386 protein-coding genes, 8 tRNA genes, 2 other RNA genes and 3 pseudogenes (2 of these 399 running past the window's edge) are annotated in these 461,373 nt (G+C 51.6%); 160 read left to right on the top strand and 239 right to left on the bottom strand.

Features of this window, described 5'->3' with window-relative positions; translation table 11 throughout:
* The 11 genes from cysM to LCF41_RS04325 form a co-directional block, all read right to left on the bottom strand.
* Nucleotides 1-424, bottom strand: partial view of a cysteine synthase CysM gene (cysM, locus tag LCF41_RS04375; protein ID WP_225087047.1) — the 5' end (the start) only. Its footprint begins 458 nt before the window's first position; the window shows 424 of its 882 coding nt (coding positions 1-424); the start codon lies at nt 422-424; its stop codon lies beyond the left edge, outside the window.
* A 174-nt stretch (nt 425-598) separates the two neighbouring features.
* Complete coding sequence (gene cysW / locus LCF41_RS04370; protein ID WP_225087046.1) at nt 599-1,492, bottom strand: sulfate/thiosulfate ABC transporter permease CysW; 894 nt, start codon at nt 1,490-1,492, stop codon at nt 599-601.
* Entirely contained in the window at nt 1,492-2,346 is an 855-nt protein-coding gene (gene cysT, locus LCF41_RS04365; protein WP_225087045.1) for a sulfate/thiosulfate ABC transporter permease CysT, read from the bottom strand. Before cysT ends, cysW begins: the two co-directional genes overlap by 1 nt.
* Nucleotides 2,346-3,359, bottom strand: a complete 1,014-nt coding sequence (locus LCF41_RS04360) for a sulfate ABC transporter substrate-binding protein (protein ID WP_431191561.1) — start codon at nt 3,357-3,359, stop codon at nt 2,346-2,348. The genes cysT and LCF41_RS04360 overlap by 1 nt, the downstream gene beginning before the upstream one ends.
* Nucleotides 3,360-3,699: 340 nt before the next feature.
* Nucleotides 3,700-4,599 carry a Dyp-type peroxidase gene (locus tag LCF41_RS04355; protein WP_225087043.1) on the bottom strand — a complete coding sequence of 300 codons (900 nt, stop codon included), beginning with the start codon at nt 4,597-4,599 and terminating at the stop codon, nt 3,700-3,702.
* Between the two features lie 159 nt (nt 4,600-4,758).
* A complete protein-coding gene (locus LCF41_RS04350) occupies nt 4,759-5,358 on the bottom strand; it encodes an RpoE-regulated lipoprotein (RefSeq protein ID WP_225087042.1) in 600 nt (199 codons plus the stop codon).
* A 422-nt stretch (nt 5,359-5,780) separates the two neighbouring features.
* Nucleotides 5,781-7,454: an ABC transporter ATP-binding protein/permease gene (locus LCF41_RS04345; RefSeq protein WP_225087041.1), complete on the bottom strand. Its 1,674-nt coding sequence runs from the start codon at nt 7,452-7,454 to the stop codon at nt 5,781-5,783.
* Nucleotides 7,451-10,225 (bottom strand): M16 family metallopeptidase, encoded by a 2,775-nt coding sequence (locus LCF41_RS04340; protein ID WP_225087040.1) that lies wholly within the window; start codon nt 10,223-10,225, stop codon nt 7,451-7,453. Before LCF41_RS04340 ends, LCF41_RS04345 begins: the two co-directional genes overlap by 4 nt.
* A 106-nt stretch (nt 10,226-10,331) precedes the next feature.
* On the bottom strand, nt 10,332-12,917 hold the full coding sequence (locus LCF41_RS04335; RefSeq protein WP_225087039.1) for a TonB-dependent receptor plug domain-containing protein: 2,586 nt from the start codon (nt 12,915-12,917) through the stop codon (nt 10,332-10,334).
* Nucleotides 12,918-12,994: 77 nt separating this feature from the next.
* The gene (locus LCF41_RS04330) at nt 12,995-13,954 is read right to left on the bottom strand and encodes a TonB family protein (RefSeq protein WP_225087038.1); all 960 of its coding nucleotides are present in this window, start codon (nt 13,952-13,954) and stop codon (nt 12,995-12,997) included.
* A gap of 331 nt (nt 13,955-14,285) precedes the next feature.
* On the bottom strand, nt 14,286-14,711 hold the full coding sequence (locus LCF41_RS04325) for a GNAT family acetyltransferase (RefSeq protein WP_225087037.1): 426 nt from the start codon (nt 14,709-14,711) through the stop codon (nt 14,286-14,288).
* 181 nt (nt 14,712-14,892) lie between these two features.
* Between LCF41_RS04325 and hemF the strand changes: the two genes are divergently transcribed.
* A complete protein-coding gene (gene hemF / locus LCF41_RS04320) occupies nt 14,893-15,825 on the top strand; it encodes an oxygen-dependent coproporphyrinogen oxidase (RefSeq protein WP_225087036.1) in 933 nt (310 codons plus the stop codon).
* A gap of 3 nt (nt 15,826-15,828) precedes the next feature.
* The gene (locus LCF41_RS04315; RefSeq protein ID WP_180743372.1) at nt 15,829-16,281 is read left to right on the top strand and encodes a YaiI/YqxD family protein; all 453 of its coding nucleotides are present in this window, start codon (nt 15,829-15,831) and stop codon (nt 16,279-16,281) included.
* A gap of 62 nt (nt 16,282-16,343) precedes the next feature.
* On the opposite strand, the gene mtr is transcribed toward LCF41_RS04315, so the two are convergent.
* The 8 genes from mtr to LCF41_RS04275 all read right to left on the bottom strand — a co-directional run bounded on the left by mtr (nt 16,344) and on the right by LCF41_RS04275 (nt 27,560).
* Nucleotides 16,344-17,618 carry a tryptophan permease gene (mtr, locus tag LCF41_RS04310; protein ID WP_225087035.1) on the bottom strand — a complete coding sequence of 425 codons (1,275 nt, stop codon included), beginning with the start codon at nt 17,616-17,618 and terminating at the stop codon, nt 16,344-16,346.
* Nucleotides 17,619-18,197: 579 nt separating this feature from the next.
* On the bottom strand, nt 18,198-20,477 hold the full coding sequence (gene maeB, locus LCF41_RS04305; protein WP_225087034.1) for an NADP-dependent oxaloacetate-decarboxylating malate dehydrogenase: 2,280 nt from the start codon (nt 20,475-20,477) through the stop codon (nt 18,198-18,200).
* Between the two features lie 258 nt (nt 20,478-20,735).
* Nucleotides 20,736-21,698, bottom strand: a complete 963-nt coding sequence (locus tag LCF41_RS04300) for a sugar-binding transcriptional regulator (RefSeq protein WP_010284307.1) — start codon at nt 21,696-21,698, stop codon at nt 20,736-20,738.
* 199 nt (nt 21,699-21,897) lie between these two features.
* Nucleotides 21,898-22,755 (bottom strand): phosphogluconate dehydrogenase C-terminal domain-containing protein, encoded by an 858-nt coding sequence (locus LCF41_RS04295; protein WP_010284305.1) that lies wholly within the window; start codon nt 22,753-22,755, stop codon nt 21,898-21,900.
* Nucleotides 22,756-22,783: 28 nt separating this feature from the next.
* Nucleotides 22,784-23,611 (bottom strand): sugar phosphate isomerase/epimerase family protein, encoded by an 828-nt coding sequence (locus LCF41_RS04290; protein ID WP_225087033.1) that lies wholly within the window; start codon nt 23,609-23,611, stop codon nt 22,784-22,786.
* A 16-nt stretch (nt 23,612-23,627) separates the two neighbouring features.
* On the bottom strand, nt 23,628-24,407 hold the full coding sequence (gene lerI, locus LCF41_RS04285; protein ID WP_225087032.1) for an L-erythrulose-1-phosphate isomerase: 780 nt from the start codon (nt 24,405-24,407) through the stop codon (nt 23,628-23,630).
* The gene (lerK, locus tag LCF41_RS04280) at nt 24,404-26,176 is read right to left on the bottom strand and encodes an L-erythrulose kinase (protein WP_225087031.1); all 1,773 of its coding nucleotides are present in this window, start codon (nt 26,174-26,176) and stop codon (nt 24,404-24,406) included. The genes lerI and lerK overlap by 4 nt, the downstream gene beginning before the upstream one ends.
* A 1-nt stretch (nt 26,177) precedes the next feature.
* The gene (locus tag LCF41_RS04275) at nt 26,178-27,560 is read right to left on the bottom strand and encodes an MFS transporter (protein WP_010307139.1); all 1,383 of its coding nucleotides are present in this window, start codon (nt 27,558-27,560) and stop codon (nt 26,178-26,180) included.
* Between the two features lie 542 nt (nt 27,561-28,102).
* Here LCF41_RS04275 and rpiB point away from each other — a divergent pair.
* From rpiB to LCF41_RS04225, 10 genes are all read left to right on the top strand, one after another.
* Entirely contained in the window at nt 28,103-28,561 is a 459-nt protein-coding gene (gene rpiB, locus LCF41_RS04270; protein WP_010307132.1) for a ribose 5-phosphate isomerase B, read from the top strand.
* A 212-nt stretch (nt 28,562-28,773) separates the two neighbouring features.
* Nucleotides 28,774-29,724, top strand: a complete 951-nt coding sequence (gene tal / locus LCF41_RS04265) for a transaldolase (RefSeq protein ID WP_225087030.1) — start codon at nt 28,774-28,776, stop codon at nt 29,722-29,724.
* 15 nt (nt 29,725-29,739) lie between these two features.
* Nucleotides 29,740-31,734 carry a transketolase gene (tkt, locus tag LCF41_RS04260; RefSeq protein WP_225087029.1) on the top strand — a complete coding sequence of 665 codons (1,995 nt, stop codon included), beginning with the start codon at nt 29,740-29,742 and terminating at the stop codon, nt 31,732-31,734.
* Nucleotides 31,735-32,063: 329 nt separating this feature from the next.
* The gene (locus LCF41_RS04255; protein ID WP_225088096.1) at nt 32,064-33,980 is read left to right on the top strand and encodes a beta-glucoside-specific PTS transporter subunit IIABC; all 1,917 of its coding nucleotides are present in this window, start codon (nt 32,064-32,066) and stop codon (nt 33,978-33,980) included.
* Nucleotides 33,981-34,044: 64 nt separating this feature from the next.
* A complete protein-coding gene (locus tag LCF41_RS04250) occupies nt 34,045-35,472 on the top strand; it encodes a glycoside hydrolase family 1 protein (RefSeq protein ID WP_225087028.1) in 1,428 nt (475 codons plus the stop codon).
* A 151-nt stretch (nt 35,473-35,623) separates the two neighbouring features.
* A complete protein-coding gene (gene licT / locus LCF41_RS04245) occupies nt 35,624-36,472 on the top strand; it encodes a BglG family transcription antiterminator LicT (RefSeq protein ID WP_225088095.1) in 849 nt (282 codons plus the stop codon).
* Nucleotides 36,473-36,884: 412 nt separating this feature from the next.
* Nucleotides 36,885-37,781, top strand: a complete 897-nt coding sequence (locus LCF41_RS04240; protein WP_225087027.1) for an ABC transporter substrate-binding protein — start codon at nt 36,885-36,887, stop codon at nt 37,779-37,781.
* A complete protein-coding gene (locus LCF41_RS04235; protein ID WP_225087026.1) occupies nt 37,778-38,722 on the top strand; it encodes an amino acid ABC transporter permease in 945 nt (314 codons plus the stop codon). The genes LCF41_RS04240 and LCF41_RS04235 overlap by 4 nt, the downstream gene beginning before the upstream one ends.
* A 53-nt stretch (nt 38,723-38,775) precedes the next feature.
* Nucleotides 38,776-39,537: an amino acid ABC transporter ATP-binding protein gene (locus tag LCF41_RS04230; RefSeq protein ID WP_225087025.1), complete on the top strand. Its 762-nt coding sequence runs from the start codon at nt 38,776-38,778 to the stop codon at nt 39,535-39,537.
* A gap of 224 nt (nt 39,538-39,761) precedes the next feature.
* Nucleotides 39,762-40,793, top strand: coding sequence for a LacI family DNA-binding transcriptional regulator (locus tag LCF41_RS04225; protein WP_225087024.1), 1,032 nt, complete (start codon nt 39,762-39,764; stop codon nt 40,791-40,793).
* A gap of 74 nt (nt 40,794-40,867) precedes the next feature.
* Here the strand turns inward: LCF41_RS04225 and LCF41_RS04220 are convergent, their stop codons facing one another.
* From LCF41_RS04220 to LCF41_RS04155, 14 genes are all read right to left on the bottom strand, one after another.
* A complete protein-coding gene (locus LCF41_RS04220; protein ID WP_225087023.1) occupies nt 40,868-42,391 on the bottom strand; it encodes a glycosyl hydrolase 53 family protein in 1,524 nt (507 codons plus the stop codon).
* Between the two features lie 221 nt (nt 42,392-42,612).
* Nucleotides 42,613-43,698, bottom strand: coding sequence for an ABC transporter ATP-binding protein (locus tag LCF41_RS04215; protein WP_225087022.1), 1,086 nt, complete (start codon nt 43,696-43,698; stop codon nt 42,613-42,615).
* Between the two features lie 36 nt (nt 43,699-43,734).
* Complete coding sequence (locus LCF41_RS04210) at nt 43,735-44,547, bottom strand: carbohydrate ABC transporter permease (protein WP_225087021.1); 813 nt, start codon at nt 44,545-44,547, stop codon at nt 43,735-43,737.
* 1 nt (nt 44,548) lies between these two features.
* Nucleotides 44,549-45,430 (bottom strand): carbohydrate ABC transporter permease, encoded by an 882-nt coding sequence (locus LCF41_RS04205; RefSeq protein ID WP_012773434.1) that lies wholly within the window; start codon nt 45,428-45,430, stop codon nt 44,549-44,551.
* A gap of 63 nt (nt 45,431-45,493) precedes the next feature.
* Nucleotides 45,494-46,759 carry an ABC transporter substrate-binding protein gene (locus LCF41_RS04200; protein WP_225087020.1) on the bottom strand — a complete coding sequence of 422 codons (1,266 nt, stop codon included), beginning with the start codon at nt 46,757-46,759 and terminating at the stop codon, nt 45,494-45,496.
* A 392-nt stretch (nt 46,760-47,151) separates the two neighbouring features.
* Nucleotides 47,152-47,733 carry a GDP-mannose pyrophosphatase NudK gene (gene nudK / locus LCF41_RS04195; RefSeq protein WP_225087019.1) on the bottom strand — a complete coding sequence of 194 codons (582 nt, stop codon included), beginning with the start codon at nt 47,731-47,733 and terminating at the stop codon, nt 47,152-47,154.
* Between the two features lie 220 nt (nt 47,734-47,953).
* On the bottom strand, nt 47,954-48,838 hold the full coding sequence (locus LCF41_RS04190) for a hypothetical protein (protein WP_119873417.1): 885 nt from the start codon (nt 48,836-48,838) through the stop codon (nt 47,954-47,956).
* Between the two features lie 38 nt (nt 48,839-48,876).
* The gene (locus LCF41_RS04185; protein WP_225087018.1) at nt 48,877-49,680 is read right to left on the bottom strand and encodes a sulfite exporter TauE/SafE family protein; all 804 of its coding nucleotides are present in this window, start codon (nt 49,678-49,680) and stop codon (nt 48,877-48,879) included.
* Nucleotides 49,681-50,268 carry a nucleoside/nucleotide kinase family protein gene (locus tag LCF41_RS04180; protein WP_225087017.1) on the bottom strand — a complete coding sequence of 196 codons (588 nt, stop codon included), beginning with the start codon at nt 50,266-50,268 and terminating at the stop codon, nt 49,681-49,683. It abuts the gene before it with no gap.
* Nucleotides 50,262-50,741, bottom strand: a complete 480-nt coding sequence (locus LCF41_RS04175) for a CYTH domain-containing protein (protein ID WP_225087016.1) — start codon at nt 50,739-50,741, stop codon at nt 50,262-50,264. The genes LCF41_RS04180 and LCF41_RS04175 overlap by 7 nt, the downstream gene beginning before the upstream one ends.
* A complete protein-coding gene (locus LCF41_RS04170; protein WP_225087015.1) occupies nt 50,741-51,487 on the bottom strand; it encodes an HD domain-containing protein in 747 nt (248 codons plus the stop codon). The genes LCF41_RS04175 and LCF41_RS04170 overlap by 1 nt, the downstream gene beginning before the upstream one ends.
* A gap of 114 nt (nt 51,488-51,601) precedes the next feature.
* The gene (locus LCF41_RS04165; RefSeq protein ID WP_225087014.1) at nt 51,602-52,399 is read right to left on the bottom strand and encodes a phosphocholine cytidylyltransferase family protein; all 798 of its coding nucleotides are present in this window, start codon (nt 52,397-52,399) and stop codon (nt 51,602-51,604) included.
* Entirely contained in the window at nt 52,387-53,001 is a 615-nt protein-coding gene (locus tag LCF41_RS04160; RefSeq protein ID WP_225087013.1) for a gamma-glutamyl-gamma-aminobutyrate hydrolase family protein, read from the bottom strand. Before LCF41_RS04160 ends, LCF41_RS04165 begins: the two co-directional genes overlap by 13 nt.
* Nucleotides 52,998-55,304 (bottom strand): PEP-utilizing enzyme, encoded by a 2,307-nt coding sequence (locus LCF41_RS04155; protein ID WP_225087012.1) that lies wholly within the window; start codon nt 55,302-55,304, stop codon nt 52,998-53,000. Before LCF41_RS04155 ends, LCF41_RS04160 begins: the two co-directional genes overlap by 4 nt.
* Nucleotides 55,305-56,097: 793 nt before the next feature.
* Here LCF41_RS04155 and LCF41_RS04150 point away from each other — a divergent pair.
* Genes LCF41_RS04150 through LCF41_RS04125 form a run of 6 tightly spaced genes read left to right on the top strand, consistent with a single transcriptional unit; the run spans nt 56,098 to nt 59,257 of the window.
* On the top strand, nt 56,098-57,276 hold the full coding sequence (locus tag LCF41_RS04150) for an MFS transporter (RefSeq protein WP_225087011.1): 1,179 nt from the start codon (nt 56,098-56,100) through the stop codon (nt 57,274-57,276).
* A 13-nt stretch (nt 57,277-57,289) separates the two neighbouring features.
* On the top strand, nt 57,290-57,520 hold the full coding sequence (locus LCF41_RS04145) for a 2-hydroxymuconate tautomerase family protein (RefSeq protein ID WP_225087010.1): 231 nt from the start codon (nt 57,290-57,292) through the stop codon (nt 57,518-57,520).
* 2 nt (nt 57,521-57,522) lie between these two features.
* Nucleotides 57,523-57,975 carry a hypothetical protein gene (locus LCF41_RS04140; RefSeq protein ID WP_225087009.1) on the top strand — a complete coding sequence of 151 codons (453 nt, stop codon included), beginning with the start codon at nt 57,523-57,525 and terminating at the stop codon, nt 57,973-57,975.
* Nucleotides 57,976-57,987: 12 nt separating this feature from the next.
* On the top strand, nt 57,988-58,653 hold the full coding sequence (locus tag LCF41_RS04135) for a hypothetical protein (RefSeq protein ID WP_225087008.1): 666 nt from the start codon (nt 57,988-57,990) through the stop codon (nt 58,651-58,653).
* Nucleotides 58,654-58,674: 21 nt separating this feature from the next.
* A complete protein-coding gene (locus LCF41_RS04130; RefSeq protein ID WP_225087007.1) occupies nt 58,675-58,974 on the top strand; it encodes an immunity 53 family protein in 300 nt (99 codons plus the stop codon).
* The gene (locus LCF41_RS04125) at nt 58,967-59,257 is read left to right on the top strand and encodes a hypothetical protein (RefSeq protein WP_225087006.1); all 291 of its coding nucleotides are present in this window, start codon (nt 58,967-58,969) and stop codon (nt 59,255-59,257) included. The genes LCF41_RS04130 and LCF41_RS04125 overlap by 8 nt, the downstream gene beginning before the upstream one ends.
* A 36-nt stretch (nt 59,258-59,293) precedes the next feature.
* Here LCF41_RS04125 and LCF41_RS04120 read toward each other — a convergent pair whose 3' ends face one another.
* Together LCF41_RS04120 and grpE are read right to left on the bottom strand one after the other, a co-directional pair.
* Nucleotides 59,294-60,532 carry an Nramp family divalent metal transporter gene (locus LCF41_RS04120; RefSeq protein WP_225087005.1) on the bottom strand — a complete coding sequence of 413 codons (1,239 nt, stop codon included), beginning with the start codon at nt 60,530-60,532 and terminating at the stop codon, nt 59,294-59,296.
* Between the two features lie 258 nt (nt 60,533-60,790).
* On the bottom strand, nt 60,791-61,378 hold the full coding sequence (gene grpE, locus LCF41_RS04115) for a nucleotide exchange factor GrpE (RefSeq protein WP_225087004.1): 588 nt from the start codon (nt 61,376-61,378) through the stop codon (nt 60,791-60,793).
* Between the two features lie 148 nt (nt 61,379-61,526).
* On the opposite strand from grpE, the gene nadK reads away from it, so the two are divergent.
* The 5 genes from nadK (at nt 61,527) to LCF41_RS04090 (ending at nt 70,030) form a co-directional block, all read left to right on the top strand.
* Nucleotides 61,527-62,405 (top strand): NAD(+) kinase, encoded by an 879-nt coding sequence (gene nadK, locus LCF41_RS04110; RefSeq protein ID WP_180743481.1) that lies wholly within the window; start codon nt 61,527-61,529, stop codon nt 62,403-62,405.
* A gap of 81 nt (nt 62,406-62,486) precedes the next feature.
* Nucleotides 62,487-64,148 (top strand): DNA repair protein RecN, encoded by a 1,662-nt coding sequence (recN, locus tag LCF41_RS04105; RefSeq protein WP_225087003.1) that lies wholly within the window; start codon nt 62,487-62,489, stop codon nt 64,146-64,148.
* Nucleotides 64,149-64,301: 153 nt separating this feature from the next.
* Complete coding sequence (bamE, locus tag LCF41_RS04100; RefSeq protein WP_011092444.1) at nt 64,302-64,637, top strand: outer membrane protein assembly factor BamE; 336 nt, start codon at nt 64,302-64,304, stop codon at nt 64,635-64,637.
* Between the two features lie 212 nt (nt 64,638-64,849).
* A complete protein-coding gene (locus tag LCF41_RS04095) occupies nt 64,850-67,558 on the top strand; it encodes a P-loop NTPase family protein (protein ID WP_225087002.1) in 2,709 nt (902 codons plus the stop codon).
* 9 nt (nt 67,559-67,567) lie between these two features.
* On the top strand, nt 67,568-70,030 hold the full coding sequence (locus tag LCF41_RS04090; protein WP_225087001.1) for an amidohydrolase family protein: 2,463 nt from the start codon (nt 67,568-67,570) through the stop codon (nt 70,028-70,030).
* Between the two features lie 106 nt (nt 70,031-70,136).
* Here the strand turns inward: LCF41_RS04090 and LCF41_RS04085 are convergent, their stop codons facing one another.
* Together LCF41_RS04085 and LCF41_RS04080 are read right to left on the bottom strand one after the other, a co-directional pair.
* Nucleotides 70,137-70,415, bottom strand: coding sequence for an RnfH family protein (locus tag LCF41_RS04085; RefSeq protein ID WP_431191560.1), 279 nt, complete (start codon nt 70,413-70,415; stop codon nt 70,137-70,139).
* Nucleotides 70,405-70,851, bottom strand: coding sequence for a type II toxin-antitoxin system RatA family toxin (locus tag LCF41_RS04080; protein WP_039485083.1), 447 nt, complete (start codon nt 70,849-70,851; stop codon nt 70,405-70,407). The genes LCF41_RS04085 and LCF41_RS04080 overlap by 11 nt, the downstream gene beginning before the upstream one ends.
* A gap of 155 nt (nt 70,852-71,006) precedes the next feature.
* Here LCF41_RS04080 and smpB point away from each other — a divergent pair, with 155 nt between their 5' ends.
* Both smpB and ssrA read left to right on the top strand, forming a co-directional pair.
* Complete coding sequence (gene smpB / locus LCF41_RS04075; RefSeq protein WP_012773422.1) at nt 71,007-71,489, top strand: SsrA-binding protein SmpB; 483 nt, start codon at nt 71,007-71,009, stop codon at nt 71,487-71,489.
* A gap of 50 nt (nt 71,490-71,539) precedes the next feature.
* Nucleotides 71,540-71,902, top strand: a transfer-messenger RNA (tmRNA) gene (gene ssrA / locus LCF41_RS04070).
* Nucleotides 71,903-72,278: 376 nt separating this feature from the next.
* On the opposite strand, the gene LCF41_RS04065 is transcribed toward ssrA, so the two are convergent.
* Together LCF41_RS04065 and LCF41_RS04060 are read right to left on the bottom strand one after the other, a co-directional pair.
* Nucleotides 72,279-72,851: a TetR/AcrR family transcriptional regulator gene (locus tag LCF41_RS04065; RefSeq protein WP_225086999.1), complete on the bottom strand. Its 573-nt coding sequence runs from the start codon at nt 72,849-72,851 to the stop codon at nt 72,279-72,281.
* Between the two features lie 66 nt (nt 72,852-72,917).
* Nucleotides 72,918-73,964 (bottom strand): aldo/keto reductase, encoded by a 1,047-nt coding sequence (locus LCF41_RS04060; protein ID WP_225086998.1) that lies wholly within the window; start codon nt 73,962-73,964, stop codon nt 72,918-72,920.
* Between the two features lie 111 nt (nt 73,965-74,075).
* Here LCF41_RS04060 and LCF41_RS04055 point away from each other — a divergent pair, with 111 nt between their 5' ends.
* The 5 genes from LCF41_RS04055 (at nt 74,076) to LCF41_RS04035 (ending at nt 79,060) form a co-directional block, all read left to right on the top strand.
* Nucleotides 74,076-74,867 carry an SDR family NAD(P)-dependent oxidoreductase gene (locus LCF41_RS04055; protein WP_225086997.1) on the top strand — a complete coding sequence of 264 codons (792 nt, stop codon included), beginning with the start codon at nt 74,076-74,078 and terminating at the stop codon, nt 74,865-74,867.
* A 71-nt stretch (nt 74,868-74,938) separates the two neighbouring features.
* Entirely contained in the window at nt 74,939-76,045 is a 1,107-nt protein-coding gene (locus tag LCF41_RS04050; RefSeq protein WP_225086996.1) for an NADH:flavin oxidoreductase, read from the top strand.
* A gap of 389 nt (nt 76,046-76,434) precedes the next feature.
* Nucleotides 76,435-77,013 (top strand): hypothetical protein, encoded by a 579-nt coding sequence (locus LCF41_RS04045; RefSeq protein ID WP_225086995.1) that lies wholly within the window; start codon nt 76,435-76,437, stop codon nt 77,011-77,013.
* Nucleotides 77,014-77,382: 369 nt separating this feature from the next.
* Nucleotides 77,383-78,165, top strand: coding sequence for a transporter substrate-binding domain-containing protein (locus tag LCF41_RS04040; protein ID WP_225088094.1), 783 nt, complete (start codon nt 77,383-77,385; stop codon nt 78,163-78,165).
* Nucleotides 78,166-78,433: 268 nt separating this feature from the next.
* Nucleotides 78,434-79,060 (top strand): LysE family translocator, encoded by a 627-nt coding sequence (locus LCF41_RS04035; RefSeq protein ID WP_225086994.1) that lies wholly within the window; start codon nt 78,434-78,436, stop codon nt 79,058-79,060.
* Nucleotides 79,061-79,103: 43 nt separating this feature from the next.
* Here the strand turns inward: LCF41_RS04035 and LCF41_RS04030 are convergent, their stop codons facing one another.
* Nucleotides 79,104-79,586, bottom strand: coding sequence for a GNAT family N-acetyltransferase (locus LCF41_RS04030; protein ID WP_225086993.1), 483 nt, complete (start codon nt 79,584-79,586; stop codon nt 79,104-79,106).
* Between the two features lie 105 nt (nt 79,587-79,691).
* On the opposite strand from LCF41_RS04030, the gene LCF41_RS04025 reads away from it, so the two are divergent.
* The 3 genes from LCF41_RS04025 to LCF41_RS04015 all read left to right on the top strand — a co-directional run bounded on the left by LCF41_RS04025 (nt 79,692) and on the right by LCF41_RS04015 (nt 84,038).
* Entirely contained in the window at nt 79,692-80,624 is a 933-nt protein-coding gene (locus LCF41_RS04025) for a LysR substrate-binding domain-containing protein (protein WP_225086992.1), read from the top strand.
* Nucleotides 80,625-80,980: 356 nt separating this feature from the next.
* Nucleotides 80,981-82,417, top strand: a complete 1,437-nt coding sequence (locus LCF41_RS04020; RefSeq protein WP_225086991.1) for a glycoside-pentoside-hexuronide (GPH):cation symporter — start codon at nt 80,981-80,983, stop codon at nt 82,415-82,417.
* A gap of 52 nt (nt 82,418-82,469) precedes the next feature.
* Complete coding sequence (locus LCF41_RS04015; protein WP_225086990.1) at nt 82,470-84,038, top strand: glycoside hydrolase family 43 protein; 1,569 nt, start codon at nt 82,470-82,472, stop codon at nt 84,036-84,038.
* A 125-nt stretch (nt 84,039-84,163) separates the two neighbouring features.
* Here the strand turns inward: LCF41_RS04015 and LCF41_RS04010 are convergent, their stop codons facing one another.
* Entirely contained in the window at nt 84,164-84,589 is a 426-nt protein-coding gene (locus LCF41_RS04010) for a hypothetical protein (RefSeq protein ID WP_225086989.1), read from the bottom strand.
* A gap of 373 nt (nt 84,590-84,962) precedes the next feature.
* Between LCF41_RS04010 and nifJ the strand changes: the two genes are divergently transcribed.
* The 4 genes from nifJ to LCF41_RS03990 all read left to right on the top strand — a co-directional run bounded on the left by nifJ (nt 84,963) and on the right by LCF41_RS03990 (nt 91,399).
* Nucleotides 84,963-88,496, top strand: coding sequence for a pyruvate:ferredoxin (flavodoxin) oxidoreductase (gene nifJ, locus LCF41_RS04005; RefSeq protein WP_225086988.1), 3,534 nt, complete (start codon nt 84,963-84,965; stop codon nt 88,494-88,496).
* A 288-nt stretch (nt 88,497-88,784) separates the two neighbouring features.
* Complete coding sequence (cybB, locus tag LCF41_RS04000) at nt 88,785-89,321, top strand: cytochrome b561 (RefSeq protein WP_225086987.1); 537 nt, start codon at nt 88,785-88,787, stop codon at nt 89,319-89,321.
* Nucleotides 89,322-89,346: 25 nt separating this feature from the next.
* A complete protein-coding gene (locus LCF41_RS03995; RefSeq protein ID WP_225086986.1) occupies nt 89,347-90,144 on the top strand; it encodes a deaminated glutathione amidase in 798 nt (265 codons plus the stop codon).
* A 184-nt stretch (nt 90,145-90,328) separates the two neighbouring features.
* Nucleotides 90,329-91,399: a L,D-transpeptidase family protein gene (locus LCF41_RS03990; protein ID WP_225086985.1), complete on the top strand. Its 1,071-nt coding sequence runs from the start codon at nt 90,329-90,331 to the stop codon at nt 91,397-91,399.
* A gap of 94 nt (nt 91,400-91,493) precedes the next feature.
* On the opposite strand, the gene LCF41_RS03985 is transcribed toward LCF41_RS03990, so the two are convergent.
* A complete protein-coding gene (locus LCF41_RS03985) occupies nt 91,494-92,771 on the bottom strand; it encodes an O-acetylhomoserine aminocarboxypropyltransferase/cysteine synthase family protein (protein ID WP_225086984.1) in 1,278 nt (425 codons plus the stop codon).
* A 321-nt stretch (nt 92,772-93,092) separates the two neighbouring features.
* On the opposite strand from LCF41_RS03985, the gene LCF41_RS03980 reads away from it, so the two are divergent.
* Nucleotides 93,093-94,580, top strand: coding sequence for a mannitol dehydrogenase family protein (locus LCF41_RS03980; RefSeq protein ID WP_225086983.1), 1,488 nt, complete (start codon nt 93,093-93,095; stop codon nt 94,578-94,580).
* Here LCF41_RS03980 and LCF41_RS03975 read toward each other — a convergent pair.
* Entirely contained in the window at nt 94,573-94,947 is a 375-nt protein-coding gene (locus LCF41_RS03975; protein ID WP_225086982.1) for a hypothetical protein, read from the bottom strand. The genes LCF41_RS03980 and LCF41_RS03975 overlap by 8 nt on opposite strands.
* Before the next feature lie 383 nt (nt 94,948-95,330).
* On the opposite strand from LCF41_RS03975, the gene LCF41_RS03970 reads away from it, so the two are divergent.
* The gene (locus LCF41_RS03970; protein WP_225086981.1) at nt 95,331-96,857 is read left to right on the top strand and encodes an MFS transporter; all 1,527 of its coding nucleotides are present in this window, start codon (nt 95,331-95,333) and stop codon (nt 96,855-96,857) included.
* 357 nt (nt 96,858-97,214) lie between these two features.
* Here the strand turns inward: LCF41_RS03970 and LCF41_RS03965 are convergent, their stop codons facing one another.
* From LCF41_RS03965 to LCF41_RS03945, 5 genes are all read right to left on the bottom strand, one after another.
* A complete protein-coding gene (locus LCF41_RS03965; protein WP_225086980.1) occupies nt 97,215-98,225 on the bottom strand; it encodes an AI-2E family transporter in 1,011 nt (336 codons plus the stop codon).
* A gap of 182 nt (nt 98,226-98,407) precedes the next feature.
* Nucleotides 98,408-99,355 carry a FecR domain-containing protein gene (locus LCF41_RS03960; protein ID WP_225086979.1) on the bottom strand — a complete coding sequence of 316 codons (948 nt, stop codon included), beginning with the start codon at nt 99,353-99,355 and terminating at the stop codon, nt 98,408-98,410.
* The gene (locus LCF41_RS03955) at nt 99,352-99,876 is read right to left on the bottom strand and encodes a sigma-70 family RNA polymerase sigma factor (RefSeq protein ID WP_225086978.1); all 525 of its coding nucleotides are present in this window, start codon (nt 99,874-99,876) and stop codon (nt 99,352-99,354) included. The genes LCF41_RS03960 and LCF41_RS03955 overlap by 4 nt, the downstream gene beginning before the upstream one ends.
* 428 nt (nt 99,877-100,304) lie before the next feature.
* Complete coding sequence (locus tag LCF41_RS03950) at nt 100,305-102,692, bottom strand: TonB-dependent siderophore receptor (protein WP_225086977.1); 2,388 nt, start codon at nt 102,690-102,692, stop codon at nt 100,305-100,307.
* Between the two features lie 738 nt (nt 102,693-103,430).
* Entirely contained in the window at nt 103,431-103,823 is a 393-nt protein-coding gene (locus LCF41_RS03945) for a transcriptional regulator (RefSeq protein ID WP_225086976.1), read from the bottom strand.
* A gap of 901 nt (nt 103,824-104,724) precedes the next feature.
* Here LCF41_RS03945 and acs point away from each other — a divergent pair.
* The 4 genes from acs to LCF41_RS03925 all read left to right on the top strand — a co-directional run bounded on the left by acs (nt 104,725) and on the right by LCF41_RS03925 (nt 109,854).
* Entirely contained in the window at nt 104,725-106,686 is a 1,962-nt protein-coding gene (gene acs, locus LCF41_RS03940) for an acetate--CoA ligase (RefSeq protein WP_225086975.1), read from the top strand.
* Between the two features lie 125 nt (nt 106,687-106,811).
* Nucleotides 106,812-107,123, top strand: a complete 312-nt coding sequence (locus tag LCF41_RS03935; protein ID WP_225086974.1) for a DUF485 domain-containing protein — start codon at nt 106,812-106,814, stop codon at nt 107,121-107,123.
* On the top strand, nt 107,120-108,778 hold the full coding sequence (actP, locus tag LCF41_RS03930) for a cation/acetate symporter ActP (protein ID WP_225086973.1): 1,659 nt from the start codon (nt 107,120-107,122) through the stop codon (nt 108,776-108,778). The genes LCF41_RS03935 and actP overlap by 4 nt, the downstream gene beginning before the upstream one ends.
* Before the next feature lie 167 nt (nt 108,779-108,945).
* Nucleotides 108,946-109,854: an Rpn family recombination-promoting nuclease/putative transposase gene (locus LCF41_RS03925; RefSeq protein WP_225086972.1), complete on the top strand. Its 909-nt coding sequence runs from the start codon at nt 108,946-108,948 to the stop codon at nt 109,852-109,854.
* Between the two features lie 143 nt (nt 109,855-109,997).
* Here the strand turns inward: LCF41_RS03925 and LCF41_RS03920 are convergent, their stop codons facing one another.
* The 23 genes from LCF41_RS03920 to LCF41_RS03810 all read right to left on the bottom strand — a co-directional run bounded on the left by LCF41_RS03920 (nt 109,998) and on the right by LCF41_RS03810 (nt 146,816).
* A complete protein-coding gene (locus tag LCF41_RS03920) occupies nt 109,998-111,728 on the bottom strand; it encodes a polysaccharide lyase family protein (RefSeq protein WP_225086971.1) in 1,731 nt (576 codons plus the stop codon).
* Between the two features lie 322 nt (nt 111,729-112,050).
* Nucleotides 112,051-114,168 carry an HlyD family efflux transporter periplasmic adaptor subunit gene (locus tag LCF41_RS03915; protein ID WP_225086970.1) on the bottom strand — a complete coding sequence of 706 codons (2,118 nt, stop codon included), beginning with the start codon at nt 114,166-114,168 and terminating at the stop codon, nt 112,051-112,053.
* Nucleotides 114,168-115,523, bottom strand: a complete 1,356-nt coding sequence (locus LCF41_RS03910) for an efflux RND transporter periplasmic adaptor subunit (protein WP_225086969.1) — start codon at nt 115,521-115,523, stop codon at nt 114,168-114,170. The genes LCF41_RS03915 and LCF41_RS03910 overlap by 1 nt, the downstream gene beginning before the upstream one ends.
* Nucleotides 115,520-116,275, bottom strand: a complete 756-nt coding sequence (locus tag LCF41_RS03905; RefSeq protein WP_225086968.1) for an efflux RND transporter periplasmic adaptor subunit — start codon at nt 116,273-116,275, stop codon at nt 115,520-115,522. Before LCF41_RS03905 ends, LCF41_RS03910 begins: the two co-directional genes overlap by 4 nt.
* Complete coding sequence (locus tag LCF41_RS03900; protein WP_225086967.1) at nt 116,275-118,059, bottom strand: TolC family protein; 1,785 nt, start codon at nt 118,057-118,059, stop codon at nt 116,275-116,277. The genes LCF41_RS03905 and LCF41_RS03900 overlap by 1 nt, the downstream gene beginning before the upstream one ends.
* 111 nt (nt 118,060-118,170) lie before the next feature.
* Entirely contained in the window at nt 118,171-127,860 is a 9,690-nt protein-coding gene (locus LCF41_RS03895; RefSeq protein ID WP_225086966.1) for a beta-propeller fold lactonase family protein, read from the bottom strand.
* Nucleotides 127,861-127,914: 54 nt separating this feature from the next.
* Complete coding sequence (locus LCF41_RS03890; protein WP_225086965.1) at nt 127,915-129,546, bottom strand: Tad domain-containing protein; 1,632 nt, start codon at nt 129,544-129,546, stop codon at nt 127,915-127,917.
* 196 nt (nt 129,547-129,742) lie between these two features.
* Nucleotides 129,743-130,375, bottom strand: coding sequence for a TadE/TadG family type IV pilus assembly protein (locus LCF41_RS03885; RefSeq protein ID WP_225086964.1), 633 nt, complete (start codon nt 130,373-130,375; stop codon nt 129,743-129,745).
* Nucleotides 130,368-130,928, bottom strand: coding sequence for a hypothetical protein (locus tag LCF41_RS03880; protein ID WP_225086963.1), 561 nt, complete (start codon nt 130,926-130,928; stop codon nt 130,368-130,370). The genes LCF41_RS03885 and LCF41_RS03880 overlap by 8 nt, the downstream gene beginning before the upstream one ends.
* Nucleotides 130,928-131,779: a tetratricopeptide repeat protein gene (locus LCF41_RS03875; RefSeq protein WP_225088093.1), complete on the bottom strand. Its 852-nt coding sequence runs from the start codon at nt 131,777-131,779 to the stop codon at nt 130,928-130,930. Before LCF41_RS03875 ends, LCF41_RS03880 begins: the two co-directional genes overlap by 1 nt.
* Before the next feature lie 105 nt (nt 131,780-131,884).
* The gene (locus LCF41_RS03870; RefSeq protein WP_225086962.1) at nt 131,885-132,844 is read right to left on the bottom strand and encodes a type II secretion system F family protein; all 960 of its coding nucleotides are present in this window, start codon (nt 132,842-132,844) and stop codon (nt 131,885-131,887) included.
* 13 nt (nt 132,845-132,857) lie between these two features.
* The gene (locus LCF41_RS03865; protein ID WP_225086961.1) at nt 132,858-133,838 is read right to left on the bottom strand and encodes a type II secretion system F family protein; all 981 of its coding nucleotides are present in this window, start codon (nt 133,836-133,838) and stop codon (nt 132,858-132,860) included.
* An 18-nt stretch (nt 133,839-133,856) separates the two neighbouring features.
* On the bottom strand, nt 133,857-135,260 hold the full coding sequence (locus LCF41_RS03860; RefSeq protein WP_225086960.1) for a TadA family conjugal transfer-associated ATPase: 1,404 nt from the start codon (nt 135,258-135,260) through the stop codon (nt 133,857-133,859).
* A gap of 78 nt (nt 135,261-135,338) precedes the next feature.
* The gene (locus LCF41_RS03855) at nt 135,339-136,538 is read right to left on the bottom strand and encodes a CpaE/TadZ family protein (protein WP_225086959.1); all 1,200 of its coding nucleotides are present in this window, start codon (nt 136,536-136,538) and stop codon (nt 135,339-135,341) included.
* A gap of 14 nt (nt 136,539-136,552) precedes the next feature.
* A complete protein-coding gene (locus LCF41_RS03850; RefSeq protein ID WP_225086958.1) occupies nt 136,553-137,239 on the bottom strand; it encodes a CpaD family pilus assembly protein in 687 nt (228 codons plus the stop codon).
* A 20-nt stretch (nt 137,240-137,259) separates the two neighbouring features.
* The gene (locus LCF41_RS03845) at nt 137,260-138,699 is read right to left on the bottom strand and encodes a type II and III secretion system protein family protein (RefSeq protein WP_225086957.1); all 1,440 of its coding nucleotides are present in this window, start codon (nt 138,697-138,699) and stop codon (nt 137,260-137,262) included.
* 80 nt (nt 138,700-138,779) lie between these two features.
* A complete protein-coding gene (gene cpaB, locus LCF41_RS03840; RefSeq protein ID WP_225086956.1) occupies nt 138,780-139,724 on the bottom strand; it encodes a Flp pilus assembly protein CpaB in 945 nt (314 codons plus the stop codon).
* Nucleotides 139,725-139,770: 46 nt separating this feature from the next.
* Complete coding sequence (locus LCF41_RS03835; RefSeq protein ID WP_225086955.1) at nt 139,771-140,322, bottom strand: A24 family peptidase; 552 nt, start codon at nt 140,320-140,322, stop codon at nt 139,771-139,773.
* Between the two features lie 7 nt (nt 140,323-140,329).
* Nucleotides 140,330-140,551 carry a Flp family type IVb pilin gene (locus LCF41_RS03830; protein ID WP_010295686.1) on the bottom strand — a complete coding sequence of 74 codons (222 nt, stop codon included), beginning with the start codon at nt 140,549-140,551 and terminating at the stop codon, nt 140,330-140,332.
* A 311-nt stretch (nt 140,552-140,862) separates the two neighbouring features.
* A complete protein-coding gene (locus LCF41_RS03825) occupies nt 140,863-142,377 on the bottom strand; it encodes a sensor histidine kinase (protein WP_225086954.1) in 1,515 nt (504 codons plus the stop codon).
* Complete coding sequence (locus LCF41_RS03820; protein ID WP_225086953.1) at nt 142,355-143,065, bottom strand: response regulator transcription factor; 711 nt, start codon at nt 143,063-143,065, stop codon at nt 142,355-142,357. Before LCF41_RS03820 ends, LCF41_RS03825 begins: the two co-directional genes overlap by 23 nt.
* Before the next feature lie 469 nt (nt 143,066-143,534).
* A complete protein-coding gene (locus LCF41_RS03815) occupies nt 143,535-145,181 on the bottom strand; it encodes a Na+/H+ antiporter (protein ID WP_225086952.1) in 1,647 nt (548 codons plus the stop codon).
* 279 nt (nt 145,182-145,460) lie between these two features.
* Nucleotides 145,461-146,816 (bottom strand): NCS2 family permease, encoded by a 1,356-nt coding sequence (locus LCF41_RS03810; RefSeq protein WP_225086951.1) that lies wholly within the window; start codon nt 146,814-146,816, stop codon nt 145,461-145,463.
* Nucleotides 146,817-147,061: 245 nt separating this feature from the next.
* Here LCF41_RS03810 and LCF41_RS03805 point away from each other — a divergent pair, with 245 nt between their 5' ends.
* Nucleotides 147,062-147,478 carry a hypothetical protein gene (locus LCF41_RS03805; protein ID WP_225086950.1) on the top strand — a complete coding sequence of 139 codons (417 nt, stop codon included), beginning with the start codon at nt 147,062-147,064 and terminating at the stop codon, nt 147,476-147,478.
* 253 nt (nt 147,479-147,731) lie between these two features.
* Here the strand turns inward: LCF41_RS03805 and lpxP are convergent, their stop codons facing one another.
* Entirely contained in the window at nt 147,732-148,655 is a 924-nt protein-coding gene (lpxP, locus tag LCF41_RS03800; RefSeq protein ID WP_225086949.1) for a kdo(2)-lipid IV(A) palmitoleoyltransferase, read from the bottom strand.
* Nucleotides 148,656-149,031: 376 nt separating this feature from the next.
* Here lpxP and LCF41_RS03795 point away from each other — a divergent pair, with 376 nt between their 5' ends.
* The gene (locus tag LCF41_RS03795) at nt 149,032-150,099 is read left to right on the top strand and encodes a DUF1176 domain-containing protein (protein WP_225086948.1); all 1,068 of its coding nucleotides are present in this window, start codon (nt 149,032-149,034) and stop codon (nt 150,097-150,099) included.
* Between the two features lie 91 nt (nt 150,100-150,190).
* Here LCF41_RS03795 and LCF41_RS03790 read toward each other — a convergent pair whose 3' ends face one another.
* Nucleotides 150,191-150,583 carry a YybH family protein gene (locus LCF41_RS03790; RefSeq protein ID WP_225086947.1) on the bottom strand — a complete coding sequence of 131 codons (393 nt, stop codon included), beginning with the start codon at nt 150,581-150,583 and terminating at the stop codon, nt 150,191-150,193.
* A 589-nt stretch (nt 150,584-151,172) separates the two neighbouring features.
* Here LCF41_RS03790 and LCF41_RS03785 point away from each other — a divergent pair.
* Nucleotides 151,173-151,511, top strand: a complete 339-nt coding sequence (locus LCF41_RS03785; protein WP_225086946.1) for a hypothetical protein — start codon at nt 151,173-151,175, stop codon at nt 151,509-151,511.
* Nucleotides 151,512-151,555: 44 nt separating this feature from the next.
* Nucleotides 151,556-152,140 (top strand): hypothetical protein, encoded by a 585-nt coding sequence (locus LCF41_RS03780; protein WP_225086945.1) that lies wholly within the window; start codon nt 151,556-151,558, stop codon nt 152,138-152,140.
* Nucleotides 152,141-152,586: 446 nt separating this feature from the next.
* Here the strand turns inward: LCF41_RS03780 and LCF41_RS03775 are convergent, their stop codons facing one another.
* From LCF41_RS03775 to LCF41_RS03735, 9 genes and pseudogenes are all read right to left on the bottom strand, one after another.
* Complete coding sequence (locus tag LCF41_RS03775) at nt 152,587-152,928, bottom strand: Ogr/Delta-like zinc finger protein (RefSeq protein WP_225086944.1); 342 nt, start codon at nt 152,926-152,928, stop codon at nt 152,587-152,589.
* Nucleotides 152,929-153,236: 308 nt separating this feature from the next.
* Entirely contained in the window at nt 153,237-155,921 is a 2,685-nt protein-coding gene (locus LCF41_RS03770; RefSeq protein ID WP_225086943.1) for a DUF927 domain-containing protein, read from the bottom strand.
* Nucleotides 155,918-156,328 (bottom strand): DUF5375 family protein, encoded by a 411-nt coding sequence (locus tag LCF41_RS03765; RefSeq protein WP_225086942.1) that lies wholly within the window; start codon nt 156,326-156,328, stop codon nt 155,918-155,920. Before LCF41_RS03765 ends, LCF41_RS03770 begins: the two co-directional genes overlap by 4 nt.
* A complete protein-coding gene (locus tag LCF41_RS03760) occupies nt 156,315-156,551 on the bottom strand; it encodes a hypothetical protein (RefSeq protein ID WP_119881682.1) in 237 nt (78 codons plus the stop codon). Before LCF41_RS03760 ends, LCF41_RS03765 begins: the two co-directional genes overlap by 14 nt.
* Nucleotides 156,544-156,726, bottom strand: a pseudogene (locus LCF41_RS03755) (hypothetical protein). The gene LCF41_RS03760 and the pseudogene LCF41_RS03755 overlap by 8 nt, the downstream one beginning before the upstream one ends.
* Entirely contained in the window at nt 156,719-156,916 is a 198-nt protein-coding gene (locus LCF41_RS03750; protein WP_039471240.1) for a host cell division inhibitor Icd-like protein, read from the bottom strand. Before LCF41_RS03750 ends, LCF41_RS03755 begins: the two are co-directional and overlap by 8 nt.
* Before the next feature lie 113 nt (nt 156,917-157,029).
* A pseudogene (locus tag LCF41_RS03745) lies at nt 157,030-157,272 on the bottom strand (ash family protein); the annotation flags it as partial.
* A gap of 90 nt (nt 157,273-157,362) precedes the next feature.
* Nucleotides 157,363-157,872, bottom strand: coding sequence for a GPO family capsid scaffolding protein (locus tag LCF41_RS03740; protein WP_225086941.1), 510 nt, complete (start codon nt 157,870-157,872; stop codon nt 157,363-157,365).
* Between the two features lie 8 nt (nt 157,873-157,880).
* Entirely contained in the window at nt 157,881-158,744 is an 864-nt protein-coding gene (locus LCF41_RS03735) for a P2 family phage major capsid protein (protein ID WP_250160551.1), read from the bottom strand.
* A gap of 107 nt (nt 158,745-158,851) precedes the next feature.
* Here LCF41_RS03735 and LCF41_RS03730 point away from each other — a divergent pair.
* A protein-coding gene (locus tag LCF41_RS03730; protein ID WP_225086940.1) for an IS1 family transposase occupies nt 158,852-159,546 on the top strand; the annotation gives its coding sequence in 2 pieces (ribosomal slippage) (nt 158,852-159,098 and nt 159,098-159,546; 696 coding nt in all).
* A 142-nt stretch (nt 159,547-159,688) separates the two neighbouring features.
* Here the strand turns inward: LCF41_RS03730 and LCF41_RS03725 are convergent.
* Nucleotides 159,689-160,219: a hypothetical protein gene (locus LCF41_RS03725; protein ID WP_225086939.1), complete on the bottom strand. Its 531-nt coding sequence runs from the start codon at nt 160,217-160,219 to the stop codon at nt 159,689-159,691.
* On the opposite strand from LCF41_RS03725, the gene LCF41_RS03720 reads away from it, so the two are divergent.
* Nucleotides 160,202-160,354: a hypothetical protein gene (locus tag LCF41_RS03720; protein ID WP_225086938.1), complete on the top strand. Its 153-nt coding sequence runs from the start codon at nt 160,202-160,204 to the stop codon at nt 160,352-160,354. The genes LCF41_RS03725 and LCF41_RS03720 overlap by 18 nt on opposite strands.
* Here the strand turns inward: LCF41_RS03720 and LCF41_RS03715 are convergent.
* The 3 genes from LCF41_RS03715 to LCF41_RS03705 all read right to left on the bottom strand — a co-directional run bounded on the left by LCF41_RS03715 (nt 160,351) and on the right by LCF41_RS03705 (nt 162,687).
* Nucleotides 160,351-161,045 (bottom strand): IS1 family transposase gene (locus tag LCF41_RS03715; protein WP_225084876.1). Its coding sequence is split into 2 segments (ribosomal slippage): nt 160,351-160,799 and nt 160,799-161,045, totalling 696 coding nucleotides; the frame shifts between segments, so codons are not numbered across the junction. The two genes, LCF41_RS03720 and LCF41_RS03715, sit on opposite strands and share 4 nt — an antisense overlap.
* 71 nt (nt 161,046-161,116) lie before the next feature.
* A complete protein-coding gene (locus LCF41_RS03710; RefSeq protein WP_225086937.1) occupies nt 161,117-161,506 on the bottom strand; it encodes a hypothetical protein in 390 nt (129 codons plus the stop codon).
* A complete protein-coding gene (locus LCF41_RS03705) occupies nt 161,503-162,687 on the bottom strand; it encodes a tyrosine-type recombinase/integrase (protein ID WP_225086936.1) in 1,185 nt (394 codons plus the stop codon). Before LCF41_RS03705 ends, LCF41_RS03710 begins: the two co-directional genes overlap by 4 nt.
* Nucleotides 162,688-162,979: 292 nt before the next feature.
* Between LCF41_RS03705 and LCF41_RS03700 the strand changes: the two genes are divergently transcribed.
* From LCF41_RS03700 to LCF41_RS03690, 3 genes are all read left to right on the top strand, one after another.
* The gene (locus LCF41_RS03700; RefSeq protein WP_206555135.1) at nt 162,980-164,182 is read left to right on the top strand and encodes a tyrosine-type recombinase/integrase; all 1,203 of its coding nucleotides are present in this window, start codon (nt 162,980-162,982) and stop codon (nt 164,180-164,182) included.
* Between the two features lie 229 nt (nt 164,183-164,411).
* Nucleotides 164,412-164,783 carry a hypothetical protein gene (locus tag LCF41_RS03695; RefSeq protein ID WP_157983764.1) on the top strand — a complete coding sequence of 124 codons (372 nt, stop codon included), beginning with the start codon at nt 164,412-164,414 and terminating at the stop codon, nt 164,781-164,783.
* A gap of 100 nt (nt 164,784-164,883) precedes the next feature.
* Nucleotides 164,884-165,282, top strand: coding sequence for a hypothetical protein (locus LCF41_RS03690; protein WP_206555134.1), 399 nt, complete (start codon nt 164,884-164,886; stop codon nt 165,280-165,282).
* Nucleotides 165,283-165,291: 9 nt separating this feature from the next.
* Here LCF41_RS03690 and LCF41_RS03685 read toward each other — a convergent pair whose 3' ends face one another.
* The 11 genes from LCF41_RS03685 to xerD all read right to left on the bottom strand — a co-directional run bounded on the left by LCF41_RS03685 (nt 165,292) and on the right by xerD (nt 177,250).
* A complete protein-coding gene (locus LCF41_RS03685; RefSeq protein WP_225086935.1) occupies nt 165,292-165,798 on the bottom strand; it encodes an HNH endonuclease in 507 nt (168 codons plus the stop codon).
* A gap of 434 nt (nt 165,799-166,232) precedes the next feature.
* Nucleotides 166,233-167,060: a helix-turn-helix domain-containing protein gene (locus LCF41_RS03680; protein WP_206555133.1), complete on the bottom strand. Its 828-nt coding sequence runs from the start codon at nt 167,058-167,060 to the stop codon at nt 166,233-166,235.
* Nucleotides 167,061-167,261: 201 nt separating this feature from the next.
* Nucleotides 167,262-167,825 carry a recombinase family protein gene (locus tag LCF41_RS03675; RefSeq protein WP_103971785.1) on the bottom strand — a complete coding sequence of 188 codons (564 nt, stop codon included), beginning with the start codon at nt 167,823-167,825 and terminating at the stop codon, nt 167,262-167,264.
* A 1,247-nt stretch (nt 167,826-169,072) separates the two neighbouring features.
* Nucleotides 169,073-169,146 (bottom strand) — tRNA-Gly (locus LCF41_RS03670).
* 80 nt (nt 169,147-169,226) lie between these two features.
* Nucleotides 169,227-169,910, bottom strand: coding sequence for a LysE family translocator (locus LCF41_RS03665; protein WP_225086934.1), 684 nt, complete (start codon nt 169,908-169,910; stop codon nt 169,227-169,229).
* Nucleotides 169,911-169,972: 62 nt separating this feature from the next.
* Entirely contained in the window at nt 169,973-170,728 is a 756-nt protein-coding gene (locus LCF41_RS03660) for a helix-turn-helix transcriptional regulator (RefSeq protein ID WP_225086933.1), read from the bottom strand.
* A 263-nt stretch (nt 170,729-170,991) separates the two neighbouring features.
* Nucleotides 170,992-172,509, bottom strand: a complete 1,518-nt coding sequence (gene lysS / locus LCF41_RS03655) for a lysine--tRNA ligase (protein WP_225086932.1) — start codon at nt 172,507-172,509, stop codon at nt 170,992-170,994.
* 8 nt (nt 172,510-172,517) lie between these two features.
* Nucleotides 172,518-173,616 (bottom strand): peptide chain release factor 2 gene (gene prfB, locus LCF41_RS03650; protein WP_180743458.1). Its coding sequence is split into 2 segments (ribosomal slippage): nt 172,518-173,540 and nt 173,542-173,616, totalling 1,098 coding nucleotides; the frame shifts between segments, so codons are not numbered across the junction.
* Nucleotides 173,617-173,722: 106 nt separating this feature from the next.
* Nucleotides 173,723-175,486: a single-stranded-DNA-specific exonuclease RecJ gene (recJ, locus tag LCF41_RS03645; protein ID WP_225086931.1), complete on the bottom strand. Its 1,764-nt coding sequence runs from the start codon at nt 175,484-175,486 to the stop codon at nt 173,723-173,725.
* Nucleotides 175,487-175,492: 6 nt separating this feature from the next.
* Nucleotides 175,493-176,209 carry a bifunctional protein-disulfide isomerase/oxidoreductase DsbC gene (gene dsbC, locus LCF41_RS03640; protein WP_225086930.1) on the bottom strand — a complete coding sequence of 239 codons (717 nt, stop codon included), beginning with the start codon at nt 176,207-176,209 and terminating at the stop codon, nt 175,493-175,495.
* 141 nt (nt 176,210-176,350) lie between these two features.
* Nucleotides 176,351-177,250: a site-specific tyrosine recombinase XerD gene (xerD, locus tag LCF41_RS03635; RefSeq protein WP_225086929.1), complete on the bottom strand. Its 900-nt coding sequence runs from the start codon at nt 177,248-177,250 to the stop codon at nt 176,351-176,353.
* Nucleotides 177,251-177,579: 329 nt separating this feature from the next.
* Here xerD and LCF41_RS03630 point away from each other — a divergent pair, with 329 nt between their 5' ends.
* From LCF41_RS03630 to LCF41_RS03620, 3 genes are all read left to right on the top strand, one after another.
* Nucleotides 177,580-178,905 (top strand): MFS transporter, encoded by a 1,326-nt coding sequence (locus LCF41_RS03630; RefSeq protein WP_225086928.1) that lies wholly within the window; start codon nt 177,580-177,582, stop codon nt 178,903-178,905.
* Between the two features lie 162 nt (nt 178,906-179,067).
* Nucleotides 179,068-179,586: a flavodoxin FldB gene (gene fldB / locus LCF41_RS03625; protein WP_225086927.1), complete on the top strand. Its 519-nt coding sequence runs from the start codon at nt 179,068-179,070 to the stop codon at nt 179,584-179,586.
* Between the two features lie 28 nt (nt 179,587-179,614).
* A complete protein-coding gene (locus LCF41_RS03620; protein WP_225086926.1) occupies nt 179,615-179,857 on the top strand; it encodes a hypothetical protein in 243 nt (80 codons plus the stop codon).
* A gap of 69 nt (nt 179,858-179,926) precedes the next feature.
* On the opposite strand, the gene rlmF is transcribed toward LCF41_RS03620, so the two are convergent.
* From rlmF to sdhE, 3 genes are all read right to left on the bottom strand, one after another.
* Nucleotides 179,927-180,862 carry a 23S rRNA (adenine(1618)-N(6))-methyltransferase RlmF gene (rlmF, locus tag LCF41_RS03615; protein WP_225086925.1) on the bottom strand — a complete coding sequence of 312 codons (936 nt, stop codon included), beginning with the start codon at nt 180,860-180,862 and terminating at the stop codon, nt 179,927-179,929.
* A 67-nt stretch (nt 180,863-180,929) separates the two neighbouring features.
* On the bottom strand, nt 180,930-181,304 hold the full coding sequence (locus LCF41_RS03610; RefSeq protein ID WP_250160548.1) for a protein YgfX: 375 nt from the start codon (nt 181,302-181,304) through the stop codon (nt 180,930-180,932).
* Nucleotides 181,305-181,323: 19 nt separating this feature from the next.
* Nucleotides 181,324-181,590: an FAD assembly factor SdhE gene (gene sdhE / locus LCF41_RS03605; protein ID WP_012773340.1), complete on the bottom strand. Its 267-nt coding sequence runs from the start codon at nt 181,588-181,590 to the stop codon at nt 181,324-181,326.
* A gap of 235 nt (nt 181,591-181,825) precedes the next feature.
* On the opposite strand from sdhE, the gene ygfZ reads away from it, so the two are divergent.
* Nucleotides 181,826-182,827 carry a tRNA-modifying protein YgfZ gene (ygfZ, locus tag LCF41_RS03600; RefSeq protein ID WP_225086923.1) on the top strand — a complete coding sequence of 334 codons (1,002 nt, stop codon included), beginning with the start codon at nt 181,826-181,828 and terminating at the stop codon, nt 182,825-182,827.
* Nucleotides 182,828-182,881: 54 nt separating this feature from the next.
* On the opposite strand, the gene trhA is transcribed toward ygfZ, so the two are convergent.
* A complete protein-coding gene (trhA, locus tag LCF41_RS03595) occupies nt 182,882-183,529 on the bottom strand; it encodes a PAQR family membrane homeostasis protein TrhA (protein WP_225086922.1) in 648 nt (215 codons plus the stop codon).
* Between the two features lie 423 nt (nt 183,530-183,952).
* Here trhA and LCF41_RS03590 point away from each other — a divergent pair, with 423 nt between their 5' ends.
* From LCF41_RS03590 to LCF41_RS03580, 3 genes are all read left to right on the top strand, one after another.
* Nucleotides 183,953-184,561 carry an HD domain-containing protein gene (locus LCF41_RS03590; protein WP_225086921.1) on the top strand — a complete coding sequence of 203 codons (609 nt, stop codon included), beginning with the start codon at nt 183,953-183,955 and terminating at the stop codon, nt 184,559-184,561.
* Nucleotides 184,562-184,615: 54 nt separating this feature from the next.
* Nucleotides 184,616-185,620: a LacI family DNA-binding transcriptional regulator gene (locus tag LCF41_RS03585; RefSeq protein WP_225086920.1), complete on the top strand. Its 1,005-nt coding sequence runs from the start codon at nt 184,616-184,618 to the stop codon at nt 185,618-185,620.
* A 230-nt stretch (nt 185,621-185,850) separates the two neighbouring features.
* Nucleotides 185,851-187,995, top strand: coding sequence for an alpha-galactosidase (locus LCF41_RS03580; protein ID WP_225086919.1), 2,145 nt, complete (start codon nt 185,851-185,853; stop codon nt 187,993-187,995).
* A 44-nt stretch (nt 187,996-188,039) separates the two neighbouring features.
* On the opposite strand, the gene LCF41_RS03575 is transcribed toward LCF41_RS03580, so the two are convergent.
* From LCF41_RS03575 to LCF41_RS03480, 20 genes are all read right to left on the bottom strand, one after another.
* Nucleotides 188,040-189,347, bottom strand: coding sequence for an ABC transporter substrate-binding protein (locus tag LCF41_RS03575; RefSeq protein ID WP_225086918.1), 1,308 nt, complete (start codon nt 189,345-189,347; stop codon nt 188,040-188,042).
* Nucleotides 189,340-190,428 carry an ABC transporter ATP-binding protein gene (locus LCF41_RS03570; RefSeq protein WP_225086917.1) on the bottom strand — a complete coding sequence of 363 codons (1,089 nt, stop codon included), beginning with the start codon at nt 190,426-190,428 and terminating at the stop codon, nt 189,340-189,342. The genes LCF41_RS03575 and LCF41_RS03570 overlap by 8 nt, the downstream gene beginning before the upstream one ends.
* Entirely contained in the window at nt 190,428-191,252 is an 825-nt protein-coding gene (locus LCF41_RS03565; RefSeq protein WP_225086916.1) for a phosphodiesterase, read from the bottom strand. Before LCF41_RS03565 ends, LCF41_RS03570 begins: the two co-directional genes overlap by 1 nt.
* A gap of 247 nt (nt 191,253-191,499) precedes the next feature.
* Nucleotides 191,500-192,399: a carbohydrate ABC transporter permease gene (locus LCF41_RS03560; protein ID WP_225086915.1), complete on the bottom strand. Its 900-nt coding sequence runs from the start codon at nt 192,397-192,399 to the stop codon at nt 191,500-191,502.
* Nucleotides 192,389-193,261: a carbohydrate ABC transporter permease gene (locus tag LCF41_RS03555; protein ID WP_225086914.1), complete on the bottom strand. Its 873-nt coding sequence runs from the start codon at nt 193,259-193,261 to the stop codon at nt 192,389-192,391. The genes LCF41_RS03560 and LCF41_RS03555 overlap by 11 nt, the downstream gene beginning before the upstream one ends.
* Nucleotides 193,262-193,439: 178 nt before the next feature.
* Nucleotides 193,440-193,910 (bottom strand): GNAT family N-acetyltransferase, encoded by a 471-nt coding sequence (locus LCF41_RS03550; RefSeq protein ID WP_225086913.1) that lies wholly within the window; start codon nt 193,908-193,910, stop codon nt 193,440-193,442.
* A 144-nt stretch (nt 193,911-194,054) separates the two neighbouring features.
* A complete protein-coding gene (gene gcvP, locus LCF41_RS03545; RefSeq protein ID WP_225086912.1) occupies nt 194,055-196,928 on the bottom strand; it encodes an aminomethyl-transferring glycine dehydrogenase in 2,874 nt (957 codons plus the stop codon).
* A 113-nt stretch (nt 196,929-197,041) separates the two neighbouring features.
* Nucleotides 197,042-197,437: a glycine cleavage system protein GcvH gene (gene gcvH / locus LCF41_RS03540; protein WP_225086911.1), complete on the bottom strand. Its 396-nt coding sequence runs from the start codon at nt 197,435-197,437 to the stop codon at nt 197,042-197,044.
* A 59-nt stretch (nt 197,438-197,496) separates the two neighbouring features.
* Nucleotides 197,497-198,612, bottom strand: a complete 1,116-nt coding sequence (gene gcvT / locus LCF41_RS03535; protein WP_225086910.1) for a glycine cleavage system aminomethyltransferase GcvT — start codon at nt 198,610-198,612, stop codon at nt 197,497-197,499.
* Nucleotides 198,613-199,094: 482 nt separating this feature from the next.
* Nucleotides 199,095-200,669, bottom strand: coding sequence for an SUMF1/EgtB/PvdO family nonheme iron enzyme (locus LCF41_RS03530; protein WP_225086909.1), 1,575 nt, complete (start codon nt 200,667-200,669; stop codon nt 199,095-199,097).
* 49 nt (nt 200,670-200,718) lie between these two features.
* Complete coding sequence (locus LCF41_RS03525) at nt 200,719-201,933, bottom strand: ABC transporter permease (RefSeq protein WP_225086908.1); 1,215 nt, start codon at nt 201,931-201,933, stop codon at nt 200,719-200,721.
* Nucleotides 201,923-202,654: an ABC transporter ATP-binding protein gene (locus tag LCF41_RS03520; RefSeq protein WP_225086907.1), complete on the bottom strand. Its 732-nt coding sequence runs from the start codon at nt 202,652-202,654 to the stop codon at nt 201,923-201,925. The genes LCF41_RS03525 and LCF41_RS03520 overlap by 11 nt, the downstream gene beginning before the upstream one ends.
* Nucleotides 202,654-204,615, bottom strand: coding sequence for a vWA domain-containing protein (locus LCF41_RS03515; RefSeq protein ID WP_225086906.1), 1,962 nt, complete (start codon nt 204,613-204,615; stop codon nt 202,654-202,656). Before LCF41_RS03515 ends, LCF41_RS03520 begins: the two co-directional genes overlap by 1 nt.
* Entirely contained in the window at nt 204,612-205,667 is a 1,056-nt protein-coding gene (locus LCF41_RS03510) for a hypothetical protein (RefSeq protein ID WP_225086905.1), read from the bottom strand. Before LCF41_RS03510 ends, LCF41_RS03515 begins: the two co-directional genes overlap by 4 nt.
* Nucleotides 205,661-208,369 (bottom strand): putative virulence factor, encoded by a 2,709-nt coding sequence (locus tag LCF41_RS03505; protein ID WP_225086904.1) that lies wholly within the window; start codon nt 208,367-208,369, stop codon nt 205,661-205,663. Before LCF41_RS03505 ends, LCF41_RS03510 begins: the two co-directional genes overlap by 7 nt.
* Entirely contained in the window at nt 208,369-211,437 is a 3,069-nt protein-coding gene (locus LCF41_RS03500; RefSeq protein ID WP_225086903.1) for a virulence factor SrfB, read from the bottom strand. Before LCF41_RS03500 ends, LCF41_RS03505 begins: the two co-directional genes overlap by 1 nt.
* Nucleotides 211,438-211,454: 17 nt before the next feature.
* The gene (locus LCF41_RS03495; protein WP_225086902.1) at nt 211,455-212,885 is read right to left on the bottom strand and encodes an SrfA family protein; all 1,431 of its coding nucleotides are present in this window, start codon (nt 212,883-212,885) and stop codon (nt 211,455-211,457) included.
* 51 nt (nt 212,886-212,936) lie between these two features.
* The gene (locus tag LCF41_RS03490; RefSeq protein ID WP_225086901.1) at nt 212,937-214,109 is read right to left on the bottom strand and encodes a tellurite resistance domain protein; all 1,173 of its coding nucleotides are present in this window, start codon (nt 214,107-214,109) and stop codon (nt 212,937-212,939) included.
* A gap of 84 nt (nt 214,110-214,193) precedes the next feature.
* Nucleotides 214,194-214,673 (bottom strand): hypothetical protein, encoded by a 480-nt coding sequence (locus LCF41_RS03485; RefSeq protein ID WP_225086900.1) that lies wholly within the window; start codon nt 214,671-214,673, stop codon nt 214,194-214,196.
* Nucleotides 214,674-214,886: 213 nt separating this feature from the next.
* A complete protein-coding gene (locus LCF41_RS03480) occupies nt 214,887-215,624 on the bottom strand; it encodes a YMGG-like glycine zipper-containing protein (RefSeq protein ID WP_225086899.1) in 738 nt (245 codons plus the stop codon).
* 739 nt (nt 215,625-216,363) lie between these two features.
* Between LCF41_RS03480 and LCF41_RS03475 the strand changes: the two genes are divergently transcribed.
* Nucleotides 216,364-217,557, top strand: a complete 1,194-nt coding sequence (locus LCF41_RS03475; RefSeq protein ID WP_225086898.1) for an IS4 family transposase — start codon at nt 216,364-216,366, stop codon at nt 217,555-217,557.
* 53 nt (nt 217,558-217,610) lie between these two features.
* On the opposite strand, the gene alsS is transcribed toward LCF41_RS03475, so the two are convergent.
* Together alsS and budA are read right to left on the bottom strand one after the other, a co-directional pair.
* The gene (gene alsS / locus LCF41_RS03470) at nt 217,611-219,290 is read right to left on the bottom strand and encodes an acetolactate synthase AlsS (protein WP_225086897.1); all 1,680 of its coding nucleotides are present in this window, start codon (nt 219,288-219,290) and stop codon (nt 217,611-217,613) included.
* A gap of 21 nt (nt 219,291-219,311) precedes the next feature.
* Nucleotides 219,312-220,094 carry an acetolactate decarboxylase gene (gene budA, locus LCF41_RS03465; RefSeq protein ID WP_225086896.1) on the bottom strand — a complete coding sequence of 261 codons (783 nt, stop codon included), beginning with the start codon at nt 220,092-220,094 and terminating at the stop codon, nt 219,312-219,314.
* Nucleotides 220,095-220,218: 124 nt separating this feature from the next.
* Between budA and LCF41_RS03460 the strand changes: the two genes are divergently transcribed.
* Nucleotides 220,219-221,121 (top strand): LysR family transcriptional regulator, encoded by a 903-nt coding sequence (locus LCF41_RS03460; protein WP_225086895.1) that lies wholly within the window; start codon nt 220,219-220,221, stop codon nt 221,119-221,121.
* A 106-nt stretch (nt 221,122-221,227) separates the two neighbouring features.
* Nucleotides 221,228-221,518 (top strand): DUF1435 domain-containing protein, encoded by a 291-nt coding sequence (locus LCF41_RS03455; protein WP_225086894.1) that lies wholly within the window; start codon nt 221,228-221,230, stop codon nt 221,516-221,518.
* Nucleotides 221,519-221,638: 120 nt separating this feature from the next.
* Here LCF41_RS03455 and LCF41_RS03450 read toward each other — a convergent pair.
* The 4 genes from LCF41_RS03450 to LCF41_RS03435 form a co-directional block, all read right to left on the bottom strand.
* A tRNA-Leu gene (locus LCF41_RS03450) sits at nt 221,639-221,725 on the bottom strand.
* A 95-nt stretch (nt 221,726-221,820) separates the two neighbouring features.
* Nucleotides 221,821-221,907: transfer RNA gene (locus tag LCF41_RS03445), tRNA-Leu, on the bottom strand.
* 73 nt (nt 221,908-221,980) lie between these two features.
* Nucleotides 221,981-222,067, bottom strand: a tRNA-Leu gene (locus LCF41_RS03440).
* 103 nt (nt 222,068-222,170) lie between these two features.
* Nucleotides 222,171-223,076 (bottom strand): LysR family transcriptional regulator, encoded by a 906-nt coding sequence (locus LCF41_RS03435; protein ID WP_225086893.1) that lies wholly within the window; start codon nt 223,074-223,076, stop codon nt 222,171-222,173.
* A gap of 113 nt (nt 223,077-223,189) precedes the next feature.
* Here LCF41_RS03435 and LCF41_RS03430 point away from each other — a divergent pair, with 113 nt between their 5' ends.
* Complete coding sequence (locus tag LCF41_RS03430) at nt 223,190-224,182, top strand: aldo/keto reductase (RefSeq protein ID WP_225086892.1); 993 nt, start codon at nt 223,190-223,192, stop codon at nt 224,180-224,182.
* A 2-nt stretch (nt 224,183-224,184) separates the two neighbouring features.
* On the opposite strand, the gene rsmC is transcribed toward LCF41_RS03430, so the two are convergent.
* Complete coding sequence (gene rsmC / locus LCF41_RS03425; RefSeq protein WP_225086891.1) at nt 224,185-225,231, bottom strand: 16S rRNA (guanine(1207)-N(2))-methyltransferase RsmC; 1,047 nt, start codon at nt 225,229-225,231, stop codon at nt 224,185-224,187.
* Nucleotides 225,232-225,390: 159 nt separating this feature from the next.
* Between rsmC and LCF41_RS03420 the strand changes: the two genes are divergently transcribed.
* The 7 genes from LCF41_RS03420 to LCF41_RS03390 all read left to right on the top strand — a co-directional run bounded on the left by LCF41_RS03420 (nt 225,391) and on the right by LCF41_RS03390 (nt 233,062).
* Entirely contained in the window at nt 225,391-225,804 is a 414-nt protein-coding gene (locus tag LCF41_RS03420) for a DNA polymerase III subunit psi (RefSeq protein WP_225086890.1), read from the top strand.
* Nucleotides 225,773-226,216: a ribosomal protein S18-alanine N-acetyltransferase gene (gene rimI, locus LCF41_RS03415; protein WP_225086889.1), complete on the top strand. Its 444-nt coding sequence runs from the start codon at nt 225,773-225,775 to the stop codon at nt 226,214-226,216. The genes LCF41_RS03420 and rimI overlap by 32 nt, the downstream gene beginning before the upstream one ends.
* 202 nt (nt 226,217-226,418) lie before the next feature.
* The gene (locus tag LCF41_RS03410) at nt 226,419-226,898 is read left to right on the top strand and encodes a discoidin domain-containing protein (RefSeq protein WP_225086888.1); all 480 of its coding nucleotides are present in this window, start codon (nt 226,419-226,421) and stop codon (nt 226,896-226,898) included.
* A gap of 234 nt (nt 226,899-227,132) precedes the next feature.
* Nucleotides 227,133-227,675 carry a sigma-70 family RNA polymerase sigma factor gene (locus LCF41_RS03405; protein ID WP_225086887.1) on the top strand — a complete coding sequence of 181 codons (543 nt, stop codon included), beginning with the start codon at nt 227,133-227,135 and terminating at the stop codon, nt 227,673-227,675.
* The gene (locus LCF41_RS03400) at nt 227,672-228,649 is read left to right on the top strand and encodes a FecR domain-containing protein (protein ID WP_225086886.1); all 978 of its coding nucleotides are present in this window, start codon (nt 227,672-227,674) and stop codon (nt 228,647-228,649) included. Before LCF41_RS03405 ends, LCF41_RS03400 begins: the two co-directional genes overlap by 4 nt.
* Nucleotides 228,650-228,769: 120 nt before the next feature.
* On the top strand, nt 228,770-231,265 hold the full coding sequence (locus LCF41_RS03395) for a TonB-dependent siderophore receptor (RefSeq protein WP_225086885.1): 2,496 nt from the start codon (nt 228,770-228,772) through the stop codon (nt 231,263-231,265).
* A gap of 48 nt (nt 231,266-231,313) precedes the next feature.
* Nucleotides 231,314-233,062, top strand: a complete 1,749-nt coding sequence (locus tag LCF41_RS03390) for an ABC transporter ATP-binding protein/permease (protein ID WP_225086884.1) — start codon at nt 231,314-231,316, stop codon at nt 233,060-233,062.
* 84 nt (nt 233,063-233,146) lie between these two features.
* On the opposite strand, the gene deoD is transcribed toward LCF41_RS03390, so the two are convergent.
* From deoD to deoC, 4 genes are all read right to left on the bottom strand, one after another.
* A complete protein-coding gene (deoD, locus tag LCF41_RS03385; RefSeq protein ID WP_180742927.1) occupies nt 233,147-233,866 on the bottom strand; it encodes a purine-nucleoside phosphorylase in 720 nt (239 codons plus the stop codon).
* Nucleotides 233,867-233,911: 45 nt separating this feature from the next.
* On the bottom strand, nt 233,912-235,135 hold the full coding sequence (gene deoB / locus LCF41_RS03380) for a phosphopentomutase (RefSeq protein ID WP_225086883.1): 1,224 nt from the start codon (nt 235,133-235,135) through the stop codon (nt 233,912-233,914).
* Between the two features lie 88 nt (nt 235,136-235,223).
* Complete coding sequence (gene deoA / locus LCF41_RS03375) at nt 235,224-236,552, bottom strand: thymidine phosphorylase (protein WP_225086882.1); 1,329 nt, start codon at nt 236,550-236,552, stop codon at nt 235,224-235,226.
* 129 nt (nt 236,553-236,681) lie between these two features.
* A complete protein-coding gene (gene deoC / locus LCF41_RS03370) occupies nt 236,682-237,461 on the bottom strand; it encodes a deoxyribose-phosphate aldolase (RefSeq protein ID WP_225086881.1) in 780 nt (259 codons plus the stop codon).
* Nucleotides 237,462-238,150: 689 nt separating this feature from the next.
* On the opposite strand from deoC, the gene LCF41_RS03365 reads away from it, so the two are divergent.
* A complete protein-coding gene (locus tag LCF41_RS03365; RefSeq protein WP_225086880.1) occupies nt 238,151-238,450 on the top strand; it encodes a GIY-YIG nuclease family protein in 300 nt (99 codons plus the stop codon).
* Nucleotides 238,451-238,461: 11 nt separating this feature from the next.
* Here LCF41_RS03365 and LCF41_RS03360 read toward each other — a convergent pair whose 3' ends face one another.
* Entirely contained in the window at nt 238,462-239,004 is a 543-nt protein-coding gene (locus LCF41_RS03360) for a GNAT family N-acetyltransferase (protein ID WP_225086879.1), read from the bottom strand.
* A complete protein-coding gene (ubiT, locus tag LCF41_RS03355) occupies nt 238,998-239,522 on the bottom strand; it encodes a ubiquinone anaerobic biosynthesis accessory factor UbiT (RefSeq protein WP_225086878.1) in 525 nt (174 codons plus the stop codon). The genes LCF41_RS03360 and ubiT overlap by 7 nt, the downstream gene beginning before the upstream one ends.
* A gap of 374 nt (nt 239,523-239,896) precedes the next feature.
* On the opposite strand from ubiT, the gene ubiU reads away from it, so the two are divergent.
* From ubiU to LCF41_RS03340, 3 genes are all read left to right on the top strand, one after another.
* Nucleotides 239,897-240,892 carry a ubiquinone anaerobic biosynthesis protein UbiU gene (ubiU, locus tag LCF41_RS03350; protein ID WP_225086877.1) on the top strand — a complete coding sequence of 332 codons (996 nt, stop codon included), beginning with the start codon at nt 239,897-239,899 and terminating at the stop codon, nt 240,890-240,892.
* Between the two features lie 11 nt (nt 240,893-240,903).
* Nucleotides 240,904-241,782 carry a U32 family peptidase gene (locus LCF41_RS03345; RefSeq protein WP_225086876.1) on the top strand — a complete coding sequence of 293 codons (879 nt, stop codon included), beginning with the start codon at nt 240,904-240,906 and terminating at the stop codon, nt 241,780-241,782.
* A gap of 162 nt (nt 241,783-241,944) precedes the next feature.
* Nucleotides 241,945-242,952 carry a luciferase-like monooxygenase gene (locus LCF41_RS03340; RefSeq protein ID WP_225086875.1) on the top strand — a complete coding sequence of 336 codons (1,008 nt, stop codon included), beginning with the start codon at nt 241,945-241,947 and terminating at the stop codon, nt 242,950-242,952.
* A 111-nt stretch (nt 242,953-243,063) separates the two neighbouring features.
* Here the strand turns inward: LCF41_RS03340 and LCF41_RS03335 are convergent, their stop codons facing one another.
* From LCF41_RS03335 to LCF41_RS03280, 12 genes are all read right to left on the bottom strand, one after another.
* Entirely contained in the window at nt 243,064-244,953 is a 1,890-nt protein-coding gene (locus LCF41_RS03335; protein WP_225086874.1) for a DEAD/DEAH family ATP-dependent RNA helicase, read from the bottom strand.
* The gene (yrbN, locus tag LCF41_RS22400) at nt 244,946-245,017 is read right to left on the bottom strand and encodes a protein YrbN (protein WP_225088091.1); all 72 of its coding nucleotides are present in this window, start codon (nt 245,015-245,017) and stop codon (nt 244,946-244,948) included. Before yrbN ends, LCF41_RS03335 begins: the two co-directional genes overlap by 8 nt.
* Before the next feature lie 110 nt (nt 245,018-245,127).
* On the bottom strand, nt 245,128-246,012 hold the full coding sequence (gene nlpI / locus LCF41_RS03325) for a lipoprotein NlpI (RefSeq protein ID WP_012773292.1): 885 nt from the start codon (nt 246,010-246,012) through the stop codon (nt 245,128-245,130).
* Between the two features lie 140 nt (nt 246,013-246,152).
* Nucleotides 246,153-248,273, bottom strand: a complete 2,121-nt coding sequence (gene pnp, locus LCF41_RS03320; RefSeq protein ID WP_225086873.1) for a polyribonucleotide nucleotidyltransferase — start codon at nt 248,271-248,273, stop codon at nt 246,153-246,155.
* 249 nt (nt 248,274-248,522) lie between these two features.
* Complete coding sequence (gene rpsO, locus LCF41_RS03315; RefSeq protein ID WP_010279698.1) at nt 248,523-248,792, bottom strand: 30S ribosomal protein S15; 270 nt, start codon at nt 248,790-248,792, stop codon at nt 248,523-248,525.
* Nucleotides 248,793-248,914: 122 nt separating this feature from the next.
* A complete protein-coding gene (gene truB / locus LCF41_RS03310; RefSeq protein ID WP_225086872.1) occupies nt 248,915-249,859 on the bottom strand; it encodes a tRNA pseudouridine(55) synthase TruB in 945 nt (314 codons plus the stop codon).
* Nucleotides 249,859-250,257 (bottom strand): 30S ribosome-binding factor RbfA, encoded by a 399-nt coding sequence (gene rbfA, locus LCF41_RS03305; protein ID WP_180742916.1) that lies wholly within the window; start codon nt 250,255-250,257, stop codon nt 249,859-249,861. Before rbfA ends, truB begins: the two co-directional genes overlap by 1 nt.
* 74 nt (nt 250,258-250,331) lie before the next feature.
* Nucleotides 250,332-253,034, bottom strand: coding sequence for a translation initiation factor IF-2 (infB, locus tag LCF41_RS03300; RefSeq protein WP_225086871.1), 2,703 nt, complete (start codon nt 253,032-253,034; stop codon nt 250,332-250,334).
* A gap of 25 nt (nt 253,035-253,059) precedes the next feature.
* Nucleotides 253,060-254,589 carry a transcription termination factor NusA gene (gene nusA / locus LCF41_RS03295; protein WP_225086870.1) on the bottom strand — a complete coding sequence of 510 codons (1,530 nt, stop codon included), beginning with the start codon at nt 254,587-254,589 and terminating at the stop codon, nt 253,060-253,062.
* Nucleotides 254,590-254,610: 21 nt separating this feature from the next.
* Nucleotides 254,611-255,063: a ribosome maturation factor RimP gene (rimP, locus tag LCF41_RS03290; protein WP_225088090.1), complete on the bottom strand. Its 453-nt coding sequence runs from the start codon at nt 255,061-255,063 to the stop codon at nt 254,611-254,613.
* A gap of 218 nt (nt 255,064-255,281) precedes the next feature.
* A tRNA-Met gene (locus LCF41_RS03285) sits at nt 255,282-255,358 on the bottom strand.
* 332 nt (nt 255,359-255,690) lie between these two features.
* The gene (locus LCF41_RS03280) at nt 255,691-256,305 is read right to left on the bottom strand and encodes a response regulator transcription factor (RefSeq protein ID WP_225086869.1); all 615 of its coding nucleotides are present in this window, start codon (nt 256,303-256,305) and stop codon (nt 255,691-255,693) included.
* A 433-nt stretch (nt 256,306-256,738) separates the two neighbouring features.
* On the opposite strand from LCF41_RS03280, the gene LCF41_RS03275 reads away from it, so the two are divergent.
* The 3 genes from LCF41_RS03275 to LCF41_RS03265 are packed head-to-tail and all read left to right on the top strand — an operon-like array spanning nt 256,739 to nt 258,277.
* Nucleotides 256,739-257,335, top strand: a complete 597-nt coding sequence (locus LCF41_RS03275) for a DUF2589 domain-containing protein (RefSeq protein ID WP_225086868.1) — start codon at nt 256,739-256,741, stop codon at nt 257,333-257,335.
* Nucleotides 257,328-257,789 (top strand): lysozyme, encoded by a 462-nt coding sequence (locus LCF41_RS03270; protein ID WP_225086867.1) that lies wholly within the window; start codon nt 257,328-257,330, stop codon nt 257,787-257,789. Before LCF41_RS03275 ends, LCF41_RS03270 begins: the two co-directional genes overlap by 8 nt.
* Before the next feature lie 56 nt (nt 257,790-257,845).
* Nucleotides 257,846-258,277 (top strand): hypothetical protein, encoded by a 432-nt coding sequence (locus tag LCF41_RS03265; protein WP_225086866.1) that lies wholly within the window; start codon nt 257,846-257,848, stop codon nt 258,275-258,277.
* Between the two features lie 257 nt (nt 258,278-258,534).
* Here the strand turns inward: LCF41_RS03265 and LCF41_RS03260 are convergent, their stop codons facing one another.
* On the bottom strand, nt 258,535-261,633 hold the full coding sequence (locus LCF41_RS03260; protein WP_225086865.1) for a non-ribosomal peptide synthetase: 3,099 nt from the start codon (nt 261,631-261,633) through the stop codon (nt 258,535-258,537).
* Between the two features lie 325 nt (nt 261,634-261,958).
* Between LCF41_RS03260 and LCF41_RS03255 the strand changes: the two genes are divergently transcribed.
* The 9 genes from LCF41_RS03255 (at nt 261,959) to LCF41_RS03215 (ending at nt 277,770) form a co-directional block, all read left to right on the top strand.
* The gene (locus LCF41_RS03255; RefSeq protein WP_225086864.1) at nt 261,959-262,588 is read left to right on the top strand and encodes a DUF2589 domain-containing protein; all 630 of its coding nucleotides are present in this window, start codon (nt 261,959-261,961) and stop codon (nt 262,586-262,588) included.
* 101 nt (nt 262,589-262,689) lie between these two features.
* Entirely contained in the window at nt 262,690-264,201 is a 1,512-nt protein-coding gene (locus LCF41_RS03250) for an amino acid adenylation domain-containing protein (RefSeq protein ID WP_225086863.1), read from the top strand.
* A gap of 10 nt (nt 264,202-264,211) precedes the next feature.
* Nucleotides 264,212-264,484 (top strand): phosphopantetheine-binding protein, encoded by a 273-nt coding sequence (locus LCF41_RS03245; RefSeq protein ID WP_225086862.1) that lies wholly within the window; start codon nt 264,212-264,214, stop codon nt 264,482-264,484.
* 201 nt (nt 264,485-264,685) lie between these two features.
* Complete coding sequence (locus LCF41_RS03240; protein ID WP_225086736.1) at nt 264,686-265,654, top strand: IS110 family RNA-guided transposase; 969 nt, start codon at nt 264,686-264,688, stop codon at nt 265,652-265,654.
* A 293-nt stretch (nt 265,655-265,947) separates the two neighbouring features.
* Nucleotides 265,948-266,217, top strand: a complete 270-nt coding sequence (locus tag LCF41_RS03235; protein ID WP_225086861.1) for a hypothetical protein — start codon at nt 265,948-265,950, stop codon at nt 266,215-266,217.
* 139 nt (nt 266,218-266,356) lie between these two features.
* Nucleotides 266,357-271,858 (top strand): type I polyketide synthase, encoded by a 5,502-nt coding sequence (locus tag LCF41_RS03230; protein ID WP_225086860.1) that lies wholly within the window; start codon nt 266,357-266,359, stop codon nt 271,856-271,858.
* A gap of 79 nt (nt 271,859-271,937) precedes the next feature.
* Nucleotides 271,938-276,014 carry a non-ribosomal peptide synthetase gene (locus LCF41_RS03225; protein WP_225086859.1) on the top strand — a complete coding sequence of 1,359 codons (4,077 nt, stop codon included), beginning with the start codon at nt 271,938-271,940 and terminating at the stop codon, nt 276,012-276,014.
* A gap of 65 nt (nt 276,015-276,079) precedes the next feature.
* Nucleotides 276,080-276,706: a hypothetical protein gene (locus LCF41_RS03220; protein WP_225086858.1), complete on the top strand. Its 627-nt coding sequence runs from the start codon at nt 276,080-276,082 to the stop codon at nt 276,704-276,706.
* Between the two features lie 26 nt (nt 276,707-276,732).
* Nucleotides 276,733-277,770, top strand: coding sequence for an NADP-dependent oxidoreductase (locus LCF41_RS03215; protein WP_225086857.1), 1,038 nt, complete (start codon nt 276,733-276,735; stop codon nt 277,768-277,770).
* A gap of 62 nt (nt 277,771-277,832) precedes the next feature.
* Here the strand turns inward: LCF41_RS03215 and LCF41_RS03210 are convergent.
* From LCF41_RS03210 to rlmE, 6 genes are all read right to left on the bottom strand, one after another.
* A tRNA-Leu gene (locus LCF41_RS03210) sits at nt 277,833-277,919 on the bottom strand.
* 24 nt (nt 277,920-277,943) lie between these two features.
* Complete coding sequence (secG, locus tag LCF41_RS03205) at nt 277,944-278,276, bottom strand: preprotein translocase subunit SecG (protein WP_225086856.1); 333 nt, start codon at nt 278,274-278,276, stop codon at nt 277,944-277,946.
* Nucleotides 278,277-278,653: 377 nt separating this feature from the next.
* A complete protein-coding gene (gene glmM, locus LCF41_RS03200; protein WP_225086855.1) occupies nt 278,654-279,991 on the bottom strand; it encodes a phosphoglucosamine mutase in 1,338 nt (445 codons plus the stop codon).
* 7 nt (nt 279,992-279,998) lie between these two features.
* A complete protein-coding gene (folP, locus tag LCF41_RS03195) occupies nt 279,999-280,832 on the bottom strand; it encodes a dihydropteroate synthase (protein WP_225086854.1) in 834 nt (277 codons plus the stop codon).
* A gap of 117 nt (nt 280,833-280,949) precedes the next feature.
* The gene (gene ftsH / locus LCF41_RS03190; protein WP_225086853.1) at nt 280,950-282,911 is read right to left on the bottom strand and encodes an ATP-dependent zinc metalloprotease FtsH; all 1,962 of its coding nucleotides are present in this window, start codon (nt 282,909-282,911) and stop codon (nt 280,950-280,952) included.
* A gap of 56 nt (nt 282,912-282,967) precedes the next feature.
* A complete protein-coding gene (gene rlmE / locus LCF41_RS03185) occupies nt 282,968-283,597 on the bottom strand; it encodes a 23S rRNA (uridine(2552)-2'-O)-methyltransferase RlmE (RefSeq protein ID WP_012773268.1) in 630 nt (209 codons plus the stop codon).
* Nucleotides 283,598-283,740: 143 nt separating this feature from the next.
* Between rlmE and yhbY the strand changes: the two genes are divergently transcribed.
* Nucleotides 283,741-284,034, top strand: a complete 294-nt coding sequence (yhbY, locus tag LCF41_RS03180; RefSeq protein WP_010283039.1) for a ribosome assembly RNA-binding protein YhbY — start codon at nt 283,741-283,743, stop codon at nt 284,032-284,034.
* Nucleotides 284,035-284,162: 128 nt separating this feature from the next.
* On the opposite strand, the gene greA is transcribed toward yhbY, so the two are convergent.
* Nucleotides 284,163-284,639 carry a transcription elongation factor GreA gene (gene greA / locus LCF41_RS03175; protein ID WP_012773267.1) on the bottom strand — a complete coding sequence of 159 codons (477 nt, stop codon included), beginning with the start codon at nt 284,637-284,639 and terminating at the stop codon, nt 284,163-284,165.
* Nucleotides 284,640-284,907: 268 nt separating this feature from the next.
* Between greA and dacB the strand changes: the two genes are divergently transcribed.
* A complete protein-coding gene (dacB, locus tag LCF41_RS03170) occupies nt 284,908-286,341 on the top strand; it encodes a serine-type D-Ala-D-Ala carboxypeptidase (protein WP_225086852.1) in 1,434 nt (477 codons plus the stop codon).
* A gap of 70 nt (nt 286,342-286,411) precedes the next feature.
* On the opposite strand, the gene cgtA is transcribed toward dacB, so the two are convergent.
* The 4 genes from cgtA to rplU all read right to left on the bottom strand — a co-directional run bounded on the left by cgtA (nt 286,412) and on the right by rplU (nt 289,485).
* On the bottom strand, nt 286,412-287,584 hold the full coding sequence (cgtA, locus tag LCF41_RS03165) for an Obg family GTPase CgtA (protein ID WP_012773265.1): 1,173 nt from the start codon (nt 287,582-287,584) through the stop codon (nt 286,412-286,414).
* Nucleotides 287,585-287,844: 260 nt separating this feature from the next.
* Nucleotides 287,845-288,807 carry a DMT family transporter gene (locus LCF41_RS03160; protein ID WP_225086851.1) on the bottom strand — a complete coding sequence of 321 codons (963 nt, stop codon included), beginning with the start codon at nt 288,805-288,807 and terminating at the stop codon, nt 287,845-287,847.
* A gap of 89 nt (nt 288,808-288,896) precedes the next feature.
* A complete protein-coding gene (gene rpmA, locus LCF41_RS03155; RefSeq protein ID WP_012773263.1) occupies nt 288,897-289,154 on the bottom strand; it encodes a 50S ribosomal protein L27 in 258 nt (85 codons plus the stop codon).
* 19 nt (nt 289,155-289,173) lie between these two features.
* Entirely contained in the window at nt 289,174-289,485 is a 312-nt protein-coding gene (gene rplU / locus LCF41_RS03150) for a 50S ribosomal protein L21 (RefSeq protein WP_010283026.1), read from the bottom strand.
* A gap of 256 nt (nt 289,486-289,741) precedes the next feature.
* On the opposite strand from rplU, the gene ispB reads away from it, so the two are divergent.
* Entirely contained in the window at nt 289,742-290,713 is a 972-nt protein-coding gene (ispB, locus tag LCF41_RS03145) for an octaprenyl diphosphate synthase (RefSeq protein WP_225086850.1), read from the top strand.
* Between the two features lie 86 nt (nt 290,714-290,799).
* Here the strand turns inward: ispB and LCF41_RS03140 are convergent, their stop codons facing one another.
* Nucleotides 290,800-291,174, bottom strand: coding sequence for a DNA-binding protein (locus tag LCF41_RS03140; protein ID WP_225086849.1), 375 nt, complete (start codon nt 291,172-291,174; stop codon nt 290,800-290,802).
* Nucleotides 291,175-291,420: 246 nt separating this feature from the next.
* Nucleotides 291,421-291,807, bottom strand: a complete 387-nt coding sequence (locus tag LCF41_RS03135) for a DNA-binding protein (RefSeq protein ID WP_225086848.1) — start codon at nt 291,805-291,807, stop codon at nt 291,421-291,423.
* A gap of 187 nt (nt 291,808-291,994) precedes the next feature.
* Between LCF41_RS03135 and LCF41_RS03130 the strand changes: the two genes are divergently transcribed.
* The gene (locus LCF41_RS03130) at nt 291,995-292,258 is read left to right on the top strand and encodes a helix-turn-helix domain-containing protein (protein WP_012773260.1); all 264 of its coding nucleotides are present in this window, start codon (nt 291,995-291,997) and stop codon (nt 292,256-292,258) included.
* Between the two features lie 61 nt (nt 292,259-292,319).
* Here LCF41_RS03130 and mdh read toward each other — a convergent pair whose 3' ends face one another.
* Nucleotides 292,320-293,255 (bottom strand): malate dehydrogenase, encoded by a 936-nt coding sequence (mdh, locus tag LCF41_RS03125; RefSeq protein WP_225086847.1) that lies wholly within the window; start codon nt 293,253-293,255, stop codon nt 292,320-292,322.
* A 469-nt stretch (nt 293,256-293,724) separates the two neighbouring features.
* Between mdh and argR the strand changes: the two genes are divergently transcribed.
* Nucleotides 293,725-294,195 carry a transcriptional regulator ArgR gene (gene argR, locus LCF41_RS03120; RefSeq protein ID WP_012773258.1) on the top strand — a complete coding sequence of 157 codons (471 nt, stop codon included), beginning with the start codon at nt 293,725-293,727 and terminating at the stop codon, nt 294,193-294,195.
* 108 nt (nt 294,196-294,303) lie between these two features.
* Here the strand turns inward: argR and tsaD are convergent, their stop codons facing one another.
* On the bottom strand, nt 294,304-295,317 hold the full coding sequence (gene tsaD / locus LCF41_RS03115) for a tRNA (adenosine(37)-N6)-threonylcarbamoyltransferase complex transferase subunit TsaD (RefSeq protein ID WP_225086846.1): 1,014 nt from the start codon (nt 295,315-295,317) through the stop codon (nt 294,304-294,306).
* Nucleotides 295,318-295,544: 227 nt separating this feature from the next.
* Between tsaD and rpsU the strand changes: the two genes are divergently transcribed.
* The 3 genes from rpsU to rpoD all read left to right on the top strand — a co-directional run bounded on the left by rpsU (nt 295,545) and on the right by rpoD (nt 299,661).
* Complete coding sequence (gene rpsU / locus LCF41_RS03110; RefSeq protein WP_001144069.1) at nt 295,545-295,760, top strand: 30S ribosomal protein S21; 216 nt, start codon at nt 295,545-295,547, stop codon at nt 295,758-295,760.
* 153 nt (nt 295,761-295,913) lie between these two features.
* A complete protein-coding gene (gene dnaG, locus LCF41_RS03105; protein WP_225086845.1) occupies nt 295,914-297,668 on the top strand; it encodes a DNA primase in 1,755 nt (584 codons plus the stop codon).
* A 154-nt stretch (nt 297,669-297,822) separates the two neighbouring features.
* Nucleotides 297,823-299,661 (top strand): RNA polymerase sigma factor RpoD, encoded by a 1,839-nt coding sequence (gene rpoD, locus LCF41_RS03100; RefSeq protein ID WP_180742888.1) that lies wholly within the window; start codon nt 297,823-297,825, stop codon nt 299,659-299,661.
* An 87-nt stretch (nt 299,662-299,748) separates the two neighbouring features.
* Here the strand turns inward: rpoD and mug are convergent, their stop codons facing one another.
* A complete protein-coding gene (gene mug / locus LCF41_RS03095) occupies nt 299,749-300,252 on the bottom strand; it encodes a G/U mismatch-specific DNA glycosylase (protein ID WP_225086844.1) in 504 nt (167 codons plus the stop codon).
* Nucleotides 300,253-300,393: 141 nt separating this feature from the next.
* Between mug and LCF41_RS03090 the strand changes: the two genes are divergently transcribed.
* A tRNA-Ile gene (locus LCF41_RS03090) sits at nt 300,394-300,469 on the top strand.
* Between the two features lie 262 nt (nt 300,470-300,731).
* Nucleotides 300,732-301,772, top strand: a complete 1,041-nt coding sequence (locus LCF41_RS03085) for a hypothetical protein (protein WP_225086843.1) — start codon at nt 300,732-300,734, stop codon at nt 301,770-301,772.
* Between the two features lie 367 nt (nt 301,773-302,139).
* On the opposite strand, the gene LCF41_RS03080 is transcribed toward LCF41_RS03085, so the two are convergent.
* Nucleotides 302,140-306,366: a sulfite reductase subunit alpha gene (locus tag LCF41_RS03080; RefSeq protein WP_225086842.1), complete on the bottom strand. Its 4,227-nt coding sequence runs from the start codon at nt 306,364-306,366 to the stop codon at nt 302,140-302,142.
* 205 nt (nt 306,367-306,571) lie between these two features.
* Between LCF41_RS03080 and LCF41_RS03075 the strand changes: the two genes are divergently transcribed.
* Nucleotides 306,572-306,718, top strand: a complete 147-nt coding sequence (locus LCF41_RS03075) for a hypothetical protein (protein ID WP_225086841.1) — start codon at nt 306,572-306,574, stop codon at nt 306,716-306,718.
* 58 nt (nt 306,719-306,776) lie between these two features.
* Here LCF41_RS03075 and LCF41_RS03070 read toward each other — a convergent pair whose 3' ends face one another.
* A complete protein-coding gene (locus LCF41_RS03070) occupies nt 306,777-307,280 on the bottom strand; it encodes a DUF1543 domain-containing protein (protein ID WP_225086840.1) in 504 nt (167 codons plus the stop codon).
* A gap of 374 nt (nt 307,281-307,654) precedes the next feature.
* Here LCF41_RS03070 and LCF41_RS03065 point away from each other — a divergent pair, with 374 nt between their 5' ends.
* Nucleotides 307,655-309,043: a glycoside hydrolase family 1 protein gene (locus tag LCF41_RS03065; RefSeq protein ID WP_225086839.1), complete on the top strand. Its 1,389-nt coding sequence runs from the start codon at nt 307,655-307,657 to the stop codon at nt 309,041-309,043.
* A gap of 69 nt (nt 309,044-309,112) precedes the next feature.
* On the opposite strand, the gene LCF41_RS03060 is transcribed toward LCF41_RS03065, so the two are convergent.
* The 5 genes from LCF41_RS03060 to LCF41_RS03040 form a co-directional block, all read right to left on the bottom strand.
* On the bottom strand, nt 309,113-311,023 hold the full coding sequence (locus LCF41_RS03060; RefSeq protein WP_225086838.1) for a beta-glucoside-specific PTS transporter subunit IIABC: 1,911 nt from the start codon (nt 311,021-311,023) through the stop codon (nt 309,113-309,115).
* A gap of 318 nt (nt 311,024-311,341) precedes the next feature.
* Nucleotides 311,342-311,704, bottom strand: a complete 363-nt coding sequence (copM, locus tag LCF41_RS03055) for a CopM family metallochaperone (RefSeq protein ID WP_225086837.1) — start codon at nt 311,702-311,704, stop codon at nt 311,342-311,344.
* Between the two features lie 71 nt (nt 311,705-311,775).
* Nucleotides 311,776-313,245, bottom strand: coding sequence for a GGDEF domain-containing protein (locus LCF41_RS03050; protein ID WP_225086836.1), 1,470 nt, complete (start codon nt 313,243-313,245; stop codon nt 311,776-311,778).
* A 212-nt stretch (nt 313,246-313,457) separates the two neighbouring features.
* Nucleotides 313,458-313,946, bottom strand: a complete 489-nt coding sequence (gene spy, locus LCF41_RS03045; protein ID WP_225086835.1) for an ATP-independent periplasmic protein-refolding chaperone Spy — start codon at nt 313,944-313,946, stop codon at nt 313,458-313,460.
* A 253-nt stretch (nt 313,947-314,199) separates the two neighbouring features.
* Nucleotides 314,200-314,496: a hypothetical protein gene (locus tag LCF41_RS03040; RefSeq protein WP_225086834.1), complete on the bottom strand. Its 297-nt coding sequence runs from the start codon at nt 314,494-314,496 to the stop codon at nt 314,200-314,202.
* Between the two features lie 215 nt (nt 314,497-314,711).
* Here LCF41_RS03040 and LCF41_RS03035 point away from each other — a divergent pair, with 215 nt between their 5' ends.
* Complete coding sequence (locus LCF41_RS03035; RefSeq protein WP_225086833.1) at nt 314,712-316,784, top strand: NADPH-dependent 2,4-dienoyl-CoA reductase; 2,073 nt, start codon at nt 314,712-314,714, stop codon at nt 316,782-316,784.
* 93 nt (nt 316,785-316,877) lie between these two features.
* On the opposite strand, the gene rlmG is transcribed toward LCF41_RS03035, so the two are convergent.
* A complete protein-coding gene (rlmG, locus tag LCF41_RS03030) occupies nt 316,878-318,017 on the bottom strand; it encodes a 23S rRNA (guanine(1835)-N(2))-methyltransferase RlmG (protein WP_225086832.1) in 1,140 nt (379 codons plus the stop codon).
* A 161-nt stretch (nt 318,018-318,178) separates the two neighbouring features.
* Here rlmG and LCF41_RS03025 point away from each other — a divergent pair, with 161 nt between their 5' ends.
* The 3 genes from LCF41_RS03025 to sstT all read left to right on the top strand — a co-directional run bounded on the left by LCF41_RS03025 (nt 318,179) and on the right by sstT (nt 322,037).
* Entirely contained in the window at nt 318,179-319,177 is a 999-nt protein-coding gene (locus LCF41_RS03025) for a Gfo/Idh/MocA family protein (RefSeq protein ID WP_225086831.1), read from the top strand.
* Nucleotides 319,178-319,449: 272 nt separating this feature from the next.
* Complete coding sequence (locus tag LCF41_RS03020) at nt 319,450-320,403, top strand: TerC family protein (protein WP_225086830.1); 954 nt, start codon at nt 319,450-319,452, stop codon at nt 320,401-320,403.
* Between the two features lie 386 nt (nt 320,404-320,789).
* A complete protein-coding gene (sstT, locus tag LCF41_RS03015) occupies nt 320,790-322,037 on the top strand; it encodes a serine/threonine transporter SstT (protein ID WP_225086829.1) in 1,248 nt (415 codons plus the stop codon).
* Nucleotides 322,038-322,121: 84 nt separating this feature from the next.
* Here sstT and LCF41_RS03010 read toward each other — a convergent pair whose 3' ends face one another.
* From LCF41_RS03010 to uxaC, 4 genes are all read right to left on the bottom strand, one after another.
* Nucleotides 322,122-322,652, bottom strand: a complete 531-nt coding sequence (locus tag LCF41_RS03010) for a YgjV family protein (protein ID WP_225086828.1) — start codon at nt 322,650-322,652, stop codon at nt 322,122-322,124.
* A gap of 89 nt (nt 322,653-322,741) precedes the next feature.
* Nucleotides 322,742-324,232, bottom strand: a complete 1,491-nt coding sequence (locus LCF41_RS03005) for a UxaA family hydrolase (protein WP_225086827.1) — start codon at nt 324,230-324,232, stop codon at nt 322,742-322,744.
* 19 nt (nt 324,233-324,251) lie between these two features.
* On the bottom strand, nt 324,252-325,718 hold the full coding sequence (locus tag LCF41_RS03000) for a tagaturonate reductase (RefSeq protein WP_225086826.1): 1,467 nt from the start codon (nt 325,716-325,718) through the stop codon (nt 324,252-324,254).
* 330 nt (nt 325,719-326,048) lie between these two features.
* Nucleotides 326,049-327,458: a glucuronate isomerase gene (uxaC, locus tag LCF41_RS02995; protein WP_225086825.1), complete on the bottom strand. Its 1,410-nt coding sequence runs from the start codon at nt 327,456-327,458 to the stop codon at nt 326,049-326,051.
* Nucleotides 327,459-327,873: 415 nt separating this feature from the next.
* Between uxaC and LCF41_RS02990 the strand changes: the two genes are divergently transcribed.
* The 10 genes from LCF41_RS02990 (at nt 327,874) to LCF41_RS02945 (ending at nt 335,059) form a co-directional block, all read left to right on the top strand.
* Nucleotides 327,874-329,175, top strand: coding sequence for an MFS transporter (locus LCF41_RS02990; protein ID WP_225086824.1), 1,302 nt, complete (start codon nt 327,874-327,876; stop codon nt 329,173-329,175).
* Nucleotides 329,176-329,384: 209 nt separating this feature from the next.
* The gene (exuR, locus tag LCF41_RS02985) at nt 329,385-330,161 is read left to right on the top strand and encodes a transcriptional regulator ExuR (RefSeq protein WP_012773234.1); all 777 of its coding nucleotides are present in this window, start codon (nt 329,385-329,387) and stop codon (nt 330,159-330,161) included.
* A gap of 453 nt (nt 330,162-330,614) precedes the next feature.
* Nucleotides 330,615-331,298 (top strand): DedA family protein, encoded by a 684-nt coding sequence (locus LCF41_RS02980; RefSeq protein ID WP_225086823.1) that lies wholly within the window; start codon nt 330,615-330,617, stop codon nt 331,296-331,298.
* 2 nt (nt 331,299-331,300) lie between these two features.
* Entirely contained in the window at nt 331,301-331,696 is a 396-nt protein-coding gene (gene mzrA, locus LCF41_RS02975; protein ID WP_225086822.1) for an EnvZ/OmpR regulon moderator MzrA, read from the top strand.
* Between the two features lie 5 nt (nt 331,697-331,701).
* On the top strand, nt 331,702-332,091 hold the full coding sequence (locus LCF41_RS02970; protein ID WP_225086821.1) for a DUF1090 domain-containing protein: 390 nt from the start codon (nt 331,702-331,704) through the stop codon (nt 332,089-332,091).
* A gap of 175 nt (nt 332,092-332,266) precedes the next feature.
* Nucleotides 332,267-332,572: an ElaB/YgaM/YqjD family protein gene (locus LCF41_RS02965; protein WP_012773230.1), complete on the top strand. Its 306-nt coding sequence runs from the start codon at nt 332,267-332,269 to the stop codon at nt 332,570-332,572.
* 31 nt (nt 332,573-332,603) lie between these two features.
* Entirely contained in the window at nt 332,604-332,999 is a 396-nt protein-coding gene (locus LCF41_RS02960; protein ID WP_225086820.1) for a phage holin family protein, read from the top strand.
* Nucleotides 332,996-333,286, top strand: a complete 291-nt coding sequence (locus tag LCF41_RS02955) for a YqjK-like family protein (protein ID WP_225086819.1) — start codon at nt 332,996-332,998, stop codon at nt 333,284-333,286. The genes LCF41_RS02960 and LCF41_RS02955 overlap by 4 nt, the downstream gene beginning before the upstream one ends.
* Before the next feature lie 273 nt (nt 333,287-333,559).
* Nucleotides 333,560-333,955: a DoxX family protein gene (locus tag LCF41_RS02950; protein WP_010298854.1), complete on the top strand. Its 396-nt coding sequence runs from the start codon at nt 333,560-333,562 to the stop codon at nt 333,953-333,955.
* A 108-nt stretch (nt 333,956-334,063) separates the two neighbouring features.
* A complete protein-coding gene (locus LCF41_RS02945) occupies nt 334,064-335,059 on the top strand; it encodes a glutathione S-transferase family protein (RefSeq protein WP_225086818.1) in 996 nt (331 codons plus the stop codon).
* Between the two features lie 58 nt (nt 335,060-335,117).
* Here the strand turns inward: LCF41_RS02945 and LCF41_RS02940 are convergent, their stop codons facing one another.
* On the bottom strand, nt 335,118-336,014 hold the full coding sequence (locus tag LCF41_RS02940; RefSeq protein ID WP_225086817.1) for a LysR family transcriptional regulator: 897 nt from the start codon (nt 336,012-336,014) through the stop codon (nt 335,118-335,120).
* Between the two features lie 112 nt (nt 336,015-336,126).
* Here LCF41_RS02940 and LCF41_RS02935 point away from each other — a divergent pair, with 112 nt between their 5' ends.
* Together LCF41_RS02935 and zur are read left to right on the top strand one after the other, a co-directional pair.
* Nucleotides 336,127-336,825 (top strand): pirin family protein, encoded by a 699-nt coding sequence (locus LCF41_RS02935; RefSeq protein WP_225086816.1) that lies wholly within the window; start codon nt 336,127-336,129, stop codon nt 336,823-336,825.
* A 147-nt stretch (nt 336,826-336,972) separates the two neighbouring features.
* Nucleotides 336,973-337,482, top strand: coding sequence for a zinc uptake transcriptional repressor Zur (zur, locus tag LCF41_RS02930; RefSeq protein ID WP_010298842.1), 510 nt, complete (start codon nt 336,973-336,975; stop codon nt 337,480-337,482).
* A 64-nt stretch (nt 337,483-337,546) separates the two neighbouring features.
* Here zur and LCF41_RS02925 read toward each other — a convergent pair whose 3' ends face one another.
* From LCF41_RS02925 to LCF41_RS02915, 3 genes are all read right to left on the bottom strand, one after another.
* A complete protein-coding gene (locus LCF41_RS02925) occupies nt 337,547-337,756 on the bottom strand; it encodes a CsbD family protein (protein ID WP_010298839.1) in 210 nt (69 codons plus the stop codon).
* Nucleotides 337,757-338,270: 514 nt separating this feature from the next.
* A complete protein-coding gene (gene lexA, locus LCF41_RS02920) occupies nt 338,271-338,879 on the bottom strand; it encodes a transcriptional repressor LexA (protein WP_225086815.1) in 609 nt (202 codons plus the stop codon).
* Between the two features lie 110 nt (nt 338,880-338,989).
* Complete coding sequence (locus LCF41_RS02915) at nt 338,990-339,355, bottom strand: diacylglycerol kinase (RefSeq protein ID WP_225086814.1); 366 nt, start codon at nt 339,353-339,355, stop codon at nt 338,990-338,992.
* 127 nt (nt 339,356-339,482) lie between these two features.
* Here LCF41_RS02915 and plsB point away from each other — a divergent pair, with 127 nt between their 5' ends.
* On the top strand, nt 339,483-341,951 hold the full coding sequence (gene plsB, locus LCF41_RS02910) for a glycerol-3-phosphate 1-O-acyltransferase PlsB (RefSeq protein ID WP_225086813.1): 2,469 nt from the start codon (nt 339,483-339,485) through the stop codon (nt 341,949-341,951).
* 130 nt (nt 341,952-342,081) lie between these two features.
* Here the strand turns inward: plsB and ubiA are convergent, their stop codons facing one another.
* The 5 genes from ubiA to LCF41_RS02885 form a co-directional block, all read right to left on the bottom strand.
* On the bottom strand, nt 342,082-342,945 hold the full coding sequence (ubiA, locus tag LCF41_RS02905; protein ID WP_225086812.1) for a 4-hydroxybenzoate octaprenyltransferase: 864 nt from the start codon (nt 342,943-342,945) through the stop codon (nt 342,082-342,084).
* Nucleotides 342,946-342,957: 12 nt separating this feature from the next.
* On the bottom strand, nt 342,958-343,491 hold the full coding sequence (gene ubiC / locus LCF41_RS02900) for a chorismate lyase (RefSeq protein ID WP_225086811.1): 534 nt from the start codon (nt 343,489-343,491) through the stop codon (nt 342,958-342,960).
* Between the two features lie 389 nt (nt 343,492-343,880).
* On the bottom strand, nt 343,881-345,527 hold the full coding sequence (gene groL / locus LCF41_RS02895; RefSeq protein ID WP_096616408.1) for a chaperonin GroEL: 1,647 nt from the start codon (nt 345,525-345,527) through the stop codon (nt 343,881-343,883).
* Nucleotides 345,528-345,572: 45 nt separating this feature from the next.
* The gene (locus tag LCF41_RS02890) at nt 345,573-345,866 is read right to left on the bottom strand and encodes a co-chaperone GroES (RefSeq protein ID WP_005971295.1); all 294 of its coding nucleotides are present in this window, start codon (nt 345,864-345,866) and stop codon (nt 345,573-345,575) included.
* 231 nt (nt 345,867-346,097) lie between these two features.
* Nucleotides 346,098-346,562 carry an FxsA family protein gene (locus LCF41_RS02885; RefSeq protein ID WP_225086810.1) on the bottom strand — a complete coding sequence of 155 codons (465 nt, stop codon included), beginning with the start codon at nt 346,560-346,562 and terminating at the stop codon, nt 346,098-346,100.
* A 461-nt stretch (nt 346,563-347,023) separates the two neighbouring features.
* Here LCF41_RS02885 and aspA point away from each other — a divergent pair, with 461 nt between their 5' ends.
* The 7 genes from aspA to LCF41_RS02850 all read left to right on the top strand — a co-directional run bounded on the left by aspA (nt 347,024) and on the right by LCF41_RS02850 (nt 354,457).
* Nucleotides 347,024-348,463 (top strand): aspartate ammonia-lyase, encoded by a 1,440-nt coding sequence (aspA, locus tag LCF41_RS02880; RefSeq protein ID WP_225086809.1) that lies wholly within the window; start codon nt 347,024-347,026, stop codon nt 348,461-348,463.
* 121 nt (nt 348,464-348,584) lie between these two features.
* Nucleotides 348,585-349,886: an anaerobic C4-dicarboxylate transporter gene (locus LCF41_RS02875; protein WP_225086808.1), complete on the top strand. Its 1,302-nt coding sequence runs from the start codon at nt 348,585-348,587 to the stop codon at nt 349,884-349,886.
* Nucleotides 349,887-350,035: 149 nt separating this feature from the next.
* The gene (gene cutA / locus LCF41_RS02870; protein ID WP_225086807.1) at nt 350,036-350,368 is read left to right on the top strand and encodes a divalent cation tolerance protein CutA; all 333 of its coding nucleotides are present in this window, start codon (nt 350,036-350,038) and stop codon (nt 350,366-350,368) included.
* A complete protein-coding gene (locus LCF41_RS02865; RefSeq protein ID WP_225086806.1) occupies nt 350,344-352,095 on the top strand; it encodes a protein-disulfide reductase DsbD in 1,752 nt (583 codons plus the stop codon). Before cutA ends, LCF41_RS02865 begins: the two co-directional genes overlap by 25 nt.
* Before the next feature lie 163 nt (nt 352,096-352,258).
* Nucleotides 352,259-352,834 (top strand): transcriptional regulator, encoded by a 576-nt coding sequence (locus LCF41_RS02860; protein ID WP_225086805.1) that lies wholly within the window; start codon nt 352,259-352,261, stop codon nt 352,832-352,834.
* Nucleotides 352,835-352,960: 126 nt separating this feature from the next.
* A tRNA-Phe gene (locus tag LCF41_RS02855) sits at nt 352,961-353,036 on the top strand.
* A 161-nt stretch (nt 353,037-353,197) separates the two neighbouring features.
* Nucleotides 353,198-354,457: a tyrosine-type recombinase/integrase gene (locus LCF41_RS02850; RefSeq protein WP_225086804.1), complete on the top strand. Its 1,260-nt coding sequence runs from the start codon at nt 353,198-353,200 to the stop codon at nt 354,455-354,457.
* Nucleotides 354,458-354,597: 140 nt separating this feature from the next.
* Here LCF41_RS02850 and LCF41_RS02845 read toward each other — a convergent pair whose 3' ends face one another.
* Complete coding sequence (locus LCF41_RS02845) at nt 354,598-354,768, bottom strand: hypothetical protein (protein WP_162847981.1); 171 nt, start codon at nt 354,766-354,768, stop codon at nt 354,598-354,600.
* Nucleotides 354,769-354,908: 140 nt separating this feature from the next.
* Between LCF41_RS02845 and LCF41_RS02840 the strand changes: the two genes are divergently transcribed.
* From LCF41_RS02840 to ccdB, 4 genes are all read left to right on the top strand, one after another.
* Nucleotides 354,909-355,250, top strand: coding sequence for a hypothetical protein (locus LCF41_RS02840; protein ID WP_225086803.1), 342 nt, complete (start codon nt 354,909-354,911; stop codon nt 355,248-355,250).
* A gap of 886 nt (nt 355,251-356,136) precedes the next feature.
* Nucleotides 356,137-356,880 (top strand): MobC family replication-relaxation protein, encoded by a 744-nt coding sequence (gene mobC / locus LCF41_RS02835; RefSeq protein WP_225086802.1) that lies wholly within the window; start codon nt 356,137-356,139, stop codon nt 356,878-356,880.
* 58 nt (nt 356,881-356,938) lie between these two features.
* Nucleotides 356,939-357,157, top strand: coding sequence for a type II toxin-antitoxin system antitoxin CcdA (ccdA, locus tag LCF41_RS02830; RefSeq protein WP_225086801.1), 219 nt, complete (start codon nt 356,939-356,941; stop codon nt 357,155-357,157).
* Between the two features lie 2 nt (nt 357,158-357,159).
* On the top strand, nt 357,160-357,465 hold the full coding sequence (ccdB, locus tag LCF41_RS02825) for a type II toxin-antitoxin system toxin CcdB (protein WP_225086800.1): 306 nt from the start codon (nt 357,160-357,162) through the stop codon (nt 357,463-357,465).
* 125 nt (nt 357,466-357,590) lie between these two features.
* Here the strand turns inward: ccdB and LCF41_RS02820 are convergent, their stop codons facing one another.
* From LCF41_RS02820 to LCF41_RS02810, 3 genes are read right to left on the bottom strand one after another with little or no spacing between them, the layout of a single operon-like run.
* Nucleotides 357,591-358,850 carry a GIY-YIG nuclease family protein gene (locus LCF41_RS02820; protein WP_225086799.1) on the bottom strand — a complete coding sequence of 420 codons (1,260 nt, stop codon included), beginning with the start codon at nt 358,848-358,850 and terminating at the stop codon, nt 357,591-357,593.
* A 1-nt stretch (nt 358,851) separates the two neighbouring features.
* Nucleotides 358,852-360,861: a DEAD/DEAH box helicase gene (locus LCF41_RS02815; RefSeq protein ID WP_225086798.1), complete on the bottom strand. Its 2,010-nt coding sequence runs from the start codon at nt 360,859-360,861 to the stop codon at nt 358,852-358,854.
* Complete coding sequence (locus LCF41_RS02810; protein ID WP_225086797.1) at nt 360,854-363,469, bottom strand: class I SAM-dependent DNA methyltransferase; 2,616 nt, start codon at nt 363,467-363,469, stop codon at nt 360,854-360,856. The genes LCF41_RS02815 and LCF41_RS02810 overlap by 8 nt, the downstream gene beginning before the upstream one ends.
* A gap of 77 nt (nt 363,470-363,546) precedes the next feature.
* Between LCF41_RS02810 and LCF41_RS02805 the strand changes: the two genes are divergently transcribed.
* On the top strand, nt 363,547-363,684 hold the full coding sequence (locus LCF41_RS02805; RefSeq protein ID WP_225086796.1) for a hypothetical protein: 138 nt from the start codon (nt 363,547-363,549) through the stop codon (nt 363,682-363,684).
* A gap of 40 nt (nt 363,685-363,724) precedes the next feature.
* Nucleotides 363,725-364,294, top strand: coding sequence for a recombinase family protein (locus LCF41_RS02800; RefSeq protein WP_015854719.1), 570 nt, complete (start codon nt 363,725-363,727; stop codon nt 364,292-364,294).
* Between the two features lie 699 nt (nt 364,295-364,993).
* Here LCF41_RS02800 and LCF41_RS02795 read toward each other — a convergent pair.
* From LCF41_RS02795 to LCF41_RS22395, 7 genes are all read right to left on the bottom strand, one after another.
* On the bottom strand, nt 364,994-365,956 hold the full coding sequence (locus tag LCF41_RS02795; protein WP_250160547.1) for a restriction endonuclease subunit S: 963 nt from the start codon (nt 365,954-365,956) through the stop codon (nt 364,994-364,996).
* A complete protein-coding gene (locus tag LCF41_RS02790) occupies nt 365,943-367,838 on the bottom strand; it encodes an HsdM family class I SAM-dependent methyltransferase (protein ID WP_225086795.1) in 1,896 nt (631 codons plus the stop codon). Before LCF41_RS02790 ends, LCF41_RS02795 begins: the two co-directional genes overlap by 14 nt.
* A gap of 252 nt (nt 367,839-368,090) precedes the next feature.
* Nucleotides 368,091-369,215: a site-specific integrase gene (locus LCF41_RS02785; protein WP_225086794.1), complete on the bottom strand. Its 1,125-nt coding sequence runs from the start codon at nt 369,213-369,215 to the stop codon at nt 368,091-368,093.
* A 117-nt stretch (nt 369,216-369,332) separates the two neighbouring features.
* Nucleotides 369,333-369,557, bottom strand: a complete 225-nt coding sequence (locus tag LCF41_RS02780) for a type II toxin-antitoxin system TacA family antitoxin (RefSeq protein WP_225088088.1) — start codon at nt 369,555-369,557, stop codon at nt 369,333-369,335.
* 321 nt (nt 369,558-369,878) lie between these two features.
* Nucleotides 369,879-370,088, bottom strand: a complete 210-nt coding sequence (locus tag LCF41_RS02775) for a helix-turn-helix domain-containing protein (RefSeq protein ID WP_225086793.1) — start codon at nt 370,086-370,088, stop codon at nt 369,879-369,881.
* Nucleotides 370,085-370,546 (bottom strand): hypothetical protein, encoded by a 462-nt coding sequence (locus LCF41_RS02770; protein ID WP_225086792.1) that lies wholly within the window; start codon nt 370,544-370,546, stop codon nt 370,085-370,087. Before LCF41_RS02770 ends, LCF41_RS02775 begins: the two co-directional genes overlap by 4 nt.
* On the bottom strand, nt 370,497-370,733 hold the full coding sequence (locus LCF41_RS22395; protein WP_431191559.1) for an ash family protein: 237 nt from the start codon (nt 370,731-370,733) through the stop codon (nt 370,497-370,499). The genes LCF41_RS02770 and LCF41_RS22395 overlap by 50 nt, the downstream gene beginning before the upstream one ends.
* Nucleotides 370,734-371,007: 274 nt before the next feature.
* On the opposite strand from LCF41_RS22395, the gene LCF41_RS02760 reads away from it, so the two are divergent.
* Together LCF41_RS02760 and LCF41_RS02755 are read left to right on the top strand one after the other, a co-directional pair.
* Nucleotides 371,008-371,790, top strand: a complete 783-nt coding sequence (locus LCF41_RS02760) for a type IV toxin-antitoxin system AbiEi family antitoxin domain-containing protein (protein ID WP_225086791.1) — start codon at nt 371,008-371,010, stop codon at nt 371,788-371,790.
* The gene (locus tag LCF41_RS02755; protein WP_225088086.1) at nt 371,777-372,706 is read left to right on the top strand and encodes a nucleotidyl transferase AbiEii/AbiGii toxin family protein; all 930 of its coding nucleotides are present in this window, start codon (nt 371,777-371,779) and stop codon (nt 372,704-372,706) included. The genes LCF41_RS02760 and LCF41_RS02755 overlap by 14 nt, the downstream gene beginning before the upstream one ends.
* Nucleotides 372,707-373,013: 307 nt before the next feature.
* Here the strand turns inward: LCF41_RS02755 and LCF41_RS02750 are convergent, their stop codons facing one another.
* Nucleotides 373,014-373,916 carry a LysR family transcriptional regulator gene (locus tag LCF41_RS02750; RefSeq protein WP_225086790.1) on the bottom strand — a complete coding sequence of 301 codons (903 nt, stop codon included), beginning with the start codon at nt 373,914-373,916 and terminating at the stop codon, nt 373,014-373,016.
* Nucleotides 373,917-374,044: 128 nt separating this feature from the next.
* Here LCF41_RS02750 and LCF41_RS02745 point away from each other — a divergent pair, with 128 nt between their 5' ends.
* Nucleotides 374,045-374,308 (top strand): DUF2798 domain-containing protein, encoded by a 264-nt coding sequence (locus LCF41_RS02745; RefSeq protein ID WP_225086789.1) that lies wholly within the window; start codon nt 374,045-374,047, stop codon nt 374,306-374,308.
* Nucleotides 374,309-374,480: 172 nt separating this feature from the next.
* Here the strand turns inward: LCF41_RS02745 and phnP are convergent, their stop codons facing one another.
* The 12 genes from phnP to aepX form a co-directional block, all read right to left on the bottom strand.
* Nucleotides 374,481-375,266, bottom strand: a complete 786-nt coding sequence (gene phnP, locus LCF41_RS02740; RefSeq protein WP_225086788.1) for a phosphonate metabolism protein PhnP — start codon at nt 375,264-375,266, stop codon at nt 374,481-374,483.
* A 38-nt stretch (nt 375,267-375,304) separates the two neighbouring features.
* Nucleotides 375,305-375,874, bottom strand: a complete 570-nt coding sequence (phnN, locus tag LCF41_RS02735) for a ribose 1,5-bisphosphokinase (RefSeq protein WP_225086787.1) — start codon at nt 375,872-375,874, stop codon at nt 375,305-375,307.
* A 2-nt stretch (nt 375,875-375,876) separates the two neighbouring features.
* Nucleotides 375,877-377,013, bottom strand: a complete 1,137-nt coding sequence (gene phnM, locus LCF41_RS02730; protein ID WP_225086786.1) for an alpha-D-ribose 1-methylphosphonate 5-triphosphate diphosphatase — start codon at nt 377,011-377,013, stop codon at nt 375,877-375,879.
* A complete protein-coding gene (phnL, locus tag LCF41_RS02725) occupies nt 377,003-377,764 on the bottom strand; it encodes a phosphonate C-P lyase system protein PhnL (protein WP_225086785.1) in 762 nt (253 codons plus the stop codon). Before phnL ends, phnM begins: the two co-directional genes overlap by 11 nt.
* 21 nt (nt 377,765-377,785) lie before the next feature.
* Nucleotides 377,786-378,574, bottom strand: coding sequence for a phosphonate C-P lyase system protein PhnK (gene phnK / locus LCF41_RS02720; RefSeq protein ID WP_225086784.1), 789 nt, complete (start codon nt 378,572-378,574; stop codon nt 377,786-377,788).
* Nucleotides 378,571-379,497 (bottom strand): alpha-D-ribose 1-methylphosphonate 5-phosphate C-P-lyase PhnJ, encoded by a 927-nt coding sequence (locus tag LCF41_RS02715; protein WP_225088085.1) that lies wholly within the window; start codon nt 379,495-379,497, stop codon nt 378,571-378,573. Before LCF41_RS02715 ends, phnK begins: the two co-directional genes overlap by 4 nt.
* The gene (locus LCF41_RS02710) at nt 379,497-380,600 is read right to left on the bottom strand and encodes a carbon-phosphorus lyase complex subunit (RefSeq protein WP_225086783.1); all 1,104 of its coding nucleotides are present in this window, start codon (nt 380,598-380,600) and stop codon (nt 379,497-379,499) included. Before LCF41_RS02710 ends, LCF41_RS02715 begins: the two co-directional genes overlap by 1 nt.
* Nucleotides 380,600-381,181 (bottom strand): phosphonate C-P lyase system protein PhnH, encoded by a 582-nt coding sequence (phnH, locus tag LCF41_RS02705; RefSeq protein ID WP_225086782.1) that lies wholly within the window; start codon nt 381,179-381,181, stop codon nt 380,600-380,602. Before phnH ends, LCF41_RS02710 begins: the two co-directional genes overlap by 1 nt.
* Before the next feature lie 6 nt (nt 381,182-381,187).
* Nucleotides 381,188-381,631, bottom strand: coding sequence for a phosphonate C-P lyase system protein PhnG (gene phnG / locus LCF41_RS02700; RefSeq protein ID WP_225086781.1), 444 nt, complete (start codon nt 381,629-381,631; stop codon nt 381,188-381,190).
* Nucleotides 381,632-382,525: an NAD(P)-dependent oxidoreductase gene (locus tag LCF41_RS02695; RefSeq protein WP_225086780.1), complete on the bottom strand. Its 894-nt coding sequence runs from the start codon at nt 382,523-382,525 to the stop codon at nt 381,632-381,634.
* Nucleotides 382,526-382,578: 53 nt separating this feature from the next.
* A complete protein-coding gene (aepY, locus tag LCF41_RS02690; RefSeq protein WP_225086779.1) occupies nt 382,579-383,733 on the bottom strand; it encodes a phosphonopyruvate decarboxylase in 1,155 nt (384 codons plus the stop codon).
* A gap of 231 nt (nt 383,734-383,964) precedes the next feature.
* On the bottom strand, nt 383,965-384,897 hold the full coding sequence (aepX, locus tag LCF41_RS02685) for a phosphoenolpyruvate mutase (protein ID WP_225086778.1): 933 nt from the start codon (nt 384,895-384,897) through the stop codon (nt 383,965-383,967).
* A 702-nt stretch (nt 384,898-385,599) separates the two neighbouring features.
* On the opposite strand from aepX, the gene LCF41_RS02680 reads away from it, so the two are divergent.
* The 11 genes from LCF41_RS02680 (at nt 385,600) to LCF41_RS02630 (ending at nt 404,963) form a co-directional block, all read left to right on the top strand.
* Nucleotides 385,600-386,408 (top strand): IS5 family transposase gene (locus LCF41_RS02680; RefSeq protein ID WP_225085541.1). Its coding sequence is split into 2 segments (ribosomal slippage): nt 385,600-385,950 and nt 385,953-386,408, totalling 807 coding nucleotides; the frame shifts between segments, so codons are not numbered across the junction.
* 207 nt (nt 386,409-386,615) lie between these two features.
* Entirely contained in the window at nt 386,616-386,879 is a 264-nt protein-coding gene (locus LCF41_RS02675; RefSeq protein ID WP_225086777.1) for an XRE family transcriptional regulator, read from the top strand.
* A gap of 50 nt (nt 386,880-386,929) precedes the next feature.
* Complete coding sequence (locus tag LCF41_RS02670; RefSeq protein ID WP_225086776.1) at nt 386,930-388,225, top strand: dTDP-4-dehydrorhamnose 3,5-epimerase family protein; 1,296 nt, start codon at nt 386,930-386,932, stop codon at nt 388,223-388,225.
* Between the two features lie 63 nt (nt 388,226-388,288).
* Nucleotides 388,289-389,446 (top strand): MFS transporter, encoded by a 1,158-nt coding sequence (locus tag LCF41_RS02665; RefSeq protein WP_250160546.1) that lies wholly within the window; start codon nt 388,289-388,291, stop codon nt 389,444-389,446.
* Between the two features lie 510 nt (nt 389,447-389,956).
* The gene (locus tag LCF41_RS02660) at nt 389,957-390,076 is read left to right on the top strand and encodes a DUF4034 domain-containing protein (RefSeq protein WP_225086774.1); all 120 of its coding nucleotides are present in this window, start codon (nt 389,957-389,959) and stop codon (nt 390,074-390,076) included.
* A gap of 300 nt (nt 390,077-390,376) precedes the next feature.
* Nucleotides 390,377-391,183, top strand: coding sequence for an efflux RND transporter periplasmic adaptor subunit (locus LCF41_RS02655; protein ID WP_225086773.1), 807 nt, complete (start codon nt 390,377-390,379; stop codon nt 391,181-391,183).
* Complete coding sequence (locus LCF41_RS02650) at nt 391,180-392,499, top strand: efflux RND transporter periplasmic adaptor subunit (RefSeq protein ID WP_225086772.1); 1,320 nt, start codon at nt 391,180-391,182, stop codon at nt 392,497-392,499. Before LCF41_RS02655 ends, LCF41_RS02650 begins: the two co-directional genes overlap by 4 nt.
* A complete protein-coding gene (locus LCF41_RS02645) occupies nt 392,496-394,619 on the top strand; it encodes a site-2 protease family protein (RefSeq protein ID WP_225086771.1) in 2,124 nt (707 codons plus the stop codon). The genes LCF41_RS02650 and LCF41_RS02645 overlap by 4 nt, the downstream gene beginning before the upstream one ends.
* A gap of 474 nt (nt 394,620-395,093) precedes the next feature.
* A complete protein-coding gene (locus LCF41_RS02640) occupies nt 395,094-395,981 on the top strand; it encodes a phage tail protein (protein ID WP_225086770.1) in 888 nt (295 codons plus the stop codon).
* A gap of 106 nt (nt 395,982-396,087) precedes the next feature.
* Nucleotides 396,088-403,404 (top strand): putative Ig domain-containing protein, encoded by a 7,317-nt coding sequence (locus LCF41_RS02635; RefSeq protein ID WP_225086769.1) that lies wholly within the window; start codon nt 396,088-396,090, stop codon nt 403,402-403,404.
* A 50-nt stretch (nt 403,405-403,454) separates the two neighbouring features.
* On the top strand, nt 403,455-404,963 hold the full coding sequence (locus tag LCF41_RS02630; protein WP_225086768.1) for a TolC family protein: 1,509 nt from the start codon (nt 403,455-403,457) through the stop codon (nt 404,961-404,963).
* A gap of 75 nt (nt 404,964-405,038) precedes the next feature.
* Here the strand turns inward: LCF41_RS02630 and LCF41_RS02625 are convergent, their stop codons facing one another.
* The 7 genes from LCF41_RS02625 to LCF41_RS02595 are packed head-to-tail and all read right to left on the bottom strand — an operon-like array spanning nt 405,039 to nt 421,165.
* Nucleotides 405,039-407,153, bottom strand: a complete 2,115-nt coding sequence (locus LCF41_RS02625; RefSeq protein WP_225086767.1) for an amino acid adenylation domain-containing protein — start codon at nt 407,151-407,153, stop codon at nt 405,039-405,041.
* Entirely contained in the window at nt 407,150-413,503 is a 6,354-nt protein-coding gene (locus LCF41_RS02620) for a non-ribosomal peptide synthetase (RefSeq protein ID WP_225086766.1), read from the bottom strand. Before LCF41_RS02620 ends, LCF41_RS02625 begins: the two co-directional genes overlap by 4 nt.
* Nucleotides 413,504-413,525: 22 nt before the next feature.
* Complete coding sequence (gene dhbA / locus LCF41_RS02615) at nt 413,526-414,296, bottom strand: 2,3-dihydro-2,3-dihydroxybenzoate dehydrogenase (RefSeq protein WP_225086765.1); 771 nt, start codon at nt 414,294-414,296, stop codon at nt 413,526-413,528.
* A 5-nt stretch (nt 414,297-414,301) separates the two neighbouring features.
* Entirely contained in the window at nt 414,302-417,445 is a 3,144-nt protein-coding gene (locus tag LCF41_RS02610) for a non-ribosomal peptide synthetase (RefSeq protein WP_225086764.1), read from the bottom strand.
* Nucleotides 417,442-418,317 carry an isochorismatase gene (locus LCF41_RS02605; RefSeq protein ID WP_225086763.1) on the bottom strand — a complete coding sequence of 292 codons (876 nt, stop codon included), beginning with the start codon at nt 418,315-418,317 and terminating at the stop codon, nt 417,442-417,444. The genes LCF41_RS02610 and LCF41_RS02605 overlap by 4 nt, the downstream gene beginning before the upstream one ends.
* 26 nt (nt 418,318-418,343) lie before the next feature.
* Complete coding sequence (locus LCF41_RS02600; RefSeq protein WP_225086762.1) at nt 418,344-419,972, bottom strand: (2,3-dihydroxybenzoyl)adenylate synthase; 1,629 nt, start codon at nt 419,970-419,972, stop codon at nt 418,344-418,346.
* Nucleotides 419,969-421,165 (bottom strand): isochorismate synthase, encoded by a 1,197-nt coding sequence (locus tag LCF41_RS02595; protein WP_225086761.1) that lies wholly within the window; start codon nt 421,163-421,165, stop codon nt 419,969-419,971. Before LCF41_RS02595 ends, LCF41_RS02600 begins: the two co-directional genes overlap by 4 nt.
* A 331-nt stretch (nt 421,166-421,496) precedes the next feature.
* On the opposite strand from LCF41_RS02595, the gene LCF41_RS02590 reads away from it, so the two are divergent.
* Both LCF41_RS02590 and LCF41_RS02585 read left to right on the top strand, forming a co-directional pair.
* Complete coding sequence (locus tag LCF41_RS02590; protein ID WP_225086760.1) at nt 421,497-422,759, top strand: MFS transporter; 1,263 nt, start codon at nt 421,497-421,499, stop codon at nt 422,757-422,759.
* Nucleotides 422,760-422,847: 88 nt separating this feature from the next.
* The gene (locus LCF41_RS02585) at nt 422,848-424,794 is read left to right on the top strand and encodes a TonB-dependent receptor domain-containing protein (protein WP_225086759.1); all 1,947 of its coding nucleotides are present in this window, start codon (nt 422,848-422,850) and stop codon (nt 424,792-424,794) included.
* A 51-nt stretch (nt 424,795-424,845) separates the two neighbouring features.
* Here the strand turns inward: LCF41_RS02585 and LCF41_RS02580 are convergent, their stop codons facing one another.
* From LCF41_RS02580 to prfC, 7 genes are all read right to left on the bottom strand, one after another.
* Nucleotides 424,846-425,562: a 4'-phosphopantetheinyl transferase family protein gene (locus tag LCF41_RS02580; protein WP_225086758.1), complete on the bottom strand. Its 717-nt coding sequence runs from the start codon at nt 425,560-425,562 to the stop codon at nt 424,846-424,848.
* 181 nt (nt 425,563-425,743) lie between these two features.
* Nucleotides 425,744-427,021: a NupC/NupG family nucleoside CNT transporter gene (locus LCF41_RS02575; RefSeq protein WP_225086757.1), complete on the bottom strand. Its 1,278-nt coding sequence runs from the start codon at nt 427,019-427,021 to the stop codon at nt 425,744-425,746.
* A gap of 315 nt (nt 427,022-427,336) precedes the next feature.
* Complete coding sequence (locus tag LCF41_RS02570; RefSeq protein ID WP_225086756.1) at nt 427,337-428,134, bottom strand: TatD family hydrolase; 798 nt, start codon at nt 428,132-428,134, stop codon at nt 427,337-427,339.
* A 114-nt stretch (nt 428,135-428,248) separates the two neighbouring features.
* On the bottom strand, nt 428,249-428,437 hold the full coding sequence (locus tag LCF41_RS02565) for a CsbD family protein (protein WP_225088084.1): 189 nt from the start codon (nt 428,435-428,437) through the stop codon (nt 428,249-428,251).
* Nucleotides 428,438-428,623: 186 nt separating this feature from the next.
* Entirely contained in the window at nt 428,624-428,785 is a 162-nt protein-coding gene (locus LCF41_RS02560; protein ID WP_012773166.1) for a DUF1328 domain-containing protein, read from the bottom strand.
* A 184-nt stretch (nt 428,786-428,969) separates the two neighbouring features.
* Complete coding sequence (gene osmY, locus LCF41_RS02555) at nt 428,970-429,578, bottom strand: molecular chaperone OsmY (protein ID WP_225086755.1); 609 nt, start codon at nt 429,576-429,578, stop codon at nt 428,970-428,972.
* A 568-nt stretch (nt 429,579-430,146) separates the two neighbouring features.
* Nucleotides 430,147-431,736: a peptide chain release factor 3 gene (gene prfC, locus LCF41_RS02550; RefSeq protein ID WP_225086754.1), complete on the bottom strand. Its 1,590-nt coding sequence runs from the start codon at nt 431,734-431,736 to the stop codon at nt 430,147-430,149.
* Nucleotides 431,737-432,027: 291 nt separating this feature from the next.
* Here prfC and LCF41_RS02545 point away from each other — a divergent pair, with 291 nt between their 5' ends.
* On the top strand, nt 432,028-432,951 hold the full coding sequence (locus tag LCF41_RS02545) for a hypothetical protein (RefSeq protein ID WP_225086753.1): 924 nt from the start codon (nt 432,028-432,030) through the stop codon (nt 432,949-432,951).
* A gap of 66 nt (nt 432,952-433,017) precedes the next feature.
* Here the strand turns inward: LCF41_RS02545 and LCF41_RS02540 are convergent, their stop codons facing one another.
* Nucleotides 433,018-433,701: a YtjB family periplasmic protein gene (locus tag LCF41_RS02540; protein WP_225086752.1), complete on the bottom strand. Its 684-nt coding sequence runs from the start codon at nt 433,699-433,701 to the stop codon at nt 433,018-433,020.
* 156 nt (nt 433,702-433,857) lie between these two features.
* Here LCF41_RS02540 and serB point away from each other — a divergent pair, with 156 nt between their 5' ends.
* The 3 genes from serB to nadR all read left to right on the top strand — a co-directional run bounded on the left by serB (nt 433,858) and on the right by nadR (nt 437,619).
* On the top strand, nt 433,858-434,835 hold the full coding sequence (gene serB, locus LCF41_RS02535; protein WP_225086751.1) for a phosphoserine phosphatase: 978 nt from the start codon (nt 433,858-433,860) through the stop codon (nt 434,833-434,835).
* 17 nt (nt 434,836-434,852) lie between these two features.
* Nucleotides 434,853-436,235 (top strand): DNA repair protein RadA, encoded by a 1,383-nt coding sequence (gene radA / locus LCF41_RS02530; protein ID WP_225086750.1) that lies wholly within the window; start codon nt 434,853-434,855, stop codon nt 436,233-436,235.
* Nucleotides 436,236-436,365: 130 nt separating this feature from the next.
* Nucleotides 436,366-437,619: a multifunctional transcriptional regulator/nicotinamide-nucleotide adenylyltransferase/ribosylnicotinamide kinase NadR gene (nadR, locus tag LCF41_RS02525; protein WP_225086749.1), complete on the top strand. Its 1,254-nt coding sequence runs from the start codon at nt 436,366-436,368 to the stop codon at nt 437,617-437,619.
* On the opposite strand, the gene LCF41_RS02520 is transcribed toward nadR, so the two are convergent.
* From LCF41_RS02520 to zapA, 3 genes are all read right to left on the bottom strand, one after another.
* Nucleotides 437,616-438,257: a 5-formyltetrahydrofolate cyclo-ligase gene (locus LCF41_RS02520; RefSeq protein ID WP_225086748.1), complete on the bottom strand. Its 642-nt coding sequence runs from the start codon at nt 438,255-438,257 to the stop codon at nt 437,616-437,618. The two genes, nadR and LCF41_RS02520, sit on opposite strands and share 4 nt — an antisense overlap.
* Nucleotides 438,258-438,296: 39 nt before the next feature.
* Nucleotides 438,297-438,480, bottom strand: a non-coding RNA gene (gene ssrS / locus LCF41_RS02515) — 6S RNA.
* A gap of 74 nt (nt 438,481-438,554) precedes the next feature.
* Nucleotides 438,555-438,884 (bottom strand): cell division protein ZapA, encoded by a 330-nt coding sequence (gene zapA, locus LCF41_RS02510; RefSeq protein ID WP_012773157.1) that lies wholly within the window; start codon nt 438,882-438,884, stop codon nt 438,555-438,557.
* A gap of 192 nt (nt 438,885-439,076) precedes the next feature.
* Here zapA and LCF41_RS02505 point away from each other — a divergent pair, with 192 nt between their 5' ends.
* From LCF41_RS02505 to ubiI, 4 genes are all read left to right on the top strand, one after another.
* Nucleotides 439,077-439,664 carry a YecA/YgfB family protein gene (locus tag LCF41_RS02505; protein ID WP_225086747.1) on the top strand — a complete coding sequence of 196 codons (588 nt, stop codon included), beginning with the start codon at nt 439,077-439,079 and terminating at the stop codon, nt 439,662-439,664.
* Nucleotides 439,665-439,750: 86 nt separating this feature from the next.
* Nucleotides 439,751-441,076, top strand: coding sequence for a Xaa-Pro aminopeptidase (pepP, locus tag LCF41_RS02500; RefSeq protein ID WP_225088083.1), 1,326 nt, complete (start codon nt 439,751-439,753; stop codon nt 441,074-441,076).
* Nucleotides 441,077-441,121: 45 nt separating this feature from the next.
* Complete coding sequence (ubiH, locus tag LCF41_RS02495; RefSeq protein WP_225086746.1) at nt 441,122-442,300, top strand: 2-octaprenyl-6-methoxyphenyl hydroxylase; 1,179 nt, start codon at nt 441,122-441,124, stop codon at nt 442,298-442,300.
* Nucleotides 442,301-442,328: 28 nt separating this feature from the next.
* On the top strand, nt 442,329-443,540 hold the full coding sequence (gene ubiI, locus LCF41_RS02490; RefSeq protein WP_225086745.1) for an FAD-dependent 2-octaprenylphenol hydroxylase: 1,212 nt from the start codon (nt 442,329-442,331) through the stop codon (nt 443,538-443,540).
* Nucleotides 443,541-443,611: 71 nt separating this feature from the next.
* Here ubiI and LCF41_RS02485 read toward each other — a convergent pair.
* The 7 genes and pseudogenes from LCF41_RS02485 to LCF41_RS02455 all read right to left on the bottom strand — a co-directional run.
* Nucleotides 443,612-443,821: pseudogene (locus tag LCF41_RS02485) on the bottom strand (IS5/IS1182 family transposase); the annotation flags it as partial.
* Between the two features lie 57 nt (nt 443,822-443,878).
* Nucleotides 443,879-445,282 (bottom strand): APC family permease, encoded by a 1,404-nt coding sequence (locus LCF41_RS02480; RefSeq protein WP_225086744.1) that lies wholly within the window; start codon nt 445,280-445,282, stop codon nt 443,879-443,881.
* Between the two features lie 85 nt (nt 445,283-445,367).
* Nucleotides 445,368-446,525, bottom strand: coding sequence for an iron-containing alcohol dehydrogenase (locus LCF41_RS02475; RefSeq protein ID WP_225086743.1), 1,158 nt, complete (start codon nt 446,523-446,525; stop codon nt 445,368-445,370).
* Nucleotides 446,526-446,532: 7 nt separating this feature from the next.
* Complete coding sequence (locus tag LCF41_RS02470; RefSeq protein ID WP_225086742.1) at nt 446,533-447,903, bottom strand: aspartate aminotransferase family protein; 1,371 nt, start codon at nt 447,901-447,903, stop codon at nt 446,533-446,535.
* 231 nt (nt 447,904-448,134) lie between these two features.
* Nucleotides 448,135-448,959 (bottom strand): helix-turn-helix domain-containing protein, encoded by an 825-nt coding sequence (locus tag LCF41_RS02465; RefSeq protein WP_225086741.1) that lies wholly within the window; start codon nt 448,957-448,959, stop codon nt 448,135-448,137.
* Between the two features lie 74 nt (nt 448,960-449,033).
* On the bottom strand, nt 449,034-450,071 hold the full coding sequence (locus LCF41_RS02460; RefSeq protein ID WP_225086740.1) for an NADP-dependent oxidoreductase: 1,038 nt from the start codon (nt 450,069-450,071) through the stop codon (nt 449,034-449,036).
* Between the two features lie 94 nt (nt 450,072-450,165).
* Complete coding sequence (locus tag LCF41_RS02455; protein ID WP_225086739.1) at nt 450,166-450,672, bottom strand: TIGR00645 family protein; 507 nt, start codon at nt 450,670-450,672, stop codon at nt 450,166-450,168.
* Between the two features lie 381 nt (nt 450,673-451,053).
* Between LCF41_RS02455 and LCF41_RS02450 the strand changes: the two genes are divergently transcribed.
* The 4 genes from LCF41_RS02450 to LCF41_RS02435 all read left to right on the top strand — a co-directional run bounded on the left by LCF41_RS02450 (nt 451,054) and on the right by LCF41_RS02435 (nt 455,844).
* Nucleotides 451,054-452,838 (top strand): coiled-coil domain-containing protein, encoded by a 1,785-nt coding sequence (locus tag LCF41_RS02450; protein WP_225086738.1) that lies wholly within the window; start codon nt 451,054-451,056, stop codon nt 452,836-452,838.
* Between the two features lie 15 nt (nt 452,839-452,853).
* Nucleotides 452,854-453,831 (top strand): coiled-coil domain-containing protein, encoded by a 978-nt coding sequence (locus tag LCF41_RS02445; protein ID WP_225086737.1) that lies wholly within the window; start codon nt 452,854-452,856, stop codon nt 453,829-453,831.
* 264 nt (nt 453,832-454,095) lie between these two features.
* Nucleotides 454,096-455,064: an IS110 family RNA-guided transposase gene (locus tag LCF41_RS02440; RefSeq protein WP_225086736.1), complete on the top strand. Its 969-nt coding sequence runs from the start codon at nt 454,096-454,098 to the stop codon at nt 455,062-455,064.
* A gap of 378 nt (nt 455,065-455,442) precedes the next feature.
* Entirely contained in the window at nt 455,443-455,844 is a 402-nt protein-coding gene (locus tag LCF41_RS02435; RefSeq protein WP_225086735.1) for a hypothetical protein, read from the top strand.
* A 3-nt stretch (nt 455,845-455,847) separates the two neighbouring features.
* On the opposite strand, the gene LCF41_RS02430 is transcribed toward LCF41_RS02435, so the two are convergent.
* Nucleotides 455,848-456,656, bottom strand: a protein-coding gene (locus tag LCF41_RS02430; RefSeq protein ID WP_225085541.1) for an IS5 family transposase whose coding sequence is annotated in 2 segments (ribosomal slippage) — nt 455,848-456,303 and nt 456,306-456,656 — 807 coding nt in all. Because the reading frame shifts where the segments join, the coding sequence is not laid out codon by codon here.
* 153 nt (nt 456,657-456,809) lie between these two features.
* Between LCF41_RS02430 and LCF41_RS02425 the strand changes: the two genes are divergently transcribed.
* Nucleotides 456,810-457,139, top strand: coding sequence for a hypothetical protein (locus tag LCF41_RS02425; RefSeq protein ID WP_225086734.1), 330 nt, complete (start codon nt 456,810-456,812; stop codon nt 457,137-457,139).
* 30 nt (nt 457,140-457,169) lie between these two features.
* Here LCF41_RS02425 and LCF41_RS02420 read toward each other — a convergent pair whose 3' ends face one another.
* From LCF41_RS02420 to LCF41_RS02405, 5 genes are all read right to left on the bottom strand, one after another.
* Nucleotides 457,170-457,598 carry an SMI1/KNR4 family protein gene (locus LCF41_RS02420; RefSeq protein WP_225086733.1) on the bottom strand — a complete coding sequence of 143 codons (429 nt, stop codon included), beginning with the start codon at nt 457,596-457,598 and terminating at the stop codon, nt 457,170-457,172.
* Nucleotides 457,599-457,640: 42 nt separating this feature from the next.
* A complete protein-coding gene (locus LCF41_RS22225) occupies nt 457,641-457,775 on the bottom strand; it encodes a hypothetical protein (protein ID WP_284144943.1) in 135 nt (44 codons plus the stop codon).
* Between the two features lie 20 nt (nt 457,776-457,795).
* Nucleotides 457,796-459,003, bottom strand: a protein-coding gene (locus LCF41_RS02415) for an IS3 family transposase (protein WP_225088082.1) whose coding sequence is annotated in 2 segments (ribosomal slippage) — nt 457,796-458,682 and nt 458,682-459,003 — 1,209 coding nt in all. Because the reading frame shifts where the segments join, the coding sequence is not laid out codon by codon here.
* 75 nt (nt 459,004-459,078) lie between these two features.
* Nucleotides 459,079-459,411 (bottom strand): hypothetical protein, encoded by a 333-nt coding sequence (locus LCF41_RS02410; protein WP_225086732.1) that lies wholly within the window; start codon nt 459,409-459,411, stop codon nt 459,079-459,081.
* A 73-nt stretch (nt 459,412-459,484) separates the two neighbouring features.
* On the bottom strand, nt 459,485-459,937 hold the full coding sequence (locus LCF41_RS02405; RefSeq protein WP_225086731.1) for a hypothetical protein: 453 nt from the start codon (nt 459,935-459,937) through the stop codon (nt 459,485-459,487).
* 166 nt (nt 459,938-460,103) lie between these two features.
* Between LCF41_RS02405 and LCF41_RS02400 the strand changes: the two genes are divergently transcribed.
* From LCF41_RS02400 to LCF41_RS02390, 3 genes are all read left to right on the top strand, one after another.
* On the top strand, nt 460,104-460,490 hold the full coding sequence (locus tag LCF41_RS02400; RefSeq protein ID WP_225086730.1) for an Imm10 family immunity protein: 387 nt from the start codon (nt 460,104-460,106) through the stop codon (nt 460,488-460,490).
* Nucleotides 460,491-460,532: 42 nt separating this feature from the next.
* On the top strand, nt 460,533-461,069 hold the full coding sequence (locus LCF41_RS02395; protein ID WP_225086729.1) for a DUF4265 domain-containing protein: 537 nt from the start codon (nt 460,533-460,535) through the stop codon (nt 461,067-461,069).
* 80 nt (nt 461,070-461,149) lie between these two features.
* A protein-coding gene (locus LCF41_RS02390) for an immunity protein Imm33 domain-containing protein (RefSeq protein ID WP_225086728.1) crosses the window boundary here: on the top strand, nt 461,150-461,373 show its 5' portion. Its footprint extends 124 nt past the window's final position; only the first 224 of its 348 coding nucleotides appear in the window; its start codon is at nt 461,150-461,152; the stop codon falls past the right edge of the window.

Genomic DNA, 461,373 nt, shown 5'->3' with positions numbered 1-461,373 from the left:
TGAACTGATCGAGCGTTTTCCCCTCTCCCGCCAGCACCATCTGTTTTGCGCGATCCCGCGCCCCTTCCATCCCTAACTTGCGATTAACCAGAACCAGTTCTGCGCCATACGCACGCATCGCAGTCTGACGTTCATAGCTCATGTTGTCCGGCATCAGCAGACGTAACCGATAACCCTTTACCGCCGCAATCATCGCCAGCGCAATGCCGGTATTCCCGCTGGTCGCCTCGATTAGCCGATCGCCGGGAGTAATCTCGCCGCGATTCTCTGCCTGCTGGATCATAGAGAGTGCCGCCCGATCTTTTACCGATCCGGCGGGGTTATTCCCTTCCAGCTTCAGCCAAATTTCACTGTTCAGCCCCTGCGTCAGGCGCTGCAATTTCACCAGCGGGGTATTGCCAATACACTGCTCAAGCGTTGTCACAAGTTGAGTCCTAAAAAGTCTCACCCACTTACGGAGTGAACGATAAAATTAACGTTGCTGACAAACCCATGATGGTTAATTCGAGATACACGGGGCTACCACAGGGCGAGGTATCCCTACGGGAACCTCATCCCTGTGTTTCCCCTAAAATCTGACTTTGCCAACAATCTCAATTTACTGCTTTTCAGGCGGATTCTGTTCCCGCCCTTGCGCCATTTGCCGTTTCACCCGCCACTGCAAGGCGCTTTTGATGAACAACGTCAGTATCGCCATCACGGTTAACAGCGCCGCGGCGGTAAACGCGCCCACGCTGTTATAGTCCTGATGCAGCAATTCAACCTGAAGCGGCAGCGTATAGGTTTCACCACGAATCGCCCCTGACACCACGGATACCGCACCAAACTCGCCAATCGCACGGGCATTCGTCAGTACCACGCCATACAGCAACGCCCAGCGAATATTCGGTAACGTCACCCGATAGAACACCTGCCAGCCCGAGGCACCAAGCAGCACAGCCGCCTCTTCTTCCTGACTGCCCTGACTCATCATCACCGGAACCAGCTCCCTGACCATAAACGGGCAGGTCACGAATATGGTCACCAGCGCAATGCCCGGCCAGGCGAACATCAGCTGTAGCCCCTGTTCGTCCAGCCAGCCGCCAACCGGCCCGTTGGTGCTGTAAAAAAGCAGATACAGCAGACCCGCCACCACCGGCGAGACAGCAAAAGGAATATCGATCAGCGTGAGCAGCAGTTGCCGCCCCGGAAACTGAAAGCGCGTGACCAGCCACGCCAGCAACGTGCCAAAAACCAGATTTACCGGTACGACAATCGCCACCACCAGCAGCGTGAGGCCAATCGCGTGCAGCATGTCGGGATCGCTCAGGTTACGCCAGACGCCCCCTAGCCCGTGCGCCAGCGCCGCGGCAAAAATTGACACCAAAGGGATGACCAGCATGATGAGCGATAATATCACGCCCAGCGCAATCAGCGCTGCCCTCCCCCAGTTGCCTTCCTGCCGAACAGGATGAGCGTGACGCCGCGGCGTCACGGTAGGAATCTCAGCCATTACACGCTCCGGGTCCGTTGACCAAAACGACTTTGCAGTACGTTGACGGCAAACAGGATCAATAAGGATACCGCCAACACAACGGAAGCAATCGCGCTCGCGGCAGGGAAATCAAACTCCTGCAAGCGGATAAAAATCATCAGCGAAACGACTTCCGTCTGCCAGGCGATATTCCCTGCAATGAAGATGACCGCGCCAAATTCGCCCAGACTGCGGGCAAACGACATCGCGGTGCCCGTTAAGAGCGCCGGGGTCAATTCCGGTAAAATGACATAGCGAAAACACTGCCAGCGATTCGCCCCCAGCGTCTGCGCCGCCTCTTCATATTCCGGCTCCAGCTCTTCCAGTACCGGTTGAACGGTACGCACCACAAAGGGAATACTGGTGAACGCCATCGCCACCGTAATCCCCAGCCAGGTGTACGAGACCTTGATGCCGAATTCAGCCAGCCATGCTCCATACCAGCCGGTGGTTGAAAACAGCGCGGCCAGCGTCAACCCCGCGACGGCAGTGGGGAGCGCAAAGGGCAAATCCATCAGCCCATCCAGTAAAGCACGGCCGGGAAAGCGATAGCGCGTCAGAATCCACGCCATCAACAGGCCGAATCCCGCATTGAATACTGTCGCCAACCCCGCCGCCAAGAGCGTCACTTTGTAAGCAGCCACCACCTGCGGATTGGAAATCACCGCCCAGTATTGCGTCAGGCTCATTTCCGAAAGCTGCATCACCAACGCGCTTAAAGGCAGTAACAGAATCAGACAAACGAACAGCAGGCTGCTGCCCAGACTCAATGCGAATCCCGGCAGCACCCGTTTACCTGAACCAGAAAAAAGGTTACCCGCCCCCAAAGCCATTACTGACGACCAGCCGCCAGCAGTTTATCCAGCTCACCACCGGTGTCGAAGTGGGTTTTCATCACCTGCGGCCACGTGCCAAACTGATCTTCCACCCGGAATAAGGTGGTTTCCGGAAAGCGGGATTTCAGGGTTTGCGTCAGTTCGGGGTTATTCACACGATAGTAAAAATCCGTGATGATCTTCTGCGCTTCCGGGCTATACAGATAATTCAGATAGGCTTTTGCTGCCTGCTCGGTGCCGTTCTTCTCCACATTCTTATCGATCCACGCGACGGGGAATTCCGCCAGCACGTTGACTTTCGGAACGATCACCTCGTAGTTCTCGGCACCGTACTGATTACGGATGTTATTCACCTCGGATTCAAAGCTGATCAGCACATCACCTAACTGACGCTCTACAAACGTGGTGGTTGCGCCACGGCCACCGGTATCAAATACCGCAACGTTTGCCAGAAAACGTGTTATCCACTCGCGCGTTTTGGCCTCGTCGCCACCGTTGGCTTTGCTAGTCGCGCCCCAGGCTGCAAGATAGGTATAACGGGCATTGCCGGAGGTTTTCGGATTCGGGAAAATCAGCTTCACGTCATCACGCACCAAATCGTTCCAGTCGTGAATCCCTTTAGGATTGCCTTTGCGAACCAGAAACGCCATGGTCGAGTAGAATGGAGAACTATTATTCGGTAAACGCGCCTGCCAGTCGGCGGGAATCAACTGCCCGCGATCGTGCAGGATCTGGACGTCCGTCACCTGATTGTAGGTCACGACATCGGCCTTTAGGCCCTGCAAAATAGCCAGCGCCTGTTTAGACGAGCCAGCATGCGATTGTTTGATCGTCAACGGATCGTTAGGGTGCTGCGACAACCACTGTTTTTCAAAACCGGGATTGAGCGCCACAAATAGCTCACGTGACACATCATAAGAGCTGTTCAGCAACTCGGTAGCAGAGACAGCGCTCTGACCACCCAGCAGCAATGACAGCGCCAGAGAACCTTTCACCAGCCAGCCTTTCATCTGTACGTGATTCATTTTATGTCCTGCCAGAGTTAGCGCCTATTCGCTAGGCCTTGTTATGGGGGATCTATCGTTTATATAGCTTGTGTTTTTTGCATAGCACACGCCTGTCAGCGAGAATCAGTGTAGGGGGAAGTGGTGGTCAACATATAACCTTTATATATAACATTTCGGGATTTTTAAGCGCTAAAGGACATAACCTCAAGACAAAAGAGATAGGAAGAAAAAGCGGAATGAAGAAGGAAGGTATGGCCCGATAGCCTGATGCAGGGAAGCTGAAATGTTGAAAACTGAAAGCGAATGCCTGCACAAGTGCAGGCATCAGGAAACGCGTTGGATCTTATAGCGATAAAAGTTGATCCAGAGAAGGCGCGAAGAAGTAGCTGCCGCTGACGGCACGCGTAAAGCGCAGCATCTCATCACGTTTACCGTCACGATCGCCGAACATGCTCAGCAATTGCTGCTCGATGTTATGCAGACGTGCGCAGTAGGCAACAAAATAGAGCCCGTTTTTCCCACTCGCGGTGCCATAAGGCAGGCTTTGACGCAGGATTTTCAGCCCTTTGCCGCCTTCCTTTAAATCCACACGGCTGAGATGCGACGTCACAGGGCGTTCATCAGAAGACAGCTCTTCGTTGTCCCGCTTGGTGCGCCCGATCATCTGTTCTTGCTGTTCCACGCTAAAACGCTGTAGCTGCTTCAGATTGTGTTCCCAGCGTTGGGTAAAGACGTAGCTGCCGCCCGCATCTGGCTGGCCTTCTGGGATAATCGCCACGGCATGGCGGGCATCGCCCTGCGGGTTTTCCGTACCGTCAACGAAACCACTGAGATCGCGATCTTCCACCCAGCGGAAACCGTGCGTCTCTTCTTCGATACGAATCGCGCCACCAAACGCGGCCAGCGCCGCCTGTGCCAGCGTGAAGTTCACATCATGGCGCAGTGATTGAATGTGGATCAACAAATCGCGCTGCGTAGCAGGTGCAAGCCCGTTACCCAGCGGCGTAAAGGGTTTCAGTTCCGCCGCGCCGCAAGTGCAGTCCAGATCGCGCCAGACATCGTTGCCAAATGCCAGCACCGCGCCTAATCCCGCATCGGGATACTGCTGCTGTAGCTCTTGTAACGTCTGACAGAATTTTTTGCATCCCTGCCGGATAACATCAAACTCTCCCTGAATCATCGCTTCCATAAAGATGGCAAAACGGCGGTGTTCCAACAAAATACCGCTTTGAATTGGTGTCATTTCTGCTTCCTCAAGCGTCAGTTTTTTCTTTTGTTGTTATGGTTTACTACGATTATGGCTTACGACTATAGCGATGGCGCATGCGACCACCGAAAAACTATCAGGCGGCGCCGCTATCATACCGGAAGCCGCCTGACGTTTACCTTGCGTAAACGCAAGTTAGTTTCGCGCCTGCGCGTGCCACACAATCTTACTCACTTTCCAGTTTTTCAGGATATCGTCAGGCGGCATCAAGCCTTCCGGGCCGCTCCATTCGCCGGAATAGACGTAGCTGATATGCGTACTCTGCGGGGCGGCACATTCTACGCTTTGCGCATCATCACCTTGCCCTAACTGACAGGATTCAAATGCTTTGCTGTAGGTATTGCTAAAAGCGTCACCGATTTTCACACCGCCTGCGCTGCCTACCGCCGGATCCATGACCTCAACTTTGCGCACGCTGCCCTTCGGCTGACCGCTGATGATCATCTTCACCTCTTTCCCATCCAGCGCCTGATAAAACGCGACCAGTTGACCGTTGGAGGTCCCCATTCCACTACGCAGTTGATAACCACCATCCAGTGCGCTCTGTAGCGCCCCTTCGGACAGTGGCGTACCGGCATTGATGCCACCAACACCCGCATCAGTCACCTCCAGCGAACTGCCAAACCAGTTAAACGGCGACAGGCTGGACCAGGAGAAATGGGAAAGCGTGCTGCATCCACTCAGAAACAGCGGTAACCCCAGCACCAGCGATAAACCCAGCGGGCGAAAATTCATAGCATGTACTCCTCAAGATTGAACGGCTTCCGTCATCAGCCACCCTAATAAGATGGGGATTGGAGTCTGCAAGCGACGAAAAGTGCCGTAAAAGACGGGATAATCTTGTGAGGGATTATAGAGGGCATACGAAAAGAAACCTACCAGAACGACAGACAAAGGCCGCAGAGTGCGGGGGTAACGGATAGATCGTAAAGTCGCTGTAAACACATCCATGTGCGCTCGGCTTGCGCAGATATGAATCTCATCCCTGAGATTCACCCTTGCAGGGGGGTCGCAAGCGACGTTCAAAAGCGTTCCTGACGCTTTTGTCCATGGCGCAAACGCTTTACTCTTCTATTCCGTTACTCCCGTTTTCATTCGTCGAATAGGTTTATCAACAGTCTGAGGCCTCCCAATACTCGGCAGGCCTGCGAGCAACATCAACTGCGCTGTGAGGCAAAATCCGTTAAGTCATAACGGTGTGGGAACAGATCGTCCAGCTCCGTCTGGTGCGTAATCGCCACCACGGTACACGCAGGCAACGCCATCTTGACCAGCGCCAGAAGCTGCCTGGCGGCGTCATGATCCAGATTGCTGGTCGCTTCATCCAGATAGAGCGTATCGGGTTTGGCGATCAGCGCACGGGCAAAAGCGACGCGCTGCCGCTCCCCACCGGAGAACACCCGATCCCAGTTCAGTTGCTCATCCAGACGATCGCGCCACGCGCCGAGCCCGACGCTGTCCAGCGTCTGACGCAGCATCTCGCTGTCAGCCAGCGGCGGGTGCGGGTAGCAGAGGATCTCTGCCAGCGTCCCCTGTCCCAGATAGCTTTGCTGCGGTAACAGTAGGCTACGTCCTTCAAGCGACTGCCAGCGGCCATCGTAATACGGCCACAGGCCGCTTAGCGTACGCAGCAAGGTTGATTTCCCCAGCCCGCTGCGGCCAGAAAACTTACTCCAGCTACCTGCTTCGCAGCTCAGGTCTACGTTTTGCAATAGCGGAGCCCCCTGCGGCGTGGTGAAAGAAAGCCGATCAATACGTAAATCCTGTCCTACCGGCGCATCAACCTGTTCAGACTGGTGACGTTTGATTTCGTCCTTGAACTGGCTGAGACGCGCCATACTGGCAGAAAGAATCACAAACTCTTTGTACTTATGGATAAACCAGCTCAGTGCACCATGTACCTGCGCAAACGCTCCGCGGATCTGCATCAACCCACCCAGCGTTACCGTTTTACTCAGGAAGGCAGGCAGAGCGGCAAAGACCGGCACAATCTGGCTTACACGCATATAGCCCGTGGTGAAGAAGCCCAGATTACGCTCGGCATTCATAAAACGCCCCCAGTTCGACACAATGGCAGAGAAATGTCGCTGAAGATGGCTTTTCTCTTGCGCTTCGCCGCCGTACAGCGCGATTTGCTCGGCGTTATCATGCTTACGCAGCAGCGCTGCACGGAAATCGGCCTCTGCCTTTTGCTTCTCATAATTAATATTATGCAGACGTTTCCCGACCACATGCGTAATCAGGCTGCCGAGCAGCGTATACAGAATAGCTATCCAGACCAGATAACCTTCGATTACCCACTCTTTGCCAAACAGCGTAAAGCGCTGAACGCCCGATAATCCCCACAGAATGACGACGAAAGAGAACAAACGCGCGGTCACGATCAAAAATTCGATGACTAGACTAACGGCTTTGTCGACAAACAGGTTGATATCTTCGGCAATACGCTGGTCTGGGTTATCAATCTTGCCCGCAACTGACATGCGATAAAATGCCCGCTTCGCCAGCCAGCTATCTACCAGCTCGGCGGTTAACGCGGTACGCCAGCGGATAATCAGCAGTTTGGTAAACCACTCCTGATACACGATCGACCCAATATAGAGCAGGATGTAAATACCGTATTCTTTCATCAGAGAAAGCAACAAACTGCTGTCGAATGCACCTAGCGCATCGTAAAACGTCTTACTCCACTCGTTTAATAACACATTGAGATAAACGATCATCCCGCCCATCGCGATGGCGATGAACAAGAGCAACCAAGCCTGCCAGCTTCGTTTGCCGCCCCAGAAAGGGCGGCAGAGATCGACAAATTGAGCCATTACCTTCTTCACTCTTTCACCTCTTGCGGCAAGGTGATGTAAAGCACGCGGTTATCCGGGTTGTATAGCTTCGCCGACATTGCTCGGACGCCTTCCAGCGTAATGCTATCAGCCAATTTGGAGACGCTGCTCAGGTAGCGCGGATCGTCATAGTGGCGATAGCTCAGAAGCAGGCGGCGCTCTAGGGTCATGAGATCGCTCTGACGCCCTTTTTCCGCACGAATAAACTGTGCTTTCTGATCGTCCACATCTTCCTGAGTAATTTTCGTCGGCAATTCAGCAAACACGTGCTCGGCCAGTTTCCACAGTTCCTGCGCACGTTCAGGCGCACTGGTGAAACTCACCTCTGTCTCGATACGCTGTTTCTTATCTTCCAGCTCGCTATCGACACGCATACGATAAATACCCAGCGCGTCATCACGCAGGCGGGTTTTGAGATATTTATTCGCGATATTGCGGGCAATACTCACTTGAACCGCGGCCTGCGGCGTCCACGTATATGGCGTGAAGCTCCAGGTCAGGATGTCGGCACGCGGCTCAATATTGATAGCCGATGTCGCCTCACGTTTACCCGGCAGCGCCAGATGTGATTTCACGTCACTGGCTGGCTGGCGTGGGATCGTTGCTAAATAGCGTTCAACCTGCGGCAAAATCTGTGCAGCAGGCATATCGGCGATCAGATAGTAGGTGACCGGCGCAAAAGCGGCTTTATGCCACTGTGACAGTAACGCTGGTGCCGTGACTTGCTTCAGCTCGGCAATTTCAGGCTGCTGCCAGCTTGGCCCACCAAAACGCAGCGTAGTGATTTCGCTGGCACGTTTCCCTGAAACAGACTGATCGTCATTGGCCTTCTGACGCGCCAGACTCATCATGCTCTCTTTCATCACCTCAGGATCGATACCCGGCGCCACATTCAGCTCGCGGTATAACCCCAGCAGACTGGCTAGTTGCTCAGTGGGGGCGCTCCCGTTTACCGTCAGTTGATCCGCTTCCTGATCGATGCTCAGCGAAAGGGATTTATCTTTTTTCCAGTTCGTCAGCGCTTCACCACTCCATGTCGCAGGGCCGCTCTGATTGACCAGTTGACTCGCCAACTGTGCCTGCCACGGATTCAGCGACGTCGCCATGAATCCAGCCTGACTCGTCGCGGTGAGATACACTTTCTTACCCGCTTCCGGCGCGCGCAGCCACACGACGCGATCGCCATTACTCAACTGCCACTGCTCGACCTTCTGTGCGGCAAAAGTCTTCACCGCCGTACGCTTTCCGCTTTGCGTCACGGCAGGAAGCTCAGGGATGACTTTTTCTTTTTCCACCTGTAACGGTGCCAGCGTCGCTGCCGCCCACTGCGCCTGTAACTTACGCATCGCCTCCGGCTTCGGCAACGTGAAAGGCGTCGCGCCCGGCACGCTAAACTGCACCAACGTATCAGGTGACGCTAACCAACGTTGCCAATGACGATTAACGTCTTCCGCAGTGATGGTGTCCAGCGCGTCCAGCGCCTCTTTACCGCGCAGCTGGCTGCCGACATACGGGCGATCCTGCTGCCAGACGATGGTCAATTGCTGAACCCAGTCCGCAAATTCACGCGACTCAGGGGTATCACTCATACGCTGCGCGACTTCACGAATGTCGGATTTGATCTCCGTGATGTCCTGCTCGTTTAACGGATAGCGTTTGAACCGCTCAATTTCTTTCAGTACGGCAGAAATCGCGGCGTCATGGCCACCCGGCATCACATTGGCGAAAAAGCCCAGCGCGGCCGTCGTTTTACCGATATCTGATTTACGCACCACCAGACTACTGGCGTCTTGCGGCAACTCCGCCTGCTGGCGACGAACCTGGCGCGTAACCGCAGACATCGTGATTTGGGTGAGCAAACGATGACGAAAATCGGATTGGCCGAAGGTGTCTTTGTCATTGAAACGGTAGACAAACGACACCTGACTGCTACCACTTTGGCTATCCTGCAAACGCGCCACGTTGAGCTGCGGTTTCAGTAACGGCTCATAGTAATCACGAGCTGGCACAGCAACATTCGGCAACGGTGCAAAATAGCGTTGAATGTCGCGCTCCGCCTCCGCAGGCGTCATATCACCGATAATCATCAACCGCATATTCGACGGGTGATACCAGCGCTGATAGAAATCCTGTAGTACGCTAGCCGGCGTGTCGTTAATCGACTGTTCAGTGCCAATCGTCGGGCGGGAAGGATAGCGAGAATCATGGCGAATCGCCTGTACGCGCTGCTGGTTCATGCGTTCCGCTACGCCCAGTTTGCCGCGCCACTCTTCCAAGATAATTTTGCGCTCATCATCGAGATCGCTTTGCAGCAGCTTGGCATGACCTGTCATCTGGCTCAGCGCCTGCAAGGTCGTCCCCAGATCGCGATTCCCTTTCGGCGGGCTCATCATGTACATGGTGCGTTCGTAGTTGGTCACCGCGTTATAGCTCTGTCCGCGTCCCCATCCCTGTTTGTGCAGTTCCGTACTCACACCTTGAGGAAACGCCTCGCTGGCGCGAAACACCATGTGCTCCACCATGTGCGCCACACCGGACTCGTTGTCCTTCTCGTCAATCGAACCGACATCCACAATCAGGCGAACATCTACCCGCGCTTTCTGCCCTTCCAGCGGCACAAGGGTATAACGCAATCCATTCGCCAGCGTTCCTTCTTTAAAAACCGGCAACGGACTTTTCACTTCTTCGGCCTGGCTCACCACGCTTCCTGCTAACAGGCCGACAGCTGTTAGCGATAACCAGCAACATTTCTTCCAGTTCATAACAACCTTTTCGTTTTTATTTTTTGCCTGTAAGGCAATTTCTGAATGCATCAATGCAAAATGCCCCGCCATTCGTCGCAGGCTGACGAATGGCGGGGCATAGGATTTACCAGGTGTAAGCGACACCAAGCCAGAACTGACGGCCAGTCTGATAAGTAATGGTACCGGTAGATTGGGATCCACGTGCTATTGCGACCTTTTGGTCAAGCACATTCAACACATCAAGAGAAATATCAATGGCTTGATCTTTAAACATAGGCTGCGTGTAATTAAACCGCCAATCGTAGCTAAAAACGTCTTTAAATTTAACTTTTTCATATAGGCTTGCATCACCATCATAGGTTCCGCAAGCAGCATTATCCGCTGGACAACTTATCGAGCTGGTAATATATCCGGTGTATCCCGATGTATAGCCAATAGCTTGACTCCAGTTTACACGCACATCAGGGAAATAGGTATTTACACTAACTTTAGCTCTCCATGGATTGTTGAAATCCAACGCATCCATGTCGGCTTTATCCATCAATTTTCCATTAAAAATAACCTTACTCTCATCGGTATTAGACTCATCATAATATGTTTGAGAGCTAGATTTATTATTCCCATATTTCGCATTCAAAGACCAACTCACTTCAGCAAAAGAAAAACGGTATGGGCTGATAGGCTCTACTGTTAGAGAAAAATCATTACCTTCCGTTTTTGCAGTATTGCTTAAACGATAAAAACGATCACCATTGTCATCACGATAAGATTCTCGACCGAATTGATCTTTCCCTTGTCGATTCACCCATTTAAATGTCCATATTGTGTTCATCACACGTTGTGACAATCCCAATGATAACTCGTCACTATAAGGGGTTTTTAAGTCAGAAACATTATAGTCAATAGAGGCTGTCCGAAGTCCCGAACTTGTCCAAGCACTATTTGCATTGGTACGTGAAACAATTTCATATGAACTGATACCTGAGCGTAACTTGTACGCCAGAAGATTCTGACCATAATAACGGTTCGCACCACCAAAAAAACGCGTAGAACGATCGCCAAATAGATCATACGAAGCAGAGAAGCGTGGCGCAATCGTCACATTCTCTAGGAAATCATCATATTGCAGACGAACCCCAGGAGTTAACTCCAAATTACCATAACTCAAACTATCCTGAAGATATGCTGAATAATTAATATAACTTCCTTCAACCTTACGAGCAGGATATAAATTATAACTTTTATAGTATTGTTCTCCATCAATACAAAATGCATCGCCGGTAGTACACACCACACTCGCATCAAGTGTTGGTGTCCCTCTGCTTGAAGATACATTACGGAATCTGCGGTATTGTGCATGGTAGGAATCAACCTGCCAGCCGAAATCAACCTGATGGTTAATGCCATATAAGGAACGCGGATTTAACTCATAGTCCTGCTTAAGCGTTATCGTCTTCTTTTCTGTAGCAAAAGAACCATATCCACCGATATATGCATTCTGCCCACTTGCCCCTCCAGTACTACTCCAGTCAATCGCGTTGGAGACAAAATTCTGGCTATTCAAGAAACGACGCCACGACATATAATAATCAGAACTATGGTCAATTTTATTTTGCTCATATTGATAACCAGCCAGACTAGTCATTTTACCCCAACTGGCATTATGTTCCCATTCTATATTATTTCTATACCCACCACCCGTATTCTTAAACGCACCATTCTTTACATCCTTACTATAATAAGTAGACTCATGTGGAGAATACATTCCTGTCAGCCGAATCATATCTCCATTATCTGCTAAGTAAGTTCCCTTTAAGAGATACGTTTCAGCAACACGTTTTTGATCGTGCCATTCATTAAGATAAACATGATAATTAGGTATCGTTGACTGCTGGCGATTATAAGAAAAAATAAACCCAGCTTTATCACTTAGCGGTTGGTTAAAGGAAAATGAATAAAACTGCTTCTTAAACTTAGGTTGATAATAAAGCTGAGTAGCTGATTCAAAGTTAGCAACATTACTTTCATCAACATGAAAACTAGTCCATTTATCACTCGTTGTGCGGTAAGATACTTTACCTGAAACTCGAGTTAAATCAGGATCTTTCAACTTGGCATCAACAACACCACCGGTAAAATCGCCATATTTAGCAGAAATGTTGCTATCAAATACTTCCAGTTTCTCTATAAGCTCAGAATTTATCCAAAAAGACTGTGTCCCGCCACTAGGTAAATCAGTCGCATTATAACCATCTGGATTCGTCCCTAATGTGCCACCATTGGCACCAGGGTTAATGGTGTTATTGTTGGATAATCCATCAATCATGAAGTTATTGTTATAGAACTTTTCCCCATGAAATGAAACATTCTCAGGTGCAATTTCCCCCGCCGTTAGACTGCTATCGGTTTCATTCGCAAAATTGACATTGGGGTTATCTTTCAACAGTTCAGTCACGCTACCATTTCTGGTCGGTTTCTTTTTAATTTGTTCAGCATTAATGATCTGCGTCCCCATCGACTGGCTGGTCGGGGTTGAGCGGACTAAAATCGTATCTTCGCCATTTCCTGAAGCGGAATCGCCTTGCTGTTCCTCTTCGGTTTCTGCATTATTTTTCTGCTGATTTTCATCGGCAGAGGTATCATTTTGCTGTGCAAGCGCAGGCGCTGATAATAATGACAAAATCATCATTAAATAGACGTTTTTATTCATTTATTCAAAATCCCCAGTGAACCTTATCATTTGGAAAATAAAATTATTTTTGTAATTACTGCATGTAACATGTATTGCTAGTCATCAACCTGAATATGACCATTCAGTTTAAAAACGATGGAAACCACCTGATTCTCAACTGGTGCCTCCGTCCGATAACGCCAACGCGCCATATCTTTCACTACATCATCGCCAAATACGCCGTCTGGCGTTTCGGACAGAATCTGTACGTTAGTGACCGTACCGCTACCGGTAATATCGAATTTGACGCGCACTTTTCCTTCCACACCCAGCGCTTTTGCCCGAGCGGGATAATTCACGCGACGATGCAGCGCTTTGAAATTTTGACTATTGCTTTTCCCTGCGCCACGAACCGCCTGACCGCTATCGCTTTCTCCCGCTTTGGCCGTTGTTGCGCTCCCCGACATACCAACTGAAGATGGCATTGGAGAAGGGGCATCACCGGTTTGCGCTGTCGCTACGGGGGACTCACTTTTCTTCTCGGTCTGTTGTGTCTGCTGCGATCTAGCCTGCTGCTGTTCTTTCGGCTTCTCTTCCGGTTTCTTTTCAGGCTGTTTTTTCTCACGCACGGGCGGCTTTTTTTCCGCTGTCGGCGTGACAGGTTTACGCTCAATGACGGGTTGTTTAATTACGGGATTGGGGTGTTCTGGTAATGGCGTTAGGATTGGCATCACCACGGGCGTCGGTTGCGCAGCGGGAGGATCGGCTACGGGTGGCGACGTGTCGGCAGCCTGTGACATCGCAGCCGCCATCATCGTCACCTGCATGCTGCCGCCCGCGCTTCCTGCCATATCGTCAATGTTTTCTTTTGGGGAATAGTGCAATAGAAAGAAAACCGCCAGTAACGCATGCGCCACACAGGACAACACAAAGAAGGCCAGAGAACGCCAGTTAGGCACATCGGAGGTCAATGCTGCTGGTGAAGAATAATGAGCAAGGGCACGGGGAGCGAGTAATGCGCTGCAGCCAGTGCGATTCGCACCGAGTAAAGCCCCTTGAAGATTTTCACGACTCACTATCCAACTCCATCCCTTTAACTCCCTGGTGTCAGTAGTGCAATCACAATCTTCCAGGCGATAAAATGTAAGCAAAATCAGAACATGAAAAAACATGTCAAGATCAAACGGAGAACATTAATAAATAATAATACAAATGAGAATCGTTTTACAAATGAAAACTGTTACCCATAAAGCCTAACAAATTGCCTGCAAGACCATTACAAATCGAAATAATACGTTGAGTTAAAAAAGAAAAAGTGCGCTAACGGAGGCGCACATTTTTACAGAGAGAGGGACCAGAAGGGAAAAGCGGTACAGAAAGAGCGATTTAGCATCCGTGAAATAACGATCAATACTCCCTGTCTTCAATCAGGCGTTTTCCCAGCGTGACGCTATCAACCATCTCGTAGTCGAGTTTTTCATACATGCCGATGACAGCATCGTTGTCCTCACGCACCATCAGGTGGATCTTCGGACAGCCGCGGGCGATGAGTTTTTTCTCCAGTCGGCTAATCAATGCATTCGCAATGCCGCGACCACGAAAATCAGGGTGTACGCCAAGGTAGTACGCCGCTCCACGGTGGCCGTCGTAACCGCCCATTACCGACCCCACGATTTCGCCGTTCACCTCTGCGACCAGAAACAGATCGGGGTCGTGATTGAGCTTACGCTCAATGTCCATTTCAGGATCGTTCCACGGGCGCAGCAAATCACAGCGTTCCCAAAGGGTGATCACGGCTTCAAAGTCATCCTGCCTGAATATGCGGATTTCCATCACAGTCGCCATTTTGCAATAAGGTAAATCGTGATTATCGCGTGATTTTTATCAGACGCAATCTCAAATTACGCGCCGCCATCAGGAATCACACAACGGGTGACCGGGGATCGATTTGATTGATGGTATACTGCCCGCCTGCTCACTGTGCCACCCTCGCTATGGAAACGAGATGCCTACTATGTCTGACGTCAACGCAGTAAAACATTTTTTGCTTAGCTTACAGAAGGATATCTGTCAGCAGCTTGCAGCGATCGATGGTGAAGCTGACTTCGCCAAGGATGAATGGCAGCGTGCCGAAGGCGGCGGCGGATGCAGCCGCGTGCTGTCCGGCGGGCGTATCTTTGAACGGGCCGGCGTAAACTTTTCCCATATCACCGGTAAATCATTACCGCCTTCCGCCAGTACCCATCGCCCCGATCTGGCTGGCCGGAGTTTTCAGGCAATGGGGGTGTCGCTGGTGATTCATCCGCTAAGCCCGTACATTCCCACCAGCCACGCCAATGTGCGCCTGTTCATCGCAGAGAAACCGGGAGAAGAACCGGTGTGGTGGTTTGGCGGCGGGTTCGATCTCACGCCCTATTATGGTTTTAAAGAGGACGCGGTGCACTGGCACCAGACCGCTCACGACCTGTGCCAGCCCTTCGGCGACGAGGTATATCCGCGCTATAAAAAGTGGTGCGACGATTACTTCTTCCTGAAGCACCGTAACGAAGCACGCGGTATCGGCGGGCTCTTTTTCGACGATCTCAACGCGCCAGATTTTGCGACTAGTTTTGCCTTCATCCGCGCTGTCGGTAACGGCTTCCTCGATGGCTATCTGCCCATCGTTGAACGGCGTAAAGCACTGCCGTGGGGAGAACGCGAGCGCGAATTCCAGCTCTATCGCCGCGGCCGCTATGTGGAATTCAACCTGATTTGGGATCGCGGTACGCTGTTTGGCCTGCAAAGCGGTGGACGCACCGAGTCAATTTTGATGTCCATGCCACCGCTAGCACGCTGGGAATACCAACATCAAACTGAACCGGGTAGCCCGGAAGCCCTGCTGTATCAAGATTTTTTACCGGCCAGAGACTGGCTGGCAGAAAGTCATACGCACAACAAGGAAGCATAAGTCATGCAGATTTGGGTCGATGCCGACGCCTGCCCGAACGTCATCAAAGAAGTGCTATTTCGCGCAGCGGATCGCACGCAAACACAGGTCACGCTGGTTGCCAACCAGACCATAAAAGTACCGCCGTCGCGTTTTATCCGCACACTGCGCGTCTCATCAGGTTTTGATGTCGCCGATAATGAAATTGTACGCCGCACTGAAGCGGGCGATTTGGTGATCACCGCCGATATTCCGCTGGCAGCAGAAGTGATAGAAAAAGGCGGCGCCGCGTTGAACCCGCGCGGCGAACGCTATACGCCGGATACCATTCGGGAACGGCTGAACATGCGGGATTTTATGGACACCATGCGCGCCAGCGGAATACAAACCGGTGGCCCCAGCGCATTAAGCCAGCGGGATCGTCAGCAGTTCGCTAATGAACTGGATAAGTGGTTACAGCAGGCGAAAAAACCGTAACGGTCTGAAGCACTCGCCATCCCGCCGCTTCTGCTTTAGCAGACAAGGCAGAATGGCGATACTTAGCGATAAACTGGCAGTAAATCGAGACTGGAAAGAATGTGTATCAGCGCAGTGCCGATACCAAATAGCAGCACCAGCGCGATCATCGCATTACCGCCCCGCACGCGGAAAAGCGGGCTACCGAAGCGGACGCGTGACGCGCGAGCCAACAGTGCTGGCGTAATCACCGCCCACACCGTCGCCGCCAGCCCGGCAAAACCAATCGCATAAATAAAGCCGTTCGGATACAGCAACCCACCAATGATAGGCGGCAGAAACGTCACCAATGCCGTTTTCGCTCTTCCCATTCGGCTATCGTCAAATTTCAGCAAATCCGCCAGATAGTCAAACAACCCCAGCGTTACGCCGAGAAACGAACAGGCAACGGCAAAGTTGGAAAAGACGGTGAGCAACACATCCAGATAAGGGCTGTTCAACACCCCACCCAACGCCTGCACCAGTACATCAATATTACCGCCCCGCTCGGCAATCCCAATAAAGTCAGGACGGGCAATATTTCCCATCGTGCCAATCAGCCAGATGGCATACATCACCAACGCCAGCACGCTGCCAATAAACAAACAGCGTTTGATAATCTGCGGTTCACGACCGTAATGCTTCACCAGACTGGGAACGTTGCCATGAAAGCCGAAAGACGCGAGACAGAATGGCAGCGTCATCAACACATACGGCAGGTAGCTGGGTGACGCTTCCACCACATTGAATAAAACAACGGGCTTAACGTTCCACAGCAGACTGCCGAACGTCATGAAAAAAGTCAGGACTTTGGCGGCTAGAAAAAATGCGGTCATGCGGCTTACTGCCGCAGTACTCCACCACACGGTCAACGCCACAAACAGCGCAAACAGGAAGCCGCCGGTTCGTGCGGAGAAGTCGATCGACATCTCCGCCAGCGTGTGATGGATGATTGAACCACTCGCTGAAATGTAGGCGTAAGTCAGAATATAGAGGACAAAAGCAATCGATATGCCGTTCACAATATTCCAGCGTTTGCCCAGCAGATCTTTAGTCAGCGTATCGAAGCTGGAACCGGTCGGGTAATTCAGGTTGGCTTCCAGTATCATCAACCCCGAGTGGTACATGCAAAACCAGGTAAACACCAACACGGCAAATGACCAGAAAAACCAGGCCCCCGACATCACCACCGGCAGGGAAAACATCCCGGCACCGATAATCGTTCCTGCAATAATCATCGACCCGCCAAACAGCGAAGGAAGGCGCTTTTCTGTACCGCTTTTTGCTACTGTATTTTCGTTCACTGCGCGTGTTGCCATAACCGATAGTCGCTCGTTGGATTTTTTATCGAGTCAGGGGAAGCCCCCTACAGACGAGGCGGGATCATGGCATAAAACGAAAATTATTCCATTGATTTACCTTATGCCATGCTATGGAAAAACCATGTTCTGCTAAAAATGACGTGCTATGTTGTCAGCGAATAATAGGTTGTAAGCGATTAAAAGGAAAAGTCATTTAAGGATGATGACGTTATGCTGAAGGCTGTGAAATCTGTTCTATTCGATATTCTTTCGATGATACTGACGTTTATTCTCTGGATTATCTCTCTTCTCATGGTTATCTATTTACTCCCAGAAAATATGGCGTTCCCCGCCTTTGCGCTTTGCTTTATTGGTTCTATGTTTTTAAGCGACTATTTGGTCGATAAGCTGAGAGAATAAAAAAAACCAGCCGACTTCTGGCTAATGCTGTTCACTTAAGCATGGATTTAGGGGGAAACACGGTGATGAGGTTCCCGTAGGGATACCTCGCACCGTGGTAGCCCCCGGTATCTCGATTCTTAAACGATCGGCATTAGCCGACTTCTGGCTGGGTTTGTCTGTATGACTGGAAATAACTTACAGCGGCTGAGTTTGTGCTTCTACCACTGCCAGTGCGACCATGTTCACGATCCGGCGTACGGAGGCAATCGGCGTCAGGATGTGTACCGGTTTTGAAATACCCATCAGTACCGGTCCTACCGTCACGCCTTCTGAAGAGGAAACGCGCAGCAGGTTATAGCTGATACGCGCAGACTCCATATTCGGCATGATCAGGATGTTAGCCGAGCCTTTTAGCGGGCTGTCTGGCATTTGCTCACGGCGGATTGCTTCCACCAGCGCGGCGTCACCGTGCATCTCGCCGTCGATCTCCAGTTCCGGTGCCAGCTTGTTGACCAGCGCCAGCGTTGCCCGCATCTTCTGCGCGGTCGGCGAATCCGAGGTGCCGAAGCTGGAGTGCGACAGCAACGCGACTTTCGGTTCGATACCAAAACGGCGTACGCTTTCCGCCGCCATCAGGGTGATTTCCGCCAGCTGTTCCGGCGTCGGATCGGCATTAACGTAGGTGTCGGCAATAAAGGTATTGCCGCTCGGCAGCATCAGCGCGTTCATCGCGCCCGCCGCCTGCACACCTTCACGGTAGCCGAACACTTTCTCGACCACGTCGAAATGCTCTTCATAGGTGCCAATCGTGCCGCAAATCAGCGCATCGGCTTCGCCACGGTGAACCATGATGGCTCCGATCAGCGTTGGGTTGCCGATCACTGCACGCTGTGCTTTTTCCTGCGACACACCACGACGCTTCATCAGTTCGAAATACTCGCTCCAGTATGCTTTGAAGCGTGGATCCGATTCGTTGTTGACCACTTCGAAATCTTTACCGATGGTCAGTTGCAGCCCCAATTTTTGCAGACGCATCTCGATGACGCTCGGGCGGCCAATCAGAATCGGGAACGCCAGCCCCAGCGTGACCAGCTCCTGCGTAGCGTGCAGCACGCGCGCATCTTCACCTTCCGCGAATACCACACGCTTCGGCTGCTGACGCGCCTGTGCGAAGATCGGCTTCATGAACAGGTTGGTTTTGTAGACGAACTGGGTCAGTTTTTCGACGTAGGCATCGAAATCTTCGATCGGGCGCGTCGCCACGCCGGAATCCATCGCCGCCTTCGCTACCGCGGGGGCGATTTTGATGATCAAACGCGGATCGAACGGTTTTGGAATCAGATAATCCGGCCCGAATGACAGATCCTGATCGCCGTAGGCCGATGCCACCACTTCGCTCTGCTCCGCCAGCGCCAGATCGGCAATCGCGTGCACGCAGGCCAGCTTCATCTCTTCGTTAATCGTGGTCGCGCCCACATCCAGCGCGCCGCGGAAGATGAACGGGAAGCACAGTACGTTGTTCACCTGATTCGGATAGTCGGAACGACCGGTACAGATAATCGCATCTGGACGAACTTCTTTCGCCAGCGGCGGCAGAATTTCCGGTTCAGGGTTTGCCAATGCCATGATCAGCGGACGCGGCGCCATGGTTTTCACCATATCCTGCGTCAGTACGCCAGGGCCGGAGCAGCCGAGGAAGATATCCGCATTAGGGATAACATCGGCCAGTTTGCGCGCGCCGTTATCTTCCACCGCATACGCCGCTTTGGTTTCTTCCATGTTTTCATCACGACCGTGATAAATCACGCCGCGCGAATCACATACGACAATGTTGTGTTTCTGGAGACCCAGCGCCACCAGCAGGTTCAGACAGGCGATAGACGCCGCGCCTGCACCGGACACCACCAGACGCACATCAGAAATATTTTTTTCTACTACGCGCAGGCCATTCAGAACAGCGGCAGTACAGATGATCGCCGTGCCGTGCTGATCGTCGTGGAAGACGGGAATCTTCATGCGCTCACGCAGCTTCTTCTCGATGTAGAAGCACTCCGGTGCCTTGATGTCTTCCAGATTGATACCGCCGAACGTCGGCTCCAGTGCGGCGATCACATCGATCAGCTTGTCTGGGTCCAGCTCGTCGACTTCGATATCGAAAACATCAATGCCGGAGAATTTTTTGAACAGAACGCCTTTACCTTCCATCACGGGCTTACCAGCCAGTGCGCCGATATTGCCGAGGCCGAGAACAGCCGTTCCGTTAGAGATCACGGCGACCAAATTGCCGCGCGCGGTGTATTTGTAGGCGGCCAGCGGATCTTCCGCGATTTCCAGACAGGGTGCCGCAACACCAGGAGAATACGCCAGCGCCAGATCGCGCTGCGTCGCCAGCGGTTTAGTCGGGGAAACCTGAATTTTCCCGGGAATCGGATACTGGTGGAAATCAAGGGCGCTTTGCTTTAGCTGTTCATCCATTTTATGTACCTTTTCGGTTTTGTTGTGTTGTGTCTGTAGGGTAAAGAGTACCCAGTATAGTGTTTGCCAATGCCTAAACTACCGAGGATGGCAAAAACTGCGGGGGAATGCTGGTTAATATAGTTATTTTATTTGACGGTTTTTTGTTCGATTTGCAGCCAGAGTCGGATACACCAAACGGGATAATTGAGAGAAATTCAGAGAAAACGGGAAGATCGTCGCGTGATGCAAACACACCACGCAACAGAGAAAGAGAGGTTACTGCGTCATATTCAGAATAGTACGAATGTTGCCTGCACTGGTGGCGATAATATCGATGGCTCCGGTGCGCAGCGCGCCAAGAATCGCTAAGGCTTTGGTATTTTCAGAAGCAATCGCAATCACGCAGGGGATTTTGTGTAGCTCTTCAATACTCACGCCAATCACCCGTTCGTTCATCACCGTATCCACATGCTGACCCTGCGCGTTAAAGAAGTCATATCCGGCGATATCCCCAATCACGCCCTGATTGAGGCTGGCATCAATAATTTCATGCGGGGTGAACCAGCCGAGTTTAACCATGTAGCTGTTCTCATTCATATCCCCAATGCCCACCAGCGCGATATCGGCCTTGCGCGCCCGATCCAGCGTTTCCTTAATGGTGCCGTTTTGCATGAAGGCTTCTTTGAGCGCCCGGTTTTCGACATAAGCAGGTGAATACAGCGTTTCGCTGCTGCCACCGAATTTCTTTGCCAGACGGCGGCTGATATGGTCGGCGTTAATCGCATCACCGGGACGGTGTGTTCCGCCGATACCGCAGATAAAGCGGCAGTTACGTTCCGTCACATTGCTCACATGGTCGGCGACCGCCGCCACATTACGTCCCTGCCCAACGGCGACCACGGTATCGTCTTTCAACGACAGCGCCAGATAGTTGGAAACCAGTGCCGCAACCTGTCGACGCTGCTCTTCTTCATCCTGATGGTCGAGTGCAATCAGCGCACGCTTGATCGAAAAGCGCTCCAGCATCTGCTGTTCAAGACGCGTGCTGAAGACCGGATGATAGCGCACGGTAATTTCAACAATGCCTTCTTCTTTCGCACGTTTCAGCAAACGCCCGACTTTGATGCGCGAAATACCGAATTTCTTGGCGATCTCTTCCTGAGTAATTTCGTCCTGATAATAAGCAACGGCGATTTCAGTCAGAAGTTCGCTTTCCTGAGATCCTGATTGTTTTTCCATCTGGTCACATTTTCCTTACACAAGGGGATCGGTTTATACAGACGCTGTGTCTACAGATGAAAACCGTCGCAATGAATAATTGTTACACGCTGGGAGAAGAGGCTCAAGCCCAGCGAGATTATCCCTGATGGTGGCGCAAACGGACAGAGGCAGAAGCGCCGGAACCAGACAAAAAGGCTGACTCCGGCAACGTGACACATTACCGCTGAATGGCATCAATCTTCAGCATTTTGGCAATCACCAGATCGAGCTCTTTCTCGTCGAAAATTTTCTTCCAATCTGGCTTGATGATGTTCTCTTTACCGTATTCAATCGCGATCATACACGCATCCGAGAACGGATTCGTACTGCGGAAAGCCACCGCCAGCGCGATCTGAATGTGTCCATAAAGCATAGCTTTCGCCGCGGCCTCCGGTACGCCAATTGTGTTGATGGTTTCATCCAGCGCTTCTTTCATCAACGTGCCAACCATACAGGCTACGGTTTCAACCAGCGTCGGTTCCAGATAGGCCAGCTGTTTTACCGTCACCCAGTGCACGTCAATCACCGGGCCATACATCACTTTAACCACGCGCGCTAAGGTGGCCTTCTGCTCGTCACTGCCCGCCTCATAAGAGGCGGCAACGTGCTGTGGCGCGGCCACGCCGCCAAATGCATCGGCATGTTCTTCCGGCGTGAAGCGATCCAGAAATACGGAAGGATGGCACGGATGGGCAACGGCGTAATCGATATCATCACGCTTGGCGATAAGATTGGCATAGGCCGCTGCCGGGTCCAGCGTCAGCAGCACCGCGTTGCTTTTCATCTGCGGGACAACAAGTTCAGAGACCACTTTCAAAGCAATATCAGGAACGGCCAGAATCACCACATCGCTTTCAGGAATCACCTGCTCAGCAACGGACAATTCTCTGCCTGCGGCAACCACTTGCTCCTGCGCACGCGGTGAGTTCTCGCAGTAAAACACCTGATAGTCACTTTTCTGGAAATTGGCAGAGATACGCATGCCCATTTTACCGCCAGCGCCCAGTACAGTAATGGTTTTTAATTCAGCAGCCATGATTTGTTACTCCTCGGATTTGGGATATTCAAAGAATGTGTGATGAACGGTTCGCATAGGGATTGCGCGTGTAGAGATAATTCAGGCTATGGCGCGTCCAGGCGTCTTCCAGACGGCACGTTTCTTCCGCATTGGCCTGCCACGGCAGCCAATGCTCGACGATCTGATTAATATTTCGTTCGTTCGGACGAACGATCTGGTGAAGCGCGTCGTAATCCAGCAGGCCAGTTCCCAGCAGACAGCCGGAATAGGTAAAGCCCACCCAACCTTCCTGACGGGCAAACGCAAAATCTTTGATGTGCAGGTTAACTACCCGCGAGGCCGTTAGTTCAATCACCTCACGCGGGTACTCCAGCGCGGCAACACAGTTGCCAGGATCGAGACAAATTCCCAGAGCCGGACTCTCGATAGCGTCAACAACCGCCAGCACGTCGCGCGTTCTTACCTGCTCATAAGTTTCCAATCCCAGTTGGATATTGTGCTGCTCAAACTCAGGCAGCACGCGACGCAGCAAGGCAAGCGCCTCGTCTTGTGTCGGCTTATGTGTTGCTGTGTTGAACATGGTGCGGATAAAACGGACATCCAGCGCGCGAGCCAACGTGAGATAGCGTGTCAGGTGATCCGTGGCGAGCCCTCGTGTTCCCAGTTCCAGTTGAATACCGAGATCGACCGCGCGCTGCCGTAATTTTTCCAACTCGGCAGACGAGAGTGCTTCCACCGCCGCGTAATCACAAATCTGGAAAACGCCCGCACCAGAATCTGCGGTTTGCTCCAGCATGGCTTCCAAACCCAGAGGATTCAGCACACGGGAAGAGGCTCGCCAGAAGAACGCATAGGTACTTAATCCAATTGCCATATTTATTTCCTCTCACTTACGCCAGCGAACAGAGCGTGAAGGCTTCATCCATAATGGCGTTAAACGCAGACGGGTCATGGGCAAAACGCCCCAAAAACAGGCCATCAGCGGCGTCACCAAGCTGACTCAGCAATCCCGGCCCGGCACTGCCGCCATAAATAACTCGCCCCTCGCGCACGCCTGCCTGAGTTGGAAAATGCTGTTTTAGTGCCTGACAGACCTCGCTGATGTACGCTGTCGGGGCGGGCTCCGTACTACCAATCGCCCACTGCGGCTCATACGCCAGTACCAGATCGCCCGTCAGCTCTTGCTTCTGGGCCAGATTCAGTGCCGCGTCTAATTGAGCCTGACAGGTGTCGATGGCTTGTTGCGTCGAGCCACGTTTCTCCTCGCCTACGCACAGTACCGGCGTTAGCCCATTACGCCAGGCCGCCTCCGTTTTCAGCGCGAAATGCTCATCCGTTTCGCCAAAATAGCGACGACGCTCGGCATGCCCGATTTCGACATAGCGACACCCCATTTCATGCAGCATGGTGCCGCTCACTTCTCCGGTGAAGGCTCCGTTATCCGCCCAGTGCAGATCTTGTGCACCGACATGAACGGGTGACTGGGCAAAGCGCTGCACTACAGGCGCTAACGTCGGGAAGGCGGGCAGCACAAACAGCCGGGCCGATGGCAGTGATGCCAGCGGATGCTGTTCGGCTATCTCATGGATTTTCTGGCACCAGTCGAGTGTCTGCTGATAGCCGAAATACATTTTCAGGCTGACGCCCAGCGTTAATTTGCGCGAACTCATCGCTCACTCTCCGCTTGCGTCGCCGTCTGATGCGAAGGAGTCGGCGTCGTATCGCTGTTCAACACGGCCGACACCGCCTCAAGGATCATGGCTAGCGATATTGCCCCCGCATCGGGCGTACCCAGACTTTTTTCTGCCAGCGGGCGCGCGCGACCAATTTTGGGTAACAGCTGTGCCGTGTCTTCAGCGGCCTGTTGGGCACACTGTGCAGCCTGCTGCCAGGCTTCTGGCAAGCGCATTCCCGCTTCGACTCGTTGCGTCAGTGCCAAACTAAAGGGGATGAGTGCATCCACCAGCGTTTTATCCCCCGGTTTCGCTTTACCGAAATGCATCACGCTCTCTTTGGCCTGACGTATACCGTCAGCCACGCGACGACCGTCAGGACGTTGTTCATCACCCAACACCGTTCCCAGCGCATTCAAGGCGACACCCCAGATTGCGCCAGACGTTCCTCCTGCGCGATCGGCCCAGGCATCTGCCGCACGTTGCAATAACGTGCCAGCGCCTGCCTGCCGTTCCAGCATCTCCGCGGCCTTTTCCGCTGCGGCAATCACCCCACGCTCCATGCCAATACCGTGATCGCCATCTCCGGCAATGGCATCGATACGGCCCAACTCGGTGACGTTAGCCAGTACAATGTCACGCGCAGCGTTCAACGCCGCCGCAACACAGTGTGCCGCTGCTTTCGATGCCGCCGTCGCGGCTGGGATCACATCGAGTTCTGCCGTGAATGTCCGCTCAGCCAGCGGTTCGGCGGGAGACATACTGCCTTTACGGAATGCGGGTGCATCAGCAGGCGCACGCCAGAAACGCTCCAGTTCCTCATCGAGCCAGAACAACGTGAGCGATAGACCCGCCATATCAAAGCTAGTTACCAGCTCACCCACTTCCGGCTCGACCACCGTCAGACCCTGCTCGACCAGCAGTTGCGAAACCCGGCGATAAACCACAAACAGCTCTTCGTATTTCACGCCGCCGAGGCCGTTGAGCACTACGCTGATCCGCTGCCCGGAGAGCGTCTCAATACCTTGCGGCACCTCTTCCAGCAGTGAACTGACCAAAAGCTCAGCCAGCTCATCGGCGGTTGAAATAGGCACATCGCGGATGCCCGGTTCACCGTGAATCCCCATGCCCACCGCCATCATTCCTTCGGGAACGGTGAACAACGGGTGTTCCGCGCCCGGCAACGTACAGCCTGAGAAGGCTACGCCGAGTGAACGGGTGCGCTGGTTGGCGCGTTCGGCAACCTCAAGTACGGCAGCCAAATCATAGCCCGCTTCCGCCGCCGCAGAGGCAGCCTTAAAGACCATCAGATCGCCCGCTACCCCGCGACGCTTTTGCCATTCGTTCAGTGGCGCGCTGGAAATGTCATCGGTAACCGCCAGCAGCTCACACGGGATACCTTCCGCATTCAGACGCGCCTTAGCCTGTCCGAAATGAAGCACATCGCCCGCATAGTTACCGAACGTCAGCAGTACGCCACCACCATTGTGTGCCGCTCGGGCAACGCTACAGATCTGCTGGGCTGATGGCGAAGCAAACAGGTTGCCCATCGCCGCGCCGTGCGCCAGCCCCTGCCCGACCAGGCCAGCAAACGCCGGGTAGTGGCCGGAGCCACCCCCGACCACAATGGCGACCCCACCTTCACGACTGCGAGTGCTTCTGACCACACCGCCTGGTACCTGACGCACTTTGTCAGCATGCGCCGCCACAAAGCCTTCGGTCAGTTCCCGGGCAAAGGCGGAAGGTTGGTTGAACAAATACGTCATATCAATGCTCCTGTGTTGCTGATGCGGATTTCGATAACCGGTCCGAACGGCTGAGCAGGACAATCAACACGGCGGAAAGCAGCATTAGCCCGCCGACAATCATCATGGGCAGCACGTAGGTTCCCGTCACACCCCGCACCGCACCGGTGATGTATCCCGCTGAAAATCCGGCAACGTTGCCAATGGTATTGATGAGCGCGATGGCCGCTGCCGCTGACGCCCCCGTCAGGAACTGGGTCGGTAATGTCCAGAAGTTAGGCAGCGCGGCGAAGATGGAGCAGGCCGTTACGGTGATCACCGCAATGGTCGCCGTCGGGGATTCCATAAACAGCGCCAGCGGAATGCTGATCGCCCCCGTCAGCGCAGGGATGGCTATGTGCCATGAACGGCAGCCGCGACGCGTCGCATCACGTGACCAGAAATACATCACGATGGCCGCAGGCAAGTAAGGGATCGCGGTAATCAGCCCTTTATCCATGACATTGAAGGTCGTGCCGAACTGCTGTTGGAAACCCGCGATAATCGTGGGCAGGAAGAACGCCAGTGCATAGAGGCCGTAAATAAAACCGAAGTAAATCAGGCACAGTACCCAGACGCGTTTGTTGAACATCACGGTCATCACGCTAGGGTGTTTGCTGTGATTTTTGGTCGCATGTTCGCTTTCCAGTTCACTGACCAGCCAGCGTTTCTCATCGGCATTCAGCCATTTGGCATCGGCCGGACGATCCACCAGATAGAACCAGGTAATGATACCGACGATGATGGCGGGAACGGATACGCCGAGGAACATCACCCGCCAGCCAGACAATCCGAACAGGCCATGCTGCTCAATCAGCCAGGCAGCCAGCGGCGCGCCTAACACCACGGTCAGAGGCTGTGCCAGATAGAACAGTGACAGGATTCTGCTACGGTAGCGGGCAGGCACCCACATGCTGAGGAACAAGATCGCGCCGGGGAAGAACCCCGCCTCTGCTATCCCCAACAGGAAACGTAGGATATACAACCCTTCAATACTGCTTACCCAGGTAAACAGCAATGACACGATGCCCCACGACACCATAATGCGTGACAGCCATTTGCGCGCGCCGAAGCGGTGCAATGCCAGATTGCTCGGCACTTCCAGCAGAATATAGCCAATAAAGAAAATCCCGGAGGCGAGCCCGAACTGCGCGACGGTTAGCGCAAGATCGGTATTCATACCATTCGGTCCCGCGAACGAAATGGCCGTACGATCGAGGAAGTTAATAAAGAACATCAGGCCGACGAAAGGCACGAGACGCCAGGAGATCTTGCGAATGGCCGATTGTTCTACAGCAGATGGTGTTGTGGTGGACGGTTTTGAGGCAGATTGCCCCGCCGTTGCCGCAGCCGATACTTTACTCATACAGCCCCCTTACTACCGATAGTCAATCCCTTCCATGACATCGCCTCTACGCCAGGCTGTTCCTGCATTTCATCCTCTTTCGTCATTCGATACCCGGTGTGACCTTTGTTGTTTGTTGTCTTTTTTATCGTTTGCATACAGGTCTGACACATTGTTATGCCCTCTAAAGATTTAGATCATTAACACACGATGTGAACATATGAACGATATATTTGCCCCAATCTTTTGCCTATCTCTCTGTTTAAAAATTGTGAGCATGATCTAAATATGTATCAAAAAGGTAAAACACCGCCTTAAAAGGCGTAAAAGTGACCAAGATCACTCTTTTAATCGCCTTTTCCTCTCTGACAAAACAAAAAACAAATAATCACACATTGAACATTTGAAAAAAGCGGTATATGTTTAGCCATGAAAAGGCCGGAAATGTACGGAATCATGCAGAGAGATTCTCGTTAGTGTCTGTTTATTCATGTTTTTATAAACAATCTAACGAAAGCGACATATCAGGCTCACTTTGACCCTCAGCCAGGCAGGAGATAGATATGCTCTCGATTGCAATTGGTGCAGACAGCGCCGCGATTGATCTGAAAAACACGATTACTGATTATTTACAGCAGAAGGGGCTGACGGTGACCGACTACAGCTACGATCCCACCGGGGAAAATCCGATCTACCCCGATGTTGCCTACACGCTGGCGCACGCGATTAAAGACGGTAAGCACCAGCGTGGGATCCTGCTGTGCGGCACCGGGATCGGCATGAGTATCGTGGCTAACAAGGTCAATGGCATTCGTGCCGCTCAGTGCCATGACACCTATTCCGCTCAGCGGGCCAGAAAAAGCAACGATGCGCAGGTGATCGCACTAGGCGCTCGGGTTATCGGCCCTGAACTGGCAAAAGAGATTGTCGGCGCCTGGCTGGATGCCGAGTTTGAAGGTGGCGGATCGGCACCGAAAGTCGAGAAAATCAGCTACTACGAACATCAAGAAAATCATCGGTAATCCTGTCTGACGGCCCGCAGTTATCCCCAGACTGGCTGGCCGTCAGTCTTACTGTTCGTTTAGCCGACTTTCCGTGCAGCAAAACAGTGTTCAGTCGAGACAGCCCAACCGCAGCAATCGGAAAAAGCGCATATTATTCCACGACCTCATGGTGCAGTGTGTTGGCTCTGTTTTGCGCTGCTATTTCTCTATTTACATCAAGGAGCTCCTTCATGAACCAACTCGAAGCCCTTAAACAATTTACCGTGGTGGTCGCCGATAGCGGCGATATCGACTCCATTCGTCAATTTTCACCGCAAGATGCCACCACGAATCCGTCCTTGATTTTGAAAGCCGCCACCCTGCCTCAATACCAACCGCTGTTTGATGACGCGATTGCCTATGCGAATCAGCAAGGCGGTAGCTCGGAAACGCGGCTCATCAACGCCAGCGACCGACTGGCGGTGAACATCGGCGCAGAAGTGCTGAAAAGCATTCCGGGGCGCATCTCCACCGAAGTGGATGCCCGCCTCTCATTCGATCGCGGGATGTGCGTCGCCAAAGCACGCAAACTGATTGGGATGTACCAAGAAAAAGACATTCCACGCTCGCGCATTCTGATTAAACTCGCCGCCACCTGGGAAGGAATTCGCGCCGCTGAAGAGCTGGAAAAAGAAGGGATCAACTGCAACCTGACGCTGCTGTTCTCATTTGCGCAGGCGCGTGCCTGTGCCGAAGCGGGTGTCTTTCTGATCTCCCCGTTTGTCGGCCGAATTTATGACTGGTATCAGGAAAGGCAACCCGCCAGCGACTATCAGGCAGACAACGATCCTGGCGTGATCTCCGTGCGTAATATCTATGACTACTACAAACGCCACCGCTACCAAACCGTCATCATGGGCGCCAGCTTCCGCAAAGTGGAACAGATTCTGGCGCTGGCGGGATGCGATCGCCTGACGATTTCCCCCGCGCTGCTGGAACAATTGAAAAACAGCAATGCCCCGGTCGAACGCCAGCTGACGCCGTCGACCGAAGCGTTCAATCCACCTTCGCCGCTGTCTGAAGCCGAGTTCCGCTGGGAACACTATCAGGATGCGATGGCCGTCGATAAACTGGCGGAAGGCATTCGCCTGTTCGCTGCCGATCAACAAAAGCTGGAAGCGCTGTTGGCGGCCAAGCTGTAACGTCTGGAGTCAAGCATGTCCTCTCGTAAAGAACTTGCCAATGCTATCCGCGCGCTGAGCATGGATGGGGTGCAGAAAGCCAAATCCGGTCACCCGGGCGCACCGATGGGCATGGCCGATATCGCCGAAGTGCTGTGGCGCGATTATCTCAACCATAATCCGGCCAACCCTAACTGGGCCAACCGTGACCGCTTCGTGCTGTCCAACGGCCACGCGTCCATGCTGATTTACAGCCTGCTGCATCTCTCCGGCTACGACCTGCCGATTGAAGAATTGAAAAACTTCCGCCAGCTGCATTCCAAAACGCCGGGTCACCCTGAATACGGCTACACCGCCGGCGTTGAAACCACCACCGGCCCGCTGGGTCAGGGGGTTGCCAACGCCGTGGGTATGGCGATTGCCGAGCGCACGCTGGCCGCACAGTTCAACCGTCCGGGCCACGAGATTGTTAACCATCACACCTACACCTTCCTCGGTGACGGCTGCATGATGGAAGGGATTTCTCACGAAGTCTGCTCGCTGGCAGGCACCATGAAGCTCGGCAAACTGACCGCGTTTTATGATGACAATGGCATCTCCATCGACGGTCACGTTGAAGGCTGGTTTACCGACGATACCGCTGCCCGTTTTGAAGCCTACGGCTGGCACGTAGTACGTGGCGTGGACGGTCACGATGCTGACGCCATCAAGCGCGCTATTGGTGAAGCCCAGTTGGTGACCGACAAGCCGTCGCTGCTGATGTGTAAAACCGTGATTGGTTTCGGCTCTCCGAACAAGGCCGGTACGCACGATTCCCACGGTGCACCGCTGGGTGATGCGGAAGTCGCGGCTTCCCGCGAACAGCTGGGCTGGACGCACGCGCCGTTTGATATCCCGGCTGACATTTATGCGGCCTGGGACGCGAAACCGGCCGGTCAGCGTAAGGAAGCGGCCTGGGATGAGGCGTTTGCCGCCTACGCCAGCGCGTACCCGGAACTGGCTGCCGAATTCACACGCCGCACCAGCGGTGAACTGCCAACCAACTGGCAGGCAGACGCGCAGAAATTTATCGACGATTTGCAGGCCAATCCGGCGAAAATCGCCAGCCGCAAAGCCTCACAGAACGCGCTGGAAGCCTACGGCAAACTGCTGCCGGAATTCGTGGGCGGCTCTGCCGACCTGGCGCCGAGCAACCTGACCATCTGGTCCGGCTCGGTCTCGCTGGACAAAGACCACGCGGGCAACTACATCCACTACGGCGTGCGCGAATTCGGCATGACGGCGATTGCCAACGGGATTGCGCTGCACGGCGGCTTTGTGCCGTACACCGCGACCTTCCTGATGTTTGTGGAATACGCGCGTAATGCCGTGCGTATGGCCGCGCTGATGAAAATCCGCAGCATCTACGTTTACACCCACGACTCCATCGGTCTGGGCGAAGACGGCCCGACGCACCAGCCGGTTGAACAGCTGGCGAGCCTGCGCGTGACGCCGAACATGAGCAACTGGCGTCCGGCGGACCAGGTGGAAACGGCGGTGGCGTGGAAATACGCGATTGAGCGTCAGGACGGCCCGACGTCGCTCATCCTGTCCCGTCAGAATCTGGCGCAGCAGCCCCGTACCGCGGAGCAACTGGCGAACGTGGCGAAAGGCGGTTACGTGCTGAAAGACAGCGACGGACAGCCTGAGCTGATCCTGATTGCGACTGGTTCTGAAGTTGAACTGGCTGTCGGCGCCTATGACAAGCTGACCGCCGCAGGCCGCAAGGTGCGCGTGGTGTCGATGCCGTCTACGGATGCGTTCGACAAGCAGGATGCAGCCTACCGTGAAGCGGTGCTGCCGAAAGCGGTAGCGGCACGCGTAGCGATTGAAGCGGGTATCGCAGACTACTGGTTCAAGTACGTCGGCCTGAACGGCGCGATTGTCGGTATGACAAGCTTCGGCGAATCTGCCCCGGCTGAGCTGCTGTTCGAAGAGTTCGGCTTCACGGTCAATAACGTGGTCGAAAAAGCGCAGGCGCTGCTGAAGTAAAGCGGCGGTTCGGTAAACTGACGATGCAGTAAAATACCGGTAGTAGACTGCGATATCGTGCGCAAAAGGATCGCAAACCGCACTATTGTTTGTGATCCAGATCAATTAATTCACCTGAGCACATTGCATGACTCCAGCGCCGCATGCTGATATTGCGGCGCAACACCACAAGTTGCACCAGCCTATTTTTATCGCGGCGTGCTACTGCTTCGGCAGGCAAGACCAAAGTAAAAATGCATTTCCTCTTTTTAAGAGGTGCATTTTTATTTTGGTCTTTTTTTTTGGCCTAATTGGCGTCAACACAGGGTAAAACTATGGATCATCAAAAAATGGATTATCAAAAACTTGGAGTCGATATCCTCGCGTTAAGCGGCGGCAAGCAGAACGTCAGCAAGCTGACCCACTGCGCCACTCGCTTACGTTTCGAGTTCAACGACAGCCATGCCGTACAGGCAGAGGCGATTGCTAAACTTCCCGGCGTCATCAGCGTGGTCGATCGCGGTGGCCAGTTTCAGGTGGTGATCGGCAACGACGTCCAAATCACCTATCGCGCGATTTTGAACGAGATTGGCGAGATGAACAGCCAGCGCAATGCTGGTAACAAGCAGCAGAAAAAAGGCGGCATTTTTACGCAAATCATCAGCGTGATTTCCACCACCTTTACCCCCGTCATTCCGGCAATTACCGGCGCAGGGATGATCAAAGCACTGCTGGCAATCCTCAAGCTGACTGGCTTAATTTCTGCCGACAGCACGACCTATCGCTTGCTGGATACCATCTCCGATGCGGCCTTTTTCTTCCTGCCCGTACTGCTGGCTTACGGTGCCTCCATCAAGTTCGCCTGTAACCCAATTCTGGCGATGACGATTGCTGGCGCACTGCTGCACCCGAATCTGGCTCAGCTGTTAGCATCAGGCGGGCCAATCAGCTTTATCGGCATTCCGGTACGGCTGGCAGACTACGCCGGATCGGTATTGCCGATCATTCTTACCGTATGGATCATGTCTTACATTGAGCAGTTCGCCGAAAAGATCTCACCGTCCATGATCAAATTTTTCACCAAGCCGATGATCGTGCTGCTGTTCACCGCACCGCTCGCGCTGGTGGTGATTGGGCCTTTCGGGATTTTCCTCAACGATCTGGTCGCCAGCGGCGCGGCGATCATCGACGGCAAGGCAAGCTGGTTAATCCCGATGCTGATGGGGGGTCTGCAACCATTTTTGGTCATCACTGGCACCGCCTGGGCGATGACGCCGATTGCCACCTCGCAGCTTACCCGTAACGGCTTCGAGATGATCAACGGGCCTGGCATGCTGGCTTCCAACATTGCTCAGGGTGCCGCCACGCTGTGCGTGGCGTTTAAAACCAAGAACAAGAATCTGAAACAGCTGGCTTCTTCGGCGGGCTTCACCGCGCTGCTGGGTATCACCGAACCTTCCCTGTACGGGGTAACGCTGAAACTGAAGAAACCGCTGATTGCCGCCATGATTGGCGGGGGCTGTGCGGGCATCTATGCCGGTTTAGCCGGGCTGGTTCGTTACGCCTTCGTCTCGCCGGGGCTGGCAGCGCTGCCTGCTTTCATTGGTGAAAACCCGATGAACATCGTCCATGCGCTGATCACCTGCGCCATTGCGATTGTCGTCACGTTTGCTCTCACCTGGATCATGGGATTCGACGATCCGGTCGATGAAACTGACGCCGCGCAAAACGACTCAGCTCAGGCAGATCAACGCCAAGCAACACCGGCAGCCAATACCGCGCAAAAAACGCAGGCCACAGAAGGCCACGCGGAACAGCAAGCGATTATGAGTCCGCTGTCCGGCAAATTGGTCGCGCTGAGCGACATCAACGATGACGTATTCTCACAGGGATTACTGGGACAAGGCGTGGCGATTATTCCTGACAACGGTGAAGTGGTCGCGCCCGTCAGTGGCGAAATCATCACGTTCCTTGAGTCTAAACACGCCATCGGCATCCGGGCTGACAACGGTTTAGAATTGCTGATTCACGTCGGTCTGGACACGGTGAACCTCAACGGCAAGCACTTTACCGGCTATATCAAACCGGGCGACCGTGTCACCGCTGGCGACAGGCTAATTAGCTTCGATCTGCATGAAATCACGCGTCTGGGTTATGACCCGGTTACGCCCGTCGTGATAATCAATAGCGATGAGTACGCTAGCGTCGTCTGCACTGTACCGCAGCCGATCGCCCCGATGGATACCATCATTAAAGTGAACGCCTGACGATCCATAAAAGCATTGGGCAAGGTGCCCAATGCTTTTCAGTCTCCCTGTATGTGAGAAAAATATGTACTATCAACAGCAAAAACACTTCCCAGCGGATTTTCTGTGGGGAGCCTCAACCTCGGCTTATCAGGTTGAAGGGGGGTGGCAAGCCGAGGGAAAAAGCCCGTCGATCATTGATCAATGCCAGCACCCGGAAAACACTGCCGACTTCACCGTCGCCAGCGATCACTACCATCGGTTTAAAGAAGATGTGCAGCTGTTTGCGGAGCTGGGCTTAAAGGCCTATCGTTTCTCTATCGCCTGGACACGTATTCTTCCCGATGGCACCGGTGCTATCAATCCGCAGGGTATCGCGTTTTACAACAATCTGATTGATGAACTGAACGCGCACAATATCGAACCCGTCGTCACGCTCTACCATTTCGATTTGCCTTATTGCCTTGAGGCACAAGGCGGCTGGCAGAATCGCGCCACGATTGATGCCTTTGTTCACTACGCCCGCACGCTGTTTACGCATTTCGGCGACAAGGTAAAATATTGGCTGACAATCAATGAGCAGAACACCATGATTCTGCACCCCGGTGCGATTGGTCTGCCGGAAGGCGGCGTTTTGCCATCCAAAAAAGCGCTGTACCAGCAGAACCATCACATGATGTTAGCGCAGGCGCAGGTCATGGCGTTGTGTCACGAACTCGCGCCCAATGGCCTGATTGGTCCGGCAATCAATACTACCTCGATGTATCAAGCCACCAGCAAACCGGAAGATGCCATCGCCGCGCACAACTGGGAAACGCTGCGCTGCTGGAGCTTTCTGGATGTTGCAGTGCACGGTCGTTACAACGCGCTGGCCTGGCGTTATCTGGAAGATCGTGGCCTGACGCCGGAGACATTGCCCGGCGATGACGACATCCTGCAATCGGGAAAACCCGACTACGTGGCGATTAACTACTACTCCACCGCCACCATTGCCGCCAGCAAAGGCGATGCGTCGGATGTCAGCGCCCGCGCGGGCGATCAGCAAATCATGCTGGGCGAGCCCGGCGTCTATCGCGCAGCGGAAAACCCGCACGTTGATAAAACGCCTTATGGCTGGGTGATCGACCCCGTTGGCTTGCGCTTAACGTTGCGGAAAACCTACGAGCGCTATCATCTGCCGATCCTGATTACGGAAAACGGTATGGGCGCGCCGGATAAGCTTGAGGCCGACGGTACGATCGACGATCAATATCGCATCGATTTTATTGCTCGTCATATTGAACAAATGCAGCTCGCCATCAGCGATGGCGTTGATCTTATTGGCTATTGTCCGTGGTCGGCAATCGATGTGGTCAGCACCCATCAGGGCTACGGTAAACGCTACGGGTTTATTTACGTGAACCGCGACGAATTCGATCTGAAAGATCTGCGCCGCATCAAAAAGAAAAGTTTTTACTGGTATCAAGGTGTCATAGAATCAAATGGAGTGCGCTTATTTCCCAGCGTCCCGTGATACCGATACCCAGTACACCATTTTGTTAAAGCGGGGATAAGTACGACGCCGGATATGTCACGTTGCAGGAAGCCTATTTCCCGCAACGTGACACATCATGAAGCTAGCTTATCTCACTGGCTTTCCCACTGAATCACTCAAGAAACGCATGATGGCTGAACCGATAAAAGCAATAAAAATACTGAACAATAGCCTGGTGTTATCTTCCGATGCAAATAACAACGAAATCATTGTTATGGGGAAAGGAATCGGCTTTAACAGCAAGACCGGCGATATTCTCGATCCGGCAAAAATTGAGAAGACCTTTATTCTCAAGGATGGTACATCGCCACGCGAATTTGCTCGTCTGATTGAGCACGTTGGGGAAGAATATGTTCACATCGTGAATAAGATTATTGATGATGCGAACAGGCAGCTTCATGGTCGCTTGAGCGAGCAGGTCTTTTTTACGCTGATCGACCATATCAGCTTTGCGATTGAGCGCTATCGCAAAGGCATCAGAATACAAAATCGTCTGCTTTATGAGGTAAAGCGGTTTTATCCGCAGGAATTCGCGATTGCCTCGCGGGCGCTCAACGACATTAACCAACAGATGAAGCTGGAATTACCCGAAGAGGAAGCAGGCAATATCGCGTTTCATTTGGTCAACGCCCAAACCGACGTCCAGAATATGGAAAACACGCTCCAGTCGGTCAAGATGCTGAAAGATATCTTTAATATCATCCAGTACAACTTCCATATCGTGATTGATAAAGAGTCGATTAACTACTCTCGTTTCCTGACGCATATGCAATTCTTCATTCAGCGTCTGCTAGAAAATAGCCTAATTCATTCCAATGATGACTTTATTTTTGAACAGGTCACCAAAGAGTATCCTGATGCGTACAAATGTAGCCGACTGATCAAAGACTATATTCACAACCTGCTCAACATCGACATCTCTAACGATGAAATGTTGTACCTGATTATTCATATCGTCCGCATCACCCCGGAAAAATAACCCCTTCCCAATAGCCAGGCGAAACGCCGCTATTGGGCAAGAGTTCTGCCATTATCACCGGTCCCCTTTCGGGTATATGTTCTGATTGCCTTTGCTTTGCGATATTTATTCTTTAGCCTTCAACCCAGTCAAGCGAATAACGAAATAAACGCTACCCCTCTGTTTATCATAGTAAAAAATACATTTCACTCTCCCGAAATCCAATAACAAAATTAACAAAATCGCTCGCTTATAACTTATAACCTTTTTTTATTTGTCCTGTTTTACCCTGACGATTAAAAGAGAAAAGGTGTCAAAAAATGCCGTTTGGCAAATCACATACCGCATAAGCCCTTTTCTTTTGATAAGAAAAACCCATTTATTTTTTCATGTCTTATGAAGAAAGGCATGTTAGTTAACCCAGGTAAAAACAATGAAAAAACCTCTGCTTGCCTTTCCATTACTTATGCTTGGCGTAATGCCACCAGCCTTTTCTGCCGAGCAAAATGCCCCCACCACTCGCACCTTTCAGGTTCAGTCCGATGCGGCCTTAAAAGCCAAAGTGCCAGAGGCCGTCCTGCAAAAAGGCTTTATCGTTGCGGGCACCAACCCCAATACGCCGCCAACCACCTTTTATCAGGAAGATAATAAAACGCTGGCAGGCCGCGAGATCGATATCATGAACGCGATTGGTGACCGGCTCGGCGTGCCGGTGAACTGGAACGATACCGGCGGGTTCGACAACATCATCCCCGGTCTGAAATCAGGCCGTTACGATGTGGCGCTGTCGAATATCAATGCGACGCCAAAGCGCCTTGAGCAAATCGATTTCATCGGTTATTTCAACGCGTCAAAACTGGCCATCATTTCCCTGAAAGACGCTAACGTCGCGCCTTTTACCTCCCTCAGCGTGCTGTGCGGTAAAGAAGTGGGGGCGGGAGCGGGTACCACTCAGCTACTGCGCTTGCAGGAAGCCGACAAGCAGTGTGTCGCAGAACAGAAAGACGCGATCAAAATCGCGATCTTCCCGGATCGTCCGTCTGGCGTACAGGCGGTGATCAGCGGGCGCGTACCGTTGTTCTTCGGCCCTTATGAAGGACTACGCTATCAGGTGAGTCAGGTAAAACGGCTGACCATCAGTGGTGATATCGCCGTTAACGATGCACCTGTTTCCATTGCGTTCCCTAAAGACTCGGCTCTGGAAGACGCGGTTCAGGCGGCGCTGAATTCGCTGATTAAAGATGGCACCTACCAGAAGATTTTGGATAAGTGGGACATCGGCTACGGCGCAGTCCCCGAGGCGAAACGTAACGCAGAGATCTTCGGATGAGTACTCCCTCACCGCAGCAGGAACTGCACATCGTTGCCAACCGACACTACGGGCGTTGGATCAGCGCCCTGCTGGTTCTGCTGCTGTTAGGCGCTATCGCCCATTCTGTGCTGAACAATCCCCGTTTTGAATGGCGGGTCGTTGTGGACAGTTTTACAGAGGACTCCATTCTTCAGGGCGTCATCATGACGCTGAAACTGACCGCCATTTCGGTGGCATTAGGCTTTGGCGGAGGCACGATACTGGCGCTGATGCGCCTGTCCAGCAACCCGGTGCTGGTGGCGGTCAGTTGGGGCTATACCTGGTTCTTCCGTGGCGTCCCGACGCTGGTGCAGCTGTTTCTCTGGTATAACATTGCAGCGCTCTACCCGACGATTTCGCTCTCGCTGCCGTTTGTCGGCGAACTTTTCAGCGTTCCCGGCAATACGCTCATCAGCCCGTTTAATGCCGCCGTGCTGGCGCTGGTCATGCACCAGTCTGCCTATGCGGCGGAAATCGTTCGTGCGGGCATTCAAAGCGTCAACCCCGGTCAGTTAGAAGCAGCCCGCGCGCTGGGATACCGTAAACCGCAAATATTCTTCTACACCGTTCTGCCGCAGGCGATGCGCGCCATTCTGCCTCCCGCAGGCAACGAGGTCATCGGCCAACTGAAAACCACGGCGGTAGTTTCCGTGATTTCGCTTCAGGATGTGCTGTATTCGGCACAGATCATTTATCAGCGGACCTATGAAGTCATCCCGCTACTGCTGGTTGCCACTATCTGGTATCTGCTGCTGACCTCCGTGCTGTCTGTCGGTCAATACTATGTTGAACGCTATTTCGGCCGTTCCACGCTCAAACGCAACAAGCCAGGCAGAAGCCGTAAACCGCGTGCTGCAAGGCTTACCCAACGCGCCCGGCCAGCGAACCGGCAGCAGCCCAGCGAGTCCCCCGGCACCTGAATCGGCGGGCGACCAAAGTCGTGCTCTCAATGAATGATGAAGGAAAGGCAACTATGGGCGAGCCCATCACACTGCGAAACGTGCGTAAATTCCTGTCGGGAAACCTGATTTTAGATGACATCGATTTGCAGATGGAGGCCGGATCGGTCACTGCGATTCTGGGTCCATCCGGTGCGGGTAAATCCACGCTGCTGCGCTGTATTAACCATCTGGAAAAACTCGATGGCGGCACCATTTGCGTTGGCGACACGCTGGTCGGGTATCGGCAGAAAGGCCATCGGCTCTATGAATTGAGTGACAAACAGGTCGCAGCCCAGCGCAGCAAGATGGGCATGGTGTTTCAGCACTTTAACCTGTTCCCTCACCGTACCGTGCTGCAAAACGTGAGCGATGCCCCGCTGCGCGTTAAAAAACGTGAACGGCAGGAGGTGCTCGATCAGGCGTATTCGCTGCTGCGACAGGTCGGACTCGCGGAGAAAGCCGACGATTGGCCGCACCAGCTTTCCGGCGGCCAACAGCAGCGGGTCGCGATTGCCCGCGCCCTCGCCATGAATCCGCAGGTGATGCTCTTTGATGAACCCACTTCGGCATTAGACCCGGAACTGGTTGGTGAAGTGCTTCAGGTTATTAAGAAGCTGTCGCATTCCGGTATCACGATGGTTATCGTCACACACGAGATTGGCTTCGCCCGTGAGATCGCCGATAACATCGTGTTTATGGAAAACGGCCGAATTGTCGAAACCGGCCCGGCCAGACAGGTACTGGACGCCCCGCAAAACCGCCGCACGCAGGCCTTTTTCTCAACCGTGCTGTGATTAGGGCATGTTCTACTATTTATGCCCGTCATACTTCAAGCTGCTTGTGCGTTGGCAATACTCGGCTCATGGCTGAGCTTCCCTCTAAAAGGCTGCCGCAAGCGGCGTTCAAAACGAACTCGTCGCACTTCTGAAGATTTAAGCGTACTTTTGAATAATTAGCGTTTTAAATTAATTAAGCATTCGCTACTATCAGCCCATAGGCAAATGATGGAAAATTTTTTGTGGCAACGATTACAGACATTGCTCGAAAAGCCGGAGTGGCCGCCTCAACGGTTTCTCGCGTACTTAATAACGATCCCAGCCTGTCCATAACCAAAGAAAAGCGCCAACTCATTAAGAACATTGCTCATGAGTTGGCCTATTTATCGCCGACACAACGTAAGCAGCAGAAAAAACGGTTAGAGAATTCGCTTGTTGTACGCTCTCATTTCAAAAGGGATAACGACAATGTATTAAATCTCGCCGTCGTCCATTTTCTTACGCCCTCAGAAGAACTCAACGACCCTTATTTCACCGCCATGCGCATTGGCATTGAAAACCGCTGCCACCATTTTAATATTTCGTTACGCAATCTATTCACCACAAATTTATCTTCCAACAGCCATACTTTAGCCCAGGCGCAGGCGATTATTTGCGTAGGTCACTTTAGCGAAAGCGATATCGCCTTAATCTATTCATTAAATAAAAACCTGATTTTCATCGACTCCGCCCCCCTCGATAAAAAATGTGACGCCGTGCTTTTTGATCGGGAAGCGGCGGCACGCGAAGTATTACATTACATTGTGAAGAGCGGCGCTCAGCGTCCCGCATTTATCGGGAATAATGAAAGCCGGCTGCATGTATTCCAAGAGATAACCCAAAAATACGGCATCTATCACGAATCGCGATGCAAGGTCAGCCAGTTATTCTGTATTGAGTCCGGCTATCAGGCGATGAATGAGTTGCTGCAACAAAAAGCGTGGCCAGATGTCGTGTTCGCCGCAACAGACATTATCGCTATTGGCGTGTACCGTGCGATTCAAGAGAAAGGCATTGCCATCCCTAAGCAAATAAAAGTGATCGGGATGAATGATATCCCCACGGCACAGCATCTGAATCCCAGCTTGACGACAATGCGGCTCTACCCGACTGAAATGGGCGAAGCCGCTGTCGATCTATTTTTAGAGCTGGTAGCAGGACGCTATTATAAGAAACACGTACAGGTTGGTTATGAGATGGTCTGGCGCGAAAGCTTCACACTCAGCACGACGTAACGATGTCCGTTTATAATATGTCACTGATATTTCTGACCTTTTCCCTACCCTTATGAGTAAGCGGCCAGAGAACATCAATTAGCGGTTATTTTCCACAGCTGATTCCATCCTCCGTTATCATTCCATTGAATACCGGATGCGCCATTCTCTGTCGAACGACTACTGATATCCAAAAGCTTTCTGCTATTTCTATTCATGATTTTATAGTAGCCATCACCCGCATCTAAAATCAGCCATTGCTGGCTAAAATGGCCGGTGTTATACATTTGGATAATCTGCGCCCCGTCGTCATTGGCACTGGCGGCAATATCAATGTATTTTCCACTATTAACGTTCACCAGATTAAAATAACCATTACCCACCGCGTTAAAATAAAAGCGCTGGCTGTCCCAGTTACCATCGCTGTATTGCTCAAGCAATGCGCTATCTTCATGCGAACCGCCCACGACATTGAGCGATTTACCGCTATGTCGATTAGCGATCTTATAACGTGTTCCGCTGATAAAATTGATTTGCGATTCGGCAAATGCGTCCAGTGCCCGGGTAAATTGCAATACATTGTTTGAAACGCGCGTCGTCGCGCCTAATGCATAGCCATCCGGCAACACACTGGCATTACCCGCAGGTTCCCAATAAAAAACCCCAATGCCTTTATTCCCCGGCACCGCTTTAACAAGGTTAATGGTATCCCTAATCGTCCAGTAACTGTCTGTTGGGTTAGTTTCCAAACCGCCGACTTCAACGACCATGACTTCCTTACCATACCGGCTCGCCATATCGTTGAGGTTGCTAGCCAGTGCACCAGTGAGCTCCCAATAATTTTTCCCCTCCCAATAGGGGTAGAATGAAAAGCCAATCACATCGGTTTTACCACCGTATGTGGTGAGGAAATTGTCAAAAAACCAGCGAGCGTTTGAATTATTATCTCCATGCGCCAAATGGCTAATCACTTTAGAGGAAGGGCTGACCGCTTTAACTGCATCATAGCCCGCATTCAGTAGCTGCGTTAAATTGGCAAACCGACTGGTACTGCCTTCCGGTAGTAATATCCCTGGGTTCATTTCGTTGCCGACCTGCACCCATTCAGGCGTCACGCCTGCGGATACCAATGCGCTCATCACTTCATGCGTGTGATTATAAACGGCCGTTGTTAATTGGCTAAGATTGTAGTTCGCCCACGCTGCGGGCTTGATTTGATGACCAGGATCCGCAAAAACATCGCTGTAGTGAAAATCCACCATGACGCGCATGCCCATCGCTTTGGCACGCTGTGCGGCACTCACCACGCGGGTTTTATCGGTATAGCCGAGCAGCGTCCAGGTCGTATTATCTTTATGCCATAGCGCGCTGGGATCGGGGTTAACAAAAATACGCAGCCGCACAGCGTTTATGCCGTGATCGCGCAAGATCTGCAATACATCACGCTGGGTTCCGGTATCGTCACGCCAGGTGACACCCCGATCTTCCAATTGCTTTACCCAACCAATATCTGCGCCATAAGCAAACGGCTGTGCCGCCTTAGCCAGATTGGTCGCCATGAACCCGATAAACAGCATTAACAGTACAGAGATCATTCCTGAATAATTATTCTTTTTCATTCATTTCTCCTTGAGGTAACACGCTTAAAAGGTGTTTATTACCTTAATAAACACCCAGGTACAGATTCAAAAAACAGAGGGGGATATTGATAAAAAAATAAACTTCACATAAAAAACCAAGCGACTCATATTAATAGTCACCTGGTTAGATTTATTACTTTCCATTTACGCCATATAGTATTTTCAATGGCATCATTCTCAACATGACAGACATGTGGTTTTTAATTAATACGTTTTCCGTTTTCATCAAAAAAATGCAGATTTTCACTACGGCATGTCAGCGGAATCGTTGAGTAAGGCGCAATACTGTTATCACCCGACAAATGCACCTTGAAATGATTCACACCAGAGTAAGCACCAAAAATATACGTGGCATTACCTAGCCTTTCAGTGACTTCACTATTGATCGACAAACTGACGTCTCCGCCATTCGGATCAATACTCAGGTGTTCAGGGCGAATACCTACGGTAATTTTCTGATCGGCATGCAATCCGTGATTCGCAAGATTCACGGAAAGTGTATTGAGCTTATTGATCAAAATACTCACGTTATTTCCTTCAACCTGTGTCACCTCACCGGGTAGAAAATTCATATTCGGCGAACCGATAAAACCGGCAACAAAAAGATTCTCCGGCTTATGGTATAGCTCCATCGGTGTGCCAACCTGCTCAATATATCCTTTGTTTAACACCACGATTTTATCCGCCAACGTCATCGCTTCCACCTGGTCGTGCGTTACATATATCATGGTGTTACGCATTTCCTGGTGCAGTCGGGCAATCTGTAAACGCATTTCCACGCGTAATTCGGCGTCGAGGTTCGAGAGAGGCTCATCGAATAAAAACACTTTAGGGTCGCGTACAATGGCCCGCCCAATCGCAACGCGCTGGCGCTGGCCACCAGACAGTTGCTTCGGTGTACGATCCAACAGTCCTTCGAGCTGAAGCGTCATCGCCGCCTTTCGCACCATTCTTTCGACTTCAGCTTTGGGGTGCCCATTCATTCTTAACCCGAATCCCATGTTTTCAGCCACGGTCATATGCGGGTACAGCGCATAGGATTGGAAAACCATCGCAATCCCTCGTTCTGCGGGATCAAAATGGTTAACTAAGCGGTTATCAATATGAATTTCGCCGTCTGTTATTTCTTCCAATCCAGCGATCATTCTTAGCAACGTCGATTTACCACATCCCGATGGGCCAACGAATACCACAAATTCGCCAGAATTAATTTCAAGATTGATACGATGGATCGTCTCCGTCTTATCGTAACGTTTCACTATATTTTTTAGTAAAATATCAGCCATGTGAACCTCAAACGTTAATTTTCCATTGAGAGCGTATTACTTTACCGCGCCCGTCATGCTGGCGATAAATTGCTTCTGCATGGCAAAGAAGATAAGTAAACTGGGTAGTGTAGAAATCACCGTTCCAACCATAATCAATCCGAAATCTGGCGAGTAAGCGGAAGCAAAACTCGATAACACCAGATTGATCGTTTTTAATTCGTTAGATTGAAGGACAATAAGCGGCCAGAGAAACGCATTCCATGACGTCATGAAAACAATAATAAAAGCAGCGGAATAACTGGCGCGCATAATCGGCACGTAGACATACAGGAAAATTTTCCACTCAGCGACGCTTTCCACACGCGCCGCATCAATCAACTCTCGCGGAAACGTTTTAGTACATTGCCTAAAGTAGAAAATAATAAATGCCCCGGCCACGGTCGGCATGATCACCGCAAAATGGGTATCCAGTAACCCCGCCTTACCAAACATGGTGAAAAGCGGGATCATTAATGCCGCAAACGGAATCATCATCGTCGTGAGTAACGCCACATAGACACGCTCACGATTCTTACTGGCATAAATTTCAAACGCATAGCCTGCGATAGAGCACACGACAAGCGTGGACACCGTACTGATCAACGCAATTTTTGACGTGTTCCAGAACACCAGCGCCAGATCAACCTGGCTCGTCAGATTGGTAAAATTGACCAGTAATTGATCGCCAAACGTGAATTTCCCCATGTTGATTTGGCTGGTGCTATTTGTGCTCGACACCACCATCCAATAGAAAGGGAAAAGCGAAAAAATACTCATCAACACGAGAAAAATATGCATGAGTAGGCTGTTAACTTTACTTTTCCTCATATCATCCCTTCCGCGCTGCTTTAAACTGAATCAGTGCCAATATTGCTGAAAAAACAACAATGACGTAGGAAACCGTTGCCGCATAGCCAAAGTTAGGCACAAACTTGAATGACAGGTTATAAATATAAAGCGATAACGTCAGCGTCGCATTTGCCGGGCCACCATTCGTGATATTCATCGCTTCATCAAACAACTGTAATGTGCCGATCGTTGATGTCACGCTGGTAAAAAGAATGACCGGTTTCAATAACGGGATCGTAATGAAGAAAAATTGCTTAATTGGGCTGACACCATCAACCCGGGCAGCTTCATAAATGGACTTATCAATATTCTGCATCGCGGAAAGATAGAATATCATGTTATATCCCGTCCAGCGCCACGTAATGGCAATAATGATAGTCACCTTCGCCCAGAAAGGATCGGATAGCCACGGAATCGGATCGTCAATAACATGAATAAACAGTAAGAATGAATTAATCACGCCATCCAGTTCAAACATACTCTTGAAAAGAATTGAGTAGGCAACCAGTGAGGTCACGCAGGGTAAAAAGATCGCGATCCTAAACCACTGACGATATTTAAGCTGAGACGAATTCAAACAAGAAGAAATAGCCAATGATAATAAAATCATAATCGGGACTTGGATTACCAGAAAGGTCAACGTATTCCAAAGTGCCGTTTTGAACATAGGATCATTGAATAACCGAATGATATTTCCCAGGCCAACAAATTGTGTCACCACACCACGGCCAGATTGAAAAGAGAGCCAAAGTGATTTGAAAATAGGGTATATCGTCATTAAGGCAATTAACCCAACAGCGGTAGCGACGAAAGCCCAGCCGTTGATGTTATAAAGCCTATTCATTTTAGGTTTATACATCATTATCACACCATCGATTTCCGGAGAGAAATGCTTGAGGGCTTTCCGCCCTCAAGCTCACACTCGCTACTGCATAATCTGATTTTTTAGTGTCGTTTCGGCGCGTTTTAACACGTCATCGACAGAATCGCCTTTCAGTAATGCAGGTATTTCAGCAGCAATGGCGTTATCAACTTCCTGGGTATACATACCGTAGGAAACCTGTGGAATTTCAGTCACCCATTTAGAAAAATCAGCGAACACAGCTTGCCCACCAAAGAACGGATCCTGTACCGCGTAAGCAGGGCCGGAAGTGGCGGGCAGGAAGGTGGCGAGCGCCCCACGATCGACCAAAAGGGTTTGATACATATTGCTATCCGCCGCGAAGGTTTTCTGCAAAAACTCAATCGCCTGTTTCGTGTTTTTGCCCCCCTTTAAGACATACCAGCTCGATCCCCCCTGATTGGAGGCATGAACCGCGTTGTCGAGATTCAGCCGTGGGATCGGTGCAACGCGCCATTTTCCTTTCTGATCTGCGGCGCTTTTAATTGAACCAATCACCCATACACCAGAAACCACACTTGCCGATTTTCCGGCATTAAAACTCCCCACAAAACTCGACCAGCCCGAGATAGGGCGTGCAATTTTTGCGTCATTAATCGCTTTAATCGTTTTTAATGTTTCTTTCAGAGCATTGTTTTTGGTGAGATTGAGTTGCCCTTGATTATCAAAGAACCATTCTCCACCGGACTGCATCATAATATGAGGAAGCACCACATCATTCATATCGTAGGTCAGCATATCAACGCCGGTTTTAGCTTTTACCTGCTTGCCGATCTCAATATATTTATCCCAGGTAATATTCACCATATCGCTCTCTTTATATCCGGCAGCCTCCAGATAATCGAGTCGATAGAACATTCCTGCCACGCCGGAATCAAAAGGCACGCCGTAGACCTTATTCCCGACCGTCATCACTTTCGTTTTATACGGTGCAAACTGGCTATAATCGATAGCGTCCTGCAATGGGATAAACGAATCAGGATAAGCCTGAAGGTATTTCTGAGCATTATAATCTTCAATAAGCACAATATCGGGAAGCGAGTTTTTAACCCCTGAAGCTAACATGGTATTTAATTTCTGCTCAATATCCTCTTTACCTGAGTCGATCACTTTCAGACTAAAACTGGGATCGGCTTTTTTATATATCGACGATGCCTCATGCATTGCCGCGACATTGAAGTTAGGATCCCAGGCCCACACGGTGACTTCAGCAGCCAGGCTATGACTCGATAAACCCAGCGTGAGGAATGAAACTGCAAATAGGGTAGATACTTTGTTCTTGATCTTCATCAGAGCAGTCCTTCTTTACTTTTTGTAAAGAGAGAATATGAGTTACTGCATAATGAAGCAACGAGTTACACCGCTTACATTCTTTCATCCGGTGATACGGGTCACACAACAGGAAGAGAAATGACTAAATATTCGATCTAAATACAAAAATTTTAGGAAAATTTTCCCTTTATAACGCGTATACCAGCCGATAAAATCGATCAAAATAAAGACAAAAATCAGATCATAGCATTGAAAATAAAACAAAAAATGGAAATATAAAAACAGAGAAAACGGTTATTCGGCTAATATTAACCACAATCACACTGGCACCATGAAATGGCACAAAAATGAAAGCGTTACCACACCATATCAAGAGGCACACGACGAGACCCGTGTGCCGCAAAACCTCTCTATGCCCTGGCAAACCAGCCGCGAATGATCGCGTGCTGTAGCAGCATGATGGTTTTGCCGTCTTTAATCCGACCATCGTTCATCATCGCGACGGCTTCGCTGAACGGCAATTCCAGCACTTCGATATCTTCATCTTCTACACCACCGCCCGAGTTATCCCGTAGCGATTCATCGTATTCGGCCGCAAAGAAGTGCAGCCGTTCTGTGACACCGCCAGGCGACATATAGGCATCGAACAGCTTCTCGACGTTACCGACCGCATAACCGGTTTCTTCTATCGCCTCATTGCGGATGCACTCTTCGGGCGAATGATCGTCCAGTAATCCCGCGCACGCTTCCAGCAACATGCCACTTTCGTTACCGTTGACGTAGGTAGGAATACGGAACTGCCGCGTCAGGATCACCGTGCCTTTCGCCCGGTTGTACAGCAGAATCGTCGCGCCATCACCACGGTCGTAAACCTCACGAATCTGGCGGACTACGCCGCCATTCTTTCTTTTTAAATCAAAAACATATTTATGAAGGATAAACCAGTGGTCGGACAGCAGCTTCTTTTCGACGATATCAATGGGAGACGACATGCAAACACCTCGGCGATCGATGGCTGGAAGGACTCCCCAACGTTCTATTATCTAACCCGAATAACAGAACAAAGAAGAGATTCCTACCCTGACACAAGGTCAGGGCTTTTAAAACTGTAATGATGATACGCCATTTTCCGCGACTAATCAGAATGTCATATTTCGGAACAACGCTACGTCTTTGTATCTTCAGCCATAGCACCGTGAAGAAAGGTGTATTTTACACATTCTCAAAACCTAAAATTTGGTTTGTATTTTTCTCAAGCATCATTGACAGTTTCGACCCCAACCATCGCCCGGCACCAGGGTAAATTAAGTCCTTACACGCCCCCTCAATGACTGAGCAAAGAAAATCCTCTGCTTTTTTATGTGACTTGTTCATATCATGATATTTTGGAGTATCAAGGGTATATGAGCACCCCACAACAAATGGCGAGGTTTCCCCCTCATATAAACATGCTTCAATATCAAATGTTATACGTCGCTTATCCGTAAGAATAATAGCCCCAGGGTAAATTCGATGGCTGTGCATCCGGTAAGACGTCAGCTCGGTGTCAATATCCATTCTGACATGTTTAAGCTCCGGGAATATATCCGCAAAGTACCTGAGTGTAGTTGCTTCACGAGGTTGGCTCAGATAGATCTTTCTTTTAATCTCAACATACCCATCAAGTGTACCTTCATCATTCAATGCGATTTTTTCCTCAACCTCACTTTTCCCTGTAATCCCTTCGGCGAAATCCAGCCTTGTGCCAAGAACACGGTAAGTATTTCTTCCTAGCTCTTTTGCTGTTAAGGATGCAGGGTAAACCACTGAACCATCGATCACTTTTGAATTTTGCCTGATAAGAAGGCCTCTTTTTCGCAAAGCAAGATCTTCAGTATCAAAATACTCTTTTATTTTGTGTGTTTCACTGAATGGATCCGATACATCTTCTACGCCAAAACCATGAGCTAAACTCGCCTGTTTAATTCTTTCCCAAACTATTTTGTACCCTTCTTCCCGAGATCCCTCAAAGAAATCAGGACGTAACAATGCCTTAAACTCACGTGAATTAACTTCTTTCATTGGTTTCCAACGGCTAATATTTTTCTCGAATAGCATGATACTTATCCTTTCTGATATATTTAATTATTAGTTTTTTAGTGAAAAAACGGTGTTTTTAACAACCCATCAAAAATGAATATTTTTGATGAAATTAAATACATAGCCGTCCTATATATGATGTTAAATTTTGTTTCATTCATATTTTCTAGTAACTTCCCACCAAGCAGCGTCCCTAATATTGATGCGGTTACCATGGAAAATACTGACAATATCACTGAGTCATATTCTACACTGCTATTTTCACCTGAAAGCAGCCCATAAATAATCGTGTAGATTGCTGGAATTTTAATTAGATGGAGGCTAAATTGGCATGCAGTGGATGTAGCAACAATCCTTTGTCGCCCTATATCTGTTTTAAGAAAATAGGGAGCTAAGACAGCACCATTCGCGCCAAAAAGCATACTTACAGGTGCAGAAAAGGCTCCAACCGCATAAAAATTCACCGCTGGACTACGATCTACCTCACGCCTCTTTGAACCAGAATACGTACTCCACCAAACAACAATTCCTATTATAATCATGAAGTAAGGTGATATTGCATCATAGTCGCTGAATAAGCGATACAGGATGAATGTCGAGGCAGCCACGCCAGGCATTGCGCCAATCATATACCGCGCCCAAATACCCACATCGATAAAACGCCAGTAAGCAATTAATCTGGTCGCATTGCTGACAAGACTGACGCATGCATGCATTGGAATCACAAGACGTGGGTCGGGCAAAAGCATGTAAAGCGCACTCAGCAAGAGTACACCGCCAACGCCAGTCGTCGCAGCAATCGCCGAGGTGCAGGCCGCCAGTAGCGCAAGCGATGCGCCCAAACCCCATGTAATTATCATTTACCCTTTCTCAGCAGAAGCAGTAATTGAAACATCAAGGAGTCGCTCTACTTGCCCCTTAGACCGAACATCTAATCTGGTCTTTACATAATCCAATACTTTATCTAATTCCAGTACATCATTACTGCTGTAGATATAGTCTGCTTTTGGAGTAAGTACATCATCAAATAGAGATTTCACTTCAGACAATTCATTCAGATTTACCTTCTGCTTGTACTGTCTTTTGGCATAGCGTTCAGCCAAGGAACAGACATCAGCGGTACACAGAATGGTAATAAAATTCCGATGAATATAATCATTCAATACATCCAGTTCTGACGTAGAGAAAGGAACTCCCCGATCCCATAAACGACTATATATCAATTCACTGTAATGAGACCTATTGAATATCACCCGTTCGTTAACCATGTAATCTCGCATGTAACGATCAAATTGCGAACCGCTTTGGTGCCCAAGCATGATGCAATCATAAGAAATAACATCAGAGCGAATACGCTGAATGAGTGTGGTCTTTCCACTACACTCCACTCCTTCAATAATAATCCCTTTTATTACGCGATTATCACTAACAACTCCATTCATCAGCATTTTTCAACCGTCCATAACGTATAGGGATTATCGCCAATAAAGGCACCATAATATCGGCTATCATGTGTAACCTCCTGACCGACCCAAGATGGCATTTGAATAACTTCATCTTCTCTTGAAAGCTCAACCTCAACCATGCTTAAACCCGCATTCACGCCTTCAAATATATTCACCTCATACATAATTTCTTTTTCAAGGACGCGATATCGTATCTTTTCGGTAATATAACCAGGACATAGATTGTCAAGCATCTGCAGAGCATCGTCGAAAGGAATCTTATATTCAAACTCCTGACGCTTTAAGTAACCAACGCTTTTAATGGTAATCCAGGCTTCTTTTCCTACCGTTCTTACCCGAATTGAGTTAACCGTGTTATCAGACGTCAAATAGCCCTGTCGTATTCGAATCTGATCAACAACCCGTTCACGCCATTCATCCGAAGCGATAAGAAATTTGCGTTCAATCTCAACCATCAGTCTTTTCCTTCGACGGTCACTTGGGATGCATTCTCAAGCTCGATATTTAAATCATCAGGTCCAAAATCCAGATGAATGAAAATTTCTTTTTCAAGACGCTTTTCCTGATCATATCGTTCATCCCACGAGACCCCGTGTTTTTCCCAACTTTCCCGGTATGTTTCGCGAAGATAAGCAAGGCGATCGTCGAAAGAAACAATATCAACCAGTTGAACGCGCCAGTCAGCATAATGAAGCACTTTAAGTTCAACGCCACCAAGAAGATACGAAGGGTTACCGGTAGAACCAATCATCTTCAGGAAGTTGGAAAATTCTGGATATTCATTCTTAAAAATTTCGGCAACGATCAACGTTTCATGCATACCTTCATAACGTTCACGCAGTTCCGACCAAATTTCTATTTCACGCTCAGAGGGTGCATAACCCCATTCTGGACGCGGTTCCAGTGATTTAAGAGATGCAGCCTTGAAAGCATCATGAAGTAAGCAGCCGGCTTCCAATAAATTCATATCGATTTCAACGCCAGCCACCTGCAGATGACGTCCCAATAGCACCCCAACATCGGTAACTTTTTCGCAATGTCTGCGAATTGGGCTTGGAACAGAATAATTATCAAAGATTTCGTAGCATTTTTGACGCGAAGGAATTTTCATTGGTCTTTCTACCTTTTTAATATGGTTATGTTGATATGCGTATGGAATCGACACCGTTCTGGTGGTATTTTCCTTTTTATCTATTTTCAATAGAAATTATTACCTCGCGATGAATATCCCGCGATTGAATAGGATTTACTTCCTCTCAGTAAGATCGTAATAAAAATAAAAAAATCATTAATACAGCCACTCTAGAACAATACTTTATATAGTTGGGTACATTCTTTCATAAAGTAAGATATCACTTGGATGGTCAACCTCACCCCATGGACCGCTTATCGGTACAGAATAGATACTAATACCTTTATCAATCGCGAAGGAAAATAGCGATGTCATATCTAACTGAGAAAAATTCACGCCATCATCAGGATCGCTTGTACATTCTTTAAGTGCTTTCCAACCGCTCGGCGTAATTTTAAAAAGCCCCATATACTGACCATCTACTCTGGATTTTCTCTCAGCACGGCCACCGATCTTTGTCATCTTCCGCCTGCTTGTTGCTATGGCATCCTTTCCACTTTCGGATATAATTTGGCCGCATATTTCAGAGACATTTTCGTCAATGAACTGAAAATTTTCCGCATCAGAAAATGGATCAATGAATCTTGATTCCCATAAAGATAACCAATTAGGATCATAAGCTAAAACGATATCACCGTGGGCGTCGTTCAAAGAAGCAACAGCGCTGGAAGGATAAAAAATATCCCCATAACTAACGATAGTAGTATCTTCATTAAGCCAAGGCTCTGCGCAATATAATGATCCTGCAATATTCGTTTGCGACCAGTCTTTGTTTTGAAAGCTATCAGAAAAATAACAATTAATTAATTCTGAACAATATCCTGTCACACCAGCAATATCTCTCACGCCCGCAAGCTTCATTGCATTGATCTGTCTATCCAACAGGCTAACCCCATGTACTTTTATAGTACACTTTGGCGCAGAGTCGGTTAATGCCCCCAAGCGTGAACCACGCCCCGCAGCAAGTATTAAACCGTGCATGGTATAACTCCTTTTAAAAAATTCATAATAGTAATCAAATCAATTTTCGAAAAAGGTTCTTCTCGCTCAGGGTGCCACATCACTCCAAGCCAGTTTAATTCTTTGCTAAAAAATGCCTCAACAGTGCCATCATCAGCCAATACAAAAGGAATTAACTGTTCAGGCATTTCTTCAATACCATAATTATGAAAAGAATTAACCTGTGAATAATGAATACCCGTTACCCGATGCCTTATATTGGTATGCCGCTCGACTTTTCGTAATTTCCCACCACAATGTTCAACCATTTTCTGCATCCCACGACACACACCAATGACTGGGATATTTTTTTCTTTTGAATACGCCAGGAAAATTTCTTCAACCTGATCTCTTTCCGTTCTTCTTCCTGATACAGAAGAAACATCCCCTCCACCGCTCAAAACGATAAAATCAATATTGCTATTAACTAGGATCTGTTCGGCAATAAAGCGATCATTCGGTACGATAATAGGCTGAGCACCTAACGCATTAAGGAATGGATACCATCGTACATCCAGGCTATCCCGCCGCTCATTTCGACTAATAATCATGTCACTACGCATGGTGATAGCTGCGAATTTCATTCGATGACCTCCACACGTTCGACGGAACAATCAATACGAAGTTTTCTGGCAGATAACCATGAATTAAACAGCGACTCTCCCGCCCCAATAATCGCGGGAACCTCAAGTTCGGCAGCCCTGATAGCCATGTGTGAATTAGAGCCACCATAGGCGGTAATGAGAGCCAGGATACCTTTCCCGAATAACCAATCAAAACCAGGATCGGCGTTAGGAATCATGACAATTGCATTTTTCAAATCCTCACTGTCGGCAGACCTAATACAACCTTCCGCAACCTTTCTCGTTATGAAATTTGGTCGAGCAGTGGGAATGTGAAAGGCTGAAACATCTCCCTGAGCAGTGATAAGTGGAGGAAGCGTAAGTGAATGTGTCTCTATGTCGTGCTCTCTTCCTCGGCAAATAGACGCTTCCAATGTTCTCTTCAGACCACTGCTGTTTGTTCGTGATTCAATGATATCCATGATGTCAGAGTTCGAAAGGGCATCCTCGTTAAATCCAAGTTTCAGCCCAAGATTACGAATAATATCCAACACACGTGATACCGATCGGCTAAAGATAAATTTGGCTTCTTCTCTCGCGACAACGGCCTGCTGTATAAACTCCATCAGAGAATACGCGCTGATTATCAGCCCTTCTTTCGCTAGAGCGGATTCCAGTGCTCTTTCCTCTTCTGGATCAAGCTGCCAATTAATACGATTTTTATTAAATGGCATATCAAATGAGAGATACCGATCGGGGTCCTGAGAATAGGAGGGAACCCTTATGTCATAGGTTCCAGGGCGCAAATGGCCGTAAATTCTCAAAAAATCATCCCGTTCAAGGCGAGGCATGTCTTCAAGAAGCCTGGAAGCAGGGGCTCTGAGTGAAGCCAAAAAATGGGAATATGTCTGTTCGGAAATAATGCCCTGATTCACGGCCGACCTTAGAATATCCATACCAATGAATGCAGCACGAGCTAATCCAGCAAAGGGAGCCGTCCCATATTTTCTACATTCAACCAATGTTTGATAGATCCGTGCTACATCAGAAATGCTGGATTGCTCGCCCGCTCTCTGAAGTTGAACAAGTTTGTTGAGCTTCGCCTGATCGGATGCAATCCTTTTACGACCATTACCCGAAAAATAGCTTTGCGTAAGGTTCAACAACGAACGTTTGATAGATAATTTATCTTCTGAATTAATATCCGAGAGTTTGTCGAGTTTGGCATCAATATCAAAAGTATAACACGTAGGAATAACCTCAAATTCTACCTTGTCATGCAATTGAGGATTATCAATAAGCCTTTGTAAACAAGATGAGACAAAGCGATCACAAATAGATTGGGGTAAATCCGCAGGCACGAGTGAATTGAAACTCGCACGAACATCCACATACGGAATACCGTGTAAACTCACAATCAATGGAATATATCGTGTATCCCTGTAACCGTATTTCCTTCTCTCAGTTGCCCACACGGTATCCGTTATAAGAAATCGATATAGAGATAACGCCAATCGACGGGGTCGGACACCAAGAATCTCGGCAGGATTCCAGTCTGGCATAATCCCCAACAACCCTTTCTGTCCAGAGAGGCGCGAATCTGGAGCCAGGAACTCCGAAGTCGCATCCTGTATTTCACGCAAAAGCTGCTGATGTCTGCAAACCTCCACATTGGCAATAGGAACGCCCACAAATGGTCTGACTTGTAATAAAATCAACTGATGATCGGAATCGACAGCAAACTCTATATCAAGAGGCCGATCGCCATAAATGGATTCCAATTCCCGGAGGAGAAGAATGACACCTTTTAATTCACCATGCTCAACCTCAGAATTACACGATGAAATATATGTCCGCAAATCGGTTCCACGCCCAGATGTCACCAGAGACGTGTCATCATTAAAAGTATAATTTATGACATCATAATGTGAACCAGTTCGAGGATCGCGATTAAACGCAACCCCACTCATTTTAGTCCCTTTCAGAAAAGGCTGAACAAGAACCTTATCAGACGCATCAATTCGGCCATAAGAATCAATTACGGCATTAACCGTCTTCGTTATTGAATTCTCTTTGCGTAAACTTCTTGCTGAATGAAAAGCACCAGCACTGCTTCCGGAACAAGCGTCTTCGAGAGTACAACTTGAACGAACAATAATATCAGAGGTGAGGCTATCATCTTCAAGTACATGTTCAACTACTTTATGTCGGTTAGATATCCATTCATGAACGGTGAAAGAATAACTAGGCAAAATATTTGCAAATTTAAGATTACGATAAAGGGCAGCAAGTGTGTCAGATTTAGTTTTAAATTCCAATTTCATGTTTAGTCCAGACAGCAATTATATTATCACGTTCTACATAGACATGACGTACCATACAATCAGTTATTGGCAGGATTTACCTGAAAGGAAAATCTATCAACTTGAATGATAAATATGAGTCATAACGTAGGCGACTGGAGTTCTAGCTATGTTTAGCTTCTAACACTCACTAATTCAGCCATATAGATGGAAACGCACTTGTTTCCCTAAGCGTGTAAATTATTGTATGTTTATATTTCATTTTCATTACAGAAGAAAAAAAACTTGGCGTTGACCGAAAAAAACCAAGATAGATAAGAATGAGCAATCATTCATATTTTTAGAAAACCCAACATCTTCAACATTCAATAAACGATATTAAAAAAACACGTCATGTTCTAATCATCATTAGATAATAATATTCCTTCTAAGAATTAATTAATTTAATAGTAAACATTTGAAACCATTATTAATAGAACTTATACTCATCAATAAAACCCCATTAATAAAATGGATACCAAATCCTTGAGGACAGTATTAACAGTTATTATGGGTAAGCGAATATTTAACAACAGAGAAAAGTGATGACTCGTCGCAAGTCCCTGACTGACACTAGCTAATATGTATTGTCCGATATCCTTGAAATGAGAGAGCATAGAAACACAACGCCTTGATGTTGGATTTTCATTTGCAAACGAATAGAGCGGCCACAAAACGTTCTCGTTGCGTCATCAACCTGCTCACGACTATTCACTTTTATTTGATGAGAAAACGGGCAGGATAACGACATGTTCTCTGTACTTTGGGTTGTCGCATGATGGATCGTCCTCGCCTGGTTCCCCTCTCGGATACGCTGACGCTTGCCCTTTTCGGGACGATCGTGCTCGCGTTAGGTATGGGGCTTGGACGCTTTTTGTATACGCCGATGCTGCCCGTGATGCTGGAAGAGGGCAGCTTCACCTTCAACCAGCTTTCCTATATTGCCAGCGCGAACTACGCTGGCTATCTGTTCGGTAGCCTGTTTTTCTCTTTCAGCCGTCGCGCCTCAGCCTCTCACCCCATGTTCCTGCTGTTTAGCGCAGCCGTCGCGACCGGCATTTTGCTCTTCGCAATGCCCCTGACTACCCACACGATGCTGGTCATGCTCATTCGTTTCCTCGCCGGGATCGCCAGCGCAGCGATGATGATCTTCGGTTCTTTGACCATTTTGCACCACACCCAGCATCACAGTAGGCAGGCTCGCGTTATCGCCTCGCTCTATGCCGGAGTCGGCGTGGGGATCGTATTGGGCAATGAATACATTATCATCGGACGGCATTACGCCCTCACCGCCGAACTATTATGGTGGGGTGCCGCTCTGCTCTCCGCGCTACTTCTGCTTGCCTTATTCATCCTTTCGCCGCCTAAATCCAGTGTCGCGCCACAGCCGCTGACGAATACCGATGAGCCGCCTCTGCTTAGCTGGAGGCGGCTTGCACTGCTGTATGGTCTTGCAGGATTCGGGTACATCATCATCGCCACCTATCTGCCGTTGATGGTGACTGCACTGGGTATGCCGCGTTTATCTCTTCATCTCTGGTCGCTGGTTGGGCTGGCCATCATTCCCGGCTGTTTTTTCTGGCTATGGGCTGCCAGCCGCTGGGGAACCTTGCCCTGCCTGACAGCAAACTTGCTCATTCAGGGCGTATGCGTTCTGCTGACGCTGTTCAGCCACTCCCCCGTAGCGCTGATATTCAGCTGCATCGGCTTTGGTGCTACCTTTATGGGAACGACCTCGCTGGTGATGCCCTTAGCCAAACGACTACGCGCACCGCACAGCATCAATCTGCTTGGTCTAGTGACGCTCACTTACGGCATTGGCCAAATTCTTGGCCCACTGCTCACCAGCGCCCTGACGAATACCAACGCTATCGCGCCAGCGATACTGTGCAGCGCAGCAGCACTTTTCATCGCGGCGGGGCTCTGTTTCCCCTACTGTCGACCACGACCATAACCCAGGAGAATCCATGCCATACGTCAACATCAAAATCACCAATGAAGGTGCCACCGCGGAACAAAAGCGTCAGCTAATTGAGGGCGTCACCCAACTGCTGGTCGATGTGCTAAACAAAAACCCAAAAACCACCGTAGTGGTGATTGATGAAGTCGACACGGACAACTGGGGAATCGGCGGCGTGCCGGTGACGGAGTTAAGGAAAGCCGCAGGGAAACCTTCCAAGGAATTTGATACAGATTAATTATGTTTAACCGCAATGCGTTGATCTCATTCCTGAAAAATCGATCTGGAACAGCATCATTAGATGTTATTTATCCCAGATTTTCTGTACAGCGTTATATCGCAGAAGATTTCACCTCTGCCGAATCTGAACAGAATATTTGTATAAGCAGATCCCCAAAAGACGCTATGGATAACGGGTTACTCTTCTGGATTTGTGCAGAATTGGCAGATGGATTGGGGAATCTCGAAAACTATCTGTTAAGCGCTGATTTTAAGCACATAGACGAGGCCACATTTAATACACTGGTCGAGAATTATTGCGGCGATCTACGGCAACCACCAGCTTTCCCCTTGTCTAATCAACGCTTTCTCGGGGCTTTGCTGATGTATGAGGCAGACACTGATATGCTGGTATCCGTATTTGCCGAATATAAACAGGAATACCTGCACTTCTTCTGGGAGTCCGCAGCTTAAAGGATAAAAAATATGGATATTGAACAGCTAGCCGATGTGCTATACGACGATTTAAACGGCTATATTTCCAGCGTGCAGTACACCAACGCAAACACGCTAACGATTCATTTTTGCTGCGATAACTGGCGTTATGACGAGCAACACAATTGCTCCGTATACTGTGAGCCGCATGAATCTTATCTGCGCCATTTCACTATTTGCTGTTATGGCGTTGTCGAACATGACATTCAACCTGCTAGTTCAGGCGAGCTGACCTTTACCGATCAGCATCCACTATTGTGGGACTACAACGCGCCGAGAGGTGGCTTGTACTATTCCACCACAGCAACAGCATCAAGCTACGAACTACTTGGGCGAGTCTGGAGTGTTCACACACGTATTTTCAACGACTGGCGCCCGATGAGCCGCTATATCAACGCTTATCGGCATCAGGACGAGCCGACATTCGGCAATAATGGCAATGGATTACTCGCACAGGGGCCTAAACCCTTACTGGATGCTTATCAAGAAGCGTTATCCAGCGTACTTAAAACCCGCTTCGTTCCATCCGTTGAAATGAAAAGTGACGTTAAAGCATTGCTGTTTGATTCTGGATTTGTCATCTGCAACCGATTGGAATTACAGGAAATTTCTCCCGATACTGAAAAGCCAGCAAACCATGAAGAAACCCCATATTGAATACTCATGAGACAATGATTAATGAACGAGTTACAGGAGATTCAACGGTGGTATCAGGCACAGTGTAACGGGCGGTGGGAGCACACATTTGGCATTAGCATTGATACACTGGATAACCCGGGCTGGAGAGTAACAATCGATCTGGCTGAAACCTCACTTGCTAATAAGCCTTTTACAGCCCTAAGTCGCGGCGTACATCCAGAAGAAGACAGCGACTGGATATTCTGTAAAACGGAAAAGCTGCAATTTATTGGTTTCTGTGCCGTCAGCAATCTGGCTGAGCTGTTAACGATCTTTCTGAACTGGTGTCGTGATGAATGAACATGAAACCGCCGTGTTTCAGGTACAACTATGTTTAAGTGCTGAATCAGCGAGACGTACTCCCTGCCGCTCTGGCTATCGACCTAACCATAAAGATCCGGTCAGCGGAGCATACTTTATGGGGCAATTCCATTTTGACGGTGAAGTCGCCCCGGGAGAAACGATCTCAGCCAAAGTTACCGTTATCGCGTCTCTGGAACAGCTTGAAATACTCTCTCGCATTGGTGAATGGACGCTATGGGAAGGGCCACACTACGTTGGTAAAGTCATGCTGGATCGATAATGTAGCGCAATTCCGGTTGAGAGGAATGCACCCGATCTATATCCCCAACATCGTATCAACCAACAGATACATATTCAGAGAAACCACGAGCACGACAATGAGTTGCCCGATGCGCTGTACCCATTTACCGTTGACCATCGTTCCCATCAGTTCACGGTTGCCGGTGAAGGACAGCAGCGGAACCAGCGCCAGCGCAATCCCAAAGCTCAGCACCACCTGGCTCAACACCAGCACACGCGTCGGATCCATACCGGACAGGATCACGATAAACGACGGCAGCATCGTTACGGTGCGGCGTACCCAAAGCGGAATGTGGAAACGCACAAATCCCTGCATCACCACCTGCCCCGCCAGCGTACCGACAACCGTAGAGGACAGACCAGCAGCCACCAAACTCAGACCAAAAATTATCGCGGCAGCTTTACCCAACAGCGGCTCCAGCGTGAGGTAGGCTTTATCGAGATCGGCAATATCCTGATTGCCACTGAAATGGAACGCTGCCGCCGCCGTTGCCATCATCGCCAAATTGACGAACCCGGCGATCGTCATCGCAATCGCGACATCGACTTTCGTTGCAGAATAGCGCTCGGCACGAGTATGGCTGCCTTCGTGCTGCGTTAAGGAAGAGTGAAGATAAATCACATGCGGCATAATGGTCGCCCCCAGAACGCCCGCCGCCAGCAGCACGGCATCGGAGGTCGGCAGACTAGGGATCGCCATGCCTTTGGCTAATGCGGACAGCTCAGGCTGAGAGAAGACCAATTCGACAATATACGCCGCCGCCACAAACAGCAGCAGGCCGCCGATGACCATCTCCAACGGCTTCTGACCACGCTGTTGCAGCATTAAAATCAGGAAAGTTGCAATAGCCGTGAGAATCGCGCCTTCCAGCAACGACACGCCCAAGAGCAGTTTGAAACCAATCGCCGCACCGATAAATTCGGCCAGATCGGTCGCCATCGCAATAATTTCGGCCTGCACCCAATACGCCCAAACGGCGGGACGCGGAAAGCGATCGCGGATATGTTCCGCCAGATTCTTACCCGTTGCGATCCCCAATTTGGCGGACAGCAATTGGATCAGCATCGCCATCAGGTTCGCCCACACCACCACCCACAGCAGCGTATAGCCATAGGCTGCGCCAGACTGGATATTCGTGGCGAAGTTACCGGGATCGATATAACCAATCGCCGCGATAAACGCCGGGCCCATCAAAGAGAGTTTGATCTTCCTTGATGTACGGCTTGTTGACTCAATAACACGGCTACCCGGCATAGTATGACCCTTCTAACACTGATGTTTTACTACTCTCACAGAAACGATAATGATTATCAAGTGCATTTATAGAGGTGATACCAATTCTTTTGATAGTTAAAGATGATGAGTCATTCAAAACCTAAAAAACATCTTTTTTATCAAACAAATCTTAACAAAATATAAACAAAAAACCCCATGCGTGGCACGGGGTTTGGTACGACAGTACGTTATAAATACAGTGCGTAAAAAGCAGATACTGCGCAAAAGCAGACGGTATCAGTCTTGTGCTTTTGATACCGCAACCATCGCCGGACGCAGCAAACGACCGTTCAGCGTATAGCCTTTTTGCATGACCATCATGACATGGTTCGGCTGGTGATCGGCCGAAGGTAACATCGTCATTGCCTGATGCACTTCTGGGTTAAACGGTACGTTTACTTCACCGACAACCTCAATACCAAATTTGCGGACTGCATCCAGCAATGATTTCAGCGTCAGTTCAACCCCTTCAATCATCGCAGCCAGTGATTCATTGGCTTTGTCCGCCGTATCCAGCGCGCGTTCCAAGTTATCGATAACTGGCAGCATTTCGCTGGCAAATTTTTCTACCGCAAATTTATGCGCTTTCTCAACATCCATTTCCGCACGGCGGCGAACATTATCGGCTTCAGCACGGACGCGAAGCATATTGTCACGTTCACGCTGTTGCAGTTCGCTCAACTGGGCTTCCAGCTCGGCGATGCGCGCATCACGTGGGTCAGCTACGTCTGCCGTCTCTGGCGCGGCATCCGCTTGCTGCCCTTTTGCTGCTTCCTTTTGATCCAGCACTTGCTCGTCAGGCGTTTTCTGTTCTTTACTACTCATGAAATTCTCCGCGGTTTAGCATTAATCTCGCTAGTTGCTTATTATGGGGATCAAAATCGGGGATTCAAGGGAACCTGTCATATATTGGTTCCTGCCGCTGCCGATACACCACGCTGAGGACAAAACAGCAATGAACACACCGCTTACAATGAACAGGCCGTTTAATTGTATTGGCATTGTCGGCCATCCGCGCCACCCAACGGCGTTGGCAACGCATGAGATGCTTTACCACTGGCTCACCGAAAAAGGTTACTCCGTTCTGATCGAGCAGCAGATCGCTCGTGAACTGAACCTGAAAGACGTGCCGACGGGTAGCCTTGCCGACATCGGCCAGCAGGCGGATCTGGCGGTTGTCGTCGGCGGTGACGGCAATATGCTCGGCGCGGCGCGCGTGCTGTCGCGCTATGACATCAAGGTGATCGGTGTGAACCGGGGTAACCTCGGATTTCTAACCGATCTCGATCCTGACCATGCGCAGCAACAGCTTTCTGACGTTCTCGACGGCCATTATCTGAGCGAGCAACGCTTCATGCTGGAAGCGCACGTTTGCCGCGCCAACCAGCCCGACAGCATCAGTACCGCCATTAACGAAGTGGTGCTTCATCCGGGAAAAGTCGCCCATATGATTGAATTTGAAGTCTATATTGACGACAAATTCGCCTTCTCCCAACGTTCAGACGGTCTGATTATCGCCACGCCCACGGGCTCAACCGCCTATTCCCTTTCCGCTGGTGGCCCAATCCTGACGCCGTCGCTGGATGCCATTGCTCTGGTGCCTATGTTCCCGCATACGCTGTCTGCCCGTCCGCTGGTCATCAATAGCAGCAGCACGATTCGGCTGAAATTTTCCTGCATTACCAACGATCTGGAAATCAGCTGCGACAGCCAGATTGCGTTACCGGTACAGGAAGGCGAAGAAGTACTGATTCGCCGCAGCGAGCACCACCTAAATCTGATCCACCCAAAAAATTACAGTTATTTCAATACACTAAGCTCAAAACTCGGCTGGTCAAAAAAATTATTCTAAAATTCTATCCAGCTACTTTACTGTATATAAAACCAGTTTATACTGTATGTAATCACATGTGATTACATACAGGGGTTTATCATGCTGGCGCAACTCACTATCAGTCACTTCGCCATCGTGCGCGAATTAGAAATCGATTTTCAGTCAGGAATGAGCGTTATCACCGGGGAAACCGGTGCGGGGAAATCTATTGCGATTGATGCCCTCGGTTTATGTCTGGGAAATCGTTCTGACGCCAGCATGGTCAGGCCGGGCGCTGCCCGCGCCGACATTTGCGCCCGTTTTGCGCTGGCGGATACCCCAACGGCACGCCAATGGCTGGAAGAAAACCAGTTGGATGACAGCAACGAGTGCCTGCTACGCCGCGTCATTAGCGCCGATGGTCGCTCGCGTGGCTTTATTAACGGCACCGCCGTGCCGCTGTCTCAACTGCGTGAACTCGGCCAGCACCTGATTCAGGTACACGGCCAGCATGCCCATCAACTACTGCTGCGCCCCGACCACCAAAAACACCTGCTGGATGCGTATGCCGATGAACCGAAGCTATTGGTGGCTATGCAGCAGGTTTGGCATCAGTGGCACCAAAGCTGCCGTGCGCTGGCGCAGTTGCAACAGGCGGCGATTGAGCGTGAGGCTCGCCGGGAACTGCTGCAATATCAATTAAAAGAGCTGAATGAGTTCGCTCCGCAGCCCGGTGAATACGAACAGATTGACGTTGAATACAAGCGTCTGGCAAATAGCGGCCAGCTACTGACGATGAGCCAACAGGCCATGCAATTGCTGAGCGAAGACGAAGAGCAGAACATCATCAGCATGCTGCACAGTGTAAAACACCAGCTTGGCGAACTCATCAGCATGGATGACAAGCTGTCTGGCGTGCTGTCCATGCTCGAAGAAGCGGGCATTCAGCTCAGCGAAGCCAGCGATGAACTGCGCCACTACAGCGAACAAATGGATCTCGACCCGATTCGGCTGTATGAGCTGGAACAACGTCTGTCACGTCAGCTCGCGCTGGCACGTAAACACCATGTTGCGCCAGAGACTCTGCCTGCGTTCCATCAGCAACTACTGGAAGAGCAACAGCAGTTGGAACAGCAGGAAAGTGACCACGACGCGCTCAGCGCCTCCGTCGGCGAATATCATCAACAGGCGTTGCACCTTGCAGAACAGCTGCACGTGCGCCGTCAGCACCACGCCAGCGAACTGGCTCAGCTCATCACCACCAATATGCGTGAACTGGCGATGCCACACGGCCACTTCACCATTGATGTGAAATTTACACCGGACAGCCTGACGGCCACCGGTGCCGACAGTATCGAATTTCGGGTGACCACTAACCCCGGCCAGCCACACCAAACGCTGGCAAAAGTGGCATCGGGCGGCGAACTGTCGCGTATCGCGCTGATTATTCAGGTGATCACCGCGCAGAAAATGGACACTCCGGCGATGATCTTCGATGAAGTCGATGTGGGTATTAGCGGGCCAACCGCCGCCATCGTCGGTAGAATGCTGCGCCAGCTCGGCGAATCCACGCAGGTGATGTGCGTGACGCACCTGCCGCAGGTCGCGGGCTGCGGTCATCAGCACTTCTTCGTGAGTAAACAAACGGACGGCGCAGAAACGGAAACGCTGATGCAGCCGTTAGATAAGCGCGCTCGGCTACAAGAACTGGCACGCCTCTTGGGCGGCAGCGCCGTGACCAAAAACACGCTGGCGAATGCCAAAGAACTGCTTGCGGCCTAAAATCTACTGCCGATAAGGTCAAGAAAGGTGCATCGCAGGTAAAAAAGCTCAACTTTTTTACCTTCCTGAGGTCATACAATCGCCTTGCAGGTTTCCAAGTCCTGCAAGGTCTATTATCATCGGCAACCTATGCCCTTAAGGAATGTAATCACTATGCGCTGTAAAACGCTGACTGTCGTCGCCGCGGTGGTTGTTATGCTGACCGCCGGTTGTTCCACACTGGAAAAGGTGGTCTATCGGCCGGACATCAATCAGGGAAACTATCTGGCACCGGCTGACGTTGCAAAAATTCACACCGGCATGACCAAACAACAGGTCGCTTATACGCTGGGTACGCCTATGATGCAGGATCCGTTTGGCAGCGATACGTGGTTTTACGTTTTCCGCCAACAGCCTGGTCATGAATCGGTAAAACAGCAGACGCTGACGCTGACCTTCAGCGGCAGTGGTGTGTTAACCAACATCAACAACAAACCTGCGCTGGATTAATATCCACCAATTTTTCAGGTTGCCTGCACAGGAGTATGGAAATTATTTCCGTACTCCTGTTTCTCTTATAAAATAAATCTGTGTTCTCCTTTCCTCTTCCTCATTTCTTCCCTAATATATTATTCATAATAAGTTTCCCTCGCATCGCACATTCAATTTATCGATGCTGCTTACCATAATTCAGTCACCATTAATAACCACAAAGGAAGATTATGAGCAAAGTAATTATTAATCTAGATAATATTAATGATATCAGTGAATATTCAGAAAACACCATGTTACAACAGGCAGCCAAGAAAAAGTTAGATACCTTGCTGAACGGTTTCATTGAAAATGTAGAAAAAAACATAGACAGTGGAGCTAAATATTATTGCAAAGAAAGAAACAAGCAGATTAATAAATTACAGCGCCATAACAACACTATATTTGTTAGCGGGCAACGTGGCACAGGTAAAACGACATTCCTCAACGCCGTGTTAGATTTTTATTCAAAATATGAAAATGGCATATGCCCATTAGCCTTTATTGATCCGACATTAATTGAAACGCATCAAAATATCATTGTAGATATAGTCGTGAAATTCAAGCAACTCTATGATGAATCATTGAAATACTGTTCAGATCAAGAACAATATCATGAACTCAACAAATATCTTGAAAAGATGGCTGAAGGTTTGCGGTTACTGGGTGAACAAAAAAACAACCATAGCAAGCATGATGATGCCTGGTTTCTTAGCCAGGCATTAAAAAACTCGAAAAGCGGACAGTGCCTTGAAGAGCGGTTTCATCAGTTCATTGATAAAATAGCGACAACATTAAACAAAAAATTGTTTATTATTGCGATTGATGATGTTGATACTAATACCGAAAAAGCTTACGAAATATTGGAGAACATTCGCCGATATTTATCGCACCCAAGAATCGTTGTGATTATCTCTGGTGATGTAACACTATATAACTACATCATAAAGAACAAAAAAACCATTGAACTCGCTGATGTTAATAAAAGCAAAGAAAAAGACACCGAAACAGAACGATTAGTCGGCCATCTAACTCAACAATATTTGACTAAAATTTTCCCGACCTACCAAAGAATAGAGCTAAAAAACCTAAAAAAAATAAACAATCAAATAGAAGTAAATATAGAAAGCAGTAGAGAACAAAAAAAACGCATAACTACCTTACTTGACGATATATTAACAAAAACATTAAACTTAAAACCTCAACACATCAACACAAACATCAACTTTTTACTTTCCCAGCCGATAAGAAGCATAGTTCAATTACTAAAGCAAATCACTGATGATAAAACAAACGATGGCATTAGCTACCTCCCCGAGCATCTTACTTCAGCATTAAAATATATTTTCATAAATGAATTAATTTATCAGAATGTAGACAATACATTATTAGAAGATAACGAACCTGAAATTAACCAAATAGCCAATACAGTGTTTGATTTATGCTATCGTTATGGCGAATTGGAGACTGGATTTTATTTACGACCAGACAATAGCGATGATGCTTACAATGCTGCAAAATTCTATATGGCTGCTCTTCTTAGCAAGAAATTTGAAAACAACACGTTGTCAAATGCATTAAAATTTATGCTTGCCTGTGCCGCTAGTGCCAATACCTATATTCATTACGTGGAGAATAGCAACGAGAGTGATAAAGACAATCTTAATGAAAGGTATAAAAATTATATTGGCATAACAAGAAATGAGAACATAATTACTATAGCGGCACATCTTAATGCTGTTATTTACGATGAGAACAAAGGAAATAAAAAAATACAAAGCGGAGTTATAAGAATAAACAGAAGAAAACTAAACGAAAAATATTTCGACGAAAAAAATTTCCAAGAAATAACAAAATGGAAACATACGGATGTCATTGGGTCATTAGAGCAACTTTCAAGTAAAATAAACAAGAAGACAGATGGCAGCTATGAATATAAATACATTGATTACGTTGCCGCAACAACCATATTAATTTCATCACACAGCATTCAAGTAGGCGCTGAAAAAAGAGATTATATTTCAGCACTTTCGCTTTTCTCTGTCATTGCTCAATTGTTAGAAGAAGATGGAGACGTTGACATTCGACGCTTCATCCGACTAAATACTTATAGCTCACCGGATTTTTTAAAAAAATCTATAAGTTATGACGAGAGCCTGTATAATAATGAATCAAATGAAATCGATGAAGATGTCACATCGGAAAATGAAAACATAAAATCACTTAACGAAAATATAAATAACTGGATAGAAAATACAAATGAAAAATCAATCTCCTGCTCTCCTTTACTGATAGGTAAAATATGGGAAAGAATACAATACTCTCTGATATCCATATCAGAAAAATCCACAGAAAAAGTAAGTTACGGAAATAAAAGTGGGGATGTATTACTCGAAACCGCATTTTCTCGCTTTATTTGGGGAGTAATCAATGCAATTGTTATCGAAGAGGTAAGATACAGCAAAAATGTCCCACAAGATATCGTTGACATTTTTATTTCCGCGAAAAACGTTTCAACGACTTATGATGAACTTATTGCAAACCTAACTAAACTAGGGAATTTCATAGAAAGCAACAAGGAAATTAAATTCTCATCAATATTACCGATTAGCCATGCATTTTTAGGTTGTCCATTACTTCTCCCATTTATCATCCCTATGATTCTTAGTGAAAAAACCGACTCAAATAAAAGCAAAACAAGCAGTCCATTTAAAAATTTATACCTTAATGAGAGTAATGACAAATTAAGTAATGAAGAAAATGAAATGGTTAAATTTATTAAATCTTCCATTCAAGAAAAAGAAGGCTATCTATTTATATCTAAACTCATTATCTCTGGATGTTTTAGAAATAGTACCAAGAGTGCTCACAGTACCGGTAAAGCGAGTGAGAGCGAGTAAGGACAACTTATGTTTATCAATCAATACCTATTGTCAGAGCCTCGCTTATATGAACTGTTGCTCACACAACTTCCTCAGTTACTCTCTGGAGAACGTCAGCATCTGGAGGAAGATGCAATAGAAGCTGCCACGTACAACAGTTGGCATCAGCGAAATTTTCAACATATCGATCCAATGTTTGATCGACACTGGCGTCATCTTATTGAGCGGCAACGTGAGGCAAAAGGCTGGTGCCGTGCGCTATTAGGCCAAGTGGCGAGGCATCACTTGGATCCCGATTTAAGGCGTTTAACAGTGCAACCCCAACGCTTTATGGAGTGGCAAAACTGGATTTCTAATCAGTCAGGCTTTCCCGTCATTGCCTATCAGGCTGAGCAGATGCTCTGCCGTAACGAATGTCCTTCAAATTTCGACCTATTTGATACTCTTGAACAAACATTAGGCCATCGGCCAATTATTTCGCCATGGCACCCATTAGTTGAAGACTACATAGAAAAAGAAGGATTACATGAAGCACATATGCACCTCAATGGCACCACATTTTTCGAGCTGATGTGGCACCACAGCCTGTTAACCCCTGATGCATTGCTTGATGAAATGGAAGAGAGCCGCAAAAAAGATTCAACTCGCATTCGCCGTTTTTATGCTGTGAGCACAAGATTAGATTCAGCGATAAAAGTCAAACGAATGCTATATATCGCCAGATACTGCCGAGAATGGCTATTACAGTGGGTTGATAAGCGTCCATCTGATGCACAACACAACGGTTTCACGAGGCTAGACTTTGCTAACATACTTCGCACCCAAGATATCGAAGATATTGATAGCACTTATTTTCCCTATGAACAGGAGCAATTCTCTGTCAAACAATATGAACATGGCATTTGTGAATTGCATTTTCATATCCGCGTATTGAATAAATTAAAAGTTAATGCCTCAATCTCAGCGATGGAAGATGCCTGCTATTTGCTTTACCTGCTCAGTATGAATTTATTTCAACAATTATTGGTGCAGCGAACCGATCAATATGGTTTTGATCAATTTCAAAAATTCACAGAACTTGGACCACGCGAACCTATTGAAAAAGAATATGAAGCACGTTTTTATCAATTACATGGAAAAAAACCTACGCAAAATTCTATATTAACGACCCTTGAAGGTCGTTTTGCACCGAAAGATACGGAAGCTAAAAATGTAAATTTGCTCACAAAAATTCTATCCGGTTTTTGGCACTACCAACAACGAGGGAAGAAAAATGGTATCTTGGCTATGCCAACAGATATCAATCAACTCGCACAAGAGTGTCTGAAATTTTCTCGCCCTACATTACGACTTGTAACACATTTTATTAAAAAACCCTGGAATCATAATTCTGGAGAAACACATTTCAGTGTTTTACGAGAAGATATTATGCAGCGAGCAGATATCCTTTTTGCTCTTTTCGATAATAATCCAGCCTTACTCTCTATTCTGACCGCATTCGATGCCGCAGCAAATGAGCTGGAAAGCCCACCAGAAGTTTTCTCTGTACTTTATCGTAAGGCCAGACGTAAAGGCATAAAGAACTTTACTTATCATGCTGGGGAGGATTTTGAACACCTTATTAGCGGAATTAGGAATGTCTATGAAGCAATAACATTCCTTGATCTTTGCAATGGTGACCGAATAGGTCATGCTACCGCAATTGGCATTCTCCCTTCACTTTGGATAGAGAAAATGCCTGATAAAATCTATCTTCGTCGTGGAGAATGGTTAGAGAATTTACTTTTTATCAGAAAGGTATTAATTGAAGGTGGTGACGCAAAATTTTCTATTCCAATATTGGAAGATGCTATCACAACACAGGCTTACAAGATTTTCAATCAGCATATTCCTTTAACTATATTGCAACAGTTTTTTGATGGTCGCGGGTTATCTCCTGAGCAAGTTCGAGATTATTTGCAAGATAAATCAGACCAACCGATAGGCTGGATTGGTGAAGAGTTTAATGAGGTTCGCCAATTTAGTCAGCGTACAGGTGATGACGCGCTACGATTACTAACCATGCGGTGGTTTGATCAAAATGTTATTTCACGTTATGAGCAACTTCAGGAGTGTAATACTCATTTTACTCCTGAATCACTGATATTACACGCTCAACAATATGTACAAAGCTTGGTGAAAGAAAAACACATCGTGATAGAGACATTACCTACCAGTAATGTCAGAATCAGTCATTATGAGTCAGTACATGAACATCATGTTTTCCGTTGGATGCAAATTCCTGAACGTAAAATAGAAGGGGATAGCGTAATGCAGATTGCATTAGGCTCAGACGATCAAGGCATTTTTGTGACGGATATGAAAAACGAGTTTTACCATCTTTTTTGGGCACTAGTGAATCATTATCACTACAGTCATAAAGATGCATTAGCATATGTAGCGACCATCAATGAAAATGGCCGTATCTATAGATTTGATTATCTACAATAGAGGCGATTAATCACTTAATTCCCCTCTGTGTCAGCGTATCTCACGCTATCGTCTCATAATAAATAGCCGACGATAGCGTCTTTAACCGCTTTGCCGATACCGTACATCACTTACTCTTAGAACGCTCGGCGCGCTGGCGGCGCAGCTCTTTCGGATCGGCAATCAGCGGACGATAAATTTCCACGCGGTCACCATCCTGTACCACATCGGCCAGCTTCGCCGCACGGCTGTAGATACCGACTTTATTCACCTGTAAATCGATGTCATGACGCAGTTCCAGCAGACCCGATGCCACAATCGCCTGCTCAACCGTGCTGCCCTCTTCCAGCTTCACCGTGCGTAGATACTGGCGTTCCGGCAGCGCATAGACCACATCAACCTGCATTGCGGACACTGTAGACCTCTTTTGCTCGCTGCGTGAAAGCCTGCACCATATTTCCCGCCAGCTCCTTGAATACTTTGCCAAAAGCGAGTTCAATCAACGCATTGGTGAATTCAAATTCCAGATGCAGCTCGACTTTACAGGCATCGGCGCTCAGCGGCGTAAAATGCCAGTCGCCACCCAACTGACGGAAGGGGCCATCGACCAGTTGCATATTGATATTCTGGTTGTGTGTCAGCGTATTACGTGTGGTAAATGTCTTGCTGATACCGGCTTTGGAAACGTCTACTGCGGCGGTCATCTCCCCTTCTGAAGAGGAGAGCACGCGACTCCCCGTGCAGCCCGGTAAAAACGCGGGGTAGGAAGCAACATCATTCACCAGCTTGTACATCTGTTCAGCACTGAACGGCACCAGTGCGGAACGACTTATCTTTGGCATACTCTTTTCCGTGATTCATAAAACGCGCAAAATAATAGCACTGATAGCCCGACAGGCAAAAATTCTGCGAAGCTTATCGCACGATATCATTAACCACGACACGGACGCACGGCGGGGATTTCATTCCCAATGACATCCAGTATAATGACGGCACTATGACAAAGAAAAAAGCATACAAACCCGGTTCCGCCACCATTGCGCAAAACAAGCGCGCCCGTCACGAATACTTCATCGAGGAAGAATTTGAGGCTGGCCTTGCGCTGCAAGGATGGGAAGTCAAATCACTGCGTGCAGGCAAAGCAAACCTCAGCGACAGCTACGTCACCTTCATGAACGGTGAAGCTTACCTGTTTGGTGCCACTATCACGCCGCTAAATGTGGCTTCATCACACGTTGTGTGCGATCCCATACGCACACGCAAACTTCTTCTCAACAAACGTGAGTTGGAGTCGCTGTTTGGCCGTGTCAGTCGAGAAGGTTACACGGTCGTCGCACTATCCATGTATTGGAAAAATGCCTGGAGCAAAGTCAAAATTGGCGTGGCGAAAGGTAAAAAAGATCACGACAAGCGTGATGACATTAAAGAACGTGAATGGAAGTTAGACAAAGCCCGTATCATGAAGAATGCCAATCGCTAAGCCACTGGCTTAGCAACGGTAAGTTCTGATATACTGGTGACAGTTTCTTGGGGGCTGATTCTGGATTCGACGGGATTTGCAAAGCCCAAGGTGCATGCCGAGGGGCGGTTGGCCTCGTAAAAAGCCGCAAAAAAATAGTCGCAAACGACGAAAACTACGCTTTAGCAGCTTAATAACCTGCTCTGAGCCCTCTCTCCCTAGCCTCCGCTCTTAGGACGGGGATCAAGAGAGGTCAAACCCAAAAGAGATCGTGTGGATGCCTTGCCTGGGGTTGAAGCACTAAATCTAATCAGGCTAGTTTGTTAGTGGCGTGTCTATTCGCAGCTGGCAAGCGAATGCAAAGATAGACTAAGCATGTAGTACCGACGGTAGAGTGGTTCCGGACGGGGGTTCAAATCCCCCCAGCTCCACCAATTTAGACATCGGTTATTACCAGATAAGACCGATGAAGTACGAAAAGCCCGCACGGCACAAGCCCTGCGGGCTTTTTTGTGCCCTCAATTTGTCCTGCGAAGTTTGAAGTCCAAACCATTCAGGCACTTTGTTAGGTACTTCATAAAGCGTTATTGTTTTTAGGTGCCTAAAACGATGGAAACACAGCATTGGCAAGACAAACAAACCTTATCCGTTAAGGAGATCGAATCCGTCCACAGGCAGCGGACTACACTCTTTATGATGGCGACGGCCTGAGCTGCTCATAAAATTCAGCAGTAGAATATTCACAACAGCCGACGCGATCTGCGGAGCGACGAATGAATGACGTTACTGGCATCACGCACGCCTTTCAGATTACAGCGCCGTTTCGTGCAGATAGCGTCTTGCCGCACTGAGGAACTGTTCAGAGAGTTCATCCCCTTCAGTTGCTCGGGCCAGTATCAGTGCACCGGTCAACATAGCCAACTGTGCCAACTGTTGGTCTGAAGGCGCATCATCAGGTTCTGCCCCCTGAATAGCCGCAAGCCGTGACGCCATATTTCTGACGCCCATTTTGTAAGTTTCGCGTACCGGCTTTTCCGGCGGCTTACGTAGCACATCTGACGCCAGAGCGGTGACTGCACATCCATTGCCCGCACTGTCCCTGTGGCTGGGTGACAGGTAGTAATCCACGAGCTCATGAAACGTCGCTATGCCGCTTGCTGAAAACGAGGCGCTCGCATCGTCAAACGCCCGCTGGCAGGCCAGAGCCTCAAGTTCATCTTTGGAGTTGAAATGGCCGTAAAATCCGCCGTGCGTCAGGCCAACAGCCGCCATGATGTCATTGACACTGACACCGTCCAGCCCGCGTTCCCGAAACAGCTCTGCCGACATTTTAATAATGCTGTCACGATTGCGTTCCATCTGCTCTTTAGATACCCGCCCCATTAATCCCCCAATCTGAATGAAACAATCCGGGCACCTCAGTGCCCGTGAATACCGATTTACTTATTCTCACGCCCGCGGTGGCAGGATGCTGATATATTCTGCGCCAGTTCCCTGCGCTCTGGAAAGGGTTCCCGCGATCTGGTTGTGCGGCGTACCGTAATCAATAGCGCTGACACTCTCAAGCCGCTTAACCTGCTCATCAGTCAGGCTGACGTTCAGCGCCGCGAGCGTGTCCGTCAGTTGCTTCGGTGTACGCGAACCAAGAATCGGTATCAGAGCGGTAGAGCTGTGCTCTGCGCGGTGACGCAGCCACGCAATTGCCACCTGAAGCGGCAACACATTCAGCTCGCGGGCAATGTTCAGAACGTCATCAAGCAGCGCCGGATCTTTCTCGGTATGTACCAGTCTACCGCCGAATCCCTGTAGCCGTCCTTCCTGGCTGTTGCGATATTTACCGGTAAGCAGGCCACCACCAAGCGGCGACCATATCGTGGCCGCCATGCCCAGCGCCTCCGCCATTGGCAACAGCTCGCGCTCCGCGCTGCGTTCCACAAGGCTGTACTCCACCTGAATGCCAGCAATGCGGGACCAGCCCCTCAGTTCCGCCAGAGTATCCGCACGAGAGACTTTCCAGGCAGGAAAATTAGACAGGCCGCCATACAGTACTTTGCCGGAACAGATAAGGTCGTCGAAAGCGCGCACCACTTCTTCCAACGGTGTCAGTTGGTCATCAAAGTGCGCCCAGAGCAGGTCTATACGGTCCGTCTTTAGCCTTCTCAAACTGTTTTCGACCGACAGTATCATGTTGCGCCGGCTATTGCCGGTCAGCGCCGCGCCCGCCCCCGGATGCGCACTCAAGGTATACTTGGTGGCAACCACAAAATGATCACGCTCTGCGGCAATGAACTCCCCGACCAGTTCTTCGGACTGCCCCGCCTGATAGGTATCCGCCGTATCAATAAAGTTGCCGCCCGCATTAGCGTAAACGTCGAATACCGCTCGAGCCTCCGCTTTTTCCGCTCCGTAACCCCAGCCAGTACCAAAGTTCCCCGTTCCGAGCGCCAGTTCTGAGACACGAAGCCCGGTGTTTCTGCCGAAAGTGGTATAACGCATAAGCCATCCCCTTACACAATTAAATTATGATTGACATTTATTATACATGTCACTCATCATTTAAAAAGACCCTGCATGTAAATTCCATTCTGCAACTGAGGAAAAAACGAGATGGCTGAGAACACGTCGGTACTGATAACCGGGGCATCAACGGGCATTGGCGCAGTCTACGCAGACCGCTTTGCCCGCCGGGGGCACAATCTGGTGCTGGTCGCTCGCGATGCCGCACGACTACATACATTGGCTGAAAAACTGCGGGCACAGTACGGCATTCAGGCAGAGGTCCTGCCAGCAGACCTGACGGCTCCGGAAGCGGTAGAAACCGTAGCCCGGCGACTGCGGGAAGATACAAATATCGGCGTGCTGGTCAACAATGCGGGTATGAGTCTTTCCGGCACCTTCATAACCCAGAGCGCAGCCGACATCAGCCGCATGACTGCCGTTAATCTCAATGCGGTGCTGACACTGGCGCACGCGGCAGCAATAGGATTTGCAGCCGAAGGCCGAGGAAGTATCATCAACCTGAGCTCCGTCGTCGGACTGGCTCCAGAATTCGGCATGTCAGTATATGGTGCCACCAAGTCCTTCGTACTTTACCTGTCTCAGGGGCTGAACCTGGAACTCAGCTCACAGGGCGTGTACGTGCAGGCCGTGCTTCCGGCTGCCACACGCACTGAAATCTGGGAGCGCTCAGGCGTTGATGTGAATACGCTCACTGGCGTGATGGACGCAGGTGAAATGGTGGACGCGGCTCTGGCAGGGTATGATCGCCGCGAACCCGTCACCATTCCCCCTCTGCACAGTGAAGAACTGTGGAGCCTGCACGAGAAGACCCGCCAGGCAATGCTTCCGGAGTTCAATCAGGAGCACCCTGCCCCGCGCTACCAGAAAAGTGATGAATAAACGCTGGCTGTGGCAGGTCACGTCGTAGCAGCCACGTCTTTCTCCCAAACCCTTTGAAAAGGAATGTAACGATGTCCGATAACGTATTGTTTTCCCCCTTCACCCTCAAGGGCCTAACGCTGCCGAACCGTATCGTGATGGCCCCCATGACCCGAGGTATGGCACCGGAAGGTATTCCTGGTCAGCCTAACGCCGATTATTACCGCCGCCGCGCGGAAGGTGAGGCAGGTCTTATCCTGACCGAAGGAACCGTAATCAACCGCCCTGCGTCACGCAATATGCCGGGTATCCCCTTCTTCTATGGTGAGCAGGCGCTCGCGGGTTGGAAACAGGTGGCAGAAGCCGTGCACGCGGCCGGCGGGCGTATCGGCCCACAAATCTGGCACACCGGTTCGACGCGCAGCAGGGAATGGGTACCAGATGCGCCGGTTGAAAGCCCTTCAGGTCTTGTCGGTCCAGATGATGCGCGTGGCGTGGCCATGACAGAAGAAGACATTGCCGATACGGTTGCCGCCTTTGCCCGCGCGGCCGCAGATGCAAAACGCCTGGGTTTTGATGTCGTTGAACTGCACGGCGCACACGGTTATCTCATTGACCAGTTCTTCTGGCAGGGAACCAACCTGCGTACTGATGGCTGGGGCGGAAAAACCATTGCCGAACGCTCCCGCTTTGCCGCTGAGATCGTCCGTGCAGTACGTGCATCCGTGGGAGCAGACTTCCCGCTTATTCTGCGCGTCAGCCAGTGGAAGCAGCAGGACTACGCGGCGCGTCTGGCGGAGACCCCGCAGGAGATGACGGAGTGGCTTGCGCCGCTAGTTGAAGCAGGCGTAGACATTCTGCACTGCTCACAACGTCGGTTCTGGGAACCAGAGTTTCCAGATATTGATGGCAATGAAGGACTTAACTTTGCCGGCTGGGCAAAAAAACTCACGGGCGCGGCGACCATCAGCGTAGGATCGGTGGGACTGTCCGGTGATTTCTTCGGTGCCTTTGGCGGCCAAGGCTCTGGAACGGCCGAGCTGGATAACCTGCACGCACGAATGGAGCGTGGAGAATTTGATCTGATAGCGGTAGGTCGCGTGCTGCTCTCCGATCCGCAGTGGGTGCAGAAAGTTCGCTCAGGCCGTACAGACGAGCTGCACGGTTTTCGGGCAGAAGATCTCGCTGCGCTGAAGTAAGCGGCTATTGTCGCAGACGGCATCTTTAAGACACGCCGGCGCAGGCCGGCTTTATGCCGTCTTCGCTGCTGGATTCGGGGATCCGTAAAAGCCTTAGTCTCTGACCTTTTCTGACAAATAACAGAAGGGATTACCACACAAGAGATCGGGTTCAGCGCCTTCGAAACGCTCAATGCGTTTTCTTATCCCAAGGCTGGTCATGCCAAAGGTAAAGCTGTCGTGGCGTTTTCATCATGAGTCTTTCTTTTCCAGCTTGCTGCTACCTGTATGCCAGGTAGTGGTATATCGAAAGAGTAATAAGCCATAACACGTAACCGTATTGATTCTTTACGTCGTGAAATTATGTAAAATACCGACAAAATAAGCTGTTAATGCAAGGTCATGGATAGATGCGCCGTTTTTATAAAAAATGGATAACCTATTTATTATCAAAGGATTTTCTCGTTACTCTCCTCGTTTTATCCATCATTCTATCTATTTTCTGGTACATGCTTTGGGCTTCGCAGCTGTCACGTCGCACGATACTGATCGAAACATTTCCAGAACTCACTATCTACCTTATCTTTGGGCTCGTTCTGGGGCTTATCTTTGCTGGCCGGGCGCTCTGCTCTCGATCGGTAAAGAAGAAACTCAAACACACGCTCGACATGTTTTTCGGCGGCTTCGTACTGGGATTCCTTTCCATCGTGAATATTTTTGACGTGTACGTTTATCTGTTCCCTGATGAGGTGATGAGTTACACATCCGACTATAAGATTGTTTTTCCTGGGCCATCCACAGGAAAGAGTAGTCGTTGCGAAGCTGGCATATGGATTAAAGATGCCCATACTGGGCAATTTAAACAGCTATGTACCAATGGAGAAATGCTGTTTAAAAAAAGGCGGCAAGGAATGGATGCGCTATGGATCACTGCGCGAGTCAATAAACTCGGCACGTATATTGTCGATTATCGATTTACCTACAAGTAATTCCATCTTCACGTTCACGAATTCCACAGCGTTGCTAACCCGTGAAGTAAGGAAAATAAATTAAGATACCGGAAATCGATTCAGATCCATTTCCGGTATGCAATAAACCTCAATCCCCCGCCCAACACGACAGTATTAATTGGAATGTATTTCCTACTTACACGTCTGGACATCAGCGATAGCGCAATTTTACATCACGAAAGCAAATAATAACAATTTGTTATAGTTTCAAGTGTAAATTAACGTCAGTTTTTCAAATATGGGCTGGATGATGATATGCGATCCAATTTACAGCCTATCACTGGTGAGAATACAAATACCGGCATGTTGATATTCACGTTTATACGACTAAAAAGAGGTGTTACTGCTATGTTCAGAAAATTATCTCTCCTTAAGATCGTTGTCATTTTTGCTATTTCACCCTTTGCATTTGCCAAGTCGGACATACTGCGCATCGGCGTCGATTTAACGTATTCCCCTTTTCAGAGCATGGATAAAAATGGCAATCCGTCGGGGTTTGATATAGAAATCACCGATGCCATCTGCCAATCAATCAATGCAAAATGCGACTATATCGTTAACACGTTTGACTCCCAGATTCCCGCCCTTCTCGCCAAAAAAATAGACGTCATCGCGCCGCTTGGCGTGACAAATAAGAGAAAGGAATCAATAGATTTCAGTGACTATGTTTTCCACGTACCAACCAAACTTGTCGCAAGGAAAGCATCCAATCTTCTTCCCCAGGCTGAACGGTTGCGCGGGAAAAATATCGCGGTACAGCAAGGTACCATTCAGGAAGCCTATGCCAATAAATATTGGTTACCTGCCGGGGTGATGGTGAAAAGCTATCCCGATCAGGAAGCCATTTACGAGGATTTATATTCAGGAAGAGTAGAAGGCGCACTATGCCCGTCGGTTGCCGTCGCGTTTGGATTTTTAAAAACCCCACAGGGTAAAGATTTTGAGCTAAAAGGCTCAGAAGTAACCGATGCGGATTTATTCAGCCTCGGTTCTGCATACGGTATACGCAAAGACGATACGAAAACAAAACAGCTCATTAATCAGGGGCTGAAAGACATCGTTCAAAAAGGCCTATATGAAAAAATACAGAAACGCTATTTTGGCGATATCGATTTAAGCGTGAAAGAATAATATCCGGCGCGATTAATGGATTCTTTGCATGTTCAGTCGATCTCCCAAGCCACCAGAAGGCCGGGGATATTTTGCCAAAGCGTGAGCTTACTACCTTTCCTCGACACCGGTGTCAGCACCAGAATCTTGATAAAGAGGGAGAGCGCCATCGCCCCCTTTTCTGTTACTATCACGCGTTGGAAAATTGGCGATATATATGTGAATATATCCCGCTTCACAGCACCGCTCTCAATCACGCTTTCACAGTGAACTACACGCAGGAGAAATCATGAGCCTTCACCTCTGGCTGGCTTATACAGGCATCATCATCGCCCTGATTGCCATTCCGGGCCCATCCGCCTTAATCAGCATGTCGCACGGTTTACGCTACGGCGCTTCACGCGCAACAGCGACCGTACTCGGCGGCGTCAGCGCGGCAATGATTTTGATGTCCTGTTCAGCATTGGGGCTAGGAGCCATCCTCGCGGCGTCAACCACTGCCTTCATGGTATTAAAAATTATTGGTGCGGTTTATCTCATCTGGCTGGGCATCGCATCATGGCGTTCCAAGGATATGAGTACCGCAGAGCAGGACGTGCAGGAAGCCTCGGCTCCGGGCTGGTTTCCATTATTCCGCAAAGGTTTTCTGGTTGGGATCAGTAATCCGAAAGACCTGCTGTTTTTCGCCGCGCTCTTCCCAAACTTTATCGATACCAACGCCCCGCACGCCTTGCAGCTCATCATTCTGGCGTTAACCTGGGCGGTCTTCGATTTCAGCATTATGTTTATCTATGCCTGCACTGGCCGCCGTTTATCGGGCCTTTTCTCCAACCCACGCCGCATTAAGCTGTTTAACCGCTCAACGGGCGGGATCTTTATTCTGGCAGGCACCACGCTGGCGGCGTCAACGCGTTAATTGACTGGCTCCTGCTGCTTTCAGGCTGGCAGGAGTCATACCGTTACGATGCCGTGACAAAATCAGCAATGCCCTTCTCGTCCATCCGATAGCGAACCCATTCATCCTGCGGCTTCGCACCAATGCTTTTATAGAAATCGATCGCGGGTTGGTTCCAGTCCAGCACGCTCCACTCCAGCCGTCCGCATTGTCTTTCCTGCGCCAGACAAGCCACCTGTTTCAGCAGTGCCTTGCCCGCACCTGCACTACGGTACGCCTGCGCAATGTAGAGATCTTCCAGATAGATGCCGTATTTCCCCAGCCAGGTTGAATAGCTCATGAAGAAAATCGCATAGCCGACAGGCTTACCGTCAATCTCGCAAATCAGCGTTTCCGCCGTTGCCTCTTCACCAAATAGTGAGTGCTCAATATCCTCAAGCGAGGCCAACACTTCGTGGCGCGCTTTCTCGTACACGGCAAGCTCAATAATTAAATCCAGAATCACACTCGCGTCAGATTTCTGTGCGGGACGAATGACAATATTCATAAAGCTTCTTTTCTCCGGAGCTGCTTTCCAGTACCAACAATCATCAAGGCTTGCCATGCTACCGGATTAAAAATACTGTATGAACTGCATTTTCTACAGCGATTGATGAACACTATGCATCTGGATTTACGGCGTATCGATTTAAATTTACTGGTGGTATTTAACAGCGTGTACCAGCATCGATCCGTCGCCGCGGCGGCAAAAGAGCTGGCGATGAGCGCATCGGCGGTCAGCCATGCGCTCACGCGCTTGCGCAATACGTTTTCCGATGAGCTGTTTTTTCGCGTAGGCAACACCATGCATCCGACCGTCCTCGCGGACGATATCGCGGAGCCGATCGCGGAAAGTCTGGCGCGGCTAGCAGAGGGGCTGACGCCACGTCCACGCTTTAATCCCGCCCGCAGTACGGAAAGCTTCACCTTCTCCATCACCGATTACACCGCGTTTTCAGTCTTTCCTACCCTGATGGCGCAAATGGAAAAGTTGGCACCCCATATCAAATTCAATCTGGTCTATTCGCCGCAGAAAGTCGCGATTACGGATTTACTGGCAGGGAAAATCGATTTTGCTTTAGGGTTCACCGACATGACGCAACCGGAAAATCGAGAAATTGAGGAGATAGACTGGATTGAAGACAGCTATGTCATCATCACCGCCGCGGATTATCCGTCAGGCGAGACACTGACGCTGGATGATTACCTTGCCGCCCGGCATCTTGTTGTGACGCCCTGGAATGAATCACGCGGAGTAATTGATTACGCGCTGGATAAACTCAATAAAAAACGCCATGTCGCACTAAAAACACCATCCATGATGAGCGCACCGTTCATCATCGCCGATTCAACGCTGATCATGGCATTACCGCGCAATATCGCGACAATTTTTGCACAACTCCTACCGTTACGGATCCACCCCCTGCCTTTCACTGTGCCGCCCTATCGTGTGAAGATTTATCATCACCGCCGCAATAGCCGTTCGGAAGCAAGCCAGTGGATTAAAAACCTATTACACAGCCTGGTGATACCTCCCATTAGCTAGCCTGATGCACTGACATTTCACACAGCGACAGCCACTCTCTCTCACCGAAATCGCCCCAATTACGAGCCGGAGAAACGCCCGCAGAGAGCGATATTCCCGATAGAAAGATCTGCAAGATAACTTGTCATACAGATAAAATGACAAAAAGACCACGTTAATTTATTGATATGAAATGGAAATAACTCCGCATATCGTCTTCTTCACACGATTTTCCCTGTCATTTTTTGTGACCTGTCTAACACATACCAAGAAACGTAACCTTCTTAATAAAATCCGCAATAGTTAATCCCCACCAAGGGGATAACAATAGCCGCGAGCCTGGCAAGAAGTTCCTCAATCATCTTTTGGAGTTTCCAATGACCAACAATAATAAGCTGAGCGTTGCGGAGAAAATCGGCTTTGGCATGGGCGATGCGGCCTGTGGCATCGTCTACTCTTCCGTAACCATGTTTCTTACCTACTTTTATACGGATATCTATGGCATCTCCGCCGCGGCGGTGGGGGTCATGTTCCTGGTGACGCGGGTGCTGGACGCCATCGTTGATCCTCTGATCGGCATTATTGCAGACCGCACCAAAACCCGCTGGGGTCACTTCCGCCCGTGGCTGGTCTGGTTTGCCGTCCCCTACGCCGTGATTGCCGTGCTGGCCTACACCACGCCAGAGCTGAACGGCACGGGTAAGCTGGTTTATGCCTACATTACCTACACCCTGCTGATGCTGTTTTACACCTTTATCAACATCCCTTACTGTTCGCTCGGCGGTGTTATCACCAGCGATGAAAAAGACCGAATTTCCGCGCAGTCTTACCGCTTTACCATCTCCTCAATGGCAGGGCTACTGGTGTCGGTCGGCACGTTGTGGCTGGTCGACTGGATTGGCGGCACCAACAAGCAATTAGGCTATCAGGGCACCATGATGATCATGGGTAGTCTGGCTGTCGTGATGCTGTTTTTCTGCTTTTTCACCACAAAGGAACGCATTAACCCTGATGTGGATAACAATCAGAACGTCTGGGACGATGTTAAAAACCTGCTGAACAACGACCAGTGGCGCATTGTGGCCATCATTACGTTCTTCTCCAGTATGGCGGGCGTCATGCGCGGCGCGGCGACACTTTATTATGCAACGTACCTGATGGTCGGGCCGGACCAAGGCAGCGCCGCCGGAACGGCAATGAAATCCGCATTTATTACCACCAGCGTCGTCGGCACCATTATTGGTGCAATGATGGCGGGCTACTTTGGCAAACGATTCAGTAGCATAAGCCTGTTCAAGAACATCAACCTGTTGCTGGTGTTTGTTGGCATGATCCTGTTTATGGTGCCGCCACAGTGGCTGGCGGTCGTCTTCCCGCTCTACTTTTTGATCGGCTTCTTCCACCAGATGTACCAGCCGTTCAAATGGAACATGATGGCGAATGCCGCCGATTACGGCGAGTGGAAAACAGGCCGCCGCATTACCGGTCTGTCATTCTCCGGTAACCTGTTCGCGCTGAAACTGGGTATGGCGGTTGCCGGTGCACTGGTCGGCTTTTCACTCGGCTGGTTCGGCTATGTCGCGGGTTCGCCTACGCAAACACCGCTCGCCACCGCCGGTATTATCGGCCTGCTGAGCATCGGGCCATCGCTCTCCTATCTGGTTCTGTATTGGCTGGTACGCTTTTACAAGCTGGACGATAAGACGATGGAAAACATTCAGGCTGATTTGGCGAAACGTCACAGCACGGCTGACCGCGCACCAGAAAGCGAGCTTCCTGTCGATCAAGGCCTGACGCCAAAAGGCGCCGCCTGATCGCAAGACCTGCGGGTAGCACGCTGCCCGCCTTTACTATCAGGATGATGACATGAGTACAGCACATTCTCCGTGGAACCCAGATTTGGGTAACGGACGTTATAAGAATCCGATTTTATGCGCCGACTATTCCGATCCTGACATCGTGCGCGTGGGTGACGACTTTTACATGGTGTCGTCCAGCTTTAACCACCTGCCGGCGTTACCGATCCTGCATTCTCAGGATTTGGTGAACTGGACGCTGATCAACCACGTATTCAGCCGATTCGATCTGCCAGAATATGAACACGTTCAGCCCGGCAAAGGCGTGTGGGCACCCAGCATTCGCTATCATGCCGGAAAATTTTGGGTGTTTTTCAGCACGCCCGACGACGGGATCTTTATGTCACAGACTGACGATCCCAAAGGCGAATGGAGCACGCCGCATTGCCTGAAGCAGGCTAAAGGCTGGATCGACCCATGCCCGTTTTGGGATGACGATGGCACCGCCTGGTTAATCCACGCTTTCGCCTTCAGCCGCAGCGGTAAGAAACACCTGCTGCAACTGTGCAGAATGGCGGAAGATGGCCGTTCCCTGCTTGATGAAGGAAGGATCGTTTTCGATGGACGGGCAACACAGCCCACCATCGAAGGGCCAAAACTGTATAAGCGCAACGGCTGGTATTACATTTTCGCCCCAGCGGGTGGCGTTCCAACCGGCTGGCAAACGGTACTGCGTGCACGCGCGCTGGAGGGGCCGTGGCAGAGCCGGATCGTACTACATCAGGGAAGCACATCGGTTAATGGCCCGCATCAGGGCGGCTGGGTCGAATTAGATAACGGCGAAAGCTGGTTCGTACATTTTCAGGATCGTCATGCCTATGGCCGGGTCGTCCATCTACAGCCAATGCGCTGGCAGGATGATTGGCCGCTGATCGGCGAACAGCATAACGCGCAGGGATTAGGTCAACCCGTTCTGGAAGCGGATAAACCTCGCGTGAGCGCCTACGTTAGTATGCAGCAACCACCGACTTCCGACGATTTCTCTTCGGCTACGCTGGGGCGACAGTGGCAGTGGCAAGCCAATCCCGACGAGCGCTGGCTGACGCTTACCCATCCGGGGCTTCAGCTGTTCTGTCAACCCATGCCGACCCGTTCGGGTGAACCTTCATGGTATGACGTGCCTAATTTGCTGATGCAAAAATTTCCGGCTGAGGAATTCGAGTTTACCATGCAGCTGACGCCCGTTCTGGAGCAAGTCGGCGATCGCTGCGGCCTGATTATTTATGGCGAGCGTTTCGCGTTCCTCGGCATTGAGAAAGGCGCAGCAGGCCTTGAATGGGTCACCGGATTCGGCTGGATGAGCGATGCACAGCAGTTGGAGCAACACCAGAGACATCTGGCGATGTTGCCCGAAAATCAGGACATCACCCTGCGTGTTACGGTGCGGCAAAATGCGATTTGCCAGTTCGCCTGGCGGAGCAAGAACGGGGAATATACGGTGCTTGACGATAGCTTCGCCGCAGGGCCGGGCAAATGGGTAGGAGCCAAAGTGGGGCTGTACGCGCTGACCACAGCATCAGGAAACAGCGGGAGTCATGCTCAGGTTAAAGAGGTGAAAGTCACCGCTATCGATCAATAGCCCGATAGCGGCTATAGAAAAATTACGCGTCTGGCTGTCTGATCTTCGGTACGATACTGGTATTACCTTGTTTGGGTATTACCTTGTTTGGGTATTACATTATTCTGGTATTACATTGTCCAGTACTACACGCCGAGAGCGTCAGCAGCCTGCTCGCTTTCCACTTTGGAAAAATTTGCGTAAGTAAGTGCATCGAGTAGCGCAGCACGATCGATCGTCGGATAAATTTCCGAGATCTGCAAAAGCTGACCGATGTCCTGAACGCCCAGTTGTGGATAGATAGTGTGTGATGCAACAGCGATGTCACGTGCAGCGTAGCCCAACTTACGTAAAATCACCGCAATCTGCTGATGTGTGATCGTCTCCTGATACACGGTGTAAAGCACATCGGCAATTAATGTCGACGTCAAAACCGAAATACGGGACACATCACCTGCTCGCCCGCCCAATGCCTGAAGGATATGATCGACAGCTTGTTCTGGCGTTTTTCCCTGCGCCTGTTGTGCGGCCAGTACGGAAACCAGTTTATTTTTTATTTCATCGTTTGCCATCGTTCGGTTCCTTAATACATTCATTACAGATGTAATTTTAGTATAAGCACGCTACTCGTCATGACAGTAATGAGCAAATAAAATCATGCGATTTCGTGTGAATATCGAACAAAAAATCAACAAACAGTTCTAAAATCCAGAATAGATTTCCTTTTTAGGAAACACAAACGCACTAAGATTGATGGACGTAGACCAAAGTAACGGGGATAAAACACAGTTTGATACAACTCTGCATACATCGTTCCACCCTCTTTTTTCCTGAAATGCGATAATCCCCCGATAAAAATCGTATTTTCGTTTATGCCCAGTCATTTTCATCGTCCGAAAAGACCATGTAAAATGAGGGACTTAGTGAGCAAAAAGGCTATAAGTCATGATCACCACCGACGCTAATAACGCCGTCGCCTCCGTGGCCTGGCGAACCAATGAAGTCATCGCCATCTACCCTATTACCCCCAGTTCCAGCATGGCTGAACAGGCTGCGGCCTGGTCGAGCGACGGCGGGCTGAATATATGGGGAGACACGCCTCGCGTTGTGGAAATGCAATCGGAAGGCGGCGCGATCGCTACCGTCCACGGTGCATTGCAGACAGGTACACTCGCGACCACATTTACCTCATCGCAGGGTCTGCTGCTGATGATCCCTACGCTGTATAAGCTGGCCGGCGAGTTAACCCCGTTTGTCCTGCACGTCGCAGCCCGTACAGTTGCGACGCATGCGCTTTCCATTTTCTGCGATCATTCTGACGTCATGGCCGTACGCCAGACGGGCTGCGCCATGCTGTGCGCTAGCAATGTGCAGGAAGCGCAGGACTTTGCGCTGATTTCACAAATCGCTAGCCTGAACAGCCGTCTGCCGTTTATCCATTTCTTTGACGGTTTCCGTACCTCGCACGAAATCAATAAGATTGAGCCGTTGAGCGATGAGGTGATTCGCCAGCTTCTGCCACAGCAGGCCATTGAAGCACACCGTGAGCGAGCGCTCACACCGGAACGCCCGGTGATTCGTGGAACCGCCTCAAACCCGGATACCTTCTTCCAGGCGCGCGAAGCCACCAACCGCTGGTACGACGCAGCTTATGAGCACGTTGAACAGGCGATGAACGATTTTGCCGCTGCGACAGGACGCCAGTACCAGCCGTTTGAATACTACGGCCACCCAGAGGCGACTAAAATCGTCGTCCTGATGGGTTCCGGCGTCGGCACGTGTGAAGAGGTAGTCGATACGCTGTTGATGCGCGGTGAGAAAGTCGGCGTGGTGAAAATCCGCCTGTACCGCCCGTTTTCGGCCAAACACCTGCTGGCAGTGATTCCGCAAACGGCGAAAAGCATCGCGGTGCTGGATCGCACCAAAGAACCGGGTGCGCTGGCAGAACCGCTATACCTCGATGTGATGACCGCGCTGGCCGAGGCGTTCTCCGCAGGTGAGCGTTCACTTATGCCACGTGTCATTGGTGGTCGTTACGGGCTGTCCTCCAAAGAATTTACTCCGCAGTGCGTACAGGCGATCTTTAATGAGTTAGCACTTGCCAACCCACGACCGCGCTTCACGGTAGGGATTTATGACGATGTCACCCATCTTTCCCTGCCACTGCCGGAACAGCATTTCCCAGGTAACGCATCGCTCGAAGCGCTGTTCTACGGCCTGGGCAGTGACGGGACCGTTTCCGCGACCAAGAACGCGATCAAAATCGTCGGCGAAACGACGCCAATGTTTGTGCAAGGCTACTTTGTCTATGACTCGAAGAAAGCCGGTAGCCTGACCGTTTCCCATATGCGCGTGGGCCCGCACCCGATCAACTCAGCCTACCTGATCGATCAGGCGGATTTCGTCGCCTGCCATCAGTGGCAGTTTATCGACAAGTACAGCATGGTCGAACGCCTGAAACCCGGCGGCGTTTTCCTGATCAACTCACCGTATAGCAGCGACGATCTGTGGCACCGCCTGCCACAGGAAGTGCAGGCAGGGCTGAACCAGCGTAATGCCCGCGTGTACTGCATCAACGCCGCCAAGATTGCCCGCGAATGCCATTTGGGCGCGCGCATCAATACCGTCATGCAGATGGCGTTCTTCCATCTGTCACAGATTCTGCCAGCCGATGTGGCGGTGGAAAAACTGCGTACCGCCATCGCCAAGAGCTACGGCAGTAAAGGTCAGGAACTGGTTGAACGCAACTGGCAAGCGCTGAGCGCCACATTGGACGCGCTGGCCGACGTGCCGCTGGACGCCGTCAACCCAGACAGCCCGCAGCGCCCGCCAGTCGTGTCCGACGCCGCGCCCGATTTCGTCAAAACCGTCACGGCCGCGATGCTGGCGGGTCTGGGCGATACACTGCCCGTATCCGCCCTGCCGCCCGATGGCACTTGGCCGACTGGCACCACCAAGTGGGAAAAGCGCAATATCGCGGAAGAGATTCCACTCTGGCAACCGCAGCTTTGTACACAGTGTAACCACTGCGTCGCCGCCTGCCCGCACTCGGCGATCCGCGCCAAAGTCGTCCAGCCCGACGCGATGGAAAATGCGCCTGCCTCACTGCAATCGCTGGATGTGAAAGCACGCGACATGCGCGGCCAGAAATATGTGTTGCAGGTTGCACCGGAAGACTGCACCGGCTGTAACCTGTGCGTAGAAGTCTGTCCGGCTAAAGACCGTCAGAACCCAGAAATCAAAGCCATCAATATGGAATCCCGTCTGGACAATCTGGCGGCGGAGAAAGAGAACTTCGATTTCTTCCTGCAATTACCGGAAATCGACAAATCTGCGCTGGAACGTATTGATATCCGGACTTCTCAGCTGATTTCACCGCTATTCGAGTACTCCGGCGCCTGCTCCGGCTGTGGCGAAACACCGTACATCAAGTTGCTGACCCAGCTCTATGGCGATCGCCTGTTGGTGGCGAATGCGACGGGCTGCTCGTCTATTTATGGCGGTAACCTGCCCACCACCCCGTGGACTACCGACGCCAACGGTCGCGGTCCAGCCTGGGCTAACTCGCTGTTCGAAGATAACGCCGAATTCGGTCTGGGCTTCCGCCTGAGCGTCGATCAGCACCGTCAGCGTGCCGTGCGCCTGCTCAACAAGCTGGCACCGCAGTTGCCGCCAGATCTGGTAAGCGCATTGCAGGAAGAATCCATCGCGCCCGATCTGCGCCGTCAGCAGATCGAACAGCTACGTGGATTGCTGGCAGCCATCAATGATACCGACGCCAGCGTGCTGGCAAGCGAAGCCGACCACTTTGTCGATAAATCCATCTGGCTCATCGGCGGTGACGGCTGGGCTTACGACATCGGCTATGGCGGATTGGATCACGTCATGAGCCTGAGTGAAAACGTCAACGTGCTGGTACTGGATACCCAGTGTTACTCCAATACCGGCGGACAGCAGTCCAAAGCAACACCGCTGGGCGCAGTGACCAAGTTTGGCGAGAAAGGCAAACGCAAAGCGCGTAAAGATCTCGGCATCAACGTCATGATGTACGGTCACGTGTATGTTGCGCAGATCTCACTGGGGGCGCAGTTGAACCAGACGGTGAAAGCGATTCAGGAAGCCGAAGCCTGGCCGGGCCCGTCGCTGATTATCGCGTACAGCCCGTGTGAAGAGCACGGCTACGATCTGGCATTCAGCCACGATCAGATGCGCCAATTGACAGCGACAGGCTTTTGGCCGCTCTACCGCTTCGATCCACGTCGTGCCGAAGAAGGGAAAGCCGCGCTGGTCACCGATTCTCGTCCGCCATCAAGCAGCCTGAGTGAAACGCTGTTGAAAGAGCAACGCTTCCGCCGCCTGAATAGCATGATGCCGGAAGAAACCGCGCAGCTCTATGAAGAAGCAGAGCTGGATCTGCGTCGCCGCTTTGATTTCCTGACCATGATGGCCGGCAAAGCAGAGAAAAACCCGCAGGAATAATGCTTCGTCTTCCAAACCGGCTTCGGCCGGTTTTTTATGGCGTGCCATCTCTGTCCGTCCCCTTTACGGGCCGTTGCTGATGCCACGTTAAAAACTTCTCCCGGAAATTTTTTATTGGCAGTTTTCATCCTATCCAAACGAGGCTGAATACCGAAGAAGCCAGCGCAAACCGCCCGGTTTGTCAGGCATGGTAAAGAAGGGCTGACAAGACGCAAGTTACCTTATACTTTATGAGATTATTTGCCCGTTACCGCGTCAAACCGCTCTCACAGTCGCAGAGGAAGAAACATGAAAGGAAAGTTCGCACCATCGCAGATTGCATTGCACTGGCTGGTTTTTCTGTTGCTCGTTGTGACCTATGCCACCATTGAGCTACGCGGATTTGCTGAACGAGGTTCGCTGCTGCGCACCGTGATGATGGTGACGCACTTTAGCTGTGGCGTAACCATACTGGTTCTTATGCTGGCTCGCCTGTTCTTGCGCCATCGTCATACCTCCCCCGCTATTACGCCACAGCCCCCTCGTTGGCAGAGTATCCTGGCTTCACTCACCCACGCCGTTATTTACCTGCTGTTTATCACGCTACCGATACTGGGCGTTGCCTCACGCTATTACAGCGGTCGGGACTGGATGTTGTTTGGTATCGGCATGCCAACCGCCGCGACGCCGAATTTCGACCTTGCTGAAACGCTGATTGGCTGGCATGAAACGCTGGCACCGTTAGGCTACTGGCTCATTGCCGCCCATACCGCGGCTGCCCTGTTCCACCACTATGTCATGAAAGACAACACGCTGCTGCGCATGATGCCAGCCAAGCGCGATTAATCGGGCAACGAAGGAGCAAGCAAGAATGAAAGTCGCACTGGGGCAATTCGCCGTTGACCGCGAGTGGCAACAAAATGCCACGACCATCGCTGGATTCATGTCGGCAGCACAGCAAAACGGCGCAGATCTGCTGGTGCTGCCTGAAGGCGTGCTAGCTCGCGATATCACCAATCCCAACATGGTGCTCACCGCCGCTCAGCCGCTTGATGGCCCGTTTGTTACGCATCTGCTGGAAGCCAGCAGAGGCAACAACCTGACGACCATGCTCTGTGTGCATATCCCAAACGGCGAAGGGAAAGTCTGGAATACGCTACTGGCATTGCGCAACGGCGAGATCGTCGCGCAATACCGCAAACTGCATCTGTACGATGCCTTTTCCGTACAGGAATCGGAAAACGTGCTGGCAGGTGAAACAATTCCACCGCTGTTGACCATCGCTGGGTTAAACGTCGGGCTGATGACCTGCTATGACATTCGCTTCCCTGAACTTGCCCGCCGTCTGGTGCTGGACGGTGCAGATGTCCTCGTTCTCCCCTCCGCCTGGATTAAAGGCCCGTTGAAAGAAGCGCACTGGGAACTGTTGGTGCGCGCCAGAGCACTGGAAAACACCACTTATCTCGTCGCCGTTGGTGAATGTGGCGTCAGGAATATCGGTAACAGCATGGTGGTCGATCCTTTAGGCGTCGTTGTGGTTCAGGCACCGGAAACTCCGGCTCTCCTGTATGCAGACATTGAACCGGAACGACTGGCGTACGCCCGTCAGGCTCTCCCGGTACTCGCAAATCGACGCTTTAACAAACCCACACTAGACGGGGAAAATTGAGTGACGGTTCACTCTCGGAGGTTTTCTTTCTCATTCGGATGCCAAAAAGTGTGATTAGTTACACATGTTGTTTCCCTCGGAGGCCATTCTGCACATATAATGCGCATCCGGTCGCTAACGCGACCTTAGCAGACCAGCCTCCTGATTCGGGGGGTGCATTTACCACTCAAATAAAGAAACGAAAATGAGTATTCGCGCGATCTTTACTGTAGTTCTTGCCGCCGCCGCATTCAGCCAGGCCGCCTTTGCCGTTGTTTATCCTCTGCCTGCGGCGAATAGCCGACTGATAGGCGAGAATATCGAAATCACCGTACCGGAAGATAGCACGCAGCCGTTGGAGCATTTTGCAGCACAGTTCCAAATGGGTCTGAGCAACATGCTGGAAGCCAACCCAGATGCGGACGTTTACCTGCCCGTTCCCGGCAGCAAAATGGTCATTCCTCATCAGTTGATTCTGCCGGATGCCCCGCGTGAAGGCATTGTCATCAACAGCGCAGAAATGCGTTTGTACTACTACCCGAAAGGCTCCAAAACCGTGGTCGTGCTGCCAATCGGGATTGGTGAGTTAGGCAAAGATACGCCGATCAACTGGACGACCTCCGTTCAACGTAAGAAAGCGGGCCCAACCTGGACGCCAACCGCGAAGATGCATGCCGAATACGCAGCACGCGGTGAGACACTGCAAAAAGTTTTCCCAGCAGGCCCGGATAACCCGATGGGTCTGTACGCGCTCTACATCGGCAACCTGTACGCGATCCACGGCACCAACGCCAACTTCGGTATTGGCCTGCGCGTAAGCCACGGCTGCGTTCGTCTGCGTGCCGATGATATCAAGTATCTATTCGACCACGTTCCGGTCGGTACTCGCGTTCAGTTCATCAATGAGCCAGTGAAAGCCACCGTTGAGCCAGATGGCTCACGCTATGTTGAGGTTCACAATCCGCTGTCCCGCACGGTAGAAGAATTCCATTCTAATTCTCCTGCACCGATCAGCATGACGCCAAAAGTGAGCAAAGTTCTGGCTGATGCCAGCGTGAACACCAGTGAAGTCGATCAGGCAATCCAGAGACGTTCTGGTATGCCGACCAAAATCAATGGTCTGATCGAACAAGCTACCCCGGCGATTCCGGTTGAATCTGCTGCGGCACCTGTCGCACCAGAAGCACAGCCGCAAGACAGCCTTAATGCGGAGCAAAATGCCGCACCGGCTGAATCACAGCCAACAACTACAGCGACCGACGCCAGCCGTTCGTAATCGCGACAACGCGTTGGAACCCCATACAGGTTTCCAACGCTTTTCTTTCATTCCCTACCGTTTACTACTTCTTACTACTTCTTACTACTTCTTACTACTTCTGCGAAGCTTCCAGCGCCTGCGCCACATCAGCGATGATGTCGTCAATGTGCTCAATGCCAACCGAAATTCGGACCAAATCCTCACTCACGCCTGCTTTCGCCAGCTCTTCCGCATTCAACTGACGGTGCGTGGTACTTGCCGGATGACACGCTAGCGATTTGGCATCGCCAATGTTCACCAGCCGTAAGATCATCTTCAACGCATCAATAAAGTGGCCGCCTGCCGTTTTCCCGCCCTTGATGCCAAAACTGATAATCCCAGACGCTTTGCCCGAGGTAATTTTGTCGCAGTTTGCTTTATAGGGGCTATCCGGCAACGCACCATAGTTCACCCAGGTAACCAGCGGATGCTGATTCAGGTAGCCAGCCAACGCTTCCGCATTGCTGCAATGGCGTTCAATACGCAGGCTGAGGGTTTCCAGCCCCTGCAATAGCAAGAACGCACTATGTGGAGAAAGCGCCGCGCCCGTATTACGCAGCGGCACCACCCGGCAGCGTCCGATATAGGCCGCCGGACCGAAAGCGTCGGTATACACCACGCCGTGATACGAGGGATCGGGCTCGTTCAGTAACGGGAAACGCGATTTATTCGCCACCCAGTCAAACTTGCCGGAATCGATAATCACACCGCCAATCGTGGTGCCGTGACCGCCGATATATTTGGTCAGCGAGTGGACGACGATATCTGCACCGTGCTCAAAAGGTCGGCACAGCACGGGCGTCGCCACGGTATTATCAACAATCACCGGGACGCCGTGGCGATGCGCAATGTCCGCGATTTTGGCAATGTCCACGATATTTCCCGCCGGATTCCCGATAGATTCACAAAAAACGGCGCGGGTGCGCTCGTCAATCAGCGACTCCAGCGTCGTAAAATCATCGAAAGAAGCCATACGCACTTCAACGCCCTGACGCGGCAATGTATGGGCAAACAGGTTATAGGTTCCGCCGTACAGCTGGCTGGTACTGACGATATTGTCCCCAACCTGCGTGAGTGCCTGGAGCGAATAGGTAATCGCCGCCATACCGGATGAAAGCACCAGCGCGCCAATGCCGCCTTCAATCGCCGCCAGTCGCTGCTCCAGCACGGCGTTCGTCGGGTTCATGATACGGCTATAGATATTGCCCGCGACTTTCAGATCAAACAGATCGGCACCGTGTTGCGTGTCGTCAAATGTGTAAGAGGTCGTCTGGTAAATCGGTACGGCTGCGGACTTCGTTGTCGCTTCAGATTCATAACCATGATGTAGCGCGAGGGATTCAAGTTTCATCTTACGGGCCTTTTTGCTATGCGTTGGGGTGAGGAAAATATCAACACAAAATAACAGACTGCACTCGGGAAAAGCACTTCCTGATGTAGAAGAAATGGAGATAAGTTAGTAAAAACAAGACTAAATTTCAGCGTTACATCATTACGCTGAAGCCCCCTCACAAAACCGCACACTGCCGAAGAAACGAATCTGAAAAAGCGATAAAATTTGCACAGAGAAAAAAACGTGCGCACCGTAACCTATCTGTGCGTCTTGTATTGCACCGCCTGCAAATCACGGCTACTTTTAACGTCATGGATCCCCCACCCGAAAGCGCAATAAATGACTGATAAAATAAAAAATATCGCTACCTGCGAATTGCCTGACAGCGTCCAATTTCCTCACTACGATCGTAAGGCGCTGAAACCGCGCATCGTTCATATCGGATTTGGCGCTTTTCATCGTGCTCATCAGGCACTGCTCACCGATCGTGTACTGAATAGGGAGGGAGGAGACTGGGGAATTTGTGAAGTCGTGCTATTCAGTGACGATACGATGATCAATGCGCTGCGCCAGCAGGATCATTTGTTTACCGTGCTGGAAAAAGCCGCGACGAGCAATCAGCCGATTGTCGTTGGTGCCGTGTGTGAATCGTTACATGCCAGAATAGAAGGCATTACCGCCATTATTGAGAAACTCGCCGCGCCAGAAACCGCCATCGTTTCCCTGACGATTACCGAAAAAGGCTATTGCATGGACGGTACGAGCGGCAAGCTGGATCGTACCAATAAGCTGATTCAACAAGATCTCGTCGATCCCCGCCATCCCGCTTCAGTCCCCGGGCTGCTGGCAGAAGCGCTGCGCCTGCGTCACGAACGTGGAATCGCGCCGTTCACCGTACTCTCCTGCGATAACGTGCCGGAAAATGGTAAAACGGCCAAAGCCGCCGTGCTGGAATCCGCGGGAATCAACGATCGAAGCCTGATCGATTGGATCGACGCGCAGGTTTCTTTCCCGAATACGATGGTGGATCGCATTGTCCCTGCGGCAACGCCGGAAACGTTGCAGGAAATTGCCGAACACCTTGGCGTCGCCGATCCCTGTGCGATAGCCTGTGAGCCTTTCATTCAATGGGTGATTGAAGATCATTTCACCGCCGGACGCCCTGAATGGGAAAAGGCAGGCGTACAGCTGGTGCATGACGTACTGCCGTTTGAAGAAATGAAACTACGCATGCTGAACGGCAGCCATTCATTTTTGGCCTATCTGGGCTATCTCGCCGGCTACGATCACGTCAGCGACTGTATGAACGACGAGAACTATCGCCGGGCCGTGTCTCATCTCATGCTGCTGGAACAGGCGCCGACGCTTAGCGTCGTGGATATCGATCTGAAAGATTATGCCGTCCAACTACTGACCCGTTTTTCCAACCCAGCGCTCAAACATCGGACGTGGCAGATTGCCATGGACGGTTCACAGAAGCTGCCTCAGCGCATGCTGGAATCGCTACGGTGGCACGTGAGCAATGGAGGAGACTATCGCTGTCTGGCATTGGGCATCGCTGGCTGGATGCGTTATGTCAGTGGAAAAGATGACGCAGGTAACCCGATTGAAATCCGCGATCCGTTGGCTGAAAAGCTCAGGAACATCGTGGAGGAAACATCGGACAGCGCCGAGCGGGTCAGTGCGTTTCTTAACATTCGTTCTATTTTCGGCGAGGATCTCCCAGCCAATCACGATGTTTTTAACGCTATCGCGCAGGCCTATCTGAAGCTGCGCGATCACGGCGCAAAGAACACCGTGGCCGCACTGGTACAGGACTTTACATAACGATAAATCCAAGCAAACCCAGGTACAACGCACTTTGGACACCCAGAGCCAAAGTGCGGCTTTTCCCTTTTGTTGCATCCAGCCACGGCAGCGATGACCAGCTCATCCCCCCGCCAATCACAGCGATCACCAACAGCCCAGCGGCAATCAGCCAGACGAGCTTATCCAGCAGCGAATTGGGAAACAAAATTTGCATTGCGGAGACGACGAGAAACAGGGTGATGCAGCGTAATACCCCAACCAGAATCCCCGCGCGATCTCTCAGCCCGCGAGGCGCGGAAGCCGGTAACCAAGCCTGAAAAGCAAACAATCCAACCACAGCACTAAAAACCACATAAATGACGGCGTAGATCATTAAATGACTCACGTTACGGCTCCTGATAAGAAAAGACAGTAGATTGAACTGGGCGGGATGATGACGATATTTCCTCTCTGAGGTCAATGCGTTATTTCATATCACGCTATCGATTTGTGGGGCAGCGCTCAATGTCAGCTCGTCGCCAATCTGCATGCATACCAACAAAATGTAATAAATCTACATATCTCGTAACTTAAGCACATAAAGTCAGGATCAAAAAATCATAAAAAGCAAATTAAAATATCTTATTTCATGATCTACCTGACAGATCGTCATTAAAAGCGCGTGAAAGCGTGATCGTCAGTTTACTTTCTTTTCAATAGAGCAAATTATAAAGAAATGATAGTTCAAACGAACTGAAATATTGTTTCATATTTGTAATTAGGCTGATCATGAATAAACCAATCTCTTTTAAACATACGTTCTGTTACGGCAGCGCGAACCTGCTCGGCAGCGGTGCGCTTGCTATCAGCGGCGCATGGCTGATGTACTTTTACACCACCTTTTGTGGGTTAACATTGGTTCAGGCCGCGGCCATTTTCTCCGTTGCCAGCATCATTGATGCTATCAGTAACCCCATCATGGGGTACATCAGTGATAACTTCTACAACACCCGTGTTGGTCGCCGATTTGGCCGCCGTCGTTTCTTTATTTTACTGGGTGTCCCACTGGTTCTTGTCTACCCCATGCTGTGGGTCGATGGTTTTGGTTTCTGGTATTACCTGGCGACATACGTATTGTTCGAGCTGATTTACACCTCGATCATGGTGCCGTATGAAACGCTGGCTACCGAAATGACGTCTGATTTCAAACTGCGTTCCAAGCTGACGGGTTCTAAAGCCATTTTCGGCAAAATCGCCAACTTCCTGGCGGCATTCATTCCCGGGCAGTTTATTGCCGTCTACGGTAAAGATTCCGCAACGCCATTCTTCTACACCGGCCTGGTCTACGGCGCCATCATGTGCGCAGCGATGATCGCGCTGTATATGACGTCCTGGGAGCGCCCGGTCAACGAAATCGTCCGTGAAAGCACCTCTAGCCTGTGGCAGGCGATGAAAAAGCTGAGCGTGGATATGGCTTCTACCTTCCGCCTGCGTATTTTCCGCAAGCATCTGGGAATGTACCTGTTTGGCTTTGGTGCTGAGTGGCTGTTCGCTTCCGCATTTACCTACTTCATCGTCTTTGGTCTGAAGCAGAACACGGCGCTGGTATCACACCTCAATAGCTTCAGCTCAGTCATGCAGCTTATTTCCACCGCGGCCTTCATCGGTATCTGCGTCAAAATGGGCTTTGCGCGACCGTTCCGTCTGGCGTTGATGGTAGTGATTGTCAGCGTCATGGCCTATGCCGCGCTCTATTTCGCTAACTGGTCAGAAGACATGACCATCTTTGTTCTGTTTGCCATTACCGCCGTATTTGGCCTGAGCACGGGCGGTATCTACTATATTCCCTGGACGGTTTATACCTTCCTGGCCGACGTGGATGAAGTCCTGACCGGTCGTCGCCGTGAAGGGATCTACGCAGGCGCCATGACGTTTGCCGGCAAAATGGTGCGCTCGGTGATCGTCTTCGCAATGGGCTGGACGCTAAGCCAATTCGGCTTTGTCTCCGGGCAGTCAGTACAACCAGAATCAGCCGTACAGGCGATTGTTGGCGTGTTCTCACTGGGTGTTATCGGTCTTGCGCTGGTTGCTATTTACTACACCACGCAGATGAAGCTGGATCGTAAGAACCATGCCATTCTGCTGGAAGAAATTGCACGTATCAAAGCGGGTGGCGCGATTGCCGATGTCCCACCTCACGCACGTGCGGTTGCGGAAGAACTGACAGGCTGGGAATATGAGAAATGCTGGGGTAACAACCCGTTAGGCGTTCAGTCTGAAGAGGCGAAACCGCAGGTTGCTACTGCACAGCATTAATCGAAAATAATCGTTTATTCAGACGGTTATTGAAGACAAGTCTCCATTAAAAACAATCAGCCCAATCTTGTATTGGGCTTATTCAGAATGTTGACGAACCTTTTTGCTGAACGAAAACGGGAGTAACGGAATAGAAGAGTAAAGCGTTTGCGCCAAGGATGGCGCAATCCGAGCGCACAGGGAAGTGTTCACAGCGTCTTTACGATCTATCCGTTACTACCGCTCGGCGGCCTTTGTCAGCAACCTCAATCAACCCAATCTCGTATTGGGCTGATTCATTTAGCGCGTCGAGTTGTGATTAACAGAGCGGGCAGAAAATGGCAGATGATTGCATAAATCACCTGCCAAAGAGCAGTATTAAATCAACGAGGCTTCTTTCAATTCGCTTTTCAGATAGGCGTAGTATATCGGGGCAGCAATCACACCAGCCAACCCAAAGGCCGCTTCAAACACCAACATCGCCAGCAGAATTTCCCACGCATGCGCTTTGATCCTCGTCCCAACGATTTGCGCATTCAAAAAGTATTCAAGCTTATGAATCAACATCAAATACACCAGCGCAACCAGTGCGATCGGCAGCGAAAGCGATAAGCCCGACAGAAAAACGATCGAGTTGGAGATCAGATTACCGATCACCGGCAGCAGACCGAAAATAAAGGTGAGTACCACCAGCGTTTTGGCAAACGGCAGATGGATACCACACAGCGGCAGAGCGCCCAGAATAAAAACGGCAGACAGCACTGTGTTAACCGCAGAGATTTTCACCTGAGCGAAAACAATGTTGCGAAACGACGCCGATAATAATGTCACCCGACGCAACAACTCCGCTTTGAGTAATGGCTTCTCGGTGTCCTGATCGACGTTATAAAGCGACACAATCGCCCCCAGCACCATACCGATTAGCATCGTCACAAATCCATGCAGGAAACTTTTCCCCATGTTCTGCAACATCACAATATGTGCCTGAACCCATTGCAGCAGCTCGCGCTGAAGCTCTTCAACACTGACCGGCAGATACCCCGGTAGATAGTGGGCGACCTGCTGTTGGATGTCATTGAGGATGTAACCAATACGCACATTGAATGCCGCCGTATCCTTCATTTCCTGCATCAACAGCCCGACCAGACTACCAAACAGTAAACTCAACAGGCTGACCACCAATGTGCTGATCACAGCGACCACAATCCAGCGAGCGCGCTTACCGCTGATTACCCGTTGAAAATAGGGCGTCAGTAAATTCACGATTTCATACACCAAAAAACCGGCAATAAAACAGGCCAGCAGGCGTAGAGGCAGCAATATAAGCAGGCCACCCATAATAAAGAAAAAGCTCAACAGGCGAGCTTGTTTCAGGTTCAGTAACTGCATGATGACTTCCCGTATGAAGAGGCAACGCCGAGAATACTCGTTGTGGAGTATGCTACGCCTTTTTCGGTATCAACAGATTGATATATATGCGCCAGATTTGTGTTTCGTCTGCGAGTGATAACCAACCAGATAACAAACGAAGAATATTTTTGGTGTTTTACCGACGAAATACCAGCAGTGTTTTAACTCGGCTGGATATCCACCCACCAGGAAAAACGCCGGGTTATCTTCACCGGCAGCGTTCGCGCAACGGCATCGAGCAGGCGATCGGTTTCATGCAACGGAAAAACGCCCGAAATCCGTAGCGTCGTCACCGCAGAATCCACATGAAAGTAACCATTGTGATAGCGGGACACCTCATTCATGAACTGCCCTAGCGGCATGTTATCCGCAACCAACTGTCCTTTACGCCAGCTCTGACGGAAATTCTCAACGGGTGTCGGTTCACTACTCTTATCACGGGTAAAGATAACCTGTTGCCCTGCCGTTATCCGCTTTGCAGCAGGGACTGCCGTTTGTAGCAACACTTCACCGCCAAAAACGGAGAGCACACTGTGAGCGGACGTATAGCGCAGCGCTAATTGGCAGGAATGCGCAGAAGCGGCGAGATCGCCATGGGGCGTGGTCAACCGAGCTGCATGCGCCGTTTGGTTATCCAGCATCAATTCACCTTTGATCAATTGAAACGTCAGCGGCTGAGACAGCGCAGGATTGCCCTGCTGATTCACTGCCGAATCGGTATTGAGCCAAAGGGTCATCCCCGTTTCGATGCTGAGCTCACGGGTTTCCCCCATGCCTGTACGGTAATCGGCAGCATAGCTTTCCCACGGCAGACTAAAGCCCACGCCCCCGGTCAGGCTGGCAATCGCCAATAGTTTGAGCATACGCCGACGTTCTTCACCGCGCTTACTCAGCACCGAAGAGGCTAACTGGCTATCTACCGCATGGAAACGGGCATGAATCTGTTCAACCTGCTGCCAGGCAAGCCGATGAGCTTCATTCTGATGTAACCAACGCTGCCATGCCTGACGATCGTGCTCGGAGCAGTCTTCGTCATACAGCGTGGCATACCACTCCGCGGCAGCATAAAGAACATCTTTGGGAATAGAAGACGTGATAGAAGAAATCATAAGTCCTGACACAATAGACAATTCAGCATCGCCTGTGCCATATATTTTTTTACCATCCGCTCGGAAACGGCTAATTGTTCAGCAACCTGCCGATAGGTCAAACCGTCAAGATGCACCAGCAAGAATGCCTGACGCACTTTGCCGGGCAGCGTCGCCAGCATCTGATCGATGGCCAACAGCGCATCAACCACCATAGCCTGCTGCTCCAGCGAGGGAGAAAAATGAAACTCCTGCTCTGCCAGCACCTGAAGATAGGCATTTTCGATGTCTTTCCGCCGCCAGTGATTCACCATCAGCCCATGCGCCACGGTCGTCAGCCAGGCGCGCGGTTCACGAATGCGATCGGTTTGATGCTGGCAAATCAAACGTAGAAACGTATCCTGCACCAGATCCGCGGCCTGCTGTGAACACCCCAAACGCCGACGCAACCACGCCTGTAACCAGGCATGATGGTCATGATAAACCTGCTGAACGTTTAAGGTTTCAGGCTGATTGGGGCAGGCAGCGGCGGGACTCTTCACGATATTCGCTCAATGTGACAGCAATGAAATGATTTTCATTATCATTAAAAGCAAAGTCAACGCCTATTTACGTCTATCGTGCCGAGAACGGTAAAAATAAGGAAATAGCGAGGCGTGTGGAGCAAAAAGAAAGAAGCCCAAGGGCTCCAGACCGTTGAAAAACCTATTTGCCGAATGAAAACGGGCGTAACGGAATAGAAGAGTAAAGCGTTTGCGCCAGGGACAAAAACGTCAGGAACGTTTTTGAACGTCGCTTGCGGCGGCCCTGCAAGGGTGAATCTCAGGGATGAGATTCATATCTGCGCAAGCCGAGCGTACATGGACGTATTCACAGCGTCTTTACGATCTATCCGTTACTCCCGCTCTACGGACTTTGTCAGCAACCTCAATCCCAAGGGCTTCTTTTCAATGCGGTTTGAAACGAGAGACTACCAACGATAGCTGACATTCGCGCTAACGTTACGGCCTTCACCGTAATAGCACCAGTAGTTACACGCGCTGACATACTCACGGTTTGTCAGGTTGGTTGCATTGACCTGCAAACGCCAGTCCTTGCTGAAATCATAGGCGATCATCGCATCCCACAGCGTATAAGCAGGAACCTTCATGTCCGACGAATTGGTAATGTCACCGTAAGAGCTGCCGACATAGCGCACACCGCTGCCGATACTTAATCCTTCCAACTTGCCGTTAAAGGCATACGTTGCCCAGCCCGACACGATATGCTCAGGCAGACCCCGCAGGCGTTTACCGACTTCTCCAACAGAACCTGATTTGGTCGTCTTAACTTCATTGTAAGTGTAGTTTGCCATCAGCGTCAGACCGGTATAAACCTCGCCGCTGAATTCCAGCTCAAGGCCACGTGAACGGGCTTCACCCGCCTGAATAGTCAGACTCGGGTTTTTAGGATCCGTCGTTTGAACGTTTTTTTGTTCCAGATTAAACAGAGCAGCAGACGCATAGCCGTTGAAGCCATCCGGCGTATATTTCAGGCCCACTTCGGTTTGCTGACCTTCTTCCGGCACATACGGACGTTCATAACCATCGCGACCCGACACAGGCAGGAAGGATTCCGAGTAGCTGACGTAAGGGGAAATACCGTTATCAAACAGGTACATTACCCCGGCAGTCTTGGTAAATTTGGAATCGTCGGTACGCGTATCAGCGCCTGATGAGAAATTACGGTCACGAGACTTCGCGACGTCGTAACGTCCACCCAGCAAGAAAATCAAACGCTCGTCATACTTGATCTGATTCTGAACATAATAACCGGTCTGATGGCGGCCGGAGCGGTGATCGAACAGTTGGCTGTCCGGCGACGTGTAATTACCGAACACCGGATTAAACATATCAATAGGGTCGCCAAAGGAGTACAGGTTTCCATCCCGGCTTTGCGTATTGGCACGGCGATAGTCGAACCCGAGCAGCAGGGTATTCTCAATATTTTCCCACAGCCACTCGCCCACCAAGCGGTTGTCCGTGGCCCAATTTTGCGCAAAACCGTCGCGGTAGGTCAGTCCACGCGTGGCCAGACGATCGCTGACAACATTCGTGGCCGGATCGGTATACCTGCCCAATACATAGGCACCGCGCAGATCCATATTCAGGTAGGCATAATTCAGGTTCTGGTGGAAGGTCCAGGTGTCATTCAAATGATGCGTAAATTCATAGCCCAGATTGAACTGACGGGTATCGTGATTGTTAATACCCGGTTCTCCCAGCGAGGTTTTATAGCCCACTTTGCCAAATGGCGTGCTATGCAACGTACCATACGGCAGCTTAAAACCATTGGTCATGTCGGACTGCGTGTCCATATAGCTGGCTAACACGGTCAGTTCCGAGTCTTCTCCGAGGAACGTGACGCTCGGTGCCAGATAAAGGCGCTTGCTCTTCGAGAAATCCATCTCACCCGAGGTATCACGCGCCAGCGCAACAACCCGATACAGCACCGAGCCGTCATCGTTTAACGGACCCGCACTGTCGACGGCCAGATGGCGATAGTCGTTAGAGCCGTATTCCAGCTCCACTTTTCCCTGCGGTAAACGCGTAGGCCGTTTGGTGATGACGTTCACCAGACCGCCCGGCGGATTTTGCCCGTACAGGACAGAAGCGGGACCTTTCAGGACTTCGATACGTTCAACGCCGAATGACTCAATCTGCTGACCATAGAACCCATCTTCATTCAGCGTCGCCAGACCATTCTGGAACCGGGATTGATCGCTAAATCCACGGATAGTCACCCATTCGGCTTTATTATCCGGCCCGTATGGCGTTGCCAGAATCCCGCTGCTATAGCGTAGCGCCTGATCGATCTTTTGCGCTCCGCGTTCCTCGATCTGTTTCTCCGTGACAACCGCAACCGCACGTGGCGTTTCTGAAATCGGCACATCCAGCTTCATCGCGGTATTCGGTGGAGCGGTGACAACGATCCGATCGTTTTTAGCAGGCGTAGTAACCGGCACAGGCTCATTCGCCGTGCGCTGCACTAGCGTCACGCTGCCATCAGCACTGTACTGTGCACGGAGGCCACTGCTACTGAGAATCTGCTCAAAGCCCTGCTCTACGCTGTAGTTCCCCTGTAACCCCGTACCGCGTTTACCCGCAACCAATGCCGGATCGTAAGAAAGTAATACGCCAGCCTGTTGGGCAAATTGATTAAGCACTTGATTGAGCGAGCCGGACGACACCGCGTATTGTTGAACTGGCGCCGCAGATGCAGCATAAACCGCCGCCATTGGCAGCACTGAGGCAAACGATGCCCCAAGTACGCCAGCACGTAAAGCACGCGCTAACAGGTGGGTACGGAATGTAACCATTATTTATCCCCTATCGCATAAGAAACGCTGTTTTCAGAAGCTATGCCAATCGGGGGAGTAAAAAGGGGAACTGAAAATCGAAAAATAATTGAAATAATGCGCACTGAATCAGGATTATTGCGGAAAACGCGTTGTCGATATTGGTAAACCAATGTCATTGGCAATAAAAAGCTGACGTCCTTTTTATCAAAAAGTGCTATATGCCGACAGAGGTTACATTGTCCCAACCTCATCAGTAATTAGACGAGAGTCTACTTATTCATTTGTCATCCTTTAAGATTCAACACGCTAAAAATAAAGAAAATTTTAAGAGCTTCTTATCAAGGTTTAATAAACTCTACACTTTAGGGGGAATAATTTTCGAAAAGGCAAAAAGAAAAGGGAATAGTGAGAAGGGAAGCAAGCGGGCATCGAAACGTTTCGCTATTTATTTAAAAATGGCATATTACATGCAATAAAATAGTTAACCCTATATTTTTTATTAACTTTTAACATGGTCGCTGTTAATAAAGAACGTCTTTCATTCTTCATTTACGAAAAATCGGCGCGACTTTATCGTCCTGCTGGCCGCAGGGGGTTATCAGAGAATAACCTACGCAATCGGTTGCTGTTGAAAACGCAGTGCTAAATTAGAAATAGCAACGTTATTAATAGCAACAATTTTTCTTTGGTCGTTATTTTCCATTGGAAAACGCACACCTCTAATCTTCCGGACAGATAACCTACGATTATACAAGCTTATGATGCCAGATTTGCCGAAGGCTCAACCGTATCCTGGTTCAGGATCAGCAAAGAAAGCACGCGGTTTTCAACGTTCAGCTTAGAAAAAGACAGCGTGCTTAACTGCTTTTTAGTAAAGCCATCAGACAACAAATCCGAGACCACACGCGTACTTAGCACGTTAGAATTCGTTATAAAGTCGTGATAGGCGAACTTCACGTTGATAGGTAGCACATCATCAATTGAGACGGGCGTATTCATTTCAGCACGCAATCCAAAATGGGCGTTGAAGGCAGAATTCGCGCAAACGACCTTACACTTTTCGTCAATCACAGCCACAGCGCGCCGATCGTTTTGAACTGGTTGAGAAAGCATGCCTAAAATTTCATTCCGGCCAAATATCAGACTCATTGTTTCCTCTGCATCATGCTATGTAAAAAGATATCTCACAGCGCGCCATGACCTCATAACGCACTATTGATAAGCAATCAACCTACCGGAATTTAAAAGGTTTCCGGACTAATAGTGTTCTTCCCCACCCGAGAAAGTCACCTAATGAAAATAGTGAATTTCGCTAACCGGAACCATTTACACGTTCTCAAGCTACCGGGGCTCAAACATCTGCCGCCTTAGTCAGCGTCAGTGATGTGGGTATATCTATGTTATTTATTTTTGGAAACCGGATATTTCTGAATAAGACACAAAAAATAACACTTCATTTTTCTTTTTGTCAGCGGCTAGCACACGGCATCTGTACCCTTTTTAAGAAGGCCCACATCTGTGCGATGGAACCCACTTAGAGTGTACATTATTCACACTTATCTGCCCGTTGATAATCAGATAAATCTATTTCATTAATAGCCTACATATAATTAACAACTGAAACAAAATCTCAACAGATGGAACACAGGTGAACGCGCTAAATAGCTGGCTTACGTAGAAATATACTCTGAACGGGGTTTTTACTATCGGCTGAATAAGCGGGATCTTTATGCCTTTTGATCGTAAAGGGCGATCAAAAACTTGATAACAATAGATATAATCTATTGAAAACAATGAATTGATCGTTAATGACATTATAACAGCACAGATAATTCTGCTGACGATCATATTGTGACATACATCACTTATTGTGTTTTGGCTACCACGAAAAAACTGCCTGTTTTCTGAACCAAAAGACTATCTTTTAAGTAACGCCTCACTGCTTTTCCTGCATTGCGTGATCAATCGCGCAAAAAAGAAACAAAGATAACGGGTTAACTACAATTAACCATTATTTGACATAGCATTAACATGTTTAAGGAGAAGCGCTATGACACAACATAATAAACACACCATTCCCGCCGCAATTGCGGAAAATGCACTGATAAATGCTCAGCAATACGAAAATATGTATCGGCTGTCCGTTGACGATCCCGCTGCCTTTTGGGGTGAGCAGGGAAAGATCGTCGATTGGATCAAACCCTATAAAACTGTCAAGAACACCTCATTCGACCCCGGCCATATCAGTATTCGCTGGTTTGAAGACGGTACGCTAAACGTGGCTGCAAACTGCCTGGATCGCCATCTGGCAGAGCGTGGCGATAAAACCGCCATCATCTGGGAAGGTGATAACGCGGCAGAAAGCAAAAAAGTCACCTATCGAGAACTGCATCAATCCGTATGCCGCTTCGCCAACGTGCTGAAGTCACAGGGCATCAAAAAAGGCGATGTCGTTGCTATTTATATGCCGATGGTGCCGGAAGCCGCCGTAGCGATGCTGGCCTGCGCCAGAATCGGAGCCATTCACTCGGTGATCTTCGGCGGATTCTCTCCTGAAGCAATTTCCGGGCGTATCATCGATTCCAACGCCAAGCTGGTTATTACCGCCGATGAAGGCGTACGCGCCGGACGTGTGATTCCGCTGAAGAAGAATATTGATGAAGCGCTAAAAAACCCGAACGTCACCACCATTTCCAGCGTCATCGTTTTCCGTCGTACGGGTAAAACCGGTGAATGGAAGGAGGGTCGCGATCTGTGGTGGCACGATCTGGTTGAAAAAGCAGACGATCACTGCCCGCCAGAAGAGATGAATGCGGAAGATCCGCTCTTTATCCTTTATACCTCCGGCTCGACCGGCAAACCGAAAGGTGTACTTCACACCACGGGCGGCTATCTGGTCTATGCTGCACTGACTTTCAAGTATGTCTTCGACTACCACCCTGGCGACATCCACTGGTGTACGGCAGATGTTGGCTGGGTCACGGGGCACAGCTACCTGCTATATGGTCCGCTGGCGTGCGGCGCAATTACGCTCATGTTTGAAGGTGTGCCGACCTGGCCGGACGCCAGACGTATGGCGCAAGTGGTCGATAAGCACCAGGTCAACATTCTCTATACTGCCCCCACCGCCATCCGCGCGCTAATGGCTGAAGGTGATAAAGCAATCGAAGGGACATCGCGTGAATCGCTCCGGATCATGGGTTCCGTCGGTGAGCCAATCAACCCGGAAGCCTGGGAGTGGTATTTCAACAAAATCGGCAACGGTAAGTGCCCTATCGTCGACACCTGGTGGCAAACGGAGACGGGCGGCTTCATGATCACCCCTCTGCCTGGCGCGATTGAAGCGAAAGCCGGCTCCGCGACGCGCCCATTCTTCGGCGTACAACCTGCACTCGTCGATAACCTCGGCAACCCGCAGGAAGGCACCGCGGAAGGCAATCTGGTCATCGTGGATTCCTGGCCGGGTCAGGCACGAACCCTGTTTGGCGATCACGATCGCTTCGAACAAACCTATTTTTCTACCTTCAAAGGCATGTACTTCAGCGGTGACGGCGCGCGCCGTGACGAAGATGGCTATTACTGGATTACGGGTCGCGTTGACGACGTGTTGAACGTTTCCGGGCATCGTCTGGGGACGGCGGAAATCGAATCAGCGCTCGTTGCCCATCCCAAAATTGCTGAAGCGGCCGTCGTCGGCATTCCACACCATATGAAAGGGCAGGCTATTTACGCCTACATCACGCTGAACCACGGCGAGGAGCCGTCCAGCGAGCTGTATACGGAGGTTCGCAACTGGGTACGTAAGGAAATCGGCCCGATTGCAACTCCAGATATCCTGCACTGGACTGACTCTTTACCAAAAACGCGATCCGGCAAAATCATGCGTCGTATTTTGCGGAAGATCGCCGCCGGTGACACCAGCAATCTGGGGGATACCTCAACGCTGGCCGATCCAGGCGTCGTCGAAAAACTGCTCGAAGAAAAGCAGGCCATGAGTACCGCCTCTCAATAACCCTCTGACCCACCGCTCTCTTCATTCCCGTAAGCCATGACGTGGCTTGCGGGGATGTGGCTGGCGATAAATCAGGCGGCGGCGTCGCGGCAATACTCAACCCTACAGATTACTGGAGACTTACGATGAATGATGCCATTTATCAACGGATTGAAAGTAACCCCTTATTCAGAGAACTGGTCAACAAACGGCAGCGTTTTGCTGTTTTCCTCTCGATCATCATGCTGGTGCTTTATGTGGGTTTTATCCTGCTCATCGCCTTTGCACCTGGCTGGCTGGGAACGCCCATCAGCTCAGGTTCCAGCATTACCCGTGGTATTCCGATTGGCGTGGGATTGATTGCGATCTCCTTCATCCTGACAGGCATTTATGTGTACCGCGCTAACGGTGAATTTGATCGTCTGACCAAACAGTTACTGGATGAGGTAAAGCAATGAAAATACGCTTTATGATGCTGTTCGGACTTTTGACGCTGCCGGTGCTTGCGTGGGCGGCGGATGCCCTCACGGGGGATGTCCAGCGCCAGCCGTTGAATATTCAAGCCATCGTGATGTTTCTGTTGTTCGTCGGCGGTACGCTGTATATCACCTACTGGGCGTCGAAGAAAACCCGTTCACGTAGCGATTATTATACGGCTGGCGGCAACATCACCGGCTTTCAGAACGGGCTGGCGATTGCGGGCGACTACATGTCCGCCGCCTCCTTCCTCGGTATTTCTGCGCTGGTTTATACCTCCGGCTACGACGGCCTGATCTACTCACTCGGCTTTTTGGTCGGCTGGCCCATTATTCTGTTTCTGATCGCAGAGCGGCTACGCAACCTCGGGCGTTATACTTTTGCTGACGTCGCCTCCTACCGTTTGCAGCAGCGCCCGATCCGTAGTCTTTCCGCCTGCGGTTCGCTGGTGGTTGTGGCCCTGTATCTCATCGCACAGATGGTTGGCGCGGGGAAACTTATCGAACTGCTGTTCGGCCTCAACTACCATGTGGCCGTGATACTGGTCGGTATTCTGATGGTGATGTATGTGATGTTTGGCGGCATGCTCGCCACCACATGGGTACAGATTATCAAAGCCGTCCTGCTGCTATTCGGCGCCACCTTCATGGCCGTCATGGTGATGAAATCCGTAGGATTCAGCTTTAACGAACTGTTCAAACAGGCGATGGTGGTTCACCCGAAAGGTGCATCAATCATGAGCCCCGGAGGGCTGGTTTCTGATCCAATATCCGCGCTGTCCCTCGGCTTAGGCCTGATGTTCGGTACCGCCGGCCTGCCGCACATTCTGATGCGCTTCTTCACCGTCAGTGATGCGAAAGAAGCTCGCAAGAGCGTGTTCTATGCCACAGGTTTTATGGGCTATTTCTACTTCCTGACCTTCATCATCGGCTTCGGCGCCATCCTGCTGGTCAGCGCTAACCCTGCGTTCAAGGACGCAACAGGCGCGCTCATCGGTGGGAATAACATGGCGGCGGTGCATCTGGCCGATGCGGTCGGTGGCAACTTCTTCCTCGGTTTTATCTCTGCTGTAGCCTTTGCCACCATTCTGGCCGTCGTTGCGGGTCTGACGTTGGCAGGCGCGTCTGCCGTGTCCCACGATCTCTACTCCAACGTGATCAAGAAAGGGAAAGCGACGGAGCGTGATGAGCTGAAAGTCTCGAAAATCACCGTACTGGTGCTGGGTGTCGTAGCGATTTCGCTGGGTATCCTGTTTGAGAACCAGAATATCGCCTTCATGGTTGGTCTGGCTTTCTCCATTGCTGCCAGCTGTAACTTCCCGATCATTATCATCTCGATGTACTGGTCAAAACTGACCACACGCGGGGCGATGATTGGCGGTTGGGCAGGTCTGTTAACGGCCGTCATTTTGATGATATTGGGGCCGACTATCTGGGTGAAAATCCTCGGTCACGCCACCCCCATTTACCCTTACGATTATCCAGCGCTTTTCTCCATGCTGGTCGCGTTTATCGGTATCTGGTTCTTCTCCATCACCGATCGCTCCGAATCCGGGCAGCAGGAACGCGCTCGCTTCCATGCGCAGTTTGTCCGTTCACAAACCGGCGTCGGCGCTTCAAAAGGCAGTTCCCATTAATCCGACCTCTCACTGGCCCGCATTCGCGGGTCAGTTCTTCTCTGTAATCCAACGCTCCGCGCTGTTGAAAGATTTTTGCGGGGCGGCTTCACGATAGTTATCGGCCTTCTGCTCTTCCCTGAACGTTCCGCTATGGTATCGGCATACACATCACAGGGAAGGATGCGATGCAGCCTCACGATGCCATCTTCAAACAGTTTTTAAGCGATATTGATATCGCCAGAGATTTTCTTGCCGCCCATTTACCACCTGCGATTCAGCAGCGGTGCGATTTCAGTACATTGCAGTTGGAGTCTGCATCGTTTATCGAAAACACTTTACGCTCTCGCCTGTCAGACATGCTGTACTCACTGCAAACCCACTCTGGTTCTGGATATATCTATTGCGTCATAGAACATCAAAGTCGCCCCGACAAGCTCATGGCCTTCCGGCTATTACGCTATTGCCTTGATGCTATGCAGCAGCATTTATCCCAGGGCCATCAGTCGTTACCCGTAGTTATTCCACTCCTGTTCTATCACGGCAAACGCAGTCCTTATCCATATAGTATGCAGTGGCTAGATCATTTCACCGATCCAACACTCGCTGCACAGGTCTACCACCATGCCTTTCCGCTAATAGACCTGACCGTTATTCCAGATGAAGAGATCAAAACGCACCGCCGTGCCGCACTGCTAGAACTTGTGCAGAAACACATCAGAACACGGGATATGCTGGAATTGGCACACGACATCGGGCTATTATTTGAACACTGGAACCTGTCTTTGCCACTGCGGCACGCGTTATTACTGTACGTCGCGACAGTGGGTAATACCTCTGACATAGACAGGTTCATTGATTCAGTGGCAGAGCCCCTGTCAACGCATAAGGAGGACACAGTGACTATTGCACAACAATTACACCAAAGGGGATTTGAGCAGGGGATGCAAGCTGGGCTACAGGAAGGGATGAAGGCCAGCGCACTAAACATCGCCCGCCAGTTGCTGAAGAGCGAGATGGAGCAAGAGCTAGTTCAGCGCGTTACCCAACTGTCCGATGAAGAAATGGAGCAACTACTCCGCAGCGAACAGAAATAGTTTTTTATCGTGGGCTATCCCTGCCCACGCCCCTTCGGGCCAACGCTTTGCGTTGTTGAAAATCGCTCCTGCGATTTTTTATCGTGGGCTATCCCTGCCCACAGTTCTGCGGAACTCCGCGCTTCACATTGTTAAAACGGGATTTACTCCTCGCTTAAGGTCACCACGTCATACATCACGCTGCCACCTTTTAATTGCAGCGTGATCGTGTTGTTGCCGTTTCGCAGGAAACGAGATGACACGGGAATGCGGGCGATATGGTAGCGGCCGCTTTGTAGCGCGCCACGATAAATGGTTTTGTCGTTTCCGTAAGTCAGTGTTTCCAGCGTCCTGCCGTTTACCGCTACTGCCAGCTGCGGCAGGGTAGGTTCACTCATGCCGCTGTTGCTGGCCGCCGCCAGTGCGATGTTCAGGAAATAGGTTTTCTTCTCTGGTCGCAGAGCAAAACGGATATCCCATTTTCCCGGTTTGGTCTGCGCGTAATACCAGTCGCGTTGATAGTCGCTATAGCCAATATCGAACGTCAGATTTGCTGGAACTTCATACTGCCAGCGTGTATTGCGTGCTTCGTCGCCAAAGCGGAATTCACTTGCCTGACGATTGGCTTGTCCAATGGCCCAGATAATCGGTTCGGCTTTGGGCAAAGCAATCACAGGCAGCGCTTGCTTGTCACCGGAAATGGACAGCGTCTGCTCTGCCAATATCCCCGGCTGCGTACCGCTGTTGGCATAAACCGCCAGATGGTAATTGCCCGGACGGACATGGGAAAATGTAAAATGTCCCTGTGCATCTGTCGCCGCCTGATACGCATAGCCGCGGGTTTGCACATCAAACGATTCATCCAATGACGACGAAAGCACGACGGTGACGGATTGCGGACTGGCAATGTGCCCGCTAACCTGCGTACGCTCGCGCGCATAGCGGGAATCGTCCACCCAGGTATACGGCCAACTGACGGCTTCCGTCAGCGCCTGACGTCGGGCATCTGCCAGCATCTGTTCGGTATCGCCCTGATTGATGTACAGCAGCCACGGGCCGTAGAATTTTTTCCAGCCCGGCGGTACCACCATATCCGGCGTACCGAAGTGCGAGCCCGTCATGTAGTTCAGAATGATCGCATCCTGATGTACCAGCAGATCCTGCTTGAGCGCATCGCCAGAAAAATACTCTCGGTTGCCGTGAATCAGCCACGCTCCCACGCCATTACCGAAAACGCCCCAGAAAGGCGCGGCACGCATATAGCCGGCAAAATCATATTTGGAATAAATGCGACCATCCGGCAATCGCCAGGTTTCATCCTGCACCTTCGGCAAGGCCTCAAGCTGGCTGTAGAGCAGCGGTTTGCCCTGACGATCGCCGTTGTAGAGATGATCTAACCAAGCAGGATCGAAACGATAGACGTTACGCAGTTCACTGACTTTAACCTCCTGATTTCCGCTATTTTCAGCAACAACATAGCTGTAAAGCCCGCTAACGCCGCGACGCATAATCAGGTGATATTCAAGCCGTAACAGCCCGTTTCGGTCATTGATATAGGCGATATGCGCCATATCACGATCGTTGCGCAACACCTCCACCCGCTCGGGGACAAAATCTTTGACACCCTTAACATGGGCATCGTTAACATAGTAATCGAGATAAGCACTACGCGTTTTGCTCGGATCGCGCGCCGCGCCGGACAGGTTAGTGACGATATTCTTGCCTCCCGCCACCATGCTCACCGCGCTGCCATCTTCCCCAAACGCGACTTTCAGCAAACCGTTATCCAGCACGGTATTCAAACCAGAAATAGATAGCGACACCGCATTATCCTGCGCGCTGTAGCTATAGGGTGCCAACATCGCCCCCACCAACAACAAGACAGATCGCTTCACAGTCAGCCCTCTTGTGTTCCATTGGTTAGACAGAATTTTTATCGCATCCGTTCAGGCCACTGCCGCTTCAATATCGAGATGCCCGGGGCTACCACGGTGCGAGGTATCCCTACGGGAACCTCATCACCGTGTTTCCCCTAATATCCAACATTGGGTGTAGCCTGAGATATCAAAAAATTCCCGCTATTTGAAATATATAGCAGTAGTGGGGACAACATAATCGAGGGGGGAAGCGCCCTCCTTCACGTCACTGCCAGCAGAAACAGGAAGCTGGCAGTGACAGGAAGAAAGTCAGGATCGACATCGCAGAAATCAAAACTGATCAGAATGACAGTTCACGAATCAGTACGGCGGATACCACTTTCCAGCCGCGAATGAACAGGCTTTGCGCCTCGCCGTCCATCACTACCGTGCCGCGCAGCACTTGCGGCTGGGCACGATAGTCGGCAGGTAGACTGAGCAATACACGATAAACCGCCTGTTCAGGATGCAGTTTGCGCTGTGTATCACTCAGCGTGGCAATATCGCCGCCATAAACCGAGGCGAGTTCCGGCGTAGCATTCAGATCGCGGGTGGCCGTGCTGGCAATCTCCACAATGGTGAGCGACAGGGATGAGCGGCTGACATCCTGTAAATAAAACGTGCCCTTTCCGCCCATGTGCAGCCGCTGCCAGTCTTTTTCCGACACGAACGCCTCTACCAGCCCACCGGTTGGCTTGGTGACAACGGCCAGCCATTCGCCCTGCCCCAGCCACTCGCCGGTTTCCAGCGGCGTTGTCATGTCAGCCACCACGCCGTCTATCGGTGCACGTACCGTCAGTTGTTCAGACTGGCGCTGCAAGACCTGTAACTTTTGCAACGCCGCGTCATGCTCCTGCTTCACCCGCTGGTGATCGCCAACCGCTTCCTTGTTGAATACCTGAAAGGTACTTTGCCAGTTCAGCGTCGCGATTTGTCGCTCCAACTGCTGCCGTTCATGCGCCAGCGCATCAGACGACAGCGTAAAGAGCGTTTGCCCGGTGCGCACCGGCTGGCCGACCTGCACCTCAATGCGCTGAATCATCGCGGGTACGGGCATATACAAGCTACTTTGCTGTTCCGCCCGCAAAAGCGCGGGTGCATACACGCTGCGCTGCCAGGGAATCAGCAACGCGAGCAGAATCACGGCGCTCACGGCCAGCGTTGTCGTCATATTACGGTTCATACGGTAATCCTTACGGCGTTTACTCCATTCGCGCACTTCATTCACCACCGGCATCACCACGAAATAGCCGATTTCAATGGCGAAAAGCAGCATCCCCAACAGCTTGAACGCCATGTGGTAAACCAGAATCGCGATACCGGTAAACAGGAAGAAGCGGTATATCCACACCGCAAAGGCATAGCCCACCAGCGTGCGTTGCAGCCAGCGCGGGAAGCGCTCCGGCGGGGCATCCCCTAAGCCGAACAGCCATTCTCTCATCTGCCAGCGGCCGATAGCAAAGCCACGGTTTTGCAGGTTCGGCATCTGTAGCCCATCGGACAGCAGGAAATAGCCGTCAAAGCGCATCAGCGGACTGAGGTTAATCGCCAGCGTCATAATCCAGGTGGTGGTCGCCAGCATAAATGCGGCGCTGCGCAGCATGCCGTCCGGCAAGAAGCTCCATGCCAGCGTCGCCCACGCCGCCAGCACCAGCTCGGTCATCATGCCCGTTGCGCCAATCGCCATTCGCTGCCGACGGCGCGTGAGTTTCCACGAACCGGACGTATCGGTATACAGCACCGGCATCATCACCAGAAACGCGACGCCCATCGTGGCGACTCGCGCACCAAAGCGCTTGCAGGTGTAGGCGTGGCCGAATTCATGCAGAATCTTGGTAACGCACAGCGTCAACCCCGCCAGCGCTGCGCCTTCCAGCGTGAAGAAATGCAGAAACGTATGCTTGAACGTTTCCCACTGGCGTCCGGCCAGGAATAGCCCCAGCACAGCCGCCAGCAGCGTCAGCCTGAAGAAAGTACGGCTGAAGAAGGGCGCGACCCACGGCAGCGTCGCCCCCAGAAAACGATCGGGATGCCACAAGGGGATGCGAAAAAACAGATAGTTCTTCAACAGCTTGCGCCAGATCGAAACGCGTGACTGCTCTATCTGACGAGAAAACTGCGCCAGCGCGTCATCGCCGGACACGCGCGTCAGGCTGTTAGCCTGCAAGAAGCGGTTGAAATACTGCACATCACTGTCATCCAGCGTGAGCGCAGAAGTTTGGTTAACCTCGGCCACGATCTGCGCAGCATCCCCGATCGACCAGCGCGAGAGCATCGCCATTTCTGCCCAGCCGATACGAAAATAGAGACCACGTAGCGGATCTTCCAGCGTCCAACTGGGCGAACCGTCGCGGTTAGCCGGCCCGGCGTGCAGGATCAGTTCATCCCGTAGCGGGCTGAGTGCGGCAGGCGACGGCATTACACCCCCAGCCAGACGCGCAGGGAAGCCAGCGGTTTGCGCAGCAGGTAAACGAACAGCACCGTGCGTTTACCGTACAGCTTGGCGGTCCCTTTCAGGCCCACGCGCAGCTGCGGATCATCCTGTGTAAAGCGTGCCCGCAGCCGATAGGCCATCACATTATCCGGCGTCGGCGCGGCACGATAGCCAATCTGCTCAAGCCGCGCGTCCTGTGCCGAATTCGGAGCCACATTGAGGAACAGGCGCACGTCCGCGCCGTTTTCCAGCGCAATCGCATCCGCCGCCGGCAACTGGATCTCCAGCTCAACATCGTGCGGATCGGCGATCATCATGATACGTTCCCCCACCGCCACCGAGCGCCCAATCCAGTCGCTGCTATCGTCAAAAATCGCCACACCATCACGCGGAGAAACAAGCTGCATGCGTTCCTGCTGACGTTGCAGAAAATCCATTTCGCTCTGCGCCTGTTCGCGGCGGCTTTGCAGCACGGCCAGACTGGCCTTGCTATTAGCATCGAACAACGCCTGCTGCTGTGCCTGACGATACTGGGCATCGGCGGTGGCAAACGCCTGCCGCGCAGACTCTAGCCGGTTTTCCAGTTCGCGTACGTCCAGCCGTACCAGCGGCTGATTGGCGCTGACGGCCTGATTAGGGCGTACCAAAATGTCATCCACCACGCCCGCCACCGGGGCGCGCACCATCACCGGGCGGTGTGCGACAATCTCCGCCGGTGCTAGCACCGACTGGCGTACCGGAAATAATAAGATCAGCACCAGCGCCACAATCCCTACCAGAATCAAACGACGTTTCTTCGGGCTGGTATTCGTCTGCCGCCGACGTTGTTTCTGCAAACTCGCCCACGCGTGAGCATACGCTTCCGCCAGCTTTTCCAGCAGAACGATCTCAGCAGGCAGCCATGCGCTGTCCCGCGCTAACACCAGCACCAGCGGCATATCGCCCTGCGCTAAGCGTAGCGGCAGCCAGAGTAAAAATTCCGGCAGATGTTCCTGCCACAGGACTTGATCATCAATGGGTAATTCGCGGCATTGCAGCGCCTGCGCTTGTCGCCCTTCTTCCTGCCACTGGCGGCACAGACGGCTAAATTCGGTACAAAACGGCGCGTTGTGATCGAGCGAGGCCAGCCCGGACGCCGCCTGCAAGCGCTGTTTATCACAGTCCCACAGCAGCGCCTGTCGATACTTCACTACGCTGTGCGTCTCATTGACGATAAAAAACGCCAGTTCATCCAGCGTTTCACGCGCTCTGGCACGGCTTTGCAGTTGCAACAACTCGGCCAGCAGCGCCAGCCGGGTATCTTGTTCAGTTTGTGCTGCTGTCGTGTTCCGGTCGGTCATGGCGACACACTGCCTGCATCAGGCGGCACGATTTGCGCCACGCCGCTCATGCCCGGCAATAATCCGGCTGTGGACTGAGTAATGCGACCAAAAACTTTTACCGATTGGCTAACCGGATCGATCGCCGAAGAAAGCCGGCTGATTTCCGCCGGATAGCTCAGACCCGTTTCATCCAGCGTAACCTGAAAAGCGCTGCCCTGCTTTAACCACACCAGCCAGCGCGACGGCACGATCATTTCCAGCTCGAACGCGCTGTCATCATAAATCGCCAACAGCTCTTTACCTTCCGGCACGGATTCCCAGCGTTTCACCTTGGTTTCCGTGACGCGGCCGGAGAACGGGGCTTTAATAGCACAGCGTTGCAGCATGGCGCGATTGACGCCGCTTTCCGCCTGCGCCATCGACACCGACGATCGCGCTTGATCGACATCCGACAGGCTGATCGAATTGAGCTTGTCTAACCGATCGGCAATCGCCAGCTTCTTACGCGCGGCATTCTCTGCGGCGTTTGAGTAGTTCAGCTTTTCGCGCAGCACGGTGCAGTCAAACGTGACCAGCGTATCGCCCTGCTTGAAGTGTTCGCCCTCTTTCACCGCAATGTCCGTCACTTTTCCGGCAATTTCGCTGGATAACACGGTATAGCGCTGCGCGCTAAGCTGCACGCGAATGTCTCCCGTCGTCGCAGCCTGCCCCCAGAGGGGCAGACTTAACGCACTCACCAGCAACAGCGGACGCATCATGCCGAAAGCCATTAACGCGAACCTCCCGCCTGTAGGGATTGCAGGTTATCCCACATATCGGTATTCACGACGCGGTAGGGTTTCCCCGCGTTGGCGGATGGCGTGGCTGCCACAGGCGTGATGGGCTTCGCGACCGTTGAACCTGTTGCGGAAGCGGTAACGGCAGGAGCCGTCGTGGTGGCCGGCGTAGCCGGTGTTGACAGGGACAGACGCGGCACCGCAACGCCGCCTTTCTCAAGATTACCCGTGGTGCGGGCAATCGAATTGCTCAGCGCCGCCAGACTGACATCGCTCACGTTATCCGGCAGCACATCCAGCCCGGCCGCCTGATACACCGCGCCCAGCGCGTTCTGCACGTCGGCAAAGCTGCGGTCACGCGCGCGTGTCGTCAGAATGGTTTCCGTGCTGACGCGTACCTGCTCCATTTGCGTTTCAGCACGGTGTTGTACGCTGAGCGTGGTTTGATTGAGGATACCGCGCTGAATCCGCGCCAGTTCCTGATAGCGGCCGAACATCCGCGTACTCTGCTGATATTCCTGCCAGGCGACGTTCACCTGCGTCAGCACCGCCATACGCAGCGCCTGACGGCGAACTTCCGCCAGATCTTCGTTCGCCTGTCCGGCTCGTTTCACCGATGACCATGACAACACATTCAGCAGGTTGCCGCTGACCTGAACGCCCGCGTTCGCCCACTGGTGATTGACCAGATAGCTGTTGCTGTCACCGTTGATTCCAGCAAATAGCGACACACCCGGCAGCAGACGCAGCAGCGATTTACGGGTTTCCAGTACGCTATTGCGTGCCAGATAGCTCTCTTCGCGCACTTCCGGGCGTTTAACCATCGAGAAGTTTTCCAGATCGTCGAGCGAGTAAGCCATCTTCGGCGCAACCAAACTGCTTTCGCTCGGCACAACGACATCGTACTTGCTGGACGGCGGCAGGTTCATCAGCGCCGCCAGACGGGACTTCGCCACCACCAGATCGCTGTCGACGATTTCCAACTGGCGCACCATCTCCAGCATATTTTTCTGGAAACGCAGCGCCTCAACCGGTGCCAACAGTCGCTGTTGCTCGGTCTGGCGCGCATATTCCAGCGCCTGACGCGCCTGCGTCAGCGCCGTGGTCACTTCCGGCTGCAAACGCTGCGCCGTTGCGGCTTCCCAATAGGCCGTCCGCACCTGACGGGTAATATCCGCGACGACGCGACGACGGCGTTCTTCTGCCGCCAGCGATTTGTTCGCCTGTACTTTGGCGTTGAAATAGCTGATACCAAAATCCAGCACGTTCCAGCTCATCGTCAGATCGGCGGTGCGCTGGGTCTGATCCTGACTGGTGGATGCTTCCAGCGATTGTCGTCCCGTGGTCACCGACTGGCTACTTGAGCCAGCGACGTTATCGCGGGTTTGCAGCCCGGCACGCACGGTCAGTTTCGGTAACAGCATATCCAGATTCTGTACGCCCAACAGGTCGTCTTCCATCGCCTGTTCCATCAGCGCGACTCGTTGTTGCAGGTTATATTTCAGCGCACGGGCAATCGCTTCATCCAGCGTGATCGTGCCGCGTACCGGTTCCTGATTGGCGAACATCTGCGTTCTGTCGCTCAGCGCCTGGGCAACCTGCTGCTCAACCGTAATCGGCTCAGGCTTGACGGCACAGCCCGCCAACCCCAGACAGGCAAGGGTCACGGCGATCCGTAACGCCCGGGAACCCGCGGTGCGTGGTGTAGCCTCGTGTTGAACGTGCTGCTGACTGTCGTGTTGCTGGCTATCCCAGAAATGCGCTATGTGCTGATTCACCCGGGTTCTCCCCATCTTCTATTTGTCTGTTCCCTTCGGCTTGCAGGCGGTGGCCTGCAAGCCGAAGGTGTGTGGTTAAGGAATAAAATCTCGTCTCGATCTGCGGCGTGCTTACGCACGCTGGCTGCTCAGTTCACTGAGCGCCGCCAGCAGCGCATCCTGTTCAGGCTGATGCTGACGTAGCTGTTCGGTAAAAGCGGTTTTCCCCGTTGGTGCTAAGCGTTCCGCCTCTCGGTTTTCAGCCGACGGTGCCGCAGGGTTTGCAGGCCATTGCATCGCTCCACGGTCAGTCGCCATTTCTACACCAGCGCCTTGTCCGGTTTGCAGCGTAATCGGTACGATCCGGCTGGTGCCGTCTGCGGCCTGCGCTTTTAGCGCCAGTTGGATCTGGTTAACCTGCACCGCACTGGCATCGGTAATACGCACCACGCCGCTGCGGGCATCAAACTGCACCCACGCAGGCAACGGACGCCCGTTCGCCAGTTGCAGCGTCAGCGTGGCGTTGCCTTCACGCACGCTGAACATGCGCTGCGGCAGGCTAAAGGCCAGCGCGCCGGAGGCATCCGGCTGCAACGCGCCCTGCACACTGCTGAACGCCGATTCCAACGCCGTTGTCTGACCACGTACGTGCAGGAACAAGTTGGAATCCGACGGAGAAACAGCGGCGCTGTCGCGCACGGCGGTACCAGCACGCGAAGATAAATTGACCTGCTCCAGCGTCGGCATCAGCTGTGACATCACAGGATCGAGCACCCAGGGCGCATCCGACGGACGCGTCGTATCAGCAGCGCGCTGGCGTGCAGGTTCAACGGTGATACTGGTGGGTAACGATTGTGGTTGCGCGTCCGAACGAGACAGATCGGCGACAATCGCGCCCAGCGGCTGCTCGCGCTCTCTTTGATCCGCATCCGCAGGCAGGCTTGCGCCCTGCTGCACCAGAATCACCGGCGCCGCTGTTGAGGTGTTATCAGGATTGGCCGGCTCTGTCGGCGTACCGGGGTCGACTGGAGTACCGGGGTCGACTGGCGTCGAAGCGGCGTTGACCGTCAGCGCCACAGTCAGCGTCGTCGCGTTGCCCGCGCTGTCCGTGGCGGTAATCGTCACGTTAAACGTTCCCGCCGCAGAAGGATTACCGCTGAAAGTGCGCGTCTCGCTATCAAAGCTCACACCGTTAGGCAGCTGTGCGGCGTCAATGGTTATCGTTAGCCTGTCATTCTCAGGGTCGCTGAACAAACCTGTGGGCAAGGTATAAGACCAGCCAGAGCCAACCTGTGCCGTAGGCGGGGTGAACAATTCGGCATGGCCAACAGGCGGCAGGTTTACCTCTCTCGACAGCGTAACGCCAAGCGCCTGCGCCGCAGAATCAATCTCTCCATCGTTGAGCACTAACGTCAGCGAGGTCGCATTTCCCACCAGTGAAGCGCTCGTTGCCCAGCTAATCTGACGTGCCAGCGCCGTGGCATCCGCACGAGAAATGGCGGCAGTGAAGGTCACGGTAAGCTTGCCGTCCACCTGCGTGAAGGTCGCTACCGCTTGCCCATCTTTGCTAATTACGCCATTTGCCAACGTGAAGCCATTGCCCGCGCTAAAATCAAAACGATCGCCTGCGGTTGCCGTTTCGCCACGCTGTAGCGTAATCGACGCCCCCTGATAATTCCCCGCCCCGCCGTTCAGTGCATCCAGTTCCGCATCACTGAGGACAATCGCCGGTGTCACGATGACCGCCGGGCCGTCAACGCGATAAACCGGCAGGCGAGAAGTTTCATCCAGCACCGACACGCCGTTGCCGAGCGTAATCAGCCCACCGTCAACTGGCAGCAGATGAGCGAAGCTTGAACCGTTACTGGTTAGCGTATCGAGTGGGATCAGTGTCTTATCGTTCAGAACATAGCGAGTAAGCGACCCATCCCCTTTAGTGGCATACAGCACCCGCGCATCCGCAGAGAGGGCGAGATCGCTCACCGTGCCTTCTGCCGCGACGCGGGCAAGATGCGTAAAGGTTCCCGTTGCGGTATCCAGCGCGAAGGCATCAATCTGCCCAGCGCTGGCGACAAAGACGCTGCGACCATCGGCGCTGACGGTAAGCTGCTCTAGTCCTGAGAGTTGCACGGTATTGCCTGCGGCATCGGTAAAACTGCGGACGTGTCCCAACAACGTCAGTTTACCGCTGTCGTCGCGCTGATAAACGATCACCGTGGAGGTATCGTTAATTGCTGTGGTAACAAACAACAAATCACCACGGCTGAGGATGCGGGTCGCAGCCCACAGATAAGGCTCACTCGACATATTACCGCCCAGCGCCTCAACATAGGTTAATCTACCTGTGGCGGTGTCACGGCTGAAATAGGCTAACTGGCCGCTGTATCTATTGATGAGATAAAGGTTCTTTCCATCCTCAGAAAGAGCAATCCCATTGATGTCATCGAGATTGCCATCATCAATATTATAATTACTTTCTATCGTCGCGTTATGAGTCAGCGCACCATTCACATCCCGGCTAAACCAGACAATCGCGTTGCCGTCGGCACGCAGCGCGTACACGCTGTTGCCATCGGCAGAAACCTGTAGCTGGCTTATTCCGGTCACGCCCTCAGCGGCGGCGAAGGTACGCATATAGGTTAATTCACCGCTGTTCGCATCTCGCTGGAATAACGCAATCGCCCCTTTATCATCACTGACATACACCGCTAGCCCGTCTGCCGTGCGGGCAGCCGCCGTCACCGTACCCAGCCCGCTAATCGCGGTATAGGTATTCACCAGACGCAGTTCATCGGCAGAGAGCACCGGATCGTTCGCCACGACAGGCGTATCGTTAATCGGGGTAATCGCCACCGATAACGCGCTAACCTGAGAGTCCAGATAGCGATCGGACAGCGTCACCGTCACCGCAACCTGTGCGGCTGGCGTATGGCTGTCGCTGGCGTAGGTAATCTGGCGCAGCGTATTCTGCACATCTTCCGTTGTCGGAATCGTGCCTGCATTAGCATTAAAGCGAATCGTCAGCACACCGTCTTGGTTACTGACCTGACCAATGGTGACGCCGTCTTTCTGAAGCGTATCGCCCGACAGCGTCAGGCCATTGCCTGCACTGAAGCCCAGCTTATCCAGCGCCGTTTTGCCATCGCCCAGCGTGATTTTCAGCGTCGCGCCGTCGTAGTTGCCCTTGCCGCCGTTGAGTTTGTCCATCTGTGCATCGGACACCGTTGCATCCGGTACCAGCACGATAGGATCGGCACGTTCAGTATAGGTTGGCGTGGTGCCCGAAATCGTAATGACCGGCGCAGTATTGGTTTCTGCCGCCGGCGCTAGCGTCAACGTAATCGCCTGCTCCAGCGTGGTTTCCGGTGTAGTGCCGTTATAGATGTCTTCCTTGATCATCAAGGTGACATGGCGTTCCCCGCTCGGGTTATTGCCCAGATAGTTGTAGCCGATACTGTCAATAATTTTGGCGGTTTCACTGCCGGTGTTCATCGAGTAGATGACAACGGTTGCCTTCCCGTCTCGTATCGCAACAGAATATTGCAGCCCATTGGCGGCTTGCCGTACACCGTTAGATGATTCAAGAACGATTGTGGCTCCTCGCACATTGATCACCTCATTCGGCCCTGACGCATCAAACGTCATCACGACCTGCCAGATGCGCTGCCCGCTCTCAATGGTGTCTATCTGAGTATCTTTAAACAGCTTAACGAACTCGCCGTTGCCCGGAATTTGTGGGTTAAGTACGGTCATCGTTAACGTTGACGGATCGTTCACACCGACGAGATTGACGGTGATATCCAGGTCAGCGACGTTATTGTCATTGTCACGAATGCTGAAAGTGAAAGTGGGTGACGAACCCGCCAGTTCAGGATCCTGACTGGTGTTGTTATAGGTGATTTGGCGCAGCACATTTTGCGCATCGGCTTGGGTTACTACGGTAATAAATTTAATCGTCAGCGCCCCATCTACCTGGGTAAAGGTCGCGATGGCAACGCCATCTTTTAGGATGTTGTTGCCATCGAGCGTTAAACCGTTATCTGCCTTCAAGCCAAAGGTGTCTTCAGGTCGTCCACCTTCCTGTCGCCCCACCGTGATGGTGGCACCGTTATAGTCGCCCTTCGTTTCATTCAAGGCATCAAACTGCGGGTCGGACAGACGGCCTGAAGGCAGCAGTACAACGGGATCATTGCCTTCGGTGTAAACCGCCCCAGTCGTACCTACATTCAGTATGCGGACCTGATCGCTACCGACCAGATAGAGTTGCTTACCATCTGCGCCCAGTTCCACATTTTGCAGTCCAGAGAAACCGATGCCCATCTCACCACTTTTAATGGTCTGTTTCAGCGTCAGGCTGCCATCTTCCGCACGGGAGAAGACCGAAATGTTCTTGCCGATCACGAACAGCGCCGTGCCATCAGCGGAAACGACCAGATCGGTCGCCAGCGCTTCGCCAGAGTCACTTCTGTCATCGGTAAAAACAAATGGCTCTGTCGATGCCAGCATGAGTGCCCCATTGGCTCCCACCGTTATCGTATTGAGCGTGTAATTGCCCACATCAGCATGAATTGCATACAGCGTTTTGCCATCGGGAGACAGCGCCAGCCCGTTGATGTAATACTCGCTCGTTCCGCTAATCTGACCGACTTGAGCCAGCGCCCCTTGTGCATCAATGGTGAAAGCCGTGACGCCAACGGTACTACCGGAACCCGATACGAACAGGTAACGCCCGGCTGGATCAAGCACCAGACGGCTCGCCCCAATCAGATTATCGGCCTGAGAAACCGCAGCCAGAGCACCGTCTGCCCCGCGCTTAAACACCAACACGCTGCGGCTATCATTATCACTGCCAGACTGGGCAGCAGTGAGATAGAGGTAATCGCCCTGAGAAACGATATGGGAACGGACATCCAGCGTATGACCGCCCAGCGCGGCTTGATCAAGTACAGCGGCTTGTGTCAGTTCACCGCCGCTGCCCACGCTGAAAATTGTCACCGCGTTGCCTTCACTGCCGACCACATACAGGTACTGCCCATCAGAGGACAGGGTCACCTCGGACGCCCCTGCTAATGAGGGATTGTCATCGAACCTGTCGAACTGTCGCGTCTCGTCATTAAATACTTCTCGGTAATGAGGGAGGATTTTTGACAGGGTGAACTTCCCTTCTGTATCACGGGTAAACACACTCAGCACCGCTGACCCGCTATCCGGCGCGCTCACAACATAGAGCGTTTTTCCGTCAGCAGACAATGCGGTGTCTTTTACCCCTTGCATAACATCTCTCTGGAGCGTTTCATTATAGAACGCTGACAGCGACCTATCGTTGCTCAACGCGGAGGATTCACCACCGAGCGTCGGAATTTGTGCAGGATCAGAGGCAATCTTTAGGGTAAGGGTCTGCTCTGCCTGTTGGCCCGACGCATCCGTCGCGACGACGCTAATAGAGAAGCTTCCCGCGCCATTGAGCGCTGGCGTGCCGGAAATCGTGCGTGTATCGGCATCGAAGGTTAGCCCCGCCGGAAGGCCATTGACCTGTAGCGTCAATGCGCCATTTTCAGGATCGCGGAACAGATCGTCTGGCAGCGTTGCGGTATACGATTGTCCGGCAGTAGCCGATGGCGGAACGTAGTCGCTATTATCCACCACTGGGGGCTTATTCGGCACCAGCGTCAGTAGCAGGCTGGTTTCCTTAACGCCGTCGCTAAAGGTGATAGTCAACGGGATCGAGGCATCCTTTGCCTCGCCATCATAGCGGTAAGTCACCTGATGCAGCACCTGATTGACGACTGTTTTCGTGACGCTATCGGTAAAGACTATCCTCACCGTGCCTTCGTTCACGCTGAACGTGGCGATTGTCGCGCCCTGATACTGAATATCGCTACCGGATAACGTCAGGCCATTTCCACTCTGGAAAGCGAACTGATCATCAGCCGATGCGTCACCGTTACGGCTAATGACGATCGTCGCGCCATTATAATTATCAACCCCATCCAGTTCCCGATCTGACAGCGAGACACCTGTTGCAAATGGGACATCCGTCGTCTGGCTATAAGGTGCATTGGCTGCCGCATTGAGCACGTTCAGCCCGGCAAAGAACGTACTCACTCCAGCATAGATATTCTTACCATCCGCACTGACGGCAAGATGGTTAACCGTGTTAATCGAGAGTTCTACGCTATTACGATAGGTTAACGCACCAGAATCGCTATCGCGACCAAACACCAGCACTGACTGACCACCGAGCGCAGCAACATACAATGCCGAACCATCTTCGGACATCACCAGTTCACGCAGAGACAGCGCATTCGCAGGAATATGTCCTGCATTATACAAATCCAATGTACCAACATAAGTCAACGCACCCGTCTCCGTATCACGGCTGAAAATCGAAACGGTGCCCTGTGAATTTGACGACACATAAACAAAGCGGTTATCAGGGGAGATCACGATATCCTGCAACCCGTTGAGGTAACGATCGTCCTTCGGAATGTCCGCGCTGTTCCCATCGGCCGCGATCGTGGTTTTATTGATCGTGGTGACGTAGTTCAGGCTGCCCGTCGCGGCATCGCGCGACAATACGGTAATACTGTGATTTCCCAGATTGGAGATATAAGCCGATGTGCCGTCACTGGACAGCACGATGCCGCTTGGGCTTCTCAACGGAATCGTGTCGCTGCCCACCAGCGAACCGACAAACGTCAGCGCACCGGAAGTGGTATCACGCGAGAAGAAGGTCACCGCGTTTTTATCAGTAGCGCGATCAACTGGCGTCACACCGTTAATGGTGTATAGCGAGGTGCCATCCTCGGACAGCACGATCTCGGACACCGTCGCATCCAGCCCGCTGACACCATTCACACCCTGTGTGGCAACAACCCCAACATAGCTCAACTGTCCCGTTGTGGTGTCACGGCTAAATTGCACCAGCGAGTAGACGCTTCCGCTGCCTCCCGCCACATACACGCTGGAGCCATCGTTCGACTGCACCAGCGTGGTGATGGTGTTCAGGCCGTTAACTTCAATCGCAGGGGTGGATGGATCGTCCTGTTCACCCTGCGTGAAGCTTTGTAATAACGTCAATGCGCCGGTTTCCGCATCACGCGCGTAAACGCGCAGATAAGTCTTGCCGCTGTTATTGTTGCCTTCGCTACCGGTGACCAGCAGGGTTTTGCCATCCTGAGAAACGCTAATCGCCGACACGCGCTCGTTGTAGCCACTCAGCGTCCCCGCGTTGTAAAACAGTGCGGCGTCAGGGGAATACGTCGCCTCTATCGTCGGCAGCTCGTTGAAGGCCAGATTGATACTACTGGAAACTGTCAGCGCCGCCGTGTCGCTCCCGCCATTCGCGGTACCGCCGTTATCCTGCAATTCGGTTAACGTGATGGTACGAACACCACTGGCGCTGCTGCTCTCTTTGCCCGTTGAGTAGCTCAGACCATCGACCAGCTTCATCATCGCCATGCTGCTGATGCCCTGAACGCTACTCAGCACTAATGAAGACTGACCGCTAAAAGCGTTATAGGTGTAGCTATACTGGTAACCGCTAGTCGTCGTACCCGTGCTGTCTTTGCTGAGATCGATAAGAGTGCCATCGACCGTCAGGTATTCCTGATTCGGGCTGTTAAGTCCGGCAATGTCGATCGACAGTTTGGTCAGCGCCTGTCCGGCTTCCCCGGTATTCACGGCGGTGTCTTTAAACAGTGAGACGGCTGCGCCACGTATATCGAGCGTCAGGTTACTTCCTCCCTGACTAACCAGCGTCGGTGCGCTGTTGGCAGTCAGCAGCAGTGCGACGGTAGCGACTGTACTGCTCAGCTCGCCATCGTTCGCCGCCACGGTTAATGTGACCGTTTCGGTCGCATTCTGACTGCCGACGTTACGATAGGTAATCTGTTTAAGGACGGCGTTGGCGGTTTCTTTCGTCACATCAGCAGTAAACGCGACGCTGAGCACACCCTGATTCTGTGTGAACGTTCCAATTTCCACCCCCGATTGCAAAATCTTGCTATCTTGCAACGTCAGGTTGTTGCCTGCGCTTAGGCCGAATTGATCGTCTGAAGAAGGGGTTTCACGACCGATGGTAAGCGTCGCGCCGTTATAGTTGCCTGCGCCGCCGTTTAACACATCCAGATTGCTATCCGAAAGCGCGACATGATCGGCAAACGGTAAGTCACTGCCGTAGAGATAAGTGCGTAATGCGCTAAAGCGCTGAATGGTCTCACCGGCGATCAGGAGCGATTGCCCATCGGGTGATAACACCATGCCATGCGTGTCGCCAATATTCTGAATCAGGCCACCTTCAGTTAGTGCCCCTGTCGTAGCGTTGACGCTATAAATCTGCAACGTCCCTTCGCTACTCAAGGCATAGAGCTGGTTACCGTCGGCGTTAAGATACAGTGCGTTGACGCCTTTGAGCGTTTTCGTGTCCGTGTGGGTCAGCGTTTTTCCTTCAGCGCCATCGCGCAGTTGGTAAACGCTAATTTCGCCGTTGTCAGGATCGGCGACGTAGATGAACTGCTGATCCTTCGAGATCGCCAGTTGATACTCTACCGCGCCATAGCCTGCCCCAGACGTTTCCAGCGTGGCGACAGACGTTAATGTTCCGTTATCGCCCCGTTGGAAAACCGAGAGCGTATGTTTAGTGCCCATCCCCATAGTCACAACATAGTTACCGCTGCTCGCGACAATACCATTAATCTCGATCCCGTCAGGGTTCAGGCGCTGAAGGAATGTCAGGCGTCCCGTTGTCACGTCACGCGTAAAGACCACCATACCGTCCCACTCTGTGGTGACATAAACTTGGGTGCCATCGCTGGAGACCGCAAGCCCGATAATATTACCGTGTTGCGAAGAGGTGGTTTGGGTATAGCTGCCCTCGACCTGAATAACCTGCCCGTTTTCGTCGAGGCTAAGTGCGACAATATTGCTACTACCGGTAATGGCGTATAGCGAACGGTTGTCGGCACTCAGCGCAATCTCTTTCACATCCTTAAGCGCACTGATATCGCTCAGCGTTTGGCTCAACGTCAGTTTGCCATGCTCGCCGACGGTAAAGACCCCCAACGTGCCATCGCTTCCTATGGCGTAGGCATACGCGCCATTACTCGAGTAGCGTACCGCCTGTGGTGATTCCATACCCGGCACGACGAGTAATTCAGCCAGTTCGGGCGCATCCGATGCAGACACCACCGGTGCCACGTTGATTTTGCTGTCGATGGTGACGGTAGAGTGGATATTCAGATCGGCAGTGTCGCTCTCATCGCTCAGGCTTTTCAGCGTCACTGTGACATCTCCACCGGCCACGGTTTTATCCAGCGGCTTATAGGCAATGCCGTCGATCAGCTTAGCGACATCATTGGGCTGAAATGCCTCAGATGACGCAATACTCACGGTGATGGTTGTCGTCGCACCGCTAACCGCAACGGTATAGCTGTATTTTCCCTCGCCTTCTGTCGTTTTCGCGCCATTAGTGGCTGCCAGCGTAATCTCAGTACCGTCGATGACTAATGCCTGATTCGCGCCCGTCCGGTTAACGGTAACCACCAGATCTTTTAGTTCCTGCGCGCTTTTATCCGCCGACACGCTCACGTTGCTGAAAAGATCGACCGCTTCGAAGCTATCGCTGGTATCCGTAATGGTGACTGTCGCTTTGACAGGCGTGGCATCCACGCCGGGTGCCGTGTCTGTTGCCGCGACATGCGCAGCCACATCAACCGCCGTGGAAACAGCCGCAGCATCAAACATCATGCGCGGTTCCAATACCCACGCCTGACGCGGCGCGCGCGTAAAGCCTGAACCAGATTTTGAGCGGGAAAACGTCATCGTGTTATGTCCTGTAATAAAGAGGCAACTCGCGTCATGGCTGCGGGATAGCGGTTATTCCACCAGCCGCACGTAGCCGCCCTCGGTTTCAATCTGACCAGCAATGCGGTTCAGGCGTTGGATCAACTGCTCTTCAACGCCCTCTGCGCCGAAGCCTGCACCATCGATAAAACTCATACGTCTTTCACCCTCAGTGCAGACCAACAGACCTGGTGTCGCTTCCTGATCAAACAGGTTGCGACCAAAATCTTCAGGGTCACCGGGACGAATGCCGACAAAATAGAACTTGATGTTGCGCGCGCGGAAGCTGGAACAGAGATCGCGGAAACGCTGGGCGGCAAAGGAGCGAGGCAGTTCGCCTCCTGCTGAACCACGGAATTCATTGCGATTGAAGTTATAGCTATCGGTATCGAACCAGTTACCAATGGTGTTGGCCATCATGACGATCACTTTTTGCCCGTCACCGTTGCCGTCCAGATTGAAATCCAGCGGCAAGGTCGCATCGCCCCAGCCGTCTGAACCGCGCATATTGGGTGACAGCGCCGCGCCTGCCCACCCCATCGCGATGGCATAGTTGGTGTTGAAACGGGCAGAAAACTGTTCGATACGCTGATTCAGCTTGCTTTCTTCATTGGTCAACGGCATCAGCGCCGCGTTCGGGCACCCTCTATCTGCGACGATAAAGCGGGTATCTACGACATCGGAGTTGTTGTCCCACGGGTAGAGATCGGGATTGGGACCACGCCAGGAGATCGGTGGCGCACCGGGGCTGCCGTTTTGCGGCAGATCGTGACGGTAATACACGCGGAATTGACCGACAGGCGGTTCATCCCAGAAGAAGTTTTCTTCACGACCCAACCCACGGTACATACACAACAAATTGGCACGACGATCGGGGAATCGACGATCGGCCAGACTACTCACCACGCCGCTGGCAAAGAGCGAACGCAGTTCGGGGGGAATCAACGCACTCGGCGTAGACCAGCGACGAATACGGTTGGCATCTTCCGCATCATAGACATTGACCGATTGGCTATAGGGCACCAGAGACAGCCACAGGTTGTCGCGTTTACCGTCCGCGCTGCTCAGCATGCGCTCAACGAAGCTGCGGCTAACACTTTTCAGCGAACGGATATCCCCTTCGCTCATATCCCCCGTCACTGGCATGACAAAGGCAATTTCGGTCGGGCGGTTGACGATCTCTGACGTCGAGTACACTTCCTGCTTCCTTGCACCGAGGTTCAGCAGGCTAGGCTTGGTTTCAAAGGCGACAGTAACGGTGTAGGTTTTACGCGTAGCACTATTCTGTCCTTCCATGACGGAGACGTCCCCAGCCACCAGCTTTTCACTCAGGGCTTTATTCATCCCCAGATTATTTTTGACGTATTCATACGCCAGCTTATTGGTGTCTTCCTGGCTGTACTCTTCACCATTAATGGTCGCCTGATGCCCGACAGCCAGCGCGGCGGCATCTGTCGCGCGTTTGATTTGCGTCGCATCGCCGGTCGCCGTGGAGGTATCCACGATAAAAGCCGCCGTCATCAACAACGCCATCGCACCCAGCACATAAAACCCTGTACCCGCCCCTTTTTCCTGCTGAATAAAGGCAGACAGGCGTTCACGCCAGAACAGAGTGGTTCTGCTATCGTCTTTTTTTACTCGTCTGTTCTGTAAGGTTTTTTTCATCCTTTCCTATCCTGTATTCCTGGATTCAGCGCGTACTTAACCCGCCCATAGAACGGGAAAATAAAAACGACATGGCTCACACGTTATTTGTCTTAATCGTTTCGTTATTCCGGCAACGAGATTTTCGTCGCCGTTTGCGGTCTATTGCCGCTTATCTTTAGGTTTATAAAGCCCGTATTTACTGTAAGAGCCAAAGCTACTGCTCTTCTTCTTCCAGACCGGCCTCTTTTCGGAGTACCTCATCCAGATCCACCACGTTGATAGCGACCCGATTGACTGACGAGGCATGTAACAGCCCGCCCAGCGACAGGCCGCCCAACAGGCTCACATCTTTCCCCTGACGGCACATCTCAACCACGATCATGGAGGTATTTTTGCTGCCCTCTTCGCGGTCTCTTTCCGGCAGTTCAGGAAGATATTCTTCACCTGGCAGCGTTTCACTTTCCGCGCACAGTGCTTCTGCCGTGCCCCTGCTCAACTGCCAGTACAGCTCGCCAGTCTGGCGTACATTGCTGATTAACAGTTGATAATTGCCTAATCCTTCCGTTGGTAACACCGTGTTGAGTAGCCCTTCCAAGCCTTTTTCATCGAGCTTCTGCTGCATCGCCAGTATCGACGCGATGGCACCCGCACGTTGTTCCATACGCGTGCGTTCCAGCCCGACGGTATAGATATCCGCACACAGCGACCCCATCGCCAACACAATAGGAAACGCTAACGCCGTTTCTACCGCAGTAGACGCGCCGCGAGAAAACCAGAAGCGGCGGAGCCCATTCAGTAAATGGCTGGCTTTCCATGAACGACTGGTTTTCAGTAAAAAATCAGTCATTGCGCAGTTCCGTCCCAAACACATGTTTGTACTGGTAGCGGAAGGTGTCCCCCAGCGTTAACACCTCCGGTAGCGGCGTGATAAACGCCTTTTTAATCTGCACCGTCACGGACCACACTGGCAGCGTCGTCGTTTCCTCACCATTGGGATTGTCCTGACTGCTATTGCCATTCGTCAGCCCACCAAGCTGGCTCAGATTGTCGAAGTGCAACACGCTGACGGTTAAATCGTCTTCCTTGAGGTAGCCGTATCCCGCTTCAACCATCCGTGCTTTTAGGCGCGTTCCCATCTGCTCCGCGCTGTCCGACGCCAGGTTGTCGAGGCGGAAGGCCTGCACGGCTTTATCCAGTGCGGCGCTACCGGCGGCAATCACCAGCCCGATGCGCGCCAGTTCAAACAGCATCATCACCCCGACCAGCACCACTGGCACCAGAAACGCGACTTCCGTGGCGATCACGCCGTGCGTGCTGCGCCAGTGGCGTTCATGGCGCGGCACGATACTTTGCACACTGCCTCTATCACGCCACGAGCCGAGATTACGAAGCCACGCCATTACTCAGGAGCGCTCAATTGCAGGCGTTGACGACTGGATAACAGCAGCGCTTCACCACGGGATTTATCCTGCTGCATCTGCTGTAAACGCTGGTTCAACTCGTCGATCAGACCATCAATACGCTGTGGCTGGGCAATGGTCGCCAGCGCCGCACGCGCGTCAGTGTCTCTGCTCTCGGAGAGGTAGGCCAGCGCCAGATTCAACCGACCGGTTGCGTTGCTTTCATCCACCGAGCGCAGCAGAGAAATGGCTTTGTCCGCGTTGCCGCTTGCCAGCCAGGAGAGCGCCAGATTATTGAGTGCCGCCACATCGGCAGGATTCACCTGCAACGCTTTTTCAAACAGCTGGCGCGCTTCTGCGTGTTTGCCTGAGGCATCCATTACCACGCCCATGCCATTGAGGGCGCCAGCATCGTTTGGCTGTGCTTTCAGCGCACAGGCAAAGTCGGTCTGCGCCATGGTATTACGCCCTAATGCCAACTGCGCACGGCCCATTCCCAGACACACCGCCAGTGCTTCTTCCGGCGTCATTTTGTTGGTATCGCCGCCCAACGCCTGACGTGCTCGTCCGTATAATTCCAACGTTTGCTGTGACGAGCGCACCAGTGCGGCCACGCTGGCATACTCCAGCATCTCTGCGCCTTTCAACGCATCACGGCTATCCAGACGCGCATACACTTCCGTTGCCGCCTCAACACGCCCCTGATCGCGCAGCAGGCGTGCCAGACGCAGCCCTTCATCCTTACTGCCTTTAATCGCCATCGAGCTGCCGCATCCCACCAGCACGGTACTGACGATGAGCAATGCCAGCATGGGGGCGCCGCGCTTAAGTTTTGCTACCAGATCGATCATTTTCGCTAACTCCATCGGTTGTCACCCTAGTGAATTCCGGTTCAGACCGGGAATCACGTTTTAAAATCAACATGTCGGAAACAAAGCTACATGTCTGAAACAAGACTACTGCGCCAACAGGCGAACCACCCGCACCAGCGCAGGCGACGCCATAATGGCGATAATCGGCGGCAGGATCAGCGCCATCAGCGGCACGCTCAACTGCGCAGGAAGCTTGCCCGCTTTCTCTTCCAGACTCAGAATCAGCGTCTTGCGGCTTTCATCCGCGATCGTGCGCAGTGCCTGAGACAGCGGCGTACCGTAGCGTTCTGCCTGAATCAGCGTCGCCACCATGCTTTCAATCTCACTGACGCGGGTACGCTCCGCCAGATGTTTCATCGCCAGCGTACGATCCGACAGGATCTGCAATTCTGCGGCGGTGTAGTGCAGTTCGTCCGCCATTTCCGGTGAAGACAGTCCCAGTTCTTTCGATACCACCTGCAACACGCGCCCAATCGGCAGACCGGCTTCGGCACAGACCACCATCAAATCCAGCGCATCTGGTACCGCGCGCGCCAGCTTTTCGCCCCGGCTTGCCGCACGCCATTTCAGCCACCACTCCGGCACCATGGTACCGACAAAGAAACCAATCAATCCCGCCGCAACGCCTGTCAGCCCCGCACGATCAGCGGGCGGTAACCAGCCCCACACCAGCGCGATAGCAAGCAGCGCTCCGGCGGCAAATTTCCCCATCACTAACCAGCCCACCGCTTCGTTGCGGCGGATCCCAGCCAGATCCAGCAGGCGGCGCAGATTGCGGCGATCGCGTTCCGATCCCGACAGACGCTCGCCCTGTGTGGCCAGCGGCTGCAACAGCTTTTCCAGCAGGGGAGATAATGTCGTTCCCTGGCCTCTCAGGATGTTTTCCTGAGAGGCCGCCTCTATAGAGGCCGTGGGCAAATGCCCGCGCATGCGAATTTCCAGTTGCTTGTATTGCTGCGTTTTATGCTGCATACGTGCCAGATAAATCCCCGCCACCATCAACACGAGCGCCAGTAACAGTAAAGGGTCGTCAAATATCGTCATGAATGGCTCTCCCTTACCCTATCCGTTTGACCATAACGTGCGTGATTAACATACCGACCGAGACGCTACACAAGGCGTAAACCAGTACCATCGTGCCTACCGGATCGGAGAACAAGAAGCTGAAATCCTCCGGTGATTTCATATACAGATAGGCCAAACAGCCGGGAAACAGCGCGGCGACAATCTTGGCGGATGCCCGCGCCTCGGACGTCTTGGATTGCACTTTGAGTTGCAGCTCGCGACGTTCACGCAGCGTGGCAGACAGACGCTCCAGCGTTTCGCCCAGTCGTCCACCGGCTTCCTGATTGATGATCAGAATCACCACGAAAAAGCGATACTCAGACATCGGCACCCGCGTGGCCGAGGCCTGAATCACCTGACGCAACGGAATACCGAGCCGCAGCCAGTGATCGATCGTCTTGAATTCATTTGCCAGCGGCCCGGCCAGGTGTTCAGCGACAATCGCAAACGTATTCGCAACGGGCACACCGGCACGACAGCTGCGGGTAATGGCATCAATCGCTTCCGGCAGGCTCTCGCGCAGTGCTTTCAGGTGCTTCTGCAACGTCGAGCGGAACAGCAGCAAGCCGATACTGATAAACAGCAGCAGCGTAAATACCAGCCCCATCGTGAGCGGCAGCAGCGTACGCTGTCCCAGAATCATGCCGAGGATCAGGCAGACTGCCGCCAGCGCCAGAGAACGCTGAAGCAGGTTCTTTTTCCAGCCGATGAACGTCATCTGCGCCCAGAGGATCGCCAGCCAGCGCCCAATGACAGGAATGCCCATCAGCGGCGTTTTGATCTCGTCACGCAGAATGGAATCAGACGCCACCACTGCCGCCGACGGGCTAACCTCGTTCAAAATCTGCTGCCAGCGCTGTTCACGCTGCGTGCGCTGCTGCCGCGATTTTCTCCAGGCGTTAACCGCCAGAAGCAGCATCAGCACGCTGCAAAACACCAGCAGCGTAATCAGGTTCAGACGTGCGTCACTCATCGGCGTCTCCTTCGTCCCTTACTGCGCATCAAACAGGTGCGATTTATCGCTGTAGAACTGCGGACGCTGGATGTGCTGCACATATTCCCCCGTCAACAAACCCTGTCCATCCATCCCCTGAATGTTGAAGCTGAACAGATCCTGAAGCTGGATGACTTCGTTCTCCATGCCGCACACTTCGGTGATGGAGACCACGCGACGCATACCGTCGCGCATACGTTCGATCTGCACGATCAGGTGAACCGCGCTGGCGATCTGACGGCGGATCGCCATCAGCGGCAGCTGCATATTCGCCATCATCACCATGTTTTCCAGACGCTGTATCGCATCACGCGAGGTATTGGCGTGCACCGTACACAGCGATCCGTCGTGGCCCGTGTTCATCGCCTGCAACATGTCAAAGCTCTCGCCGCCGCGCACCTCCCCCAGAATGATACGGTCAGGGCGCATACGCAGAGCGTTACGCATCAGATCGCGCTGATCGACGCGGCCGGTGCCTTCGGCGCTGACAGGACGGGTTTCCAGCCTGACCACATGTTCCTGCTGCAATTGCAGTTCGGCGGCATCTTCGATGGTGATGATGCGGTCGGTACTGCCGATCTTCTGCGACAGCGCATTCAGCAAGGTGGTTTTCCCCGCGCCCGTTCCGCCGGAAACAATGACGTTGACGCGCGCCTGCATCGCTTTGTTCAGGACGTCCGCCATCGCGTAGGACATGCAGCGGCGCTCTGCCAGCATTTCCAGCGACAGGTTGCGGCGCATAAATTTACGGATCGAGATCGTGGTGCCGTCGATCGCCAGCGGATACGTGATGACGTTGACGCGGCTACCGTCCGGCAGACGGGCATCCACCATCGGGCTGGCTTCGTCGATACGGCGCCCGACTGCGGCAGCAATGCGCTGCGCGGTGTTAAAGACATGTTCTTCATCAATGAAGGTAATCGGCGACAGCTCCAGTTTGCCGAAACGCTCGACAAACACCTGACCGGCACCGTTGACCAAAATATCGTTGACCGTGTCATCCGACAGCAGCGGCTGGATCGGCCCGATCCCGGTCATTTCATCCAGCATTTCGGCGGCGATGGCTTCCTCTTCCTGCCGGGAAAGCTGCAAGCGCTGCTCATCACAGATGCGGCGGATCACCGTTTCGATCTGCACCAGCAGCTTGTCACGCCCCATCATCGCCGCTTTACCTGCGTCGATCTGATCGTAGAGCTGTGCGCGGATAATCCGGCGCTGGCTGGTCCGGTTGTCCGTCTGGCGGGCTGCCGATGCAGATCCAGAAGACGTGTTCGCCGCAGGCTGTGTGCGGTTCTCCGCAGCCGGACGTGTTTTCAGTTCTGCCACGTTGGCAGCAGGCGCAGGCTGAGGCGTGCTTTTTCCTGCTTCGCTTTTTTGCAGGTTATTCTTGCGAATCAACATAATCCTGAACCTCAAAAAACAGTCCGTAACCCTAAAATAGTCCGTTCATCTTTGAAAAACGGCGCACGCTGAACATCATCAGGCGCGTTTTAACCAACGTGAGAACCAGCGTTTTTCCGCCGGTCTGGCGCGCACGCCGCAGGCCAAATCGACCAACTGGCGCAAGCCCTGCTGGAAAGCAGGCGCCGCAGCCAGATTCAGCGCGCCGAGCGTCAGGCTCTGCGACAGCGCGTGACCCGCATTCGGCAGCACGACATCAATCTTCCGGCCGGTAAACTGTTCAAACTGATCGCGACTGAGCGGCGCGGCGGTGGCAAAGCGGCTCTGGTTATGCACCAGCAACAGGCGTTGCCCTTCGCTTTCATCACCGATCTCATTCAGCACACGCCGTACATTGCGGGCATCCTGAAGCGTCAACTCCGTCACAATAATGCGCAGATCCGCGTAAGTCAGCACGTCCAGCGCCCCAGTCGGGTAGCTGCTGGGCAGATCCCAGATCACCTGATTGAACATGCGACACAGCGCGCCACCGAGGTTCAGCACGTTATCCACCTCAACCGGACTCAACTCACCCAACTCTGGCTTCTGCGCCAGCAAGTGCAGGCGGGTATCCACGCGCAGCATGGCGCGCTGTAATAGTCGGGTATCCAGTTCTTGCGTCTCCAGCACGGCAGCCAGCCCCGCGTCATCGGTTTGCCCTTGCAGCAGCAGTTGGTCGCCGTTACGGCGGTCAAAATCCACCAGCGCGACGGGCAAATGACGCTCGCCGGACAGCAGGCGGCTTAGCCCCATCGCCACGGTACTTGCTCCACTGCCGCCGCTGGCGCCGACAACCGCAATCGTCCTGCCCATGCGGGCATATTCCGGCCCAGCCTGTTGGCCTTCACACTTCGCCAACGTTGCCGCCAGCAAATCCAGCGTGAACGGCTTCACCAGATAGTCCACCACGCCAGCCTGAAGCAGCGCGCGGTATAAGCCGACATCCTGCTCTTTGCCGATAGCAATCACCTGGCTGGTGGGGCCGCAGACGCTCAGCAGCTCTTCCAGCGCGGGAAGCGGCCAGTGCTCTGTCTCCAGATCCACCAGTAAAATACGTGGCGGGACGTTCAGTTCGCACCATTGACGAGCGGCAGTAATACCACCGGACATCACCGGAACATCGGGCTGTTTCAGGCGGGTGAAGAGATCGCTGATATCGGCCACATCGCGTGCATCATTGGCAAACGCCACCAGCGGTAGCGCCAGTTCTTCACCATCGTTAGGGGTAATTTCACTCATGGAATGTCACGCTCTTAATCTTCTTCAAAGTTAATGTCGATGAGCTCTTTCACTTCACCTGAGTGATAGCGTTCGATGCTATTGACCGCCGCGACGCCATCCGCATCGTCCAGCGCTTTCGCCTGAATCAGATCGCGTGGTTCAGCTACCATCATCGCCAGATTGTTTTGCGTGGCACAGCCGAGAGAACCAATGGCTTCATAAGGCTTCACCATCAGTTGATTAGGGTCATTGATCGTGCAGCGGGTGGTTTTGACCACCAGCGCTTCGGAGATCACTTCCAGATCGCCGTTCTGACCACTCGCGGTAGAGCGGCGCATCTGTTTCACGTTCTGTGGATTCGCGCCGGCATTTTTCAGTACGGTCGCCAATCGCCCGGCCATCTGCTCACCGCTCGCACTGTGCGGAATCAGCGTCAGCGTCTGTGCCGATAACCGCCCCTGATCCTTCAACATAATATTGAGCTGCTTCAGAGACTCAGGCAGAAACCCGCGCCCGTTTGGCGCGGCCAATAACGGCACGGACACCGATGAAGGCTGGACGGCGATGGGTTGAAGCCCCGGTTGATCAAAACGAGCCATACGTACATCGTTAATCGGCTTATTCCATCCGCATCCTGCAAGCAGAAAAACGGCGGTAAGCATCGCTACGCGCAGGTGCAGCGGGCGGAACGGAGGCTGATTGTTGTTAATCGTGGTCATATTCATTGCCCCTCGTGGACTTAGTAGAGATAGCCGACAGATGCAGAGCGCGGCATGGAGGCATCCAGCATTTTCACGCCTTGCCCCGGCGTCTGGAGATCGCCCGCATTAACTGGCTCAACCACATAGGCGGTCGCGATAATCACCAGTTCCGTTTCTTCCTGGCTGGTGGCTTCGCTTTCAAACAGGCGACCAAACATCGGGACGCTACTGAGCCCCGGCACGCCGTTGATCGTCTGGCTACCCGCACTACGCAGCATCCCAGCCAGCGCAAAGCTCTGTCCGCTAGCCAGCTCTACCGTGGTATCCGCACGACGTACCGTTAAGGCAGGAATGCGCGATCCGCCTTCCAGCTGTACGGAACCCACATCCGTGAGTTCGCTGACTTCCGGCGCAATGTGCAGGCTGATGCGATTGGCAGACAGCAGCGTCGGCGTCATACGCAGAATCACGCCGTAGGATTTGTAATCGATGCTGACGCTGTTATTGGTGACCAGGACGATCGGCACTTCGCCACCCGCGGCAAACGCCGCCGTTTCCCCGGACATCGCCGTCAGATTAGGTTCAGCCAATACCGTTGCCATGCCCTGTTGATTCATGGCGGTTAATAATCCACTCAATCTGGAGCGTCCGAAGTTCAGGAAACCCGCATCCGTTGGGTTAGAAAACCGTCCGGTCGTGGCATTAAACAAGTTCAGACGCGATCCGCTGCCCGCGCTCATGTTGCCGCTACCGGTGCTCAACGATGCCGCCCAGTTGAAGCCCAGTTCACTGGTCAGCTTGCGAGAGACTTCCACAACACGCACCTGAATATTGATTTGCGAAGGCGTTTTGATTTTGAGCTGATTGATCACCTTGCCGGACGTTTCGCTGGAACCCGGCAATTTCTCGCCACCGCCTCCACCGCCGCCTTGACCACCACCGGAAGATGCACTGATGTAAGCTTGTATGCTGTCGATGACGCGCTTGGCATCCTGCGGGGTATCAACGCTACCGCGTACAATCACACCGCTCGGAATCGAGGCTTCCAGTTGGATATCCGCACCGGGGAATTCACGCTTCATGCGTTCACCCAGCGCTTTCAAATCATGCTCGGACACCAGGCGAATCGCGTTGATGACATTGCCATTTTCATCCATCGCATAGAGCGTGGTAGTGCCGACGCTTTTGGCGTAGACAAACAGATTACCCGGTGAAGGCAGTTCAAAACTGGCGATATTCGGATCGGCCACCAGCACGCTGTCCGGCAGCGCATTGAGATGTAACAATCGTCCCTGATTCACGGTCAAACGCACTTCATCCGTGACAGGGGCAACAGAGACGCCAGCAGCCAGCGTAGCCACAGGCAACATCATCGTCGTCAGCGTGACAGGCAATACCGCATTAAAGAGGCTAGCGGTCAGCAACCGTTTGCACGTACCCCGAAAGTCCGATTTCAAAAACAGCGAAAACATCGTCATTTACTTAATTTCCGTAATGGGCTTCATTTTTCCATGAGCAACTCGCGGCTCCCCGCGGGCTGTCAGATGGCGTACTCGTCTTATCGGGAGGGGAACGTCACCACGTCTTTTTGCTCAGCGCGATAGATTTTCACTTTGCGTTCACCAGATCCTGCTGATAGCACCCCGTAGATATCGGTCGCGCGCGGAACCGTGGTCACATGGGGTCGCCCTGTCGCGGGATCGACCTCATCATCCAAATCGGCACTGCGTAGCGCCAAATGCAGAATGCCCAGTTCTTTGGCAACGGCGAGTTCTTCAGCCTGCTGAGGCGTCACTTCCAGCGTAACGGTTTGGTAGGTGGCAGGACGGGAGCGCACGGCGGGCTCACGGCTTTTAGCCGTGGCATCAAGCGCCGCGCCATCTTCCATCGCATCCAAACGTGGGTATACCGGCGTACCGGTTCTGTCATTCAGCGCCAATACGCGTAAATCGCGAACGATGGTTTGTGACGCCAACAGTGGCATCACGACAGGCTGGTTACGGCTTGCGGGTAGCTCAGACTGATCGTCTCGCCTCATGCTGAGGATCACATCAACACGATCGCCAGCCGACACTAGTCCGGCATTGCTCGCGATAGCGCTTGTAGGAACGGAGATAGCCCGCATCCCTTTACGCAACACAGCGGCGACAAAGCCCGGCTCATTTGGCTTAACCAATACATTACTGGTCAGCGGCGCACCTTCCGCCACGGTTTCACGCAGCGTTGCGCCCAGCAGCAGAGACTGGCTGTCTTTGCCACGAACAAAGTTAAATGATCGGGAAACCGATTGATCTGTCTCCTGCCAGCGCAGTGAGGCAGGATCAATGAAATCACCAGGATGAAGATCTCTCGCAGCCACCAGAACAGCCGTTTTTTCCGGCGCTTTCACCACTACAGGAGGTGGCGGAGGGGGTTCCGAAGAGAGATGGCTACGTACCACCAGCGCAACAATGCCTGCCAGAACGAGCGCGCCTGACAGTACGTATGTAGAGTTCACTTTCATTTCAACTTGCCTACCCTAGCGTGTGCGTCTTAAAGCTGCGACAGAATTAAAACAAGGGAAAAATCAGGACATACATCGCACCGAACGCAATGGCGACGCCGTAAGGTATGCCTTGAGAAAGATCGGCGGGCAATGCAGGTGGCATAGGCAACCGACTCTTGAATATCCGGTTGGTGGTTTGAATGCCCATCGCCACCGCTGTGGGTACAGTATTCAGCAGCGGCAGGCTAAGCGCCAAAACACCGCCAGCCAGCGCCGTTACCATGACGAAAACGATCTGGTGCCCCTGCCCAACCCACAGGCACAGCACGCTCATCAGCTTCACATCCCCTGCACCTAGTCTGCCGGTGAGGAAAAGCAAAAACCCCACAACCAGTACTGCCGCCGCGCCAGGCAACGCCCAAAGCGTTTTCCGTAGTGCCAACATATCTACCGCACCGGATTGCAGGACGTGTGAAGCGCTGAAGAACAGCCAGCCCAGCAATAAAATCAGCACCACCCGATTGGTAATTTTGCGTACTAACAGGTCGGTACTGATACACCACAGCAGGCAGCCCATCAGCAGCGCCGTCTGCGGCCAGTGCGTGTAATCCGCCATTACGTGATTATTTCGCTGCGCCGGAGGTACCGCCGCTGGTGCCCGTGCCGGTAATCTGATCGGCGATTTGGGTGAATTTCTCATTCAGCGCTTTCACGAAGATACCGTCGCCGCCGAAAATAGCGCCAATTGCTGCCGCCATTGCCGCCGCAAGAATGCCGTATTCGATCGCCGTTACACCGCTCTCGTCACGCAGGAAAGAACGCAGTTTTGCTTTCATATTTTTCATGGGAAGAGCCTCTAATCCGCAGCCAAAGAAATCATGGCCTACTCGGGAATTCGGGGGAGCCATGATGATAATAAAATTAATAATGAGACTTATTATCAAGCGCCGCAAGCAGCAGAACATTAATATTCGTTAATCTTTTCATACAAAAAATTATCAATAAAAATCAATTATTAACATGATTTTCGTTACAGGAAAAATTAATAAATATTCATGTTTTTTGCAGGGATATTCATAAAAATTGAGAAAGGCGAGTGATGGTAAACGGGGAAAAATCACCCGTCATGCGCCTGTTCATCGTACGAAAAAACGCATTAACAGCGATTAAGGCACAGATAGACGTTCAAACCCGGTTCAGAGGAGTCCAGATACAGTTTGCCGCCGTGCAGATCGGTAATCGCCTGAACCAGAGACAACCCCAACCCATAGCCGGACTGAAACCAGGGATCCAACCGCTGAAAACGCTGTAGCGCCTTAGCATGAAGCGCAGGCGGAATACCCGGACCACGGTCAGCAACGCTCAGCGCGATCCAGCCGCGATACAGCGTCACGCTCAAGGTGATGTATTTCCCCTGCGCCGCGTATTTCAGCGCGTTCTCCACCAGATTGGCCAGCGCCTGAAACAGTAGCGCCCGGTCGCCAAAAAGCTGGATACCGGCTTTGATTTCAATTTTCAGCCGACAGCCGCGTTCTTCCGCCAGCGGCTGATAATACTCGGCAATTTCTTCCAACAGTTGGCGTGCCTCAATATTCTCAAACTGGTGCACGCAGCGTCCGCTTTCGATTTCGCCGATGCGCATCACGGTACGGAACAGCCCGAGAATTTTGTGCACCTCATCCACCGCCAGATTCAACTCATCACGAACGTCGTTATCCAGCACTGCCCGCTCCGTCAGGTTGAACAACCGGTTTTGCAGATGCGTCAACGGCGTACGCAGTTCATGCGCGACGTGACTTGAGGTATTACGCACCTGCTCCATCAGGCGCTCAATCCGTTCCAGATTCTGATTAATGTCAGCGCTCAGGCTGTCAAAATCATCGTCATAAGGCGACAGTGGCATACGCACCTGCTGCTCGCCGCTGCTGTAGCGATGCAGCGCCGCACGGATTTTCTCCACGCTGCGTAAACTGCGTAAGCTGAAATGGCGGCTGACGAACAGGCAGAAAAGCAGCACGATAAACAGTCCTGCCCCCGCCACCAGCGGGATCGTCCTCACCCGTTCTAACATGGGCCGAATGTTATAGGCGGTAAACAGCACGCCCCCATCATCCAGCATGACGGACAAACCGATCAGATTGGGATCGTCTGGACTGGAAATTTCGGCCTTAAGGCAGCTGACATCCATCCGGCAGTCAGTGTGCTGCCGCATTTCCAGAGGATGGATATTGAGAGGAAGTGCCTGTAGAGAAGACGTTTTCAGAGGATGCAGTTTTAGAGAATGATTGTGATACAGAATATCACCGTCTTTATTCATCACCAGAAACAGCGGTAATTCATCCCCTTTCGCCCGATTATCCTGGCGTAATTGTGCGATCAGGCTATCGGCATTGGTTAAACGCGACTGCATCGAGTAATCGTAAATATTACCCAGAATAACTTCACGGACATGCGTTCTAATCAACGTTTCACTGAGTGAACTGAAGCCGACAATACACATCAGCATCATCAATAAGAACAGAAAAACAATGGTTATTGCCTGACGAAAATTAGAGGTGCATAAAAAGCCGGGATATTGGCTTGCCCCCAGTAATTGCCAGTGTTTTATTTTTACCTGCCATCGCTGCCCCAGCTTCTTTATTTTTATTTTATTCAGCGTGGCTGCCAACATCGGTTTTGTCCTTATCTACCGTGCCTAATGCGTAGCCCATCGCTCTTAACGTTTTAATTAATGGACGCGGAAAGCCTTTATCAATTTTCGCCCGCAGCTTTGACATATGAACGTCGATCAAATTGGTCTGTGGATCAAAATTGTAGCCCCATACACGCTCTAACAGCATGGTGCGCGTAATCGCCTGACCTGGATTCTCCATCAATATAATCAGTAACTTGATTTCTTTATCGGTCAAATCGATACGCTTGCCGCCGCGCCATGCAACGCGTTGCATACGGTCAAGTTGCAGGTCTTCAAAAGTCAGCATGGAAGGGTTATCCGCATGGCGTTTACCGCGCCGCGCCATAATATCCAGACGTAACCTAAGCTCATTAAAATTAAAAGGCTTGCCGAGATAATCTTCTGCACCGAGCTCTAAACCCATCACCCGATCGACATCACGATCCAGCGCCGAGAGCAACATAATAGGCGGATGACGTGAGCCTTGTAATTCACGTAATACCGTAAATCCATCCATGATGGGTAACATTCTGTCCAAGAGAACGACATCATAAACTTCATCCTTGATTGCTTTTAATGCGTGTGCGCCATCATGCACCATTCGGCAAGAATGGCCGTGGGAATGTAATTTAGACCCCAGCCAATGGCACAGCACAGAATCATCATCAACCACTAATACACGCATAAATTTCCCCTATAAACGTGGCTTATTACCTAATTAATTCAGGGTTAATGTCCGTTTATTTTTTATCAGATCCTTCAAACAGCCATTCACCCCACACGGTGTTGATACCGTGCAGGCCGTTTTCTACTTCTATACTCGTCATACTTCAAGTTGCATGTACGTTGGCTGCGTTCACTCACCCGAATCACTTACTTATGTAAGCTCATCGGGATTCCTTCTCTTGCCGCCTTCCTGAAACTTGAATTATTTAGAGTATAAACTTGCTATTTATGGCTTTTCTGCCTCTAAGAAAAGTCCTACAGATAATAACAATCATTATCATTTAGTGACAAGCAGTTTACAATCACCTGACGTTGTTCTTGAAACAGGCGCATAAAAAACATCCCCATCGCTTACGCCATGGGGATGTTGAGGAAGGAAAAAGAAGAGAAAGAAATCAACGTGGTAACAAGGATCGCCTCACCGCGTCTTACTCATTTTCGATCAAGAGCGCTTCCATAAGATCGAGATCGCGTAGCATTTTTTGCAAAGTTTCATTGCTGATCTGCTGCGTGGCACGCAAGTGGTACAGTTCTGCACGTTCAGAATTCAGCGCGGTCAGACGAAAACGCCGCTCCAGATTCTCAATCAGCAGGCCATTTTCAGGATCGTCTTTATCGATTAGCCGCCGGCGCAGATTACCGATAACGCGTGCGCTGACTTCTTTCAGCACCTGCTCATCAATGTTTTCCTCACGATCGGCCGCCAGACGCTCCTCCATTTTGTGCATACTTTTAATCGCGACTTCTGCCACCGCCATACGCGCCATGCGAATTTCTTTAGCGTGCGCCGCCTTGTCCGCCACTACCACACCGCGTAGCAAAAACGGCAAGGCCAGCACCCCACACAGCAGAGAAAACAAAATCACGCCCGTGGCGATAAACACCAACTGATAGCGCGAGGGAAACGCCGTGCCGTCCGTCAGCAGCAGCGGAATAGATAGCACACCCGCCAGCGTAATCGCTCCGCGTACACCAGCAAAGGACGCGATCCACAACTCGCGCGTAGAAAACTCGGCGAAGATCATCGGGCGCTTTTTCTGGATGTGCATGCTGTATCTTTTCATCACCCACAGCCAGCAGAAACGCAGCAGCAACAGAGCACCATAGATGATCGCGATATCGGTAAACAGCATCCAGGTTTCAACCGTCGGGTCCAGCTCCGCCTGGGTCACCGAGGTTTCCAGAATATCCGGCAATTGCAGGCCCAGCATGATAAACACCATGCCGTTAAACACGAATTCCAGCATCGACCACACGCCGTTTGCTCGCAACCGCATCGCAAGGGGGGCACTACGGATGACGCCCGACTGGCCGATGGTCATCCCTGCCGCCACCGCCGCCAGAATGCCCGACACGCCAATGTGTTCCGCAATCAGATACGATGCGAAAGGCAACAGCAGCAGCAGCACGATTTGCGTCGCGGCATCATCACCGCTCCAGCGGCTGATAACACGCAGCGATTTACCAAATATCCAGGTCACGCCAACGCCCGCCAACAGCCCACCCAGCGCAACCTGCATGAACTCCAGCGTCGCACCGGAAACCGTAAACACCATCGTACCCATCGCAATCGCGACAGCAAATTTTAGCGACACCAGGCCGGACGCATCGTTCATCAACGCTTCGCCCTGCAAAATGCCCATCAGTTTTTTCGGAATACGATCTTCACCCACAATGCCAGACAGCGCGACAGCATCCGTTGGTGACAGCACGGCGGCCAGCGCGAAAGCCGCAATCAGCGGCATGCCCGGCACCATCCAGTAGATGAAATAGCCGATGCCCACCACAGTAATTAGCACCAGAACCAGCGCCAGACCAATAATTTCCCGACCGTGCCGCAGAAACTCACGCGTCGGCGTTTTCCAGCCATCGGCAAACAGCAGCGGCGGAATGAAGAGCACCATAAACAGCTCAGGATTGAAATCAACGTGCAAACCGAACTGGGGCCAGGCAAGAATGGCACCAAGCGCAATTTGCATTAAAGGTAGGGGAATTTGAAAAGGTAAAATGCGGGTAATCACCCCGGACAGAGATACCACCAGGGTCAAAATAAGAATCGTAAAAAATATTTCCATGCTTTCCTTAGATGTACTCCTAAGTCAAAAAATTCTGCCTGTTAGCGAGCAAACTGCCCTTCCATATTTAACGCATTTAGTCCGGTATGAAAATGGATTTCTGGCCGAAATCGAAATTAATAACAACATTGATTATCACACAAGTAACATCAACCCAAAGCCAATAAAAGGGCACATAAAATCGTGTTTGGCGTGAGAAATGATAAGGAAGAGAAAGAGGAAGGAAAAACGAGGAATCACAGACCTTCTGGACGGTGCCAGAAGGTCTGTTGGAAGGGATTACAGCGCCCAGCCGCCTGCGTAGAACACCACCAGTGCGACAGCGATAATGACGGTGCCGATGTTCAGCTTACGCCATTCGCCAGCACAAATGCGGCCTAATACCAGGGCGCCAAAGCCCAGCATGATACCGGTCACGATGTTACAGGTCAGTACGATGAATACGGCACAAACCAGACCGGACATCGCATCCACGAAGTCATCAAAGTTCAGTTTGGAGACGTTGCCCAACATCAGCAGACCAACGTACATCAGCGCAGGTGCGGTGGCATAGCCAGGCACCAGATACGCTAATGGAGAGACAAAAAGCAGCAGCAGGAACAGCACACCCACGACGGTTGCCGTTAAGCCCGTTTTACCACCAGCCGCCGTACCCGCCGCCGATTCGATGTAGACCGCCGCAGGCGACGTCCCGACCAGGCTGGAGAAAATGCTGCTCACGGAATCTGCGGTCAGCGCTTTACCACCGTTGATGATTTGCCCGTCTTTATCCAGCAGGTTCGCCTGTCCGGCTACGGCACGGATCGTGCCAGTGGCATCGAACACGGCAGTCATCACCAGCGCCAGCACGCTCGGCAGAACCATCGGCTGCAATGCACCCATGATATCCAGACTGAAGATCAGCGACGAACCGTCAGCCGCCGTCAGGCTTGGCAACGCAAAGAAGCCAGCATATTTTACCTTCGGGTCAAAAATCAGCCCCAGAATAGAGATCGCGATGATAACCAGCAGAATACCACCCGGTACGCGACGCTTCTCTAAACCGATGGTCGCCGCCAGCCCCAGCAGAGACATAATGACGGGAAAAGAGGTGAAATCACCCAGCGCGACTGGCAAGCCATCAATCGGGTTTTTTACCACCAGACCCACACCGTTAGCGGCAATAATCAGCAGGAACAGACCAATACCAATCCCCGTTCCGTGCGCCACGCCCATCGGCAGATTACGTAAGATCCAGGAACGGATGCCTGTGACGGAAATGATGGTAAACAGCACGCCCATCAGGAAGATCGCTCCCAGCGCCACGGGAATACTGATTTGTTGCCCCAGCACCAGACTGAACGCGGTAAACGCCGTCAGTGAAATCGCACAGCCAATCGCCATCGGCAGATTAGCCCACAACCCCATCAGCAGCGATCCCAGCCCGGCGACCAGACAGGTTGCCACAAACACGGCCGCAGGCGGGAAGCCGGCCTTGCCCAGCATACTCGGCACCACAATCACCGAGTAAACCATCGCCAGAAACGTCGTCAGACCCGCTAATACTTCCTGACGCACATTACTGCCGCGCTGTGTAATTTTGAAAAAAGCATCAAGCGTGCCCTGCGAGCCAGCCTGACGAGTGGTGTTTGACATGGTGGTATCCCCTGAAATGCCATTATTATTTACGATCAATTTGACCGGTTCCTGCGGCCTTGCTCCGCAAGCGCACCAACCTCACTGGCGCACCATGAACCGTATGGCCCCGCACGCAAACGATTAACTCGCTGAATGCAAAACCGGAAAACGTTGTCTTATCAAGACATTGATGTATAGAAACGTTGCTATATCAAGACACTGCTGTATCAAAACAGGCTGTATTAAAACAAGCTGGATAAACGGTGCCTGGCAATGTGAAACGCGTGATTATCCCGCTTCACCCGCGCTTATTTCAACTGCTAATCGAGACAATTTACCTATCTCACTTAATCTGTCCGATAAGGCAGCGCTCGGCTAGTACGGGCCGCGTTCAAGCAGGCAATTCGCTGAAAACGCGTCAGTATGAAGAAAAAGCAGAAAAGGTTTTTAGACGAAAATCAAAACAGCGGTTTATTCCTCACAAACTGATCGTTCATTTTTTTGTGATTCTCATCACAAAAAAGTTGACCACTCGTATCAGTGCGAGTATTCTTAAAAACGTGAACAGCATCACAGAAAAACAATCAACTAACAATGAGGAAATGACCATGAAACTGCTGAACAAAATCATCGCTATGTTTGAAAACATCAACATCAACTTTGGTACTTTCAACCAATAATTATTTAAGAATCGTGGGGATAAAAAAGATGCGCGTTGTCCGCAAAATCAATCAAATATTAAAAGCGTTGGGCAAAACCTATCGCGGTGTTAACCCCCACGCTATCTTCCGTTAATCGTACTTAAGTACGTTAACCACCCTAAAATGGCTGCCATCTGGTAGCCATTTTTGTTTTACACGATGCGTAACTGGCTCTGCTCACCATACCGTGATAGCGCAGAAGCGCCATCCGATATCACACGTGTTTATGCCATCAGGCGTAGAGCGAGACTTCCCCGGCCGGTCGCGTTTTAAAACGACGATGCAGCCAGAGATACTGCTCAGGCGCCCGCATGATTTCCTTCTCAACCACCTTATTCATATAACACGCCGCAGCCTGTTCATCGTGATAAGGATAATCCTGCAATTCGGGCTGAATCACCAGTTGATAGCCAGAAGCATCGGGCTTGCGAATCAGCACTGTCGTCATCATCGCCGGTTTTGCCAGACGGCTTATCGTATACGTGCCGCTGGTCGTCGCCGCATTTTTCACCGCAAAGAACGGGGCAAACACGCTGCCTTTAGGGCCATAGTCCTGATCGGGTGCGAACCATACCGCTTCACCACGTTTCAGCGCTTGCACCATGCCACGCAGATCTTTACGGTCGATCATTGCCTTGTTCGAACGAGAACGCCCCCAGGTTTGTACCATTTCCATCGCTTTATTATTGTGCGGACGGTACATCGCCATCATTGGTCGACATAGCCCCATCGCCCTGCCGCCCAGTTCCAACGACATAAAGTGAATACCAATCACCATTATGCCCTGACCTTTTGCCGTGGCGTGGTGTAAATGTTCCAGTCCCGAAACATCAAACCAGTGACGTACACGGCGATCGGACCAGAACCAGGCCATGCCGGTTTCGACCAATGCCATACCGAGCGAAGCAAAGTTGCTATCGATCATCGCTTCTCTTTCGTCGCCAGAGATCGTAGGGAAGCACAATTCAAGGTTGCGTCTGGCAATCGACACCCGACGTTTGAGAAAAACGCGGGACAGGCGACCCGCATTGCTCCCGATTTTCATCAGCAGCGGGTAAGGAAGTTGAACTAATAAAAACAGCACGCCAAGGCCGAACCAAGTCGTCCAATAGCGCGGGTGGAGTAATGCCCTGGTAAATGTTTGCTTAATTTTCATGATACTCGTCTTTAAGTGATTAACAGCGTACCGCATAAAGAGTCGTTCTTATCGCGCTACATCTATCATGACACTTATTTATAGGAATCGTTTTATCTGTGTGGAAAACTGCTTCTGACCGTTATCACGCATGAGGTTAAAAAGCAGGATAAACATGCTGATAACACAGAGGGAATGTTGAGCAATCGATGAGCAGTTGACGGCAACAGCATCATACCCGATTCGCTCTTAATAAAGGAGTGGTAGGACAAGAAATATTCGCAATATCACGTAGTCTAACGCTAACATCCTGGCATATGTCAAAAAAACGCTTAACGTCCTGACGCGAAGAACAGGCCGATGACAAGTAACAATATAATCAAGGACTTGATGGAAAATGACGTTTTCTCTCTCTCACCGCCTCACTGCGCTCGCAGCGCTTATCGCGGGAATCCCTGCTTTGGCGTTGGCTACAACGCTTGCAGATAGCACTTTCTCTCATAAAGACTGGGAAGTGGTCTGTGATAACACGCTGACGTGCCGGGCCGCCGGTTACTCGTCAGAAGAACAGTACGCAGGAGAAGAGAAGGATGTTCCTGGCGTCTCACTGCTTCTTACACGTCATGCCGGGCAAAATACGCCAATAACGGCCGAAGTCACACTGGCTGAGGTATACAACGCGATCCCTAAAGGCACCACACTTACGTTGACGCTTAACGGCGCGGATAAAGGTGTGCTCACCTCAACCGGAGACAATCTCTGGCAGCTCAATGAGAAGCAAATTGCCGTCGTATTACAGGCCCTGAAAGGAAGCGGAAAAGTGGCTTTTCGTCACAATGGCGTCGTTTCTGAACTGTCTGGTGTTGGTGCCTATGCGGTGCTGTTAAAGATGGATGAGAAACAAGGTCGTATCGGCACAACGGACGCCATCACCAAAAAAGGAAATAAAAGTAGTGCGTTATCTGCCATCGCAGCCCCCGTCATCTACGCAGCAGTCACGAAGCAGGAACCATCACGGAGTCTGGCAGACGCAGAACAGCTGGCTATCCAGCCCAAATTGCTTAAAACACTAAATGGCGACTGCGATAGATTGCAGCCGCAAGATGGTCAACAAGCGGAACCCATTGAGCTTACCCCCCTGAATGACAACCTGTCCCTGCTCAGCACTCTTTGCTGGCGCGCAGCGTATAACGAAGGCTACGCCTACTGGGTCATCGATAACGCCATGCAGACGCAACCGCAGCTCGTGACGACAGATGGCACAGATTACGAAAACGGTGAAATTACCTCTGTGCATAAGGGGCGTGGACTTGCGGACTGCATGAGCTATGACGCCTGGACATGGGATGGCAAAACATTCCAGCAAAGCAGTGTATCAACCACTGGTTCATGCCGCATGATCCAACTCGGTGGCACCTGGGATTTACCTAGCTGGACAACAACCGTGGTGAAACCGGGTAAATGACAGAAATTGAGGTCACTCGCTGACCTCAAATTCACTCATGGGAAAAGCTGTCGAGGAAGACTAAAAACGCGCCTGCCTTAACTAAACAGAATCAGTCCAGCAGCGTTGTTCCATAGGAATTATCAATGGTGCAAAGCCAGTTCCCATCAGCGTCTTTCCTGAACACATAGGTCGCTCGCCGGGTTGTTGTGACAATACTGCCCTGCTCATCTGGGTAATGCAGAACGGTTTCCATGATAACTAAAGCGTCTCCACCGCCCTCGATGACCTGCATATTGCCTTGCTCAACAACTAATTGATTTTTAAAATAATCAGCAATAGCGACAAATGCTTTTCTTATCTCCTCTTTACCTCTCGCAACCATGCCTGGCTTGATAACAAGTGCGGCATCCTCGGCGTAATAATTCATCAGAGCATCAAAATTTCGCTCAGAAATTGCTTTATCACAGGCCTCAATAATTTCGCATATCGGATGTGGTTTCATAAGCATGGCCTCTGTGAAATGGCGTAAAAACCCAATAAGGAATAACACACAACCCTATGATAATAGAGATGTTATTCATAATAATCTCTTGTATTCAGATTACGAGAAAATTCTGCTTATGAATGCTCTGCTTTTTTCGAGGATTACTTTATACGCACATTCTATACACTCTGATGTATACATTTTGATAGACGAGTTTTTTCCTAACCGATCGAAAAATAAAGCAAGATATTGATATTAATGAATTTAATGTACTTAAGTAGATACAGAGAGGGGAATAATTGGAGCGAGTGAAGGGAATAGAATAAAAAACATAAGACCATGTAATTATTACAATTTAATGTATTAAAAAAGTACTTTACTCATATTTCTATACACATCTATTTCTTCTTTCTCACCGCACTGCTACTGAAATTCGGCTGTAGTTTAATGTCTTGCTGCAACCGAGCAATCTGTTTGCTTACAAGACAAAAACAGACAGTCTACTCGCGTACTCTTGACACCAGAGTACGCAAGTAGACACCAGTAGACGTCATCCATCTTTGTGTTTAAACTATAACCAAGTCTCTTCACTCCATGAGGGCAGAATATGATTACACATTCGCCGCACACTATCGCCAACAGAACCGAGCGTATCGGGCGTTTTTCTGTACCCGGCGTTTTGGGTGATTTTGAAGTGAGAAGCATGAAAAACCGTAAAGAACGGCAAGTACTTATGGTGCTACGTTCAGACTGGGAAAATACGCCAACTTATTCAAAAGTGAAGCCAGTTGTTGAGGTGACCATTGAAAAAAATGGGCAGACGATCCCTGTTAATCAAGCTTCTCTTTGGCATGACTTGAAAAATTTGAATGTAAATTTCTCTCAACGCGCGTTGGAGTCCTTTTTTACTCAGTCGAGCCACATGCATCAATGTCGCCAAATTTGATAGCTGAACACGATAAAACCTTATACTGGCCGGATTCTATCGATATGGATTCCGGTCATTTTGTTTGGTTGCAATTTACCAGCAAGAGTGGCAGACATTACCGTGCTTTGCTTGAAGATTACCACAATGAAATGGCAATACTTTATGTTAAGGATGAACTATCCGACGAACATATAGCCAGTTATGTATTATCTTTCGAGTTAACGCCACCGCTTGATTTAGGTACCCGCATTCCTCAAGTTGAGTCGGCCTACGTTGATGCTGACTATCAGTTAGGCGGTGTATCAACAGCTGTATATAAAACGATTATCGAGCACTATGGCGCGGTGATTAGTGATACACACCAAACAGAAGCAGGAATGCTACTTTGGTTATTCGGTATCCCTAAGGAAAGTAGCCTTGAGATCACCCTCCTAACCGTAGTCGATGGCAAACTGGAATTTAAAACCAACGCAACTGGTGCAAGATACGTGTACCAAGGTGATATCCAGGCAATGCAGGCTGTAGCCGATACCATTTGGGGCAATCCTGATAATGTAGAATTATCCGACCCCATAAGTTTGGGCTTTCATCCCACATGGCATGATCGAAGCGATCACGTTCTTATCGCCACAAAGATAGATACTTAGTCGGCATTTATGGTTTTTTTAGCAAAAAAAACAGCTTTCCATTCACCCACCCCAAATAAACACTCACACGACAAAATCGGCGCTACACCGCACCCGCCTGCGGTTTTCGGATCATAAAAATTTTTCAGTTTTCTTTTTCTACAAACCAACCCGCCAGCCCGCGCCGTTGCTGGGCTTGTGCGTTCCGGTGCCAACTGAAATCATTGAAAGAAATTTCAGCTTTTTTCAGTTTTGCCGTTTTTGTCGGTTTTGAAACCCGCAAAAAATTACGCTATCTCTTTGAATTTAAAGACTCGGTATTATTTTATGTGGCGTGGTGAAAAAAATCAGGTAGGAAAATGAACGTGCCACCGTTCCGGCAATCCCTTGCCGGACGGGGCTTACAGACGAGTAGTGATGTTGGCATAACTGAAAAAATGAGAACGGCCAATACGGCGTTACGCGTTTTATTTTTCCCCGACTTTACGCCGCACCACAACCAGAGAATTTTCCGGTTCGTCCACAGCTTCGGCCTTTTTGTCGTCCTCCTGCGCCTGGTTCAGCATGTCGATCATGTCTTTGCGCTTCTCCGGGGCGATCCCGTCTATCACGCCTTTAATAATATGCCCGTGGGTTTTGGCGCTGGGGCTGAGGGTATGTGAGAACGTCATATTCATCACGAACGTATGCCCGCATTCCACATCCGCACAGGCGCAGTAAATATCTGAGATATGCGGGTGCTTACGGTGAGTTTTCTTCACCGTGGCCACTGTGCCGCATTCCGGGCAGTAAACACGCATTATCCTCATGTCGCTCACTCCTTCCATTCTGTTAACCCCGCCCGCCAGAAATAAAGCCCTAACGGACGGCCATTCTTATGGTGTTTCTCTTCTCTGCGCGTGGATACAGCGGTTACAGTGGTTACACGATTGATATAAAAGGATTTTTACTGTAACCACGCCGTTTTCACTACTGGTGACAGCGGTTACAGGTCGTATTTTGTAACCACTGTCACCACAGGCTATTTATTCATGGTGACAACACCAGCCCTTGTCCTGCCTGCTTGTCACCGCTGTAACCTCTGTATCCTCAGAAAAATAAGATACGTGCGAGAGTCTTAACCCAATACGCTGCTATTAAACTGGTACACCCATTTGACGCCTATTTCTGGCAGGCGGATGTTTTTCTGTGTGCGGCTGCTGCCTTCTGCCACATCCAGATAACCCGCTCTGACGCAAAGCTGTGCCACCTTCTTGGCGTCGAACCCCTTACAGATTTCTTTCCAGCCAGATGACAGCACGTAAAACGTGGTGGCGGCATCCTCGGTGTTGCTGCCTTTGACCACCTGCCGGAACCCTACCAGATTGGCCGGACGGCTGTACTCGTTGTGCCAGTCGGCAAAGCGGCTGAACTGGTTACGGGTGATGAAGTCTTTCACCTGCTCCAGCGCGGCGGCTTCCTCCTGATTGGCGACATGGCCACGGTCTACCATCCACGCATCCAGACAGACTTTTGCCGCCCGTAGCGCTTCCCCCGCAGGCCAGCCGGTTATCCCCGCTTCGGTGGCCAGCTCGCCCGCCATCGCTACCAGTGCAAAGCGCGTGACCGCCCGCCCCACCTGGTTGCCCGCCTCCGCTGGGGTTAACTCGCGGGTGTAGGTTTTCAGCAGCGCTTTGGCTTTGGCCGTCATGCCGGATAAATCCGCCGTGAGGTGGCGCAACCACTCGCGGAACGCCGCGCCGTGGTATTCCGTCACCGCCTGTTCTAAATGCTCGGCCAGCGTCTTGCCACCGGAAAAGCCGTGCAACTCTTCAAACACGCCGTACTTACCCGAATCGCTGGGGATTTGCACCATGCGCACTTCCACACCGGCATAAGTGCGTTCTCCGGCATTGGCGGCATGTTCAACCAGTGACAATTCGCCCGTAGAGAGAAACAGCAGGCACCAACGATTGGTTTCCCTCACGCTGCCGTCAGTCCTGGCTCTAGCCTTACCCTGGCCGTTAGCCAGCATGTAGGCGATATTTCCCGCCTCCCGTCCGTCTACCTCACGGATCTCATCGAGCATCAGTGTGGCATCATTGCGACGGCTGGCCGTCCCTTCCAGCGCATTGCCGGTTGACCGCCAGGTGTGCCAGAAGTCTGAACCGCCGCACACCGACGCCGCCACCTTCATGGTGGTAGTCTTGCCGTCCGTCGATTCTCCTTTCAGGTGATAGCCGCCGCCCCCGACGCCAACCAGCTTGAGTAGCGGCGCGGCAAAGGCCAGGCTGACGGAAAACGCCACGCGGGCATTACCGACGCAATAGCGTGACACCTGATCGCGCCAGTCGGCCAACGTGCCCGCCGTGCGAAAATCCCGCCCCTGTACGCTAGACGTTTGCAGAATGACCGACTCCGCCCCCTCGCCTATCACCTCATCCTGAAGCACGTATACCGAACCGTGCCAGCCGGTTTTACTGACGCACGTTACCTTGCGGTCTGGCTTGCACAGAGAAAGGTATTCCATCAGGTGCGCCCGCGCCTGGCCGTTAGTGTTGATGTACGACAGGCCGTTAACCAGCAGGACACGGCGCAACTCTTCCCCACTGCCGCCTAACAACTCCATCGGCATCGCCCATTTGCGGCTTATGCCGTTGGTGTCTTCCCATTCCAGCAAGCGGCCATAGTTGCTGCCGTCCATGTCGCAGGTGATAGCCGTCACCCGTACCGGGCTGCACAGTTTGATATTGCGAATTTCCGTATCGCCGTCTGACTTGTTCACCAGTTTGTCAAACCACAGGTATTCTTTGGTCAGCCGGAAACCTTGCGGCAAGCGGGTTTTACCCTTGCCAAACAAAATCATTTCTTCGCGCAACGCTTCTTTGGTGCGCTCCTGGCCATGCTCCTGCCTGAAATCATCCCAATCGGCTTTATGCCGCGTCGGTGGCAGCGTCACCCAACCGTCTACCGCTTTGGCGGCTTTCTCCGCCCACTGTTTCCCCGTGTTCTCCTTGCCGTCGTCAAAGTCGTTATCGCCAGCAATCACCAGCCGCACATCCGGCCAGCGCTGCCGGAACGCCTGCGCCACGTTCAGTAAATTATTGGCGGCGACAGCGGCCACCGTGACGCCCTCGGTCAATGCCGCCACCGTCAGCGCGGTAGCGTAACCCTCGGTGATAGTCACCTGCTCTGGTGCCTCACTCGGCAGCGGTTGCAGAGTAATAAAGCTGCCCGCCAGGGTGGAATGGGCCAGCAGCCGTTTATCCCCCAATGGGCTGATTAGCTGCGCGCCCGTTATCTGGCCGTCAACGTCAGTCAGCGGCAGCAACAGCGAACCGGCAGGAAACGCCACGCCACCGCTCTGTTTCTCCTGGCGAGTCAGGGGCAAGCCCTGCCCCGTTAAGCCTTTATTGGTCAGATAGGCGCTTTCGCCGGTTTCACAAGTCGCCCGCAGTGTGCGATAGCTGGTACTGAACTGGCGGCGCTTTTCGACTTCATCGGCTTCTTTCCTGGCGGGCGGTGTTGTTGGGTGTTGCACTTGTGGTAAGCCCAGAACGGACGCCACCGCATCGGCAGCGGTTTTGTTGTCGTCGCCGCTAACCAGTTGCACCAGATCCAGCCCGTCACCGTTGCCACACTGCGAACAAAACCACGTCCCGCGCCCGTCCTTATCATCAAAGCGGAAACGGTCTGTACCGCCGCATTTCGGGCAGGCACCGTGCCTGCCATTGGCCGGAACCGTAATCCCCAGCGCTGGTAATATCTGCACCCAGCGGTTGTTTGCCGCCTTCACGGTCTCGGAGAGTTTGGGTTTAGTCATTGCGCCGTGCCTCCCGTCGTCAGCGTTTCTACCACGGCACCGGGCGGCAGTTCGCCATCCGTCGCACCACTGGCTATCTCTGCATACATGGCCAACAGGCAGCGGTAGCCATACGCTGACAGGCGTACCGCCTCACGCATAAAGCCCGGTTCGAGCATTTCATACAGCGCCTGCGCCGCCATCGCTTGCCCCATTGCACAGCCGAACTGGTCGATATAGGGCGCTTCAATGTGGGAAATGATGTTAATCGCCACCTTGTCGGCGGTCAGCGGAATACGGCTACCGTTCAGTACATACACCGCCTGGCCGTGCTGGGTTGTCATTGCTTCCAGAAAAGCGTTGGCGATGTAATGGCGCAAAAGCGCCATTTTGAAAGCCGGTGAGGTCGGCAGGTTAATTGCGCTCATGGTTCACCCCTCCGGCAAAGAATTCACTGGTTTCTACCGCGCCGTTAAGCTGGTCACGAACACATTCAAAAATAGCGGCCAGGCCGTCTGAATTAAGCGGCTTACCAGGGTGAACGGCATGGTGGCGTAACAACTCGGCCATGCACTCGGTGGCCTGTAAAGCGCGATTTATACGCTCTTCGCCATTCTGCGTGTAGCCGCAAGGAAACTGAGCATTAGTCATGATCACTCTCCGCTACCGGCTGGTGAAAGGTGCGGTGCAAGCAGTCCAGCCGCTCCGACAAAACAAAGATCAGCACCTCTTTCGCCTAGGGCTGATCCAGTTCAACCAGCGCATACGCCAGCGCCCGGCATTGGTCGATGATTTCTTCGAGATCCAATGGCGTGTTATCAAACATGACGCGCCCCCTCAACTGGCAGACGGCCAGCAAAAGCGAGCACATAGTCACGCGCCAGCAGACGGCGGGCGCTGCGTTCATTGGGGGCAATAACGGTTTCACGGTGCGGAACGGCGTGAACATCAGCACGGCGCACGGCAAGAAATAAAAAGACAAATTCGGGGCGAGTTTGAATAGGGGTAGCAGCCATAGCGGCAGACTCCTGTAACTGGGTGAATGTCCCACCACCGGAGTTCCTACACTCAGGGTGGTGAGCTGGACGGGGGTAGGAATACCGGCGTTACAGGAAACCGGCCAGCCCGAAAGCTGCCCCGCCCAGCCCACCATTGATTCTGAATGGCTAAAAGCCACTTTTACTAGGTGTGCAAAAGCTTCGACAATAAAAAAGACGCATGGCGCGTCTGATGTCGCCTGTAAACATATCGGGTTCCTACGCCCGGTTGCCGATTTTGCGGCAACGCGAAAACTATACCCCGCGTATTCTGGCGACAGCAAGCAATTTTTATCCGAATCCCCGTGATTGACCGGGTGTGTTATCGCGTACATAGTGTTTCCTGCTCAGTGACGAGCCATGACGTTAGATGACAAGGGAGTGTTACCCGGTACCTGCCGCACCGGGTATTTTTTTGCCTGCGTTCAGCCGCCTGATATCGCGGAATACCAGCCGGACGGCGACAGCGAGAACTGACAGGGGATCGGCTGGCTGAGTCGGCCACGTTTCCCCCGGCGTGAGAAATAGCCGCGATTTACGCTAAAGCGCAGGCGATCCGTTCCCACGCTGGCCGGACTGTCCGTGACTGCCAGCCCGCTAAGGTAAAAACGCCCTGCTTCGGGGAAATCCTCTTCAATCTCAATCGAACAAAACAGCTTTTGCCCTTTCTCGTTGTAGCTGACCAGTTGCGCAGTAGGACGGATACGCACGAATAATCGGGATTCGCCGTCGATAATGTCGTGTTTCGCGGCCAGCACTTCCCCCAGGTTATCGCCGGTGCGCTTGTGTTCTCCCCAAATCAGCGCGGTATAGCGCGACGGGTTGTAGGTCACGCCCATGTCTTTTAGCCAGGCAGGATCGATATAGCGTCCGTCAATGGTGATGCCTTCGGTGGCCACACAAAACCAGCCGGTCGTTAACTGTGAATCGTTCATGTGCGCCCTCACGGTAACAGCGTAATCGCCTGCTCATCAGCAGCGGCATACAGATAACCATCTCCCAGCGCATAGCCCTCATTACGCCAGTAGTTGTGCTCATACACGGAACGGTCATCCACAAATTCCGCCCGGAAATAGCGGCTGTGTTTTTGCGTGTAGACGTGCAAGTTTTCCAACGTGGTGATCGCCAGCCGTTTACCCGGCATAAACGGCGGCACAAACGCAAAGCGCCCCGCAATGGAACTGGTGATCATCTGCGCAGCGGCGAGATCCGCTGGCCTGTCTGCCATATTGAACAGTCGTAATCGCTCTGCCGCCGCTAACTCAGCACCCACCAATACCACCAGGTGCGGATCTTCGCGCAATCCCTCAGGTATTTTTTGGGTGATCAGGTGATTAGCCAGTGCGTCCAGATGTGGGAAGTCACCGCCGTTCCCTAACGTGATTTCGTTAGTCAGTACCTGAGAGCCACCATTAAACTTCTTGGCAATGGCATGCCAGCCCAGATTGATATCTTCCCCTTTGGGGTATCTGGCGGGATTGGTTTCGGGGCTAAGAAACGCGCCATTTAGCCCGATACGCAAAATATCTAACGCCATTGCGCGTTCAAAGAACGCCGCCACCGTCCGTGTAAAGTGATCAATGCCGCCCACGTTGGCAATCAGTGACATTTGCGCATACGACAGCGACGCGCAGGAGTCCGTTTCAACCAGCACATACGGCGTACCATTGACAGCCAGCGGCTTGTTAAAACGCCCTTCCATCGCACGCACGGTATGCAGGCTACTATCCCCAAGCGTGATCGCCTGGCCAGTTTCCTCCGCCATGTCCATCAGGGTGATGCCCTGCATCATCCAACCAGATTCCAGTAAGGCAATGCGTAATTTATTTTCTGCCTCATCGGATACAGAAAAACTCTTTGGTGGTGCCTCTAATTAGTTGAATTGATATATAATGACCGCTTTGAGGTTTGCTCATGGCCAGCGTTAATGTTCATTGTCCTCGCTGTCAGTCTGTTCAGGTTTACCGTCATGGACAGAACCCTAAAGGTCGTGACCGGTTTCGCTGTCGTGACTGTCACCGCGTGTTTCTGCTCACCTATACCTATGAAGCGCGTAAGCCCGGTGTCAAAGAACAAATTACCGAAATGGCATTCAACGGCGCCGGCGTTCGTGATACAGCCAGAACACTGAAAATCGGTATTAACACCGTCATTCGCACGTTAAAAAACTCGCGCCGAAGCGAATAACTTCCTCTCCGGTCGCTCATGCCGATGTAGCACTTATCTGTGAGCTTGATGACCAATGGAGCTTTGTCGGCAATAAAGCCCGGCAGCATTGGCTCTGGTATGCATACAACACCAAAACAGGTGGCGTTCTGGCTTACACGTTTGGACCGCGCACGGATAACACCTGCCGTGAACTTCTGGCTCTGCTGACGCCGTTTAACATCGGTATGATAACCAGCGATGACTGGGGCAGTTATGCCAGAGAACTCCCGAAAGATAAGCATCTGACAGGAAAAATCTTCACTCAGCGTATTGAGCGTAACAACCTGACACTGAGGACACGTATTAAACGTCTGGCCCGTAAAACAATCTGCTTCTCGCGTTCGATAGAATTGCATGAAAAAGTCATCGGGGCATTCATTGAAAAACACATGTTCTACTAATTGGACGCATTACCAACTCTTTTTGTTATTACTTAAATAATTCGCGCCGCGGGTAAAATTGCGATGAAATTCCCCCGCCAATGCCGGGGCATTAACGTGATGCATAAAATATCCTTTTATAGAAATGAGGTAATACAGTGAATTACAGTGCGTCTCGCATCATGCGATTTTTATATTGCTCGATCTCTACCGTCTCGATCATTAACTCCACATAATCATTCACTGGCATGAGTTGGCGAAATAACTCGCCTTCATGACCGTAATATAAACGGCATAACTCAGCCTTCGCGATCCCATTACGGTTTAATTCAAATTTATCTATGGGATGACGACAGTGTTTTAATATCTCTTCTATCGCGCTCTGTAATTCGTCCATCTTTGACCAGGCATAAATATGAGACTGACAGCTTAGGCCATTAGAATAGGAATCCATCCTGTAGGCATACGCAGGCAACGAGGCGACCGGCAATTTCTCCATCACCTTGTTCATAAAGCCTTTGATATTCTTTTTCAGCATCGCTTCTACAACAGGGCGTAATAAACCTAATAACCCCTGCCGCGCCTGATAGATTAATTTGGCTTTTTCGTGATTGTCCTCCGCCCGTTGTCGCTGCACTTGCAATTGTCTCAATGCCTCTTTCATCGAGACAAGGCCATGATGGGTATCAAGCATATTCTGATTCTCTGCCTCACCACCGTAGCGGATAACGCCCTGGTGCGCGTCATTGACGGCCTCCAGTGCCGCCGCACAAATCGCCGTGCCACGCTCAATCAGGAAGTTGATTTCGTCGGTAATGCGTCCAATTAGTAGAACATGTGTTTTTCAATGAATGCCCCGATGACTTTTTCATGCAATTCTATCGAACGCGAGAAGCAGATTGTTTTACGGGCCAGACGTTTAATACGTGTCCTCAGTGTCAGGTTGTTACGCTCAATACGCTGAGTGAAGATTTTTCCTGTCAGATGCTTATCTTTCGGGAGTTCTCTGGCATAACTGCCCCAGTCATCGCTGGTTATCATACCGATGTTAAACGGCGTCAGCAGAGCCAGAAGTTCACGGCAGGTGTTATCCGTGCGCGGTCCAAACGTGTAAGCCAGAACGCCACCTGTTTTGGTGTTGTATGCATACCAGAGCCAATGCTGCCGGGCTTTATTGCCGACAAAGCTCCATTGCTCATCAAGCTCACAGATAAGTGCTACATCGGCATGAGCGACCGGAGAGGAAGTTATTCGCTTCGGCGCGAGTTTTTTAACGTGCGAATGACGGTGTTAATACCGATTTTCAGTGTTCTGGCTGTATCACGAACGCCGGCGCCGTTGAATGCCATTTCGGTAATTTGTTCTTTGACACCGGGCTTACGCGCTTCATAGGTATAGGTGAGCAGAAACACGCGGTGGCAGTCACGACAGCGAAACCGGTCACGACCTTTAGGGTTCTGTCCATGACGGTAAACCTGAACAGACTGACAGCGAGGACAATGAACATTAACGCTGGCCATGAGCAAACCTCAAAGCGGTCATTATATATCAATTCAACTAATTAGAGGCACCACCCATTTTTCCTGCGGCATTATTGTCTGGAATAAAATCCTATTGGGATAGGCTCTAAGTCGCCACACCCCATGTAAATAAGCATTGAAATAGGATTCTTTACCATTATTTTTCTGTATATTAACATTGGAATCGACTTTGCACCCCCCCATAAATCATCAAAATTTGATTCTTCGAATAGAGAAAATTTCGTTATCCCTTTGTAATTTTGATTCTTTATATATGGATTTTCAATCCAATTACTTAGCTCATGAACAGAGCTAGAAAATATCAATTTAACCGCAGGTGTTATTATATCATCCATGTTTATCAAAATAGATATTTTTTCATCTATAGCAAGGCTCAAAATATCATTAGCCTTAATCTCACCATCTTCAAGAAGTTCAGATAATGATAATAACTTACTCATTGTCCCTCCGAAGATAATGAAGTTAGATAATCCGCATACCACTGCATCATTTCTCGACGACCATCAAGATATTGCGCATGATTATAGGTTCCACGAATACTATTTTTATCAACGTGGGCAAGCTGTATTTCAATCCAAGCTGTATCGTATCCTTGTTCATACAAAATTGTGCTCATCGTGTGGCGGAAACCATGCCCCGTAACACGCCCTCCATAGCCAATACGTCGCATCAGCACATTCATGGCCATTTCACTCATTGGCTTGGTATGTTGAACCCTGCCAGGGAAAACAAGCGGATAATGGCCGGTAATCGGCTTTAATTCTTCAAGAATGGAAATAACCTGCGTTGATAACGGCACACAATGGGGACGCCGCTTTTTCATTCTTTCTGCCGGTATTTCCCAAAGACGTTTATCAAAATCAAATTCTTTCCACTCGGCCTGGCGGAGTTCCCCCGGCCTAACAGCGGTCAGAATCAACAGCTTTGTAGCCAGTTTTACAATTAAACTGCCGCTGTAGGTATTCAGTGTTTGAAAGAACTCAGGTAGCTCTGGTGCCGTTAAAAAAGCATAGTGTTCTTTTTTATGAGCAACGAATGCACTCACCAGATCCGGCGCAGGGTTATATTCTGCTCTACCCGTTATGACGGCGTATTTCCACACTTCTCCACATCGCTGGCGTACTTTACGCATTTTCTCGGTAGCACCGCGATCGTTTAATTTGGACAAGACAGCCAGGAGTTCCATAGGCTTAATTTCCGCAATGGGGCGATGCCCGATAAACGGGAAAACATCTTTCTCAAAGGTACTCATCATTTCTTCGCTGTATGATGCTGACCAGCGATCCAAGCGTTTCTCGTACCATTCACGTGCTATCGATTCAAACGTGCTTTCATTTCGTCCTTGTTTCGCCAGCTTCTGCTCTTTACGTAAATCACTGGGGTTTATCCCTGCGGCAACCAGTTTTTTGGCTTCGTCGCGTTTCTGTCTGGCTTCAGCTAAAGAAATGGTGGGGTAAGTCCCAAGTGACAACAATTTTGCTTTGCCATCGAAACGGTAACGATAACGCCATCCTTTCGATCCGTTAGGTTCAATCAGTAGTGAAAGGCCATGACCATCGTTTTTGGTGTAGGACTTATCTTCTGGCTTGGCACGGCGGATCTCAAGGTCTGTCAGCGGCATGTGTATAGTTTCCGGTATGTATAGCTACCCAATGTGTATAGAAATGGGTATGTATAACCCTCTCTACTCACATTACTATACACATTCAACACATGATTTGGGTAGATGCGGGTTGACACTGGGAGACCAAGAAAGGTATGAATTATTTGATTTTATTGAGTTCAGGAGACATGCAGAGAAGTGTTTTTGGAGCGAGTGAAGGGAATCGAACAGTACTACTTTCTTGTGTTACTGAAAGTGCCGAATTCCATTGCTGGTGCGGTGAATATACATCAGCACATGGGATAATGCTATGGGTAGCAAAACCAAGAACCAATACCTGTACAAACATGAATCAGGCATTTGGATGTTTCAAATATCAGTGCCTCGGCATATGCGGCACTTAATCTCAGGACGTAAACTATTCAGGAAAAGCACAGGGCAGCGGGATGTTCTGAAAGCAAGGGTAGTTAGGGATCGCTTGGTTGTTGAATGGAACCACGTCAAAGAAAAGCATGCTATTGATACTGGGGTTATTGCGCTAAACCGTGCCATTAATGCTGTACAGCAGTTTGGAGCTACTTCACAGACACTTTCCGGTCGTGGGGTTATGCTACAGGCTACTGCTAATGAGTACCTTTCTGAGTACATGCAATCTCGAAGCCCCAGCACTCTAAGCAAACACACATTTGCTACCCGTTTATTTCTCAAATATTTAAACGTTGCTGATACCGCATTAACAGGGGTCAGCCGCACAGAAGTGACGGGGTTCATCCGATCTCTCAAACCCACGAAATCCGCGCAAACTATCCAGAATTATTTATCATGCTTAAACACGGTGTATGAGTACGCTCGCCGCTGCTACGACAATATTCCCGCAGCCTCTCCATTCATCGGACATAGGCTTGAAGCCAAGCGCACAATAAAAAGTTATGAACCTTTCACCCAAGACGAAATAAAAACCCTACTGATTAACACCTCAGAAGATCTCAGGGACGTAATACTAATCGGCCTATATTCAGGCATGCGACTAGATGAAATTGCCTCTTTGAAGGTCTCAGACGTCTCTTTAATAGAAGGTGTAATGTGCTTCAGTGTAAGCACTGCCAAGACAAAGGCGGGAGTAAGAGTTGTGCCAGTACACCCAGCCTTACTCGAGATTGTTCATCAATATAAACAAATGAATCAGCAGGAGAAAAGAGGTGAATACTTGCTACCACGGTCAAATTTAATTAAACGGCTTGATGGGAAACGTGGGCCTTGGTATAGCCAGCAGTTCACCCGCTTACGGGATAAGGTTTTACCAAGCGCCACAGACAGACAATGCTTCCATAGCCTGCGTGGGATGTTCATCACTATCTTAGACCGGGCTGGTGTACAAGAAGATCGGATTGCTCAGATTGTCGGGCATGAAAGGGGAAAGACTGAATCACTAAAAACCTACAGTTCAGGTGCGGAATTAGCCGAGCTGGCGGGATATGTGGCATTGGTGGCCGAAATACATGCAGAGAATTGACCATGAAAGATGATCGATTAAACCGATCAATTGCCATAAATTGATCTATCAAAACGATTAGAAACATCCCCTTATTACTGGCAATATTGAGAGAAAGTAAGTCCACCTAGTAATAAAGGTTTGAAAATAAATACAATCCCTTACTAGAACAGGGATATTCATGTACATTAGCACTTATTCTTTCATGGCATGCCACTTAACAAAAAACAAGTAAATATAAAGGTCAAAAATGGGAATACTATCTAGTTTATTTGGGCCATCAAAGGCTGATTACAAAACATTATTGCCATTTCAGCAATGGTTTCTAAATTATCATGACTCCAATGATTTTATGAAATCTCGACTAGGCACCTCTTTATTAGTACAATCGTTTTCCATTGTAAATGAACTCCAACCAACTCTACCTCTGCATGCTCATCTATTAATGAGACATAAAAGAACCACATCCAAAGACATAATAGATAAAATACTCCTACCAGAATTGGAACTACTAAGTAGTGCTGACTTTGATAATTACATGAATGAACCTGCTCGTATTGTTGGTGCCGCTCTTCTTATACAAATTTATGAAAGAGACCCCAATTTATTTTTAAACTGGTAAGTGAATAAATTATTAATGCACAGTGGGTGCCGCCTAAGCTATGGGACACTGGGCGAAACCGCACACACATAATAACAATTCCTCTAGGCAAGGGGCTAGTATGTTCAAGATATCCGTAATTAAAGGGCGTGCTATCTCAATAGCAGCTCAACTTATCGCGCTGGGCTTTGTAGTAGTTATTCTACTTGTATTCTCTCGCGCTCCAATGAATGATGAAGCATCATATTATGTTGGAAGCGGTACTGATACAATCTCTCTACAAACTATTTCGGTTAAACATTTTAATGGTTGGTACTATAGTGACGGTTGCTTATTACAAGTGAATACTAAATCCGTTATTGCCTCACCAGATTCCTGCAATGAATTACTAGATGAAACGATAGCATTGCTCGATAAATACTACCCATCCAAACCAAGAGTATTCATTATTAACGGAATGGACATTGGGCGTTGTAGTAACCTAACAACGCCACGCTGCCCTGAATTAGCAAAGAACTAATATTTCCATTTACCCATGGCATGCGAATTGCCCGTGTGAGTTTGTACGGGCTAACTGTAACTCTTGCGTAAGTTGCTCTAGGTTCTTTCCACGCTTACGCCATCGTTTCCCATTGACCTGAACTTGAGCACAATAGACTCCGCTTACTTTATTAACGCTTACTCCCTTTGGTAGATCATTATGTGTCATAAATTTACGCGCATTCTGGCTATTCTGTGCCCTAGTAGCCAATCTAAGATTTAGTATACTATTATTACCTCTATCACCATCTGCATGGTCAATACAATATCCATCTGGAATGGCTCCGTTAGTCAAGTACCATACAATACGATGCACAGCATATTTCTTTCCTTTCAATTGAACCGCCCAGTAACCATCTTTACCTAGGGTCCCAGCACAAGCCCCTATTTTAACTCTTTTAGCAATGGCATACTTCCATATTAAACCGCTTGCTGATTCCGAATCAACCGCAAATAAAGTAGCCACCACATCACTCATCTCATTCTGGTTTATCACTCTCCCCCCTTTATTAAACACACATAGAATTTATTTCAAAACAATTAAACCAACAATTCAATTAATATTATTAAACAATAATTAACACCATTCGAACACCACAAAAACTCATTGCATTAAATATATTTAACGCAACAAGAATAGAGTTTTTTTCCTGAGGAACATTTAAAATCCTTACTTATAATCAAACAGATAAAGGTCACCAAAAAAACGACCAATATAGATGCAGAAGTAATAAAACACCTGAACAAGGTTTCAATTAGGAACAGACGGGGAATATGGTACGCGTATTAGAGGTTAGGTGAAAAGTCGGTATGAGTAGAGAATGTGCGCTGCGGTACAGTGTGGGACGGGATATGGTGGGGGTTTGGTATAATTATGTATAAAAAGAACTATACCATCCCTACTATTTTAGTCGTCTCATTATGAGACGATTAGGATACGTAGGAAAATAAGCGGGCTACGTGTGCTTTACTACGTCCAACTTCACGGGCAATGGCGGCGAATGATTTACCTTGAGCACGTAACTCTTTGGCCTTCTCCTTCCAATCCCCCGCATCATCAGTAGCATTGCGGGCTGCTTGTTGTTGCTGTGCCGCCTCAAGTGCTGCAAGTCGAGCTTTCATGACCTCCAGCTCCTGCCGTTGGCTCTCGATGTTACGAGCCAAAATCTTACTGGCTAAAATGCTCGATACGGTCTTTCCCACGGTATCCTGTACAACCGCATTGTGGTGTATCTTCTTACCCAATGTATTATCCATGAGCTTATGACCTTCTTCGCTCGCCGCTGCTCGCACCGCTTTCACCACCTTCTTAACCTGCTTAGACGTACGTACTTTATTCGCTAAGTCTGCATTGTCGCCTGTATGCTGCTCAATAATACTCTTAGCGGTTGCTGTGTCGTCCTGCATTACATTCTGATAGGCGCTACGGATAATCGCATCTACCAGATTCTGCGGAAGTGGGATTGTTACACCTGCGAATGCCTGAATGAGCGCATATCGCTCCTTGCCATGCTTGCAATTCAGCTTGTGTATTTCACGAGCTAGCCCATTGCGTTGGAACTTCGCTACGCTAATGCCAGCAAATTCGCAGTATGCGAACCACGTTGCGCGGTAAGCTGGGATCTGCTCTAGTATTGCTCTGTCCGGTAACTTACCGCTGTGGAAGCCGTCAAACCAGCCGTGACACATTGGGCTAAGGGTTGCTTTAATATCGGCCACAGTACTGAATTGCGTCGGTAAGGAATTAACATCTAGCATTGTGCGCTCCTTGTGGGTGTGCTGGATTGGTTCAGGGGGGGATTCCGAGCACACGTGCCACGGAGCGTTAGAGAAGGACGCTAAAAAGTTTTGTGCAGACTGCGCTTCTTTCCCTTATAAGTGTCGTTCTAAATACCACCTCGGGATGACAAGTGATTAGCAAAGGTAGAACTGGTAGAACTTTATCTCCCCTTATGAGAGTTATTCTAATTGCCTCCTATCATTGAATTCCCGCTTGATTCTAAAGACTGTAGCTCTGCCACATCCCGCTAACTTCGCAACCTCATCAGGCTTTAATCCTCGCTTTAACAGTTCTCGTACCTTCCCCCTTAGCTCGGTATCCTTCGGCTTACCTTTGAATTTACCGGACTCTTTAGCTATCGCTATGCCTTCAGATTGGCGCTGACGTATGAAGGATCTCTCCAGTTCACCTACTGCGCCGAGCATAGTTATCATGAATCGGCTCGTGGGATCGTCGGTGAACACCATGCTGTTATCTAGGAAGCGCACTGTGACACCAACATCTAACAAGGTATCTAGTATTTCCAGTAAATCACGTGTGTTACGTGCCAGACGGTCAACGCTTTTGACATTCACCACGTCACCAGTACGCACACGCTGTAACAACACCTGTAGCTGCGGTCTGTCTGCGTTCTTACCCGATACCTTATCTATCAACAACTCATCACATACCGGTTGTAACGCTGCCTCCTGACGTGCAGTGTTCTGTTCCTTAGTGCTAACTCGTGCGTATCCGAATCTCATAGCTACCCCGCAAAAGTGTCAATTAACTGAAGCTAAAGATACAGTATCAATAAAGTTATGTAAATTATTCATCGATACTTAATTGATATGTCTCAGCGTGTCTCAGTGTTGTGTACTCAATTGATAACCTAATGAGACCACGCAACGGCGCGGCTAACTTTACCCATTGGCTGAAACCAGCGGCTAAAATTTTTATCCCCATTCAAAGAAGCAAGTACGTTTTAATACAAGATAAACAATAATCGCATACCACATAATTAATCATTTAAATGCATGATTAATCAGTGCATGATTTAAATAAACAAAGCACACGAATTACATAATAAGTTGATAATGTTAACAAATAAATTAGAACGACACTAATAAGAGAGAGAAGAATGAACGAGTACTCGAAGGATGAGAGGACAAGTGAATGAATAGTGAATCGAACAGTAAAGAATGAACTGTGAGGTGAACGAACTCGAACGACCCAGAGCACTCGGAGAGTGCTTACTCAGAGAGTAAGAGAGAGTGATATGAGAGTGTATCAATGAAGAAAGCAAGTGGATGTATCACCGCGAAGAGGGTACGAAGAAAGCAAGCCCCCACACGCACACCGTCCCACTCCCTCCCCGAATGAGAGAGTAAAGAAGAGAGTCGCTACACACCGAACAGCAGAACGTGGCAGTACAGTACCGTGTACAACACGCGAGCAGCCACGCAACGCTCACCACGGCGAAGCGCCACAGGGGGCGCTAGGAGTTGTGCGAGTAGAGGTGGACCCTCGCGTGAATATACTAATTTTGAGTCGGGGGGGATTTTACAATCCTGTATAAAATTTTAGGCAATACAAGACATTTAGCGCCGTGATGGGTACATCAACAAAACGCTATAGGCAGGGCATCAGAGATGCATATATATCAGCGGTAACGAGCAGTAAGTCAGGTACGCATTATCGTATGCATGAAACGGGGTAGAGCCTGCCACTTTCCCGCGCAGGTTAGGAATCCCATCAATCGCCTGTTTATCCCGCGCTAAGGTTGTCGTAAGCGCCGCTGTTCGGGAGTTATGCCGGGTGTTCGGCTTTTTGTTCGTTGTTGGGCTATCGCGGTAAGAACGTAGAACCACCGCCAGCTATTTGATATGCTCCCTTGACCACATACCAGATCGCAGCAGCAATGGGTAACACAGTGTGTACCATTATGGATAACACAGGCCGCATCCGCTTTTAGCCTATTGATTCTAAATAGTATTTAGAGAAGAGAGCTTGGAGCGAGTGAAGGGAATCGAACCCTCGTATGCAGCTTGGGAAGCTGCCGTTCTACCATTGAACTACACTCGCACAGAGAGCGATCGGCATTATAGCGCTATGCCGTTGCCGAGCAAGTAAAAAACCCGGCAAAGTGCTGCGGTTTTGAGCGGTCATGCAGCCGTGGAGAGCGGCAGAAACAGCGTCTCATAGCCGCTGGAAATAACGTGCCAGGCAAAGTAGGCAAATAGTATGGCGGAGATCAGGCTGCAATAGAATGAGATACGCTCTTTCAGCAGCCGCTGACCGTACTTCACCAGCGCGGCAAGGAAGCATGTCCACAGCACGCCACCCACGAAAAAGCCCAGCAGAAACAGGCTAATCATGAAGGCTGAGCCATCGGTAGACTGCGCGATAATGGTGCCACCAATCGCTGCAAACCACAGTAACGCCGTTGGTGAGGCCAGTGCCATACCTACGCCGCTGAAAAACTCGGTATAACGCGCTGGTGGAGTGGAAAAACTCGCAGCGCTCGCTGACTCAGAGAGATCGGCAAAGCGTTTAACCTGATAGTCACGCCATGCCGCGCGCGCCATACTGAACGTCATCCAGATCAGAATCAGCCCGCCTCCAATCCATAGCGCCCAACGCACAGGTGTCAGATTAAAGACGACCGCCAGCCCCAGCACCGACAGCGTGGCATAAAACAGATCGCCGAAACAGGAACCCAGCCCGATATAAAACGCCGATCGCGCTCCGTGCCGCAGCCCGCGGTTAATAATCGCGGTATTGACCATCCCCAGATCGAGACACAATGATAGAGATAACAGCATCCCCGTGAACGCAACTAACAGCATGGTATTCCCTTCGAGCATTAAGTAATAAGGCGAGTCTAGAGCCCAAAGGACACGCTGTATTGTCAAAAATTGATACGGCGGAACTGCCCCGGCGTCATGGCATTATAGCGGTTGAAGGCTTTCGTGAAATGCGCCTGATCGGCAAACCCGACATCGCCCGCAACCTGGCTGATCGCGGCTCCCTGCCGCAGCAGCTCCCGCGCTTTACACATGCGTCGCTGCATCAGCCACGCCAACGGTGGCAGCCCAACCGCCTGATTAAACGAACGAACCAGATGGGCGACTGACAGATTTTCCTGCTGCGCGAGCTGATCGAGCGTGGGGACATCGCTGAGATCGTTCAGCAACCCGTCTTTGATCCGCGTGATCCGCTCTGCTTCTTTGACCTGACCTTGAGACGGCATAGGGTGCTGGTTTTCCATCAACGCAGCCAGCAGCAGGATAATGCGCTCCTGACGCGTGCTGTCGTCCAAATCATAGATGACCAGCTGTTTTAGCTCGGACGCCAATTGCGGCGACGGATTCCAGCCCCGTGAAAACCGAAAAGCTTGGTGGAAATAATGCTCGAACGCCTGCGGATGAACGTACAGCGATGCACACTGCCAACGGTCAAACGCATTATCACTGCCTTGTAGCTGATCGGGATTGTAGGTCGTCACCATATCGTTAGTGACAACAAAGGTTTCTCCATCCAGCCAGACCGTCTCCAACCCGCTGAGATTGGCGCTGATGACGAACTCGTCGTGCGTATGCCGTGGAAAACTGCGCCCGTTGGTTAACAGCGCCAGTTCGAACCAGGCATCGCGGTACGTCATCATGATAGTGTTCCGGCAGTGAATGAATGCCTGAAAATAACATCTTCCCCCATCGGGCGACAATGGCAGAATGACGGCAAGAATGTGGAGAAAAACGAGGTGAGATCGAGATACACGGGGCTACCACGGGGCGAGGTATCCCTACGGGAACCTCATCCCCACGTTTCCCCTAAAATTTTACATTGTCGATAGTAAAAAACCGGTGCAGCTGCACCGGTTTAATGAGGTTTGACGACAATCTCAGGCTTATTTTTACGCCCAGCGTCTTACTTCTGCGGACGCATCGCCGGGAACAGGATCACGTCGCGGATGGTGTGGCTGTTCGTGAACAACATCACCATACGGTCGATACCGATACCCAGACCCGCTGTTGGCGGCAGGCCGTGCTCCAGTGCAGTCACGTAGTCTTCGTCGTAGAACATCGCTTCGTCATCGCCCGCGTCTTTAGCATTCACCTGCTGAGCAAAACGCTCTGCCTGATCCTCAGCATCGTTCAGCTCGGAGAAGCCGTTACCGATTTCACGGCCGCCGATGAAGAACTCAAAGCGATCGGTGATTTCCGGGTTCTGATCGTTACGACGCGCCAGCGGTGACACTTCAGCCGGGTATTCAGTGATGAAGGTCGGTTGAATCAGGCTGCTTTCTGCGGTCTCTTCGAAGATCTCGGTCACGATACGGCCCAGACCCCAGCTTTTTTCGATCTTGATCCCCAGAGACTGGGCGATCGCGGTCGCTTTCTCCAAATCGTCCAGATCGGCAACGTTGGTTTCAGGGCGGTATTTGCAGATCGCTTCGCGCATCGTCAGCTTCTCGAACGGCTTACCGAAGTCGAATGTCTGGTCGCCGTATTCCACCGTCGTCGAGCCCAGCACGTCCTGCGTCAGCGTACGGAACAGGTTCTCCGTCAGCACAATCAGGTCTTTATAATCGGCATACGCCATATAAAGTTCCATCATGGTGAATTCAGGGTTATGACGTGGGGAAACACCTTCGTTACGGAAGTTACGGTTGATCTCGAACACACGCTCAAAGCCACCGACAACCAGACGCTTCAGGTACAGTTCCGGCGCGATACGCAGGTACATGTCGATGTCCAGCGCGTTGTGGTGCGTAATGAACGGACGGGCAGACGCACCGCCAGGGATCACCTGCATCATTGGCGTTTCGACTTCCATGAAGCCGTGATCGACCATGAAGCTACGGATCGCCGCCATCACTTTGGAACGAATACGGAAGGTATTGCGAGATTCATCGTTAGCGATCAGATCCAGATAGCGCTGACGGTAACGGGTTTCCTGATCGGCCAGACCGTGGAATTTATCCGGCAGCGGGCGCAGCGCTTTGGTCAGCAGACGCAGTTCGGTACAGTGGATGGACAGTTCGCCCGTTTTGGTTTTGAACAGCTTACCGCGCGCGCCCAGAATATCGCCCAAATCCCATTTTTTGAACTGCTCGTTATAGATGCCTTCCGCCAGATCGTCGCGGGAAACATACAGCTGAATACGGCCACCGACGTCCTGCAAGGTCACGAAAGAGGCTTTACCCATGATGCGACGGGTCATCATACGGCCCGCCACGGTCACTTCAACGCCCAGTTCTTCCAGCTCTTCGTTCTCTTTACCATCGAACTCAGCGTGCAGACGATCGGACGTGTTGTCACGGCGGAAATCATTCGGGAATGCGATCCCGGTTTCACGCAGCGCTACCAGCTTTTCACGACGCGTTTTTAATTCGTTATTCAGATCCTGCGCCTGATCGGCACCCTGTGATTGTGATTCAGCCATGTGAATTCTTATAACCCCGCTTTTAAACTTGCTTCAATAAATTTGTCCAGATCGCCATCCAGTACGGCCTGAGTGTTACGTGTTTCCACTCCGGTACGTAAATCTTTGATGCGCGAATCATCCAGAACATAAGAACGAATCTGGCTACCCCAGCCGATATCAGATTTGTTGTCTTCCATCGCCTGTTTTTCAGCATTTTTCTTTTGCATCTCAAACTCATACAGCTTGGCTTTCAGCTGTTTCATCGCCTGATCTTTGTTTTTATGCTGGGAACGATCGTTCTGACATTGCGTGACAATACCGGTAGGCATGTGGGTAATACGCACCGCAGATTCTGTCCGGTTAACGTGCTGACCACCCGCACCGGAGGCACGGTAAACGTCAATACGCAGGTCGGCCGGATTGATTTCGATATCGATATCGTCCTCAACTTCCGGGTAGACGAACGCGGAACTGAATGAGGTGTGGCGGCGGCCGCCGGAATCGAACGGGCTCTTACGTACCAGACGGTGTACACCGGTTTCGGTACGCAGCCAGCCAAACGCATAGTCACCGATGATCTTGATGGTGGCGGATTTCGTACCGGCCACGTCACCGTCTGACTCTTCAATAATTTCGGTTTTAAACCCTTTGGCTTCCGCCCAACGCAGGTACATACGCACCAGCATGCTGGCCCAGTCCTGCGCTTCTGTACCGCCAGAACCTGCCTGAATATCCAGGTAGCAATCCGCACTGTCGTACTGGCCGGAGAACATGCGACGGAATTCGAGCTGGCCTAATTTATTTTCCAGCGCGTCCAGTTCTACCGACGTTTCATTAAACGTATCTTCGTCTTCTTCTTCCACCGCGAGCTCAAGCAGACCAGCCACATCTTCCAGACCCTGAGTCAGTTGATCGATGGTGTCTACGATGGCTTCCAGCGAGGAGCGTTCTTTTCCTAATGCCTGAGCGCGTTCAGGCTCATTCCAGACATCAGGCTGTTCCAGTTCGGCGTTTACTTCTTCGAGGCGTTCTTTCTTGGCATCATAGTCAAAGATACCCCCTAAGAACGGCACTACGTTCAGACAGGTCCTGAATGCGGTTTTTTACCGGATTAATTTCAAACATGATTTTTTATATTCTTACGTTAAGTCGTTGACAACGGAATGGTGTAACCCGCCATTCTAGCGGATAAAAGGCTCAGTTTATAGACTTTCTGCCCGCCGTATTCCGTTCACGCACGCGGCCACAGATGTTGAATCAACAGTTGCACCGAACGTTTACCGCGAAATTCGTTAATATCCAATCGGTACACCATTTCCACTTCTTTGATACTCGGATCCGGCCAGAGGGTAGTATCGACATTAAACGCGATGCCATCTAACAGCGGCACCTGACCTGTTGCACCGATCGGTTCAAACATCGCTTTCAAATGCCGTTCTTTGAGTAGGCGGGGTTGCAGAATACGGAAGCAGCCATCGAACGTCGGTTCGGGGAATGACTGACCCCACGGCCCCGCGTAACGCAACATTTCTGCCGTTGAGAGCAAATCCAGTTCCGGCAGCACCAGCTCACCATCAGACCAGACGACGCCTTCAAGCTGAGACGGATCGAGCCATTCGCCAACCAGTTCGCCGAAGCGCTGACGGAAATCCTCAAACCGATCTTCATGCAACGATAGTCCTGCTGCCATCGCATGCCCGCCGAATTTCTGTATCATTCCGGGATACAGCGTATCCAGCCGTTCCAGCGCATCGCGCAGATGCAAGCCAGCAATGGAACGCCCTGACCCTTTCAGCATGCCGTCGCCCGCGGGAGCAAAGGCAATCACTGGGCGATGAAAACGTTCTTTAATGCGCGAAGCCAGAATACCGACGACGCCCTGATGCCATTCCGGGTGGTACATCGCCAATCCGTAAGGCAGTTCGGTGCGGGTGCGCTCCAGCGATTCACACAGGCGCAACGCTTCTGCCTGCATCCCCTGCTCGATCTCCCGCCTGTCCTGATTCAGCGCATCTAAATCATTGGCCAGCATGCGCGCCTGAGTAATATCGTCACTCAATAACAGCTCAACGCCAACCGTCATATCATCCAACCGACCCGCGGCGTTCAGCCGTGGCCCAAGCGCAAAGCCTAAATCGCTGGCGACCAGTTGGCTGGCATCGCGATTCGCCACTTCCAGCAGCGCCCGAATACCCGGACGGCATTCGCCCGCACGAATGCGGTTCAGCCCCTGCGCAACCAGAATTCGGTTATTCGCATCCAGCGGCACCACGTCAGCGACCGTACCCAGCGCGACCAGATCCAGTAATTCGGTGAGGTTCGGCTTCGCCAGCCCCTGTTGCATAAACCAGGGTTGCGTAAACCAGTCGCTATCACGCAGGCGCACAAACAGCGCCATCATTAGGTAAAACGCGACGCCCACGCCCGCCAGCGCCTTGGAGGGAAACTGACAGTCAGGCAGATTAGGGTTAATCATGGCGTCAGCGGCAGGCAGAATGTCACCCGGCAGATGGTGATCGGTCACCAGCACGGCAATACCACGCCGATGGGCATCTTCGACACCCGCGTGAGAAGAAATCCCGTTATCCACGGTCACAATCACTTCTGCACCCAGCGTGGCGGCCTGCGCCACTACTTCCGGGCTTAGCCCGTAGCCGTCTTCAAAACGGTTCGGCACCAGATATTTCACATTCACGGCACCCATGCTGCGCAGTGCCAGTACGGTGAGCGCGGTACTGGTGGCACCATCGGCATCAAAATCGCCAACGATGACCATGCAACGCTTCTCGGCCAGTGTCTGTTGCAGCAAATCGACCGCTTTATCAATCCCGCTTAACAATCGGTAATTGAGCAAACCGCTCAGGCTACGTTCCAGCTCCTGTGCACCTTTCACACCGCGCTGTGCATAGAGGCGGCGCAGCAAAGGCGGAACGGTATCGGGTAAATCAATGTCCTCCGCCAGCGGACGCCGACGGAGTTGGGTAATCATATCCACGTAGCATTAACCGCCGGTTTTCTGGGAGGCTTTATGTGCTTCCAGCATCGCCAGCATTTCTTTCGGCCCCTGGTATCCCGGCACAACCAAACCGTCTTGCAGCACGATGGCAGGAGTCCCCTGCACGCCAAACTGTATGCCCAGTTGATAATGCGCGGCGATATCGGTTTTACACGTTGCTGGCGAGATCGCGTCGCCCTTCATCGCGCTATCAAACGCTTTGTTGCGATCGGCCACGCACCAGATGGACTGCATATCTTTCGCGGCTGGCGATTTCATACCCTGACGCGGGAAAGCCAGATAGCGCACGGTAATGCCCAGCGCGTTGTAATCTTTCATCTGCTCATGCAATTTGTGGCAATAGCCGCAGGTGATGTCGGTGAAAACGGTAATAACGTGTTTTTCCTGTGCGGCTTTATAAACAATCATCTGTTCCTGTAGCGCATCCATCTTGCCGATCAGGATCTTATTGGTGGTGTTGACCGGCATGGTGCCGCTCACGTCATAAAGCGGGCCTTGCAGCAAATGTTTGCCGTCTTCGCTGATATACAGCACGCCGCTGTCGGTAATCACGGTTTTCATACCCGCCATCGGCGAAGGCAGGATTTCCGCCCCCTGCATATCCAGACGCGTCAACGTCTGTTTGATCGCGGCATCATCGGCGTGGGCAAAATTGGTTGCCGTCGCGACCAGTAAAGAAAGCAGTAATAACCCTTTTTTCATTTCATCAATCCTGTGTTTTCGCAACATTGTCCGCAGCAAATCGCTTGTAACAACGATGCGCCGTGATAGTAAGCGGGAAATCCCGCCAGCCAGATAACATCCTGTTACTCTGTATAATGATTCGATTGGTTACGCTATCCCCTAGGCGCGCGGATGGTGCTGCTGGTGAAGCTGCTTCAGCCGCTCCGTCGCCACATGGGTGTAAATCTGCGTCGTGGAAAGATCGCTGTGCCCCAAGAGCATCTGTACGACCCGTAAATCCGCGCCGTGGTTCAATAAATGGGTCGCAAACGCGTGGCGCAAGACGTGCGGCGAGAGCTTTTCGCTGTCGATGGACGCCAGTACCGCATAATGCTTGATGCGATGCCAGAACGTCTGGCGCGTCATTTGCCGTGCGCGACTGCTGGGAAACAGCACATCCAGCGTTTGCCCATTCAGCAGCCACGGGCGACCATGTTCCAGATAATACTCGATCCAGTACACCGCTTCTTCACCGAGCGGCACCAGCCGTTCTTTATTCCCTTTCCCCAGCACGCGCACCACGCCCTGCCGCAGGCTGACATCGCTTATCGTCAAACCGACCAGTTCGGAAACACGCAGCCCCGTCGCATACAATACCTCAAGCATGGCCTTATCGCGTAATTCCAGCGGTTGTTCAATGCTTGGCGCGTTGAGCAACGCATCCACCTGCGCCTCGCTCAAATCCTTGGGTAAACGCTGCGGCAGTTTCGGGGACGATAACACCGCGCTAGGGTCATCGCTGCGCCGCTTTTCCCGATAAAGGTACTGGAAGAAGCGACGCATTGCGCTCAACAAACGGGCCGAGCTGGTCGCTTTGTAACCGCCATCAACCCTATCGGCGAGAAACGCCTGAAGATCGAGCGCCTGCGCCTGCAATAAAGCGTTATCATGGTGTGCAAGCCATTCCGCGAGCGTTCGCAAATCCAACCGATAAGACGCTAGCGTATTCTCGGCCAGATTTCTTTCCAGCCACAGCGCATCGAGAAACTGCTCGATAAGTGCCTGATCGTGTTCTTGCATCGCCGTGTCCCTCTTTACTGATTGGCACCCCTTTATTGATTGGCAATAGTATGCCGATGAAGCGACGACTTTACATCCTCATCAAGACCGTATTCTCACGCAAACAGAATTGTGTGCGATATCACATATTCCGTGAACCTCAACATCGCCATAACATTCTCCGGCAAAAATAAGGCTGTGGCACATTATATTTTATGTATCGATAATATATCGGAACAGGCTCCTTGAAGCCGCGTGCCGACTGGCATTGACCTTACTCAATCAACGTTGAAAAGCCGATTTTTCTGTGCGTAGAATGGCTGTTCGTGTTGTTAAAATAAAGAAACATTATGCAAGCCACCGTCACTCCCACTCTCGATGCCGAAGCGGAAGCACCACCCGTAAACTCACGCAACAAAGTGATTGTTGCGTCACTCATTGGCACCGCTATCGAATTTTTCGATTTTTATATCTATGCCACTGCCGCGGTGCTGGTTTTCCCGCACATTTTCTTCCCACAGGGCGACCCGACGGCCGCGACGCTACAGTCGCTAGCGACCTTTGCGATTGCCTTTGTTGCCCGCCCTATCGGTTCGGCAGTATTCGGTCACTTCGGCGACCGCGTCGGACGTAAAGTTACGCTGGTCGCTTCGCTGCTGACCATGGGGATTTCAACCGTTCTGATCGGGCTGTTACCGACCTACGAAACCATTGGGATTTTTGCACCGATTCTGCTGGCACTGGCGCGCTTCGGTCAGGGGCTGGGTCTGGGCGGTGAGTGGGGCGGCGCGGCGCTGCTGGCGACCGAGAATGCCCCGTCCCATAAACGTGCGCTGTATGGGTCGTTCCCCCAACTTGGCGCACCGATTGGCTTCTTCTTCGCAAACGGCACCTTCCTGCTGTTGTCCTGGCTGCTGACGGAAGAGCAGTTCATGAGTTGGGGCTGGCGCGTGCCGTTCGTCGCGTCCGCCGCACTGGTGCTGGTTGGCCTGTATGTTCGTATCTCTCTGCATGAAGCCCCAGTCTTTACCAAAGCGGTCAAAGCCGGCAAACAGGTGCGTATGCCGCTGGGCACGCTGCTTAGCAAACATATGAAAGTCACGATCCTCGGCACCTTCATCATGCTGGCGACCTACACGCTGTTCTACATCATGACCGTTTATTCCATGACGTACGGAACAACGCCAGAACCTAAGGGGCTTGGCTTCTCGCGTAACAGCTTCCTGTTGATGCTGATGATCGCGGTGATTGGCTTTGGTCTGATGGTGCCGGTCGCAGGCTATCTGGCGGATGCTTTTGGCCGCCGCAAGACCATGATTACGATTACCTGCCTCATGATCGTCTTCGCCATGTTGTTCCCTTATATGCTTGGTTCAGGCAATCAGGCGCTGGTGATGGGCTTCCTGGTGCTGGGTCTGAGCATCATGGGGCTGACATTCGGCCCAATGGGCGCCCTGCTGCCAGAGTTGTTCCCGACGGAAGTACGCTACACCGGCGCGTCATTCTCCTATAACGTTTCGTCAATTCTGGGTGCATCGGTCGCACCGTATATCGCAGCGTGGCTGACGGCTAACTACGGCCTGTTCTACGTCGGCGTTTATCTGGCAGCCATGGCGTCACTGACGCTGATTGCGCTGCTGGCGACCAGAGAAACACGTCACCAGTCTCTGGGATAAATTTCCCCTTCAGTGAGGGCCGCGGCCCTCACCGCACCTTTCTTTACTGCTGTTCTCCTTTTAGAATACCGACATCCTGCGGCATCATTCGCCCGCCATGTTATCTCTGCGGTCTGAGGCGAACTTGCCCTTACTGATAAAAATTATTTATAAGCACTCACTATGAAAATCGGTCTGTTTTACGGCTCAAGCACCTGCTACACCGAAATGGCGGCGGAAAAAATTCGCGACATTTTGGGCGAAGAACTGGTGGATCTGCACAACATTAAAGATGTCGAACCTCAACGTATTGAAGACTACAGTACGCTGATTCTCGGCATCCCAACCTGGGATTTCGGAGAGATTCAGGAAGACTGGGAGAACATCTGGGGTCAATTAGCGACGCTAAACCTCAAAGGAAAAGTCGTGGCGCTCTACGGTATGGGCGACCAGCTTGGCTATAGCGAATGGTTCCTGGATGCGCTGGGCATGCTGCATGACCAACTGCTGCCGCTGGGTGTCACATTTATTGGGTACTGGCCGACAGAAGGCTATGATTTCATCAGTCCAAAACCGCTGGCTGCTGACGGCAAACACTTTGTCGGGCTGGCGCTGGACGAAGTGAACCAATACGATCTCAGCGATGAACGGCTGGAACAGTGGTGCGAACAGATCCTGCAAGAAATGGCGTCATTACTGTAAACGGTACGACTCAACAGAGGTAAGCACGATGAAAATGTTACTCATTGCGGTCGCAGGGTTGTTGCTTGCCGGTTGTGCTCAAACAGGCACGCAGGAATACGCCAGAAATCTGGGCGGGAAATGCGATGTGCCGCAATACTACGCTATCGATTTCTCAAGGTTTGATGAAACCGCACAGCGAATTGCGCACGCGACGGGCTGCGGTGTTTATGGCGATTCAGGGTACGTCGTTGAAGGTGGTCAAACAGGAACCGGATACGGTTACCGTTGAGTAAAACGTTCGCGGATACCGTTGTGACCGGCATCCGCGAATATTGATATCCGTAGAGGTGGAAGTCGCTTAGCGCTTTTGTAACCAACGGGTACGCGCGGCAGTATCAAGGAAACTCCACGCGACAAAGCGGCTTTGCTTCTGGCCTTGCGCCATATCGATGGTTCTGACCTTTTCCGCATCAACCGCTTCCAGCGCGCGATAAATCTCCGGCAGGTTCTCTTTGCGCGATACCAGCGACGTAAACCACAGGCACTGACGGGCAAAACTGGCGCTCTCCTTGATCATCTGACCAATAAACGCCGACTCGCCGCCTTCACACCACAGCTCATCCTGCTGTCCGCCGAAATTTAGCGGTGAGCGCTTATCCAGCCCCAGATTATGCAGTTTGCGCTGCGTTCCCTGACGCGCATCTTCCGCGGACGCATGGAACGGCGGATTACACATGACCGCATCAAATGTGTCGTTCTTGTGAATAATCCCTGCCAGTATCGCTTTGCTGCTTTTCTGACGACGCAGGCGAATCGACCGATTCAAACCGGGATTCGCCTCAATCGTCTGATTAGCCGCTTTCATTGCAAGTGGATTAATTTCGCTGCCGGTAAAACGCCAGCCGTATTCTCGATGCCCAATCAGCGGATAAATGCAGTTAGCGCCGCAGCCGATATCCAGCACGGAAGCCTCGCGTGGTACCACCGAGCGGTTATCTTCCGCCAGCAAGTCAGCCAGATGGTGAATGTAATCGGCACGGCCGGGAATCGGCGGGCACAGAAAACCGTCTGGAATCGTCCAGTGTTCAATCTGATAAAAGTGTTGCAACAACGCCTGATTCAGCGCTTTCACCGCCTCGGGATTGGCGAAGTCGACGGACTCATCACCATAGGCATTTACCGTGACAAACGGCGTCAGCGCAGGGTAGCTCTGTTTGAGCGCGGGAAAATCATAACGATCGCGATGGCGATTACGAGGATGCAGACCATTTTTTTGCACTGCGGGCTTAGTCATCAGTATATCCAATCAATTTTAAAGCACGGTCACACAGTGACCGAATAAGAACCTTTCCAACGCACCGCTATCTCGCCCAGTTTTTCTGCTGCAAAAGAAGCTGACGCAGGTGACGCCACTCGTCATCGCCCATGCTGTCCGATGCCAGCCAAAGCTGTTGTCTGTCTTTACCGTTAACGGCCTGCAATGACAGCAACACGCCATTTTTCAGCAACCACGGTCGTTTAACGATCTGCCATTCCTGCTGCCGCCAGTTCAGGGTCGTTTCGCTAAGCAGAACGATTTCCCCCTGTCGGGATTTAATATTCCTTTGGCTACGGATAAAACCGAACATCACCATCGTGACCAGGCACAGCCACAGCCATGCATAGCCGTCCGGCCACGGCGCCAGAAGAATGAGCAATACCAAGAGGCCATGTACAACCAATGACAACAGTTGCATGCGCCAGGAAACGCGAAGATCACATTGCCACTGGGCCACGATCTTTATTTCGCGTCTGAATAAGAGAAATCATGCGTTTCAGCTCTCCGTCTTTCGGCTCGCCGTGGTTCATCAGCCAGTTGAATAAATCGGGATCGTCGCTTTGTAACAGGCGTACAAACGTGCGCTTATCGCTGTCACTGAGTGTGTCATAGTCATGCTCAAAAAACGGCATGATCGCGATATCCAGTTCGCGCATACCACGGCGGCATGCCCAATGAATGCGTGATTTATTATCGATTTCCATGTTTCATGTCCACCTTGTTATCGCAACGTGCCGCTAGTGTACTCCGATTCCGGTAGCGGGTATCAACTAATAGTAACATTTTGACATAGTTTACCGATGTGCGCCGCGCCGAGAACGCCGATCGGTATCAGGATGTGCTATGCAAGAACGCTGCGTGAATAACCCCTTGCAAACCCTGAGCGCTCTTTTACCATTAAGCCATTCGTGTATCGCCCTTAGCGCAGGATTGTACTATATGGTTAACCAACATACGGCTCATCAACTTCCTTTTGCCTCACAACCTCCATTGGCTTCCACCCAACTGGCCGCCACACTCATCTCGCTGGATGACTGGGCACTGGCCACGCTGGTTGGGCCGGATACCGTCAAATACCTTCAGGGGCAGGTCACCGCTGATGTCAGCGCGCTTGCTGACGATCGGCATGTCCTTTGCGCGCACTGCGATGCGAAAGGGAAAATGTGGAGCAATCTGCGCCTGTTCCATCACGGCGAAGGCTTTGCTTTCATTGAGCGTCGTAACCTACGCGACGCCCAGCTTAGCGAGCTGAAAAAATACGCCGTTTTCTCGAAAACAACGATTGCACCAGACGACAATATCGTACTGCTGGGCGCAGCAGGTACAGGCATCCGCGAGCTGCTGGCCCCTGCCTTTAACTCATTGCCAGACGCCGAGCACCCTGTCGTGCAGCACGACGGGGCAACCTTACTGCATTTTGCCCATCCCGCAGAACGTTTCCTGCTGGTGCTGTCTCCTGAGCAAAGCGCATCGCTGCTTGAGCAGCTCGGCGATAACGTCAGTCTGAATGACAGCCGCCAGTGGCTGACGCTGGATATCGAAGCAGGTCAGCCCATCATTGACAGCGCAAACAGTGCGCAGTTCATCCCGCAAGCGACTAATTTACAGGCATTAAATGGGATTAGCTTCAGCAAAGGGTGCTATACCGGTCAGGAAATGGTCGCCCGTGCAAAATACCGTGGGGCGAACAAGCGTGCGCTTTACTGGCTGGCAGGTAAAGCCAAACAGGTGCCGCAAGCAGGGGACGATCTCGAATTGCAGCTTGGCGAGAACTGGCGCCGTACCGGTACGGTGTTGGCAGCCAGCCAATTGCAGAACGGTGAGGTGTGGGTACAAGCCGTGTTGAATAACGATCTCACCGCAGAGAATGTTCTGCGCGTACGCGAAGATGCCGACAGCCAGCTCACGATTCAGCCGCTGCCGTATGAAATAACGGATTAATCCGACGAGCGGTACTGCGCATGAGCCAGGTTGGTTCATGCGCTTTATGTAGACTTAAATATAAAGATAAATCGCCAGAAAGTGGCAGACGCTGCCGCCCAACACGAACCCGTGCCAAATCGCGTGATTATAGGGAATACGCTTGCAGGCGTAGAAAATCACCCCCAGCGTGTACACCACGCCGCCGACCGCCAGCAGCGTTACACTCCCTGCCGCCAGCTTCATCACCATCTGATAAATCACCACCAGCGACAGCCAGCCCATCACCAGATAGGTAATCAACGACAGCACTTCGAAACGGTGGGCAAACGCCAGTTTGAAAATCACGCCCAGCAGCGCCATTCCCCAGATAACGACCATCAGACCATGTGCCAGCGGTGAATCCAGCCCCACCAACAAAAATGGCGTATAGGTTCCGGCAATCAACAGGTAGATGGCACAGTGGTCAAACTTTTTCAGCCACGGCTTAATACGCTGAGACGGAATTGCGTGATACAGCGTCGACGCCAAAAACAGCAGGATAATGCTGCCACCATAGAGGCTGTAGCTGGTAATTGCCACGCTGCTGGCATCATTGTTGACCGCCTGAACCAGCAATAAAATCAGACCGACAATCCCGAAAATCACACCGATTCCGTGGCTTATGCTATTCGCAATTTCCTCTGCCAGAGAGTAATCCGGCATCTGTGCATTTTTTGACATCAATAGATTCCGCTGTATTCGGCAACAGTACATATTTCACAACATCACACACTTCACAACGCCATGCGCTGACGTTATCCGCTTTACCCCCCACGATTTCATGCCGGGGACGCAGGCGTAGGTGTTTAACCTTTGAGCAGAGTAACTGAGAATAGTTTCAGTGTACACGTGTAAGCTAAAATAATTATCGCCCCACTTTCTTTCTGACTTAACGTGTAATCATGCATGTCAATCTCGGGCAACATCCCCTACAATGATCGGCCTCGATATCTCCCTGTTTTTTGAAGGGCTCTACCGTTTTTACCGGTTATTCGCATTCACGGTCATCCGGTTCTGACACTCACAGCACCTTCTTGTCGTTTTCACCACATATCGTTTTGGTTTTCACTACATATCGTTTTCACTGCAAGAGGTAAGCGTTTCATGTCATCTTCCCTATCCACGCTGAATTTCGGCTCCATGACCGACGTTTTCGTCTTTCTGATAGAAATCGATAAATTAAAAAACGTGCAGCGCCGCACCAAGATTATCGGCAGCGAACGTCACGAAGATTCTGCCGAGCACAGCTGGCATTTTGCCGTCGCCGCGATGGCGCTGGCGCCTTATGCAGGTGAAGACGTAGACATCCAACGCGTGATCCAAATGGCGTTGATTCACGACATCGTCGAAATCGATGCGGGTGATGTGATCGTTTACGATCTTTCCGCACGCCTGGCGATTCACGATCAGGAAGTCGCCGCCGCCGCCCGCATCTTTGGCCTACTGCCGGAGCCGCAGCGTCAACGATTCCATGATTTGTGGGAAGAGTATGAAGCCAATGAAACCCCTAGCGCCCAGTTCGCCATGATGCTCGATCGCGTTATGCCGATGCTGATGAATCTGTACAACGGCGGGCAAAGCTGGGTAGAAAACGGCATCCGCCTGGAACAAGTTCTTGAGCGCGCCGAATTCATCGCCGCGATCAACCCAGAGCTGTGGCACTACCTGAAGCTGCATCTGGAAGACGCCAAAGCCAAAGGGTGGTTGCTATAATTTGGTGTTCCCGCTAGCCACCCCGTCGCTGAGCATGCACGTCAGGAGAAGGTGATGTCGTTAAAAACAATCGCGAATAATCTGGGCTTGTCCGTGGCAGCGGTGAGCCGTGCGCTGAACGGTCATCGGGATATCTCCGACGCCACGCGCCAGCGTATTCAGGAAGAAGCAGAGCGCATCGGCTATCGTCCCAATACCCACGCGCGTCGCCTGAAAATGGGTAAAAGCAACGCCGTCGGACTGGTCTATCCCTACGCGGCTTCCCTGAGTAACGATATCTTTTTTGAGATGATTGGCGCGATCAGCCACAAACTGGCACGGCACGAGGTCGATTTTCTCCTGCTGGCAGATGAGCAAGACGCCTGCCAGGGCGCCGCCCGGCTGATCGCCAACCACCGTATTGATGCGCTGATTGTGGCGCATACGTGTGAACAGGACGCGCGGCTGGCGTTACTGCAACGCCACAACGCGCCTTTTCTGGCGCTGGGGCGCAGCCAGCTCCCCCACCCTTACGCCTGGTTCGACTTTGACAACCGCGCGGGCATGGCGCTGGCGACCGAACACCTGATCGCGCTCGGACATCGCCGTATCGCTATGCTAAGTGAAGATCATCCGCAGGCATTCATCATACAGCGTCGTCAGGGCTATCGCGATGCTCTTCAACACCACGGCCTGCCGTTTCACGAAACCTATCTGCGTTGTGTCAGCCCCACGCGCCGCGCGGGATATCAGGCCATGATCGACCTTCTGGCTCTGCCTGAACCGCCCACCGCGCTGGTGATCGATGGCAACGTCCACGGTGACGGTGCTGTCGCCGCATTGCAGCAGGCAGGTCGTCTTTCCGGTTCTCACCCCATCGCTCTCGTGATGTACGATGGCCTGCCGCAGGACAGCCTGACCGACCTCAACGTGACCGCCATACAGCAGGCCACGCGCGAGCAGGTTGGTGAACAGATTGCCAGCATGACGCAGGCGCTTATCGCAGGCGAAGCCGTAGAAAATTTGCAGGTGTTATGGCAGCCGACGTTACGTCTGGGTAAGACAAGCTTTCCCGCTTAATCTATTCCCCCCTCTGTCGCCTTTCACCGTGCTATCGGTGGGTTGGTTGGCACCCGCCGCCAGCAAGACATCTTTCACATCTTCATCGCACACATCTTCATCGCAGCAGTTCTCTCTTTCGTAACGATTATTTTAACAAAATCACATTTCTTAAACGTTTAAGTTGATGACTTAAACGTTTAAGATTTCACTTACAGGCACTAATCAGGTCGTAATTGGGAGCCTTCATTATGGTGCGTGATATTGTTCAATTAACCAGCGCGCAGTGCGATGTCATCGTTCGCTATGCTCCGGCGGCGGAAATTCTCTACTGGGGGCCACGGCTGCGCGGCTTCTCTCCAGAGGATATCGTTTCTCTGCAACGCCCCATCGCTAACGGTCGTCTGGATGTGGATCTTCCTCTGACGCTGGCGATGGAATACGGACGTGGTCAGTTCGGTTCACCGGGTATTGAGGGGCATCGCTCGGGCTATGACGCCGCGCCGATCTTCACGACAACGCTGGCAGACGTTCAGGACAATACGCTCATCATCACGGCGGAGGATGCGCAGGCTGGGCTGCGCCTGACCAGCGAGCTGCGTCTGGATCCGCAGACCGATGTCCTTCAACTGCGCCACACGTTGCAGAACCTGCACGATAACGTCTGGCAAGTACAGCGCCTCGCCGTCACGCTGCCCATTCCGGAACGGGCAAGCGATGTCATGGCGTTTCACGGCCGCTGGCTGCGTGAGTTTCAGACTCACCGCCTCACATTGCAGCACGGCGGTTTTATTCAGGAAAGCCGTCGCGGAAGAAGCTCACACGAGTATTTTCCCGCTTTTATCCTTGGCGAATCCGCATTCAACGAGCAGCATGGCACCGTCTGGGGCGTGCATTTAGGCTGGAGCGGCAACCACCGCCTGCGTGCCGATATCAAAACGGACGGACGCCGCGTCGTGCAGGCGGAAGCCCTGTATCTGCCGGGCGAAATCACGCTGGCGCAGTCAGAATCCCTCACCACGCCGTGGGTCTACGCCGCCTTCTCCGATGCGGGTTTGAACGGCATGAGCCAGCGTTATCACACGTTCTTGCGCCAATCCCTGATTCAATTCTGCGGCGACAAACCGCGTCCGGTACACCTCAATACCTGGGAAGGGATCTATTTCGATCACGATCCAGAATACATCATGCGAATGGCGAGCAAAGCCGCCGACGTCGGCGTAGAGCGCTTCATTATCGACGACGGCTGGTTCCGTGGTCGTCATCATGACCGAGCCGCGCTCGGCGACTGGTATCTGGACGAGGAAAAATACCCGAACGGGCTGATGCCCGTCATTGAGCATGTCAAAGCGCTGGGAATGGAATTCGGCATCTGGGTCGAACCGGAGATGATTAACCCCGATTCCGATCTATTTCGCGCCCACCCCGACTGGGTGCTGCAATTGCCCGGCTACGCGCAGCCAACGGGTCGCTACCAGTACGTGCTGAATTTAAACCAGCCCGACGCCTTCGCTTACCTGCTGGAGCGACTGAGCTGGTTGTTGGGTGAGCACCCAATCGATTATGTGAAATGGGATATGAACCGCGAGCTGGTGCAACCCGCCCACGAAGGCCGTCTGGCCGCCGATGCGCAAACCCATCAGTTCTACCGTCTGCTCGATACCTTGCGCCAGCGTTTTCCCCATGTGGAATTTGAATCCTGCGCCTCCGGCGGCGGTCGCATCGACTACGGCGTGCTGGCGCGCACCCAGCGTTTCTGGGTGTCAGATAACAACGACGCGCTGGAGCGCCAAACGATCCAGCGCGGTATGAGCTACTTCTTCCCACCGGAGGTGATGGGACAACATATCGGACATGCCCGCTGCCACGCCACCTATCGGCGGCATACCCTCGCCTTTCGCGGGCTGACCGCGTTGTTCGGCCATATGGGCATCGAGCTGGATCCCGTGAAGGCCGATAACGACGAACTGGAAGGCTATCGCCACTACATCCAGTTGCATAAAACGCTGCGCCCGCTGCTGCACCGTGGCACCACCTGGCGAGTCGACATGCCGGACGAGACCACGCAGGTCACCGGCGTGGTCAGCCACGATCGGCAGCACGCGGTTTTTCAGGTAGCCCAGTTGCGTATGCCGGAGTATTCGCTGGCAGGTACGCTGCGCTTCCCCGGCCTACAGCCCGACGCGCGTTATGCAGTCACGCTGTTGGATGGCCCGGAAATCAAAACAGTGCGCGAAGGCGGCGGCGCTATGCGTGAGCTTCCGCCCTGGTTACGTCAGCCGATCGTGGTTTCTGGCGACTGGCTGATGCAGGCTGGACTTGCCCTTCCCATTCTGACGCCGGAAACCGCCATTCTGATTGCACTTTCACCAGTAGTAGACACCGCTGGCAATTAACCTTTTCCCGCCCCGTTGCGCCAGTATCAACGGGGCGGATATCCTTATTTAACGTCTCGCAACGCTGTTTTATCCACGTAAGGCTTCATGATGCCATCCGCCTCTTTTTGCGCAGCGGCAGCAGCGTCATCGACCTTTTTCGCCGGATCGTTTAGCAACGCCGCCAGCTGATTTTCCATCGCTTTACGCACCGCGACCGTTTCATAGGTGGCGTACCACGGATGGGCATATTGCAGTTGTGAAAGCGCAATGGCCGCACGCGGATCCTTCGCCAAATAATCCTTCATTTCCGGCAGATCGTAGGCCGCTATGCGCGGTGCGAAGTAGCCAGTAAAACGGCTCCAGTTGCCGCTGACTTCTGGGCTGACCAGATAGCTCATGAATTGCCAGGCCGCTTTCTTCTGTGCTTCGGAAATCCCTTTAAAGCTCACCAGACTCGCCCCGCCGATAGTGACGCCGCGGCGCTCTTTTTCCGGCATCATCGCTACGCCAAGCTGGAAATCTTTGGTGTTTTCCCGCATAAAGCCCAGCGCACCGGTGCTCAGCATCGTCATGCCCAGCTTGCCGGAGAAAAACGCGGCGCTGATCTGTTTGGAATTTAGTACACCGGCGGGCATCACTTTGTCGCGGTACACTAAATCACGCCAGAACTGGAGCGCGCCTTTGGTTGATGCCGTGTTGTAATACACTTCGCCCGGATAGTCGGCATTGTAATACGCTCCGCCGTTGGCACGCGTCAGCGCAGACAGCATCCAACCGCCGTAGTCATCGTTTGTGGACGGAATCATGATGCCCCACTGCCCTTTCGCCGGGTCAGTCAGTTTCTTCGCGACGGCAACCACTTCATCCCAGTTTTTCGGCGGTTCGTTAAAGCCGGCCTTCTTCAGCATGTCTTCGTTGTAATAGAGGATCGGCGTCGAGTTATGGAACGGGATCGCATAAGTGACGCCCATTACCTGCGCATTCTGATGCAGCGCAGGCCAGAAGTTTTTGGTCAGGAAAGGCGTGGCTTTTTCATTGCCGTATTTGAATAACTCGTCCATCGGCAGGATTTCATCTTTGATGACCAGATCGGCAGTGAAATTCGCCGACATAATCACCAGCGCTGGCGGATCGCCCGCTTTAGCGGCAGCTTCCGCTTTCACCTTGGTTGTGTCGTAATTGCCGGTGAAGATCCCACGCACTTCAACCTGATCCTGCGATTGGTTGTACTCCTTGATGATGCGCGTCATTTCCATCGTCAGCTTGCCATCAACCGGCGCAGGAAACATGAAATCGATACTCTCTTTCGCCAGCGCGGGGCCAGACATCAGCAAGGCTATCGCCAGCGCCATAATACGGGGCTTATGCATTTCTTTTCTCCTGGGATAAATTACGGGCGGTTTGCCCGGAAAACCAATGACAATCCTGCGGTGAAAAATGAAGCACAATGGATGCACCGAGATCCGGCACGCCATCGCGATTGGGCCGACGGTAGCGAATATTGCCCAACGGCGTATCCACGTGTATCAGATACTCCGCGCCAAACAGCTCCCGTTGCTTCACCGTTCCCGGTAATGACAATTCGCCGTCTGACGCGGCGTGTTCGGTAATATGCTCAGGGCGAATCCCCAACAGCACGCTGGTTAATGAACGCGTTTCTTCACTGGCAGGCAGCGCCACGGGCAATGCCTGTAACATCGCGCAACCGTCGGTGCAGGGCAGCGTCACGAGATTCATCGCGGGCGTACCGATAAAGCCCGCAACAAAGACGTTAGCCGGATGCGAATACAGCTGCTCTGGCGTACCTACCTGTTGCAGCACACCGCGATCGAGCACGGCGATCCTGTCGGCCATCGTCATCGCCTCAATCTGATCGTGCGTTACGTAAACGGTGGTCGTTTTCAACTGTCGGTGCAGATCCATAATGCCGTCCCGCACATCGCTGCGCAGACGAGCATCCAGATTCGACAACGGCTCATCCATCAGAAATAAATGTGGATCGCGCACGATCGCCCGCGCCATCGCCACACGCTGTCGCTGACCACCGGACAGTTTTCCCGGTTTGCGTTTCAGTAGCGGCTCAAGCTGAAGCAGGCTGGCAACGCGCTGCACGCGCTGTGGATACTCCGCTTTCGGCTCACCGCGCATCCGCATCCCAAAAGTGATGTTCTGCTCGACCGTCAGGTGCGGAAACAACGCGTAGTTCTGGAAGATCATTGAGAAATTACGCTGCTTTGGGCTCCACGTCGTGATGTCATCATCACCCAGTAGGATTTGCCCATCGCTGACGTCTTCCAGTCCAGCCAGCATACGCAGCAGCGTACTTTTTCCACAGCCAGACGGCCCAACCAGCACCAGAAACTCGCCGTCAGCGATATCCAGCGACAGGGATGCCAGCGCCTGCGTGTGCTCGAAGCGTTTGCTGATATTCCGTAGTTGAATCACGGCCATTACGCATCCACCGGACAGCTGATACGCGGATCGTAGAGGTAAGGTCCAGGGTACGACGCGATCGACTGGCTGTAACTCACCAGTCCGGTGACCGGCACATAGCGGTGCATCACCACGCTGGCGGGCTCCAGGTTGTAGTACGACGTATCGTCATAGTAGAAATACGGCACCTGATGGACAGTACCCGGTACGGTGGCAATAATCGCCTGCCGATGCTGCGTCATAATCAAACGGTGCGTATGACCGCAGAAGATCCGCGTCAGCTGTGGGAAACGTTCGATCAGCGTCAGCAGTTCGCTCCCGTTTTCGCAGGCGATCCGATCCATGTGTGCCGATCCCAAAGGAAGCGGTGGATGGTGCATAAAGATCGCCGTTTCACGCGTGGCATGATCCTGCAATTGTTGCTCTAACCAGCCCAGCGTGGACGGCGTCAGCCAGCCTTTCGCCTGCCCGGCCAGACTGGTGTCGATGAACAGCAGGCGCATTGGGAAATCATCTACGGCATAGCGGATGTTCTCAGGATCATCGCCCAATTGCGGGCAAAGCGGGCGCATCGCGTTGAGGAAATGCTGTTTGTCATCGTGATTACCCGGAATCACGTACATCGGGTAATCCAGCATCTGTAACACACGTTGTGCCACCTGATACTCCTGCGGACTGCCGCAGTTGACGATATCGCCGCTAATTACCACCGCGTCCGGCCGCTCGCTCAGTGCGTTGAGCTGATTAATGACTTTGGCATTTTCCCCGTTAATATCAATAAATTCATAGAGCTTGCGTCCCTCACTGCGAAAATGCAGATCGGAAATCTGTGCCAGCAACATAACCACCACCTCTATCGTTATTTCACCTATTGGTGAACGCCGATCGTTTAAGAATCGAGATACACGGAGCCTGTCGCTCCAGATAAATAGAACTACGTCACCCGCATGGTTAATATCGGTCGTTTAAAGATCGAGATACCGGGGGCGACCACGGTGTGAGGTATCCCTCCGGGAACCTCATCACCGTGTTTCCCCCTAAACCCATGCTTAAATCGCCCTGCATTCACCCACATACCCTTGCAGCGATTCACTTAATGCCCGAGAAGCCGAAACTGCTCAGGAACTGCTTCTGGAACAACACGAAAGCCACCATCAGCGGCAAGCACACCAGCAGCGTACCTGCGCAGATCAATCCCCACTGCCCACCGGACTCCGCGCCCATAGCGAACGACACCAGCCCGATGGTCAGCACCTGTTTGTCAGGGTCGTTGAGCACCATCAGCGGCCAGAGATATTCGTTCCAGTGGTAGGTAATGCTGACCGTGGCGAAAGCCAGAATCGACGGCCAGGTCATCGGGATCAGGACGTGGAACACCACCTGCCACCAGCGGCAGCCCTCCATCAACGCGGCTTCTTCGATCTCTTTGGCAATATTGAGAAATGCCTGACGCATCAAAAACACGCCAAACGCCGAGGCGAAATACGGCATCATCACGCCAGTCAGGGTATTGAGCAGGCCGAGCTGTTTGAGCGTCATCATGTTTGGCACCATCATGACGACGGGCATGATCATCAATTGAATCAACAGCAGGTAAAACAGCAATGTTTTGCCGCGAAACTCGTGGTAGGCAAAGATGTAGCCCGCTGTGGTGATCGTCACCAACTGCACCAGAAACGTGCCGACCGCAAAAATCAGCGTATTGGTATAAAGCTGTAGCCAGTTAGCGCTGTCCCACGCCTCGCGGAAGTTATCAAGCGTGAGCGGGAGACGCGGCAGCAGTGAAGCCATGTCCACGCCGAAGCTGCTGGTGCTAACGGACGCAGACAGCATCCAGATAAACGGGCTGACCCACAGTAATGCGGCGCAAATCAGCAGCAGCGGCAGCGTGAAACGCGTCGTGATACGAAGCGGGTTGATCACGTTTCGGCTTTCAACGCGTGGACTTTTCACGTTCTGAACGTCAACGATCTGATTTTCAGCGCTCATAATGCGCCCCCTTCTCCAGCACTTTCAGATTCATCATGGAAAAAACGAATAGCATCGCCAACGTCAGGAAGGTGGCCGCGGAGGCTTTGCCCAGATCGTGCGTATCATTCGCCAGATCCTGAATGTAATAGAGCAGCACAGTCGTCGCGTTATTCGGCCCGCCGCGCGTCATCACGGCGACATGGTCGATCTGAGTGATGGCGTAGATAAAGGCGATAGTGACCACAAAAGCGATGGTTGGCCGCAGCAGCGGCAGCGTGACGTAGAAAAATACCTGACGCCGTGAAGCCCCTTCCATCAGCGCTGCCTCACGAGCGGAAGCAGAAACGGCTTGCAGACCAGCGAGAAAAAACAGCATGTAGTAACCGGCGAATTTCCAGATACCGATGACGCTCACCGCCACCAGCGCACTATCGCTCATGCCGAGATAGTTGTTGTTCATCGGGCCGAACACCTTCGCCAGGTAGTAATCCAGCAACCCCAGCCCCGGCATAAAGATGAATAGCCACAGCGTTGCGGCGCTCACCAGCGGAATAATCATTGGAAAGAAGAAAGCAGTACGCAGCCAGCGGTTAACGCGTGTGTTTTCCCACAACAGCACCGCGAGCAACAGCGCCAGCAGCACGCCAGGCACCACCGTCATCAGGATATACAGCACGTTGTTCAGCAAGGCCTGCCAGAACACCGCGTCCTGCACCAGACGCACAAAATTATCCATCCCGACGAACAGCGGCGTATCGGCATTCAGTCGGGTGTCATACAAGCTATCGATGATCGAGCGCAGCAGGGGGAAATAGGTGAAGGCAAGCAAAAAAACCAGCGTCGGCAACAGCACAAGGTAGGGAAAGCATTTTGCACGCATAACTCAAAGGCCGTTCAGTGTGAAACACAGAGGCCTTACCCTAGAACGCTAGCGTGTCAGTGGGGCGTCAGTTTAATGACAGTTTGTTTTCGAAAGTAAATAATTCGCTGACTAAGTTGAGGTGTTAAATTCAGTACAACGATGAGCTGGCACCATACAAGCCGCAGAGCAGCCAATACTATAATTTGAAAACCATATCTATACAGCGCATCTCACTCCCAGTAAGAGTGGATTGATATAAGCTTTCCTGCTGAAACAAAAAACCATGCTTTTGATAGAAAGAGTGAGCATTAGGGGTTGAGGATAATGTTAATTGCTCATAACCACGTGTGCGTGCTTCATGCTTTATAGCGTCAAGAATCATTCCCCCCAATCCTCTCCCAACATACTCAGGCAAGGTAAAAATAGCCTCAACACTGCGAGAAGAAATATCAAGAAAGCCTGTAGAAACCGGTCTGTTATCTAAACCCACAACAACAAAGAAAGGGTTAGTAGCAATAGCTCGCCTGTATCCCTCCGGCATGGATTCTGGTGTCCATGCTGCAATAATTGTCGCTTCATAGCTGCTCTTGCACCCATGGCGGATAGCCTGATTCCTGATCTCCCAACATTCTTCTGCTTCATCAGGTTCTGCAAGTCTGACTTTCATCTTTTCTCCATTTTGGGCTATCCCTATCCACTGCTTATGCCTAACTGATTAGGTGATACAAGGCGGTATCTGAAAACTATCGTTAATTCGATAACTCAGTGTCCGCCTATCACTGTCAGTAACAATCTCAACGATCGCAGTTAATTACGCATACTCGCTCATCGGCACACACGAGCAGAACAGATTACGGTCACCGTAAACGTCGTCCAGACGCTTCACGCTCGGCCAGTATTTGTGTTCGCTACCTGCCGGGAATACTGCCAGCTCACGGCTGTACGGATGCGCCCAGTCAGCCACCAGCTCCGCCTGTGTATGCGGTGCGTTCACCAGCGGGTTATCGTCCAGCGGCCATTCACCCAGCGCAACGCGGCTGATTTCAGCGCGGATCGCCAGCATCGCGTCGATAAAGCGATCGATCTCGACCTGACTCTCCGATTCCGTTGGCTCTACCATCAGCGTGCCCGCGACCGGGAACGACATGGTTGGCGCATGGAAACCATAGTCGATCAGGCGCTTGGCGATATCCATCTCACTGATACCCGTGCTCTCTTTGAGTGGGCGAATATCCAGAATACATTCGTGCGCCACGCGACCGTCACGGCCAGTGTAAAGCACCGGATAGGCCTGCTGTAAGCGCGTCGCAATGTAGTTGGCGTTCAGGATCGCCATCTGGCTGGCCTGTTTGAGCCCTTCCGCCCCCATCATGCGGATGTACATCCAGCTAATCGGCAGAATCGAAGCACTACCGAACGGCGCCGCCGATACCGCGCCCTGATCCGTCAATACACCAGCCATTTTTACCACCTGATGACCCGGTACAAACGGCGCCAGATGCGCTTTCACGCCAATCGGCCCCATGCCCGGCCCACCGCCGCCGTGCGGAATACAGAAGGTTTTATGTAGATTCAGATGCGAGACGTCTGCGCCGATATAGCCCGGCGTAGTGATGCCAACCTGCGCGTTCATGTTCGCACCGTCCAGATACACCTGACCGCCGTATTGATGCACGATCTGGCACACTTCCCGGATCGTCTCTTCATAAACGCCGTGAGTGGATGGATAGGTCACCATGATGCAGGAAAGCTGTTCGCCCGCCGCCTGTGCTTTCTCACGCAGATCGTGCAGATCGATATTGCCCTGTTTGTCACAGGCGACCACCACCACGTCCATCCCCGCCATCTGCGCCGATGCCGGGTTCGTACCGTGGGCAGAGCTAGGAATCAGACAGAGATGACGACCCGCCTCATTGCGACTTTCATGATAGCGGCGAATCGCCAGCAGCCCCGCGTATTCCCCTTGTGCGCCTGAGTTGGGCTGCATGCAAATCGCGTCATAGCCCGTCAGTTGAACCAGCCAACCCGATAGCTGTTCGATCATTTGACGATAGCCCAGCGCCTGTTCCGGCGGACAGAATGGATGCAGCTCGGCAAATTCCGGCCAGGTAATCGGCAGCATTTCCGCCGCCGCGTTGAGCTTCATGGTGCAGGAACCCAGCGGGATCATCGCCTGATTCAGTGCCAGATCCTTACGCGCCAGACGGTGCAGGTAGCGCATCATCTCGGTTTCGCTGTGATAACGGTTGAACACCGGATGCGACAGGATCGCATCGTGGCGCACCAGCCCGGCGGGGATCGTTGCTGCTTTCTGGCAGATGGCAGCATCAAGTGCGTCGATATCCAACCCGTGATCGTCACCTAACAGCACGGCAAACAGCGCCAGCACATCTTCACGCGTGGTCGCTTCATCCAGCGTGATGCCTACCGCACTCGCCAAATCGCTGCGCAAGTTGATGCCAAAACTTAATGCCCGGCTCAGCACCGCGTCCTTGTCCGCAACCTCAATCGTCAGCGTGTCGAACCAGCTGCGATGGCGCAGCAGCAGCCCGCCCTGCGTTAATCCCGCCGCCAGAATATCGGTCAGACGGTGGATGCGCCCTGCGATACGTTTGAGCCCTTTCGGCCCGTGGAATACCGCATACATCCCCGCAATGTTGGCCAGCAACACCTGAGAGGTACAAATATTGGAGTTCGCCTTCTCACGGCGAATGTGCTGTTCACGCGTCTGCATCGCCATGCGCAGCGCGGTGTTGCCTGCCGCATCGCGCGACACGCCGATGATACGTCCCGGCATCGCACGTTTATGCTCGTCGCGGCAGGCGAAGAAGGCCGCGTGTGGCCCGCCGTAACCCATCGGCACACCAAAGCGCTGTGCGGAGCCGAAGACAATGTCTGCTCCTTGCTTGCCCGGCGCGGCCAGCAACACCAGCGCCATGATGTCCGACGCCACGCAACTGACGACCTTACGCGCTTTCAGTGCCGCCATCAGATCGCTGTAATCGTGCAGCTCGCCCGTCGTCCCCACCTGTTGCAGCAGTACGCCAAACACCGCATCGTCTTTCAGTGCCTCTTCCGCTTTACCGACAACAATCTCAAAACCAAAGGTTTCCGCGCGGGTACGCACCACATCCAGCGTTTGGGGATGCACGTCGTCTGCAACGAAGAAACGCTCAGCCTGCTTGAGTTTACTGATGCGTTTTGCCATCGCCATCGCTTCCGCCGCCGCAGTCGCTTCATCTAGCAACGAGGCGGAGGCCAAGTCCAGACCCGTTAAATCCTGTGTGACCTGCTGAAAATTCAGCAGCGCTTCAAGACGTCCCTGAGAGACTTCCGGCTGATACGGCGTATAAGCGGTGTACCAGCCCGGATTTTCGAGCACGTTGCGCAAAATTACCGGTGGCATCAGCACCGCGCTGTAGCCCATACCGATATAGCTTTTATAACGTTGATTGCGCCCTGCAATGGCCTTCAGCTCAGCTAACGCTTCATGTTCCGTCACCGCCTCTCCCACCGCTGGCGGGCTAGGCAATTGAATATCCACCGGGACAATCTGGCGGATCAGCGCGTCCAGCGACGTTGCGCCCACCACCGACAGCATGTGCTGCTGTTGGCTGACGGAAGGGCCGATATGGCGCTCGATAAACGCGCCGTCATGTTCGAGTTGACTGAGTGTTTGGGTCATTACAGTACTTTCCTTGATCAATCGTGCCTGCATTAATCGTGCTGGCTACCGCGCTGAAGATGCCGCGGGCGCATAAAACAACACGCCCCGGCATAGAGACCGGGGCACGATAACTACTCGTCGTCGTCTTCCAAAGAAGCCTGATAGCCTTCGGCATCAAGCAGTTCGTCTAAATCAGACTCATCAGAAATTCTGATGCGGAACAGCCAGCCATCGGCATAAGGCGCGCTGTTGACCAGTTCAGGGGAGCTTTCCAGCTCTTCGTTCACTTCCACGATCTCACCGCTAATGGGCGCATAAATATCTGACGCCGCTTTTACCGACTCCGCCACCGCGCAGTCATCGCCTGCGGCGACGACCGTGCCCACTTCAGGTAAATCGATAAAGACCATGTCACCCAGAAGTTCCTGCGCGTGCTCGGTAATGCCCACGCTGTAGATACCGCCGCCCTCGTGCAGTACCCATTCATGCGACGTGGTGTATTTTAATTCTGCTGGTACATTGCTCATTGCATCCCCTTTCCTAAAGTCGTTAATCCTATGCGCTTATCTTTACAGGCAAGCCGCTATCAATACTGAACGATGGCTTTTCCGGCACGAACAAAGCCGGGTTTGGTCACGCGGACGGGCAGTTCGCGGTTGCGAATCTGCACTATCGCCTGTTCACCAATCCCCACCGGAACACGCGCCAGCGCGATGCTCACGCCAAGCGTTGGCGAGAACGATCCGCTGGTGATAACCCCTTCGCGCATCACGCCATCACTATCAGTAAAGCGCACAGGTAAATCATTGCGCAATACGCCTTTTTCCGTCAGCACCAAACCAACCAGTTGATCGGTCCCTTTTTCACGCTGATGCGTTAGTGCTTCACGCCCGATAAACTGGCGATCCTCCGGCTGCCAGGCGATAGTCCAGCCCATATTGGCCGCCAGCGGCGAAATGCCTTCATCCATATCCTGACCATACAGGTTCATTCCGGCTTCCAGCCGCAGCGTATCGCGCGCGCCCAGACCGCATGGCTTCACGCCAACAGCCAGCAGTTGCTGCCAGAAGTCGACCACCTGTTCACTCGGCAGAGCAATTTCATAACCAGCTTCGCCCGTGTAACCCGTCGTAGCGACGAAGAAATCCCCTACCTGCTTGCCAAAAAATGGCTTCATGCTGGCTAACGCTGCCACGTCTGCATCATTCAAGCCTTTCGCCTTCAGGCATTCCTGCACTTTTTCCTGCGCCTGCGGACCTTGTACCGCGACCAGCGCCAGATCGTCGCGCTCACGGATTTCAACCCCGAACGGCGCAGCATGCTGCCCGATCCAGGCGAGATCTTTTTCGCGCGTCGCGGAGTTCACGACCAGCCGGAAATCATCTTCCGTAAGAAAATAAACGATCAGATCGTCGATGACGCCACCGGAAGCATTCAGCATGCCGGTATACAGCGCCTTGCCCGGCTGTGTCAGTTTGGCGACATCATTCGCCAGCAGGTAACGCAAGAATTCACGCGTTCTCGCACCATGCAAATCGACGATAGTCATGTGGGAAACATCAAAAATACCGGCTTCCCGGCGCACAATATGATGCTCATCCAGTTGAGAGCCGTAATGCAGCGGCATCATCCAGCCGTGAAAATCCACCATTTTGGCGCCATCGGCCAGATGCTGTTGGTACAACGGAGTCTGCTTTGCCATTCTCATCCCTCTTCAGCGCATGGCGTTCAGGCGATAAAACACACTGCGCAAACGATATCTTCTCACTGAACTTACCACCGAAGCGCAGGTTAAACCACACTCTCAGTCATAAGATAAATTATATAGAACACAAAGAAAGCCAAGTCACTCACAGAAAGCAAAGCAGACAAATATGCTGAATAAAAAACAAAAAAAAGCATATTTTTTTTGTTTAAGTGAGAGAATATCGAAGATTAATGACATTTAAACGGGATAACTCAGGAAATGGCACCCGAATAAAAACACCTTTAGGATTAGATAATCTAATGACAAAAACAACGCTAAATTAGATTTTTTCAATCAAAAATCAACACCGAACTTCAGGCAGCCCACTCTTAGGCAGTATCGGTGCATTGATTAATTCGATCGTGTTTTTCGGAAAAATGATCTTTCATGACACATCCGCTTAACGCTGATCGTGGCTAAGAGGATGTGAGTCAATCTTAATGGCTAGCGGATACCAACTTGCAGCTTTTCAGCCACCCTGCGGTATCAATCTTACCGTTTGACAAATATTTCTGCTGATTCTGCCAGTGAGCGGCGAGGAACGGTTTGAGTCCGGAGAGCCGTTTGTTGAGGGTGAGCATTTGATCAAAAACGGCGACTTCAGGTTTCAGCCCTTCTTGCCCATATAGCGTCGCTGAATCAACCAGGCTACTGGCGTAGTAACCAGTAAGTTGCTGTAGTCGTTCAGTTTGCTCACCTAATTTGGCTTTGCGGTTAGCACAATTTGTATCGTTTCCGTCACTGTCTTTGCAAAGCTGGTCGTAGTTGTGATTCAAGAAATCAAGGAAACGACCGTCATCTTGCAGTTTGGTACACAGGAAGGAACCTAAGTTGAGGCTGGCACGGACCGATTGGGCACGCTCTTCTTCTTGTTTTTGATTGCTGGCACGTAGTTGATTTTCCAGTTCTTTGAGCTTTTGTTTCAGCGCGGCATCCTCGATCCCAGAAGCAAGGCTACCTAACGCTTTGGCTGTGTCTTTCGATTCATCTTTTTTCTGGTCGGCACTCGGGTTATCGGTGCCAAGTGTTTGCCAACTTTTTTCGAGTTGCTTCACTCTGGCCTGTGAGGTTATTGTTCGGGAAACTACCACCAGGCGAAACCCTATCGTTTTACTGCTAGCAGGCGCGGCATTATCGTAGTAATTCACTTCTTTACGTGCCGCACTGCGGATCTCTGACTCGTCGGACAGATAGTTTCCACCGCGCACCACGAAGCCCCCGACTTGACCATGCATCCGATCCAGTTTGTTAAGAGAGAAGGGGGTAAACATCATCTCTGATACATTGCCAAGCATGTCATGCAGGCCGAGTGGGTTGGGCTTGAGACGCCCCACGAGTTGCACTCTTCCATTAGAGGATTGAGCACCGCTGTACGATTCATAATTCTTGATATCATCCATCGGATAGCGCTGGTCGCGAAACTCGGCGCTATTAACTTTTAGCCCTCCACGGGCGGCAAATTCCCATTCCACTTCCGTTGGCAGTCGCAAAAAACCTGGTTCATCTTCTTCTTTGGGTAATTTGTCACGTTCTTTGCTGCGCAGCCATTGGTTGTATTTATCGGCGACACTAACTGCATCGAACCAGCTCATCCCGGTTGCTGGCTCATCAAGTTTGCGCGAAGGTGTGGGGCAATTACCCTCCCCCGCCATCAACGCCTGATATTGCAAGGTCGTAAGCTCATATTTGGCCATTAGGTAATAGCGCCCGCCACTTTTGCTTGGGTCAGCAAAGCTTCCGGCGATAAAGGCGGGGTAGCTGTGTTCTATAACCCCCCATTCCCCACTATCCTGCCCGAGCGTTACCGGCAAATCATCGAGAGGGCCAGCCCCAGGAATATCAATTCGACGAAACACCATTGACCCCTCACAAGGCATCGGCAAGATAATATCTTCACTGTCGGGTTTAGGATTAAAGGTCTTTTCATCCCAGGCAGTGGCGAGCACGGGAGATATATTCATGAACAAGCCAAGCAACAGCCAGGGCGATAATGAAGAAGGGGTGTAGTTCACAGACAGTCTCCGCTGATTAAAATGGATAATGAAATGAGATAATTAAGCGTCATACTTCACGCAAGCTTTGCGCCGGTTCAATATTGATAGCGCGATAAGCCCCAATGCTGGCAACAAGGATTGCGACGACCGCAGTCAGAGCCATGGCAACCAGACTATGTTCCAGGGTGATCTTGCACAGCATCTGGCCTGTCGACTGGCTCCCGGCCAACGCACGGTTAAATACCTGGCTGGCTATCAGATAAATACCGTAACCTCCTATATAGGCCGCAAGGCTGAGCAGACAGCCTTGCAATATCACGTACAACCCGACGGCAGGTTCTGTGAACCCCAGCAGGCGCAGTACGGCAATATGCTTGCGTTTGCGATCGACATTAGCGATAAACGAGCCAATCAGAGAGGCAATGCAGCCGATAAGTGCAGTTGCGGCAATCGTGTTGAAAATCACGCCCAGTACACGGTTGATACTTTTCACATTTTCAATATCCGCCAATCGACTTGATGTTTCGATGCGCTGGGCCCTGAGGTCATGTTCAAGGTTGGCAACCAGGTCGATGTCTTTGGCATACAGCCGAGCACGGGCATAACGAGGCGAAGGGTCACCCATTTTAGCACCGTTGTTAACACCAAGAGCGGGTGCAGCGTAACCGTCGCGGAAATGTTCAAGCATCAGTAAAAATTCAGGCTGGGTGAATATGGCTGAGCGATTGAAATAGGTTGCAGGGAGAATTCCCGTTACCCTGACACTGCTACGCCCCCACTCATGACGCGCATCAAGCAGACGGCTCACTCGTATGTTGATTGTATCTCCTACGTTGACTGCCAGTTTGCGCGCCGCTTCTTGTGTTACTACCACATCATTCTCTCGATGAAGCTCAAGACGCCCTAACAATGGATCACCTACGGCGGTGGGAATGACTTCAGCATTTTCAATGAAATGGCTGCTGTCCGTTTGCAGGTCGGCCAGGGTGTTCAGTGACCGAGTTTGTCCAATAGCAAAGCCCACATCGGGGCGTTGGCGCAGGTGTTCTATCCAGAGCTGGTCATAACTTCCGCTGCTGAGCATACGGATCTCGAGATTGCGCGGATCGCTAGCCAAATCGTCCTGCAACTGGCTTACAATCCCAAAACGCAGGCCAAATAGGAGCAATAGCGGGGCGATAACGGCGATCAGAGATGAGATGATGCAAAAAGAAATGATGCGATCATGCCATAGATCCTGACATGTCAGACGACCAAGCAGTAAAAGCCGATTAAAGGACAAAGTGGGTTACCCCCCTTACTACACCTTGTGTTTGGTCACCTGGCATGTCGTCAAGACGAGCGGTAAGACAAGGTAAATCAAAACGCTTAACCAGAGGCCAGTCGTGACAAGCGACAAGTGCCATCATGCCTTCCTGACGAACCAGTTCGATAAATAGACTAAACAGTTGCTGCGAATTGTATGGGTCAAGAGCGGCTGTCGGCTCGTCTGCCAGAACCAGCCTTGGACGGTGTAAGATAGCACGAGCAAATGCGCTTCTCTGCCGCTCACCAAATGAGAGCTGCGCCGGATATTTAGCCAATAATGGCTTTAGTTTCAGCGTATTGATAATTCTGGACAGCATTGCTTTGTCTGGTTCTATCCCGAGCAACTGGCAGGGTAGCCGGATGTTGTCGTATACGGTCAGATAGGGAAGTAAGCCGCCATTTTGCAGCACGAATCCGAGCTGGCGCGCACGAATACCTGCCAGCTCGGCTTGCCGGTTGGCATTAAGCAATGCTGCGACATCAAGCTGTTGACCTTCTTCGTTTAACTCAAAGCGTGTAACACTGCTGGGACGCAGTAATAGTCCCATCGCTTCGAGCAATGTGCTTTTGCCGCAGCCACTTTCGCCGGTAACCGCCATCACGTGACCTGGTCGCAGCGTGAGCTCGGACAGACAAACACGATGCGCTTGCTCCCCCTGACCACGTAAAATGCACAAGTCTTGAATATGCAGCATCAGGGCATCATTTCCAGCGGTACAGGATAGACACGATCGCGCGGGTCGCTGTCTTTTGCGAGTTCAACCCAACGGTCGACATCGGCATTGTACTTTTGATAATGACGCAGTTTAGTCGACAAGGTACGGATAAATTTCTCTTGTGACAGGCCATCCCAGCTTTTCCATGTGTCTTCATCGAGATTCAGAACATCGCTGCGATAGGGGAGATCAGCAAGATATTCGCCTAATACGCCAAGGTCTGTGATCTTGGCATTTTCCTGCAGCTTGAGTTGATTGGGATCGGCTCCCATCGTGGCAGCGACGGTTCGTAAACGCTCAAACATTTTGGTCGGGGAAATCATACCCTCATTCGCGGCTTGCAGAATCTGATTGACGACATCGCTCAAATCGCTCAACTGCCCTTTGGTCAACAGCACCCGGACGTCAGTAGTGGGAATATTCTGCTTAATCAGATCGCGGTCGCTGATCCAGGCCTTAAATACCAGTGGCGCTTTCGTACCATTCTTTTTGCCAAGGTAAGCCAACTGCATGGCATGGCCGATCAGAGCAGTATCCTGAAGCAACTTCTCTTCCGGCGTCATCTTTTGACCTTCATCTTTAGCATAGAGTGCACTTCCCAAAGCGGGCTCACCCATATAAGCTGATTTGACCTGCTCGGTAATAGCCGAAGCAAGGGCATCAACCTGCTGGCCAAAAGCATTCAGGTCACCCGCATTCACGGCCTGGTAAAGGTTGGATTGCGTGCTATCAAAGTTGGAGAGATCGCGGTATTGGCTTTCGGCCTTAGCGTGGTTATCTTTGCCGCTGGGGGTCTTCAGGTGCAAGGTGTAGATAGCGATACCACGGTTACCCGCTTCCAGCCGCAGTTGTTTGGCATCAAGGCCTGTACCTGATAGCTTGTTGCTACCGTCAATAGCTCCGGCATCGGTGATCAAGACCATATAACGTGCGCCGAACTTACTCCAATCAATGTCGTCGATAGCAGACATTACACCCGCATAGGCGTCTTCATCATATAACGAGCTGGATACTTTGGCTTCTTTCAGGTCCGCAACCCTGTTAAGAAAATCCTTGCCATCTTTAACCTGGTTGGGGTCGGCATATATCTTGGTTCTGTATTCGAGACCCGGCACCACGTTGGTATTTGACCGATACGAGATCAAGCCAAATTTAACCTGCTCTCCCAGATTTTCCTGTTTAATCTTGTCGTAAATCTTGTTCACGGCTTCTTTAGTCCGCTCGATATAGGGCCCCATTGAAATAGTGGAATCGATGACGAATAAGACCGTTGCATTGAACCCTTTTAGCTGGTTGATATCTGCCACCTGTTTAGCGTTGGGGTCGGCCTTGCTGACGGATGCGACGTTAAGCAGGCGTGTGTAGAACCCCTCTTCAGTCATGATCTCTTCCCCACTCAAGATGGGCAGCAGGTAAAATTGCTTTTGCAAATCAACAAAAAATTCTGGCTCCTGAGCCTGCACACCTTCTGCCTGACCGTCCCGTTTCAGCTTGGCGCGCAGTGGTGCGACCAACGAGACCGGATCCGCAGCCGCGAGAATGTCATCCAGATTTTTTCTTTCTTTGAAAAATAGCAAACGATCGCGGTTCGCCGGGTTGGTGAATGCCAGAGTCAACTGCATTTTCCAGTCAACGGTGCACGATTGTGGTAACCAACCAATCGTTTTGCCATAGCTATCCGGCCCAACATTGACCCAGCGCTCCCCATTAGCATCGGCTTTTTGATAAACGTACAGGCTGCTAAAGGCTGGTTGTAATTTTCCTTTGTTATCACCTGCCGTTGTGCCCAGTTTGCAGCCCGGCGTAGTGAGTACTCGTTGATATAAGGTTTTTTTCCCTTCTTGCAGCAGTGGTTTGTCTCCATCAGCAGCCAGTGCATGACCTGTAAGAAGCAAACTACACAGAGGTAAAACCCACTGACGAATAGAAAAACTTATCATTTTCTCAGGTCCTCAAGACGCTGTTTGGCCTTTTGATTATCAGGCTCGAATTGCAGAACGGTTTCGTACCAATAAACCGCAGTGTCTCGATCGGCTTCTTTGAAACATTGATTTGGCTGATGATCTTTGGGATCGTATTCGCTGGCATAAGCCAGTGCGATTTTGCTATCTCCCCCCTGGGCTCGGTTAGCATACAAACGTTGCGCAACACCACATTTATTCGCATTTTTAGCAGCCTGAATAATGTCCAGATACTTGTCACTATCGAGTTTTTGTTGCACACAACGTTGCACGAAATCGAGCTCTTTTTGGCTGTTCAGATTAGTGGGAGAGCAATCGCTGGTCGCAAGATTGTCTTCTGCTGCTGTGGCCAACGAAGCCACCGCCGTGACATCTTGTTGTGTGTCTACCGCGTTGGGAGCGTTAGCTGTGGCATCCCGTCCCAGGAACCACCACACGCCTCCAACTGCAATCAGCAGAACAATCAGTAATGCGGCGGCAATGAGGGGAACACGTGACGGTTGGCTTTTGCGTTTGAGGTCATGATTAGCTGAAAGTGGTGGTAGCACCACCAACTCTGGCTCTGGCTCTGGCTGATCAAGCGACTCTGAGACTGGCATAGGTTCTGGCGTTGTAACAGAGGCTGAATCTGGTTCTGAGGTCGTCAACACGCTACTGCTACTGTAATCACCGGTTTGGCCACGCGCACCGGATGAGAACAGTTCGTCACGTACCAGTTGTAGCGTGGTATTGCGTGTTTCTCCTGAGTCTAACTCGACTTGAATTTGTACCTGGCTAGCATTTGCCAGCAGTGGATCAAGCAGGGTTGAGCCAATACGAAAACCACTACCGCTGTTTAAAGGGTAGCTGTTACCGATGGTAAACTTATGCGGTGCAGGGCTCCAGCTACCGTCAGGTTGCAGGTAGTGTTGCTCATTGTTACAAAGAATAAAAGTCAGGTTCGTCAGCAATGCTTGTTCACCACGCAGGCGAACCATCAGTTGTGCTGTCCCTGGCTCTGCCGGTTGGCAGGCAATGATTTTAGCTAGCATGGCATGTTCTCTTGTTTCAAGTGGGCGATGATTTGGCCGAGTTGTCGGTTATGCTCGACGGAGATATCGCGGGTGGCGCTATGACCAGCATTATCCAGAATGGTCGTCATCAGTGCTGACAGCCAATCGCCCAAGTAGGCGACCCCAGGTGATGGTGCTACCGCTGGCAACTGTGGCAGTTCATCGCCAGCGAGCCCAGCCTGATGCACGAACACTTTTTTTTTGTTATCCACGTAGCTGCTAGGGATCTGTTCTTCAGGTAACGATAGATAGCCAAACCAGGCAAGAAAATCACGCATCACCAATTGGGCACGCAGCACTTGACGTGCCATTAAGTGCTCACGACGCGTACCGGCTTGCTCTTGGCCTGCCAACGCATGTTTTAATGTGCCTTCGAGATCCTGACGAGTAGCTGCGGAGATCAACTCTTCGCTTAACAAATTAATCAATTCGCTGTTCATGCCGAGCTGATGCCATTGCGTGGTTTGTTGCGGTAGCTCTCTTAAGTGAGCTACCCAGGCCTTGAATGCTTGTTCGGCGAATTCATCGTCTTGCCCTATCCTTTTCGTGGACGGTGTGGGTTCAACAATAGCCGCCTGATCATCCACTGGGGAGGAAGCAAAGGGATCATGTGCAAACGGGTTGTCGGCAAATGGATTGTCGGCAAATGGATTGTTCGCAAATACATTCTGAGGGCGATCGTTGAGGGTTTCTTGTGGCTCCTGATCTCGGATACTCAAATAGATGTTGTTCAGTTCGTGGGGGGGGAGCTCCAAACGATTGATCATTTCTCCCATACTGTGTGAGCAAGCAGACAATCCTTGCCACAAGGTTTTAGCAATAGATTTTTTCTGAGCTTGCTGACCATCACCGTCATGTTCGTACCAGCGGCCAAGCCGTTGATCGCCGGTTTCCTGACGACATGTTTGTAATTGTTGTCGCAGACGCTCTAATTTAAAATCCAGATGGGCAACACCACACAGTGCCTGAGTCAGGCGAGATATGCCACCATCATTGAGTTTGAGCATAGCTTGCCATGCGGCTTTTGGTTCAGCGACGTGCTCAATCACATTTTTCCCGTTTATAAACGCGCTACACATCGTGTCGAGCACAGCATGGTAGCGTTCAGTCAGCGCCACTTCCTTGAGTGTTTCTTTATCCGCTTCCTCTTCAAGGACAAGAAAAGGGTTATCGATCCCTGGTTTACGAACAAGGAAGCAGTTGTTGAATGCCTGGTTTGGTGCCCACTGTCGTAGCCAGTCATATTGTGCGAAACGCTCAAGCAGTGTGATGTGCAGCATCCCCTCCCATCCCTCTTTCAGTTGGCTTTCGGTATGCTGCAGACTGTTGCTGATACGCACATCACACATGGTGATGGCCCAAAACAGCCCTGGCTTGCGATGACCTCGTTCGTCGGCACTTTTTCCTTGTGTTTTCTCCACCCAACGATTTAATACTGGGCCAACATCCGCGACGTCGCTTTGCTTGGCTGAACTGGCGCACACTACCAGAGCATTCATTTCCTGATTATCAGTGTAACGCTCAAACAGATAAGCCACTTTGCCACGTAGTAATAGTTGCGATATTGGGTTTTGGCCATCTCGCCCGGCATCTTCGAGCGAGGTTATTTTGAGGCGACCGCGATAACCGGGAAAATCGAGTAAATCAACGTGGTTCATGATGCTGTCACTGGCGACCTCTGCCAAAGGGAAGATCAGCTCTGTGGTTAACGCCGCTAACTCGGCTTGTAACAAGCTGGCGTAATTGATCTGCTGATTGTCATCCCAAAAGCGGATCTCGACGTGGCGATCTTGGTGTGACCCAAGGCGACTGAGGCTATCGACATTCATGATACTGCCGTTGCTTTGATCGATCAGCGTCTCTAGCGGTGCAAAAACCATACGCGCATGATTGAGTTTGTCTAATACGGTCGCTAATGATCGATAAGTCTCAGTCAGTGCAGGCAGTTCGCCCCACAGCAGTGAGAAAAGTTTCGCGCGTTCGCCTGAGCTGAGCATCGGTGCGATTTTCAGTACCTGCGGCCAATAGGCATGTTCAAGTTTTTCCACTGATTTTTTGAACGACGCGTTAAGATAATCCCACAATGCAACGACATCTTCACTGCTGACACCATTGTATGGTGCGCCTTGTTCAGCACGTTGCAAGAAGGGACGTAGATGTTCTTCAATATGATTCTCATCAAGCTGATAGCTTAATTGCTCATGGTTGAAGTCGTTAAACCAGGCATTCGCCAGGATCTTAGCCAGATCAATTTCGCTAAATAGACGTAACGGTACGGGATAGCCTGCTGGAGAGGTGGGTATTTGTTTGGTAAAGCGGGTGACCAGTCCGGTCGCTTCTTTACCTCCTCCTACTGGATTGACTTCTTTGATGAAGTCTACCTGCTGATTACCGTATGTTGCTTCTAGCATGCCATCGCTGCCAGCGGCTAACGCCGATATCAGGTATGATTTTCCTGCTTGTGAGATGCCAAAAAAACCTACCGTCATCGGCGTGGTAGCAACTTGGGTGAGACTATTAGCTTGGTTACAGGTGCGCAGCAAGCTTAATGTGAGTTTGTCAGCCTCGTTATCCAGCCGGCGCGAATTTGCTCGCACGGTCTCTACCCAGCCCAAAGCCTCTTTACAACCTTGGGCAATAGCTGACCAACCTTGAGTAAGGGATTGCTGTTCGTTAATCATTATTTTTTTACACTCCCGCTATCAAGCCAGTGTCGGCTGTCAATAAGCCCGGTTTCAGGCATGGTATTAAGTTCCAGTTCAACATCTCGTTTGCTAAACGTTTTGTTAGTATTACTGCTCACCTCTAAAACAATCAGGCGATCGCTGATCAATCTCAACGGATTCGCGTTCTTTCTTGTATCAATCGCCAACCGCACCTTCAGATAGGGTGAGCCGTTATCAATGGAGATCGAGTCGGAAAACTTTTTTCGGCCTTCTTCGCTAAACCGCAACGTATATAGCGGTGTAGCGGACCAGCGTTCAGCGTCCAACTGACGATAACCTAGCCGCAGATCGCCGCGCATAATGATGTGTTGCGTCGTCTCATTACCCTCTTCTCCAACGATTTTAGGTAGTATGATCTGACCGTTTTCTGATTCGATATGACGATAGATAATCTCAGCATCGTGGATCAGGTTATCCATATCAATGGTACCAATGTGCCGAATCGTTGAATAAGGCTTCAACGCCGACGTGCGGAAATGGAAGTTGGGAATACTGTGATTAGCGCACAGTTGAGACAGCATTGCACCGACTGACGCGGTGCTCTTGGGATCGTCGATATAACCATTTTTGTGGAACGGATACCAGGTTCCCGTCTGGTAACCATGCAAAGGCAATATCCGTCCGGGGGGTAAGGGTAGATTACGACGGATAAGAGCCTGAATACCCGGTAGCTGTGAAGGTCGTCCCGTGAGCAGTAGCAGATCGCAATGATAGTAGGACAACACTTCGCACAACGCGGTGAGAACCTTGCCGATGTTGAACCTACCAGCGTAAAAATCATTGTGCAGCTTCACCAGTGGCAGATTGAGTTTAATCTCTGCCAGTTTGAATTCATTAGTGCCCCCTGCTTTTTGTACTTCGCGGCGAACAAATCCCTCAACCTCCTCGCGGATGCTACCTGTAGGGAGTAGCTCACCCGCTCGCTGGTTAATCACACGGTGAGTTTGTTCATCAAGAGGATCGTATTGCTCGTAGCTGCTCAAAATATGCAGCGCCAACGGCACGAAAAATTGCAAGCTAAGCTGTTGGCGTAGAACGGCTTCTGATGCACTGATATTTTGAGAACCACACAGTTGAGACATCAGCGTTTCGACTGATGCAACACCCGCGTCTCGTAGCGCTTGTTCGAAGGCAGGTTGCAGGTAGGATTGAATAACATCAAGCAGGATGTCGTCGCCAGCGATCTTGAAACTATCTCGAAAACGCTGTTTGGGGACAATATGTGCATTAGCCCCACCACTGCTCAGGCCATTATGATCCAGACAATAATCGGTAATCACTAAATCGGTTGTGCCGCCACCAATATCTATCGAGGCAATAGTAATCGTTTCGCGTTCTTTACGATCTGGTCGGCCAAGCGTATCGAAGAACACTTCTGGATGACCAGCGAAATTCTGATTAATCTCAGTATACAGATATACAAGCTGGGCACAGGAGGCTTCATCCCATTCTACTCGGATCTTGGGAAGAGGTATCTTGATGTTCACCTGGTTAAGTGATTCTTCCTCATCCAGATAAGGATCATTCTCGCCGCTATGCCAGCGCAAGGATTTCCATACCAAACCTACCGCTTGGCGCATACGCTCATCGAGAATGCAGCGTTCAGCCATCGGCAACCCTGGCGGAACGGTAAGAATAATATGCCGCAGTTGACGGGGGATACCTGCATGCCCCTGACGAATGCGCTGTTCAGGGCTATTAATCTGGCTAATGGCCTGAGTTAATACCTCTGACAGCATGAACGTCATTAGCGCACTGCGTGAATAGCGAGGGGTGAATACAGGAATACGATCCATCTCATCTTCAATGGTGTGCAGAGCCTCCCCCCTCTCATCAATAAGGTTGGCAAACGGCGCTGCCGTTGCTAACGGATTACTGTCTTGCACATAGCTGCCGTTAAAGCGCCAACCTTGTCCATAAAATTTCTCATCCCACAGATAACGTTTGGGACTCGACAAACCAGTGGAACCTTCACTCCCTCGACGACGTGCGGCCAAACGGCTGGCTTCACCGCCGACACGGGCGATGGTCGGCCATTGAAAAGCATCGTGGCGACCACTGCGCACAGAGCAGTGATCTTTACCGAAAAAGGCTTGTGTGAACTCGACCCGACTCTCAAAGGGCTCAGTGTATACCTGTTCAGGCATGCTAAGATCGCGCAGCTTCAAGACATAATTCTGCATAAGTCCTGAGCCTGACTGGCCATGATCCTCGATCAGAATCCCGCAAGTCCGAGAATTACCGACATCAAGAATCAGATCGACTGCGATCGGTTTGATGGCATTGGTTTCTCTGTTGGCTATCATCCGAAATTGTGGTAATTCAATGCGTGGCGCTGTCTGGTTTTGCATTCCTTCAAGCGGAATAGACATCAATGACAGGAGATTGAGGTAGTGGGCTATGGGATATTGCTGCGCAATTTCTTGTTCGCGTTCGTCAATATCTCGGCTTTTGTTGGTTTCTGTAAATACTTCTTTTAGCCAATCTGTTACCCAATCCTGAGTCAAATACCAGTTGAGCGCATAGGTTGCAGTAGCAACAGCAAACGTAGCTCCCGCATTGACATCTTCCTGATTTGGACTGAGATCGGCAGCAGCGTGTTGCTTAGGCATGATGCGAGTATCAATAGCCAATGTCATGCGATGGCTGTGCCCATCCATATCTGGTTTCGCCAGCTTAACCAGGCGAAAACGAGCCCAGTTCAGTGGACCTTCCTGATACACATTAGGTGGGCTAAAGCGAAACAACGGAAGAGGTAACCAGACGCCATCAAATAATTTAACGCTCTGTTCCACCGGAACATCGTACAGGCTTTTAGCTTTTTCTATATTTTCAGCAGTGGGTTGATAGAAATAGTAATCACGCTGCTCATTGTAGATCAGTCGGGTGAGTACGCCGTTAGCTAACTTGACAAATTCGCCAGCAGGCAAATGCCCAAGGGTTAAACCAAAATCCATAAACTGGATTCCAGAGTCGCCGACCAATGTAATTTGACGATCGAAAGAAATAATCTCAGGCAACATAATGTAAATCATCCCTGTTAAGTATTGGGTTGAAGTATACGAATAGGGAAAGGTTTGTCCCCATCAGTGCTGCCGACACAATCAGTGTGGCCAGCGGCTGGCGACTTACACTCGATATTTGGAACAATAAAATTTGAACCGTCGCTGCATTTCATCTGCTCTGGATTGGTAATGCTGAGAGTACCTTGCTGAACGATGCCTTTCGCAAGTCCATTACAGGTCACCCCACTGGATTGGCGCACGCTAACGGTGCCATTGCCTTGCTCAAAGTTATATTGCAACTGGAGTGGGCGACCAGTGAGCTTATCCTGAATACCGCCGTTAGCTCGCCACTGCCCATTGAGGAACTGAGCTGTGCCATCGGGTGTGGCCGGAGGAAGCATCAGGGGTTCACCTTGAGGCGGTATCACAGGCGGTGTGGTATTAGGGGCAACCTCAGGTTGCGGTGATGGATTGCCCTGAGGGGGGTGATTGGTTGGCTGAGCGGAATCGGTTGATTTCTCTGCATCTGCCGCCTCAGCCTTATTCAGCGATTGTGGCTTATCATTAATGGTATTGTTTTTATCTCCCATTGCGGCTGGGGGCTGTTTACCCTCTATGACCGAGCTTGACGCTACGGTGTTTTCATTCGTCAACGTCGACACGCTCAGATCTGAGCGTGTTTGCGCATTCACCGTTGAGGCGCTGTCATGGTAGGCATTAACAGCAACCTTGCCCGACAATCCTGGTAAACCGGGCAGTGTGAGGGAGGGGGCGCAACCACGAAGTAAACCCAGCAAAAGCGCGAGTAACAGCAGTAACAATAAGCCCCCCAATAACCAGCGCCACTGCCAGAACCAGGGTTGCTTGACACTTTCTGTCACGGGGGAAGTTTCAGACGCGAGTATCGTTGATTGTTCGGCCAGTTGGGCGGTTGCTGCAAGCGGTGCCTGCACTGGCACTGAATCGGGGGCTAACCAGTGCATAGGATTACGTTGTTCGCCGCTCGGGTGGATAAAACCCCAGAAGGTAATCACCAGTACCCCGTCAACCAAATAGACAAAATCGTAATCCGGAAAATGTACGACTGATTTTAGTAGCTGAGCAAATACCTTACGATCGCCACCGGTTCCGTTTTGATCCGCATTGAGCAACTGTTCACTTAAGGATTGGACGGCTGTTTGGAATTCACTGAATTGATGACGGGCGGATGCTCGCTCGGTTTCGTTGGCGGAGCTCCAAGGAATGATATCGCCAGGAAAGCTGCTGTACCAGTCAGTGCGATCGCCGCCCTGATCGTTTTGTGGGATAGCCAAGTGCCTGGCGAGATCGTGTCCAGCATCAAGACGATAAATGGCTTCACGCAATTGGAAAGCCATCTTGAACACAGGATAACCCGTTTCACCGAGCGCTTTGAATAAGGAATTATGCCCAGTACGCAGCAGCGGTCCCTGAATCGAATTTCGCATTGTTTACACCTTCTGGGGCTCTGAATTAGCCAAAATTAATGATGAATGTGGCTACTTTTTGTCCGCAACAGGCGTCCATTTAAAGCCCCAACCATAATGTTTATCCATAGACTCTCGATTGCGGAAGAAACTATTGAGTCGTTCAACGTTAATATCGCCATCGATATTTTTTAATCTGGCAATAGCAGCGACATTATTGCTATCACGCCCATCAGTTAAGGTAGTGCTAATCGGAGGTTGCCCTGGTACATAGAGGGTTATCGTGGCATCAGTGCCTTGCCAATTATCCGCGCCACCGTAGATAAAGCTATAAATCAGTACTTCATCAATCTCCTGCCAGTGACTTCCGTTGATGAAAATCCATTCACCATCTTGATTGGCACCATCTCGCAAATCTTTTTGCAATATCGCATAAGGAGATTTCTCATAGTTGCCAAAGAGCGTACTGAGCGCTTCGACGCCCCCAAGCTCTCCGTTTTTAAGACGCACAAAGGCAGCAATATCGAGATCGACAGGACGCTGATATTTGCCCTGTTGCCAGGTCAAATTGACTTTTATTTGCCCAAAATCCCTTTGTTTCGTGAGATTGATGCTGGGGTTATCTTCGGTCAAATTGGTACTGGCAGGTACAGACTCGGCGGCAGGTTGCGTGGCGACAACTGGGGTGGGTTCTGCATTCGGAACCTGAGCGGTAGCATCAGTATGTGTGTTGCCTCGACACCACCAGTAGGCAAGTGCTAACAGTAATAATAAAAGAAGCAATAATAGCCAGGGAAGCAAGCGTCGCCACCAAGGTATGGAGGCAATCACAGGAGTCGGTTCCACAGCGAAGGCTACCGGGATGGCCCAATTGGTTAAGACAGGTTCACCACCTACATCATAACAAGCCAGCCCTTGAGAATGAGTGAGTAGCTGCTGTAGTGCTTGAGCTGATTGATGATCTCCACGGGTTATAAGTTGTTCAATCAATCCGGTCACGATCTCTTGGTATTTCTGGCGCTTGCTTTGAACAGAGAGTTGTTCAGCGTCGCTTAGCGCTGAAAATGGTCTTGCAAGCCCCTGACGCTCTGTCCACCATTCCAGATTCCCTTCTGGGCTACGGCGGACTGATGCATAGAGTAGCGCCAAAGAAGAAGGGAGATAACGGCGTATGATAGCCACCGTTTTCTCATAAGTTGCCAGAGTAGAATCATCAATGACCGCAGCGCTTGTTAATCGTTGCATAGCATCGCATCGTCGTTGTCAGTGGCAGCAGTTGGCAATAGCAGCACGATAAATTACCATTGATTATATAAATTTTTATTTGTATTAAAGCGTATTTGCCTTTTCAAGCGCATCAACCTTCTTCTTGGCTTCCGCAATTTTTCGCTCAATAGCAGCCACCTCACTTGCACTGCTAGCATGTTGCGATTGTCGTTGAAGTTCTTGCAAACGCTGAATTTGTTGCTGGTTGTCTTTAGTCTTTATTTTGCTTGATTTAAGGCGATTAAGCGTTTGTGTCAACTCTGATCGTAAAGCAGCGAGTTTAGCCTGTTCGCTCGCCAGTAACTGATTTGATGCGTTTTGTTTGTCTTGTACACTGGCTTGCTCTTGCCTGGCGCGTTTATTTTCTTGCTGGCTATGCAGCACTTGCTGTTCTTGTTGATCAATCTTTTGTCTATAACCGCCTGAGGTCGTGCAACTCAATTTGGTAATAAAACTCGGATCCTGTGAATGTAAATCGCAATCTTGAGGGGTTGTCGCGCAGCCGACAAGAAAGATTGAAGCAAATAAGGCATATTTTTTCATGACATTATCCATGAACCAAGAAAAATAAAATTAGCAGAATAATAATATTAAATGGATCGAGATTAATATCGATCCATAACATACACTAAATAATTCAAGTTTCAGGCAGGCGGCAAGCGAAGAAATCCCGATGAGCTTACACTGTTAAGTGTATTCAGGTGGTTAACCGCAGCAGACGCACATACAACTTGAAGTATCACGGGTATAAAATAGTTAACCCAAAGAAATAGCCTGACGCTGACTAAATAGGCCGTTTGCTTCTGTTTCAAGAGCGGCTATTTGACTATTCAATTTGGCATATTCTTTGTTCAACGTTACCAACTTGGCCTTATCTGCCTTATTACTAGCTTCTTGTGCTTTAAGTGCAACTTTATAAGCAGCATCTTTATCTTTCATTACCTTAATTTTTTCCTTCATTAACTTAATATTAGCATCGATCTGGGACAACTCTTTAGTGGCGCTAGCTTTATCAAACCCAGCCTTACTTTTTTGCTGACTAATTCTGGTCAAGGTCGCCTGATTTTCACTGATGACCTGCCTCATTGAAACGGTCGTTTTCTCAACCGCAGAGGTATCTTCACTGATATCGGTATTCATCGCTTTCAGGCGATCGCCCGTCGTTGCGTAATCTTTTTGCAATGAGTCGAGATAGTAGTTGGCTGTCATGCCAACAGCACAGCCTGCAGCGCCGCCAATAGCCGCGCCGATCAAAGCATCTTTACTATCACCTTTCAATGAACCTGCTAATGCACCAATGCCTGCACCGGTAAGCGCACCGACACCACACCCCTGAGCACCCGAAGCGCTAAAGAATTTGGCTTGTTCACCACTGGTCAACCGTGCATCTGGTTTGATGCCGGCTAGCAGAGAACTGCCAGTATTAGCACAACCGCTAAGAACGAGTGTTGCAGACAAAATAAAGCAAGTTGCACTGCGGTTAATAATATTCATGAGTGTTTCATCCTTAAATAATAAAATATACTTGTAATTCTTAAAGTTGCCTGTGCGTTAGCCGCATTATTATTCGGCCTTATGATTTCACTCGTTCGGAGTCAGCGCAAGTGCTGTTCAAAAACGTCTTGCCGTTTTTCCCTGAAACTCGAGTTAGTTGGGGTATATATGACATTTACTAAATAATAATTTATTATACATAGAGGAAAATGCTATATTTGCAAGCATTGTAAAATGCGCTATTCGCAACAGATCTCTCTCAATAACTTACTTGATTTCTTCAAGATTATGAGAGGGTTTTTTATACTACTATGTTACTAGTATCGATCTGTTATGCTCGTAATACTTCAAGTTGCATATACGTTGGCGGCGTTCACTCATCCGAATCACTTACCGGAGTAAGCTCATCGGGATTCCTTCGCTTGCCGCCTTCCTGAAACTCGAATTATTTTAAATATATACATTACTTCATGAAAATATTATCAGACTTTATCGCGATCACTCAAAGTGAATAAATTATTGCGAGCCTACTGCTTTAAAGCAATGTCTCCATTATTACATAAATCATGTAGTCATTTGAAATGATTTTTATCACGAATTCGTTCTTTATTTTTCAGACAATACACGACACTCCCGCCCGCCCTCTTCGCCCTGACGAATCCCCAGAAAACGAGACAGGACAGGCATAGAGTTTTATGATCTACTGATTTTCGCCAAAAAACTCAATGAGACCACCCCTATGCCTGCCCGTAAAGTATGCCAGACTTTTTTCCGTAACGCTTTAGCCACAACGCACCAATATCGGCAAAATGCCATTATCGATTCCACCGTTGCCCTGATGAACGGCGCGACACTTTCCCTCACCAGCATCGGGCGTCACCTCCCGGGAACCGCTCGCGTCAAGGATAAAATAAAACGCATTGACCGTCTGCTCGGTAATACATCCCTTCATCATGATATCCCTATGATATTTAATAATATTTTTTCTATAATGACGAAACCTATGTCGTGGTGCGTCATCGCCGTTGACTGGAGCGGTTATCCCTGTAAGGAATATCATGTTCTCCGTGCCAGCCTTATCTGTGATGGGCGCGCCATCCCTTTAATGAGTCAGGTTGTCCCGTTAAAAAAACAAAATAATGTACTGATACAAAATACCTTTCTTGACGCCCTTGCGGAAGCTATCGCGCCGAATACCCGAGTCACCGCCATTACCGATGCTGGTTTTCAAAGCGCGTGGTTCCGGCATATCAAATTTCTGGGATGGAGTTTTATTGGTCGAATCAGAGGGACGGTTAAATTTAGCCTTCATCATGACAAAGAGAACGGGATGACCGTAAAAGACTGCGAGGGAACAGCGCAGGCAAAATATCTGGGAGCGGGCACACTGGCACGCGCTAAATATGCGCAATGCGATGGACATTTTTACCTTCACAAGAAAGCGTCAAAAGTGCGAAAAAGCAAACGTGCCAGAGAGAAACCGGGCTATCCGACCGTGGAAAAAGAGCAACGAGCGTCAGCCAAAGAGCCGTGGCTGATATTTACCAGCACAGATGAATTTAAGCCCCGTGAAATCATGAAGCTCTACGGCAGGAGAATGCAGATTGAACAAAACTTTCGTGATGAAAAAAGCGAGCGATTTGGCTTTGGACTACGAGCGAGTGGGAGCAAAAGCGGGGAGCGGCTGTGGGTACTAAGCCTGCTGGCAACACTGGCATCGATAGTCCTCTGGTTATTGGGCTATCACTTTGAGAATAAAGGACGTCACCTCCACTATCAGGCAAACAGCGTCAAAAAGCGTAGGGTGATATCGTTTCTGACATTGGCAGAAAATGTGTTGCGACATTCAGAGCGAATATTAAGGCGGGTAAAACTGGAGAGTATCTTAGTTCAACTCGCCAGCACCTACCGAAGTATGGTGCTGGTTTATTAGGGGTAATTTTGTGGGGATCCCTCAGCTCTGCATGCAGGCGCGATCCCGACATATCAGATCAGCACACTAATATTCAGGTTCTCCATCAGCCAGTGGTTATCGGAATAATCAACCGGAATCGCAATGACTGCCGGGCCATCAACGTCCATCGCCTGACGGAGTTTGCTGACCAACTCATCCGCAGACTCCACCGCAAACCCTTTCGCGCCAAACGCTTCCGCATACGCTTTGAAATCAATCGGCCCAAATGCCACGCTTGCCGGACGATGATATTTATGGATTTGCTGGATTTCCACCATGTTATAGCCGTTATCCACCCAGATGATATGCAGAAGATTACTTTTCAGGCGCACCGCGGTTTCCAGCTCCATACTGGACTGCATAAACCCACCGTCGCCGGAAACGGATACCACTTTCTTGCCGGGCTGCACCAGTGATGCCGCTATCGCCCACGGCAGCGCCACGCCCATGGTCTGCTGGCCATTGGTCATCAGGATCTGTCTCGCCCGAAAGCTATACAGGTAACGCGCCAGCCAGATGTGAAAACTCCCCATATCGACACACAGCGTGACATCTTCATTGACGATATCCTGCATCGCCCGCACCAGACGCAGAGGGTGAATCGCAAACCCAGCCATGTTGATGGCGCGCGTACTGAGATCGTGACGCTGACGCTGGCGATCCTGTAACACGGACTGCGTACCCGCCGATAAAATAAACGGCTCGCTGATGCACGCGTTCAACGCATCCACCGTCATCGCGATATTTCCAAGCAGCTCGATATCAGGGTGATAGGCACTGTCGATCTCTGCCCGCAATACATCGATGTGGATCAGCGTTGCTTTACCGCTATTCCATAACACCGGGTCGTATTCAATCGGGCTGTAACCTACGGTAACGATCACGTCCGCCTGTTGTAGCAGTTTATCCCCAGCCTGATTGTTGAATAACCCGACACGTCCGGCAAAGTGATCGAACTGCTGCTGATCGATCACGCCAGCGGCCTGATACGTGCTGGTAACCGGTAGTTGGCTGCGGTGTAAAAAACGACGCAGCGCCTGCGCGTTTTCCTGCTGGCTGGCCATTAATCCGAGCAACAACACCGGATTTTTAGCCTGCCGCAGCCGTTTGGCCGCTTCGGCAATGTCGCTATGCGGCGCGCCGTTTAGCAACGGCAAGTTCGGACACGCCAGCACTGGGCTAATGACTGGTTCATTGACGATATCCTGCGGCAGGCTGACAAACGCCGCCCCTGGACGGCCGCTTTCCGCTGCGCGGAACGCATTCGCCAGCACTTCAGAGATCGCACTGGAGGCCGTGATTTCCGCACTGAATTTACTGACCGGCTGAAACAGGCTAACGGTGTCCAGACTCTGGTGTGTCAACTTCAGTTTATCCGCCCGCTTAACCGCCCCGCCCAGCGCCACAACAGCATCACCTTCTGCGGTCGCCGTTGCCAGCCCGGTGACCAGATTGGAACAGCCGGGGCCGGATGTCACCAACGTCACTCCCGCTTTCCCCGTGAGGCGGCCTATCGCCGCCGCCATAAACGCGCCGTTCGCCTCATGACGTACCGGGATCGTTTGAATTGTCGAGTCTTCCAGCTCATCAAACACGCGATCGATTTTAGCGCCGGGGATACCAAAAACATGCTTTACGCCCTGCGCTTCCAGGTGTTTTACAATCAGCTCGGCTCCGCTACTCCAGCTTTGCTGTTCGGTGGACTTTTCCATGACATGACTCCGATGAAATGACTAGCTCTCTACTGACTTGATAACGCTATTGAGGTTTTCTGAGGACAGATCGGCATTGAGAAATTCCCGATCCTGAGGCAGATCGATGATCAGTTTGGCAACCACGCCAAACGTTAGCGTGCCGTGTTCGACGTCATAATTCAGAATATGGCCGCCGCCCTGGCGATCGTCAGTAATGAAATGTTCGTGGTAACCCGCGACATTAATTCCCTGAGTGTAAGCTGGACTACGAAAACCGATAACGCTGCCGTTACGGTGTTCAAAATGAAATGTCGGTTGTCCTTCAACGGCTTCCTGCATCGGTTTATAAGGCCGACACTGACGAGGGACGGTACGGGTTTCAACACAGCGAAAATTCCCATCAATCCGCAACGCGCAGAACAAATTATCCGTTCCCACAATTTCGTCGATCTGGCGATGTACCTCTTCGCGCGACGTCCAATGATCAAAATGGATCGTTTCCGTCGGACGAAAGAATGTCATGACGGCGAACGGCGTTCTCTGCTCCGGCTTCGCCGCCCGCGCGCTGCCATCGGATAACAACTGGAAAATCTGGCTATTTAACGCAACCAGTTCCCCATCCAAACTATTAAATGTTCCTAATCCGAAATCACCATGTTCCAGTAATTCAGCTATCGTTCGGCTACCTTCATAGACGCCATTTATTAGCCCACTCATTAATGAGGTCTGATAAATAACGCTGTCTGCATGCTGCTGCCGAAAATCATAAGCATAGCTGGCAAAGGCTTCCTCACAGGATTGTTCACTGACGCTCGTTTTCATACCTTCCTTCTCACCAATTACTTAAACATTATTAATATTTAGATAAAGATTGACGCGGAAGAGAACAAAATTCCAATATGCAATGAAGGCCATTTCAAGATCGGAAACATATGGAGTTACGTGAATGGAACTACGTTACCTGCGCTATTTTGTCGCCGTTGCACAAGCGCGGCATTTCACGCGTGCGGCAGAAAATTTGGGGATGTCACAGCCGCCTCTCAGCCAGCAAATCAAGAAATTCGAGCAGGAGATCGGGACACCGCTGTTCAAGCGACTAACGCGTGGTGTAGAAATGACGGAGGCGGGACAGGCGCTCTATGAGGACGCACGCCGGATTCTGCAACTCACCGATTCGGCGATTGCACGGACCAGAAGTATTGCGCGGGGTGAAAAAGGAAGCCTGAACGTGGGCTTCTCCCCGTCGGCCATGTTCCATCCAACGGTGCTTGCCCTACTGCACCGTTACTGTAAGCAGTATCCGAATGTGCAACCGCTACCGAAAGAAGAGAGTCCAGCAACGCTTATCGCTTCACTGCAAGAACGCAACACCGACATCGCCTTTCTGCGCTTACCTTGCGATCTCAGTGATGAGATTAACGGGGAGATTTTGGCCGAAGAGCCGATGAAATTGGTGTTACCCGCGGGACATGCGCTTAGCCATAAAACGCAGGTTTCGCTCAGCGAGCTGCGTCAGGAACCGCTGATTATTTTCCCACGCGAGGTGTGTCCGGGACTGCACGATATGATTATCCGTACCTGCTATCTGTCAGGCTATGGTCCCAGACCCAGCCCCTTTGCCCCGCAACTCACGGCAACGATCGGGATGGTCGCCGCAGGCTTCGGCATCACGCTCGTACCAGAGTCGCTTGCCTGCATTAAGGCCGATAACGTGACCTATCATGACATCGGTATGCCCGAAATCCATACACAAGTTGCGGCTATCTGGCGTAAACATGAACGATCGCCCACTATCGTGAATATGATCCATCTGATACGCCAGCATCTGAGCAGCCTCTATCCCAATTAATGCCTTGATGAAGAAAATTCCGCCAATCTGCTCGTCAAAAAACTAGTAATTGATATAAATTCTTATATGATATTAGTTATCATTATCACTTTTGATGGGTGGAAAAATGCTGACAGCAATGATCACAGCCTGCGGGCTATGGAGCGTGAGTTGGTGTATGGGGAAGCATTTGTCGAGTGCCTGGGGCGTGCTGTTGCCTTGTGCCATCATGCCGCTATTAGCGCTGCTCGATCTTAACCTGACGCACCTGAAAGTGATTATCGCCATCGCCCTGCTGGCGACGCTCGTCATGCTGTTTCATCAACGCTTACGCCACTATTTATTGCTGCCATCCTGCATTGCGCTGGCTGGTGGACTGGCGGCACTCTCCGTCACGTTTAATATGACGCCGATGTAAACCAATACGGAACGGTGAACTTGTTCAGAAAGATCAATAAACGCGGAAAAGGACGAGAGAGAGAAAAGGAAAAAATAGAATAAGCAGAGAAGGAAATCAGGAAGATACAGAAAAAATCTGTGGTGCGAAGAGAGGGACTTGAACCCTCACGTCCGTAAGGACACTAACACCTGAAGCTAGCGCGTCTACCAATTCCGCCACCTTCGCACTGAAACGTTGCTTGTCTTATACAGTAAAACTGTCTTATGCAGTAAAACCGCTTTATGCAGAAAATCAGCTTATACGCTAAAGCTACTATGACATGGTGCGAAGAGAGGGACTTGAACCCTCACGTCCGTAAGAACACTAACACCTGAAGCTAGCGCGTCTACCAATTCCGCCACCTTCGCAATGTTGTCATGCCGCTTATGCAATACTGATTGACTGCTGTGGTTCGACAAACCAGAACCGTCGTAGTGATGTTGGTGCGAAGAGAGGGACTTGAACCCTCACGTCCGTAAGAACACTAACACCTGAAGCTAGCGCGTCTACCAATTCCGCCACCTTCGCAACACTGCTTTACGCAATATCACTACGGGGGCGAATTCTAGAGGTTTTCGCGTTCACGTCAATGATTATTTCCTCTGGAATGCGGGGTTTGCTGCAAAAATCATCATCTCGCTGCGGCATTGCGCGTAAAGAGTTCATCAAGCCATTCTATAAACACCCGAATCCGCGGAGCGAGAAAGCGACCAGGCGCATACATCACGTAAAGCGGCATCGCGGGCGGCGACATTTCCGGCAGGATCTCAACCAGTTCCCCGCTTTCCAGAAATGGACGTAAACCGCGACGCGGCGCCTGAATAATCCCCAGTCCGGCACGGGCGCTGGCGATGTAGGCATCGGTGCCGTTAACCTGCAACGCACTGGGCAACATACGCGTAATGCACTCATCACCCGACATGAACTCCAGCGGATAAAGATATTCAGTGCGCAGGGAGAAATACCCGACCATACGATGCCCCGTTAGCTCATCGAGCGAACGCGGCACGCCATAGCGCGCCAAATAGTCGGCCGACGCACAGGTAATCTGCGGCATTGACGGTAAATGACGGGTCGCCAGCGTCTCGTCGTCCGTCTGCCAGGCACGCAGCACACAGTCAACGCCTTCACGCAGCACATTAATCGCCGCATCGTTGGCGCTCAGCATCAGCGTCACCTGCGGATAGCGCGCGTAGAATTCTCCCAGCGCCGGCACAACGACCTCCCGCGCCAGCGAGTGCGGCATATCCACCCGCACTTTACCCACGGGTTGTTGCTTTTGCTGCGTGAACAGCGTGTCGATCTCTTCAATTTCCGCCAGCAATTGCAAACAGCGTTCGTAATAAACACGCCCTTCATCGGTGATCTGCACCTGACGGGTCGTACGTTGCAGTAAACGAACACCCAGCCGCCCTTCAAGCTGTTTGATGGTGTTGCTCACCGTCGCACGCGGTAGCATCAGTCGCTCCGCCGCCCGGCTGAAGCTACCCAATTCGACAATTCGCACAAAAACCCGCATCGCCTGAATATGATCCATCACCGCCACCATTGTTGGTTATTTTTGAATAGTGTTGCATAAAAAGCGGTATTTATCTTTTCTGGATAAACAACCAGACTGCTCTCACTGCCAACGAGATGAGGAAGACGACAATGCAACAACGCAAACTAGGCGCGAACGGCCCACAGGTTTCGGCTATTGGGCTCGGCTGCATGGGGATGAGCGATTTCTACTCCACCGCACAGGATGAAAAAGAATCCATCGCCACGCTACATCGCGCATTGGAATTGGGCGTGACTCTGCTGGATACCGCCGACATGTATGGCCCCCATACCAATGAACAGTTGCTCGGTAAAGCGATAAAAGGCAAGCGTGAGCAGGTCTTTCTGGCGACCAAGTTCGGCATCATCCGTGACCCAGCGAATCCCCACGCGCGCGGCATCTGCGGTAAACCGGATTATATCCGCCGTTCGGTAGAAGGCAGCCTGACGCGCCTCGGTACAGACGTTATCGATTTGTACTATCAGCATCGCATCGATCCGACAGTGCCTATTGAAGAAACGGTCGGCACACTGGCGGAGCTGGTACAGGAAGGCAAGATTCGTTACATCGGTCTGAGCGAAGCCTCGGCCACCACGCTGGAACGCGCTCATCGCGTGCACCCCATTACCGCGTTACAGAGTGAATACTCACTGTGGACACGCGACATGGAGGCTGAAATTCTGCCCACCTGTGAACGTCTTGGTATCGGCTTTGTGCCTTACAGCCCGCTGGGGCGCGGTTTCCTGACCGGTGCGATTCGCAGCCCAGACGATCTGGCCGCCGACGATTTTCGTCGCACCAATCCGCGCTTTACGGGGGAAAACTTCGGGAAAAATCTGCAACTGGTAGAGAAAATTAACCAATTGGCGCAGGAAAAACAGGTGACACCATCACAGCTGGCGCTGGCATGGGTATTAGCGCAGGGTGAACATATCGTGCCGATTCCTGGCACCAAACGCCGTCGTTATCTGGAAGAAAACGTCGCGGCGCTGGATGTCACACTGACGCAAGCCGAGTTGGCTGCTATTAATGCCATTTTCCCGCCCGATGCCGCAGCAGGAGAACGCTACGGCAAGGAGAGTATGGCAGCCCTTAATCAGTAAGATTACCGACGGCCTTTACTGCCTGTACGCGGCGGGCGCCCCACGGTAGCCTGATACACTTTGAAGCGTCCGGTTTGCGCCAGCACTTCATGGCTACCAAACGCCGCATCAAGCAGCGCGGGATAAGGCAGGAAGGCGTTAGCGACGATACGTAGCTGCCCGCCAACCGGTAGATGGGATACCGCACCGCGAATCAGCATTTCCGCGGCTTGCAGACTGGTCTGCAAGCCATCGTGGAATGGCGGATTGGAAACGATCATATCGAAGCGACCGTTGATATCCGAATAGACGTTACTGGCAATCACACTGCCTTCCAGCGCATTTGCCGCCAGCGTTGCCTTGCTGGATTCCACCGCCGCCGCGCTGACATCGCTCAGCGTCAGGCGGATTTTCGGCGACTGCTTCGCCAGCACCGATGCCAGCACACCGGCACCGCAGGCGATATCCAGCACTTTACCTTTCATGTGCGGCTCAAACGTAGACAGCAGCAGCCGGCTACCCGGATCCAGGTCATCACGGCTGAAAACCCCCGGAAGCGTTTTGACGGTCACGCCGTCTGTCACATAGTCGTCCCACCAGTCATCCAACGTGAAGCTGGCCTGCTTATCCACCCGCCCGTGATAAAGCCCGCAGCGACGCGCACTGTCGATTTTTACCAGTTCAACGAAGTCAGACAGCACGGGTTCCGCGCTGCGCACGCCGCTGCGGTTTTCTCCGACAACGAAGATTTCCGCGCCGACCGGCATCAGAGACAGCAGGTTACGCAGTTGGAATTCCGCTTCCTGTTTACTTTTTGGCCAGTAATAAATCAGCGTGTCGCTATCCGCCACCAGCGCCGCATCCGCCACCAGACCATATTGAGCGTTCTCCCCAAGTGGCTTTGCCATCTGCTGCCAGTGGTGATATTGGTTGCAATGGACACGCACCGACGCCGCTTCAAATTGTGCGGGCAGGGTATCCTGCAAATCACCGGCAAACAGAACACGGCGTGAAAGAAATTCGTCACTGTGGCGCAGTATGACTTCACTGGCGGGGGTTAATGCGGACATCGGGCTACGGCTCCTTAATCATTGAGCGGGGGATTATATACGCTTCGCCTCCGAAGTTGCAGCGCGGAGAGGAAATAACCACGCCGACGTTGGCGCAGTCTGACGGGGTTTGTTAGCATAGGTACGACGCATTTTCTCGCCCGCAAGACAGGATAACGCATGGAATCAAGACGTGACAGGCTGCTACAGCAACTGGGAATTACGCAGTGGACGCTGCGTCGCCCAACCGTGCTGCAAGGCGAAATCGCCGTCAGTCTGCCCGCACAGGTGCGTCTGGTGATTGTCTCCGCCGAGCCGTTGGCCGATGATGAACCGCTGCTGGACGATGTCCTGCACAGTCTGGCGCTGACGCCCGCGCAAGCCTATCGTCTGACGCCGCAGCAGATCGAGATGCTGCCCGCCGACGCACGCTGCCATAGCTGGCGCTTGGGTATTGCGGAGCCGATTGCGCTACAGGGCGTTCAGCTTTCCAGCCCTCTGCTTTCCGAACTTTATCAAAACGCCGACGCCAAACGAGCGCTGTGGCAACAGATCTGTGAACATGAACACGATATCTTCTATGACGCCAGCTGATCTGGCACAAGCCTTTAAAATTGAACAAGCCAGCCATGCGTTTCCCTGGACGGAAAAAACGTTTGTCAGCAACCAAGGGGAACGTTATTTCAACATCAAACTGAGCCATGACGGGCAACTTGCCGCCTACGCCATCACGCAGGTCGTGCTGGATGAAGCGACGCTGTTCAACATCGCCGTGCATCCCGATTATCAGCGTCAGGGCTTGGGTCGCCAACTGTTGGAACACCTGCTCGACGAAATGGAACGACGTGGCATTCTGACGCTGTGGCTGGAAGTACGCGAATCGAACGCACGCGCCATCGCGCTTTATGAAAGTCTGGGATTTAATGAAGTCTCCGTGCGCCGCGATTATTACCCGACGGCACACGGCCGGGAAGACGCGATTATCATGGCGCTGCCGCTCGGCTAACAATTTTCGCCTACGGCATTCGCCGCTTGGCGAGTGCCGTAATGTGCGCCCCATCTCGCCCTGCGTTTTTTTCGACAGAAAGATCCCTACAACGTGATCCTCGTAAGTAAACCTTTGTTTCTTTTTTATTACAATCATGTTCCATTTCATGTTTCTGGTTTGCAGGCATGGCATGGTTTATCCGTTATCTACGAGGAATAATATGAAAAAATACACTCTGGCTACGACGCTCCTGTGCGGCTTATTCTCTCTTTCCGCTTATGCGGTACAAGTAACGGCGGTAACCGCCTCCTCTTATGATTCAGACAAAGGCCACAAGCCTGCCAATATTGCCGATGGCGACGTAAAAACACGCTGGGCGGCAAACGGTGAGAGTTGGGTTCAGTTAGAACTGGATAAAGAACAATCGGTTGAGAACTTTGTCCTTGTTCCTTTCAAAGCGGACGAGCGTAAACTGAAGTTCTCCGTCTCCTACTCTACCGACGGTAAAACCTGGAAAAAGCTGGCTGACAATCTGGTCACCTCCAGCAATGCCAAAGACGGTGAAAAATTCACCTTTCCAGCCGTTAAAGCCAAATTCTTCAAATTGGATACGTTTGGCACCGATGTGAACAAGTGGAGTGCTGTCAACGAGATCAGCTTTAACAGCGCCGCGCAGGTTCCTGCTCAGGCGATTAAGTAACGTTGTCGGCTGGCCTGACGTTGAGGCCAGCCTTTTACGATATCGTTGAGTCGCATCACGACCGACATCGCTACCGAATGTGACGCATTTCCGCTTTGCTACCCACACGTTTCTTACACGTCCTTGCCTCTCTCCATCAGTACCCACATTTTCCTTAGCATTGAAATAAAAATCATTCTCAACTAAGATGCGCCTGAAATTTGACCTCCTATCGCTTCATTTCAGGCACCAGACATGTCATCAGCCAATATTGATACCTCAGCAGATATGCATCAGCTTTATTGTCAGCATCATGGCTGGTTGCAGGGGCTATTGCGTAAACGGTTGGGAAATCTGTGCGATGCGGCCGATCTGGCGCAGGATGTCTTTGTACGACTCTTATTGAAGCCACGCCAGTTCGACAGCCACGCAGGGGCACGAGCTTATCTGAGCGTGATGGCACAAGGCATGTGTGTCGATCTCTGGCGCAAACGGGAAATTGAGCGTGTCTGGCTCGCCTCACTCGCCGAACAGCCGGAGCCGGTTGCGCTGTCAGCGGAAGACAGCAATATCATTCTCGAAACGCTGTATCAGGTCGATGCCATGCTGCGCGCACTGCCCGAGAAGGTGCGCGCCGCGTTCATCATGGCGCAGGTACAGGGATTACCCTATCGGGAGATTGCCGAGGCGCTGGGCGTTTCCGAACGCATGGTGAAAAAATACATGGCGCAGGCCATGTTGCACTGTGTGCTGCTGGAGGCAGAAATAGACGCGGACGGTCAGGCTGCGCATTCATGAATAACCCCAGCCGGAACAAACCCAGCTTTATTGCCTTGCAGCAGGCCTCGCAGTGGTACGCTCAACTGTGCGATCGGGAACCTGACGATGAACACTACCACCACTGGCAGCGCTGGATGGACGAAAGCGAGGAACACCGCCATGCCTGGGAATACGTGCTCACGGTCAGCCAACGCTTCCAGCCGCTACGTGGTGACGGTCAACAGCCTGCGCTGAATACGCTGTTGCACCAGCCTGCGCCGATGACGCGCCGCCGTGCGCTCAAACTCGCCGCCCTACTCAGCACGGGTTCACTGCTGTCCTGGCTGACTTACCGTCACACGCCGCTAAAAAGCTCACTGCTGGCGATGACAGCCGATCATCACAGCGCGGTAGGAGAAATCAAATCACTGACCTTACCGGACAACACCCGGCTGTGGCTGAATACCGCCAGCGCGATTGATATCCGCTACAGCGATCAGCGTCGGGAAATCGCCCTGCTGGCGGGGGACATTCTGATTGATACTGCTGCCGATGCACGCCCTTTCTTTGTCACGACCGCACAAGGGCGCTTGCAGGCGCTGGGCACGCGTTTCAGCGTCGCACAGGCATCAGACACCACCACGCTAACCGTGTACCAACACGCAGTCGACGCCAGCGCCAGATATGCCTCCGCCGCACGTCGGGTCAACGCGGGCTATCACCTGCGCTTTAACGCCGACGGTCAGGGTGACATCGTGCCCAATCAGCAGAACGATGCCGACTGGTCGCACGGCGTACTACAGGCGGACAACATGCCGCTAGGAGAGGTCGTGGCGCAGTTGTCTCGTTATCGCCACGGCTATCTGGCGTGCCAGCCTGCCATCGCTGATTTGCGCGTGATGGGCACCTTCCCCTTAACCGATACCGACATGGCGCTGAACATGCTGGCGCAGGCTTTCCCGGTTCGTATCCATCAGCGTTTTCCATGGTGGGTGACAGTCGAACCACGCTGATACCCCCGTCTTTTTCGGATACAGCCAAAAAATTTTCTCTTTTGAGTTCCCCTTTCTCCGATGTCGTTCGATTCACAGTAAAACCACCAATTTTTACTCTGGGTCAGAAGGCGAATTTTCATGGCATTGATTCCATTTTTCTCTACACAGCGCACACCTTCCAAACTGGCAATCGCCGTTCATCTGCTGCTGTGCGGCACATCGCTGCTCGCACATTCCACCGCAATCGCAGCGGAAACGGCACCCGCCGCGACAACGAAAACCTACGCGATTCCTGCCGGACCACTTAACCAGCAGCTAAACCAGTTTGCCGCGCAGTCAGGCGTTTATCTGGTCGGCGATGCACAATTGGCGACAGGAAAAACCGGGCCGTCCCTGCAAGGGAATTACAGCGTCGATGGCGGATTTTCGGCACTGCTAACAGGAAGCGGGCTTCAGGTGATTCCACAGCCTAACGGCGTCTGGCGCTTACAGAGAATACCGCAGGGCGATGAAATGCTGGTCGTGGCGGGCGTCAATCGCAACGGTGTGACAGAAGGCACTCAGTCCTACACCACGCGCAGCATGAACACCGCGACACAGCTGAATCTGTCACCGCGAGAAACGCCGCAGTCGGTGAGCGTTGTGACGCGCCAGCGTATGGACGATCAGAATATGACCTCACTGGATGAGGCCATGAAGCAAACCACCGGCATTAACGTAGTCAACCAGAATAGTTTTCAGGTGAAATACGAATCGCGTGCCTTCACGATGGACAATATCAAAGAAAATGGCGTCAACCAATCGTCGCAAAATAGCGTAATGAACGCCTCTCAATCGACCAGTGAATCACCCGATCTGGCGATTTACGATCGCATCGAAGTTCTGCGCGGCGCTTCAGGCCTAACACAGGGCAGCGGGGAACCCGGAGGTACCGTCAATCTGGTACGTAAAAAACCCACCTATGATTTTCAGGCATCTGTCAGTGCCAGCGTCGGAAGTTGGGATAATTACCGTAATGAAATAGACGTTTCAGGCCCACTCAATGAGGATGCCAGCGTACGCGGTCGTCTGGTTAGCGTTTATCAGGATAAACAAAGCTTCACCGATTACGTAGGCAGTGAGCGCAAAGTGCTATTCGGCACACTAGCATGGGATATCACTCCCAATACGACTTTCACTACAGGGATTAATTGGCAAAAAACCGATGTCGTACCCGATCTGTATGGTGTCCCTTTTGGCACGGATAAACGTAATTTAAATCTACCTCGCTCAACCTTTCTGGGTGCCAGTTGGAACCGAATTAACTTCGAAAAGATCAACCCATTCGCTGAATTCGAGCATAACTTTGACAACAACTGGGCTATCAAGAGCGCACTTAACTATACGCATGGTACGTCCAAAGAACGTTATATCGGTATCATGAATGGAACAGCAGGCGTTGATCCTCAAACAGGAGTCAGTAGGTTAAACAACGCATTGCGCTATGACAACAAGAGCGACCAATGGGGTTATAACCTCAGTGCGAGTGGTCCGTTTGAGCTATTGGGGCGTAGCCATGAGTTGGTGTTCGGCGGTGACTATCAGAAAGAGAACTTCGACAACGCGATTGGCCGTATTGCTAACATGAGCAGTGCCAATATCTATAATTGGAATCCCAACTCAGTCGCAGAGCCCGATTGGTCTAACCTTAGCCTCTACAGTTCCCGCTACAGAGAGCAATATAATATTTATCAGCGTGGGCTATTTACCACCACTCGCTGGGAACTGGCCGATGACTGGAAACTGATCCTCGGCGGCCGCTACAGTGCTTATAGCTACGACTACTATTACGATAACCATCGCAACACCAACGACAAGGAATACAGCAGCCTGCACGTTCGCGATAAATTTGTCCCTTACAGCGGCCTGCTATGGAATTTTGCCGACAATTACACCTTGTATGCCAGCTATGCTGAAATCTATAAACCGCAGAGTGCACGCGATAAGGACGATAAGCTATTGCCCGCCGTTACCGGCACCAACTATGAAACCGGCGTTAAGGGGGCGTTTTTTGACGGCGATCTGAATGCTTCACTGGCACTGTTTCGCATTATTCAGTCCAACCGTGCACTCGCCGAAGCAGACAGTTCCGTTTGCCGAGATCCTGATAGCGGTTGTTCCCGTGCTGAAGGCAAAGTACGTAGCCAAGGGGTGGAACTGGATGTCACGGGGAAACTGGTTGAAGGCTGGCAGATTCAGACGGGCTATACCCTGACTAACAGTAAATATTTGGAAGCATCAGAGAGTGAGAAAGCGGCACAGTTCAGCCCGCGCACGCCGAAGCATATGTTCAAGCTGTACACCTCATACACTCTGCCGGGTGAGCTGAATCAATGGACGATGGGTGCAGGCATGACTGCCCAAACGGGTACGCAAACCTATCCAAACCGAGTGTTTGGCCTGTCTCAGGGCGGCTATACGCTGTTTAACGCCAATGTCCGCTATCAGTACAGCAAAAACCTGAGTTTCAATCTGGTAGGCAATAACCTGACGGATAAAACCTACTTCCTGAACCTGAACAACCGCCATCGTAGCGGCAATAACTATTACGGCGACCCACGTAATTTCATGCTGACCGCGAAGTGGAATTTCTAAGCGCCTGCGCCTGCCAGCCTCGGCTGGCAGGCCATCGCTCAATCCATTATGCAAACGCTTAAACGCTTTTATACGCTGGTTGCGCCTTTCTGGCTGACCACGCGTGCCACCTTGCTCTGGCTGTTACTGCTGCTGATTATGAGCCTGACGCTCTCCGTCGTGTGGATCAGCGTGCAGTACAACAACTGGAGTCGGGATTTTTACGACGCATTGGCCGACTATTTTCAGCATGCCTCAATCTACGATATGGCCGTGCGCTATCTGGCCTACACGCTGCTGTTCGTGCTGGTGATCATCTGCGGCAACTGGCTCAAGAAACAGCTAATTATCCGCTGGCGCGATACCATGACCCACCAGTATGAACAGAACTGGCTGCGCAATCACGCCCACTATCGGCTCAGTGCAGGGCTGGATAACCCCGATCAGCGCATCGCGGAGGATATTCGCCTGCTGATCGAACAGAGTCTCGAACTCCTGCTTTCGCTGCTGAAAAATACCGCCCGTTTTTTCTCTTTCATCGCCATTCTCTGGCAGCTTTCCGGCGTCCATACCTTCACGCTAGTCGGCTATACCATCACGGTACACGGCTATCTGGTGTGGATCGCGCTGGTTTACGCCGCAGTAGCCAGCATGGTGACGCACCTGCTGGGGCATCGCCTGCACAAGCTAAATATTGAACGTCAGCGGGCAGAAGCCGACTATCGCGCCACGCTGCTGCGAGTTCGGGATAACAGCGAGCAAATCGCGTTTTACCAGGGAAGCGACGCAGAGCAACAGCGAATGCGGCAACATTTTCTGCCTATTGTGCAAAACTGGCAGCGCCTAATGGCGCGGGAATTCCGGCTGGAAAGCTTTACGACCAGCTATTTCCGCTTCAGCCTGATTATCCCGGTTTTCGCTACCCTACCGCTGTTTCTCGCTCGTCAGGTTAGCCTCGGGGCGATCATGCAGGCGCGATCGGCCTTCGGCTACGTGTTGGATGCTTTTGGCTGGTTTATTGATGCCTATCGCCAACTGGTTCAGTGGTCTTCCACGATTGAGCGACTGTGGGAATTCCAGCACCGCTTACAGCAATTGCCTGTACCAGAGGCGCCACATCATGAAGGCCATGCTCTCCACATCAACGCGCTATCCGTACCGCGCCCTAATGGTTCGCCGTATTTCGCCCCGCTGACGCTCAGGCTTCAGGCTGGCGAATGGGCGACGCTTAACGCAGCCAGCGGCACGGGGAAAACCACGCTTCTGCGTGCGCTGGCGGGGTTGTGGCCGGTTTCACAAGGTGACTGGCATTTCCCTACTGGCCGAGTGCTATTTTTACCGCAAAAAGCTTATTTACCGCAGGACACGCTACGTCAGGTGCTGTGTTACCCGCAGGCACAGTTAGCGGATACTGCGCAGGCGATCGCCGTGCTGGAACAAACCGGGCTGACCGCGCTGATTCCTCGTCTGGACGACAAGGCGAACTGGAGTCGGGAGCTATCGGGGGGCGAGCAACAGCGCCTATCACTCGCGCGTGCGTTGCTGCTGCGCCCAACGCTGCTTTGTCTGGATGAAGCCACCAGCCAGCTCGATGACGCGGCGGCGCTTCAGTTGCTAGCACACATCAGGACTGCGCTGCCACACACGATCGTGCTGGCCGTCAGCCATCAGCCTGCGGTATTGGCCTGTTTCACACATCAGATCCGGTTAACGCCACTCGAACCAGAGAAGGAAACACACACAGAGAACCGTGCAGACGATCCTTCTGTTACGGTGCCAGAGGCGGATCTATCACAGGTGTCTTACGGAAAGGGTTGAAAGGAGGCATTTAAAGGAAACGGTGTGAGGGAATAGCAGGAAAAATACAGCCCGGAGCGAATGTCCGGGCTAGGGAGTATGATATTACTCGTTATCGCCCAACAGAACGGATTCCAGCGCGATTTCGATCATCTCGTTGAACGTGTTTTGACGCTCTTCTGACGTGGTCTGCGCACCAGTACGAATGTGGTCAGAAACGGTGCAGATGGCCAGCGCTTTCGCACCGAACTCTGCCGCAACGCCGTAGATACCGGCCGCTTCCATTTCCACACCCAGGATGCCGTATTTTTCCATCACGTCGAACATCTGCGGGTCTGGCGTGTAGAACAAATCAGCGGAGAAGAGGTTACCTACGCGGACAGAAACCTCACGCGCTTTGGCAGCATCAACAGCATGGCGCACCATGTCGAAATCGGCAATCGCCGCGTAGTCGTGATCTTTGAAGCGCATACGGTTCACTTTGGAATCCGTGCAGGCGCCCATACCGATCACCACGTCACGCAGTTGCACATCTTCACGCACCGCGCCGCAGGAACCCACGCGAATGATCTTCTTCACGCCGAACTCGGTGATCAGCTCTTTCGCATAAATGGAGCAGGATGGGATGCCCATACCGTGGCCCATGACCGAAATTTTACGGCCCTTGTAGGTTCCGGTGAACCCTAACATGCCACGCACGTTGTTCACTTCGCGGGCATTTTCCAGAAAGGTTTCTGCGATGTACTTAGCACGCAGCGGGTCGCCCGGCATCAGTACTACGTCCGCGAAATCACCCATTTCTGCATTAATATGTGGCGTAGCCATGCGTTTATTCCTTAATTAATCAAGTTCACGTAAAAACGGTGTGTTTTACAGTATCGATTTACCGTAGTCCATAGGCGACAGGCCAAAGTAGGTCGCAACCGTCTGCCCGATATCGGCGAAGGTTTCACGGTGGCCGTATGAGCCCGGCTTCACGTTCGGGCCATAGATCAACACCGGGACGTTCTCACGGGTGTGATCGGTGCCGTGCCAGCTTGGGTCGCAGCCGTGGTCGGCCGTCAGAATCAGGATGTCGTCGCCTTTCACGCGGGACAGCATTTCAGGCAGGCGGCGGTCAAACAGCTCCAATGCGGCAGCATAGCCCGGAATATCGCGACGGTGGCCGTAGGCAGAATCGAAATCAACAAAATTGGTAAATACGATGGTGTTGTCGCCCGCGCTATCCATCTCTTTCAGCGTGGCGTCAAACAGCGCATCAATGCCGGTTGCTTTCACTTTCTTCGTGATGCCGACCTGCGCGTAGATATCCGCAATTTTACCGACCGAAACCACTTCGCCACCTTTTTCCTCCACCATCTTTTTCAGAATGGTCGGCGCTGGCGGTTCAACGGCCAGATCGTGACGATTGCCGGTTCGTTCGAAGTTGCCGGGTTTATCGCCGATAAACGGACGTGCGATCACACGCCCGATGTTGTAGCCCCCTTCGGTCAGCTCTTCGCGGGCAATTTCACACAGTTCGTACAGCTTATCCAGACCGAATGTTTCTTCATGGCAGGCAATCTGGAACACGGAATCCGCAGAGGTGTAGAAAATCGGCTTGCCGGTTTTCATGTGCTCTTCAGCAAGCTGATCCAGAATCACCGTGCCGGAAGAGTGGCAATTGCCCAGATAACCCGGCAGATTGGCACGTTCTACCAATTTATCCAGCAACGCCTGCGGAAAACTGTTCTCTTCATCTTTAAAATAGCCCCAGTCGAACAGGACAGGCACACCGGCAATTTCCCAGTGGCCCGACGGCGTATCTTTACCCGAAGAGATTTCACTGGCGTGCGCGTAAGCACCGATGATGTCCGCGTTTTCATCCAATCCTGCCGGGAACGTTCCCGTTGAGGCCTCAGCGGCTTTACCCAGTCCCAGACGGCTCAGGTTCGGCAAATGCAGCGGGCCGCTGCGCCCTTTATCCGCCGTTCCTGCCGCACACGCCTGAGCGATATGGCCCAGCGTATCCGACCCTACATCGCCAAAACGTTCTGCATCCGCACTGCTGCCGATACCAAACGAGTCAAGAACCATAATATATGCACGTTTCATTCTTTCTCTCCTGCGCAGTTCTGCGCTAACGCCCTATCTACCGACAGGGGAACATCAATTCAAAACAATCACTACCCCACTCTGGCGATCACGCTTCTGCGCTCACCCGACGATAGACCATTGGGGTCTTTTCTGGCGCAGTGTCGCCCAGTTGGATTGCGGCGCGAACCTCATTTGCCGCCTGCTGCCATTGCGCTTCCGTATTGGCATGGATCACCGCCAGCGGGCGCTGCGCATCAACGCGCTCACCCAGGCTGATCATGCTATCCAGACCGACGCTGTAATCGATCGTATCGGTAGCCTGACGGCGTCCGCCACCCAGCGAGACGACGGCCATGCCCAGCGCGCGCGTGTCCATCGCGGTCACGATGCCTTCACGCATCGCGAACACCGGCTTACTTAATGTCGCCACTGGCAGGTAGCGATCGTAGTGTTCGACAAAATCGCCAGGGCCACGCTGTGCGGCAACCATGCGGCCAAAGACGTCGGCAGCTTTGCCGTTATCCAACACGGCCTGTAAGCGTGATTGCGCGTCGTCCGCCGAGCTTGCCAGCCCGCCCGCCAACAGCATCTCGCCACAGAGCGCCATAGTAACATCATACAGGCGCGGATTGCGGCTCTCCCCCGTCAGGAAACGCACGGCTTCCCGCACTTCCAGCGCGTTGCCTGCGCTAGAGGCCAGCACCTGATTCATGTCAGTCAGCAATGCGCTGGTACGGCATCCTGCGTTGTTCGCTACGCCGACAATCGCCTGTGCCAGTTGCTCGGACAGTTCATAGGTCGGCATGAACGCCCCGGAACCCACTTTAACGTCCATCACCAGCGCATCCAGCCCTTCAGCCAGCTTCTTCGCCAGAATCGACGCGGTGATTAACGGGATGGAATCGACCGTGGCGGTAATGTCACGCGTGGCATAAAAGCGTTTATCCGCCGGTGCCAGCGAGGAGGTTTGCCCAATGATTGCGACGCCAACCTGCTGGATGATGCGGCGAAAATCGTCATCGTTCGGGAAGATATCCAGCCCAGGAATCGCTTCGAGCTTATCCAACGTGCCGCCGGTATGGCCTAAACCACGCCCGGAGATCATCGGGACGTAGCCCCCGCAGGCAGCGACCATCGGCCCCAGCATCAGCGACGTCACATCGCCCACGCCGCCGGTAGAGTGTTTGTCCACCAGAGGGCCGTTCAGGTTCAGGCTTTTCCAGTCCAGCACTGTGCCGGAATCACGCATCGCCAGCGTCAGCGCCACGCGTTCATCCATCGACATGTCATGAAAATAAATGGTCATCGCCAGAGCCGCAATCTGGCCTTCGGAGACGGTATTGTCACGAATACCGTTGATAAAGAAGCGGATTTCTTCTTCACTCAGTGCTTTTCCGTCACGCTTCTTACGAATAATTTCCTGAATCAGCAACAAAGTCTGTACTCCTGATGAATTCGGATATGGCTCCGCAGCCTGTCGCTGCGAGTGCATTTGCTGTTTTGCAAAAATGCTTTCATAAACAAAATGTTGTCACGAATAAAATCGCGCACCGTCTGTGCGTGATTAGTAACTACCTTGCGGAGTCGCGGTTCCGTGGCCGAGCGTGGTCAGCAGGCTTGCCAACAGGCTGGAGGCACCAAAGCGAAAATGCTGCGCCGTCGCCCATTCAGCCCCCATGATATCGTCCGCCAGTTGCAGATAGATGGCGGCATCTTCCGCGTTACGCACACCACCCGCCGCTTTAAAACCAACGTGATCGCCTACACCTTTATCGCGGATCGTTTTCAACATGATCGCCGCACTCTCCGGCGTCGCGTTCACGGGCACTTTACCGGTTGAGGTTTTAATGAAATCCGCACCCGCATCAATGGCAATTTCACTCGCCTGACGAATCAGCGCATCCTGTTTCAATTCGCCCGTTTCGATGATCACTTTCAACAGCACATGGGCATCCTGACACACCGTTTTGCACGCCTTCACCAGTTCAAAACCGATGTGAGCATTGCCTGCCATCAGTGCACGGTAAGGGAACACGACATCAACTTCATCAGCGCCGTAAGCGATTGCCGCCTTCGTTTCTGCAACCGCAATCTCAACATCATCATTGCCGTGCGGGAAGTTGGTTACCGTCGCAATACGAATATCCGGCGTACCTTGCTCACGCAGGATCTTTTTCGCCAAGGGGATAAAACGTGGATAGATACAGATAGCAGCCGTTTTCCCTGCCGGGCTATTCGCCTGACGGCAGAGCACCGTCACTTTTTCATCCGTATCATCTTCATTCAGCGTGGTTAAATCCATCAGCGCCAGCGCACGTTGCGCGGCCGTGGTCAGCTTGGTCATACAACACTCCAACTCGTCAGCCGGTCTAACCGGCCCTGAACATTAACTGGTGTAAACCAGCACGTTTGGCGAGCGGACTTGGTTCCTTGAAGATAGCGCTCAGGAGAAACAACCTGTAGCGGCACTAAGATCCTTCTCACCGCAATCAGCCTTCCTCTGCCCTTCATCCTGTGATGATTTCAACACCGAAAGAAACGGCTTAAAAACTTGAACCCGTCAGACATTTGAACACGCCATGACAGACTATTTTGTGCATTCATTCACACTTGATGTAAGAGAAATGCAATAGATAGTGATTATATGTGATTTTAATCACACACACTTCCCTGAATAAGGTCAGTCTGGGGAATCATGCTGACAGCGTTGTCTACAGCACATGGGCACCGACTACCTGTTGAACCAATGCGGGCACTCAGCAACTTAACGCCAGTGACAGCCAGCGCGAGCGGTATATATCGCTTCAGTGCCATACGTTTTTCCCTATCCGTAAAAGAAATAGATGTCTTTGAATAACAGCCAGTAATGTGATGCCGTGTCCATTCTTTGAAAGGCAAGTGCTTTGAAATGCACGTGGTTTGAAATACTCGTTGTTTGAAATACTCGTTATTTGAAATACGATTGGTGTGAGGTGCTATTTATGTTTAGCTGTGTCAAACCACTTTTTCAAACAATAATCTACAGAACACACCATGACTGAACACACCGAACATTCCCTCTGGTATCTGTACATACTGCGCACGGTCAGCGGAGCGCTGTATACGGGGATCACCACGGATGTCAGCCGTCGTCTGAACGAGCATCAAACGGGGAAAGGGGCAAAAGCGCTGCGGGGAAAAGGGGAATTAACGCTGGCGTTTCACTGTCTGGTGGGTGATCGCTCCAACGCACTCAAACTGGAGCATCGCATTAAGCAACTCAGTAAAAGCCAAAAAGAAAGGCTGGTACAAGACCAGCCTCAGACGCTTTGTATTTCAAACAATTTGTATTGATACGCTATCAACTAGAGAAAGCGGTTAAACGGTTCGGCGTATTCAACCAGCCCGCTCGCGCTTTCAAAGCCGCTTTCGCTCTCAGAGTGCCCTTCGACGACAACATGGTTGTCCGCCAGTGGGTAGACCTGAAAAGCGGACTCACTGTCTGGCCAGCGACAATGCAACTGGTGCTCTGTCGCCGGAACGAAGCCAAAGCGAGAGTAGTACGCTGGCTCGCCCAGCACGACGACGGCGGTGTAGCTAAATTCATTCAGCGCATCCAACCCTTCGTAAACCAGCTTCTCTCCCACGCCCTGTCGGCGCAGGCTCTCTTCTACCGCCAGCGGCGCAAGCGCCACCCACTGTCGATCCTCACCGTCGATCAGCACCGGGCTGAATGCCGCGTAGCCCACTACGCCGCCTTCATCGTCGGTTGCCACGACGCCGAGCGTCAATAAACCATCTTCACGCAGTTGATGAACCAGATCCGCTTCCGCTCCCGTTGGAAAAGCACGGCGCAATAAGCTGTCGATCCCTGCGGCATCGACGGGGATTTCGACCCGAACTAACATGATACTGGCGCGTGATTCGTCGTTTGCACTACGCCCTCCTGTAAACCGGCTTCCACAAAATTAGCCAGTTGCAGCAGGCCAATACGCAGCGGCGCGGGCATGGCTTCCAGCTCAATGGCATCCATCAGGTTCTTCACATACAAACCTAACTCAGTATCACCCTCAATGCGCAGACGACGCTGGAAAAACAGCGTGTCGGGATCTTCTTTACGCGCGGCGATCAAAATCAGATCGTTCGCGTCTGCACTGAAGCTGACATCGGGCGTCTCGTCGTGGCTCACCGCCAGACGACCATCGCGCAGCGTCATAAACCATTGCAGGCCAACATCACGCACCTCAATCTTCAGCCAACGGCTTTCGAGAAATGCCAGATCGCCCTCTTCCAGCGCCTGACGGAACTGCCAGCCCAACATCTGTTCCAAAACCTGACGCTGTAGCGCAAAGGGAGTGAACTTGAGTGGCTTACCTAATAAGCTCGGTCCCTGACGCACAATCTGCGCTCGTAGTTTTTCCAACACTGGCGTACTCCTCTTAAAGCAGTCTGACTGTTCAGATAATCTGCAAGCATTTTGCCACATCCACCGCAAGCGGAAGAGGTCTATGTCAATAATTTAGTCGGTTATCCGATTATGCCCAACAGATTTTGTCCTGGCGCGACGATTAGCACCATAAACTGCCTTAAATCAAAGTCCTTACCGGATGGGTTAATTAAGATTCCCAATCGTTAACAACATTCATCGACTGATAAAAATCGTCGAGGCGGTTCTCAATATCGCCTGCGGCGGCGCGCAGCATGGCAGGCAGAGTGCCCGACATCCACTGCGAGTCAGTCTGAACATCATTGATCGTACTGAGCCCCTGCGGCCCTGAAGGGATTAATGAAGGATTGTGTATGGAACTGCTTTGCCCCGCCGGTAACCTGCCGGCACTGAAAGCTGCCATCGATAATGGCGCAGATGCGGTCTATATCGGCCTGAAGGACGACACCAACGCACGTCATTTTGCCGGGCTGAATTTTACCGATAAGAAACTACAGGAAGCGCGTGAATACGTGCATCGCCACCGGCGTAAGCTGCATATCGCCATCAATACATTTGCTCACCCGGACGGCTATCAGCGCTGGCAGCGCGCCGTGGACATGGCGGCACAAATCGGCGCCGACGTGCTGATCCTTGCCGATCTCGCGATGCTGGAATATGCCGCCGAACGCTATCCCCACATCGAACGCCACGTGTCAGTACAGGCGTCGGCGACAAACACCGAAGCGATCCGTTTCTATCATCGTCATTTTGATGTCTCACGCATTGTGCTGCCGCGCGTGCTGTCCATCCATCAGGTGAAGCAAATCGCCCGCACCAGTCCGGTGCCGCTCGAAGTGTTCGCCTTCGGTAGCCTGTGCATCATGGCGGAAGGCCGCTGCTATCTCTCTTCTTATCTGACCGGTGAATCACCGAATACCGTAGGTGCCTGCTCACCCGCGCGATTTGTACGCTGGCAGCAGACGGAAAACGGCATGGAGTCGCGCCTGAACAATATTCTGATCGACCGCTATCAGGACGATGAGAACGCCGGTTATCCCACTCTGTGCAAAGGCCGCTATTTAGTCGATGGGCAGCGCTATCACGCGCTGGAAGAACCCACCAGCCTGAACACGCTGGAACTGCTGCCTGAGTTGATGGCCGCCAATATTGCCTCCGTGAAGATAGAGGGTCGCCAGCGTAGCCCGGCCTACGTCAGCCAGATTACGCAGGTGTGGCGACAGGCTATCGATCGCTGCCGTGCCAATCCTGAAGCATTTGTACCAACTCAAGCATGGATGGATGCGTTAGGTGCGGTGGCTGAAGGTACGCAGACCACACTCGGCGCTTATCACCGTAAATGGCAGTAGCGGGAGAACACATGAAATACGCATTAGGGAATATCCTCTACTATTGGCCGAAAGAGGACGTCGAGACATTTTATCAGGCCGCAGTGAACAGCAGCGCCGATATCATTTATCTCGGCGAGACGGTGTGTAGCAAGCGCCGCCTGATGAAGGTCGCGGACTGGTTCAGCGTGGCCCGTGAGGTCGCAAACAGCGGCAAACAGGTGGTGATCTCGACGCTCGCGCTGTTACAGGCTCCGTCTGAACTCACGGAACTGAAGCGCTATGTGGAAAACGGCGAATTTTTGCTGGAAGCGAACGATCTGGGTGCGGTCAACATCGCCGCTGAACGCCGTCTGCCGTTTGTCGCCGGACACGCGCTCAATTGCTACAACGCTTACACCCTGCGAGTCCTGCATAAACAAGGCATGGTGCGCTGGTGCATGCCGGTCGAACTCTCTCGTGACTGGCTACAAAACCTGTTGAACCAGTGTGACGAACTTGGCTTTCGCCATCAGTTTGAAGTGGAAGTGCTCAGCTACGGCCATTTGCCGCTGGCCTATTCCGCCCGCTGCTTCACCGCGCGTTCAGAAGATAGACCAAAAGACGAATGTGAAACCTGCTGCCTTAACTACCCGCAGGGCCGAAAAATGCTGTCGCAGGAGAACCAACAGGTCTTTGTCCTGAATGGCATCCAGACGCAAAGCGGCTATTGCTACAACCTCGGCAACGAACTGACATCAATGCAGGATCTGGTCGATATTGTCCGGCTGTCGCCGAACGATATCAGCACGCTGGCGATGCTGGATAAATTCCGCGCCAATGAACAAGGGACGGCACCGCTAGCCCTGGAAAATCAGGCTGATTGCAACGGTTACTGGCGCCGCGTCGCCGGCCTTGAACTCGTTCAATAACTCACTTCCTATCAGGGCGGCCAGCCGCCCTTTTCTCAAACGCACCTTTGAACTACGTATAAGTGCCAGATTGCCGCATACTGCTCTGACTTTCATCATTGACTGACGGCATTAGCATCCACCGAATGGGTGGAGTCAGTGAACAACAAAGTGAGCCATATTATGTCCACATCTTCGCAATCTACTGTGTTTTCCGTCCTCGATCTTGCGCCTATTCCGCAAGGTGCGACAGCACGTGACGCCTTCCATCGCTCGCTGGATCTGGCACAACATACAGAAAAATGGGGCTATCACCGCTATTGGCTGGCGGAACACCACAGCATGACGGGTATCGCCAGCGCAGCAACATCCGTGCTGCTCGGCTACCTTGCCTCGGGAACGGCGCGCATTCGTCTCGGTTCTGGCGGCGTAATGCTGCCAAACCACTCACCGCTCGTCATCGCCGAGCAATTTGGTACGCTGGAGTCGTTGTATCCCGGCCGTATCGATTTGGGATTAGGCCGAGCGCCCGGCACCGACCAGCGCACCATGATGGCGCTGCGCCGTCACCTGAATGCCGATATTGAAGATTTCCCACGCGACGTGCAGGAATTGCAACGCTACTTCGCCGATACACAGCCGGGCCAGCCAGTACAAGCCGTTCCGGGACAAGGTTTACACGTGCCGATCTGGCTATTGGGTTCCAGCCTGTACAGCGCGCAGTTGGCCGCAAGACTGGGATTACCTTTTGCCTTCGCCGCCCATTTCGCGCCCGATATGTTGCTGGAAGCGTTCCGGCTCTATCGCGAGCACTTTATTCCTTCAGCCACCCACGCCAAACCTTACGCAATGGTATGCGTCAATGTAGTTGCGGCAGAGAGCGATCGGGATGCGCGTTTCCTATTTACCTCGATGCAGCAGCAGTTCATCAACCTGCGCCGCGGCACACCGGGCCCGCTGCCCGCTCCAGTAGAAAACATCGACACAGTCGGATCACCTGCCGAACAGTTTGGTGCGGATCAAGCATTACGGCTGTCGATCGTTGGCGATCGCGCCAAGGTACGTCATGGATTGCAGAGTCTTTTGCGAGAAACGCGGGCGGATGAAGTGATGATCAATGGTCAAATATTTGACCATCAGGCACGCCTGCAATCATTTGAGATCGCGATGGATGTCCGGCAAACGCTGTAACACACATTGATGGATTGGCTTTAGCCAAAAAAAACGACCCTGAAACGGGTCGTTTTGCATTGAAGCTGCTGTTATTACAACAGCCTGTATTGAAACAAGCTGAAGTGAAGCTTACGCGTCAGCAGGACGACGGCGTGGAGCGCGTGAAGCACCGTCACGGTTATCACGGTTGAAAGAACGCTCGCGACGCTCACCACCGTTACCTTCACGACGTTCACCACCGCCGAAAGAGCGACGTGGCGCTGCGCCATCACGGCGTTCGCCACCAGGACGGCCACCGCCACGACGTTCGTGCGGCTGAGCATCACCCAGCAACTGCATGTTCATCGGTTTGTTCAGAATACGCGTGCGAGTAAAGTGCGATAACAGGTCGCCCGGCATACCTTTCGGCAGTTCGATCGTCGAGTGAGACGCGAACAGCTTGATGTTACCGATGTAGCGGCTGCTGATATCACCTTCGTTGGCAATTGCGCCAACAATGTGACGAACTTCAACGCCGTCATCACGACCCACTTCGATACGATACAGTTCCATCTCACCAGCATCACGACGCTCACGACGCTGCGGGCGATCGCCGTCACGAGGTTCACGGGAATCGCGAGGCTCACGACGACGATCGCCACGTGAATCACTGCGAGACTCATCACGATCGCGGAATTCGCGACGAGGACGGAATACCGGATCGGGTGGCAGAATCAGAGGACGTTCGCCCTGCGCCATTTTCAGCAACGCGGCAGCCAGCGTTTCAACATCCAACTCTTCCTGCGGTTGCAGTTTCGTCAGCAGCGCACGGTACATATCCAGATCGCTGCTTTCCAGCTGTTGCTGTACTTTAGCGGCAAACTTGGCCAGACGGCGTTGACCCAGCAATTCTGCATTTGGCAATTCCACTTCAGGAATGGTCAGCTTCATTGTGCGCTCAACGTTGCGCAACAGGCGACGTTCACGGTTTTCAACAAACAGCAGAGCACGGCCAGCACGACCCGCACGGCCAGTACGGCCAATACGGTGAACGTAAGACTCGGCATCCATCGGGATATCGTAGTTGACTACCAGGCTGATACGTTCAACGTCCAGACCACGCGCCGCAACGTCGGTCGCGATCAGGATATCAAGACGACCATCTTTCAGGCGCTCCAGCGTTTGCTCACGCAGCGCCTGGTTCATGTCACCATTCAGCGCAGCGCTGTTGTAACCGCTACGCTCCAGGGCTTCAGCTACTTCCAGCGTCGCATTCTTGGTACGAACGAAAATAATCGCCGCATCAAAATCTTCCGCTTCCAGGAAACGCACCAGCGCTTCATTTTTACGCATACCGTGCACCGTCCAGTAGCTCTGGCTGATGTCTGGGCGCGTAGTAATGCTGGATTGAATCCGAACTTCTTGCGGATCTTTCATGAAACGGCGCGTAATGCGGCGAATCGCTTCCGGCATGGTCGCAGAGAACAGCGCAGTCTGATGTTGAGCAGGGATCTGAGCCATGATGTTTTCAACATCTTCGATGAAGCCCATACGCAGCATTTCATCAGCTTCGTCCAGCACCAGACCACTCAGGTTGGACAGATCCAGCGTACCGCGTTTCAGGTGATCCAGCAGACGGCCCGGCGTACCCACAACGATCTGTGCTCCGCCACGCAGCGCGCGCAGTTGCACGTCATAGCGTTGACCGCCGTACAGTGCGACGACATTCACGCCATGCATATGTTTGGAGAAGTCATTGCAGGCCTCTGCTACCTGCACCGCCAGCTCACGGGTCGGTGCCAGCACCAAAATCTGTGGTGCTTTAAGTTCAGGTTTCAGGTTGTTCAGTAATGGCAGAGAGAACGCTGCAGTTTTACCGCTACCGGTCTGTGCCATACCCAGCACATCGCGACCGTTCAGCAGGTGAGGAATACATTCCGCCTGAATCGGAGACGGTTTTTCATAGCCCAAGTCAGTCAGGGCGTTAAGGATAGAGGTGTTCAGCCCCAAATCGGCAAAAGAAGTTACTAAATCAGTCATGTACACGTGCCTCATTACACATGGCGGCCAGTCTACATAACTCGTCGTGAAAATTTTCAGTCATTTTCATTGAAAAGTGTGAACCGGCTCAAATTGGATTAAAAAGCGAACAAAAAAGCCCTCACCCGTGAAGGTGATAACCGAAGTTTTTCAGGCTGATTACGTGTTCGTCAGCTATTGCTGGTCCGATCCTGATAGGTCGTCTTGCTCTTGGCCTAATAGCGCCAATTCCAACAATGCATAGCGGTGCTCAACAAAGTTATGGACGTTGTTGGCAACCGTCAGCTTGAACAGCGCCAAGGCGGTGTTCTTGTCCCCCAGACTTAGGTAGTGCTTACCTAAATAGAAGTCAGTTTCACTGAGATGCTCAGCGAGCGAAGTGTTATCCGTAGCTTCTTCCTGTAAACGCTGCATCAGTGTTTTTTCACTGATACCACCTAGGTAGAATTCGACAATATTCCATCCCCAAGGCCCTTTCTTGGCGTCGTCATAGCGTTTCTTCAACGCAACTTTGGCCGTCTCTGGATTGATTTCTCGCTCCACAAGATACAGCCACAACGAACGGAAAGGATCATTCGGATCGTCTCGATAAAACGCCAGCAGATCATCCTGCGCTAACAGGTAGCGACCGCCGTAATACAAAGCGATGCCCCGGTTTAAACGCGCGTAATTGTAAGTTGGATCAAGCTCTAGTACAGAATCAAACGCTTCATAGGCAGCATCAAAATTGCCAGCCTGCGTTAAATAGATACCCAAATAGTTAAAAACTTCTGGAATATCAGGGCGGATCGTCAGCGCTTGTGAAAAATCATTCCGCGCCAATGCCCGTAACCCGAGACTATCATACAGCACTCCGCGCTCATATAATAGCTGTGCTCGCTCATCATCGGTTAATGCCCGGCTTGCAAGGATTTGTTCCATGCGTGCCAGAATCACTTCTTGCTGTAAAGTAGGCTGTAACGGAATCGCCAATACTGCGTCTTTACGCCAATCCGTGTTGCTGCATCCTGCCAGCATGAGTGCTGTTGCAACATAACACCAGCGCAAGAAAGGCTTCATTTCCCACTCCCGAAGACAAACATTGGATGAACATCCTGTCCCGGACCGCTCAACGCAAGGACATCCATACCCTTACGATACACGTGGCACCTTGCCATGATAATTAGACAAGGTGCCATAAGACCGTTTTCTAACAGTCGTTATTCCTCAGAAGACGGGGCTGCCGCTTCCTGAGTTTGCGCCGTTGCTTCTTTGATGCTTAAGCGCACGCGGCCCTGACGATCAACTTCCAGAACCTTGACCGGCACTTCCTGACCCATTTGCAGGTAGTCAGTCACTTTCTCTACGCGCTTGTCGGCGATCTGAGAAATATGCACCAGGCCTTCTTTGCCGCCACCGATAGCGACGAAAGCACCAAAGTCAACGATGCGGGTAACTTTACCCTGATACACGCGGCCAACTTCGATTTCAGCGGTGATCTCTTCAATACGACGAATCGCGTGTTTCGCTTTTTCACCGTCGGTTGAAGCAATCTTCACAGTACCATCGTCTTCGATTTCAATGGTGGTGCCGGTTTCTTCCGTCAGCGCACGAATCACAGAACCACCTTTACCGATGACATCTTTGATCTTATCGGTGCTGATCTTGATCGTGTGAATACGTGGTGCAAATTCAGAGATATCGCCACGTGGCGTGCTGATCGCCTGTTCCATCACGCCCAGAATGTGCAAACGCGCACCTTTGGCCTGATTCAACGCAACCTGCATGATCTCACGGGTAATCCCTTCGATCTTGATATCCATCTGCAGCGCGGTGATACCTTCACGGCTACCAGCAACTTTGAAGTCCATATCACCCAGGTGGTCTTCGTCACCCAGAATGTCGGACAGAACAACAAAGTTGTCGCCTTCTTTCACCAGCCCCATCGCGATACCCGCAACGGCTGATTTAATCGGCACGCCCGCATCCATCAGTGCCAGAGAAGCACCGCAGACAGACGCCATGGAGGAAGAACCGTTGGATTCCGTGATTTCAGACACCACACGTACGGTGTACGGGAACTCGCTCGCCTTCGGCATAACGGCCAATACGCCACGCTTAGCCAGACGACCGTGACCGATTTCACGACGCTTCGGTGAACCCACCATACCGGTTTCACCAACAGAGTACGGAGGGAAGTTGTAGTGCAGCAGGAAGCGATCGGTACGCTCACCCGTCAGCTCGTCGATGGTCTGCGCATCACGCTCAGTACCCAGCGTAGCCGTTACCAACGCCTGCGTTTCACCACGGGTGAACAGCGCAGAACCGTGGGTACGAGGCAGTACGCCAGTACGCACATCCAGGCCACGAATCATGTCTTTTTCACGGCCATCGATACGCGGTTCGCCAGCCAGTACGCGGCTACGCACAACGTTTTTCTCGACGTTGCCCAGGATTTCCTGGATTTCACCCGCGTTCAGCGTGTCATCTTCTGCCAGCAGAGCAGCTTCAACGTCAGCTTTGATGACGTCAACTTGTGCATAACGCTCTTGTTTTTCAGTGATGCGGTAAGCGTCACCCAAACGTGCTTCAGACAGAGCCTGTACGCGCTGCTCTAAAGAAACATTCACTTCTGGCGCATGCCATTCCCACTTCGGTTTGCCCGCTTCGGCAACCAGAGCGTTGATGTTTTCAATCACAACTTGTTGTTGATCGTGACCAAATACCACTGCGCCCAGCATCTGATCTTCACTCAGCAGATCGGCTTCGGATTCCACCATCAGAACCGCGCCTTCTGTACCTGCAACCACCAGATCCAGACGACTCTCTTTCAGCTCATCCGTCGTTGGGTTCAGGACATACTGGTCGTTCAGGTAGCCAACGCGCGCCGCACCGATAGGGCCGCTGAACGGGATACCGGACAGGCTCAGCGCCGCAGAGGCACCAATCATGGCAACGATGTCAGGGTTAACCTGTGGGTTAACGGAAACTACGGTTGCAATCACCTGAACTTCATTCAGGAAACCTTCTGGGAACAGAGGGCGGATTGGACGGTCGATCAGGCGAGAAATCAGCGTTTCGCCTTCGCTTGGACGGCCTTCACGGCGGAAAAAACCACCTGGGAAACGTCCAGCAGCGTAGGTACGCTCCTGATAGTTAACCGTTAATGGGAAGAAACTTTGGCCGGGTTTGGCGTTTTTCGCGCCGACCACAGTAACGAATACCGCGGTGTCATCCATGCTTACCATCACAGCGGCGGTAGCCTGGCGTGCCATCATACCGGTTTCTAACGTAACGGTATGCTGACCATATTGAAACTTACGAACGATCGGATTCAGCAAAATAATATCCTTAGCTGGGGCGCGCTACACGTATTCAAGATAAACGCGCCAGTGAACTCCCGACCTTTACACTACATCCTCACGACTAATGACAACCCTTATCTTGCTCATGCAGATAAAGCCTCTCATTAGCCGCGCGAACCTCTGTAATGAAAGATCCTATTAACAACAATACACTACTCTGTTTTGCTAACGCTTCCTAGAAGAAAGGGGCCAAAAGAGGCCCCTTCCTACTGAAACTCAGAAGACTTAGCGACGCAGACCCAGACGTTCGATCAGGCTGGTGTAACGTGCTACATCTTTACGCTTCAGGTAGTCCAGCAGCTTACGACGCTGAGAAACCATACGCAGCAGACCACGACGGCTGTGGTGATCTTTTTTGTGCTCAGAAAAGTGGCCTTGCAGATGGTTGATCTGCGCAGTCAGCAAAGCAACCTGAACTTCAGTAGAACCACTATCGTTAGTGCCACGACCGAAGTCTGCTACGATTTTAGCTTTAGCTTCAACACTTAGAGACATTGTAATACTCCAAACATTATAGATAAAAAAACAGGCGCCGATCTCTAATTCAGCCACCCAATAGTCAAGCCGCGCTATTCTACCCTCAGCGTTCCGCGATAGCAAGGCAGCAACAGGCGGGTTTACACCAGAAACTCAACAACCAGACGCCGTGGCGCAACGCGGCCATCACCGTCAATTTCACCCATACCGATAAACTTGTGCGCGTCGCCTTCGGTGATTCTCACCATACCGTTCAGCGGCGCATTCGCGGCCTGAACAGGCTGTCCCAGCTTCAAATAACCAGCGACAACGGGTGTCAAATTCACTTCAGGAAAATCAATGACCGGGCTTTCCATCGGCATAAGCAGAGGATCGAGACTCAGTGAAGGCGAGAGTTCTTGCGCCTGAGCCTGCTCGACCAATGCGGCTAACTGCTCCAGCGTCACCATTCTTTCGATAGGATAGGTGGCAACCTGCAAACGCCGCAGGTAAATCACATGTGCGCCACAGCCCAGCTTTTCGCCCAAATCGTCAATAATGGTGCGGATGTACGTCCCTTTCGAACAATGGATCTCCAGTTCCAGCTCATCGCCTTCCCAGCGGATGAACTGCAGTTCGTACACGGTGATGTCACGCGCTTCGCGCGGAACCGTCAGCCCCTGGCGAGCATACTCATACAGCTTACGCCCCTGATACTTCAGCGCAGAGTACATGGATGGCACTTGCTGCGTGGTACCGCGAAAGCCTTCCAGCGCCTGCTCCAGTTCCGTTGCAGAAAAACCAATCGCACGTTCTTCAATCACGTTACCGTCGGCATCGGAGGTGTCGGTTCGTTGCCCAAGGCGAGCAATAACGCGGTAGCGCTTATCTGAATCCAGCAGGTATTGGGAAAATTTCGTCGCTTCCCCAAGGCAAATCGGCAACATACCGGTGGCTAGTGGATCCAACGCCCCCGTATGACCCGCTCTGTTGGCGTTAAAAATCCGTTTTACCTTCTGTAAAACATCATTAGACGACACGCCTTGCGGCTTATCTACGAGCAATACGCCGTGTATATCACGGCCGCGACGACGAGGACGACTCATTAATCCTCCTGATCTTCGCCCGTCACAGAACGACGTTCCGTATCGTTTCTGACCACATTGGTCACCAGATTGGACATTCTCATCCCTTCAACCAACGAATTGTCGTAGGAGAAGGTCAGGGCCGGAACAACACGCAGACGCATTGCCTTGCCAACCAGGGTACGAATAAAGCCAGACGCATCCTGAAGTGCTTTTATTGCCGTTTTAACTTGTTCTGGCTCGTTATCATTCAGGAAGGTCACAAAAACTTTGGCATACGCCAGATCGCGAGAAACTTCCACACCGGATACGGTCGCCATACCGATACGCGGATCTTTCACTTCACGCTGAATGATAATGGCGATTTCTTTTTGCATTTCCTGCGCAACGCGCTGGGTGCGGCTGAATTCTTTTGCCATGATAAATTCTCCAGTAAAAATCGGGGGGCACTAGGCCCCCCTTACGAATCACTTACGTCGTCGCTGAAAACGGATTACGCGATCGTACGTTTGATCTCAATCGTTTCAAAGACTTCGATCATATCGCCAGGGCGAACGTCGTTGTAGTTCTTCACGCCGATACCACATTCCATACCGTTACGAACTTCGTTAACGTCATCTTTGAAGCGGCGCAGAGATTCCAGCTCGCCTTCGTAGATCACCACGTTGTCACGCAGTACGCGGATCTTGTTGTGACGCTTAACGATACCTTCCGTCACCATACAACCAGCGATAGCGCCAAATTTCGGTGATTTAAAGACATCACGGACTTCGGCCAGACCGATAATCTCTTGCTTGTACTCCGGCGCCAACATACCGCTCATCGCCTGTTTAACTTCATCAAGCAAGTCGTAAATGACGGAATAATAACGCAGATCCAGGCTTTCTGATTCCACGATGCGGCGTGCTGATGCATCTGCACGAACGTTAAAGCCAAGGATAATCGCATTCGAAGCGGCTGCCAGCGTGGCGTCCGTTTCTGTGATACCGCCCACACCGGAACCCACGATCTTCACTTTCACTTCATCAGTAGACAGTTTCTGCAGTGAATCGGAAATCGCTTCACAAGAACCCTGAACGTCAGATTTAAGCACGATGTTCAGTTCAGAAACTTCACCTTCCGTCATGTTGGCAAACATGTTTTCCAGTTTAGATTTCTGCTGACGAGCCAGTTTAACTTCACGGAATTTACCCTGACGATACAAGGCCACTTCACGCGCTTTCTTCTCGTCACGAACAACCGTCGCCTCATCACCTGCGGCAGGCACACCGGACAGACCAAGAATTTCGACAGGAATAGAAGGACCCGCAGATGTAATTTCGCGACCTAATTCATCACGCATCGCACGAACACGGCCATATTCGAAACCGCACAGAACGATGTCGCCTTTATTCAGCGTACCTTCGCGAACCAGTACGGTTGCAACCGGGCCACGACCTTTATCCAGGAAGGATTCGATCACTACACCGTTTGCCATGCCGCTACGGACGGCTTTCAGTTCCAAAACTTCGGCCTGCAACAGAATCGCATCCAGCAGTTCGTCGATGCCCGTACCGGCTTTAGCAGATACGTGGACAAACTGAGATTCGCCGCCCCACTCTTCCGGCATAACGCCGTACTGAGACAGTTCGGTTTTCACACGATCGGGATCGGCTTCAGGTTTATCGATTTTGTTGACTGCAACCACAACCGGAACCTGAGCGGCTTTCGCGTGCTGGATAGCTTCGATGGTCTGAGGCATTACGCCGTCATCCGCCGCCACAACCAGTACCACGATATCCGTTGCCTGAGCACCACGAGCACGCATTGCGGTAAACGCGGCGTGTCCCGGTGTATCCAGGAACGTAATCATGCCATTGTCAGTTTCAACGTGGTAAGCACCGATGTGCTGGGTAATCCCACCCGCTTCACCCGCTGCGACCTTGGTTGAACGAATATAGTCAAGCAGAGAGGTTTTACCGTGGTCAACGTGACCCATGATGGTGACGACAGGGGCACGCGCTTCTGCTGCAACCCCCGTATCACGGTCGCTCATTACCGCTTCTTCCAGCTCGTTCTCACGACGCAGGATGACTTTATGACCCATCTCTTCCGCAACAAGTTGCGCGGTTTCCTGGTCGATAACCTGGTTGATCGTTGCCATTGCGCCCAGTTTCATCATCACTTTGATGACCTGAGAGCCTTTAACGGCCATTTTGTTAGCCAGTTCAGCAACAGTAACCGTTTCACCAATCACAACATCACGGTTAACCGCCTGCACAGGCTTATTGAAGCTCTGTTGCAGTGAGCTTGGCTTACGCTTGCCTTTACCGCCACGGGTAACAGCACGCGCTTCTTCGCGGTCAGCTTTGGACTCAGACTGGCGATTGCCTTTCTTCTGTTTGGTCACTTTGCCAGCGCGGCTGCGGCTGCGGCGTTCGCCTTCAACCTGACGGTCATTCTCATCTTCCGCTTCACGGGCATGATGAGACGTCGTCACATGATAATCGGCAGACTCTTCAGGTTTAGCGCTTTCCGCTTCCCAACGTCCGGCATTCTCTTCGGCCATACGACGGGCTTCTTCAGCAATGCGACGGGCTTCTTCTTCAACTTTCAGACGTGCCGCTTCTTCCGCTTTACGCTTAAGTTCGGCAGCTTCCGCTTCGCGCTTCGCTTTCTCGGCCTGAGCCGGCTTGGTCATATTTTCGTTTTGTTGGTTCGTCACTTTTTCTTTTTCCGCTACATCACGCTTAGCTTTTTCAGCGGCTTCACGTTTGGCTTGCTCGTCGGCAGCACGTTTCGCTTTCTCAGCAGCTTCGCGCAGTTCGGCCTCGCGTTTAGCTTGCTCTTCAGCGGCACGTTGTGCCTGTTCTTCCGCTTCACGCCGTGCCTGCTCTTCCTCTTCCGCCTGTTGGGCATCAATCGGATCGCGTTTTACATAAGTGCGTGTCTTGCGGACTTCGATCTGCACCGACTTACTTTTACCGCCAGTGCTAGGGACATTTAGCGTGCTGCGCGTTTTACGTTGCAGCGTCAGTTTACCCTGCGCAGCATTACCGCGATCGCGGTTCAGGTGCGCCAATAATGTTTCTTTTTCATGCTGGGTCACAGCGTCCGATGCAGACTTGGTCATTCCCGCATCAGCAAACTGCTGTATCAGGCGGTCAACCGGAGTTTGAATCTCTGCGGCCAGCGATTTTACGGTTACATCTGTCATGCTGTTCCTTTCCTGCTACAGTTCGTTATTCGTTGTCGTCGCCAAACCAACAGATATTACGTGCGGCCATAATCAATTCGCCCGCTTGCTCATCATTGAGTTCTTCAATATCTGTCAGGTCGTCAACGCCCTGTTCAGCAAGATCTTCCAGCGTACAAACACCGATCGCAGCAAGTTTGAACGCCAACTCACGCGACAGCCCAGGCAAGCTAAGCAAGTCTTCAGCAGGTTGACCGTCACCCAGGCTTTCTTCATGCGCCAGTGCCAGCGTGGTTAATGCGGCTTTCGCACGCTCACGCAATGCTTCAACGGTTTCTTCATCAAGGCCTTCGATAGCCAGCAATTCCTTGATTGGCACGTAGGCCAGTTCTTCAAGTGAGGAGAAACCTTCTTCAACCAGCACGGTGGCAAACTCGTCATCAATATCAAGATGCTTGGTAAAGACGTCGATTGCGGCATGTGCTTCAGCCTGATGCTTGGCTTGAAGATCTTCCACTGTCATCACGTTCAGTTCCCAACGGTCGTCTGAACGATGCTGTTTCAGCAGTTGGGAAGCCAAACGTACGTTTTGCCCGTTACGACCAATCGCCTGAGCCAGGTTGCTCGACTCAACGGCGATATCCATCGTGCAGGTATCTTCATCAACCACGATCGAGACAACATCGGCAGGCGCCATAGCATTGATCACAAACTGTGCAGGGTTGTCATCCCACAGAATGATGTCAATACGCTCGCCGCCCAGTTCACTGGAAACCGCCTGCACGCGCGCACCACGCATACCCACACACGCGCCGACAGGATCGATACGCTTGTCATTCGTCTTCACTGCAATTTTCGCACGTGAACCCGGATCGCGGGCCGCGGCCTTAATCTCGATGACTTCTTCACCGATTTCTGGCACTTCAATGCGGAAGAGTTCAACCAGCATTTCCGGACGGGAACGGCTGACAAACAGTTGAGCACCGCGAGCTTCAGGACGAACAGAATACAGTACGCCACGAATACGGTCGCCAGGGCGGAAATTTTCACGAGGCAGCATATCTTCACGGCCGATTACCGCTTCTGCGCTGGTGTTAGAGCCATCGATTGGTCTGACTTCAAGCGAAATATTATCACGGTTCACCTTCTTCACGACACCGGTGATAATCTCGCCTTCTTGCTCACGGAACTGATCAACAACCATCGCACGTTCGGCTTCACGAACTTTCTGTACGATAACCTGTTTTGCCGTTTGCGTCGTAATACGGTCAAAGGTTACAGATTCGATTTGATCTTCAACATAACCGCCAATATCAAGAGAAGGATCTTCAAACTGCGCAGCTTCAAGCGTAATCTCGCGCGTTGGTTGAGTGACTTCATTCACGACTAACCAGCGACGGAAGGTATCAAAATCGCCCGTTTTGCGATCGATACTCACGCGGACATCAATTTCCTGCTCGTATTTTTTCTTGGTCGCTGTCGCCAGTGCGGTTTCCAGCGCTTCAAAAATCTTCTCGCGCGGGACGGCTTTCTCATTGGAAACTGCTTCAACAACAGCCAGAATCTCTTTGTTCATCCTAGTTGCCTCATCCAAACTTTAAAAGTGGGGTACAAGATTCGCTTTCTGGATGTTGCTCAGCGCGAATACTTCATCTTTGCCTTCCACTGTTATGGTGATCATTTCGCCGTCAACAGCTTTGATTACACCCAACCATTTACGGCGATTCTGGACTGCCATACGCAGTACCACTGTCACCTCTTCACCGATGAAACGCAGATAATGTTCTACCGTGAACAAGGGACGCTCAAGCCCTGGAGACGAAACCTCCAGGTTATAGGCGACAGTGATTGGATCTTCGACGTCCAATACCGCACTGACCTGGTGGCTGACATCAGCACAATCATCAACAGTGATGCCATCTTCACTATCAATATAGATACGCAGTGTCGATTGGCGACTGCGGATGAACTCAATCCCAACTAATTCGTAGCCTAATGCGGCAACGGGTGCTGAAATCATCTCTGTTAATTTTTGCTCTAATGTGGACAAGCCCACCCCCAAGACATAAAAAAAGGGCCTAATAGCCCAGTTGTTTGTTGCCAAATAACAAAAAACCCCGAAAAATCGGGGCTTTATGCAACTGGACCCTAATGCCGCAAACCAACGCGGCATAACTTTCGGTGAAGGATTTTTTCAAAAATCACTGCAAAAAGAGATAGAAATTGAGTGAAGAACGTATTTGAAAAAACACTTTACTGGAAGTTAAGTGGTTGCGGGGGCCGGATTTGAACCGACGACCTTCGGGTTATGAGCCCGACGAGCTACCAAGCTGCTCCACCCCGCGTCCGAAAACGTGGCAAATACTACGCTGACAACTCCAGAAATGCAAGTCATCCATAGGATTGGTTCGAAGGCGACTCTTATACGCGCAATGCGCCCCTTTGTCAAGACGCACCGGCCACCAGAAAGCAGCAACCGCGGCGATAGTGGCCACACTTTTACAAACCGCTCTTGCATCGTCACGCTAGACATAACGCAGAACCGCTGTTGAAGAAAGGCACGGATGCCAAGAGTAGATAATATAGTGGGGATTCCCTGATGCTTAAAACAAGCAATAGCTAAATAATGTACTGGGATAAAATCTGTTTTTATTCTTCGAACTTATCTTTTGCTAACTTATCTTCGCTCTTCTTCTAATAGTACGATCGCAGCCTGTGTTCTGTTACGCACATTAAGTCGCCTGAAAATTGACTCCAAATGCGACTTCACCGTTCCTGCACTGATGTTTAATGTCCGGCTAATCTGTTTATTAGAAGCGCCTGATGCAATCAGTTGCAGAACCTCATGCTGCCTTTCACTCAGTTTGCCTTTTACGCTGTTATCGACACTCCATCCTTCATAGATCACGCCATCATCAGGTAAACAGACCATACCCATCGATACGGTTTTTAATGCCTGAGCAATAGAATCAACGGGCGATGTTTTAAGAACGACCCCCATAACATGGTGTTTCAGATAGTTATTCAAAATATGTCTTTCAATAGAATCAACCATAATAATCACACTAACACCAATATATTTCTCATGCAGCGTTTCCAGGAAAAAACTGTATTCTCCATTTTCTTTATTACAATTTAGCAAAATAAAAGCGTTTTTCATCCCCTCAAGGCAAGGCCATACATCGTCAATTTCCTTTACGCCAACAATATTGACATTGTGCATAAAATCATTCAGCCCAACAGATAAGCCCTGAATGAAAACAGGGGATTTGTCAATAATAACAACATTCACTGTGCAATCTCCATTTACCTTTATTTTAAAATGCCATATTTGAAAATGCCCTCTAAGAAGTTTTAGTCCATCTTGAAAGATATGATGTCACGCCATTTGGCATATGCCGTTTACCTTATAGACTTGGTCATATTTATTAACGCATACTGACATGATAACTTCAGATAAAATCCCCAAAGAAGAATACCATTAGCAATGAAATATTATCTCAAAATAAGCCCTAATAGCGTAATGATTTCATAAATGTATAAAACCTTTAGCGCAATAAATCTTTAAAATTGGAATAAATGGCCTATGTCGTATTGCATGCTATCGCTACCACAATGACTGATATATTATTCTTTAATTAATTGTTAACGTTTTCTCAAACTGTCATTTATTTTCCTCCAGGGTTTTTATTTTTAGCGATTGGAAAATAAGATAAGGAGAGAGTATGTCATTCAAAAATTGGATAACGGGAAAAAATAAAAAACCAGAGAATGTCGAGCCCCCCCAAGGGGAAAACCCCCATTCCACGCTAAACGATCGCGTGACGTCATCATCAAAGGCGCTAACATTAGCAGATATTGCTCGCGGCATGCAGCATGCCGCTACCGCAGCCAATCAATTTATCGCTCACCAATACCAACAAACGCTCGATCCTTTTTTTGAACGTGACGCTGATGGTGCGTTAACGCCAAAGACGGTTTCTATTCAACTCGATTCTCGACACCACATCGAGCTGCCACTGGTTGCCCTTTCTACTCCAAGGGGGTTGATGCTGGAAAAAATGAAAGTGCAAATGACAGTGAGGACCGATGCGGTAAGCAAGGACGAAATAGCCTCGCCTTTAGACGATTATAACGTCAGCAATTTTCACGTCAGTATGTCGCCTTCAGGCAAAAACAAAAAAGGCAGAAATAGTCAGCACATCGATATAGAAATGCAGTTCACTGCGCTCGCCCCCCCTGAAAGCCTCATGCGATTAATTGATGACTATACCAATCTCGTTCTCCCCCAAATAACACAAGAGGAAAAAAACAATGGCTAACATTCCTGAAACGATCAATGAAGCTGGTCTCGATCTTATTAAGAGCTTTGAAGGATTGAGATTAACAAAGTATCTCGATACCGCTGGCAGATGGACTATTGGATATGGACATCTGATACTGCCACACGAAAATTTTGATAACGGTATTACCCTTCAGGAAGCCGACTTACTGTTACGTCAGGACTTAAAGACGGCGGAAACCGGTGTACAGCATTATGTGAACGTTGATCTCAACGGAAACCAATTTGGTGCACTAACATCATTTACCTACAATCTGGGCGTAGAAAGTCTGGAAACGTCGACATTATTACGCCTGCTGAATCAAGGTAACTATGATGCCGCAGCCGATCAATTTCCACGCTGGGACAAAGATGGTGAACAAGTCGTGGAAGGTCTTCTACGCCGTAGAGAAGCAGAAAAGGCGCTTTTCCTACAGCCCGTCACACCGAGCTAATATTCAAAAAAACGCGAAAACGCCCCTTTCATAGAAAATATTATCACGGACATATTATGGATCTTTCAACCTATCCTCTAATCTATGGCATTCTAGTCAGCGATATTATTGCATCAATTTCAGGATTATTCGGCGGCCTCAGTATTTCCTTCTTTTGGCGACCGCAGAAACTGAATAATTATGACAAAGTTGTCTCGATATTAATTATTATCATCATCAGCATTTCAGCAGCATTCTCATTGGTCGGTATTATTGCCGAATTGCTGCACGTGAATATCAATAAAATGGAGAATGCAATAGGGCTAGGTTATCTGGTTGGTGCTATTAGTGTGGGTTTAGTTACGCTGCTGGCAAACTTCTTCAGCTATCGAGAGAATAACGACATCCTGGATGTCGCGTCGGAAATCAAGCAGGCGACAAAAGGTGTTCATTCGATCAATGAAGCTCGGGAAAAAACACCCGATGACAAAAGCTCGTCAGACCATTAGTGCATGGCTCTCATAAATAATTAGTCTCATCAATAGCTATTATCATCAACAATTAGTCTCACCAATAAACGTACTCAAGAATACCTGTTCTCAGCCGTACGTCGCTCATATAGCAGGAAGGCACCGCCTTCCTGCTACCACATTCTCCTTCCTGACACGTTCAACCATCTCATCAGTGCGTGGCTCATGAAACCAGCATCTACATGCAAGCCCTCTTAGCGAAGGCGCCACAGTTCGGGCGCCTTCGTAAGCATTACCTACCGGTTGCCGTACAAGGGCGTCCCGTTTGGCTGTACGATATCCATGAGAATTTGATGGTACTGATGAGACAGAGTGGCAATATCTTCCGCTTTAAACGCCGCCAGCTGATAATTAAAACACAGCGTCAGTGCGTCATCGTCATAAACAGAGAGCGTCAAATCCAGTCGAGCCTGATGATTAGCAATATCCGCGATCTGATATGCAGTCTCATTGATCTGTACGGCCGGCGGCATAGCGGTCAAATAGTTAAAACTGACAGGGAAACGCAGCTTATCAGACCATCCTCTGGCGCGAACATCGGCCATTAACACATCATAGGGCAATGTCTGATTGTCCAAAATGGCATGGATCTTATTCTGGCCACGGGCCAAAAGCGTGCTGAAAGACTCCTGAGTGGGCGAATCATCATAGTAGGTCACCATATTCACGAAACAGCCTATCGTCGTGGCGTTTTCCGCCAGCATACGGTTCGACACCGGAATACCGATGGGCACATGACGGTAGTTTGTCGTTTTGAGCAGCAGGTTGAAAGCGGTCAGCATGCAGACAAATGGCGTTGTGCGATGCTGCTGGGCATAGTGCTTTATCGCCTGCGTTAACGTATCAGACAAAATACACCAATAATTTTCTCCCTCCTTGCTTTCACTAAGAGGAAATGCCGTCGCATCAGCACCCGCAGCCAGGTAAGCCTCCATTTTATCCAGCCAAAACTGCCGCTCTCTTGGGTAGCACTGATCTTTAGTACGCCGCTGCTGTTGACGATAGCGCAGATAGCGCTCTTCACTGCCTATTCGATAGCTGCGATCGCCCGCGCTATAAGCGCGGATGTAATCAATAAATTGATTGAAGAATAAGCCAATCGCGTCATGATCGAATACGGTATGGTGCACGCGTCCCAGCAGAATATGCCGTTGCGCCGCCAGCGAGACCAGATGAAAACAGATAAGCGGAGAATGTTCTAAATCCATCTCCGGTGTATTGACCAGATCCAGCAGTTGCTGGTCGCTCAGCGTATTCGCCAGCCCGCCGGTAGAGAAAGCCGTCAGTCGTTCAATCGGGATCGCCCCGACAGGATAATCCCCCTCAAGGCATTGCAGACGATCCAGATCGAAGCGCGTCCTCAATACCGGATTACCTTCCAGAATACGCCCAAGACTCCATTCCACCGCAGATTCATCCAGTGTACCGTCTATCGTCAGGCGAAAAGCCAATTGGTAGACCGACGGATCCGGACTGAGCTGATCCAGCGTCAGAAAATAACGCTGCTGAGATGATGGTGTGAGCGCCTCGATATCCGTTTTACCCTCATCAAGCGTGGGCTCGTCATCGTTAACATAGTAAGGGACGATGAAAGCAAGCAGATGAGGGGTCGCGTTGTTGAAAAACAACGGATAATCGATGTCGCTAAACAGTCGTTTTCGAATCAGTCGCCTGGCGTTCATCGCCTGAAGCGAATCCCCCCCTAAATCAAAAAAGTTATCGTTGGCGCCGAGCTCACGAAAACCAAGCACATCCTGCCAGATGTCAGTCAGTTCCTGTTCCAGCTCATTGCCTGCGGTTTTAACCGGATATCCCAACTCAGGGCGCTGCGGACAAGGCGCAGGCAGCCGGCTGACATCCAATTTCCCGTTAGGCAACTTGGGCAGCGTTTCCAGCATAATAAAATGGGACGGATGCATCGCTCGTGGCAATTTATCCTGCAAGAAGCGACGTAAATCGTTCGTGGCAAGCGATGGATTACGGCTTACCAGATAGGCCACCAGACGCTGACGCCCGTTTTCCTGAATCGGCCGCACCAGCGCGTTGTCGATATCGCCATGCTGGCGTAACACGATTTCGATCTCTTCGGGCTCAATACGAATGCCATTAATCTTAATCTGGCGATCGATACGCCCCAGATAGACGATCTCCCCGTCCGGCGTCCTTTTTCCCAGATCGCCCGTGCGGTGTCCCCAGTCGCTTTTACCGGCTCGCTCATGAGTAAAGAAACGCTGTTGCGTTAATTCGTCGCGATTAATGTAGCCACGGGCGACGCCTTCACCGAAGGCGCAAATCTCCCCTTCTTCCCCTTCAGCCACAGGACACAGATTCTCATCCACGATCAGAATTTCGCTACCACGCAGAGCCTTACCGAGCGTCACCTCTTTTCCCGGCACCAATTCGGCAAACGAGCAGTTGGCCGTCGTTTCCGTCGGGCCATACAGATTAAAGAGCCTGACATCCGGGATCTGCTGGAATGTGCGCTCTTTTAAATCAAAAGAGACAGGTTCACCAGAGAGAAAAACGGTTTTGGGTAACGCCCACACGTGAGAAGAAGTCGCCTGATAGCGCAGCAGTTCATCCCAAACGGTCGGCACACAGTAAATGGCGCCGTCCGGATGCTGCTGGTGCCAGCGTAATAAAACGTCCGGTTCATTCAAGCTATCGGCGGGCAAAATAAACAGCGTGTCGCCACGTAATAAAGGGGCGTAAAGCTGTGTCACAGCGGCAGCAAAACTGAGTGACGATGTCAGAGGGAGCGTCGCACGCGTCTCTGGCCACACATCCTCATTAAACCAGTTCAGATAATAACTCAGATTTCGATGCTCAATGGCCACCCCTTTTGGCTTCCCGGTAGAGCCGGAGGTATAGAGAATATAGGCGAGATCGTTTTCACAAACGGATGGCAGCACGGCTGCCGGCTCAGTGGGATAATGAATATCCTCTAACACGAGCGTAGAGGAGAAAACATTATCGATAGCCGTTTTATTTACCATCGAGCGCGTGGAAATAAGTAAAAATGCCGACGAGTCATCAAGAATCTGAATGATTCTTTCTGACGGGTGAAAATGTGAGAGCGGAACATAGGTATATCCGGCTTTTAAAATAGCCAGCAAGACCACCGGCATCATGACCCCAGGCTCCAGATAGACGGCAATTCTGCCACGTTTATTATTCGGGTAGTGTGATAAAAGGTAATCGGCCAGAAGGCGTGACCGTGATTCTATTTGTTGATAGTTCAGGCTGTCGCCGTTAAATTCCACCGCCGTCTTATCGGGGCTTTTCAGTGACCATTCAGAGATAATTTCAAAGACCGTTTTTCTATTCTTCATCATTTTCCTTCCATATTGTAAAAGGATGCTTTTTACGGGAATGGTTCTAACGCAACGTCCGGTATCTCACACGGTGAAAAATTAATGTTGTAAAAATGAGAATACGTAACGATGGGGTCGTCATGCTAATACCAGGAAAGACACATAAAATAACGCGCATGCCTGAGTATGGGTTTAACAAATAAAAGACATTATTGCCTATATCCCAAAGGGACTATGCCAGAATGCGAAAGTCCCCCTGTACCCTGACGGGTATTCTTTTCCCTTCCCTTTGCTATTTTTTATTGACAGTGCATCACACTCTATTCGCAGATAATTGGAGGTTCCGATGGATTCGCAATTTATCGGTTCGGTTATTAATGCATTACCACTGGAAAATATGATTAGCGGGCCTTTACAGGCAATGATTAACGCACAGGTTCAAGCCAGCAAAGCCTATACGGATTTTTTATTATCCGTATGCATTCAGAATAATAAAGCCGTTGCTATCCAATTCGATTACGACGAAACGCTTATTGATGAAAGCGGAGTCGCAAAAGGCGCGGTGACAAAAACGATGCGCATACCGCTCATTGCCGCCATTACCCATCCGATTATTTCTATTGAAGAAGGGACAATCGACTTCGAACTTGAAGTGACACAGAGCGAATCGTCATCTGATGACACCGGAGAAGACGGCAATCTGGCCGCTGCACTGGGGTGGGGACCTTTCAAGGTCAAAATGGCCGGTCGGGTCTCACACAAGTCGGCGCAAACCCGGGCTACAGATACACGCGCTAAATACAGCATTCACACGCAGGTAAAACGCCAACCCGCGCCTGAAGTGCTCATGCGTGTTATCGATTTTCTGACCGATGCCGCAACCAGACCCAGCACTCCCGCAGGGGAAAACGTGTTACAGACAGCAGAAAACATAGCCCCACCCGCATCTGCGGAGCAGCAAGAAGCATCATCATAATCACAGCACATTACTCAGCGGCATAGCACCTGTGTGCCGTACCTGCATAACGCGTAAAAGGATGCCCGGCGTGACCCCTGGCATCACCAGAGGATCAGATCATGGCATCGGCAAGAGTGCTCCATACCTTATTTGAACAGCAGTGGCATCAGACGCCGGACGCCATCGCCCTGAGAAGCGATACCGAAATATTGACCTATCGGCAATTGGAACAACGTGCAAACACCATGGCGAGCGAGCTATTGCTGCGGGGCGTAAAGCCGAAGGATGTTGTCGGTATTTATTTGAATAAAAGCCCGAATCTGATCGTCAGCCTGCTCGGCGTATTGAAAACCGGTGCGTGCTATTTACCGCTTGATCCTTACTATCCACACGAGCGTCTGGATTATATGGTCAATCATGCCGATGCACGTCTGGTGATCACTGACGATGAACACGCGCTTAAGCTAGCGCCGGGCCACCGTGAGATCGTTGACATCAACCAGCTCGATCTGAGCACACAGGCTACCCCAGCGCTTCCCACCGTCAGCGAGGAAGACCTGTGCTACGTGATGTATACCTCCGGTTCTACCGGAACGCCAAAGGGTGTTATGGTCAGTCATCGCACGGTGATCAATTATCTGGCATGGATGCAAAGCGCCTTCGGACTGCATCACGAAGACGTTGTACTTAATCAATCCACGTTCAGTTTTGACGTCTCGGTGTGGGAAATTTTCTGGCCGCTGATCGCCGGAGCCAGCTGTGCGGTGATCACCGAAGACGCCAAGTACGATCCGCTATTGCTGGCAGAATTTATGTGCCGCCATCAGGTCACGGTTGCTCAATTCGTACCGACGGCGCTGCGCGTTATTGTCGATGCACACGTGCTATCCCGCTGCACATCCCTATGCCATATCTTTTCTGGCGGCGAGGCGCTCGATCAAACACTGGTTAACGATCTTTCCCTGCAATATCCGAGGAAAATCCACAACCTCTACGGCCCAACCGAGGCCACAATATTTGCCTGCCACTGGCACTGCCAGCCGGGAGCAGAGGAGAAAATTGCCCCGATTGGCAGACCAATCCCGCACGCCATCGCTTATGTACTGGACGACGCGCAGCAGCCTGTCGGTGCCGGGGAAAGCGGCGAGCTCTATCTGGCAGGAGATATTCTGGCCAAAGGCTACCTGCATGCAGAAAAGCTGACGCAGGAACGATTTGTCGATGATCCGTTTAGCCATCAGTCTGGGCAGAAAATGTATAGAACCGGTGACTGGGTTAAGCAACGAGCCGATGGCGTGCTGGAGTTCATTGGACGAATAGACAGCCAGGTTAAATTACGCGGACACCGTATTGAGCTGGCGGAAATAGAAACGCACTTGCAGGCGCTGCCACAAATTAACCACGCCGCCGTTATTCTCGAAAAGCGCCCGGAAAGCGTAGCGCCATCGCTCTCCGCGTTTTATGTATTACGGCATCAAAAGCGCATCGATATTCAGGAGATAAAAGCACACCTTGCCAAGATCCTGCCTTTCTTCATGGTGCCTTCCCATTTCGTCGCGTTGGAAAAAATGCCCACGCATCCCAATGGAAAAATTGATAAATCCAAACTGTGTTCCTATGTAAATAACTAATGGTGAAAAAATGTCAAACGACAAAGCAATATTACCTTCCGAGATAGAAAAAAATATTATTTCTATCTGGCGAACCGTACTCAATAATCCGCAGGTCTCTATTCAAGAGAATTTCTTCGATGCAGGAGGAAACTCTCTGCTTATGTCCAAAGTTTATCGGGAAATAAAAAACAAAATGGAGTCACCGATCTCTATTGTTGATTTATTCCAATACCCAACGGTACAGATGCTAAGCAAGCGTATTAGCGAAATACACGCTGGGAAATCAAGCAGCAAGAAGTAATTACGTCCAAAATCGTATTTATACTCTTGTATCTTGAAGTTTAGATATTATTGACAATGTAAGTTTGGCACGGTTCATGTAGCCTGTTTTACTCTGGGGTTTCTAAGCCCGTTATTTAGCTCATTGCGCATGAACCGCGCCACTCATCTGAAACCCGAACAGTTGTTTGACCTCATTTCGTATTTGCAAGGAGGGGTAAAAATGAGTCTGCCAGATTTACTTCACATCGGTATTGATGTTTCCAAAGCCTCCCTCGATATCGCTATGGGTTCTGCATTGCCGCCCTTTTCCGCCAGTAATGACCTCGATGGCTTTGACGCTATTCAGGCTGAACTGGCAAAACATTCAGTTTCTCTTATCCTCATGGAGGCCACCGGCGGACTCGAAGCTCCACTGGCTTGTTCGTTACAAGCTGCTGGTTTTGAGGTCGTCGTTATCAATCCCCGCCAGGCAAGAGACTTCGCTCGCGCCATGGGATATCTGGCTAAAACCGACCGCATTGACGCCAAAGTATTAGCGCAAATGGCTGAGGTCATTGACCGACATCCTGAGCGTGAACGTTTCATTCAACCCCTGCCAGATATTCAACGTCAGGCTCTGGCCGCTCTCGTCACGCGGCGACGTCAACTCGTTACCATGCTTGTGGCAGAGAATAACCGACTTGCTTCGGCTCACCCTCAGTCCCGCAAGAGCATAAAGACGATCATTAATGCCCTGAAACACGAACTCGCTCGAATTGACCACGACATGAACAAACATGTTCAAAGCCATTTCAAAGCGCTTTCTGATTTACTTGGCAGCGTCAAAGGCGTTGGGACGACCACCATCTCTACCCTTCTGGCTGAGTTGCCCGAACTGGGGACACTTTCCCGTCGGCAGATAAGTGCGCTGGTAGGCGTTGCCCCTTTAAACCGGGACTCTGGGAAAATGCGCGGCAAACGGACAATATTTGGCGGAAGAGCCAGCATACGTAGCGTGTTGTATATGGCCGCGCTGGTTGCCACACGTTTTAATCCGGTGATTAAAGATTTTTATACCCGCCTTGTGAACGCGGGTAAGCCGAAAAAAGTCGCGCTTGTCGCGTGTATGCGTAAACTTCTGACTATTCTGAACGCGATGCTCAAAACGGGTCAGGCTTGGGACAACGATTTTCATCGAGCTACCCCATGAAAAAATGTTGTTCAAGACAGTTGCTAAATAATTCGAGTTTCAGGAAGGCGGCAAGCGAAGGACAAATTCGTCAGGAACGAATTTGACCAGCCAACGGCTGGCCTTCGGTGAGAGACAGGATGTCTCTCATTTCATCCCGGTGAGCTTACTCAAGTAAGTGATTCGGGTGACTGAACGTAGCCAACGTACATGCAACTTGAAGTATGACGAGTATATACTCCAGGGGAATAACCGCCCTGTAATGGGTAATGCATTTCATCATCCTTATTTCACTGATAATAGGTGGTAATACCATGTCTGCAAATAAATTGAATTCCGCAGTAGTAAAAGCGAAGGTGGCTTCGGCAATTAAAGTTGTACTGAGTCACCAAAATTCATCCAAGCCCGCTAACTATTATGCGATTGGCCAGAAAGTCCTCCCTTATGTCAGAAAATATTGGGGGACGAAGTCTGTTCCTGCTATTCCTGTTTCAATCAAAGCATCATTGCAACATCCATCAGCATCTGGCCTGCAAAGTATCATCAGCCAGATTACTGCTGAAATCGCGGGTAGCAAAAAGTAATTCACGTTTAATTTAGTTGTCCCTTCTATATTCACGGCGTAGGACGTCGACCTTTTTTTCTCTGGAAAATATTCAGAGAGAGAAGGTTAACGGCCTGCGCCGTGAAAGGAGGCGAATATATTCACGTTGAGGTAATTAAATGAAACAGCAAGAACAGTTCCGCGATAAGGATATTGCCATTGTAGGCATGTCGGCGCGCTTTCCCGGAGCAGAAGATACCGCGATATTTTGGCAAAACCTGTTGGACGGCGTGGAGACGATCAGCACATTCAGTGAAGAAGAACTGAGGGAGTCAGGCATTGAAGAAGAGATGATCGCCTCGCCCAACTATATTCGCCGCCGGGGAATTTTGGGCAACGCACAGCACTTTGACGCTAATTTTTTTGATATTACGCCCCGCGATGCCGAAATTATGGATCCACAGCATCGTGTCTTTTTGGAATGTTGCTGGCACGCGTTTGAAGATGCCGGCTACGTCCCTGCCACCTACCCTGGAAAAGTGGGTATATTCGGCGGAACGGGAACCGCCTGGCATTTGAGTAAAGCAAATGCCCATCCTGAAGTACAGAAGTACGCCAGCGGCGCATCGGTCGTCACCAACAATGATAAAGATTACGTAACGACCCGAGTGTCTTACAAGCTCAACCTCAAAGGGCCAAGTGTTAACGTACAAACCGCTTGTTCAACTGCGATGGTCGCCGTCGTGATGGGTATGAACAGCCTGCTGAATGGGGAAAGCGATCTGATCGTCGCAGGCGGCGTTTCCGTGGATACGCCAGAGCGCCGGGGTTACTCCTATATGCAAGGCGGTATGGAATCCGCCGATGGCCGTTGCTATGCCTTCGACTCGCGAGCCAACGGTACGGTATTCAGTCGTGGTGCTGGCGTGGTGTTATTGAAACGTCTGAATGACGCCGTACGCGACGGCGACCATATTTACGCCGTGCTGAAAGGCGGCGCAGTGAATAACGATGGTAACCTGAAAGCCGGTTTTACCGCACCGAGCATCAGCGGACAAATCGCCGTTGCCAAACAGGCGATCGCTAATGCGGAGCTTGATCCCGCTACCATCAACTTTGTTGAAGCTCACGGCACCGCGACGGCGCTAGGCGATCCTATTGAATTCACCTCGCTCACACAGACGTTTCAGGAATATACCGACAAAACCCAGTATTGCCGTCTGGGTTCGGTGAAAACCAACATCGGCCATACGGACGCGGCATCTGGCATGGCCAGCCTCATCAAAGCCTCACTGGCGCTGGAAACCGGCAAGTTACCCGCCTCTCTCCATTTCGAATCGCCAAATCCTAACATTGAGTTCGAAACCAGCCCGTTCATCATGAATACCGAACTCAGTGAACTGGAACCGTCGGAAACACCGCACCGCGCACTGGTGAACTCTTTTGGCGTCGGCGGCACCAATGCCTGCATCATTCTGGAAGCAGCACCACCGCTAAAAGCTAGCGATACTCATGACGACAATCTGCTGGTTTTCCCTTTCTCCGCGAAAAGCCGCACGGCGCTGGAAGACATGAAACATCGCCTGCGTGAGTACCTCAGTGCGCATGACGATGCCAATCTGGCAGATATCGCCTACACCCTACAGGTAGGGAGACAAAGGTTCTCTCACAGCACAGCCATTATCGGGAAGGATCGCGATGCCCTGCTAGCCAAGCTGGATCAGCCTTCACTGGTGGTGACGCAGCAGGGGAAAAACCAAAAATCCGTCGTGTTTATGTTCCCAGGGCAGGGCAACCAGTATGTCAATATGGCGCGTGAACTGTACGACACCTACGACGTCTTCAGGGCGAGCATGGATCAATGCTGTGACTATCTGGAACCGATTCTGGACGTCAATCTGACGTCAATTATTTTTCAGGACAGCGACGATACCGCCGAGTCCCGAATCAATGAAACCCAGTTTACCCAGCCATCCCTGTTCGTGGTGGAGTACAGTCTGGCAAAACTGTGGATGTCGTGGGGCATTCAGCCGGATGTCATGATTGGGCACAGCGTGGGGGAATACGTGGCAGCCTGTCTTTCCGGCGTGTTCTCACTGGAAGATGCGCTGAAAGCCGTGGCGCTGCGGGGCAAGATGGTACAGGCATTGCCCGCAGGGGATATGCTTGCTGTTCTGCTCGATGAAGAGAGCTTGAAGGCCAAACTTCACGGCAGCAAGCTGGAAATTGCGGCGGTTAACTACCCTGGACTCTGCGTCATCGCCGGTGCTTCAAACGATGTCGCACGTTTCCAACAGCAGTTGGAAGACAGCAATGTCTTCTGCAAACATCTGGATACTTCACACGCGTTCCACTCACACATGATGGAACCCATGCTGCCTGCCTTCAAAAAGGTCATCGACAGCATCAAGCTCCATGCGCCGAAAATCCCTATTGTCTCGACCGTCAACGGCGAATGGCTGAGTGAAGACATCGCTAAAAGCAGCGATTATTGGGTTGAGCACGTTCGCAACACCGTTCTGTTCTCTCATGGCTTCAAAACGCTGATGGCTGACGAACATCATGACTTCGTGTTCCTTGAAGTTGGACCGGGGCGTTCACTGGAGTCGTCCGCCAAGCAGCATTTCAGCGCAGAAGATGGTGCCTTGATTTATGCTTCATTACCCACGGCAAAAGATGTTGCGTTATCCGGCGAGCATCTGCTCTCAACGCTCGGCGCGCTTTGGGCAAGCGGCGTAAACGTTCCCTGGCATCAGCATCATCCAGAACAGCACCGTCGCCGCATCCCGCTGCCCGGCTATCCTTTCGAGCGTAAACGCTTCGCCCTGCCGGCGCTGTCGTCAGCCAGCTCTGATGCGCAAAGTGAGCAATCCGTTAAGGCTAAAAAGCGGAAACAGGCGGACATCGGCGATTGGTTTTATATGCCGACCTGGAAGAAAACCATTCCAGCGAAATATATGGCGGGCAAACGCGTTGAAGCAGAGAACACCTGCTGGCTGCTCCTGACGGATACGTTGGGTATCGCCGAACGTGCAAAGCAATTGCTGGAAAAAGACGGGCATAAGGTCTTTTTCGTCAGCCCGGGAACACAGTATCAGGAAGCGCTTTCCGAAGGCCGATACACCCTCAACGCATCCTCGCGCACTGACTACGTCCAGCTACTGAAAAGCCTGACAGAACAAGGGTTACGCCCATCACGTATCCTGTACCTATGGAACCTGACGGCAGCGGAACAGGTCCAGCCGCTTGAGCACACTTATCTCTCCTCGCCGCTGAACGCGTTCTACCCAGCCCTCTATCTCCAGCAGGCGCTGGTGAACGAGAATTTACTGGACGATCTGCATGTGACCTTCGCCACCAGCAACACGTTCAGCGTGATGGGGGAACGCATCGCTTCCCCAGAGAATGCGTTACTGGTCGGGCCTTCGCGCGTGTTCTATCACGAATATCCTGAAGTGCAATGCCACCTGGTGGATATCGATCTCAAACAAAACGCCGAACAGCTTGATGAATTTGCCCACTGTCTGATTGCAGAAAGCCATATCGCAACACACGGCAACCTGGTGGCTTACCGCGGAAACCAGCGCTGGGAAGAAAGTTATCAGGCCGTGCATTTGGAAGAGGACACGATAGGCGACCCTGTTGAGATAAAAAATGACGGTGTTTACCTGATTACTGGTGGCCTTGGCGGCCTAGGAATACTGGTCGCCAATCATCTGAGTGAAACAAGTAACGCAACGATAATTCTGACATATCGTTCCGCTCTACCGCCGCGTGAAGCATGGCACAATTGGATCCAACAGCACCCTGTCGATGATCCTACCAGTGAAAAACTGGCAAGCATTTTACGTCTGGAAGCGCATGGCAACGCAGTGCATTTAGCACCGGTGGATGTCTGTGACTATCAGGGAATGCGCAGCATGCTATCCACATTCCCGCATATCGATGGGGTGTTCCATACTGCGGGTGTACCAGGTGGCGGCATCATTCCTTTGAAGAGCGACGCCGATTGCGCCAACGTGCTCGATCCTAAAGTCGCAGGTTCGCTCATTCTGGATGAGCTGCTGCAAGACAAGCAGCCTGACTTCTTTATTCTGTTCTCCTCCATTACCGCAATTGTGGGCGATGAAGCCCGCATCGATTACTGCTCTGGCAACGCGTTTATGGATGCCTTTGCACATTATCGCAACCAGCATCGTCGTGGCCGCACGGTATCAATAAATTGGGGACAATGGGGCGATGTCGGCATGGCTGCCCGTTGGAACAAACAGTTAGAAGAGAAGAAAAACAGCAAAATGCCTGTAGCTGAGGCAATCACGGGGGACTTACTCACGCTCATTGCACGTGAAAATATGCAGGAAATCTATCAGGTCAACCTCACCGTAAACGACTGGGTTATTGATGAGCACCGCCTTGCGAAACAGCCCTCATTGGTGGGAGCAACGATCTTATCGCTGCTGCATGAGTTCATGACGTGCTTTAAGCCTCAGGAAAGCCTTCAGGTCAAAAACCTGATGCTGACTAAGCCCGTTATCTATACCGACGCCTGGCCACGACAGATGAGGCTATTCATCACGTCAGAGGGGAAAGGCTATAAGTTCAGCCTCAAGACTCGAGGTGTACTTGAACTAGCATGGCAAGAGCACGCCTTCGGTGGAATCGCCCACGGCGCGCCAACGGTTGACCTTACACCACTATCGACTGATGCCATTAAACAGCGCTGCACCACGAAGGTTCCCTACGCGCCGTTTATCACTGAGCTGGACAATGCCAACACGGGTGAAAATTTCCTGTCGTTCAGCCAGCGCTGGAACAACCACCGTGAGATCGTTCAAGGTCATAACGAATGGCTGATCCACAAGGTGCTGAGTAACGACTATACGCACGATCTGACCCGCTACCCATACCACCCTGCGCTGATTGATGCCACGGCAATATCCTGTCTGGCGCTGATTACACAGGAAAATTTCCTGCCTATCAGCTATGGCAAGATGACCTTCTTATCGCCACTGGGGCAAGAGTGTTACGTCCACGTCAGGCTCAAGCAGGCTTATCAGCCGCAGGATAACGCCATCGTCATGGATATCACGTTCCTTTCACCAGAGGGCGTTCCGCTGCTGGTACTGGAAAATTACACGCTGATGAAGATGACGATGGGCAACCAACTCGCTACATCCGAAAACACATCAACAGCAGCGAAAGCCGCAGTAAAAGTGAATTTGGCAGATAAAGACATTCTGTTGCCAGAAGGGCTGGATGCAATAAAACGCCAGCTCGCACATCTGGAATTTGAACAGTTAGTCGTTGTTACCAGCGATCTGGACCAGCTCATTTATGAGTCGATCCCTGAGCAGGAAACGCCTGAGTTCATCTTGCAGGATAGCGATGCTACGGAAGGATATGCCAGACCCGCTCTTTCTGTGGATTACGTTGCACCAGAAAATGACATTGAGAAAGAGATCGTCAAAGTCTGGCAGTCCATTCTGGGGATTTCGGGTATCGGCGTTAACGATAGCTTTACTGAACTGGGCGGAAATTCGCTGCTGGCAGTACAGGTTGTATCTACCGTTTCGGGCATCTTTGAAATCGATATCCGTGTTGATCTCTTTTACCAGAACCAGACCGTGCAAGGGTTAGCAACGCTGATCCTTACTGAACTGGAAACCTTATTGCAGGAATAAGCGCACGGCCGCCTTCGGAATGTATCTCGAAGGCGGCCGCTACTGTAAAAAACCGACTATCACAAAATGAGACTCGATAATGACGCAGCTTCCCACCGCAAAACTGACCTCGCTTAGCCTGGATGAACTCAAAAAACTGGCCAGAGAAAAGAAGAAAGCGAGCAATACATCCTCAGGTAAAACCATTACTCCGCACGCCACTCCAGGCAGAGTCCATTTCCCCATGACCAGCGCGCAGAAGCGTATCTGGATGCTCTCCCAATACCTTGACGATAGCCTGGTTTATAATAATCCGTATGTGCTTGCCTGCAGGATCGAGCACGACATGGAGCCACAGCGAGTACAGCAAACGCTCGACTATCTGATGCAACAACATGACATTCTGCGTACAACATTCCGGCTGGTCGATAACGATGTGTGTCAACACATCGCCAACGATATGTCTTTTCCGTTTAGCTTCGAGGATATCTCCGCGTTCAGCGAAGAAGAGCTTGAAAAATACGTTTCAGAAACTGCCAAAGTGAAAGGAAATATTGTTTTTGATCTGGAGAATGGCCCCTTGGTTTATCTCCATATGGCCAAAATTCATCAGCATGATTATGTCCTGTTCCTGACCTTTCATCACATTATTTCCGACGGGTGGACGGTCAATGTGTTCTTCAAAATGCTGATGGAAAATTATTTCCGTTTGTTACAAGGGGGGACATTACCTATCGAGAAAATGCTCCAGTTCGCCGATTACGCACTGGCAGAAGATCGGTGGTATAGCGAGGGCGAATACCAGACAGGACTGTCCTATTGGGCTAAGAGGTTGGATGGCATCACGGGGCAGTTAGAGCTGGCAACAGACTACCCTCGTCCAGCCAAAATGAGCACCGCAGGCAGCATCACCAGCCAATTCTTTGACTCCTCTTTCTGTCAGCGTTTGCAAACCTGTGCGGCACAGCATCAGGCAACGCAATTCCACGTTATCCTCACGGCATACCAACTCCTGCTGCATAAATATAGCGGACAGCAGGAAATCATCATCGGCGCACCGTTTGCCAACCGCAATTTACCGGCCACGCAAAATATGATGGGGTTATTCATGAACACCCTACCATTACGCTTTGATATCGATCCTGATGCCAGTATCGCTTCGCTGATTGAGGACGTGCGCGTCGAATGTGAAGAAACTCTGAGATATCAGGATGTGCCGTTCAACTATATTCTGGATGAGATTACCTATGTGCGTAATCCCCAGATCAATCCAATCTTCCAGGCAATCTTGACGTATCAGGTCTTCCCCCATTTTCACAGCAGCCATGGCGGGTTCAAATATAAACCGTTAAAAGTGGATTACGGCACTGCAAAACTGGATCTCAACTTATGGGTAGAAGAAGATAAAGATAGCAACGGCCTACTGTTCACCATGAACTACAGCAGCGCGTTATTTTCCAGCAATACTGTCCGACGCATGCTGAATGACTTGCGAGCGACGCTTGAGACCTTAATTAACCAACCGCAGCTCACCGTGCGGGATCTTTCGCTGTTAGGCGACGAAGAGCGTCGGGCGACAATCGCACAATGCCAGCCGGCCGCTAGCACATTCCCGCCCGCGGTTCATCGGCAGTTTGAACAACAGGTACAACAACATCCCGATGCCATCGCGGTTCGCTGTGAAGGCCGTACATTCAGCTATGCTCAGCTCAATGAGCGAGCGAACCAGCTGGCTCATCAGCTCCAGAAAGACGGCATTGCTCATGGGGAGTGTGTCGCGCTGTTCATGCCTAAAAGCGAGTATTACGTCGTCGCGATTCTGGCCGTGTTAAAAGCAGGTGGATGCTACGTTCCAATCGATATCGATCTCCCTGCGCTGCATGTTGAGTTCATCCTGCAAAATTCAGCTGCCCGCTGCGTCATCATCGACGAACAGGCGCCCGGTGATAAGCTCCCCTGCCTCTACGTAAGACAAAACCGCAGCGCCATGCCAGTAAGCAACCCCGCTCAGTCACAAACCGTGACGGATGGCCCGGCTTACATCATTTATACCTCGGGCAGTACCGGCAAACCCAAGGGCGTTCGGGTCAAACACTCACAGCTAAGCCACTACTGTCAGGCTATTCAGCCCGTGCTCAACCTGCCGCCCGATGCCCGCTACGGCATGTTTTCATCCTTCACAACGGACTTAGCACACACGGTGCTGTTTCCTGCACTGATTCACCAGGGTCAGTTGGACGTGATCAGCACGGAATTACTCCGCTCCCCACAAGAGCTGTTCGCTTATCTGGCGCGCTATCCGGTAGATTGCATCAAGATCACGCCGTCGCATTTAGCGACGTTATTAACGTCACCACAGGCTGAAGCGTTATTACCTCGTCAGTTGCTGGTTATCGGTGGGGAACGCGTTCCTCTGTCACTCATCAAGCGTGTACGAGAGTTTCGAACGTCTTGCCGCATCCTCAATCATTATGGCCCAACCGAATGTACGGTCGGCGTCACTACCTATCCGGTGCCAGAAGATCTTAACGCGATCGCCGGTAATTACTTACCCATCGGGAAACCTCTGACCGATAGCCATGTCCTGCTGCTCGATCCTTATCAGCAGCTCGTTCCGACTGGCTTACCGGGTGAAATTTATCTGGGCGGCTCGCATGTCGCAGAAGGGTACATTGGCCTGCCAGATCAAAATAACGCACGCTTTATTCCTCACCCTTACCTTGAGGGCGAACGGCTTTATCGCAGCGGTGACAAAGGCCGTTTCCTGCCTGACGGCAATCTTGAATTTATGGGACGGTTGGATCGCCAGGTTAAAGTACGCGGCTACCGCGTTGAGCTGGCAGAGATCGAACAGGCATTACAACAGGTGGCTAATGCGACTCACGTAGCGATTAAACAAAACACGCTTCCCCACGGGGAAACGGTCTTAACCGCGTACCTGTGCGGCATTGATGAACCTAGTCAGGCCAAAGTTAAAACGGCGCTGCAAAAAAAACTGCCAGACTATATGCAGCCAGAACACTGGGTATGGCTAGAAGCGATGCCATTAACCGCCAGCGGTAAGATAAATTATGCTGCGTTACCCCTGCCCTCAGTAGAAAAGCGCGTAGCATTCCATGCCCCAGAAAATCAGCGTGAACATGACCTACATGAAATTTATCGCGACATTTTACAAAGCGAGACGATTGATACGCAGGAGAGCTTCTTTATCCTTGGCGGGAATTCTCTCAGCGCATTAAAGCTCATCCTGAGCGTTAATCAGCATTTTGGGACATCCCTGTCTCTGGGGCAGTTGTTCGAGAACAGCAGCATTGCCCAGTTGGCGCGTGTGATTGAAGAAAAAGGCACCCAGACTCAAACCGCAAGGGTGACAATCAACCGTGGTCAGCCAGAAGATAAACCCACGTTGCTTTTGATCCACCCCGCTGGCGGTAACGTGCTGTGCTATTCCGCGCTGGCGCGTGAATTGGGCGAGCGCTACCCCATATACGGTATTCAAGTGCCTGATTTCAGCGTTAACCAGCCTTATAACGCCGATATCAAAACGCTTGCCGCGTTCTACCTCTCAGAAGCTGGCGACATCGTTCATCGCTCTCGTCTGGTACTCGGAGGATGGTCTCTCGGCGCAACTATCGCTTTTGAAATGGCGCAGCAGCTCGCGAAAAAAGGCATAACGCCTACGGTATTAGTGTTGGACCAACCTGCACCAGAGATCAACATCGACGGCTCAGCAGGCATGAGCGAGGCTGAACGTCTGGCGTACTTTGCGCATAAAGTGGCTTTGTTTACCGGTGCATCTTTCGATCTTTCAGAGAAGTCGCTTCTAGGCATGAGTAATGAGCAGCGCACAACACGCTTTCTGGCAGAGTTTAAGCGAGTGGGGCTAGTTCCTGACGAGATTGGGCCACAAGAATTTCAGGATTTTCTCAATATCTTACAATCACATATTTACGCAGCAGAGACCTACCGTAGCGAACCTTACCCTGGAAACCTACTGGTCGTCGAAGCGGAGGATATTTTACCTGGGCGAATCCGCCTGCCCGAATCCGGGTTAGGGTGGCATCGCCTGACTGAAGGATGTCTGACCGTGCTGGCAGCTTCTGGCGATCATATCTCAATGATGAACGCACCGCATATTTCACGCATAGCAGAGAAGCTAAAGCGCGTATTGCGATAACACATCCGCCGTCTGCGGTTTCAAATGTTTAACGGCGGTTTGATCACATAAGCGAGGAGAAGCAAATGAGCGATACACCGTCGTTAACCGTTTGGCAATATCTGGTATCACGCGATGCCATCCTAACCATTATCTTACCAATTATTATTTACAATATCGCTTTCTGGCAATGGGGGGCAGGAGCTGCATTATTAATTACAGCTATCTATTCTGGTGTCCTGCAATATATCAGTCGGTGGAAAGGCTACTTGCCGATCATCGCCCTTATTTTGGTTTCAGGCCTAAGCCATTATCTTTATTTGGAAGGGTATATGCTGTTTGATATCAGGCAGGAGAGCGTCTTTTTATCCGTCAGCGGCGCAATGTCCACCGTGATTATCTTCAGCATTTACAGCATGCTCGGGCGTCCAGTCATACAGACACTAGCGGAACAAGCTACGCCAAGACTAAAAACACTTCCTCACTATGGCACCCCACGGTACACCAAAATATGGAACGAAGTCTCATTGGTCTGGATTGTGGCCTATCTGATAAAAGCCATCGTCATTTATACCCTTTCACTCCGGCCTGGATTACCAATGGATACCCTCGTCCTGATCAGCGGTTGGCCTCTAACATTGTTGCTCGTCATTTTCAGCTTCAAATGGCCAAAATATCGCTGGTCCTCACATGCGCAAGATGACGCTGTCTGAACCAGCCATCAAGTCATGCGTAATGAATGATGAATATAGGGAATATTATGAACCCGTTAACAAATAAACTAATCGTACTCGCTCACCATCCTGATGGCCCAGCCCAGTTAGAACACTTTAGGCTTGATGAACGCCATATCAATGCGTTACAACCCGGCGAATACATAGTTGAAAATAAGTGGCTATCTATTGACCAATACACGCGCGCTCGACTCAGTAGAAATACGGCCTTTGTTAGCACTATCAAGCTCGGAGAGGTTATTCAAGGGGAAACAATAGGCAATATCGTAGCAACAAAAAATCCAAAATTTCAGGTTGGAGACTGCGTATTTACCTTTTCAGGCTGGCAGAAATACTATGTCGGTACGCCTCAGGATTTTATTACACACCGCGTACTGCCGACGGCTCTATCACCTTCTATTTTTTTGGGGGCCGCAGGAACACCAGGACGTTCCGCTTATTTTGGCCTGAATAAAATAGCCAAACCCAAAGCAGGAGAAACGTTGGTGGTATCCGCTGCATCAGGAGGTGTCGGTTCAGCCGTCGGACAGCTAGGCAAACAAGCAGGGTGTCGCGTGGTCGGCTTGGCGGGCAGCGAAGAAAAATGCCGTTATGTCGTTGAGACTCTTGGGTTTGATACTTGTATTAATTATAAAGAAGCTGGTTTAGATCAGGCCTTGCGAGCTGCTTGTCCCAACGGAATTGACATCTATTTTGAAAATGTTGGTGGCAGAGTTTCTCTCTTCGTTGCCAGGTTGCTTAACGAAGGTGCCAGAGTTCCTGTTTGTGGCAGCGCGGCACTCTATAATCAAGGGCATGATGTTGATGCTTCAAGCCCGGTGGCATTTTTCTCTTCTTTGCCCGAAGCCCCTCTGAGCCGATTTTTTCTCGTCACTGAGTGGTTCAAAGACTACGCAGAAGCGGACATTTGGCTACTCGATGCCGTTGAGAAAGGGCGATTAAAATATCGAGAGAACATTATTGAGGGAATAGAGAATGCGCCTCAAGCCTTTATCGACTTATTAGACAGTAAACACTTCGGCAAGCAGTTGGTGCGCCTGTAAAGCGCTGAGACCAGAAATTAAAGACAAAAAAATAGACGTCCATTGACGTCTATTTTTTATGTTGGTACCGAGGACGGGACTTGAACCCGTAAGCCCAATCGGGCACTACCACCTCAAGGTAGCGTGTCTACCAATTCCACCACCACGGCATCACAATTACTACTTTAAAACGCTTACTTCGGAATGTCACTCGCCGGCGTTGAAGGCGCAGCAGGCGTTGTCGTCTGCTCGACTTTTTCAGGCTGGCTCAGGTTATCCCAAGCACCGCCTTTTTTCTGCAGCGAACTCAGGTTGCCCAGAATGAGGCTGATAATGAAGAACAGGGTCGCCAGTATCGCCGTCATGCGGGTCATGAAATTACCAGAGCCGCTCGAACCGAACAAAGTGGCAGAAGCACCTGCTCCGAACGAGGCTCCCATATCAGCACCTTTACCCTGCTGAAGCATGATCAAGGCAACCAGCCCGATCGATACTAACAGGAAAATCACTAATAGAGCTTCGTACATAGTCGTACCTGTTAACCGTTTTCTCCATGTCTCATGGAGAATGCTATATTCTGGCGGCAAACCGCGCGTCATTCCGCAAGTCAGATGTCTCAAACATCCCTTATCAAGCGGGTCTGAATACTAACCAAAGGATGTAACGTACGCAAGGGTAATTTGGTCACCGCGGGTTGATTGCAGAAAAAAACAGCGGCTTTCGGCACAAGATGCATGCCAAAAGCCCTATCTGCCTGATTTAATGCCGATCGTTTAAGAATCGAGATACCGGGGGCTACCACGGTGCGAGGTATCCCGGCGGGAACCTCATCACCGTGTTTCCCTCTAAATCTACGCTTAAGTGAACAGTATTATATCTGCCTGATTGGTTAATCAAAAAAACCTCAACCAACAGCTTTCACCGCATCGGCAATGCGGTTTGCCAGCGCGATAACGGTCTCTTCCTGTTCACCCTCAACCATGACACGGATAAGCGGCTCAGTACCGGATTTACGCAGCAACACCCGCCCGCGTCCGGCCAATTCTTTTTCCACATCCTGCGTAATCTGCTGAACGTTTTTATCTTCCAGCGGGTCGTTTTCTCCCGTAAACCGTACGTTGACCAGGATCTGTGGAAACAGCTTCATACCGCTGCATAAATCATGCAGACTCATATGATTTCTCACTATCGCGGTAAGAACCTGCAAACCAGCAATCACACCGTCGCCCGTCGTCGTTTTGTCGAGCAAGATGACATGGCCGGAGTTTTCTGCACCAATGCGCCACCCTTTTGCCTGCATCATTTCTAATACATAGCGATCGCCCACCTTGGCGCGAGCAAACGGGATGCCCAGCTGCTTTAATGCCACCTCAAGCCCCATGTTACTCATCAGCGTGCCCACGGCACCGCCACGCAGTTGCCCTTGGCGTAAACCTTCACGGGCGATGATATACAGAATCTGGTCGCCATCGACTTTGTTGCCCAAATGGTCGACCATGATGAGCCGATCGCCATCGCCGTCAAACGCGAGGCCAACATCCGCTTTCTCAGCCAGCACGCGAGCCTGCAGTAGCCTGACGTCGGTCGCCCCGCACTCTTCATTGATATTCATGCCATCCGGTTCACAGCCAATTGCGATGACTTTAGCACCAAGCTCGCGTAATACGCTGGGGGCGATATGATAGGTCGCACCATTGGCGCAATCGACGACAATCTTTAAACCATTGAGACTCAGTTCGCTCGGGAACGTACCCTTACAAAACTCGATGTAGCGACCAGCGGCGTCAACAATGCGGCTGGCTTTGCCTAATTCAGCAGACTCAACACACGTCAGCGGTTTTTCCAGTTCCGCTTCTATTGCTTCTTCTACGTCATCCGGCAACTTGGTACCGTCAATTGAGAAGAATTTAATACCGTTGTCGTAATACGGGTTATGAGAAGCAGAAATAACGATACCCGCTTCTGCACGGAACGTGCGGGTGAGATAAGCAACCGCTGGCGTCGGCATCGGGCCAGTAAAAGAAGCCGACAACCCCGCCGCTGCCAGCCCGGCTTCCAACGCAGACTCCAGCATGTAGCCTGAAATGCGGGTATCTTTGCCGATAATAATCTTACGAGAACCATGCCGTGCGAGCACTTTCCCCGCAGCCCAACCCAGTTTAAGCACAAAATCAGGGGTAATCGGTGTATTACCAACCTTGCCACGCACGCCATCGGTACCAAAATATTTGCGGTTACTCATCTCGTTTTTATTCCTTCGCAGAAAGGGTCGCCTCAACAATGCGCATGGCATCAGCCGTTTCTTTAACATCGTGCACGCGAATAATCTGTGCTCCCTGCATCGCCGCGATCACAGCACAGGCAACACTACCATGAACACGCTGCGCAGGCGGCACATTAAGGAGTTGTCCAATCATGGATTTCCTCGACATCCCCACCAGAAGCGGCAGTTCAAAACGATGTAATTCGCTCAGGCGAGCCAGAAGCGCATAATTATGGGCAAGATTCTTACCGAATCCGAACCCAGGATCCAGCAATAGCTTACTTTTCGGAATATTGGCGTTCACGCAGCGATCAATCTGCTGTTGCAAGAAATTGCCGATGTCCTGCATCAGGTCATCATAATGCGGCTTATGCTGCATGGTTCTCGGCATCCCCTGCATGTGCATCAGACACACAGGTAGCCCCGTTGCCGCCGCCGCTTCCAGCGCACCTGGCTCTTGCAAAGCGCGAATATCATTAATCAGATGTGCACCTGCCAGCGCTGACGCCGTCATGACTTCCGGCTTTGAAGTATCGACCGAGATCCAGACATCAAACCGCTTAGCGATGGCCTCAACGACAGGCACCACACGTTCCAACTCTTCTTCCGTGCTCACCTCATCTGCCCCAGGGCGTGTTGATTCACCGCCAATATCGATCAGGGCCGCACCAGCGTTAACCATCTCCTGAACATGCAGTAATGCCGCATCAAGCTTGTTGTGTTTTCCGCCATCGGAAAAAGAGTCCGGCGTGACGTTAAGAATACCCATGATACGTGGACAGGAAAGATCCAGCGTTGAGTCTCTGGCAACCAGTTGCATGATTTACCTCCGCATTCTGGTGTAGTTAGCATGAAAGGTGATTCGAAGAACATTCTCAGTAAAAAACCCCAGCCTGAGCTGGGGTTTTGTGAATTACCGATATCAATCGCAGGCGAATTATTTGTCGTCCGCTTGCTCAGACAGGGGGTTACCGGGAGTCGTGTTACCGGAATCAGAATTAGGTGTTTGCGGCTCATCCACTGGCGTAGGGGCTTTAGGTGTCCCACCGCCGTTGCTGGAATCGTTGTCAGAACGAGATGCTTCCCAGCCCGCAGGCGGACGAACCTCTTTCTTGCGACCCATCAAATCGTCAATCTGCGGCGCATCAATGGTTTCATACTTCATCAACGCATCTTTCATTGAGTGAAGGATGTCCATATTTGCCATCAACAGCTCACGAGCACGCACATAGTTACGTTCAATCAGTGATTTCACTTCCTGATCGATGATACGCGCCGTTTCATCTGACATGTGTTTGGCTTTTGCGACAGAACGGCCAAGGAATACTTCGCCCTCTTCTTCTGCATAAAGCAATGGACCCAATTTTTCAGAGAAACCCCACTGCGTCACCATGTTACGAGCAATCGACGTTGCGACTTTGATGTCATTAGACGCGCCAGTCGAAACATGCTCCACGCCGTAAATGATTTCTTCAGCCAGTCGACCACCGTACAGCGTAGAGATCTGGCTTTCCAATTTCTGACGGCTGGCACTGATCGCATCACCTTCAGGCAGGAAGAACGTCACGCCCAGCGCACGACCACGTGGGATGATCGTCACTTTATGAACCGGATCGTGCTCTGGCACCAGACGACCAATGATAGCGTGACCGGCTTCATGGTATGCCGTCGATTCTTTCTGCTTTTCAGTCATAACCATGGAACGGCGCTCGGCACCCATCATGATTTTGTCTTTCGCTTTCTCGAATTCGACCATCGAAACGACACGTTTATTACCACGAGCAGAGAACAATGCGGCTTCGTTAACCAGGTTAGCCAAGTCCGCACCAGAGAAACCTGGAGTCCCACGCGCAATCACTGACGCATCGATATCGGGAGACAGCGGTACGCGACGCATATGCACTTTCAAAATCTGTTCACGACCGCGAACATCCGGCAGGCCAACCACAACCTGACGGTCAAAACGACCGGGACGCAACAAAGCTGGGTCAAGCACATCGGGACGGTTCGTCGCCGCGATAACAATAATGCCTTCGTTGCCTTCAAAGCCGTCCATCTCAACCAGCATTTGGTTCAGCGTTTGTTCACGTTCATCGTGACCACCGCCTAAACCTGCACCACGCTGACGGCCAACGGCATCGATTTCATCGATAAAGATGATACAAGGTGCCGCTTTCTTCGCCTGTTCGAACATATCACGAACGCGAGAAGCACCAACACCAACAAACATTTCAACGAAGTCAGAACCGGAAATCGTAAAGAAAGGGACTTTCGCTTCACCAGCAATCGCCTTCGCCAGCAGCGTTTTACCGGTTCCCGGCGGGCCGACCATCAGAATACCTTTCGGAATCTTACCGCCCAACTTCTGGAAACGGCTAGGTTCACGCAGGTACTCAACCAGTTCGCTAACCTCTTCCTTCGCTTCGTCGCAACCAGCAACATCAGCAAACGTCGTCTTGATCTGATCTTCAGTCAGCATACGCGCTTTGCTCTTGCCGAAGGACATGGCACCTTTACCGCCGCCGCCTTGCATTTGACGCATGAAGAAGATCCAGACGCCAATGAGTAGCAGCATCGGGAACCAGGAAATAAAGATAGAAGCCAACAGGCTTGGCTCTTCCGGTGGCTCACCAACGACTTTCACATTCTTCGTTAGCAGGTTATCCAGTAGCTTGGGGTCATTGACAGGAATGTAAGTCGTGTATCTGTTGCTGTCTTTTTTGATAACACTGATCTCACGCCCGTTAATACGTGCTTCACGGACCTGATCCTGATTCACTTCAGTCAAGAAGGTTGAATAATCCACCCTACGGCCATTCGACTCGCTGGGCCCAAAGCTCTGGAAAACAGACATCAGCACCACTGCGATGACTAACCAGAGAATTAGGTTTTTCGCCATGTCACTCAAGGGATTAACCTCATATTACAACTGTGTTAAAAAACAGCGTTAGGGTACTACAGTTTCCGCCCTGTCGCTACAATATACACTTCACGAGACCGGGCACGTGAGGCGTCTGGTTTACGAATTTTCACTTTCGTAAACAGGGAGCGAATTTCCCGTAGGTATTCATCAAAACCTTCTCCCTGAAACACTTTCACCAGGAAACTTCCGCCTGGCGCTAATACATCCCGACACATACCAAGTGCTAATTCAACCAGATACATCGATTTCGGAATATCAACGGCTGGTGTACCACTCATGTTAGGGGCCATGTCAGACATCACCACCTGAACTTTGCTATCGCCAACCCTTTCGAGCAAGGCTTTGAGGACCAGTTCATCACGAAAGTCCCCTTGCAGGAAATCGACGCCAACAATCGGATCCATCGGTAAAATATCGCACGCGATAATTCGACCATTTCCACCAATTTGCGTGACCACATACTGTGACCAACCGCCAGGTGCAGCGCCTAAATCCACAACCGTCATACCGGGTTTAAACAGTTTGTCGCTCTGTTGTATTTCGTCAAGTTTAAACCAAGCACGTGAGCGCAGCCCTTTTTTCTGGGCCTGCTGCACATATTTATCGCTAAAGTGTTCCTGCAACCAGCGACTGGAACTTGCAGAACGCTTTTTATTCGCCATCGATTTTCCAACTATTCTCAGTAACACGCTCGTGGTGGGGAGAAACTTCTCACATATTACCAATCAGAACAGTCAAATTGGTTATAATCATGAGATGGCGGTAGAATGACCCGTTTTCAATCCCAACCTAAGTAAAAAAGACAATGAACCTAAGTAATAAACAAAAACAACACCTGAAAGGCTTGGCACATCCGCTAAAACCGGTTGTCATGCTGGGCAATAACGGTCTCACCGAAGGTGTTTTGGCTGAGATCGAACAAGCATTGGCGCATCATGAACTGATCAAGATAAAAGTAGCGACAGAAGATCGCGAAACCAAAGCCTTGATTGTCGAGGCCATTGTTCGTGAAACAGGTGCCGCTAACGTTCAGGTCATCGGCCACACGCTGGTGCTGTACCGTCCTGCGAAAGAACGTAAAATTGTGTTACCACGATAACACTTTTTATTTCAGGATACTCAGTTTTAACGGAAAGGTGCCATGCCTCTCGGTTAGAGAAAAGGCCGCAAGCGGCCTTTTTCTTTTCTTTACAATTTTTGCTGTTTTAATCAACAACCCAGCAAAATTTACAGATATTCGACCTTCAGGATCTCATATTCCACATCGCCGCCCGGCGTACGGATGACCACAACGTCATCTTCCTCTTTGCCGATCAGCCCACGCGCAATCGGGGAATTGACAGAGATCAGATTCTGCTTAAAATCCGCCTCATCATCGCCAACAATCCGGTAGGTTTGTTCTTCTTCATTATCCAGGTTCATCACGGTTACCGTTGCGCCAAAAATAACACGTCCGTTCGCCGTCATCTTCGTGACATCGATAACCTGTGCGTTAGACAGCTTCGCTTCAATGTCTTGAATGCGCCCTTCACAAAAGCCCTGCTGCTCGCGTGCGGCGTGGTATTCTGCATTTTCTTTCAGATCGCCGTGCTCACGCGCTTCAGCAATGGCTGCAATAATCTCAGGTCGACGCACAGATTTCAGGTGGTCAAGCTCTTCGCGCAATTTTTCAGCACCACGCAAGGTCATCGGAAATTGTTTCATATTGTCTATACCTCTAAAAAAGTCCGTAAGACTCAAATAATCGTCATCCTGACGCGCTAAAAATCAAAGGCGACGGAGTCTCTGCAACGTGCCAGTCCTCACTGGACATAAAGCAAAAGCAACCAGCCCCGGAATAAAATTTCCAGGCTGGCAGCGGTTTTGCATTTTGATACGTATTTTACCCCAGAGTTCAATGAGGGTCATCGTTTACTTTAGACCTTGTTGCGCCGTAGTATGACCACACGTTACCCCGTTCTTAGCTGAGATTATGCGTTTTTCATCGATTGTTACCGGACTTGCCTGCGCTTTTGTTCTGCATGCCAATGCAGCTTCTGTTGAGGATCATCGCCAATATTTACCAGACGGCGCCAATCTGGCGCTATTGGTACAAAAAGTTGGCTCAACAACACCCAGCATGGCCTTCAATAGCCAGCAAATGGCGCTTCCCGCCAGTACACAAAAGGTGATAACCGCATTAGCTGCATTACTACAATTGGGTCCAGACTATCGATTCATCACTACGATGGAAAGCCATGGCCCTGTCACCAGCGGTATGCTAAACGGTAACCTCATCGTGCGGTTTAGCGGCGATCCAACACTTAAGCGCCAGCAAATACGGAACATGGTGCAAGAATTAAGAAAGCGCGGGATACAGGAAATCGCAGGGGATGTGCTAATCGATACCTCGGTATTCGCCAGTCACGATAAAGCGCCGGGCTGGCCCTGGAACGACATGACCCAGTGCTTCAGCGCCCCACCGGGCGCCGCGATTGTCGATCGTAACTGCTTCTCCGTCTCACTCTACAGCGCGCCTAAAGCGGGCGACAATGCGTTTATCCGCGTTGCATCCTATTATCCAGTGCAAATGTTCAGCGAGGTCCGCACGCTGGCTAAAGGCTCGTCTGATGCGCAATATTGCGAACTGGATGTGGTTCCTGGGGAACTGAATCGTTTTACGCTTACAGGCTGTTTGACTCAGCGCACAGAGCCGCTTCCGCTGGCGTTCGCGATTCAGGATGGGGCCAGTTATGCCGGCGCGATTGTTAAAGATGAGCTTCAGCAAGCAGATATTCGCATCAAGGGCAGCCTTCGTCGTCAGACGCAGCCAGGAGCCGCGGGGAGCGTTCTGGCTCAGACACAATCCGCGCCACTGCACGATCTGCTCACTATCATGCTGAAAAAATCGGACAATATGATTGCCGATACGGTTTTCCGTACCATTGGGCATGAGCGCTTTAGCGTGCCGGGTACATGGCGTGCCGGCGCAGATGCCGTACGCCAGATTCTGCGTCAGAAAGCAGGTGTGGATTTAGGAAACAGCATTGTTGTTGATGGTTCAGGCCTGTCACGACACAACCTGATTTCGCCAGAAACGATGATGCAGGTATTGCAGTACATCGCACAGCACGATAATGAATTGAATTACATCACCATGCTTCCACTTTCCGGCTATGACGGCACGCTGCGCTATCGTGGCGGCCTGCATGAAGCTGGCGTTGATGGCAAGGTTTCGGCGAAAACCGGGGCACTACAGGGCGTATATAATCTGGCAGGCTTCATCACCACCGCGAGTGGTCAGCGCATGGCATTCGTTCAGTTCCTGTCCGGTTATGCAGTGCCGCCAGAAGACCAACGCGCACGCCGTGTCCCTCTGGTGCGATTTGAAAGTCGCCTCTACAAAGACATTTATCAGAACAATTAAAATAAGAATGCGGCCTTACCCTGATGGGATAAGGCCGCAATAAGCGAGCATTAACTAGCAGAAGAACGCATCACTTTTGATAGATAATCTCAACGCCTTCGTCATCTTCATCGTCCCAATCATCATCCCACTCTTCTTCAGCTTCTTTTTCTATTTCAGCCAGCTGTTGACGGTGATAATCGTCCCACATGAATTCAACTTTTTCCGGTGCGCTTTCGGCAATCGCCGTCACTTTCGGATTGGCTTTCAGGAAGCTCATCACATCCCAGCAAAGTGGCGTGACGCCTTCACGGTTCGCCGCAGAAATCAGGTAATATTTCCCTTCCCAGCCAAGCGCAGTCGCAATCTCTTTGGCTCGTTTTTCCGCTTCAGCTTTGTCGATCAAATCAACTTTGTTGAAAACCAGCCAACGCGGTTTTTCTGCCAAACCTGCGCCGTACTGCTCTAGCTCGTTGATAATGATTTTGGCATTTTCAACCGGATCAGACTCATCAATCGGAGCCAGATCAACCAAGTGCAACAGAACACGGCAGCGCTCCAGGTGCTTCAGGAAACGAATCCCTAACCCAGCACCTTCGGATGCTCCTTCAATCAAACCAGGAATATCCGCCACAACAAAGCTCTGTTCGCTATCCATACGAACCACGCCAAGGCTCGGCACCAGTGTGGTAAACGGATAGTCGGCGACTTTTGGTTTTGCCGCTGATACCGCACGGATAAAGGTCGATTTACCTGCGTTGGGCAGCCCCAGCATTCCCACGTCAGCCAGCAACAGCAGTTCCAGTGTCAGCTCACGTTCTTCACCTTTCGTGCCGCTGGTCTTCTGGCGAGGAGCACGGTTGACGGATGATTTAAAACGCGTGTTACCTAAACCATGCCAGCCGCCTTTCGCTACCATCAGGCTCTGCTGATGACGCGTCATATCACCTAGCACTTCGCCAGTTCCCTGATCGAGAACACGCGTACCAACCGGGACTTTAATCGTAATATCTTTGCCGCGCTTACCCGTACAATCACGGCTTTGCCCGTTTTGTCCACGCTCAGCGCGGAAAGATTTTTCAAAACGGTAATCGATCAGTGTGTTCAGGTTTTCGTCAGCCAGCAGATAAACGTCACCGCCGTCACCGCCGTCACCGCCATCTGGGCCACCGTTAGGAATATATTTTTCACGACGAAAGCTAACACAACCGTTACCGCCATCGCCTGCCACAACAAGAATTGTGGCTTCATCTACAAACTTCATTGATTCTCTCCGCAAAAAACCAATAGAGAATATCTACGTGTTTTAGGCTTGTTATTGGTTCTTCTTGGCGTAACTTTTTGATTTTACGGCATGTAGCGTATTTCTACTCACCATTAAAAAAACTGACGCACCAGAACGCATTCCAGCAAAGGAGCGGATTGTACCTGCCTGCTCCAATAATTTCATCTGTATTAAAAATAAGCAACACATGCAGAATGTCAAAAGGCGTCTGTGCCCCTCTGCAATACGTATCTCTCAGGCTACTTCTGCACCCTCAATGGCGGCACAGGTTCTTTCTTACCGGGTAAGAAACGATGTCCGATAGCAGAAAACATCGCACCGGCAACCACGACAAAAGCGCCCAGGTAGCCAACCCAGTTCAGCACTGGCGCAGCAAAGAAAGCCGGCCACCCCAACGCCAGTAGATCGGAAAACAACAGCGTAAACAGCGGCGTCAGCGTAATGACGGCACTCACCTGCGACGCCTGCCAGCGTGCCATGGCCTCCGCAAGCGCACCATACCCAATTAATGTATTCGCACCGCAGAATAGCAGGCAGATAAGCTGCCAGTTGCTCAGTTGGAAAATAGCCTCAAGCTTGGTAAAAGGCGTAATAAACACGACGCAAAGCACATATAGCAGAAACAGAATTTGCTGTGATGTCAGACGCCGCAACAGCACCTTCTGCGCTACGCCATAGGATACCCATACCGCCGAAGCACAGACGCCTAACAGCACACCCAGCGTGTAGTCCGTCAGCCGGGTAAAAATCTCAATCAGGCTGGTATTAAAGAACAGGATCAGGCCGCAGATCAGCATGATCGCGCCAATGACCTGCGTGCCACGCATCTTTTCCTTTAGGATAAGTACGCTGGCGAACATCATACCAACAGGAGAAAGCTGCCCGATAACCTGAGACGCTGTCGGACTTAGATATTGCAGAGACGAGCTAAAGAAAACAAAGTTACCCAGTAGTCCAGCCGTCGCGATCAGTAGCAAAATCCACCAACGCCGATGCCGGAAAACCCGCATTGGCGGTAAATTCTTACGGTATGACAGAATAATGCCGAGTCCAATCGAGGCGATAAAAAAACGATACCAAACAATCGTATAAGGTTCCATTACCACCAGAACCTGTTTCATGGCTATCGGTAGCGCCCCCCAGCAAACTGCCGTAGTCAACGCCAGACAAAGGCCGATACCCGTCTGCTGTTTAGTATTCATACTTACCCAGATGGTTTACTCAGAATCAGAATGTAAAAAGCCCCGCAAAGAATTGCGGGGCTTGAATCCGTAAGACCTAACGCGAAAAATTATTCAGCAACGATGCTGATATATTTACGGTTTTTTGGGCCTTTAACTTCAAACTGAACTTTACCATCAGTCAAAGCAAACAGAGTGTGGTCTTTCCCGCAGCCAACGTTAGTTCCTGCGTGGAATTTGGTGCCACGTTGACGAACGATGATGTTACCAGCCAGTACACTTTCGCCGCCAAAACGTTTTACGCCCAGACGTTGTGCATTGGAGTCACGACCGTTACGGGTTGAACCGCCAGCTTTTTTGTGTGCCATTTAATCCGCTCTCCTAATCTTAAGCGCTGATGCCGGTAATTTTCACGTCAGTGAACCACTGACGGTGGCCTGCTTGCTTACGGTAGTGTTTACGGCGACGGAACTTAACGATCTTCACTTTTTCGCCACGACCATGAGCAACAACTTCAGCTTTGATTTTACCGCCATCGACGAAAGGAACGCCGATTTTGATTTCTTCACCGTTGGCAACCATCAGAACTTGGTCAAACTCAACGGCTTCACCAGTTGCGATGTCCAGCTTTTCCAAGCGAACGGTTTGACCTTCGCTTACTCGGTGTTGTTTACCACCACTTTGGAAAACTGCGTACATATAAAACTCCGCTTTCCGCGCACTCACTATAGGTTTTCAGAGTGCGCTATAAATATTCATAATAGGGCGCGAATTCTACGCAAAAATACTGCGGATGACAAGTGTATAATCAACGGATGTGAAGAAAAAGAATACAACGTATGAACTGCCGTTTATCTCTCTCATTTTTCAAGTACAATCGGCGCAATAAGTTCCATCTTGCCGATATGCAACAGCAATCTTACGGCAGTGTTGAAGACATACGTTGGCACAAACCATGAATCTAGAACAAATTACAACATTAACCGCGCAAGATATGGCAGTTGTTAATAACGTCATTCTTGAACAACTGAATTCCGACGTCGTTTTGATCAACCAACTTGGACATTACATCATCAGCGGCGGTGGAAAACGTATACGCCCTATGATTGCTGTTCTGGCCGCCAGAGCCCTCGACTATAGCGGTGATAAACACGTCACTGTTGCTGCACTGATCGAATTTATCCATACCGCAACACTGCTACATGATGACGTGGTAGACGAATCTGACATGCGTCGGGGTAAAGCGACGGCCAATGCCGCCTTTGGCAATGCCGCGAGCGTTTTGGTTGGGGATTTCATTTATACCCGCGCCTTCCAGATGATGACCAGCCTTGAATCGTTACGTGTTCTGGCACTCATGTCGGAAGCGGTAAACGTGATTGCCGAAGGCGAAGTCTTGCAGTTAATGAACTGCAACGACCCAGATATTACCGAAGAAAGTTATATGCGCGTCATTTACAGCAAAACGGCTCGTTTATTTGAAGCCGCCGCACAATCTTCATCCATCCTTGCGGGCGCGACGCCAGAGCAAGAGAAAGCGCTCCAGGACTACGGCCGCTACCTGGGCACCGCGTTCCAGTTAATTGACGATCTGCTTGATTACAGTGCAGACGGAAAAACGCTGGGCAAAAACACGGGCGATGATCTTAATGAGGGCAAGCCAACGCTGCCACTACTGCACGCCATGCGTAATGGCAATACAGAACAGAGTGCGCTGATTCGTCAGGCAATTGAAGAAGGAAACGGACGCCACCTACTGGAACCAGTGCTTGCCGCCATGCAGCAGTGTGGTTCGCTTGATTATACGCGTCAGCGGGCCGAAGAAGAGGCAGATAAAGCGATTAGCGCACTACAGCAACTACCGGAAACACCATACCGTATGGCGCTAGAAGGCCTTGCCCACTTAGCCGTACAGCGCGATTTCTAATCGTGGTGTAAGGTACTATGTATCTGCTTCAATCGTGTCTGGTTCAATCTACGTAGCGCTGCCTTGCAGCGCTACTCGTTCGCAGACTAGGCAGTCTGGTCGATGGGGACCTCATCCAGCCGAGACAACATCGCTATCGTCCCTTCACGCAAGATGAAATTGATCAGCCGGGTTCGTTCATCAACAGAAAGTTGATGGAAAATATGCACCCACGATGACAACAGGGTCGGCTCATTATCGATGCGGTAATATTCTGTTGGCGGGTTCTCTCTTACGAGCAGAGAATTCCTGACCTCGTTCGGCAAACTACGAATAGAATATTCGACACCACGCCCTTGAACCCCTTTCCTTCTGCGCTTTTCCCAACCGTCGTCTCGCGCCCGTTTGTTCAGCCCCTGCGGTGACTTCGGCAATCCACCTACGCCAACCAGCTCACTTGTTGCAAACCATTCTTTGTCCATACTCGTCACTCCCTTGTTTGTTTTGAACAGGCATTACGTCAACTCGCCCAAAAGTTTCCATATAATAGACTATAATTACCTAAACCGCTAACTTTTACACGTTACCGGCACACCTAAGTAATAAAGAAATGATTAAATCCAGTGCGATGCTAAAACATCGCGCCCAGAGTAATACGGTAAACCGAAAGAAAATGCAGGTTCCTTCTTCACCACAGATGGGCAATCAGGGAACCCACTCCCTATAGCTCAGTCAATCTCCATTGATGAGATAGGTTCTTCATCCGACGGTGTAATACCCAACTGGCTCAGCGTCGTCGATACGCCGACGCGAAGAATATAAGCGACTAGCTCATCTCTTTCTTTTTCAGATAGTTGCTGATAAATCTGCATCCATACCGCCAGAGCCGCAGGTTGCTTGGCCGAGTAGACGGAAGGCTCGATTTCGAGTAATAGGGATTTTTTTACCGTATCCGGTAAGCTGTGAATTGAGTACTCCACTCCTCTTCCCTGGACGCCTTTACGGCGACGCTTCTCCCATCCATCCTCACGGGCGCGCTTATTCAATCCTTGTCTTGATTTCGGAAGGCCGCCGACTCCAACCAATTCGCTGGTAGCAAACCACTCTTTTTTCATTGCCTTTCATCCTGATAGTGCCATCCCTAACAAAAACGCGCTTATTTGGAAATTAATTGAGAATTTTAAGGAAAATTAATGCTATATTATTTCCAAATAATAATGTCATGTTAGCTCGGCATATAACTAACATCCGTTATTTATACCACTAATCTACAGTCGTCTTATAGCAAATAAGGGAAGGAATATGATTTTAAGGAAACAAGACTGGCATCCCGCTGATATCATTGCTGCACTGCGCAAGAAAAACACGACGCTGGCGGCAGTATCGCGAGCGGCCGGATTAAGCTCATCTACGTTAGCTAACGCGCTCTCACGCCCCTGGCCCAAGGGGGAATGGCTTATTGCCGATGCGTTGAATATTCACCCCTCAGAGATTTGGCCCAGCCGGTATTACGATCCGGAAACCAATGAGCTTATCGACAGAAAAAAACTCATCCGCCCCGATTAAAAAAGAAAAGCCGGAGATCACTATCTCCGGCTTTTATTCTGCGTATTGTTAACAATCGCAATTATTTGATGAACGTCTCGCCTAACTCAATATCCTGCTTCAACGTCTCCAGCATGCTGCTAAGCGCATTTTGCTCAAAAGCGCTTAATGTGCCGATATCTTTACGCTCTACGACGCCGTCTTTGCCCAACAGCACCGGTTGAGCGAAGAAACGAGCATATTTGCCATCGCTTTCAACGTATGCACATTCCACCACACCGCTTTCGCCTTGCAGCGCACGAACCAGAGACAGACCAAAGCGTGCAGCAGCCTGGCCCATAGACAAAGTGGCCGATCCGCCACCCGCTTTGGCCTCAACAACCTCGGTGCCCGCATTCTGAATACGCTTGGTCAGATCGGCCACTTCCTGCTCACTGAAGCTGATACCAGGAACCTGAGACAGCAGTGGAAGAATCGTCACACCAGAGTGTCCGCCGATAACTGGAACATTAATATCCTGTGGCTGTTTGCCTTTCAGCTCAGCAACGAAGGTATTGGAACGGATGATATCCAGCGTGGTAACGCCGAACAGTTTGTTTTTGTCATACACGCCAGCTTTTTTCAGCACTTCAGCTGCAATGGCAACGGTCGTGTTCACTGGGTTAGTGATAATACCGATGAAGGCTTTTGGGCAGGTAACCGCAATTTGCTCAACCAGATTACGCACAATTCCCGCATTGACGTTGAACAGATCGGAACGATCCATACCAGGTTTACGTGCCACACCAGCAGAGATCAGCACGATATCCGCGCCAGCCAGCGCAGGTTTAGCATCTTCACCGCTATAGCCTTTGATCTTCACTGCTGTAGGAATGTGGCTCAGATCGACAGCAACACCCGGCGTGACCGGTGCAATATCGTAAAGGGATAGTTCTGAACCTGAAGGAAGCTGGGTTTTGAGGAGGAGTGCGAGTGCCTGACCGATACCACCTGCTGCTCCGAGAACTGCAACTTTCATCCTAAACTCCTTATTATCGTAAAATAAAAAAGTGCCGTGAATTCATTTGGTTATAAACAGAATATAAAAAATGGGGATAAGATCAGTCTACTCACCTTTCTGCAAATGACATGAGAGACAAAAATACGCTATGTCTCTAATAATAAATCAAAAACAACCATTCGTTTGAAAGGTAAGTAAAGTTAATAAGCTATTGAGCTATAACGCGGTGTTCATTCACGTGCAATTAACCTGTGCGCTACATTACACCGATCGATGGCGTCCAAACAACATCATTCTGATAACATTTGATTTACTTTTATGTGACGCAGGACGCATTTTTCGGACTACTCACGGACCGAATTTTTGTGAAAACAGCGACTAGCACATATCTGAGGAAATAGACTGGAATTATAGGCGATTTAATTGCATAAAAATTCACACAACTGCATAATAGGAGAATTAACCATAACAATTAATCCGGTGCAGAATGCGAAATTCGACAAAACAAGAAGACCTCGTTAAAGCGTTCAAAGCGCTGTTAAAGGAAGAGAAGTTCAGTTCTCAAAGTGAAATTGTTCAGGCATTGCAAGACGAAGGATTTGAAAATATCAACCAATCCAAGGTGTCACGCATGCTGACGAAATTTGGCGCCGTGCGCACACGCAATGCAAAAATGGAGATGGTGTATTGTCTCCCAGCGGAACTCGGCGTTCCTACAACGTCTAGTCCACTAAAGAACCTGGTGTTGGACGTGGACTACAACGATGCGGTCATCGTCATCCATACCAGCCCTGGCGCCGCGCAGCTCATTGCCCGCCTGCTGGACTCACTCGGGAAGTCCGAAGGGATTCTCGGCACCATTGCGGGGGATGACACCATCTTCACCACCCCGGCAAGAGGCTTCAGCGTCAAACAGCTTTACGAAGCTATTCTGGTGCTCTTCGAACAAGAGCTGTAACTCACCCGCTCGCTATCGTTTTTATTACTCGTTTTTTACTGAGTATTTTCGCTACGTTTTCTTTGCTACGTGTAGGATCGCTACACGTAGCAATTATTGCCAAAACGCTCACACCGCGGGCAGTTCAGCCAACGGCCAACGTGGTCTAACGGATACCCCCAGCGTCTGGCTGGCGCCGTGCATCAGACGTACACTGCCCGCATAGGCAATCATCGCACCATTATCCGTACAGAATTCAGGACGCGCATAAAACACTTCGCCGCCACGTTTTGCCATCACTTCACCTAAGCGCTGGCGTAGCGTCCGGTTTGCACTCACGCCCCCCGCCATGACCAGTCGCTTAAAGCCCGTTTCATCCAGCGCACGACGACACTTGATAGCCAGCGTATCCACAACGGCATCTTCAAATGCGCGAGCAATGTCGGCACGCGTTTGATCGTCATCGCCGTTGCTCCGAATCGTATTGGCAGCAAACGTTTTTAGCCCAGAGAAGCTGAAATCCAGCCCAGGTCGATCGGTCATTGGGCGCGGAAACGTAAAGCGCTGCGAATCCCCCGTCTGCGCCATCTTCGACAGCATCGGGCCACCGGGATAATCCAGCCCCAGCAGTTTCGCCGTTTTATCAAACGCTTCGCCCGCGGCGTCATCAATCGACTCGCCCAGTAAACGGTATTCACCAATGCCCGTTACGCTGATGAGCTGCGTATGTCCACCAGAAACCAGCAGCGCCACGAAGGGAAACGCCGGTGGATTATCTTCCAGCATCGGCGCCAGCAAATGCCCTTCCATATGGTGCACAGGAATTGCTGGCACATCCCAGGCAAACGCCAGAGAACGTCCAACCGTCGCCCCCACCAGTAACGCGCCAACCAAACCAGGACCAGCGGTATAAGCCACACCATTGATGTCGCTTGCCTGCAACCCGGCTTCACGCAGCGCAGCCTGAATTAATGGAACCGTTTTACGCACGTGATCGCGTGAGGCAAGCTCAGGCACGACACCACCGTAATCAGCATGTAATTTGACCTGGCTGTATAACTGATTGGCGAGCAAACCGGTTTCTGTGTCATAAATGGCCACGCCGGTTTCATCACAGGATGTTTCGATACCCAATACACGCATTGCTGTTCCTACTTTGATGACGATACAAGCGCTCGTTGAATGCTGCTTGCTTCAAACTGTGGATAGTCTACCATAAGCTCCCTGATTTCTGCGCTGGCCGTGGTTGGGTGTTTTATGATCACCACAATGCTTTACAAAGGCGTCACGTTTGCAGTAGAATTCCGCACCATTTTGAAAAGGCTGGCACAAGGCCAGCGGCAAACCGAATTTATTGAGGTGAGAGGCACATGCCGGTAATTAAAGTACGTGAAAACGAGCCGTTCGACGTAGCTCTGCGTCGCTTCAAGCGTTCCTGTGAAAAAGCAGGTGTTCTGGCTGAAGTTCGTCGTCGTGAGTTTTATGAAAAACCAACGACCGAACGTAAGCGCGCTAAAGCTTCTGCAGTGAAACGTCACGCGAAGAAACTGGCTCGAGAAAACGCACGCCGCACTCGTCTGTATTAATTTTCAGGAGGGTTTCCCTCCAACGCGTGATTAATCCGCAGACTTAGCAGTTGCATACGAAGGCCGTGCTTTCCGAAAGGAAGCGCGGCTTGTTGTCGTTTATAAGCTATATCCAATGTAACCACCTTACAGAAAGATATACATCAGGGGCTTATGGCTGGACGAATCCCACGCGTATTTATTAATGACCTGCTGGCGCGCACCGACATCGTCGATCTCATTGACGCGCGTGTCAAACTGAAAAAGCAGGGCAAAAACTACCATGCGTGCTGTCCGTTCCATCACGAAAAAACCCCCTCATTCACCGTAAACGGTGACAAACAGTTCTACCACTGTTTTGGCTGTGGCGCACACGGCAACGCCATTGATTTTTTGATGAATTACGATCGTCTCGAATTCGTTGAAACCATTGAAGAACTGGCCACCCAATACGGCCTCGAAGTGCCTTATGAAAGCGGCACTGGCCCAACCCAGTTAGAGCGTCACCAGCGACAAAGTCTATACGAATTGATGGGGCAGCTCAGCGGGTTCTATCAGCAAGCACTAAGCCAGTCAGTCGGTACGCCAGCGTTGCAGTATCTGCAACAGCGCGGTTTAAGCGCAGAGGTTATCAGCCATTTTGCGATCGGCTTCGCTCCGCCCGGCTGGGATAACGTCTTAAAGCGCTTTGGCCGCAATAATGATGACCGCAGCACATTGAACGATGCCGGCATGCTGGTGACTAACGATCAAGGCCGAACGTATGATCGCTTCCGCGAGCGAGTGATGTTCCCCATTCGCGACAAACGGGGGCGAGTGATTGCTTTCGGCGGACGAGTATTAGGCGACGGTACGCCAAAGTACCTTAACTCGCCAGAAACAGAGATTTTTCATAAAGGTCGCCAGTTGTACGGCCTGTATGAAGCGCAGCAAAGCCACGCGGAGCTAAAGCGACTTTTGGTTGTTGAAGGCTATATGGATGTCGTGGCGCTGGCGCAGTTTGGTATTGATTATGCGGTGGCGTCGCTGGGTACTTCGACGACCGCCGATCACATTCAGTTACTCTTTCGCGCCACCGATCTAGTGGTGTGTTGTTATGACGGAGACCGTGCCGGACGCGAAGCGGCATGGCGCGCGCTGGAAACTGCGCTACCCTATTTGAACGATGGTCGTCAGCTACGCTTTATGTTTCTGCCGGACGGTGAAGATCCCGACACGCTGGTACGTAAAGAGGGCAAAGCCGCCTTTGAACAGCGTATGGAACACGCTCTGCCGCTGTCGCAGTTTCTGTTTGAAACGCTGCAACAGCAGGTGGATATGAGTTCTCCCGATGGCCGTACCAAGCTCAGCACGCTGGCGCTGCCGCTGATAGGCCAGGTACCGGGAGAAACGCTGCGGCTCTATTTGCGCCAGCAGCTCGGCAACAAGCTAGGTATTTTGGACGACAGCCAGTTGGACAGGCTACTGCCTAAAATGGCAGAGCAGGCGCAGCCTTACCAGCCGCCGCAACTAAAAGTCACAACTATGCGTATACTTATAGGACTTTTAGTACAAAACCCCAGGCTGGCGGCAGAGGTTCCTGACCTTGCGCTGGAAGGGATTGAAGAAGACAAAGTGGCTGGTTTATCGCTGTTTCAGGATTTGGTGAAAACCTGCAACGCCAGCCCGGGAATGAACATGGGTTTGCTGTTGGAAAAATATCGCGACAGCAAGTACCGCAAGCAGCTTGAAACCATGGCTTCATGGAACCATATGATCGTAGAGGAAGAGCTCGACGAGAAGTTCAGAATCAGTCTGGCAGAGCTCTACGATCAGCTGTTGAAACAGCGACAAGAAACATTGATTGCCCGTGACAGAACGCACGGGCTCAACGCCAAAGAAAAAAAAGAGCTTTGGTCGTTGCAACTGGCGTTGACCAGAAAACACTGATACAGAGGCTTAATTGCCGATAAATAGCAGGGTTGAGCCCTGCAAAGAGCCGCTACAGGGGCCGCGGCGATAAGAAAAATACCCCTAATGCTATTGTTAGCGAACTACGCTGACCGACACCAACCCAAATACTCTGAAGTGTGGATACCGTCTTATGGAGCAAAACCCGCAGTCACAGCTGAAGCTGCTTGTCACCCGTGGTAAGGAGCAAGGCTACCTGACCTATGCTGAGGTCAATGACCATCTGCCGGAAGATATCATCGACTCGGATCAGATCGAAGATATCATCCAGATGATTAACGACATGGGCATCCAGGTGATGGAAGAAGCACCGGATGCAGACGATCTGTTGCTGGCCGAAAACACCAATGATGCCGATGAAGATGCGGCAGAGGCTGCTGCGCAGGTTCTATCCAGCGTTGAATCGGAAATTGGTCGCACTACCGATCCGGTTCGCATGTACATGCGTGAAATGGGTACCGTTGAGCTATTGACGCGTGAAGGCGAGATTGATATCGCCAAACGTATCGAAGACGGTATCAACCAGGTTCAGTGCTCTGTCGCCGAGTATCCTGAAGCCATTACTTACCTGCTGGAACAATACGATCGCGTTGAAGCGGGCGAAAGCCGCCTGTCCGACCTGATCACCGGCTTCGTCGATCCTAATGCGGAAGAGGACATCGCCCCTACCGCAACGCACGTGGGCTCCGAGCTGTCGAGCGAAGAAATGGACGATGACGACGAAGAGTCTGAAGACGACGAAGACTCCGAAGACGATAACAGTATCGATCCGGAACTGGCGCGTGAGAAGTTCACCGAACTGCGTGAACAATATGAAACCACCCGTCAGGCTATCAAAGCCCATGGTCGTAGCCATGCGCTGGCAGCACAGGAAATTCTGAACCTGTCTGAAGTCTTCAAACAGTTCCGCCTGGTGCCGAAACAGTTCGATTTCCTGGTTAACAGCATGCGTTCCATGATGGATCGCGTCCGTACTCAGGAACGTTTGATCATCAAACTGTGCGTTGAACAGTGCAAAATGCCGAAGAAAAACTTCGTCACTATGTTCACCGGCAATGAAACCAACAGCACCTGGTTTGCCGCAGCCGTCGCCATGGGCAAGCCGTGGTCTGAAAAGCTGAATGATGTAGAAGAAGACGTCACTCGCAGCCTGCAAAAACTGCAACAGATCGAAGAAGAAACCGGTCTGACAATCGAGCAGGTGAAAGACATCAATCGCCGCATGTCGATTGGTGAAGCAAAAGCACGTCGCGCCAAGAAAGAAATGGTGGAAGCCAACCTGCGTCTGGTTATTTCTATCGCGAAGAAATACACCAACCGTGGTTTGCAGTTCCTCGACCTCATTCAGGAAGGCAACATCGGTCTGATGAAAGCGGTAGATAAATTCGAATATCGCCGTGGTTACAAATTCTCGACCTATGCAACCTGGTGGATCCGTCAGGCGATCACCCGCTCTATCGCCGATCAGGCACGTACCATCCGTATTCCGGTACACATGATTGAGACGATCAACAAACTGAACCGTATCTCTCGTCAAATGTTGCAGGAAATGGGTCGTGAACCGACGCCGGAAGAGCTGGCTGAACGTATGCTGATGCCGGAAGACAAGATCCGTAAAGTGCTGAAGATCGCGAAAGAGCCGATTTCAATGGAAACCCCGATTGGTGATGATGAAGATTCACATTTGGGCGATTTCATTGAAGATACGACGCTGGAGCTGCCGCTGGATTCAGCAACGTCGGAAAGCCTGCGTTCTGCGACACACGACGTACTGGCTGGCCTGACCGCACGTGAAGCGAAAGTCCTGCGTATGCGTTTCGGTATCGATATGAACACCGACCATACGCTGGAAGAAGTGGGCAAACAGTTTGACGTTACGCGTGAACGTATTCGTCAGATCGAAGCGAAAGCGCTGCGTAAACTGCGCCACCCAAGCCGTTCCGAAGTGCTGCGTAGCTTCCTGGATGATTAATTCGGTTCTCAGCTAATCCACACGACATGATAAATAACCCCGGTTCTCCGGGGTTATTTTTTGCCTGTCAGAACGCTCAGATTGCATTTATACGTTATCCTGCAATGCCTGATGCAGCTCCTGATACGACGCCACCAGCGACTCCAGCGTCGCACGATTCAGTCCACTTGGGTTCGGCAGCACCCAAACCTGCGTCTCGCCAATACGCAACGCCTGACGTCCCCACGACACTTTCTTGATACCAAACGCCTGACTGAACGCCTGCTTCCCCAGCACAGCCAACGCACGCGGCTGATAACGCTCCATTTTCTCAACAATCGCGCTCCCACCTTGCAGCAGCTCATCTCGCCCTAGCTCGGTGGCTTCAACCGTTGGGCGATCCACCAGCATCGTGATGCCGCATCCGGTGTCCAGCAGATGTTGTTCTTCGGCGGGCGTCAGCAACCGCTCGGTAAACCCTGCCTGATGAATGACTTTCCAGAAGCGGTTACTGGGGTTCGCGAAGTGGTAACCATGATGGGCCGTCGACAACCCAGGGTTAATGCCGCAGAAAACCACCTGAAGATTCATGGCAAGAATATCGGTAATCATGTCTTTCCCTACTTCCGTTGACTACAGCTATCGTAAATTCTGATAAGAATAACAACAAGCTATCTTGAGTACATAAAAGCACCACCCAGCAGATAGGCTATAGACCTCCTCCGCACATTACCGTATAATCATTGCCCATTCGGCCCCTTAGCTCAGTGGTTAGAGCAGGCGACTCATAATCGCTTGGTCGCTGGTTCAAGTCCAGCAGGGGCCACCAAATATATAATCGACATACTACGTATTTTTATGATTTCTTCATCGTTTTGACTATTCAGAAAAAAGTTATCAGATATTCGGATAAATAAAATTTCAAATTAAGAAAAAAACATTAATGATTTCCCTTACAATTTAAAAACCAAAAATCGCCTCTAAAAATAGATAATTAACCTTACCCCATCACTTCCCACTGAATAATACTATAACTAGTGCGTAAAAGAATTTTAATTAAATGAAAATCAATCAAAATTGAAAGGTAAAATATGGATAATGGATGGGCTAATATCGCCAAAAATTTAATGAAAAGCCAGAAATTAAAGTATTGTAGTGCGCCAGAAATTTTACATGAAAGGTGTGACTCAAGAATCATTGATGCACATACATTATCAAAATCTTTATCTCTTCGGCCTATAGCAAGTAATGGAGTGGTTATGTCAGTGAATACCAACCCCTTTACTTTAAATGAACAAAATGGAGTGCTAACATTTACAAAAACCGGCATTTCTAAAGCATCTGTATTTACTGGATTTTGTGCCTACCACGATAAACATATCTTTTCTCCTATAGAAAATACTTTGTTCTATCCCTCAGCAGAAAACCTTTTCTTACAAGCTTATCGTATTAGTTGCATGGAATATTTTAAAAAATCACTTATTGTTAAAAACCAATATAAATTAAGAAACGAATTCAATTCACAATTGAAAGAATTAAAGAAAGAACGCAATGACGATGATTTAAAAACAAAAGAGAAAATAATAAAATCAATCCTATCCGAAAAAGAAAGGCATGAAAAACAAGGTTTATCCGACACTGGAAAGATAAAGAAAAAACTTGATGAAATATATTTATCAAAGTCTTTCTCACGTCTTAGACACAAAGTATTTGAAGTAGAGAACAATAAAGTTGTAACAGGAGCATCCATCCTAATAGAAATAGATTTCTATAACAATAAATTGCAAAACCTCAATGACTACAATCAAGATCAATTTATTATATTCAATTGTATAAGCACTAGTAAAGACAAAGGATTTATTTTTTTCTCATGGCTTCAGGAAAATAGCCTAGCGGAAAAATTAATTAAATCATTAATGGAAAAAGAGAATAAAGAAGACCTACTCGTTGAGTTTTTCTATTCTTATTCAGAAAATACATATTCCAACCCTGAATGGTGGGATTCATTATCTAGCGATACTAAAAATGTGTTGAGTAGTAAGCTGAATGAGGTAAATTCTTCTTCCAGAGATTTAAGCAGACCGAGAAAAAAGTATGATGCTTTCAAAATCATAAGCCATTTTGATTTATGAAATTGCTCTCTAATACTATTCATAAAGATAACTACTCGATACTTCTATCGGAAACTCATCGCTAGAGTTATCTACCATACTTCAAGTTTTTTGTGCGTTGACACACCATAACGGAGCATACATAAGTGTACGTAGTATCTCCAAAGTATATAAAGCTGAATAACTTTGCGCATTGATGCTTCGCTTTTCATAGAGCAGGGCCAATGCGGAGGGACGCCACTTTCAGCAAATGTAGCGCCATTATGCAATGGTCACTTACATATGCAACAATTATGGAGTAAAAGAAATAGCGCTAGGTGGTAAAACACCTAACGCATCGACCTCAGAAATAACGGCCGCCTGATATCAGTAAAAGCCACTGGCAAACTCAGTACACATCGCGGAGATAGCGTTTGTCCTGTGCCATTTTGGCAATATAGGCTGCCGCCTCTTCACTGCTCATGTTCCCGTGAACCTGTGCAACCTGCCGAAGCGCCGAATCCACATCTTTCGCCATGCGGCTGGCGTCACCACACACGTAGAAATGCGCGCCCTTCTCTAACCAGCGCCACAGCTCAGCCCCCTGCTCACCCATACGGTGTTGAACATAAATCTTCTCGCGTTGGTCACGCGAAAAAGCCGTATCAAATCGATGCAGGTAACCATCACGTTGCAGCGCTTCCAGCTCCTCACGATAGTAGAAATCGGTCGCCGCACGCTGTTCGCCAAAGAACAGCCAGTTTTTACCTTGTGCCCCTGTCGCCCGACGTTCTTGCAAAAAAGCCCGGAAAGGTGCGATACCCGTGCCCGCCCCCACCATGATGATTGGCGTATCCGGGTTTTTAGGCGTGCGGAAATGGGCTGACTTTTGAATGAAGATCGGCACCGCAATCGACTCTGCCGCGCGGTCAGCGAGAAAGGTTGAACACACGCCGCCACGCGGTTTACCCTCAGCCCCATAGCGCACCGTCGAGACAGTCAGGTGGATCTGATGCGGGGTGACTGTTGGGCTGGATGAAATCGAGTATAAGCGCGGTTGAATACGCTTAAGCACGCTTAGTAATTCGTCAGCCTGAACCTGAATTGGAAACGCCTGTAGCACATCGACAATCTGCCGTCCCCACAGCCACTGTTTGAGTTCCTCTTTACGTTCCTCTTTCAACAGCTCAGCCAGTTCACCATGATCTGAACGTTGACTCACAAACTGCAAAAACTCCGGCGTGATACGGGCAATTTCGACATGCTGGGATAACGCCTCAGCCAGCGTCATGTCGCCTTTATCCTTGACGGTCACCACGGTAGCAGGCGAAAGCTTGAGTGCTGAGAGCATCTCGCTCACCAGCTCGGGGCTATTCGTCGGCCAAATGCCGAGTGCATCACCCGCTTCGTAGCTCACATTGCTGCCTGAAATATCAAAGGCGAATTGTCGCGTTTCCTTTTCTGCGCCCGGCGCATTAAGCAGTTGGTTATGTACCAGGTATGCAGGCAAAGGTGCATTTCTACTGAAGATGGGCGACGAAACCGCGGCAGGTGCTACCGTACCCGCGTCATCCTCATCAGCCACTGTCGCCGCTGCGGCAGTAGACACTCGACTCACTGCTGGCATAGGTGTGCCTGCGAGAGCGTTGATCATGCTATCCAGCCAAATTCCCGCTGCCTCCTGATAGTCAGGTTCGCAGTCGATTCGTGCTGACAGACGCGTCGCACCCAGCGCCTCCAGTCGCGCATCAAGCCGGCGGCCAAAGCCGCAAAACTGATCGTAGTTTGAATCCCCCAATGCCAGCACAGCAAATGCCATTTCGGTCAGACTGGGCGCCGCCTCCGCTTGCAATGCCGCCCAGAAATTCACGCCGTTATCGGGAGGGTCACCGTCGCCAAAGGTGCTGGCGATAAAGAGTACCCGCGACGTTGCAGGCAAATCGGCAATCTTGACGCTGCCCATCTCAGACAGCATCACGGAATGCCCCTCTGCTTTCAGACGTTCAGCGCACTGCGCTGCAACACTCTCCGCATTGCCGGTCGATGATGCCCATAAAACCCAAATAGGCGAGGGTGATGATGTGATCGCCGCAGAGGCGGCAGGAGACGTCACTGGCAGAGAAGCGCCACCGCCATCAGGTACCCAGGTGCGGGCAAACAGCCCTGCCAGCATGCCGTCGAGCATCAGGCGTCGGGAGGGTTCCAATGGCGCCGTGGCAGGCAGCACGGGCACGCCACCAGCCAGTCGTGATGCATCAGTACGCAACGCGGCGATATACCCTTGCAGATAATGCTGTTCGGGTGCGCTCAGCGTTAGCGTCGGAGGAGCCTCCAGGCCAAGTAGCGTAGCCAGCGCATCAATGTGTTTCATGTCGAGCTCCTTGATGTCGTTGTTCGGCGCCCCCGCCTCGGCAGGTACCGATGGCACCGGAGCCGCATCGCTCTCGCGCGCAGGGGAAATAGGCGCGGATGGTTCAGCAATCCGAGCCAGTGCTACAGCGCAAAACTTGAATTCAGGCTGCTGGGAAATAGGATCAATGGCATCACTGGTGACCGCGTTAATCGCCAGATCATCACCAAAGACATCATTCCAGTGGAAAGGCGCAAAGCAGTTTCCGGGACGCACGCGATCGGTCACAACGGCAGGGAGTACCGCACGTCCCCGACGTGAACGGACTTCCACCCGATCCTTCTCTCGAATGCCAAGCGCGGTAGCATCTTCAGGATGCACTTCAATGAAAGGCCCCGGATTGAGCTTATTGAGCGTCGGAATCTTTCCGGTTTTCGTCATCGTGTGCCACTGGTGCTGCAAGCGACCGGTATTCAACACAAACTGGAAATCATCATCCGGCATCTCGGCGGGCGGCATATGCGGTCGGGGGAGGAATATCCCTTTACCGCTGTCGGTCGCAAAAACAAGCCGCGGCCGCGTGCCGTCTGGTAACACGTTGAGCGTTTGGCTCACACCGTCGTTGAGGTAGCGAACGGGATGGCGATGGCTGTCATCATCCGGCGGACAAGGCCATTGCAACGGTGCCTGCCTTAAGCTGGCATAGCTGGCACCACGAATGTCATAACCGGTTTTTGGGTTCCAGGCCTGCTTGATTTCTTCAAACACCTCAGATGCTGACCCGTAGCTAAATCCCTTTGCATAGCCCATTTCGCAGGCGACGCTAGCGATGATTTGCCAATCGGCCATCGCCTCACCGGGCGGATCAACGGCCTTCTGCATCAGCGTCAAATTCCGCTCGGAGTTAATCATCACGCCTTCTGCTTCCGCCCACAGCGCACCGGGCAGCAGGATATCCGCATAGCGGTTGGTTTCGGTATCGAGAAACGCATCCTGCGTGATGACCAGCTCGGCGGCCTGCAACCCAGCAATCACGTTCTTGCGATTAGGAACCGTCGCCACCGGATTCGTACAAATGATCCAGCATGCCTTGATCTTGCCTGCCATCATGTCTTCAAACATGGCGACGGTGCCGCCGCCGAGATCCGTGCGCAGCGTTCCCGCGGGAACATCCCAGAGGGCTTCAATAGCAGCACGATCCTTTTCTACCAGTACCGAGCGTTGGCCCGGTAACCCCATCCCCATATAGCCCATTTCGCGTCCGCCCATTGCATTGGGTTGTCCCGTCAGAGAAAACGGGCCGCTGCCGGGGCGGCAAATCGCCCCCGTGGCTAAATGCAGGTTGCAGATCGCATTGGTATTCCAGGTGCCATGCGTGCTTTGGTTAAGCCCCATCGTCCAGCAACTCATCCACGCCGACGCACTGCCGATCCATTCCGCCGCCTTGCGGATGTCAGCTTCTGGCAACCCGGTGATCTCCGCCACCGTCTCCGGATGGTAGTCTTCAAGGAATGCGGGCATCGCTTCCCACCCTTCGGTGAACTCGGCGATAAACGCAGGATCGGTGTGCCCGTTCTGGACCAGCAGATAGAGCAGGCCATTGAGCAAGGCCAAATCCGTGCCGGGCTTAATGTGCAGGAACAGGTTCGCTTTGTCCGCCGTGGCATTACGGCGTGGGTCGACCACGATGAGCTTAGCCCCTGCTTTAACGCGATCCATCATCCGCAGGAAAAGAATGGGGTGACAGTCGGCCATGTTCGCACCGGTGACAAAAAAGACATCGGCATGTTCAAAATCCTGATAGGAACCCGGCGGCCCATCCGCTCCCAGAGAGAGCTTGTAGCCGCTCCCCGCACTCGCCATACAAAGGCGTGAATTTGACTCAATGTTATTTGTACCGATAAAGCCTTTGGCAAGCTTATTAGCCAGATATTGCGACTCCAGCGACATCTGACCGGAGACATAGAGCGACACGGCGTCAGGACCGTGGGTATCAATGATCGTCCGCAGTCGTCGTGCGGTTTCCTTAATCGCCTTATTCACATCAACCCTGACGGATTCGTGCTGACGATCCCCCCGCAGGTAGGCATGCTCCAGCCGCCCTGATTCGGCAAGCGCCTGACCACTCGTATTTCCCTTTGTGCACAGTCGCCCGAAGTTGGTGGGGTGCGTCTTATCGCCTGATACCTTGATCACGCGATTGTCTTTTACCTCCATCACCACACCGCAACCGACCCCACAGTAGGGACAGACGCTCTTCACACACGTTGAGGATTTGGCATTCATGATGGGCTCCCATCGGATCGCCGTATCACAGCCCCTCGAAAACAGTGCTGCAACGGGCAAATCCAGACATAAAAAACGTCCACATCCCCCTGCTCTCGCCGTAATGCGAAAAGCATGAAGATGTGGACGCCGTTGTCCTGACCGAGGCTTCACTCACCGTTGAGGTAAGCCTGCGGAGTTGCTATGAGCTTAAGAAGCAAATTGCATGCCATCGCTGTGTATCACCAGATATAGCGAGGGTAAGCGTGAAATGATCGAGATCCGTATGGCCTGCTGCATCACGGTGGTGCAGGTTAAGAGGGCAACCGTGCATTTCTGGTTCATTCGCCGTCAGGCGACGGTACGGCAGTGAAGAAGAACCGGTATGCCACGAACCTGGCTTACCGGTTTAATGCGGGAGGCAGGATAAATCAGCGACCGATCGGCTGGTAGCCCTGCCATTCCGGTGTGAAGGGAATGCCGGATGCACAAGGTGTCAGATGGATATACAGATCGCCGATTTTCTCAAGCAACAGGCAGTCATCCACATCCTTAAGGTTGTCTTTATGCTGATGCAGCGCACCATTAAGCAGCGATGCCAATCCTTTCGATTTTGCTTCTTGCACGCTCTTCGCCACAAAGAGATCGAAGGCATGCAGTTCCGCCAGCGTTGAAGGATGGTAAGCGCCAGCATTGACAAAAAAGAGCCGGTTTTCGTCCGCAGGTCGCGTATCCGAAAGGGTAACGGTATAACCATCCGCCCATATCACGCGCGCATATCCATCAATATGCACTTTATCAGGGTCGCCAAACCACGCTTCCCGGAGCGCGGGCCACGCATCCTCTGGCTTCTCAGCCGCCACAAACTGGATATCGTGAACTTCGATATTGGACTTTCCCGCGTTCCCTCCCAGGTAAAACATATACAGATACACGGTAATTTTCTCCTTATATGACGTCAGGCATCGGCCTCATTGTCTCACATTCGTTATGTTTTTTTATACACAACGATAGCATCAAGACATACCCAATCTTCTCCAGCAAGGTATTCCTCTCTGTTCCACCGTGATGCCAGCAGAGATGTCGTGACCGGAGTCACATAACCAGACGGGGGCATTGCCGCAGAAATTCAGGATTGTATAGTGTCCTGATAAGACGTTACCGCCAATGGCGGGCGAGACTTGGGCAGAGGTGAGTAGCAATACTCTCTTCTGCCCAAGTTTTTTTTTGCCTGTCATTCAGCGGTTCCCAGCGTGGAGCCACAGGCCAGCGCAGCGTAATGATGTAGAAAACGATGAGGAGCAATACCATGAAAGCATTCCCCGACGGATTTTTATGGGGCGGTTCAGTTGCAGCAAACCAGGTTGAAGGTGCATGGAATGAAGACGGTAAAGGCGTCTCCACCTCCGATCTTCAGCTAAAGGGCGTACATGGTCCGGTGACGGAACGCGATGAGAGCATTCGCTGCATCAAAGATCGGGCAATCGATTTTTATCATCAATATCCGCAGGATATTCAGCTATTTGCCGAAATGGGGTTCAAGGTGTTGCGCACCTCGATTGCCTGGACGCGCATTTACCCTGAAGGTGATGAAGCAGAGCCCTGCGAAGCCGGTTTGGCCTTCTACGATCGTCTGTTCGATGAAATGGCAAAGCACCAGATTCAGCCGCTGATTACGCTGTCGCATTATGAAATGCCTTACGGTCTGGTGAAAAAACTGGGAGGCTGGGGCAACCGCGCCGTTATCGACCATTTTGAGAAGTACGCCCGCACCGTTTTCAGCCGCTATAAAGACAAGGTAAAGCACTGGCTGACCTTCAATGAAATCAACATGGCGCTGCATTCGCCCTTTACAGGCATCGGGCTGAGCGGCGAGCCTTCGAAGCAGGAGATTTATCAGGCTATTCACCACCAGTTGGTTGCCAGCGCACGCGCGGTGAAAGCCTGTCATGACCTTATCCCGGATGCAAAAATCGGCAACATGCTATTGGGCGCGGTACGCTACCCCATGACCTGCCATCCGAAAGATGTGCTGGAAGCACAGAACAAGAACCGTGAATGGCTGTTCTTCGGTGATGTGCAGGTACGCGGCACCTATCCGGCCTGGATCCAGCGCTATTTCCGGGAAAATGGCGTCGAACTCACCATTACCGCGCAGGACAAAGCCGATCTGAGCCATACCGTCGACTTTGTCTCCTTCAGCTATTACATGAGCGGCTGCGCGACCTACGAACCAGAGAAATATCAGTCCTCACGCGGCAACATCATCCGTCTGATTCCTAACCCACACCTTGAGGCCTCCGAATGGGGCTGGCAGATTGACCCCGAAGGCCTGCGTTTCCTGCTGAACGAACTGTATGACCGCTATCAGAAACCGCTGTTCATCGTGGAAAACGGGTTAGGCGCACGCGATGTGGTGGAAGAAGATGGCAGCATTCACGACAGCTACCGCATTGACTACCTGCGTCGCCATCTGATTCAGGTGCGTGAAGCCATCGACGATGGCGTCGAGCTGTTGGGCTACACCAGTTGGGGGCCGATCGATCTGGTCAGCGCGGGGACCGCGCAGATGTCAAAACGCTACGGCTTTATTCATGTAGACCGTGATGATGACGGCAAAGGCACACTGGAGCGTCGGCGCAAAGACAGCTTCTACTGGTATCAGGATGTGATTAACAGCAACGGAAAATCGCTGTAACGCTATAGCACATAAGGTGATAGAGGAAATCAGACGGTAAGCTCATGTCTCACCGTCTGATTGATGGCGTTACGTCAGCGCGATAACCGTCTCCCCGACCCTCAACTGACGTGTGGAGCCTGGGCTGAAGAGGTGGTATTCATCGGCATTCGTCACCACCATCGGTGTCACCGTATCGTAGCCCGCGTTTTTGATCGCTTCCAAATCGAATTCCAACAGCAGTTGGCCCTTCTGCACTTTGTCGCCTTCTGCAACGTGCATCTGATAATACTGTCCTTCCAGTTGCACCGTGTTGATACCGACATGAATCAGAATCTCCGCACCGCTCTGCGAAAGAATACCGACGGCATGGCCGCTAGCGAACGTGCTGGCAATCACACCGTCCACCGGTGAATAAATGCGGCCTTCCTGCGGCAAAATGGCAACGCCCTGCCCAACAACGCCGGACGAGAACACCTTATCGTCCACGTCTTCCAGCAAGATCAGTTCGCCCTTGACTGGCGATCCCAATTGTTCAGCCGTCGCTGGCGCGTCTTTTAGCGACTGGGCGTTAGCATGCTGGCGTGATACCGGTGCCACAGGTTTAACCGTTGGTGCGAGTGTTGGCGCGGGTGCTTTCTCCGCAGGCTGCACGGGGTCGTCAAATCCAACAATAATGGTCAGCACAAAACTCACCACGAAGGCGATCGCACAGCCGATGAGGAACCCAACGAAGCCTTCACCATAGAAAATCGGCAGTGTCAGCAACCCAGGCATCCCCATAGAAACCGCCGAGCTTTTCGCATAGCCGACGATAGCGCCCCCGATAGCCGCAGCGATCACCGCGCAGATAAACGGTTTTTTTAGCTTTAGCGTCACGCCGTAAACACCGGGTTCCGTAATGCCAAACAGCGACGCAATAAACGTACTGCCCGCCAGCGCTTTGAGCTTTTTATCTTTGGTACGCACCATCACACCCAGCAATGCGCCAGACTGGGCAAAAACAGACGGGCTGGAGGCAGCTTTAAGGTAGCTGCGCCCCATGACGGAGAGATCGTTGATGAATACGGTCACGAATCCCCAGTGAACGCCAAAGATCACTAAGACCTGCCATGACGCCGCCATCAACGCCCCGGCAATAATCGGGTTGAATTCATAGATGCTGACGAACACCGACGCAATGAGCTTACTGGCCGAAATACCAATCGGACCGATGGTCATCAGCGTGAGCGGCACCATCAGCACCAGCAGGAAGAACGGCGTCAGGATATTGCGCACGCTTTCGTGAATATGGCGATTCAGGAAACGCTCGATATACGACATCAGCCATACGCTGAAGATAATCGGGATCACCGAAGAGGTGTATTTCATCATCACGACGGGCAGACCGAAGAACGTCACGGGCTGACCCGCGTCAAACAGCCCTTGAATCGTCGGGTAAACCAGCGCACCGGCAACCGACACCGCCACAAAAATGTTGGTTTCAAATTTACGCGCGGCGGTGATCGCCAGCAGCATCGGCAGGAAGTAGAACAGACTGTCAGACGCCGCATGCAGGATGATATAGGTACTTTCCTTCGCATTGAGCCACCCGAGCGCCAGCACGATGGACAGCGCCCCTTTCAGCACCCCCGCCGCCGCCATCGCCCCTAATAACGGGGTAAAGATCCCAGCCACCAGATCGATCAACCGTCCCATCGCCGAAGTCGATTGCTCACTTTCCACCGTCTGGCGTTTCCCGTCGCCGTCCTCCAGCAGGGTGGAGATCGAGCCAAAAGCGCGATAAACCTCCGGCACCCGGTTCCCAATCACCACCTGCAACTGCCCTGATGCGTTGATCACCGTAATGACGCCGTCCAGCGCCTCAAGCGCAGCCACATCCACCTTGCCGTGATCAACAATCTTAAAGCGCAAGCGTGTTGCACAATGCACCAAAGTAGAAACGTTCGTCTCCCCTCCGACTAACCTCAGAATATTTTCCGCGAGCACTTTGCTATTCATAATGACTTCCCGTTTCGTCAATGGCTGCAACTGCCTGATACACGTCATCCCGCTTGTTGTCCGCTGGCCAGTTGGAAAATAAGCAAAAAAAAACCTGGATAAAGCCGCGTGCGGTATACGCGGCTTTATCCAGGTCTCGCCCAGAAACTTCTGGTGACGTCCTTTCCTGTTTTCTAACAAGTTCACGCAGAGAAAGCTATCTCTACGTTTTATTCTGTGAAAACAGTCACTAAATTTTTACCCATCAGACAACGTGGCTCTGCCTACGGTGCGGTACAAACGGAATGGCGCTTCTCAGAAGAAGCACCATCAACAACGTTACTGCTTACCCTGTTTCTTCAGCCAGGCTTCCATTTGGTCGATCTCCGGCTGCTGGGCTTTAATAATCTCTTCCGCCAGCTTCCGTAATTCAGGATCTTTGCCGTATTGCAGCTCCGTTTTTGCCATATCAATCGCGCCACGGTGGTGCGCAATCATCCCTTTGGCAAAGGCAATATCAGGATCGCTAGCCTGCATCCCTTCCATCATCTCGGCATGCATCGCATCCATCCCTTTCATATACGCCTGTTGGGAGGAAGACGCCTCTTGCGTTGAACCATGGCCGCTATGCGCGCTGTCGGCGGCAAACGAGAGAACCGGAACCAGCAAGGTCGCCGCTACTAACAAATGGACTTTCTTCATCACAACCTCTCAATCAGTCACAGGACTTTTTGAGGGTAGACGTTCCAGTAAGGGGAAGGTCAAGGGAGGATTCAGATATCTTCGACCAAACGCAGACACACACAATTACGCCCCTGCGCTTTCGCTTTGTACAACTGCTCGTCCGCCAGCCCGATAGCATCGTAAATATTGCCCCCGCCATACTGGGCAAACACGGCCACACCAATGCTGGTCGTAAAATGGATTTCCCGCCCATCGGACAGCATCAACGCCGTGGATTCCGTAAGATGCCGCAGCGATTCAGCCATCGCTTCGGATTCCTTAGCGGTGAGATCGTAAGCAGCAATAACAAACTCTTCCCCACCCCAGCGGCAAAGAATGTCGCTCGGCCGAATAGCAGTGCTCAGCATACGGGCAAAGCTGGCAATTAATTCATCACCACAGGCATGGCCGTAGGTATCGTTGACTTGCTTAAAATAATCGATATCCAGAAATAGCAGCGTTAACTGACGCTTTTTCTTATACCCCAACACACTCTGCTTTCCATTCAACATGCTGAGAAACGCCCGGCGATTGAAGGTATTCGTGAGTGCATCCTTCCGGCTGTTGCTTTCAATGATTTTAATCAGTCGCCGATTCATTGAGACAAAATGAGAAACACTTAACATCGCCATAATGAGCATCGCAATGTTAAGCCGCGCCGTGGTAAGAAACGAGTTAATGTACGCTTCAGAATTTGAATTAATGAGGATACCGACCTGATTAATGTAGAGATAATTCAGAATTACGCCCGTAATCGCACAAAGCAGCGACATGGTCGGGAAAGAGTAGTTGAACGCGCACAGCGTGAGCGGAATAACGGACAGCGTGATCAGGCTCGCGTCCAGAAAAAACAGGCTCACTAATAAGAAGATAATAAAGACCAGAAAGGGAAAAATGTTCTCTCTGATGTGCTTAGGACAGAGTGGAATATTCCGTAGCGCTCGCAGGATATCCTTACTTTTCAGGAAAAAAAACGCGAGGATAATACCGGTTCCCAGTTGCTCACTGAACCAATCCATAAACTCGGCGTAACGGTTCCCCGTGTCGTAGACATACGCATAAAACCCATACGCCACGCCGGATGAGAACGCGCCAACAAACGTCGAGGCGAAAATAATATAAACGTAATATTTGCTGAATTTCTCAAATGTCGACCACTTGCCGCTCAGCCGACACATCAGGCAAAAGGCACACCAGGCCGTCACCACAAAGACCATATTGCACAAACATAACAACACCTTGGTTTTTAACGGAGAGTTATTGTCCATCAGTAGCGCCGCCGACAGCATCGCCACATAACTCACCAAAAACCCCGTGCAAATAGAGAGTGTTTTGCCTTTTATCGTCCCTTTTCTGGCTCTGAAACTAATCAGGAGGCAAAAAACCAGAATATTGGCAGGCCAGAATAATGACAGTTCATCCAGCACTCGAAACCGAAATCCCAGACAGCTCACGATGAGGGTGGTCAAGAACAGAAACGGCATGAATTTTATAGTTTTTAACGTCAAATCGTTATTCATCTGTCCTTTACCGCCCGCTGTCCAATGTCCGATGGCACTGCCTACTTTCTCCGCGTGAGGATAGCATTAATCATTTCCCGACTCACGGCACGATGGTAGAGGGAAAATAAATAAAAAAACCACCGGACCGCAGCATTACCCATGGGGCAATACGTCAATCCGGTGGTCTTACTCGCTGACTTAGCGTACGGACTTACTATCGTGCGAACACATTATTCCGCAGGAACAGGCTTGCCGTCAGGTCTTGGCGGTTGGGTCAGTCGCTTTTCAAAGTTGTCGTTGTATTGCTTTTTCTGCTCTGGCGTCAGAATGTTGTAAATTTTGTTTTTGGTTTCCAGCCCGTTAAGCATTCTGGCCTTGTGTTCCGCATCGACTTTATCCAACTGCGCCTGTGCTTTTGCAGTATCAAAGGTATCTGATGCGATCAGGCTATGCATTTCACGGCGGTCATCCTGCATCGCTTTGTGCATTTTCTCGCGGGAATCTTTCATGATGTCTTTGATTTGCTGCTTCTGCGCTTCCGTCAAATTCAGCTCCTTAAACATCGCATCCGGCCCCATCATGTCACGGTGTTCCCGACCCTCTTTCATCATCATCTTGTGTTCCGAGCCAGACCCTTTCGGTGCTTCATTAGCATGCGCGATACCTGCCGCGCCCAATGCCAAAGAAGAAGCAACCAGCATTGCAGTGAGTTTACGCATATTTCATTCCTCTCTCTGAATTGACTTACTCGACGGCGGCTGCCGCGCTACGAGAGAAAGTATAGGCTCGACACCTTCAGTTAATTAGAGCAAGGGTAAATATCTGCAAGCATCGGCTCCACATTTGCGGCAATTATGGAGAATAAGGAGGAATTGTGTAAGGAAACGGAAGCATTACGTTAACGGAATAGCGCATACGAGATATCGCATTAACACCGCGGCACGATATAGCTAAAAAATGCCAGCGGTGCGGTTACCGCAGTGAACGTCGAAAAGCACTGGCCTCTTGTGCCAGCGCATCAAGGTGGGCATGAATGACCTTCATTTTCTGAAGCAGCGGATTGCGATCTGGCGAGCTATCCATCGCATTCAACTGCGCAGAGAGCCGTTCAATCTGCGTACAAAGGTAAGCGTCACGCTCTTTCGCCTGAAGCAACTGCTGCTGGAGGGAGTGATGTTCCTGCCGCCACGTCTGCTGCTGACGCTGAACGCTTTGCTCTAACGCACGGAGTGCGCTATCCAGACGATATTCCAACTCTTCCACCCGCATAACGATACCTTTGCCCGATAAACCCGCGGATTATAATGTCACACGCCTCCGACAACAAACACTCCGGCGCACGATCCCTTGCCTGCACACGCTTCCCCCTACGATTAGCAATGACATCAATCACAATAAATAAACATAAATTTCACAACTCTCTCAATTACCGCTAGATTGAACACCATGACTCATCAGACCAGTTAACTTCACCGGAGAGTGCAATGACGGCCTACCCTACGCTGCTTTCCCCGCTCGATCTTGGCTTCACGACGTTAAAGAACCGCGTGGTGATGGGATCCATGCATACCGGTCTGGAAGAACACCCGGACGGCACCGAAAGGCTGGCGGCATTTTATCGCGAGCGAGCACAAGGCGGCGTTGGCCTGATTGTCACAGGCGGTATTGCGCCAAACGCCAAAGGTGCCGTTGCCAAAGGCGGGGCGACCCTACATGACGAGGCACAGCTCGCGCATCATCAGGTGCTGACGCAGGCCGTACATGAAGCGGGCGGGAAAATTGCGCTGCAAATTCTCCACGCCGGACGCTACAGCTATCAGCCCGATCCGGTCGCGCCATCGGCCATTCAGGCACCGATTAACCGCTTTGCGCCACAGGCGATGAGTACGCAGGATATTGTGCAAACCATCGATGACTTTGCCCGTTGTGCGGCGTTAGCGCAGCAGGCAGGCTACGATGGCGTGGAAATTATGGGATCGGAAGGCTATCTGATTAATCAGTTTCTGGTCACACATACCAACCATCGTGATGACGAATGGGGCGGCGATTTCCAGCACCGTAGCCGCTTTGCGCTTGAGATTGTTCGCGCCGTGCGGGAACGAACGGGATCAGACTTCATCCTGATTTACCGTTTATCCATGCTCGACCTGATAGAAGAAGGCTCAAGCTGGCAAGAAATCGTGCAGTTGGCGCAGGCGATTGAACAGGCTGGCGCCACCCTCATAAATACCGGCATCGGCTGGCATGAAGCACGTATCCCGACTATCGCCACGCTGGTGCCGCGCGGCGCATTCGGCTGGGTGACGAAGAAACTGATGGGGAAAGTCCGCATCCCGCTGATTACCACCAACCGCATCAACGATCCCGGCGTGGCGGAACAACTGCTGGCAGAGGGCTGCGCCGACATGGTGTCGATGGCTCGCCCTTTTCTCGCCGATGCCGATCTGGTAGCGAAAGCGCAGTCGGGGCGCAGCGATGAAATCAATACCTGCATCGGCTGCAATCAGGCCTGCCTCGATCAGATTTTTGCTGGTAAGGTCACGTCCTGTCTGGTCAACCCACGCGCCTGTCACGAAACTGAGCTGCCTATCCAGCCCGCCAGAGCGGGTAAACGCTTTGCGGTGGTCGGCGCAGGGCCTGCCGGTATGGCCTTTGCCGTCAACGCCGCCGCACGCGGCCATCAGGTTACGCTGTTTGAAGCCTCTTCGTATATCGGCGGACAGTTCAACATTGCCAAACAGATCCCCGGCAAAGCCGAATTTTATGAAACGCTACGCTATTACCGTCGACAGATCGAGCTGCTCGGTGTCACGCTGCGCCTGAGCACGCAGGCAACCATCACCGATTTACTCGGTTTTGATGACGTGATTCTGGCCTGTGGCATCGTGCCACGTATCCCCGCCATTGCAGGGATCGATCACCCTAGCGTGCTGAGTTATCTGGAGGTGCTGCGCGACAAAAAACCGGTCGGTAAGCGAGTTGCTATCATCGGGGCTGGCGGCATCGGTTTTGATACTGCGCACTATCTTCTTAGTAAGAATAGCCTTCTTAGTGACAATAGCCTTCTTAGCGAGAAACATCGTCTTAATACTCATGATGCTCCAGCGGAACACCGCGATTTTTATGCGGAATGGGGCATTGATACGCAGTTGCAGCACCGGGGCGGTCTGTTGCCCCAACAATCCGGCGAGCTTCCCCACCAGCGGGACATTACGTTATTACAGAGGAAGACTGGCAAGCCCGGTGAAAATTTAGGGAAAACGACAGGTTGGATACATCGCACCACGCTGCTGCGCCACGGCGTTACGCTGCTGGGCGGCGTGGAATATCACCATATTGATGATGAAGGGCTGCACATTATCCACGACCAGCAAATGCGCTGTCTGCCAGTGGATAACATCATTATTTGCGCCGGTCAGGAGCCTAATCGTGCACTTTACGCACCTTTAATGGCGGCCGGATGTCACGTTCATCTGATTGGCGGTGCCGATGTAGCACAGGAACTGGACGCTCGCCGGGCGATCGATCAGGCCACCCGGCTGGCGTTAACACTATAATGCGTAGGACAAATTCAGTGTTCGGGACAACGCAATGTTGCGAAACAGCTTCCGCTTTGTGAGGCACGTTCGGCTTCACAAAGCAGGAACATCTTAGCGGGACGATCCCGTTTTCACCGCACGCAGTATGACGAACTTCGTATTGCTGGCGACGGTTTCACAGTTGCCGAACAGACGCTTCAGTTTGTGGAAATAATCCAGATGACGATTCCCCACGATGCGCAATTCTCCGCCAACCTGAAGACAGCGACGAGCATCCATGAACATCTGCCAGGCAATTTCATCCGTCACCGCGTGTTGCTGGTGGAATGGCGGGTTGCACAACACCGCCTGTAACGTATCGCGCTTAACGCGTGCCAATCCGTTATTCACTACAAAGCTACAGCGCTCGACATCCTGCGGGCAGTTGACCTCAACGTTCATCTGGCTCGATGCCACCGCCATGTAGGACTCATCGAAGAAACCCACAGTGGCGTCCGGGTTAGCTTTCAGCGCCGCCAGCCCAATCACGCCGTTACCGCAGCCAAGATCGACGATCTTACCGTCGAGTTGTTCTGGCAAATGCTGCATAAAGAAACGCGCGCCGATATCCAACCCATTACGTGAATACACGTTAGCATGGTTTTGAATGCGATAGCCGTAGCCATCCAGCTCCCATTCAGTGGTGAGTGACTGCTCACTGACTTTCAATTCTGCCCATTCACAGTGAACCAGACGCGCCTTTTTCCAGGCCAGCGAGGTTTTCGTCGGCCCCATCACACGTTCAAACAGTTGCAGCGTAGAGGTATGAATATCCTTCGCTTTCGCACCAGCGATGATGCGTGTTTGCGGCGTGACGACCTTACGCAACATTCTCAATTGCTGTTCCAACAGCGCGATCGTTTTAGGAATTTTAATCACCACCAGCGCGGGTGCAGCGGGCAGCTCCGCCATGCTATCCAACAGCGTTACCGTATCGGCATCGTAACCATTCAGTTCCAGATTGTGCCGCGTTGCCAGTTGGCTGAGGTAAGAGTCACTGATACTGACGGGCGACTGTGCTTGCAAGCCGCAGGCCAACGCGCCAAACGTATCATTGAAAATCAGACGCGGGCCTGGCGCAATTTCCATCGTGGACAGCTCACGCAGCAGGTATTCATCTGCGGCATCCCACGCCTGTAGCGCCGAGTTTTCAGCGACCTGAGGGTAACGCACCAACGTCAGGTTGCACGTTTCCAATTCGAGTTGGCTCATTGGCCTCTCCTGCTTCATAAAATTTGCGCTGTTTATCCCTTAAAATAGCCCGTCAGTAAATGCTTTTCTCTGCCGGAACGGGAAATGATTGACGTTGCCTTGTCATTTCACCGTGATAATCTCCCTAGTCATCACCTATGCCTTCAGGATACCAAACGCTTATGATTCGCTTCGCTATTGTAGGAACCAGTTGGATCACCCGTCAGTTTGTTGATGCCGCCCACGAAACCGGCAAGCTGAAGCTCACCGCCATCTATTCACGCACGGCAGAAAAAGCACAGCCGTTTCAGGCTGACTACATGGTGGACACGCGCTTTGATTCACTGGAAGCCATGGCGAAATCCGACCTTATCGATGCCGTGTATCTGGCCAGCCCTAACTCACTGCATTGCGAACAGGCGCTGCTCTTCCTGAGCCACAGCAAGCACGTCATTTGTGAAAAACCGCTGGCTTCCAACCGCTATGAAGTCGAACAGATGATCGCCTGCGCCAGAGAAAATCAGGTCGTGCTCTTTGAAGCGTTCAAAACCGCCAGCCTGCCCAATTTTAGCGTGATACAACAGGCGCTGCCAAAAGTCGGCAGGCTACGTAAAGTGGTGCTGAATTACTGCCAGTATTCTTCACGCTACCCGCGCTATCTGGCGGGCGAGAACCCGAATACGTTCAATCCTGCATTCTCCAACGGTTCCATCATGGATATCGGCTACTACTGCTTAGCCTTCGCCGTGGCGCTGTGGGGCGAACCGTGCACCACACAGGCCAGCGCGACGCTATTGGAAAGCGGCGTAGACGCACATGGCAGTGTCATCCTGAACTACGGTGATTTCGATGTCACCATCATCCATTCCAAAGTCAGCCACTCGGCGATACCCAGTGAAATTCAGGGGGAAGACGGTTCGCTGGTGATTGAGAAAGTCTCCGAATGCCATAACGTGAAATTCATTCCGCGTGAAGGGAAACAGTTGGATCTCAGCCAGCCGCAGCATATCAACAGCATGCTGTACGAAGCGGACGTCTTTGCCACGCTGGTAAGCGATAACAACATCAACCATCCGGAACTGGCGCGCTCGCGTACTGTCGCCGGGCTGCTGACGGAAATTCGCCGCCAAACCGGCGTCGTGTTTCCGGCCGACGCCGCCGCACCGGGAAACGCGGAGTAAGGCAGCGATAATTATTTGACCAGGATCATCTTTTCACCTATCTTCTATCAGGCAAAGGGGAGTAACTTTTCCGCCAGCTAATCGTCATTACGATGCGTTCCGCATCCGGTTACTGGGCAACTTTGATGAAAAGCTCGATTCTTGATGAGACAGCTTCATTAATGTTGTAAGTGAGACCTTGCCGGAAGGCGAGGTGCATTTGCAGCTTTAATAACAAGCGGCCAGCGTCCTTCCGACGTCGGCCGTTTTTGTTTCTATTTAAGGATCTTGCTATGCACACCATCGGCACGCCATGGTTATGGGGCAGCTTCGCTGCCATTGTTATAGTGATGCTGGCCATCGACCTGCTCTATCAAGGGCGCAAAGGGTCGACAGTAATGACGTTCAAGCAGGCTGCCGTCTGGTCTATCATCTGGGTTACGCTCTCGCTGCTGTTCAACGCCGGTTTTTGGTGGTATCTGGACGGCACGATGGGCCGCGAGGTGGCCAACGCCCAGTCGCTGGCCTTCCTGACCGGTTATTTGATCGAGAAAGCCCTCGCCGTCGATAACGTCTTCGTCTGGCTGATGCTATTTAGCTACTTCGCCGTTCCCCCACAATACCAGCGCCGCGTGCTGATTTACGGCGTGTTAGGCGCCATCGTTCTCAGAACGCTGATGGTGTTTGGCGGCAGTTGGCTGGTCACGCAGTTCCAGTGGCTACTCTACGTGTTCGGAGCGTTCCTGCTGTTCACCGGCCTTAAAATGGCGCTGGCGAAAGAAGATGACGGGGCGATCGGCGACAAGCCGCTGGTACGCTGGCTGCGTAGCCGTTTGCGCATGACGGATACCATCGAGAACGAAAAGTTCTTCGTCCGCCGTAACGGTATCCTGTATGCCACCCCGCTGTTTATGGTACTGATCATGGTTGAAATCAGCGACGTCATTTTCGCCGTCGACAGTATCCCGGCCATTTTCGCCGTCACCACCGATCCCTTTATCGTGCTGACATCCAACCTGTTCGCTATTCTGGGCCTGCGTGCGATGTACTTCCTGCTGGCTGGTGTGGCTGAGCGCTTCTCACTGTTGAAATATGGCCTGGCCGTCATCCTGATCTTCATTGGTACCAAGATGATGCTCATCGACATTTTCCATATTCCGGTGGCGATTTCTCTGGGCGTCGTTGCCAGCATTCTTATCATCACCATGCTGATCAACGTCTGGGTGAACAAACGCGCCGAGCGTTAATCCTTTCTCTCCGCACGGTTCCCACCGTGCGGAGACCCTTTCCTCGTTCCATCTTAGGGTGACGGACAAGGATGTCCGTCATAAAAAAACGTCGGGAGCGTTTTTCAACGTTGCGCAGCAACGGCCCGCAGGGTGACGGACAAGGACGTCCGTCATAAAAAAACGTCGGGAGCGTTTTTCAACGTTGCGCAGCAACGGCCCGCAGGGTGACGGACAAGGATGTCCGTCATAAAAAACCACATCATCGCTTTTCTCAAAAATAAATTTTCATATACTGACACGTGCAAACACATTTCGTTACGGAAAGAAAAAATCACCCGACACATGTCAGAGGTGCCAAATCCGTACAGACAACCACTTAGCGGAACGGCTACGCCGTCAAAATTATGGAAACTCAATACTCTCGTTTTTTGCAGTACATTACTCGCGGCAGCCTGGTTAAACAGATTCTTCTGGGGCTCGCAGCCGGGATTATTCTGGCCTCGCTGTCTACACAGGCCGCGCTGGCTGCCGGTTTATTGGGAACGCTGTTCGTCGGTGCATTGAAAGCCGTCGCACCCGTTCTGGTATTGGTGCTGGTCATGGCGTCTATCGCTAACCACCAGCAAGGGCAGAAAACCAATATCCGTCCGATCCTGTTTCTTTACCTCATCGGAACCTTCTCTGCAGCACTGATTGCCGTTGTGCTCAGCGTACTCTTCCCTTCTACGTTGGCGCTCAGCGCCCAGGCCACCGACATCACGCCGCCGTCAGGTATTGTCGACGTGCTGAAAGGGTTGTTGATGAGCATCATCGCCAACCCAATTCACGCACTGCTGAATGCGAATTACATCGGTATTCTGGTCTGGGCCGTTGGTCTGGGCATTGCGTTCCGCCACGGTTCGGACAGCACGAAGAGCATGATTACCGATGCCTCCAACGCGGTCACCATGATTGTGCGCGTGGTCATTCGCTTTGCCCCGCTGGGGATTTTCGGACTGGTCGCGTCAACGCTGGCAGAAACGGGCTTCAGCGCACTGTGGGGCTATGCCCATCTGCTGATGGTGCTGATTGGCGGTATGCTGCTGGTCGCGCTGGTGGTCAATCCACTGATCGTTTACTGGAAGATTCGCAGCAACCCTTATCCATTGGTACTGCGCTGCCTGCGCGAGAGCGGTGTGACGGCGTTCTTCACCCGCAGTTCTGCCGCTAACATCCCGGTAAATATGGAACTGTGCCGCAAGCTGAATCTGGATGAAGACACCTATTCTGTCGCTATCCCGCTGGGTGCCACCATCAATATGGCGGGTGCAGCGATTACCATCACGGTGTTAACGCTGGCTGCGGCACATACGTTAGGTATTCAGATTGACGTACCGACCGCGCTGCTGCTCAGCGTCGTGGCGTCGCTGTGTGCCTGTGGTGCATCGGGCGTGGCAGGCGGTTCACTGCTGCTGATCCCGCTGGCGTGCAGCATGTTCGGGATTTCCAATGATATCGCCATGCAGGTGGTCGCAGTTGGCTTCATCATTGGCGTCTTGCAGGATTCCGCCGAAACCGCGGTGAACTCCTCGACGGACGTGATGTTCATCGCCGCCGTGTGCCACGCGGAAGACGCTAAACTGGCGGAAAAAGAGCGCTTGAATCTGCTGTAACCGATTAGGGATTAATGATCCCTCTTCCTTTAACGCCGTTCGCTTTAAAACGAGCAGCGTTAACATGATGAGAAACCTTCGAAATTACGCTTTTTTCTCTACGCTGAAAGGATCGATGCCGCGCTGCTGCATGCGCCAGAAGCGGATGATGTTAAAGCCGTTCATCAGCAGGAAACTCCCTTCGATCAGCGATCCACCAATCGATCCCAGCCAGATATTGTGTACCACCCAGCAGGCGGTTGAGCACCACATCACGCAGCGCGTCGTCAGCCCAGAGGTGCGAAACAGCGCCCAGGTACTGGCAACCGTGCCTGCTATCGGCAACAGTTCCATAGGATGGTGCATGCCCGATAAACCAAAGAGCAGCGTCAGTGAGATAAAGACAAACATCACGAGGATGTTGTGTGTTTTCAGTGAGATTAGCGTACGTGCCGAGTTCAACAATGCGCTGGCACCCGCCGCATTTGCCCCCATCAGGAAGAAATGCAGGCCAATCACGGCGCTGTATGCCGAGAGCTGTATTTTGAATTTTTGATCGTTACGGTTGAAAAACATGGTGATACCGACCAGAAACGCCAGTACACCAACAGACTGGGCAATCCAATACTGTGTCATGATCCCTGCCTCTAAAAAGTTGCTGCGAAAAAAAACGGCGCCATTATAAAAATGAAACGCCGTTTTATTTTAATTGGAATGAATAGAATTTACAACGTTACGCCACTCTTAAATATGGCTAATTCACGGAAGTCGTTCACTTCATTCTTCGTACGCTTGCCATCAGCAATCTCGACAATCAGCTCGACAAACTGGCTCAGCAGTTCATCCATCGGCATGTCATGGATCAGACGCCCCGCATCAAAATCGATCCAATGCGGTTTCTTCTTCGCCAGTTCACTGTTGGTCGCCAGTTTTACGGTAGGTACGAAGCCGCCGTAAGGTGTTCCACGTCCGGTACTGAACAGCACCATATGGCAACCGGCTCCCGCCAGCGCGCTGGTTGCGACGGCATCATTCCCCGGTGCGCTGAGCAGGTTGAGCCCCGGAGTATGTAAGCGCTCACCATATTTCAGTACGTCAACCACTTTGCTCTGTCCGGCTTTTTGCGTACAGCCCAGTGATTTCTCTTCCAGCGTGGTGATCCCCCCCGCCTTGTTACCCGGCGATGGGTTTTCGTAAATAGGCTGGTCGTGCGCGATGAAGTACTGTTTGAAATCGTTCACCATGTGCACGGTTTTCTCAAACGTCGCTTCATCACGGCAGCGGCTCATCAGAATACGTTCCGCACCGAACATTTCTGGCACTTCGGTCAGCACGGTGGTGCCGCCGTTGGCGATCAGATAGTCGGAGAAACGGCCTAACAGCGGGTTGGCCGTAATCCCAGACAGCCCATCAGAACCACCACATTCCAGACCAAATTTCAGTTCGCTCAGCTTACCCGGCTCGCGTTTGTCATGACGCATCGCCTCATACAGCGTATGCAGACGCTCCAGGCCGGCTTCAACTTCATCGTCCTGCTGCTGGCACACCATGAACGTTACGCGATCGGAATCAAAATCGCCCAGCGTCGTGCGGAATGCATCAACCTGATTGTTCTCACAGCCCAGACCGATCACCAGTACAGCCCCCGCATTCGGGTGACGCACCATGTTTTGCAGCATCGTACGGGTATTTTCGTGATCCTGACCGAGCTGTGAGCAGCCGAAGGTATGACTAAACAGATAAACGCCGTCGATACCTTCCGCGTCATTGGTTTCTTTCAGGAAACGCTGCTGAATCTGGCGTGCGATCCCGTTCACGCAACCGACGGTTGGCAGGATCCACAACTCATTGCGGATACCGACATCGCCATTTTTGCGACGATAGAGCTGCACGTCCCGATCGCCCATTTGCGGCGGCAGGTCGATAAACTCAGGCTGGTATTGATATTCATCCAGATCGCTCAGGTTGGTTTTCGCATTCTGGGAATGAATATGTTCTCCGGGGGCAATAGACACCAGCGCATGGCCGATCGGCAGGCCATACTTGGTAATCATTTCTCCCGGTGCGATGGTTTCCAGCGCGAACTTATGTCCGCGCACGACAGGTTGCTGAAGTGTCACCGTATGACTATCCACCGACACCGTTTCGCCTTGCTCAACATCACGCAGGGCGACAGCCACATTGTCCAGAGAATGAATTTTTATAATACTTTGCATGGATAACCCTTCTTGCTAATTAGCAATAACCTTCCACGGCTGCGCGCATGCCGCGCTCAACGATGGTTTGCAACTGTTCAGTCACCTGCGCAGCCAGACCAGGAACCAGCGTTAAATCCTGTTCCCAGTGATCGGCATCGCGCAGCACAACATTCACCAGCTCAGCCAGGCTGACGGTGTTCTCTTTTACGCCTGCCCACAGCGTGGAATAACGCTCCAGCCAATGTGCATCATCCTGCAACGGGTAGGTTTGTAACGCATCACCTTCACCGCTGCGTTCACCGCGGTAGAATGCAATCAAAGCCGCCAGCGCAAACGTCAAACGAGCAGGCAGTTCACCGTGGCGCTCACGGTAAGTCAGCAGTTGCGGCAGGATGCGGGTGCGGAATTTAGTCATACCATTCAGCGAGATAGACAACAGCTGATGCTGAATGAAGGGGTTACGGAAGCGGCTTAGCACGGCCTGAGCAAACGAGGTCAGTTCGTCATGAGGCAAATCCAATACCGGCACAATCTCTTCGGCAATGGTCTTTTCTACGAATTTGCCAATCAGGGCATCATCCATCGACTCGCCAACGGTATCCAGACCCGCCAGGAATGCGACTGGCACCAGCGCAGTGTGGGCGCCATTGAGAATCGCCACTTTACGTTCTTTATACGGCTTGATGTCATCAACAATACGAATGTTCAGATCCAGCTTGTTCAAACGCAACTCTTCTGCCAGCCACTGTGGCCCCTGAATCACGAACAGGTAGAAATGTTCTGCCGTGTCCCAGAAGGTATCCTTGTAGCCCATTTCCTGCTCTAGTGCTTCAACTTCGGCACGTGGGTAACCCGTCACAATGCGGTCTACCAGCGTCGAGCAGAAGGTGTTGTGATCGTTCAGCCAGGCGGTAAACGTTGGCGTCAGTTTCCACTGTGCGGCATAGCGCAGCACCAGTTCTTTCAGCGCTACGCCGTTGTAATCAATCAGCTCGCACGGTAACAGCACCCAGCCTTTATCCGCTGCGCCGTCAAAATGACAGAAACGCTCATACAGCAGACGGGTTAATTTCGCCGGGAAGCTAACAGGCGGCGCGTCGTTCAGGCGGTCGTCTGCGTGATAGCTGATACCCGCTTCGGTAGTATTGGAGAAAACAAAACGAATGTTTGGATCATGCGCCAGCGCCAGATATTCATCGAACTGACGGTACACGTTGATTTCACGGTTTACCGAACGGATCAGACGGGGCTCGCGCACGGCTTCGCCCTGCTCGTTCAGACCACGGATAATGGTGGTGTACAACCCATCCTGAGTGTCCAGCGCGGGTGGGAAATCAGAATCGATCGGACGAACAACGACAATACCCGCATCCAGATCGGTGTGTTCATTCAGCAAATCCAACTGCCAGTCGACGAAGGCACGCAAGAAGTTGCCTTCACCAAACTGGATAACGCGATCCGGGTGTTGACGACCAGGGAAGTTACGACGATTTAACGTTTGCATTAACAGGCTACCTCAGGACGAATCTCACATTCAGGGCACGACCGAACCACCGTCATCCTTGCCCTGCTATATTCATTCCCGTCATACTTCAAGCTGCATGTGCGTTGGCTGCGTTCACTCACCCGAATCACTTACTTGTGTAAGCTCATCGGGATTCCCTCTCTTGCCGCCTTCCTGCAACTCGAATTATTTGGGGTATACATTCACCCGCACCGAATCACCACCAGTGCCGATGACAAAAGACCGAGACACCGGGAACCGCGGCGTAAGCCCCTTTGGGAATCTTACTGCCGCGCCCCCGCACAATTCACACCCTACGACGCGGTGGAATTACAGCTCGATGGCAAAATAGTTTTTAGCGTTATCGAAACTGATGTTTTTCACCATTTCGCCCAGCAATGGCAGATCGGCTGGCGCTTCGCCATCTTCCACCCAGCGGCCAATCATCTGGCACAGAATGCGGCGGAAATATTCATGGCGGGTATAAGACAGGAAGCTACGGCTATCCGTCAGCATACCGACGAAACGGCTTAGCAAACCAAGCTGCGCAAGCTGGGTCATCTGACGTTGCATACCGTCTTTCTGATCGTTGAACCACCAGCCGGAACCGAACTGCATCTTGCCCGGCATCCCTTCACCCTGGAAGTTGCCGATCATGGTACCGAGCACTTCGTTATCGCGCGGGTTCAGGCAGTAAAGAATGGTTTTCGGCAGTAGGTTTTCTTCATTCTGCTTGCTGAGCAGGCGAGACAGTTCCTGAGCCAGCGGACGGTCGTTGATGGAATCGAAGCCCACGTCCGGCCCCAGTAGCTTGAACTGACGCAGGTTATTGTTGCGCAGCGCGCCAATGTGGTACTGCTGCACCCAGCCACGACGCGCGTATTCCGCTCCCAGCCAGACCAGAACGCCGGTCTTGAACTGTGCCACTTCATGTTCGCTCAGCGTTTCACCAGAAAGACGGCGTGCCAGAATGCTGTCCAGCGTCGACTCATCGGCTTCCGCAAACATCACCACATCCAGCGCGTGGTCGGACACTTTACAACCGTGCGCCGCGAAGTGATCCAGACGCTTGGTCAGCGCGGTTTGCAGATCGCTGAAACGACGGATATCGGTGTCGGACACCTCACCCAACTTCGCCATATAGTCGTTGAAGGTTGCCAGTTCAATGTTGAACGCTTTGTCCGGGCGCCAGCTCGGCAGCACTTTGATAGAGAAGCTTGAATCCTGAGCAACAGTTTTATGGTGGCGCAGATCGTCAATCGGATCGTCCGTCGTGCCGACCATTTTCACGTTCATCTGCTGCATGATGCCGCGCGCAGTAAAATCATCACGCTCCAGCATGGCATTACAGCGATCCCAAATGTCTTTTGCTGTGCTTGGCGACAGCAGCGTGCCGGTTACGCCAAATGGGCGGCGCAGTTCCAGGTGTGTCCAGTGATAAAGCGGGTTGCCGATGGTGTGTGGCACGGTAGCGGCCCAGGCCTCAAATTTTTCCCAGTCGCTGGCATCGCCCGTACACAAACGCTCAGGCACGCCGTTAGTACGCATCGCACGCCACTTGTAGTGATCGCCTTTCAACCAGATGTCATACAAATTTTTGAAACGGTAGTTTTCCGCGATCTGCTCAGGCGGCAAATGGCAGTGGTAGTCAAATATCGGCTGGTCGACGGCATACTCATGGTAGAGACGACGGGCAAATTCACTGTCTAACAGAAAATCTTCACTCAGAAACTGGGGCATGTTTTCTTCCTTACCGTGCTTCTTGTGCACCAAATTAGTTGACCGTTAAAAGATATCACACCAATTATGCGCGATATCTCACAGTATTTGTGAGGTCATGATCGCAAAAATGTAACAAGCAGTACAATAACTCAGCACTTATCACTTTAAACCGCTTGTCTCTCTCGATTTCAGCGAACAATTCGTTATTCCGCATAAAAATAATGGTTTTGTGATATCACTCAACTTTTAAAGTTGTATGACAAATTATTGTAGCGCTGCCTTAAGCAGGGATTCAATCGCTATCTCACAAAGAGAAGGGTTTTCCTGCTCAGCACAACAACAAAACGTGTCGTACCACATTACAAGACACCGCACACCGTGACGCTACTCAAGAGCCACACTGTGTTTTTCATTGACTCGGAGAGAAAGTTAAATGCGTAAAATCAAAGGATTACGCTGGTATATGATCGGCCTGGTGACCATTGGTACCGTGCTGGGATACCTGACGCGTAATGCAATTTCTGTTGCCGCCCCGACGCTACAGGATCAATTGCATATCACCACACAGCAATATTCTTACATCGTTGCTGCCTACTCAGCTTGTTATACCATTATGCAACCCATCGCCGGTTATGTGCTGGACCTGCTGGGGACTAAAATCGGCTATGCCATGTTCGCCATTCTGTGGGCCATCTTCTGCATGGGAACCGCACTGGCGAACAGTTGGGGAGGGTTAGCGATCGCTCGTGGCGCGGTCGGTATGGCGGAAGCCGCGATGATCCCTGCGGGCCTGAAAGCCAGCAGCGAATGGTTCCCGGCAAAAGAGCGTTCTGTTGCGGTGGGTTATTTCAACGTGGGGTCATCCATCGGCGCGATGATTGCACCGCCGCTGGTGGTGTGGGCGATTGTGGCACACAGCTGGGAAATGGCCTTTATCATTACCGGTGCGCTGAGCCTGGTCTGGGCCATCTGCTGGCTCGTTTTTTATAAACACCCTAAAGATCAGAAAAAACTCAGCGACGAAGAGCGCGACTATATTCTTAGCGGGCAGGAAGCACAGCACCAAACCAATAACGCGAAGAAAATGTCTGCCTGGCAGATCCTGCGTAACCGCCAATTCTGGGGTATCGCGTTGCCGCGTTTTCTGGCTGAACCAGCCTGGGGAACATTCAACGCGTGGATCCCGCTATTCATGTTTAAAGCTTACGGCTTTAACCTGAAAGAAATCGCCATGTTCGCCTGGATGCCGATGCTGTTCGCCGATATCGGCTGCATTCTGGGTGGCTACCTCCCGATGCTGTTCCAGAAATATTTCAAAGTGAACCTGATCGTTTCCCGCAAGCTGGTCGTGACCATGGGCGCGATACTGATGATTGCACCGGGAATGATCGGGCTGTTCTCTAGCCCTTACGTCGCCATCGCGCTGCTGTGCGTCGGCGGTTTCGCGCACCAGTCGCTGTCCGGCGCGCTGATTACGCTGTCATCTGACGTATTTGGCCGTAATGAAGTGGCCACAGCAAACGGTTTAACCGGTATGGCGGCCTGGATGGCAAGCACCATGTTTGCGCTGGTTGTGGGCGCACTGGCGGATACGTTGGGCTTCAGCCCGCTGTTTGCTGCACTGGCGGTCTTCGACTTGTTAGGTGCCGTCGTCATCTGGACAGTGTTGAAAAATCAACCTGCATCAGAAGTCGCCGCTGCGGCTGAAACCTTGAAAGAAGCCAACCAGCACTGATAATCCCTGCATTATCCTGACTCATCCGGTATGATCGGATACCGGGTGAGCCACCTCCCTGCAATAACACACTGCGATAACTGTGACCGCAACATTGGTTGCTGCTATGATTAAGTGGTATAACAAATCATCCCTCAAAGATTAACGAGATAGACACTCAGGCCCTGACGTGGCACATGGACCGTCATCTATCGAGAGTAGACATCATCATGGCACTCACTGAACCCCGACGGCTATACCAGCAGTTAGCCGCAGAATTAAAACAGCGCATCGAAAGCGGTATGTACCAGGTCGGCGAAAAATTACCGGCAGAGCGCTATATTTCTGAAGAAATGAACGTCAGCCGCACCGTGGTGCGCGAAGCTATTATTATGCTGGAAGTCGAAGGGTACGTTGAAGTACGCAAGGGTTCAGGCATTCACGTTATTTCCAATCAGCAAAAGAACCCGTTCATTAATAGCGGCGATATTGAATTCGTCGCAGCCGGTCCGTTTGAGCTGCTTCAGGCACGTCAACTCATTGAAAGCAATATTGCTGAATTTGCAGCCACGCAGGTCACCCGTCAGGACATCATCCAACTGATGGAAATTCAGGAATATGCGCGTCAGGAAGATCGCTTCCGTGATTCTCAATGGGATCTCAAATTCCACGTGCAGGTCGCGTTGGCAACACAAAATTCAGCCATGGCGACCATCGTCGAAAAAATGTGGAGCCAACGGATCCACAATCCTTACTGGCGCAAACTGCATGAACACATTGACGACAAGTCGATAGAAAGCTGGTGCGAAGAGCACGATCGCATCCTTAAGGCACTGATTCGCAAAGATCCTTACGCCGCCAAACTGGCCATGTGGCAACATCTGGAAAACACCAAACAGATGCTGTTTCGCGCCACGACGGACGATTTCGAGTTTAACGTCGATCGCTATATGTTCGCCGAGAACCCGGTCGTTCACCTCGACCAAATACACGCCGGTAAGTCTTAACGCGATTTTTGCCCCTTGTTTTAAACGAGGGGTAACCTTTTGGACACGCGGGAAAAGGTCAGAAAACGTTGATTTCTGTCAGCGAGTGTAAAATATCGCAGAAACCCCCACTTTTCCTCGAAAAATCCCCCTAAACCGCCTCAGTTGTCGTAATATTTTTCTGTCTCAGTAACACCTATTTTGTTACAGTTAACGCGTCTTTCTTACGCTTAATCCGTCGCTTTGGATGTAAAGTCAGCCAAGACCAAACAATCCCGACCCGCCTGTTTATCGGGTTCACAGCGAAAAGCGAGCATCAAGTCAGACACCTGCGTCACTATTGGGCGGAACCAAACAGAGATCATAAAAAAAATCATAATCCTGCGCCCTGATAACACTGTATTCGCTCTTATCATGTCCAGAAGCGTGATTGTCGCCAAGGCTAAAATGCAACAGCAGTATTAGGAATACCGGATGGAATTAATCAAAGAACTGTTAAACGCACTCTGGCATCAGGATTTCGATATTTTAGCCGACCCCAAGCTGGTATGGACCATCTACATCTTGCTGTTTTTGATTATTTTTCTGGAAAATGGCCTGCTCCCCGCCGCTTTCCTGCCCGGCGATAGCCTGCTCATTTTGGTCGGTGTCCTCGTCGCCAAAGGCACAATGAATTATCCTTTTACTCTATTTCTCCTGACGACGGCCGCCAGCCTCGGCTGCTGGGCTAGCTACATCCAGGGGAGGTGGCTTGGCAATACGGGAGTGGTTCAAGGCTGGCTCTCGCACTTGCCCGCGCACTATCACCAGCGCGCCCATCAGCTCTTCCACCGTCATGGTCTGTCCGCACTATTAGTTGGCCGCTTTCTGGCTTTTGTCAGAACGTTATTACCGACCATCGCAGGCTTGTCAGGCCTGAATAACGCGCGCTTTCAGTTCTTCAACTGGATGAGCGGGTTCCTGTGGGTATTTATTTTGGTTACGCTGGGCTTCGCCTTAGGGAAAACAACGATCTTCCTGAAATATGAAGACGAGCTGATGTTCTGCCTGATGATGCTGCCGCTGGCGCTGCTGTTTATCGGACTGTTTGGATCGCTCTTTGTCCTGTGGCGTAAAAAGCGTGAAGCGAAAGCAGATAACACAGAAAAAGGAAGCTAACCGTGTCAATCCGCTGGCTATTGCCTAAACTTACGCCCAGAAAAATAGGCCGCATAGTGATATTGCTTGCCCTGCCCATTATCGCCTTGACGCAATCCCAGTCGCTGCGTCATTCTCAGGACGATGCGATGCTGCACATCAAGCCTGACGATGGCGCCGCGCTGCCAGATGGCTTTTACGTGTATCAGCGTCTTAATGAAAAAGGCATTGCGATCAAAAGCATTACACCAGAGCAAGATAGCCTGATCGTCCGTCTTGCCTCGCCAGAACAGAGTATCGCTGCCAGAGATGTCCTGCGATTGTCTCTGCCTAAAGTCACTATTACCGCGCAGCAGGCGACAACCCCGACACCGTTCTGGCAGCAAAAACTGACACAGAAACAATCCAAACTGGGGTGACGTAGATGAAACTATTTCCATCCATCATTGCATTATCTGTCCTGCTTTCCGGCCACGCGCTCGCGAATACCGCCAGTCAAGTGGAAACCTGTCAGCAGAAAGCGCAGGATATTCAGCGCCAAATCGATGAAGCACGTAAGCACGGCAATCAAAACCGCATCAGCGGGTTAGAAAAGGCACTGGACGGCGTGAAAACCCACTGTACGGATGCCGGGTTGGCTGAGAAGCGTCAGAAAGCGATTGAGGAAAAACGTAAAGACGTCGCTGAACGCCAGCAGGAACTACACGAAAGCCGGCAGAAAGGGGATAACGCTGAGAAGATCCTCAAACGCGAAAGAAAGCTGGCTGAAGCCGAGCAGGAATTACGTGCTGCGGAACGCGCCGCATCACAATAACCCCTCAATATCGTGTCCCTATAAAACACCCAGCAATTGTTCATTTTATATTCAAAAACCAAATCACTAAAATTTACAGCGAGTTATCAGAATTGTCCGTACCCGTTTGGGGCGGCATAAATTTCAGCTTCAGCTATAGTTAACGTTCAGGTTTATAACACGAAGGGTTATTAATATGGCTAAAGATCAAAATTCTGAATACCTACGCGCCGAATTGAAATCACTGGCGGATACGCTGGAAGAAGTATTAAGCACCTCCAGCGATAAATCTAAAGCGGAACTCGACAAACTGCGTAATAAAGCAGAAAGCGCGCTGAAAGAAACCCGTAATCGCCTGAGCGATACCGGTGAGCGAATCGCTTCCCACACCAAAGAAGCGGTTGAATCTGCAGACGACTATGTACGTCAGAACCCGTGGACCGGTGTTGGTATTGGTGCTGCTGTCGGCGTCGTGCTTGGCGTCCTGCTGTCTCGTCGCTAATTAGCGGCTTGTTATGACTTAGCGGATCGTTATGACGGATAAATCACAACAAGGCCCCGCAAGCGGGGTCATCGCTTCTGCTCAGCGCATCATCTCCATTATTGTCAGCATGGTGGAAAGCCGTGTTCGACTCGCCGTAATTGAATTAGAGGAAGAAAAAGCCAATCTAATTCAGTTGCTGATTATGGTCGGCCTGACGCTGCTTTTTGCCGCTTTTGGCATTATGAGCCTGATTGCGCTGATCATCTGGGGCATCGACCCGCAATATCGTCTCTTTGCACTGGGGTGTATCACCGCCACCTTGCTTGGGCTGGCGCTGATAGGCGGCATCTGGACACTCCTGAAGGTACGTCGTTCCACCTTGCTCAAAGCCACACGTAAGGAGCTGGCGACGGACAGGTCACTGCTGGAGGACGATCCCAAATGAGCCAGCGTCAGCAGCGAGACAGAGAAAAAGCCCAGCTACTGCGCCAGATACAGCAGCAGCGGCTGGATTTATCGGCAGGTAAGAAACACTGGCTGGATACCACCGCCCGTTACGATCGCGGCTGGCAAAGCCTGATGCAGTGGCGTAAATACTGGATCGTTGGCTCCAGCCTCGTGGCGCTCTATGGCGTGCGGCACCCCAGCCGTATGATTCGCTGGGGACGCCGTCTTGCCGGGCTGTGGGGAACATTCAGGCTCGTCCGCAAAACGTTTGATGCTCGTCCGTAATCCTTCCTATCGCATCGGCGATCTGCCTGTGCTATACGCCATTATTCACTTCACTTTTGCCTGACGCGCTCACGTCATTGCAGCGCGTTCTTGCATCATTCACTGAACATCAATTTTTCTGAAATACTGCAACAATTATACTCGCTGGTAGCCCAAATCATCTCTCTATACTATCTGCCCATAACCTGATGGCGGGCCAAGTTTTCAGACAACACCTGCTATAACAAACACAACAGGGCGATATAGCCCACAACAAAATCAATTGGAGAGATGATGAAAAATTTAGAAAGCACTGCACTGCTGGTTGCACGTATCTTAATGCCGATTCTGTTTATCGTTGCAGGTTACGGTAAGCTGGGTGATGCCTATGCGGGCACACAACAATACATGCAGGCGATGGGTGTACCGACCTTCCTGCTGCCACTGACCATTCTGCTGGAACTGGGTGGTGGTCTGGCGGTGCTGTTCGGCCTGCTGACGCGTACCGTTGCACTGTTTACTGCGGGCTTTACGCTGCTGACTGCACTGATTTTCCACTCTAACTTTGCGGAAGGCATGAACCAATTGATGTTCATGAAAAACCTGACCATTGCTGGCGGCTACCTCCTGCTGGCAGTAACCGGCCCAGGCGCATTCAGCATCGACCGCCTGCTGGGCAAAAAGTGGTAAGAGGGGTCTTTTCAAGCCTGTACTACACTTAATAGCCAAATCGCAAAGTAGACGGCAAGCATAAAAGGCTTGCCGTCGTTTTATCATCACACACAAACGGGAGGATTGATGGGACAACTGGTTGACGGCGTATGGCACGATACCTGGTATGAAACCAAATCTACCGGCGGCCACTTTAAGCGTTCAGAATCCACATTCCGCAACTGGGTCACGCCTGATGGTGCACCCGGCCTCACCGGCAACGGTGGCTTTCCTGCACAATCCGGTCGTTATCATCTCTATGTTTCGCTCGCCTGCCCGTGGGCGCACCGCACGCTGCTCATGCGACAGCTGAAAGGGTTAGAAGACCATATCGCGGTGTCGGTGGTTCATCCGCTCATGCTCGATCACGGCTGGACGTTCGGGACTGATTTTGAGGAGGCAACGGGGGACTCACTTTATCAACACGAATTCCTCTACCAACTCTACCTGCACGCCAAACCGGACTACAGCGGTCGGGTGACCGTGCCCGTCCTGTGGGACACCGAGCAACACACCATCGTCAGTAATGAATCCGCCGATATCATCCGTATGCTGAACAGCGCGTTTGACGGCGTGGGCGCAGCGGCAGGAGATTACTACCCAGAAGCGCTACGCGCTCAGATTGATGAATTGAACGGCTGGATTTACGACAAGGTCAACAACGGCGTTTACAAAGCCGGTTTTGCGACGAGTCAGTCGGCCTATGATGAAGCAGCAACGACCGTTTTTGCCGCATTATCCGATCTGGAAGCCATACTGGCAAAACAGCGCTACCTGACCGGTGAGCAATTAACCGAAGCCGATCTGCGCCTGTGGACGACACTGATCCGTTTCGACCCGGTCTATCACACGCATTTTAAATGCGATAAATATCGCCTGAGCGATTATCCCAATCTGTTCGGCTTTCTGCGTGATATTTATCAAATGCCTGGCATCGCCGATACCGTCGATATGGCGCATATTCGTCACCACTACTATCGTAGCCACGGCACGATTAATCCGCATGGCGTGATTTCGCTGGGTCCAGAGCAAGATCTGAACCAGCCTCACCACCGTGATAAGACGTTTGTCGATTTATACTGACATAATGAAGTGCAGAGGCAAGGTGTGAAACCACACCTTGCCGCAAAAAATGCAGGGTTTAGGGCTGGTTCAGCAGTTTTGGAATTTCACGCAGGAACCAGGATTTCGCCTCGCCCATGCTGTCTCGCCGCCACGCCATAATAATCTGGCTTTCCATCTGATGCTCCGGCCCAATCACCAGCAAACGCCCTTCGGCAATATCTTGCGCGACCATCGGATAAGGCATGGTCGCGACACCTAACCCAGCCAGCAGCGCACGCCGCTTATCATCCAGCGAGCTCACCGTCAGACGCTGCTGTTTGTCGAGCAATTGTACGGTCAGCACCGGGCGTTCGCGTGCGGTATCCGCCACCGCAATCCCGCGATATTTCACCCGAGTGGCATCCGACAGTGGTTCAGGCTCCTGATGAATCGGGTGCTCTGGGCTGGCAACATACACATTATTCATCGTGTACAGCTTGCGGGTATTCATTTCTGAAGAGGAGCGAAAATGCATATCCGGTGCAATCACGATATCGGCACGCCCTTGCTCAAGACGTTCCCACGCGCCCGCCAGCACTTCCGTCAGAATCGACACCTGTGTATTCGCTTTGAGCGCCAGCTTATCGATTAACGGAAAAAGCCGCTGAGTCGGAATAAGCGCTTCCGTCACAATCGTCAGATGCGTTTCCCAGCCGCGCGCCAGTGCTTCCGCATCCGTCGTGAGCTTATCCGCGGCCTCCAGCAGGATACGTCCACGTTCCAGCAGCATACGCCCGACATTCGTGAATTTAGTACGGTGCCCGGAACGATCGAACAACACCACATCTAACTCTTCTTCCAATTTCTGCATGGTATAGCTCAGTGCCGAAGGCACCCTACCCAGCTCGTCTGCCGCAGCGGCAAAGCTGCCACGACGATCGATCGCATCCATAACCCTCAAGGCTTCCAGCGTCAATGCTCGTTCTTTCGCCATCTTGGTACTCATTCAGGAATTTTGAATATACCCACCAGATTAACTAGCTAACAATCCAACGTCCACACAATTACTATCGGTTTAATAAATAATTATCTGGGGGATAAAAATTATGATCGCACGAAGAGCAGCGGGGCAATGCGGCCAGGCCGACTATGGCTGGCTGCAAGCACGCTACACCTTTTCTTTTGGTCACTATTTTGACCCACAGTTGCTGGGCTACGCTTCTCTACGCGTGCTCAATCAGGAAGTATTAGCGCCGGGGGCATCATTTCAGCCGCGAACCTACCCACGGGTTGATATTCTGAACATCATTCTGCAGGGTGAAGCTGAATACCGCGACAGCAATGGTCGCCACATTCAGGCCAAAGCTGGCGATGTTTTGCTACTCGCGACTCAGCCAAACGTCAGCTATAGCGAACATAATACCAACCCCAGTAAACCACTGACACGGCTGCAGTTATGGCTGAATGCCTGCCAGACTCGAGAGAACAGCCCGTTACAGCGCATGGAATTGGATTCATCAAGTCACACTCTGCTTGCCTCACCGGAAGGCGAACAGACGAGTCTGCAACTGCGCCAGCAGGTTTGGATCCATCATGTCGATCTCCAGCAGAATGAGCAAAGCACGATCGCACTACAGGGCAATCAGGCATACCTCCAGTTGATCCACGGTTCAATGGTGGTAAAAGGCAATCAGCACAGTGAAGCCCTACATTGCGGCGACGGCGCCTTTGTCAAAGAAGAAACGGCGTTGACGCTACAGGCAGAAACACCTTTACGGGCGCTGCTCATCGACCTGGTCGTGTAGCGCTTCTGTCCGCTGTTTTTACAGGGACTTCTGTTCGTTGTTTTTACAGGAAGTTGTTTTCGCAGGAAAACGCCGCCAGTTCGGCGTTTTTCTTCAGCCGTGGTAAGATATCCGTCTTGTTCCTCAATGCGTCAGGGTGATATGACAATGGATTCAACCAAACAGGACAAACTTCTTGCCCAGGCTGAACAGATTTGTCAGCAGCGCGCTGTGCGTCTCACGCCGCAGCGGTTAGAGGTTTTACGTCTAATGGCGCAGCAGTCCGGCGCTATCAGCGCTTATGACCTGCTGGATCTGCTGCGAGTGTCCGAACCTCAGGCCAAACCGCCGACCGTCTATCGCGCACTGGATTTTCTGCTGGAACAAGGCTTCATTCATCGAGTTGAGTCAAACAACAGCTACGTGCTGTGCCACCATATTGAAGACCACAGCCATACATCAGCCCTGTTCATCTGCGATCGCTGCGGGCAGGTCACGGAACGTCAAACCGAAGGTGTGGAAGAAACACTACGTAGCCTGGCACAGCAGTCAGGATTTACGCTACGTCACAGCGTTGTGGAAGCTCACGGGCTATGTGGCGGCTGTCAGGAAGTGGCATCGTGCAAACAGCCGGATCATTGCGACCACGACCACACGGTTCCAATTAAAAAGCGGTAACCTCGATTAAAAAACGATAGCCCCAAGGGCTATCGTCTCTTTCTGCGCAGAAGCATCACGTTCACTACCAGTGATATTTGTGGTGTTCTTCCCAGTGCTTCACTTCTTTCTCTGCCGCTTCTTTTGCGTACCCGTAACGCTCCTGGATTCTCCCTACCAGTTGGTCACGTTTACCTTCGATGACCGTCAGATCGTCATCCGTTAATTTGCCCCATTGCTCTTTCGCTTTACCTTTAAACTGTTTCCAGTTACCGCTGGCTTGGTCTTTATTCATAAGAATCTCCGTACCTTAGGTGAATTGCGCATAAAAATCGTGACTACCGACTTATGCGTCAGTTTCAGATAATCAGATAAATCGGTCTATTCAGTAAGCAGCGTCATCATGGTGTGAACCATCACGGTGTGCTTCGCCACTGTCTCCCTTGATTGCCGGGCCAACCTAAATGTGATCGCTGATGATCAATCACCAAACAACCAATCAAGATAAAAATGCTTATCTTGATAAAAATTATAGTCGAATATTTCGATTAAAATTGAAAAATAGGAATCTGTAGCTAAAAAAGACGTTAGGAAAGAGAACATCACCGCAAAAGCAGTGGGAAAACAGGTGGTAAGAGGAATCGTAGAGAACACACGATAAATGTAACGAAATATATACAGCTAGCAGCTTAACACGCGGGACACCCCACACATAAAGTGACTAGCACATGACGCGATTAACACAAAGAGAAAGAGAAAGAGGATGATGCACTGATTCAGACAGGTGAACAGTGCATCTCTATGAACCGTTAGCTCCAGTCGCTGTTACGAATCACGCCAACTGCTAAGCCTTCTATCGAAAAGCTTTGCTGACGCAGGTCGACAACAATCGGGGCAAACTCTTCGTTCTCCGCGAGAAGATGCACCATATTGCCCTGCTTTTTCAGGCGCTTCACCGTCACTTCATCGTCAATACGCGCGACAACGATCTGACCGTTACGTACATCTTCTGTTTTATGCACGGCCAATAAATCGCCATCCATAATACCAATATCTTTCATTGACATACCGCTCACCCGCAGCAAAAAATCAGCGCTGGGTTTGAACATGGCAGGATCAACCTGATAGTGACATTCGATATGTTCCTGTGCCAGCAGAGGCTCACCGGCAGCCACGCGACCAACCAGAGGAATGCCCGCTTCTTCTTCCATCAGCAGACGAATACCGCGAGAAGCGCCGGATACAATCTCAATAACGCCTTTACGCGCCAGCGCTTTCAGATGTTCTTCAGCCGCATTGGGAGAGCGAAACCCCAGCTGTTGAGCAATCTCCGCGCGCGTTGGTGGCATTCCGGTCTGCGCAATATGATCGCGGATCAGGTCATAAACCTGCTGCTGCCTTGCTGTTAATACTTTCATTCCGCCCCCTGGTTGTTTATACAGTCTTGCTGTGAGTATATACAGGTAAGCCACAATTGGGAATGGAGATATCGGCAAAGCCTCTGACTTTTATTCATTTATGCGTACCGTCAGGCAAAATGTTGCCAGAGAATGCTGACCCATACGACAGCGGCTAACACGATGGCAACAAAAACAGCTGCCGAGCCGATATCTTTCGCCCTTCCGGATAATTCGTGATGCTCAGGGCCAATACGATCGACAACCGCTTCAATGGCGCTATTAGCCAACTCAAAGAGCATAATCAATACGACAGACCCGATCAGCAGCAGTTTTTCAACCAGCGTAACTGGCAGCAAACACGCGATAATCACGCCGACAATAGTCAGTACGGTTTCCTGACGAAACGCCGCCTCATGCTGCCATGCCTGCTTTAGCCCCTTAAGGGAATAACCGGTCGCCTTAATAATCCGGATCATCCCCGTTGCTTTATTCATTTATCCTCCGCTATTTATGCAAAATAGTTCGCATTTTAACGCGCTCATGTTGTCTCATCACCACAGATCTCCGGCGCAGTTTCTGGTATCCTTGCGGCGCATTGCTAACAAGAGGCTCCAAGTTGTTATGTCAGGTTGGCGTAAAATTTACTATAAACTATTGAATCTCCCACTGAAACTGCTGGTTAAAAGCAAAGTTATTCCCGCAGATCCTGTGGTCGAGCTGGGGTTAGATCCCTCACGTCCTATACTCTATGTTCTGCCTTATAACTCTCAGGCAGATCTCTTGACGCTACGTGCGAAGTGCCTGGCATTGGGGTTACCCGATCCCTCGCAGTCGTTCGAATTCAACGGCGTCGAACTCCCAAGCCACGTCTTTATTAATGACGGGCCGCGTGTCTTCCGCTATTACGTACCCAAGCAGAAATCCGTCAAACTGTTCCACGACTATCTGGACCTGCATCGCGCCAATCCAGATTTAGACGTTCAGATGGTGCCGGTTTCCGTGATGTTTGGGCGTTCTCCGGGTCGGGAAGGCCATTCTCAGGCCACACCGCACCTGCGATTGCTCAACGGTATTGAGAAATTCTTCGCCGTTCTGTGGCTAGGCCGTGACAGTTTTGTCCGCTTCTCCAGCCCAGTGTCACTGCGCTATATGGCGACCGAGCATGGCACAGACAAAACCATAGCCCACAAACTGGCGCGTGTCGCGCGTATGCACTTCTCTCGCCAACGTTTGGCGGCAGTTGGCCCACGCTTGCCGGTACGTCAGGAGCTGTTTAATAAGCTGCTGGATTCCAAAGCGATCAAGAAAGCCGTGGACGATGAGGCGCGCAGTAAGAAGATTTCTACTGAGAAAGCGCAGCAGAACGCGATTGCGCTAATGGAAGAAATTGCCGCCGACTTCTCCTACGAGGCCGTACGTCTGTCGGATCGCGTTTTAAGCTGGACGTGGAACCGCCTTTATCAGGGGATAAACGTCCATAACGCCGAACGCGTTCGTCAGTTGGCGCAGGATGGTCACGGTATTGTCTATGTGCCTTGCCACCGCAGCCACATGGACTATCTGCTGTTGTCCTACGTCCTGTACCATCAGGGCTTAGTGCCGCCACACATCGCCGCGGGCATCAATCTTAATTTCTGGCCAGCAGGCCCAATCTTCCGCCGTCTTGGCGCTTTCTTCATTCGCCGTACCTTCAAAGGCAACAAGCTGTATTCCACGATTTTCCGTGAGTATCTGGGTGAACTGTTTGCCCGTGGCTATTCGGTGGAATACTTCATGGAAGGTGGACGTTCGCGCACAGGTCGTCTGTTAGAGCCTAAAACCGGTACGCTGGCCATGACCATTCAGGCCATGCTCAGAGGCGGTACGCGCCCTATCACGCTGGTGCCGATTTATGTCGGTTACGAGCATGTGATGGAAGTCGGCACCTATGCGAAAGAACTGCGCGGCGCGGTGAAGGAAAAAGAAGGCTTTATGCAGATGGTGCGCGGTTTGCGCAAACTGCGTAATCTCGGCCAAGGGTATGTGAACTTCGGCGAACCGCTCCCATTGACCACCTATCTGAATCAGCATGTTCCGCAATGGCGTGATGCGATTGACCCTATCGAAGCACAGCGCCCAAGCTGGCTAACGCCGACAGTGCAGGATATCTCTATGGATATCATGGTGCGCATCAATAATTCTGCGGCGGCAAACGCGATGAACCTGTGTTCGACGGCCTTGCTAGCATCGCGCCAGCGCTCGCTGACGCGCGAACAAATGCAAGAACAGTTGGATTGCTATCTGCAACTGCTGCGCCAGGTTCCTTACCACAAAGATATTACGGTTCCGAAAAAGACAGCAGATGAACTGTTGGAACATGCGTTGAGCATGAACAAGTTCGAAGTCGAGAAGGATAGTATTGGCGATATCATCATTCTGCCGCGCGAGCAGGCCGTTCTGATGACGTACTATCGCAATAACATCCAGCATCTGTTGGTCTTACCGTCGCTGATCGCCAGCATCGTCATCCATCATCGCCGGATTACGCTTGCCGAAGTCGTACGACAGATCGCGCTGATTTATCCGCTGCTGCAATCTGAACTGTTCCTACACTATTCCAAAGAACAGTTACCGGGCGTGCTGGAAACGTTGGCTAACGAGCTGATTCAACAGCAATTGCTATGCAGCCGTGACGGTGAACTGGCTATCAATCCGCCGCGTATCCGTACGCTGCAATTGCTGTCAGCAGGCGTACGTGAAACGCTGCAACGCTATGCGATTACGCTGTCGTTGCTGTGTGCGAACCCAGAAATCAACCGCGGCACGCTGGAGAAAGAAAGCCGGAATATGGCGCAACGCCTGTCCGTTCTGCACGGTATCAACGCGCCGGAATTCTTTGATAAAGCGGTGTTCTCAACGCTGGTCGCGACCTTACGGACAGAAGGGTATATCACCGACAGCGCGGAAGCGGCACAAGGCGATATCGTCGCGATCTACAACATTCTCGGCGATCTGATCACCCCGGAAGTGCGTTTGACCATTGAAAGCGCCAGCTCATCTACTGAAATGGAAGCCGATAGTCAGGAAGTAGAAAAGACAACGCAGGCGTAGTCAGGCTGGAAAATGGCGGACGGTCTGCCGCCATCAAGCCGCAGATGTGTTTAGCGTTACCAACACAGTAGATGTTGTGCCATAAAAAAAGCAGCGAGAAATCGCTGCTTTTTTGTCTCTGATGTTCAGCTTACAGGCCAAACAGCACACCAATAAATATCGCCATTCCCACGTATTTATTATTGTGGAACGCCTTAAAACAAGCATCGCGCTCACGACCGGCTGTGAGTATTTGCTGATAGACAAACATCCCACCCGCCGCCAGCAGCGAAATATAGTAAGGGGTTCCCAATCCGCTGATCTTTCCTAAAATCAGCAGCAGCGCCAGCATGCTAAACTGCAATAACCCGATGATGAGATTGTCAAAACGGCCAAACAAGATCGCAGTGGATTTCACCCCGATCTTCAGATCGTCGTCGCGATCCACCATCGCATATTGGGTATCGTAGGCGACCGTCCAGCAAATATACGCCAGAAACATCATCCAGCAGGTTGCAGGCAGGCTTTCACTCACCGCGGCATACGCCATCGGGATCGACCAGCCAAACGCGGCACCCAGCACAAACTGAGGAAGATGGCTGACCCGTTTCATAAACGGATAGACCCATGCCAGCCCCAGCCCTGCAACGGACAGCCAGATCGTCATCTTATTCAGCGTCAACACCAGACCAAACGCCAGTAAGACCAGCACGACAAACAACACTTTAGCAGACTGCTCGCTCACTTCACCGCTAGGCAATGGGCGAGAAGCCGTGCGTTTTACATGACCGTCAAAATGACGATCGGCATAATCATTGATGACGCAGCCCGCCGCACGCATTAAGAAAACGCCAGCGACAAACACAAAGAGCGTCCACGGTGCGGGTACTCCTCCTCCCGCCAGCCACAGCGCCCATAGCGTTGGCCACAGCAATAACAGAGAACCTACTGGTTTATCAATCCGCATCAAGCGGCAATAAGCCAGCCATTTCCCTGCTGTAACACTTCTTTCCAAGGATTTATCTCCTCAAATTACCTGCCAACCTTCATCACCCGGTACGTAATAAACCGGTGATTCCGGTAAGAAAAGCTCAGTCAACAGTAACGGATGATCCGAAAGGCACAAGCGGGAACGCCGCGCCCATAAGCCTTCGCAGCATCCGGTATGAATGTAGTCACGCGTCAGCGATTTTTGTTCAAACAGATAACGGCCTAACGGCTGGTTGCCTATCTTCGTCAGGGCTGAATCCGTTCCGTCAAGCGTCTGTTGCGGAACGACGGTACGGCCAAAAAGCCAGGGGCGATCGTCACCGTACAACACCACTTCACGCAGCCAGTAGCGCTCACTATATGGTAGCTGTTCGCGCTCTTCGCCCAGCTCTTGTGGCGTAATAAATCCCTCACGACAAAGGGTAACCCGCAGTTGGGCACAATATTTTTCCAGCCGCTGCGTCATGGAACGGGCTTCCATCAGCCAGTCACCAATATGCTCAGGTAATACCGAAGGAGGTTCAGCAAACCAGGAAATGGTGCGCAAAAGCGTAGACGCATCGTCAGACATTGTCCCTACTCCAAACAGGGTTACTTTGCCAAATAACAGCATTCGTAAATAAAGTAAGCGCTCCTATTGTAGCGCAGAATGCTTCCCCCGATAACACGCGATAAACCAATTCATCCCCGATGTGGCAACATTTCGGCAATGTCGCAGGATATGCGGCAACCAGCGTGATGCACCTTTACTCATTTATCAGGTAATCCGGCAGGAAATCGGCAAACGCAAAAGCGCTCACCTCAGTAATTCATTGAATTGATTAAACAGAAATGAGGCCCATAAAAAAAGCACCACCCAGTATCGCGACCGGATAGTGCTCTTTAAAGGACAGAAAGACGTGTTTCTGTAACCTGACTCCCTGTCACCGGAAAATCACGTCCGGTGACAATGGCGTCACATTACATCATGCCGCCCATACCACCCATGCCGCCCATACCGCCAGCAGCACCTAAGTCAGGCGCATCGCTTTTCGGCAGGTCGGTTACCATACATTCAGTGGTGATCATCAGACCCGCAACGGAAGCTGCGTATTGCAGCGCAGAACGGGTGACTTTGGTCGGATCCAGGATACCGAAGTCGATCATGTTGCCGTATTCTTCCGTTGCCGCGTTGTAACCGTAGTTACCTTCGCCCGCTTTAACGGTGTTAGCAACCACAGATGGCTCTTCACCAGCGTTGGAAACGATCTGACGCAGTGGTGCTTCCATCGCGCGCAGCGCAACTTTGATACCCACGTTCTGGTCTTCGTTCTGAGCAGACAGAGAAGCCAGTTTCGCTGCAACGCGAACCAGCGCCACGCCACCACCAGCAACCACGCCTTCTTCTACCGCAGCGCGAGTCGCAGCCAGCGCATCTTCAACGCGAGCTTTCTTCTCTTTCATTTCAACTTCAGTTGCTGCGCCAACTTTGATCACGGCTACGCCGCCAGCCAGTTTAGCCACACGCTCTTGCAGTTTTTCGCGGTCGTAATCAGACGTTGCTTCTTCAACCTGCTGACGGATCTGAGCAACACGGCCCTGGATCGCAGCTTCTTCACCCGTACCATCGATGATGGTGGTGGTGTCTTTGTTGATCACAACGCGTTTTGCCTGACCCAGATCTTCCAGCGTCGCTTTTTCCAGCTCCAGACCGATCTCTTCAGAGATAACGGTACCGCCAGTCAGCGTCGCGATATCTTGCAGCATCGCTTTACGACGGTCGCCGAAGCCCGGTGCTTTCACCGCAGCCACTTTCACGATGCCGCGCATGGTGTTAACCACCAGCGTTGCCAGTGCTTCGCCTTCAACATCTTCAGCAACGATAACCAGCGGTTTACCGGCTTTCGCTACCGCTTCCAGAACTGGCAGCATTTCGCGGATGTTGGAGATTTTTTTGTCAGCCAGCAGGATGAACGGGCTTTCCAGCTCTACCGCACCTGTTTCTGGTTTGTTGATGAAGTACGGGGACAGGTAGCCACGGTCGAACTGCATACCTTCAACCACGTCCAGCTCATCTTGCAGACCGGTACCTTCTTCAACGGTGATAACACCTTCTTTACCGACTTTGTCCATCGCTTCGGCAATCATTTTGCCTACGGTTTCGTCGGAGTTAGCAGAGATGGTACCAACCTGAGCAATCGCTTTAGAGTCAGAGCACGGTACAGACAGTGCTTTCAGCTCTTCAACAGCGGCGATAACGGCTTTATCGATACCGCGCTTCAGATCCATCGGGTTCATGCCCGCTGCAACAGCTTTCAGGCCTTCAGTGATGATAGCCTGCGCCAATACGGTTGCGGTCGTGGTGCCGTCGCCTGCTGCGTCATTCGCTTTAGAGGCCACTTCTTTCACCATCTGCGCGCCCATGTTCTCGAACTTGTCTTCCAGCTCGATTTCACGCGCAACAGATACGCCGTCTTTAGTAATGGTCGGTGCACCGAAGGATTTATCCAAAACTACGTTACGGCCTTTCGGGCCCAGGGTAACCTTCACTGCATCAGCCAGTACATTTACGCCGCGCAGCATTTTTACGCGAGCGTCATTACCGAATTTTACGTCTTTAGCTGCCATGGTGTATTTCCCTTAAATTCTTTCAGTTCAGATGATTACGCGCAATTACGCTTCAACAATTGCCAGAATGTCGCTTTCAGACATGATCAACACTTCTTCGTTATCGATCTTCTCTGCCTTCACGCCATAGCCATCATTGAAAATAACGATGTCGCCAACTTTCACATCCAGCGGCTTCACTTCGCCATTTTCCAGGATACGTCCGTGACCTACGGCCAGAACTTCACCGCGGGTAGATTTACCAGCAGCGGAACCAGTCAGTACGATACCGCCAGCAGATTTTGACTCGACTTCTTTGCGCTTGACGATCACGCGGTCATGCAATGGACGAATATTCATTGATAGCTCTCCTTTGAGAAAGTCCATATCGGTTTAGGATAAACGCCGACGATGTTTTGCTTATGCTTTTCATCATTGGCCTTGTGGTGTTCTAAGTGGGGACGTTTCACCGCCCTTCAAGGGAGAAAATTCATTTTTTTTGCGTTAGGCGGCCACTTGTCGCAGACAGCAGATAAAAAATAAGGATTATCAATATGATAATCCTTATCTGTTTTTCAGTTCATCGTGACATTAACGGTCGTCACGATGTTCAATATTTGCGCTCCCGCCATCCTTGCGCTGGTATTCACCCTCAAAGGTGTTACCACCAGAAGACGACGACGCGTCGGAGCCAGAACGCCAGATATGTAGGTGAGGCATCAGTTTGAGCGTCAGGCTTTTTTGCACGGGTGGTAGTAGAAGCAACAGCCCCAGAAAGTCAGTCAGAAAACCCGGAATCAGGAGCAAGAAGCCTGCCAGAACCAGTGACACGCTTTTTACCATTTCAGCCGCCGGGCTTTCACCGGCTGCCATTTTCTGCTGCATCTGCACCAGTGTTTTCATCCCCTGATTGCGCACCAGCGAGACGCCCACACAAGACGTGAAGACCACCAGCAGCAGAGTCATGGCAACACCCAGCACTTCCGCCACCTGAATAAACAGCGATATCTCGATGTAAGCCAAAAGAAAAATAAGTAATAACGGTAACCAGCGCACCCGGTTCTCCTGTGTGTTTTTACGCGTACTGTGTTAATCAGAACGAGTGTGAATAAGAACGTGTTAAGCCGTCGCGATTGAAAAGTCAGTACGCTCTCCCCCCATGAACCTTACTACTCATGGATAAGTAAAGGCGCACACCTACTCTGCGATCCGGCACATCGTGATGATGTAAATGGGGACGACCTTGCGCATCTTCAAGCCACCGCCACACGAATATTGTTCTAAAATAGTGACGCGTGACTACAGTCACAGTTCATTTACCGTAGCGGTAGAGAACGCCAGTATAGTGATCTAAACACCTGTTTTTCGCTGTCGTAACGACATATCCTCACGGCAATGGATAACTGGTTGGTCAAACATCCCGAGGCTATTGCCGAGGCAAGACGGTTTATCCGAGCGACACACCAGCCCACAACGTCTAGTCACCTCACTAGTCGCACAGCAGAATAGGAATTTTCATGTCAGAAAACATCCGTATTGAAGAAGACCTGTTAGGCACCCGAGAAGTTCCCGCAGACGCGTATTATGGCGTTCATACGCTGCGCGCCGTCGAAAATTTCTATATCAGCAACAATAAAATCAGCGACATTCCCGAGTTCGTACGCGGCATGGTCATGGTGAAGAAAGCCGCAGCATTGGCTAACAGAGAGCTGCAAACCATCCCGAAAAAAATTGCCGACGTTATCATCCGTGCCTGTGATGAAGTGCTGAATAACGGCAAATGCATGGATCAGTTTCCGGTAGATGTCTATCAAGGGGGCGCTGGCACGTCGGTCAATATGAATACCAACGAAGTATTAGCCAATATTGGTCTGGAGCTGATGGGCCACCAGAAAGGCGAGTACCAGTATCTGAACCCCAACGATCATCTGAACAAATGCCAATCCACCAATGATGCCTACCCCACAGGCTTTCGCATCGCGGTCTACGCCTCCGTACTGAAACTGACGGAGGCGATAGCGAAGTTGAGCGATGGCTTCGAGCGTAAAGCCAAAGAGTTTGAAGACGTCCTGAAGATGGGGCGTACCCAGTTGCAGGACGCGGTGCCGATGACGCTCGGGCAGGAATTTCATGCGTTTAACGTGCTGTTGCAGGAAGAAATCAAAAACCTGCTGCGCACGTCGGAATTGCTGCTTGAAGTCAATCTGGGCGCGACCGCGATCGGTACGCGCCTGAATACGCCAGACGGCTACCAGCAACTGGCGGTGCGGCGCCTGGCGGAAGTCAGCGGCCTGTCGTGCGTGCCAGCAGAAGATTTGATCGAAGCGACGTCAGATTGCGGTGCCTATGTGATGGTGCATAGCTCGCTGAAGCGTCTGGCCGTGAAGCTGTCGAAGATCTGTAATGACCTGCGTTTGCTCTCTTCCGGCCCCCGCGCTGGCATGAATGAAATCAACCTGCCAGAGCTACAGGCGGGTTCCTCCATCATGCCCGCCAAGGTTAACCCGGTCGTGCCGGAAGTCGTCAATCAGGTGTGCTTCAAGGTCATCGGTAACGATACCTGCGTCACCATGGCCTCGGAAGCGGGACAATTACAGTTAAACGTGATGGAGCCGGTCATCGGTCAGGCGATGTTTGAATCGACCCACATTCTGACCAACGCCTGCTACAACCTGCTGGAGAAATGCGTCAACGGCATCACCGCCAATAAGAGCGTGTGCGAAGCCTATGTCTTCAATTCCATTGGCATTGTGACGTACCTGAACCCGTTCATCGGCCACCATAACGGCGATATCGTCGGCAGAATCTGCGCGGAAACGGGGAAAAGCGTGCGCGAAGTCGTACTGGAACGCGGCCTGCTGACCGAAGCCGAGCTGGATGACATTTTCTCCATCCAGAACCTGATGCATCCGGCGTACAAAGCCAAACGCTACACCGACGAAAACGAGCTTCCCTAACACCAACATCTAATTCCAACAGGCACGTCCGTTCACGAAGAACCGCGTGCCTTTATTTTTTGCCGTCTACGGCCATAAGAATAAGTTATGAAATTTTTATTATTAATTAAGGAGCATAGTCATGCTTGGTCTTGAGTTGTTTATCGTTCTGCTCGCCATCTACCTGGGGGCACGACTGGGAGGCATCGGCATTGGTTTCGCCGGTGGCCTGGGAGTGCTTGTTCTTACGCTAGGGTTTCAGATAAAACCCGGCGTCATCCCTTTTGATGTCATTGAAATTATCATGGCCGTTATCGCCGCCATTGCCGCTATGCAGGTGGCGGGCGGAATGGATTATCTGGTCAGTCTGGCGGAGAAATTGCTGCGTAAGCACCCGAAATACGTCACCTTTCTCGCGCCACTGGTCACCTACTTCATGACGATTCTGGCTGGAACCGGACACACCGCGTTTTCCACCCTGCCCGTTATCGCCGAAGTCGCCAAAGAGCAGGGGATTCGTCCTTCTCGTCCGCTTTCGATTGCCGTCGTTGCCTCACAAATCGCCATTACCGCGTCGCCGATCTCTGCGGCAGTGGTGTTTGTCGCCGGTATTCTTGAGCCACACGGGGTTAGCTATCTGCTGCTGTTAGGTATCTGCATCCCTACCACGCTGGCAGCTATCCTGTTGACGGCAATTGTGACCAATTTCTTGGGTAAAGAGCTGAAAGACGATCCGATTTATCAGGAACGTCTGAAAAAAGGTGAAACCACGCTGCGCGGGAATAGCCAGCATGAGATCAAACCGGGTGCCAAGTTGTCCGTGATGCTGTTTCTGATCGGTATCGTCGCTGTCGTGCTGTATGCCACCGCAATCAGCGGCACCGTCGGGCTGATTCAGAACCCGGTTCTGCCGCGTAATGAAGCTATTGTGGTCTTTATGCTGACTATCGCCACGCTGATTTGCATCACCTGCAAAATCGACACCGCGCGCATCCTCTCCGCCAGCACGTTTAAGTCTGGCATGAGCGCCTGTATCTGCGTGATGGGCGTAGCCTGGCTGGGCGATACCTTTGTTAAAGCGCACATTTCCGATATTCAGGACACCGCAGGCGCGCTGCTGCAAAGCTACCCGTGGATGCTGGCCGTTGTGCTGTTCTTCGCCGCCACGCTGCTTTATTCTCAGGCGGCAACCGCGAAAGCACTGATGCCTGCGGCGCTACTGCTGGGCGTTTCTCCGGTCACGGCGGTGGCGTCTTTTGCTGCCGTTTCCGCCCTGTTCGTTCTGCCGACCTATCCGACTCTGCTGGCGGCGGTGGAGATGGATGACACCGGCTCAACGCGCATCGGCAAGTTTGTGTTTAACCACTCCTTCCTGATTCCCGGCGTGCTGGCAATTACGCTGTCGGTGATATTTGGCTTTATCCTCGGTAGCATCCTGATCTAACGATTGCCTTTTAGACAGTCCCTTGCGGATCGGCTTAACTCGTCGATCCGCCTCATTCCTCCCGCGCAGTTCATTCCCTTCAAACAATAAAGCAAGGTATAGTGTGGCTCTGGTTGTCTGGAATTTGTTCATCTGACACGGAGGATGTGATGTCTGACTGCCCGCTTTGCGCTGCCGTCGTCATATTATGTACCGCACCTGACGACGCCTGCGCGCAACGGCTTGCCCATTCGCTGCTGGAAGCGCGGCTTGCTGCCTGCGTCACCCTACTGCCCGGCGCACGTTCGCTCTATTACTGGGAAGGCAAGCTCGAACAGCAATCAGAAGTACAAATGCTGATAAAAAGCGATACCTCACATCAGCAAGCCCTGCTGACTCACCTGAAACAACAACACCCTTACGATACGCCGGAGCTATTAGTTCTGCCGGTATCCGGGGGCGATAGCGATTATCTGACATGGCTCAACGCCTCTTTACGCTGATTTTCCTGTTATGGACGGCTTTCGGCACACCCAGTGTAGCCGCCTCTTCTTTTGGTCAGAAACTGTTTGGCAACAGCACGACCTCACGCTTTCTGCCGGTCGACGGGGCGTTCGCCTTTGAGTTTCAGCAGCAGGACAACCAGCTCAACCTGGGCTGGGATATTCATCCCGATTACTATCTGTATCGCGCACAAATCAAGATCGAAGGAAACGGTGCCACGCTTGGCAAGGTGGAACTGCCGCAGGGCGAAAGCCATAGCGACGAGTTCTTCGGTCAGGTCTTTATTCTGCGGGATCGGCTGGCGTTAGCGGTTCCCATTGAACGGGCCGAGAGCGGTGCGACTGTCAAAGTGACCTATCAAGGCTGCGCCGATGCGGGTTTCTGCTATCCGCCGGAAACGCGCGTCGTTCCTCTCAGTCAAGTGCAGGCTAACGCAGACACCCGTGCACCGCTCACTACGCTATCAGACAAGGCAACACCATCAAACCAAAGCACACCGCCGCAGAGCACGCCCATGCCGTTCTCGCCGTGGTGGGCGCTGTTGATTGGCATCGGCGTCGCCTTCACTCCCTGCGTTCTGCCAATGTACCCGCTGATTGCCAGCCTGGTGCTGGGTAGAAAAGAACAACTGACGCCGCGCCGCACGCTGCTGCTGTCGATGACCTATGTTCAGGGGATGGCGCTGACCTACACGCTGCTCGGGCTGGTTGTCGCCGCCGCCGGATTACGCTTTCAGGCTGCACTTCAGCATCCTTATATTCTGATTGGTCTGTCAGTCATGTTTGCTGCGCTGGCGTTGTCCATGTTTGGCCTGTATACACTCCAGCTCCCGTCCTCGGTACAAACCCGACTGACAGAGTGGAGCAACCGTCAGCAGGGCGGCTCCGTCACGGGCGTATTCTTCATGGGCGCACTGGCAGGACTGATTTGTTCCCCCTGCACCACCGCCCCGCTCAGTGCCATCCTGCTTTACATCGCCCAGAGCGGCAACATGCTGGCAGGCGGCGGCACGCTTTATCTCTACGCGCTGGGCATGGGCTTACCGCTCATTCTGGTCACGTTGTTTGGCAACAAACTGCTGCCACGCAGCGGCCCGTGGATGCAGTACGTTAAAGAAGCGTTTGGCTTTATTATTCTGGCGTTGCCCGTTTTCCTGCTGGAACGCATTCTGGGAGAAACCTGGGGAACCCGCCTGTGGAGCGCGCTCGGTATCGCCTTCTTTGGCTGGGCGCTCATGCTGACGCTGCGCAGCAGTAAAGGCTGGATGCGCGGCGTGCAGCTACTGCTGCTGGCAGGCGTAGTGATCAGCGCCAAACCGCTGCAAGACTGGGTATTCCCTCCAACGGGCGTGGCGCAAACTCATACCTCCGCACTGAACTTCGCCCCTGTCGCCAATATCGCCGATCTCAACAGTGCGCTGGCAAAGAGCACTCAGCCTGTTATGCTCGATCTTTACGCGGACTGGTGCGTAGCCTGCAAAGAGTTCGAGAAATACACGTTCAGCGACCCGACAGTGCAAAACCATCTGTCGCGCATCACGCTGCTACAGGCGGACGTCACCGCTAACCGCGCAGAACAAAATGCGCTGCTGAAAAAGCTACAGGTTTTAGGGCTGCCGACCATCGTATTTTTTGACGCTCAGGGGAAAGAGATCCCCGGTTCGCGCGTCACCGGTTTTATGAATGCTGAACAATTTCAGGCACATTTGCAGAAATTCAGCCCATAAACGACGATATATACCCTAAATAATTCGAGTTTCAGGCAGGCGGCAAGGGAAGGCATCCCGATGAGCTTACATCGGTAAGTGATTCGAGTGACTGAGCGAAGCCAACGCACATGCAACTTGAAGTATGACGGGTATACCTATATGTGCTTCTGGAGGAGACCTAATGCAACGGGAAGACGTACTTGAACATGCGCTTACGCTACTGGAGCAGCACGGTTTTGCCATGACGACACTGGATATGCTGGCGGAGAGGCTGGGGGTTCCGGTAGAGGAGCTGACGCCCTTCTGGCCGGATCGGGAGGCGCTGCTGTACGACGGCCTGCGTCACCATAGCCAGCAAGTCGATACCTGGCGGCGTCAGTTGCTACTAGACGACGAGAAAACCATCGAACAGAAACTGCTGGCACGCTATCAGGTGCTGCATGAGTCGGTAAACAAACAGCGCTATCCGGGCTGCTTGTTTATTGCGGCGTGCAGCTTTTTCCCTGATATCACCCATCCTATCCACCAAATTGCGGAACAGCAGAAGCTGGCGTCTTACCAATACACACGTGATTTGCTGGAAGAGCTGGAAACCGACGATCCCGAAATGGTGGCACAGCAGATGGAATTGATTCTGGAAGGCTGCCTGAGCAACCTGCTGGTCAAGCATCAGGCCGCCAGTATCGCCACCGCCCAGCGGCTGGCAGAAGATGTCTTACGCTTTGCGCTGTGCCGCAAAAACGGTGCACTCACCTGATTTCAGGCACAAAATGCGGTAAAGCCCGCATTTTGGCTGAAAAGTCGGCAGTCAGCAGGGTTTTGCGCGCTTTCGTTGATAAACCCGTTGACGCCACGCGGCCAATACGGTTTAATGCGCCCCGTTGCCCGGATAGCTCAGTCGGTAGAGCAGAGGATTGAAAATCCTCGTGTCCTTGGTTCGATTCCGAGTCCGGGCACCACCTTTCCTTTTTTATGCTTCCTTATCAATCCCTATATTGTTGCGATTCAATAAGTTGGCGTGAAAATCTTTTCCGATGCGTTTTGATTTATCCCTTCGTATCGGGGAATTTGTGGGTCAGATTGCGGGTCATTCAGTTCGATGAACGGGAGTGACCCTCATATGTTAACTGACAGCAAAGTCCGATCCGCGAAACCTCTCGCAAAATCTTATAAGCTCACCGATTCGCAAGGCCTGTACCTCACAGTATCCACCAGCGGCGCTAAGCTATGGTATTTCCGCTATCGCTTCGGCGGTAAAGAAAACCGTCTGGCTTTTGGCCCCTACCCTCAAACTACACTGGCGGAAGCCCGTGAAAAACGCGATGCGGCGCGTAAGCTGCTGGCGTCCGGCATCAGCCCTTCTCAGCTTCGCAAAACGAACAACCCCGCCGTTGATGAATCCCGCACCTTTCAGTATGTCGCTCAGACGTGGCACACCAGTAGCCTGAAACTCTGGTCGGACGCCCACGCCGATAAAATCCTCATCTGCCTGAAACGCTACGTTTTCCCCACCATTGGCGCGATGGATATCGCGCAGGTTGAAACCCGCCATCTGGCGCAGTTGGTTAAGGCGATTGACGACAAAGGCGTGCATGACGTCGCCGGACGAGTACGCCAGCATCTGACAAAAATCATGCGCCACGCCGTCCAGCAGGGCGTCATCAAATACAATCCGGCTTACGATTTGGATGGCGTCGTGACCCCGGTCGTGACCCAACATCACCCCGCCCTGCCGCTGAAACGCCTGCCGGAACTGCTGGAGAAGATAGAGAACTACAAAGGCCGGACGTTGACCCGTCTGGCGCTGGAGCTGAATCTGCATGTGTTTCTGCGCTCCAGTGAGCTGCGTTTTGCCCGCTGGGATGAATTCAACCTCAAAGCGCATATCTGGAGCGTGCCCGCCCAGCGCGAAGCGGTAGACGGCGTGCGGTTCTCAGAGCGTGGCGCAAAAATGAAGGATGAACATCTGGTGCCGCTGTCACGACAGGCGGTCGCCCTGCTGAAACAGATTCAGGCAATTTCCGGCGAATCTGTCTTCGTTTTTCCCGGCGCACATACCCTGAACAAGCCGATGAGTGAGAACACCATCAACAAGGCGCTACGCGTGATTGGCTACGACACCAAAACCGAAGTGTGCGGCCACGGCTTCAGGACTATGGCCTGTAGCGCCCTAAACGAGTCCGGACGCTGGTCAAAGGATGCCATTGAGCGGCAGATGAGCCACAAAGAGCGCAACGGCGTGCGGGCGGCCTACGTGCATAAAGCGGAGCATCTGGAAGCCAGAATCGAAATGATGCAATGGTGGTCGGATTATCTGGACGTCAACCGCGAGGGTTATGTCGCACCGTATATCTATGCGCGGAGTCATTCGGCTGGCTAACGCGCTGCGCTTGTTGGCTCCTGACGGGCTTTCTATGTGATAGAAAACCCGTCAGGAGCGTTGTCGTAAAACCATTCGGGCATTCTGCCAAATGTTTCTTATACGTTAGGATTTGCTATATCACTGGCTCAAACCACTGTTCAGCCTTTTGGTTCAATACCGCGCGTCTGGAGTTCCTTACGCAGAACACGCTTGATCCACGTAGCCAACGTCTTGTCGCCATCCTTATGGGCTTGTTCTTCTAATTGCGCACGAAACTCGTGGGACAGTCGAATTTGATACTGGTCTGTTTTTGTTTTTTCACTTGACATTGTAATTACAAATTCCATAGCATGGTATAGTTGTAATTACACCGCAATTACATGGTGTTTTGCAACAGTAAAGAGCGAAGCCCGGCAGTGCTAGGAACACTAACCGGGCTTCTGACCACAACATTATGAGGACTAATGCTATGGCTGACACCAATAGTAACACGGGCGCGTCTTATCAATCACTGCCGGATTATGAGAACCGTTACTCTGCCATGAGTGCCGCGCTGGCTCATCTGGACTTTTCAAATATGGACAATAACGAACTCTCGCAGGTGACAGAGTATTGCGCCGAAACACAGGCCGGACTTTGCCATTGCCTGAATTTCATTGGCGATGCGCTGATTACCTTTGCCGATAATGACGTGTGCGAATCGACGCCAGAAAGCCTGTGCCAGTTGGGACACGGACTAACCGCAATCAGTTTGCTCATCCCTGCCCTTACCACGATGCACAAACGCGCACACTCACTCACCGCCAGATAGCCATCTGAATATAGCCTGCCTGATTAAAGCTCTGCCGTTAGGTCAGAGCTTTTTGGCTTTTATGGCTCAATAACAATAACTCTTCCCATCCGATATTGAGTTGTTTGCAGGCAACACCATCCTTTCCCGATAGCCTTCCCTACTGGCTAATTCCAGCAGGGAGAAGACATGCCAGCACGTTTTATTTTCGCAGCACTCAACATGCCATTCAGCCACAACACAGGACGCGACGGGTTTAGGCGGGTGAAGGCCTGCGCCTCGCGGGCATTCACCCGTGGCGTGAGGCGAGTAAATGCGCTTTCGCAGAAAGGGCACATTTGCGTCGCCCGAACCCACCTGCGAGCGCTTCCCCCAAGGGAAACCGAGCAGGCCGGGGGGAGCCGAATAAATTTTGCCGCCCCAGCGAGCAAAAAGACGCGCCCACGCGTCGGTTTATTTGGGGGGCTTCAGCCCCGCACACCGTCGTGGCTAAGTCTCCGGCCACAAGCCGGTAGCGAGGCGCGACTACCCACTTTGAAGGCGTTTTCCCATTTTTTCGCTGACCGGAACGGGCAAAAGAAAAAGTGGGCTAAAAACGGCGTCTCAAAGGGGGTAGTCGCGCGTAGCGTGCGACGGTGTGCCGCCGTTGACCTTGGGGGTTTTGGCGTGGCGTCCAGCCGCGACATTACCCCCATGCGACAGGCAATAAGGGCGTCCAGCCCGCATGAACTGGCGCACGCCGTTTTGTGCCGGGAAATGTATTTTCCGGCGCATGGCTGCGGAGCGGCCACCCCATTCGCCTCACGCTATTGGCGTATCGCATGGACGCATGCCATTCACAGAAATATGAGTCGATGTCATGAGGCGAGAAAGACGAAAAAAAGCCGCCAGAGACAAAGGAGGATCAATGCTGATTTCTGATTACCATAAACGCCGGGTGCGTAGTCACGAAAAAATGCGACTTCTGCTCACCTTTCTGAAAGAAGAAACCTACAGCGACTTTAAAGCCCTAATGCTGCTTTTTGATTATAAAAATCACAAGCCGCTGTATCTGTTGCTGGCAAAAGCCATCGACATGGGATTCATTCAAAAGCAGACGTTTTGCACAAGGATGGAGAAAATCTCACTGTGGGGGATCACCAACGACGGATTGGCCGCAGTCGTCACGCCAGATGATGACGGTTTTCCTGCACGCTTTGAGCCTGCAAAAATCACCGGCTGGACGCTGGAACATCACCTTGATAACCAGCTCGCCCGGCTTATTCTGGAGAAGCAAGGCGCTTACGGGTGGCTTCACGGCGACCGCACAACATTTCGCAACCGTTATCAAACCACACACCGCCCGGATGGAGTGATCACACTCCCGAACGAGACGGTCATCGCGATTGAAACCGAACGCCGCCTGAAAACCAAAGCCCGTTATCAAGCGATTATCACCAATCATTTACTGGCACGAACTCAAAAACTCTGGATGTATGTTTTCTACATCGTGCCAGATCCACAGAAAAAACTGGCTATCGAACTGCTATTAAATAGTGTCAAACACGCCATCGTGAACCATCAGCGCATCCCGCTGGAAGCGAAGCACCGCAATGTTTTTCAGGTTTATACGTTTGAAGAGCTTAAACAGTTAGTATTAAATTTTGACTAATTGCTGAACAACCACACGGAGTATATACTCAAAGTATGCACAAGAGAGGAGCACCATCATGAAACACCGTGTCAGCGTTACCGTGGACAAAGACAATTATCAGGTCCTGAGTGCCGCCGGAGTCAATATTTCCGGGCTAGTGAATGACGCCATTGGCAAAGAAGCCCGCCGCATAAAAGCTGAGGAGTGGAAGAAGGAAAACCGCGAAGGGATGGAGGAAGTCGCCCGATTCATTACACAGAATGGCTCCTTTGCAGATGAAAACAGGAATTGGTGATCATGCAATTCATTGTTTATGAATACAAACGAGCCAGTCACTACAAAATGTTTGTCGATGTGCAGAGTGATATTGTCGAGACACCCAAGCGGCGTATGGTCATCCCGCTTATCGAAGCACATCATCTGTCTGAGAAAGTGAATAAAACCTTGTTCCCTCTGATTCGTATCGATGGGGAAGATTATCGGCTGATGACCACAGAGCTATCGAACGTTCCCGTTGAGGTCATTGGTGAAGTGATTGCGGATCTTGGCGACTGCGCCGATGAGATCAAGGATGCGATTAATCTTATGTTTTGGGGGATTTGAGAGGGGTTCATTGTGCTTGCATCAAGTCTTATGCATAGCGTCTCTTAAGCTGAGTACAATCAGTATGTCGGAAGAGCTCTAAAAGTGAATGCCTCAGCTTATTAGTATACTTACAGGCCATAGCCTTATAACCCAGGGTGTTTCGCAACAATTTTCCCAGTCGTATTATCCAGTCGGTACTGCGAAATAGTTCCGTCCACAATGTGCTGGATAACGGCCTGAACTGTAGCCAATGGGACATTAAACCACTCTCTGGGAGTATAGATCTGACCGTTATGGCTCTTGAGCGTAATGTTGAGCCGACGGGCAGCGAGGAAACCATGTACCAATGCCTCTAATTTTTGGGCATTGAGGTTAAAACACTGGCTGGTAGCCACAATCCTGACAGGTGCTTCAAGGAAAGTACGGTCTTTCTCGGCATGCTCAATGCGCTGCTCCACCGTTGTTTCAGTAAAACCAATTTTGTAAAGACTTTGTTTATAAGGAATAAGCGCTGGGTCTGTACTTGTGGTCGCGAGCACATAAACCAAGCCGGTCGGCACCGCAGTATCTGATGGTTGCAACGTCTTGCCATTGAGTTGCACCTTGCGCCCTTCTTTATCCCTCACCAAACCGTGAGTTAAGGATTGATAGAGCATGTTCATTTCGGTGCCATTCTCAAATATCAGTCGCAATCGGGCGTTGTAAGTACGGTACTGACCCAGACGTTCACCAGCACTATGGACATATCCCAGTAACCCATTAAGAATAAAAAAATCGCCTTCAACAATTTTCAATTTATGTGTAAAACGCTCAAGACTAAAAACCCCATTTTTTAAGCCCTTATGCAGGCTATAAAACAAGGGTTCGAAACGCTGGAAGTCTTGACACGGCTGGCGCTGAGCAATGTCATCTGGCTGCTCTTTTTTATCAGCAGAAACATACTGTAAGCTGAAGATATCAGGTTCTGCGAAATTTAATAAACCGTCCTCATCGTCGGCAAAAATATCCTCTAAAGAAGTCACCAGTTCTGATTTGTTGGTATAGGATAATGGTGTTGGTTCAACGGCTAGTGGGGTTCTACTATTTTCAATATGATTTGAAGCCAGAAGCCCCCGGCAATCCATCGTTTGCAATGAAGCACATATGTTGGGATTTTCTTTAATGATGCGCAATCGTCTTGCCAGGCGTTTTTCATCAAGAGAAGCGGCGCTGTTTTCAGTTGGCAGACGGCCATGCCGATCGTAAAACGCGGCAATTTCAGCAAACTGATTGCCAGCCAAATCGACAGGACTCGCCCTGTGCTTCAGAGGGGGAACATCCAATAAACAGAGATCATCTTCTTCACTGAGGATCTCATCTAATGTTGATTTGGCCGCTAATCGCGTTGTCGATAACCGGATCATTTTACTGCTCCTGATTAGCCAACTTCTGTTGCTTCATTTTGCGGATAAAGGCGAGCGCTTCGGCATAACGCTTCTCAATCGGATCACTGGCATTCAGCGACGGCTCTCTCTGTTGCTCTCGGGTGAACTGCTTGATCTTAGGCCAAAGTATAATTGCTTCTTCTTCAGAGACCTGCGATCGGCTGGCACTTACCGCTTCCTGAATGGTTTTCAGCATAGGCGCAGTTACCGATTTAGAGAGAATTTCATAAGCACCATGGAACGGATTAACCGCATCTATCAGATCTATATCCAGATTATCAATACAGATGAACTTTTCACCCATCTTCAGGAACTGCTTACCTGCGACACTGTTTACTGACTCTTCTTCAGCGCCATTCGCCATATCCACATTGGCATCCTGCGGCAGGTCTTCCCAATCAACCACGCCCCCTTTCTGAGTGATCAACATACTTTGTAATACTCCTATGCGTACCTGTTCCTGCTCTTCGTCGGTCAAATCTGGGTAAAGCGTCTGAATCACAGCAGGCAAAGCCACTTGAGTGAAAGTTTCGGGGGGGGTGGTTTCACTAATTGTCTCTTTGACCAACTGTTCGTTAGCCATCAGAGTGGCCATAATTTCGTTCTTGTCGCTGTTCAAAATATCCAACACTTTCGGGGATACTGGTGAGGTTGCGGAATCATCTACGAGCAGAGTATTGGGTGGCAGTGGCTGACCGTCCCATTGAGAACGAGGCTTAAACTGGATGTTGGGAGCGAGGATCTGCTCCATCAATAACGATGTGGTGATCGCCTTAAGCATATTGTTGACCGATGCCCTCACATCATCATCCTGTGCATCGGGTTGAGCGATGAGATTGGTAAACTGAGCATGCGGTTTTCCCGTACAATCTCGGGTCGCACGGCCAATAATCTGCACAATTTCTGTCAGAGAGCTGCGATAGCCAATCGTCAACACATGCTCACAGTAAGGCCAGTCAAACCCTTCTTTCGCCATGCCTAAGGCGATAATGATGTCCATGTCATCCGCCGCTTTGATATTACGTAAATACGCCTGGATTTTGGATCGTTCGTTAGGATTATCATCAACCAGATTGGCTAATTTGAGCTCACAGCCATTTTTTCCCGCAATATAATAAACCCCAGTCAGAGGATCGCGTTTTATCACGCTGCCAATCACATCAAGGATAGCATCAACCTCTCCATATTTATCTTTGGTCGATTCACCGGAATTAACATTCGGGATATGAATAATCGTTTTTTTGCTGGTATCGAGTACCGTGGGCAATGCATCAATATAACGCCCCTGATAAAAATGATAACCAATACCCAGAGATTTAAGATATTGATAGCCATTCAACTGCTCGTAATAGGTGTATGTCACCTTAGTGAACAGCGCTTCATCCTCAGGCAACAGGATCGGCACGGTATCGCCTCGGAAATATGATCCGGTCATGGCAACGATATGCGCACTCGATTTTTTTATGAGCTCATCAATAAGATTACCAAGCCGATTATCACCATCGGCAGAAACATGGTGAAACTCATCAATAGCCACCAGGCAATTATCGAAATCTGTTACCACTAATTTATCAAAGGCAAAACGCAAGGTCGCATGAGTACATATCAGGATACGTTCCTTGCCATGCATAAAGCGTTGGAAAGCCTGAACCTTACCCGCTTCCCCTCCATCCACACACAAATTATTCTCGGATGTAACACGCCAGTCAGCAAAAAAACCTTGTTCGGTTAAACAGGTGTCCTGAAAAGAGCCGCCGATAGACTTTTCTGGGACGGCGACAATCGCTTTTTGCACGCTCTGATTTTCCAGTTTATCCAGCCCCAGAAACATTAATGCACGCGATTTCCCCGAAGCTGGAGGAGCCTTGATCAACAAATACTGGCTGTTGCGTTCAGCAAAAGCTCGGGCCTGCATTTCACGCATTCCCATCGAATTAAGGCCGGTACTCTGCCCCGTCTGACTATACTCAACGTGCAATAAATTATTCATTATGGATTCCTGCGTTGGCCGGTGTTGTGGTCTTTCTTGGTTTAGCCTGAGTTGCTGTCAGTTTATGTGTCAGTGCTTCATAGCGTGCCAACAGGCAGCTTAAGCGGTCGGCTGCATCTTTGAATGGGCGCTCACGGTAAAGTCGATCCACCGCGGTATCGAGGGCCTGATGGGTGGTTAACAGCTTTTGCGGCATCTTGTCAGGATCATAGAGTTCAGCCAGCGTATGTCCGGGAAACTCTTCTCGGATTAAAATCACGTCTTCGGCAAGTATCTCGATTTCTTTGCGCTGTGTTGCGGTAACGTCAGGCCAGGGGAAGGGGTTGTAAACTACTGAAGCAGAATAGCGATAGTCACTTTTCAACCTACCAGCAACCAGTCTCATCCAGTCGTTATGCATTAACGAAGAAAGTATTCCGAATTCGTATAACGTGCCGTTAGGGATAATATAATTTGCATTTGTTGAAATTACTTCTGCATTAAAAAAACCAAGAGGAACATAAGTGCGACGCTCCGATGACACACTGGGAATCAAGATATAGTTATCCGGGTTATTTAAGTCCCGAAATTGATGTGGCCGCTCTGCCATTTTTTGCGCACCTTTATCAGGACTTTTTCTACGTGTTTCCGCTACACGCTGAACGCGCTGATAAACAAATGGCATTGTCTGAAGCTCGTCATCCGTTATCCCTACCAGCCACAAACACCAACGTTCTTTACTATTTAAATACTCATCAGCCCCCAGTAACTTTTTAATCCAGCGTTCAGCCTTGGGTTCTTTTTTTAGTAATTCATCCCGTTCCAACCGACTTAACAATAAGTGACCACCATCGGTCGGTTTATTGCCAAATAATAAAAATGACACCCCATTAACTAACGATTTATTATGTGAACAAACAGTAACGTGATTACCTTCAACCAAATACGGACTGATATTACTGACCTGCTTACAATGCCACTCTCCATCAACTCTCTGATATAATTTTCGTGTTTTTGATTGAGTTGATAACCCGATGATAATTACGTGAACAGCCGCTTTATCACGGGCATTGTTCACCCATGGAAAAGTTGGATAAGCAAAATGAATATTCAGCCCGAGGGAAAAAATTGGCGGCCACAGTGTCGCAACCTGCTCTCCCTGACAAATGGAATTGGTTGCTACCAGAGCCAGCTCAGCACGTGAATTTTGAATATATTGCGCCCCTTTCCAGAACCAGCAAGCAACAAAATCTAAGGTTCCTAACGCTTTGAAGTCGCTAAATACAGCCTGCATATCAGCACGTTGCTCATCTGAACGTCCCAGTGTTCCTAAAAAGGGCGGATTACCGATTACATAAACTTCGTCATCAGCTTGTTTAGGACAGACCTTGTGCCAGTCAAGACACAAACTATTGCCACTATGAATATTACCGCTTTCACGTAACGGCAATGCCGGTAGCGCAAAACCAAATGCTTTTTCCCACTGACTATTCACCTGGTGCTCTGCCAGCCAGAGGGATAACCGAGCAATCTGGCTGGCGAAGTCATCAATCTCAATGCCGTAAAACTGTGACAGGTGAAGACCGCTCATTGAAAATGTTTGAGGTTCCAGCTCACGCAGAGCTTCAATCACTTCAATTTCCAGATTGCGTAACGCTTTGTAGGCCACAATCAGGAAATTACCGGATCCACATGCAGGATCGAATACTTTGATCTTGCCGAGTCGCACCAGTAACGCTTTAAGCCCCTTGGCATTGTTACGTTGTTTATCCAGTTCAACGCGTAACGGATCAAGAAACAGGGGCTGAATCACCTTCATGATATTGCGATATGAAGTGTAGTGCTGCCCTAAGCGGCTGCGCTGTTCCACATCAATCACAGCCTGGAACATGCTGCCGAAAATGTCTGGGTTAATCTCACTCCAGTTCATGGTTCCGCATTCGAGTAAGATCTTGCGCCCTTTTTTGCGCAGTTCGGGAACCGGTTCATCGCTGGCAAACAATCCACCATTTACATACGGAAATGCTGCAAGATGGGCGGGTAGCCTTTGCCGCTGCGGGCTGTCAGGCTTCTCATCTAACACACCAAATAACTGATAAAGAAATGAATCCAGATCGCTGCCATCTTCTTCGGTAAAACTTTTGACAGCAGACGTGAACTGGGCGAGGGCAAAAATACCGGTGTCTTCGGCAAAAAGGCAAAATAACAAGCGAGTCAGGAAGACGTTAAGGGCATGGATATCTTCCGACTTACTGAGGTCATTGTGGACTCGGATGAGGTCAAACAATCTCCCCATCTTCTCGGCGGCCTTCACATCAGCAGGGTTTTCACTGCTGATAATGGCTTTCTCAAGGCCCACTAACGGCAAAAAGAAACCATAGTTGCTATGTAACTCGTCCATTTCAATGTCGAGCCGCTCTTTACTTGCGGTATCCCAAGCCAGAAAGCGAGTAAAATCAGTGATCAACACGAAGCGGATCTTATTTTTAGCTATCGCTGGGTCATCAATGCACTGATTTAGCAGAGTCTCAAGCTCTTCTCCTTCCGCAGCAGACTGAAACCAGAGTTTATTCTTGATACCGACCTGACCAGGCTCTTTAGCGATGTTACGGCTACTGCCCTGACGCACCTGTGTAATCGTTGGTTTACCTACAAGCGGTATATAGTTATGGCAAAAAACAAGTTATGCATTCTGAAGGATCATGTATGGCAGTGAATCAGGCGAGGATTTTCGAGCAGCTTGAACAGATAACCCACGAGCTGAATCGTGATGAATTTATTTATGGTTTTATGGCCGCTTTTGATTTTCCTAAATCAACAATTATGCAGATGAGCGTTATCTAGCGATCTGGCATTCTCCGTGCTTTTAGCAGGAGGAAATGGCGTGTTAATAGGCTATGTCAGGGTATCAACAAATGACCAAAACACCGATTTACAACGCGAAGCGTTGGAACGGCTAGGATGTGAACAGATATTTGAAGAGAAAATCAGTGGGACTACAGAGAAAAAACCGAAACTCAATAGTGCTCTGAAGGCATTACAGGCGGGGGATACGCTCGCGGTGTGGAAACTGGATCGATTGGGACGAAGCATGAGACAACTTGTCAAATTAATGGACACGTTGCAACAACGCGGGATTCATTTTCGTAGCGTAACCGACTCCATAGATACCGCCACGCCAATGGGAAGGTTTGTTTTTCACATTATGGGGGCGATGGCTGAAATGGAACGAGAACTTATTGTCGAACGAACCCGCGCAGGTTTGGCTGCCGCTAGGGCTAAAGGACGCATAGGCGGACGCAGGCCCAAGCTAACGCCGGAGCAATGGGCGCAAGCCGGACATCTTCTGGCTAATGGCGTCCCGCGCCAGCAGGTGGCACTGATTTATGACGTAGCAGTAGATACCTTATATCGAAAATTCCCCGTCGGCAGAAAACTGAGGGCCAAGACATAACGTTGAAAAGATCAAGTAATCTACTGAATAGAGCCCGTACATAGATTTGTGTAATTGCCTGATTTTGATATGTTCTATTCAACATCAAAACAGGTTGGTTTATGGAAGAAAACAGTCACGGAATGGGCTAACGAACTGGCCCAAAATCCCAAAACCCTTGAGGTTCTAAGCCAGTTCGATAGCTTGCTGAGGAAAATTAGCGTAAAAGCGGCTATACGCAGATCCGCCGCAGTTGGCAGGCAAACTGAACGAATATGTCCACCTTCTTTGCTTATCTAAAGGGTATCCGCAAGGTGATCTGTGAGCGTCCAGTGGACTCGTATTGGTAACAAAACTCTGCTGCCCTCATTCAATAAAACGAACCTGAGGTAAAATAGCGTCGTTTAAAACCCGGTGATATCTGCTCTCAAAGGCTCGCTGATTTGCCGCACTTCTTCATCGCCCCCTCCCCTCTCAGACATTGAAGGAAGTGGGGTAACCACTCGAAAGCGATCCTCACAGGCTGGTGGATCATTGGTGATCATCTGAAGAAAATGATACAACCGAAGCAATATTAACAATGCGATCCGGGATCGCCAAATGATTACCCACATACCCACCAACAAAGTCGGCTCGACACTCGCAGACCGTTCCGTTCGCCTGCTCTTTTGGTGAACACTGACTTATTTTCCCGTGGATATGTGGATAACAGTACAGAAGTTATAGCTGTGAGCTGTAAGGTAGTGAATTAATCAACGTCTCCATATATGTCCAATCAGGTGTACCCATTACTGTAACCGGCAATTTAATCGTCGATTCTCGCATTCGGTCCATATGCCATTTTCTGCCATAGCTAAATCGGTATTTTTCCATGCGGATGATAGTGCAAATAAAAATCGCAATTGCTGGTGTTAAATTAAAATCTTTAGGATAAAGAACATTAACATCATCCGTAGCCCAATAAGGCTCTGGCTGATAAAATGCTTCGGCCACTGAGCCATTATAGCTAACGCTAATCGTCCCTCCATCATGAATAGGATCCTGCCCTATTTGGGCTGTCACTCCATTATTTGCATCAGACGCACCAACATAAGGTATGCGTCCCATTATCATATTCGCTTTGGTCAGGCGCTTTCCTTTTCTAATATCAAATAGTTCACCGAGAACAAACACCCCAAAATGTTCAGCATCTATATCCTCCGTTAATATTCTATTAGCGGGAGAGCAGACATCATTTTTATTAGCTAACATCACATTACCAACCCAATCAGGAATAATATCGGGAAGTATTATCTGCTTTAACCGGTCCCCTTTTGGTTTACGTCCATAAGAGAATTTATAGCGATTCATTGTAATACACCTGGAATAATAAATTTTCTCATTCAAGGTCATGTTTTTTTTAGGAAGTAAAACAGCGACATCACTGTTGCAAGAAAATTTAAAACCAGACACATAAGAATAACTGTGGCTACCTTCCCCATTGGTTGAAACAAATAACGTTTCTTCCGGGTAAATGTTTTTTTCTCCAACAAGGGATTCACTCACCCACCCAGAAATAGTCCGTTGCTGAGTACTTGATGGTCTTAGATAAGGTATGGTTCCTGGTGCAGGATAGGTGTAGATTTTCAATCCAGAACTGACAATACCGTTGCGAATTTCAAACAGTTCCTCAATCTTCATCATCCACTCCATCTTCCTGAGTCACCGCATGCGCTTCCAGCATCAGATTATATAAAACATATTTTTTAACTTCTTTCTCAAACAGTTCTTTTGTTAACACCGAGTAATCTGTCTCAATATATGCTTCAGCGCACCATTCATCCGAATAAGTGACAGACTGCATCACACTTTCGCCGGGGTGTATTTCACGATTACGATACATCGCAACCCAGCGGTCACGAATTTCAGACCAGCGATGATTAATATCTATGCGCCCTTTATGTTTGGTTTTGACAAAACCATCGTCTCGCCAATAGCCAAACCATGTTTTCCGGTTTGAAGATTCATGAGGCTGACCTGCAATCCATACCATAATACAAGTAACAACACCCACTGAATTAAACAACTCTGGCGGCATCGACATCACAGCATCAAGTGTATGATGTTTAAGTAACTCCTCCCTCACCGGATTAAGAGAAATCGCACAGGACATCGGAACAATAGCAATACCGATAGAACCAGGTTGAAGGCAATTCAGCATCTGCTTCACAAAATACAGTTCATGCAGTTCCGCATCACTTTTTGATTGTGCATAAGGAGGGTTTAGCATTCCGACATTAGGCTTCATGTATTTTACAGAGCGAATAATGACATCATCAAAACAACTGGCTTGATGCAGGTTGGCTTTGCCATCACCACGGAGGATCATATTGGAAGCAGCCAGCGCAAACATTTTTGGGCTATTTTCTATTCCTATCAGCCTATTACGACGAATATCCTGGCGTTGAGCTTCTGTCACCGCCTTTTTCAGCATGTGTTGCATGGCAGAAATTAAAAAACCGCCCGTGCCAGCGCATATATCTAGAACCCGTGACTCGGGCCCGACATTCGCGAGCAAAGAGAATAACTCTGCGATGTGTCCAGGTGTGAGTACAATACCCAGCGCTTTTTTATCACCGGCAGTGTACTTTAAGAACTCGCCATAAAACTGACCAACAACATCGAAATCATGATAGATGTTGATATACGGCCATACATTTTCACAAATCCGCCGAATAATCTCTTTAAATACTCCACCTGGATACTCTTTTACCGTTCTACTATCAGGGCGTCCCAGATTGGGGTGCACTGCTATAGAGGTGTACGGCTGCAACATCGTGTCTTTTTTCGCCTGGGGTATCTCTGCTTTATCCAGTTCTTTTTTAATCGCCCCCAGCCAAGCATCTTGCAGTTCCCCTGCAGGTAGACTGTCAAATGTCTTCATGAATGTGGCATTCATTAGTGCGATTAACGTTCCACTAACCAACAAAGGCTTATCTTCTTCAGAAACTTTAGCTTTAGTCCAGATGAGTTCATGAAGTTCCCGAGAGAAGGCGAGCAGATCAGTATGGCGTTTTTTTGCAACATCGGGGTCAAAAGAAGCCAGTCGGTAATAATCATCAAACGGAAGCAGCTCCATCACTGGAGCACCTGATTCATTGGTAAGAATTTTCGTTTCTGATGTTCCGGCGGGAACCAAGAAACTGGAAATTTTCATTGAACTACGTGTTTCACCACTGACTGCAACAGCAACAACGGTATAGTCCTTTGCCAGATGTTTGGCATAGTGCAAAACACCATCGACAGCAAATTCAACAGGCTTATTCCTACCCTGACTTTCGTGCTTTTTCACATCGTGTTTACACTCAAAAACGATAAGAAACGCCGTATCTTGCAGGTTAGAAATAATAAATTCAGGGTAGCCTGTATTTCCTTTTGCATTTTTGCTTGCTTTAGATAACAACGTTTTAACTCTGGATATTTCAGATTTTTGCTCTTCAATGCTGATCCCGTTGTCTGCTTTATAGTAACCAAGCTCCCTTAACGTATCTCGAACCAATCCTTCAGTTACTCGCTCATTTGCCATACTGATAATCCGGTGTGTTTTAGTGATTGTTGTACGTTATATATGGATGTTACGGATCATTGATTCGATTGCAAAACTTAATTTATCACTTCAGAAAGAAGGTGCCTGCTGATTCTGCCTGATGCCGCACCGGATTATCAGTGTGATATGTAAAACACGTCGTCTGGATAGACAGTCTGGTTAGTCGAGATTCCCGACATAAAAAATGACGATATTTAGCTCAACATCGTCATCTAAAAGTTATCTACATCGCTACAGTGGGCTGATAAGAACCCTATCAACTGAATTGACTGAGATAGCGCCGGGTGGCGGAAGTCTCTTACCATTTTTCGCTGCTATAGCCTGAAATCGAAGTAATTCCACAGAGGCAATTTTCAGGGCATCATCATGCGTTGAAGCCGTCACTGACAGGTTATCAAGATCGGAGAATTTCAGCGTAACCGTTGTATCATCGACATCAATATCCGCTGGGTAAGGAACAAAGATGGATGCTAGTTTTTTAGCCTGTTTCTTATGTGCATCCAGTTTGCTCACGAGGTGTGTTGCACGAAGGTGGGTATAGCGTTTCAACATATTCATTGATTTATGACCTGATATAGTCGCCACTTCCATAACATTTAACGTTCCCAGTTCAAAGAATCGGCTGATTGCCTCATGTCTGAGATCGTGAAAATGTAGATCGTCGATAGCCAGAGCCTTCAAAGCCACACGCCATGCGCTTTTAAAGCCACTCGACGTGTAGCTAAAGATATAGCCATTCTCATGATGTGGCCGTTCACCTAGACCACACAGAATTTGCCGTGCTTTTGATGATAATGGAACGTCTCGCGATGTCCCATTTTTCGTCAAAGGCAAATGGGCAACGCCGAGGCGAAGATCGGTATATTCCCATCTCAACGACAAAATTTCACCTTGCCGCATTCCCGTTTCCAATGCGATCTGAAAAATAGCCAATAATTCAGGATTTTTATCTTTGAAGTATCTGGTTAGCTGTCGTTCTTCCTGAGTGGTTAACCTTCGGGTACGGCCTGACGATACGGTAGGCTTGCGAACATTTTCAACAGGGTTTATAGAGCATGTGCCCCACTCAACTTTTGCCAGATTATAAAGCGCCGATAACAATGCTAATTCCAGTCGTACCGTATTCGCACTTATCGGCTTTTGCGTTCTGGCGTTAAATTCCGATAATCTATTATCTCTATATTCTGCAATGTCTATGGATGAAATTTCATCCATATTTCTATTAGCCAAACGCGAACGCTTGATAACATTGATTCGATAGAACTCCTGCAATTGTCCTCGTTTATATCGCGAAACCGTGGAAAAATACTTATCCAACGCTTTACTTAACAGTATCTTTTTTATACGTTTTTTCACTACTATTGTCTTCCCTATTGGTCAAAGGGAAAGACAATACAACAAATTAGAGAGCGCATTTAGGTCTCTGCTCGCATGAACCTTACAATGCGGCGTGGGGTGGCTCAGGGGCTGAGCTCATTTTTTCTGTTCCCACGGTGCAAGTGTTTGCATGGTGTTGCAAAGTGAGGCATTTGGTGCAGGAGGCTGATCCAATCGTGTAAGAAACTCTTGGTAAGCATCGGGATCTGTCATGATGATGCGCTGATCGATCAACGCTTCCTCAGTAACGGCTTTTTCATCGGGCTCGGTACGTAAATTTAATGCCACACGTTTATCAGAAACGTCTTTTTCTGCCGGCATAATGTCATCCACCAACCTTCTCTTCGGTAGAGTAATTATACAGCTCAAGTTGGGCTTATCTCATTATGATTTACAGGTGATATAGGGAATCGAACCGACGGAACGAACCGGACGTTTTTCGCATATATGGAACCCATCATTCTGATCTATCTATGAAAACACGGGTCAACATACGGGTCTTGACAACAGCCACGATTAAAATTTATGCTACATTTCAACTTAATAGAAAGCTGAATGTTCCCGAGTCCGGGCACCACTAATTTAAAGAACCCGCCCAAAAGGCGGGTTTTTGCTTTTGGGCAGGCTTTGAGTTGCGTTCGGTTATTCGCTATAGCGTGACGGCCAGACATGTTCAGGTGATGAGCCTAATGCTTCCGCAATCAGCCGTTCACCTTTAGGCCAGTGCCTTTTCAGCGCATTGGACAACGTGGAAGAAGCCAGCCCGGCGTTACGTGAAACCGCCGACAGTGATGTCCCCCGCTTTTTCAGTGCCGCAATAATATCGGCGGGATGCCAGTCTTGCTCATTCATTCGACCACCTCATCAATCAACGTCACGCCGTCTGCGGTACGAACCCAACGCGGTGCTTTCAGCCCAGCGGTAAAAGAGCGCACCAGTTCCCCCAGCAACACCGTTAACGGGTGTGAAATCCCCTGCGGCAGCACGTAACCCACCATCAGTTGAGCCAGCGCAAAGCTGTAGTCACAGAGCAGTTCGGAATCGTGTTCAGCACAAGGAGAATCCGCAGGCCGCGTATTCACCGTGAGGCGTTCGGTCAGATGTAGCGGAATCGGCTCATTCAGTGTGGGCCTCAGCAGTGCAAGACAAGCCGCCAGCCTGTCACACAGCGCCAGCTTTAACGCTGGGTCGTGGGTTTCCGTCAAGGTTTCGGCGAGGCGTTCGCAGTGGTCGGCCAGCGTGATGAAATCCGTTTTGGCGCTAAAAGAAACGGTAAGTAATGGGTGAGTGTGGGTAGTTCTCGTAGCCATAAGGCAGCCTCCGATGAGTAGGGATATCACCACCACCGAAGAGACCAATCTTGCGGGTGGTGGACTGAACGGAGTTGGTCTTACCGGCCTCATCGGACACCGGCGCACCTTTCGGTGCCCCCGCCCAGCCCACCATTGAGATGTAGCCGTGCGTACGACATAAAAAAAAGACGCTGGCGCGTCCTATGTCGCCGATGAAGTATTTCAGGAGACCAATCCCGGCACCTGATTTTGCAGGTGCGGGTAAACGATAGCGCCATCGGCAATGCGTCGCAAGGGGTTTAAACCGATCGAATACATTTGCCCTTACTTGCCCGTTCCCACCTGATGTTTATATTTTTCACAAAATGTCGATTTAAAATCGACATATCATAAAATAATTAAACTCAATCTTGTTATGCAGAACGGATGAACCTAAGATGGTTTAATAATTTTCAAAATTGTCTAGTCAGAGGCGACATTTGACAAATTATCTAAACTGGATGATGCAAAACACGCTGCCCGGTCAGGTGTTGCTCCAATCATGGCTTACCCGCAACGGCATAGATCGTAAGCTCTCTTACGTCTATGTCCAAAACGGTTGGCTCAGGCGGATCGCGCACGGCGTTTACTGCCGGACGGGCCGAGAACCGGATTGGGTAGATGCGGTTTATTGCCTGCAAACCCAATGGGAAAAACCTGTACGGGTGGCAGGGCTGACCAGCCTTGCGCTACAGGGCTATTCCCACTATACCGAACTGGGTAAACCTCAAATCTGGCTCACGCTCCCGGCGTACATTACGCTACCGGGGTGGTTCGCCGCCTTTGAAAAATCCGCCACCTTTGTCGTTATCTACACATCAGGCCTGTCGGTTGATGTGATGCCATTCACTACAGAACTAAAAATCGGCGATCGGCGGCTGACTGGCAGTGTTCCAGAACTTGCCGCGTATGAAATCGCCAGCGGCGTTCCCACACAAATATCATTTGAGCATGCCGATGCATTGTTTCAGGGTCTACACCTTCTCAGCCCGCGAAAATTACAGGCACTGCTCTGCGCCAGTCATTCAGTAAAAACCAACCGGGTGATGCTCTACCTTGCCCAGCGTAACGGACATCCTTATTTTCAGTATCTTGATAAAAGTGGTATAGAAATAGGCGCTGGAAAGCGGCAAATTGTCCCCGGCGGCTGGCTGGAACCGGATTACCAAATCACCGTTCCCAGGGAATTTAAATCGAAAGGAATCGAAGATAGATCAGCGTGATATTTATGCCCGACAGGTCAAGCTGTTAATGACCTCCCTGCCGTATGTGGCGAAAGAACCCTGCTTCGCGCTGAAAGGCGGCACAGCAATTAATTTATTTGTGCAGGATTTTCCTCGTCTATCGGTAGATATCGATCTGGTTTATCAAACCTTCATAGATCGTGATACCGATCTAATCGCTATTGACGATGCATTGATGCGTATTACGGAATCGCTGAACGGCAGGCCGGGGATCACAGCGATCCGGCAGGAGAATAAAGCCGATGAAAAACGCATCATCGTTAACACCGTTGATGCGCAGATAAAGATTGAAGTCAGCCCGGTTTGGCGTGGATTGCTGTTACCTCCAGCAGAAATGCCGATATGCGAGCAGGTGGAAATGGAATTCGGCTTTACCATCATGAATGTCGTTTCACTGGCAGATCTTTACGGCGGTAAAATCTGCGCCGCGCTCGATCGCCAGCATCCACGCGATCTGTTTGATGTGCTAAATATGCTGGAGAAACCGGGCCTCACACGTGAGCTCTTTGATGGCTTTCTTTGTTATCTGGCTGGTCATCCCCGTCCCATCGCCGAACTACTGGCACCAAACTGGGACATTGCACGGATCGCTACACTGTACCAACAGGAATTTTCGGGTATGGCGCAGCATGAAACGTCGCTGGAATCGCTTTTGTCGGTAACGACTTTACTGCCGCAAGCATTGAAATCTCATTTTACCGCTCAGGATAAACAGTTTTTACTGGGCTATAAGCAAAACACTCCTGACTGGTCGCTATATCGCTATCCTGATATTCAACATCTTCCCGCTATTCGCTGGAAACAGCGTAATTTATCAGCCTTACATGCTAAAAATCCGGCCAAATTTAGCGCAGCGGTAGGCAAGCTTGAGAAGGTTCTGGAACAGTGCTTTTAGTTAGGGCTCAGAGGAACTGGATTTAGCCGTGATGTTTAATCATCTCAACTGACGTCTGGACGACATCTCAAAAAACAATAAAAAATGTCAGTAAAATCAATGTGTTTATCACAATCACTTCAATGAATCATCTCGAAACACCTGTTCCAAAATGTGGATTTTTAGCCCTGTTATGTGTGGAACTACTCCACACATAACGACACTACTGACCGCTAAAACACCGTATTCTTGTGAAAAAATAAAAAACCAGCCTGGCACCGAGCCTACCTTTAACTCTATTCACCCAGAAAATCACCTCGCCCTCGTCTTAAATCTCAGCTTCTAAAAACGCGATAAATGCTCTTACCTTTGAATTCAGTGCCGAACGTTCGTTGACACAGGCATAAATATTCATCGGTAAAGACTCTATGCGGTTATTATTGCTGTGGTCTGAGCAGAACAAAGGCGTGAGTTTGCCACTGTCTATCAACGGCTGGGCAACAAAGCTTGCCAGACGGGTAACGCCGCCTCCGTTTGCGGCTATTTTTGCAATGATATCAATATCATCACTGATGAATTTAGGGTTGAGCTTCACGTTAACAGGTTGCCCGTTGACCATAAACGTCCAGGGAAGAAAACGCCCATCAGTGGGATAGCGGAAAACCAGACAGGCGTGCTGGCTAAGTTCTTCGGGAGTCTGAGGGGTGCCCGCGCGATCCAGATAAGCCTGGGCTGCGCAGAATACAAAGGGCAGCGATGCGATTTTTCTGGCAATCAGTTGATCGTTCAGCTGTGCCTCGATGCGGATGCTGACGTCAACGCCTTCCAACCGATGATTGACGTTGCGATCGGTACTAATCAGTTCGATATCAATATCGGGGAAAGACGCTTTGAAAGCCGGCATCAGTGGAGCGATAACGTACCGACCAAACGCGGCAGTCGTCGCGATGCAAAGCGGACCTTGCAGTTTGGTTTCACTCGCAGCAGCCTGTGAGGCGAGTTCGATATCATGTGGGATATGACGGACTTTCTCGAAATAACGTTTACCGTTTTCGGTTAATGTCATGCTACGGGTGGTGCGCGATATCAGGCGCACGCCCAAATGTGTCTCAAGCCGGGAAAGGCTCTGGCTTACCGCCGCCGGACTCATACCTTTAGCACGTGCCGCCGCGGCGATACTGCCGTTCTCCACCACGCGGATAAAATTGCTAATCAGCCCTAACACATCCATATTACCCTCAATGCCTGATTCGTTACTTTTATTTAATAATGATTAAAGCATAGCTGCTCTACTACCGTCTTGGTTAGCTTGATAGGTTAGCAACCGTTTCACTCACCGTTGTTAACCAGGATAACTTGATGACTAATGCTGTTGCTAAAAATACCCCGCGATTCCGCTTCCCTAAGCGCGCTTTACCTTACGTATTTGCTCTTTATATGGCGACCATCATGGCATTTCTGATGTGTCTGGTCATCATTCTGGCCGAATTTGGCATGGGGCCACATTACATGGAGAATGTGATGAATGCCTATCAGGTTGCCATGCCCGCCGCTTTTGTTTGCATACTGATTGTCCGCCCTATTGTTACCCGGTTGGTAGGATTGACTGTTCACGGTCACTGAGTCATTCAAGACGCCATTTCGTTCTCTCACATTAAGGCTGACGAGTCCGCCTTTCGCTCCTCACCGGCTATCAAGCTGAGTCATGCTATAACACAGAACACTGCCATCATTATTGATGGCACACCTATGTTACCTGTTCACTTTAAAACCGCTTGCCGACGATCCCGCATCCCTACAACCCCAACGCCAGCCCGTCATACGCGGCATGAACGTTTTCAGGCAGCCGCGTTTGCGTTTGGAGCCAGCGATCCAGTTCGTGGCCGATGTGGGTCAGGTACAGGTGTTTGGGGGTTATCTGGGTAAAAATCTCCAGCGCGCGGGTGATGTCATTGTGGTTGCGCGGTGGCGTCGTTTGGGGAGGGTGGCTGCAATCGACAACCGCATAGTCCAGCGTGTGGGATGCAAGAAATTCGGCGGTATCGGACGGCAGCCCGATGGTGTCAGTCAGGTAAGCCAGCGTATGCGTCGACGTCTGGATGAGGTAACCGTAGGTGAGTTTGGAATGGATTAGGGGAACTGGCGTGATCCTGATGCCATCCAGTTCGAAAGGCTGGAAAGGTGTCAGAGGCGGTTGGAAATGCAGAATCCCTGGGTGCTTAAAGAGATCGTCGCAGCCCGCTTCATCCGGGGGGCCAAAAACCGGGATGGGCTCGCCGTAGCCCCAGCGCAGGGGAAATAATCCCTGAACGTGGTCCATGTGATAGTGGGTCAGCAGAATATGCCGAGTCGGATAGGGAAGCAGATACGACGACAGCTCGGGCAATCCGGCATCAATCAGGATGATCCGGTCTTGTGTCGTGATGGCCGCGCAACAGGCACGGCGCCGTTTTTTTTCATCGTGCAGCGCCTGTTGGCAAACCATACATGTACAGCCAAAGGCGGGAACCTGCTGCGCACCGCCAGTTCCCAGAAAGTGGAAAACGATCCCGTCACTACTTGCTGCCATATTTGCTGCCATCGGTTTTCCTCTGCTCTCCAGTGCGCTTGCCACTCGGCCTATTGTTCGCTGTGCATCGCACAGCCGCTGTCGAACGACAGCATCGACTGAAAGACAGATAACGTGCGTTGCAGATCGCCGTCGTTATTCAATAACACACAGTCGCTTTGTAAGCGGCTCTGTTCTTCTTCCGCCCGCTGCAATCGCGTGGCGATTTGCTGTTCGCTTTCCCGTCCTCTGGCGCATAACCGCTCTCGCAATGTCGATGTAGAAACAGTCAGGCATATCGGAAACAGCGTGTTGCCGTAGCGCTCACGCGCCTGACTCAGGTAAGCCCGTGAGCCATTCACGATGACGTCATTCCCTCGCTGTAGCCAGTCATCAATCTCGATCCCGATGCCATAGTGGCACTGGTGCGCCTGCCAATTGAGCGCAAACAGTCCAAGCCTCAGACGGTTCTCAAACTCCTCCTGGGTGAGCGCAATGTGGTTCTCGCCTTGTATTTCAACGGGGCGAGTAATGTACCGGTGCGCCACCAGCAGGTGTGGCAACGCCAACTGACGAATCGCCCGCAGCAGGCTGTCTTTGCCTGATCCTGAAGGGCCAATGAGGTAGATGAGTTTCGTCATGATCAGAATACCCGGACGCCCTGACGCCACACGCGCAGCAGCTTCATTTGCGGCGCGTGCCGTTTGACGAGCAGCAGGTCGGCTCGCCGCCCTTCTTCAATGCAGCCGCGATCGTCAAAGTTCAGCGCCTGAGCGGGATTGCTGCTCACCAGCGCGATAGCACGTGGCAGGTCATAATCATTGCGTTCATCCTCTGCGATCATGAACGCCGCCTCCAGCAGGCTGGCCGGATAATAGTCCGAAGACAAGATGTGAAGCACGCCAAGCGTCGCCAGATGATGTGCCGATACATTGCCGGAGTGCGAGCCGCCGCAAATGACATTCGGCGCGCCCATCAGTACGTTCATGCCAGCGCCATCGGCCTGCCGTGCCGCAATCTCGGTGGTAGGGAATTCGGCAATCGTGACCCGGTGCTGGTGGGCTTCGCTGATATGTTCCGGCGTCGCATCGTCATGGCTGGCCAGCGTGATGCCTTTGTCGTGACAAAGCCGGACGATGGCCTCGCGATTAGGCTGCGACCAGCGGCGTGAACCCGCCAGTTGCTCTTCCTCAAACGCGGCCATCTGTTCGTCATTCAGGTGATATTTTCCTTTGTAATACTGATGGTATTTTTGCTGGGAAGAAAATTGCCGCTGCCCCGGCGAGTGATCCATTAATGACGCGAGCGCGACCAGCGGGATATCCACCAGTTGTTCAAACAGAGGGAACGTATCCTGATGCGGCAGCTCGCAGCGCAGATGCAAATGGTGATCCGCCCGGTTGGTGCCATGCTGCTGGCTGTGCAATACCGCATCCGTCATACGCCGCAGGTTCTCAAGCCGATGCCCGCCATCGCGCACGTCTCCTACCGCAACGGCATCCAAAACGGTGGTGATGCCACTGGAGATAATCAACGCGTCATGATTGCGCATCGCCGCTTCAGAAGGCCAGTTAACGCCGGGGCGCGGCGTGAAACACTTATCAAGATTATCCGTATGTAGCTCGACAAGCCCCGGCAGGAGCCAGGCCTGTTCGCCATCCAACGCACCGGGATGACGGCTGGGTCTGTCGCTGATGTGGTGAATCACGCCGTTGCGCACTTCCAATGAGCCATGAATAATTTCCCGTGAGAGCACCATGTTGACGTTATTAATGATCATTTGCGGTCTCCTGAGTGTTGGAAGCCAGCGGCTGCGTGTTCACGGACATTGCATTCACTGACATGGCGTTCACTGACAGGGTATAGAAGCGATCGGCGACCTCCTGACGCACTTCATCATCGTGAAAGATGCCAACAATGGCACATCCCTTTCCTTTCGCAGTGTGGATGAGTTGAGTGACAGCCAGTCGGTTTTTGGCATCCAGCGACGCTGTCGGTTCATCTAACAATAGAATCGGGTAATCGCCAATAAACCCGCGGGCAATATTGATGCGCTGCTGTTCACCGCCGGAAAAGGTAGCGGGCGCAAGCGACCAGAGCCGCTCGGGGACGTTCAGATGCGTCAGCAGTTCACCGGCGCGAATCTCGCTTTCCTGACGGGACATCCCGCGTTCCAGTAACGGCTGGATGACCACGTTCAGCGTGCTAATACGCGGGATGACACGCAGAAACTGGCTTACCCAGCCCACGGTTTCACGACGGATCTCCAGTACATGACGGGCATCGGCGTTAACGATATCGACCCAGCGCTCACGATGGCGTACCCAGATATGGCCGCCGTCAGGCTGATAATTGCCGTACAGGGAGCGCAGCAGCGTGGATTTCCCACTGCCTGAATGCCCGTGCAGCGCCACGCATTCACCGCTTTTCACGGACAGACTGACATCGTGGAAAACCGGCAACCGTGTACCCTGCTGGTTATATAACACGAACGTTTTATCAACGTTCTCGATGCGTAATTGCGTATCCATCAAGCGTCCTTTTGTCTGGATTTACAGAATGGAAGAAACAAGCAATTGGGTGTAGGGATGGCTTGGATCGTCAAGCACCCTGTCCGTCAGTCCCTGCTCGACGACTCGCCCACGCTGCATCACCAGCAAACGGTGTGACAGCAGACGGGCAACCCCGAGATCGTGGGTCACGATGACGACGGAAAGCTGCATCTCCACAACCAGCGTCCTGAGCAGATCGAGCAGGCGTGCCTGTACCGATACATCTAATCCGCCGGTGGGTTCATCCATAAAGATCAGCCTCGGTGCCGTCACCAGATTGCGGGCGATCTGAAGGCGTTGCTGCATCCCACCGGAAAACGTGGTCGGTAGATCGTCAAGACGGTTTTCGGGTAGCTCAACGTTTTCCATCCACTGTGCCGCTTTATTGCGGATATCGCCGTAGTGCCGATTACCAATCGCCATAAGCCGCTCACCGATGTTACCGCCCGCAGACACCGTGGGGCGCAATCCCGCCAGCGGATGCTGCCAGACGATCCCCCACTCGGTGCGAACCAGCGCGCGCCGCTGCCGTTCGCTGATGTCATAGATCGAGAGCGACTGCTGCTCGGCATTACGGTAGATCACCTCACCATCCTGCGGGACCAGCCGTGCGGAGATCGCATTTAGCAGCGTCGTCTTTCCTGACCCCGACTCGCCGACAATCCCGAGAACTTCTCCCGGCCACAGCTGAAATGACACATCGCGGAAGCCTTTCTCCGGCGCATACAGGTGCGTGAGGTGCCGCACATCCAGCAAAGGGGTATCGGATGCATGATGTTCTATCGTCATGACGTTTCTCCTCCTTGGTTCTGGCGCTGCTGGCAATAATCGGTGTCGGAGCAGACGAACATGCGGGTGCCGTCATCATCCATCACCACTTCATCAAGGAAGCTGTCGCGTGCGCCACACAGTTCACACGGCTTGTCCCACTGTTGTATTGTGAAGGGGTGATCGTCGAAATCGAGGCTTTCCACCACGGTATAGGGCGGAACGGCATAGACCCGCTTCTCGCGTCCCGCGCCAAACAGTTGCAGGGCGGGCATCCTATCCATCTTCGGGTTGTCGAATTTCGGGATGGGCGATGGATCCATGACATAACGGTGGTTGACCTTCACCGGATAAGCGTAGGTCGTGGCGATGTGTCCAAAGCGTGCAATGTCTTCATAGAGCTTCACCTGCATCACGCCGTATTCTTCCAACGCATGCATCTTGCACGTCTCAGTTTCGCGCGGTTCAATAAAGCGTAGCGGTTCAGGGATCGGCACCTGAAACACCAGGATCTGATCTTCTTTAAGCGGCGTTTCAGGAATGCGGTGTCGTGTTTGAATCAGCGTCGCTTCGCTGGTTTTCTCCGTGGTTGGTACATTGGCCACTTTGCGGAAAAAACGACGAATCGACACCGCATTGGTGGTGTCATCCGAGCCCTGATCGATCACCTTGAGCGTATCGTCCGGCCCGATGATACTGGCGGTGATTTGAATACCGCCAGTGCCCCAGCCGTAGGGCATGGGCATTTCCCGGCTGCCGAACGGCACCTGATGCCCAGGAATGGCGATCGCTTTCAGGATCGCGCGTCGTATCATTCCCTTCGTGCTTTCATCCAGATAGGCATAGTTGTATTCCGTTTCCGAACCGTTGTATTCCGTGTCTGAATCGTTGTATGCCGTTTCCGGCTTGCTGCCTTTCTGGCGGGAGATCGTTGTCTGACCCATCACGCGTTACTCCTTGGCACAGAAGCGAGGTATTCCTCACGTAGTCGTTTTAATAGCTCCAGCTCTGACTGAAAATCGACGTAATGCGGCAGCTTCAGATGCGAGACAAACCCCGCCGCCTCCACATTGTCGGCATGAGAAAGGACAAATTCCTCATCCTGAGCCGGACCGCGAATTTCCTCTTGATAATCGTCGGACTGAAGCGCGCGATCGGCTAATGCCACGGTGATGGCCTTACGTTCCGCACGGCCGAATGCCAGTCCGTAGCCACGGGTAAAATGCGGCGCGTCGTTGGCAGGTTTCACAAAGCCGTTCACGGTTTCGCATTCGGTCAGCAAGATCTCGCCAATATCGATGGCAAAACCCACCTCTTCGGCGACGATGCTGACGGTGATGTATCCCGTGCGGATCTCGCCGACAAACGGGTGGTTGCGGCCATAACCGCGCTGGGTGGAATACCCGAGCGAGAGAAGAAACCCCTCGTCGCCGCGAAACAGCTGCTGAAGACGCGCCGCACGCGTGCCGGGGTAACTCGGCGGCTCCATCGTAATGTCCGGCGGATCGCTGTCGTCGCCGATATGCCGCTCAGGGACAAAGTGTTGTTGAGAAAGGAACTGAAACGCGTGAGCAATGTGGTCAGGAATCGCTTCATGCTCATCAGCGGCATCAGGCAGTGGTGCGACAGGTTCCTCACCGTCAGCCAGCAGCGAGAAATCCAGCAAGCGGTGGGTATAGTCGTAGGTCGGGCCGAGTAACTGCCCACCCGGCAAATCTTTGAAAATGGCCGAAACACGGCGTTCAAGACGCATATCCGCGGTATTAAGCGGCTGACTGATTCCCCAGCGTGGCAGCGTGGAACGGTAGGCTCGTAAGAGAAAGATACTTTCCACTAGATCGCCACTGGCCTGTTTGATGGCCAGCGCGGCGAGCTGACGGTCGTAAATATTGCCTTCGGTCATAACGCGATCGACGGCCAAATTAAGCTGCTGTTCTATTTGGGAACAGTCTAATTCTGGAATATCCGTACACCCGCGGCGGCGGCAGGCTTGTAGCTGGTGAGCGGCCTCAATGGCCTTTTCCCCACCTTTAACGGCAACGTACATTAGCATTCCTCCACGTGGGTACTTCTGGGGATGGCAAAGAGCTTTTTCCCAGAGGTAAAAAGAAAATCCAATCCTGTAGGGAAGGCATGGGGGCGATTGCACAGGTAATTCCTGACACTCGCGGGCAGACGGGGAGAAATAATGCGATGTGTCTTGATGCCCGGCCCGGTCAGTTTTAAACAAGGCCCGTCATGCATGCCTTCCACTTCTAAAATAACGGTGGTGGATTTTTCGGGTTCGACTTCACTGCCGCAAGAGAGCGCCATCAGGTCATAAGAAAAAGCGTTTCCGCTCAGCAGCACAAAGTAGGCATCTTCAAACGTCGTGGCGATCGGCACGTTCGTATGCAGGCAAAGCGTGCGTAGCAACAGCGGGTTACCAATCCGGGGATCGATAAACAGTGGCGTCGTGTGGCTGGTCAGCGTAAGCAGCGTGGCTGCCGTGGCAGACGATATCGATTCCAGGCCGGAGACATTCGGAACCGTGACCAGAGAACCCGGCTCGCTCATGGCCTTCACGATTTTGCGAAAGCAGAGCTGTGTGCCAAATACGGGGTGGGCGAAGCCCGTCATCGTTGTCATGACAAATCATTCCCCCCTGACCAAAGTAAAGAAATTTACCCGGCTGGCAGCCACTTCATGCTGCTGCTGTTCCCGATGCGCACGCTGCTGATCGGCTAACGGTGTGATGATGCGCTCCCATATTTCATGGAAATAGGATCGGGTTTGCAGGAGCGCATCGATCCAGGCACAAAGCTCGGCATGCGGTTTGTTTCTGCCCGCGATATAGCTGTAACCGCACGTTCCGTCCTCCAGTTGTATCGCCGCGCGAGTCACCGTCATATCCCCCACAATAAAACGCGGGCCATCGACCTCCATTCTTCCCTGTAGCTGGATCAAACCAATTTGCGTCGGGCGTAATAGCTGGTAATCCGTTGGGTAATTCAATGCGCCCCAGTGTTTTTCCAGAGCGCTCGGATCGCTGTGAGCAAGAATGGACATCCAACGTTGTCGCTGTGTTAGCTCTGACATCTACTCCCTCCCCACTGGCAAAGTCCGTGAGAGATAAGAAAAACAGGCGGTTTGATCCTGAGGCTCAGCCGAGAGATCCGCCGTGTTTTGATAGAGCTGGCGCGCCGTATCAAAGAATTCGCTTTGGATCGGAGAACGCCGGAAAAGCATTTGTGCCAGATCGAGATCTTTCAGGCGGATAGATAACGGTACTGACACGGTTTCACGCGGGTTCAAATAGCGATCCAGCATGACTTCCATATAGGTCGAACGACCGCGCCCCAGCGTCAGTGCCTTTGCCAGCACATCAGGGGCGATGTCGTGCGCTTCCGCCAGCAATAACGCTTCCGCCGCGACCAGCAGATGCACCGCCTCGCAATAGTTATTAATCACCTTCATGGTCTGTGCGCTGTGGTTGCTCTCCATCAGCACATAGTGATCCGACAGACTGGAGATGACGTCGTTAACCGCGTTGGCGAAATCATCCACACAAGGCCCGACCCAGGCGGCCAATTTACCCTGCCGCGCCCCCTCCGGTCCGCCCGATACCGGACATTCCACATAATGCGCGCCATGCTGGCGAAAAAAAGTTTCCATCCAGCGGCTCTCTTCCGGCCCTATCGTGCTGATATTGAGTAACAAAGGACGATAGCGAGTCAGCTTCTGTATAACCGCCTCAGACTGAAAAACATCACGTATCGCCTCTGCATCTTTCAGGCAGATGAGCACAATTTGTTTTTCCTGCGTGAATAACTGGTGCAGTTCAGGGACGGCTTGAGCGCCTTCGGCGGCGATATCGTTCGCTTTCCGGTTAGTCCGGTTAAACACGCTGAGTGGGAAATGACGCTGTAATAGTCTGAGCGAGATAGCTTTTCCTAATACACCAACGCCAACTAAAGAAACAGAATGAGTCATATCGGCAATCCTTGTCGCTAAGGGGTGGGCAATACTCCGGGTATTGCCGTCCATCAAGAGGCCTGAGGCGGTGCAGTAAGAAACTGCATAAATGCATCGCGATTTTGAGCGGGCGATGTTGCTGGCCGCCCCAGATCGCTGCGATGGCCAACACCGCATCGCACCTCAATGAATTGGCTACGTTGCGCCACGAGCGCCTGTTGCAAGGCAGCCTGCAGGGCTTCTTCTGTCTCAACGTAATAGGTTTCCCCATAGCCGCTGGCAGCAGCGATAGGTGCCAGCGGTAAGCGGGACGCCGCCGTGGGCTGCCCGCCCACCGAGTCATGAGCGCCGTTATTGATGACGATGTGTATCAGGTTGCTGGCCTGAGCAGTATTCGTCAGCCCCCCCATGTGCATCAGCAGCGCCCCATCCCCATCCAGACAAACGACTTTCCGCTGCGGCTGCGCATCACACAGACCCAAAGCGATCTGGCTGGCCAGCCCCATTCCGCCGACGGTCAGAAAATCTTGCTGATGCCCTTCTCCCCGCTGCTCACGCAATTCATAGAGCTCGCGGGACAACATGCCCGTCGTGCTGACGATAGGAAGATGAGAGGGCAGCACGTTCAGGCATGCGGCAACGATAGCTTCCCGCCGCATCAGCGTCGGTTCAGCAGCGGCCTTGGCGGATGCCGCTAGCGAAGAGAAAGTATTTTTTCTCACCACCAGCGCCACTGGACGATGTTCGTCATGCGCACGCTGGAGCAAAGCCTGAATATCATCCCACCGAGGCGGGTTATGGCTATCCAGAACGAGATGCGGAATATCAAGCACATTGAGCTGAGCCAACGTGACTCGCCCCTGCATGACATGCTGCGGTTCATCGTGCTGCTGCTTACCACTCTCATCGACTTCACCACGCCAGCCAATAATGAGTAACAGCGGAATACCATAAACATCTGGCGTAGCCAGAGAACAGAGGGGGTTGATCGCATTGCCCAATCCTGAATTTTGCATATAGACCACGGGCAACGTTCGCGTCGACAGATAATGGCCTATCGCCATCCCTACCGCGCAACCTTCATTACTCGCGATACGGTGTGCAAGCCCGCTATGATTACTTTCAATCGCCAGACAAAATGCCTTTAATAATGAATCAGGGACGCCACTGAAAAAATGCACGCCACGTTGAGCAAGAAACTCGATGAGCTTATTAGGGTCAATCATAATAAACCTTCCCTTAGCACCACACTGTATTTAACAGCGATAATGATGCGTTTATTCTTCATTATGTGATTACAGTAATCAGGGGCAATATAATTATTTAGTTAAAAACAGCCATTTACTTCAAAGAATAACCCACTTTACCAACAGTGATTATTATAGAAAAAACGACAAACCCATAGCACCAAATAATCGCGTGATAAAATAATTATACTGACACCCTAATCTATTTCGTTATCGCGTGCCGGGAATAAGATCGAGGATATCTTTTATCGACATGCATTTATCCTCAACTTCCAGTGTTCGGCCATGCTTGAGGATTTCTGGCAAAATTGACTTCATTGCCGGATAAGCCGCACGCAACATATGGTTTGCATAAATCACGATATTAAACCCACCATCAATCAGTTGATCGAAAGTAATATCGTTAAAACTGGTAGGAACGCAAACCAGGGGGAGATGTGGATAATGATCGCGGAATTGTTTGGCAAAAGCTAAAATTTCGGCAGGGTTCTTATGTCGACTGTGGATCATAATCCCATCGGCACCGGCGTCCGCATAATGCAGGGCGCGGTTGATCGCATCGTCCATACCGACATCCAGAATCAGGCTTTCAATACGGGCGATCAGCATAAACTCTGGTGTCAGCTGTGCTTTTTTGGCCGTGGTAATTTTTTCGCAAAAATCCTCTACGGAAGCTTGCGTTTGCTTTACCTCATTACCAAATAAGGAGTTCTTCTTCAGGCCGGTTTTATCTTCGATAATCATGGCGGAAATACCCAAATTTTCGGCAGCCCGAATACGGTGAGCTAAATGCTCCGTTTGCCCACCAGTATCGCCGTCAAAAATTAATGGACGAGTGGTAACATCGAATATTTCCGTAATCGCATGAAAACGATGACTGATATCCACCAATTCCGTATCGGGTTTTCCCCGCAGAGTCGAATCGGTGAGTGAACTAGACCAAAACGCATCAAATTGATAATGAGTATCGCCATCTTCATAAGCGGCTTGTTCGATTAATAAAGCAGAAAGCGGGCTATGAGCCTCCATCACCCGAATACCTTTTTGCTGCTGTAATAATTCACGAAGAGCACTGCGACGTGAACCCGGCGTGCATCCTTTATAGGAATCTGTTGGGGTGTCATTGGATAAAATGATAGACATGGTTATCTCCTATGTACCATAGAGTTGGGGGGTATACTTTCCCTAGTAAACCAAGCGCAAAAATCACAAGACCACGCAACGTTATATTTATTTAAATTAAATATACCAACAGGGTGATTCTATTCATTGAAAACAACTCTTCAATAGAGAGAAAAAATTTTCGTTTATTTTTTAATTTCACCTACCTTATTGAAATAGCATCGATTTAAACGATAAGAAAACAATGAAAAAAGAATATTGATTACAATTCACATCTTTTTTCATGTTAAAAAGCTAAAAAAGTTGCTGTTTTTAGTTTTTTAATTCAGTAACCATTTTCGACAAATGGGTGAGAGAAGAAAATCTTATTGATATGAATATTCATTGTTAATCATATGATTTTTAATAAAATAATTAGCAAGGAAAGATGAGGGGAGAAGTGCAGAATACAAGCTAAAACTACAGCGATAATAGCAACAGCACCGTATGTAACCACATCATCCTATGATGAAAAAGGATATAGGACACACAAAGAAAATCCAAGAAACACTGAAGTACCATAAGAATTTAATATAAAATTAAATCATAAATTTATGAAGAAAGTATATTCTGATAGTTGTGCACCTCGAATTGCTTGCATTGAAAAAACAAAAAAATCATTTAGAGCCTATCCCAATAGGAATTGTTAGAATATAAGTAACTGAGAATTTTTGAGGACGTAGCATGACTGGCAGCAAGTGGCGGATTAGTGATGAACTCTGGGAAAAAATAGCGCCGCTTATTCCTGAACATAAAACTAACCATCCACTGGGAACGCACCGAAAACGGGTTGATGACCGAGTGGCTATGGACGCCATTTTCTTTGTTCTTCGCACCGGATGCCAATGGAACGCACTAAATGAAACAGGGATATGTTCATCGAGTTCTGCACACCGCCGCTTTCAGGAATGGCGCGCGGCGGGGGTTTTTGAGCGTTTCTGGCAGAACGGATTGATGACCAGCGAGCAACTGAAAGCCATCGACTGGTCATGGTTGTCGATGGACGGCTGTATGACAAAATCCCCGCTAGCAGGCTCAAAAAAACAGGCCGGAACCCCACGGACCGGGGGAAACAGGGGGTAAAGCGTAGCCTGATGACCGATGCGAACGGGCTGCCGCTCTCAGTGGTTGTCGCAGGGGCAAATACCCACGATATCAGGTTAGTCACAGAGACCCTTGATGCGCTTCAGACGGGGAGGCCGGGCAGAAGGCTGAATATCTGTCTGGACAAGGGGTATGACGCGGAATGGCTGGAAAGTGAACTGAAAAATCGGCGTTATGAACCGCATATCCAGTCGCGTAAAGAAGAATCCGATGCCAGCAAAGAGAATATGAATTACAAAGCCCGTCGGTGGGTAGTGGAGAGAACGCACAGCTGGATGAACCGCTTCCGTCGGCTTCTGACTCGTTGGGAGAAAAAAGTCGAAAACTATGAGGCGATGCTGCATTTTTCCTGCGGCATTATTGTCTGGAATAAAATCCTATTGGGATAGGCTCTTAGTTGCAGATAAATTCAGCAAATTAAACATTGCTATATTTTTAGTAAAGTAATTATAACGCTTAATTTTATGCTCATTTTTTATATTGACAGTAAAAAATTACTAATGTATCAGTGTTAATGAGGTGTTTTTAATTAAACATTTCGATAACAAACCAATCCTGATTTGTCTAAATGCCTTCAACTGGTAAGAGGTTTTCTTATGAGCAAAGCTAATGAAATTGCGAATCTGTACAAAACGCCAAAAACAGTTAGTGAAAAAAATGTAGAAGGTAACAGTTTCACTGATATGCTGCTGCAAACCCAAACGGCTGCGACAGCGGCTTTTGATAAACTCGCTTATTTAGCGGGCATCAAAAATGCTCCCGCAGACGATAAATATGCACAGTTGAATACCAGCAACCTTAGCGAGCTAATTAAAAGCGCCAAAAGTGCTGGCTATGATATCGAAGTAGTTAACATCTGATAATTAGGGGCTGTCTTCACGACAGCCCTGTTTTATTGAAGAGGCTGCAAATGAGCTATGACATTGAAGAACTTAATCGAAAAATAGATATCGATGGATTACATTGGGTTCCCCGCTGGAGAGTAAATAATGGGAAATCAGACTCTTTTGTTGTTCCTTTTGTCACAACTTACCCTGTCAATATTGTTTTTCATGGAGAGAATGAATTCAAATATGGTCAATATGGTATTCATCTAGGGCAACAAGATACTCTTACATTTTTAGGTAATGAAAACCAGGTGATAAGAGCAAAGTTTATTGATTGTCGTATAAACTCACCAACATTTAAGCAAGCCATTGAATTTGATATAAATCCGTCATCGGCAAAAACGCTCATTATACCACCTGGAGTGGCTCATACATTTCACAATCTTGAAAACGTTTTTACTTTAAATTCATATACTCTTTTCCTTCCTGACTTTGATGAACTTTCTAGCGCCAATTTAAATTGGTCGCCGGGTAATGATGTTATTAATATCCCAGAAGATATATCGCCTCAAGATGTGCCTGGATATGTTCCAATGACTGAAGAGGCCGCCAGTATTGTTTATCATCGGATTGGTGAATTCCAACAAGAGAATCTTAAAAAGCATAAGTTTCAACATTCTGAAACCAGAGAGTTCATATTGGATGATGGAAGTAAAATTAACCTAAGAATCCGAGAAGAGATCAAAGATGAAGAGAAAGTAAATTTACCCCATTCTAATATCGTTGGTGTTGAATTTAGAGAAATCCCATCAGTGAAGACTGGGAGAGAGAGTTGCATCGTTCCGTTAACAAGAAAGTCACCGATGTATATCGTCGAGCATGGGAATGACCATTATGATTTTGATTCCTATGGGTTACATTTAGGCCAGGAAGATCACCTCACCTTTTTAGGTAAAATGAAACATGAAATCACCCTTAAACTCGTAGATATGAGAGAGGGGTCTGAAACACTTTTCATGGAGGATGAGATAACGTTCACGCCTTATCCTAACGTAGAATTGGTCATTCCTTGCGGTGTAGCCCATGCTCTTATAAATATGGCGGGAGTAATTACCGTTAATCGGCCTGTGATATTCTTAAATCAGGAAAAAGAATACATCCCTGGTCATGATGTTATAGATTGGCCGATAAGTAATAAAAGTTACATGAGTTATAAAGCAAACAATATAGAAGCAAGTACCGATTACTATGAGTTTTTAGTTTCCCAACAAAAGGATTTAGTACGTGAGGCACCAACACATAACACGCCAAAATCAGTGATAGTTTTTGATGAGAAATCGGGTAAACATGTCAAAGTTCTTTTAAAGGAAAAGGTATAAATACTCATTATGGGCATCCTGTTCTTCTTTATGCTTTTTTTAGTACTAACCGCGGATGGGTTAATGGTTTTTCTAACCCCGGTAATCGTTTATCAGCTTACCGGTAGTATTGAATACTCGGGGCTATCATATGCTCTATGGTGGCTACCCAGAATTTTAATTATACCGCTAATAGGTAAATATATTGATCAACTGGGTGTTCGTCCGCTTTCCATTTCCTCTGATTTAATAAAATCCACAGGATGCTTATTTTTAGCGATAACTGATTTCTCATCTGATTTATCGATTGCCATCGCTTTTGGTATCGTAGGTAGTTTGATCTCCATAGGTAACTCTCAGACAATTATTTCATATGAAAAATTAGTGTCATTGTTAAGCAAGAGAAAAGAGCATCATGCTAATTTAATTTCCAGAATGGACTTCATGGGCATGATAATTGGGCCATTAATGGGAATACTCCTGATCGATCATGGCTTTCGAATGCTGTTAATTATCCCATGCATCCTTTATATAACAAATGCCGCTTTCTTTTTCCTTGAGAAGGGAAAGTTAAATGAAACGAAAATTAGCGCTTTAAGTGAAAACGTTACCCCATACGAGGAAAGTGGATTTAAAAAGAGTATAATATATCTATTTTCAATCCCGGCATTATTATTTTCCATTTTTCTTGCCATAGGTAACAACATGTTTGATGGCCTTGTTGAGTCGAGTGGCGCAGCATTAATTGAAAGAAGCATGGATCTTCCTGTTAAATACTTCGGCCTGATTGATGTCGCAGCAGGAATATGTGGGGTTTTGGGTACTTATTTCTATAGTCATTTTAAGCGTGTTGTCAGCAGAAAAAACCTGCTACTTTTATCCGTTATCTTCATCACTATAAACTCAATATTACTAATAATCTTTAAATCATCATTTACTGCATTCATTTTTTGCTATGCCTTATCTATTATGGGGAAGGTTTTCACTGGAAATATTTGCAGAATGATACGAATTGAGCTAATTGAACCCACGATATTTGCCAGCACCTCATCATTAATAGTTCTATTCAACCAATCTATTCTCCCGCTTGTTGGCATGCTGCTGTACATTTCTGGTGATTCAGTTCGTGCAGTTTATTTTCTCATGGCGACAGCCATTACTATTACATTTTTGGCAGGGGTATTTTTGTATCGAAAAATAACATCAGCAGTAGTCACTCCCGATATCCCACGAGCTATCTGACGTCTGAAATCCAGAAGTTAAAAGCTGCTTCTCGACGAGGTGGCTTTTATAATTATCCTGTCCCCTCAAGCTATGCTCTTTTTAGAGATCTCCTCAGATGGGCATATGAAAGACCTCCTCTAAAGGGAACGTCATGCATAAAGCCCCACTCACATACCTTTAAATGCTTGTTTACATTTATGTAAATATCGATGTCTACGCACTAATTTGTTGGTATAACGGTAACCATTATCAGTTAGATGCCACCGATCGCAGTACAAGGAAGCCACATCAGTACACTCGTAGCGTACATACTCAGGGATGACACATCTTGCGATAGCCTACCCGTACTCTGTGTGCAGCAGTCCTCTGGTTTTCCTGTGTTTATCTGAACGTCTTGCTCGTGCAATGGTGTAACACTGCCATTGCAATATTGAGCTGATAACAACCCGAAACCCTGCCAATACATGCTGCTGATAAAGCACGATGTTGTCGGCGTTATAACTCAACAACAGCGTAAGAACTCACTCTATGACATCAATCTCTGAATCACTCACCGCATTGGTGCAGCGCCGCGCGCAGTTGCGCGAGATGCTCAAAACGCATCAATTCGATGCACTTGATCCCCTGCTGGAACAAGAACACCAGTAATCCACAACCGCACGCCTATCTCCTTCTCTCCGCGAGGTGGGCAATCACAGCATCGTATGATAGGGGCGGCAGCGCTGCCCCTGTTATTTTCAGGCGTTAATATCCATCGGGTCTCAAACCGTACAAGTCAGGGTTAAAACGACAAACTAAGACCAGAATGGCTCTCTATTACAGTTGTCAATGCAGCGCATTTTGTACGATTATATTCCCCAAAATAAGCACCGTTAATAAGTGAAAATTCAGAAAGTCCCTTTATCTTTTCTGACGTGGCACACACCTCAACAAATAAGGCAGGTCAGTGTGGATGGTTTCAGTAACGTAATATTTCGCCACGCTTTTCAATTGCTGGCATTTTCCTTATTCGCGTTTGCGGCCCATGCGCAAACGAGCGATCCACTCCTGGCAATACCCTCTTCTCATGACACCTCCTCTCTCACGCCTACTGACAATCAGGCTCGCGGCATTCTGATAGCGGTGGAGCAAGCCACGCTGTCCAGCGAACTGGCTGGACGTATTGTGGAAATACCGTTTAGAGAAGGGGAATCCTTCAAGAAAGGCGATCTGCTGGTGCGGTTTGACTGTTCCATTTACCAGGCTCAATTGGCTGCGGCTTCTGCCGCTACACGAGCCGCAGAAGCGGAGCTAAGCCAAAATCAGCAGTTGGCACAGATGAAATCAGTGGGGAGACACGCGGTATCGTTATCAGCCGCGCACTTTGCACAAGCGCAGGCAGAAAGCCAGGTTTACCAAATTCAGGTCAACCGTTGTCGCATCACAGCCCCCTTCGACGGTCAGGTGGTGAAACGCCGTGCGCAAACCTTTGAGAGTGTGGCGCAAGGTGCTCCACTGCTGGACGTGGTGAATAACCGCAATCTAGAGATCAACTTACTCGTCCCATCACGACTTCTGTCGGTGCTCAAACCCGGATTAGTTTTTACCTTCACGCCGGATGAAACCGGAAAACCGTTACAGGCCAAGGTCACACGGCTTGGCGCACGTATTGATGAGAGCAGCCAAACGCTTAGTCTGACCGGTGTTATCGAAAACAAAGACAGCAGCCTGATGGCCGGTATGAGCGGCACAGCACACTTCCCGGAGAAACTGTGAATACGCAGCCGCAGCCCTCTTCCGAACGCATCTTTGCCCGTTTTCTGGATATTGAGCACCAGGCACGATCGGCTCATCGCATTGAAGAGCTCGCCTATTGCATTGTCAACGATGCTCAGGATCTGTTCGGGTTTCGCCATGCTGCACTTGTCATTAACGGCACCGTGCGAGCCGTCACAGGGGTGACACAGCCCGCGCCCCACGCCCCTTTTGTCGCCTTTGTTGAACGAGCCTGTGCACAGTTGCAGCGTCAACAACAGCATGAACAGTGTGGAGTGGTAGCGGCAGCCTCACTGGATCAGCGAAGCCGCAACGACTGGCAAACGCTATCTGCCCCCGAGGTTCTGTGGGCACCGCTGAAAGATCGTCAGGGACACACGTTTGGCGGCATCTGGTATGCCCGTGAACAACCCTGGCAGCAAGCCGATCAATTACTGATGGAACAACTTGCCCATGCATACAGCCATGCCTGGCTCGCGTTAGAGCCACAGCAATCGAGGCAACGTACGCGCTGGCGCTGGAAACTGGCGCTCCCCCTTCTGCTGGTGATCGGGTGTTTGTTTATTCCGGTGCGTCAGTCGGTGCTAGCACCGGCAGAGGTAATTCCGCTCAACGGACGTGTTGTTGCCGCCCCACTAGACGGGGTGATTCAGGCATTTGCCGTACAACCTAACCAGAGTGTACGCAAAGGCGACCTGTTGGTGCGTTTCGACGATACCACGCTGAAAGCGCAGGCAGATGTGGCTGAGCGAGCGTTGAATGTGTCAGAAGCGGAATACCGCGCCAGTTCACAGCGTGCCTTTCAGGATGCCGATTCCAAGGCAAGGTTGGATTTTCTTGCGGCACAGGTCGCGCAGAAGCGCGCTGAGCGTGATTACGCTAATGCCTTGCTGAGCCGCACCGAAATTCGTGCTGAGCGGGACGGCATCGCGGTATTTGCCGATGCCGAACGCTGGACCGGTAAACCGGTCCGTACCGGAGAACGGCTGATGGATCTGGCCGATCCGGCATCCGTATCGCTGCGTATCGAACTCGATGTGGGTGATGCTATTCGGCTAGAACCGAATGCGCCGATTACCCTGTTTCTCGATAGTGATCCAGTAACACCGCATGGCGCACGGCTAGATCGTATTGCCTACGAATCGGAACAAACCCCAGCAGGCAATTTAGCATATCGGCTGGATGCTCGTTTCACAGGGAACCCTCCGCGCATCGGGTTACGTGGTACCGCAAAAGTATCCGGTGAATATGTGCCGCTGGCGGTATATCTGTTCCGGCGACCGCTTGCCGTATTACGCCAGTCGGTTGGGTTATGACAGGTGGAGGGATGGGGCATTTTTTGCCCGCGCTGAGAACCGATCTGCAACTGGTAGAATCGGCGACCGGCCTGGACGGCGCACAGCAATGGGTGCTGGTTGACTCCGTTACTGGACGGTATTTCACGCTAACACCATCGGCAATACGCCTACTGCGGCACTGGTCGTTGCGCCGTCCTCAATGGGTGCTAGACGCCGCTAACCGTGAACCCGGTTTGCCCTTGCAGGATAAAGAACTGGAACAGCTGTTGCGGTTTCTGCGTAACCACGATCTCATTGCGGCTAGCGATCCAATACAACGACAGGCCTATGCTCGCAAGGCCGCAGCATCGCGGATCAGTCTGTGGAAAACCCTGCTGCATCAGTATTTGTTTTTTCGCATTCCGTTATGGCGACCAGACCCGATACTCAACCGTTGCTGGCCCTGGCTGCAACGCTACGGTCTGCCGCTTTTACGGATCGTCTTACCATTAATATTGCTGCTGGGGGGCTTTCTTGTCAGCCGGGACTGGGTTCGCTATACCCACTCCTTTCCCCACCTGTTCAGCCTCCAAGGGATGGTAGCCTTCGGCATCGCGCTGATTTTCGCCAAATTTATCCACGAGCTGGGGCATGCCTTTATGGCTAAGCGCGCTGGTTGTCGGGTACAGACCATGGGCGTAGCGTTTATTGTGCTATTCCCGCTGTTTTATACCGATGTCAGCGATGCCTGGAAGCTAAAGGATCAACGCGCCCGGTTATTGATCAGCGCCGGCGGGATTCTGGCTGAGCTGATACTGGCATGCGTTGCGCTGCTGGTTTGGGCGCTATTGCCTGACGGCCCGGTGCGTACCGCCTCTTTCATGCTCTCCAGCGCGACTTGGATCACCACGCTGGTGGTTAACCTCAACCCCCTTATGCGTTTTGACGGCTACTTTTTGCTGAGCGATTTCTGGCGGGTGGAAAACCTGCAGGATCGTGCTTATGCTCTGTGCCGCTGGCGGCTGCGCGAAGCGTTGTTTGGCTATGGTCGCCCGGCACCACACACTTGGTCACCCTCAATGCAGCGCAGGCTCCTGATATGGGGCTATGCCTCATGGGTGTGGCGTTTTTTCCTGTTTTTTGGCATTGCGCTGCTGGTGTATCACTTTTTTATCAAGGTAATTGGCATCGTTCTGATGCTGGTAGAAATTGGCTGGTTTATCGTGCTCCCGGTAGTTAAAGAAATACATATCTGGTGGTCCATGCGTCAAACTGCTCATCTCGTCAACCTGCGACGTTCAGGCCTGATTTTGGCGGCGGTGCTGTTAGTGCTGCTGTTTCCCTGGCGCGGCAGCATTCGTATTCCGGCGGTACTGGAGGCAGAAAGCGTCAGTGTGCTGTATGCCCCAATTGCCGCTCAGGTAAAAACGCGCTATGTCACCGACGGTCAACGAGTCAAAGCTGGCGAGCTGTTGCTGGAGCTGGCGTCACCCGATCTGGACTATCGACTCAATATTGAACGTCAGCAGATCGCCGTCTTACAGCAGCAACGACAACGAGGGGCGGGTCGTCAGGAAACCGCCAGCGAAACGCAAGTACTTGACCAGCAACTGGCTGAATCGCTGGCCCGCTATCGGGGGCTCGATGCGCAGCGTCAGCGGTTGTCGATCACAGCACCGCAGGCGGGGCAAGTGAGAGATGTGGCAAGGGATATGACTGAGGGCCGCTGGCTGACCACCGACATGCCCTTATTGCGCGTTGTTGAGCAAGGGACAGGCAAAGTGCAGGGATATTTACCAGAAGACTCCCTGACACGCGCAAAAGCAGGCATGACGGGCGATTTTATCGCAGACGACCCGGCTTATCCCCGCCTGACGGTACAGCTAAAAGACATTGCGCCAACCGGCACCGCCTGGTTACAGCAAGAAATGCTGGCATCCGATCGCCATGGCCCCATCGCCGTGCGCCGCGACCGCGACCACAATCCCCAACCGGTACAAGCGCAGTACCGCGTTCGTTTTATGGTACAGGAGGAGCAATTCCTGCCGCCGCAACAGCCTCTGCGGGGCAGCGTTATTCTGGAAGGGGAAAAAGAATCCATTCTTGGTGCGGTATGGCGTCGGGTTGCCGCGTTGGGGATCAGGGAAAGCGGGTTTTGACGAGGATAAGCCGGGGTATCTATCACATTTGCGATAGCCATAAGGTGTTTATGATGATCCCCCGAGGTATACCCGACATCCTTCAAGTTGCATGTGCGTTGGCTGCATTTAAATATGCGGCCCATCGAGTTCCCCGCCCTAAAGAGCCGCTGCAAGCCGTGTTCAAAAATGCCTTGCCGTTTTTGTCCTGAACCCCGAATTATTTAGGGTATCTCTCGCTGACTGATAAATCACACCACCCTATTGATAATAAATGAAAAATAAACTTATGTGATTCTCTGCTTATTTCATTTGAATGGTAACTGTAAATTAATGTTGTTTTTTGTAGTATTTTCTTTCCTGACTGAGCTATATTTCTGATGTGTCATACAGATTTTATAGCACCACTGTTCCCTTAGTATTTGATTTTTCATCAAAATTATACGGTTGGTTATTAATATTAATAAATCTGCTATTCCTCCAGGAGGGATGTGTATGAGGCATATTCAGCGTTTATTTGTTACATCAGCAATCACTACCGCTATCACCGTGGGTGCTTTTATTCCTCAAAGTGCCATGGCCTGTAATGACGAATCCTATACTGGCAGCGTATGTTCTTTTGCTATGTCTTTTTGCCCGCGCGGCTGGCTTCCAGCCAACGGTCAGACTGTCCCTATCAATAGCTATCAGGCGTTGTACTCCCTGTTGGGATTCCAGTTCGGCGGTAACGGCTCAACCACCTTCGGGATACCTGATTTGCGTGGACGCTCGGCAGTCGGAACGGGTACCGGGCTCGGGTTACAGACCGTCACCCTCGGGCAGAAAATCGGTAATCCGGCGGTGAATGTTACCGTGCCTTTACCCGCGCATAACCACATCGCGGCCTTTACTGCAACCACCTCTACGACCACAGTTACAGTGCCAGAAAAACCCGGTACCGGCTTAACGGTAAATGGCCAGACCATCACCAATACGCACAGCCTGACGGCAGCGACTTCCGGCCTGCTGAAAATTGCAGGTGGGTCTGCTGTCGCTGGTAACGCATCGCTGCCCACCAATGGCGCGATACTGGCCAAACCCGCATTGGGGGCGCCTAATATTTATAATCCTACGGCGACTGCCGATACTACTATAGGGCCTAGCCAGACGCTTACCGGCCCGGTGAGCGGCACCATTACCTCGTCTATTAGCGGCGGTACGGTAACGGGTACGCCAACGATTCCGTCGTTCCCGATAACGATACCGACAGTCACTGGCGGAACAGTGGCGGTAAACGTAACAGGGGTAGCGCAGCCAGTGGTTAACGTGGCGACCCAGTCGCCTTCGCAAGGGCTGACCGTTTGCATTATGGCTAATGGACTGTATCCACCGCGTCCTGATTGATAACTAACAGGATGGTTCGTGGGCAATTACCTGAAAAAACAGACCAGTCCGGCATAACGCGGGCTGGTCTGTGTTGTAAATAAATCACATCCTGAAAGGTATCCTTATGTTGTGGCGTCATTGGCTGGGTAAAAAAAGTCGTCAGGTTTCACAGGGCGTTGAGTTCAACGCGGAGTCGCCTCTGGGGGTCATGCTGGAAGCGCGAATGCTATTTGATGGTGCGGTAGCTGCCACCGTTGAACAAACCGCCACAACACAAGATACAGCGACGCAAACCGCGACAGCGGATACGGCCTCGCATACTGTCAGCAGTCAGTCTGACCAGCATGAGACCAATACTCAGGATTCAACGACTTCGGCGGACAGCAGCGTTGCGATGGCGGGCAGCACCACGCATAAAGAAGTGGTGTTTATTGACACCTCGGTGGCAGATTACCAGCAACTGGCTCACGGCGTAAAAGACGGGGTTGAGGTGGTGCTGCTGGATGCCAGCAAGGATGGATTAAGCCAGATAGCGCAGTGGGCGCAAACGCATACCGGTTATGAGGCTATCCATATTATCAGCAATGGTGGTGAAGGCCGTTTGACGCTGGGGAACGTCACATTAACCGACAGCATGCTTGCCAGCAGAAGCGCCGACCTGACGACCATCGGCCAGGCGTTAAGCGATGCCGGCGATATTCTGCTTTATGGCTGTAATGTAGCGGAAGGAATCAATGGGAAAGCTTTCATCAGCGATCTGGCTGCGTTAACCGGAGCCGATGTGGCGGCATCTACCGATCTGACTGGGTCGGCGGCGTTGAACGGCGACTGGGTGTTGGAAGCGCAAGTAGGCAACATAACCACCGACCTCGCGTTAACGGCGGCTACGCAGAGCGGATATACCCGCGTGCTGGATACCTTCACTTTTGAAGCCGGCTCCAGCGGCGGTAGCGGTAATAATCAGACCTGGCAGGAAGGGACGCATACCCTGCATTTCGATTTTGTCGGTAACGTGCTGGCTGGGTTAAACAGCGATGGCAATACCATGATATACGACGTGCAAACGGATGGCTCCAGCTCGTCAAATTCGCTGACTTTCACCATCAGCATTCCCGGCTATATTTTTGACTTGTCTTCACTGGATATGTTGAATGCCGATGGCGTCGGGAACATGAACTACACAGTTTCATCCAGTAAATCGACCAGTGGGGACAATAAGAGCGGGGTGCTGACATTTCCCGGGGCGGTGTCTTATACCACGGTCAGCGGCTTTAACAGCAATTTTGTCGGCGTTTCGTCAATCACCATTACGACATCGGGTACCAATGAGTACTACCTGGATAACCTGGTGTTAAACAATATTCGGGCCGCGTCTTCGGTGGATGCGACATCGACCGTCACTGCCGGGCCGTCCAGCGAAGCGACGACATTCTCTACCACCGCCACCTCTGCGGCCAGCGCCGCCTCGCTGCTGGACTTCACCATTACCGACCCCGGTACGTCGGATGGTTCGGCCACCACCGTCAGCGCTTTTTACGCCAATGTCAGCGGGACGGCGACGTCATCGGAACTGAGCCAAATGCGGTTTCTGCTCAGCGGCCCGGATGCCACCAACGTAGTTGGTACGTACGACAGCAGCACCGGCAGAATCACGTTTTCCGGTCTCAGCCTGTCGATTGCCAATAGCAGCAGCGAAACTTACACCATCAAGGCGTATTACAACGACAACACCAGCAGTAACGACATTACGGACCACCACACGGTGGTGCTGTCGGTGAATGCCAATAACTTTACTACCGGGTCAGGCAGCTCCACCTTTGCCGGCAGCCAGGTCAATGTGACCAACGGCAGCGGCGCCAGTATTGATGTGGCGGCAACCAAACTGATTTACAGCCAGTCGCCGTCCACCGCAGTGGTCAGCGGCATTAATTTTACCACCCAGCCCATCGTGATCGCTGTTGACGATCGCGGCAATATCGATACTGATTTCAGCGGCACCGTCACGCTGAGCGAAAATGGCAGCGGCTCGCTGACCGGCACCACATCAGTGACGGCATCAAACGGTATCGCTACTTTCAACGGCGTGAAATATACCTCTGCCAGCGACGCCGACGCCAACTTTGTCCTCACCGCCGCGTCTGGCAGTCTGGTCAACGCCGTCTCGACATCAATCGATCCGGACGTGGTCGCAACAAGGCTGGTTTTTTCCACCCAACCGGTGCCCGTCACCATTCAGGATGGGCAAAGCACCAGTTTCAGCACGGTACCGGTAGTGCGGGCAGTCGATGCCAATGGCATGGTGGATCAGGATTACACCACCAATATCACGCTCTCGGTGACCGATCCTAACGACGGCACCGTTGATGGCACCGTCAACAGTCTGTCGGTCACCTCCGGCGATCAGGACGTCAACGGCTCGACGGTAACGCTGACGCCCTCCGGGGGAATTGCCACCTACACCGGTCTTATTATCCAGTACACCAATAGCGGCAGCACCAATACGCTGGCGCTGCGGGCCATCTCGGGCAGCCTGACGGCGGTCAACAGTTCGTCGATTACTTCGACCTCCAATACCGCGCCGGTATTCAACAACCTAAACGGCGGAGCCACCTATACAGAGAACGGCAGTGCCGTGGTGATAGACAACGACGTCACGGTCGCCGACACCGAACTGGATGCACTGAACAGCGGACTGGGCAACTATAACGGCTCCTCGATTACCATCGCCCGTAATGGCGGAGCCAACAGCAATGATATTTTCGGCAACAGCGGTTTGCTGGGAGTGCTGACGCAAGGGCAAAATTTCACATACAACGGCACGGCGATGGGCAGTGTCACCACCAATTCGAACGGGATACTGACGCTGACGTTCAACAGCAACGCGACCTCGGTCATCGTTGACGCGGTGCTGCAATCCCTGACCTATGCGAACAGTTCCGACAATCCGCCAGCCAGCGTCACCCTGAACTGGACCTTCAATGACGGTTCGCTAAACAGCGCCGGCAGCAATCAGGCGGTACTCACTATTACGCCGGTCAACGATGCGCCGACGTTATCCGGCGGCGTCACGGTGACGCTGACCACCACGACGGAGGATGTCACCTCGTCGTCCACATCGATATCGTCGCTGCTGAGCGCGGCAGGTTACGCGGATGTGGATAATGGTGCCGTCAGCGGTATCGCGCTAACGGCGCTCACTGGCAACGGGACGTGGCAATACTCAACGAACAGCGGAGCCAACTGGTTTAGCGTCGGCACAGTATCCAGTTCATCGGCGCTTCTGCTCAGTTCGACGACACAGATTCGCTATGTGCCAGACGGCGCTAACGGCGAAACCGCAACGTTAGGTTTCAGAGCGTGGGATCAAACCAGTGGCACCGCAACGTCAGGTGCGACCAGAGGGCTGGCAGATACCTCGACGACTGGTGGCAGCAGTGCGTTCTCCGCCAACAGTGCGCAGGCGACATTAGCAGTGAGTAACGTCAACGATGCGCCGACCTTATCCAGCGGCACCACAGTGACGCTGACACCGACGACTGAAGATGTGACATCTGCCGCGACTACAATATCCTCATTGCTCGGCAATGCCGGCTATGGCGATGTAGACAACGGCGCTTCCAGCGGTATCGCCATTACCACGACAGTGGGGAATGGTGGCTGGCAATATTCCACCGACAGCGGGGCCAACTGGTTTAATGTCGGCACGGTATCAGGTTCATCTGCACTTTTGCTCAGTTCGACGGCACAGATTCGCTACGTGCCGGACAGCGCCAATGGCGAAACCGCCACCTTCAGTTTCAGAGCCTGGGATCAAACCAGCGGCACAGCAACCAATGGGGCGACTAAGGGGCTGGCAGATACCTCGACCGTTGGCGGCAGCAGCGCGTTCTCTATCAACAGTGCGCAGGCGTCGCTGGCGGTGAGCAACGTCAACGATGCGCCGACCTTATCCAGCGGCACCACGGTGACGCTGACCACCACGACGGAGGATGTCACCTCGTCGTCCACATCGATATCGTCGCTGCTGAGCGCGGCAGGTTACGCGGATGTGGATAATGGTGCCGTCAGCGGTATCGCGCTAACGGCGCTCACTGGCAACGGGACGTGGCAATACTCAACGAACAGCGGAGCCAACTGGTTTAGCGTCGGCACAGTATCCAGTTCATCGGCGCTTCTGCTCAGTTCGACGACACAGATTCGCTATGTACCAGACAGCGCTAACGGTGAAACCGCAACGTTAGGTTTCAAAGCGTGGGATCAGACCAGCGGTACGGCAACAGCGGGGGCTAGCAAGGGGTTGGCGGATACCTCAACCTCCGGCGGCGGCAGCGCGTTCTCTACCAATAGTGCGCAGGCATCGCTGGTCGTGACCGACGTCAATGATGCGCCCACTGTCGGCAACACAGTCAGTGGTCAAAGTGCGACAAAAGATGCGGTGTTCAGTTTCACCGTGCCATCCGGTACGTTTGTTGACGTAGACAGCGGCGACACCCTGATCCTGAGTGCCACGTTGGCCAACGGCTCGGCGCTGCCTGCCTGGCTGACCTTTAACCCCGCCACCAGGACCTTTTCCGGCACACCGGGAAGTAACGATGTGGGTAACCTGACCATCCGGGTAACCGCCACCGACAGCGGTAATGCATCAGTCAGTACCACATTCGGGCTGACGATTAATAATAATAATCTTCCCCCGGTCGTTTCCACCCCCGTGACCGACCAGAGCATCGCACAAGACGGCAGCTTCAGCTTTATCGTACCGGCCGGCACCTTTACCGATCCCGATATCGGCGACACCCTGACGCTCAGCGCCACGCTGGCCAACGGCTCCGCGCTGCCTGCATGGCTGACCTTTAACGCCGCCACCAGCACCTTCTCTGGCACGCCGGGCAATGCCGATGTGGGCAACCTGTCGATCCGCGTCACCGCCACCGACGGCAGTAATGCCTCGGTCAGCACCACTTTTGGCCTGACCGTTACCAACGTCAACGACGCGCCAGTGGTCTCCGGCACCGTTCCGCAACAGACGATTGCACAGGGCGGCAGCCTGAACCTCACCCTGCCACCGGGACTCTTTACCGATCCGGATGCGGGCGACACCCTGACGCTCAGCGCCACACTGACCGACGGCTCGGCGCTGCCTGCCTGGCTGACCTTTAACCCCGCCACCGGCACCTTCTCTGGCACGCCGGGCAATGCCGATGTCGGTAACCTGTCGATCCGCGTCACCGCCACCGACGGCAGTAATGCCTCGGTCAGCACCACTTTTGGCCTGACCGTTACCAACGTCAACGACGCGCCTGTGGTTTCCACCCCCATTCCACCACAGACGATTGCACAAGACGGCAGCTTCAGCTTTATCGTACCGGCCGGCACCTTTACCGATCCCGATATCGGCGACACCCTGACGCTCAGCGCCACGCTGGCCGATGGCTCGGCGCTACCTGCCTGGCTGACCTTTAACGCCGCCACCGGTACCTTCTCCGGCACGCCGGGCAATGCCGATGTCGGTAACCTGTCGATCCGCGTGACTGCCACCGACGGCAGCAACGACTCCGTCAGCACCACTTTTGGCTTGACCGTTACCAACGTCAACGACGCGCCCGTGGTCTCCGGCACCGTTCCGTCACAGACGATTGCACAGGGCGGCAGCCTGAACCTCACCCTGCCACCGGGACTCTTTACCGATCCGGATGCGGGCGACTCCCTGACGCTCAGCGCCACGCTGGCCGATGGCTCGTCGCTGCCTGCCTGGCTGACCTTTAACGCCGCCACCGGCACCTTCTCCGGCACGCCGGGCAATGCCGATGTCGGTAACCTGTCGATCCGCGTGACTGCTACCGATGGCAGCAACGCCTCCGTCAGCACTACCTTTGGCCTGACGGTCACCAACGTCAACGACGCGCCCGTGGTCTCCGGCACCGTTCCGCCACAGACGATTGCACAGGGCGGCAGCCTGAACCTCACCCTGCCACCGGGACTCTTTACCGATCCGGATGCGGGCGACTCCCTGACGCTCAGCGCCACGCTGGCCGATGGCTCGTCGCTGCCTGCCTGGCTGACCTTTAACGCCGCCACCGGCACCTTCTCCGGCACGCCGGGCAATGCCGATGTCGGTAACCTGTCGATCCGCGTGACTGCTACCGATGGCAGCAACGCCTCCGTCAGCACTACCTTTGGCCTGACGGTCACCAACGTCAACGACGCGCCCGTGGTTTCCGGCACCGTTCCGCCACAGACGATTGCACAGGGCGGCGGCCTGAACCTCACCCTGCCGCCGGGACTCTTTACCGATCCCGATATCGGCGACACCCTGACGCTCAGCGCCACGCTGGCCGATGGCTCGGCGCTGCCTGCCTGGCTGACCTTTAACGCCGCCACCGGCACCTTCTCCGGCACGCCGGGCAATGCCGATGTCGGTAACCTGTCGATCCGCGTGACTGCCACCGACGGCAGCAACGCCTCCGTCAGCACCACCTTTGGCCTGACGGTTACCAACGTCAACGACGCACCCGTGGTCTCCGGCACCATTCCACCACAGACGATTGCACAGGGTGGCAGCCTGAACCTCACCCTGCCACCGGGGCTCTTTACCGATCCAGATGCGGGCGACACTCTGACGCTCAGCGCCACGCTGGCCGACGGCTCCGCGCTGCCTGCCTGGCTGACCTTTAACCCCGCCACCGGCACCTTCTCCGGCACGCCGGGCAATGCCGATGTCGGTAACCTGTCGATCCGTGTTACCGCCACCGACAGCAGCAGCACGTCAGTGAACACGACATTCACATTGTCGATTATCAGCGTCCCAGCAGAAGTAGATGGTGGAGATCCTGAATTCAGGCTGGGTAACAGCACATCCTTATCCACAAGCAGGCCACAGACCAATCTGATCATCTCTACGCAGGGAGAGTCACAAGATTCGTCCGTCACGCTCGGGGCAATATTTTCTTCTTCCTCGCTTGGCACTGTCGGCAGCAGCCAAGTCGCCAATACGGCGACGATAACATCGACTATTTTCCACGCTTCGCAACGTCAACCACAAGCTGGCATCATGCCGGTCGGCCAGATAGCCGGTACCTTTGCGCAAGGTAATTACGTCGGCGATACCAACCATTTTGACAGTTCGCTCGGGTCATTCCCCAGCTTTAATTCAGGTGGGGCGTTAGGCGGGACATCAGCCTTGTCCGGCTTGTTCTCGGGGATCAATCTGCCTTCAATCACCCCCATGGAGGTCTTCTCCAGCGGCAGTTGGAAGGGGGTTAATGTTGGTGATGCCCAAAGTACACGGCTAACCTCACCGCCGGGAGTCACCGCGGGTCAATTCATTCCCGATCTGGAGCGGCAATTACAGCACATTGGTGATGCAAAATTACAACGGCTGGCGGCAATCGAACAGGCGTTGATTGACATGGATAAACACAGTTTTGGGGCAGAACGTTCATGAGAATAACAACCATGAAAACAACAAATACGGACAAGATAAAGGGCGGAATAGTGTCAAAGGGTCGGAAGTTTTTCAGCCTCAGTCTTGTCATGATGGCCGTGAGCGGTTGTGCCGTTACCAGCCAACCTATATCAAAAGAGCAAAGTGAACAGCGTATCCAGCAGGATAGAAGCGCCATGTTCAGCGAGCAAGAGCCCGTTACGACGTCCATTACGCTTTACGATGCGATGGCAAGAGCGCTCAAGTACAACCTGGAAGCACGTCTCCGTGTGATGGAACAAGCGCTATCACAACAGCAGTTGGAACTTGCACGCTACGACATGCTGCCTCAAGTCGCGATGTCAGCAGGCTACGTCGGACGTAGCAATACCAGTGCCTCCAGCAGTACAAATATTGCGACTGGCGCACAATCATTAGCCCCTTCGACATCGCTGGATCGTAATCGTGACGTAGCCGACCTGACGATGGTATGGAACGTACTCGATTTCGGCGTCAGCTACGTCGGCGCGAAACAAAGGGCTGACCAACGCTGGATAGCCGACGAACGTAAACGTAAGGTCGTTCATACCATCCTTCAGGATGTGCGCTCAGCATACTGGCGTGCAGTTACGGCAGAACGTTTACTTGGCCGCATTGATGGTCTGATTGCTCGCGTCAATCAGGCGCGTGAGGCTAGCGAGAACATGAGCACACAGCGGATTGGCGATCCTGTTGAGGCTCTCAGCTATCGTCGCGCACTTATTGATGCCACCCGTCAGCTAGAAGAGCAACGACGTGCCTTGTCGTTAGCGAAAACTGAACTGGCGACCCTGATGAATCTGCCATTAGACACATCGTATACGCTGGCATTACCAGATAGTCATGATATGGCGGTGCCACAGTTGAATGTGGATATCAAAACGCTAGAACAGAGTGCACTGCTCAACCGTCCCGAGCTGAGAGAACAGGATTACCAAACACGCATCCGTGCAGCAGAAACGCGCAAATCACTACTGCGTATGCTGCCAGGGCTAGAAATTAGCGCAGGAGGCCACTACGACAGCAACTCCTTCATCACGAATCAGAGTTGGGCAGATGTTGGGGTGAAGGTGACCTGGAATCTTTTTAACCTTATCTCGGGGCCGGCAGCATACAAAACGGCGCAGGCTAATGAATCCGTATCGGAAGTACAGCGTCAGGCGATGTCACTGGCGATTATGGCGCAGTTGTACATCGCCCGAGCCAACTTCAATGAGGCGCAGCGGCAGTACAAGACCAGTGCGGAATTGCGCGATCTCGACACCCAAATCGTCGAACAACTGAGAAACCGCTACAAGGCCAACAGCATTGGTGAATTGCAGTTGATTCAAGGTGAACTCAATGCCCTCAACGCCAGTTTGCGTCAGGACCTGGCCTATGCAGAGCTACGCAATACCTACGGACAAATCCTCTCGACGATCGGACTGGATTTGCTGCCAAAAACGCTGCCGTCCAGTAATCTTGCGGATATTAGTCAGTCTCTACGCCAAGCTGAAGGCAACTGGCAACAGGGAAAAATCAATAAGTTGCAATCTTTCTGATACATAACATTGCCGTACCTGAGAATGCCATTGTTACACGATAGTGAGAGGGCAGCGGCGCTGCCCTCTCACTTTTCAGACGTCCGTCAGGCGTTTACGATCGACTTTACCGCTGCCGGTTTTCGGCAGCTTGTCGAGCACAACAATACGCCCCGGCACCATGTACGCCGGTAAGAACTGATGCAGCTGTTTGCGCAGCGCCAGTTTGGTCATCTCCGAACCGGATTTATATTCCACGTAGCCGACCAGCACCGCCTCATCTCCCTCTCCCTGAAGTTTGACGGCCGCATCCTGCACCTGCTCGATCTGTTTCAACTGCGCCTCGATCTCCCCTAACTCGATGCGAAATCCCCGTAATTTTACCTGATCGTCGAAGCGGCCAAGATACTGATAACGATCGTCCGCCAGCAGCCGGACTTTATCCCCTGTGCGATACATGCGCTGTCTGGATTCCACCTGCTGAATAAAACGATCCTGAGTCAGATCGTCACGCTGCCAGTACCCGCCGCTCAGCGCCTCACCGAGAATGCACAGTTCGCCGACCATTCCTTCCACCAGTGGATGGCGATCGTCATCGATCACCAGGTGCTGATAGCCCGCCAGCGTGTTACCCAGTGCAACCGTATGCTGATTCTCTAACGCTGTGCTATCGATCTGTGCCATCTGCGACCAGATCGTCGCTTCGGTTGGCCCATAGCAATTCCATAGCGTCCTGCAACGGCTGACCAGACGCTGCGCCAGCCGCAGATCCAGCGCTTCACCGCCGCACAGCGCCACCAGATCGGGTTTACCCTGCCAACCGGCTTTAAACATCATGCGCCAAAACGCGGGCGTGGCCTGCAAGACATTGATGTTCGGTCGAGCCTGCAAATACGCCGCGACCGCCTGTGGATCTTTGTATTCCTCATGCGTGGTCAGGTGCAACACGCCGCCGACCCACAGCGGCGCAAACACTTCCAACATGGAGATATCGAACGCCAGCGTAGTAATCAGCAGCCAGTTGGCTTGATGCGTTAAATCCAGCCGCGCGGTGCTGGCATGAATAAAGGTTTGCAGTGCCCGCTGACCAATCACGACGCCTTTTGGTTTCCCCGTCGAACCGGAAGTAAACATCATGTAGGCCGCCGTTTCCGCGCCCTCCGTCCGTGCCAACTGTACGCTCGCGGCGGCATCGCTGGCGGCATACGGTAAATCGCCGAGGTTCAGGATCGGGCAGTCAAACGCCAGCGAACCGCCGGTGTAACTGTCCTGCAAGACTGCGGCTAGTGCCGCTTCCTGCTGAATCGCCTGTAGGCGTTCCCCCGGAAAATCCGGCTCCAGCGGCACAAACGCCACCTGAGAAAACAGGCAGGCCAGCAGCGCCGCCACGGTGTCAGGCTGACGGCTCAGATGCAGCCCCACGCGCTGACCAGCCGTGATACCCTGCGCAGCCAGCACCTGTTGAATCAGCGCAACGCGTTGCAACAGTTCCCGATAGCTGATTTCACGTTCCTGAAAGCGAATGGCCACACGCTCCTGACGTTCTTCCTGAGTAAGATGCGCCAACAGCTCATCGTGCAGAGCAGGCGTCGTCGCCCTGTGCGGTAGCGGCACCACCCGCGGACTGAGGCGAATCTGTGCCAGATGCTCCCAACGCGGTGCCAGCAGTCCATCGAGTAGCTGAATAAGATGGCGGGCAATGCGCTGTAGCTGATGGTTATCAAACTGCCCGTCAGGTGCCGTCAGAATCAATCGATCGTTCTGAACCTGTACGATCAGCGCCACGCTTTGCGCCGCTTTTTGTACAACCACAGGTAACGATGCCATTTCCCCCACGATCAGCAGGCTGCTAAACAGCGCATGCTGCGTGTCGGCTGCCGGAATCTCTGGCGCAGACTGCGGATCGCACGACGATCCCACTGCTGCGATCCACTCGCTCACAAGACGATCGCGCTGGTGAAAATGCGCGATCAGCGGTCTTACGTGGTCAGGAAGATCGCACGTGACGAGCGCAGCACACACCTGCTCTTCACCGCTGTATTTGTACAGCAGCCAGCTCCATGCCGCACTCACCAGCGACGTAGGATATTGTCGGGGCAGCTCACTGCCGTGGCGCTGTTCACCATGCGCGGCACCTACCCGCTGCCCGAAGGCCGTGGGCTGTTGGATATCCGCCATCGGGTTCTCCACTGCTTCATCATTCCCTGTCATGACAGCGTTTCCTCATTGGCGGTCACCCTCGACTGTGCCAGATATCCGCTCAGTGCCTGCGGTGACGGGTAACGCTGCAAGAGCGCCACACTCACCGGCTGCGCTAATGCGCGGCTCAATGCCTGTGCCAGCGCAATACGCTGGAGCGAATCAACACCGCTTTCACACAGCGTCTGCGACCAGAGGCCGGATTCACTGCGTTTCAGCGTCTGCGCCCACACGCGTAACAACGACTGGGCTGACGGTGTGTCAGGCGAGCCAGCGCGGCTATCCAGCATGGCAGCCTGCCTCATCGACGTATCCAGCACCTTATGATGTCCGATAATTTCGGCGGGCTGCGGCGGCGCGCTATTCACCAGCGCCACCACTTCATCATGCCAGCGCATCAGCACCCGACGTGCCTGCGCACTGTCCAGCACATCGGCGTCAAACTCGAAGCGCAGCAGCATGCAGCCCGCCTGCTCACGCACCACCAGATTCAGCGGCATCTCGACTTTTTCATAGGCGGCTGAAAACTCGGGAGATAGCCGATGCGGGTCGTCAGCACGTTCACCTTGCTCCTCCTTTGCTCCGGGCCGATTTTCATTAACAGGGTAGTTTTCATAAACGAACAGGCTATTAAACAGACGCGGACGTCCGGCTGTCAGGGCAATCAGCGACTGCGTGGCATGCTGATTCATCGCCATCAGCTCATTCTGCAACTGCACCAGATGCTGTTGTAGCGATACCGGCTGCTGCCAGCTCAGCGCCAGCGGCAGGCTGTTGATATACAGACCCACGCTGCTCGCCACGCCCTCCACCGGACTTTCCCTGCCTGACAGCACGTTGCCGACAATGCTGACTGCATCGCCAGTCGAGCGCGCCAGCAGCCGGTGCCAGGCATATTGCGCGATAATGCTGTGCGTAACGCCCACTTCACGGGCAAAGGCGGTTAGCGTCGCCTGATCCTGTTCATTCAGGCTCACACCGGTGACCTGCGGTTCAACCTGCGTCAGATGCTGGCTGAGATCGGCGCGTTTCCCCGTCGCCGCAAACAGCATCGCCACGTCGTTCGTCTGCGCCAGCAGCGGCTGACGCTGCTGCCAGAAAGCCTCGACGGCAGGCTGCTGCGCCACGGCATGCAGTGCATAATCCACATAGGCGCGATCCACCTGAATCGCTGGCGCTTCACCGTGTATTAATGCTTGCCCGTTCATCAGCAGTTGATAGTCACGGTGTACCGCGCCCAGCAGCTGTGGGCCGCTCCAGCCATCAATGATGCTGTGGTGACAGCTCAGCAGTACCCGATAATCCTGTTCACCCACGCGGAAACAGGCAATGCGCAACAGCGGCGGCTGTGACAAATCAAATCCGGTGCGTAAATCCTGCTGGCGATAGCGTTCAATGACCGCCTGTGGATCGGCCTCCTGCGCGACATCCTGATAGTAGAAAGGCAATTCTGCCTGCTTCACAATTACCTGCACGCTGGTACATTCGCTTTCCAACGCGGCACGCAGTGCCGGGAACCGCTGAATCTGACGCTGCCAGGCCTGACGATAGCCTTCCACGTCCAGCGCCTGTGCATAGCGAACCGGCGTTTGCAGATGATAGGCATCGTCCTGCGGACAGCGCAGGCGGTGATACAGCATCGACTGCTGGAGCGATGGCAGCGGCAACAGCGTGTCGATGTCATAACGCTGCGACAGGCTATCGAGCTGCGTCTGGCTGAGCGTCACCGCCGGAAAGTCGCTGGGAGTAAAGACAGTGCCGCGGCTCAGCTGGTCCAGACAGGCTGCTGTCAGCTCCCGCAGATTTTCAGTGAACCGCGCCATCAGGCGTTCGCTGTCACGCTGGTTAAGGCAACCCACCTGACGCAGCGTTAGCTGTCCGCCCGTAATACCACCGTGAAGACTGATAATCTCCGCCGGTTTATTCTCCGGCGCAACGCAGCTTCCCGGCGCGACATCCACCGGACGCCACACGCCAGCCGCCTGAACCGACAGCCCGAGATAGTTGAACACAATCGGCGACAGCGTCAGCGAACCGCCCTGCGGGTGATGGTAGCGCAGCGGATTAAACCCGACGCCTTTATCCGGCACCTGACGCAGCTGTTCCTTGCTGGATTTAATCAGGGAAGCCCAGTCAGGTTTATCTTGCAGGCACACCGGATAGGTGCTGGTAAACCACCCGACCGTACGACTGACATCCAGTGTCGGATCAATCGCTTCGCGACCATGCCCTTCCAGCATGATGCGTGCGTTGTCACCCCAGCCAAGCTCGCTTAGTGTGCGGGTCAGCGCTACCAGCAGCAGATCGCTGACGTCGGTATTAAAGGCGCGGTTGGCCTCGCTCACCAGTTGGCCGGTGGTTTCGGCATCCAGCGTCAGCATCGCCGCACTGGCATGGCCTTGCGGATCTTTCGCCGCCAGTAGCGCCGTCTGATCACCCCCGTCTTCCTGCGCCTGCCAGTACGCTAACTGTTCTGCATGTTGCGTAGCGTAGTGGTGCAGCGCCGTGCCCCACTGGCGATAGCTCGACGTTTTCGGCGACAGCGGTTCACCGAGGTACAGCCGTTCCAGGTCATCAACCAGAATGCGCCAGGACACGGCATCAATCACCAGATGGTGGAAAGCAAGGAACAAGGCGGTGTCCGCCTGCGGATGGTGACGCACCAGCGCACAGGCCATCGTTCTTCCCTGCGCAGGGTCGAATTCACGCTGCAACGCGGTAAACGCCTGTTGCAGGCCGTCGTCGCCAAGCTGGCGATAATCCAGCATCGACACCGCAGGGCAAGACACTTCCGTCAGATAGCGCTGCCCATCGGCATCACAGGCCAGACGCAACGCGTCGTGTTGTGCCATCAGCGCCTGCAACATCGTGGTCAGGCATTCGGTATCCACGTCAGGCAGTTGAATCATCGCCGCCTGATTCCAGTGCTCAGGACGTGCCAGCGGTTGTTCCATAAACCAGCGCTGAATCGGCAGCAGCGCGAACTCACCTTCCAGCATGCCCTGCTCCGCCACAATACCTGTGTCGCGGTTGTTCTGCGCCAGCACGCGGCACAGACGCCGCACGCTCTTCGCTTCGAAAACGTCCTTCACCGTGCAGACATAGCCCGCGCTGCGCAGGCGGGTGGTCAGTTGGATACTGAGGATGGAATCGCCGCCTAAGCGAAAGAAATCATCCTCAACGCCCAGCGGCGTATTCAGCACGCTGCGCCAAATCGCCAGTACATCCGCTTCCAGCGGATTATCGGCTTCGCCGTCGCCTTCGCTGGCTTCCAGCACTGGCGGCAGCTGTTTCGTATCCAGTTTGCCGTTCGGCGTCAGCGGCATGTCTTCCAGCAGAATCAGTCGGAACGGCACCATGTATTCCGGCAGGTGCTTCGCGACATCAATCAGGACAGCGGCAGGTTCCGGCGTGCTGCTGTCGGCTTTCACCGTGCCATAGGCAACCAGCGCCGGACGGTTCCCCACCTGTGCCACGATGACTTTAACCTGTTTCAAAGACGGACAGACCGCCGCCAGCTGCGCCTCGATCTCACCCGGCTCAATGCGGTAACCGCGTAGTTTGATCTGCTCATCAATACGGCCACAGTATTCATAGTCACCGTTGTTCAACAGCCTGGCCTTATCACCCGTGCGATAAATGCGCAGCGTCGCTGTACCTTGTCCGGTATGGTTCACATCGTTCAGCGTAATGTGTTCAAAGCGGCTGGCCGTCATCTGCGGTTGGTTGAGGTAGCCACGCGCCAGCCCAAGCCCCGCAAGGCACAGCTCGCCCGGCACGCCCGCCGGACACAGTTGCCCGGCAGCGTCCAAAATCAGCGCCTGAATATGAGCGATGGGCTGACCGATGGTGACGGGCTGACCTTTACGCAAGCGGGTGCTCAACGCGGTGACGGTACATTCCGTCGGCCCGTACATGTTGTACAGCGCGACCTTGTCGGCCCAGTTTTCCACCACGGCGTTCGGACAGGCTTCACCGCCCATACCAATGGCTTGAATACCGTTAACCTGCTTCGGATCGAGAATCGACATTAGCGCCGTCGGCAGGATCAGGTGCGTCGCGCCCGCCTGTTCGGCATGCACAATCGCCCGATCGTTAGGTTCGCCAAACGCCAGCGTGCCGCCGCTGCTCAGCGGCAGCAGCGTCGTCATGTTACCGGCGTCAAACGAGAGCGACATGCAGTTGAACATCGTGCTTTGCGACGTGAACGCGATTCGATCGCGATGATCGTCCAGCAGATTGATCAGCGAGCCGTGTTCGATCATGACGCCCTTCGGCAAGCCAGTCGATCCCGAGGTGTAGATCACCTGCGCCAGTTGCTGCGCGTGGCGCGGAATGGCCGGTGGTTCATCACCTGATAGATCGTGCCACTGCGCAACAATGGCCGGATCGGTCAGATCGATACACTGCTCCGCGGACCACTGCGCCAGCTGTTGCCCATCGCCGCCGAGAATCACGGCAAGATTGGCATCGGTAATGATGTGGCGCAGCCGCTCCGGCGGATAATCGGGATCCAGCGGCACATACGCGGCTCCTGCTTTCCAGACGGCCAGCAGCGCAATGACAAAATAACGATCGCGTTTCGCCAGCACGCCAACCAGCGATTGTTCACCCAGCCCCTGACGGTGCAGCCAGTGAGCCAGCTGATTCGACTGCCTGTTCAGTTCGGCATACGTCAGCGTATCCGTGCGCTGTTCGCCGTCAAAGGCTATCGCCAGTTGCTGAGGATCGCGCTGGGCGATGGCTTCAATCACGTCGGTTACCGTCAGCTGTGGCTGCGGATAGCTACGCGGCAGCTGCTGACTTTCCGCCAACACGGCGGCAAAGCGATCCGCTTCCATCAGCGGCAGATGCCAGACGTCAGTTTCCGGAGCCTCAACCACGGCCTCAATCAGCCGGATAAAGCGATCGGCGTAATACTGGATCGTCTGGCGCTCAAACAGCGCAGTGGCAAACAGCCAGTCCAGCCGCACCTCGCCCATCAGCTCCGTCACCTTAACCGAAATGTCCGTCTTGGCGGGCAGCACGGGTGAAGTCTCTTCCTCCGCATCGCAACCGGGAATCAGATCGTTGAAATCCACTTTAGCCTGATACACCAGCATTACCTGGAAGATCGGGTTGATCGCGGTGGTGCGATCGGAACCGATCGCCTCGCTCAGCGCTTCAAAACGATAAAGCTGATGATCGAAGGCCGACAGATCCTGCTCGCGGCAATATTGCAGGTAATCGACGAAACGCTGGCTGTCCTGCAACTGAGTACGCAGCACGATGGTGTTGACGAAGAAGCCGACGACATCTTCGATATCCGGTCGTTCGCGGTAGGCCAGCGGCGAACCAATGACGATGTCTTTTTCACCGCTGATGCGCGCCAACAGCAGAGAGAACACCGCATGCAGGCCGATAAAGTTAGAGGTATTGTAGCGCTGGCACAGGCGCTTGAATTTATCCCACAGATCGTTGTTGATCGCGGAGAAAATCACCTCACCGCCGCTATTCTGGTGCGCCGGACGTGGTTTATCCAACGGTAGGCTGTGAACTTCGGGGATCCCCGTCAGTCGCTCAACCCAGAACGGTTTGAATTCGTTGTGGTAATCCAGAAACGAGGCGGAATTGAACCAGTGTGCGTAATCGATATAGTTAAGCTGGGTCGGCTCGACGGGGTAAGGCTGGCGATTTTGACAGGCCAGAAAAGCCGGTTTGAAATCCGCAAACATATTCTTCACCGACCAACCATCGGAAATAATATGGTGCTGGGTGATCATCAGAACGTGCACCCGTTCGCTCATTTTCACCAGCCGCACACGAGTGAGATCGCCCGCCGTGAGATCGAACGGGCGGCTGATTTCCGCTTTCACCTGCTGCTGTAAGCGTCCTTCCCGTTCGTCTTCCGGCAGTGATGAGAAATCATCATGCTGTATCACAAACGGTTGATAGGCATCGATACGCTGTTCGCCCTTGCCGTGTTCGTTGACCACAAAACGGGTACGCAGGCTGGCATGACGCTGCGCCAGTGCGTCAAAGGCAAACTCCAGCGCCGCCACATCCAGCGTGCCGGTCAGACGAAAATAGACCGGCATATTGTAGAGGTGTGATTGCTCTTCGTACTGCTCGATAAACCACAGTCCGCTCTGTGATGACGACAGCGGGCCGGACGTCGCATTCTGCGGCGTGATGGGACGTTCAAACGCCTGCTGCGCCGTCAGGCAACGCACAATGGCGTCTTTGTTTTCCTTAATCGTGCGCCCAATCTCTGGCGTGATCGCGTCTTTGCTGGACTGCGAAATCAACTGCCCCTGCGCATTTAACGCCAGACGGACGCCCTGACGCTCCAGCTGCTTTAACAGCGTTACGATATCTTTCATAACTTGTCACTCTCTCAGCAAATCAGGCCGTCAGCGTTGCCCCGCCGTCCACCACCACATCCTGCATGGTGATGTGGCTGGCGAGATCGGAAGCCAGAAAAACCACGGTATTGGCGATCTCGTCCGGCTGAGCGATCTTGCCCAGCGGAATCCCCAGTTTGTACTGGTCAGGAAAGCCCGCGATAGTGCGCTGCTCGGCATCGGCGCTATGCCACATGCCGCGCTGCATCGGCGTGTCCGTCGATCCCGGCGACACCAGATTGCAGCGCACGCCGTAAGGCGCTAACTCCAGACCGGCACAGTGAGACAGGCTGGTGAGCGCCGCTTTCGAGGCGCAGTACGCCGCCATTTGCATGCGGGGAACATGCGCGGCATTGGAACCAACGCAAACAATCGCACCGCGGCGCTGCTGCTTGAAATGCGGGACCAGTGCGTTTAACAGGTAAAACGCGCCAGAGGCGTTGACGTTGATGCACTGGTGCCAGTCGTCCACGCTCAGCGCGTCGATATCGCCCAAACGCAGAATCCCAGCGGCGTTGACCAGAACGTCTAGCCCGGTTTCCGCCAACTGCTGGCGACAGACCGCCGCCACACTGTCCGGTTCGCTGATATCCAGCGTCACACAGCTAAACGGATGATCGTCATGTCGGAATGCGCGGTCGAAACCGACCACGTTCGCGCCCAGCGCAACGAACTGGCGGGCAATGCTTTCGCCAATACCGCTCGCCGCACCGGTTACCCAGACGCTCTTGCCGCTGAAATCAAACTGAAGAGGTTGTGCCTTGTTCATCATTTTCCCTACCACACCATTTCCACGCTGTTTTCATCCTGTGACAGCCTGTCGTCCAGATAGCGGCAGAAGTCGCTGAGCTGAGGATGATCGAACACATCAGACACCTTGATGCTGACGGAAAACTCGGCGGCCAGACGGTTGACGATCTGGATGGTCTGCAATGACTGTCCACCCAGCTCGAAGAAGTTATCCCGCGACTGGATCCCCGACACACCGAGGATCTGCTGCCAGATTGCGCTGACCCGATTTTCAGTTTCGCTGGCTAACGTCTGCGCTGGAGCCTCGTCGTGGTATTCCGCCAGCAGACGCTTGCGATCGACCTTGTTGGAGCCGGTTTTTGGCAACTGACGGAAGGCACGGTAATCGGTGGGGATCATCGCTGGCGGCAGCACGCTGCCCAGACGCTGTTTCAGCGCACGAGCGTTGATCTCACCGGCTTTCGTGGCGACAAACGCCACCAGACGCCGCAAGCCATTGGGGTAAACAATGCCTTGAACACAGGCTTCATCGACGTCCGGCTGTGCCAACAGATGGGCTTCAACTTCCCCAGGCTGGATCCGGTAGCCACTGATTTTAAACTCGTTATCCATGCGCCCGAGGTAGAGCAACTGTCCTTTTTCCAGCCGTACTCTGTCGCCAGTGCGGTAAGCCGGAAGCTCCCGCTCGCCCACCGCTATCTGCGTAAACGCCGCGTGTTCTGTTCCGATGTAACCCGCCGCCAGCGTTGGCCCCAGCAGCACCAGTTCCCCTTCCGCCGCAGGGCGATCGCCCACCGCGAGAATCAGCGCGTTGACACCAGCCAGCGGCAGACCGATAGGAAGCTGTGCCACATCGGCCGACTGTGTTTGCAGATCGCAACTGGTCGCGACTACCGTGGTTTCAGTCGGGCCATAGGTGTTGATCAAGCGCAGCGTGTCCGGCGCATGATGTTGCCACTGCGCCAACTGTTCGGGGTACACCGCTTCACCGCCAATGATGATGGCGCGCAGTGCGGAAGGCAGGGTCAGCGTGCCGGTTTTCAGCGCCACGACCCATTCATTCCAGAATGCCGTCGGCAAGTCGAGCAGCGTAATCGCCTGTTCTGCGACCTGTTCAACAAAGGCCGGAATCGACTCCAGCATCTCATCGGTGCGCAGCACCAGCGTTGCACCGCTGGTCAGTGTGGCAAAGATCTCTTCGATGCTGGCATCAAAGTTAAACGGGGCAAATTGCAGCACGCGATCCGCTGCGCGCAGACCGTAGCGCTGGCGTGCCGCTGCGATGAAGTGATCCAGTGCGCTGACACCGATCTCTACCCCTTTCGGCAATCCGGTCGATCCTGAGGTGAACATGATATAGGCAATTTGCCCTTCCCTCGCTTCCGCAGGCGACAGAGCGGCGGCCTGTGCGTTGGATGACAGAAGATGCCCTGCCAGAACGATCTCGCCGGAGAAGACCGACGCCAGCCGATGCTGGTAGTCCGCCTGCGTCACAATCGTACGCAGACTGGCAATCTGGATAATGTGTTGTTGACGTTCATGCGGCTGTTCAGGATCGAGCGGCACATATACTGCGCCGCATTGCATCACGGCCAGCAGGCAAATGATGGTTTCAGGGCTGCGGTTCAGCATGACACCGATGCGCTCACCGGGTTGCACGCCGCGCTCGTGCAGCGCCGCAGCAGCCTGACCACTCAGGTCCAGCAGTTGTTGATAGCTGTACTGCCGATCGCGCTGCGTCAGCGCCGGATGATTCGGATTTTTACGCGCCTGCTTGGCAATCGCCGTCAGAACCGGTTCAACGAACGGCTCAGGCTCGCGGCTGGTGATCAACGCCAGCTCACGCTCTTCACGTAGCCAGCGTCCCAGCAGTTCGCCACTGGTTTGCTGCGGCTGCGCCAGCCAGCGTTGAAGCAGCGTGAACAAGGTTTCTTGTAAAGTGGCTAACGCTTCTGCGCTGTAACAGGCCGGGTTGGCATCAAAATCCAGCACCGGTGTACCATCCGGTTTGAAATGGATCTCGATAGTCAGATCTTCTACCGGTCCGGCGCTGAGATTCAGCGTGCTGGACGACAGCGATCCGTAGCTGAGCGGATGATCGAACGGCATGATATTGATCAGTGGGCCGAAAAGCCGCTGCTCGCCGCCGACGCGGTTCAGATCGCGCCGTAAGTGCTCATAGCGATAATGTTGATGCCGACGCAGCGTACGTTTGGTGCGAGCCACCTGCTGCGCCAGTGTGACAAAGTCCGCCTGCTCATCCACCTGAATGCACAGCGGCACAATATTCATCTGCATGCTCGGCACTGTTAGCGAGGCGGAACCGATACGGTTCATCACCATCATGCCGAACGTCAGTCGGTCGCTGCCAGACACCAGTTTGAGGTGCGTCGCCAGCATCGCTAAAAACAGATCCGGCCAGCTGATTTTGTTGCCTTCACACAGCGCCGTCAGCGGCTGCCAGATATCCGCTGGCAACACGCTGCTCTGGCGCAAAAACCGCGCCGCGATAGGTGCTTTCTTTTCGCTGAAGCTGGCCGGTTCCGGCATCGCGTTCAGCGTTTCCAGCCAGAAATCACGCGCCTGCGCCGTCTGTCCGCTGGCATCACGCTGCTGTTCCTCTTCCAACACCTCGCTGAACGGGCCGAATTCGGCCACTGGCGCGGGTTGCCCCGCCGTCAGTGCGGTATAGATCTGGGCGATACGCTGAAACAACATGGTGGTGCCAAAGCCGTCCAGCGCAATGTGGTGAACACAACTGTAGAGAAAATCGCGCTTTTCACCGCACAGCAGTGCAAAACGGCAAGGTAACTCGTTCAGTAAATCCAGCGGCTGGGCGATTTCCTCACGCGCCCACTGGCGTATTGTCTGCTCTTCATCCGTCATCGGCACAGGCAACAGTTCACTAATCGGCAGCACGCCGATGGGCACTGGCAACTGTGAAGCCACAAAGCCGATCTCCGGCTGGTCGGCCTGTTCACCCGCAACCTCAACAAACTGGCAGTACAGGCACTCGCACTCCATGACTGCCTGACGGATCGCGCTTAGCATGGCTTCAATATCGACTTTGCCATCAAACGCGATGCACTCCGCCGTGTTGAACGTCGCTTTATCATCGTTCAGGGCATGACCTAACCACAACCCGCGCTGCGCAACGCTCAACGGTTTCATGATGCGGCTCCCTGCTGTTTTTCAATCAGCGCCCACCAGGCATTCAGGCTGGGGTTACGCGCCAAATCGACAAAGCTCAGCGTGACCCCCTGATTGCGCCATTCGGTCAGCAGCGCCATCATGCGCACCGAATCCAGACCGTAGTCGATCAGGTTTTCATCTTCATCGAATTGATCTTCATCTTCGTCGATCAAGGTCAGCAGGTGCGCTCTCAGTGCTTGTTTTGTCAGTGCCTGTGCCATTTTTGCTCCTGTAAGTTCCGCCGTGCTAACCACCCGTCCGGCGCGCGTCGCCACATATTTCAGCGCCATCTGGTGCTCCTGAAGTGAGAAATCCGCCACCGCATCACCGACCATGAATGGCTTGATGTCGCGCATGAAGGCATCCGTCGCGGTAATCATGCAGCCGATATGCCCGTAAACGCCGCAGATAATCAGCTGATCTTTACCCATCTCCTTCATCATCGGTTCCAGCGGCGAACGGTGAAAAGCGCTGTAGCGCCACTTCACCAGCACGGTGTCATGCTCATCCGGTGCCAGCGCACTCACAACACGTTGCTTGTCAGGGTGATTATTCAACCCTGCGCCCCACATGTCGTTCAGCAGCGCCCGGTCTGCCGCGCTTTGTGCATTCGGCTGCGCGGTATACACCACCGGAATTCCCTGTGCTTTGCAGTAGGTTCGCAACGCCACAATGTTCTCAATCAACTGCTGCGCCAGCGGGCTGTCCGCACCATAGAAATTCACGAAATAGTCCTGCATGTCATGAATCAGCAGCACCGCGCGCTCAGGCTCAAACGCCCAGGAAACCTTGTTGTCCGGGAAATCCTGTGCGCACGGCAGGGGATAAGAAGCAATAGAAGGGATTGCCATCACAAAATCCTTATTTGTTTTGAATACTACGTTCGGTTTTGAGTGCTAAGTTGGGTCTGGATGCGCTGACGGAGTGATTTCTTATCAATCTTGCCGACCGGCGTAACGGGCAAGGTGTCGATCATCTCGAAGCGGTCCGGCAGTTTGAATTCAGCAATACCCTGATTGCGAAGATATTTTCTCAACGTAATGGCTTTCAGCGAGGGATCGCTGACCACCAGAAAAGCGCAGCTCTTCTCGCCCATAACCGGATCGGGCATGGACACCAGCGCGGCATGAAGAATGCCATCATGCTTGAGCAACAGGTTTTCGATCTCTTCAGCGGCAATCTTTTCACCACCGCGGTTAATCTGATCTTTTTCCCGTCCGACCACGCGCAAATAGCCGTCTTCGGTCATCTGCACCACATCGCCCGAGTGGTAAAACCCTTCACTGTCGAAGGCGCGAGCGTTGTGTTCCGGACTGCGGTAATAGCCACGGAAGGTATACGGGCCGCGCGTCGCCAGCAGCCCCGCCTCGCCTCTCGGCACCGGATTACCGTCGATATCCAGCACCTTCACTTCATCGTCCGGGCTCATCGGGTAGCCCTGTGTCGTGAAGATATGCTCGTCGCTGTCGTCCAGCCGGGTGTAGTTCACCAGCCCTTCCGCCATGCCGAGCACCTGCTGTAGCTGGCAGCCCAGTACCGCCGGAATACGACGTGCGACGGTTTCACTCAGCTTCGCCCCGCCAACCTGCAAGATTTTCAGGCTACGCAGCGCGCCACCAAACTGTTCGGCCGCCTGGATCCACAATGCGGCAGCGGGCGGCACCAGCGAGGTAATATCGATCTGGTGGCGTTCGATCAGCGGGAAACAGGTCATCGCCCCTGGATCGGGCGCCAGCACGACGCGTCCACCGGCATAAAACACGCCGAGCGAACCGGGTGAACTTAACGGGAAGTTATGCGGTGCGGGCAAGGCGCACAGGTAGCGGGTTTGTGGCGTCAGCTCACAGATTTCCACGCTGCGGCGCACGCTGTAGTAGTAATCATCGTGGGTGCGGGGAATCAGCTTCGGCGTACCGGTACTGCCGCCAGAAAGCTGGAAGAAGGCAACCTGCCCTGACGCGGAAGGCTGATACTGGCTGGCTGAAGTGCACGGTTGCAACCAGCCTGACAGACTGTGCCCCAGCGGACTGTCGCCGAGCATCACCACCGTTTGCAGGCGGGGAACCTGCGTCTGTAGCCGATCCAGAAACTCGCCGTTGCCAAACAGCGGGTGTTCGGCCGAGGCGATCAGTAAGCGCGGTTCGATCTGCGTGGCGTATGACAGCAATTCCAGCTTGTTGTGGCTGAACAGCGCGTTAACTGGCGCGACGCCCATTTTCAGCAATGCAAAAAAGGTCAGGTAAAATTCAGCCACGTTCGGCAACTGCACCAATGCCGTGTCACCACAGCGCAGGCCGCTTTCCGTCAGGCGCGATGCCAGCGCGGAAGATTGCCGATCCAGCTCGCGATAGCTCCACTGGCGCTCGCCGCACACCACCGCAACGGCATCAGGTTGCGTCGTCAAATGGCGTTCCCAGGCATCCGTTAACGGCAAGCCGACCCAGTACCCTTTGTCGCGGTAACGCTGCGCCAGTTCCTCTGGCCAGGGCGTAAATTCAATGCTCATAGTCCATCCACACCAGAGTTAAGCCCAAACGCATTCAGCATCGTGTTTAATTTGGCGGCAGTTTCAGCCCATTCCTCCTCGGGGACTGACGCCTCAACAATGCCCGCACCGGCAAACAGGCGGACGTTATTGTTTTTGATGGTGCCGCAGCGAATCGCTATCGCCCATTCGCCATCGCCGTTGGCATCACACCAGCCGACAATGCCGCTGAATACGCCGCGATCGTGCGGTTCCAGTTCGGCGATCAGCTGGCGCGCGTCCTGCGTGGGGAAGCCGCACAGCGCGGGGGTAGGATGCAGTTGGCAGGCCACCTGAAGCGCCGTCATCTCTGGGTTCACCAGTTCACCGCTAATGGCGGTAGACAAGTGCCACATGGAGGCGGTGTGCATCAGCGCAGGCGCCGATGGCACCGTTAATGACGAGCAAAGCGGCATCAGACGTTGACGAATGTCATCCACCACCAGCTTGTGCTCGTGCTTGTCTTTGCTGGAATTCAGCAAGCGCTGGCTATTCAGGTAATCCAGATGTTCATCGTTCATCCGTCGTGCCGATCCCGCCAACGGGTTGGAAACAATGACGTTGCCCTGCTTACGCAGCAGCAGTTCCGGGCTAGCACCCAGTAAGATGGAACCATCAGGCAGCGGCAGCGAGAAGTGATAGCCACCCGCGTTCTGCACCATCAGGTTGTTGAGGATCGTTTGCGCCTTAACCGGACCCGTCAGCTCAATGTCCAGAATGCGTGACAGTACCGCTTTGCTCAGTTCACCGCGGCGGAAGCGCTCAACGGCCTCCGCCACGATAGACTTGAACTGACCTTTGTCTGGAACGCTGTTCAGCGTGAGAGCAGCAGGTGCTGCCGCCGTCTGCTTACGAGCACGACTGACGAGTTCAGATTTCGTCGTAACGGTATAATTATCAGGGATATAGAGACTAGAGGGTTGTGTGGTATCAAAAGGAATCGCCCCCACCACAATAGGCAGCGACTGCCCTGCCTGACGCGCCCGCTGGAACGCCTGCGCGATTGCAGAACTCAGCCCATCATTGTGCGAATCTGGAACGCAAACAGGGGACGAAATACGTTCAAATAAGCCGGAAGTCGAAAGGCTACGGTGTTCCGATGCATATAAAAAAGCGGTCTGTTCCGAATAAGTTAGCCCGCTAAATGTTTCAGCTTCTGTAATCAGTGTATCCACAAGGCAGCTCCTGCGCTCGCAAATTAAATACCAATGATTATTAAAATCATTATCATTTATATCAAGCGCAGTTAAATTACACTGAAGTAACGTGTTCGGTCAATCCTTCCACAGAATGCTTATTCACGCCCACTAAATAGGGGTTATATTGATGTTAATCAATTTTTTTGGGCATCTTTCATAACGGTTAATGATTAGCAATAGGAATGTATTGATTATAAAACCCACATCACAGATGATAATGAAAATACTTATCATTCATTGTCAGGAAAATTAAGCTGCGCTAGACTGCGCGAATATTTTACTAACTGTGTCTAAATGTGAGCCCGTCATGGATGAAAGCATGTACCGCCAGCACACCCGACCCGTTGTGCATCTGGCGCTGCTCATCAACATGCTTTCCCTCGGCAGCCTGATGATGGTGATGCCGTTAGGTCCCGATTTCATCAGCGCACTTTCCATGGATGCCAAGAACATCGGCTACATTAGCGGTGGCGCAACGTTTGCCTCCGCCATTGTCGGTTTCCTCGCCGCCCCTTATCTGGACAGATTTAACCGTAAACATGCTCTGATCGTTCTGCTGACGCTGCGCTTCAGCCTGACGGCGGCCTGCATGTTTGCCACCAGCCAAACCCATCTTTTAGTGCTGTTTATTCTGGCAGGTTGCGTCGCCGGACCGGCCTCTGGCGTGTTGATGGCTGCGGTTGTCGATATCGTGCCGGCCAACGAGCGCGGAAAGCAGTTGGCCTACGTCGGTATGAGTTTTTCACTCGCGGCCATTATCATCATGCCGCTGTCGCTGGAGTTAGCTCACCGCATTAACTGGCAAGCGCCGTTTTATATTTTCGGCCTCGGCGGCCTGCTGCTGGCGCTGTTAGTGCTGTGGCTCTTTCCTTCCATGCCGCCGACGCACCGATCTCAACCAAGCGCATCTCCCAGCACAGTACCCACTTCCGTATTGCACGATCTGCTGGCCTCCCCACTTTTCCTGTTGGGGCTGACGGTGGTTTCGCTACAAATGTTCGGCCATTTCCTGCTGATTCCCCATTTTTCCAACTACTTTCAGTTCAATCTGGCGTTCCCGCGGGATGATATTTCCCTGCTTTATCTCTGCGGCGGGCTGGCCAGTATGGTGACCATGCAGCTGTGCGGCAACCTGCTGGATCGAGGGTATGCCAGCCGGACGATCGTGGTGACGACGCTACTGCTGGCCGTTGTGATCCTCTGTGGTTTCGTTTTGCCTTTTTCGCTTTCCCTGTATCTGGTGTTCACCCTGTTCATGGCGCTCAGCGCAGCCCGCTCCAGCAGCACGCTGGCAATTACCGCCGGCATTCCGCTGCCGCATCAGCGCGCCGCGTTTATGTCCTATCAGGGCACTGCGGCCAACGTGGCATCAGGGCTTGCCAGCGTTGCCTCTGCCGCTTATCTGAGCACCTCCGTTGAAGGAAAAATTGATGGGTTCTCACAGCTCGCCGTCGCCAGCGCCGTATTTGCGCTGGCCGCCATGCTGCTAACGATGCGCCTGATTCCACTGCTGGCTGAACGCGGCCGGGAGATGGCTTCACAGCAGCCTGCCCAGACAATAGGGCAATAAACCGATCGATGTGGTCGGTAATACATGCAACACAGCACGCAATTTATTTATGGGGATGTTTTTTCCACTCTTTGATGGGGTCTTTGACATGCAGCTAAAACCGGAAAGTCGTTTTTCATATCATCATTTCCCACACAGCAAGGTGTATCGCGCCCTGCTGGTGACCGGGTTACTGGCACTGCCTGCACTTACACAGGCAGAAAACGCGGCAGATGAAAAAATCGTCGTGACAGCAACACAGACGAAGCACACCACGCTGAGCGCCCCCGCCAGCGTTTCTGTCATCACTCGTTCCGAGCTGGAAAAGATGTCGGTGAATAACGTTTCCGACGCGGTGAAAAAGCTGCCGGGCATTAACATCAATCCGTCATCAACCTATGGCCGTAACGAGATCAAGATCCGTGGCATGCGGGCAGACTACACGCTACTGCTGGTGAATGGTCGTCGAGTTAACTCACGTGAGGCGTTAACCAGCGACTACGCCAACGATTTTGATCTTACTTCACTCCCCGTATCCGCCATCGATCGTATTGAGGTGATCCGTGGCCCCATGTCATCCCTGTACGGAGCCGACGCGCTGGGCGGTGTAGTAAACGTAATTCTGCGCCAACCGGGGGAGAAAGCAACGGGTGAGATCGGCTATAACTTTGAAGCACCGACCGAAGGTTCCGGCGGCGACCATAACCGCCTAAACGGCTACGTCAGCGGCCCATTGATAGACAATACGCTGCTGGGCAGTCTGATTATTGATGGTGGCAAACGTGATGCCTGGCGTACAGAGCTCTCGAAAAACCCCAACACCGATGCGCGAGAAGAGCGTAAAAATACCAATCTATTAGGTAGCTTGACCTGGCTGATTGATGAACAGCAGAGTCTGGATTTTGATGCTACCTATGTCAAAGACGATCGTGACGTATATTGGAATGTGCGTAACGTAGCAAGACGTAATATACAGAAACTGGATCGTTTAGGACTTGGCTTGACGCACAACGGCAGTTGGGAAAATGTCGATACGCGACTGCGTTACTACTATGAAAATGTCAATCTGATGGATAACTCTGAGCTGAAAGGTGGCAGAGCAGATATCAGTCAGGATAACCACACTATAGACGGCCAGGTTTCTGGCTATCTGGGCGATCATCTGCTGACTGGCGGTGGTGAATACCTGCTGACATCATTAAAACATAGCATGTACCTACAAAATGGTGGGATCGATGTCAGCCAAGGCGCACTTTTCTTACAAGACGAATTTAAACTTGGCGATCTGGCATTAACCTTCGGAGGTCGTGTCGACCAGCATGAGGTCTACGGAACAGAATTTAGCCCTCGTGCCTATGCAACGTATAGTTTGACCGATAACTGGGTGATAAAAGGCGGTGTCAGCAAAGCCTATAAAGCCCCAACACTTTCGCAGTCGGTCAAAGGTTATGCTTTAGCCTCCTGTCAGGGAACATGCTTTATCCTTGGGAACCCTGACCTTAAGCCAGAGACAGCCATAAGTTATGAGTTAGGTACCGCCTACGAGGCTGAGCGATTTGGCGCAGGAGTCACATTATTTGATAATGACATCAAGGATATGATTCAAACCAATTCGCTAACACGAACCTATGAAAACGTGAATAAAGCACGAATTCAGGGGATTGAAACCTCATTCTGGATCGATCTGACAGAGGATCTGAACTGGACCACCAACTGGACCATCGTCGATGCCGAAGACCGCACCACCAGAAAGCGTCTGAAACAAACGCCGAAAAATACGGTTAACACGCAGTTGAACTGGCAGGCGCTGGATAATCTCTCGACCTACATATCCTATCAGTACGCGGGCAACCAATATCTGCGTGATAAAGAAGTACTTAGAACCAGAGGCTTTAATACCGTAGATATCGGTGCGACCTACACGCCAGTTAAAAACGTGGACCTGAAACTGGGTGTCACTAACCTGACCAACGAAAAACGGGACTACGTTGCCACCAACAACGACTACTTCCTGTCTGGACGTACGGTATACGGCGGCGTGAGCTATAAGTTCTGATGCCGATACGTGCTAATCAATAATGCTGAGCCCGCGAATTCGCGGGCTTTTTTAGCAACAGATAAACGTGGTGACGTCGTACTCTCTCAGCAGATACGCGCCTTTAAAGCGGCGTCCGGCATAAAACGTCGGCGTCAGATCGGTAAGCAGTTCCAGCTCGAACTCGCGTTTGGTGATATCCAACGCCACCAGCCTGGCATCCAGAAAATCAAAGTAGTGCCGCACCTGCGGGTAAAGCGCCTTGAACAGGCTTTCTTTAGCCGAGAAGCTTACCGTCAGCAAACAGCAGAACGATTCATCACGTTCCTGAAACCACTGGTATTCCTCATCACCGATGATGCCGGGCCACAGCGATTGCGCACGTTCATCGGACATGAATCCTTCGATATCAACCCCCACGCACGATAGCGTATCGCTACGCAAATGGGCAGCACAGAGTACACTGTCTTTATTATGGCTCAGCGACCCAGCAATATTTTCCGGCCACTGCGGTGAACGATCTTCCCCACTGCACAGCACAAACTCAGGGTGACCCAGTTTATTCAATACCTGTCTGGCAAGATAACGCCCGGCCAGAAACTCGGCGCGCCGTTTCGGCACAGCGCGCGCTAGCGCGTCAGGTAAAGGGATATTCGACGCAGCAAACAGCGCGTCGTCATAGGCAGACAAATGGAAATGGCAGCGAGCAGTAATACCTGGGTAGGTGGCACCGTCCGTTGCCCGTGGAAAAGTAATCCATTCAACATCATCAATAAAAGCAGAAAGCATGTCACTCCACTCAGGCAAGCATATCGCACCTGCATTCGGTAAACACTGCGTAGGCCACGCTTAATCCCTGATTATTGCAGGGATATAAACGAACAATGGGCGACTTTCGCCGCCCATCATCTCGCTACGGCAATAATGTCTGGTTACATGACAGGGCCCGGAAACGACGTAGTCACAAGGACTACAGAGCCAAAAAGAACCCTGCGATGCAGGCGCTCATCAGGTTAGAAAGCGTACCTGCCGCGACCGCTTTCAAACCAAAGCGGGCAATATCCTGACGCCGAGTCGGTGCCATACTGCCCAAACCTCCAATAAGGATAGCAATAGACGAAAGGTTAGCAAAGCCACAGAGCGCGAACGAAATCACAGCTTTGGTATGATCCGACAGAACCTGCAAACCCGCAGCAGCAACCACGTCATCCGCTTTCAGATACTGACTGAAATTCATGTAAGCCACGAATTCATTAACAATCAGTTTTTGCCCAATGAACGACCCCGCAACGGTGGCTTCATTCCACGGAATCCCTATCAGGAACGCAACAGGGGCGAAACACCAGCCGAGGATCAGTTCCAGCGACAGCTGCGGGTAGTCAAACCAGCCGCCGATCCCACCCAGAATACCGTTCAACACGGCGATCAAGGCGATAAACGCCAACAGCATCGCACCTACATTCAGCGCCAGCTGCATACCGGAAGCCGCGCCGCTTGCCGCCGCATCAATAACGTTAGCCGGGCGATCGTCTTCATCAACAAACCCAACCATCTTGTCATGGTCGTGCGTTTTTTCCGTTTCCGGCACCATCAGTTTGGCAAACAGCAACCCGCCAGGCGCCGCCATGAAGGATGCCGCTATCAGGTATTCCAGCGGTACACCCATCTGGGCATAACCCGCCATCACCGCACCCGCAATAGAGGCCAACCCGCCACACATCACCGCAAACAGCTCTGACTGCGTCATGTTGGCGATATACGGGCGAACCACCAACGGCGCTTCCGTTTGGCCGACAAAGATGTTAGCCGTTGCCGAGAGCGATTCAGTCCGGGAGGTTCCCAACAGTTTCTGCAATCCGCCACCCAGTACCTTGATGACCAACTGCATGATACCCATGTAGTAAAGCACGGCGATAAGGGAAGAGAAAAAGACGATAATCGGCAATACGCGCAGTGCGAAAACGAATCCGCCGCCGCCAAATACTTCGAACATTTTGTCGGAGACCAGACCGCCAAACATGAACGAAACACCTTGATTTCCGTAGGCGATAACGTTTGCTACACCGCCCGTCATGCCCTCCAGAATCTTGCGCCCGATGGGGACATACAGCACCAAAGCACCAATACCGATCTGAAGAATGAAAGCACCAACGACGGTGCGCAATCTGATAGCTTTACGGTTATTGGACAACATAACCGCGCACAGTATCAGAACAATCATGCCGATGAGACTCATAACGAGTTGCATGTGCAGTTCCCTATAACGCGTGAAAAAAAGTGAGAGCATAAAAAATCATATCGCCAGAACGGTAAGCACGCTCTGGCGAGCTGATTATAAAGACAGGCTCGTGAAGGTCGCTAACTTATGTCACAAATACATACAACATCGAACAGTCAAAAACACCAAAAGGTGATCTTAATCACAATTTTATGGTTAGTATATGAAATCAGAATGACTGTTTTGCCAGTTGTTACACAGAAATAAGAGAAAAACGGAAGCAAACCGCTCTCCGCGTAAGGAAAGCATCGTTGCGGAATAGCGAGTATCGTAACGGTAGCCGTGTTAGGCCAACATGAGCCGTCCAAACAACCGATGCGAATTCTGCCAGAGCGCCTCCGCAATCTCTTCAGGTGGCTCTGCGCGTAGATCACACAGCGAGTTAAACGCACACGAAATGCGCTCGGGTCGGTTTGGCTGCCCCTGATAGCCACTCATCGGCATATCGGGTGCATCGGTTTCCAGCAGCAGCCGATCTAACGGCAGTTGCGCAATCGCCTGGCGCGTTTTATTCGCCCTGTCATAGGTAATGGTTCCTCCGACGCCGATATAATAACCCAGCCGGATAAAGGCTTGCGCCTGCGCCAGACTCCCGGCAAACCCGTGGACCACACCGGTACGTGGCACGTCAATTCGGCGGAGTAATTGCGCCAACCTGTCGTGGCTACGCCGCGAATGCAGGATGGTCGGGAGATCGTATTTTTTCGCCAGCCGAAGCTGAGCCTCAAGGAAGGTAAGCTGCCGCTCGAACTGCGGTTCCGGCATATAGAGATCCAATCCAATCTCACCCACCGCCACCAGCCTGGAGGACAACTGGCGCAGTTCGTCTTCCAGACGAAGCAAGTCGCTCTCCTGATGTTCGGCAATATAAAGTGGGTGCAGACCAAGTGCAGCGTAAAGCGGTGAATAAGTGCGAGCAAGCGTCAACACGCGCTCAAAATACTGAGAAGCCACAGCAGGAATAATGATGCGTTCAACCCCGGCGTCTTGCGCCAGACGTAAACTTTCCGGTGCGGCATCGTAAAAAAGGGGGAAATCGAAATGACAGTGGGTGTCGATAAAACGGTATCGTTCAGAAGGCACGTCGTTTCTCTCCGTCAAGATTAGGCCCGTCAAGATGAGGCGACCTAATCTACGAGCAAGCCATACCCTGCCAAAGCCTCATGGCAGAACAGAACGTGTCGTCGCGGCAACGCCTCAGTGTAACGTGGTTTTCTCTGAGCATACCTCTTCGTGCGCTTTTCCGTAACCCTCTTGCACGACACCGGACAAGTAATCGTTGCTCCCTTCCAGCCAGGCACAGTCGCTGTCAAACCAATCGGCCCACAGCGCCAGAAAATTCCCTTTCCACTGTTTCCATTTGCCAACAACGATATCGCTATTCATCATAAACCTCCTGATAAACTGTCGAAATGCAGCAAATACGCGGGGCGTATCAGTAAAAGATAGTCTGCCAGTAGAAGATAGTGCGTCACTAGAAAATAGTGTGCCGGTAAAATGTGACAGCCGCATGGCGCGGCTGTGTGCTCTGTATGACATTTCTTTCATAGAAAGAATGAAGAATACTTTGTGCTACGGCCGTTTTCGACCCGTGAACAAGCTAAGCAGAAACAGAATAATACCGACCACAAAGACAATTTTCGCCGCGCCAGCTGCGGTACCGGCCAGACCACCGAAACCCAGTGCTGCCGCGATCAGTGCGATAACTAAAAATATAATGCCCCAACGAAACATACGCTCTCCTTACCAGACAAAATGAAAAATAATCATGGTGGTCATCCTGACGCGGTACTGCGTCCTGACTGCGTATCCACAGATCGTGTTTTATTATGCGGATTAGGTAAGGTTATCCGCTATCACGGATAACCTTGTGTGAAACCGCTATTTTTAATAATAGCTATGTTTGAAATAACGAGGATTATTTAACGGTCAGGTCGTTCTTGACGCTTTTCACACCGTCAACGGCCTTCGCAATACTTTCGGCACGGTCGGACTGTGCTTTGTTGTCCACTTCACCGCTCAGTAATACAACGCCTTCCTGCGTTTCAACTTTCACTTTACGCGATGGGACAATGTCATCCGCCAACAGTTTGGCCTTAATCGTGCTGGTCACCACTGCATCATCGGCATACGCGCCAACCGACTGTGATGGGTTATCTTTCACCTGCAATTTGTCGCTGACGGACTCGACGCCCTCAACCTGCGTGGCAATTTCCACCGCGCGAGTGCTGAGTGCCTGACTGCTTACAAACCCGCTCAACGTAACGACACCTTTGGACGTTTCGACGGAAATATCGCTGCTGGTAATCGATTTGTCTTCCAGCAACGCACTCTTCACTTTTGCCGTGATCGCGCTGTCGCTCATGTAGTCAGATGCTTTGTTAGCGGAACTATCGATTTTTGCACCCGTTGTATCCGCGATACGTTCTACTTTCTGCCCTAACGTTTCTTCGGCCATCGCACCACCAGCCAGAATAGAACCCAGAGCAACTACGATCAGCGATTGTTTCAGTGTGGTCTTTTTCATCGATGTCTTCCTTCTTATGCTCTCTATAAACCCGAAATACGCTATTTTGGGCCACGTTAACGCCTGCACAGCCATCAACAAATCAAGGTGATAATGGCGCGTCCAACGCTCCGATGATTCACTCTTCTTGCATGAAAAAATCAGAGCATTGAATTGCAAAGGCGAAACAAATCAAAACAATGAACCAACTTAAATTACGTTAACAGTTGAACACGCTAAATAAGTTAACACGCTGTTAACTATAGCCCACAGAATGAAAAATCACAGAGGAACGAGGGAAAATGCACAGCAATTCAGATTTGTCTGTGGCACCAGAATGAAAAGGTATAACTTGCAGAATAGACATGTAATACATTGTTTTTTAATGCATTTAAAAATAAAAAACCCGGCTGTTTTTGGTCTAAAACCAAACATAGCCGGGTAATGATTATGTTAACAACGTGGTCACTATTTAGACGACGCAGCCACGATGATTGCCGTGAAACCGCGGCATATCAATCCATCTTGTTGTGAACCGATCCCGTTATAAACCTGCGTGTCGTGATAAAAATTAATGTTGCGATAAAAATTAATGCTCGCGTGTTTGATGGAACGTCACTTCTGGGTAGCGTTCCCGTGTCAGGTTCAGGTTCACCATCGTCGGTGCCACATAGGCCAGATTATCCCCACCATCCAGTGCCAGATGCAGTTCGTTCTTACGCTTAAACTCTTCGAATTTCTTCACGTCGCTGCACTCCACCCAACGCGCCGTAGAAACGTTCACCGACTCGTAAATCGCCTCAACGTTATATTCCGTTTTCAGACGGGCAACCACCACATCGAACTGCAGCACGCCGACCGCACCCACGATAAGGTCGTTATTGGTCAATGGACGGAAGACCTGCACCGCACCTTCTTCAGACAGCTGTACCAGCCCTTTCAGCAGCTGTTTCTGCTTGAGCGGATCGCGCAGGCGGATACGACGGAACAGTTCCGGCGCAAAGTTAGGAATGCCGGTGAATTTCATGTCTTCACCCTGCGTAAACGTATCGCCAATCTGAATAGTGCCGTGGTTGTGTAACCCGATGATATCGCCCGGATAGGCTTCTTCAATGTGGGAACGGTCACCCGCCATAAAGGTCAACGCGTCTGAAATCACCACGTCTTTACCCGTACGAACCTGACGCAGCTTCATGCTTTTTTCATATTTCCCGGACACCACGCGCATAAACGCCACGCGGTCACGGTGTTTCGGATCCATATTGGCCTGAATCTTAAACACAAAGCCGGTGAATTTCTCTTCCGCCGCCGTAACTTCACGGGTATCCGTTTTACGCGGCATCGGCGCAGGTGCCCAGGCAACCAGGCCGTCCAGCATGTGGTCAACGCCAAAGTTACCCAACGCCGTACCAAAGAACACCGGCGTCAGTTCACCGGCCAGAAACGCGTCCAGCTCAAATTCGTGCGATGCCCCTTTCACCAGTTCCAGCTCTTCACGCAGCTGTGCAGCCAGTTCTTCACCAACAGCGGTATCCAGCTCTGGGTTATCCAGCCCTTTAACGATGCGTACTTCCTGAATCGTATGGCCTTTACCCGTCTGGTACAGATAGGTTTCATCTTTATAAAGGTGGTACACGCCTTTGAACAGTTTGCCGCAGCCAATCGGCCAGGTAATCGGCGCACAGGCAATTTTAAGCTCGCTCTCGACTTCATCCAGCACTTCCATCGGATCGCGGATGTCACGGTCAAGTTTGTTCATGAACGTCAGAATCGGGGTATCGCGCAGACGCGTGACTTCCATCAGCTTGCGCGTACGATCTTCGACCCCTTTTGCAGCGTCGATCACCATCAGGCAGCAGTCCACCGCCGTCAGCGTACGATAGGTATCTTCGGAGAAGTCTTCGTGCCCTGGGGTATCGAGCAGATTAACCAGACAATCACGGTAAGGAAACTGCATCACGGACGTGGTGATGGAGATACCACGCTGCTTTTCCATCTCCATCCAGTCAGATTTTGCATGCTGGTTCGAACCACGCCCTTTTACCGTACCGGCAGTCTGGATCGCCTGTCCGAACAGCAGCACCTTTTCGGTAATCGTGGTTTTACCGGCATCGGGGTGAGAAATAATAGCGAACGTTCTTCTTTTGGAGACTTCGCGGGCGTATTCACTTGGAGACATGATTTTCAGGTTTCTTTTGTTAGCCACCCGGCGTCAGCATCAAGTCAACAACACACCGATGGCAGATCGTCAGGCAAAGCAGAAATAAACGGTAGCCAAGCATTTTCCCTGATTTAACGTGCAGACACAATCGGTGATGGCATAAACCGCAAAGTCGCTGCCTTTACCCGACACACCTCAGCCTTCCACAGACAATAATACCGGAATAAATTATTTATAAAGTTACCATCCCTCTTTGCCGATAATATTCAGGTTAATATTTAACCACTTGATCGCACTTAAGGAGAGAGTATGAGCTTGTCTGTAAATAATACGGGTTATAGCAATTCTCAAGCCCAAAGCACCGCACGATCATCAACGACCACCCTGTCCGCTGCCGCGCCTTCAACAACGACCACAACAGATTCTGCAAAAATCGTCGACCCTATTACCGGCAAAACCTTCATCTTACCTAAAGGCGTAGAAATCTCAGAGGAAGCCCTCGCGCGTATGAGGGAAGAGTTTGCTGATACACCGATTTTGGGCCGCGAAGATGAAGAAAAAGCGCTAGAAGCGATGAAAACGGCGAGAGCTCGTGAGCTTGAACGGCAAAGCAATGCTGCCAGCCTTCCTCCCGGATATATCAATGTCTCTGCTGATAATATCGGCACGCACGAAATGACCATCGGATTGTGGTCAAACCATCTCAAAGAGGATAGCGGTATCAGTAAAGAGGAATTTCTCGGCCTCGTTAAAACAGCCTTATCTTCCCCGCCGGATGTCAGTCTGTGGAGCTACACCACAGATAGTATGGAGATCGCCATTACTGCCAGTAAACTAGAGACATTGAAAAATCGCTATGTTGACAGCGATTATCAGTATCAGGCAGATCAGGATATTCAGGGCGTTATACAATTCAAATCTGATGCGCTGAGTAATTTGGAAAAAAATCTCCTGCAAGATGAATATCAGCGCAGCGTCGACGCGGGAGACACCGATAAGGCGAATACCACATTTCTGGAACTGCAAAAGAATGCAGAAGGTACCTCTGCCACCCAACTTCAGCGCCAGCAGATTTTCTCGCTAGCAGCCTCAACCGATGTGTCTTCCTGGTTCGGTAACTTTCGCGACTACATTGCCTCTTCAAACTTCGATCGCTATACCAAAAGCGAGTACAACTCGATTGTCAGCGCATTCTATAAACACTGGATAACTTTCCAGGAAGGCCTGAAATAGCCGCGTAGACCCCGTAGAAGCAGATCGTTTTTACGGGGTGTCGTCAACGCATCAGAGGCGTTCCTCTTATTCATCCTTTCTCACAGCCGCGCTATCGTTCGTCCGCGTATCGCTCTCAGCGTCGTCCCCTTCTTCTTTCACTGGCGTACTCGCCGTAAGAAAGTAAGGCGATTGTTGCCAGCGGGTACGACGATTCTGCAACAGCGTGCGGGTCAGAATGATGCCGATAGCCAGCGAAAGCAAAATCATCAAACGTAGGATATTGGTCGTGTTATCCACCTGTCTGGCTTCGGTCGCCAGCACATGGGTATCTAAGGTGATACGCAGGAAGCCGATAGGCCCTTCTTTCCCCTCAATCGGCTGCACCAGTTGATGGTTAAAGTAGCTACCGACCCGATTGCCGTCCAACGCCAGTCGATCTCGCAGTTGCACCTGTTCACCAACATGCGCCACCAGCGAGCCGTCCTGCTGATACACGCCGGCATCCAAAATACGGCTGTGGTCGGTAAGCTGTTTGAGGATGGTATTAATCTTTTGGCTATTATCATCCACGCTCCCCATCAACGGAGAAAGGCTGTAAGCCACCTGTCTGGAGAGCGTACGCGCCAGATCTTCAACCTGTTCAGATCGCGCCATCTGGTGGCTCAAACTGAAATAGGACGCACCTTGCATTAATACCACCAGCAGGGCGAGACAAATCAGCACAATTGCCGTGCGGTGTAGACGAAATTTCACCCGGGCGCGAACCATGATAATCCTTACACGTTTTGGATACTTTCATGTTGCCAGAAGCGCCGACGATAGGATAGCTTGTTGCCCAGTTTTTGGAGGGATATGTTTGGTCGACGCCACATCCCTCTTTATCGCACGACTTTATCGCATTACTGCCAGCAGAGGATTTACCCCATGTCGAATAGTCTGACCTATCGTGATCTTCCTGATGAGATCAACTGTTGGCCGGGACTGCCATTATCACTGAGCGGTGATGAAGTGATGCCGCTTGACTACCGCGCTGGCGACACTGGCTGGCTTATTTATAGCGACGTCCTCGATAAAAACCTGATTTCCCGCTACCAGCGTAAACTGGGCAGCGCAATGGTTATCGTGAGCGCCTGGAACGTGGGCGATTATCAGGTTGTGCGTTTAGCTGGCACGCTGACGCCACGCGCTACCAAGCTGGCACACGAGCTGGGTATTGATGTCGCGGCCATGCGTAACGCACCGACGCTGCGTGCGCCGGGTTTACTGGTCATGGACATGGATTCCACCGCGATTCAGATCGAATGTATTGATGAAATCGCCAAGCTGGCAGGCACAGGCGAACTGGTCGCTGAAGTCACCGAACGCGCGATGCGCGGCGAGTTGGATTTCGCTGCCAGCCTGCGTCAGCGCGTGGGGACATTAAAAGGTGCCGACGCCAATATTTTAAAAACGGTACTTAAGACGCTGCCACTGATGCCAGGCCTGCGTAATATGGTTAGCCAGCTTCAGGAAGCAGGCTGGCACGTTGCCATTGCATCGGGCGGATTTACCTACTTTGCCGATTATTTGCGTGATGAGCTAGGCCTGGTGGCCGCCGTTGCCAACGAATTAGGTATGCAAGACGGTAAGCTGACTGGCGACGTCATAGGTCAGATTGTCGATGCAAAACATAAAGCGACTACACTGCAACAGTTGGCGGAAAAGCTGGAAATCCCAATGCATCAGACCGTGGCGATTGGTGACGGCGCGAACGATCTGCCGATGATCAAGGCAGCCAGCTTAGGCATTGCCTATCACGCCAAACCCAAGGTCAATGAACAATCTGCGGTGACCATCCGTCATGCCGATCTGACCGGAGTGCTGTGCATTCTCAGCGGCAGTATGAGACACGAAAAGCGTTAATCAGTGGGAGGTGAGACGTGGCAAAAGCCGTCAAACGGGCGTTTGTATGTAATGAGTGCGGGGCTGACTACCCGCGCTGGCAAGGGCAGTGCAGCGCCTGTCATGCCTGGAACACCATTACCGAAGTTCGCCTGGCCTCGGCATCCGTATCACGTTCCGACCGTCTCACCGGCTATGCGGGCGAGAGTGCTGGCGTCAGCCGGGTACAAAAACTTTCGGAAATCAGTCTTGAAGCCCTGCCCCGTTTTTCTACCGGTTTTCAGGAATTTGACCGTGTTCTGGGCGGCGGTGTCGTTCCCGGCAGCGCGATTCTGATCGGCGGCAACCCCGGCGCGGGTAAAAGTACCCTGCTGCTGCAAACGCTCTGCAAGCTGTCAGAGAACATGAAAACCCTGTACGTTACTGGGGAAGAATCCTTGCAGCAGGTGGCGATGCGGGCACACCGCCTTAATCTGCCGACCCAGAATCTCAACATGCTGTCGGAAACCAGCATCGAACAGATTTGTCTGATCGCCGAGCAGGAACAGCCGAAGCTGATGGTGATCGACTCCATTCAGGTCATGCATCTCGCCGATATTCAATCGTCTCCCGGCAGCGTGGCGCAGGTGCGTGAAACCGCCGCCTATCTGACACGCTTCGCCAAAACGCGCGGCGTCGCTATCGTGATGGTCGGCCACGTCACCAAAGATGGCTCGCTCGCCGGGCCGAAAGTATTGGAACACTGCATCGACTGTTCCGTCTTGCTGGACGGCGATGCCGATTCCCGTTTCCGCACCCTGCGCAGCCATAAAAACCGTTTCGGTGCCGTTAACGAGCTGGGCGTGTTCGCGATGACGGAACAAGGACTACGCGAGGTCAGCAATCCATCGGCGATTTTCCTCAGCCGCGGCGACGAAGTGACGTCCGGTAGTTCCGTGATGGTGGTGTGGGAAGGCACGCGCCCGCTGCTGGTCGAAATTCAGGCGCTGGTGGATCAATCGATGATGTCCAACCCGCGTCGCGTGGCGGTCGGGCTGGAGCAAAACCGCTTAGCCATTCTGTTGGCAGTGCTGCATCGCCACGGCGGCTTGCAGATGTCGGATCAGGATGTGTTTGTGAATGTCGTCGGCGGCGTCAAAGTCACCGAAACCAGTGCCGACCTGGCACTGCTGTTATCGCTCGTCTCCAGTTTCCGCGACCGTCCGCTGCCGCAGGATCTCGTCATCTTCGGTGAAGTCGGTCTGGCGGGCGAAATTCGCCCAGTTCCCAGCGGACAAGAGCGGATCACCGAAGCCGCCAAGCACGGCTTCAAACGCGCCATCGTTCCTCATGCCAATATGCCGAAGAAAGCCCCTGCCAGTATGCAGGTGTTCGGCGTGAAAAAGCTGGCCGACGCGCTGGCAATCCTCGACGATCTCTAAACGAACCTCAGACAGCCCTCTGCTACCCTTTCCCCTGTTCACCCAGAGCTAAACAGCGGTGTGAAAGAGTAGCGGAGGTTACCGTGTTTTATGGTATTTTGTTTAGTAAGCTAAACAAGAGTGCCGCACGATGTCATCATTTGATTACCTGAAATCCGCCATCCGGCAGAAGGGTTGCACCCTACAGCAGGTTGCCGACGCAACCGATATGACCAAAGGCTATCTCAGTCAATTACTTAATGCCAAGATAAAAAGCCCTAGCGCGCAGAAGCTGGAAGCGCTGCATCGCTTTCTTGAACTGGAATTCCCGCGTTACGAAAAGAGTATTGGCGTCGTCTTCGGCAAGTTCTATCCGCTACACACTGGCCATATTTATCTGATTCAGCGCGCCTGCAGTCAGGTCGATGAACTGCATGTGATTTTAGGTTACGACGAACCGCGTGACCGCCTGCTGTTTGAGAACAGCTCGATGTCGCAGCAGCCCACCGTCAGCGACCGACTGCGTTGGCTCTTACAGACCTTTAAGTATCAGAAAAACATTCATATTCATGCCTTCAATGAGCAAGGGATGGAACCGTACCCGCACGGTTGGGATGTCTGGAGTAAAGGCATTCAGGCGTTCATGCAGGAAAAAAGCATCACGCCCAATTTCGTCTACACCAGCGAAGAGCAGGATGCCGCGCAATACCGCGAGCATCTGGGCATAGAGGCCGTCCTGATCGACCCGCAGCGCTCCTTTATGAACATCAGCGGTTCGCAGATTCGTCACGATCCCTTCCGCTATTGGGACTATATCCCGACCGAGGTGAAACCGTTCTTTGTGCGTACGGTTGCCATTCTTGGCGGGGAATCCAGCGGCAAATCCACGCTAGTCAATAAACTCGCCAATATCTTCAACACCACCAGCGCCTGGGAATATGGCCGCGATTACGTGTTCTCTCATCTGGGGGGCGACGAGATGGCGCTGCAATACTCCGACTACGACAAGATCGCGTTGGGTCAGGCACAGTACATTGATTTTGCCGTCAAATACGCCAATAAAGTGGCCTTTATCGACACCGATTTCGTCACTACGCAGGCGTTCTGCAAGAAATATGAGGGACGTGAACACCCGTTCGTTCAGGCGCTGATCGACGAATATCGCTTTGATCTGGTGATTTTGCTGGAAAACAACACGCCGTGGGTGGCCGACGGACTGCGCAGTTTAGGCAGCACCACCGCCCGTTCGGAGTTCCAGAACCTGCTGAAAACGATGCTGGCTAACAATAATATCCCGTACGTTTACATCAAAGAGTCGGACTACGATTCGCGCTTCCTGCACTGCGTGGAATTGGTACAGCAGATGTTGGGCCACGATCGTTCGCCTGAATCGATCAAAAGCTAACGCGTGCTCCACTGCCAATGGCGGGAGGGGGTAATAATTTCCGGCAGCGGGATATCCCAGCTTTCCACGGGCAGTGCGTCAACCTGCTGACAATCATGGGCCAGGCCAATCGGGTAAGGCCCACGAGACATCTGATTACGATACTGCAACGTCCGGTCGTAAAAACCACCGCCCATGCCAAGCCGCTGCCCATGCCGATCAAACGCCACCAGCGGCGTCAGCAAGATGTCCAGTTGCGGTAACGGCAACACCTGACGCACATCCAGACGCGGTTCCATAATCTTCAGACGATTGCGTACCAGCTCGGTGTCCGGCGCATAGCGCAAGAACAGCAAATGCCCAGCACGAAACGGATGCAGAACCGGCAAATAAACACGCTTTCCCTGCTGCCACAGTTGTTGAATCAACGGAGAGGTATCCAGCTCGCCATCAAATGACAAAAATACCGCCACGCTCTCTGCCCCGATGATTCTCGGGTGCGCGATGACGCGTTCACACGCCTGTTGTGCAAATAACGCCTGCTGATCTGGCGTCAGTAAACGCCGACTTTGCCGCACAGCCTGACGTATCTGCTGACGCGATGATGCCGTAGAAGAGAGTGAAGAATCAGGGGATATTGATGAATCAGAAGATGACATGGGCTGCATTCGCCACGGGTCAAGAGTGATAAAAGAAAGGGAATCTCCGAGATGCCGCCGCAGGCTGTAACCCTTGAACCCTTGGTTCAAGGTGAACATAACGTCGCAGTCTTAAGGCTTCTCGGACGAACCGAGCGTGCTCACCAACCGCAGAGCATTACATTCTGTTGGTATGAAATATCGGCTCAGGGGACTGGCCCGCTGACAAACATCTCAGAGAAATTTTATTCGTTACTCGCGATAAACCTTAGCACGTCTTATCGCGTAAAAACACCGTACTTTTGTCAAAATACGACGTTATTCAAATTGCGCACCCTGGCGTTCTGTGATCCGCCCTTGTTCCAGCAACGCCTGTTCAATGGTCTGCTGCAACATACGAATACGCTGTTCCATATTCGACGCATAATCACGGGTTTTACCCCGTTCCTGCGCCAGTTCATGGCACACATTCAGCGCGGCAATAAACACCAGTTGCTCTGTGTTTGTGACTCTAGTGCGAACTTTAAGATCTTGCAACCGCTGGTTAAGATCTTCCGCAGCCTGATTCAACGCATCCTGTTGTTCTGGCGGACAATTCACTCTTAACGAACGGCCAAAAATTTGAATATCTACTGGTTGTGCAGACATACCACCTTCCTGCCTTTTGTCGTTCTTGCGCCCGCGTGCCGCATAGCATGAGCATTACCCGTTACATCGGGTTCGTTAAAGCGGGCGCCACTATATATAGCCGAGATCTAAGATACAAGCCCTTTCTGGTATCGAAAGGGAGCTTGGTGGTAGCATAGCACGAACCAATCCAGCCAACGATGACGAATCCGCATGTCTATAGAGAATACGTTTCCCGCCTATGAAGGCCTTGACCAACTGCTTCACCAACAGCAAGTCGCGCTGACCGCGGCAGAAATGCACGGTTTGATCAGTGGGATGCTGTGTGGTGGAAACCATGACGACAGTTGGAGAACGCTGGTTTTTGAACTGACTAATGAAGGTATGGCGTTTACCCAGACGCTGTCGCAACCGCTTCAGGACCTGTATCAGGCCACGCGCGAAGCATTGGAAGATGATGGTTTTCTGTTCCAGCTTTTCATGCCTGACGACTCACAGGATGACGTGAGCGTCTTCGATCGTGCCGACGCGCTGGCAGGTTGGGTCAACCACTTCCTGCTTGGGCTGGGCGTGGTTCAGCCGCAGTTGAACAAGGCTAAAGGCGAGCTAAAAGAAGCTATCGAAGATTTACGTAACATTGCGCAGCTTGGCTACGACGAAGATGAAGATCAGGAAGAGCTGGAGCAATCGCTGGAAGAAGTGATTGAGTATGTTCGCGTTTCTGCCATTTTATGCCATAACGAATTTATCAGCCAACGCGCGGTAACGGCACCCGAGCAGCAAAAACCCACGCTGCATTAATATCTTCAGGGCAACCTCATGCAGGACATGCCTTAGTGAGAGCGGAAGGGACGGATAACCGCACGGACTACTTTCAGGAGCAGGTGATGAACCCACAAGAATTTCTTCGTCGTCGTCAGGGTCTGTTGGAAAAAATGGCACCAGGCAGTGCGGCGATTATTTTTTCTGCGCCGGAAGCGCAGCGCAACGCCGACAGTGACTATCCTTATCGTCAAAATAGCGATTTCTGGTATTTCACCGGCTTCAATGAACCAGAAGCTGTCCTGCTGCTGGTAAAAAGCGATGCCAAGCATCATCACAGCGTGATCTTCAACCGCGTACGCGATCTGACGGCCGAAATCTGGTTTGGTCGCCGTCTCGGTCAGGAAGCGGCTCCCGCCAAACTCGGCGTTGATCGCGCCCTGCCGTTTGGCGAAATTGGCGCACAGCTGCATCTACTATTGAATGGTCTGGACGTGGTGTATCACGCACAGGGGCAGTACGATTATGCCGACAAGCTGGTCTTCGCCGCGCTGGATACGTTGCGCAACGGCACCCGTCAGGGATTTGCAGCCCCCGCCACGCTAACCGACTGGCGTCCGTGGGTACATGAGATGCGCCTGTTCAAATCGCCTGCGGAAATCAGCGTAATGCGCCGCGCCTGTGAAATTACAGCGCAGGCCCACACACGCGCCATGCAAAAATGCCGTCCTGGCATGTATGAATATCAGTTGGAAGGCGAAATTCACCACGAGTTTACCCGCCACGGCGCACGCTACCCTTCTTACAACACGATCGTCGGCAGCGGTGAAAACGCCTGCATTCTGCATTACACCGAAAACGAAACGCAAATGCGCGACGGCGATCTGGTGCTGATTGATGCGGGCTGTGAATACAAAAGCTATGCCGGCGATATTACCCGTACCTTCCCCGTCAACGGCAAGTTTACCGCGCCGCAGCGCGCCATTTACGACCTCGTGTTGCGTTCGCAGCTGCGCGCGTTGGAGCTGTTTGGCCCAGGTCGCAGCATCCGCGAAGTAAACGAAGAAGTGGTGCGCATTATGGTCAGCGGGCTCATCAAACTCGGCGTGATGAAAGGCGACGTGGAAGAGCTAATTGCCGAACAGGCACATCGCCAGTTCTTCATGCATGGCCTCAGCCATTGGCTGGGTCTGGACGTGCATGACGTGGGTGATTACGGCACGACCGATCGAGGCCGTCCGCTTGAGCCGGGTATGGTTCTGACCATTGAGCCCGGTCTTTACATCGCGCCCGATGCCAAAGTGCCTCAGCAATACCGGGGAATCGGCGTGCGTATCGAAGATAACATCGTGATCACCGAAAATGGCAACGAAAACCTGACGGCTGGCGTAGTTAAAAATGCCGATGACATTGAAGCGCTGATGGCGCAATGGCATGACAAGCAGCACTAAGCCGCACTTTCAAAGAACAAGGGCATCATTGCAAAGGACAACAGCATGGCAGTCATGATTGTCGGTGGCGGAATGGCAGGCGCGACGCTGGCGCTGGCGATCTCTCGGCTTTCACAGGGCACAATCCCGGTCGATCTTATCGAGGCACATTCGCCGCTCGACAAGGAACACCCAGGTTTTGACGCACGCGCCATCGCCCTGTCTGACGGCACACGCCAGCAGTTAGCCGCGCTGGGCATCTGGCCGTCGCTGTCCAGCCATACGACCGCGATAACCGATATTCACGTCAGCGAACGCGGGCACGCCAGCGTAGTGAACCTGAAAGCCTCAGACTATCACGTTCAGGCATTGGGCCATGTGGTTGAGCTGCACAACGTCGGACAACGTCTGTTTGCCCTGTTGCAACAAGAGCCGGGCGTGCGCCTGCACTGCCCAGCCAAAGTGGTTGCCGTCACGCGGACGCAAGAGAACGCGATGCTAACGCTGGACAACGGTACCGAACTAACGGGCCAATTGATGGTTGCCGCCGATGGTTCTCGCTCTATGCTCTCGCACGCTTGCGGGATCCAGTGGCAACAGCATGATTATGATCAGATCGCCGTGATCGCGAATGTGACGACGGCCGAACCCCATCGTGGGCGCGCGTTCGAGCGGTTCACGCCGCACGGCCCGCTGGCGCTGCTACCCATGAGCAACGGCCGTTCTTCGCTCGTCTGGTGTCATGATAAACACCATCAACATGAGGTCGATGGCTGGAGTGAAGCTGCATTTCGCCAACAGTTACAGCAGGCTTTCGGCTGGCGTCTGGGGCAGTTCACCCACATCGGCGAACGCCATAGCTATCCGCTGCGCTTACTGACAGCCAGCCAGCACATCAGCCACCGGCTAGCGCTGGTGGGCAACGCCGCGCAAACGCTGCACCCGATTGCCGGACAAGGCTTTAATCTGGGCATTCGCGATGTGATGTCGTTGGCAGAAACGCTCGTCGAGGCGGCGAAAAATCAGCAGGATATCGGCCAGTACACGGTGCTTGACCGCTATCAGCAGCGGCGTACGCCCGATCAAAATACCACGGTGGCGATCACCGATGGGCTGGTCAGACTGTTTGCCAATCGCTATACCGCGTTGGCCGTTGGCCGTAACCTCGGCCTCATCGCCATGAATAACCTGCCGCTGGTGCGCGACGCCTTTGCCCGTCGCACGCTGGGCTGGGTAGAACGTTAACTAAGCTCGCCAACAGGAAAAGACGGAAATGCAATCATTCGACGTGGTTATTGCCGGTGGCGGTATGGTCGGCCTGGCGCTAGCCTGCGGCTTACAAGGTAGTGGCCTGCGTATCGCTGTGCTGGAAAAACAGGCGGCTGAACCTCAGCCGATCGGGAAAGATCATGCCCTACGCGTCTCCGCCATCAATGCCGCCAGTGAATGTCTCCTGCGCCATCTCGGCGTCTGGGAAAATCTCGTGGCACAACGCGTCAGCCCGTACAACGACATGCAGGTATGGGACAAAGACAGCTTCGGCAAAATCAGTTTTAGCGGCGAAGAATTCGGCTTTTCCCATCTTGGGCACATTATTGAAAACCCGGTGATTCAGCAGGTATTGTGGCAACGCGCCGCTCAGTTAAGCGACATCACCCTGCTTTGCCCCGCGTCGCTAAAACAGGTCGCCTGGGGCGAGAATGAAGCCTTTATTACCTTGCAGGACGACAGCATGTTGACCGCCCGACTGGTCGTTGGGGCGGACGGCGCGCACTCTTGGTTGCGCCAGCATGCGGATATTCCGCTGACCTTTTGGGATTATGGGCACCATGCGCTGGTCGCCAACATTCGTACCGAACATCCGCATCAGTCTGTGGCACGTCAGGCGTTTCACGGTGATGGGATTCTGGCCTTTCTGCCACTGGACGATCCGCACCTCTGTTCGATTGTCTGGTCGCTGTCACCGGAACAGGCTCAGGCGATGCAGAACCTGCCTGTAGAAGCATTCAATCGTCAGGTCGCGATGGCATTTGATATGCGACTGGGGCTGTGTGAACTGGAAAGTGAGCGCCAGACTTTCCCGCTAACCGGGCGCTACGCCCGCAGTTTTGCGGCACATCGACTGGTGCTGGTCGGCGACGCGGCGCACACCATTCATCCTCTGGCAGGACAAGGGGTTAATCTGGGCTTCATGGATGTCGCCGAACTGATTGCGGAACTGAAGCGCTTACAGACACAGGGCAAAGATATCGGGCAACATCTTTACCTGCGACGCTATGAGCGCCGCCGCAAACACAGCGCCGCCGTGATGCTCGCCAGCATGCAGGGATTCCGTGGACTATTTAACGGCGACAATCCAGCAAAAAAACTGCTGCGTGATGTCGGTCTGGTACTGGCGGATAAACTGCCCGGCATTAAACCTACGCTGGTACGTCAGGCAATGGGATTACACGATCTGCCAGACTGGCTTAGTGCCGGAAAATAGTAAAACCGAAATAAACAATACCTCTCGCCGTGTCAGCGGCGAGAGGTATTAATCGCTCATTGGTTTAGCGCTCATACCAATAGGATTTTATTCCAGACAATAATACCGCAGGCAAAATACCACATACCCCCATCGTTCTCGGCCTTCTTCTCCCAGAGCGTCAAAAGCCGACGCTTGCGGTTTATCCAACTGTGCGTTCTTTCCAGTACCCACCAACAGTCTTTGTCATCCCCATTATTTTTGCTGGCATCGGATTCTTGCTTACGTGACTGAATGATCGGCATTGCCCCATAAACCAGGCTTATCTCGCCATAATAAGCCCAGTTGATGATGGAGAGTTACGGCATATTTTCCTGCGGCGACGGGATGCGAACCCGATTGGCGGACAGGTAACCCACGATGGCAATACCGAACACGCCCCAAGGCAGTAGCGAAACGATCTGAGACGATGAACCACTCAGCACATCAACGTTTCTGACCACCATAATCAGCGCCAGAAGCATAGCCACAGTGGAGATCAGCGGTGCCCATAAGCGGCTCCAGGTCGATACCGGAAGGTGTGTCTCTCGCTGGAAAAAACAAATAACCGCCAGTGAAACCCCCACCTGAAGCAACAGAATCGCCATCGTCGCAATCGCCGATCCTAACGCAAAGATCTGCATCATCGGATCAAGACCCGCCACCACCATCGCACACAGCACGGCTAGCACAAAGACCGTCTGTACCATGCTCGCCACGTAAGGCGTCCCTTTATTTTTGCTGACCATCGCCAGCCTGGAAGACAGCACACCATCACGCCCAATGCTAAACAGGTAGCGTGAGATGTTGTTGTGAAACGCCTGTGCTGCCGCGAACAGGCTGGTGATCAACAACAGCGATATCATCTGCTCAGACCATTTGCCAACCAGCGCAGTCGACACATTAAGAATAAAACGTCCAGGGTCGTTAATCGCCTGCTGCCTAACCTGATCGACCCCGTAGGCCTGCACCATCATCCAACTGGTGAAGGCAAAGAACAGCATAATCAAGATCACGGCGGCCAGCGTCGCACGGGGAATGGTTTTTTCAGGGTTGCGGCATTCTTCACCATAGATCGCCGTTGATTCAAAGCCGATAAAAGCAGCGATACTGAAAATTAACGCAATCCCCATACTCCCCTGATTAATCACGCTGGGTGAAAATGCCGCCAGCGTCATCGGCGCGGTATCGTGCGATAGCAGAACCGCGATATCCACCACTAGCATGATGCCCACTTCCATCAGCATCAGCACGCCCAATACGCGTCCCCCCACTTCCACACTTTCTATCCCTAACAGACACATCAGCAGCAGCATCGTGACGCTGTAGATCCACCACGGCAGTGAGATGCCCAAATGCTCCTGTAGATACATGCTGCTGAAAAAACCGAACATCGCGACGACTGCGATCTGAATGGCGAAATAAGCCAGCAGCGCGACGGATAGGGCACTAAACCCCGCACGACGTCCCATGCCCAGCGTGATATAGCTGTAAAAGGCGCCAGCGTTGGTTACATAGCGGCTCATGGCGATATAGCCAAAAGAGAAGATCAGTAGTATGCCGCCAGCCATCAGATAAACCGCAGGGATCCCCGCGCCGTTGCCTGCGGAGATGGCGACGGGCAGACCGCCGACCACGCCGGTCAACGGTGAAGCAGCAGCGACCACAAAAAAGACCAACGACCACAGTCCCAGACTGTTTTTCTTCAATTGATGCGTATTCATCTTGCCCCCCGGATACACAAAACGAACCCGATAGCGTCATGCCGTGCAATCGGGCCGGTGGTAAATCCCTTGCCGTCATGCCACCTTACAGGCAGGCGCGATACAGCGATTCGATATCCTGACGCGACGCTGAACGCGGATTCTGTTCCAAACTCACGCCCATCGTCTGCACACAGTTATCCGCCAGCCAGGAAATATCCTGTTCGCGTACGCCCAGATCGCGGAGCGTAAATGTCAGTCCGATATTTTCCAGCAAGCGCTGTACCAGATAGACGCTATGCCTTGCCCGTTCGGCATCATCAAGATGCGTTACGCTATCGCTCATCGCACCGGTAACGGCAGCGAACCCCGCAATATTGTCATCACAGGAAAAACGCATCAGTTCGGGATACAACGCGGCAAGCCCTTCACCGTGGGTGATGTTGTACAACCCGCTCAGCGGGTGTTCCATCGCATGCGGCAGACCGCAGGCCGACATCCCGATCGCCATTCCGCCCAATGTATTCGCCCAACAGACCTGCTCCCAGGCATCCAGATCGGTCACATCCCGGCAGACACGCGGTAAATAGGTGGTCAGCAGCCGAATGGCGCGCTCGGTCATGATTTCCGTCATCGGATTGCAGAACTTGCCCACCCGCGCTTCAATGTTATGACTGAGCGCGTCAAAGCCCGTTGACGCCACCATACGGGATGACTGCGTGACCATGAGCGTCGGGTCAATAATGGCGGTTTTCGCGTACAGCGCAGGCGAGAAAAACACCGGCTTATCATGGGTTTCAGGATTCGTAAAAACGGCGACGCAGTTGCCTTCGCTGCCCGTTCCCGCTGTCGTGGTCACCAGCACCAGAGGCAGTGCTTCATTGCTGGTTGGCGGCTGAAACAGATAATCCACCAGATTGCCCGTATGACATGCCATAAACGCGATGCCTTTCGCCGCGTCCATCACGCTGCCACCGCCGACGCCAAGCACCACATCACACTGTTGCTCACGCGCCAGCGCGGCACCATCATCTACGGTGGTGGTAAGCGGGTTTGCCTCAACGCTGTCGAAGAGCACCCAGCGTACACCGCTTTGGGTTAACAAATCGGTCAGTCGTGCAAGCAGCCCCGTTTGACGGCAGTTGGTTTTTCCCGTTACCAGCAGCACACATGTCCCCCACTGCGCGACTTCATCACCAACGCGGGCGATCTCTCCCCGTCCAAGACAAAGCCTGACCGGTTGTGAATAGGTAAATGCCATCATCCTCTCCTCACACCGTCGCCGCAGAGGCACTGGCGTGCTCGACCTGCTCGACGACACTGTTCAGCGCAGATTCAAACGCATTCAGCGCATAATCCAACTCTTCTTCACTGATCGTGAGCGGCGGCAGGAAGCGGAACACCGCCAGATTATTGATGGTGAAGTTCACCTGGATACGCCATTTTTCCACCAGCAGCCCGGCAATCGCCGCCGAGTAGTATTCCCCCATGCTGGCGTGCAGTGCCTCCGGTAAACGCCCGAACTCAAGACCAATCATCAGGCCTTTACCGCGAACGTCTTTAATCACCTGTGGATGACGCGCCTGAATATCACGCAACCGCTGCATCATCAGCATGCCTTTGCGCTCCGCCATGCCGCAGAGATCGTGTTCGATGATGAACTGTAATGCGCCCAGTGCCGCCGCGGCGCTCAGCGTGTTTTCCTGATAGGTGGCGGTATGGTGATAGCAGGTTTCGATAGTGCCATATGCGGCTTCATATAAGGCTTCCGTACAGAGATAGCCACCAAACGGCACCAGCCCGCCTGACAGCCCTTTGGCAAAGACAATACAATCCGGCACAACGTCGTCGTGTTCGCAGCACCAGAACTTACCGGTACGCGCCGCACCACACTGAATTTCATCCAGCACCAGCAGCGTGTCATAGCGGTCACACAGTTCACGCGCGGCCTTCAGATAGCCAACTGGTGGCACAATAATGCCGCCTTCCCCCTGAATCGGCTCCACGACAAACGCTTTGTATTTTCCGGTCGCCAGCGCACTTTCCAGCTCCGAGACAGAACCGTAGGCCACATGATCGATATTGCCCAGTGTGGGCTGCTGCCCCGCACGCCATTTATCCTTACCGCCGAGTGAGACCGCGCCGGATGTCTTGCCGTGAAACGCACCCAGCGTCGCCAGCAGATGAGTTTTATGCGCTTTATGGCGAGTGCCGAGCTTAACCAGCTTGATCATCCCTTCAATCGCCTCCGCGCCCCCGGTCGCGGTGCCCATTTTGGTCAATTTGCCCTGCGGCGAGAGCAGCGCCATGTTATGCGCCAGCGCCGCCGTCACGTTGTGATAGGAAATCGCGCCCATCATGAACAAGCGGTTGTCGAAACACTTCTGCAAGCAGGACCACACGAATTCATTGTTATTGCCGACAGTCACCACCCCGACGGCACCAATCATATCCAGATGCTTTTCGCCTTTATCGTCGATGAAGGTGCAGCCCTCAGCCCGAACAAAATATTTGGCATGGCCGTCCAGAGAACGCATGCGGTTCAGGTGGGTCAGTTGCAACGCGCGCGTGGTGTCACCATCCAGTGCGATCGCGTCATCAATGGTGTAAAAACCCGGTACAACGTCTTTTGCCTGTGCCATAAACAACCTCACAATATTCACAAGGGGCAGCTTCACAAGAGAAATGTGCAATAGCGCACGGTGTGGAGCGTTTATAGCAATGGCCAGGGTGGGGAAAATAGAATAAATCGGCACACGCTACGGTGCAGCGATAGCGTCTTTTTGGTGCACACTGCGCCAAAAAATAGAACAGAGCACCAAAAACGCAGCACAGGATCACCTCCAGCGTCGCGGTGAGATGGCGACGCTACTTCAGCACTGGCGAATACGGTTCTGATAGCGCACAGCCTGTAGCCGTGCCAGATAGTGTTGTGGTGAGCAGGAAGAGAACGCTTTGAATTCACGGAAAAAATGCGACTGGTCGGCGTATTCAAGACGCTGCGCCAACGTAGTCAGGCTGTCGATATTTCCCTGATTGAGTAGCGCGAGCGCTCTCTGGAAGCGAATCGTGCGGCAGAATGTTTTGGGCGACATGCCGCAGTTATCATGAAACAAGCGGTGAATATAGCGTGCAGAATAGAGCGTTTTCCGCTCCAGCTCATCCACCCGGATTTTGCCGTCATGCGCCATAATCAGGTCGATAATCTGCAATAACAGCGGCGGTGCCGAGCGGTTAGTCCAGTAGGAAAAATAGTGCAGAAACATGCCGACCTGTTCGTTGAAATCCTGACTGTTTACCAGCCGCCTCAGTAAACGCGGCACATCAGGAGCCACTTCGTCGAAAGGGATTTCTTGCCCCGCCAGTTCCATCGGAGAAAGATCGAGAAAAGCAGGCATGATCCCCGGCATAAAACGTACGCCAAAATAGCGCTCGCCGGGCATCAGCCGGGTAATCTGCGCCGATGCCGTGCTGCCGCAAACACGCCCGCCTGGCGCGTCACGACAGCAGTGCAGCAACAAATCAACGCTGCCATCCGGTACAGCCAGCGTCATCGGTTCGGCGCGGTCGACCGTGAAGCTGTAAAAATGGGCAATGGGAGACTGGCTGATGCTTTTCTTCAGGTAGTCTTCCGCCGCATTAATGACAAACCACGGCTGCAACGGCCGCACGCGAAACGATGCTGAATCAGGATGCATTGACCTTCCCCCCCGCAACGATAACAGGGGAGATCAGGCAATTTTTGCGCCAACTCTTTTTTCGTCAGCGCCTGTCAGGCATCCGGCCCGACCCTAACCACTAATTTGCCAAAATTGCGGCCCTGCAGCAGGCCGATAAAGGCTTCGGGGGCGTTTTCCAACCCGTCGACAATCTCTTCCCGGTATTTAATCTTACCTTCGGCCACCCACGGCGCCACATCCTTCCAGAACTCATCGAAGCGGTGCCCGTAATCATCAAAGATGATGAACCCCTGCATCCGAATGCGTTTCTTCAGAATCGTGCCCGCTAACAGCGCTAAACGATCGGGGCCATCAGGCAACCCTGTTGCATTGTAGCCGGAGACTAACCCACACACAGGAATACGCGCTGAGGTATTCAGCAACGGCAGCACGGCATCAAAAACTTTCCCACCGACGTTTTCAAAGTAGATATCAATGCCCTGCGGGCAGGCTTGTTTCAACTGTTCTGCAAAATCATCCGCCCGATGGTCGAGGCAAACATCGAATCCCAGAACGTCAACCGCGTAGCGACACTTCTCCGCTCCGCCCGCGACACCAACCACCCGGCAGCCTTTCAGTTTCCCAATCTGACCGACCGTCGCCCCGACCGGGCCGGTCGCAGCAGCCACCACCAGCGTTTCCCCCGCTTTAGGCTGGCCGATATCCGTCAGCCCCATATACGCGGTGAAGCCTGGCATACCCAGCACGCCCAATGCGTAGGAAGGATTGGTGGGCGACTGCCCCAAATTCGTTAAGCCTTTACCGTCGGAAAGCGCATAGTCCTGCCAGCCGCTGAAGGACAGCACCCAATCGCCCGTCTGATAGTCAGGGTGTTTGGACTCAACCACGCGGCTGATGGTTCCGCCCACCATCACGTCATCCAGTTCGACGGGTTTGGCATAAGAGGGGGCGTCGCTCATGCGGCCACGCATATAGGGGTCAAGAGAGAGGTAGACCGTACGCAGCAGGATCTGCCCCGCAGCGGTCTGTGGAACAGGCTGTTGTTCCAGACGGAATGTCTCTTGTGTTGGCGCGCCGTGCGGGCGCTGGGCCAGAACCACACGGCGGTTAATTTGATGGGTTTGCGACATAGTCTCCTCCGTTAAACAAAGCGTGTTGATAAAATCACTTCGTTAACAATAGGATCGCTTCTTTCTTCTGGCTACGCAAACCGTGCGGCGTTCATTATGCCGTTTTGCTTTTTTCGTAACGCGACATGCGATCCAGATACCCCATGACAAGTGCAGACAGCACAAACGTCAGATGGATAATCACGTACCACATCAGTTTATTATCCGGGATGTTACGGGCATCCATAAACACACGCAGCAGATGGATAGACGAGATAGCGACAATCGAGGCAGCGACTTTGTTTTTCAGCGAGCCGGAGTCCATCTTACCGAGCCAGTTCAGCTTTTCTTTGCCTTGGGAGATATCCAGCGCCGAAACAAAGTTCTCGTAACCGGACAGCATCACCATCACCAGCAAGCCGCCAACCAGTGTCATATCGATCAATGACAGCAGCACCAGCACTAAATCCGCTTCAGCGATATCCAGAATATTAGGCAGGACGTGGAACACCTCCTGGAAAAACTTGATCGCCAGCGCCAGTAAACCCAGCGACAGCCCAAGATAAACCGGGGCAAGCAGCCAGCGCGATGAGTACATCAGATTCTCAATAAAACGTTCCATAACTCACTATATGCAGGTGGAAAAGAGGCAAATCATAGCGAAAAGTCCTGCGGTGGTGTTAATCAATTCTTGAACAGATTGCCCATTGACGAAAGGGGCAGTCTATCCACGCGCATTTATGTTGCACCAGTAACAGGTAAAAGAATGGCATTGCGGGAAATCCAGACGACACAACCGCGATGGCCTATGCCATTGAGGCAATAGTGCATAGCGACACACCCTTTTATTATCGCTGTCGACGGTCGTTTGGCCGCCCTTTCTGAGCAGCAGCTACCGCCGAATCGTAAATAGACACTGGGGAACAGGTTGAAATAGTCATGTTCTCTCTATGTCTACAGCACAGCACTTCATTTCCTTCATGATAACAAGGAGAAACAAGATATGAGTAACTCAGGAAACGACACCGGATACATCGTTGTTATCGAAGAAAAACAGTATGACCTTGCCAAAGTCCCTCCTTTTAATGACCCCCTTGTTCAACGAGAGAAAAAATCAGTACTCGGGCAATTAAGTCTTAACGACATTACCCAGAATCTGGACCTTTCCGTCGAACTGTTTTATGTCGCTTATCATGGTGTTGCAGGTGCAAAAGGCGGTTCGTTGCAAGCAGAAATCGCCAGACTGCAAAGCCGACTGGCGATGTTATGTAATGAATGCATTACCACCATGACAACGTTCCAGAGCGAAACGCAGAATATTATTGAATTACTGCAACAATGTTACCGTTGGTTGACGAAAGGACAGGAAAAGCTGGCGTTCAAAAAACTGGCGCACTGTAAGGAATCTTCAAGTGCTATGTCAGTAAAAGCCATATTGCTGGCCGAACAGTTCAAAGCATTACAGGTTGATTCCACCAAAGCCAAATCAAACACCATTTTGGAAGAAGCCAGTGAAAATGATCGACTGCTCGCCGCACAGAAAGCCGAACGAGAAACAATCGCCAAACAGAAAGCGCAAGAAGCCAATCAGCAAGCATTATTAGAAGATATTGCCACCACTCAGGCGTTGTATGAAGACGCCAAAAATCGAGAGGCGGAAGAATCAACCAAAGCCCTAGTGTTGGGCATCGTCGGCGCTGTTACCAACGCAATCGGCGCGGGGCTGGGAGCCTATTCTGCCGCCAAAAATCCGGTAGCGGCAATAATGAGCAAGGCTGGCTCATCCATTGACGATAATGCACAAATCAAAGCCGCACAGTCTAGTATGGACAGTGCAAAACAAGAATTCGATAAGGCTCAGAAAAAATATACTGAGGCTGCCGATCAACTGTCGGCTCAGCAGAGTATTGTGAATAGCCTGAAAGACGAACTTGATGTGCTAAACACCGCGCTGACCAATCAGGAAAAAGACAGCGCCGCCAAACCGGAAGACATTGCTGCGCTGCGGGTAAAACGCAGCGACAAAGAAACGGAGCATAGCGTTGCAGCAGCAAAACTGCCTGAGTTGACCAAAACCGCCAAATCGCTGGAGAAGGAAGCGAAAGACAGCAGTAAAGCCTATGCTGCGGCGGGAACGGCACTGACCAATCTTGCAGCATCAACCAGCAAGATGGCTGAAACGGCAGCGTCAACTGAAAACTCAGTCCGTGAAGAAAGAATCAATCTACTCAACAAACAGCTTGAACTACAGAAAGAAAAACGAGCCTCACTGGTTGCCCTGGCTGAATATGCAGAAAGCCTGAAGAACCTCAAAGTCGAACAAGGTAATTCCACACTCTCAGTGAATTCTCTGCACAGCGCGATAGATGCTTTGGGCAAAGTTATCGGCACGCTGACCAACGCCAGCCTGTTCTGGGACCAAATGTCACAATATTGCGACCGGATGACCAGCAGCGGATTTCAGCGCGATCTGGAAGATCTCAAGGAAATGGATCTCGAAACCCGTCTGGAAGAATATCAGGATCCGCATTTTATGCGATCGTTCTTCCTCTATCTATGCCAATGGGTGGCGGTAAATGGCTTGTCGGGAGATTACCTTCTGGCCGCCGCCGATGCGCAGAAAAAAGCCGTCCAATATTTGAGTGAATCTCCGACAATCCAAGAAGCCATACGCAAAGCACCAGAGCTAGCCAAAAATCTTGCCCTCATTGTGCAAAACAACCTGCTTGCATCCCGTAACCAAAGCATCGAGCTGGAACAGCAACGTGCCATCCTCATTGCGCAATAACAAGGAATCATCGAGATGGGTAATCAAATACAGTTCTATGCGAAAAACGAATTGCAACCAACTTCAGAAGCACTCAAAACGGTTGTCGCAGGGTTAACTGAAGCTGCTACTTATCTGGATCATCAGCGCAAGGAGGAGGCTATCGCTGTTGTCACCAGAATGACCGATGACGTGACGTATCTACACACCCAGACAATACAAGGGGAACAGCTTTACAAAACAGAGCAAAGAAAGGTAACGGAAGCCGTTGCAGCGATCATTCTTCAGAGCGGTAAATTAAATGCAGAGATGATGAAAATTCAAACACAGATTTCGGATCTGGAGATTGAGATAAAAAAAGGGGATGTGAATATGCAAGAACTCCAACAGCATTTGGAGGCGCTGTCACATAACCTAAGTAACTCGGAACGAGAACGGAACGAACATCAACGGCAGCTTGATCGTCTCAATGATAGTTCAGTTGGCAGCATCTTCGCATCGATTTTTAGTCTTGGCCTCGATCGCGCTTTTCTGGGCATCAAGTCGCTGGTCGATCAAGACGCCGCACGCATCAGTATTCTGCGCGATGAAATAAACAACTATCAAAATGCGTTGAAAGAAGACGAAAACAAACTGAAAGTTGCCAGAAATCTGCAAGTCACACTACGTGACCAGCAAAAGCACGACGAGGGAAGTGTAACCGCGCTGGAAAAACAAGTAGAAGAGTTGCACCAGGAGGAAAAGAACACGCGTACGAAACTGGCCTCAATCACTCAAATTTCTGGCTTCTATGGAAAATTGAAAGTTATTTGTGAAAACGTCAGTGAGAATATAACCTGGATTCTGGATATTATTGACGATTTGAACGATGACCAACCCCGAATTGTTGATATCGATGCATCCGGAGTGGAGCTTGTGCCATTAAGGACCGCACTGGCACGATTAGATAGCCTGCTGAACACCCCCCAAATACAACAAACCATTGCTGCAAATGAGGCGCTGATACTTGCCTAATTGACGGCGATTAAATCACTGGGAAATAGTGACGGGTTAATCATCAAAAGTTGCTATTTCCCAGCCATCCGATAATCAGCTATATACTCTTGTATCTTGAAGTTTAGATATTATTGACAATGTAAGTTTGGCACGGTTCATGTAGCCTGTTTTACTCTGGGGTTTCTAAGCCCGTTATTTAGCTCATTGCGCATGAACCGCGCCACTCATCTGAAACCCGAACAGTTGTTTGACCTCATTTCGTATTTGCAAGGAGGGGTAAAAATGAGTCTGCCAGATTTACTTCACATCGGTATTGATGTTTCCAAAGCCTCCCTCGATATCGCTATGGGTTCTGCATTGCCGCCCTTTTCCGCCAGTAATGACCTCGATGGCTTTGACGCTATTCAGGCTGAACTGGCAAAACATTCAGTTTCTCTTATCCTCATGGAGGCCACCGGCGGACTCGAAGCTCCACTGGCTTGTTCGTTACAAGCTGCTGGTTTTGAGGTCGTCGTTATCAATCCCCGCCAGGCAAGAGACTTCGCTCGCGCCATGGGATATCTGGCTAAAACCGACCGCATTGACGCCAAAGTATTAGCGCAAATGGCTGAGGTCATTGACCGACATCCTGAGCGTGAACGTTTCATTCAACCCCTGCCAGATATTCAACGTCAGGCTCTGGCCGCTCTCGTCACGCGGCGACGTCAACTCGTTACCATGCTTGTGGCAGAGAATAACCGACTTGCTTCGGCTCACCCTCAGTCCCGCAAGAGCATAAAGACGATCATTAATGCCCTGAAACACGAACTCGCTCGAATTGACCACGACATGAACAAACATGTTCAAAGCCATTTCAAAGCGCTTTCTGATTTACTTGGCAGCGTCAAAGGCGTTGGGACGACCACCATCTCTACCCTTCTGGCTGAGTTGCCCGAACTGGGGACACTTTCCCGTCGGCAGATAAGTGCGCTGGTAGGCGTTGCCCCTTTAAACCGGGACTCTGGGAAAATGCGCGGCAAACGGACAATATTTGGCGGAAGAGCCAGCATACGTAGCGTGTTGTATATGGCCGCGCTGGTTGCCACACGTTTTAATCCGGTGATTAAAGATTTTTATACCCGCCTTGTGAACGCGGGTAAGCCGAAAAAAGTCGCGCTTGTCGCGTGTATGCGTAAACTTCTGACTATTCTGAACGCGATGCTCAAAACGGGTCAGGCTTGGGACAACGATTTTCATCGAGCTACCCCATGAAAAAATGTTGTTCAAGACAGTTGCTAAATAATTCGAGCTTCAGGACAAAAACGACGAGGCGTTTTTGAACAACGCAAAGCGTTGGCCCGCTAGGGCAAGGCTTATTTATAAGCCTTGTAACGCGGCAAGCGAAGGAATCCCGATGAGCTTACTCAAGTAAGTGATTCGGGTGAGTGAACGTAGCCAACGCACATGCAACTTGAAGTATGACGAGTATAAAGGCATATCTTTTTAATTAATATACTCTTTTAAACCATACTACCCTCATGAAGAAATAGCCTGGATCCCCACGAAATAAACCTCACACCGTTCAGTTTGCAATTTATCGCCAGAAACGTTTACTTTGGATGTTGTGAAAATATCCAATCGGAAATGACGATGTCAGACGTTTTTAACAAAATAGCCAGATTTTCCCCAAGAGAGTTGCAACACTATGCCTCCGATTGTTTGCAGGCCTATTGCCGCGCAAAATTGATTCAACACCCCGCAATCGACACGCTGATAACTCACCTTAATTGTTACCCTGAAAATGGCAGTCTGGTTGAATGGGAAAGGAAAGGTGCGTTACTGCCGCTAAATGGCCGGGGAGATGATATACCGCAAGATCTTACCCTGTCGATGTCACCGCAGGATATTGAAGCATTCTCTTATCTTGTTGATATCGCGGTAGAGGTCGGCATTGTGGATATATATGGAACACCAACAACGCTTCCGGTTGAGTTTGTAGGAAAAATAGCCATGATCCTTTCCCACAATAATATCGACCTGCCTGAGATTTAGAGCCTATCCCAATAGGATTTTATTCCAGACAATAATGCCGCAGGAAAAATGCAGCATCGCCTCATAGTTTTCGACTTTTTTCTCCCAACGAGTCAGAAGCCGACGGAAGCGGTTCATCCAGCTGTGCGTTCTCTCCACTACCCACCGACGGGCTTTGTAATTCATATTCTCTTTGCTGGCATCGGATTCTTCTTTACGCGACTGGATATGCGGTTCATAACGCCGATTTTTCAGTTCACTTTCCAGCCATTCCGCGTCATACCCCTTGTCCAGACAGATATTCAGCCTTCTGCCCGGCCTCCCCGTCTGAAGCGCATCAAGGGTCTCTGTGACTAACCTGATATCGTGGGTATTTGCCCCTGCGACAACCACTGAGAGCGGCAGCCCGTTCGCATCGGTCATCAGGCTACGCTTTACCCCCTGTTTCCCCCGGTCCGTGGGGTTCCGGCCTGTTTTTTTGAGCCTGCTAGCGGGGATTTTGTCATACAGCCGTCCATCGACAACCATGACCAGTCGATGGCTTTCAGTTGCTCGCTGGTCATCAATCCGTTCTGCCAGAAACGCTCAAAAACCCCCGCCGCGCGCCATTCCTGAAAGCGGCGGTGTGCAGAACTCGATGAACATATCCCTGTTTCATTTAGTGCGTTCCATTGGCATCCGGTGCGAAGAACAAAGAAAATGGCGTCCATAGCCACTCGGTCATCAACCCGTTTTCGGTGCGTTCCCAGTGGATGGTTAGTTTTATGTTCAGGAATAAGCGGCGCTATTTTTTCCCAGAGTTCATCACTAATCCGCCACTTGCTGCCAGTCATGCTACGTCCTCAAAAATTCTCAGTTACTTATATTCTAACAATTCCTATTGGGATAGGCTCTTAGGTAAAAATACATGTCGTATCCAGAATGGGAAGAATATTGAGGCAGGGCTCTGATGAAGATAGTGAAAACTAACAGCGGATACTCAAAATATGAGCTATGAGTACAAATTAGTCTTTGATGATGCCTCGGCGGCTCAACATGTCATGAGCATGATTAAACGCAGTAAGGCCTGCATTCGTGCCGAAAATGGTGATATCTATTTGAAAGACAAATCCCTAAGCAATCACGCTGATTATGACGTCTGCCTGATCGATGAAGGCGATGGCTCGCTGTGGCTTCAGGTTAACGTTAACTCTGTCGATCTGTACACGCTCGTGCGGGAAACACTACGCGGGAAACCTTCCAAATGCTTTGAAGATGGGGATGCGGAGGATGAGGTAGAACTCAACGAGGCTTTCCGCCTGAAGCCCAACCTGTGACCAGCCTTATAAAACGCTCACCTCAACACATTACTCAATCCGCTCTGACATCGTCAGGAATACGCCAAAATTATCCGCCTGCTGGGTTGATTCTCCCGTTTCATGTGACCATAAAACAATAATCGGCTCCCCTGCTTTCCCTAATACGGCGTAATCAAAACAGTAATAATCTCCCGTACCACATTCCGCAAAAGGCAAAAGGGTCGAGAAATCCTGTGTCGTATCGGAAAAATTGTTCAGCCATGCCTGCCAGCCTTCTTGAAAATGACGAACGATTGATTCCCATGTTTTTCTCGGGTCGCGAGAATCAAATACCGGGAATATCGTTAATGCGCCAAGCGCTCTTCCATTATTCACCAGAAGCCAGTCCGAAAAAGAGAGGGGTAGCTTACGGCCTAGCTCACGTTCTGCGGCTTGAATCGACTCTATCGATGTGCCAATGACACGTATTCTAGCCATCGTTCCTCGCTTATTGAAACTTCTCATATTTAGATCAGGGCGTTAGCCAAGTTGTAGAAAAAATCGGCCACATGCATTTGCTGTTTTATCCCAGAAACGCTCATCTAAAAAGAGATAGCCCATGCCATCTGAGAGTATTCCTTTATGACGCGGCAGCGCATGATCTTGACCCGCCATCTCCGGACAGCTTTTGTATCTTAAGTTAACGATGCCCGCTGCCGCCGGTATTCCCTCGGAGAGTGATATCCCAGCGCACTGTGCGGGTGGTTCTCATTGTAATGCGTGAACGCTGCTGCAAGGTTTTTCAGTGCTGTTCTCACATCCGGTTTTGGCATAAACGCGATATAATCTTCCTTCATCGTTTTCACGAACCGCTCGGCCATGCCATTGCTCTGCGGGCTGCTCACCGCTGTTGTGCAGGGCTCCAGATTTAGTTCTCTCGCGAACCTGCGCGTTTCATGCGCGGTATACGCTGAACCGTTATCCGTCAGCCACTGCACCGGGATGTCCGGCAACCTGTCGCCGAAGCGCTTTTCCACTGACCTCAGCATCACATCCTGCACGGTCGAACTATCGTAGCCTCCCGTGCTCGCCGCCCAGTCTATGGCCTCCCGGTCACAGCAGTCCAGAGCGAACGTAACCCGTAGTTTTTCACCGTTGTCGCATCCGAACTCGAAGCCATCTGAGCACCAGCGCATATCGCTTTCTGCCACCGCGATTTTACCCTTATGCTCGCGCTGCGGCCGCTCTGGTTTGTCATGCAGTAACAACAGCTTATGTTTGCGCATTATCCTGTAAAGCCGTTTGGCATTTACCGGCGGCTGCCCCTCTGCACGACGTTGCTTACGCAGGATACCCCACACACGTCGATAGCCGTAGCTGGGCATATCGCTGATGATACCGAGGATGGCCGACAGTATTTCAGCGTCAGCTTCGTCATTACGCCGGTTACAGCGACTGTCCTGCCAGTCGGCAGAACGCTTAATCCGCAGTGACAACTGCGCACGCGACACGCCCATGGTACGGCTGACCTGAGCTATTCTCCGTCCTTTGGCAACAAGGGCGCGTGCGCTATCCATTTTCGCGACTGACCGTACTCCACAGCTTCTTTCAGGATCTCAACTTCCATCGTCTTCTTGCCCAGAAGGCGCTGAAGCTCCCGGACCTGCTTCAGAGCAGCGGTAAGCTCGGAAGCAGGAACGACTTCCTCTCCGGCCGCAACGGCGGTGAGGCTGCCTTCTTGATATTGCTTCTTCCACTTAAACAGCAGGCTGGGCTGGATACCATGCAGACGGGCGACATGGGAGACATTCATGCCCGGCTGCATCGTCTGCTGGATAATGGCGATCTTCTCCTGTGGAGTTTTACGTTTACGGACTTCTTGCCCTAACAGGATCCCGGTCATCTCAAAATTGGCGTTAGTATTAGACATATATTCAAGCCTATCTCTTATCTGGAGATACAGCTACTGTCTGGTGTTTCAGGGGGCTAGATCATGACGCGGCAGCGCAGCATCGAGATCGCCCCCATAAATAGACACTCTTCTCTGCCCTATATTTGATGTGATAACCCCTTGCAGCCAGGCATCAATGCCACCTAACTTAGAGGCTAAATTTTCTTCATCATCTGAATCCGCACTTCTTGATATATGGATGCTTCCGCGATCGATAATTGGATTAGCGGCTTCGTTGCGCTCAACTTCAGAGCGAATATATCCCAATACGATCGCCTCAGAATTACCCCCAATCGCACGCAGCTTGCGGTAATGAAAAACCTCCGCCGACATAGGCATCATGCGACGCATTCGGTTCATGGGTAAAAATCAGTTCATCGTACATCAGTATTTCTCGTATCCATTATTAAGAGCAGCAGGCTATTTACATCGCTCACTTCTTCTGCCAGACAGGCGCATCATCCGACGTTATTTCAATAAGTTGCCCGTCATTGTCGTAGTGACAGAACCATGCATCTTCGCAAGGCCACCCTTTGGAGAAGGCTCTGCCGGACAGCACGCGGCCAGAAGGGGAATACTGGTAACGAAATACGGCAAAAGCCTCTCTCATGCCAACGCCGATATAAATCCTCGCGTTATCATCAAGTTGTAGCATTCGCCCCAGGCCAAGCAAATTTGATTTTCCGCTTTCTGGGCTATCCATTCCCTTAAAGCCAAGAGTCGTGATCTCTAACATATCGCCAGTGCGGTTATATAGCGTGGCCTGAATCGCTTGAACGCCCTTCTGCACGGGAGAAATCGTAATAACGTGGCGGCCACCCGAGAAACCAGAACAATATTTCCCTAGCCAGCGTGCTTCATCCACATTGGCATATTTCCTTTTCATCACCTCGGCGACTGTCAGCGCGCAGCACCACAAACAGGGAAACACCCGTTGAAATTCTGGAAAGACTGCTGTCGAATACGGATGAAAGTGTCACCAGACTCGCCAAACGCAATGTGGATGAAAGATAAACTTCTCATCCTCACAGGGAAGACGGTAGGAGAAACCCATGAACGTGATATTTCCAGCAACCTATTATGATTCGTCCTCTGAAGAGAGCGTTTCGACGATTGGGTTCGCAGACAGTGCAGATGATCCACAGCATTTTCTCATTTTGCAACGAGCGGAAGAACCTGATGAGCAAGACGAAGAACTGGGTCAAGACACCTATTATGTTGAGATAGGCAACCCAAACGTAGCGGGATATGGCGGTATTGATGCTGTTTTGGTTACGACAAACAACATCATTTTTACGTGCTCAAGTACAACGAACTGGTGCCAAAAGATAAAAACCATTGAGATAGGAATCGAGCCACAATTGGGAACCCCTGGCGAAATTGAAGCCTCGCTTCGGGAAATATTTATTGATACATCAACACGCGTCTCTCGGTCATAGCCGAAGTCTACTGCTCGTGAAACGTGCTTACGGAAAAAAGACATGCGAGCCTCTTTTTGGGCTAACATCGGGACATTATTTCACTTCACCGACTCAAATAGTGGTAACCACTCACCTATGTTAATTCGTGTCTATGTAGCAGATAACGATGGACCAACTTTTGAAGTGCTACCCGTCAGAGAAATCGAGAAAGACACTTACGAATTGCTGTCTTCTCCCGGCCTTGCGTTAAATTTAGCACGCGGGGATATCTTCCGAATTAACGATAAACATGCCCATCCAGAAGTGCTGCGCAGGGGCGGTAATTTTTGCATTCATATCTATGCTGATTATCTTCCCCCTGAAGATATCGCCAGTTTAGAAAAGGAGGTGGGTAGCCAGCTCAATGGAACATTAGACGGCGTATATCAGGGCAACTTATCATTGGCAGTGCCTGCCAGAAATGGGATGGATAAGATTGCCGACGTTTTCGATGCCTTTCGCGAAAAAACAGGTGTGCAGTGGTACTTTGCGAATATTTATAAGAACATTGACGACGACGAAGATGAGACACTTTTAAACTGGTGGCTAGATAGCTAAGCGCCCATCAGCCAACGTCTCAGACGGCATAACGTGTTTCGGAATCTCGGAATGCATAGAACATCACAGCGGATTGAACCATGCAAAAAGCGGCTCGCCCCCTACCCGGCACACGACAGCAGCAGATCTGCGATAAGTACCAATTGCCACCGCATTCCCCAGAGGAAATGGTCGCTATTGCCTTAAACACCTTACAAAACTCCCCCATTTACGGAACCCGAATTCCCTTGCCAGAAAACGGCACAATAAGCTGGTTTATCCACTGCGGCGAACATTCAGCCAAGAGTGGTTTTTACCAGCCCCT

Origin of the sequence: Pectobacterium colocasium (assembly GCF_020181655.1) — a bacterium.
Lineage (GTDB): Bacteria > Pseudomonadota > Gammaproteobacteria > Enterobacterales > Enterobacteriaceae > Pectobacterium > Pectobacterium colocasium.
The sequence above is the reverse complement of the archived record's forward strand: the minus strand, read 5'-3'. Positions and strand labels throughout refer to the sequence as shown.

Coding starts and splice junctions, on each gene's coding strand:
- deoD (WP_180742927.1), bottom strand. CDS start 233,866: ATGGCTACGCCACATATTAATGCAGAAATGGGTGATTTCGCGGACGTA.
- exuR (WP_012773234.1), top strand. CDS start 329,385: ATGGCACTCACTGAACCCCGACGGCTATACCAGCAGTTAGCCGCAGAA.
- lerI (WP_225087032.1), bottom strand. CDS start 24,407: ATGAGTTCGCGCAAATTAACGCTGGGCGTCAGCCTGAAAATGTATTTC.
- ygfZ (WP_225086923.1), top strand. CDS start 181,826: ATGGTTAACCAACATACGGCTCATCAACTTCCTTTTGCCTCACAACCT.
- LCF41_RS03830 (WP_010295686.1), bottom strand. CDS start 140,551: ATGAAAAATATGAAAGCAAAACTGCGTTCTTTCCTGCGTGACGAGAGC.
- LCF41_RS02610 (WP_225086764.1), bottom strand. CDS start 417,445: ATGAAACCGTTGAGCGTTGCGCAGCGCGGGTTGTGGTTAGGTCATGCC.
- LCF41_RS22225 (WP_284144943.1), bottom strand. CDS start 457,775: ATGGCGGGTCAAGATCATGCGCTGCCGCGTCATAAAGGAATACTCTCA.
- LCF41_RS03495 (WP_225086902.1), bottom strand. CDS start 212,885: ATGCGAAATTCGATTCAGGGACCGCTGCTGCGTACTGGGCATAATTCC.
- rlmE (WP_012773268.1), bottom strand. CDS start 283,597: ATGGCGAATAAAAAGCGTTCTGCAAGTTCCAGTCGCTGGTTGCAGGAA.
- LCF41_RS03705 (WP_225086936.1), bottom strand. CDS start 162,687: ATGCCGCTGACAGACCTTGAGATCCGCCGTGCCAAGCCAGAAGATAAG.
- LCF41_RS03885 (WP_225086964.1), bottom strand. CDS start 130,375: ATGACTGATTTTTTACTGAAAACCAGTCGTTCATGGAAAGCCAGCCAT.
- licT (WP_225088095.1), top strand. CDS start 35,624: ATGGCTGAACCGATAAAAGCAATAAAAATACTGAACAATAGCCTGGTG.
- aspA (WP_225086809.1), top strand. CDS start 347,024: ATGTCAGAAAACATCCGTATTGAAGAAGACCTGTTAGGCACCCGAGAA.
- LCF41_RS03075 (WP_225086841.1), top strand. CDS start 306,572: ATGCCATCGCTGTGTATCACCAGATATAGCGAGGGTAAGCGTGAAATG.
- LCF41_RS03580 (WP_225086919.1), top strand. CDS start 185,851: ATGGTGCGTGATATTGTTCAATTAACCAGCGCGCAGTGCGATGTCATC.
- LCF41_RS04355 (WP_225087043.1), bottom strand. CDS start 4,599: ATGACACCAATTCAAAGCGGTATTTTGTTGGAACACCGCCGTTTTGCC.
- LCF41_RS03890 (WP_225086965.1), bottom strand. CDS start 129,546: ATGAAAAAAACCTTACAGAACAGACGAGTAAAAAAAGACGATAGCAGA.
- ubiU (WP_225086877.1), top strand. CDS start 239,897: ATGGAACTGCTTTGCCCCGCCGGTAACCTGCCGGCACTGAAAGCTGCC.
- aepY (WP_225086779.1), bottom strand. CDS start 383,733: ATGATTGACCCTAATAAGCTCATCGAGTTTCTTGCTCAACGTGGCGTG.
- LCF41_RS04185 (WP_225087018.1), bottom strand. CDS start 49,680: ATGATAATTACATGGGGTTTGGGCGCATCGCTTGCGCTACTGGCGGCC.
- LCF41_RS02955 (WP_225086819.1), top strand. CDS start 332,996: ATGAGCCAGCGTCAGCAGCGAGACAGAGAAAAAGCCCAGCTACTGCGC.
- LCF41_RS04080 (WP_039485083.1), bottom strand. CDS start 70,851: ATGCCAAAGATAAGTCGTTCCGCACTGGTGCCGTTCAGTGCTGAACAG.
- LCF41_RS02950 (WP_010298854.1), top strand. CDS start 333,560: ATGAAAAATTTAGAAAGCACTGCACTGCTGGTTGCACGTATCTTAATG.
- LCF41_RS03040 (WP_225086834.1), bottom strand. CDS start 314,496: ATGCGGGTGGAAGAGTTGGAATATCGTCTGGATAGCGCACTCCGTGCG.
- nudK (WP_225087019.1), bottom strand. CDS start 47,733: ATGTCGTCTCCCATTGATATCGTCGAAAAGAAGCTGCTGTCCGACCAC.
- LCF41_RS03765 (WP_225086942.1), bottom strand. CDS start 156,328: ATGAGCGCAATTAACCTGCCGACCTCACCGGCTTTCAAAATGGCGCTT.
- LCF41_RS03365 (WP_225086880.1), top strand. CDS start 238,151: ATGACTGAACACACCGAACATTCCCTCTGGTATCTGTACATACTGCGC.
- rpiB (WP_010307132.1), top strand. CDS start 28,103: ATGCTCTCGATTGCAATTGGTGCAGACAGCGCCGCGATTGATCTGAAA.
- budA (WP_225086896.1), bottom strand. CDS start 220,094: ATGAAAACGAGCGTCAGTGAACAATCCTGTGAGGAAGCCTTTGCCAGC.
- LCF41_RS03630 (WP_225086928.1), top strand. CDS start 177,580: ATGCAAGCCACCGTCACTCCCACTCTCGATGCCGAAGCGGAAGCACCA.
- LCF41_RS03345 (WP_225086876.1), top strand. CDS start 240,904: ATGAAATACGCATTAGGGAATATCCTCTACTATTGGCCGAAAGAGGAC.
- LCF41_RS03590 (WP_225086921.1), top strand. CDS start 183,953: ATGTCATCTTCCCTATCCACGCTGAATTTCGGCTCCATGACCGACGTT.
- LCF41_RS04140 (WP_225087009.1), top strand. CDS start 57,523: ATGTTTAACCGCAATGCGTTGATCTCATTCCTGAAAAATCGATCTGGA.
- LCF41_RS03035 (WP_225086833.1), top strand. CDS start 314,712: ATGACGGCCTACCCTACGCTGCTTTCCCCGCTCGATCTTGGCTTCACG.
- LCF41_RS03410 (WP_225086888.1), top strand. CDS start 226,419: ATGAAAAAATACACTCTGGCTACGACGCTCCTGTGCGGCTTATTCTCT.
- LCF41_RS03065 (WP_225086839.1), top strand. CDS start 307,655: ATGAAAGCATTCCCCGACGGATTTTTATGGGGCGGTTCAGTTGCAGCA.
- sdhE (WP_012773340.1), bottom strand. CDS start 181,590: ATGGAAATCGATAATAAATCACGCATTCATTGGGCATGCCGCCGTGGT.
- LCF41_RS03690 (WP_206555134.1), top strand. CDS start 164,884: ATGTTCAAGATATCCGTAATTAAAGGGCGTGCTATCTCAATAGCAGCT.
- LCF41_RS03555 (WP_225086914.1), bottom strand. CDS start 193,261: ATGCGTGCAAAATGCTTTCCCTACCTTGTGCTGTTGCCGACGCTGGTT.
- LCF41_RS03500 (WP_225086903.1), bottom strand. CDS start 211,437: ATGTTGCCTGAGATTATTTCTTTCGATCGTCAAATTACATTGGTCGGC.
- cysW (WP_225087046.1), bottom strand. CDS start 1,492: ATGGCTGAGATTCCTACCGTGACGCCGCGGCGTCACGCTCATCCTGTT.
- greA (WP_012773267.1), bottom strand. CDS start 284,639: ATGAAACAATTTCCGATGACCTTGCGTGGTGCTGAAAAATTGCGCGAA.
- LCF41_RS02625 (WP_225086767.1), bottom strand. CDS start 407,153: ATGACAGGGAATGATGAAGCAGTGGAGAACCCGATGGCGGATATCCAA.
- LCF41_RS02935 (WP_225086816.1), top strand. CDS start 336,127: ATGATCGCACGAAGAGCAGCGGGGCAATGCGGCCAGGCCGACTATGGC.
- LCF41_RS03340 (WP_225086875.1), top strand. CDS start 241,945: ATGTCCACATCTTCGCAATCTACTGTGTTTTCCGTCCTCGATCTTGCG.
- LCF41_RS02520 (WP_225086748.1), bottom strand. CDS start 438,257: ATGTCATCTTCTGATTCATCAATATCCCCTGATTCTTCACTCTCTTCT.
- LCF41_RS03060 (WP_225086838.1), bottom strand. CDS start 311,023: ATGAATAGCAAAGTGCTCGCGGAAAATATTCTGAGGTTAGTCGGAGGG.
- rplU (WP_010283026.1), bottom strand. CDS start 289,485: ATGTACGCAGTTTTCCAAAGTGGTGGTAAACAACACCGAGTAAGCGAA.
- LCF41_RS03845 (WP_225086957.1), bottom strand. CDS start 138,699: ATGACGATGTTTTCGCTGTTTTTGAAATCGGACTTTCGGGGTACGTGC.
- groL (WP_096616408.1), bottom strand. CDS start 345,527: ATGGCAGCTAAAGACGTAAAATTCGGTAATGACGCTCGCGTAAAAATG.
- LCF41_RS04090 (WP_225087001.1), top strand. CDS start 67,568: ATGTTTATCAATCAATACCTATTGTCAGAGCCTCGCTTATATGAACTG.
- LCF41_RS04240 (WP_225087027.1), top strand. CDS start 36,885: ATGAAAAAACCTCTGCTTGCCTTTCCATTACTTATGCTTGGCGTAATG.
- LCF41_RS03795 (WP_225086948.1), top strand. CDS start 149,032: ATGACGTTTTCTCTCTCTCACCGCCTCACTGCGCTCGCAGCGCTTATC.
- phnG (WP_225086781.1), bottom strand. CDS start 381,631: ATGTCAGAGCTAACACAGCGACAACGTTGGATGTCCATTCTTGCTCAC.
- LCF41_RS02450 (WP_225086738.1), top strand. CDS start 451,054: ATGAGTAACTCAGGAAACGACACCGGATACATCGTTGTTATCGAAGAA.
- LCF41_RS03255 (WP_225086864.1), top strand. CDS start 261,959: ATGGATTCGCAATTTATCGGTTCGGTTATTAATGCATTACCACTGGAA.
- LCF41_RS03945 (WP_225086976.1), bottom strand. CDS start 103,823: ATGAGTCTGATATTTGGCCGGAATGAAATTTTAGGCATGCTTTCTCAA.
- LCF41_RS03010 (WP_225086828.1), bottom strand. CDS start 322,652: ATGACACAGTATTGGATTGCCCAGTCTGTTGGTGTACTGGCGTTTCTG.
- lerK (WP_225087031.1), bottom strand. CDS start 26,176: ATGACGTATTTGTTCAACCAACCTTCCGCCTTTGCCCGGGAACTGACC.
- LCF41_RS03460 (WP_225086895.1), top strand. CDS start 220,219: ATGGAACTACGTTACCTGCGCTATTTTGTCGCCGTTGCACAAGCGCGG.
- yhbY (WP_010283039.1), top strand. CDS start 283,741: ATGAACCTAAGTAATAAACAAAAACAACACCTGAAAGGCTTGGCACAT.
- LCF41_RS03880 (WP_225086963.1), bottom strand. CDS start 130,928: ATGGCGTGGCTTCGTAATCTCGGCTCGTGGCGTGATAGAGGCAGTGTG.
- LCF41_RS04065 (WP_225086999.1), bottom strand. CDS start 72,851: ATGGGGCGGGTATCTAAAGAGCAGATGGAACGCAATCGTGACAGCATT.
- LCF41_RS04055 (WP_225086997.1), top strand. CDS start 74,076: ATGGCTGAGAACACGTCGGTACTGATAACCGGGGCATCAACGGGCATT.
- LCF41_RS02960 (WP_225086820.1), top strand. CDS start 332,604: ATGACGGATAAATCACAACAAGGCCCCGCAAGCGGGGTCATCGCTTCT.
- phnM (WP_225086786.1), bottom strand. CDS start 377,013: ATGATCATTAATAACGTCAACATGGTGCTCTCACGGGAAATTATTCAT.
- LCF41_RS03960 (WP_225086979.1), bottom strand. CDS start 99,355: ATGATTTCTTCTATCACGTCTTCTATTCCCAAAGATGTTCTTTATGCT.
- LCF41_RS03720 (WP_225086938.1), top strand. CDS start 160,202: ATGATGGGTATCAAGCATATTCTGATTCTCTGCCTCACCACCGTAGCG.
- ccdA (WP_225086801.1), top strand. CDS start 356,939: ATGAAACACCGTGTCAGCGTTACCGTGGACAAAGACAATTATCAGGTC.
- LCF41_RS04335 (WP_225087039.1), bottom strand. CDS start 12,917: ATGAATAAAAACGTCTATTTAATGATGATTTTGTCATTATTATCAGCG.
- LCF41_RS03400 (WP_225086886.1), top strand. CDS start 227,672: ATGAATAACCCCAGCCGGAACAAACCCAGCTTTATTGCCTTGCAGCAG.
- nusA (WP_225086870.1), bottom strand. CDS start 254,589: ATGAACAAAGAGATTCTGGCTGTTGTTGAAGCAGTTTCCAATGAGAAA.
- rpmA (WP_012773263.1), bottom strand. CDS start 289,154: ATGGCACACAAAAAAGCTGGCGGTTCAACCCGTAACGGTCGTGACTCC.
- LCF41_RS03665 (WP_225086934.1), bottom strand. CDS start 169,910: ATGCTGTTAGTTGCGTTCACGGGGATGCTGTTATCTCTATCATTGTGT.
- LCF41_RS02865 (WP_225086806.1), top strand. CDS start 350,344: ATGGCTCAACGCCTCTTTACGCTGATTTTCCTGTTATGGACGGCTTTC.
- LCF41_RS03080 (WP_225086842.1), bottom strand. CDS start 306,366: ATGAATGCCAAATCCTCAACGTGTGTGAAGAGCGTCTGTCCCTACTGT.
- LCF41_RS04340 (WP_225087040.1), bottom strand. CDS start 10,225: ATGAACTGGAAGAAATGTTGCTGGTTATCGCTAACAGCTGTCGGCCTG.
- LCF41_RS04125 (WP_225087006.1), top strand. CDS start 58,967: ATGAATGAACATGAAACCGCCGTGTTTCAGGTACAACTATGTTTAAGT.
- dacB (WP_225086852.1), top strand. CDS start 284,908: ATGCGTTTTTCATCGATTGTTACCGGACTTGCCTGCGCTTTTGTTCTG.
- LCF41_RS03835 (WP_225086955.1), bottom strand. CDS start 140,322: ATGGCGGATTACACGCACTGGCCGCAGACGGCGCTGCTGATGGGCTGC.
- rlmG (WP_225086832.1), bottom strand. CDS start 318,017: ATGAGCCAACTCGAATTGGAAACGTGCAACCTGACGTTGGTGCGTTAC.
- LCF41_RS03505 (WP_225086904.1), bottom strand. CDS start 208,369: ATGATTAACGAACAGCAATCCCTTACTCAAGGTTGGTCAGCTATTGCC.
- LCF41_RS03430 (WP_225086892.1), top strand. CDS start 223,190: ATGCAACAACGCAAACTAGGCGCGAACGGCCCACAGGTTTCGGCTATT.
- LCF41_RS02560 (WP_012773166.1), bottom strand. CDS start 428,785: ATGTTTCGTTGGGGCATTATATTTTTAGTTATCGCACTGATCGCGGCA.
- argR (WP_012773258.1), top strand. CDS start 293,725: ATGCGAAATTCGACAAAACAAGAAGACCTCGTTAAAGCGTTCAAAGCG.
- LCF41_RS03560 (WP_225086915.1), bottom strand. CDS start 192,399: ATGAGCGCTGAAAATCAGATCGTTGACGTTCAGAACGTGAAAAGTCCA.
- LCF41_RS04155 (WP_225087012.1), bottom strand. CDS start 55,304: ATGAAATTGGAATTTAAAACTAAATCTGACACACTTGCTGCCCTTTAT.
- folP (WP_225086854.1), bottom strand. CDS start 280,832: ATGCAACTGGTTGCCAGAGACTCAACGCTGGATCTTTCCTGTCCACGT.
- pepP (WP_225088083.1), top strand. CDS start 439,751: ATGAACCCACAAGAATTTCTTCGTCGTCGTCAGGGTCTGTTGGAAAAA.
- ftsH (WP_225086853.1), bottom strand. CDS start 282,911: ATGGCGAAAAACCTAATTCTCTGGTTAGTCATCGCAGTGGTGCTGATG.
- cpaB (WP_225086956.1), bottom strand. CDS start 139,724: ATGAAAGTGAACTCTACATACGTACTGTCAGGCGCGCTCGTTCTGGCA.
- xerD (WP_225086929.1), bottom strand. CDS start 177,250: ATGCAAGAACACGATCAGGCACTTATCGAGCAGTTTCTCGATGCGCTG.
- LCF41_RS02600 (WP_225086762.1), bottom strand. CDS start 419,972: ATGAGCATTGAATTTACGCCCTGGCCAGAGGAACTGGCGCAGCGTTAC.
- LCF41_RS03490 (WP_225086901.1), bottom strand. CDS start 214,109: ATGCAACGATTAACAAGCGCTGCGGTCATTGATGATTCTACTCTGGCA.
- LCF41_RS03575 (WP_225086918.1), bottom strand. CDS start 189,347: ATGCATAAGCCCCGTATTATGGCGCTGGCGATAGCCTTGCTGATGTCT.
- mobC (WP_225086802.1), top strand. CDS start 356,137: ATGCTGATTTCTGATTACCATAAACGCCGGGTGCGTAGTCACGAAAAA.
- recN (WP_225087003.1), top strand. CDS start 62,487: ATGCTGGCGCAACTCACTATCAGTCACTTCGCCATCGTGCGCGAATTA.
- LCF41_RS03620 (WP_225086926.1), top strand. CDS start 179,615: ATGAAAATGTTACTCATTGCGGTCGCAGGGTTGTTGCTTGCCGGTTGT.
- rimI (WP_225086889.1), top strand. CDS start 225,773: ATGAACACGATATCTTCTATGACGCCAGCTGATCTGGCACAAGCCTTT.
- LCF41_RS03700 (WP_206555135.1), top strand. CDS start 162,980: ATGGGTAGCAAAACCAAGAACCAATACCTGTACAAACATGAATCAGGC.
- LCF41_RS03985 (WP_225086984.1), bottom strand. CDS start 92,771: ATGAAACTTGAATCCCTCGCGCTACATCATGGTTATGAATCTGAAGCG.
- ubiC (WP_225086811.1), bottom strand. CDS start 343,491: ATGTCTGACGATGCGTCTACGCTTTTGCGCACCATTTCCTGGTTTGCT.
- LCF41_RS03905 (WP_225086968.1), bottom strand. CDS start 116,275: ATGGCTTTCGGCATGATGCGTCCGCTGTTGCTGGTGAGTGCGTTAAGT.
- LCF41_RS03790 (WP_225086947.1), bottom strand. CDS start 150,583: ATGAAACCACATCCGATATGCGAAATTATTGAGGCCTGTGATAAAGCA.
- LCF41_RS04350 (WP_225087042.1), bottom strand. CDS start 5,358: ATGAATTTTCGCCCGCTGGGTTTATCGCTGGTGCTGGGGTTACCGCTG.
- LCF41_RS02605 (WP_225086763.1), bottom strand. CDS start 418,317: ATGGCAATCCCTTCTATTGCTTCTTATCCCCTGCCGTGCGCACAGGAT.
- LCF41_RS02460 (WP_225086740.1), bottom strand. CDS start 450,071: ATGTCGCAAACCCATCAAATTAACCGCCGTGTGGTTCTGGCCCAGCGC.
- LCF41_RS03235 (WP_225086861.1), top strand. CDS start 265,948: ATGTCTGCAAATAAATTGAATTCCGCAGTAGTAAAAGCGAAGGTGGCT.
- LCF41_RS02465 (WP_225086741.1), bottom strand. CDS start 448,959: ATGCATCCTGATTCAGCATCGTTTCGCGTGCGGCCGTTGCAGCCGTGG.
- LCF41_RS02505 (WP_225086747.1), top strand. CDS start 439,077: ATGTCTATAGAGAATACGTTTCCCGCCTATGAAGGCCTTGACCAACTG.
- LCF41_RS02400 (WP_225086730.1), top strand. CDS start 460,104: ATGAACGTGATATTTCCAGCAACCTATTATGATTCGTCCTCTGAAGAG.
- LCF41_RS02475 (WP_225086743.1), bottom strand. CDS start 446,525: ATGATGGCATTTACCTATTCACAACCGGTCAGGCTTTGTCTTGGACGG.
- LCF41_RS03815 (WP_225086952.1), bottom strand. CDS start 145,181: ATGGAAATATTTTTTACGATTCTTATTTTGACCCTGGTGGTATCTCTG.
- LCF41_RS04315 (WP_180743372.1), top strand. CDS start 15,829: ATGCAGATTTGGGTCGATGCCGACGCCTGCCCGAACGTCATCAAAGAA.
- ispB (WP_225086850.1), top strand. CDS start 289,742: ATGAATCTAGAACAAATTACAACATTAACCGCGCAAGATATGGCAGTT.
- LCF41_RS02840 (WP_225086803.1), top strand. CDS start 354,909: ATGGCTGACACCAATAGTAACACGGGCGCGTCTTATCAATCACTGCCG.
- LCF41_RS03740 (WP_225086941.1), bottom strand. CDS start 157,872: ATGAACGATTCACAGTTAACGACCGGCTGGTTTTGTGTGGCCACCGAA.
- nifJ (WP_225086988.1), top strand. CDS start 84,963: ATGATCACCACCGACGCTAATAACGCCGTCGCCTCCGTGGCCTGGCGA.
- nadK (WP_180743481.1), top strand. CDS start 61,527: ATGAACAGGCCGTTTAATTGTATTGGCATTGTCGGCCATCCGCGCCAC.
- LCF41_RS04130 (WP_225087007.1), top strand. CDS start 58,675: ATGAACGAGTTACAGGAGATTCAACGGTGGTATCAGGCACAGTGTAAC.
- fldB (WP_225086927.1), top strand. CDS start 179,068: ATGAAAATCGGTCTGTTTTACGGCTCAAGCACCTGCTACACCGAAATG.
- LCF41_RS02775 (WP_225086793.1), bottom strand. CDS start 370,088: ATGAATGAGCAAGACTGGCATCCCGCCGATATTATTGCGGCACTGAAA.
- prfC (WP_225086754.1), bottom strand. CDS start 431,736: ATGTCTCCAAGTGAATACGCCCGCGAAGTCTCCAAAAGAAGAACGTTC.
- LCF41_RS02425 (WP_225086734.1), top strand. CDS start 456,810: ATGAGCTATGAGTACAAATTAGTCTTTGATGATGCCTCGGCGGCTCAA.
- rbfA (WP_180742916.1), bottom strand. CDS start 250,257: ATGGCAAAAGAATTCAGCCGCACCCAGCGCGTTGCGCAGGAAATGCAA.
- dsbC (WP_225086930.1), bottom strand. CDS start 176,209: ATGAAAAAAGGGTTATTACTGCTTTCTTTACTGGTCGCGACGGCAACC.
- LCF41_RS03725 (WP_225086939.1), bottom strand. CDS start 160,219: ATGCTTGATACCCATCATGGCCTTGTCTCGATGAAAGAGGCATTGAGA.
- LCF41_RS03270 (WP_225086867.1), top strand. CDS start 257,328: ATGGCTAACATTCCTGAAACGATCAATGAAGCTGGTCTCGATCTTATT.
- LCF41_RS03050 (WP_225086836.1), bottom strand. CDS start 313,245: ATGAATAACGATTTGACGTTAAAAACTATAAAATTCATGCCGTTTCTG.
- LCF41_RS02590 (WP_225086760.1), top strand. CDS start 421,497: ATGGATGAAAGCATGTACCGCCAGCACACCCGACCCGTTGTGCATCTG.
- LCF41_RS04175 (WP_225087016.1), bottom strand. CDS start 50,741: ATGGTTGAGATTGAACGCAAATTTCTTATCGCTTCGGATGAATGGCGT.
- LCF41_RS03855 (WP_225086959.1), bottom strand. CDS start 136,538: ATGAGTGAAATTACCCCTAACGATGGTGAAGAACTGGCGCTACCGCTG.
- LCF41_RS03240 (WP_225086736.1), top strand. CDS start 264,686: ATGAGTCTGCCAGATTTACTTCACATCGGTATTGATGTTTCCAAAGCC.
- zapA (WP_012773157.1), bottom strand. CDS start 438,884: ATGTCTGCACAACCAGTAGATATTCAAATTTTTGGCCGTTCGTTAAGA.
- LCF41_RS04010 (WP_225086989.1), bottom strand. CDS start 84,589: ATGGCAAACGATGAAATAAAAAATAAACTGGTTTCCGTACTGGCCGCA.
- LCF41_RS03515 (WP_225086906.1), bottom strand. CDS start 204,615: ATGATAAGTTTTTCTATTCGTCAGTGGGTTTTACCTCTGTGTAGTTTG.
- glmM (WP_225086855.1), bottom strand. CDS start 279,991: ATGAGTAACCGCAAATATTTTGGTACCGATGGCGTGCGTGGCAAGGTT.
- rpsU (WP_001144069.1), top strand. CDS start 295,545: ATGCCGGTAATTAAAGTACGTGAAAACGAGCCGTTCGACGTAGCTCTG.
- LCF41_RS02455 (WP_225086739.1), bottom strand. CDS start 450,672: ATGGAACGTTTTATTGAGAATCTGATGTACTCATCGCGCTGGCTGCTT.
- lpxP (WP_225086949.1), bottom strand. CDS start 148,655: ATGAAAATTAAGCAAACATTTACCAGGGCATTACTCCACCCGCGCTAT.
- cysT (WP_225087045.1), bottom strand. CDS start 2,346: ATGGCTTTGGGGGCGGGTAACCTTTTTTCTGGTTCAGGTAAACGGGTG.
- phnL (WP_225086785.1), bottom strand. CDS start 377,764: ATGGATACGCAATTACGCATCGAGAACGTTGATAAAACGTTCGTGTTA.
- LCF41_RS04180 (WP_225087017.1), bottom strand. CDS start 50,268: ATGCTGATGAATGGAGTTGTTAGTGATAATCGCGTAATAAAAGGGATT.
- LCF41_RS02965 (WP_012773230.1), top strand. CDS start 332,267: ATGGCTAAAGATCAAAATTCTGAATACCTACGCGCCGAATTGAAATCA.
- LCF41_RS04150 (WP_225087011.1), top strand. CDS start 56,098: ATGATGGATCGTCCTCGCCTGGTTCCCCTCTCGGATACGCTGACGCTT.
- LCF41_RS02860 (WP_225086805.1), top strand. CDS start 352,259: ATGCAACGGGAAGACGTACTTGAACATGCGCTTACGCTACTGGAGCAG.
- LCF41_RS02540 (WP_225086752.1), bottom strand. CDS start 433,701: ATGGTTCGCGCCCGGGTGAAATTTCGTCTACACCGCACGGCAATTGTG.
- rsmC (WP_225086891.1), bottom strand. CDS start 225,231: ATGTCCGCATTAACCCCCGCCAGTGAAGTCATACTGCGCCACAGTGAC.
- LCF41_RS03395 (WP_225086885.1), top strand. CDS start 228,770: ATGGCATTGATTCCATTTTTCTCTACACAGCGCACACCTTCCAAACTG.
- LCF41_RS03610 (WP_250160548.1), bottom strand. CDS start 181,304: ATGCAACTGTTGTCATTGGTTGTACATGGCCTCTTGGTATTGCTCATT.
- LCF41_RS03850 (WP_225086958.1), bottom strand. CDS start 137,239: ATGACCACGATTAACAACAATCAGCCTCCGTTCCGCCCGCTGCACCTG.
- LCF41_RS04250 (WP_225087028.1), top strand. CDS start 34,045: ATGTACTATCAACAGCAAAAACACTTCCCAGCGGATTTTCTGTGGGGA.
- LCF41_RS03760 (WP_119881682.1), bottom strand. CDS start 156,551: ATGACTAATGCTCAGTTTCCTTGCGGCTACACGCAGAATGGCGAAGAG.
- phnP (WP_225086788.1), bottom strand. CDS start 375,266: ATGGCAGCAAATATGGCAGCAAGTAGTGACGGGATCGTTTTCCACTTT.
- infB (WP_225086871.1), bottom strand. CDS start 253,034: ATGACAGATGTAACCGTAAAATCGCTGGCCGCAGAGATTCAAACTCCG.
- mdh (WP_225086847.1), bottom strand. CDS start 293,255: ATGAAAGTTGCAGTTCTCGGAGCAGCAGGTGGTATCGGTCAGGCACTC.
- LCF41_RS04235 (WP_225087026.1), top strand. CDS start 37,778: ATGAGTACTCCCTCACCGCAGCAGGAACTGCACATCGTTGCCAACCGA.
- LCF41_RS03860 (WP_225086960.1), bottom strand. CDS start 135,260: ATGTTGATTCGCAAGAATAACCTGCAAAAAAGCGAAGCAGGAAAAAGC.
- LCF41_RS03215 (WP_225086857.1), top strand. CDS start 276,733: ATGATGAATATAGGGAATATTATGAACCCGTTAACAAATAAACTAATC.
- LCF41_RS03810 (WP_225086951.1), bottom strand. CDS start 146,816: ATGTCAAACACCACTCGTCAGGCTGGCTCGCAGGGCACGCTTGATGCT.
- LCF41_RS03980 (WP_225086983.1), top strand. CDS start 93,093: ATGACTGATAAAATAAAAAATATCGCTACCTGCGAATTGCCTGACAGC.
- LCF41_RS04035 (WP_225086994.1), top strand. CDS start 78,434: ATGAGCCTTCACCTCTGGCTGGCTTATACAGGCATCATCATCGCCCTG.
- LCF41_RS04030 (WP_225086993.1), bottom strand. CDS start 79,586: ATGAATATTGTCATTCGTCCCGCACAGAAATCTGACGCGAGTGTGATT.
- LCF41_RS03865 (WP_225086961.1), bottom strand. CDS start 133,838: ATGAGTGACGCACGTCTGAACCTGATTACGCTGCTGGTGTTTTGCAGC.
- LCF41_RS04160 (WP_225087013.1), bottom strand. CDS start 53,001: ATGAAATTCGCAGCTATCACCATGCGTAGTGACATGATTATTAGTCGA.
- LCF41_RS04295 (WP_010284305.1), bottom strand. CDS start 22,755: ATGGCTGCTGAATTAAAAACCATTACTGTACTGGGCGCTGGCGGTAAA.
- nadR (WP_225086749.1), top strand. CDS start 436,366: ATGTCATCATTTGATTACCTGAAATCCGCCATCCGGCAGAAGGGTTGC.
- LCF41_RS03825 (WP_225086954.1), bottom strand. CDS start 142,377: ATGTTGGCAGCCACGCTGAATAAAATAAAAATAAAGAAGCTGGGGCAG.
- LCF41_RS03225 (WP_225086859.1), top strand. CDS start 271,938: ATGACGCAGCTTCCCACCGCAAAACTGACCTCGCTTAGCCTGGATGAA.
- LCF41_RS04085 (WP_431191560.1), bottom strand. CDS start 70,415: ATGCAGGTTGATGTGGTCTATGCGCTGCCGGAACGCCAGTATCTACGC.
- LCF41_RS03420 (WP_225086890.1), top strand. CDS start 225,391: ATGGAATCAAGACGTGACAGGCTGCTACAGCAACTGGGAATTACGCAG.
- nlpI (WP_012773292.1), bottom strand. CDS start 246,012: ATGAAGCCTTTCTTGCGCTGGTGTTATGTTGCAACAGCACTCATGCTG.
- LCF41_RS03485 (WP_225086900.1), bottom strand. CDS start 214,673: ATGAAAAAATATGCCTTATTTGCTTCAATCTTTCTTGTCGGCTGCGCG.
- LCF41_RS02620 (WP_225086766.1), bottom strand. CDS start 413,503: ATGAAAGATATCGTAACGCTGTTAAAGCAGCTGGAGCGTCAGGGCGTC.
- LCF41_RS02805 (WP_225086796.1), top strand. CDS start 363,547: ATGGCAGTGAATCAGGCGAGGATTTTCGAGCAGCTTGAACAGATAACC.
- smpB (WP_012773422.1), top strand. CDS start 71,007: ATGACAAAGAAAAAAGCATACAAACCCGGTTCCGCCACCATTGCGCAA.
- LCF41_RS02575 (WP_225086757.1), bottom strand. CDS start 427,021: ATGCAACTCGTTATGAGTCTCATCGGCATGATTGTTCTGATACTGTGC.
- ubiI (WP_225086745.1), top strand. CDS start 442,329: ATGCAATCATTCGACGTGGTTATTGCCGGTGGCGGTATGGTCGGCCTG.
- LCF41_RS02850 (WP_225086804.1), top strand. CDS start 353,198: ATGTTAACTGACAGCAAAGTCCGATCCGCGAAACCTCTCGCAAAATCT.
- secG (WP_225086856.1), bottom strand. CDS start 278,276: ATGTACGAAGCTCTATTAGTGATTTTCCTGTTAGTATCGATCGGGCTG.
- LCF41_RS03950 (WP_225086977.1), bottom strand. CDS start 102,692: ATGGTTACATTCCGTACCCACCTGTTAGCGCGTGCTTTACGTGCTGGC.
- LCF41_RS03085 (WP_225086843.1), top strand. CDS start 300,732: ATGGATAATGGATGGGCTAATATCGCCAAAAATTTAATGAAAAGCCAG.
- LCF41_RS03695 (WP_157983764.1), top strand. CDS start 164,412: ATGGGAATACTATCTAGTTTATTTGGGCCATCAAAGGCTGATTACAAA.
- LCF41_RS02790 (WP_225086795.1), bottom strand. CDS start 367,838: ATGGCAAATGAGCGAGTAACTGAAGGATTGGTTCGAGATACGTTAAGG.
- LCF41_RS02980 (WP_225086823.1), top strand. CDS start 330,615: ATGGAATTAATCAAAGAACTGTTAAACGCACTCTGGCATCAGGATTTC.
- LCF41_RS02645 (WP_225086771.1), top strand. CDS start 392,496: ATGACAGGTGGAGGGATGGGGCATTTTTTGCCCGCGCTGAGAACCGAT.
- LCF41_RS02675 (WP_225086777.1), top strand. CDS start 386,616: ATGAGCAAAGCTAATGAAATTGCGAATCTGTACAAAACGCCAAAAACA.
- plsB (WP_225086813.1), top strand. CDS start 339,483: ATGTCAGGTTGGCGTAAAATTTACTATAAACTATTGAATCTCCCACTG.
- LCF41_RS03910 (WP_225086969.1), bottom strand. CDS start 115,523: ATGACCGACCGGAACACGACAGCAGCACAAACTGAACAAGATACCCGG.
- hemF (WP_225087036.1), top strand. CDS start 14,893: ATGTCTGACGTCAACGCAGTAAAACATTTTTTGCTTAGCTTACAGAAG.
- LCF41_RS04190 (WP_119873417.1), bottom strand. CDS start 48,838: ATGCTATTCGAGAAAAATATTAGCCGTTGGAAACCAATGAAAGAAGTT.
- LCF41_RS02405 (WP_225086731.1), bottom strand. CDS start 459,937: ATGAAAAGGAAATATGCCAATGTGGATGAAGCACGCTGGCTAGGGAAA.
- maeB (WP_225087034.1), bottom strand. CDS start 20,477: ATGGATGAACAGCTAAAGCAAAGCGCCCTTGATTTCCACCAGTATCCG.
- LCF41_RS02670 (WP_225086776.1), top strand. CDS start 386,930: ATGAGCTATGACATTGAAGAACTTAATCGAAAAATAGATATCGATGGA.
- LCF41_RS02990 (WP_225086824.1), top strand. CDS start 327,874: ATGCGTAAAATCAAAGGATTACGCTGGTATATGATCGGCCTGGTGACC.
- acs (WP_225086975.1), top strand. CDS start 104,725: ATGACACAACATAATAAACACACCATTCCCGCCGCAATTGCGGAAAAT.
- LCF41_RS03020 (WP_225086830.1), top strand. CDS start 319,450: ATGCACACCATCGGCACGCCATGGTTATGGGGCAGCTTCGCTGCCATT.
- LCF41_RS03710 (WP_225086937.1), bottom strand. CDS start 161,506: ATGAGTAAGTTATTATCATTATCTGAACTTCTTGAAGATGGTGAGATT.
- LCF41_RS02745 (WP_225086789.1), top strand. CDS start 374,045: ATGACTAATGCTGTTGCTAAAAATACCCCGCGATTCCGCTTCCCTAAG.
- LCF41_RS02660 (WP_225086774.1), top strand. CDS start 389,957: ATGACATCAATCTCTGAATCACTCACCGCATTGGTGCAGCGCCGCGCG.
- LCF41_RS03820 (WP_225086953.1), bottom strand. CDS start 143,065: ATGCGTGTATTAGTGGTTGATGATGATTCTGTGCTGTGCCATTGGCTG.
- LCF41_RS04205 (WP_012773434.1), bottom strand. CDS start 45,430: ATGATGTATAAACCTAAAATGAATAGGCTTTATAACATCAACGGCTGG.
- LCF41_RS03915 (WP_225086970.1), bottom strand. CDS start 114,168: ATGCCGTCGCCTGCCGCACTCAGCCCGCTACGGGATGAACTGATCCTG.
- LCF41_RS04165 (WP_225087014.1), bottom strand. CDS start 52,399: ATGCACGGTTTAATACTTGCTGCGGGGCGTGGTTCACGCTTGGGGGCA.
- LCF41_RS03025 (WP_225086831.1), top strand. CDS start 318,179: ATGATTCGCTTCGCTATTGTAGGAACCAGTTGGATCACCCGTCAGTTT.
- gcvT (WP_225086910.1), bottom strand. CDS start 198,612: ATGGCAAAGCAGACTCCGTTGTACCAACAGCATCTGGCCGATGGCGCC.
- LCF41_RS04060 (WP_225086998.1), bottom strand. CDS start 73,964: ATGCGTTATACCACTTTCGGCAGAAACACCGGGCTTCGTGTCTCAGAA.
- LCF41_RS02445 (WP_225086737.1), top strand. CDS start 452,854: ATGGGTAATCAAATACAGTTCTATGCGAAAAACGAATTGCAACCAACT.
- LCF41_RS02695 (WP_225086780.1), bottom strand. CDS start 382,525: ATGACTCATTCTGTTTCTTTAGTTGGCGTTGGTGTATTAGGAAAAGCT.
- LCF41_RS03870 (WP_225086962.1), bottom strand. CDS start 132,844: ATGACGATATTTGACGACCCTTTACTGTTACTGGCGCTCGTGTTGATG.
- phnH (WP_225086782.1), bottom strand. CDS start 381,181: ATGACAACGATGACGGGCTTCGCCCACCCCGTATTTGGCACACAGCTC.
- LCF41_RS02750 (WP_225086790.1), bottom strand. CDS start 373,916: ATGGATGTGTTAGGGCTGATTAGCAATTTTATCCGCGTGGTGGAGAAC.
- LCF41_RS04120 (WP_225087005.1), bottom strand. CDS start 60,532: ATGCCGGGTAGCCGTGTTATTGAGTCAACAAGCCGTACATCAAGGAAG.
- LCF41_RS03775 (WP_225086944.1), bottom strand. CDS start 152,928: ATGAGGATAATGCGTGTTTACTGCCCGGAATGCGGCACAGTGGCCACG.
- LCF41_RS04135 (WP_225087008.1), top strand. CDS start 57,988: ATGGATATTGAACAGCTAGCCGATGTGCTATACGACGATTTAAACGGC.
- gcvH (WP_225086911.1), bottom strand. CDS start 197,437: ATGAGCAATGTACCAGCAGAATTAAAATACACCACGTCGCATGAATGG.
- copM (WP_225086837.1), bottom strand. CDS start 311,704: ATGAAGAAAGTCCATTTGTTAGTAGCGGCGACCTTGCTGGTTCCGGTT.
- LCF41_RS04020 (WP_225086991.1), top strand. CDS start 80,981: ATGACCAACAATAATAAGCTGAGCGTTGCGGAGAAAATCGGCTTTGGC.
- deoC (WP_225086881.1), bottom strand. CDS start 237,461: ATGACCAAGCTGACCACGGCCGCGCAACGTGCGCTGGCGCTGATGGAT.
- LCF41_RS04210 (WP_225087021.1), bottom strand. CDS start 44,547: ATGAGGAAAAGTAAAGTTAACAGCCTACTCATGCATATTTTTCTCGTG.
- LCF41_RS03925 (WP_225086972.1), top strand. CDS start 108,946: ATGCAGCCTCACGATGCCATCTTCAAACAGTTTTTAAGCGATATTGAT.
- LCF41_RS04300 (WP_010284307.1), bottom strand. CDS start 21,698: ATGGAAAAACAATCAGGATCTCAGGAAAGCGAACTTCTGACTGAAATC.
- uxaC (WP_225086825.1), bottom strand. CDS start 327,458: ATGCCCCAGTTTCTGAGTGAAGATTTTCTGTTAGACAGTGAATTTGCC.
- rlmF (WP_225086925.1), bottom strand. CDS start 180,862: ATGACTAAGCCCGCAGTGCAAAAAAATGGTCTGCATCCTCGTAATCGC.
- LCF41_RS04200 (WP_225087020.1), bottom strand. CDS start 46,759: ATGAAGATCAAGAACAAAGTATCTACCCTATTTGCAGTTTCATTCCTC.
- aepX (WP_225086778.1), bottom strand. CDS start 384,897: ATGTCTATCATTTTATCCAATGACACCCCAACAGATTCCTATAAAGGA.
- dnaG (WP_225086845.1), top strand. CDS start 295,914: ATGGCTGGACGAATCCCACGCGTATTTATTAATGACCTGCTGGCGCGC.
- LCF41_RS04275 (WP_010307139.1), bottom strand. CDS start 27,560: ATGAGTAAAGTATCGGCTGCGGCAACGGCGGGGCAATCTGCCTCAAAA.
- ccdB (WP_225086800.1), top strand. CDS start 357,160: ATGCAATTCATTGTTTATGAATACAAACGAGCCAGTCACTACAAAATG.
- LCF41_RS04230 (WP_225087025.1), top strand. CDS start 38,776: ATGGGCGAGCCCATCACACTGCGAAACGTGCGTAAATTCCTGTCGGGA.
- LCF41_RS04215 (WP_225087022.1), bottom strand. CDS start 43,698: ATGGCTGATATTTTACTAAAAAATATAGTGAAACGTTACGATAAGACG.
- spy (WP_225086835.1), bottom strand. CDS start 313,946: ATGCGTAAACTCACTGCAATGCTGGTTGCTTCTTCTTTGGCATTGGGC.
- LCF41_RS03675 (WP_103971785.1), bottom strand. CDS start 167,825: ATGAGATTCGGATACGCACGAGTTAGCACTAAGGAACAGAACACTGCA.
- LCF41_RS03750 (WP_039471240.1), bottom strand. CDS start 156,916: ATGGCTGCTACCCCTATTCAAACTCGCCCCGAATTTGTCTTTTTATTT.
- LCF41_RS03455 (WP_225086894.1), top strand. CDS start 221,228: ATGCTGACAGCAATGATCACAGCCTGCGGGCTATGGAGCGTGAGTTGG.
- LCF41_RS03770 (WP_225086943.1), bottom strand. CDS start 155,921: ATGACTAAACCCAAACTCTCCGAGACCGTGAAGGCGGCAAACAACCGC.
- LCF41_RS02770 (WP_225086792.1), bottom strand. CDS start 370,546: ATGGCTACGAGAACTACCCACACTCACCCATTACTTACCGTTTCTTTT.
- cutA (WP_225086807.1), top strand. CDS start 350,036: ATGTCTGACTGCCCGCTTTGCGCTGCCGTCGTCATATTATGTACCGCA.
- deoB (WP_225086883.1), bottom strand. CDS start 235,135: ATGAAACGTGCATATATTATGGTTCTTGACTCGTTTGGTATCGGCAGC.
- LCF41_RS03000 (WP_225086826.1), bottom strand. CDS start 325,718: ATGCAAACGTTAAATCGTCGTAACTTCCCTGGTCGTCAACACCCGGAT.
- LCF41_RS03480 (WP_225086899.1), bottom strand. CDS start 215,624: ATGAATATTATTAACCGCAGTGCAACTTGCTTTATTTTGTCTGCAACA.
- LCF41_RS03140 (WP_225086849.1), bottom strand. CDS start 291,174: ATGGACAAAGAATGGTTTGCAACAAGTGAGCTGGTTGGCGTAGGTGGA.
- LCF41_RS03680 (WP_206555133.1), bottom strand. CDS start 167,060: ATGCTAGATGTTAATTCCTTACCGACGCAATTCAGTACTGTGGCCGAT.
- LCF41_RS03990 (WP_225086985.1), top strand. CDS start 90,329: ATGAGTATTCGCGCGATCTTTACTGTAGTTCTTGCCGCCGCCGCATTC.
- cybB (WP_225086987.1), top strand. CDS start 88,785: ATGAAAGGAAAGTTCGCACCATCGCAGATTGCATTGCACTGGCTGGTT.
- LCF41_RS03005 (WP_225086827.1), bottom strand. CDS start 324,232: ATGCAAAGTATTATAAAAATTCATTCTCTGGACAATGTGGCTGTCGCC.
- LCF41_RS03260 (WP_225086865.1), bottom strand. CDS start 261,633: ATGATGAAGAATAGAAAAACGGTCTTTGAAATTATCTCTGAATGGTCA.
- LCF41_RS03660 (WP_225086933.1), bottom strand. CDS start 170,728: ATGATGACGTACCGCGATGCCTGGTTCGAACTGGCGCTGTTAACCAAC.
- tkt (WP_225087029.1), top strand. CDS start 29,740: ATGTCCTCTCGTAAAGAACTTGCCAATGCTATCCGCGCGCTGAGCATG.
- ubiH (WP_225086746.1), top strand. CDS start 441,122: ATGGCAGTCATGATTGTCGGTGGCGGAATGGCAGGCGCGACGCTGGCG.
- LCF41_RS03550 (WP_225086913.1), bottom strand. CDS start 193,910: ATGAAAGTCAGACTTGCAGAACCTGATGAAGCAGAAGAATGTTGGGAG.
- LCF41_RS02875 (WP_225086808.1), top strand. CDS start 348,585: ATGCTTGGTCTTGAGTTGTTTATCGTTCTGCTCGCCATCTACCTGGGG.
- actP (WP_225086973.1), top strand. CDS start 107,120: ATGAAAATACGCTTTATGATGCTGTTCGGACTTTTGACGCTGCCGGTG.
- lysS (WP_225086932.1), bottom strand. CDS start 172,509: ATGGCTGAATCACAATCACAGGGTGCCGATCAGGCGCAGGATCTGAAT.
- LCF41_RS02640 (WP_225086770.1), top strand. CDS start 395,094: ATGAGGCATATTCAGCGTTTATTTGTTACATCAGCAATCACTACCGCT.
- LCF41_RS03335 (WP_225086874.1), bottom strand. CDS start 244,953: ATGACTGATTTAGTAACTTCTTTTGCCGATTTGGGGCTGAACACCTCT.
- truB (WP_225086872.1), bottom strand. CDS start 249,859: ATGAGTCGTCCTCGTCGTCGCGGCCGTGATATACACGGCGTATTGCTC.
- LCF41_RS02585 (WP_225086759.1), top strand. CDS start 422,848: ATGCAGCTAAAACCGGAAAGTCGTTTTTCATATCATCATTTCCCACAC.
- LCF41_RS02710 (WP_225086783.1), bottom strand. CDS start 380,600: ATGTACGTTGCCGTTAAAGGTGGGGAAAAGGCCATTGAGGCCGCTCAC.
- LCF41_RS02940 (WP_225086817.1), bottom strand. CDS start 336,014: ATGGCGAAAGAACGAGCATTGACGCTGGAAGCCTTGAGGGTTATGGAT.
- LCF41_RS03875 (WP_225088093.1), bottom strand. CDS start 131,779: ATGATCGATCTGGTAGCAAAACTTAAGCGCGGCGCCCCCATGCTGGCA.
- LCF41_RS02480 (WP_225086744.1), bottom strand. CDS start 445,282: ATGAATACGCATCAATTGAAGAAAAACAGTCTGGGACTGTGGTCGTTG.
- dhbA (WP_225086765.1), bottom strand. CDS start 414,296: ATGATGAACAAGGCACAACCTCTTCAGTTTGATTTCAGCGGCAAGAGC.
- LCF41_RS03405 (WP_225086887.1), top strand. CDS start 227,133: ATGTCATCAGCCAATATTGATACCTCAGCAGATATGCATCAGCTTTAT.
- LCF41_RS02780 (WP_225088088.1), bottom strand. CDS start 369,557: ATGCCGGCAGAAAAAGACGTTTCTGATAAACGTGTGGCATTAAATTTA.
- LCF41_RS02925 (WP_010298839.1), bottom strand. CDS start 337,756: ATGAATAAAGACCAAGCCAGCGGTAACTGGAAACAGTTTAAAGGTAAA.
- LCF41_RS03435 (WP_225086893.1), bottom strand. CDS start 223,076: ATGGATCATATTCAGGCGATGCGGGTTTTTGTGCGAATTGTCGAATTG.
- LCF41_RS03390 (WP_225086884.1), top strand. CDS start 231,314: ATGCAAACGCTTAAACGCTTTTATACGCTGGTTGCGCCTTTCTGGCTG.
- LCF41_RS02635 (WP_225086769.1), top strand. CDS start 396,088: ATGTTGTGGCGTCATTGGCTGGGTAAAAAAAGTCGTCAGGTTTCACAG.
- LCF41_RS02665 (WP_250160546.1), top strand. CDS start 388,289: ATGGTTTTTCTAACCCCGGTAATCGTTTATCAGCTTACCGGTAGTATT.
- phnN (WP_225086787.1), bottom strand. CDS start 375,874: ATGACGAAACTCATCTACCTCATTGGCCCTTCAGGATCAGGCAAAGAC.
- alsS (WP_225086897.1), bottom strand. CDS start 219,290: ATGGAAAAGTCCACCGAACAGCAAAGCTGGAGTAGCGGAGCCGAGCTG.
- LCF41_RS03360 (WP_225086879.1), bottom strand. CDS start 239,004: ATGTTAGTTCGGGTCGAAATCCCCGTCGATGCCGCAGGGATCGACAGC.
- LCF41_RS02395 (WP_225086729.1), top strand. CDS start 460,533: ATGCGAGCCTCTTTTTGGGCTAACATCGGGACATTATTTCACTTCACC.
- LCF41_RS04045 (WP_225086995.1), top strand. CDS start 76,435: ATGCGCCGTTTTTATAAAAAATGGATAACCTATTTATTATCAAAGGAT.
- LCF41_RS03935 (WP_225086974.1), top strand. CDS start 106,812: ATGAATGATGCCATTTATCAACGGATTGAAAGTAACCCCTTATTCAGA.
- gcvP (WP_225086912.1), bottom strand. CDS start 196,928: ATGACCCAAACACTCAGTCAACTCGAACATGACGGCGCGTTTATCGAG.
- LCF41_RS04095 (WP_225087002.1), top strand. CDS start 64,850: ATGAGCAAAGTAATTATTAATCTAGATAATATTAATGATATCAGTGAA.
- LCF41_RS03570 (WP_225086917.1), bottom strand. CDS start 190,428: ATGGCCGTGATTCAACTACGGAATATCAGCAAACGCTTCGAGCACACG.
- LCF41_RS03510 (WP_225086905.1), bottom strand. CDS start 205,667: ATGCTAGCTAAAATCATTGCCTGCCAACCGGCAGAGCCAGGGACAGCA.
- LCF41_RS03965 (WP_225086980.1), bottom strand. CDS start 98,225: ATGCAGTTACTGAACCTGAAACAAGCTCGCCTGTTGAGCTTTTTCTTT.
- LCF41_RS02410 (WP_225086732.1), bottom strand. CDS start 459,411: ATGAACCGAATGCGTCGCATGATGCCTATGTCGGCGGAGGTTTTTCAT.
- LCF41_RS02815 (WP_225086798.1), bottom strand. CDS start 360,861: ATGAATAATTTATTGCACGTTGAGTATAGTCAGACGGGGCAGAGTACC.
- LCF41_RS03475 (WP_225086898.1), top strand. CDS start 216,364: ATGCCTGCCCGTAAAGTATGCCAGACTTTTTTCCGTAACGCTTTAGCC.
- LCF41_RS02915 (WP_225086814.1), bottom strand. CDS start 339,355: ATGAATAAAGCAACGGGGATGATCCGGATTATTAAGGCGACCGGTTAT.
- LCF41_RS03265 (WP_225086866.1), top strand. CDS start 257,846: ATGGATCTTTCAACCTATCCTCTAATCTATGGCATTCTAGTCAGCGAT.
- LCF41_RS02795 (WP_250160547.1), bottom strand. CDS start 365,956: ATGATGAAGATTGAGGAACTGTTTGAAATTCGCAACGGTATTGTCAGT.
- bamE (WP_011092444.1), top strand. CDS start 64,302: ATGCGCTGTAAAACGCTGACTGTCGTCGCCGCGGTGGTTGTTATGCTG.
- LCF41_RS02440 (WP_225086736.1), top strand. CDS start 454,096: ATGAGTCTGCCAGATTTACTTCACATCGGTATTGATGTTTCCAAAGCC.
- LCF41_RS02820 (WP_225086799.1), bottom strand. CDS start 358,850: ATGATCCGGTTATCGACAACGCGATTAGCGGCCAAATCAACATTAGAT.
- LCF41_RS04360 (WP_431191561.1), bottom strand. CDS start 3,359: ATGAAAGGCTGGCTGGTGAAAGGTTCTCTGGCGCTGTCATTGCTGCTG.
- LCF41_RS02845 (WP_162847981.1), bottom strand. CDS start 354,768: ATGTCAAGTGAAAAAACAAAAACAGACCAGTATCAAATTCGACTGTCC.
- LCF41_RS04325 (WP_225087037.1), bottom strand. CDS start 14,711: ATGGAAATCCGCATATTCAGGCAGGATGACTTTGAAGCCGTGATCACC.
- LCF41_RS02580 (WP_225086758.1), bottom strand. CDS start 425,562: ATGCTTTCTGCTTTTATTGATGATGTTGAATGGATTACTTTTCCACGG.
- LCF41_RS02890 (WP_005971295.1), bottom strand. CDS start 345,866: ATGAATATTCGTCCATTGCATGACCGCGTGATCGTCAAGCGCAAAGAA.
- sstT (WP_225086829.1), top strand. CDS start 320,790: ATGGAAACTCAATACTCTCGTTTTTTGCAGTACATTACTCGCGGCAGC.
- LCF41_RS04015 (WP_225086990.1), top strand. CDS start 82,470: ATGAGTACAGCACATTCTCCGTGGAACCCAGATTTGGGTAACGGACGT.
- LCF41_RS04290 (WP_225087033.1), bottom strand. CDS start 23,611: ATGGCAATTGGATTAAGTACCTATGCGTTCTTCTGGCGAGCCTCTTCC.
- LCF41_RS02420 (WP_225086733.1), bottom strand. CDS start 457,598: ATGGCTAGAATACGTGTCATTGGCACATCGATAGAGTCGATTCAAGCC.
- LCF41_RS02435 (WP_225086735.1), top strand. CDS start 455,443: ATGTCAGACGTTTTTAACAAAATAGCCAGATTTTCCCCAAGAGAGTTG.
- LCF41_RS04040 (WP_225088094.1), top strand. CDS start 77,383: ATGTTCAGAAAATTATCTCTCCTTAAGATCGTTGTCATTTTTGCTATT.
- LCF41_RS03135 (WP_225086848.1), bottom strand. CDS start 291,807: ATGAAAAAAGAGTGGTTTGCTACCAGCGAATTGGTTGGAGTCGGCGGC.
- LCF41_RS02545 (WP_225086753.1), top strand. CDS start 432,028: ATGAGCTTGTCTGTAAATAATACGGGTTATAGCAATTCTCAAGCCCAA.
- LCF41_RS03895 (WP_225086966.1), bottom strand. CDS start 127,860: ATGACGTTTTCCCGCTCAAAATCTGGTTCAGGCTTTACGCGCGCGCCG.
- LCF41_RS03220 (WP_225086858.1), top strand. CDS start 276,080: ATGAGCGATACACCGTCGTTAACCGTTTGGCAATATCTGGTATCACGC.
- mug (WP_225086844.1), bottom strand. CDS start 300,252: ATGATTACCGATATTCTTGCCATGAATCTTCAGGTGGTTTTCTGCGGC.
- LCF41_RS03520 (WP_225086907.1), bottom strand. CDS start 202,654: ATGCTGCATATTCAAGACTTGTGCATTTTACGTGGTCAGGGGGAGCAA.
- LCF41_RS04025 (WP_225086992.1), top strand. CDS start 79,692: ATGAACACTATGCATCTGGATTTACGGCGTATCGATTTAAATTTACTG.
- LCF41_RS03995 (WP_225086986.1), top strand. CDS start 89,347: ATGAAAGTCGCACTGGGGCAATTCGCCGTTGACCGCGAGTGGCAACAA.
- LCF41_RS02970 (WP_225086821.1), top strand. CDS start 331,702: ATGAAACTATTTCCATCCATCATTGCATTATCTGTCCTGCTTTCCGGC.
- rpoD (WP_180742888.1), top strand. CDS start 297,823: ATGGAGCAAAACCCGCAGTCACAGCTGAAGCTGCTTGTCACCCGTGGT.
- zur (WP_010298842.1), top strand. CDS start 336,973: ATGGATTCAACCAAACAGGACAAACTTCTTGCCCAGGCTGAACAGATT.
- LCF41_RS03565 (WP_225086916.1), bottom strand. CDS start 191,252: ATGTTGCTGGCACAGATTTCCGATCTGCATTTTCGCAGTGAGGGACGC.
- LCF41_RS02470 (WP_225086742.1), bottom strand. CDS start 447,903: ATGGCACAGGCAAAAGACGTTGTACCGGGTTTTTACACCATTGATGAC.
- serB (WP_225086751.1), top strand. CDS start 433,858: ATGTCGAATAGTCTGACCTATCGTGATCTTCCTGATGAGATCAACTGT.
- LCF41_RS02715 (WP_225088085.1), bottom strand. CDS start 379,497: ATGGGTCAGACAACGATCTCCCGCCAGAAAGGCAGCAAGCCGGAAACG.
- LCF41_RS03275 (WP_225086868.1), top strand. CDS start 256,739: ATGTCATTCAAAAATTGGATAACGGGAAAAAATAAAAAACCAGAGAAT.
- LCF41_RS03780 (WP_225086945.1), top strand. CDS start 151,556: ATGGATTCCGGTCATTTTGTTTGGTTGCAATTTACCAGCAAGAGTGGC.
- LCF41_RS03250 (WP_225086863.1), top strand. CDS start 262,690: ATGGCATCGGCAAGAGTGCTCCATACCTTATTTGAACAGCAGTGGCAT.
- LCF41_RS04220 (WP_225087023.1), bottom strand. CDS start 42,391: ATGAAAAAGAATAATTATTCAGGAATGATCTCTGTACTGTTAATGCTG.
- cgtA (WP_012773265.1), bottom strand. CDS start 287,584: ATGAAGTTTGTAGATGAAGCCACAATTCTTGTTGTGGCAGGCGATGGC.
- LCF41_RS03130 (WP_012773260.1), top strand. CDS start 291,995: ATGATTTTAAGGAAACAAGACTGGCATCCCGCTGATATCATTGCTGCA.
- LCF41_RS04255 (WP_225088096.1), top strand. CDS start 32,064: ATGGATTATCAAAAACTTGGAGTCGATATCCTCGCGTTAAGCGGCGGC.
- LCF41_RS02565 (WP_225088084.1), bottom strand. CDS start 428,437: ATGAATAGCGATATCGTTGTTGGCAAATGGAAACAGTGGAAAGGGAAT.
- LCF41_RS03230 (WP_225086860.1), top strand. CDS start 266,357: ATGAAACAGCAAGAACAGTTCCGCGATAAGGATATTGCCATTGTAGGC.
- LCF41_RS03970 (WP_225086981.1), top strand. CDS start 95,331: ATGAATAAACCAATCTCTTTTAAACATACGTTCTGTTACGGCAGCGCG.
- phnK (WP_225086784.1), bottom strand. CDS start 378,574: ATGACGATAGAACATCATGCATCCGATACCCCTTTGCTGGATGTGCGG.
- LCF41_RS03245 (WP_225086862.1), top strand. CDS start 264,212: ATGTCAAACGACAAAGCAATATTACCTTCCGAGATAGAAAAAAATATT.
- trhA (WP_225086922.1), bottom strand. CDS start 183,529: ATGTCAAAAAATGCACAGATGCCGGATTACTCTCTGGCAGAGGAAATT.
- LCF41_RS04145 (WP_225087010.1), top strand. CDS start 57,290: ATGCCATACGTCAACATCAAAATCACCAATGAAGGTGCCACCGCGGAA.
- lexA (WP_225086815.1), bottom strand. CDS start 338,879: ATGAAAGTATTAACAGCAAGGCAGCAGCAGGTTTATGACCTGATCCGC.
- grpE (WP_225087004.1), bottom strand. CDS start 61,378: ATGAGTAGTAAAGAACAGAAAACGCCTGACGAGCAAGTGCTGGATCAA.
- tal (WP_225087030.1), top strand. CDS start 28,774: ATGAACCAACTCGAAGCCCTTAAACAATTTACCGTGGTGGTCGCCGAT.
- LCF41_RS04050 (WP_225086996.1), top strand. CDS start 74,939: ATGTCCGATAACGTATTGTTTTCCCCCTTCACCCTCAAGGGCCTAACG.
- mtr (WP_225087035.1), bottom strand. CDS start 17,618: ATGGCAACACGCGCAGTGAACGAAAATACAGTAGCAAAAAGCGGTACA.
- tsaD (WP_225086846.1), bottom strand. CDS start 295,317: ATGCGTGTATTGGGTATCGAAACATCCTGTGATGAAACCGGCGTGGCC.
- rpsO (WP_010279698.1), bottom strand. CDS start 248,792: ATGTCTCTAAGTGTTGAAGCTAAAGCTAAAATCGTAGCAGACTTCGGT.
- LCF41_RS03585 (WP_225086920.1), top strand. CDS start 184,616: ATGTCGTTAAAAACAATCGCGAATAATCTGGGCTTGTCCGTGGCAGCG.
- LCF41_RS02945 (WP_225086818.1), top strand. CDS start 334,064: ATGGGACAACTGGTTGACGGCGTATGGCACGATACCTGGTATGAAACC.
- osmY (WP_225086755.1), bottom strand. CDS start 429,578: ATGAAAAAGACCACACTGAAACAATCGCTGATCGTAGTTGCTCTGGGT.
- LCF41_RS03160 (WP_225086851.1), bottom strand. CDS start 288,807: ATGAATACTAAACAGCAGACGGGTATCGGCCTTTGTCTGGCGTTGACT.
- LCF41_RS03785 (WP_225086946.1), top strand. CDS start 151,173: ATGATTACACATTCGCCGCACACTATCGCCAACAGAACCGAGCGTATC.